General features: G+C 72.5%; 406 protein-coding genes and 4 pseudogenes. 190 read left to right on the top strand and 220 right to left on the bottom strand.

Annotated elements, in window-relative coordinates; translation table 11 throughout:
- Window positions 1-251: 251 nt before the first annotated feature.
- From PKE99_RS04415 to PKE99_RS04405, 3 genes are read right to left on the bottom strand one after another with little or no spacing between them, the layout of a single operon-like run.
- Window positions 252-1,907: a class I adenylate-forming enzyme family protein gene (locus PKE99_RS04415; protein ID WP_037040092.1), complete on the bottom strand. Its 1,656-nt coding sequence runs from the start codon at window positions 1,905-1,907 to the stop codon at window positions 252-254.
- Between the two features lie 17 nt (window positions 1,908-1,924).
- A complete protein-coding gene (locus PKE99_RS04410) occupies window positions 1,925-2,431 on the bottom strand; it encodes a flavin reductase family protein (RefSeq protein ID WP_037040090.1) in 507 nt (168 codons plus the stop codon).
- A complete protein-coding gene (locus PKE99_RS04405) occupies window positions 2,428-3,840 on the bottom strand; it encodes a 4-hydroxyphenylacetate 3-hydroxylase N-terminal domain-containing protein (RefSeq protein ID WP_037040088.1) in 1,413 nt (470 codons plus the stop codon). Before PKE99_RS04405 ends, PKE99_RS04410 begins: the two co-directional genes overlap by 4 nt.
- Window positions 3,841-4,037: 197 nt before the next feature.
- Here PKE99_RS04405 and PKE99_RS04400 point away from each other — a divergent pair, with 197 nt between their 5' ends.
- A complete protein-coding gene (locus PKE99_RS04400) occupies window positions 4,038-5,198 on the top strand; it encodes an LLM class flavin-dependent oxidoreductase (RefSeq protein WP_037040087.1) in 1,161 nt (386 codons plus the stop codon).
- 44 nt (window positions 5,199-5,242) lie between these two features.
- Window positions 5,243-5,593 (top strand): nuclear transport factor 2-like protein, encoded by a 351-nt coding sequence (locus PKE99_RS04395; protein ID WP_037040085.1) that lies wholly within the window; start codon window positions 5,243-5,245, stop codon window positions 5,591-5,593.
- Here the strand turns inward: PKE99_RS04395 and PKE99_RS04390 are convergent.
- The 7 genes from PKE99_RS04390 to PKE99_RS04360 form a co-directional block, all read right to left on the bottom strand.
- Window positions 5,590-6,339, bottom strand: coding sequence for a helix-turn-helix transcriptional regulator (locus tag PKE99_RS04390; RefSeq protein ID WP_051736695.1), 750 nt, complete (start codon window positions 6,337-6,339; stop codon window positions 5,590-5,592). The two genes, PKE99_RS04395 and PKE99_RS04390, sit on opposite strands and share 4 nt — an antisense overlap.
- Window positions 6,340-6,384: 45 nt before the next feature.
- Window positions 6,385-7,197 (bottom strand): mycofactocin-coupled SDR family oxidoreductase, encoded by an 813-nt coding sequence (locus PKE99_RS04385; RefSeq protein WP_037040083.1) that lies wholly within the window; start codon window positions 7,195-7,197, stop codon window positions 6,385-6,387.
- A 69-nt stretch (window positions 7,198-7,266) separates the two neighbouring features.
- Complete coding sequence (locus PKE99_RS04380) at window positions 7,267-8,103, bottom strand: mycofactocin-coupled SDR family oxidoreductase (RefSeq protein WP_037040081.1); 837 nt, start codon at window positions 8,101-8,103, stop codon at window positions 7,267-7,269.
- Window positions 8,103-8,501: a nuclear transport factor 2-like protein gene (locus PKE99_RS04375; protein ID WP_037040073.1), complete on the bottom strand. Its 399-nt coding sequence runs from the start codon at window positions 8,499-8,501 to the stop codon at window positions 8,103-8,105. Before PKE99_RS04375 ends, PKE99_RS04380 begins: the two co-directional genes overlap by 1 nt.
- Complete coding sequence (locus tag PKE99_RS04370) at window positions 8,501-9,712, bottom strand: acyl-CoA dehydrogenase family protein (RefSeq protein ID WP_037040070.1); 1,212 nt, start codon at window positions 9,710-9,712, stop codon at window positions 8,501-8,503. Before PKE99_RS04370 ends, PKE99_RS04375 begins: the two co-directional genes overlap by 1 nt.
- Window positions 9,713-9,824: 112 nt before the next feature.
- A complete protein-coding gene (locus tag PKE99_RS04365) occupies window positions 9,825-12,446 on the bottom strand; it encodes a LuxR C-terminal-related transcriptional regulator (protein WP_051736694.1) in 2,622 nt (873 codons plus the stop codon).
- Window positions 12,447-12,629: 183 nt separating this feature from the next.
- On the bottom strand, window positions 12,630-13,220 hold the full coding sequence (locus PKE99_RS04360) for a CGNR zinc finger domain-containing protein (protein ID WP_037040069.1): 591 nt from the start codon (window positions 13,218-13,220) through the stop codon (window positions 12,630-12,632).
- Between the two features lie 107 nt (window positions 13,221-13,327).
- On the opposite strand from PKE99_RS04360, the gene PKE99_RS04355 reads away from it, so the two are divergent.
- Window positions 13,328-14,170: a pyridoxamine 5'-phosphate oxidase family protein gene (locus PKE99_RS04355; protein ID WP_037040440.1), complete on the top strand. Its 843-nt coding sequence runs from the start codon at window positions 13,328-13,330 to the stop codon at window positions 14,168-14,170.
- On the opposite strand, the gene PKE99_RS04350 is transcribed toward PKE99_RS04355, so the two are convergent.
- Genes PKE99_RS04350 through PKE99_RS04330 form a run of 5 tightly spaced genes read right to left on the bottom strand, consistent with a single transcriptional unit; the run spans window position 14,167 to window position 18,954 of the window.
- The gene (locus PKE99_RS04350; RefSeq protein WP_037040068.1) at window positions 14,167-14,766 is read right to left on the bottom strand and encodes a DUF1638 domain-containing protein; all 600 of its coding nucleotides are present in this window, start codon (window positions 14,764-14,766) and stop codon (window positions 14,167-14,169) included. The two genes, PKE99_RS04355 and PKE99_RS04350, sit on opposite strands and share 4 nt — an antisense overlap.
- 28 nt (window positions 14,767-14,794) lie before the next feature.
- On the bottom strand, window positions 14,795-16,654 hold the full coding sequence (locus PKE99_RS04345; RefSeq protein ID WP_081923706.1) for an ASKHA domain-containing protein: 1,860 nt from the start codon (window positions 16,652-16,654) through the stop codon (window positions 14,795-14,797).
- A gap of 1 nt (window position 16,655) precedes the next feature.
- On the bottom strand, window positions 16,656-17,519 hold the full coding sequence (locus PKE99_RS04340) for a methyltetrahydrofolate--corrinoid methyltransferase (RefSeq protein WP_037040067.1): 864 nt from the start codon (window positions 17,517-17,519) through the stop codon (window positions 16,656-16,658).
- Window positions 17,519-18,184: a corrinoid protein gene (locus PKE99_RS04335; RefSeq protein ID WP_037040063.1), complete on the bottom strand. Its 666-nt coding sequence runs from the start codon at window positions 18,182-18,184 to the stop codon at window positions 17,519-17,521. Before PKE99_RS04335 ends, PKE99_RS04340 begins: the two co-directional genes overlap by 1 nt.
- On the bottom strand, window positions 18,184-18,954 hold the full coding sequence (locus PKE99_RS04330; protein ID WP_037040061.1) for an IclR family transcriptional regulator: 771 nt from the start codon (window positions 18,952-18,954) through the stop codon (window positions 18,184-18,186). Before PKE99_RS04330 ends, PKE99_RS04335 begins: the two co-directional genes overlap by 1 nt.
- 96 nt (window positions 18,955-19,050) lie before the next feature.
- On the opposite strand from PKE99_RS04330, the gene PKE99_RS04325 reads away from it, so the two are divergent.
- The 6 genes from PKE99_RS04325 to PKE99_RS04300 are packed head-to-tail and all read left to right on the top strand — an operon-like array spanning window position 19,051 to window position 27,428.
- Window positions 19,051-20,502: a trimethylamine methyltransferase family protein gene (locus PKE99_RS04325; RefSeq protein ID WP_037040058.1), complete on the top strand. Its 1,452-nt coding sequence runs from the start codon at window positions 19,051-19,053 to the stop codon at window positions 20,500-20,502.
- A gap of 11 nt (window positions 20,503-20,513) precedes the next feature.
- On the top strand, window positions 20,514-23,024 hold the full coding sequence (locus tag PKE99_RS04320) for a GcvT family protein (protein WP_037040056.1): 2,511 nt from the start codon (window positions 20,514-20,516) through the stop codon (window positions 23,022-23,024).
- 3 nt (window positions 23,025-23,027) lie between these two features.
- Entirely contained in the window at window positions 23,028-23,798 is a 771-nt protein-coding gene (locus PKE99_RS04315; protein ID WP_037040054.1) for an electron transfer flavoprotein subunit beta/FixA family protein, read from the top strand.
- On the top strand, window positions 23,795-24,775 hold the full coding sequence (locus PKE99_RS04310) for an electron transfer flavoprotein subunit alpha/FixB family protein (RefSeq protein ID WP_037040052.1): 981 nt from the start codon (window positions 23,795-23,797) through the stop codon (window positions 24,773-24,775). The genes PKE99_RS04315 and PKE99_RS04310 overlap by 4 nt, the downstream gene beginning before the upstream one ends.
- Before the next feature lie 12 nt (window positions 24,776-24,787).
- Window positions 24,788-25,702: a methylenetetrahydrofolate reductase gene (locus PKE99_RS04305; RefSeq protein ID WP_037040049.1), complete on the top strand. Its 915-nt coding sequence runs from the start codon at window positions 24,788-24,790 to the stop codon at window positions 25,700-25,702.
- Between the two features lie 28 nt (window positions 25,703-25,730).
- On the top strand, window positions 25,731-27,428 hold the full coding sequence (locus PKE99_RS04300; protein ID WP_037040047.1) for a formate--tetrahydrofolate ligase: 1,698 nt from the start codon (window positions 25,731-25,733) through the stop codon (window positions 27,426-27,428).
- Window positions 27,429-27,431: 3 nt separating this feature from the next.
- Here the strand turns inward: PKE99_RS04300 and PKE99_RS04295 are convergent, their stop codons facing one another.
- Window positions 27,432-28,046: a cyclodeaminase/cyclohydrolase family protein gene (locus PKE99_RS04295; RefSeq protein ID WP_051736693.1), complete on the bottom strand. Its 615-nt coding sequence runs from the start codon at window positions 28,044-28,046 to the stop codon at window positions 27,432-27,434.
- A gap of 126 nt (window positions 28,047-28,172) precedes the next feature.
- On the opposite strand from PKE99_RS04295, the gene PKE99_RS04290 reads away from it, so the two are divergent.
- Entirely contained in the window at window positions 28,173-29,219 is a 1,047-nt protein-coding gene (locus PKE99_RS04290; protein WP_037040043.1) for an alpha/beta fold hydrolase, read from the top strand.
- 43 nt (window positions 29,220-29,262) lie between these two features.
- Here PKE99_RS04290 and PKE99_RS04285 read toward each other — a convergent pair whose 3' ends face one another.
- From PKE99_RS04285 to PKE99_RS04275, 3 genes are read right to left on the bottom strand one after another with little or no spacing between them, the layout of a single operon-like run.
- Window positions 29,263-30,996, bottom strand: a complete 1,734-nt coding sequence (locus PKE99_RS04285) for an AMP-binding protein (protein ID WP_037040032.1) — start codon at window positions 30,994-30,996, stop codon at window positions 29,263-29,265.
- 9 nt (window positions 30,997-31,005) lie between these two features.
- Window positions 31,006-34,188 (bottom strand): carboxyl transferase domain-containing protein, encoded by a 3,183-nt coding sequence (locus tag PKE99_RS04280; RefSeq protein WP_037040029.1) that lies wholly within the window; start codon window positions 34,186-34,188, stop codon window positions 31,006-31,008.
- Window positions 34,185-34,808, bottom strand: coding sequence for a TetR/AcrR family transcriptional regulator (locus PKE99_RS04275; RefSeq protein WP_037040026.1), 624 nt, complete (start codon window positions 34,806-34,808; stop codon window positions 34,185-34,187). The genes PKE99_RS04280 and PKE99_RS04275 overlap by 4 nt, the downstream gene beginning before the upstream one ends.
- A gap of 158 nt (window positions 34,809-34,966) precedes the next feature.
- Here PKE99_RS04275 and PKE99_RS04270 point away from each other — a divergent pair, with 158 nt between their 5' ends.
- From PKE99_RS04270 to PKE99_RS04260, 3 genes are all read left to right on the top strand, one after another.
- Window positions 34,967-35,341, top strand: a complete 375-nt coding sequence (locus PKE99_RS04270; protein ID WP_037040024.1) for a pyridoxamine 5'-phosphate oxidase family protein — start codon at window positions 34,967-34,969, stop codon at window positions 35,339-35,341.
- Complete coding sequence (locus tag PKE99_RS04265) at window positions 35,334-36,107, top strand: methyltransferase (protein ID WP_037040021.1); 774 nt, start codon at window positions 35,334-35,336, stop codon at window positions 36,105-36,107. Before PKE99_RS04270 ends, PKE99_RS04265 begins: the two co-directional genes overlap by 8 nt.
- Before the next feature lie 122 nt (window positions 36,108-36,229).
- Window positions 36,230-36,421, top strand: coding sequence for a hypothetical protein (locus PKE99_RS04260; protein ID WP_037040019.1), 192 nt, complete (start codon window positions 36,230-36,232; stop codon window positions 36,419-36,421).
- Between the two features lie 38 nt (window positions 36,422-36,459).
- On the opposite strand, the gene PKE99_RS04255 is transcribed toward PKE99_RS04260, so the two are convergent.
- The gene (locus PKE99_RS04255; RefSeq protein WP_063739630.1) at window positions 36,460-39,006 is read right to left on the bottom strand and encodes a Pls/PosA family non-ribosomal peptide synthetase; all 2,547 of its coding nucleotides are present in this window, start codon (window positions 39,004-39,006) and stop codon (window positions 36,460-36,462) included.
- 456 nt (window positions 39,007-39,462) lie between these two features.
- On the opposite strand from PKE99_RS04255, the gene PKE99_RS04250 reads away from it, so the two are divergent.
- Window positions 39,463-40,155, top strand: a complete 693-nt coding sequence (locus PKE99_RS04250) for an SDR family NAD(P)-dependent oxidoreductase (protein ID WP_037040017.1) — start codon at window positions 39,463-39,465, stop codon at window positions 40,153-40,155.
- Window positions 40,156-40,198: 43 nt separating this feature from the next.
- Here PKE99_RS04250 and PKE99_RS04245 read toward each other — a convergent pair whose 3' ends face one another.
- Window positions 40,199-40,948 carry an IclR family transcriptional regulator gene (locus tag PKE99_RS04245; protein ID WP_037040016.1) on the bottom strand — a complete coding sequence of 250 codons (750 nt, stop codon included), beginning with the start codon at window positions 40,946-40,948 and terminating at the stop codon, window positions 40,199-40,201.
- 112 nt (window positions 40,949-41,060) lie between these two features.
- Between PKE99_RS04245 and PKE99_RS04240 the strand changes: the two genes are divergently transcribed.
- From PKE99_RS04240 to dapA, 3 genes are all read left to right on the top strand, one after another.
- Window positions 41,061-42,143, top strand: a complete 1,083-nt coding sequence (locus tag PKE99_RS04240; protein WP_037040015.1) for a proline racemase family protein — start codon at window positions 41,061-41,063, stop codon at window positions 42,141-42,143.
- A gap of 119 nt (window positions 42,144-42,262) precedes the next feature.
- Window positions 42,263-43,660: an FAD-dependent oxidoreductase gene (locus PKE99_RS04235; RefSeq protein ID WP_037040009.1), complete on the top strand. Its 1,398-nt coding sequence runs from the start codon at window positions 42,263-42,265 to the stop codon at window positions 43,658-43,660.
- 12 nt (window positions 43,661-43,672) lie between these two features.
- Window positions 43,673-46,096, top strand: a complete 2,424-nt coding sequence (gene dapA / locus PKE99_RS04230; protein ID WP_081923704.1) for a 4-hydroxy-tetrahydrodipicolinate synthase — start codon at window positions 43,673-43,675, stop codon at window positions 46,094-46,096.
- Window positions 46,097-46,126: 30 nt separating this feature from the next.
- On the opposite strand, the gene PKE99_RS04225 is transcribed toward dapA, so the two are convergent.
- The 9 genes from PKE99_RS04225 to PKE99_RS04185 form a co-directional block, all read right to left on the bottom strand.
- Window positions 46,127-46,753 carry a GntR family transcriptional regulator gene (locus tag PKE99_RS04225; protein WP_197040427.1) on the bottom strand — a complete coding sequence of 209 codons (627 nt, stop codon included), beginning with the start codon at window positions 46,751-46,753 and terminating at the stop codon, window positions 46,127-46,129.
- Between the two features lie 150 nt (window positions 46,754-46,903).
- On the bottom strand, window positions 46,904-47,722 hold the full coding sequence (locus tag PKE99_RS04220; protein ID WP_197040426.1) for an IclR family transcriptional regulator: 819 nt from the start codon (window positions 47,720-47,722) through the stop codon (window positions 46,904-46,906).
- Between the two features lie 81 nt (window positions 47,723-47,803).
- Window positions 47,804-49,090, bottom strand: coding sequence for an aromatic ring-hydroxylating oxygenase subunit alpha (locus PKE99_RS04215; protein ID WP_051736691.1), 1,287 nt, complete (start codon window positions 49,088-49,090; stop codon window positions 47,804-47,806).
- Between the two features lie 144 nt (window positions 49,091-49,234).
- The gene (locus PKE99_RS04210; protein WP_037040006.1) at window positions 49,235-49,993 is read right to left on the bottom strand and encodes an SDR family NAD(P)-dependent oxidoreductase; all 759 of its coding nucleotides are present in this window, start codon (window positions 49,991-49,993) and stop codon (window positions 49,235-49,237) included.
- A gap of 11 nt (window positions 49,994-50,004) precedes the next feature.
- Window positions 50,005-50,775 carry an SDR family NAD(P)-dependent oxidoreductase gene (locus PKE99_RS04205; protein WP_037040004.1) on the bottom strand — a complete coding sequence of 257 codons (771 nt, stop codon included), beginning with the start codon at window positions 50,773-50,775 and terminating at the stop codon, window positions 50,005-50,007.
- Between the two features lie 16 nt (window positions 50,776-50,791).
- Window positions 50,792-52,003, bottom strand: a complete 1,212-nt coding sequence (locus tag PKE99_RS04200) for a M24 family metallopeptidase (RefSeq protein ID WP_051736690.1) — start codon at window positions 52,001-52,003, stop codon at window positions 50,792-50,794.
- Window positions 52,004-52,251: 248 nt separating this feature from the next.
- Complete coding sequence (locus PKE99_RS04195; RefSeq protein WP_051736689.1) at window positions 52,252-53,196, bottom strand: glycine betaine ABC transporter substrate-binding protein; 945 nt, start codon at window positions 53,194-53,196, stop codon at window positions 52,252-52,254.
- Between the two features lie 17 nt (window positions 53,197-53,213).
- Complete coding sequence (locus PKE99_RS04190) at window positions 53,214-54,116, bottom strand: ABC transporter permease (protein ID WP_051736688.1); 903 nt, start codon at window positions 54,114-54,116, stop codon at window positions 53,214-53,216.
- The gene (locus tag PKE99_RS04185; RefSeq protein WP_231498026.1) at window positions 54,109-55,449 is read right to left on the bottom strand and encodes a quaternary amine ABC transporter ATP-binding protein; all 1,341 of its coding nucleotides are present in this window, start codon (window positions 55,447-55,449) and stop codon (window positions 54,109-54,111) included. The genes PKE99_RS04190 and PKE99_RS04185 overlap by 8 nt, the downstream gene beginning before the upstream one ends.
- Window positions 55,450-55,925: 476 nt before the next feature.
- Here PKE99_RS04185 and PKE99_RS04180 point away from each other — a divergent pair, with 476 nt between their 5' ends.
- A complete protein-coding gene (locus PKE99_RS04180) occupies window positions 55,926-57,101 on the top strand; it encodes an FAD-binding oxidoreductase (RefSeq protein WP_081923700.1) in 1,176 nt (391 codons plus the stop codon).
- A 6-nt stretch (window positions 57,102-57,107) separates the two neighbouring features.
- Here the strand turns inward: PKE99_RS04180 and PKE99_RS04175 are convergent, their stop codons facing one another.
- Genes PKE99_RS04175 through PKE99_RS04155 form a run of 5 tightly spaced genes read right to left on the bottom strand, consistent with a single transcriptional unit; the run spans window position 57,108 to window position 63,866 of the window.
- Complete coding sequence (locus PKE99_RS04175) at window positions 57,108-58,463, bottom strand: flavin monoamine oxidase family protein (RefSeq protein WP_037040001.1); 1,356 nt, start codon at window positions 58,461-58,463, stop codon at window positions 57,108-57,110.
- Between the two features lie 12 nt (window positions 58,464-58,475).
- Window positions 58,476-59,495 carry an Ldh family oxidoreductase gene (locus PKE99_RS04170; protein WP_051736687.1) on the bottom strand — a complete coding sequence of 340 codons (1,020 nt, stop codon included), beginning with the start codon at window positions 59,493-59,495 and terminating at the stop codon, window positions 58,476-58,478.
- Between the two features lie 21 nt (window positions 59,496-59,516).
- Window positions 59,517-60,233 (bottom strand): GntR family transcriptional regulator, encoded by a 717-nt coding sequence (locus PKE99_RS04165; protein ID WP_156067079.1) that lies wholly within the window; start codon window positions 60,231-60,233, stop codon window positions 59,517-59,519.
- Window positions 60,220-61,863 (bottom strand): hydantoinase B/oxoprolinase family protein, encoded by a 1,644-nt coding sequence (locus PKE99_RS04160; protein ID WP_037039998.1) that lies wholly within the window; start codon window positions 61,861-61,863, stop codon window positions 60,220-60,222. The genes PKE99_RS04165 and PKE99_RS04160 overlap by 14 nt, the downstream gene beginning before the upstream one ends.
- Window positions 61,860-63,866 (bottom strand): hydantoinase/oxoprolinase family protein, encoded by a 2,007-nt coding sequence (locus PKE99_RS04155; protein ID WP_231498025.1) that lies wholly within the window; start codon window positions 63,864-63,866, stop codon window positions 61,860-61,862. Before PKE99_RS04155 ends, PKE99_RS04160 begins: the two co-directional genes overlap by 4 nt.
- Window positions 63,867-64,260: 394 nt before the next feature.
- Here PKE99_RS04155 and PKE99_RS04150 point away from each other — a divergent pair, with 394 nt between their 5' ends.
- On the top strand, window positions 64,261-64,776 hold the full coding sequence (locus PKE99_RS04150; protein ID WP_037039996.1) for a cupin domain-containing protein: 516 nt from the start codon (window positions 64,261-64,263) through the stop codon (window positions 64,774-64,776).
- A gap of 155 nt (window positions 64,777-64,931) precedes the next feature.
- On the opposite strand, the gene PKE99_RS04145 is transcribed toward PKE99_RS04150, so the two are convergent.
- Window positions 64,932-65,603: a GntR family transcriptional regulator gene (locus PKE99_RS04145; RefSeq protein WP_156067076.1), complete on the bottom strand. Its 672-nt coding sequence runs from the start codon at window positions 65,601-65,603 to the stop codon at window positions 64,932-64,934.
- 243 nt (window positions 65,604-65,846) lie between these two features.
- Between PKE99_RS04145 and PKE99_RS04140 the strand changes: the two genes are divergently transcribed.
- The 3 genes from PKE99_RS04140 to PKE99_RS04130 all read left to right on the top strand — a co-directional run bounded on the left by PKE99_RS04140 (window position 65,847) and on the right by PKE99_RS04130 (window position 69,174).
- Window positions 65,847-66,758 (top strand): proline dehydrogenase family protein, encoded by a 912-nt coding sequence (locus PKE99_RS04140; protein WP_037039994.1) that lies wholly within the window; start codon window positions 65,847-65,849, stop codon window positions 66,756-66,758.
- A 146-nt stretch (window positions 66,759-66,904) separates the two neighbouring features.
- Complete coding sequence (locus PKE99_RS04135) at window positions 66,905-68,257, top strand: MFS transporter (RefSeq protein ID WP_037039993.1); 1,353 nt, start codon at window positions 66,905-66,907, stop codon at window positions 68,255-68,257.
- A 125-nt stretch (window positions 68,258-68,382) separates the two neighbouring features.
- Window positions 68,383-69,174 carry an SDR family oxidoreductase gene (locus PKE99_RS04130; RefSeq protein WP_037039991.1) on the top strand — a complete coding sequence of 264 codons (792 nt, stop codon included), beginning with the start codon at window positions 68,383-68,385 and terminating at the stop codon, window positions 69,172-69,174.
- A gap of 59 nt (window positions 69,175-69,233) precedes the next feature.
- Here the strand turns inward: PKE99_RS04130 and PKE99_RS04125 are convergent, their stop codons facing one another.
- Window positions 69,234-69,995 carry a universal stress protein gene (locus PKE99_RS04125; protein ID WP_081923699.1) on the bottom strand — a complete coding sequence of 254 codons (762 nt, stop codon included), beginning with the start codon at window positions 69,993-69,995 and terminating at the stop codon, window positions 69,234-69,236.
- A 114-nt stretch (window positions 69,996-70,109) separates the two neighbouring features.
- Between PKE99_RS04125 and PKE99_RS04120 the strand changes: the two genes are divergently transcribed.
- The 6 genes from PKE99_RS04120 (at window position 70,110) to PKE99_RS04095 (ending at window position 74,701) form a co-directional block, all read left to right on the top strand.
- Entirely contained in the window at window positions 70,110-70,613 is a 504-nt protein-coding gene (locus tag PKE99_RS04120) for a GreA/GreB family elongation factor (RefSeq protein WP_037039981.1), read from the top strand.
- A 112-nt stretch (window positions 70,614-70,725) separates the two neighbouring features.
- Entirely contained in the window at window positions 70,726-71,982 is a 1,257-nt protein-coding gene (locus PKE99_RS04115) for a PucR family transcriptional regulator (protein ID WP_051736685.1), read from the top strand.
- A gap of 233 nt (window positions 71,983-72,215) precedes the next feature.
- Window positions 72,216-72,644, top strand: a complete 429-nt coding sequence (locus tag PKE99_RS04110; protein ID WP_156067073.1) for a hypothetical protein — start codon at window positions 72,216-72,218, stop codon at window positions 72,642-72,644.
- A gap of 107 nt (window positions 72,645-72,751) precedes the next feature.
- Window positions 72,752-73,330 (top strand): TetR/AcrR family transcriptional regulator, encoded by a 579-nt coding sequence (locus tag PKE99_RS04105; RefSeq protein ID WP_037039979.1) that lies wholly within the window; start codon window positions 72,752-72,754, stop codon window positions 73,328-73,330.
- Window positions 73,327-74,010: a maleylpyruvate isomerase family mycothiol-dependent enzyme gene (locus PKE99_RS04100; RefSeq protein ID WP_231498024.1), complete on the top strand. Its 684-nt coding sequence runs from the start codon at window positions 73,327-73,329 to the stop codon at window positions 74,008-74,010. The genes PKE99_RS04105 and PKE99_RS04100 overlap by 4 nt, the downstream gene beginning before the upstream one ends.
- A 37-nt stretch (window positions 74,011-74,047) precedes the next feature.
- Complete coding sequence (locus tag PKE99_RS04095) at window positions 74,048-74,701, top strand: FMN-dependent NADH-azoreductase (protein ID WP_051736684.1); 654 nt, start codon at window positions 74,048-74,050, stop codon at window positions 74,699-74,701.
- A gap of 32 nt (window positions 74,702-74,733) precedes the next feature.
- On the opposite strand, the gene PKE99_RS04090 is transcribed toward PKE99_RS04095, so the two are convergent.
- The gene (locus PKE99_RS04090; RefSeq protein ID WP_037039977.1) at window positions 74,734-75,114 is read right to left on the bottom strand and encodes a VOC family protein; all 381 of its coding nucleotides are present in this window, start codon (window positions 75,112-75,114) and stop codon (window positions 74,734-74,736) included.
- A 242-nt stretch (window positions 75,115-75,356) separates the two neighbouring features.
- On the opposite strand from PKE99_RS04090, the gene PKE99_RS04085 reads away from it, so the two are divergent.
- Together PKE99_RS04085 and PKE99_RS04080 are read left to right on the top strand one after the other, a co-directional pair.
- The gene (locus tag PKE99_RS04085; RefSeq protein WP_231498023.1) at window positions 75,357-77,657 is read left to right on the top strand and encodes a penicillin acylase family protein; all 2,301 of its coding nucleotides are present in this window, start codon (window positions 75,357-75,359) and stop codon (window positions 77,655-77,657) included.
- 21 nt (window positions 77,658-77,678) lie between these two features.
- Window positions 77,679-78,602, top strand: a complete 924-nt coding sequence (locus PKE99_RS04080) for a polysaccharide deacetylase family protein (protein WP_037039973.1) — start codon at window positions 77,679-77,681, stop codon at window positions 78,600-78,602.
- A 55-nt stretch (window positions 78,603-78,657) separates the two neighbouring features.
- Here PKE99_RS04080 and PKE99_RS04075 read toward each other — a convergent pair whose 3' ends face one another.
- Window positions 78,658-79,290: a response regulator gene (locus PKE99_RS04075; protein ID WP_037039971.1), complete on the bottom strand. Its 633-nt coding sequence runs from the start codon at window positions 79,288-79,290 to the stop codon at window positions 78,658-78,660.
- Window positions 79,287-80,903 (bottom strand): GAF domain-containing sensor histidine kinase, encoded by a 1,617-nt coding sequence (locus PKE99_RS04070; RefSeq protein WP_037039968.1) that lies wholly within the window; start codon window positions 80,901-80,903, stop codon window positions 79,287-79,289. Before PKE99_RS04070 ends, PKE99_RS04075 begins: the two co-directional genes overlap by 4 nt.
- 176 nt (window positions 80,904-81,079) lie before the next feature.
- On the opposite strand from PKE99_RS04070, the gene PKE99_RS04065 reads away from it, so the two are divergent.
- Window positions 81,080-81,829, top strand: a complete 750-nt coding sequence (locus PKE99_RS04065; RefSeq protein WP_037039966.1) for a FadR/GntR family transcriptional regulator — start codon at window positions 81,080-81,082, stop codon at window positions 81,827-81,829.
- A 195-nt stretch (window positions 81,830-82,024) separates the two neighbouring features.
- A complete protein-coding gene (locus PKE99_RS04060; RefSeq protein WP_037040411.1) occupies window positions 82,025-82,981 on the top strand; it encodes an AraC family transcriptional regulator in 957 nt (318 codons plus the stop codon).
- A gap of 39 nt (window positions 82,982-83,020) precedes the next feature.
- Here the strand turns inward: PKE99_RS04060 and PKE99_RS04055 are convergent, their stop codons facing one another.
- From PKE99_RS04055 to PKE99_RS03985, 15 genes are all read right to left on the bottom strand, one after another.
- Window positions 83,021-83,725 carry a type 1 glutamine amidotransferase domain-containing protein gene (locus tag PKE99_RS04055; protein WP_037039965.1) on the bottom strand — a complete coding sequence of 235 codons (705 nt, stop codon included), beginning with the start codon at window positions 83,723-83,725 and terminating at the stop codon, window positions 83,021-83,023.
- Between the two features lie 70 nt (window positions 83,726-83,795).
- Window positions 83,796-84,185 carry an SRPBCC family protein gene (locus PKE99_RS04050; protein WP_037039963.1) on the bottom strand — a complete coding sequence of 130 codons (390 nt, stop codon included), beginning with the start codon at window positions 84,183-84,185 and terminating at the stop codon, window positions 83,796-83,798.
- A 25-nt stretch (window positions 84,186-84,210) separates the two neighbouring features.
- Window positions 84,211-85,644 carry an NAD-dependent succinate-semialdehyde dehydrogenase gene (locus tag PKE99_RS04045; protein WP_037039961.1) on the bottom strand — a complete coding sequence of 478 codons (1,434 nt, stop codon included), beginning with the start codon at window positions 85,642-85,644 and terminating at the stop codon, window positions 84,211-84,213.
- Window positions 85,637-86,014, bottom strand: a complete 378-nt coding sequence (locus PKE99_RS04040; RefSeq protein WP_051736683.1) for a nuclear transport factor 2 family protein — start codon at window positions 86,012-86,014, stop codon at window positions 85,637-85,639. Before PKE99_RS04040 ends, PKE99_RS04045 begins: the two co-directional genes overlap by 8 nt.
- Window positions 86,015-86,031: 17 nt before the next feature.
- Window positions 86,032-86,760: an iron-sulfur cluster assembly protein gene (locus PKE99_RS04035; RefSeq protein WP_081923698.1), complete on the bottom strand. Its 729-nt coding sequence runs from the start codon at window positions 86,758-86,760 to the stop codon at window positions 86,032-86,034.
- Window positions 86,757-87,983 (bottom strand): NAD(P)/FAD-dependent oxidoreductase, encoded by a 1,227-nt coding sequence (locus PKE99_RS04030; RefSeq protein ID WP_037039958.1) that lies wholly within the window; start codon window positions 87,981-87,983, stop codon window positions 86,757-86,759. Before PKE99_RS04030 ends, PKE99_RS04035 begins: the two co-directional genes overlap by 4 nt.
- Window positions 87,983-88,309 carry a Rieske 2Fe-2S domain-containing protein gene (locus PKE99_RS04025; protein WP_037039956.1) on the bottom strand — a complete coding sequence of 109 codons (327 nt, stop codon included), beginning with the start codon at window positions 88,307-88,309 and terminating at the stop codon, window positions 87,983-87,985. Before PKE99_RS04025 ends, PKE99_RS04030 begins: the two co-directional genes overlap by 1 nt.
- A gap of 3 nt (window positions 88,310-88,312) precedes the next feature.
- Window positions 88,313-89,329 (bottom strand): ferritin family protein, encoded by a 1,017-nt coding sequence (locus PKE99_RS04020; RefSeq protein ID WP_037039953.1) that lies wholly within the window; start codon window positions 89,327-89,329, stop codon window positions 88,313-88,315.
- 70 nt (window positions 89,330-89,399) lie between these two features.
- The gene (locus tag PKE99_RS04015) at window positions 89,400-89,705 is read right to left on the bottom strand and encodes an MmoB/DmpM family protein (protein ID WP_037039952.1); all 306 of its coding nucleotides are present in this window, start codon (window positions 89,703-89,705) and stop codon (window positions 89,400-89,402) included.
- Window positions 89,702-89,974 carry a toluene-4-monooxygenase system B family protein gene (locus tag PKE99_RS04010; RefSeq protein WP_037039949.1) on the bottom strand — a complete coding sequence of 91 codons (273 nt, stop codon included), beginning with the start codon at window positions 89,972-89,974 and terminating at the stop codon, window positions 89,702-89,704. The genes PKE99_RS04015 and PKE99_RS04010 overlap by 4 nt, the downstream gene beginning before the upstream one ends.
- Window positions 89,974-91,497 carry a ferritin family protein gene (locus PKE99_RS04005; protein WP_037039947.1) on the bottom strand — a complete coding sequence of 508 codons (1,524 nt, stop codon included), beginning with the start codon at window positions 91,495-91,497 and terminating at the stop codon, window positions 89,974-89,976. Before PKE99_RS04005 ends, PKE99_RS04010 begins: the two co-directional genes overlap by 1 nt.
- A 12-nt stretch (window positions 91,498-91,509) precedes the next feature.
- The gene (locus PKE99_RS04000) at window positions 91,510-92,001 is read right to left on the bottom strand and encodes a nuclear transport factor 2 family protein (RefSeq protein ID WP_051736682.1); all 492 of its coding nucleotides are present in this window, start codon (window positions 91,999-92,001) and stop codon (window positions 91,510-91,512) included.
- 14 nt (window positions 92,002-92,015) lie between these two features.
- Entirely contained in the window at window positions 92,016-92,447 is a 432-nt protein-coding gene (locus tag PKE99_RS03995) for a nuclear transport factor 2 family protein (RefSeq protein ID WP_037039944.1), read from the bottom strand.
- A gap of 53 nt (window positions 92,448-92,500) precedes the next feature.
- Window positions 92,501-93,517, bottom strand: coding sequence for a type 1 glutamine amidotransferase domain-containing protein (locus PKE99_RS03990; RefSeq protein ID WP_037039943.1), 1,017 nt, complete (start codon window positions 93,515-93,517; stop codon window positions 92,501-92,503).
- A 325-nt stretch (window positions 93,518-93,842) separates the two neighbouring features.
- A complete protein-coding gene (locus PKE99_RS03985; protein WP_037039941.1) occupies window positions 93,843-94,028 on the bottom strand; it encodes a hypothetical protein in 186 nt (61 codons plus the stop codon).
- Between PKE99_RS03985 and PKE99_RS03980 the strand changes: the two genes are divergently transcribed.
- Window positions 93,989-94,282: an MmyB family transcriptional regulator gene (locus PKE99_RS03980; RefSeq protein ID WP_306470728.1), complete on the top strand. Its 294-nt coding sequence runs from the start codon at window positions 93,989-93,991 to the stop codon at window positions 94,280-94,282. The two genes, PKE99_RS03985 and PKE99_RS03980, sit on opposite strands and share 40 nt — an antisense overlap.
- 58 nt (window positions 94,283-94,340) lie before the next feature.
- Here PKE99_RS03980 and rph read toward each other — a convergent pair whose 3' ends face one another.
- Entirely contained in the window at window positions 94,341-96,971 is a 2,631-nt protein-coding gene (rph, locus tag PKE99_RS03975; RefSeq protein WP_081923697.1) for a rifamycin-inactivating phosphotransferase, read from the bottom strand.
- A gap of 364 nt (window positions 96,972-97,335) precedes the next feature.
- On the opposite strand from rph, the gene PKE99_RS03970 reads away from it, so the two are divergent.
- Both PKE99_RS03970 and PKE99_RS03965 read left to right on the top strand, forming a co-directional pair.
- Entirely contained in the window at window positions 97,336-97,731 is a 396-nt protein-coding gene (locus tag PKE99_RS03970; protein WP_051736681.1) for an STAS domain-containing protein, read from the top strand.
- Between the two features lie 296 nt (window positions 97,732-98,027).
- The gene (locus PKE99_RS03965) at window positions 98,028-98,456 is read left to right on the top strand and encodes a DUF6401 family natural product biosynthesis protein (protein WP_197040423.1); all 429 of its coding nucleotides are present in this window, start codon (window positions 98,028-98,030) and stop codon (window positions 98,454-98,456) included.
- A gap of 16 nt (window positions 98,457-98,472) precedes the next feature.
- Here the strand turns inward: PKE99_RS03965 and PKE99_RS03960 are convergent, their stop codons facing one another.
- Window positions 98,473-99,375 carry a universal stress protein gene (locus PKE99_RS03960; RefSeq protein ID WP_037039938.1) on the bottom strand — a complete coding sequence of 301 codons (903 nt, stop codon included), beginning with the start codon at window positions 99,373-99,375 and terminating at the stop codon, window positions 98,473-98,475.
- A gap of 217 nt (window positions 99,376-99,592) precedes the next feature.
- On the opposite strand from PKE99_RS03960, the gene PKE99_RS03955 reads away from it, so the two are divergent.
- Entirely contained in the window at window positions 99,593-99,778 is a 186-nt protein-coding gene (locus PKE99_RS03955) for a CsbD family protein (protein WP_037039934.1), read from the top strand.
- Between the two features lie 245 nt (window positions 99,779-100,023).
- Here PKE99_RS03955 and PKE99_RS03950 read toward each other — a convergent pair whose 3' ends face one another.
- From PKE99_RS03950 to PKE99_RS03930, 5 genes are read right to left on the bottom strand one after another with little or no spacing between them, the layout of a single operon-like run.
- A complete protein-coding gene (locus PKE99_RS03950) occupies window positions 100,024-101,118 on the bottom strand; it encodes a Gfo/Idh/MocA family protein (protein WP_037039933.1) in 1,095 nt (364 codons plus the stop codon).
- A gap of 19 nt (window positions 101,119-101,137) precedes the next feature.
- A complete protein-coding gene (locus tag PKE99_RS03945; protein WP_051736680.1) occupies window positions 101,138-102,139 on the bottom strand; it encodes a sugar phosphate isomerase/epimerase family protein in 1,002 nt (333 codons plus the stop codon).
- A 13-nt stretch (window positions 102,140-102,152) separates the two neighbouring features.
- On the bottom strand, window positions 102,153-102,548 hold the full coding sequence (locus PKE99_RS03940; RefSeq protein ID WP_037039931.1) for a C-glycoside deglycosidase beta subunit domain-containing protein: 396 nt from the start codon (window positions 102,546-102,548) through the stop codon (window positions 102,153-102,155).
- A 16-nt stretch (window positions 102,549-102,564) separates the two neighbouring features.
- Complete coding sequence (locus tag PKE99_RS03935; RefSeq protein WP_051736679.1) at window positions 102,565-103,983, bottom strand: MFS transporter; 1,419 nt, start codon at window positions 103,981-103,983, stop codon at window positions 102,565-102,567.
- Between the two features lie 47 nt (window positions 103,984-104,030).
- Window positions 104,031-105,587 carry a GMC oxidoreductase gene (locus PKE99_RS03930; protein WP_037039929.1) on the bottom strand — a complete coding sequence of 519 codons (1,557 nt, stop codon included), beginning with the start codon at window positions 105,585-105,587 and terminating at the stop codon, window positions 104,031-104,033.
- 108 nt (window positions 105,588-105,695) lie between these two features.
- Between PKE99_RS03930 and PKE99_RS03925 the strand changes: the two genes are divergently transcribed.
- The 3 genes from PKE99_RS03925 to PKE99_RS03915 all read left to right on the top strand — a co-directional run bounded on the left by PKE99_RS03925 (window position 105,696) and on the right by PKE99_RS03915 (window position 108,484).
- Window positions 105,696-106,967 carry an ROK family protein gene (locus PKE99_RS03925; protein ID WP_231498021.1) on the top strand — a complete coding sequence of 424 codons (1,272 nt, stop codon included), beginning with the start codon at window positions 105,696-105,698 and terminating at the stop codon, window positions 106,965-106,967.
- A 31-nt stretch (window positions 106,968-106,998) separates the two neighbouring features.
- Window positions 106,999-108,033 carry a sugar phosphate isomerase/epimerase family protein gene (locus PKE99_RS03920; protein ID WP_051736677.1) on the top strand — a complete coding sequence of 345 codons (1,035 nt, stop codon included), beginning with the start codon at window positions 106,999-107,001 and terminating at the stop codon, window positions 108,031-108,033.
- A gap of 265 nt (window positions 108,034-108,298) precedes the next feature.
- A complete protein-coding gene (locus tag PKE99_RS03915; RefSeq protein ID WP_197040422.1) occupies window positions 108,299-108,484 on the top strand; it encodes a hypothetical protein in 186 nt (61 codons plus the stop codon).
- Between the two features lie 143 nt (window positions 108,485-108,627).
- Here PKE99_RS03915 and PKE99_RS03910 read toward each other — a convergent pair whose 3' ends face one another.
- The 5 genes from PKE99_RS03910 to PKE99_RS03890 are packed head-to-tail and all read right to left on the bottom strand — an operon-like array spanning window position 108,628 to window position 115,364.
- Complete coding sequence (locus PKE99_RS03910; protein WP_051736676.1) at window positions 108,628-109,995, bottom strand: MmgE/PrpD family protein; 1,368 nt, start codon at window positions 109,993-109,995, stop codon at window positions 108,628-108,630.
- Complete coding sequence (locus tag PKE99_RS03905) at window positions 109,992-111,350, bottom strand: MmgE/PrpD family protein (protein ID WP_037039927.1); 1,359 nt, start codon at window positions 111,348-111,350, stop codon at window positions 109,992-109,994. Before PKE99_RS03905 ends, PKE99_RS03910 begins: the two co-directional genes overlap by 4 nt.
- Window positions 111,343-112,659: an MFS transporter gene (locus PKE99_RS03900; RefSeq protein ID WP_051736675.1), complete on the bottom strand. Its 1,317-nt coding sequence runs from the start codon at window positions 112,657-112,659 to the stop codon at window positions 111,343-111,345. The genes PKE99_RS03905 and PKE99_RS03900 overlap by 8 nt, the downstream gene beginning before the upstream one ends.
- 28 nt (window positions 112,660-112,687) lie before the next feature.
- The gene (locus PKE99_RS03895; RefSeq protein WP_037039924.1) at window positions 112,688-114,058 is read right to left on the bottom strand and encodes an FAD-dependent oxidoreductase; all 1,371 of its coding nucleotides are present in this window, start codon (window positions 114,056-114,058) and stop codon (window positions 112,688-112,690) included.
- A gap of 28 nt (window positions 114,059-114,086) precedes the next feature.
- Complete coding sequence (locus tag PKE99_RS03890) at window positions 114,087-115,364, bottom strand: MFS transporter (RefSeq protein ID WP_037040378.1); 1,278 nt, start codon at window positions 115,362-115,364, stop codon at window positions 114,087-114,089.
- Between the two features lie 320 nt (window positions 115,365-115,684).
- On the opposite strand from PKE99_RS03890, the gene PKE99_RS03885 reads away from it, so the two are divergent.
- Entirely contained in the window at window positions 115,685-116,365 is a 681-nt protein-coding gene (locus PKE99_RS03885) for a GntR family transcriptional regulator (RefSeq protein WP_051736674.1), read from the top strand.
- 22 nt (window positions 116,366-116,387) lie between these two features.
- On the opposite strand, the gene PKE99_RS03880 is transcribed toward PKE99_RS03885, so the two are convergent.
- From PKE99_RS03880 to PKE99_RS03815, 14 genes are all read right to left on the bottom strand, one after another.
- On the bottom strand, window positions 116,388-117,092 hold the full coding sequence (locus PKE99_RS03880; RefSeq protein ID WP_197040421.1) for an isochorismatase family protein: 705 nt from the start codon (window positions 117,090-117,092) through the stop codon (window positions 116,388-116,390).
- Window positions 117,089-118,492, bottom strand: a complete 1,404-nt coding sequence (locus tag PKE99_RS03875; protein WP_051736673.1) for a dihydroorotase — start codon at window positions 118,490-118,492, stop codon at window positions 117,089-117,091. Before PKE99_RS03875 ends, PKE99_RS03880 begins: the two co-directional genes overlap by 4 nt.
- Window positions 118,489-119,382 carry an isocitrate lyase/PEP mutase family protein gene (locus PKE99_RS03870; protein WP_037039921.1) on the bottom strand — a complete coding sequence of 298 codons (894 nt, stop codon included), beginning with the start codon at window positions 119,380-119,382 and terminating at the stop codon, window positions 118,489-118,491. Before PKE99_RS03870 ends, PKE99_RS03875 begins: the two co-directional genes overlap by 4 nt.
- Before the next feature lie 114 nt (window positions 119,383-119,496).
- A complete protein-coding gene (locus PKE99_RS03865; RefSeq protein ID WP_037039918.1) occupies window positions 119,497-120,246 on the bottom strand; it encodes an SDR family NAD(P)-dependent oxidoreductase in 750 nt (249 codons plus the stop codon).
- Complete coding sequence (locus tag PKE99_RS03860) at window positions 120,243-120,986, bottom strand: SDR family NAD(P)-dependent oxidoreductase (protein WP_051736672.1); 744 nt, start codon at window positions 120,984-120,986, stop codon at window positions 120,243-120,245. Before PKE99_RS03860 ends, PKE99_RS03865 begins: the two co-directional genes overlap by 4 nt.
- Window positions 120,983-122,080 carry an alkene reductase gene (locus PKE99_RS03855; protein ID WP_051736671.1) on the bottom strand — a complete coding sequence of 366 codons (1,098 nt, stop codon included), beginning with the start codon at window positions 122,078-122,080 and terminating at the stop codon, window positions 120,983-120,985. Before PKE99_RS03855 ends, PKE99_RS03860 begins: the two co-directional genes overlap by 4 nt.
- Window positions 122,077-122,781, bottom strand: a complete 705-nt coding sequence (locus PKE99_RS03850; protein ID WP_051736670.1) for a GntR family transcriptional regulator — start codon at window positions 122,779-122,781, stop codon at window positions 122,077-122,079. Before PKE99_RS03850 ends, PKE99_RS03855 begins: the two co-directional genes overlap by 4 nt.
- Window positions 122,774-122,905, bottom strand: coding sequence for a hypothetical protein (locus PKE99_RS03845; RefSeq protein ID WP_269322905.1), 132 nt, complete (start codon window positions 122,903-122,905; stop codon window positions 122,774-122,776). Before PKE99_RS03845 ends, PKE99_RS03850 begins: the two co-directional genes overlap by 8 nt.
- A gap of 35 nt (window positions 122,906-122,940) precedes the next feature.
- Window positions 122,941-124,053 (bottom strand): NDMA-dependent alcohol dehydrogenase, encoded by a 1,113-nt coding sequence (locus tag PKE99_RS03840; protein ID WP_037039912.1) that lies wholly within the window; start codon window positions 124,051-124,053, stop codon window positions 122,941-122,943.
- Between the two features lie 28 nt (window positions 124,054-124,081).
- Window positions 124,082-125,149 carry an ABC transporter permease gene (locus PKE99_RS03835; RefSeq protein ID WP_051736669.1) on the bottom strand — a complete coding sequence of 356 codons (1,068 nt, stop codon included), beginning with the start codon at window positions 125,147-125,149 and terminating at the stop codon, window positions 124,082-124,084.
- Window positions 125,146-126,681, bottom strand: a complete 1,536-nt coding sequence (locus PKE99_RS03830; RefSeq protein ID WP_037040359.1) for a sugar ABC transporter ATP-binding protein — start codon at window positions 126,679-126,681, stop codon at window positions 125,146-125,148. Before PKE99_RS03830 ends, PKE99_RS03835 begins: the two co-directional genes overlap by 4 nt.
- Window positions 126,681-127,820 carry a sugar ABC transporter substrate-binding protein gene (locus tag PKE99_RS03825; RefSeq protein ID WP_051736667.1) on the bottom strand — a complete coding sequence of 380 codons (1,140 nt, stop codon included), beginning with the start codon at window positions 127,818-127,820 and terminating at the stop codon, window positions 126,681-126,683. Before PKE99_RS03825 ends, PKE99_RS03830 begins: the two co-directional genes overlap by 1 nt.
- Window positions 127,821-127,881: 61 nt before the next feature.
- On the bottom strand, window positions 127,882-128,745 hold the full coding sequence (locus tag PKE99_RS03820) for an MBL fold metallo-hydrolase (protein ID WP_037039910.1): 864 nt from the start codon (window positions 128,743-128,745) through the stop codon (window positions 127,882-127,884).
- A complete protein-coding gene (locus tag PKE99_RS03815) occupies window positions 128,742-129,128 on the bottom strand; it encodes a cupin domain-containing protein (RefSeq protein WP_051736666.1) in 387 nt (128 codons plus the stop codon). Before PKE99_RS03815 ends, PKE99_RS03820 begins: the two co-directional genes overlap by 4 nt.
- A 457-nt stretch (window positions 129,129-129,585) precedes the next feature.
- On the opposite strand from PKE99_RS03815, the gene hutH reads away from it, so the two are divergent.
- The gene (hutH, locus tag PKE99_RS03810; RefSeq protein WP_425566465.1) at window positions 129,586-131,079 is read left to right on the top strand and encodes a histidine ammonia-lyase; all 1,494 of its coding nucleotides are present in this window, start codon (window positions 129,586-129,588) and stop codon (window positions 131,077-131,079) included.
- A gap of 21 nt (window positions 131,080-131,100) precedes the next feature.
- Here hutH and hutI read toward each other — a convergent pair whose 3' ends face one another.
- From hutI to hutU, 4 genes are read right to left on the bottom strand one after another with little or no spacing between them, the layout of a single operon-like run.
- The gene (gene hutI, locus PKE99_RS03805) at window positions 131,101-132,279 is read right to left on the bottom strand and encodes an imidazolonepropionase (RefSeq protein ID WP_037039901.1); all 1,179 of its coding nucleotides are present in this window, start codon (window positions 132,277-132,279) and stop codon (window positions 131,101-131,103) included.
- The gene (locus PKE99_RS03800) at window positions 132,276-133,706 is read right to left on the bottom strand and encodes a formimidoylglutamate deiminase (protein WP_081923690.1); all 1,431 of its coding nucleotides are present in this window, start codon (window positions 133,704-133,706) and stop codon (window positions 132,276-132,278) included. Before PKE99_RS03800 ends, hutI begins: the two co-directional genes overlap by 4 nt.
- Entirely contained in the window at window positions 133,703-134,929 is a 1,227-nt protein-coding gene (locus tag PKE99_RS03795) for an allantoate amidohydrolase (protein ID WP_037039900.1), read from the bottom strand. Before PKE99_RS03795 ends, PKE99_RS03800 begins: the two co-directional genes overlap by 4 nt.
- Window positions 134,926-136,593: a urocanate hydratase gene (hutU, locus tag PKE99_RS03790; protein WP_037039898.1), complete on the bottom strand. Its 1,668-nt coding sequence runs from the start codon at window positions 136,591-136,593 to the stop codon at window positions 134,926-134,928. The genes PKE99_RS03795 and hutU overlap by 4 nt, the downstream gene beginning before the upstream one ends.
- 213 nt (window positions 136,594-136,806) lie before the next feature.
- Here hutU and PKE99_RS03785 point away from each other — a divergent pair, with 213 nt between their 5' ends.
- Entirely contained in the window at window positions 136,807-138,105 is a 1,299-nt protein-coding gene (locus PKE99_RS03785; RefSeq protein WP_231498020.1) for a serine hydrolase domain-containing protein, read from the top strand.
- Window positions 138,106-138,239: 134 nt separating this feature from the next.
- Window positions 138,240-139,571 (top strand): homogentisate 1,2-dioxygenase, encoded by a 1,332-nt coding sequence (gene hmgA, locus PKE99_RS03780; protein ID WP_037039897.1) that lies wholly within the window; start codon window positions 138,240-138,242, stop codon window positions 139,569-139,571.
- 58 nt (window positions 139,572-139,629) lie between these two features.
- Here hmgA and PKE99_RS03775 read toward each other — a convergent pair whose 3' ends face one another.
- From PKE99_RS03775 to PKE99_RS03765, 3 genes are all read right to left on the bottom strand, one after another.
- A complete protein-coding gene (locus PKE99_RS03775; RefSeq protein ID WP_037039895.1) occupies window positions 139,630-140,865 on the bottom strand; it encodes an alpha/beta hydrolase family protein in 1,236 nt (411 codons plus the stop codon).
- 227 nt (window positions 140,866-141,092) lie between these two features.
- The gene (locus PKE99_RS03770) at window positions 141,093-142,490 is read right to left on the bottom strand and encodes an MFS transporter (protein WP_051736665.1); all 1,398 of its coding nucleotides are present in this window, start codon (window positions 142,488-142,490) and stop codon (window positions 141,093-141,095) included.
- Window positions 142,487-142,693: a hypothetical protein gene (locus PKE99_RS03765; protein ID WP_271214840.1), complete on the bottom strand. Its 207-nt coding sequence runs from the start codon at window positions 142,691-142,693 to the stop codon at window positions 142,487-142,489. The genes PKE99_RS03770 and PKE99_RS03765 overlap by 4 nt, the downstream gene beginning before the upstream one ends.
- Before the next feature lie 233 nt (window positions 142,694-142,926).
- Between PKE99_RS03765 and PKE99_RS03760 the strand changes: the two genes are divergently transcribed.
- A complete protein-coding gene (locus PKE99_RS03760) occupies window positions 142,927-143,247 on the top strand; it encodes a GYD domain-containing protein (RefSeq protein WP_037040347.1) in 321 nt (106 codons plus the stop codon).
- 39 nt (window positions 143,248-143,286) lie between these two features.
- Here PKE99_RS03760 and PKE99_RS03755 read toward each other — a convergent pair whose 3' ends face one another.
- The 3 genes from PKE99_RS03755 to PKE99_RS03745 form a co-directional block, all read right to left on the bottom strand.
- Window positions 143,287-143,748, bottom strand: coding sequence for a DUF6879 family protein (locus tag PKE99_RS03755; RefSeq protein ID WP_156067061.1), 462 nt, complete (start codon window positions 143,746-143,748; stop codon window positions 143,287-143,289).
- A gap of 94 nt (window positions 143,749-143,842) precedes the next feature.
- Window positions 143,843-146,104 (bottom strand): maltose alpha-D-glucosyltransferase, encoded by a 2,262-nt coding sequence (gene treS, locus PKE99_RS03750; protein ID WP_037039890.1) that lies wholly within the window; start codon window positions 146,102-146,104, stop codon window positions 143,843-143,845.
- A 166-nt stretch (window positions 146,105-146,270) separates the two neighbouring features.
- Complete coding sequence (locus PKE99_RS03745) at window positions 146,271-146,870, bottom strand: TetR/AcrR family transcriptional regulator (protein ID WP_037039888.1); 600 nt, start codon at window positions 146,868-146,870, stop codon at window positions 146,271-146,273.
- 124 nt (window positions 146,871-146,994) lie between these two features.
- Between PKE99_RS03745 and PKE99_RS03740 the strand changes: the two genes are divergently transcribed.
- Window positions 146,995-147,561, top strand: a complete 567-nt coding sequence (locus tag PKE99_RS03740) for a hypothetical protein (RefSeq protein ID WP_037039886.1) — start codon at window positions 146,995-146,997, stop codon at window positions 147,559-147,561.
- A 185-nt stretch (window positions 147,562-147,746) separates the two neighbouring features.
- Here the strand turns inward: PKE99_RS03740 and PKE99_RS03735 are convergent, their stop codons facing one another.
- Entirely contained in the window at window positions 147,747-148,763 is a 1,017-nt protein-coding gene (locus PKE99_RS03735; protein ID WP_231498019.1) for a LacI family DNA-binding transcriptional regulator, read from the bottom strand.
- Window positions 148,764-148,950: 187 nt separating this feature from the next.
- Here PKE99_RS03735 and PKE99_RS03730 point away from each other — a divergent pair, with 187 nt between their 5' ends.
- Together PKE99_RS03730 and PKE99_RS03725 are read left to right on the top strand one after the other, a co-directional pair.
- The gene (locus tag PKE99_RS03730) at window positions 148,951-150,153 is read left to right on the top strand and encodes a Gfo/Idh/MocA family protein (protein ID WP_037039884.1); all 1,203 of its coding nucleotides are present in this window, start codon (window positions 148,951-148,953) and stop codon (window positions 150,151-150,153) included.
- Window positions 150,154-150,176: 23 nt separating this feature from the next.
- A complete protein-coding gene (locus PKE99_RS03725) occupies window positions 150,177-151,175 on the top strand; it encodes a sugar phosphate isomerase/epimerase family protein (protein WP_037039878.1) in 999 nt (332 codons plus the stop codon).
- A gap of 188 nt (window positions 151,176-151,363) precedes the next feature.
- On the opposite strand, the gene PKE99_RS03720 is transcribed toward PKE99_RS03725, so the two are convergent.
- On the bottom strand, window positions 151,364-152,428 hold the full coding sequence (locus PKE99_RS03720; RefSeq protein WP_037039876.1) for an AraC family transcriptional regulator: 1,065 nt from the start codon (window positions 152,426-152,428) through the stop codon (window positions 151,364-151,366).
- Between the two features lie 252 nt (window positions 152,429-152,680).
- Between PKE99_RS03720 and PKE99_RS03715 the strand changes: the two genes are divergently transcribed.
- From PKE99_RS03715 to PKE99_RS03705, 3 genes are all read left to right on the top strand, one after another.
- Window positions 152,681-153,625: an alpha/beta hydrolase gene (locus tag PKE99_RS03715; RefSeq protein ID WP_037039875.1), complete on the top strand. Its 945-nt coding sequence runs from the start codon at window positions 152,681-152,683 to the stop codon at window positions 153,623-153,625.
- A 3-nt stretch (window positions 153,626-153,628) separates the two neighbouring features.
- Window positions 153,629-155,209, top strand: coding sequence for a flavin-containing monooxygenase (locus PKE99_RS03710; protein ID WP_037039873.1), 1,581 nt, complete (start codon window positions 153,629-153,631; stop codon window positions 155,207-155,209).
- A gap of 610 nt (window positions 155,210-155,819) precedes the next feature.
- Window positions 155,820-156,461 (top strand): hypothetical protein, encoded by a 642-nt coding sequence (locus tag PKE99_RS03705; RefSeq protein WP_037039870.1) that lies wholly within the window; start codon window positions 155,820-155,822, stop codon window positions 156,459-156,461.
- Window positions 156,462-156,579: 118 nt separating this feature from the next.
- Here the strand turns inward: PKE99_RS03705 and PKE99_RS03700 are convergent, their stop codons facing one another.
- Complete coding sequence (locus PKE99_RS03700) at window positions 156,580-156,750, bottom strand: hypothetical protein (RefSeq protein ID WP_156067058.1); 171 nt, start codon at window positions 156,748-156,750, stop codon at window positions 156,580-156,582.
- Between the two features lie 588 nt (window positions 156,751-157,338).
- Between PKE99_RS03700 and PKE99_RS03695 the strand changes: the two genes are divergently transcribed.
- Both PKE99_RS03695 and PKE99_RS03690 read left to right on the top strand, forming a co-directional pair.
- Complete coding sequence (locus tag PKE99_RS03695) at window positions 157,339-158,673, top strand: nicotinate phosphoribosyltransferase (protein ID WP_037040345.1); 1,335 nt, start codon at window positions 157,339-157,341, stop codon at window positions 158,671-158,673.
- A 78-nt stretch (window positions 158,674-158,751) separates the two neighbouring features.
- A complete protein-coding gene (locus PKE99_RS03690) occupies window positions 158,752-160,131 on the top strand; it encodes an MFS transporter (RefSeq protein ID WP_081923689.1) in 1,380 nt (459 codons plus the stop codon).
- 93 nt (window positions 160,132-160,224) lie between these two features.
- Here the strand turns inward: PKE99_RS03690 and PKE99_RS38925 are convergent, their stop codons facing one another.
- The 12 genes from PKE99_RS38925 to PKE99_RS03635 form a co-directional block, all read right to left on the bottom strand.
- Window positions 160,225-160,578 (bottom strand): SDR family oxidoreductase, encoded by a 354-nt coding sequence (locus tag PKE99_RS38925; RefSeq protein WP_197040420.1) that lies wholly within the window; start codon window positions 160,576-160,578, stop codon window positions 160,225-160,227.
- 243 nt (window positions 160,579-160,821) lie between these two features.
- Window positions 160,822-161,037, bottom strand: a complete 216-nt coding sequence (locus PKE99_RS03685; protein ID WP_037039867.1) for a GntR family transcriptional regulator — start codon at window positions 161,035-161,037, stop codon at window positions 160,822-160,824.
- The gene (locus PKE99_RS03680) at window positions 161,034-161,882 is read right to left on the bottom strand and encodes an SMP-30/gluconolactonase/LRE family protein (protein WP_081923687.1); all 849 of its coding nucleotides are present in this window, start codon (window positions 161,880-161,882) and stop codon (window positions 161,034-161,036) included. Before PKE99_RS03680 ends, PKE99_RS03685 begins: the two co-directional genes overlap by 4 nt.
- Window positions 161,879-163,492: a class I adenylate-forming enzyme family protein gene (locus tag PKE99_RS03675; RefSeq protein WP_037039866.1), complete on the bottom strand. Its 1,614-nt coding sequence runs from the start codon at window positions 163,490-163,492 to the stop codon at window positions 161,879-161,881. The genes PKE99_RS03680 and PKE99_RS03675 overlap by 4 nt, the downstream gene beginning before the upstream one ends.
- Window positions 163,489-163,881 carry a Zn-ribbon domain-containing OB-fold protein gene (locus PKE99_RS03670; protein WP_051736663.1) on the bottom strand — a complete coding sequence of 131 codons (393 nt, stop codon included), beginning with the start codon at window positions 163,879-163,881 and terminating at the stop codon, window positions 163,489-163,491. The genes PKE99_RS03675 and PKE99_RS03670 overlap by 4 nt, the downstream gene beginning before the upstream one ends.
- A complete protein-coding gene (locus PKE99_RS03665) occupies window positions 163,881-165,023 on the bottom strand; it encodes a thiolase family protein (protein ID WP_037039864.1) in 1,143 nt (380 codons plus the stop codon). The genes PKE99_RS03670 and PKE99_RS03665 overlap by 1 nt, the downstream gene beginning before the upstream one ends.
- A 74-nt stretch (window positions 165,024-165,097) precedes the next feature.
- Entirely contained in the window at window positions 165,098-165,727 is a 630-nt protein-coding gene (locus PKE99_RS03660) for a GntR family transcriptional regulator (protein WP_037039863.1), read from the bottom strand.
- A 125-nt stretch (window positions 165,728-165,852) separates the two neighbouring features.
- Entirely contained in the window at window positions 165,853-166,962 is a 1,110-nt protein-coding gene (locus tag PKE99_RS03655) for a CaiB/BaiF CoA transferase family protein (RefSeq protein ID WP_037039861.1), read from the bottom strand.
- Between the two features lie 11 nt (window positions 166,963-166,973).
- A complete protein-coding gene (locus tag PKE99_RS03650) occupies window positions 166,974-167,726 on the bottom strand; it encodes an SDR family NAD(P)-dependent oxidoreductase (protein ID WP_037039860.1) in 753 nt (250 codons plus the stop codon).
- Complete coding sequence (locus PKE99_RS03645) at window positions 167,723-168,298, bottom strand: SDR family NAD(P)-dependent oxidoreductase (RefSeq protein WP_037039859.1); 576 nt, start codon at window positions 168,296-168,298, stop codon at window positions 167,723-167,725. The genes PKE99_RS03650 and PKE99_RS03645 overlap by 4 nt, the downstream gene beginning before the upstream one ends.
- Complete coding sequence (locus PKE99_RS03640; RefSeq protein WP_037039857.1) at window positions 168,295-169,449, bottom strand: thiolase family protein; 1,155 nt, start codon at window positions 169,447-169,449, stop codon at window positions 168,295-168,297. The genes PKE99_RS03645 and PKE99_RS03640 overlap by 4 nt, the downstream gene beginning before the upstream one ends.
- On the bottom strand, window positions 169,446-169,892 hold the full coding sequence (locus PKE99_RS03635; RefSeq protein ID WP_197040419.1) for a Zn-ribbon domain-containing OB-fold protein: 447 nt from the start codon (window positions 169,890-169,892) through the stop codon (window positions 169,446-169,448). The genes PKE99_RS03640 and PKE99_RS03635 overlap by 4 nt, the downstream gene beginning before the upstream one ends.
- Before the next feature lie 232 nt (window positions 169,893-170,124).
- On the opposite strand from PKE99_RS03635, the gene PKE99_RS03630 reads away from it, so the two are divergent.
- The 6 genes from PKE99_RS03630 (at window position 170,125) to PKE99_RS03605 (ending at window position 177,294) form a co-directional block, all read left to right on the top strand.
- Window positions 170,125-171,618: an aldehyde dehydrogenase family protein gene (locus PKE99_RS03630; protein WP_037039855.1), complete on the top strand. Its 1,494-nt coding sequence runs from the start codon at window positions 170,125-170,127 to the stop codon at window positions 171,616-171,618.
- Window positions 171,619-171,653: 35 nt separating this feature from the next.
- Window positions 171,654-172,769: an NDMA-dependent alcohol dehydrogenase gene (locus PKE99_RS03625; protein WP_037039854.1), complete on the top strand. Its 1,116-nt coding sequence runs from the start codon at window positions 171,654-171,656 to the stop codon at window positions 172,767-172,769.
- Window positions 172,770-172,908: 139 nt separating this feature from the next.
- Complete coding sequence (locus PKE99_RS03620) at window positions 172,909-174,198, top strand: MFS transporter (RefSeq protein WP_051736660.1); 1,290 nt, start codon at window positions 172,909-172,911, stop codon at window positions 174,196-174,198.
- Window positions 174,199-174,249: 51 nt separating this feature from the next.
- Window positions 174,250-175,710, top strand: a complete 1,461-nt coding sequence (locus tag PKE99_RS03615) for an MFS transporter (RefSeq protein ID WP_051736659.1) — start codon at window positions 174,250-174,252, stop codon at window positions 175,708-175,710.
- Window positions 175,711-175,714: 4 nt separating this feature from the next.
- Window positions 175,715-176,524, top strand: coding sequence for an alpha/beta fold hydrolase (locus tag PKE99_RS03610; protein ID WP_037039852.1), 810 nt, complete (start codon window positions 175,715-175,717; stop codon window positions 176,522-176,524).
- Window positions 176,521-177,294 (top strand): SDR family NAD(P)-dependent oxidoreductase, encoded by a 774-nt coding sequence (locus PKE99_RS03605; RefSeq protein WP_051736658.1) that lies wholly within the window; start codon window positions 176,521-176,523, stop codon window positions 177,292-177,294. The genes PKE99_RS03610 and PKE99_RS03605 overlap by 4 nt, the downstream gene beginning before the upstream one ends.
- A gap of 133 nt (window positions 177,295-177,427) precedes the next feature.
- Here the strand turns inward: PKE99_RS03605 and PKE99_RS03600 are convergent, their stop codons facing one another.
- A complete protein-coding gene (locus PKE99_RS03600; protein WP_037039844.1) occupies window positions 177,428-179,215 on the bottom strand; it encodes a sigma-54-dependent Fis family transcriptional regulator in 1,788 nt (595 codons plus the stop codon).
- A 237-nt stretch (window positions 179,216-179,452) separates the two neighbouring features.
- On the opposite strand from PKE99_RS03600, the gene PKE99_RS03595 reads away from it, so the two are divergent.
- Together PKE99_RS03595 and PKE99_RS03590 are read left to right on the top strand one after the other, a co-directional pair.
- Complete coding sequence (locus PKE99_RS03595; protein WP_081923686.1) at window positions 179,453-180,397, top strand: alpha/beta hydrolase; 945 nt, start codon at window positions 179,453-179,455, stop codon at window positions 180,395-180,397.
- 32 nt (window positions 180,398-180,429) lie between these two features.
- Complete coding sequence (locus PKE99_RS03590; protein WP_051736657.1) at window positions 180,430-182,052, top strand: flavin-containing monooxygenase; 1,623 nt, start codon at window positions 180,430-180,432, stop codon at window positions 182,050-182,052.
- Between the two features lie 24 nt (window positions 182,053-182,076).
- Here the strand turns inward: PKE99_RS03590 and PKE99_RS03585 are convergent, their stop codons facing one another.
- On the bottom strand, window positions 182,077-182,298 hold the full coding sequence (locus PKE99_RS03585) for a type 2 periplasmic-binding domain-containing protein (RefSeq protein ID WP_197040418.1): 222 nt from the start codon (window positions 182,296-182,298) through the stop codon (window positions 182,077-182,079).
- Between PKE99_RS03585 and PKE99_RS03580 the strand changes: the two genes are divergently transcribed.
- Window positions 182,258-182,821: an acyl-CoA dehydrogenase family protein gene (locus PKE99_RS03580; protein WP_231498018.1), complete on the top strand. Its 564-nt coding sequence runs from the start codon at window positions 182,258-182,260 to the stop codon at window positions 182,819-182,821. The genes PKE99_RS03585 and PKE99_RS03580 overlap by 41 nt on opposite strands.
- Before the next feature lie 114 nt (window positions 182,822-182,935).
- Here the strand turns inward: PKE99_RS03580 and PKE99_RS03575 are convergent, their stop codons facing one another.
- Window positions 182,936-183,388: a MarR family winged helix-turn-helix transcriptional regulator gene (locus PKE99_RS03575; RefSeq protein WP_197040417.1), complete on the bottom strand. Its 453-nt coding sequence runs from the start codon at window positions 183,386-183,388 to the stop codon at window positions 182,936-182,938.
- Between the two features lie 100 nt (window positions 183,389-183,488).
- Between PKE99_RS03575 and PKE99_RS03570 the strand changes: the two genes are divergently transcribed.
- Window positions 183,489-184,589 (top strand): substrate-binding domain-containing protein, encoded by a 1,101-nt coding sequence (locus PKE99_RS03570; protein WP_051736656.1) that lies wholly within the window; start codon window positions 183,489-183,491, stop codon window positions 184,587-184,589.
- 113 nt (window positions 184,590-184,702) lie between these two features.
- Here PKE99_RS03570 and PKE99_RS03565 read toward each other — a convergent pair whose 3' ends face one another.
- Both PKE99_RS03565 and PKE99_RS03560 read right to left on the bottom strand, forming a co-directional pair.
- Window positions 184,703-185,368 (bottom strand): AmiS/UreI family transporter, encoded by a 666-nt coding sequence (locus PKE99_RS03565; RefSeq protein WP_037039842.1) that lies wholly within the window; start codon window positions 185,366-185,368, stop codon window positions 184,703-184,705.
- Between the two features lie 137 nt (window positions 185,369-185,505).
- A pseudogene (locus tag PKE99_RS03560) lies at window positions 185,506-185,766 on the bottom strand (acetamidase/formamidase family protein); the annotation flags it as partial.
- 594 nt (window positions 185,767-186,360) lie between these two features.
- Here PKE99_RS03560 and PKE99_RS03555 point away from each other — a divergent pair.
- Both PKE99_RS03555 and PKE99_RS03550 read left to right on the top strand, forming a co-directional pair.
- Window positions 186,361-186,645, top strand: a complete 285-nt coding sequence (locus PKE99_RS03555; protein WP_037039840.1) for a hypothetical protein — start codon at window positions 186,361-186,363, stop codon at window positions 186,643-186,645.
- A 207-nt stretch (window positions 186,646-186,852) separates the two neighbouring features.
- Complete coding sequence (locus PKE99_RS03550; RefSeq protein ID WP_156067049.1) at window positions 186,853-187,740, top strand: ABC transporter substrate-binding protein; 888 nt, start codon at window positions 186,853-186,855, stop codon at window positions 187,738-187,740.
- A gap of 216 nt (window positions 187,741-187,956) precedes the next feature.
- Here PKE99_RS03550 and PKE99_RS03545 read toward each other — a convergent pair whose 3' ends face one another.
- The 3 genes from PKE99_RS03545 to scpC all read right to left on the bottom strand — a co-directional run bounded on the left by PKE99_RS03545 (window position 187,957) and on the right by scpC (window position 190,866).
- On the bottom strand, window positions 187,957-188,658 hold the full coding sequence (locus PKE99_RS03545) for an alpha/beta fold hydrolase (RefSeq protein WP_037039834.1): 702 nt from the start codon (window positions 188,656-188,658) through the stop codon (window positions 187,957-187,959).
- An 82-nt stretch (window positions 188,659-188,740) separates the two neighbouring features.
- Complete coding sequence (locus PKE99_RS03540; protein ID WP_037039832.1) at window positions 188,741-189,073, bottom strand: hypothetical protein; 333 nt, start codon at window positions 189,071-189,073, stop codon at window positions 188,741-188,743.
- 278 nt (window positions 189,074-189,351) lie between these two features.
- Complete coding sequence (gene scpC, locus PKE99_RS03535; RefSeq protein ID WP_037039829.1) at window positions 189,352-190,866, bottom strand: succinyl-CoA:acetate CoA-transferase ScpC; 1,515 nt, start codon at window positions 190,864-190,866, stop codon at window positions 189,352-189,354.
- Between the two features lie 366 nt (window positions 190,867-191,232).
- Here scpC and PKE99_RS03530 point away from each other — a divergent pair, with 366 nt between their 5' ends.
- Complete coding sequence (locus PKE99_RS03530) at window positions 191,233-191,697, top strand: DUF8821 family protein (protein WP_037039827.1); 465 nt, start codon at window positions 191,233-191,235, stop codon at window positions 191,695-191,697.
- 294 nt (window positions 191,698-191,991) lie between these two features.
- On the opposite strand, the gene PKE99_RS03525 is transcribed toward PKE99_RS03530, so the two are convergent.
- The 4 genes from PKE99_RS03525 to PKE99_RS03510 form a co-directional block, all read right to left on the bottom strand.
- On the bottom strand, window positions 191,992-192,294 hold the full coding sequence (locus tag PKE99_RS03525; RefSeq protein ID WP_037039819.1) for a hypothetical protein: 303 nt from the start codon (window positions 192,292-192,294) through the stop codon (window positions 191,992-191,994).
- 159 nt (window positions 192,295-192,453) lie between these two features.
- Window positions 192,454-192,870, bottom strand: a complete 417-nt coding sequence (locus tag PKE99_RS03520) for a heavy metal-responsive transcriptional regulator (RefSeq protein WP_037039817.1) — start codon at window positions 192,868-192,870, stop codon at window positions 192,454-192,456.
- Between the two features lie 260 nt (window positions 192,871-193,130).
- A complete protein-coding gene (locus PKE99_RS03515; RefSeq protein ID WP_051736653.1) occupies window positions 193,131-194,747 on the bottom strand; it encodes an MFS transporter in 1,617 nt (538 codons plus the stop codon).
- A complete protein-coding gene (locus PKE99_RS03510) occupies window positions 194,744-197,209 on the bottom strand; it encodes a Lon protease family protein (RefSeq protein ID WP_063739627.1) in 2,466 nt (821 codons plus the stop codon). Before PKE99_RS03510 ends, PKE99_RS03515 begins: the two co-directional genes overlap by 4 nt.
- Before the next feature lie 773 nt (window positions 197,210-197,982).
- On the opposite strand from PKE99_RS03510, the gene PKE99_RS03505 reads away from it, so the two are divergent.
- Both PKE99_RS03505 and PKE99_RS03500 read left to right on the top strand, forming a co-directional pair.
- Complete coding sequence (locus PKE99_RS03505; RefSeq protein ID WP_156067046.1) at window positions 197,983-198,900, top strand: hypothetical protein; 918 nt, start codon at window positions 197,983-197,985, stop codon at window positions 198,898-198,900.
- 339 nt (window positions 198,901-199,239) lie between these two features.
- Window positions 199,240-199,794: a GAF domain-containing protein gene (locus PKE99_RS03500; protein WP_037039812.1), complete on the top strand. Its 555-nt coding sequence runs from the start codon at window positions 199,240-199,242 to the stop codon at window positions 199,792-199,794.
- A gap of 221 nt (window positions 199,795-200,015) precedes the next feature.
- Here PKE99_RS03500 and PKE99_RS03495 read toward each other — a convergent pair whose 3' ends face one another.
- The 4 genes from PKE99_RS03495 to PKE99_RS03480 form a co-directional block, all read right to left on the bottom strand.
- The gene (locus PKE99_RS03495; protein ID WP_037039809.1) at window positions 200,016-201,014 is read right to left on the bottom strand and encodes a sigma-70 family RNA polymerase sigma factor; all 999 of its coding nucleotides are present in this window, start codon (window positions 201,012-201,014) and stop codon (window positions 200,016-200,018) included.
- A 273-nt stretch (window positions 201,015-201,287) separates the two neighbouring features.
- Window positions 201,288-202,280, bottom strand: a complete 993-nt coding sequence (locus PKE99_RS03490) for a zinc-binding dehydrogenase (RefSeq protein WP_037039806.1) — start codon at window positions 202,278-202,280, stop codon at window positions 201,288-201,290.
- A gap of 448 nt (window positions 202,281-202,728) precedes the next feature.
- Window positions 202,729-202,938 carry a hypothetical protein gene (locus PKE99_RS03485; protein WP_037039803.1) on the bottom strand — a complete coding sequence of 70 codons (210 nt, stop codon included), beginning with the start codon at window positions 202,936-202,938 and terminating at the stop codon, window positions 202,729-202,731.
- A 176-nt stretch (window positions 202,939-203,114) separates the two neighbouring features.
- Window positions 203,115-203,249, bottom strand: a complete 135-nt coding sequence (locus tag PKE99_RS03480; protein ID WP_269322904.1) for a hypothetical protein — start codon at window positions 203,247-203,249, stop codon at window positions 203,115-203,117.
- A gap of 318 nt (window positions 203,250-203,567) precedes the next feature.
- Between PKE99_RS03480 and phaZ the strand changes: the two genes are divergently transcribed.
- Both phaZ and PKE99_RS03470 read left to right on the top strand, forming a co-directional pair.
- Complete coding sequence (phaZ, locus tag PKE99_RS03475; RefSeq protein ID WP_037039801.1) at window positions 203,568-204,803, top strand: polyhydroxyalkanoate depolymerase; 1,236 nt, start codon at window positions 203,568-203,570, stop codon at window positions 204,801-204,803.
- A 40-nt stretch (window positions 204,804-204,843) separates the two neighbouring features.
- On the top strand, window positions 204,844-206,598 hold the full coding sequence (locus tag PKE99_RS03470) for a PHA/PHB synthase family protein (RefSeq protein WP_081923681.1): 1,755 nt from the start codon (window positions 204,844-204,846) through the stop codon (window positions 206,596-206,598).
- 59 nt (window positions 206,599-206,657) lie between these two features.
- Here PKE99_RS03470 and PKE99_RS03465 read toward each other — a convergent pair whose 3' ends face one another.
- Entirely contained in the window at window positions 206,658-207,290 is a 633-nt protein-coding gene (locus PKE99_RS03465) for a ferredoxin reductase (protein ID WP_306470727.1), read from the bottom strand.
- 235 nt (window positions 207,291-207,525) lie between these two features.
- On the opposite strand from PKE99_RS03465, the gene PKE99_RS03460 reads away from it, so the two are divergent.
- The 10 genes from PKE99_RS03460 to PKE99_RS03415 all read left to right on the top strand — a co-directional run bounded on the left by PKE99_RS03460 (window position 207,526) and on the right by PKE99_RS03415 (window position 217,279).
- A complete protein-coding gene (locus PKE99_RS03460; protein ID WP_037039799.1) occupies window positions 207,526-208,470 on the top strand; it encodes an amidohydrolase family protein in 945 nt (314 codons plus the stop codon).
- Window positions 208,467-209,873, top strand: a complete 1,407-nt coding sequence (locus PKE99_RS03455; RefSeq protein WP_037039797.1) for an MFS transporter — start codon at window positions 208,467-208,469, stop codon at window positions 209,871-209,873. Before PKE99_RS03460 ends, PKE99_RS03455 begins: the two co-directional genes overlap by 4 nt.
- The gene (locus tag PKE99_RS03450; protein WP_037039794.1) at window positions 209,870-210,613 is read left to right on the top strand and encodes a 4-carboxy-4-hydroxy-2-oxoadipate aldolase/oxaloacetate decarboxylase; all 744 of its coding nucleotides are present in this window, start codon (window positions 209,870-209,872) and stop codon (window positions 210,611-210,613) included. The genes PKE99_RS03455 and PKE99_RS03450 overlap by 4 nt, the downstream gene beginning before the upstream one ends.
- Entirely contained in the window at window positions 210,610-211,671 is a 1,062-nt protein-coding gene (locus tag PKE99_RS03445; protein WP_037039792.1) for a 4-oxalomesaconate tautomerase, read from the top strand. Before PKE99_RS03450 ends, PKE99_RS03445 begins: the two co-directional genes overlap by 4 nt.
- An 80-nt stretch (window positions 211,672-211,751) precedes the next feature.
- Window positions 211,752-212,423 carry a GntR family transcriptional regulator gene (locus PKE99_RS03440; protein ID WP_051736652.1) on the top strand — a complete coding sequence of 224 codons (672 nt, stop codon included), beginning with the start codon at window positions 211,752-211,754 and terminating at the stop codon, window positions 212,421-212,423.
- A gap of 152 nt (window positions 212,424-212,575) precedes the next feature.
- Window positions 212,576-213,604, top strand: a complete 1,029-nt coding sequence (locus PKE99_RS03435; protein ID WP_197040415.1) for an amidohydrolase family protein — start codon at window positions 212,576-212,578, stop codon at window positions 213,602-213,604.
- 476 nt (window positions 213,605-214,080) lie between these two features.
- Window positions 214,081-215,235, top strand: coding sequence for an acyltransferase family protein (locus PKE99_RS03430; protein WP_037039789.1), 1,155 nt, complete (start codon window positions 214,081-214,083; stop codon window positions 215,233-215,235).
- Window positions 215,232-216,128: an alpha/beta fold hydrolase gene (locus PKE99_RS03425; protein ID WP_197040414.1), complete on the top strand. Its 897-nt coding sequence runs from the start codon at window positions 215,232-215,234 to the stop codon at window positions 216,126-216,128. Before PKE99_RS03430 ends, PKE99_RS03425 begins: the two co-directional genes overlap by 4 nt.
- Before the next feature lie 240 nt (window positions 216,129-216,368).
- Window positions 216,369-216,635, top strand: a complete 267-nt coding sequence (locus tag PKE99_RS03420; RefSeq protein ID WP_425566463.1) for an SHOCT domain-containing protein — start codon at window positions 216,369-216,371, stop codon at window positions 216,633-216,635.
- 5 nt (window positions 216,636-216,640) lie between these two features.
- The gene (locus PKE99_RS03415; RefSeq protein WP_037040293.1) at window positions 216,641-217,279 is read left to right on the top strand and encodes a hypothetical protein; all 639 of its coding nucleotides are present in this window, start codon (window positions 216,641-216,643) and stop codon (window positions 217,277-217,279) included.
- Here PKE99_RS03415 and PKE99_RS03410 read toward each other — a convergent pair.
- On the bottom strand, window positions 217,272-219,488 hold the full coding sequence (locus tag PKE99_RS03410) for a heavy metal translocating P-type ATPase (RefSeq protein WP_306470726.1): 2,217 nt from the start codon (window positions 219,486-219,488) through the stop codon (window positions 217,272-217,274). The two genes, PKE99_RS03415 and PKE99_RS03410, sit on opposite strands and share 8 nt — an antisense overlap.
- Before the next feature lie 315 nt (window positions 219,489-219,803).
- Window positions 219,804-220,700 carry a universal stress protein gene (locus tag PKE99_RS03405; RefSeq protein WP_037039787.1) on the bottom strand — a complete coding sequence of 299 codons (897 nt, stop codon included), beginning with the start codon at window positions 220,698-220,700 and terminating at the stop codon, window positions 219,804-219,806.
- A 307-nt stretch (window positions 220,701-221,007) separates the two neighbouring features.
- Here PKE99_RS03405 and PKE99_RS03400 point away from each other — a divergent pair, with 307 nt between their 5' ends.
- The gene (locus PKE99_RS03400; RefSeq protein WP_269322907.1) at window positions 221,008-221,136 is read left to right on the top strand and encodes a hypothetical protein; all 129 of its coding nucleotides are present in this window, start codon (window positions 221,008-221,010) and stop codon (window positions 221,134-221,136) included.
- A gap of 125 nt (window positions 221,137-221,261) precedes the next feature.
- Here PKE99_RS03400 and PKE99_RS03395 read toward each other — a convergent pair whose 3' ends face one another.
- Complete coding sequence (locus PKE99_RS03395; RefSeq protein ID WP_051736650.1) at window positions 221,262-221,720, bottom strand: pyridoxamine 5'-phosphate oxidase family protein; 459 nt, start codon at window positions 221,718-221,720, stop codon at window positions 221,262-221,264.
- Window positions 221,721-222,015: 295 nt separating this feature from the next.
- On the opposite strand from PKE99_RS03395, the pseudogene PKE99_RS03390 reads away from it, so the two are divergent.
- Window positions 222,016-222,271 (top strand): annotated as a pseudogene (locus PKE99_RS03390) (response regulator transcription factor); the annotation flags it as partial.
- A gap of 16 nt (window positions 222,272-222,287) precedes the next feature.
- Here the strand turns inward: PKE99_RS03390 and PKE99_RS03385 are convergent.
- The gene (locus tag PKE99_RS03385) at window positions 222,288-224,042 is read right to left on the bottom strand and encodes a GAF domain-containing sensor histidine kinase (RefSeq protein WP_231498017.1); all 1,755 of its coding nucleotides are present in this window, start codon (window positions 224,040-224,042) and stop codon (window positions 222,288-222,290) included.
- 158 nt (window positions 224,043-224,200) lie between these two features.
- Between PKE99_RS03385 and PKE99_RS03380 the strand changes: the two genes are divergently transcribed.
- The 5 genes from PKE99_RS03380 to PKE99_RS03360 all read left to right on the top strand — a co-directional run bounded on the left by PKE99_RS03380 (window position 224,201) and on the right by PKE99_RS03360 (window position 228,916).
- The gene (locus PKE99_RS03380) at window positions 224,201-225,205 is read left to right on the top strand and encodes an Acg family FMN-binding oxidoreductase (protein ID WP_037040289.1); all 1,005 of its coding nucleotides are present in this window, start codon (window positions 224,201-224,203) and stop codon (window positions 225,203-225,205) included.
- Window positions 225,202-226,062, top strand: coding sequence for a universal stress protein (locus PKE99_RS03375; RefSeq protein ID WP_037039785.1), 861 nt, complete (start codon window positions 225,202-225,204; stop codon window positions 226,060-226,062). Before PKE99_RS03380 ends, PKE99_RS03375 begins: the two co-directional genes overlap by 4 nt.
- Window positions 226,059-227,513, top strand: coding sequence for a bifunctional aminoglycoside phosphotransferase/ATP-binding protein (locus PKE99_RS03370; protein ID WP_037039783.1), 1,455 nt, complete (start codon window positions 226,059-226,061; stop codon window positions 227,511-227,513). Before PKE99_RS03375 ends, PKE99_RS03370 begins: the two co-directional genes overlap by 4 nt.
- 139 nt (window positions 227,514-227,652) lie before the next feature.
- Window positions 227,653-228,651, top strand: a complete 999-nt coding sequence (locus PKE99_RS03365) for an Acg family FMN-binding oxidoreductase (protein ID WP_037039782.1) — start codon at window positions 227,653-227,655, stop codon at window positions 228,649-228,651.
- Window positions 228,652-228,739: 88 nt separating this feature from the next.
- A complete protein-coding gene (locus tag PKE99_RS03360) occupies window positions 228,740-228,916 on the top strand; it encodes a hypothetical protein (RefSeq protein WP_197040413.1) in 177 nt (58 codons plus the stop codon).
- Window positions 228,917-228,959: 43 nt separating this feature from the next.
- Here the strand turns inward: PKE99_RS03360 and PKE99_RS03355 are convergent, their stop codons facing one another.
- The 3 genes from PKE99_RS03355 to PKE99_RS03345 are packed head-to-tail and all read right to left on the bottom strand — an operon-like array spanning window position 228,960 to window position 231,703.
- Window positions 228,960-229,874, bottom strand: coding sequence for a universal stress protein (locus tag PKE99_RS03355; RefSeq protein WP_051736649.1), 915 nt, complete (start codon window positions 229,872-229,874; stop codon window positions 228,960-228,962).
- The gene (locus tag PKE99_RS03350; protein WP_037039780.1) at window positions 229,871-230,791 is read right to left on the bottom strand and encodes a universal stress protein; all 921 of its coding nucleotides are present in this window, start codon (window positions 230,789-230,791) and stop codon (window positions 229,871-229,873) included. Before PKE99_RS03350 ends, PKE99_RS03355 begins: the two co-directional genes overlap by 4 nt.
- A gap of 21 nt (window positions 230,792-230,812) precedes the next feature.
- A complete protein-coding gene (locus tag PKE99_RS03345; protein ID WP_037039777.1) occupies window positions 230,813-231,703 on the bottom strand; it encodes a universal stress protein in 891 nt (296 codons plus the stop codon).
- A 292-nt stretch (window positions 231,704-231,995) separates the two neighbouring features.
- Between PKE99_RS03345 and PKE99_RS03340 the strand changes: the two genes are divergently transcribed.
- The gene (locus tag PKE99_RS03340; RefSeq protein ID WP_037039775.1) at window positions 231,996-232,973 is read left to right on the top strand and encodes an Acg family FMN-binding oxidoreductase; all 978 of its coding nucleotides are present in this window, start codon (window positions 231,996-231,998) and stop codon (window positions 232,971-232,973) included.
- A complete protein-coding gene (locus PKE99_RS03335) occupies window positions 232,970-234,733 on the top strand; it encodes a SulP family inorganic anion transporter (RefSeq protein WP_231498016.1) in 1,764 nt (587 codons plus the stop codon). Before PKE99_RS03340 ends, PKE99_RS03335 begins: the two co-directional genes overlap by 4 nt.
- 20 nt (window positions 234,734-234,753) lie before the next feature.
- Here the strand turns inward: PKE99_RS03335 and PKE99_RS03330 are convergent, their stop codons facing one another.
- Window positions 234,754-235,644 (bottom strand): universal stress protein, encoded by an 891-nt coding sequence (locus PKE99_RS03330; protein ID WP_197040412.1) that lies wholly within the window; start codon window positions 235,642-235,644, stop codon window positions 234,754-234,756.
- Window positions 235,645-235,991: 347 nt separating this feature from the next.
- Here PKE99_RS03330 and PKE99_RS03325 point away from each other — a divergent pair, with 347 nt between their 5' ends.
- On the top strand, window positions 235,992-236,459 hold the full coding sequence (locus PKE99_RS03325; RefSeq protein WP_051736648.1) for an Hsp20/alpha crystallin family protein: 468 nt from the start codon (window positions 235,992-235,994) through the stop codon (window positions 236,457-236,459).
- A gap of 241 nt (window positions 236,460-236,700) precedes the next feature.
- On the opposite strand, the gene PKE99_RS03320 is transcribed toward PKE99_RS03325, so the two are convergent.
- Genes PKE99_RS03320 through PKE99_RS03305 form a run of 4 tightly spaced genes read right to left on the bottom strand, consistent with a single transcriptional unit; the run spans window position 236,701 to window position 239,216 of the window.
- A complete protein-coding gene (locus tag PKE99_RS03320) occupies window positions 236,701-237,405 on the bottom strand; it encodes a CBS domain-containing protein (protein WP_037039770.1) in 705 nt (234 codons plus the stop codon).
- Entirely contained in the window at window positions 237,405-238,385 is a 981-nt protein-coding gene (locus PKE99_RS03315; RefSeq protein WP_197040411.1) for a CBS domain-containing protein, read from the bottom strand. Before PKE99_RS03315 ends, PKE99_RS03320 begins: the two co-directional genes overlap by 1 nt.
- Complete coding sequence (locus tag PKE99_RS03310) at window positions 238,382-238,960, bottom strand: Rv1733c family protein (protein WP_051736646.1); 579 nt, start codon at window positions 238,958-238,960, stop codon at window positions 238,382-238,384. The genes PKE99_RS03315 and PKE99_RS03310 overlap by 4 nt, the downstream gene beginning before the upstream one ends.
- On the bottom strand, window positions 238,947-239,216 hold the full coding sequence (locus PKE99_RS03305) for a hypothetical protein (RefSeq protein WP_156067043.1): 270 nt from the start codon (window positions 239,214-239,216) through the stop codon (window positions 238,947-238,949). The genes PKE99_RS03310 and PKE99_RS03305 overlap by 14 nt, the downstream gene beginning before the upstream one ends.
- Before the next feature lie 318 nt (window positions 239,217-239,534).
- On the opposite strand from PKE99_RS03305, the gene PKE99_RS03300 reads away from it, so the two are divergent.
- Window positions 239,535-240,209: a CBS domain-containing protein gene (locus tag PKE99_RS03300; RefSeq protein WP_037039765.1), complete on the top strand. Its 675-nt coding sequence runs from the start codon at window positions 239,535-239,537 to the stop codon at window positions 240,207-240,209.
- A gap of 16 nt (window positions 240,210-240,225) precedes the next feature.
- Here the strand turns inward: PKE99_RS03300 and PKE99_RS03295 are convergent, their stop codons facing one another.
- Window positions 240,226-242,766 carry a glycoside hydrolase family 65 protein gene (locus tag PKE99_RS03295; protein WP_051736645.1) on the bottom strand — a complete coding sequence of 847 codons (2,541 nt, stop codon included), beginning with the start codon at window positions 242,764-242,766 and terminating at the stop codon, window positions 240,226-240,228.
- A gap of 360 nt (window positions 242,767-243,126) precedes the next feature.
- Here PKE99_RS03295 and PKE99_RS03290 point away from each other — a divergent pair, with 360 nt between their 5' ends.
- Window positions 243,127-243,393, top strand: a complete 267-nt coding sequence (locus tag PKE99_RS03290; RefSeq protein ID WP_051736644.1) for an acyl carrier protein — start codon at window positions 243,127-243,129, stop codon at window positions 243,391-243,393.
- 34 nt (window positions 243,394-243,427) lie between these two features.
- On the opposite strand, the gene PKE99_RS03285 is transcribed toward PKE99_RS03290, so the two are convergent.
- Window positions 243,428-243,625, bottom strand: coding sequence for a hypothetical protein (locus PKE99_RS03285; RefSeq protein ID WP_037039762.1), 198 nt, complete (start codon window positions 243,623-243,625; stop codon window positions 243,428-243,430).
- A 33-nt stretch (window positions 243,626-243,658) separates the two neighbouring features.
- Entirely contained in the window at window positions 243,659-244,633 is a 975-nt protein-coding gene (locus tag PKE99_RS03280) for a universal stress protein (protein WP_051736643.1), read from the bottom strand.
- A 217-nt stretch (window positions 244,634-244,850) separates the two neighbouring features.
- Here PKE99_RS03280 and PKE99_RS03275 point away from each other — a divergent pair, with 217 nt between their 5' ends.
- From PKE99_RS03275 to PKE99_RS03220, 12 genes are all read left to right on the top strand, one after another.
- Window positions 244,851-245,117, top strand: a complete 267-nt coding sequence (locus tag PKE99_RS03275) for a metal-sensitive transcriptional regulator (RefSeq protein ID WP_037039760.1) — start codon at window positions 244,851-244,853, stop codon at window positions 245,115-245,117.
- A gap of 73 nt (window positions 245,118-245,190) precedes the next feature.
- The gene (locus tag PKE99_RS03270; RefSeq protein ID WP_051736642.1) at window positions 245,191-246,606 is read left to right on the top strand and encodes an MBL fold metallo-hydrolase; all 1,416 of its coding nucleotides are present in this window, start codon (window positions 245,191-245,193) and stop codon (window positions 246,604-246,606) included.
- A 41-nt stretch (window positions 246,607-246,647) separates the two neighbouring features.
- Window positions 246,648-247,274 (top strand): rhodanese-like domain-containing protein, encoded by a 627-nt coding sequence (locus PKE99_RS03265; protein ID WP_051736641.1) that lies wholly within the window; start codon window positions 246,648-246,650, stop codon window positions 247,272-247,274.
- Window positions 247,275-247,362: 88 nt separating this feature from the next.
- Window positions 247,363-248,820, top strand: a complete 1,458-nt coding sequence (locus PKE99_RS03260) for a multicopper oxidase family protein (RefSeq protein WP_037039757.1) — start codon at window positions 247,363-247,365, stop codon at window positions 248,818-248,820.
- Between the two features lie 586 nt (window positions 248,821-249,406).
- The gene (locus tag PKE99_RS03255; RefSeq protein ID WP_037039752.1) at window positions 249,407-249,823 is read left to right on the top strand and encodes a carboxymuconolactone decarboxylase family protein; all 417 of its coding nucleotides are present in this window, start codon (window positions 249,407-249,409) and stop codon (window positions 249,821-249,823) included.
- Window positions 249,824-249,928: 105 nt separating this feature from the next.
- Complete coding sequence (locus PKE99_RS03250; protein WP_037039749.1) at window positions 249,929-250,270, top strand: rhodanese-like domain-containing protein; 342 nt, start codon at window positions 249,929-249,931, stop codon at window positions 250,268-250,270.
- On the top strand, window positions 250,270-251,145 hold the full coding sequence (locus PKE99_RS03245) for a sulfite exporter TauE/SafE family protein (protein WP_037039747.1): 876 nt from the start codon (window positions 250,270-250,272) through the stop codon (window positions 251,143-251,145). The genes PKE99_RS03250 and PKE99_RS03245 overlap by 1 nt, the downstream gene beginning before the upstream one ends.
- Window positions 251,146-251,332: 187 nt before the next feature.
- Window positions 251,333-252,751, top strand: coding sequence for a rhodanese-like domain-containing protein (locus PKE99_RS03240; RefSeq protein ID WP_051736640.1), 1,419 nt, complete (start codon window positions 251,333-251,335; stop codon window positions 252,749-252,751).
- 515 nt (window positions 252,752-253,266) lie between these two features.
- Window positions 253,267-255,057, top strand: coding sequence for an acetate--CoA ligase (gene acsA, locus PKE99_RS03235; RefSeq protein WP_037039742.1), 1,791 nt, complete (start codon window positions 253,267-253,269; stop codon window positions 255,055-255,057).
- Window positions 255,054-256,031, top strand: a complete 978-nt coding sequence (gene pdhA / locus PKE99_RS03230; protein ID WP_081923673.1) for a pyruvate dehydrogenase (acetyl-transferring) E1 component subunit alpha — start codon at window positions 255,054-255,056, stop codon at window positions 256,029-256,031. The genes acsA and pdhA overlap by 4 nt, the downstream gene beginning before the upstream one ends.
- Entirely contained in the window at window positions 256,028-257,020 is a 993-nt protein-coding gene (locus PKE99_RS03225) for an alpha-ketoacid dehydrogenase subunit beta (protein WP_037039739.1), read from the top strand. The genes pdhA and PKE99_RS03225 overlap by 4 nt, the downstream gene beginning before the upstream one ends.
- A gap of 1 nt (window position 257,021) precedes the next feature.
- Window positions 257,022-258,575 carry a dihydrolipoamide acetyltransferase family protein gene (locus PKE99_RS03220; RefSeq protein ID WP_063739626.1) on the top strand — a complete coding sequence of 518 codons (1,554 nt, stop codon included), beginning with the start codon at window positions 257,022-257,024 and terminating at the stop codon, window positions 258,573-258,575.
- A gap of 5 nt (window positions 258,576-258,580) precedes the next feature.
- Here the strand turns inward: PKE99_RS03220 and PKE99_RS03215 are convergent, their stop codons facing one another.
- The 10 genes from PKE99_RS03215 to PKE99_RS03170 all read right to left on the bottom strand — a co-directional run bounded on the left by PKE99_RS03215 (window position 258,581) and on the right by PKE99_RS03170 (window position 266,990).
- Window positions 258,581-258,847: a DUF1876 domain-containing protein gene (locus PKE99_RS03215; RefSeq protein WP_037039737.1), complete on the bottom strand. Its 267-nt coding sequence runs from the start codon at window positions 258,845-258,847 to the stop codon at window positions 258,581-258,583.
- A gap of 108 nt (window positions 258,848-258,955) precedes the next feature.
- Complete coding sequence (locus PKE99_RS03210; RefSeq protein ID WP_051736639.1) at window positions 258,956-259,627, bottom strand: chemotaxis protein CheB; 672 nt, start codon at window positions 259,625-259,627, stop codon at window positions 258,956-258,958.
- 55 nt (window positions 259,628-259,682) lie between these two features.
- Window positions 259,683-260,240 (bottom strand): hypothetical protein, encoded by a 558-nt coding sequence (locus tag PKE99_RS03205; protein ID WP_051736638.1) that lies wholly within the window; start codon window positions 260,238-260,240, stop codon window positions 259,683-259,685.
- Window positions 260,237-260,476: a hypothetical protein gene (locus tag PKE99_RS03200; protein ID WP_037039735.1), complete on the bottom strand. Its 240-nt coding sequence runs from the start codon at window positions 260,474-260,476 to the stop codon at window positions 260,237-260,239. The genes PKE99_RS03205 and PKE99_RS03200 overlap by 4 nt, the downstream gene beginning before the upstream one ends.
- A gap of 17 nt (window positions 260,477-260,493) precedes the next feature.
- Window positions 260,494-262,050 carry a DUF4389 domain-containing protein gene (locus PKE99_RS03195; RefSeq protein WP_037039733.1) on the bottom strand — a complete coding sequence of 519 codons (1,557 nt, stop codon included), beginning with the start codon at window positions 262,048-262,050 and terminating at the stop codon, window positions 260,494-260,496.
- Window positions 262,051-262,175: 125 nt separating this feature from the next.
- Window positions 262,176-262,856: a CBS domain-containing protein gene (locus PKE99_RS03190; protein WP_051736637.1), complete on the bottom strand. Its 681-nt coding sequence runs from the start codon at window positions 262,854-262,856 to the stop codon at window positions 262,176-262,178.
- A complete protein-coding gene (locus PKE99_RS03185; protein ID WP_051736636.1) occupies window positions 262,853-263,359 on the bottom strand; it encodes a universal stress protein in 507 nt (168 codons plus the stop codon). Before PKE99_RS03185 ends, PKE99_RS03190 begins: the two co-directional genes overlap by 4 nt.
- Window positions 263,360-263,476: 117 nt before the next feature.
- A complete protein-coding gene (locus tag PKE99_RS03180) occupies window positions 263,477-263,695 on the bottom strand; it encodes a DUF1918 domain-containing protein (RefSeq protein WP_037039731.1) in 219 nt (72 codons plus the stop codon).
- A gap of 20 nt (window positions 263,696-263,715) precedes the next feature.
- Window positions 263,716-266,061, bottom strand: coding sequence for a phosphoenolpyruvate synthase (gene ppsA / locus PKE99_RS03175; RefSeq protein ID WP_037039728.1), 2,346 nt, complete (start codon window positions 266,059-266,061; stop codon window positions 263,716-263,718).
- Window positions 266,058-266,990 (bottom strand): universal stress protein, encoded by a 933-nt coding sequence (locus PKE99_RS03170; protein ID WP_051736635.1) that lies wholly within the window; start codon window positions 266,988-266,990, stop codon window positions 266,058-266,060. Before PKE99_RS03170 ends, ppsA begins: the two co-directional genes overlap by 4 nt.
- A gap of 183 nt (window positions 266,991-267,173) precedes the next feature.
- On the opposite strand from PKE99_RS03170, the gene PKE99_RS03165 reads away from it, so the two are divergent.
- On the top strand, window positions 267,174-268,190 hold the full coding sequence (locus PKE99_RS03165) for an SPFH domain-containing protein (protein ID WP_081923672.1): 1,017 nt from the start codon (window positions 267,174-267,176) through the stop codon (window positions 268,188-268,190).
- Window positions 268,187-269,074: a universal stress protein gene (locus tag PKE99_RS03160; RefSeq protein ID WP_197040409.1), complete on the top strand. Its 888-nt coding sequence runs from the start codon at window positions 268,187-268,189 to the stop codon at window positions 269,072-269,074. The genes PKE99_RS03165 and PKE99_RS03160 overlap by 4 nt, the downstream gene beginning before the upstream one ends.
- 72 nt (window positions 269,075-269,146) lie before the next feature.
- Here PKE99_RS03160 and PKE99_RS03155 read toward each other — a convergent pair whose 3' ends face one another.
- A complete protein-coding gene (locus tag PKE99_RS03155; protein WP_037039724.1) occupies window positions 269,147-269,887 on the bottom strand; it encodes a SpoIIAA family protein in 741 nt (246 codons plus the stop codon).
- Between the two features lie 255 nt (window positions 269,888-270,142).
- Here PKE99_RS03155 and PKE99_RS03150 point away from each other — a divergent pair, with 255 nt between their 5' ends.
- Window positions 270,143-272,848: a cation-translocating P-type ATPase gene (locus tag PKE99_RS03150; RefSeq protein ID WP_051736634.1), complete on the top strand. Its 2,706-nt coding sequence runs from the start codon at window positions 270,143-270,145 to the stop codon at window positions 272,846-272,848.
- Between the two features lie 29 nt (window positions 272,849-272,877).
- Here the strand turns inward: PKE99_RS03150 and PKE99_RS03145 are convergent, their stop codons facing one another.
- Window positions 272,878-273,414, bottom strand: a complete 537-nt coding sequence (locus PKE99_RS03145) for a hypothetical protein (protein WP_037040245.1) — start codon at window positions 273,412-273,414, stop codon at window positions 272,878-272,880.
- A gap of 244 nt (window positions 273,415-273,658) precedes the next feature.
- Between PKE99_RS03145 and PKE99_RS03140 the strand changes: the two genes are divergently transcribed.
- Window positions 273,659-274,303 carry a nitroreductase family deazaflavin-dependent oxidoreductase gene (locus PKE99_RS03140; protein ID WP_051736632.1) on the top strand — a complete coding sequence of 215 codons (645 nt, stop codon included), beginning with the start codon at window positions 273,659-273,661 and terminating at the stop codon, window positions 274,301-274,303.
- Here PKE99_RS03140 and PKE99_RS03135 read toward each other — a convergent pair.
- A complete protein-coding gene (locus tag PKE99_RS03135) occupies window positions 274,224-275,033 on the bottom strand; it encodes a hypothetical protein (RefSeq protein ID WP_197040408.1) in 810 nt (269 codons plus the stop codon). The two genes, PKE99_RS03140 and PKE99_RS03135, sit on opposite strands and share 80 nt — an antisense overlap.
- Before the next feature lie 315 nt (window positions 275,034-275,348).
- Between PKE99_RS03135 and PKE99_RS03130 the strand changes: the two genes are divergently transcribed.
- The 3 genes from PKE99_RS03130 to PKE99_RS03120 are packed head-to-tail and all read left to right on the top strand — an operon-like array spanning window position 275,349 to window position 278,098.
- Window positions 275,349-275,927, top strand: a complete 579-nt coding sequence (locus PKE99_RS03130) for a hypothetical protein (RefSeq protein ID WP_037039721.1) — start codon at window positions 275,349-275,351, stop codon at window positions 275,925-275,927.
- Window positions 275,924-277,480, top strand: a complete 1,557-nt coding sequence (locus PKE99_RS03125; RefSeq protein WP_037040237.1) for an FAD-dependent monooxygenase — start codon at window positions 275,924-275,926, stop codon at window positions 277,478-277,480. The genes PKE99_RS03130 and PKE99_RS03125 overlap by 4 nt, the downstream gene beginning before the upstream one ends.
- Window positions 277,481-277,492: 12 nt before the next feature.
- Window positions 277,493-278,098: a hypothetical protein gene (locus PKE99_RS03120; RefSeq protein WP_037039720.1), complete on the top strand. Its 606-nt coding sequence runs from the start codon at window positions 277,493-277,495 to the stop codon at window positions 278,096-278,098.
- Window positions 278,099-278,108: 10 nt separating this feature from the next.
- Here the strand turns inward: PKE99_RS03120 and PKE99_RS03115 are convergent, their stop codons facing one another.
- Window positions 278,109-278,573: a universal stress protein gene (locus PKE99_RS03115; RefSeq protein WP_051736631.1), complete on the bottom strand. Its 465-nt coding sequence runs from the start codon at window positions 278,571-278,573 to the stop codon at window positions 278,109-278,111.
- Window positions 278,570-279,010 (bottom strand): CBS domain-containing protein, encoded by a 441-nt coding sequence (locus tag PKE99_RS03110; protein WP_051736630.1) that lies wholly within the window; start codon window positions 279,008-279,010, stop codon window positions 278,570-278,572. Before PKE99_RS03110 ends, PKE99_RS03115 begins: the two co-directional genes overlap by 4 nt.
- Before the next feature lie 570 nt (window positions 279,011-279,580).
- Between PKE99_RS03110 and PKE99_RS03105 the strand changes: the two genes are divergently transcribed.
- Window positions 279,581-280,594 carry an acetylxylan esterase gene (locus PKE99_RS03105; protein ID WP_037039718.1) on the top strand — a complete coding sequence of 338 codons (1,014 nt, stop codon included), beginning with the start codon at window positions 279,581-279,583 and terminating at the stop codon, window positions 280,592-280,594.
- On the opposite strand, the gene PKE99_RS03100 is transcribed toward PKE99_RS03105, so the two are convergent.
- Entirely contained in the window at window positions 280,555-282,060 is a 1,506-nt protein-coding gene (locus PKE99_RS03100) for a hypothetical protein (RefSeq protein ID WP_037039716.1), read from the bottom strand. The two genes, PKE99_RS03105 and PKE99_RS03100, sit on opposite strands and share 40 nt — an antisense overlap.
- Window positions 282,053-282,535 carry a cyclic nucleotide-binding domain-containing protein gene (locus tag PKE99_RS03095; protein ID WP_037039714.1) on the bottom strand — a complete coding sequence of 161 codons (483 nt, stop codon included), beginning with the start codon at window positions 282,533-282,535 and terminating at the stop codon, window positions 282,053-282,055. Before PKE99_RS03095 ends, PKE99_RS03100 begins: the two co-directional genes overlap by 8 nt.
- Before the next feature lie 142 nt (window positions 282,536-282,677).
- On the opposite strand from PKE99_RS03095, the gene PKE99_RS03090 reads away from it, so the two are divergent.
- Entirely contained in the window at window positions 282,678-283,097 is a 420-nt protein-coding gene (locus tag PKE99_RS03090; protein ID WP_271214839.1) for a pyridoxamine 5'-phosphate oxidase family protein, read from the top strand.
- A 147-nt stretch (window positions 283,098-283,244) separates the two neighbouring features.
- On the opposite strand, the gene PKE99_RS03085 is transcribed toward PKE99_RS03090, so the two are convergent.
- Window positions 283,245-284,474, bottom strand: a complete 1,230-nt coding sequence (locus tag PKE99_RS03085; protein ID WP_051736629.1) for an MFS transporter — start codon at window positions 284,472-284,474, stop codon at window positions 283,245-283,247.
- Between the two features lie 197 nt (window positions 284,475-284,671).
- Here PKE99_RS03085 and PKE99_RS03080 point away from each other — a divergent pair, with 197 nt between their 5' ends.
- Genes PKE99_RS03080 through narI form a run of 4 tightly spaced genes read left to right on the top strand, consistent with a single transcriptional unit; the run spans window position 284,672 to window position 291,490 of the window.
- A complete protein-coding gene (locus PKE99_RS03080; RefSeq protein ID WP_037039711.1) occupies window positions 284,672-288,376 on the top strand; it encodes a nitrate reductase subunit alpha in 3,705 nt (1,234 codons plus the stop codon).
- Between the two features lie 2 nt (window positions 288,377-288,378).
- Window positions 288,379-290,121, top strand: coding sequence for a nitrate reductase subunit beta (narH, locus tag PKE99_RS03075; RefSeq protein WP_037039709.1), 1,743 nt, complete (start codon window positions 288,379-288,381; stop codon window positions 290,119-290,121).
- Window positions 290,118-290,762, top strand: coding sequence for a nitrate reductase molybdenum cofactor assembly chaperone (gene narJ / locus PKE99_RS03070; protein ID WP_037039707.1), 645 nt, complete (start codon window positions 290,118-290,120; stop codon window positions 290,760-290,762). Before narH ends, narJ begins: the two co-directional genes overlap by 4 nt.
- Window positions 290,759-291,490, top strand: a complete 732-nt coding sequence (gene narI / locus PKE99_RS03065; protein ID WP_037039705.1) for a respiratory nitrate reductase subunit gamma — start codon at window positions 290,759-290,761, stop codon at window positions 291,488-291,490. The genes narJ and narI overlap by 4 nt, the downstream gene beginning before the upstream one ends.
- Before the next feature lie 234 nt (window positions 291,491-291,724).
- Here narI and PKE99_RS03060 read toward each other — a convergent pair whose 3' ends face one another.
- The 6 genes from PKE99_RS03060 to PKE99_RS03030 form a co-directional block, all read right to left on the bottom strand.
- Window positions 291,725-292,825: an NAD(P)-dependent alcohol dehydrogenase gene (locus PKE99_RS03060; protein WP_037039702.1), complete on the bottom strand. Its 1,101-nt coding sequence runs from the start codon at window positions 292,823-292,825 to the stop codon at window positions 291,725-291,727.
- A gap of 25 nt (window positions 292,826-292,850) precedes the next feature.
- A complete protein-coding gene (locus PKE99_RS03055; protein WP_037039700.1) occupies window positions 292,851-293,168 on the bottom strand; it encodes a 2Fe-2S iron-sulfur cluster-binding protein in 318 nt (105 codons plus the stop codon).
- A 72-nt stretch (window positions 293,169-293,240) separates the two neighbouring features.
- Window positions 293,241-294,566, bottom strand: a complete 1,326-nt coding sequence (locus PKE99_RS03050; RefSeq protein WP_037039698.1) for a cytochrome P450 — start codon at window positions 294,564-294,566, stop codon at window positions 293,241-293,243.
- Window positions 294,567-294,686: 120 nt separating this feature from the next.
- On the bottom strand, window positions 294,687-295,949 hold the full coding sequence (locus tag PKE99_RS03045; protein WP_051736628.1) for an NAD(P)/FAD-dependent oxidoreductase: 1,263 nt from the start codon (window positions 295,947-295,949) through the stop codon (window positions 294,687-294,689).
- A gap of 103 nt (window positions 295,950-296,052) precedes the next feature.
- A complete protein-coding gene (locus tag PKE99_RS38810) occupies window positions 296,053-297,234 on the bottom strand; it encodes a helix-turn-helix transcriptional regulator (RefSeq protein ID WP_051736627.1) in 1,182 nt (393 codons plus the stop codon).
- A 185-nt stretch (window positions 297,235-297,419) separates the two neighbouring features.
- On the bottom strand, window positions 297,420-298,730 hold the full coding sequence (locus PKE99_RS03030) for an MFS transporter (protein ID WP_051736626.1): 1,311 nt from the start codon (window positions 298,728-298,730) through the stop codon (window positions 297,420-297,422).
- 349 nt (window positions 298,731-299,079) lie between these two features.
- On the opposite strand from PKE99_RS03030, the gene PKE99_RS03025 reads away from it, so the two are divergent.
- Genes PKE99_RS03025 through PKE99_RS03015 form a run of 3 tightly spaced genes read left to right on the top strand, consistent with a single transcriptional unit; the run spans window position 299,080 to window position 301,938 of the window.
- On the top strand, window positions 299,080-299,880 hold the full coding sequence (locus tag PKE99_RS03025) for an enoyl-CoA hydratase-related protein (protein ID WP_037039694.1): 801 nt from the start codon (window positions 299,080-299,082) through the stop codon (window positions 299,878-299,880).
- A gap of 1 nt (window position 299,881) precedes the next feature.
- Window positions 299,882-301,039, top strand: coding sequence for an acyl-CoA dehydrogenase family protein (locus PKE99_RS03020; protein ID WP_037039692.1), 1,158 nt, complete (start codon window positions 299,882-299,884; stop codon window positions 301,037-301,039).
- A complete protein-coding gene (locus PKE99_RS03015; protein WP_037039691.1) occupies window positions 301,036-301,938 on the top strand; it encodes an SDR family oxidoreductase in 903 nt (300 codons plus the stop codon). Before PKE99_RS03020 ends, PKE99_RS03015 begins: the two co-directional genes overlap by 4 nt.
- A gap of 60 nt (window positions 301,939-301,998) precedes the next feature.
- Here the strand turns inward: PKE99_RS03015 and PKE99_RS03010 are convergent, their stop codons facing one another.
- From PKE99_RS03010 to PKE99_RS02945, 14 genes are all read right to left on the bottom strand, one after another.
- Entirely contained in the window at window positions 301,999-303,024 is a 1,026-nt protein-coding gene (locus tag PKE99_RS03010) for a phosphotransferase family protein (RefSeq protein ID WP_037039689.1), read from the bottom strand.
- Window positions 303,021-303,977: a DUF7064 domain-containing protein gene (locus PKE99_RS03005; protein WP_037039687.1), complete on the bottom strand. Its 957-nt coding sequence runs from the start codon at window positions 303,975-303,977 to the stop codon at window positions 303,021-303,023. The genes PKE99_RS03010 and PKE99_RS03005 overlap by 4 nt, the downstream gene beginning before the upstream one ends.
- 2 nt (window positions 303,978-303,979) lie before the next feature.
- Window positions 303,980-304,810, bottom strand: a complete 831-nt coding sequence (locus tag PKE99_RS03000) for an enoyl-CoA hydratase/isomerase family protein (RefSeq protein WP_051736625.1) — start codon at window positions 304,808-304,810, stop codon at window positions 303,980-303,982.
- 2 nt (window positions 304,811-304,812) lie between these two features.
- The gene (locus PKE99_RS02995) at window positions 304,813-305,616 is read right to left on the bottom strand and encodes an enoyl-CoA hydratase/isomerase family protein (RefSeq protein WP_037039686.1); all 804 of its coding nucleotides are present in this window, start codon (window positions 305,614-305,616) and stop codon (window positions 304,813-304,815) included.
- A gap of 16 nt (window positions 305,617-305,632) precedes the next feature.
- Window positions 305,633-306,676: an LLM class flavin-dependent oxidoreductase gene (locus PKE99_RS02990; RefSeq protein ID WP_051736624.1), complete on the bottom strand. Its 1,044-nt coding sequence runs from the start codon at window positions 306,674-306,676 to the stop codon at window positions 305,633-305,635.
- Window positions 306,677-306,700: 24 nt separating this feature from the next.
- The gene (locus PKE99_RS02985; RefSeq protein WP_051736623.1) at window positions 306,701-307,483 is read right to left on the bottom strand and encodes an enoyl-CoA hydratase-related protein; all 783 of its coding nucleotides are present in this window, start codon (window positions 307,481-307,483) and stop codon (window positions 306,701-306,703) included.
- A 16-nt stretch (window positions 307,484-307,499) separates the two neighbouring features.
- On the bottom strand, window positions 307,500-308,354 hold the full coding sequence (menB, locus tag PKE99_RS02980; protein WP_037039684.1) for a 1,4-dihydroxy-2-naphthoyl-CoA synthase: 855 nt from the start codon (window positions 308,352-308,354) through the stop codon (window positions 307,500-307,502).
- A gap of 31 nt (window positions 308,355-308,385) precedes the next feature.
- Complete coding sequence (locus PKE99_RS02975) at window positions 308,386-309,144, bottom strand: SDR family NAD(P)-dependent oxidoreductase (RefSeq protein WP_037039683.1); 759 nt, start codon at window positions 309,142-309,144, stop codon at window positions 308,386-308,388.
- A 22-nt stretch (window positions 309,145-309,166) separates the two neighbouring features.
- Complete coding sequence (locus PKE99_RS02970) at window positions 309,167-310,084, bottom strand: hydroxymethylglutaryl-CoA lyase (protein WP_037039681.1); 918 nt, start codon at window positions 310,082-310,084, stop codon at window positions 309,167-309,169.
- Window positions 310,081-311,295, bottom strand: coding sequence for an acetyl-CoA hydrolase/transferase family protein (locus tag PKE99_RS02965; protein WP_037039679.1), 1,215 nt, complete (start codon window positions 311,293-311,295; stop codon window positions 310,081-310,083). Before PKE99_RS02965 ends, PKE99_RS02970 begins: the two co-directional genes overlap by 4 nt.
- 2 nt (window positions 311,296-311,297) lie before the next feature.
- Window positions 311,298-312,470: a thiolase family protein gene (locus PKE99_RS02960; protein WP_231498015.1), complete on the bottom strand. Its 1,173-nt coding sequence runs from the start codon at window positions 312,468-312,470 to the stop codon at window positions 311,298-311,300.
- Between the two features lies 1 nt (window position 312,471).
- Window positions 312,472-313,236, bottom strand: a complete 765-nt coding sequence (locus PKE99_RS02955) for an SDR family NAD(P)-dependent oxidoreductase (RefSeq protein WP_037039672.1) — start codon at window positions 313,234-313,236, stop codon at window positions 312,472-312,474.
- Entirely contained in the window at window positions 313,236-314,402 is a 1,167-nt protein-coding gene (locus tag PKE99_RS02950; protein ID WP_037039669.1) for an acyl-CoA dehydrogenase family protein, read from the bottom strand. The genes PKE99_RS02955 and PKE99_RS02950 overlap by 1 nt, the downstream gene beginning before the upstream one ends.
- Before the next feature lie 111 nt (window positions 314,403-314,513).
- On the bottom strand, window positions 314,514-315,593 hold the full coding sequence (locus PKE99_RS02945) for an acyl-CoA dehydrogenase family protein (RefSeq protein WP_037039667.1): 1,080 nt from the start codon (window positions 315,591-315,593) through the stop codon (window positions 314,514-314,516).
- 99 nt (window positions 315,594-315,692) lie between these two features.
- Here PKE99_RS02945 and PKE99_RS02940 point away from each other — a divergent pair, with 99 nt between their 5' ends.
- Window positions 315,693-316,451, top strand: coding sequence for a FadR/GntR family transcriptional regulator (locus PKE99_RS02940; RefSeq protein ID WP_197040407.1), 759 nt, complete (start codon window positions 315,693-315,695; stop codon window positions 316,449-316,451).
- Between the two features lie 31 nt (window positions 316,452-316,482).
- Here the strand turns inward: PKE99_RS02940 and PKE99_RS02935 are convergent, their stop codons facing one another.
- Window positions 316,483-318,459 (bottom strand): AMP-binding protein, encoded by a 1,977-nt coding sequence (locus PKE99_RS02935; protein ID WP_051736622.1) that lies wholly within the window; start codon window positions 318,457-318,459, stop codon window positions 316,483-316,485.
- Window positions 318,456-319,643 (bottom strand): acyl-CoA dehydrogenase family protein, encoded by a 1,188-nt coding sequence (locus PKE99_RS02930; protein ID WP_037039664.1) that lies wholly within the window; start codon window positions 319,641-319,643, stop codon window positions 318,456-318,458. Before PKE99_RS02930 ends, PKE99_RS02935 begins: the two co-directional genes overlap by 4 nt.
- A 159-nt stretch (window positions 319,644-319,802) precedes the next feature.
- Here PKE99_RS02930 and PKE99_RS02925 point away from each other — a divergent pair, with 159 nt between their 5' ends.
- The gene (locus PKE99_RS02925; protein ID WP_037039663.1) at window positions 319,803-321,491 is read left to right on the top strand and encodes an AMP-binding protein; all 1,689 of its coding nucleotides are present in this window, start codon (window positions 319,803-319,805) and stop codon (window positions 321,489-321,491) included.
- A gap of 132 nt (window positions 321,492-321,623) precedes the next feature.
- The gene (locus PKE99_RS02920) at window positions 321,624-322,196 is read left to right on the top strand and encodes a TetR/AcrR family transcriptional regulator (RefSeq protein WP_063739621.1); all 573 of its coding nucleotides are present in this window, start codon (window positions 321,624-321,626) and stop codon (window positions 322,194-322,196) included.
- Between the two features lie 397 nt (window positions 322,197-322,593).
- Here PKE99_RS02920 and PKE99_RS02915 read toward each other — a convergent pair whose 3' ends face one another.
- Complete coding sequence (locus PKE99_RS02915; protein ID WP_156067034.1) at window positions 322,594-322,758, bottom strand: hypothetical protein; 165 nt, start codon at window positions 322,756-322,758, stop codon at window positions 322,594-322,596.
- Between the two features lie 122 nt (window positions 322,759-322,880).
- Between PKE99_RS02915 and PKE99_RS02910 the strand changes: the two genes are divergently transcribed.
- Window positions 322,881-324,539, top strand: a complete 1,659-nt coding sequence (locus PKE99_RS02910) for an AMP-binding protein (protein ID WP_051736703.1) — start codon at window positions 322,881-322,883, stop codon at window positions 324,537-324,539.
- Window positions 324,540-324,565: 26 nt separating this feature from the next.
- On the opposite strand, the gene PKE99_RS02905 is transcribed toward PKE99_RS02910, so the two are convergent.
- Genes PKE99_RS02905 through PKE99_RS02895 form a run of 3 tightly spaced genes read right to left on the bottom strand, consistent with a single transcriptional unit; the run spans window position 324,566 to window position 328,075 of the window.
- Window positions 324,566-325,501, bottom strand: a complete 936-nt coding sequence (locus PKE99_RS02905) for an acyl-CoA dehydratase activase (protein ID WP_051736702.1) — start codon at window positions 325,499-325,501, stop codon at window positions 324,566-324,568.
- The gene (locus tag PKE99_RS02900; RefSeq protein ID WP_156067031.1) at window positions 325,498-326,898 is read right to left on the bottom strand and encodes a 2-hydroxyacyl-CoA dehydratase subunit D; all 1,401 of its coding nucleotides are present in this window, start codon (window positions 326,896-326,898) and stop codon (window positions 325,498-325,500) included. Before PKE99_RS02900 ends, PKE99_RS02905 begins: the two co-directional genes overlap by 4 nt.
- Window positions 326,899-326,911: 13 nt before the next feature.
- Complete coding sequence (locus PKE99_RS02895; protein ID WP_037039662.1) at window positions 326,912-328,075, bottom strand: 2-hydroxyacyl-CoA dehydratase subunit D; 1,164 nt, start codon at window positions 328,073-328,075, stop codon at window positions 326,912-326,914.
- 120 nt (window positions 328,076-328,195) lie between these two features.
- On the opposite strand from PKE99_RS02895, the gene PKE99_RS02890 reads away from it, so the two are divergent.
- The 5 genes from PKE99_RS02890 to PKE99_RS02870 all read left to right on the top strand — a co-directional run bounded on the left by PKE99_RS02890 (window position 328,196) and on the right by PKE99_RS02870 (window position 334,832).
- Window positions 328,196-329,038: a PaaX family transcriptional regulator C-terminal domain-containing protein gene (locus PKE99_RS02890; protein WP_037039661.1), complete on the top strand. Its 843-nt coding sequence runs from the start codon at window positions 328,196-328,198 to the stop codon at window positions 329,036-329,038.
- 106 nt (window positions 329,039-329,144) lie between these two features.
- A complete protein-coding gene (locus tag PKE99_RS02885; RefSeq protein ID WP_051736621.1) occupies window positions 329,145-330,470 on the top strand; it encodes an MFS transporter in 1,326 nt (441 codons plus the stop codon).
- A gap of 39 nt (window positions 330,471-330,509) precedes the next feature.
- Entirely contained in the window at window positions 330,510-331,292 is a 783-nt protein-coding gene (locus PKE99_RS02880; protein WP_037039660.1) for an SDR family NAD(P)-dependent oxidoreductase, read from the top strand.
- Window positions 331,285-333,186: an AMP-binding protein gene (locus tag PKE99_RS02875; protein WP_156067028.1), complete on the top strand. Its 1,902-nt coding sequence runs from the start codon at window positions 331,285-331,287 to the stop codon at window positions 333,184-333,186. The genes PKE99_RS02880 and PKE99_RS02875 overlap by 8 nt, the downstream gene beginning before the upstream one ends.
- Window positions 333,186-334,832, top strand: a complete 1,647-nt coding sequence (locus PKE99_RS02870) for a class I adenylate-forming enzyme family protein (RefSeq protein ID WP_037039658.1) — start codon at window positions 333,186-333,188, stop codon at window positions 334,830-334,832. The genes PKE99_RS02875 and PKE99_RS02870 overlap by 1 nt, the downstream gene beginning before the upstream one ends.
- Before the next feature lie 94 nt (window positions 334,833-334,926).
- On the opposite strand, the gene PKE99_RS02865 is transcribed toward PKE99_RS02870, so the two are convergent.
- The 12 genes from PKE99_RS02865 to PKE99_RS02810 form a co-directional block, all read right to left on the bottom strand.
- Window positions 334,927-335,871, bottom strand: coding sequence for a PDR/VanB family oxidoreductase (locus tag PKE99_RS02865; RefSeq protein ID WP_231498014.1), 945 nt, complete (start codon window positions 335,869-335,871; stop codon window positions 334,927-334,929).
- Window positions 335,868-336,896 (bottom strand): phosphotriesterase family protein, encoded by a 1,029-nt coding sequence (locus tag PKE99_RS02860; protein WP_051736620.1) that lies wholly within the window; start codon window positions 336,894-336,896, stop codon window positions 335,868-335,870. The genes PKE99_RS02865 and PKE99_RS02860 overlap by 4 nt, the downstream gene beginning before the upstream one ends.
- Window positions 336,893-337,702, bottom strand: coding sequence for an HpcH/HpaI aldolase family protein (locus PKE99_RS02855; protein WP_051736619.1), 810 nt, complete (start codon window positions 337,700-337,702; stop codon window positions 336,893-336,895). Before PKE99_RS02855 ends, PKE99_RS02860 begins: the two co-directional genes overlap by 4 nt.
- Window positions 337,699-338,802: an amidohydrolase family protein gene (locus PKE99_RS02850; protein ID WP_051736618.1), complete on the bottom strand. Its 1,104-nt coding sequence runs from the start codon at window positions 338,800-338,802 to the stop codon at window positions 337,699-337,701. Before PKE99_RS02850 ends, PKE99_RS02855 begins: the two co-directional genes overlap by 4 nt.
- Window positions 338,799-339,293 carry a Rieske (2Fe-2S) protein gene (locus PKE99_RS02845; protein ID WP_037039657.1) on the bottom strand — a complete coding sequence of 165 codons (495 nt, stop codon included), beginning with the start codon at window positions 339,291-339,293 and terminating at the stop codon, window positions 338,799-338,801. The genes PKE99_RS02850 and PKE99_RS02845 overlap by 4 nt, the downstream gene beginning before the upstream one ends.
- Complete coding sequence (locus PKE99_RS02840) at window positions 339,290-340,474, bottom strand: alpha-hydroxy acid oxidase (RefSeq protein WP_051736617.1); 1,185 nt, start codon at window positions 340,472-340,474, stop codon at window positions 339,290-339,292. The genes PKE99_RS02845 and PKE99_RS02840 overlap by 4 nt, the downstream gene beginning before the upstream one ends.
- Window positions 340,471-341,619, bottom strand: coding sequence for an amidohydrolase family protein (locus PKE99_RS02835; RefSeq protein WP_051736616.1), 1,149 nt, complete (start codon window positions 341,617-341,619; stop codon window positions 340,471-340,473). Before PKE99_RS02835 ends, PKE99_RS02840 begins: the two co-directional genes overlap by 4 nt.
- A 12-nt stretch (window positions 341,620-341,631) precedes the next feature.
- Window positions 341,632-342,963 carry an MFS transporter gene (locus tag PKE99_RS02830; protein WP_156067022.1) on the bottom strand — a complete coding sequence of 444 codons (1,332 nt, stop codon included), beginning with the start codon at window positions 342,961-342,963 and terminating at the stop codon, window positions 341,632-341,634.
- Between the two features lie 368 nt (window positions 342,964-343,331).
- Window positions 343,332-344,045, bottom strand: a complete 714-nt coding sequence (locus PKE99_RS02825; protein ID WP_051736615.1) for a GntR family transcriptional regulator — start codon at window positions 344,043-344,045, stop codon at window positions 343,332-343,334.
- Between the two features lie 137 nt (window positions 344,046-344,182).
- Window positions 344,183-344,557, bottom strand: coding sequence for an aldehyde dehydrogenase family protein (locus PKE99_RS02820; RefSeq protein ID WP_425566460.1), 375 nt, complete (start codon window positions 344,555-344,557; stop codon window positions 344,183-344,185).
- A 310-nt stretch (window positions 344,558-344,867) separates the two neighbouring features.
- Window positions 344,868-346,046, bottom strand: a complete 1,179-nt coding sequence (locus PKE99_RS02815; RefSeq protein ID WP_037039650.1) for a cytochrome P450 — start codon at window positions 346,044-346,046, stop codon at window positions 344,868-344,870.
- Between the two features lie 35 nt (window positions 346,047-346,081).
- Complete coding sequence (locus PKE99_RS02810) at window positions 346,082-346,270, bottom strand: ferredoxin (RefSeq protein ID WP_037039648.1); 189 nt, start codon at window positions 346,268-346,270, stop codon at window positions 346,082-346,084.
- A gap of 184 nt (window positions 346,271-346,454) precedes the next feature.
- Here PKE99_RS02810 and PKE99_RS02805 point away from each other — a divergent pair, with 184 nt between their 5' ends.
- From PKE99_RS02805 to PKE99_RS02795, 3 genes are read left to right on the top strand one after another with little or no spacing between them, the layout of a single operon-like run.
- On the top strand, window positions 346,455-347,654 hold the full coding sequence (locus PKE99_RS02805) for a cytochrome P450 (RefSeq protein WP_037039646.1): 1,200 nt from the start codon (window positions 346,455-346,457) through the stop codon (window positions 347,652-347,654).
- Between the two features lie 5 nt (window positions 347,655-347,659).
- Entirely contained in the window at window positions 347,660-347,977 is a 318-nt protein-coding gene (locus tag PKE99_RS02800; protein WP_037039644.1) for a 2Fe-2S iron-sulfur cluster-binding protein, read from the top strand.
- On the top strand, window positions 347,974-349,206 hold the full coding sequence (locus tag PKE99_RS02795) for an NAD(P)/FAD-dependent oxidoreductase (protein ID WP_037039641.1): 1,233 nt from the start codon (window positions 347,974-347,976) through the stop codon (window positions 349,204-349,206). Before PKE99_RS02800 ends, PKE99_RS02795 begins: the two co-directional genes overlap by 4 nt.
- 19 nt (window positions 349,207-349,225) lie before the next feature.
- On the opposite strand, the gene PKE99_RS02790 is transcribed toward PKE99_RS02795, so the two are convergent.
- Window positions 349,226-349,930, bottom strand: coding sequence for a FadR/GntR family transcriptional regulator (locus tag PKE99_RS02790; protein ID WP_051736614.1), 705 nt, complete (start codon window positions 349,928-349,930; stop codon window positions 349,226-349,228).
- A 121-nt stretch (window positions 349,931-350,051) separates the two neighbouring features.
- Between PKE99_RS02790 and PKE99_RS02785 the strand changes: the two genes are divergently transcribed.
- From PKE99_RS02785 to PKE99_RS02710, 16 genes and pseudogenes are all read left to right on the top strand, one after another.
- The gene (locus tag PKE99_RS02785; protein WP_051736613.1) at window positions 350,052-351,596 is read left to right on the top strand and encodes an FAD-dependent monooxygenase; all 1,545 of its coding nucleotides are present in this window, start codon (window positions 350,052-350,054) and stop codon (window positions 351,594-351,596) included.
- Window positions 351,593-352,381 carry an alpha/beta hydrolase gene (locus PKE99_RS02780; RefSeq protein WP_063739619.1) on the top strand — a complete coding sequence of 263 codons (789 nt, stop codon included), beginning with the start codon at window positions 351,593-351,595 and terminating at the stop codon, window positions 352,379-352,381. Before PKE99_RS02785 ends, PKE99_RS02780 begins: the two co-directional genes overlap by 4 nt.
- The gene (locus PKE99_RS02775) at window positions 352,378-352,818 is read left to right on the top strand and encodes a nuclear transport factor 2 family protein (protein WP_037039638.1); all 441 of its coding nucleotides are present in this window, start codon (window positions 352,378-352,380) and stop codon (window positions 352,816-352,818) included. The genes PKE99_RS02780 and PKE99_RS02775 overlap by 4 nt, the downstream gene beginning before the upstream one ends.
- Window positions 352,819-352,820: 2 nt before the next feature.
- Window positions 352,821-353,681 carry a fumarylacetoacetate hydrolase family protein gene (locus PKE99_RS02770; protein WP_037039636.1) on the top strand — a complete coding sequence of 287 codons (861 nt, stop codon included), beginning with the start codon at window positions 352,821-352,823 and terminating at the stop codon, window positions 353,679-353,681.
- Window positions 353,682-353,692: 11 nt separating this feature from the next.
- Window positions 353,693-354,028, top strand: coding sequence for a cupin domain-containing protein (locus PKE99_RS02765; RefSeq protein WP_037040176.1), 336 nt, complete (start codon window positions 353,693-353,695; stop codon window positions 354,026-354,028).
- Complete coding sequence (locus tag PKE99_RS02760; RefSeq protein WP_051736611.1) at window positions 354,025-355,176, top strand: DUF3500 domain-containing protein; 1,152 nt, start codon at window positions 354,025-354,027, stop codon at window positions 355,174-355,176. Before PKE99_RS02765 ends, PKE99_RS02760 begins: the two co-directional genes overlap by 4 nt.
- Window positions 355,169-356,389 carry a CaiB/BaiF CoA transferase family protein gene (locus tag PKE99_RS02755; protein WP_037039634.1) on the top strand — a complete coding sequence of 407 codons (1,221 nt, stop codon included), beginning with the start codon at window positions 355,169-355,171 and terminating at the stop codon, window positions 356,387-356,389. The genes PKE99_RS02760 and PKE99_RS02755 overlap by 8 nt, the downstream gene beginning before the upstream one ends.
- 914 nt (window positions 356,390-357,303) lie before the next feature.
- Window positions 357,304-358,245, top strand: a pseudogene (locus tag PKE99_RS02750) (integrase core domain-containing protein); the annotation flags it as partial.
- 763 nt (window positions 358,246-359,008) lie between these two features.
- Window positions 359,009-359,359 (top strand): NADH-quinone oxidoreductase subunit A, encoded by a 351-nt coding sequence (locus PKE99_RS02745; RefSeq protein WP_037040172.1) that lies wholly within the window; start codon window positions 359,009-359,011, stop codon window positions 359,357-359,359.
- A complete protein-coding gene (locus tag PKE99_RS02740; RefSeq protein WP_051736610.1) occupies window positions 359,350-360,684 on the top strand; it encodes a hypothetical protein in 1,335 nt (444 codons plus the stop codon). The genes PKE99_RS02745 and PKE99_RS02740 overlap by 10 nt, the downstream gene beginning before the upstream one ends.
- 10 nt (window positions 360,685-360,694) lie before the next feature.
- The gene (locus PKE99_RS02735; RefSeq protein WP_231498013.1) at window positions 360,695-361,633 is read left to right on the top strand and encodes an NADH-quinone oxidoreductase subunit H; all 939 of its coding nucleotides are present in this window, start codon (window positions 360,695-360,697) and stop codon (window positions 361,631-361,633) included.
- Window positions 361,634-362,191, top strand: a complete 558-nt coding sequence (locus tag PKE99_RS02730) for an NADH-quinone oxidoreductase subunit J (protein ID WP_037039629.1) — start codon at window positions 361,634-361,636, stop codon at window positions 362,189-362,191.
- Entirely contained in the window at window positions 362,188-362,493 is a 306-nt protein-coding gene (locus PKE99_RS02725) for an NADH-quinone oxidoreductase subunit NuoK (protein ID WP_037039627.1), read from the top strand. Before PKE99_RS02730 ends, PKE99_RS02725 begins: the two co-directional genes overlap by 4 nt.
- Window positions 362,494-362,500: 7 nt before the next feature.
- The gene (locus PKE99_RS02720; RefSeq protein WP_037039626.1) at window positions 362,501-364,345 is read left to right on the top strand and encodes an NADH-quinone oxidoreductase subunit 5 family protein; all 1,845 of its coding nucleotides are present in this window, start codon (window positions 362,501-362,503) and stop codon (window positions 364,343-364,345) included.
- Window positions 364,346-364,376: 31 nt separating this feature from the next.
- Complete coding sequence (locus PKE99_RS02715) at window positions 364,377-365,894, top strand: complex I subunit 4 family protein (protein ID WP_037039624.1); 1,518 nt, start codon at window positions 364,377-364,379, stop codon at window positions 365,892-365,894.
- Complete coding sequence (locus PKE99_RS02710) at window positions 365,894-367,333, top strand: NADH-quinone oxidoreductase subunit N (protein WP_037039623.1); 1,440 nt, start codon at window positions 365,894-365,896, stop codon at window positions 367,331-367,333. The genes PKE99_RS02715 and PKE99_RS02710 overlap by 1 nt, the downstream gene beginning before the upstream one ends.
- A gap of 1,331 nt (window positions 367,334-368,664) precedes the next feature.
- Here PKE99_RS02710 and PKE99_RS02705 read toward each other — a convergent pair.
- The gene (locus PKE99_RS02705) at window positions 368,665-369,105 is read right to left on the bottom strand and encodes an SPW repeat domain-containing protein (protein WP_037039610.1); all 441 of its coding nucleotides are present in this window, start codon (window positions 369,103-369,105) and stop codon (window positions 368,665-368,667) included.
- 275 nt (window positions 369,106-369,380) lie between these two features.
- Here PKE99_RS02705 and PKE99_RS02700 point away from each other — a divergent pair, with 275 nt between their 5' ends.
- Window positions 369,381-369,866 carry a MarR family winged helix-turn-helix transcriptional regulator gene (locus PKE99_RS02700; protein ID WP_051736609.1) on the top strand — a complete coding sequence of 162 codons (486 nt, stop codon included), beginning with the start codon at window positions 369,381-369,383 and terminating at the stop codon, window positions 369,864-369,866.
- On the top strand, window positions 369,863-371,644 hold the full coding sequence (locus tag PKE99_RS02695) for a chloride channel protein (RefSeq protein WP_231498012.1): 1,782 nt from the start codon (window positions 369,863-369,865) through the stop codon (window positions 371,642-371,644). The genes PKE99_RS02700 and PKE99_RS02695 overlap by 4 nt, the downstream gene beginning before the upstream one ends.
- 75 nt (window positions 371,645-371,719) lie before the next feature.
- Here the strand turns inward: PKE99_RS02695 and PKE99_RS02690 are convergent, their stop codons facing one another.
- Complete coding sequence (locus PKE99_RS02690; RefSeq protein ID WP_269322903.1) at window positions 371,720-371,845, bottom strand: hypothetical protein; 126 nt, start codon at window positions 371,843-371,845, stop codon at window positions 371,720-371,722.
- A gap of 584 nt (window positions 371,846-372,429) precedes the next feature.
- Between PKE99_RS02690 and PKE99_RS02685 the strand changes: the two genes are divergently transcribed.
- Window positions 372,430-372,861 carry a nitroreductase family deazaflavin-dependent oxidoreductase gene (locus tag PKE99_RS02685; protein WP_231498011.1) on the top strand — a complete coding sequence of 144 codons (432 nt, stop codon included), beginning with the start codon at window positions 372,430-372,432 and terminating at the stop codon, window positions 372,859-372,861.
- 56 nt (window positions 372,862-372,917) lie between these two features.
- Here PKE99_RS02685 and qcrA read toward each other — a convergent pair whose 3' ends face one another.
- From qcrA to qcrB, 3 genes are read right to left on the bottom strand one after another with little or no spacing between them, the layout of a single operon-like run.
- Entirely contained in the window at window positions 372,918-374,039 is a 1,122-nt protein-coding gene (gene qcrA / locus PKE99_RS02680; RefSeq protein ID WP_037039609.1) for a cytochrome bc1 complex Rieske iron-sulfur subunit, read from the bottom strand.
- Window positions 374,036-374,827, bottom strand: coding sequence for a cytochrome bc1 complex diheme cytochrome c subunit (qcrC, locus tag PKE99_RS02675; RefSeq protein WP_051736607.1), 792 nt, complete (start codon window positions 374,825-374,827; stop codon window positions 374,036-374,038). Before qcrC ends, qcrA begins: the two co-directional genes overlap by 4 nt.
- Window positions 374,824-376,329: a cytochrome bc1 complex cytochrome b subunit gene (gene qcrB, locus PKE99_RS02670; protein WP_156067013.1), complete on the bottom strand. Its 1,506-nt coding sequence runs from the start codon at window positions 376,327-376,329 to the stop codon at window positions 374,824-374,826. Before qcrB ends, qcrC begins: the two co-directional genes overlap by 4 nt.
- Window positions 376,330-376,727: 398 nt before the next feature.
- On the opposite strand from qcrB, the gene PKE99_RS02665 reads away from it, so the two are divergent.
- From PKE99_RS02665 to PKE99_RS02625, 9 genes are all read left to right on the top strand, one after another.
- A complete protein-coding gene (locus tag PKE99_RS02665; RefSeq protein ID WP_037039606.1) occupies window positions 376,728-377,414 on the top strand; it encodes a cytochrome c oxidase subunit II in 687 nt (228 codons plus the stop codon).
- Window positions 377,411-379,066, top strand: coding sequence for a cytochrome c oxidase subunit I (locus PKE99_RS02660; RefSeq protein WP_051736605.1), 1,656 nt, complete (start codon window positions 377,411-377,413; stop codon window positions 379,064-379,066). The genes PKE99_RS02665 and PKE99_RS02660 overlap by 4 nt, the downstream gene beginning before the upstream one ends.
- Window positions 379,063-379,755, top strand: a complete 693-nt coding sequence (locus PKE99_RS02655; RefSeq protein ID WP_051736604.1) for a hypothetical protein — start codon at window positions 379,063-379,065, stop codon at window positions 379,753-379,755. The genes PKE99_RS02660 and PKE99_RS02655 overlap by 4 nt, the downstream gene beginning before the upstream one ends.
- Entirely contained in the window at window positions 379,752-380,231 is a 480-nt protein-coding gene (locus PKE99_RS02650) for a cytochrome c oxidase assembly protein (RefSeq protein WP_051736603.1), read from the top strand. Before PKE99_RS02655 ends, PKE99_RS02650 begins: the two co-directional genes overlap by 4 nt.
- Before the next feature lie 2 nt (window positions 380,232-380,233).
- Window positions 380,234-380,551, top strand: coding sequence for a hypothetical protein (locus PKE99_RS02645; protein ID WP_051736602.1), 318 nt, complete (start codon window positions 380,234-380,236; stop codon window positions 380,549-380,551).
- Window positions 380,552-380,554: 3 nt separating this feature from the next.
- Window positions 380,555-383,893, top strand: coding sequence for a formate dehydrogenase (fdh, locus tag PKE99_RS02640; protein ID WP_197040404.1), 3,339 nt, complete (start codon window positions 380,555-380,557; stop codon window positions 383,891-383,893).
- On the top strand, window positions 383,890-384,906 hold the full coding sequence (locus tag PKE99_RS02635; RefSeq protein WP_051736600.1) for a 4Fe-4S dicluster domain-containing protein: 1,017 nt from the start codon (window positions 383,890-383,892) through the stop codon (window positions 384,904-384,906). The genes fdh and PKE99_RS02635 overlap by 4 nt, the downstream gene beginning before the upstream one ends.
- Window positions 384,903-386,000 carry an NrfD/PsrC family molybdoenzyme membrane anchor subunit gene (gene nrfD / locus PKE99_RS02630; RefSeq protein ID WP_063739618.1) on the top strand — a complete coding sequence of 366 codons (1,098 nt, stop codon included), beginning with the start codon at window positions 384,903-384,905 and terminating at the stop codon, window positions 385,998-386,000. The genes PKE99_RS02635 and nrfD overlap by 4 nt, the downstream gene beginning before the upstream one ends.
- Before the next feature lie 210 nt (window positions 386,001-386,210).
- Entirely contained in the window at window positions 386,211-386,432 is a 222-nt protein-coding gene (locus tag PKE99_RS02625) for an acetate uptake transporter family protein (protein ID WP_051736599.1), read from the top strand.
- A gap of 47 nt (window positions 386,433-386,479) precedes the next feature.
- Here PKE99_RS02625 and PKE99_RS02620 read toward each other — a convergent pair whose 3' ends face one another.
- A complete protein-coding gene (locus PKE99_RS02620; protein ID WP_051736598.1) occupies window positions 386,480-386,869 on the bottom strand; it encodes a phage holin family protein in 390 nt (129 codons plus the stop codon).
- Between the two features lie 61 nt (window positions 386,870-386,930).
- On the bottom strand, window positions 386,931-388,220 hold the full coding sequence (locus PKE99_RS02615; protein ID WP_271214838.1) for a phytoene desaturase family protein: 1,290 nt from the start codon (window positions 388,218-388,220) through the stop codon (window positions 386,931-386,933).
- Between the two features lie 9 nt (window positions 388,221-388,229).
- Here PKE99_RS02615 and PKE99_RS02610 point away from each other — a divergent pair, with 9 nt between their 5' ends.
- The 5 genes from PKE99_RS02610 to PKE99_RS02590 all read left to right on the top strand — a co-directional run bounded on the left by PKE99_RS02610 (window position 388,230) and on the right by PKE99_RS02590 (window position 392,151).
- The gene (locus PKE99_RS02610) at window positions 388,230-388,661 is read left to right on the top strand and encodes an aminotransferase class III-fold pyridoxal phosphate-dependent enzyme (RefSeq protein ID WP_271214837.1); all 432 of its coding nucleotides are present in this window, start codon (window positions 388,230-388,232) and stop codon (window positions 388,659-388,661) included.
- A gap of 85 nt (window positions 388,662-388,746) precedes the next feature.
- The gene (locus tag PKE99_RS02605; RefSeq protein ID WP_081923709.1) at window positions 388,747-389,523 is read left to right on the top strand and encodes a response regulator; all 777 of its coding nucleotides are present in this window, start codon (window positions 388,747-388,749) and stop codon (window positions 389,521-389,523) included.
- On the top strand, window positions 389,510-390,895 hold the full coding sequence (locus PKE99_RS02600; RefSeq protein ID WP_051736595.1) for a sensor histidine kinase: 1,386 nt from the start codon (window positions 389,510-389,512) through the stop codon (window positions 390,893-390,895). Before PKE99_RS02605 ends, PKE99_RS02600 begins: the two co-directional genes overlap by 14 nt.
- Complete coding sequence (locus PKE99_RS02595; RefSeq protein WP_037039598.1) at window positions 390,892-391,164, top strand: hypothetical protein; 273 nt, start codon at window positions 390,892-390,894, stop codon at window positions 391,162-391,164. The genes PKE99_RS02600 and PKE99_RS02595 overlap by 4 nt, the downstream gene beginning before the upstream one ends.
- A 138-nt stretch (window positions 391,165-391,302) precedes the next feature.
- Window positions 391,303-392,151 (top strand): helix-turn-helix domain-containing protein, encoded by an 849-nt coding sequence (locus PKE99_RS02590; protein ID WP_156067004.1) that lies wholly within the window; start codon window positions 391,303-391,305, stop codon window positions 392,149-392,151.
- Between the two features lie 37 nt (window positions 392,152-392,188).
- On the opposite strand, the gene PKE99_RS02585 is transcribed toward PKE99_RS02590, so the two are convergent.
- The 4 genes from PKE99_RS02585 to PKE99_RS02570 form a co-directional block, all read right to left on the bottom strand.
- The gene (locus PKE99_RS02585; RefSeq protein WP_037039595.1) at window positions 392,189-392,536 is read right to left on the bottom strand and encodes a hypothetical protein; all 348 of its coding nucleotides are present in this window, start codon (window positions 392,534-392,536) and stop codon (window positions 392,189-392,191) included.
- A gap of 93 nt (window positions 392,537-392,629) precedes the next feature.
- The gene (locus PKE99_RS02580) at window positions 392,630-393,622 is read right to left on the bottom strand and encodes a DMT family transporter (protein ID WP_051736594.1); all 993 of its coding nucleotides are present in this window, start codon (window positions 393,620-393,622) and stop codon (window positions 392,630-392,632) included.
- On the bottom strand, window positions 393,619-394,683 hold the full coding sequence (locus tag PKE99_RS02575; RefSeq protein ID WP_051736593.1) for an AI-2E family transporter: 1,065 nt from the start codon (window positions 394,681-394,683) through the stop codon (window positions 393,619-393,621). The genes PKE99_RS02580 and PKE99_RS02575 overlap by 4 nt, the downstream gene beginning before the upstream one ends.
- A 123-nt stretch (window positions 394,684-394,806) precedes the next feature.
- A complete protein-coding gene (locus tag PKE99_RS02570) occupies window positions 394,807-395,922 on the bottom strand; it encodes an enolase C-terminal domain-like protein (protein ID WP_037039592.1) in 1,116 nt (371 codons plus the stop codon).
- A gap of 151 nt (window positions 395,923-396,073) precedes the next feature.
- On the opposite strand from PKE99_RS02570, the gene PKE99_RS02565 reads away from it, so the two are divergent.
- Genes PKE99_RS02565 through PKE99_RS02555 form a run of 3 tightly spaced genes read left to right on the top strand, consistent with a single transcriptional unit; the run spans window position 396,074 to window position 402,029 of the window.
- Window positions 396,074-397,888 (top strand): thiamine pyrophosphate-requiring protein, encoded by a 1,815-nt coding sequence (locus tag PKE99_RS02565; protein ID WP_037039591.1) that lies wholly within the window; start codon window positions 396,074-396,076, stop codon window positions 397,886-397,888.
- The gene (locus PKE99_RS02560; protein WP_037039589.1) at window positions 397,885-401,028 is read left to right on the top strand and encodes an FAD-binding and (Fe-S)-binding domain-containing protein; all 3,144 of its coding nucleotides are present in this window, start codon (window positions 397,885-397,887) and stop codon (window positions 401,026-401,028) included. Before PKE99_RS02565 ends, PKE99_RS02560 begins: the two co-directional genes overlap by 4 nt.
- On the top strand, window positions 401,025-402,029 hold the full coding sequence (locus PKE99_RS02555) for an SDR family oxidoreductase (RefSeq protein ID WP_037039587.1): 1,005 nt from the start codon (window positions 401,025-401,027) through the stop codon (window positions 402,027-402,029). The genes PKE99_RS02560 and PKE99_RS02555 overlap by 4 nt, the downstream gene beginning before the upstream one ends.
- Before the next feature lie 553 nt (window positions 402,030-402,582).
- On the opposite strand, the gene PKE99_RS02550 is transcribed toward PKE99_RS02555, so the two are convergent.
- Both PKE99_RS02550 and PKE99_RS38920 read right to left on the bottom strand, forming a co-directional pair.
- A complete protein-coding gene (locus PKE99_RS02550; protein ID WP_197040403.1) occupies window positions 402,583-402,972 on the bottom strand; it encodes a universal stress protein in 390 nt (129 codons plus the stop codon).
- Window positions 402,911-403,357: a universal stress protein gene (locus PKE99_RS38920; protein ID WP_037039585.1), complete on the bottom strand. Its 447-nt coding sequence runs from the start codon at window positions 403,355-403,357 to the stop codon at window positions 402,911-402,913. Before PKE99_RS38920 ends, PKE99_RS02550 begins: the two co-directional genes overlap by 62 nt.
- Before the next feature lie 331 nt (window positions 403,358-403,688).
- Between PKE99_RS38920 and PKE99_RS02545 the strand changes: the two genes are divergently transcribed.
- Window positions 403,689-404,186: a DUF6328 family protein gene (locus tag PKE99_RS02545; protein ID WP_037039583.1), complete on the top strand. Its 498-nt coding sequence runs from the start codon at window positions 403,689-403,691 to the stop codon at window positions 404,184-404,186.
- Window positions 404,187-404,191: 5 nt separating this feature from the next.
- Here the strand turns inward: PKE99_RS02545 and PKE99_RS02540 are convergent, their stop codons facing one another.
- From PKE99_RS02540 to PKE99_RS02530, 3 genes are all read right to left on the bottom strand, one after another.
- Window positions 404,192-404,470, bottom strand: coding sequence for a copper chaperone PCu(A)C domain-containing protein (locus tag PKE99_RS02540; protein ID WP_156066998.1), 279 nt, complete (start codon window positions 404,468-404,470; stop codon window positions 404,192-404,194).
- Window positions 404,471-404,577: 107 nt separating this feature from the next.
- On the bottom strand, window positions 404,578-406,326 hold the full coding sequence (locus PKE99_RS02535) for a glycoside hydrolase family 15 protein (RefSeq protein WP_037039580.1): 1,749 nt from the start codon (window positions 406,324-406,326) through the stop codon (window positions 404,578-404,580).
- Between the two features lie 21 nt (window positions 406,327-406,347).
- Complete coding sequence (locus PKE99_RS02530; RefSeq protein WP_037040123.1) at window positions 406,348-406,803, bottom strand: universal stress protein; 456 nt, start codon at window positions 406,801-406,803, stop codon at window positions 406,348-406,350.
- Between the two features lie 258 nt (window positions 406,804-407,061).
- On the opposite strand from PKE99_RS02530, the gene PKE99_RS02525 reads away from it, so the two are divergent.
- The 10 genes from PKE99_RS02525 to PKE99_RS02480 all read left to right on the top strand — a co-directional run bounded on the left by PKE99_RS02525 (window position 407,062) and on the right by PKE99_RS02480 (window position 415,818).
- Window positions 407,062-408,294 (top strand): cation:proton antiporter, encoded by a 1,233-nt coding sequence (locus PKE99_RS02525; protein ID WP_037039577.1) that lies wholly within the window; start codon window positions 407,062-407,064, stop codon window positions 408,292-408,294.
- Window positions 408,295-408,398: 104 nt separating this feature from the next.
- Window positions 408,399-408,992, top strand: coding sequence for a hypothetical protein (locus tag PKE99_RS02520; RefSeq protein WP_051736590.1), 594 nt, complete (start codon window positions 408,399-408,401; stop codon window positions 408,990-408,992).
- A gap of 159 nt (window positions 408,993-409,151) precedes the next feature.
- Window positions 409,152-409,385, top strand: a complete 234-nt coding sequence (locus PKE99_RS02515; RefSeq protein WP_037039575.1) for a hypothetical protein — start codon at window positions 409,152-409,154, stop codon at window positions 409,383-409,385.
- A 239-nt stretch (window positions 409,386-409,624) separates the two neighbouring features.
- Window positions 409,625-409,960 (top strand): DUF3040 domain-containing protein, encoded by a 336-nt coding sequence (locus PKE99_RS02510; protein ID WP_037039573.1) that lies wholly within the window; start codon window positions 409,625-409,627, stop codon window positions 409,958-409,960.
- 756 nt (window positions 409,961-410,716) lie between these two features.
- Window positions 410,717-411,895, top strand: a complete 1,179-nt coding sequence (locus tag PKE99_RS02505) for an FAD-binding domain (RefSeq protein ID WP_037039571.1) — start codon at window positions 410,717-410,719, stop codon at window positions 411,893-411,895.
- 7 nt (window positions 411,896-411,902) lie between these two features.
- Window positions 411,903-412,523, top strand: a complete 621-nt coding sequence (locus tag PKE99_RS02500; RefSeq protein ID WP_037039569.1) for a TetR/AcrR family transcriptional regulator — start codon at window positions 411,903-411,905, stop codon at window positions 412,521-412,523.
- A 142-nt stretch (window positions 412,524-412,665) separates the two neighbouring features.
- Window positions 412,666-413,742: an NAD-dependent epimerase/dehydratase family protein gene (locus tag PKE99_RS02495; protein ID WP_037040119.1), complete on the top strand. Its 1,077-nt coding sequence runs from the start codon at window positions 412,666-412,668 to the stop codon at window positions 413,740-413,742.
- 47 nt (window positions 413,743-413,789) lie between these two features.
- Entirely contained in the window at window positions 413,790-414,437 is a 648-nt protein-coding gene (locus PKE99_RS02490) for a glycosyltransferase family 2 protein (protein ID WP_037039567.1), read from the top strand.
- Window positions 414,434-415,174 (top strand): TIGR04282 family arsenosugar biosynthesis glycosyltransferase, encoded by a 741-nt coding sequence (locus tag PKE99_RS02485; RefSeq protein WP_081923657.1) that lies wholly within the window; start codon window positions 414,434-414,436, stop codon window positions 415,172-415,174. Before PKE99_RS02490 ends, PKE99_RS02485 begins: the two co-directional genes overlap by 4 nt.
- On the top strand, window positions 415,171-415,818 hold the full coding sequence (locus PKE99_RS02480) for a methyltransferase domain-containing protein (RefSeq protein WP_037039566.1): 648 nt from the start codon (window positions 415,171-415,173) through the stop codon (window positions 415,816-415,818). The genes PKE99_RS02485 and PKE99_RS02480 overlap by 4 nt, the downstream gene beginning before the upstream one ends.
- A gap of 8 nt (window positions 415,819-415,826) precedes the next feature.
- Here the strand turns inward: PKE99_RS02480 and PKE99_RS02475 are convergent, their stop codons facing one another.
- Window positions 415,827-416,885, bottom strand: coding sequence for a sensor histidine kinase (locus PKE99_RS02475; protein WP_156066995.1), 1,059 nt, complete (start codon window positions 416,883-416,885; stop codon window positions 415,827-415,829).
- A gap of 2 nt (window positions 416,886-416,887) precedes the next feature.
- The gene (locus PKE99_RS02470) at window positions 416,888-417,586 is read right to left on the bottom strand and encodes a response regulator transcription factor (protein WP_197040402.1); all 699 of its coding nucleotides are present in this window, start codon (window positions 417,584-417,586) and stop codon (window positions 416,888-416,890) included.
- 122 nt (window positions 417,587-417,708) lie between these two features.
- Between PKE99_RS02470 and PKE99_RS02465 the strand changes: the two genes are divergently transcribed.
- Window positions 417,709-418,917, top strand: a complete 1,209-nt coding sequence (locus PKE99_RS02465; protein ID WP_037039564.1) for a molybdopterin-dependent oxidoreductase — start codon at window positions 417,709-417,711, stop codon at window positions 418,915-418,917.
- Window positions 418,914-419,348 (top strand): hypothetical protein, encoded by a 435-nt coding sequence (locus PKE99_RS02460; RefSeq protein ID WP_037039563.1) that lies wholly within the window; start codon window positions 418,914-418,916, stop codon window positions 419,346-419,348. The genes PKE99_RS02465 and PKE99_RS02460 overlap by 4 nt, the downstream gene beginning before the upstream one ends.
- Here PKE99_RS02460 and PKE99_RS02455 read toward each other — a convergent pair.
- Complete coding sequence (locus PKE99_RS02455) at window positions 419,320-420,666, bottom strand: hypothetical protein (protein ID WP_051736589.1); 1,347 nt, start codon at window positions 420,664-420,666, stop codon at window positions 419,320-419,322. The two genes, PKE99_RS02460 and PKE99_RS02455, sit on opposite strands and share 29 nt — an antisense overlap.
- 192 nt (window positions 420,667-420,858) lie before the next feature.
- Between PKE99_RS02455 and PKE99_RS02450 the strand changes: the two genes are divergently transcribed.
- On the top strand, window positions 420,859-421,461 hold the full coding sequence (locus PKE99_RS02450) for an RNA polymerase sigma factor (RefSeq protein WP_037039561.1): 603 nt from the start codon (window positions 420,859-420,861) through the stop codon (window positions 421,459-421,461).
- On the opposite strand, the gene PKE99_RS02445 is transcribed toward PKE99_RS02450, so the two are convergent.
- From PKE99_RS02445 to PKE99_RS02435, 3 genes are read right to left on the bottom strand one after another with little or no spacing between them, the layout of a single operon-like run.
- The gene (locus tag PKE99_RS02445; RefSeq protein ID WP_037039560.1) at window positions 421,458-423,695 is read right to left on the bottom strand and encodes a winged helix-turn-helix domain-containing protein; all 2,238 of its coding nucleotides are present in this window, start codon (window positions 423,693-423,695) and stop codon (window positions 421,458-421,460) included. The two genes, PKE99_RS02450 and PKE99_RS02445, sit on opposite strands and share 4 nt — an antisense overlap.
- A gap of 53 nt (window positions 423,696-423,748) precedes the next feature.
- The gene (locus PKE99_RS02440) at window positions 423,749-425,587 is read right to left on the bottom strand and encodes a glycoside hydrolase family 15 protein (protein ID WP_037039559.1); all 1,839 of its coding nucleotides are present in this window, start codon (window positions 425,585-425,587) and stop codon (window positions 423,749-423,751) included.
- A gap of 55 nt (window positions 425,588-425,642) precedes the next feature.
- Complete coding sequence (locus PKE99_RS02435; protein ID WP_156066992.1) at window positions 425,643-425,849, bottom strand: hypothetical protein; 207 nt, start codon at window positions 425,847-425,849, stop codon at window positions 425,643-425,645.
- 68 nt (window positions 425,850-425,917) lie between these two features.
- Here PKE99_RS02435 and PKE99_RS02430 point away from each other — a divergent pair, with 68 nt between their 5' ends.
- The 7 genes from PKE99_RS02430 to PKE99_RS02400 all read left to right on the top strand — a co-directional run bounded on the left by PKE99_RS02430 (window position 425,918) and on the right by PKE99_RS02400 (window position 434,148).
- On the top strand, window positions 425,918-427,279 hold the full coding sequence (locus tag PKE99_RS02430; protein ID WP_037039551.1) for a dihydrolipoyl dehydrogenase family protein: 1,362 nt from the start codon (window positions 425,918-425,920) through the stop codon (window positions 427,277-427,279).
- Window positions 427,280-427,283: 4 nt separating this feature from the next.
- Window positions 427,284-428,498, top strand: coding sequence for a cation:proton antiporter (locus PKE99_RS02425; protein WP_063739617.1), 1,215 nt, complete (start codon window positions 427,284-427,286; stop codon window positions 428,496-428,498).
- Between the two features lie 56 nt (window positions 428,499-428,554).
- Entirely contained in the window at window positions 428,555-429,376 is an 822-nt protein-coding gene (locus PKE99_RS02420) for a glucose 1-dehydrogenase (protein WP_037039548.1), read from the top strand.
- Window positions 429,373-430,281: a cyclase family protein gene (locus tag PKE99_RS02415; protein ID WP_037039545.1), complete on the top strand. Its 909-nt coding sequence runs from the start codon at window positions 429,373-429,375 to the stop codon at window positions 430,279-430,281. Before PKE99_RS02420 ends, PKE99_RS02415 begins: the two co-directional genes overlap by 4 nt.
- Window positions 430,282-430,289: 8 nt before the next feature.
- Window positions 430,290-431,864 carry a GMC oxidoreductase gene (locus PKE99_RS02410; RefSeq protein ID WP_037039544.1) on the top strand — a complete coding sequence of 525 codons (1,575 nt, stop codon included), beginning with the start codon at window positions 430,290-430,292 and terminating at the stop codon, window positions 431,862-431,864.
- A 31-nt stretch (window positions 431,865-431,895) separates the two neighbouring features.
- Window positions 431,896-432,639: an SDR family NAD(P)-dependent oxidoreductase gene (locus PKE99_RS02405; protein ID WP_037039542.1), complete on the top strand. Its 744-nt coding sequence runs from the start codon at window positions 431,896-431,898 to the stop codon at window positions 432,637-432,639.
- A 108-nt stretch (window positions 432,640-432,747) separates the two neighbouring features.
- Window positions 432,748-434,148: an APC family permease gene (locus PKE99_RS02400; protein WP_197040401.1), complete on the top strand. Its 1,401-nt coding sequence runs from the start codon at window positions 432,748-432,750 to the stop codon at window positions 434,146-434,148.
- A gap of 65 nt (window positions 434,149-434,213) precedes the next feature.
- On the opposite strand, the gene PKE99_RS02395 is transcribed toward PKE99_RS02400, so the two are convergent.
- The 3 genes from PKE99_RS02395 to PKE99_RS02385 all read right to left on the bottom strand — a co-directional run bounded on the left by PKE99_RS02395 (window position 434,214) and on the right by PKE99_RS02385 (window position 437,378).
- Window positions 434,214-435,086: a GNAT family N-acetyltransferase gene (locus tag PKE99_RS02395; protein WP_037039538.1), complete on the bottom strand. Its 873-nt coding sequence runs from the start codon at window positions 435,084-435,086 to the stop codon at window positions 434,214-434,216.
- A gap of 15 nt (window positions 435,087-435,101) precedes the next feature.
- Entirely contained in the window at window positions 435,102-436,361 is a 1,260-nt protein-coding gene (locus PKE99_RS02390; protein WP_051736588.1) for a DMT family transporter, read from the bottom strand.
- 93 nt (window positions 436,362-436,454) lie between these two features.
- Window positions 436,455-437,378 carry a GNAT family N-acetyltransferase gene (locus tag PKE99_RS02385; protein ID WP_051736587.1) on the bottom strand — a complete coding sequence of 308 codons (924 nt, stop codon included), beginning with the start codon at window positions 437,376-437,378 and terminating at the stop codon, window positions 436,455-436,457.
- A gap of 121 nt (window positions 437,379-437,499) precedes the next feature.
- Between PKE99_RS02385 and PKE99_RS02380 the strand changes: the two genes are divergently transcribed.
- The gene (locus tag PKE99_RS02380) at window positions 437,500-438,123 is read left to right on the top strand and encodes a TetR/AcrR family transcriptional regulator (RefSeq protein ID WP_051736586.1); all 624 of its coding nucleotides are present in this window, start codon (window positions 437,500-437,502) and stop codon (window positions 438,121-438,123) included.
- Window positions 438,124-438,715: 592 nt separating this feature from the next.
- Window positions 438,716-439,030 (top strand): annotated as a pseudogene (locus tag PKE99_RS02375) (transposase); the annotation flags it as partial.
- Window positions 439,031-439,129: the final 99 nt, after the last annotated feature.

The raw sequence follows: 439,129 nt of genomic DNA, 5'->3' as shown, positions 1-439,129 counted from the left end.
GCGTCATCACAGAGCGCCGGGCGGAGAACTTCCGGCTCGTCTCCTACGACACCCCCAAGGGCTGCATCGCCGCCTACTACCCCGAAACCAACCCCCTCGTCCCCCTCGACTCCCAGGCCCTCGAGTCGGGCACCCCCACCTCGAAATGGGTCGTCGTCCGCCTCGAACGGGCGTAGGCCCGCGGGGCGGCCCGGGTTCGGCTGCGATCGCCGCCGGGCCGTCCCGGGCCGGGCGGCCCGCCGACCCGTCGGTCAGGGGTGCTCCCGGAGCTCCCGCCGCAGGACCTTCCCGCTGACCGTCTTGGGGATCTCGTTCAGGATCTCCACCTGCCGCGGGTACTTGTAGGCCGCCATGCGCTCCTTCGTGAAGGCGACGATCTCCTCGGGGGTCGCCTGCACACCGGCGCGCAGCGAGACGAAGGCCTTGACCGTCTCGCCCCGGTACTCGTCGGGCACGCCGACGACCGCGGCCTCGCGGACGGCGGGGTGCTCGTAGAGGACGTCCTCGACCTCGCGCGGCCAGATCTTGTAGCCGCCGGCGTTGATCTGGTCCTTCTTGCGGTCGACGATGTAGAACCAGCCCTGCGGGTCCATGTAGCCGACGTCGCCCGTGCGCAGCACCCCGTCGGGCAGCGCCTTCGCGGTCTCCTCCGGCTTGTTCCAGTACCCGGCCACGACCTGCGGGCCGGCGGTGACCAGCTCGCCGATCTCGCCGACGGGCAGCTCCGCGCCGTTCTCGTCGACGATCCGCACCACCGTGTCGTAGACGGGAACACCGACCGACAGCGCGCCCGACGCCGGGTCGACCGGGGCCTCGGCGCCGTGCGGCACCGCGTGTGACGGCGAGGTTGTCTCGGTGAGCCCGTAGATGTTGTGGATGTAGTGGCCGAAGGTGTCCCGGAAGGCCTGGACCGTGCTGGGCGGGATCGGCGCCCCGCCCGAGTAGATCTTGGTCAGGGTGGCGAGCTGCGCCTTCTCGGCGTCGGGCGCGTTCATCAGCGCGATGAACACGGTGATCGACCCGACGGTGAACGTCGCCCGCTCCGCCTCGGCCGTCCGCAGGGTGAGCGCGGGGTCGAGCCGGTGCATCAGCACGAGCGGCGCCCCGGTGAGCAGCGCGACCGCGATGTGCCCGACGAGCCCGGTGACGTGGAACAGCGGGGCGATGCCGAGCACGACGTCGTCCTGCCCCAGGCCCACCCAGTCGCGGTAGGTCTGGGCGTTGAAGACCACGTTGCGGTGGGTGGTCATCGCGCCCTTCGGCGGCCCGGTGGTGCCGGAGGTGTAGGTCAGGAAGGCGACGTCGTCGGCGGTGAGGTCGACGGCCGGGCACGCCGTGCCCCGGTGCCGCTCCAGGAACTCGAGGAGGTCCGTGGTGCCGGGGCAGGCGATCCGCTCGACGCCGGCGAACACGGCCGGCTCGTCCTGCGTCTGCAGGTCGAGCTCGGAGGTGGTGAGCACGGTCCGGACCGCGGTGCCGGGCAGGACCGCCGCGGCGACGTCGCGGTGCAGGGACTGCAGGCAGACCAGCACCGACGCGCCGGAGTCGGCCAGCAGCTCGGCCAGCTCGCGCTCCTTGTTCATCGGGTTGATGGAGACGGCGATCCCGCCGGCCTTCCACGCGCCGACCTGGGCGATCACGAACTGGGGGACGTTCTGCAGGTAGAGCGCGACGCGCTCGCCCGGCGCGAAGCCCTCGGCGGTGATGCCCGCGGCGAACGCGTCGCTGAGCGCGTCGAGCTCGGCGTAGCTGATCCGGCCGTCGAAGTAGCGGATCGCGTCGGCGTCGGGGTGCCGGGCGACCGTGGCGCGGAACATCTCGACGGCGGTCCCGAACTCCACCGTCGTGGTCGCGGGCTGACCGTCGTCGTAGACGGCGAGCCAGGGCTTGTCGTCGTAGGCGGACATCGTTGTCTCCTCTGCGGTCATCGGGTGTCCCCGGTGGTCGGGTGGCTGCGGACGAGCGCGTACCGCCCGCGGTGGTAGAGCAGCGGTTCCAGCGACGGCGAGCTCCCGAGCTCCCGCACGGCCCCGACGACGATCGTGTGGTCACCGCCGTCGTACTCGGCGGCCAGGTCGCAGTCGATCCACGCGGCGGCCCCGGCCAGGCGCGGCGCCCCGGTCGGCGACGGCGTCCACGCGACGCCGGCGAACTTGTCCGTGCCCCGCCGGGACATGGCGTCGCTGACCCCGTGCTGGTCGTCGGCGAGGACGTTCACGCAGAACCCGGCCGCCGTTCGGATCCGGGGCCAGGTGGTCGAGGTGCGCGCCGGCGCGAACATGACCATCGGCGGGTCCAGGGACAGCGAGCTGAAGGACTGGCACGTCATCCCGATCGGCGCCCCGTCGGGGTCGGTCGCGGTGATCACGGTGATGCCGGAGCAGAAGGCGCCGAGGACCTCGCGGAACCGGTCGGGCGCGACCGTGGTCACCGGTCCTCCCCGAGTCCGGCCAGCCGGCGGACGTAGCCGATCGCGTCCGTCGGGTCGTAGGAGCGCGCGATCTGCATCTTCTCGGCCTCCAGCGAGCCCTCGGCGTGGGTGGCGAGGACGGACTGGTAGCCGCCGTAGTCGCGGGCGGTGAGGTCGCCGACGAAGTTGAGGATCCGCAGGCGCTGCTCGGCGGGAACCGCGGCGGCATAGTACTTCTCCAGCACCGCCCGGATGCCCGGGTTCGCCCAGTCCTCGGCGCCGGGCCCGGTGGCGAGCAGCCCGCCGGCGAGGTCGACGAGCGTCGCCGTGGCCTCGTGGAAACCGTGCGCGAAGGTGTACTTGGCCATGTTCACCGCGAGCGGGTCCGGCAGCCAGACCCCCTGGGCGCCCTCGCGGGCCCGCAGCGCGGCCAGCTCGGCGAGCCCCCGGACCGTCTCCGACCAGGCGACGAGTTTGGCGATCTTGTCGCGGACGTGTCCGGCGCGGGTGATGCCGTTGGCCTCGGCGACGAGGTGCGCGGCGCCGACGATGATGTCCAGTAACGGGAGCTTGTAGTTGATCGCCGTGAACCGGTGGTAGTCGACGAACGCGATCGCCAGCGGGCCCGCGAGCTCCGGCCGCCGCTCCAGGAACACCCGCTCGCGCGGGATCCGGACGTCGTCGAAGACGGTCAGCGACTCCAGCAGCTTGTGCTTCGACGACAGCGGGAAGCTGAAGCCGTCCCGCTCACCGGCCGCGTAGGGCGAGACGTAGAGATCGAGACCGGGGGTGTCGACCGGGATCGCGAAGGAGACCGCGTAGTCGATGTCCGCGGGCCCCATCGCGCGGGTGGGGAGCACGACGATCTCGTCCGCGTTGGCGGAGAACGAGGTGTGCGTCTTCGCCCCGCGGACGGTGATCGAGTCCGCGTCGGAGTCGACGATCCGCAGGTACAGGTCGGGATCGGCCTGCTGGGACGGGCCGAGGGTGCGGTTGCCCTTCACGTCCGTCTGCGCCACGGCGAGCGCGAGGTCCTCGTCGAGGCACCGCTGGTAGAAGGCCTGCGCGCGCTCCAGGCCCGCGCCCTCGGTGGCACGCAGGAGGGCGAACAGGGCGTCGGAGCCGACCTCCTTCAGCACGATGGTGCCGGCGCCGCGCCGCGACACCTCCTCGATGAGGGCACCGCGGTCCCGCAGGTCCTCCGGGGTGCGCGGGAGGTGGTAGAAGGCCGAGTAGGTCCCCGCCTCGGCGCTCTTGCGCACCGCGAGATCGGGCAGGTCCTCCGCGATCGAGTAGCAGAGCGCGGAGTGGTCGACGGCCGGCCGCAGCTCCGGGTGCGCGACCACGTCGTCGACCCGTTCGCCCCGGTAGTGGACGCGCCTGCCGTCGCGCAGGCCGTCGCGGTACTGCTGCGCGGTGCGCAGAGCCATCAGTGGGTCCCTTCAGCGGTTGCAGGAGATTCGTCCCCGAGCCGACCACGCCGGTCGGGGCGTCGGGAGTGCACGAAGGGGGACGGGGCGGCATGCACTTTCGTGCACTGTGCCGCGACGGTCCCCGCTCCGAAGGTGGTCCGCGGCACACGCAGACCGCGGCGCGACGGCGCGCCGCCGGAAGGAGAGGTCACCGCATGGCCAGGCTGAAGTTCGGCATCTTCCTCGCCCCCGTCCACGCCCCGGGGGTGAAGCCCGCCGTGGCGTTCGAGCAGGATCTGCAGCTGATCGAGCACCTCGACGCCCTCGACTACGACGAGGCGTGGTTCGGCGAGCACCACAGCGCGGGCTCGGAGATCTACGCCTCGCCGGAGATCCTCATCGCCGCCGCGGCGCAGCGGACCCGGCGGATCAAGCTGGGCACCGGCGTCACGTCGATCAGCTACCACAACCCGCTGTGGGTGGCGGACCGCATGGTCATGCTCGACCACCTCACCCGTGGCCGGACGCTGTTCGGCGTCGGGCCGGGGTCGCTGCCCACCGACTCCGCGATGATCGGGCTGAACCCGACCGAGACCCGCGAGCTGCTCGAGGAGAACCTCGACATCATCCTGCGGCTCTTCCGCGGCGAGACGGTCAACGCGAAGACCCGCACCCACGAGCTCGTCGACGCCCGGCTGCAGATGGCGCCGTACTCGGACCCGCTGTTCGACATCGCCGTCGCGGCCGTGGCCTCCCCCACCGGCGCCCGGCTGGCGGGCACCCACGGGCTCGGGCTGCTCAGCATCGGCGCCACGCTCAGCGCCGACGGCTTCGACGCCCTCGCCCACCACTGGAACGTCATGGAGGAGCGCGCCGCGGCGGCGGGGACCACCGTGGACCGCTCGGGGTGGCGGCTCGTCGGGCCGTTCCACCTGGCCGAGACCGAGGAGCAGGCCCGGCGCGAGGTCGCGTACGGGATCGAGCACTGGTTCCGCTACTTCCAGAAGGTCGCGGCGTTCCCGCAGATGGCGGTCTCCGGGGACAACCTGAACGAGATGATCGACTTCATCAACAACGCCGGGATCGGCGTCATCGGCACCGCGGACCAGGCCCGCGCGCAGGTGCAGCGCCTCGTGGACCAGGCCGGCGGCTTCGGCACCATGCTGCTGATGGGCCACGACTGGGCCGACCCGACGGCCACGAAGCGGTCCTTCGAGATCTTCGCCCGGGACGTCGCACCGCACTTCCAGGGCCAGTACGCCCCGACCGTCGAGGCCGCCCGGCTGGCGTCCGAGGGTCGCGAGCGGCACTCTCGGGCCCAGCTCGACGCCGTCGCGCACATGACCGAGAAGTACGAGAAGGAGCGTGCCCAGTGAGCGAGCCTGCGAGCGAACCGTCGGCGCAGAGCGATGCTGCTCGCGTGGTCGAAGCCCTGATGACGCTGGAGGCCGGGGAGGTGTTCGCGCCCGGCGCCGTGACATGGCACTCCTTCGACGAGGTGGAGGCACCGACGGTCCCGGACACCCTGGAGAGCGTCCGGGCGATCCGGAAGGTGGTGCCGGACTTCCGGATGGACGACGTGCGGACCTCCCCCGCCGTCGACGGGCTCGCCTGGGCGCGGTACACCGTCACCGGGACCCTGCCGGACGGCACTGTCTTCCGGGCGCCCGCCGCCCTGGCCGTGCACGTCGACGGCGCCGGGAAGGTCACCCGGATCGAGGAGTACGTGGACACGGCCCAGCTGAGCGGCCTGTTCGGCGCCCTGGGCTAGGCCCGGCCCCGCTGCAGGACCAGCGCGAGCTCGGTCCTGCTGCGGGTCCCGGTCTCCGCGAGCAGCCTGCTGACGTACTTCTTCACGGTGTCCTCGGTGACGCCCATCGTCCGGGCGACCACCGCGTTCGTCAGCCCGCTCGCGACCAGCTCCGCCGCCTCCGCGAGCCGGGGCGACAGGCGCGGCACGCCCGCCTGCCCGGCCGCGGACGCGGGGAGGTGCCGGGCGATCGCGCCGAGCTGCCGGCCGAGCAGCCGCAGCACGGCGAGATCGACCGGCCCCACCGTCCCGCGGGGCCCGAAGATCCCGAACAGCGCCTGCTTCCCGCCCGGCGCCACGTGGATCGCGGTGAGGCTCTCGATCCCGTGGCCGCCCAGCCAGTCGCGGTACGCCCGGTCCGCGGGCGCGGCCGGGTCGCCGGCGTCGACCGAGACCGCGGACACCCGGTGCAGCCGGGCGGCCGCGGCCGGCCTCGCGAACACGTCGTGCCGGTCCCAGCGCTGCCGGTACTCCCGGATCAGCCGCCGCTGCGTCCCTTCGAGCAGCGGCGACGGGTCCAGGAACAACCCGCCGTAGCTCGGCCCGGCGAAGAACGTGGTGTTCCGGTAGCCGAGCACGGACCCGAGCGCCTCGAGCGTGCGCCCGGCGAACTCCGCGACGTCGTGCGAGCGGTCGACCCGCTCGAGCACGGCGAAGACCTTGCCGAGCCGCTTGGCGTCCAGACTCGCCGAAGCCACCGCCTGCATCTCCGGGCACCTCCCACGCTGCCAGGGGTCCCGCAGCGTAACCGATCAGTACTCGGTGACCCCCGCGTCCGGCGACAGCTCGTGCGCGGTCATGAAGCGGGACTCGTCCGAGGCCAGGAACAGCACCGTGTTCGCGATGTCCCGCGGCTCGGCCTGCTCCAGCGGCAGGATGTTGGTGAACATCCCGCCGAGGTTCGGGTGCGCCTCGAGGGCCTCGCCGATGATGCCGAGCACGCCGCCGCCGCCCATCGGGGTCTGCACGGCGCACGGGTGCACGCTGTTGACCCGGATGCCGTGCTCGCCCAGCTCCACGGCGAACGCCTTCGCCATGCCCCGGACCGCGAACTTGCTGGTCGTGTAGGGCACGAGGAAGGGCTGCACGGTGATCCCGGCGGCCGAGCTGGTGATGATCACCGAGCCGCCGCCCGCGGCGACCAGGTGGGGCGCCGCGACCATCACGGTGTTCCACGTACCCGTGACGTTGACGCTCTGGTGGTACTCGAACAGCTCCGGGGTGACCCGGTCCCACATCGCCGGCACGCAGATCCCGGCGTTGGCCACCACGACGTCCAGGCGCCCGAGCTCGGCCACCGCACCGTCCACGGCGGACCTCAGCCCGCTCAGGTCACGGATGTCCACCTGTGCGGAGACGATCCGCCGGTCCAGCTTCTCGACGAGCGCCACGGTCTCGGCGAGGTCCTCCGGGGTGGAGGACGGGTACGGGACGTTCAGGTCGGCGCAGACGTCCACCGCCACGATGTCCGCGCCCTCCTCGGCCAGCCGCACCGCGTGCGCCCGGCCCTGGCCGCGGGCCGCGCCGGTGACCAGGGCGACCTTTCCTTCTACGCGTCCTGCCATGTTCGTTCCTTCCTGAACGACACAGGTCACCGGGCCGGGGCCGTGCGCTCACGGCCCCGGCCCGGGATGTCACATCTTCTGCAGCGCGCCGGCGTCCACCGGCACGGTCGTCCCGGTGACGAACCGGGACTGGTCGGAGGCGAGCCAGGCCACCGCGTTGCTGATGTCGCGCGGCTCCACCCACGGCGTCGGGAGGATGTTCATCCCGCTCAGCAGCGCCTCGCGGAAGTCCTCGCGCGTGGGGTGCTCCAGGTCCGGCCGGAACAGCCGGTACATGCCCTCGTGGTCGATCATGTCCGTGAGCACCGAGGTCGGCTGCACGGCGTTGACCCGGATGCTGTGCTGTCCCAGCTCGTTCGCCATCGTGCGGGCGAGCCCGATGACGCCGTGCTTGGCCGCGACGTAGTGCGCGAAGTTGGGGAAGCCCTGCGTGCCGCCGGTGGAGCTGATCAGCACGATCGACCCGCCGCTGCCCTGCTCGATCAGCAGCGGCACGGTGGCCTTGACGGTCTTCCACACGCCCGTCAGGTTGATGTCGATCATGGTGTCCCACTGCTCTTCGGTCAGCTCGTGCACCGGAGCGGTGGTGAAGATGCCCGCGTTGGCCACCACGACGTCGAGCCTGCCGAGCTCCGCGACGCCGTCGGCCACCGCCGACTGCAGCGCCGCGAGGTCGCGGACGTCCGCCTGCCTGGTGACGACGCGGCGGTCGAGCTTCTCGATCTCCGCGGCGGTCTCGTCGAGCTCGGCGGTGGTGGCACCGCGGTACTGCACGGTCTCCACCGGGGCGCACACGTCGATCGCGATGACGTCCGCGCCCTCCTCCGCGAGCCGGATCGCGTGGGACCGGCCCTGCCCGCGGGCCGCACCGGTGACCAGGGCGACCTTGCCGTCCAGCTGTCCCATCAGGCGAGGCCCAGCCGCTTCCAGTACTCGCCGAAGCTCGGCGGGCACATGTCGGCGCCGCGGGCGACCTTGCCGTCGACGAACTGGTGGGTCATGACCAGGGTGAAGTCCAGGACGTCGTCACCCTTGCGCCGGTAGGCACGGATCCAGGCGATCACGAGACCCTCGGGGGTCTCCTCCGTGCGGATCACCTCGTTCTTCGCCTCGTCGAGCTCGGCGAGGATGCCGAAGGCCTCCAGAAACCGGCCCTTGGTGAAGACGGTCTGGGTGCCGTCGGCCTGGAACCCGGCCCAGGTCATGTCGTCGGCGTAGAGGTCCACCAGCAGGCTCGCGTCGCCCTTGTCGGCGGCGGCGAAGGCCTCGGTGAGCTTGGCAGAGTTGTCCCCGGGGTTGGACATCAGGCGTTCTCCTTCTTCAGGTAGCCGGCGATGATCGGGGCCGAGGCCTCGACCAGGGTCATCGGCTCGACGAGCATGTGCTGCGCGCCCACGGAGATGTCGCGCAGGCAGCGACCCAGCACGCTGGGGTTGCGGATCGAGGCGGAGCCGCCCCAGTTGTAGGCCCAGGTCACGACGTCCTGGGCGACCTTCTGCACCCAGGTCGCGGCCTGGCGCAGGCGAGCGCGGTGCTCGTCGGTGATGGTGCCCGCGGCCGCGGCGGCCTCGGCGTCGGCGTGGGCCTGGTAGACGTACAGGCGGGCGGCCTGCAGCAGCGCCTCGTGCTCCACGAACCCGCGGCGGAACATCTCCGAGTCGCCGACGACCGTCGGGTAGCCGGGGCGTTTCTTGTCGGCGGTGATCTGGGCGATCTCCTCCAGGGCGCGCTGCGCGATGCCGAGCGCCACCGGGGCGTGCCCGCCGACGCCGATGCCGAGCATGCCCAGCTTGTAGACGGCCTCGGGGCGGACCGGCTCGGTGGAGAAGGTGTCCATCGTGTGCGCCTCGGGCACGAACAGCTTCTCGACCTTGTAGTTGTCGCTGCCCGTGGCGGCCATGCCCATCACGTTCCAGCCGCCGAGGAACTCGACCTTCTCGCGCGGCACGAAGGCGATCCGGCAGACCGGGACCGGGTTGTCCTCTGGGCCGTTCATCTCCGGGTTGCCGTCCTCACCGAGGACGACGAAGCCGGCGCCGATCCAGGACGCGTGGTGCGAGCCGCTGCCGAAGCCGTAGGTGCCGGTGACCTCGTAGCCGCCGTCGACCCGCACACCGGTGCCGGTCGGCAGGATCATGCCCGCGGTGATGGCCTTGTCCGCCCCCGCGTACATCTCCTCGGCACCCTCGGGCGAGAAGAAGCCGACCGCGACGCCGGTCGAGAAGGCGTTGGCCATGAAGGCCCAGCCGACGGAACCGTCGGCGCGGGAAAGCTCCTCGACAACCTTCAGCGAGGTCACGATGTCCTGCCCGGCCCCGCCGTACTCGCGCGGCACGAGCAGCCAGAACAGGCCGTTCTCGGCGATCGCGTCGACGACGGGCTTCGTGATGGTGGCGCCGGCCTCCATCGTGTCCGCCTCGGCGTCGATGACCGGCTTGATGCTGCGGGCGAGGGCGACGTAGTCGACGTCGGGCCCCGTCTCCGCGTTGCCGGGCCTCTCGAGGGTCTGTGTCATGGGTGTCGGCCTCCGTTGGTCGCACGTCGCTGAGGACGTGGATCACGATGCCGACGTGCGGCCGCGGGCGTACCCGGGGAACCACGTGGTCCGCCACGTGGTCACCCTCCGGTCACCCCGTGGGGGCGGTGGTGCGGGCCGCGGCGAGGGCGACCGCGACCTGGTTGCGGTTCTGCAGCCCCAGCTTCTGCAGGATGTGCTCGACGTGGCCCTCCACCGTGCGGTGCGACAGCACCAGGGCGGCGGCGATCTGCCGGTTGGTGAGACCGGCGGCGAGGTGGCGGGCCACCTCGCGCTCCCGGGGTGACAGGACGGCGACCAGCTCGATCTCGCCCTCCGGCACGTCCGGGGCGGACCGGTCGAGGGCGAGGTCGAGCAGTTCGGTCATGCCCATCGCCGCGCCCCGCCGCGTGCCGGCCGCGTAGGCCGCGTTGCCGAGCTCGGAGCGGGCGCGCAGCGCGAACCGGTCCCGCCGGGCCATCCACTGCGCCGAGCCGTAGAGCTGCTGGCCGAAGGCACGCCAGAGCACCGACGCGGCCCCGACGAGGGCGGCCGAGCGGGCCGCCGACCCCGCGCCGGCCTCCGCCCAGCCGAGCAGCTCGACGGCGAGCGGGGTGCCCACCGAGTCCTCGAAGTCCCGCTTGAGGCACAGGCTGGCGCGGGCCAGCTCGATCGCCTCCGGGTAGCGCTCCTCGGTCACCGCGACCAGCCCCTGGCCGAACACGGCGTAGGACAGCATCCACCGCTCGCCGACCTGCTCGCAGCGGCGGCGCACGTCGTCGAAGTACCGCCGGGCCTCGCTGGTCCGGCCGTCGAAGCAGAGCAGCATCCCGAGGTGCACCTGCACGGCGCAGGACAGGTCGCCGCGCACGTCGGGACGGCTCTCGTAGAGCGCGAGCGACTCCGTCAGCAGCGTCTCGGCCCGCCGGTGGTCCCCGTCGAAGAAGGCGCCCAGCCCCTGCGCGTCGAGGGCGAAGGCGGTGGCCGGGACGTCCCCGGCCCGGCGCGCGAGCTCGAGCGCCTCGGCGACGACCGGCTCGGCCGCCGACCGGTAGCCCTGCATCGTCCGCACCAGGCCGAGCGTGCCGAGTGCGGCGGCCCGCCGGGCCGGGCCCAGGTCCTCCCGCTCCAGCACCCGGCCGAGCCACATGGCGTGCTCGCGGGCGGAGAGCCCGCAGGCCCAGAGGAACCACGGGGCGGACACGAGCTCGGCCGCCGACGGGCCGTGCGCGTCGGCCGGGAGGGCGAGCGCGGTCTCGAGCGCCTTGCGGACGTTGGCCAGGTTGGCGCGCAGGCGCTCGGAGATCTCGAACTGCTCGTCGCTGAACCAGGACCGGACGGACTCGGTGACCAGTCCGGCGCACCACTCGAGGTGCCGTCGGTGCAGCCGCTCGCTCTCCTCCGGCGACAGCATGGCCTGGCCGAACTCGCGGATCGTCTCGAGGATCCGGAAGCGGACGCGCCCTCGGGACTCCTCGCGCTGCAGGATCGACTTGCCCACGAGGTCGTACAGGCAGTCCAGGACGGACCCCGCCGGCAGCGCCTCGTCGGCGCAGACGGCCTCCGCCGCCCGCGTGTCGAAGCCCCCCGCGAAGATCGAGACCCGGGCCCACAGGAGCTGCTGCTCGCGGGTGCACAGCTCGTGGCTCCAGGACATCGCGGCCTGCAGGCTCTGGTGCCGTTCCGCCCCGCCCCGTCCCCGGGTGGAGAGCAGGTCCACGCTGTCCGACAGGCGCTCGGCGAGCTCGTGGACGGACAGGACCCGCAGCCGCGCGCAGGCCAGCTCGATCGCCAGCGGCAGGCCGTCGAGCCGCTCGCACACCCGCCGCACCGCGTCCCGGTTGGTGTCGTCGACGGTGAAGCCCGGCAGGACGTCCCGGGCCCTGCTCTCGAACAGGGCGATCGCCGGCGTCCGGTCGCCCGCCGTCGACAGGGGGTTCAGGACGCTGATCCGCTCCCCCGGCAGGTTGAGGACCTCACGGCTGGTGGCGAGGAAGTGGACGCGGGAGGTGGCGTGGAGGACGTCGTCGACGAACCGCGCCGCCGCCTCCAGTACGTGCTCGCAGTTGTCCAGCACGATCAGCATGTGCCGGGTGCGCACGTGCTCCACGAGCGCGTCGACGGCCGAGCGGTCCGGCTGGTCGCGGTGCGCGATCCCGAGCCCGTCGAACACCGCCTGCGGCAACAGCGCCGGGTTGCGCAGGGACGCGAGCTCGACGACGCGGACGCCGTCGGCGAAGGCGCGGCGCAGCTCCACCGCGGTCTGGGCGGCGAGCCTGGTCTTCCCGACCCCGCCGACCCCGATCACGGTGACCAGCCGGTGGCCGCCCAGCAGCTCCCGCAGCTCGCGGAGCTCGGCGCGCCGCCCGATGAACTCCGTGGCGAACTCCGGCACCGCGCTGCCCGTCCGCGGGAGCGGGCCGGCCGTGCCGCCCACCGTCTGTCGCTCCCGGTCGACGCGCTTGGCGAGCGTCGTGCGCGAGCGCTCCCACCCGATCCGCTGCCCGATCTGCGTGATCGTCAGGCCGGGCTCGTCGGCGAGCAGGGAGCGGATCTGTTCGGCGTAGGCGTCGGTCACCGACCCGCGGCCGGGACGGTGGTCCGGCGGCGGGGCGTCGAACGACAGCGCCCGCCGGATCGTGTTGCGGGACATCCCGAGGTGGGCGGCCATGCCCTTGATCGACATGCCGGCCGCGTAGAGGCGATGGATCTCGCTCCACTCGTCGGCGTTCAAGGGCTCCTCCGGCACTCCACGATGAGGCTGCCTCACGATCACGACGGGCCCGGACAGGTGTCAAGCCAGGTCGGGGGAAGCACGTGCCGAACCACCCCGAGGGGGGTCAACATGTGTCACGACCCACCGTACCGACCACCCCCACCCGGGGGCGCGACGGGAGCCCGTCGCGCCTCCGCGGTTCTAGTCGGATGTCGGGCGCCGGCGCCGGTAGTGGCGGGCGACGCGGGCGCGGTTGCCGCAGCCCGCGGAGCACCACTCCCGGCGGGGGTGGTGGCGGACGAAGTAGAGGACGCAGCCGGGGGCGAGGCAGGCCCGAAGCTCCGCCGCCTCCTCTCCGGCGAAGAAGCGGACGGCCTGCTCGGCGAGCCCGGCGATGAGCACCCGGTCCCCGGCGGCGTCGCTGCGGACCTCGCGGCGGGGTTCCTCGCCCGGCTCCCAGCGCAGCGAGGACCACGTCGGGGCGGCGGCGCACGCCTCGTCGAGCACGCGGAGCGCGTCGGCGCGGGTGGGGACGGCGGACCCGGCGGACGGGCGCGGATCGCCGGTCCGTTCGGCGGCGAGCCGGCGCAGGGCGTCCCGGACCAGCCGCAACCGGTCCGGATCGGGAACCGGCGGGTCCGGGAGGACCCTGCGCAGCCAGGCGACCGCCTCGTCGGGCGTCGCGAGGGCGTCGTGGACCCCGGCGCGGTCGGCCCACACGGTGTTCATCAGCTCGACGGGCGTGGGCTCACCGAGCAGCGGCGCGGAGGTGCCCGGCGCGTCGAGGTCCATGTCCGGACCCTACCTAATGGGCAAGAACCCCGTCATCCATTGCATTCGGGGCGAGAACCTGGCAACCTGCCTAATGGTCCGAAGCAGATAAGCCGTTAGGAGTGGTCGTGGACGACGAGAAGGGGTTCCACCCGGGCGAGCTCGCCGTGCAGCGCCGTGCCGGCGTCGTCCACGACGCCGCGCGCCTCGTCGGGATGCTCGACGCCGCCGACCTCCGCGGCGGCGCCGCCCGGTTCCTCGCCGAGCGCACGTTCCTCGCGATCACCGCCCGCGACCGGACCGACCGGCTGTGGATCACGCCCCTGGCGGGGCCACCCGGATTCGTCGACGTCCGCGGGCCCGCCGACCTGCTCGTCCACGCCGTGCCCCCACCCGGCGATCCCCTCGAGGGGCTCGCTGCCGGGCAGCAGATCGGCATGCTCGCCCTGGATCCCGCCCGGCGGCGCAGGCTCCGGATCAACGGCCGGCTGACCAGCGCGGACGACCGGGAACTCGCCGTCCAGGTGGACCAGGCCTACGGCAACTGCCCCCGGTTCATCCACCCGCGCGACCTCGAACCCGCACCCGCCGCCGGTCCCGCGACGGTCCGCCGCGGTGCGGCCCTCGCCCCGGCCGACGTCGACCTGATCCGCCGCGCCGACACGTTCCTGCTCGGCACCAGCCACCCCACCCGCGGTGCGGACGCCTCCCACCGCGGCGGCCGGGTCGCCGTCGAGGACGAGCGGACGCTGTGGTGGCCGGACCTCCCGGGCAACAACATGTTCAACAGCCTGGGCAACATCGCCGTCGATCCCGCCGCCGCGCTGGTCTTCGTCGACTTCGCCACGGGCGCCACCGTGCACCTGTCCGGCGTGGCGGAGGTCGACTGGCAGGACGAGGGCCGCGGGGTGCGGTTCACGGTCGAGGCCGTGGTGGTCGGGCCCTCCCTGCCCCTGCGCGAGGCGAGCTAGGGGCGGCCGGTCCGACCGGGTGCGGTGTGCGCCACCAGTTGCCCGACCGCCCGCTCAAGGAGCACGTCGCCGACGACGACCTCCTCCACCGGCAGACCGAGGACGTCGGCCGCCCGCGCCGCTGCCGCGCGGAGGCCGGGGGTCGGGTGCTGGGCGAGCCAGACGACGCGCCGGTAGTGGCCGAAGTAGTCGTCGCGCAGCTCCGGGTACCGGTCCAGACCGAGCTCGACGACGACCGAGCGCGTGAAGGACGCCACCAGGTAGTCCGTCAGCACATAGGTGCCGGGTTCGTCCTCGAGCACCGTCCGCATCCGCTCGGCGCCGGCGAAGACCGAGTAGCAGTCCGGGCCGGCCAGCCGGGGCACCGCCCAGCGGGCGCACACGTCGTCGAGCGCCCCGTAGGTTCCGCAGTCCGCGTAGCCGACGGCGACGCGCGCGTACCGCGGGCGGAGGCGCGCCAGCTCGCGCTCGACGGCGGCGGCGATCCGCTCGGGCCGGTTGTGCAGCAGCGGGGGCAGCGGGACGACGTCGACGGGCCAGCCGCGACGCCCGGCGACGTCGGCGACGTGGCGGGCGAGCGCCCCGCACGCGACCACCGCGACCCGGTCCGGATGGTCGAGGCGGTCAGACCGGGAAGGCGAGTCGCTCGACGAACCGGTCGTTGAAGTCCTCGCGGTCGGAGAGCTCGACGTAGTGCACCTCCTCCAGCAGTGCCTGGGCCGCCGCCCGCTCGCGCACCGACAGCAGCGCCATCTTGGCCCCCTCCCCCGCCACGTTGCCCGCACTCACGATGCGCAGCAGCGCGACGTCCGGCACCAGTCCGATCCGCACCGCGGCGGCGGGGCCGAGGTAGCTGCCGAAGGACCCGGCGAGCAGCACCTGGGCGACGTCGGCGCTGGTCAGACCCTGCTCCTCCAGCAACAGCTGCCAGCCCGTGGAGATCGCCGCCTTGGCGAACTGCAGCTCGCGGATGTCGCGCTGGGACAGGTAGAGCGAGTCGGCCGGATCGTCACCCCGGAAGTGCAGGACGAACACCCGCTCCTGACCGACCTGCTGCAGCCGGGCCGCCAATCCGGGCGGCACGCCCGGCGCGTCCGGCGCCACCAGGCGCCCGGAGGCGTCGACGAGTCCGGCCGCCACCATCGCCGCCACGGCGTCGACCAGACCCGACCCGGCCAGCCCGGTCGGTTCGACGTCCCCGATGACCTGCAGCACCACGTCGTCGTCGCTGATCTTCACGCCCTCGATCGCCCCGGGCGCGGCCCGCATCCCGCAGCGGATGGCCGCGCCCTCGAACGCGGGCCCGGCTGGGGCGGCCGTGGCGAGCAGCCGGTCGCCGTCCGCGAGCAGGATCTCGCAGTTCGTGCCGATGTCGATGAAGAGCCGCACGCGCCGGTCGCGGTCCATCCCGGAGGCGAGCGCCCCGGCGACGATGTCGCCGCCGACATAGGCCCCGAGCGCCGGGAACACGTACGCCCGGGCCCGCGGGTGCGCCCGCACCCCGAGGTCGGCGGCCGTGAGGTCGTCGAACGACCGGGACGCCATGACGAACGGGGCGACGCCCAGCGGCTCGGGGTCCAGCCCCAGCGCGAGGTGCGTCATCGTGGCGTTGCCCGCCACCGCGATCTCGTAGACCTCGCCGCGGCCGACGCCGCCGTCGGCGCAGACCTCGCCCGCGAGCCGGTCGAGGCCGTCGTGGGCGAGCGCCGTGAGCCGCTCCAGCGCCGTCGGGTCGGTCATCGTCGCGCTGATCCGGGTGATCACGTCGGCGCCGTGGGACTGCTGTGGGTTGAGCCGCGAGGCGACGGCGACCGGGGTGCCGGTGGCGAGGTCGAGCAGCGTCGCGACGAGCGTCGTCGTGCCGAGGTCGAAGGCGATGCCGAAGAGCCGCCCGCTCGTGTCCCCCGGCTCGACGTCGACGAGCACGTCGTCCACCACGACCGCGGTGACCGTGTGGTCCCCGGCCCGCAGCGCCCGGGCCAGGTTCCGGATCGCCGGCAGGTCCACCCGGAGCTCGAGGTCGGGCAGCGCGTCGCGCAGGCGCTCGAGATCGGTGCGCTGGTCGGCGAGGGTCGCCTCGGGCAGCGTCAGGCAGCGCTTCTGCAGGGCGGGACGCAGGATCACCTGGCGCCCGACGCCGACCGTGGCCGCCTTCGGCCGGGTGACCAGCGGCGGCACCTCCACCCGCAGGTCCTGTTCGGCCCGCGCGCGGCAGGCCAGCCGCCAGCCCGCACGCAGCTCCTCCGGCCCGAACGCGCGCGGGTCGAGCCGGGACACCGTCACGTCGCCCTCGACGACCCGCATCCGGCACTTGCGGCACGTGCCGTGGCCCCCGCACGTGGAGTCGACGGCGATGCCGTTCCAGCTCGCGGCGTCGAACAGCGTCGCCCCGGCGGGGACCCGCACCTCGCGAGGCCGGGCTCCGTCGGGGTCGAACCGGATGCGGACCCGGTCCGACGGGGGCAGCTCCGGTAGCGCGGTCACGTCAGGCCGTCTTCCCCGCGGCCGCCGCCCGGGCGCGCGCGATCCAGGCCGCGCCCCACTCGTCGTTGCCGAGCAGCAGGTCCGCGGCCTTGACCGCCTCGACGATCTGTGGCGACCGCACGTCCATGATCGCGCTGGTCAGCCCGCAGGACATGGCCATCGGCAGGAACGTCGCGCCGAGCGCCGGGCGCCCCGGCATCCCGAAGGAGACGTTGGAGGCGCCGAGCGTCATGTTCAGGCCGAGCTCGCCGGAGATCAGCTCGATCGTCCGCAACGTCGTGCGGACCAACGTCGTGTCCGCCCCCACCGGCATGGCCAGCGGGTCGACCACGATGTCCTCGACCGGGATGCCGTACTCCCCGACGGCGATGTCGAGGATCTTGCGCGTGATCTCCAGCCGGCGCTCCGGCTCGTCCGGGATCTCGTCCTCCTCGTTGGGCAGCGCGATCACCGCCGCCCCGTGCCGGGCGACGATCGGCAGGATCGCGTCCAGCCGCTCCCGTTCGCCGGTCACCGAGTTCACCAGCGCCTTGCCGTCGTAGGCCGCGAGCCCGGCCTCGAGAGCCTCGACCACCGACGAGTCGATGACCAGCGGAAGGTCGGTGAGCTCCTGCACCATCGTGACGGCCTTGGCGAGCAGCTCGGCCTCGTCGGCGAGCGGGACGCCCATGTTGACGTCCAGCATCGTCGCCCCGCCGGCGACCTGCTGCTCGACGTCGATCTCGATGCGCGACAGATCGCCCCGGCGCAGCTGTTCGGCGAAGATCTTGCGGCCGGTCGGGTTGATCCGCTCACCGATCAGGCAGAACGGTTGATCAGGACCGATGACGACCTCGCGGGTCGCGGAGCGGAGAACGGTGTGCATCAGACCCCCACGGCGGCACGACGGGCGGCGAGCAGTTCCTTGGCCTTGCGGACGGCGGTGGCGGCGTCGGCGGCGTAGCCGTCGGCCCCGACCGCGTCGGCGTACTCCTGGGTGACCGGGGCGCCCCCGACCATCACGATCACCTTGTCGCGCAGGCCGGCCTTCTGCAGCGCGTTGATGTTGGCCTTGAACATCGGCATGGTCGTGGTGAGGAACGCGGAGAACCCGACGATGTCGGGATCGTGCTCCTGGATCCCGGCGATCACCTTCTCCGGCGACACCTGCACGCCGAGGTCGATCACGTGGAAGCCCGCGCCCTCCAGCATGATGTTCACGAGGTTCTTGCCGATGTCGTGGACGTCGCCCTTGACGGTGCTCATCAGGAACGTCCCGACGGTCTGCGCACCGGTCTCGGCGAGCAGCGGACGCAGGATGTCCAGCGCGCCGCTCATCGCCTTGCCCGCGACCAGCATCTCGGGCACGAAGAAGTCGCCGCGCTCGAACCGGGCGCCGACCTCCTCGAGCGAGGGGATCAGCGCGTCGAACAGCATCGTCTCCGGAGTGAGGCCCCCCTCCAGCCCCTCGTGCGTCAGCTCCAGCACGCGCGGCTTGTTGCCGACGAGGGTCTCGTCGTAGAGCCCGCGCAGGATCGCGTCGTGATCCATCAGGCGAAGCCTTCCTTCCGTCCTGGTTGGTGCCCCAGCAGCGCGGAGAGCCCGCGCAGCTCGGCGACGAGGACGTCGCCGAGCCTGGTGATGCCGTAGTCGTTGATCCGGCTCGTGGGCCCGGAGACCGAGACGGCGGCGACGACCGAGCCGTCGACGGTCCGCACCGGAGCCGCGACGGCGGTGAGTCCGATCTCCAGCTCGTCCAGCGAGGCGGCCCAGCCCCGGCGGCGCACCTCGACGAGGGCGTGCTCGAGCTGCGCGCGGTCGACCGGCGAGTGCGCGGTGCGCCGCTCCAGCTGCCCGGTCGGCCGCGGGAGCGCGCCGTAGGCGTAGAGGACCTTGCCCGAGGCGGTGCAGTGCGCGGGCACGTCGACGCCGACCCAGTTCGTGGCCCCGACCAGGTAGCAGCTGTCGACCTGGTCAATCGAGACGAGCTGGCCGCCGCGGGGCACGGCGAGGTTCACCGTCTCCCGGGAGAGCTCGGACAGGTGCTCCATGGTGGGGCGGGCGAGCTCGGAGAGGTCGTGCAGCGCGCTCGGCCGGGCGGCGTGCAGCGAGAACAGCGCGCCCGGGCGGAACGCCCCGGTGCGGTCGCGGTACACCAGCCGGCTGCGCTCGAGCGCCTGCAGCAACCGGGAGGTCGTGGACTTCGCCAGGCCCAGCTCGTCCACCAGCGAACTGAAGGTCCGCGGTGCGCCGGACTCGACGATGAGGCCGAGAAGGGCACTCGCGCGTTCGACCGCCTGACTGCCTGTCTGCGCCGCCATGAGTGCCGTCCAAAGTTTCACATTATGGAACCCGAGTTCCCACGATGGCGGTTACTGTGACGCCGGTCTCTCAGCACGTCAAGAGCGGAGAAGCACATGTTCCGCAACACCATGCCTCGCTACGAGATCCTCTCGGCCGATGCGATGGACACCCTCGACGCGGGCTGGCGCCGACTGGTGTCCGAGATCGGGGTGGAGTTCGGGTCGGCTCGGGCGCTGGAGCTGTTCCGCCAGGCCGGCCAGAAGGTCGAGGAGTCGGACGGACACGGGGTCGTCCGGTTCGATCCCGACTTCGTGCTCGAGCAGGTCGCCAAGGCGCCACGGTCGTTCGACGTCCAGGCCCGCAACCCGGCCAACACCGTGCACATCGGCGACGACGCCATGGTGTTCGGGGCCGTCTACGGTGCGCCGTTCGTGCGCGAGGGCGACGTGCGCCGGGACGCGAAGATGGAGGACTTCCGCAACCTCACCCGCCTCGCCCAGAGCTTCCCCGCCCTCGACTCGGCGGGGGGCGTGATCTGCGAGCCGGAGGACACACCGCTGGACTCGCGGCACCTCGACATGACCTACGCGCTGCAGACGCTCACGGACAAGATCTACATGGGCAACGTGGTGTCCGGGGTCAACGCCGCCGACACGATCGCCATGACCGAGATCCTCTTCGGCGGCCGGGCGTCGATCGAGGCCACCCCCGCCACGATCTCGATCATCAACTGCAACTCGCCGCTGCGCTGGGACGAGCGCATGCTGGAGGCGCAGCTCGCCTACAGCGAGGCCAACCAGGCCGTCGTGCTCACCCCGTTCCTGCTGATGGGGGCGATGTCGCCGGTGTCGATCCCGGCGACGCTGGTCCAGCAGATCGCCGAGGCGCTCACCGGCGTCGCGCTGTCCCAGCTGGTCCGGCCCGGCTGCCCGGTGATCTTCGGGTCGTTCCTCTCCAACATCGACATGCAGTCCGGCTCGCCCTGCTTCGGCACGCCGGAGTCCGCGATCGGCCTGCTGTGCACCGGGCAGATCGCCCGCCGCTTCGGGCTCCCGGTGCGCTCGGGCGGCGGTCTCACCGCGAGCCAGACCCCCGACGCCCAGGCCGGGTACGAGTCGTTGATGACCATGCTCCCGACGTTCCTCGCGGGCATCAACTGGGTGATGCACGCGGCCGGCTGGCTGGAGGCCGGGCTGGTCACGAGCTACGAGAAGTTCGTGCTGGACGTGCAGGTGCTGGAGATGCTGCAGCACGAGTTCACGCCCCTGGAGATCGACGAGGCGTCACTGGCGTTCGACGCGCACGACGAGGTCCGCCACGGCGGCCACTTCCTCGGCGCGGCCCACACGATGGAACGGTTCCGCACCTGCTTCTACCGGCCGTTCGTCAACAGCTCGGAGAACTACGAGCGGTGGATGCGCAACGGCGCCAAGGACGCCGCCGCCCGGGCCCGCGACGTCGCGCACAAGAAGCTCGACGAGTACGAGCCCCCGCCGCTGGACGACGCGATCCGCGAGGAGCTCACCGAGTACGTGACCCGGCGCCGCCGCGAGCTGGGCGACTAGGAGGACCACCGATGGCGAACCTGCCCCGCACCGCCCGCGTCGTCGTGATCGGCGCCGGCATCGTCGGCAACTGCCTCGTGCACCACCTCGCCCGCCTCGGCTGGCGGGACATCGTGCAGATCGACAAGGGCCCGCTGCCCAACCCGGGCGGTTCCACCGGGCACGCCTCGAACTTCATCTTCCCGGTCGACCATTCGCGGGAGATCGCCGACCTCACGCTCGACTCGATGCGGCAGTACAAGGAGCTGGGCGTCTTCACCGAGTCCGGCGGGTACGAGGTCGCCCGCACCGAGGAGCGGATGGAGGAGCTGCGCAGGCGGATGTCGTCGGCGCGGGCGTGGGGCGTCCCGGCCGAGCTGGTGACCCCGGACCACGTCGTCGAGCGCGTCCCGTACCTGGACAAGGACCAGATCCTCGGGGCGTTCTGGACGCCGTCCGTGGGCGTGGTCGACTCGCTGCGCGCGGGCACGTTGATGCGGGAGTCGGCGCTCGCCCTCGGCGCGCTCACCGTCGTGTCGACCGTCGAGGTGATCGGCATGGACGTCGAGCGCGGGCGGATCCGGCGGGTGCGCACCACCGGGGGCGACATCGAGGCCGACTACGTGGTGATCGCCTGCGGCGTGTGGAGCCCGAAGCTCGCCAGGATGGCGGGCGCGGCGATCCCGCTCACGCCGGCCGTCCACCAGATGATCTCGGTGGGGCCGATCCCGCAGCTCGCCGAGCGGCCCGGCGAGATCTCCTTCCCGATCATCCGGGACATGGACACCTTCTGCTACGAGCGCCAGCACGGCGCCGACATGGAGGTGGGCTCCTACGCCCACCGGCCCATCCTGTGGGACCCGGAGGAGATCCCGTCGATCGACCAGGCCCGGCTCTCCCCCACGGAGACGCCGTTCACGGCCGACGACTTCGACCCGCAGCTGGAGCAGGCGCTCGAGCTCATGCCCGACGCGCTCGCCGCCGAGGGCGCCGAGATCCGCTACGCCATCAACGGCCTCCTCTCGCTCACCCCCGACGGCGCCCCGATCCTGGGCGAGACGCCCGAGGTGAAGGGTCTCTGGTCGGCGGCGGCGGTGTGGATCAAGGAAGGTCCCGGCGTCGGCCGGGCGGTCGCGGAATGGATGACGCAGGGGTACCCCGAGATCGACCTGCACCACTCCGACATCGCGCGGTTCTACCCGCACCAGCGCACCCGCGCCCACGTGCGCTCGCGGACGTCGGAGGCGTTCAACAAGACCTACGGCATCGTGCACCCGGGCGAGCAGTGGGCCGGGGAGCGCGGCAAGCGGCTCGCGCCCATGCACGCCGCCGAGCGCGCCGCGGGCGCCGAGTTCTTCGAGACCGTCGGCTGGGAACGGCCGATGTGGTACGCGTCGAACGAGACCCTGCTCGGCGAGTACGGCGACGCGGTCATGCCGCGCGAGCACGAGTGGGACTCCCGCTGGTGGTCACCGATCATCAACGCCGAGCACCTCGCGATGCGCGAGCGGGCCGGCATCGTCGACCTGTCCGCCTTCGCGATCTTCGACGTCGTCGGACCGGCCGCGGAGCAGGCGATCCAGGGCATCGTCGTCGCGCAGGCCGCCGTGGCCGAGGGCCGCGTGATCTACACGCCGGTGCTCGACGCCCGGGGCGGCTTCCGGTCCGACCTCACCGTGATGCGGCTGGCCCACGACCGGTACCGGGTGGTCACCGGCGGCCTCCACGGCATGGCCGACCTGAAGTGGTTCGCCGACCACCTGCCCGACGGCGCCGCGGTCGTGGACCGGACCTCGTCGTTCACCACCATCGGGATCTGGGGTCCGCGGGCCCGCGACATCCTCGGCCGCCTCACCGACGACGACATCTCGCACACCGGTTTCCCGTTCCTCACCTGCCGCGACATCGCCGTCGGCAGCGTCGGCGTGCTCGCGTCGCGGATCTCCTACGTCGGCGAGCTGGGCTGGGAGCTCTACGTCCCGATGGAGCAGGGCGCCCGGGTCTGGGAGCTGCTGCACGAGGCCGGGCGACCGGACGGGGCCGTCCCGGTCGGGATCGGCGTCTACGGCACCACCGGCCGGCTGGAGAAGGGCTACCGCGCGTTCGGGTTCGAGCTCGACGGCGAGCGCACCATCGTCGAGGCGGGGATGGCGCGGCCGAAGGTGAAGGACGCCGACTTCGTCGGCCGGGAGGCCTACCTCGCCCAGCGCGCGGCCGAGCCCCGGGCGGTGCTGTGCACGCTCACCGTCGACGACCACCGGTCGGCCACCGGCCGCAACCGCTACATGCTCGGCGGCGAACCGATCCTCACCCGGGACGGCGGCGTGCTGACGGACGGGCACGGTCATCACCCCTACGTCACCTCGGCGGGCTCGGCGCCGTCCCTGGGCACGCACGTGCTGATGGCCTACCTGCCGCCGGACCAGGCGGTGGTCGGCAACCGGCTCGCCGTGTCCTACATGGAGGAGCTGTACCCGGTGACCGTCGGGTCGGCCGACGCCACGCCGCTGTTCGACCCGGCCAACGAGCGGATCAGGGGCTGAGCCGTGGCCGACGTACTGGTCTGCATCAAGCGGGTGCCCGACGTCGCGGGCGAGGTGCTGCTGACGTCCGACGCGCAGGCGGTCGACGCCCGCTTCGTCGGGTTCACCGTGAGCGCGCACGAGAACTGCGCCGTCGAGCTGGCCGTGCGCATCGCCACGGCCACCGGCGGTGCCGCGACCGTGCTCACCCTGGGGCCCGAGGCGGCGGTCGAGCAGCTCCGCGCCGCCCTGGCGGTCGGCTGCGCCGCGGCCGTGCACATCGACGCCGACCCGGTCGGGTACGGGCCGGTGGACGTCGTCCGGGAGATCGCCGCCGTCGTGGAGACGCACGCCGCGGAGGGCCGCACGTACGACCTGATCCTCCTCGGCAACGACGCCGCCGACACCGGTGACTTCCAGGTCGGCGTCCGGCTCGCCTACGCGCTGGGCTGGCCGGTCGTCAACGGGGTACGCACGGTCGAGGTCGACGGCGGAGTGGCGACGGCGCGCGGCGACGGGCCGGACGGCGTCGAGACCTACGCCGTGCCGATGCCCGCGGTCGTCACCGTGCTCGAGGGCGGCGTGGAGCCGCGCTACCCGTCGGTCGTCGGGCGGATGAAGGCGAAGAAGATCCCGGTCGAGACCGTGGCACCGCGCCACGAGCCGCTCGGCCCGGGCCGCGTGCGGCTCACGCTGCCGCCCGCCCAGCCGAGCACCGTCGAGGTGATCGGCGCCGGACCGGACGCCGCGCCGGCCGTGGTCGACCTGCTGCAGCGCCTGGGGGTGGCCCGATGATCCTCACGCTCGTGGAGACCGACGCGGCGGGGGCGACCGAGGTGTCGCTGGAGGCCGTCACGTTCGGGCGCACCCTCGCCAGGCGGACCGGGGGCCCGGTGCACGCCCTGGTGGTCGGCGCGCGCCCGGACGGTGTGGCCGACCAGCTCGCGGGTCACGGCGTCGGCGAGGTGCACCACGCCACCGGGGAGGCCTTCTCGGCCTACGGCGGCGCCGTCTGGGCCGCCGCCGTGCAGGCCGCGATGGCGGCCACCGGCGCCGAGGCCGTCGTCGCCCCGGGGAGCCCGCGCGGCCTCGAGGTCATGGCCCACCTGGCCGCGCGGCTCGACGTGCCGATGGCGGCGAACGTCGTCGGGCTGGGCACGGAGGACGACGGGGAGGCGCTGCGGGTCACCCGCCAGGTGATGGGCGGCGCGGCGCTCGAGGAGATGCTCCTGCCCCTCCGCCCCGCGGTGCTCACCGTCGCCGGCCACGCCGTCCAGGCCGAGCAGGTCCCGGCCGTGTCCGTGACGCTGCGCGAGTTCTCCCCGGAGGTCACGGAGGCGGACCTGGTGACGCGGGTCGTGTCGACCGAGCCCGCCGCGCCGGACCTGTCGGGCGCGCTCACCTCGGCGAAGGTCGTGGTGGGCGCCGGGCGCGGGGCCGGCGGCGCGGAGGGCTTCGCGGGTGTCGCCGAGCTGGCGGAGCTGCTCGGCGGCGCGCTCGGCGTCTCCCGCGTGGTCACCAGCATGGGCTGGCGCCCGCACCACGAGCAGATCGGCCAGACCGGCAGCCGGATCTCCCCCGACCTCTACATCGCCTGCGGCATCAGCGGGGCGATCCAGCACTGGGCCGGGTGCGCGAGCTCCAAGACGATCCTGGCGGTCAACACGGACGAGGCCGCGCCGATGGTCACCAAGGCGACCTACGCGGTGATCGGCGACATGCACGAGGTCGTGCCCGCGATCAACGCCGAGATCCGGCGCCGCCGGGGCTGAGGGGACCACGCGATGACCACACCCACGTACGCCGAGCTGAGCGACGCCGTGCGCCGGTTGATGTTCCCGTTCAGCGTGGAGATCACCCCTCGCGAGGCGGCGACGCTCCCGCCGCTGCGCGACCATCTGGCGGGCGGGACGTCCGTCTACCTGACGTTCCTCCCGGACCAGCCGTGGGCCGACACGGTGGCGGTCGCCCGCACCGTCCGGGAGGCCGGCCTGCGCCCGGTGCCGCACCTGGCGGCCAGGGCCGTGTCCGACCGCCCCGCGCTGCAGCGCATGCTGGGCGACCTCACCGCGGCCGGGGTCGAGGACGTCCTGCTCCTCGCCGGGTCCCTGACGACGCCCGTCGGGGAGTTCTCCGAGTCGGCGCAGATCCTCGACGCCGGCCTCCTCGAGGAGGCCGGCATCCACCGCGTCGGGATCGTGGGCCACCCGGAGGGGCACCCCGACGTCGACGACGACGAGCTGTTCCGGGCCCTCGTCGCGAAGTGCGGCATCGCCCGGGCGCGCGGGTTCGACCTGCACCTCGTCACCCAGTTCTGCTTCGACCCCGGACCGATCGTCGCCTGGGAGCGTCGGATCCGGGCCGCGGGTGTCGACGTGCCCGTCCACGTCGGACTACCCGGCCTCACCTCCCCCGCACGCCTGCTCCGGTACGGCCTGCGCTGCGGGGTGGGGCCGTCCCTCAAGGTGCTCCGGCAGCAGGCCGGCAGCGTGCTCAAGCTGGCGACCTCGCCGGTCCACCACCCCGACGCGACCCTCCTCGGCCTGGCGGCCGCGGTGGCCGCCGATCCGCGCAGCCTGTTGCGCGCGGTGCACTTCTTCCCGTTCGGGGCGCTCGTCCCCACCGCCGCCTGGGCCGCGGACATCCGCGACGGCCGGTTCGAGGTGGACGACCGCGACTCCCTGCGGGTGACCGCCTGACGCCCCTGCCACGACCGAGGAGACTGTCGTGTTCCTTCCGCCGGATCTGACGATCGCGCAGGCCGCGTCCCTGAAACCGCTCGACGACGTGGCCGCCGCCATGGGGATCGGGCCGCACCTGCTGGAGGGCTACGGCGAGCACGTCGCCAAGATCAAGCTCGCGGCGATCGAGGAGCTCGCGGACCGGCCCCGGGCCAAGTACGTGGTGGTGTCCGCCGTGACGCCGACCCCGCTGGGCGAGGGCAAGACGACCACCACCGTCGGCCTCGGGCAGGCGCTGTGCCAGACCGGGCGGCAGGCCACGGTGGCGATCCGGCAGCCGTCCATGGGCCCGACCTTCGGGATCAAGGGCGGCGCGGCCGGTGGCGGCTACAGCCAGGTGGTTCCGATGGACGTGCTCAACCTCCACCTGACCGGCGACTTCCACGCCGTCACCGCGGCGCACAACCTGCTCTCGGCCGTGGTGGACAACCACCTCTACCAGGGCAACGCCACCGGCCTCGACCCGCACGCCATCACCTGGCGCCGGGTGCTCGACGTCAACGACCGGGCGCTGCGCAACGTGATCGTCGGCCTCGGCAGCAGGACGGACGGGATCCCGCGCCAGACCGGGTTCGACATCACCGCGGCCAGCGAGGTCATGGCGATCTTCGCGCTCGCCCGGTCGCTGCAGGAGATGCGCGAGCGGTTCGGCCGCGTCGTCGTCGGCTACACCCCGCAGGGCACGCCGGTGACCGCGGAGGACATCGGCGGCGCCGGCGCGATGACGGCCATCATGCGGGACGCGTTGAAGCCCAACCTCATGCAGACGCTGGAGAACACGCCGGTCCTCGTGCACGCCGGCCCGTTCGGCAACATCGCCCACGGGAACTCGTCGGTGGTGGCCGACCTCATCGGCATCCACGGCGGCGACTTCCTGGTCACCGAGGCCGGCTTCGGGGCCGACATGGGCGCGGAACGGTTCTTCAACATCAAGTGCCGGGCCTCCGGCCTGACCCCCGACGCCGCGGTCGTCGTGGCGACCGTGCGGGCGCTCAAGGCGCACTCGGGCCGGCACCGGATCGTCGCCGGCCGGCCGCTGCCGGAGGCGCTCCTCGCCGAGAACCCGGACGAGGTCCACATCGGCGGCGCCAACCTGCGCAAGCAGATCGAGAACATCCGGATGCACGGGGTGTCGCCGGTCGTCGCCGTCAACGCCTTCCCCGGCGACCACGCCTCCGAGCACGCGGCGATCGCCGAGATCGCGCAGGAGATGGGCGCGCGGGTGGCCGTCTGCACGCACTTCACCGACGGGGGGCGCGGGGCCCGGGACCTGGCCGAGGCGGTCGCCGAGGCCGCCGACGAGCCGTCCCGCTTCCGCTTCCTCTACCCGGACTCGGCCGGCCTCGAGGAGAAGATCGAGACGATCGCGACGCAGGTCTACGGCGCCGACGGGGTGGACTACGACCGCGCCGCGTCCCGCCAGCTCGCGACGTACGAGGCGAACGGCTACGGCCACCTGCCCGTCTGCATCGCCAAGACCCACCTGTCGCTGTCGTCCGACCCGTCGCTCACGGGGGCGCCCACGGGGTGGCGCCTGCCCGTCCGGGAGGTCCGGGCGTCCGTCGGTGCCGGGTTCATCTACCCGATCTGCGGCGACATGCGCACCATGCCCGGCCTCGGCGCCAGCCCGGCCGCCCACCGGGTGGACATCGACCGGGACGGCAACATCGTCAACCTCTCCTGACCCTCATCCGAGGGCACGGCGGATGTCGTCGCGGACGCGTGCGGCCCGGCGCAGGAGGTCGTCGACGGGGCCGACGACGGCGGCGAGGTCCTCGGCCTCCGCCGTACCGCGGCGCGGCGCGATGTCGGCCTCGACGTTCGTGCGGCTGATGCTCAACGCCGCGGCGGTCGCGTCGGCCGCCGCGGCCACGTCCGCGAGGAGGGCACCGCTGCCGATCTCGGCCATCCGCTCGCACAGCCCGACGAGCTCCGCCCCGACCCGGACCAGCTCGGCCGGCGGGCCCGCGGCGGCGAGGAGGCCGTCGGCGATCGCCGCGCTGCGCCGCGCCCGCTCGGCCTCGGTGCCTCGCGGGAGCGCGTAGGCCGCGGCGACCTCGTCGACGGCGCCGATGTCCGCCTCGGCCAGGCCCAGCGCCGCGTCGTGCAGCTCCTCCGCCCGCCCGAGCACGCTCCGGGCGACCTCGCCCACCGGGTGGTCCCTGCCGACGCGGAACCGGGCCACCAGCGCCAGCAGCGCCGCGGCCTGGGCCGCGTTGAGCGCGGCGACGGCGGAGCCGGCGGGCGACGGGTTCCTGGCCGCGAGACGTGCGAGATACGCGTCGATGCTCCAGCTCCGCACCTCGCTCACGCTAGCGGCGACCCGGCGCCGCCGGTATTGGGATGGATGGCGGTCCCCCTCGGCCCCCGACAGCAGGAGGCTGTGACCCACGTCACCATGGAAACGTCCGAAGGGAGTGCCGGAGCGATGGGGAACTACTACTCGGAGGAGATCCACGGTCGGCACGAGTACCTCGACCTCGGCGACTTCGAGCTGGCCGGTGGGATCACGCTGCCGAACGCGCGGCTCGCGTACAAGACCCGGGGAACGCTGAACGACGCGAAGGACAACGCCGTCCTGTTCCCGCACATGTGGTCCGGGACGTCGGCGTCGATGGAGATCTTCGTCGGGGAGGGCCGGCCGCTCGACCCCTCGAAGTACTTCATCATCTTCCCGGGCCAGTTCGCGAACGGGTTCTCGTCCTCACCGAGCAACACGCCGCCCCCGTTCAACGGCGGGGCCTTCCCGAACGTCACGATCAGCGACGACGTGCGGGCGCAGCACAGGCTCGTGACCGAGGTCTTCGGGATCGAGCGCCTCGAGCTCGTGCTGGGCTGGTCGATGGGCGCCGAGCAGACCTACGAGTGGGCCGTCCGGTACCCGGACATGGTCAAGCGGGCCCTTCCGTTCGCCGGTACGGCCAGGACCACCGCCCACGACTACATCTTCGTGCGCTCGCACGAGGACGCGCTGAAGTCCGACCCGGCCTGGGACGGCGGGTTCTACAAGGACCAGAGCGACGTCCACGTGGGTCTCCGCCGCCACGCGCAGACCTGGTCGGTGATGGGGCTGTGCCCGGAGTTCTACAACTCCGAGGCCTACCGCGCCTACGGCTTCTCCTCGCTCGAGGACTTCCTGCACCGGTTCTGGGAGAACTACTTCGCGCCCATGGACCCCAACAACCTCATCTGGATGGGCTGGAAGTGGCGCCACGGCGACGTCAGCCTGCACACGAACGGGGACCTGGCCGCCGCGCTCGGGCGGATCACGGCGAAGACGTACGTCGTGCCGTTCTCCCGGGACATGTTCTTCCCGCCGGAGGACTGCGAGGCCGAGCAGCGCCTGATCCCGAACAGCGAGTTCCGGGTCGTGGACTCGCTGTGGGCACACTTCGCGATGTTCTGTCTCGCCGACCGTGACCGCGAGCAGATCGACGCCTGCATCGGTGACCTGCTGAAGGAGCACGTGGACTGACCGTGAGCAGCGCGTGGCCCGCCGGTGGCGCTCGGAGCCGACGTCACCAGCGCTCCACCTCGGCCTCCGCTCCCGTCAGCTCCGCGAGGATGCGCTGCCGGAGCCGGTACTTCTCGACCTTGTTCGTGGGCGTGCGCGGGATGTCGTCGACGATGCGGACGTACCTGGGGCGCATGTACTTCGGCATGGTGTCCTCGGCGAACTGCACCACCTCGTCGACCGTGAGCGACTCCTTGGTGGGCACGACGTAGGCCACGATGTCGTCCTCGTCCCCCTCGGCGCCCGGGATCGGGAACGCAGCGCTCATCCGGATCACCGGATGCTGGTTGAGCATGTCCTCCACCTGGAACGACGACAGGTTCTCGCCGCGGACCCGGATCCGGTCCCCGAGCCGGTCGACGAAGTAGAACAGCCCGTCCTCGCCGACGACCGCGGCGTCGCCGGTGTGGAACCAGAGGTTGCGGGTCGCGGTGACCGTCGCCTCCGGCTTGTTCAGATAGGACTCCAGCAGCAGCCCCGGCACCTTCGGTCGGACGGCGAGGTGGCCGGGCTCCTCCGGCTCGCACTCCTCGTCGCGCTCGTTCCGGACCGTGACGTCGAAGAACGGGCTCGGCCTCCCCATCAGGCCCTTCCGTCCCGCCTCCGAGGCCTGCAGCACCGGCACGCCCTTCGCCGCAGCGATCTCCGCCAGCGCCGAGTGCGAGTGCCCGCGAGAGAGATCGGCCGGCGTCCCTTCACCGGGTGCGGTCTCCTCGATCAGCACGCCCAACGGCGCACCCGCCTCGGTCTGTCCGAACCCGGCCCCCACGTGGTCGATCCCGAACCGGCGGCAGAACTCGTTGTGCTGCAACGGCAACGGCTGCATGTACGCCTTGTTCAGCGTGTTCCGCCGGTCGTCGGCGGAGGCGGGCGCCTTGGACAGCCAGGGGATCATGACGTCGAGCAGGATCGCCGCGGTCGCCCCCCGGGAGTGGATCCGCTCCCAGAACCGGGTGGGGCTGAACCGGTTCCACACGGCGACCTCGCTGCCCTGCCAGAGCGCGCGGCCGAAGTTCGCCAGCGCCCCGCCCACGTGGTACATCGGCAGGTCGTTGTAGACCACGTCCTCCTCGCACAGCGGCATCCGCAGCCCCCACGTGTACTGCGCCATCCAGCGGAAGGGCTGCAGCACGCCCTTCGACGGGCCGGTGGTCCCGGACGTGTAGAAGACGTTGGCCGGGTCGTCGAAGGCGATCGTGATCTCCGGCGCGTCCGCGGCGGCCACGAGATCGCCCCAGGCCACGGGCCGGAACGCCGGATGCAGGTCGGGCGCGGCCGCGTGGTCGTGGGCGCCCTCCGGTGGGGTGTAGAGGGCGACGGCGGGTGGCTGCTCCAGCACGTCCGCGACCGCGTTCAGCGCGGGCAGCAGCGCCGGATCGGTCACGATCAGCACGGGCCGGGTGTCGTCGAGCTGGTACGACAGCAGGCGCCCGGTGTAGGAGAAGTTCACCGGCGCGTAGACCGCCCCGGCCTTCCAGCAGCCGACCATCACCAGCGCGGTGATCATCGGGTTGAGGCTGAACACCGACACCCGGTCGCCGCGCGCCACGCCGGAGCCGACGAGGTTGCCGGCGATCGCGTCCGTGCGGCGGTCGAACTCGGCGTAGGTGAACGAGACGTCGTCCTCGCCGTAGTAGAGGAAGGTGCGGTCGCCGGTGGTCCGGGCCCAGTGCCGCAGGCGGTCGGTGATCAGCTCGTCCTCCGCCCGCAGCCGGGCGGTGAGCTCGTGCTCGGACATGCGGGTCTCCTAGGGGCGCGTGCCGAAGGCGGGGCGGCCGAGCTGCTCGGGCAGCAGGCGGTAGGCGTCCCGCACCCACTCGCACAGCACCGCCCGGCTCTCGCGGGGGTCGATCAGGTCCTGCACGCCGAACCGCTCCACGGTCCGGAAGGGCGAGGCCAGCGCCTCCAGCTCGCGCTCGATCCGGGCGATCTCGGCCGCCCGGTCCGGGGCGTTCTCGAGCTGCGCGCGGAAGGCCGCCTCGACCCCGCCCTTCGCGGGCAGCGAGCCCCAGGTGGCCGACGGCCAGGCCCACGTCCGGTTCGGCCGGTGCCGGTTGACGATCCCGGCCCCGCCGACCCCGAACACCCGCCGCACGATGATCTCGGCCTGTGGCACCCGCGCCTGGTAGACCGCGGCGATCGCCCGGACGCCGAAGCGGATGGTGGCCTTGCGCTCCGCGCCCGAGCCGATCGCGGCGCCGCCCTGGTCGGTGAGGCTGACCAGCGGCAGGTGGAAGGTCTCGCAGAGGTCGACGAGCCGGGTGATCGCCTGCGCCCCCTCGGCGGAGATGGTCACGCCGCGGGTCGGGTCGGTCGCGATCACGCCGACGGGGTGGCCGTCGAGCCGGGCCAGCGCCGTGACCGTCGCGCCGCCGTACTCGGCGTAGCGGAACACCGAGCCCTGGTCGAAGACGGCCTCGAGCAGGGCGTCCACGTCGTAGGGCTCGCGGGGGTTGCGGGGCATGGCCCGCAGCAGGCCCTCGTCCGCCCGGTCCGCCGGGTCCTCGCTGGGAACCACCGGGGGCACCTCGAACACGCTCTGCGGCAGGTAGGACAGGAAGCCGCGGATCACGCCGAAGGCCTCCTCCTCGCTGCGGACGAACCGCTCGATCAGCCCGTTGTTGCGGTGCACCTCGGCGCCGCCCAGCTGCTCCTTGGTCAAGTCCTCGCCGGAGCTGCCCTTCACCACCGGCGGCCCGGCGGTGAACACCTGCCCGATGCCCTCGACCATCAACGCCAGGTGCGACATGGCCAGTCGCGCGGCGCCGAGCCCGACCGTCGGGCCGAGGCAGGCGGACACGACCGGGACCAGCGACAGGTTCTCGACGACGGCGTCCCACCCCGGGTTGACCGGCAGGTAGTGGTAGCCGTTGCGCTGCGCGGTGACGACGCTGCCGCCGCCGCTCGCCCCGTCGAGCAGCCGCACGATCGGCAGCCGCATCGCGCCGGCGTACTCCTCCGTGAAGACCTGCTTCTGCCAGATCGCGGCGTCCCCGGAGCTGCCGCGGATGGTGAAGTCGTCCGCCCCGACGACCGCGCGGCGGCCGTCGATCCGCGCCGTGCCGGACACGAAGTTGACCGGCAGCAGCGAGGTCAGCTCGTTGTCGGCGGAGTAGGTGGCGAAGCCGGTGAGCGGGGCGATCTCGGAGAAGCTGCCCTTGTCCACCAGGGCGTCGATCCGCTCGCGGACGGTCAGCCGGCCCGTCTCATGCTGGCGGGCGACCTTCTCCGGGCCGCCCATCTCGCGGCCGAGCGCACGGCGGCGGTGGACCTCCTCGGCCTCGTCCTCCCAACCCTCCTCGACCGCCGGGATGTCGGTGGTGACCACGTCGTCGTCCGACGTCGAGGGCTCCAGCACGAGCAACGGTGCCCCCTCCTCGACGACGGCCCCGACCTCGGCCACCAGCCGCCCGACGGTCCCCGCGGTCTCGGCGCGGACCGTGAACTCCATCTTCATCGCCTCGAGCACCAGCAGCCGCTCGCCACGGCGGACCCGATCACCGGGCTCCACCGCGAACTCGACGACGACGCCGTCCATCGGCGCCGTCACCCCGTCGGCGGGGATCGCCTCGGCCCTCGGGGCCGCGGTGGTCGTGGGGAACCGGCCGGGCAGCTCGGTGTCGCGCAGCTCGGCGAGGTGCGCGGCCACGAAACCGGTGTCCGACGGGCCGGCGGTGAAGTCCGGATGGGTCAGCACCGCCCGCAGGAACGGGACCGTGGTCGCGAGGCCCTCGATCCGGAACTCGGCCAGGGCGGCGTCCGTGCGTCGGGCCGCGTCCGCGAACGTGGCGCCGCGGGTGATCACCTTGGCCAGCAACGAGTCGAACCGCGGGCTCGTCCGCAGGCCGGCGTAGCCGTAGGTGTCCACGCGGACGTGCGGGCCGGCGGGCGGGTCGAACGCGGTGAGCAGGCCCGCGCGGGGACGCGGCGTGCCGTCCTCGTCGAGCTCCTCGGTGTTGACCCGGGCCTGGATCGCGAAGCCCCGCGGCTCGCCGGAGACGGCTGGGCGCGCCCCCTGCGCGAGCCGGATCTGGGTCTCGACGAGGTCGACGCCGGTGACCTCCTCGGTCACCGTGTGCTCGACCTGGAGCCGCGGGTTGAGCTCGAGGAACCACACGTCGTCGCCGTCGACGAGGAACTCGACGGTCCCCAGGCTCTGGTAGCCGACGTGCTCGCCGATCCGGAGAGCCGCGTCGTGGAGCCGCTGGCGGACCGCCGGGTCGAGGAACGGCGCGGGCGCGATCTCGATCAGCTTCTGGTGCCGGCGCTGGATCGAGCAGTCCCGCTCCCCCAGGTGCCGGACCTGCGTGCCGTCCCCGACGATCTGCACCTCGATGTGCCGCGCCGCCCCGACCAGCTTCTCGACGTACAGCTCCCCGGACCCGAACGCCTGCTCGGCCTCGGAGCGGCAGCGGGCGTAGGCGTCCGCCAGCTCGTCCGGGCTGGTCACCTCGCGCATCCCGCGGCCGCCGCCACCGGCGAGCGCCTTGAGCATCACCGCGCCGTGCTCGGCGAGGAAGGCCGCGGCCTCGTCGAGCGAGGTGGGGCCGAGGGTGCCGGGCAGGACCGGGACTCCGGCCTCCCGGGCCGTGGCGCGGGCACGGACCTTGTCCCCGAACAGGTCCAGCAGCTCGGGGCGCGGGCCGACGAACGTCAGGCCGTGGTCGGCGCAGAGCCGAGCGAAGGCGGCGTTCTCGCTTAGGAAGCCGTAGCCGGGATGGACCAGCACGGCGCCGGCGTCCCGAGCCACCCCGACGATCGCCTCCTGGTCCAGGTAGCCCGGGATCTCGTGGGCCTCGTCGGCGAGGGTGACGTGCGGGGCGGCGGCGTCCTCGGGCGCGTACACGGCGACCGTCCGCAGGCCCAGCTCGCGGGCGGCCCGGACGAGGCGGACGGCGATCTCGCCCCGGTTGGCGACGAGCAGGGTCACGAGACCTCCACGGTGAGGGAACGCAGCAGCTGTACGACGAGCCGGTCGATGATCTGGTCCCGCGTCAGCGGGCCGTCCGGGCGGTACCAGACCGCCGGTCCGAAACAGGCCCTGATCAGGGTGAACGCGGCCAGCTTGACGTCGTCGACCACGAGGCCGCCCTCGGCCACGCCCTCGCGCAGCAGCGTCTCGAGCAGGCGCTCGTAGCGACGCTCGATGCTCCGGACCTCGTCGAGGTGTTGCTTGTCGAGGCCGTGCAGCACCGGCAGGAGGATCACGTGCTTGGCGAGGGGGTCGAAGGCGGCGGCGGCGAGATCCCGCAGGGCCGCCTCGATGCGCTCGCGGGCGGACCCGGGTCGGCGCACGATCTCGCCCAGCCGCTCGACCGCGGCCCCCGAGGTGGCCCGCCGGGTCTCGACCACGAGCTCCTGCTTGCTGCGGAACTGGTAGTAGAGGACGCCCTTGCTGACGCCCATCTGCGCGGCGATGTCCTCCATCGTCGCGGCCTCGTAGCCCTTGCGGGCGAACACCTCCGCCGCGGCCGCAAGGATCCGGCGACGCTGCTCCTCGCGGTGTCCGGGATCGCGGACGGCACTGCCCCGCAAGCCGATCTCGGCCATCGACCCTCCCGCCGCGTCGTCGCGCCCCCGACGTTCGACCCGCCGGTTTATACCGGAGCGTATGACGACGGCCGTGGTCGGTCAACGCCGCAGAGCCCGGCCCCTCTCCTCCACCCGGCGGCCTGACCACGCCCGGAACCGGCTCTAACCTCGACCGCGTGAGCATCGCCGTTCCCACCGACGACCTGGCCGCGACCGTCGCCCGCTTCGGCTTCGCCTACCTGCTGACCATCGGGGACGACGGCAGACCCCACGTCGCCGCCGTCACGCCGGCGGTGACCGACGGCCGCGTCGCCGTCGGCGATCTCGGCCGCCGCACGCGTGCCAACGCGACCGCGCGTCCCGCCGTCACGCTGGTGTGGCCGCCGAGCTCCGCGGAGGAGCACTCGCTGATCGTCGACGGGAGCGCGGTCCTGTCCGGCGACGCACTCGTCGTCACGCCGACGCGGGCGGTCCTGCACCGGCCTGCGCCGGCCCCGACCCCCGGTCCCGGGTGCGGCGCCGACTGCGCCGAGATCCCGACGGGTGCCTGACGACACCTGGGCGGCCCTGGCGGACGCGTTCGTCGACGACGCCTACGCCACGGTCAAGGGCCGGGTGCGGACCTACGTCCTGCACCAGCAGCTGCTCGCGCACCTCCCGACCGCGCCGGCGGCCGTGCTGGACGTAGGGGGTGGCGCCGCACACCAGTCCCTGCCGTTGGCCCGCCTCGGCCACGAGGTCACCGTGCTGGACCCGTCGCCGGCGATGCTGGCCCGGGCGCGGCAACGCATCGGCGCGGAGCCCGAGTCCGTGCAGGGGCGGGTCCGCCTGCTCGAGGGCCCGGGCGAACAGGCCGACGTCCTCACCGGTGGCCGCCTCTTCGACGCCGTCCTCTGCCACGGCGTGCTCATGTACCTGCCCGATCCGGCGCCGATGGTCGCGGCGCTGTGCCGCTGTGTCGCCCCGGGCGGTGTCCTGTCCCTGATGGCGCTGAACGGCCGGACCCTGGCGGTCCGACCGGCACTGGAACGGCGCTGGTCCGAGGCCCTGGCCGCCTTCGACGCCGGCTCCGAGATCGGCGTGCTCGGCACCGAGACCCGCGCCGACACGGTCGAGGGCCTGTCGGGACTGCTGCGGGACGGCGGGCTCGAGGCCGAGGCCTGGTACGGCGTGTGGCTCTTCGCCGACTGGCTGGACCTCCCCCTCGACACCACGGACGTGGAGGCTGTCGCCGAGGTCGAGCTCCGCGCCGCGTCACGCGACCCGTACCGGCAGCTCAGCCGCGTGTTCCACCTGGTAGCGCGCAGAGCGGCGTGACGTCGCGACGGTCCGAGTCCGGGCGGGTGTCCGACCACTCGGCGAAGGACGCCCGCCGCGCTGCTGTGTCGTCCGTCACCGGGAGGCTGCGTTCACCGGTGCGCATGCGCAATCGTTGTTCGATGGCAGACGTGAAGCAGGGAACGGACTGGGTGGAGCAGCTCGTGGAGCTGCACGTGCTGGCCGAGAACGGGGACGCCGACGCCGCGCGACGGGCGGCGGAGTGGGTCGCGGAGGACCCGACGGCGCGCGCCCTGTGGACCTCGGTGGAGAACGACTGCGAGCGGCTCAGGCAGCCGAGCGGCCAGGATTGAGCCGCCCGCTCGGCCGGGCACGACGGAGGACCCGAGCATCAGGGTCCGGAGGATCCCCCGACCTGCTCCACCTGGGGTGTGGTCCAGCGGTCACGTGCGGGTCGAGTACGGGTGGGCGCGGCGTGCGGGGCGGCCTCCCGGGCGGGGTTGCCCTCCCACCGGGCTCCCGACGGGATCTCCTCGCCCTTCATGACGAAGGTCCCGGCGTCGAGCTCGGCCCCGTCACCGACCGTCACGCCGTAGTGCACGAAGGCACCGGCACCGAGCGTGGCCCGGGCGCCGACGGTGCTGCGGTCGGACTTGAACGCGCCGTCCTCCTGCGAGTGGCACTGCACGACCGTGCCGAAGTTCAGCGTGGCCTCGTCGCCGATCGTCACGAGGGTGCGCTCCGGGAGGAAGCAGCCGTCGTCGAACACCCGCCGACCGAGCCGGACCCCGAGCGCGCGCGACAGCAGGTTCTTGAACGGCGTACCGGCGAACGCCTGGTCGAAGTCGGGGATCACGAGCTTCCAGAACCGCTCGTGCCACCAGAAGTACGGGTCGTAGATCGAGCAGGACCGCGGCCGCAGCGACCGGAACCGGAGGACGGCCCGCTCGACCAGACAGAAGAACACGACCGTGAACAGCAGCGACCCGACCAGGTCGGCGGCCACCGCCTCCACGCCGACGGCCCGGTAGATGTCGGAGGCCGCCATGGCCAGCAGCACCATGCCCAGCAGGTGCACCCAGCGCACGACGAGGAACAATGCCATGCTGCGCAGGTTGTAGCGGTTCTTGCGGGACAGGCGCTGCCGCAGCTCGGCCCGGCTCCGCACCGCGAACCGGTGGTCGCGCTCGACGGTCCGCGGGATCGGGAAGCACGGAGCCCCCAGCAGCCCGGTGTCGTGGCGCACCTCCCCGTCCATCGGGACCAGGACCTTGGTGGCCAGCAGGACGTTCTCGCCGGTACGGCCCTGGGCCGGGTACATGATCCGGTTGCCGAGGAAGCTGCGCGCCCCGATGGTCACCCGCGAGATCCGGAACGAGGTCGCCGAGAAGTCCGCGTTGATGACCGAGAGCCCGTCGGCCACCATCGTGCCGCGCCCGACCGTGACGTGGAACGGCGTCTCGTGCCGCACCTCGGTCCCGAAGTTCGACCCGGTCTGCTCGGCGGCGTCGACGTCGTACCCGATCCAGCGCAGGTACCCCACGATGTACGAACTGTCCCCGAACAGGCGGTTGAAGAACCTGACGTTGGTCAGCCGGCCGATCGTGCGGTGCAGGCCGTAGTGGAAGCCGTAGAGCCGGTAGGTCCGGTCGGCCCGCAGCGGCAGGTTCAGCAGCCGCGGCACCACCGCCACGCCCGCCAGGCCGAGCAGCAGGACGCCGACGAACAGCACCGTCGTCACCACCAGCGCGTCGCGGTAGTACGCCCAGGTCGTGAAGGCCATCCCCCCGGAGTCGAGGACACCGCCGAGCGGGGTCTCGTCGAGCAGGACCCCCGCGAACCCGACCGCGACCGGGAGGTAGACCGCGACCGCGAGAACCAGTTGGACCGCGGCGTGGACGGCGCGGCGCACGCTGCCGCACCGCATCGATCCACCGGTGTGCAGGTCGGCGCCGCCGGGCACCGCGGGCACGCCGTGCCACGACTCCCCCGCGGGCACCGACTGTCCGGCGACGAGTGCGGAGGCGTGCCCGATCCGGGATCCGTCGCCCATCGCGGTGCGGATGTCCAGCACGGCTCCCTCCCCGAGCACGACGTCGCGCCCGAGCGTCACCGGCCCGGTCTCGACGACTCCGCCGCGAGCGCGGTAACCGTTCAGCTGCGCGTCCTTGCGGACGACCGTGCCGGCGCCGATGGTGATCAGGTCGGTGCACACCGGGAGCGTCCGGGAGTAGATCGTCACGCCCTTGCCCACCCGTGCCCCGAGCGCCCGCAGGTAGAGCACCATCAGCGGCGAGGCCGAGCTGGTGTGCGAGCGGCCGCCGGTGAGCAGCAGCAGCGGGCTCGCCCGGACCAGCGTCTTGACCAGCCAGAACCGGAAGTAGTCGAGGCTCCAGATGCGGATCTCGCGCGGGCGCCACCGGCCCACGAGCGCCCACTTGGCTGCGACCGGCAGCAGGCACATCGCCACGAACATCGCCGCGCCCGCCTCGAGCGCACGGAGGTAGAGGCTCGCCGGGCCGACGCCGCCGGCGACGACGTACTCGTAGGAGAGCGTGGTCGCGATGGCGAAGCCGTAGCAGTAGGCCACGAACGCCAGGAACTGCAGGAGGCCGCAGAAGAGGTAGCCGGCCGTGCCGGCCCGCGTGCGCGCCGGTTCGGCCGGGTCCGGGCCCCGGGCCGGGTCGGGGACGGGCGCGACGGCGAGGGCGGCGGTCAGGCTCGCGATCGTCGGGTGGTCGTAGACGTCGCGCATCGACGGCGACGGCAGGTCCTCCCGCTTGCGCGCCCGCGCGCAGAAGCGGGCCAGCACCATCGAGTCGGCGCCGAGTACGTCGAAGAAGTTGTCGCCGGGCTCGACCCGCTCCACCCCGACCACGTCGGCCAGGAGCGCGGCGAGCGCGGCCTCGGTGCCGATGGTGTCGGTTGATGGGGTCACGAGGTCGACGGGTGTTCCTGTCACGAGGACTCACTCTCGAGCGTTCGGGTCCGGTACCGGAGCCGTACGGACGCACACGTCCGCAGGGGTACCGGTGAGGGCGTCCGGCCGCGGTGCCGTCGGCGTGGGAGACGGCCGGCGCGCCGGGAGCGCGGGCACGGATCGGGCCCGGTGCTCCCGGTGTGGTGTGGTCTGGCGCTTTCTTCCCCCTTCACGATCGGCGGCACACGCTCGCCGATCACCCCCCGCGGCCGCGTCCGCGCGGCCGACGTGGTGACAGATCCCGCGGCGAGCCAGTCACGTTGCATCACACAACGAGCTTCACGCGATCGTCGTAGACAAAGGCGGAGCAACCGGGACCTATCGCCGCCGGTCCACGGCCGTGCCGGGCCGTCCTGCCCCCGGCCTCTGGGACACTCCTCGCGCAGATCATCCGGGACACAGGAGGAGTGCACGATGGGAAGTTCGACGGACCGCCTCGTCGTCGTGACCGGTGCCGCGGGCGCGCTGGGCCGAGCGGTCGTCGCCGAGTTCCTCGGCGCCGGGCGCCAGGTCGTGGCGCTGGACCGCCCCGGCGACCCGCTCGACGAGATCGGCCGTCTCGACGGGGTCCACCCGGTCGCGGCCGGCCTGTCCGAGCCCGACGACGTGACCGCCGCCTGGACGACGATCGACTCGATCGGCACCCCGGACGTGCTCGTGGCACTCGCCGGCGGCTTCCGCCCCAGCTCGCTCGCCGAGCTCACCCAGGACGTCTGGGACGCGATGTGGCAGTCCAACGTCGCATCGCTGCTGTGGTGCGCCCGCGAGGCGGCCGCCCGGTTCGGCGCTGCGGGTGGAGGCGCCATCGTCACGGTGGGCTCGAAGACCGCCGTGAGCGGCGCCGCTCCCCTCGCCCATGCCACGAGCAAGGCGGCGGTGGTGCGGATGACCGAGCTCCTCGCCGAGGAGCTCCGTCCCCAGCGGATCCGGGTCAACGCCGTGCTGCCGTCGGTCATCGACACCCCGGCCAACCGCACATGGATGTCGCCGGACCTGGCCGCTCGAGCCGTGAGCCCGGAGGCGATCGCCCGGGTCATCGCCTTCCTCGCCGGCCCGGACGCCGCGCCCATCAGCGGGGCCCGGATCCCGGTCTACGGGGACGCCTAGGAGGACCGGCCCCGACTGCCGTGCGAGCCGGCGGACCTCCTCGTCATCCGCGCCTGGGGTAACCGTGGCGCTGCGAGATCTCCGCGGCTGCCGCGAGAACGTGGTCGACGATGCCCGGGAGCGTGTCCTCGTTCATCCGGAACGTGGGGCCCGACGCGGTCACGGCGGCGATGACCCGACCGTCCAGGGTCCGGATGGGGGCCCCGACGGCCGCCAGCCCGATCTCGCTCTCCTCCATCGTGGTGGCGTAGCCGCGCTCGCGGATCAGGGCGAGCTCCCGGCCCAACGTCGCCGGGTCGACGATCGTGCGCGGTGTGTAGGCCTCCAGGCCCTCCGCGAGGAGGGCGTCGAGCTCCCCGCGGTCCATCTGCGCCATGAACACCTTGCCGGCGGCCGTGGCGTGCATCGGGGCCCGTCGCCCGACCCAGTTGTTGGTCGTGATCGTCGGCGACCCGAGTACCTGGTCGATGCTGATCACCGCACGTCCGTCGTGGACGGTCACGTTCACCGTCTCGTGCACGGTCTCGGCGAGCTGACGGCAGATGGGGCGGCTGAGCAGGGAGAGGTCGTCCGCCTTCGTCGCCCCGGCGGCCAGCTGCACCACCCCGTAGCCGAGCCGGTACCGTCCGCGCTCCGTGTGCTGCTCGACCAGCCCGCGCGCCTCCAGCGTGGCGAGCAGCCGGAACACGGTGGACTTGTGCACGCCGAGCTCGGTGGCGATCTCCGTGACCCCGGCAGCACCGTGGATCGCGAGCACCTGGAGTATCGAGACCGCGCGATGGACGGACTGCACCGACGAATCCCGTATGCCGCCACCGTCCTGCACCCACGCGACTCTATTCGTCATTGACGCCACGCCCACCCGCCCCTAGCGTCCCCTCGACCTGACGGAGGAGGAGTGCGGCATGAGTGCACCGCCTTCTCCCGGGCCGAGGACGATCACGTCGATCGACGTGCACTGCGAGGGCGAGGTCGGGCGGGTCCTGCCCGGCGTCCATCTCCTCGTGCGCGGCAGGACCTGGTCCGAGCGCATGCGCTGGTGCGAGACGGAGCTGGACTGGCTACGCCGGCTGCTGCTGCGCGAGCCCCGCGGGCATCCCTCGATGTGCGGGGTGCTCGTCCTGCCGCCACTGGATCCCACCGCCGACGTCGGCATCGTCATCCTGGAGCAGGGTGGCTTCCGGCCCATGTCGGGCGCCAACACGATGTGCACGGTCACCGCCCTCCTGGAGACCGGCAGCCTGCCGTCGGCCGAGCCGGAGACGGTCGTCCGGATCGACACGGCGGTCGGCCCAGTGGAGGCGACCGCCGGGGTCGAGGGCGGTCGGGTGCGGTGGGTGCGCGTGCGCAACGTGCCGTCGTTCGCCATCGCCCTGGACCGGAAGATCTCGGTGCCCGAGTACGGGACGGTCGCCGTGGACGTCGCCTTCGGCGGCCAGGTCTACGTCATGGCGCGCGCCGCCGACCTGGGCGTGGCCCTCGGCCCCGAGCACGCCCCGGCGATCACCCGCGCCGGCACGGCACTCCTCGCGGCGGCCCGGGAGCAGGTGCCCGTCGCACACCCCGACCGGCCGGGCATCACCACGATCGACCTGGCCATGCTCCACGGGCCACCCGACTCCCCCGACATCTCGGGCCGCAACAGCGTGGTCATGCCGTCCGGTCGGATCGTCCTCGACGACCCGGCGTCGTGGGCGGGGATCCTGGACCGTTCGCCGGGCGGTACCGGCACCTCGGCACGGATGGCCGTCCTGCATGCCCGCGGCGAGCTCGGACTCGGGGTTCCCTTCGTCCACCAGGGCGTACTCGGCACCACGTTCCGCGGAGTGCTGCACGAACGCACCACCGTCGGCCGCCAGGAGGCCGTCGTGCCCTCGATCCAGGGCCGGGCGTGGATCACCGGCCACGTCCAGCACGTCCTGCAGCCCGACGACCCGTTCCCGACGGGCCTCACCGTCGGCGACATCTGGAGCCCGGTCCAGGACTGATCGACACCACCGTCTCGGCGATTCCGCAGGCCGGGCCGTTGACGCCCTCTTCGGCCGCTATTACATTGCTCAGGTATATCAGCGAGATTTCACACCGCTGAGGAGGGGATGGCCGCCCTATGAAGGACGTCGTCATCGTCGGGGGTGGCCTCGCGGGCCTGAGCGCCGGATGGAGGCTGCGGCACTGGGACACCGTGCTGCTGGAGTCCGGCAGCCGGGTCGGCGGCCGCATCCGCTCCGAGCGGCGGGGCCGGTTCTGGCTGAACTGGGGCGGGCACGTGTTCGCCGGCGCCGGGTCGTCCACCGACGCGCTGCTGTCCGAGGTGGGCGTCAGCGCCGCGCAGGTGCCCGGCTCGCTGGCTGGCGTGGCGATGAACGGCAGACTGCTGATCAAGGGCCCGGTGCAGGCCTACCCGTTCCGGATCCCGATGGCGATGTCCTCCCGCGTCGCGCTCGTCAGGGCCGGCGTCAAGGTCAGCGGCCAGGTCCTGCGGTACGCACGCATCGTGCGCCGGCGCCCCGGGGAGGACCCGGCCGTCAGGCAGCAGCGGATCTACGACTTCGAGAACGACCGCAGCTTCCGTGACTTCGTCGGCGACCTGCCCGAGGACGCGGCGGCGTTGTTCTACCCGACCGTGACCCGCTCCGCGGCGGACCCGCACGAGATCGCCGCCGGTGCCGGGATCGGCTACTTCAGCCTCGTCTGGAACATCGGCCAAGGCCTCGACCGGAACATCGTGGGTGGCCCGTCCACCCTCACCCAGGGCATCGGCGCCGCCCTGGGCGACCGCGTGCAGCTCGACGCCCGGGTCGACGAGATCGTCCACAGGAAGCGGTCCGTCGTCGTCCGGTACCGCCAGAACGGCAGGGACAACGAGGTCGAGGGCCGCTGCGTCGTCCTCGCCACGCCCGCCACCGTGAGCCACCAGGTCGCGGTCGATCTTCCGCAGGACATCCGCGACGCGCTGGGCAAGGTGGTCTACGGGCCCTACGTGAGCGCCGCGTTCCTCACCGACGAGTCCACCCCGCAGCCGTGGGACGCCGCGTACGGCATCGCCACACCCAAGCGGTCCTTCAACATCGTGCTCAACCAGGCCAGCCTCGTCCGGGGCGGCGAGACGACCCGGCAACCGGGCAGCAGCATCATGACCTTCTCCCCGGCCGGCCTGGCCCGCGACCTGCTGCCCAGGACCGACGACGAGATCCTGCGCCTCTACACCGACGACCTCGACCAGGTCCTCGGCAGCGGCTTCGGCGACTCGGTCGTCGAGGCGCAGGTCCAGCGCTGGGAGACCGGTGCGCCCTACTGCTTCCCGGGGCGCGGTGCGCTCCAACCGACCCTGACCCGGCGGGGCAGCCGCGTCATCCTGGCCGGTGACTACCTCGGGACGCTCTACACCGAGACCGCGATCTCGACCGGCTTCTCGGCAGCGCAGGAGGCCGCGAGCCTGCTCGCCACCGAGCGCCAGCAGCGCACCGTCCGCGGCCTCCCACTGGCCGCCGACCGACGACCCTGAAGGAGAGAAGAGATGACAGTGCAGCTGGGCGGCGTTCTGACCGCGCTCGCCACCCCCTTCGCCGCCGACGGCGGACTCGACGTGGCGCGACTGCGAGCCGTGGTGGACCGGTCGATCGAGGGAGGGGTGCACGGCGTCGTGGCGTGCGGCTCCACCGGCGAGTTCACCGCGTTGAGCAGCGACGAGCGCCGCCTGGTCGTCGAGACGGTCGTGGACCAGGCGGCCGGACGGGTGCCGGTGATCGCGCAGACCGGCGCCACGAGCACCGCGGAGGCCATCGCGCTCTCGCGGCACGCACAGTCGGTGGGCGCCGACGTGGTCATGACGGTGGCCCCCTACTACGAGCCGCTCTCGGTCGACGAGACGCTCTCCTACCTGCGGGCCGTCGCCGGGTCGGTCACCATCCCGGTGATGCTCTACAACCTGCCGGTGGCGACCGGGGTCGACCTGGACCCGGACACGATCGGCGCGCTCGCCCGCGAGGTCGAGAACATCCGGTACATCAAGAACACGACGGTCGACATGGACCAGTCGGCCCGGCTGATCCACAACCACTGCGACGTCATCTCGACCTTCGTCGGCTGGGACAGCCTGCTCCTCGCGGCGCTGGCCGAGGGCGCCGCAGGCGTCATGGCGGGAACGGCGAACGTCGTGCCGCGCGAGCTCGTGGCCGTCTACGACGCGGTGAGTGCGGGTGACCTCGAGGGGGCCCGGAAGACCTGGTCCCAGATCTACCCACTCATCGAGGCGATCATGGCGCAACCGTTCATCGCGGCGGTCAAGGCCGGCCTGGCGGCGGTCGGCTTTCCCGTCGGTGCGCCGCGTCCTCCGGTCGCCGAGCTCGACCCCGCCGCGGCCGCCCGGATCGCGCAGCTGGCGAAGACGGCGACGATGGAGACGACCGTGGGGTCGACGCTGGGGACGACGCTGGGGATCACCGCCGAGGTCATCAGGCCGGCGGTGCGCCGGGTACGGACCGGGGGGATCCTCCGGGAGGGCGACCTGCCCCCGGGCGGGCACTTCATCGACGGCGCCTTCCGACCCGGGAGGTCCGGGACGTCCATCGACGTGATCGACCCGAGTACCGGTTCGACGATCACCCAGGTCGCGGAGGGCACGGTCGAGGACACCGACGTCGCGGTGGCGGCCGCGAACGGCGCGAAGGACTCGTGGGGCAGGCTCACGCCCAAGGAGCGTTCCGAGCTGCTGCACCGTGTCGCCGACCGGGTCGCCGAGCACGCCGACCTCCTCGCCCGGCTGGAGTCGGCCAACACCGGCAAGCCGGCGGCCGTCGCGCAGGACGACGTCGCCCAGACCATCGACACCTTCCGCTTCATGGCCGGGGCGCTGCGCGCACCCACCTCCGCGGCGGCGGGCCGCTACGCGGAGGACCACCTGTCGGTCATCCTCCGCGAGCCGCTGGGCGTGATCGGCGTCGTGACCCCGTGGAACTACCCACTGCTGATGGCCGCCTGGAAGATGGCGCCCATCCTGGCGGCGGGCAACACCCTGGTCATCAAGCCGTCGGAGCAGACCCCGCTCACCACGCTGAAGTTCGCCGAGCTCGTCGCCGACATCCTGCCGGCCGGCGTGGTCAACGTCGTGACCGGCTACGGCCCGGTGGTCGGCACCCGGCTCGCCGAGCACCCCGACATCGCGATGATCGCGCTCACCGGTTCGGTCCGCAGCGGCAAGGCCGTGGCCCGCGCAGCGGCCGAGTCGCTCAAGCGCGTCCATCTGGAGCTGGGCGGCAAGGCCCCTGTGGTGATCTTCGAGGACGCCGACCTGGCGGCCGCCGCGACGGCGCTGCGTGCCGCCGGCTACTGGAACTCCGGCCAGGAGTGCGGGGCGGCCTGCCGCGTGCTGGTCCACGAGTCGGTGGCGGACGAGTTCTCCCGGCTGCTCGTCGACGAGGTCTCCTCGATGGTCGTCGGTGAGCCCGGCGCAGGCGACGACGTCGAGATCGGCCCGCTGACGTCGAAGGCCCACTTCGACCGGGTGACCGGCTACCTGCAGCGTGCCGAGGCGGAGGGCGTCCGCGCGGCCGTCGGCGGCGGCCCGCTGGAGGGTGCCGGCTACTTCGTCGCCCCGACCGTGCTGGTCGACGTGCCCGACGGCGCGGAGTGCGCCCGCGAGGAGATCTTCGGCCCGGTCGTCACCGTCGAGACCTTCACCGACGAGGACGAGGTGATCGGGCGCGCCAACTCCGTCCCCTACGGCCTGTCGGCCTCGGTCTGGACCAGGGACGCCCAGCGCAGCCACGACGTCGCAGGGAAGCTGGAGGCCGGCACGGTGTGGGTCAACGCGCACCTCGTGCTCGCGAACGAGGTTCCGTGGGGCGGCTTCAAGGGGTCCGGTTACGGGCGCGACCTGTCGATCTACGCGCTCGACGACTACTCCCGCACCAAGCACGTGATGCACAACGTGGAGCGCTGACGGTTCGAGGAAAGGGGGCGCGACGACCCCTCACGTGCGGGTGGCGAGGACCGTCGAACGCACCTCCTCGGAGAAACCCCGGAGGTGCTGTTCGGCGGCCATCCGCGCGGCGAGCGCGTCGCCCCGCACGATGGCCTCGACGACCGCACGTTGGCTGCGGACGGCCTGGGCGACCGCGAGATTCTCCTGCAGACAGAAGTTCCAGATGCGCAGGGCCAGATTGGCGTACTGGTTCAGGGTGGCCTCGAGGAACTCGTTGCGGGCGGCGGCGTAGATCGCCCGGTGCACCCGGGCGTCGAGCTCGGTGTGCTCGGCCCGGTCGTGGCTGCCGTGCTCCAGGTCGTCGAGCAACGCCCGCAGCGCCCCGTGGTCCTCCTCGGTCGCCCGCTCGGCCGCGAGCGCCGCCGCGAGGCCCTCGAGCTCCACGCGGATCTCGGTCAGCCGGGCCTCGTCGGCGAGGTTGATCCGGGAGACGAAGGTCCCCTGGCGGGGGTAGGTGACGGCGAGCCTCTCCAGCGTCAGCCGCTTGAGCGCGTCGCGGATCGGGGTGAGCCCTAGCCCCAGGGAGGCACTGAGCGCCTTCTCATCGAGCGGGGCCCCCGGCTGCAGGCGCACGGCGACGATGTCGTCGCGGATCCGGCGGTATGCCTGATCCATCAACCGCTCCCGCCCGCGAGCCCCGGGACCCGCATCGATGGAGCTGCTCATCGTTCCTCCCGGGGACTCTGCCGGACGACGACAGCGTAACCGCCGGTCCCGCTGACATATCTGTGCAACGACGGAGGGAACCCCTCAGCCGGGAACCCCTCAGCCGCCGGACCGGTCGACGACCTCGAGCACCGACTCCGACCCGCGCCCCCGCCGGAGCGCCGCCTCGATCCGACCGGCGGCGCGCAGCAGGTGATCGATCGCGTGTCGTCCGCGCTGCCGGGACAGCCGCTGCGTGGGACCGCCCAGGCTGAGCACGCCGAGGAGCTCGTCGGCCGGTCCCCGGATCCCGGTGGAGACGCCGGACAGACCCTCCTCCTCCTCGTCCCGGGAGATCGCGTAGTGCTGCTCACGGACGCGCACCAGCTCCGCACGGAGCGCCTCCGCGGTCGTGATCGTCGAGGGGGTGAACTGCGCGAGCGGCTCGGCGAGGAAGCGCTCGAGGCGCTCGTCGTCGTAGCTGGCCAGGAGCACCTTGCCGCTCGCGCTGGCGTGCAGCGGGAAGCGCTGCCCCACCCAGGACTGCGGGCGCAGCTGAGCCGGTGCGTCGACCTGGGACACGAGGTCGAGGCCGCCGTCGGGCGCGACGACGCTCAGCGTCGCCGTCTCCCGGACGTCGGCGACGAGGTCGCCGACGATCGGGCGGGATGCCTCGCGGAGGAGCAGCTGCTCGTCGGTGTTGCGGGCCAGGCGCAGCAGCTCCGGTCCGAGCAGCACGCGGTCGTCGCCGGGGATCCTCAGGAGGAAGCCCTCCTGCTCGAGGGTCTGGATCATCCGCAGCGCCGTCGCCCGCGGCAGCCCGGCGCTCCTGGCCAGCGAGGAGACGTTGGCGTCCCGATCGGCGGCGGTGGCGCGCAGGAGCGTGATCGCCTTCCTCACCGACTGGTTGAGCTTGGCCGATCCTTCCGCAGACGCCATGGGGGCACGGTACCGAGGACCCGGCTCCGCGAGCCCGGCCTCCCCGGCCCCGGTCCGGCCCATCCGGCTGCCCCGGCCCGATCAGTACGCCCGGCCGGACAGGTGGGCGCGGACCCGGGAGACGTACCAGGTGACGAAGGCGTCGACGTCGCCCTCGACCTCCGAGTAGGGGCCGGGCTGGTAGCTGGGGTCCTCCACACCTCGCTGGGCGCGCGCGACGAAGGCGCTGTCCTGGGCGTTGGTGGCGTTCCACACGTGGGTGAGGGTCGGGAGGTCGTAGTCGACGCCCTCCTCGGCGTCCTCGTGGACCAGCCAGGTGGTGCGCAGGAAGGTCCGGTCCGGCCCGAGGGGCAGCACGGTGAACACCACCGCGTTGTCGGAGAGCATGTGGAACCACGAGTTCGGCTGCATGTGCAGGTGGAAGTCGCCGAAGCGGTCGTCGGCGATGGCTCCGAGCCGCTTGCGGCACACGGCCTCGCCGCCCACGTGGTACGACTTCCCGGCGCCGTCGAGCGGGGCGTGGGAGATCATGAACCCGGTGGGCCGGTCGTCGAGCTCGCGCAGCGTCTCCCTCGGGAAGCCCTGACGGAGGCACGAGGCCTCGAGGGCCTCGGTGGCCCTCTCGAAGCGCTCCCAGACCCGGCGCAACCGCAGCGGGACGTCCTCGGCGGTGTAGCCGTGCAGTGGGAAGTAGGCCCCGAGCAGCTCGGGGTGGCCGTCACAGTGGTAGCACTCCCGGTTGTTCTCCATGACGAGCTTCCAGTTGCCTTCCTCGACGAGGTCCACCTGGTGGGCGACCTTCGTCCGCCCCAGCTCGTACGGAGCCAGGTACGGCTCGATCCGCGCCGCCACCTCGTCGAAGTCGGCCGGCGGCTCGTCGGCGAGACAGACGAACACGAACCCGCCGACATCGCGCACGTGCACCGGCTTGAGCCCGAAACGGCTGCGGTTCAGCGTCGCGGGCTGGTTCTCGGCGTGCAGCAGCCGGCCGTCGACGTTGTAGGTCCAGTGGTGGTAGGGGCACACCAGGTTTCCGACACTGCCGCACCGGTCGTCCAGGATCCGCGAGCCACGGTGCCGGCAGACGTTGTGGAACGCCCGCACCTGCTCGTCGTCGTCCCGGACGACGATCACGGAGTACGGGCCGACATCGACCGTGACGAAGTCGCCGGGCTCAGGCACCTCCGCCGCGGTGGCCACGAACAGCCAGTGCTTCGTGAAGACGGCCTCCATGTCCAGATCGAAGACCTCCCGGCTCGTGTAGAAGGGCGCCTCGAGGCTGTACCCGGCAGTGCGGCGGCCGACCAGGCCCGTCAGGTCGTCGCGCAGGTCTCCACGGCGGGACGCCCGCTCGAGCTCGATGGTCATGAATGCGTCTCCCAGAGATGAGCCGGAGAGGTGTGACGGGGACCGTGGGAGGCCGACCGGCGGGTCGCGGTGCGATGCCCTGTGCCCACTGTTCAGTGGCGGATGCCCACTAGGTGACGTGGTACCACGCTGCCGACCGGAGGGTCAAGACGGCAGCGGCAGCTTCGCGGTCCGGCCACCGTCGAGCACCACGATCTCGCCGGTCAGGAAGCCGGAACGGTCGCTCGCCAGGTACACGGCGAGATCACCGACGTCGGTGGGCCGCCCGACGCGGCCCAGGGGATGCAGACGGTTCAGGGCGGCGCGGGCCGCAGCCGGGTCGGCGTGCGACTCCAGGTACGTCTCGCTCAGGTCGGACGAGATCCAGCCGGGGGCGATGGCGTTGCACCGGATGCCGTCGGCACCGAGATCGACGGCCATGGCGCGCGTCATCCCGTGGATGCCCGCCTTGGACGCGCAGTAGGCGGCATGGCCGGGATTCGCGCCGAGCCCCTCGATGGAGCCGATGTTGATGACGCTCCCTCCACCACGCCGTCGCATGTGTGGCAGGGCGGCCTGGACCAGCAACAGCGGCGCGCGCAGGTTGACCGCCATCATGAGATCCCAGTCCTCCGGCCGGATCTCCGGGATCGTGCGCTCGAACATGATCCCGGCGTTGTTGACGAGGACGTCGACACCGCCGAACCGTTCGACCGTGCGCTCGACCGCCGTGGCGGTCGACGAGGAGTCGCTCAGGTCGGCCTGGATCTGGGCAACCCTCGGGTGCCCCTTCAGCGCGTCGTCCAGCGGCCGGCGTTGGACGACCGCCACCTGCGCCCCTTCCTCGAGGAAGCGATCGACGATGCCGCGGCCGATCCCGCGCCCGCCGCCGGTCACCAGGGCGATCTTCGCTTCCAGCTGCACCGGTCCTCCCCTCAGCTGCCCACGGGCTTGGCGCCCGTGACCTCGACGGTCTCGCCGGCGATGTAGCGCGCCTCGGCGGAGGCCAGGAACGCCATGACGTCCGCGATCTCCTCGGGCTCCGCGATGTGCCCCAGCGGCACGGTCCTGTTCAGCTCGTCCACGGCCTTCTGCGGATCCAGCCCTCGGCGCTCGAACCCGGAGCGCAGCATCGGCGTGTTGATCTCGTGCGGACAGACGGCGTTGACGCGGATCCCGTCCGGAGCATGATCGCGTCCCAGGCTCCTGGTGAAGGAGGCCACCGCCCCCTTGCTCGTGCAGTAGGCGATGTGTCCCGGCCCGGGGTACACACCCCACACGGAGGACGTGTTGACGATCGCCCCTCCTCCGCGCCGCTTCATGGCGGGAATGGCCGCTCGGCACAGGTAGAACATGGCGGTGAGGTTCACGTCCAGGGCGGCGTGCCACATGTCGTCGGACGTCTCGAGAATGGTCCCGCGAGGGATGATCCCGGCGTTGTTGAACAAGATGTCGACGCCGCCGAAGCGTTCCACGGTCTCCGCGACCACCCGCTCGCAGTACGCCTTGTCCCGCAGATCACCGACGACGGAGCCGATCGCACCACCGCCCGTGGTCCCGACCTCCTCCTCGACCGAGCGGCACCCCTCCGCCGACACGTCCGCCACCATCACGGCGGCACCTTCCCGGGTCAACGTGCGCACCAGGGCCCTCCCGACGCCTCCCGCGCCTCCCGTGACGATCGCGACCTTCTCCGAGAACCTCACGCTGCTCCTCCCGCGGTCACGCCGCCGACAGCCGTTCGTCGTGGGGCGCGTGGCTGAGGACCTCCACACCCGCGGACGTCACGAGCACCTGCTCCTCGAGCTTGAGCCCCTCGTCCTCGCCCTCGACCCCGACGTAGGCCTCCACGCTGAAGACCATCCCGTCCTCGACCTCGCCGGCGTGATGGTCCTGGAAGGCGATGATCGGGTACTCGTCACTGAGGCCGCTGCCGTGCGCGATGAAGGGGTAGCGCTCCGCGTGGTAGGCGGCGGGTAGGCGGCGGCTGAGCCGTTCACCGACCTCGTCGAACGCGGCCCCGGGCTTCAGTTCGGCGATGATGTCGGCCAGGAAGTCCTGGGCGTCGGCGTAGAGCCGGCGCTGCCGCGCCGAGGGCTTCGCGGAGCCGACGAGGTAGGTGCGGGAGAGATCGGCCAGATAACCGGCCGGACCGATGAGGTCCGTGTCGAACGCCACCAGGTCGCCGCGCTGCATGCGGCGGTCACTGGCCTCGCGGAACCACGGGTTCGTCCGCGGCCCGGACGCGAGCAGGCGACACTCGGCGAACTCCGCGCCCAGCGCGAACGCCCGGCCGAGGAGCCGGCCCCACGCCTCGTTCTCGGTCGTCCCCGGACGCAGCGCCTGGTACATGTCGGTGACGGCGGCATCGGCGACGGCCACCGACCGGCGGATCAACTCGATCTCGTCGGCCCCCTTGACGGCCCGCGCCCGTTCGACGGCCAGCTGCGCCGGTACGAGGTGCACCCCGGCCTCCTGCAGCGCGAGGAACCCGTACGCGTCGAGCCGGTCGACCCCGATGCGCTCGTCCACGATCCCCCGATCGCGGAGCACGCGGGTCATGTCCGCCGCGAACGCGGCGGACCGGTGGCCGGCCTGCTCCCCGACGCCGAAGACCGACCAGCCCGTCGCCGCCCGGACCTCGATGCCGGGGTACGGGGAGCGGAGCTCGGGAGGTGCCGAGGCGTACTCCCACAGCACCGGCTCACCCTCCACCGGCACCAGCAGGTAGCGGTCGATCGAGTGCATCGTCCACACCGGCATGATCGAGGTCCCGGAGGCGTAGCGGACGTTCACGGGGTCGGTCAGCAGGGCGGCGGCGATGCCGTGCCGGCGCAGCGACGCGCGCAGTCGGACGAGCGCGTACCCCACAGCCCCTTCGGCGAGCAGGGCATCCACCTCCGGGCGGCTGGTGCGCGCCTCGGGCGGGGCCACCGCGGGCAGCCTCGTCGGCCTCGGCCTGCCCGATCCACGCGACCATCTGGTCGTCGTCCTGCCCACGCTTCCCTCCCGCCGCTCGACCGTGCCGGCGGATCGTACGACTTCTCATCAACAGATGAACAGAGGCGCCCACAGAGTAGTCATCTCGTGGTCATCTCCGACGCTGACGCCGCAGACGACAGGGCCCGGCCGATCGGCGCGCGCCGATCAGCCGGGCCCTCCGGCTCACCTCGACCGGGAGGTCAGCTGCTCGTACCCGTGAACCAGGCGTCGACCACCTGCTGGTTCTCGGAGATCCACTGCTTGGTGGCCGCCTCCTCCTGACCCTTGCCGGCCTCCTGGATCTTCAGCATCAGGCTGGAGAGCTGCTCAGGAGTGATCTTGAAGTTCTTCAGCCACCCGGCGACCTCGGGATTGGCCTCGCTCCACCCCTTCGTGGCGATGATCTTCATCTGGTCGGGCGGGCCCCAGGCCCCCTGCGGGTCCTCCAGCACCTTGAGCGGGTAACGGCTGAACGCCCAGTGCGGCTTCCACAGCGTCACGACGACGGGCTGGTTCTGCTTGATGGCGGCGTCGAGCGTGGCGAGCATGGCGGGCGAGCTGCCTTCGACCAAGGTCATGCTCTCGAGACCGTAGGCCGGGATGACCTTCTCGCGCATGGCCTTCATCTCCCCGGCCCCGGCCTCGATGCCGACGATGCGGTTGCCGAGGACACCGGCGTGGGTCTTCACGTCGGCAATGGTGTTGATGTCGTTGACGTAGTTCGGCACGACCAGGGTGTTCACGCCGTCCTGCCAGGCCGTCACCTCTTCGAGCTGGTCGGAGAAGCGGTCCCAGTACACCCCGTGGGTGCTGGGCAGCCACGCGTCGAGATAGAGGTCGATCTGGCCGTTGGCCACGCCGGTGAAGGTGCTCGCGATGTCGAGCTCCTGCATGTTCACGGTGTAGCCGCGCTGTTCGAGGAGCACCTTCCAGAGATTGCTGGCAGCGACGTCCTCGTCCCACCCGGCGACGACCGAGATGCTGACGTTCTTCTCGCCCCCACTGCCGCCCGAACCGGAACCGCCACCACTCGAGCCGCCGCTGAACGTGGTCGTCTGGCCGCTACACGCAGCGATGGACGTGACGAGCAGGGCGATGAGTCCGGCGAGCAGCGACGTGCGGCGTCGGCGAGGCGAGCGGGGCATCTTCGATGACTCCTTCGTCATGACGACGCCAGAGCGGGCTGGTCGGTCTCGGTGGTCGTGGCCGGCGCGGGGGCCTGTGTGCGGGCCTTGGGGCGGCGCCGGCGGGGTCTGGCGAGGGCGCTGGTGAGGCGGTCGAGGTAGATGGCGAGGAACACCACGGCGATGCCGCCTTCGAAGCCGGCGCCGACGTCGAGGGTGCTGATGCCGCGGACGACGACGGCCCCGAGGCCGCCGGCACCGACCAGCCCGGCGATGACCACCATGGACAGCGCGAGCATGAGGGTCTGGTTGACCCCGGCCATGATCGACGGCATGGCGAGGGGCAGCTGCACCTCGCGCAGCATCTGGCGCGGTTTGGCACCGAAGGCGATCGCGGCTTCGACGACCTCCTTGTCGACGTTGCGGATACCCAGCTCGGTCAACCGGACCGCCGGCGGGATCGCGAACACCAGTGTCGAGATGACACCCGGCACGACCCCGATGCCGAAGAAGAACACCGCCGGGATCAGGTAGACGAACACCGGCAGCGTCTGCATGAAGTCCAGGATCGGACGGACGACACTGCTGACCTTGCGGCTGCGCGCGGCCCAGATCCCGACCGGGATACCGATGGCCACCGCGAACACGGTCGCCACCACCACCACCGCCAGGGTCTGCATGGCCTCGATCCACAGCCCCATCGCCTCGATGAGCAGGAACGCGATGAGGGTGAACAGGCCGAATCCCCACTTGCGCTCGAGGAGCGCGAGCACGACGAAGATCGCGATGACGACGTACGGGCTCGGCGCGGTCAGCACGATCAGCACGGCGTCGAGCAGCGCCAGCATCACGGTGGAGATGAAGTGGAACAGCGCGCCGAGGTTCGCGGTCAGCCAGTCGACCAACGCACCGACCGGCGCCCCGACGTTGATGCTAGGCATTGCCGTCGTCCTTCCTCGGGTGCGGGGTGGCGAGCGCGTTGAGCAGGGTCGCGCGCGGGACGACGCCGACCAGCCTTCCGTCGGTGTCGGTGACGGCCAGCGGCACGCTGTTACGGCCCACGAGCGTGCAGATGTCGCTCAGCGGCGCGTCCGCCCCGACCGTCTTGAACTCGTTGGTCACCAGCTGCCCCACGGTCGCGCGCTGGCGCCCCACCCCGGCGGCGAGGAGGTCCGCGCGGGTGATGCCGGCGATGTGCCCCTCGTCGTCCAGCACATAGGCGCCGACACCCTCGACGTTGCTCAGCCGGCGCAGCACGTCCTGCGGGTCGTCCCGCTCGGTGGCGGTGACCAGCGGCTCCTGCATGATCGTGCCCGCGGTGAGGACCCTCGAGCGGTCCACGTCGGAGATGAACTCGGTGACGTAGTCGTCGGCCGGGGAGTTGAGGATCTCCTGTGCGGTGCCGAGCTGCACCACCTTGCCGTCGCGCATGATCATGATTCGGTCGCCCATGCGCATGGCCTCGTTGAGGTCGTGGGTGACGAAGACGACCGTCCGGTTCAGGTCGCGCTGCAGCTCCATCAGCAGGTCCTGCATGTCGCGGCGGATCAGCGGGTCCAGCGCGCTGAACGGTTCGTCCATCAGCAGGATGTCCGCCTCCGAGGCGAGCGCGCGGGCCAGCCCGACCCGCTGCCGCATCCCGCCCGACAACTCCCCCGGTAGCGAGTCGCCCCAATCGCCCAGACCGACGGTCTGCAGGGCCCAGTCGGCGCGCTCGTCCCGCTTCGCCGCGGATTCGTTACGCACGTGCAGCGCATAAGAGGCGTTCTCCCGCACGGTGCGGTGGGGGAACAACGCGAAGTGTTGAAACACCATATTGATCTTGCGGTTGCGGAGCTCCCGCAATTCGCCGTCGGGCATCGTGGCCACGTTCCGGCCGTCGATCAGCAGCTCGCCGGAGCTGGGCTCGATCAACCGGTTGAGCATGCGCAACACGGTCGACTTCCCCGATCCGGACAAGCCCATGATCATGAAGAACTCACCCGGCGCGACCGAGAACGTCACGTCGTCCGCGGCGGCCTTCGGCTTCGTGTCGGCTCCGGAGTCCTTGGCGCGCCGCCACCCCCGGTGGCGTGACTCGGACCCGCCACGAGGGCCGTAGATCTTGGTCAGCGCAGTTGCCTTGATGGCGGCCTCGACAGCCGAAGCCCCGGCCGCCACGTCGGGCTGCACACTCCGCACTTGGGTGGTCATCGCCACTCCGTTCGCTGGTGTTTCGCTATGCGGGACAGTAGTGCGATCCAGATCACAACGGTCATCCTGCGACTGTTGCATGTCAAGACCGACCACTTCTCTGTTGCGGAAGCGTCGTCATTGCGGTTGACGTACAGCGTTACGACGACGCGCCACACTCAGCGGTACTCATGACCGACGGCGCGCCGACCGCTGTGGCCGACCGCCATGGGCGCATATCTCCGAGCGAAAGCCCTGGACTCGTCGGCCGGGTATCACCCGTTACCCGTGCCCACCAGGTCTGCGAGACCAGCGCATGCTGATTGGTATATCAGTTTCATGGGAGGGTAGGACGCGATCGGGCGAGAGTCAAGGGACGCGACCGGACTTCTCCGGACACGCGATCCGACCTGCCGGCATGTCCGACCGCGCGACCTTGCAGTCGGCAGGGCCGAGACCTTACGCTGCGACCACCAGATGAGCATAGGTGTCCGATTAGTGGTTACCAGCGGGCCGGCCGCCGCGAGTCATCGTCGGAACCGGCGAACGCAGGTCAGAACGTCGAAGGGCGCACAGCGATGACGATGGTGGACAGCCCGGCCGGACTCGACGCCGGCCGCACGTCCGAGGTCCGGTCCGCGGAGCAGCTGCTCCCGGACCATCCCTCCGGCTTCGCCGTGTGGGGCGAGACCGACAACTCGACGTTGGTCTGCCGGCAGGTCCAGGAGGTCACCCACGACGTCAGGACCTTTCTCTTCGAGCCGTCCCGACCCGCGCTGTTCCACTTCGAGCCCGGCCAGTTCGTGACCTTGCACCTGCAGATCGACGGCCGCTCCGTCAGCCGTTGCTACACGATCTCCACGCCGCCGACGCGTCCTCATCTGCTGGGGATCACGGTCAAGCGTCAGCCCGGAGGCCTCGTGTCGAACTGGCTGCACGACACGATGAGGCCCGGGCAGCGGATCTCCGCCGAGGGCCCCTTCGGCGTCTTCACGATCGCCCGCCGTCCGGCCGGGAAGTACCTGTTCCTCTCCGGGGGCAGCGGCATCACGCCCGTCATGTCGATGACCCGGACCCTCTACGACCTGGGTTCGGATGCCGACGTCGTGTTCGTGCACAGTGCCCGGACCCCGTCCGACATCATCTTCCGCCGCGAGCTCGAGACGATCGCGAGCACGGCGCCCACCGTGCGCGTCGTCCCCGTCTGCGAGCGGGACACACCCGGAGAACCGTGGGGTGGGCTGCGCGGGTTCCTCGGTGTCGAGATGCTGCACCTGCTGGTGCCCGACCTGGCGGAGCGCGTCGTGTTCTGCTGCGGACCCGCGCCCTACATGGCCGCCGTCCGGCAGATGCTCAGCGAGACCGGTTTCGACATGCAGAACTACTGCGAGGAGTCGTTCTCCTTCGAGGACCTCACCATGAAGGAGTTCTCCGCTCACGCGACGACGGACCTCGCCGCGGACGAACCGGGAGCGGGCTCCGCGGAGACCAGGACCTACTCGATCGAGTTCGTCCGCAGCGGCCGCGTCATCGTGTGCGCAGAGGACGAGAACGTGCTCGACGCCGCGTACGCCGCCGGCCTGACGCCGATGTCGTCGTGCGGGCAGGGAATGTGCGGCACGTGCAAGACGACGATGCTCTCCGGCGTGGTGGACATGCAGCACAACGGCGGTATCCGCCCGCGCGAGATCGCCCGGAACAAGGTCCTGATCTGCTGCTCGAAGCCGCTGAGCGACCTGACGATCGACGCCTGATCCCTCTCAGCCGGTGACCGTCGCCGGGGCGGTCCGTCGCGCCCGGATCTCTGCCGCAACCCGCCCGGCCTCCGTCAACGCGCCGTGCGTCCCGGCCGTCTCCGACGTCCAGTCCCCGGCGAAGTGCAGTCCACCGACCTCCCTGCGCAGCTCCGGGACCGCGGCCGCACGCTGCGGGCTCAGCAGCGCGAAGCAGTGCTCCCAGGTCTGCAGGTGCGCCGCGCGGATGCGTCCGCGCAGCCCCGGAGCCACGGTGAGGAAGTCCTCCAGCCAGGCCTCCCGCAGGGCCGGGTCCTCGACCACGTCGGGCCGATGACCTGCGCTGTTGCCGTAGCACATGTAGTGGACGATCTCCTCGCCGTCGCGACCGTCGCGGAAGTCCTGCGGGCCGGGGGCCGGGTTGATGATGCAGTCGAAGGCCGCGCCGACAGTCGTGACGAACGACCAGTCGCGGTGCTCCTCGACCCCCGTGACGTCGGCGGCCACGATCATGACCGTGCTGCCCGGGGTCTCCGCGACCGCCAGGGCGTTCCGCTTCCACTCCGGGAGGCCGGCGACGAGGGTGTCCACCAGCGGGGCGGGCACGGCCAGCACGACCTGCGGGGCCCGGAGGTCCACGGGTCCGTCGGGCCCGGTCGCCGTGACGCGGTAGGTCGCCGACTCCTCGTCGGGGACGACCCGTTCGACGGCGGTGGACAGGTGCACGCTGCCCTCGGGGAGGCGGGCGGCCATGCCGAGGGAGAGGGCCTGCTGACCCTCGAGCGCGAGGAGCCGGTTCTCCCGTTCCAGGGCCGGGTAGCTGGCGAAGTAGCGCAACGCGTACTGCGCGCTGAGGGTGTCGGTGCGTCCGACGGAGCCACCCTGCACCGCGGTCTCGAGGATGCGGCGGGCCCGTTCGGGCAGCGTCGCGAACCGCTGGGCGACGGTCTCGCCGGCCAGGCTCGTGCTGGACCGCGACAGCTGCCCTCCGGCCGTGTACTCCCGGTACTCCGCGACCGCGTCCTGCAGCGTCCCGAGCAGCGCCGCACGCTCGTCGTCGGCGAGGCCGAGGCCGTCGACCAGGTCCTGCAGGTCGGGCGAGACCGAGGTGCGGCCGCCCTCCGAGATCCCGTAGGTGGTCGGGAGGAAGGGCACCGTCGAGAGCCCGAGCTCCGCGGCCACCTCCTCGCTGCGGGTGCCGCGGTAGAGGAACAGTGCCCCGGTGTTGGCCTTCCCGCCGGGAAGATCGACGCTGAGTGTCCGGCCCCCCACGGTGGGGGCGGCTTCGAGGACCACCACGTCCCGGCCCGAGTCCCGCAGCTCGTAGGCGGTCCCGACGCCGGCGGGTCCGCCGCCGACGACGATCACGTCGTGGTTCGACATCTCTGCTCCCCGTCAGTCCTCGTCGGTCGCGATCCGCTGGGTCGACGCGACGGCCCGGTCCGCCGCGCCGGCGTCCTCCAGGCGCTGCAGGACGGCCGCCTCGAGCTCCACCCGATCTGCCGGACCCGTCCTCTCGAGTGCGGGCAACCGGACGTCGTGTTCGGCGCGCAGGGTGTCGAGTTGCCCGGCGAGCCGTTCCGTGGAGCCGGGGAAGGTCGCAGGATCGATACCGAGCACGAACACGCCGATGCCCGGCGAGCTGCTCCCCTCGTGGAAGGGGGCCGCGTCCAGCGAGAACGATGCGCCCGAGAGGGTGGCGAGCACCTCCACCAGCAGGGCCACGTTCCCGCCCCGGTAACCACCGAACGGCAGGAGGGTGCCGTCGAGGGCCGCGTCGGCGTCCCGGGTCGGCTCGCCGCCACGGTCGAGCGCCCACCCCGCCGGGATGGGCTCGCCCGCCTCGGCCGCCCGCCGGACGTTGACGAACGCCGTGGCCGAGGAGGCCTGGTCGATGACGACCGGCGCCCTGCCCGGACGCGGGAGTCCGTACGCGAGCGGGTTGGTGCCGAGGACGGACCTGCGGGCGCCACCGATCGACATCAGCGCGGGGCTGTTCGCCGCGGCCAGCGCGACGAGGTCCTGTGCGGCGAGATGGCGCGCGTAGTAGCCGAGCTCCCCGCAGGTGAAGGAGTTGCGGATCCACAACGCGGCGAGTCCGGACTCTCGGGTGGCCTCGAGCAGGCCGTCGAAGGCGTCCGCGAAGGCGGTCTGGGCCAGGCCGGACCGGGCATCGGCATCCAGGACGGCCGGCGCGACGCGTCGCACGACGGGTTGTGCGTCCTTGCTGATCCGACCCTGTGCGTAGCCGTCGAGATAGTCGAAGAGGTGCCCGACCCCGACGGCCCGGTTGCCGATGACCTCGGCCTCGGCGGTCGCCTCGGCCAGCACGCGGGCGTCGCGAGCGCCGGCGCCTGCGGCCAGCAGGGCGCTGCGACACAGCTCGATGAGCTCGTCGCGATGGATCACGGCCATCGGAAGGCATCCTCTCGCGTCCTACGCCGGCGGCAGGTCCTGGTCGAAGCCGAGGGACTCGACGGGGGTCGCCTCGAAGAACTCGACGACCCGGTCGCGGAACAGGTGGACGTGGCGCGCGGCGACGCGCTCGGCCTCGTCGACGTCCCGGGTCCGCAGCGCTTCGATCATCGCGGTGTGGTCGGTGCACACCCGCTCGAGGTGGTCGTCGAGGTCGAGGACGCCGCCACGGTCCCCGCCGAAGCAGAGGTAGGACAGGCGTTGGCCCAGGTTCTGCACGTTGTTCGCCAGCACGCGCAGGTGTTCGTTGCGGGCACAGCGCGCCTCCGCGCGATGGAGCTCGGCGTTCGTGGCTGCGATCCCGGCAGGGTCGCCCGCCCGGACGGCGTCCTCGACGGCGTCGGTGAGCTCGGCGAGATGGTCGATCTCGGTGTCCGTCGCCCGGGTCGCGGCGAGCCGGGCCACGGCTCTGGCCACGACGATGTGCGCCTCGAAGAGCTGGCTGATGTCGAACAGGTCGAGCGGCCGGACGGTGAACCCTCCGCGCTCGCCGGGAGTGACGAGTCCTTCGGCGCCGAGCCGGAACAGCGCCTCCCGGACCGGGGTGCGGCTGAGCGCCAGGTCCTTGGCCAGCGCGACGTCGTCGAGCCGCTGCCCCGGCTCGACCTGCAGCGTGATGATCCTTCGTCTGATCTCCTGGAAGGCCTGCTCCATCACCGAGCGATCACGCTTGGGCACCGACCGATCCTTCCACGCCCGCGGCCGTCGATCGGTCTTTGCCGAAGCCGCCGCCCCCGGCGGTCCGGACCGAGAGGGTGGCTCCGGCCTCGAGCCGGACGGAGCTCATCGCGGGCAGCTCGGTGGTGCCGGAGTCCCGGTGCGTGACGGCGATGCGGGCGCCGGTCGCGTCCCGGCCCCCGTGCAGGCCCCAGGGTCGGCTGTCGACGCGGGCGGTCGCCACGACCGCGGTCGCCGCGCCGTCGGTGAGGGTGATCTCCCGGATCAGCCCGTCTCCCCCGCGCCACCGGCCGGCGCCGCCGGTGCCGCGCGCGATCGCGTAGCGGTCGACCCGCAGCGGGTACTCCCGCTCGATCACCTCACAGGGGGTGTTGCGGGTGTTGGTCATGTGCGTGTGCACCGCGCTGTCGCCGTCGGCGTGCGGGCCGGCTCCCTGTCCGCCCCCGTAGGTCTCGACGTAGGAGTAGTAGCGCCCGGTGCGCGGGTCGCGGCCGCCGATGGTCACGATGCTCATGCTGCCGCTGGACGCGGCGGGAACCCGGTCCGGGACGATCTGGGCGAAGGCACCGAGGAGGGCGTCGACGATGCGCTGCGCGGTCTGGGTGTTCCCGTTCGCCACCGGGGCCGGGAACTCCGCGGCGCAGACCGACCCGGGCCGGGTCAGGACCCGGACGGGGCGCATCAGGCCGGCGTTGGACGGCAGCGTCGGGTCGGTCAGGGCCTTGACGACGTACCCCGCGCACGCCTCGGTGACCGCGTAGGAGCAGTTGACCGCGCCGGGCACCTGGTCGGCGCTGGCCGTCAGGTCGATCTCCACGACGTCCCCCCGCTTGCGGACGGTGGCGGTGATCGGGATCGAGCGGGGCTCGACGCCGTCGTGCTCGAGGTGGTCGGTGAAGCTCGCGATCCCGTCCGGCAGGGCGGCGACGGCGGCGCGGGTGCGCCGCTCGGCGTAGCGCACGAGGGCCGAGCAGGATCGCCGGAAGAGCCCGGGGCCCCACTCCGCGACCATCTCGCCGATGCGGCGTTCACCGAGCCGGTTCGCCGCGAGCTGGGCCATCAGGTCGCCGCGGGTCTTGTCCGCCGTGCGGACGTTCGCCATCAGGAGCGCGATCAGGTCGGTGCGGAGCTCGCCGCGCTGAACGAGCTTGACCGGCGGGATGCGCACGCCCTCCTGGAAGATCTCCGTCGCGTGCGTGGCCATCGAGCCCGGGACGATCCCGCCGACGTCGACGTGGTGAGCCATGTTCGCCACGACGGCGACCAGCCGGCCGTCGGCGAAGACCGGGGTCACCAGGCAGGTGTCGGGAAGGTGCGAACCGCCCAGGTAGGGGTTGTTGCTGATGAGGACGTCCCCGGGCTCGAGCGAGCCGGTCCCGACCTCGGCCAGCACGTTGCGCACCATGGTCGGCATCAGTCCCAGGTGCAGCGGGATGTGCTCGGCCTGCGCGATCAGCTCGCCCGTCGGGGAGTACACCCCCGCCGAGCAGTCGCGGCGGTCCTTGATGTTCGGCGAGTAGGAGGTGCGGATCAGCGCCGTCCCGATCTCCTCCGCCGTGGACTCGAAGCGGTTGCGGGCGATCTCCAGCTCCACGGGCCCGAGATCGTCGGAACAGTGGTCGGCGGTCACGGGCGCTCCTCGTGGATGTGGAGGAATCCGACGGTGTCGTGGTGGCACACCTGGCCCGGGGCGACGACGACGGTCGAGTCGAGCTGCTCGAGCACCAGCGGACCGGCCAGCTCGACGCCGGCGGGAAGGTCGTCGCGGCGGTAGACCGGGCACGCGTGCCGCTGCGCGCCGAAGAGCACCGAGCGGATGTCGACCGGCTCCGGCGGAGCGCCCTCGGCCACCGTCGCGGGCACGTCGCCCGCGCCGGGTGCCTCGACGACCGCGCTCGCCCGCACGGCGACGATCTCCAGCACGGCGTCGGGATCGTCGAAGCCGTAGCGCTCCAGGTGCGCGTTGTCGAAGGCCTTGCGCAGCGCGGCGAAGTCCGCCTGCCAGGGCACGGTCAGGGCGTAGCTCTGCCCCAGATAGCGGGCGTCGACGAGCCGGTCGACGGTGACCAGTGCCGGATCGACTCGCTCGCGCTGTTCCAGGAAGCGGATCGCGTCCGCCGTGAGCTCCTCGAGGGTGCGAGCCACCGTGTCGAGCTCGGCTGCGCTGGTCGCGGACGCGGCGGCCGCGAAGTCGTGCCGCACCGGGGCGTCGAGCATGCCCACCGCCGAGGCGATCCCGGGATGCGGCGGCACGACCGCGCCCTTCATCCCCAGCTCGCGGATGAGGTCGGTGGCGTGCAGCGGGCCGGCACCACCGAAGGCCATCAGCACGCAGTCACGCGGGTCGATGCCGCGCTCGATGCTGACCTTGCGCACCCCGCGGGCCATGGTCGCGGTGATGACGCGCAGCACGCCGGCGGCGGCCTCCTCCTCGTCGAGCCCGAGCTCGCCGGCGAAGGCCGCCAGCCGTTCGCGTGCGGCGTCCAGGTCGAGCGCGAGCCGGCCGCCGAGCAGGCTGCTGCCCAGCCGGCCGAGCAGGGCGTGGGCGTCGGTCACCGTGATCTGCTCGCCGCCGCGGCCGTAGCAGACCGGGCCGGGACGCGCGCCCGCGCTCTGCGGGCCCACCCGCAGGCTGCCGCCCGCGTCCCGCCACGCGATCGAGCCGCCACCCGCACCGATTGTGTGCACGTCCACGGCCGGCATCCGCAGCGGGTAGCCCTCGAGCTCACCGGAGGTCATCTCGCCGGGCACGCCGTCACGGATCAGCGCGATGTCGGTGCTCGTGCCCCCGATGTCGAAGCTCACCACGCGGGGCAGACCCAGCTGCGATGCCCACCGCGCTGCGCCGACCACCCCGCCGACCAGGCCGGACAGCACGGTCCGGACGCTGTGCTCGCGGGCACTGCCGGCGCCGAGCAGACCCCCGTTGGACTGCATGACCCACACCCGCGCCGGCATCGCCCGCTCGGCGAGCCGAGTCTCGAGTCGCTCGAGGTAGTCGGCGATCGCCGGCTGGACGTAACCGGAGACGACGGCGGTGGAGGTGCGCTCGTACTCGCGCATCTCCGGGGTGACCGCCGTGGCGGCGAGCACCGACGGGGCCGCCCCGGCCCGACGCAGGTGCTCCACGACGCGCTGCTCGTGCGCCGGATCGACGTAGGCGTTGAGCAACGAGACGACGACGACCTGCGGAGCGGCGGCCCGGATCCGCTCGGCGAGCCGGTCCAGCTCCGCTTCGGCGGGTGCGACGAGCACCGCGCCGTCGGCCGCCAACCGCTCGGTGACCTCCCAGGTCAGTTCGTGCGGGACCAGCGGGGCGGCGCGCCGCACCGACAGGTCGTAGAGGGCTGGGCGGCTCTGGTGCCCGATGTGGAGCATGTCCGCGAACCCGGCGGTCGTAACCAGCCCGACCCGGGCACCGGTGCGCGTGAGCAGGGTGTTCGTCGCGACCGTGGTGCCGTGGACGAACCGCTCGACCGAGCCGAAGTCCGCCCCGGCCCGTTCGAGGGCCTCCTTGACCCCGCGCACCACCGCGTCGTCCGGCGCCTGCGGGCTCGAGGACACCTTCCACACCTCGACCGAGCCGTCCGGTCGCCGGACCGCGACGTCGGTGAAGGTGCCGCCGGTGTCCACGGCGACCCGCACCTGTCCGGCACGACGTGCGTGCCCGTCAGGACTCGTCGGTGACATGGGACTCCTCGGTCACCTGCAGATGTTCGAATACCACTCGTCGACGACGGTAGGCCACGAACCGGGCCCGGACAAGACCAGGCCGGCTCAGCGCGCGAGAAGTGCCCGCACGCTGTCGGAGAAGCCGCGCAGAGGGGCCCGGGCGGCGGCGCGGGCGGCGTCCCACCGGGACCACGATGGGCCAGCAGTCGTTCGGCGCCGGCGGGATCGGGCACCAACGACAGGACGGGATCGGTCCTGGCCCTGCAGCGCTGGGTCAGCGGTCGTTTCCTCGAGGAGAACCTGTCGCCCGACATGGACCGGACGTACCCGCACATGGGCTGAGGAGGTCGCGACCATGGACAGCAAGGACACCCACGTCGAGCGATCAGGCGACGGCGCCTTCGGTCACGTGCTGCACGACGGCACGATCCCCGTCGGCGTCCAGTGGTTCTTCCGCGAGCGCACACAGCTCCCGGTGGCGATCAACCGGTGGTCCTTCCCGCCGGGCGCCACCGAGGGAGTGCACGCCCACCCTCCGATGCCGGGCGAGGACGGCGCGGCGGCCGGCGAGCTCGAGGAGGTCTACGTCCTCGTCCGCGGCCGGGCGACCCTGCTGGTCGGCGAGACGGCCACCGACCTCTCCCCCGGCGACGCCTTCATCGCCCCGCCCGGCCTGCCCCACGGCGTCCGCAACGACGGGCCGGACCCGGCGGAGTTCCTGGTCATCTGGGGACCGCCCGCCGGAGGCTTCGACTGGAGCCGCTTCCGCCTCGGGCGCTCCGCGGCGGCGGCGTCCGGGAGCCGCCGGGCCGATCACCCGAGCACGACCGACGCGCCCGCGGAGTCGGCCGCCCCGAGGGAGAAGGCATGACGACCGCGGGAGCCGCCACCGGCTCTCCGTCCCGACCATCCCGGCCCGGGACTTCCGGCTCTGCCGCTTCTCGGAGGGCGACCTGCTGCGCAGCCCGCACCCCTACGTCGGGGCCGGCGAGATGCGCTGAACGAGCGTCTGCCTCGCGCGTCCGATCAGCCCACGCCCCCGAGCTGATGCTCGATGCGCGCCGTGGCGCTGAGCAGCGACGCCTCGGTGACGGCCGCGGCGGCCACGGCGTCGTGGTCGCGCGCCGCCTCGACCAGACGCGGTTGGAACGACCACAACGTCCCGTCGTCCTCCTCGACCGCCCGGCGCGCGCCGACGATCTTGTACACCCGGCAGCGCTCCCACAGACCCCGGATCGTGTCGAGGAGGACGGCGTTGCCGCCCGCGGCGTAGAGCGTGGCCAGGAGGGCCTCGTCGGCATCGAGCGCGGTCACCACGTCGCCGGCCGCCACTGCCTCCGACATCGCCGCGCAGTGCGCCGCCATGACCGCGGCGTCCTCGTCGGTCATGTTCGGGGCGCCCAGTCGGGCAGCATCGACCTCGAGGACCCGGCGCACGTAGTACACGTCGCGCAGCTCGACCAGCGTCAGCCCGCGGACCACCGCGCCACGATGCGGGACGCTCTCGGCGAGCCCCGCCTCCTCCAGGCGGCGGATCGCCTCCCGCACCGGCATCACGCTGGTACCGAGTTCCGCTGCGAGGTCGCGGATCCGCAGCCGGTGCCCGGCCGGCATCCCGCCGTTCATGATCTGCTCGCGGATCGCCGTGAAGACCCTGTCCGGCAGCAAGGACAGGCTCTCCAGCTTCGACATCGCCATGGCACCACCCTCAACGCCGGCTCCCCGAGAGCCCGGCCTGCGGACCGGCAGCGATCCGCGGCTCGGGACTCCCCGGCCGCCGCATGAGCGCGTCGACCGGCCCATTGTGTGATCTGTGATTACATCCTACTCTGGGAGCCCGGAGAAGGACAGCGACGCCGCGTCCGAGGCCCGGCGCCGGCCCCTCCTCCCTGTCCTCGATGCGTTCATGCCATCCGACGCACGCGATGCAGGAGGAAGAACATGATCAGGAAGCTGCTGCTCCTGGCCGCCGGGAACGTGCGGCTCGAGAAGTTGGTGAGCCGCAGTCGCCTGACCAGTGGGCTCGTCTCCCGGTACGTCGCCGGCACCACCCTCGACGACGTCATCGCCGTGTCGCGGTCGCTCCACGCCAAGGGCATCGACGTGAGCCTCGACCTGCTCGGCGAGACCGTCGGCGACCTGCGGGAGTCCGCTGCGGCGACGGCGGCTTATGTCGAGACGATCCACGCGATCGCCGACCGCGCCCCCGGTGGGACGGTGTCGGTGAAGCTCTCGCAGCTGGGGGTCGGCCTGGACCAGAGCGTGTGCGCGGGCCACCTCAAGCAGCTCCTCGAGGTCGCCGAGGAGTGCGGGGTCACCGTCGAGGTGGACATGGAGCACAGCTCGGTCGGCCCCCAGACCCTGGAGATCTACCGGACGTTCCTGCCGTCCTTCCCGCGGACCCGCGTGGCGCAGCAGGCCGCGATGCGGCGCTGCCCGGAGGACCTGGGCTCGTTCACCGACGTCAAGCCGCGCATCCGCCTGGTCAAGGGGGCCTTCCTCGAGCCGATCGAGAAGGCGCTGCAGGAGCGGGAGGAGATCACCGCCCAGTACCGGTACCTGGCGAGCTGGGCGCTCGCGAACCTGCCCGACCCGGCCTTCGGCACGCACGACGACGTGTGCATCGACCACGTCAGGGCCGAGGCCGACCGGCTCGGCGTCGATCGCCGCGACTTCGAGTTCCAGATGCTCTACGGCGTGCGCCGGGACCTGCAGGAGCGACTGGCCGCCGAGGGCTACCGGGTGCGGGTCTACGTCCCCTTCGGCGGCCAGTGGTACCCGTACCTCATGCGGCGGATGGCCGAGCGTCCCGCCAACCTCCTGCTCTTCCTGCGTTCACTGCTCGGAGGCTGAGACCACCGCAGGTCCTGACGACACGGACCGTCCCCTGATCGCCCGACCCCTGAGTCATCAACGGGCCCGGCCGGCCAGCCGATCCCGGCGGCGCCCTCGCAGGTCGACGCTGGAGGTCACCCACCAGACCGACCGGAGAGGGAACCGTGTCCGCAGCCGTCCGCACCCCGCCGTCCCCCGGCCCGACGCCCTCCGCGGGCCCGCGGCCCGACCGCACGGCGGTCCGCCGGATCAACCTGGCCAGCATGGCGGGCACCACGATCGAGTTCTACGACTACTTCATCTACGGCACGGCCGCCGCCCTCGTCTTCCACAAGGTCTTCTTCCCCGCCGTGGGCGGCGTCGTCGGCACGATCGCGGCGTTCGGGACCTTCGCCCTGGTGTACGTGTTCCGGCCGGTCGGATCGATCCTCTTCGGCCACGTCGGGGACCGGCTCGGCCGCAAGCGGACCCTGATCGTCACGCTGATGACGATGGGCCTGTGCACCGTCGCCGTCGGGCTGATGCCCGGCGCCGCGACCCTCGGCGTCGCCGCCCCGATCCTGCTGATCGTCCTCCGCGCCGTCCAGGGTCTGGCCGTGGGCGGCGAATGGGCCGGGGCCGCCCTGTTCGCGACCGAGAACGCCCCCGACGGGCAGCGCGGCCGCTTCGCCCTCTACCCACAGGTCGGCGCGACCGTCGCGTTCGCGCTCGCCACCGCCACCTTCCTCGCCGTCGACCTCGGCATCGGAGAGACGAGCGACGCCTTCGTCTCCTGGGGCTGGCGCGTGCCGTTCCTGCTCAGTGCGCTGCTGATCGGGGTCGGGCTCTACGTGCGCCTGCACACCGACGAGACGCCCGTGTTCACCGACGCCGCCCGCACGACCACCCGCCGCGGCGTGCCCTTCCTCGAGGTGTGGCGGCGCCAGCCCCGGACGATGCTGCTCGCGACCGGCCTGGCCACCGGCGTGTTCGCCGCCATGTCCGTCGCCACGTCCTACCTGACGAGCTACGCGACCGGCAGCCTGGGCATGAGCAAGGCCGGCATCCTCGTGATCGACATCATCGCCGCGCTCGTCTCGGTGGCGACCACCGCCTACGCCGCCATTCTGTCCGACCGCCTCGGACGCCGCCGACTCGTCACGGCGGGCTGCATCGGCCTGGCCGTGTGGTCCCTCGTGCTCTTCCCGCTCCTCGACACCCGTTCGCCCTTCGCGATCGGCGCCGGGATCGTCGTCCTGCTCGCCTTGCTCGGCCCCGCCTACGGCCCGCTGGGCGCCTACCTGCCGGAGATGTTCTCCACCCGGTACCGCTACACCGGCTCCGGAGTGAGCTACAACCTCGGTGGGGTCGCCGGTGGCGCCGTCATCCTCGTGGTCGCCGCCCCGCTGACCGCCTCGGCCTGGGGCCCGATCACCCTCGGCCTGTGCATCGCGGGACTGCTGGCGATCGCCGTCGGCTGCCTGCGCCGCCTCCCCGAGACACACGAGCGCGCACTGACCGCCGCGTGCGACGCGTGAGGCCCTCCGGCCGAGGCCCTCTGCCGCAGGGCATCGGCTCGGTGTCCGAGATCACCCCCGCAGGCGAACTGAACGCGCGTTCAGCACTCCATGATGTCAGGGGACTCGACGGAGAGGACAGGACGATGAGCGCGTTCGACGACGACCTGATGGCGGATCGCACGGTCTTCGTGGCGGGCGGCACGAGCGGCATCAACCTCGGTATCGCCCGCAGGTTCGCGCAACTCGGGGCGCGGGTGGCCGTGGCCGGGCGGAACCCCGAGAAGGCGAAGACAGCGGCCGACTCGATCGGCCCCGGCGCGCTGGGCCTGTCGGCGGACGTGCGCGACTACGAGGCCATCCGCGGCGCGATGGAGCAGGTCGCGGCAGAGCTCGGCCCGCTCGACGTCGTGGTGTCCGGCGCGGCCGGCAACTTCCTGGCCCCGGCCGCGAAGATGTCGGCCAACGCCTTCCGCACGGTCGTGGACATCGACCTCAACGGCACGTTCAACGTCTTCCGCGGCTGCTACGACCTGCTCCGCACCCCGGGCGCCTCGCTCATCGCGATCACGGCGGGCCAGGCGGTCAACGCCATGCCCATGCAGGCGCACGCCTGCGCCGCCAAGGCCGGGATCAACCAGCTCGTCCGGGTACTGGCCATGGAGTGGGGCCCCGACGTGCGCGTCAACGGCATCTCCCCCGGCCCCATCGCGGGCACCGAGGGCATGGCCCGGCTCGCGCCCGACGACAGCACCCGCGCGGCCCACTACGCGCGGATCCCGATGAAGCGCTGGGGCGAGATCGAGGAGGTCGCCGAGGCCGCGGTCTTCCTCTCCAGCCCGTCCGCCTCGTACGTGAGCGGGACGATCCTCGACGTCGACGGCGGATCCCAGCTCGGCGACGCGACCCGCAACGACACGAGCAAGGGCCTGGCCTGAGGCCGGCATCGGCGAGGGCCGACCATGGGTCGGGTGTTCTCGTGGACGACGGCGCCGTCTCACGCCTCGACCTGCGGCTGCTCACACGGCACGACCACCACTGAGCAGTGCGCCCGCGCGGCGCACCGGAGAGCGAGGGGCCGCTCGGCGCCCCGGGTGGGAGCCCGTCGGGAGTGACCGAGGACGAGCAGGTCCCCGGGACGGTCGGCCAGGCGGAGCAGCGTCTCGTCCGGATCGCCCGTCGTGACCACGATGCGGACGTCGACGTCGTCGACCGGGGCCGATGCCTGCGCCAGCGCGTGGTAGGCGTTCTGCATCGCCGGCGGCCCCCAGCGGCTGCTCGTCCCGTCACCGTGACGGACGTCGACCGCGTAGAGGACCGCGCCGGTCCCGCGGGCCAGCGACACCGCGGTGTCCACGACGCGTCGACGAGCTCCTCGTCCGCCCACGCCCACGATGACGCGTGGCCGCACAGCCGACTCCACAGCAGTTGTCGGTTCACTCGACACGGCCGCACCGGGCTCGGCGTACGGCGAGGCCCGGTGCTGGTCAGAAGCTGGTGGGCCTGCCGACTGTGTGGCGCCACACGGAGGAGGTCGGCAGGCCCGCCATCCACCATGCCCGCGAATCTCCGGTGCGGGCAGGGCGAGGTCCCGCAACCTCGCACCGGCACTCGTTTCCGGGACTCGGCAAGATTTGCCGAAGACTTCGGAGGTTGTGGTACACGTTGCCGTACCGGCCACCGGCCCCGGGGAGATTCGGGTGCCGACAGTCGGAAACGGTCGACGCCTCCATCTAGCGATCACAGGCTCGACCGTCATCGAGCACGGTCCGACGCGCTTCGGGCCGTGCTCGTTCGCATTCCCCACAACCGGGTCGCCCGCTCGAATCGCGGTCGATCCGGTTCTCTTCCTTTCCCGTGAGGAGTCAAGGACGTGACCGAGGCCCAGGTCTGGTTGGCACCGAGCGCCTACGAGCACCTCAAGGCAGAACTGATCGGGCTGCTGCGGCAGCGCACCGAGGGACTCGGTGGGTCCGCTGCCGAGCAGTTCGTCGGGGACAGTGCCGACCACAACACCGACCAGCAGCTGTTGACCGACCGTCGGGAGCGCGAGAACCGGATCCGGAAGTTGCAGGAACTGCTGCAGAACCCCCTGGTCGGGCAGGATCCTCCGGACGACGGCGTGGCCGAACCCGGCATGGTGCTGACCGTGCGCTACGAGGACGACCAGGAGACCGAGACGTTCCTCCTCGCCCACCACGAGGAGGGCGCGTACCCGGACGACCTGATGACCTGCTCGCCGGATTCACCACTGGGCCAGGCCCTGCCCGGGACGCAGCAGGGCGAGAAAGTGGAGTACGCGCTCCCGAACGGCCAGGCCATGCAGGTCACGCTGATGCGTGCGGTTCCCTACCGCGCGGCGCCCGGGACCGAGTAGCGACGAGGATGCTGCCGGCAGGTTGACCCCCTGGCTAAGGTTGCCGGTCTCCGGCAACGGGGAGCCGGCACGGCGGACCTCGCCGAAGGTGCCGCGGAGGAGAACGACACCGATGACCCACCCGACCACGGGATCCAGTGGCCCGCCCGACCGGCGAGCACGGAACGGGGAGCAGAGCGCCTGGTTGCACCGGGTCGCGCAGGAAGCCGGCCAGGGCGCGGGCGGGGTACCGGTCGAGCTGCTCGGGGGGTTCCTGTCGATGCTGGTCGAGGCCGCCACGACCGGGCGCCGGCCGGACAGGGCCGAGCTCGACGCGGTCGGGCTCAACGGCCGTCGGGCCGCCGAGCTCGGGGTGTCCGCCGGGAACGCCGTGCAGCTGTACCTGTCGGCGGCCTGGCGGCTGTGGCGGGAGTTGCCCGGGGTCGTGACGTTCCCCGACGCCGCGACCACGGCGACCGCCGCCGAGGCGGTCATGCGCGCGGTCGACCGCGCCGTGGCCGGCCTCGCCGAGGGCTACACCGCGGCGCGCCGGGACATGATGCGCAGCGAGGAGACGCTGCGGCGCGAACTGATCGAGGACCTGCTGCGCGGGGACGCGGACATCGGCGCGCTGGTCGAGCGGGCCGAGCCGTTCGGGCTGGACATGGCCCAGCCCCACCAGGTGGCGCTGGCCGCGCCCACCGGCCGGCTCGTCGACGCGGAGGCCGCGTTGAGCAGCCTGGAGCGGGCGGTCGTGCAGGGGATCGGGGACCGCGACGTGCTCGTCGCCACCAAGGACGGCAGCATCGTCGTCGTCGCGCCCGCCACACCGACCGGACAAACCGCCGCAGGGCCACCCGGGGCCCTCCGCGACGGGCTGGGCGAGCTGATGCACAGCGACCTGACCCGCGTCCCGCGCGGCGGCCCGTGGCGCATCGCGGTGGGCCGGCCGTACCCGGGCTCCTACGGCATCGCCCGCTCCTACGAGGAGGCCCGCGAAGCGCTGGGCATGGCCGCGCGCCTGCAGCTGGAGATGCCCGTCGTGCGGGCCGAGGACCTGCTGATCTACCGGGTCCTGCTGCGCGACCAGCCCGCCATCACCGACCTGGTGCAGGCCGTCGCCAGCCCGCTCGCCAAGGCACGCGGCGGCGCCGGTCCGCTGCTGGAGACCCTCGACGCCTACTTCGCCACCGGATGCGTGGTGACCGAGACCGCGCGGCGGCTGCACCTGTCCGTGCGGGCGGTGACCTACCGGCTGGAGCGCATCGCCGAGCTCACCGGCTACGACCCGACCGACCCTGCACAACGGTTCACCGTGCACGCCGCCGTCCTGGGCGCCCGCCTGCTCGGCTGGCCCCGACGTGACCTTCCCGCCCCCGACCCCACCTGATCCCTCCTCAGCGGACCTTGCCGAGGTTCGGCAAACCCGCGGGGGCGCAGTTGGTGGCCCGCAGCCCGTGGCCCGAGGCGGGTTCCGCGGCATCGTGGATGTCGTCCGGGACGTACCCGGACAGCGTGCGGGGTCGCCTCTCCCCCTGCCGACCCTTTCATGCCCCCACCCCGAGCGAGGGGCCGAGTTCCTGTGCGGTTCCGGGGTCGATCGAGTGAAGGGACGACGAGACGATGACGGCTGGTCGGGAGCGGGTGATCGGCGGCGTGACCGGGACGCCGACCCGCAGCCACGGCGACGGCGGGGACGACGGGGACGACGGAGCCGACGCCCTCGACGTCCAACTGGTCGCCCAGATCGTCCGACGGGCCGGGCTCGACTGCCGGATCGACGGAACCTCGCCCTTCCTCCTGCGCGCCCGGACGGCCGCGCGCGACCACACGCCGTGGACCGTGATCGCGGGAACCTGCCACAGCCACCCGACGCCACGGGCCTTCGTCGGACCGGCCGGCAGCACCCGCACCCGCGTGCTCCGCGAGGCCGACGAACGTCACCTCGCGGCGCTCGTCGTCCTGCAAGCCCTCCGTCGCGACCCGCACGAGCTGCTCACTCACGACGAAGCCTCGGCATCCGGGCTCGCCGACAACCTGATCTGGGCCTGACGTCGTAGCTCCACACCACCGGCCCACAACGGTGCTGTCCCCAAGGACCCGGCGGCTCTCCTCCACTACGCTTGTAGTGATCTGACCGACGGTCGTAGTATTCCCCTATGAGCAGCCGTCGGGAGCAGCTCCTCGACGCCGCGATCTCCGTGCTCGGCCGGTCCGGGATGCACGGGCTGACCCACCGCGCGGTGGATGCCGCCGCCGGCCTGCCCGCCGGGTCCACCTCGAACCACTTCCGCACCCGGGACACCCTGCTCAACGCGGTGGTGGAGCGGTTCGCCGCCCGGGAACGGGCGAACTGGGAGGACCTCGCCACGAGGATGTACCCGGTCACCCCGCAGGAGCTCGCCCGCTCCCTGGCCGTGTTCGCGCAGGAGGCGACCGGCCGACAGCGCGTGCTGACCCTGGCCCGGTACGCGATCCTGGTCGAGGCCGGCATCCACCCGTCGCTCCAGGCTCAACTCCTGGCGACCGGTGCCCGCGTCAACACCTGGTTCATGAACTGGCTGCGTATCGCCGGCTCCACCGACCCCGAGCGCGACGCCCCGATCATCATGAACCACTGGACGGGGATCGTCCTGCACGAACTGGCCGTTCCCGATCCGGCGTTCGACCCCTACCCGCAGATCGAAGCGCTCGTCACCGGTGTGGTCCGCCCACGCCCCACGGAGGTGCCGACATGACCGACCAGCCGCGCCGCCCCGCCGTCATGGACCCCGACCAGGTCTGGCAGGTCATCGACGCGCAGCGGCGCTGCCTGGCCGACCTGCTCGAGGGTCTCTCCGACGAGCAGTGGCGGCAGCCCTCGCTGTGCACGGGCTGGACCGTGCGCGACGTCGCCGCGCACCTGACCCAGCAACAGCTCGGCCTCCGCGACCTGCTCGCAACGCTGGCCCGGTGGCGCGGCAGCCTGGACCGCACGATCCAGGAGGCGGCCCGTCGCCGCGCCGCGGCCGTGCCGACCGGGCAGATCGTCGCCGAGATCCGCGCGACGGTCGGCTCCCGGCGCCACACCCTCGGAGTCACCCGGCTCGAGACACTCATCGACATCCTCGTCCACTCCCAGGACATCGCCATCCCGCTCGGCTGCAGGCACGACATGCCGCCGACGGCCGCGGCCGTCGCCGCGACCCGGGTGCTGTCCATGCGATGGCCACCGCCCGCCCCCGCGACGCGGGCGGTGACCGGGTTCCGCCTGACCGCCACCGACACGCCGTGGTCCGCCGGCCAGGGCCCGCAGGTCCACGGCCCCATGGCCGCGCTCCTCCTCGTGTGCACCGGGCGCCACGCCGCCCTGCCCCAGCTGGCCGGCCCCGGAGCCGCCGACCTCACCGCCCGCCTCACCGCGCCCGCACGAACCTGAGCGCCGGCCCTGGACCCGGCAGGTAGCGTGCGGGTTCGTGCCGACGCTGCTGCACCTCGACTCCTCCGCCGACCTCCAGCATTCCCGCACGCGGGCGTTGACCGCCCGGTTCGCCGAGGTCTGGCGCAACGCCGGCCCGGACCACCTCGTCCTCCGCCGTGACCTGCACCGCGACGCGCTCCCCCACTTCCCGGACCCGGCACTGCACTGGCCTCCCCGGCTGCGCCCCGCAGGCGCCGCACCGCCGCTGGAGGCCGAGACCCTGCAGCGCGAACTGATCGAGGAGCTGACCGACGCGGACGTCCTGCTGGTCGGCGCCCCGCTCTACAACTACTCGGTCCCCTCCACGCTCAAGGCCTGGCTGGACTACATCCACATCCCCGGGGTCACGGTCCCGTTCGACGGGCCGACCCAGCCCCTCGCAGGCCGCCCGGCGGTCGTCGTGAGCAGCCAGGGCGCGGTGTACGACCCCGGCACGGCGCAGGAGGGCTGGGACCACGCCGTCCCGGTACTGGAGATCGTGCTGGGTGCGTCGCTCGGCATGGCCGTCACCGTCGTGACGGTCCCACTCGGCCTCGCCGAAACCGTCCCTGCCCTCGCGGACCAGCGCGGCCGAGCCGCCGCCGAGTTCGCCGCGGCGCAGGAGACCCTCGCCGCCCTCGCGACGAAGCTGGCGGCCACGCGGAGCTGAGGCCCCGGTCCACGTCGTCGGCCGGGGTGGGGCTACGCCTGACCGCTGCCGTACGGCCGGGTGATCACCTCGAGGTTGTGGCCCTCCGGGGAGTCGAAGTAGGCCCCGCGGCCGCCGTCGTTCGTGTTGTGGCCCGGCGTGCCGTGCCAGGGGTCGGCGTAGATCGGCACGCCCCGCTCCCGCAGCCGCCCGACGACGGCGTCGAACGCGGACTCGGAGACGAGGAACGCGTAGTGCTGCGGATGCACCTCCTCGCTGTCCATGAAGTCGAGGCTCGCCCCGTCGGGTAGCGCCACGACGCTGAACGGCCCGAAGCGGGTCGGCGCCGGCAGCCCGAGCACCTCGGCGAGGAAACGCGCACCGGCCTCCTGGTCGCGGGTGGCGACGATGGTGTGGTTGAACGCGACAGCCATGTGGCCAACCGTGCACCCTCGACCAGGGTTCAGGTCAAGAGCCCACCGCGCACTCGAGCGAGCACCGGGACCTCGGGCCCCGGCCACTGCCTGAAGGGGCAGTGCGTGGCCGGCCGGATCGCCACGGAACTCTGCCGACACGACCACCCTTCCCCTTGCTTGACTCGGTCGAGCACACGGCGACGAGGCTGGAGGGCACAGTGGCAGCGCAGCGAAACGGACCGGGACGAACGTCGTACACCGTGCCCGGGCTGGCGGGGCCGGCGGAGATCGTGGTCGACCGCTGGGGCGTGCCGCACATCTACGCCACCGACACCTATGACGCCTTCCGCGCGCAGGGGTTCAACGCGGCCCGGGACCGGCTGTGGCAGATCGACTTCTGGCGTCGGCGCGGCCTGGGCAGGTTGTCGGAGGTGTTCGGCGCCGAGCACGTCGAGCGGGACCGCGCGGCGCGGCTGTTCCTCTACCGCGGGGACATGCGCCGCGAGTGGCTCTCGTACGGCTCGGACACCAAGAGGGCGACGGTCGCCTTCGTCGAAGGGATCAACGCCTTCGTGGAGCTGACCCGGCGCGATCCCTCGCTGCTCCCGGTCGAGTTCCGGGAGCTCGGCTACGAGCCCGCCCGGTGGGAGCCCGAGGACGTCGCCCGGATCCGCAGCCACGGCCTCTTCTACAACGTGCGTGACGAGGTCGCCCGCGCGCGCACCTTGCGCGACCTTCCTCGTGAGGTCGAGGAACTGCGGCGGCGCCGCGAACCGCATCGGGATCTCACGGTCCCCGAAGGGCTGGACCTCGACCTCATCCCGGACGACGTGCTGGCCGTCTACGACCTCGCCACCTCGGCGCCGGTGTTCGGGCCCCGCGACCCGCTGGACGCGCAGGGCGACGTGCTGCCGGAGGGCAGCAACAACTGGGTGCTGGCCGGGTCGCGGACCCGCTCGGGCCGCCCGCTGCTGGCCAACGACCCGCACCGCGCCGCAGCGGCTCTCCCCGGTCTGCGCTACATCGCGCACCTCTCCGCACCGGGCTTCGACGTGATCGGAGGGGGCGAGCCGGCGCTGCCCGGGATCTCCATCGGGCACAACGGCCGCATCGCGTTCGGGCTGACGATCTTCGCGATCGACCAGGAGGACCTCTACGTCTACGAGACCCACCCGGACGACCCACTCTCCTACCGGTACCAGGGCCGCTGGGAGCCCATGCAGCGCGTCTCGGAGGTGATCGAGGTCCGGGGCGGGGAGCGGGTCGAGGTCGAGCTGCTGTTCACCCGGCACGGCCCGGTCGTGCACCAGGACCCCTCCCGGCACACCGCGTTCGTCGTCCGGGCCGCGTGGCTGGAGCCGGGCATGGCGCCCTACCTGGGGAGCATGGACTACATGCGAGCGCAGAACCACGACGAGTTCCTCGCCGCCATGAACCGCTGGGGCGCCCCGCCGGAGAACCAGGTCTTCGCCGACACCGAGGGCACCATCGCCTGGAAGACCGGGGGGCTCACCCCGATCCGCCCGAACTGGGACGGCACCCTTCCCGTGCCGGGCGACGGCCGCTACGAGTGGGCGGGCTTCTACGACGCCGACCAGCTCCCCGGCGCCGTGAACCCGGAGCAGGGGTTCCTCGCCACGGCCAACGAGTGCAACCTGCCCGAGGACTTCCCAGCCGACCGGCACGTCACCTACGACTGGTACGCACCCTTCCGGCGGCACCGCCTCGACGAGGTGCTCGCGCAGACGACGGACGCCACGCCCGAGTCCATGGTCGCGCTCCAGGGCGACTACCTGAGCACCCCCGCTCGGCGCATCCTCGCCCGGGTCCGCGAGCTGGACGTCCCCGGCGACACCGACGGGCTCGCCCTGCTCCTCGACTGGGACGGGACCCTCACCGCCGACTCGGCCGCCGCCGCGGTGTTCGAGGTCTGGTACCGCCGACACCTGCGGCCCGCCCTGCTGGCCCGGGCACTCGAGGAGCACGTGGCGAACCCCGCGGAGACGGCCGCCCGCATCTCCCCCGCGGAGGACCTGCTCGCCGACGCCCGGATCGACCTGGAGCTCGTCGAGAACCCCGGTACGCGGCTCGGCCCCAACCCCGACAAGTTCCTCGCCGAGACGGTCGCGTGGACGCTGCCCGCCGCCGTGGCCGAGCTCGCCGAGCTGCTCGGCCCGGATCGCGCGACCTGGCGCTGGGGCCGGCTGCACGTCGCCCAGGCCCGGCACCCGCTCGCGGCGCTGCTCACCGACGTACCCGGGGAGCAGCTCGTCGCGGGGCCGGAGCCGCGTGGCGGCAGCGGCGACACCGTCGGCAACACCGCCTACGGACCGAACTTCGTGCAGAGCGCAGGGGCGACCTTCCGGCTCGTCGTCGACGTCGGCGAATGGGACTCGTCCCTGGCGATGAACGCCCCCGGACAGTCCGGGCGGCTCGACGACCCGCACGCCACGGACCTGTTCGGGCCGTGGAGCCGTGACGAGGCGTTCCCCCTGCTCTACAGCCGCGAGCGGATCGACGCCGCCGCCGAACACGTCATCGAGCTCCGTCCGTCATCCTGACCGATCCCGAAGGAGAGATCCATGGGCCACCTGCAACTGCCCCCCGGCAAGAAGATCGCCGTCAACCTCGGAACCGACTTCGACGCCCAGGCGCTGTGGCTGGGCGGGTTCAACCGTCCGACCCAGTCCTTCATGTCCCGCGGTCAGTTCGGTGCGGAGGTCGGGGTCCCGCGCCTGCTGGAGCTGTACTCCCGCTACGACATCACGACGACCTGGTTCACCCCCGGCCACTCCGTCGACACCTTCCCCGAGCAGTGCCGCAAGGTCGTCGAGGCCGGCCACGAGATCGGCCACCACGGCTACTACCACGAGATCCCGCCCGGGATCGAGCGCGACACCGAGCGGCGCCTGGTCGACCTGGCCTTCGAGAGCTACAAGAACGTGCTCGGGGTGCGCCCGACGGGCTACCGCTCGCCGTACTGGGACTACAGCGAGAACACCCTGGACATCATCGAGGAGTCGGGGTTCCTCTACGACACCAGCCTCATGGCCCGCGACCTCGTCCCGTACCACCCGCAGCGGTGGCAGATCAACTGGGAGAAGGCCAACGTCGCGGGCACCGCCAGCTCGGTGATCGAGATCCCGGTCAACTGGTACCTCGACGACTTCCCGCCGCTGGCCTACACCGGCGTCTCCACCGGCATGCAGGACACGGAGACGATCTTCCAGCGGTGGCGGGACATCTTCGACTACGCCTACGAGCGCGTCGACAACCCGGTGTTCGCCTCCTGCGTGCACCCGCAGATCATCGGCCAGGCCCACAACATCCTCTGGTACGAGCGCCTCATCGAGCACATCGTGAGCCGCGACGGCGTCTGGTTCGCCACCTGCGAGGAGATCGCGAAGGCGTGGGTCGACGACGAGGAGGACAAGCGCCTCATGGCCCTGCCCGACGTCCGGGGCGTCGAGCCGGCGCCCGCGGACTCCAGCTGGGCCCGGGGCTGAGCCCTCGGGGTCAGGAGCCGACCCGGTGGCGGGGCGCTGCGACCGCAGTGCCCCGCTACCGTCCGTCGTCGATCAGGTGCAGGTCCATCGCCAGGCGGACCAGCTCCGTCCGCCGGCTCAGCCCGTGACGGCGCAGCATGGCGGTGACGTGGAACTTCACGGTGTGCGGGCTGATGTTCACCTGCTCGCCGATCCGATGGTTGTCCATTCCCCGCGCGATGAGCCGGACGATCTCCAGCTCCCGGTCGTTGAAGGCGGGCGGCTTCGGGCCCCCCGCCGTGCGGCGGAGCAGACCGCTCGCCAGCCGTGGGTCGAAGTAGCTGCCGGTCGAGGCCAGCTCGCGGATGATGTCGGGCAGGCGGGACGTCGTGGTCTCCTTGAGGACGTACCCGGCGGCCCCCGCCCGGATCGCCTGCTCGAGCAGCTCGGTGTTGCCGTACCCGCTGAACATCGCGATCTTCAGGTCGCCGAAGGCGGCGGACAGCGCCGCGCAGGTGTCGATGCTGTTGCCGCCGGCCAGGCGCATGTCCAGCAGCAGGACGTCGGGCCGCGCCTCGGCGATCAGCCGCTCCGCCTCGCCCGCGGTGGTCACCGACCCCGCGAACTCCAGATCCTCCTCGCGCTCCGCCATCGCGCGCAGGCCGTCGTGCACGATCTCGTGGTCGTCGACGACGCAGAACCGGATCACCGGCTGCCGCTCGTCGGTACGGTCACCCGGACGACGTGCCCGCCTTCGGGTCGCGCGAACCGTTCCAGCCGTCCCAGGACCCGCCCGGCAGCCCGCTGCATCGCCACGAGGCCCAGATGGGCCCGGGTGTGCTCCTCGGGCTCGGGTCGTGAGGTCCGGTTGCCGCCGTCGTCGGCGACCGAGAGGATCCACTCGTCCGTCGTCACCTGCAGGCTGACCTCGGCGGAGCTGCCTCCGGCGTGGACGTCGACGTTGACCAGGGCCTCCTGGCCGATCCGGACCAGGGCGTCGGCCACCGGGTCGGGCATCGGTCCGTCCGGTCCGTGCACCACGAACCGGTGGCGGGCCTCCGGACGCAGTGACGCTTCGGCGATCTCCTCGAGCACGGCGCCGGCGGTGCGACCGGACGTGCCCTCGACGAGGAGGTCGAGCTGTCCGCGGAGCGCCTCCATGCACCGCTCCGCAGCTGCCGCGATCGAGTCGAGGCCCGCCCGCACGTCCGGCGCGCCGTGCTCGGCGGCGCGGGCGCGCTCGGCGGCGAAGCCGATCTCGAGCAGGCCGCGCACCGCGGTGTCGTGCAGGTCGTAGGCCAGTCGCTCCTGCTCCTGACGACGCAGCACGTCGCGGCGGTAGGCCTCGGTCGCCTGGCGCTTGAGGCCGAGCGTGGCGTACTCGGCGAACTCGCCGATCACCTCCTCGTCGGTCTCGCTGAACGGACGCAGCGCGCGATCCCCCACATACAGCACCGCCTGGATCTGGTCGTCGACGACGATCGGCGTCGCCATGGCGGACACGATCCCCTCCTGGGCGGTCTCGGCCACCGGAGCCGCGAAGAGCCGCGAGTCACGTCCGTAGTTCAAGGACCGCACCGGACGACGCAGCGAGCGGGCCAGTCCGCCGAGGCCCTGTCCTTCACGGATGCGCAGGTGCCGGAAGTCCGGGGTACGGATGCCGAGCATCTGGTCGAAGGTGAACGTGTCCACGTCGTCCGTGGGCAGGGAGAGGTAGGCGACCTCGGAGTCGAACAGCCACTGGGCGGAGACCAGCAGCGTCGTCAGCGCCTCGCCGACGTCCGCGCAGTCTACCGTCGCCGCCGCGACGTCCTTCATCACCCGCTGGAGGCTCCGGTTGATCTCGCCGGCACCGCTCCGGCGGCCGGAGGACATGCTCCGCCGCACGTCACTGCGCAGCCTGCGGACGAGGTCCGCCGCCGGCTCGGGCAGGTCCGGCCGCACCTCGGTGTCCCCGATGACGACCATCCCGTCGCCGTAGGGGTCGCTCCAGGGCACCACGATCGCCGAACGGAGCAGTACACGGTAGGGACGCAGCATCGAGGTGAACGAGATGTCGGTCAGCACCGTCGCCTGATGGACCGTCGGCAGGCCCGTCAGGAACGTCTCGTTGGCCAGCGGCGGCTCGGGCAGGTCCGGGGCGTCGGCCGCCAGGACGAGCAGGGGCGCGGGAGTGGCTTTCGGCCGGTAGGCGACGAGGCCCACCGAGGCCTTGACGAGCGAACGGATCTCGGCGAGGACCGGCTGCAATGCGTCGTGGATCGTGTGCGAGCGAGCGGCGTCCAGGAGATATTCGCTGCGGACACCCACCGGCTCGCGCACGGCGCCTCCCTCCGACGTCCTCCCGCCACCCAGTAGTAAAGCGTCACCCCGGCGGATCGGGAACCGACCCGTGCGCAGTCCGCCGCCGGGGGCAGCGTGCCGCTACCCGTACGGGCAGTGGCCCGGCAACGGCGTCGTTCAGTGGGCTGTGACGGCAGGACGAGTACGCTGCGCCCATGACGCGAGTTGTCAACTCGACGACTCTGTCCCAGGCGATCGCCGACCACCTGCGGAAACTGATCCATCGCGGCGAGCTGAGCCCCGGCGAGCGGCTCCTCGCGGAGCGCGAGCTCGCCGAACAGCTCGGAGTCGCCCGGATCAGCCTCCGGGAGGCGATTAGGCAGTTGCGTGAGGACGGGTACGTCGAGGTGCGGCGTGGCGCCTACGGCGGCACCTACATCACCGAACTGCACCGCCCGGCCGAGGCGTGGCGCGCACGGATGCGCGCCCAGGTCGGCGAGATCGACGACATCCTCGACCTGCGGATCGCACTGGAGACCGAGACCGCGATGCTGGCCGCGCAGCGACGCACGGACAGCGACCTCGAGACGATGCAGGCGTCCCTCACCGCGCTGACCGCGCTCATCGCGCTCCCCGCAGCGGCCGGCCGGACACCGTTCCGCCAGGCCGACTCGCACTTCCACATGGGACTGGCCAGGGCGGCGCGCAGTGACCGGCTCGCGGACGCGATCAAGACCTCGCGCGGCGAGCTGTTCAGCCCGCACGACCTGCTGCCGTTCGACGAGCCGATCACGGAGACCCTGCGCGACCACCAGATCATCTACGACGCGGTGCACGACCGGGAGCCGGACAAGGCCGCGACGGCCATGCGGGAGCACCTGAACCACACCCGGGAGCAACTGCGGTTCGTCGTCTTCGGTGGGCCGGACGAGCCGGGCGCCGAGGGGTCCGGTTCTTCGGCGTGAGCCTTGACATGCCCGAGCCCCGGTCCCTTATTCTTCACCCGAGGTTCTTGGTCCGGACCTAGGACCAATCGGTTCCCCACCGCTTCGTACTGCCGCACCACCGCGTCATCGACGCACCCAGCTCGACATCCGTCCGACGACGTGGTCCGGCGTCTGCGCTGCCCGCCACTCGTCGGCCCCACCGACGGAGGCGTCGTGACCAACCCCCTGAACCCGCTCGAGTTCCGGATCTCCCCGGGGGACCTGGTCGCGGAGATCAAGTCACACGCCCACGTGGTCGGCCTCAACGAGGGGCTGTGGCCCGGGCTCACGTTCTACCGGTTCGAGTCCCCCGCCGCACCGGAGTGGGAGGAGGTCCGCGAGCTGCACCTGTGCGTGATCGCGCAGGGCCGCAAGCGCGTGACCGCCGGCGGCGTCGAGTGCTACTACGACCCGCTCACCTACCTGGCGATCAGCGAGAACGTCCCCTTCTGCACGGAGATCATCGAGGCCAGCCCGGCGAAGCCGTTCCTGTCGTTCGGCCTGCAGCTCGATCCGGACCTGGTGCGCCAGGTGTCCTCGGACATCCTCCTGGAGCGGGAGACCACGGCGTTCGCCAGCCCGCGCGCCGCACAGCCGCTGCCGGAGGGGCACCACTCGTTCGTCTCCGGGCTGGACCGCGACATGATGGACGCGATCCTGCGTTTCCTGCGCTCCCTGTCCAGCCCCGCCGACCGCCGCGTGCTCGCGCCCGTGTTCCAGAAGGAGATCGTCTACCGGGCCCTGCAGGCCGAGCAGTACACCCGCCTCGTGGAGCGGGCCGCGAGCGAGAGCGCGAGCAACCCCGTCAGCGCGATCATCGCCTACGTCAGCGAGCACCTCGCCGAGCCCATGAGCGTCAGCGACCTCGCCGAGCGGGCGTGCATGAGCCCGTCCGCCTTCTCGCACCTGTTCCGGGACGTGGCCGGGAAGTCGCCCTACCAGTTCATCAAGGAGATGCGCCTGACCCGGGCCCGCGAGCTGGTGATCGAGAACGAGAACAGCATCACCGCGATCTCCAAGGCCGTCGGCTACCGCAGCACCTCGCACTTCATCAACGAGTTCCGCGACCGCTACGGGATGACGCCCCGGGCCTGTGGTGACGCCCTGGCGGGCCGCGAGCGACCGGCATGAGAAAAGGGGGCGTCCTCGGACGCCCCCTTCGCTCGATCCCTACGCGGCGGTGTCCGCGACCAGGCGCTTCGCCAGCGCCTCGGACGACGCCGGGTTCTGCCCGGTGTAGAGGTTCCCGTCGACGACGACGTACTCCGCCCAGTCCCCCGGCGCGGCGCTGTACACGCCGCCCTCGCACCGGAGCCGGTCCTCCAGCAGCCACTTCGCCAGCGGCGCGGTCCCGACGGCGTGCTCCTCGGCGTTGCTGAACCCGGTCAGCTCCCGACCGGCGAAGAGCCAGCCGCCCTGGTCGTCCCGGGCCGGCAGCAGCGCCGCCGGGCCGTGGCACACCGCCGCGACCGGCTTGCCGGCGTCCGTGAAGCGGCGCAGGAGCTCGCCGAAGGACTGCGAGACGGCGAGGTCCTCCATCGGGCCCCAGCCACCGGGGACGAACACGAAGTCGTGGGCGGCCACGTCGACGTCCTCGAGGACCTCGGGCGCGTTCAGCGCCTCGATGGACGCCAGGTGCTCCCGGATCCGTTGTCCCGCAGCGGCGTCGCCGCCGTGCATCTCCGGCGCGAAGCCCGCCTCCGTGGCGGTGGGCGCGACCCCACCGGGGGTGGCGATCGTGATGTCGAGGCCGGCGTCGGCGAAGACGCGGTGCGGCGTGCTCAGCTCCTCGGGCCAGTAGCCCGCCGGGCTCTGCGAGCCGTCCGCCAGGGTCCAGTGGTCCACGCCGGTGACGGCGATGAGGACGCGGGTCATGTCAGTGCCTTTCGTGCAGGTCAGCGCAGGTCAGCGCAGTTCAGCGCAGTTCAGCGCAGTTCAGCGCAGTTCAGCGCACGTGCTGCGGGAGCGTGCGCACGGCTTCGGAGATCGCGGCCTCGAAGGGCACCGCGAGGGTCTCCGGCTCGATCTCGGTGCTGTAGACGACGATCGACCGGTCGGGTCCGAGCTCGATGACGTCAATGGTGCCGAGGTGGTGCTCGACGGCCAGGTCGCCGCCGATCGCGCGGTACTGGAAGCGGCGCAGCTCGGGATCGCTGGTGACCACGACCTCCTCGAGCGTCGCGCCACCGCGGAGCACCACGGTGCGGCGCGTGCCGTCCCCCGTGGAGCCGTCCATGGCGGGGAACCAGTCGGCGACGTTGGCGGAGTCGCTGACGACCTTCCAGACCGCGTCGGGCGCGGCGTCGATCACGACGTGGGAGCGGAGCGAGGGCATGTTCTTTCCTCTCGTAAGTGTGGGTTCACCAGTCGACGGCGAGGTAGCTGACCTCGAGGTACTCGTGGACGCCCTCGAAGCCGCCCTCGCGGCCCAGACCGGACTGCTTGAGGCCTCCGAAGGGGGCGGCAGGGTCGGAGATCGCCCCGCGGTTGACCCCGACCATCCCCGACTGGAGCCGCTCGGCAACCGAGAGGGCCCGGCCGAGGTCAGCGGAGTAGACGTAGGCGGCGAGGCCGTACTCGGTGCTGTTGGCCAGCGCGACCGCGTCGTCGTCGTCCGCGACCTCGACGATCGGGGCGACCGGCCCGAAGGTCTCCTCGACCGAGAGCACGCTCCCCCGGTCGACCCGGCTGAGCACGGTCGCCGGGTAGTAGAACCCCGGCCGCTCCAACGCCGACCCTCCGGTGTGGACCCTCGCGCCCCCGCTCACGGCGGCGTCGACCCGGGCGATCAGGTCCGCCTGGCGTCGCGCGTTGACCATCGGGCCGAGCTGGGTCGCCTCGTCGGTGCCGGGACCGACCGTGAGGGCGGCCATCCGGGCGCTGAGCAGGGCGGCGAACTCGTCCGCGACCGCGGGGTGCACGAGGAACCGGTTCGCCGCGGTGCAGGCCTGTCCGCCGTTGCGCATCTTGGCGAACATCGCGCCCTCGACGGCCGCGTCCAGGTCCGCGTCCTCCAGCACGAGGAACGGGGCGTTGCCGCCGAGCTCGAGCGAGGTGTTGACGATGCGGTCCGCGGTCTGGTGGAGCAGGGCACGGCCGATCGGGGTGGACCCGGTGAAGGACAGCTTCCGGACCCGGGAGTCGGCCAGCGCCCGTTCGACGAGCTCGCCCGGGCGGTCCGTGGTCAGCACGTGCACGACACCCTCGGGCACGCCGGCGCGGGCGAGGAGATCGGCGAGGTGGATCGCGGTGAGCGGGGTGTCCTCGGCGGGCTTGAGCAGCGCGGTGCACCCGGCGGCGAGGGCCGGGGCGAGCTTGCGGGTGGCCATCGCTGCGGGGAAGTTCCAGGGGGTGAGCAGCAGCGCCACCCCGACGGGCCGGTGGACGGTGAGGATCCGGTTCGCGCCGCTCGGGGCGATGCGGAGCTCGCCGCCGATCCGCACGGCCTCCTCGGCGAACCAGCGGAAGAACTCCGCGGCGTACCGGACCTCGGCGCGGGCGTCGGCGCGCGTCTTGCCCATCTCCAGGCTCATGAGCAGGGCCAGGGGCTCCAGCTCGGCGAGCATCAGCTCGTGGGCGGCGTGCAGGATCTCCGCGCGGCGCCGCGGTGCCGTGGCCGCCCACGCGGGGAGCGCGCGGGCGGCCTCCTCGACCGCTCGGTCGACGGCGGCACCGGTGACCCGCGGGACCTCCGCGATCGGCTCGCCGGTGGAGGGGTCGAGCACCGTGAAGGTGCCGTCGGCCTCGGGCGTGTAGCCCTTGAGCAGGAGGTCGACATCGACCACGTCAGGCATCGACGATCTTCCAGTAGGAGTCCTTGCGGACGATCTTCTCGTCGCGGAACTCCCAGTGGTCGCAGCCGCGCGCGCGGACCGGCGTGCCGTCCGTGGCGGTGCCGTGGACCAGCCACTCGGACACGGCGAGGTCACCGCTGGTCCAGTGCTGGTCGGCGTCGTACTGCACGTCCGGGATGGCGGCGAACCGGGCCGCCAGGCCCTCGCGCACCGCCGCTTTGCCGACGAGCCGCTGACCGTGGGGCTCCGGGCCCTTCGACGTGTCGAACGTGCAGTCGTCGGTGAAGAACTCCATGATCGCGTCCAGGTCGTGCGTGTTGAACGCCTTCATGATCGATTCGAGCGTCTCGATGGAGACCGACATGGTCATGCCCTTTCGGAATGCAGTCAGAAGTTGGAGAAGCCGATGGCGCGCAGCTGCTCGCGGCCGTCGTCGGTGATGTCGGCGGGGCGCCAGGTCGGCAGCCACTCCCACTCGACGGTGAACTCGATGCCCTCCTCGGAGAGGAAGGTCTTCATCTGGCTCTCCATGACGCCGGTCAGCGGGCAGGCCGCCGAGGTCAGCGTCATGACGATCGTCGCGTGGCCCGCCTCGTCCAGCCGGATGCGGCGGACGAAGCCCAGGTCCACGACGTTGACCCCCAGGTCCGGGTCGACGACGTCGTAGAGCACCTCGCGCACGGCGAGCTCGGCCTCGGTCTCGGCGCGGTACTCCTGGACCGGCGGCGCCTCCGGCGCCTCGATCGACGGCGCGGGCGCCGTCAACCCTCTGGGCCGCAGGACGATCGTGACGTCGCTGGTCTTGCTGCTGATCCAGTCCGCGACGCCGTGGGCCTTGCGGCGCACCCGCACAATGTCCTCGGCGGACACCGCCCGCGCGGCGGCGAGCACCAGCGCCTCGGGGTCCAGACCGCACTCCTGGGCGCGGACCAGCGCGGCGTCCAGCATCCGCGCGAGCGGCTCGCAGACGGTGCCGGCTCCGAACCGGAGCCGAGCCCGCGCCTCGACCGCCGGTGTGCCGAGCACCCGGTCGAGGGCCTTCGTCGCCTCCGCCTCGGTCAGCCGCACCTGCGGCTCCCGGACGGTGATGTCGGTGAGTTCGGCCAGTGCGGTCATGCCCGTACCTCCGATCGACGTGGCCTCTGCGGGAGAAGGCCTTTCAGGGCGAAGTCCTCGTCGGCGAGCTGTGCTGCGGTGACCTCGTGCGGCACCGCCAGCACCTTGCGGGTCTGCAGCAGGTCGCGCGGGCGGTTCAGCGCGACCATGCCGGTGATCCGCCCGTCCGCGAGCGAGAACACGGTGAACGAGCGCTCCTCGAGCGAGCCCCGCAGGACCGTCTGGCCCCCGAGCCGCCCGAGGGACTGGACGTTGTGCTCGTACTGGTGGGACCAGAAGTAGTGCTCGCCGGTCCACGGCTCGCTCTCGCCGAGAAGCGTGCGGGCCAGGGCGGCACCGTGGCGCACCGCGGTGTCGTGGTGCTCGACCCGGACGTGCCGTCCGTGGTGCAGCCGGGACGCGACGTCCCCGACGGCGTAGACGTCCGGCGCGCTGGTGCGGCCGTGCTCGTCGGCGAGGATCCCGCCGTCGACGTCCAGGCCCGCCTCGACGGCCAGCTCGGTGTTGGGCACGGAGCCCACGCCGACCAGCACGTCGTCGCACTCGACGACCTCGCCGTCGCGGGTCCGCAGCTCCACACCGGACGGGGTCTCGCTCATGCCGGTGACCAGCTCGCCGGTGCGGATCACCACGCCCTGTTCGCCGTGGACGTCGAGCATCGCGTGGCCGACCTCCGGCCCGACGACGCGGGCGAGGGGCAACGCCTCCGGCTCGAAGACCGTGACGCGCACGCCTTTCGCCGCGGCGACCGCGGCCACCTCGCAGCCGATGAAGCCGGCGCCCAGGATCGCCAGGTGACGCCCGGGTACGAGCCGCTCCGCGAGCCGCTCCGAGTCCGCGATCGTGCGGACGACGTGCACCCGGTCCCCCTCGAACCCGGGCAGGGTCCGGGCCCGGACGCCGGTGCCGAGCACCAGCGCGTCATAGGTGAGGGTGCTGCCGTCCGACAGCGACAACCGCCGCAGACCCGGATCGAGGGCCTGGGCCCGGGTGCCGAGCACGAGCTCGATGTCGTTGTCCGCGGCCCAGCCGTCCGGGTTGGCCTGGAAGTCCCCCCTGCCGAAGGTACCGGCGAGGTACTCCTTCGACAGGGGGGGACGCTCGTAGGGCAGGTGGGGCTCGCCGGAGACGAGCACGATCTCGCCGGCGAACCCCGCCGCCCGCAGGCCGGTGGCGGTGGCCGCGGTGGCGACCCCACCACCCACCAGCACGTACCGGGACATCAGACCCGCACCTGCACGGTGCCGTCCTCGTCCACCTTGCACTCGTAGCCGACCAGCGCGCAGTTCGCCGGGTTGACGCCCCTGCCGGACGTCACGTCGAACTCCCAGAGGTGCTGGGCGCAGGTCAGCGTGGTGCCGTCGAGGTCACCGTCCTGCAGGGGCCAGTCCTGGTGCGGGCAGCGGTTCCGGTAGGCCATCACCTGGTTGCCACCGAGGTTGATCAGCAGGACGGAGGTGCCCTCGACGTCGACCGACTCGAGCTCCCCCTCCCACAGGTCGTCGACGTCCATCACGGCGTGCCACTGGCCGGTCGCGGTGTCAGCCATCGCTCACACCGCCTCGGCCGCGGTCTGGAAGAGACCGGCGTGGAACTTCTCGCGGGCAGCCTGCGCACCGGCGACGACGTCGGCCGTGGGCGCCCCCAGCAGCGGCGCGAGCGCCTCCACCGCGGCGTCCGCACGCGCGGACCAGCGGTCGATCCACTTGCGCAGCGGCGCCTCGTTCTCCGGCCGGGAGGTGAGGCAATGCGTGGCGAGCGCCCCGCTCCACCGGTTCCGGCGGTTGCTGTCCTCGGCGAGCACGTCGCACAGCAGCCAGGTCAGCTCGTCCCCGTTCGCCTTGCTGGCCTCGCCGAGCTGGCGGATCAGCAGGTCGTCCAGGGTCGGGCCGAGGACCAGGTTCAGCGCGGTGAACGCCTCGCCGAAGTCGTAGGCGACGAGCGCCCGCTCGATCGCCTCGCGGGCGGGCTGCCAGGCCGGGTGCTGCTCCCAGAGGCCCCGCTCCTGCGTGCCGATCCCGGAGTCCGGGTGCGCGAGCTGGAGCTCGCGGGTCCGGTACGCGGTCATGGTGACCCGGCGCAGGAAGTCGGCGTTGGCGTAGCCGGCCGCGCTCGTGATGTACGAGCTCGGGCCCATGTAGCCGATGTAGGCCTCGACCAGCTGCATGCCGTGCACCAGGTAGCGCGACGGCGTGAAGAGCGCGCCGAGCCGGGTGACCTGCTCCGGCGTGAGCGCGTCCGCCGCACCCGCCTCGCCGTAGCTGTCGAGCATGCCGTCGAGCTTGGTCTGCTCGTCCGCCTGCAGGTGCACGTAGGAGCGGTAGGAGATCTGGTCCGGGTCGCGGAAGCCGTCCCAGTCGTCCACCTGCAGCGGCGAGTGCTCGCGGTAGGTGAGGAACCAGAGGTTCATCGGCGACGACGGGTTCTGCTCGAACGCGCTGAGCCTGCCCGCGCGCGTGTTCCAGTTCTGCGCGTGCGTGACGATCTCGTACTCGCTCGGCATCTTCCGGACGTCGCCGAAGGCGCTGAACGTCCGGAGCTTGCGCGGCTTGCGGGCAGGTGCGCTCATCGCTGGGCCTCGCTGCGCTCGGCCCGCGCTTCGCGCAGGCGCTGTGTCAATGATTCGCTCGCACGCTCGCTCATCGTGTCGCTCCTTCCTTGGCGGTGAGTCCGGCGCGCTCCCAGGTGATCGAGTCGCTCCGCGTGATCGCGCGGCCCGCGAACGACGCGAGCAGGTTCTCCAGCGAACGGATCTTGTAGTCCGCACCCAGGTAGGACTGCAGGGTCGCCTCCGTCAGCACGACCCGGTCCTCGCCCTGGATCCGCACATAGGAGCCGCGGTCGATGACCTCGATATCCGTGTCCGGGTTGTCGTCCTCGATGGCCGCCACGATCTGCTCGACCTCTTCGCCCATCCGCAGGACGGGCCCGACGGGGTTCTTCACGAGCTCGCTCCGGTCGTGTCGTACTCGACCGCGACGTGGTCGAGGGGTTGGATGCCGGCGTCGCCGACGGTCAGGTCACCCGGCAGGGCCCGTCCGTTGTGGACGACGACCTTGGGGTACGGGAGGGCGCGCACGCGCCTCCCCTCGGAGTGGTGGGCCACCGCGGCGGCGACCTCGTCCATCGTGTTGGCGGTGGTCACCGGGACGAGGATCTCGACGAAGTCCGTCGAGAAGATCGCGTTCAGCGGCACCAGCTGCGGCTCGCTCATCAGCTCGCCCCTCCGACCTGCACGAGCCCGGTGGCCTCGCGCCCGACGTAGTCCTTCGTCCAGGCCGTGTAGTCCGGGTCGTCGCCCATGACCTCGGGCGTCATGCCCATGTAGCCGAGGATGCCCTCGACGGTCATCGGCTGGATCGCGCCGGCCAGGAACCGGTCGACCAGCGTCTGGTGGTTGACGTTGTCCCGGTCCTTCCACCAGATCTGGCGGCAGCCGTTGCTGCAGAAGTGGTAGGTGCGGCCGCTGTAGCTCAGCGACTTGTTGCGGATCCGCCAGCTGCCGTCCCGCGACTGGGTCGGGTTGCAGCAGGGCAGGTGGCAGGTGCTGCACAGGTACGGCAGCGTCTCCGGCAGGGTCGCCTCGACGTTGTTGTTGTTGATGTTGTCGATGATGACGTCCCACTTGTCGCCGTAGACCGTCTCCCAGTTGGGGTACTTCTCACGGAGCCAGTCGCGCTCGTCCTTGGAGACGCCGGCCTTCGGCTTCCACCACAGCGTCGGCCGCCACCACCACATGCCCATGTGCAGGCTGTGGTGCCAGGTGTCCAGGCCGCGCATGAACTCGTCCCAGAACCACGGCTTCTTCAGGCCGTAGTCCTCGATCGTCCGCACGAACTGGTCGACGATCCACTCCTCCATGAACTCCCGGTAGGACTGCTTCCGGTGCTCGACGGGGGTGTAGTAGTCCATGGACGGGCCGGTCAGCGCGGCGAAGGCGCGGGCGGAGCCCCAGAAGCCCTTGTCGATGACCCACTGCGCGCGCACCGGGTCGTGCTCGACGAGGATCTCCAGGGTCGCGACGCCCTGCTGGCTGTGCCGTGCCTCGTCCGTCTGGATCGAGGAGATCATGTTGGCGAAGTTGATGTCGCCCGACTCCAGCGCGTCCGCGGACAGCGCCACGAACTGCAGGTTGGTGAAGCCGGTCTCGAAGGCCAGCGGCACCTGCAGGGCGCAGTCGACCACGTTGGACGTGGTCATGATGCCGTCGAACAGGGTGCGCAGCGAGATCGGCACCCAGTCGTTGGTGGTGTAGGCCTTCTGCGTCCAGTCGTACTGCGGGTCCTTGACCACGAACTCGTGGCCGAAGTACGTGGTGAGGGCGTTGTGCCGCAGCTCGTCCAGCTGGCCGAAGGTGGCCATGTTGCGCCACGCGCCGTTGAGGCCGAAGCGGGCCATCTTCAGCTCGGCGAGGACGGCGGTGTACTCGACCTGGGCGACACCACCGAAGTGCATCTTGGTCGAGGACTTCCAGCCCTCGTCGAGGTGGTCGAAGGTCGTCGAGCGGGACAGGGCGGCCTTGACCGCGTAGGTCGAGGTCTCCTTCTCACGCTGGGTGTACACGTACTCCTGGTAGGAGACCTTGTAGTCCTCCTCCCACTTCAGCCACGCCTCACGCGGCACCTTGCCGGTGCCGGAGAACCACTCGGGGAAGGCGGCCTCCTCGTCGACGTACGACAGCGTCCAGTCGACGTCGCGGACGAAGTCCTGCCACTCCTCGCGCTTGAGCAGAGTCATTCCCGGGTCTCCTTAGTCGACTTCGAGGTGGCCGAGGGCGCGGCACACGTAGGCGTTGTCCCAGTAGGCCCGGATGCTGTCGATCAGGCCCTCGGGGTTGACGTGGAGGATGAACAGGTGGGGCGCGACGATGGACCTGCCCTGCGGCGCGATGAAGGCCCACGCCGACTGCTGGGTGCCGGTGATGTCGCACGCCACGACGACGTCGCCGTTGTTGTTGCCGTCGATCGAGTGGATGTCGTTGCCCAGGTTCGGGAACGCGTTGATCAGACCGCTCCAGATCACCTTGCCGATCGTGCGGACCTTGCCGTCGCCGCGCATCACGCGCTGCTTCGCCCACACCTCGAACGGGATGTAGGAGAAGTCGGCGTTGTCGGTGCACATGTCGGCCATGGTCTCGACGTCGCGGCGCCGATAGGCGTCGAAGAAGTCCGAGACGATCCGGACCGAGTCCTCCGCGGTCGCGGTCGTCGTGGGGGCCGGGGTGGGAGCCACTTGCGTCATGGTTCGAGTCCCTTCTAGACGATCGCGACCTGGTCGGTCCGCTTGACGGCGAGCCGGCGCAGGAGCTGGTTCTGGCACCAGTAGACCTCGGTGCCGGTGATCTCCTCACCGGTCACGGTGAACCGCCACGCGGAGTCGATGTCGAGGTGCTTCTCCTGGTTGATCGCGCCCAGGAAGTCCGTGGCCTGGGTGCCCTCGATCTTCAGCTCGACCACCACGACCTGACCGAGCTCGATCACGCTGCGGACCGTGAGGTGCAGGTCCGGAAACGCGGAGGCGATGGCCTCGAGCACGGCGCTGAGCTCGGCCTTGCCCTGCTGGACGACGTCCAGCGGGAAGACGGTCACCTGCGCGGAGTCGGCCACCGTGGAGAGCGCGGCGTCGACGTCCCGGTGGCGGAAGCCCGTGAGGAAGGCCTCCACGGTCTGGCGCGGGCTGACGGTCATCTTCGACTCCTCGGATCGACTGGTCGCTCTGCCGAACAAGCGGGACAGGGGGTTCACAGGCTCAAGGCCTTGAGCACGGCGTCAGCGGTCGCCTCGGTCGAGTTGGGGTTCTGACCGGTGATCAGGTTCCGGTCGACGACCACGTGGGAGGCCCAGGCGAACGGCGCGTCGTCGAACACGGCGCCGGCGTTCTTCAGCGCGGCGTCGAGGTACCACGGCATCCCGAGCATCCCGATCGCGTTCTGGTCCTCCTCCTCGTCGGTGTAGGAGGTGACCCGGAAGCCTTCGAACAGCCACTGGCCGTCGTGCCGCTCGGGGGCGGACAACAGCACCGCGGGTCCGTGGCACAGGCTGGCGACCGGCTTGTTCTGCGCGTGCAGCGCGGCGATCAGCCGGCCGGCGTCCGCGTTGTCCGCCAGGTCGACCATCGGGCCGTGGCCGCCGGGGGCGAAGAACGCGTCGAACTCGGCGAGCTGCTCCTCGCTCAGGTCCGAGAGCGCGACCGGGGACCGGAACCCGGGGATCTCCCCCAGCTCGGCCTTGCGCTCGTCCGACTTCGCCCGGGCCGCGGACTCGAGCTCCTCGACCGCGCCGCGCAGGGCCGCCTCGGGGAGCCCGCCGTCGAGCCCCTCGGCGAGCATGACGTCGACCAGCTTCTCGTTCTTCCGCCAGGCGATCTTCGCCGCGTTGCTGAGGATCCCGTGCGCCTCCTCCGGCGTGCGCCCGGCGTCGACCATCCGCTGGGCGATGCGACGGGAGGCCACCAGCTCCTGCTCGGTGGTGTGGGCCAGGGTGATCCGGATGTCGTCCGGGTCCTGGTGGAAGGTCCGGTAGACCGAGGCGAAGTAGTCCCTGTCCTCGTCGGGGTAGTGGAAGAACGCCTCCAGGCTGTAGGGGTCGATGACCGGCGCCTTGCCGTCCGGCGTCATGACGACCACGTCGGCTCCGGCGGCGACGAAGCGCTGGTAGGCCTTGAGCGCCTCCTCGGCCCAGAACCCGGTCGGATGGTTGCTGCTGTCGCGGAGATCGATCTCCCGTGCACTGGACACGAGAAAGGCGATGCGAGGCATTTGTCACTCCCCGTGACTAACTGGTTGAGTAGGAAGAACGTAGCGGGGGGTCACGCCCGGGGGCATCGCAGAATCCTGCTGCGATGTTGCGCATTCCTGCATCGAGGCGCGGCGGGGCTGTCACCAGCGATGTTACGGCGGAGTTGCCGCGTCCGCAGCCCCACCCGCGCCACTGCATCCGAGCGGCCGATCCACGGCCCCCTGCTCCCACGCTGCTCGGCACGGTCGCTTGCACTCGCCCGCTGTCACTCGGAGTAGCCATTTCCGGGAGTCGTGTCTGGTCATCCCCGACGGGTCGAGGGCCACGAAGTGCTACACCCGCCGACTACCGACGAGGGGCGGGGAGGCCGGACCGGACGGCGATCTTCGACTGGCCGTAGGCGCCCCGCCCGTCGTAGCCGCGTTCCCGGTTCAGGTCCTGCCAGTTGATCGCGCCTCGCGCCGCGGCCACGCTGACCTGCGACGTCACGCGTGCCCTGCCCGCGCGGAGCAGCGCCAGCAGGTGTGCCACGAGGGCGCAGTGCCCCAGATGGTCTGTGCCGAACTGCGGCTCGAACCCGTCGGCCGTGGGAGTTCCGGCGCTTCTGGGACGACCACGAGGTCGGCATCCGTCCGCAGGAGGTCAAGCGCTACGTCCACCCCGAGCTCGGCCGACCGGAACTCAACGGTCAGAGGCTGATCGACCCCGGTCAGTCGGACTCGTTGCTGGTCTACACCGCCGTCCCGGCACCGAGAGCTACGAGAAGCTGCAGCTGCTCTCCGTGATGGGCACACAGTCGCTCCACCGGCGTCGGTGTGGCACCCACGACGCAGGTGCCCCGTGTCAGCTCAGGAGCTCGACGTACCCGCTCGTCCCGTTGACCCGGATCCGCTGGCCGTCCCGGATCAGGCGGGTGGCCCCTTCCACCCCCACCACGGCGGGCAGGCCGTACTCACGGGCGACCACCGCACCGTGGGTCATCCGGCCGCCGACCTCGGTCACGAGCGCCTTGATCGTGACGAACACGGGTGACCAGCTGGGATCGGTGTAGGCGGTGACCAGGATGTCGTCGGTGTCGAGGTCGGCCTGCGCCAGGTCCGGGACGACGCGGGCGCGTCCCTCGACGGTTCCGGCGGACACCGCGAGCCCGGCCAGGGCACCGGCCGGGACGTCGTCGCGCCGGTAGGACCCGGAAAGGGCCTCGCCGTCCGACGTGAGCACCCGCGGTGGCGTGAGCGCCTGGTACCCGCGGTACTCCTCCTTGCGCCGCGCGATGAGCTGTCGGTCCACGCGCCCGGTGCGGACGACGTCGCACAACTCGTCGAACCGCAGGTGGTAGATGTCCTCGCGGTCACCCACGACGCCGTCGCGCACGAGACGGTCGGCCTCCCGCAACAGGGCCTGCCTGTAGCGGAAGTAGCGGCTGACCATGCCGAACTTGGGGTACTCGCGATACCCGATGAAGGTCCGCAGGCGTTCGATCATGGTCTTCGTCTCGGCCGCCCGGCGGTCCCCGTCGGGCAGCGCCCGCAGCCGGGCGAGCAGGTCCTGTTCCTTCTCCCACGCCTCCTGCCGCCCCTGCTCGAAGCGCCGGCGGCTCGCCTCGGGTCCGGCGTGCTCGACGTGCCCGAGCAACACGGGAACGAGGACGGTGGGCTGCTCGCTCCACCGGGGCCTGGTGATGTCGATCTCGCCGGCGCAGCGCATGCCGTAGGTGTCGAGATAGCCGCGGATCGCGTCCCGCGCCTCGCGCCCGCCCGCGACCCGGGGCAGCTCGGCCAGGAAGTCGTCGTCCGGGAAGCTGCCGTCGCTGACGCCGCGCAGGAACTCCACCACCGCCGGGTGGGCACGGACGACGTCGGCGACGTCGAGGAGCGCCAGCCCCATCTCCGAGGTCACGCTGTTCGGGGCGGACCGGCTGAGCGTGTCGGCCGCGCCCTCCTCCCCAAGCCACTCGCGCAGGTGCTCGTCGAGCCACCAGGCCGCGTTCATCGCCGTCATGAACACCCGGTGGCCGAACGGATCGAACAGCAGCCGCCGCAGCTCCTGGAGGTCCTCGCGGACGAAGTCGAGCAGCTCCGATCCGTGACGGGTGCGGATCTCGCGGTCGAGGAGAGCCAGCGACGCCTGGGTCTGCGCGACCAGCTTCTCGACGACGACCGGGTCGGGGTCGACCGGGTCCGTCGGCGGGACGGCGCGCGGTCCGTCGTCCGTCGAGGGCTCCCCGACGAGGTCGCCGTGATCCAGGACCGTCCGCAGCGCGTCCGCCATCAGCGGGTCGGACCGGCCCATGGCCTCCAGCAGGTTCTGCCGGCCGGCCGCCGAGGCGAGCATCGGGGTGGCGTCGACGAACAGCCGTCCGCCGGCCTCGGCCATCGGCCGCGGTGTCGTCATCTGCCAGAACGAGAGCCCGAGCGGCGTCAGCGGGTCGGTCATCATCTGCTGGTGCCCGACGGAGAGATAGACGTGGGCGCCCTCGTCGTCGGCCGGCGGGACGGGGAACAGCGTGGTGATCGGGCGGCTCTGCACGATCCGGACGTCCTCCCCGGCCAGGCACCACTCGATGTCCTGCGGGCACCCGAAGTACTTCTCGATGCGGCGCCCGAGGTCCGCGAGGCGCAGCACCTGCGCGTCGGTCAGCGCCGGCTGCTGCCGGGCCTCCGGTGGGACCTTCTGCGACCGGGTCCCGCCGCCGGCCGTGGCCCGGACCGCCCACTCCTTCGTGGCGATCGCCCGGTCGACGACGGTGCCGTCGTGCACCGTGAAGCGGTCGGCGTTCACCAGGCCGGAGACCAGGGCCTCGCCGAGCCCGAGGACGGCCTCCACGCTGGTGACCCGCCGGTTCGACGTCACGGGGTCGGCCGTGAACAGCACGCCCGACGCGTCCGGGACGACCATCTCCTGCACGACGACGGCCATCCGGACCTGCCGGTGCTCGACGCCGCCGCGCAACCGGTAGGCCACCGCACGCTCGGTGAACAGCGAGGCCCAGCACCGCCGGACGCCGTCGAGGACGGCCGCGGCTCCCACGACGTTCAGGTACGTGTCCTGCTGGCCGGCGAAGGAGGCCGTCGGGAGGTCCTCGGCGGTCGCGCTGGACCGCACCGCATAGGCGGTCGCGTCGCGGAGCGGGCCGGTGATGGCCGCGACGAGGTCGTCCGGGACCGGGAGGGCCGCGACGACCTCGCGGATCTCGGCGCTCAGGCCCGCGATCGCCTCCCGGTCATCCGGGTCCAGCCGCGAGAGCCGATCAAGCCGGTCCTCGAACGACGGCACCCTCGCCGTCACCCGCCGGAACGCCTCCGTCGTCACGCAGAAGCCGGGCGGCACGTCCACGCCCTCGATCCGCGAGAGCTCCCCCAGGTGTGCGCCCTTCCCACCCACCAGCCCGATCCGGCCGCGGTCGATCTGCTCGAACCCCAGCACGGGACGACCGAGCGCGACCGACGTCGCCGCGGCACTGCCGCTACCCACCACGGATTCCCCCACTTCGTCGGCTGCAGCCACCGTCCACGCAGTACGGAGCCCGGTGACGGCCGCAGAGTGTGCGGCACCCACCGGGTCTTGTGGCAAGCCCCCCGGAGCGCTATACGTTGAAGTGGGGCAGAGATCGGTTCCCGGGGTCTTCGCCGCGCGGAGAGCCGACGGCTCGGGCGGAGCCCCTGAGGAGACGTGCGGCTGCGCGCCGGATTGCGTGACACCGCCCAGGGTGGGACCGTTCCGGTGCGGGTTGCATGGGCCTGAAGTGCGATGGCGGTGACCTGTCGGGGCGACGACCTCGCCCACGACGCCCAGGTCCGGCCCCGCCGGTCTTGGCCCTCCGAGTAGTTGGTGCTCGATGACCGATTCGGACGATGTGTGCGGTCAGGCTCGAGGACGTGCGCGACCCCCGGATCGCCGCCTGCGTCTTCGCAGGGCCGACACGGGCCGGCTGGCCGTCGTCGAGGCCAGCGGGGACATCGACCTGACGAGTGTCGAGGAGTTCGACTCGTGCCTGTGCGACGCGGCTGCAACGCTCCACCCCGGTGCCCGGTTGATCGTGGATCTCTCCGCCGTGGGCTTTCTGGCGGCCTGCGGGGTGCGCAGCCTGCTGCAGGCTGAACGTCTGGCGACTCGACGCCGTGGACAGATGCGGCTGGTCGCGGCGACCGAGCAGGTCCTGATGCCGCTGACGGTCCTGGGTCTGCTGGAGAGGCTGCACGTGTGCGGCTCGCGGAGCGAAGCCGCCGCATAGGCGCAACCACGGCAGCATCCGGCCCCCCGGTCCTCGTCACCGCCACCTACATCGCGCTGCTCGGCGCGCTGGCCCTCGCGGCCGCGCTGGCCTCCGGCCTCGGCGGGCGGGACGTACGAGAGCGACCAGCCCGGATACCGGACCCGCTGATGACGGTCTCGACCGCACCTCGTCCCTCCGACGGCACCGCCCGGACCTCTGCGTCCGGGGGCCGCGCCGAGCCCCACCTGAGTCGCTCACCACAGCCGACGGGAGGGGATGTGCGGCGGCGGACCCCACGGCTAACCTGCGGGATCGTGAGTGATGCCGCGCGCCCCCTCGCATCCCGGCCCGTGCCCCGCACGCTGCGCTCGGCCCGGCGCTGGCTGCGTGCGCTGCACGACGAGCTCGGCACCGCGGGGCTCGCCGCCGCTGCGGCGCTCCCCGGACTCGCCGCCGCGATCGACCAACACGCGGCCGCGGTGCACGACGCCACCACCATCGGACTCGAGGCGTCCGCCGCCGTCGCCGGCCTCCTGCTTCTGGCCGGTTACGCGCACGGCGTCCTCACCGAAGCGCGCGCGCACGGATGGCACCCGCCCGCTGCCGGGCCGAGGGGGTGGTCACGGGCGGACTGGACGAGCGTCCGCCTCGCCGCGATCTGCGCGCTGAGCACCCACCCCGAGCACGTCCGGACCGCTGACCTGCCGCCCTGGCCACGCACGATCACCCCGCCGTCCGCCTGACCTGAGTCGCTCGAGATCACCTCGTCGGCTGCGCCGCGCCGGCCTCGGGGCGCACGATGGCGACCGGGGCCGCCGCGTGGGGCAGCACCGCCTGGCTCACCGAACCCAGCAGCGCGCCGCGCACCGTGCCGCGCCCGCGCGAACCGACGACGACCAGCCCGGCGCCGCGCGACCGCGCGACCAGGGCGGCCGCCGGCGGGTCCCGCAGCAGGACCCGCTCGACCGGCACCTCGGGGTGTTCGGCGGTCCGGGCCGCCAGGCACTCGTCGAGCAGTCGGCGCTCGTCGGTCTCGACCGCGTGCCAGTCGATCAAGCCGGCCAGGTAGGGATCGTGGACCGGGTCGCCCCAGGCGCGCACGGCGACCAGCGGGGCCCGCGTGCGCGCAGCCTCGTCGAAGGCGAAGCCGAGCGCGGCCTCGCCGTGCGGGCTGTCGTCCACCCCGACCACGATCGGGGCGGCCGTGTCGCGCGGGGCCCCGTCGCCGCGGACGACGACCACCGGCCCCGCCGCCTGCGCGGCCACCGCGATGGCCACCGACCCGAGCAGCAGGCCGACGAAGCCACCACGGCCTCGGGAACCGACGACGACAAGCTGGGCGGTGGCCGACTCCTCGCGCAGCACCGCCGGGGCCCCGCCGGCGCGGACCTCGGTCGTGATGTCGAGCTCCGGGGCGGTCTGCCGCGCCACCTCGACGGCGGCCTGCAGGTCCTTCTCGGCAGCCTGGGTGAGGACCTGCCGCTCGTACTCGGCGGCGAGCGCCAGTGTGCGCGGATGGTAGGTCCTCCACACCACGGCCGCGACGAGCCGCAGGGGGGCGCCTCGCCCTTCGGCCTCGACGGCTGCCCACCGGACGGCGGCAAGGGCCGTGTCCGATCCGTCGACTCCGACGACGACCGCGGTGCGGGCGGTGACGCTCATGGTCCCTCCTCGTCTTCCGGCCCTCCACGGTCCGTCGGGCCGCCTGCACCTCACCCCATCCGAGGGCCGCCGGAGACGAGGTCGTCGGTCGTCGACCTTCGGGACCTTCGTCCCGGTTCCTGGGCCCTCGCAGCGCGATGTTCCGGAGGACGACCACCGGGGTACCTCCTCGCTGCCGACCTCGACGACGGCCGGTCCGGCAATCGAAGGAGCAGCCATGGCGATGGACGACAAGATCGACAACAAGTCCGAGGAGTTGAAGGGCAAGGCCAAGGAGGGTGTTGGCCGCGCCACCGACGACGAGGAACTGCAGGCCGAGGGCCAGGGCGACCAGGCCTCCGGCAAGGTCAAGCAGGCAGGCGAGAAGGTGAAGGACGCCGCCAAGGACGTCTTCAGGAAGTAGCCCGGCCTGCTGCTGTACGGCGCCCGGCTGCCTCTTCGGCACGCCGGGCGCCTCGCTTCGCCGGCAGCCAACTCGTCAGCGGGGCCGAGCCACGGTGACGAGAGCGCCCTGCTCGAAGCGCTCCGCGCCGGACTGATCTACGGCGCTGCGCTCGACATCCTCGAGGCCGAGCGTCTCGATGCCCGATCCGCTCCGCACACCGTCCTCAGGAGGGGCCTCGGACCATCAGCCGTGTGCCGCCGGACTCACGCGTCGGAGACAGTCACCCAGGCCCTGGTGCGGGTCGACTCGACCACCGCCTCGGTGATCCGCGCGGCACGCAGGCCGTCGGCGAAGGTGGGCAGTCCGTCCGCCTGCTCGCCGCGCAGGGCGGCGTAGGTGTCGGCGACGAAGTCGGCGAAGCACTCGTAGTAGCCCTGGGGATGGCCGGCGGGCAGGGTGGCCGAGCGTCCGGTCGGCGCGCCGGGGCGCGCGGGGTCGCGGTGCAGGATGCGGTTGCCGTCCCGGCCGCCGATCCAGAGGGTCTCCGGGTTCTCCTGGTCGAAGGCGTAGCTGGCGTCGGGGCCGTCGAAGGAGAAGGTCAGGGCGTTCTTGCGGCCGGCGGTCGCCTGGCTGATCACGGCCGAGCCGACGGCGCCGGCGTCGGTCTCGAAGAGCAGGACGGCGGCGTCCTCGGTCGCCACCGGCACCGGGGCGCCGGTGGCGTCGGGGCGCCGGTCGGTCATCCGGGCGAAGCGGGCCTGGACCCGGACGATGCGCTGGCCGGTGACGAACTCGGCCAGGTCGCACCAGTGGACGCCGATGTCGCCGAACGCCCGCGTGGTGCCGCCGATGCCGGGGTCGACCCGCCAGTTGCCCGCCTCCGGATCGGCCAGCCAATCCTGCAGGTAGGAGCCGTGCAGCAGCCACGGCGGCCGGTGGCCGGGCTCCTGGATCCGGGCCCGAGCCTCGCGCACCGCAGCGTAGTAGCGGTAGACGAACGGCACCGTCGCGACCAGCCCGGCGTCCGTGACGAGTCGGACGAGCTCGGCGGCGGTGGCGGCGTCGACCGCCAGCGGCTTCTCGCACACCACCGCGACTCCCTCCGCGGCCGCCGCGCGCACGGCCGCGGCGTGGGCGACGTTGGGCGTGCAGACGTGCAGCACGTCGACCCCGGTGGCGAGGGCCTCCTCGACGGTGCCGGCCGCCCGTTCCGCACCGAGCGTGGCCGCGGCCCGGCGGCCCTTCTCGGGCGTCGATCCGACGACCGCGACGAGCTCCGCCCCGACCGTGCGCACCGAGCGGGCGTGGACCTGCCCCATGAACCCGGTGCCGACGATCGCGGCGCGGACCCTCTCCATCGGACTCACCCCTGCCCGGTCAGACCGCGGCGCGGGGGCGGGCGGCGATCTCGTCGAGGATGCGGCGCTCCAGCGCGTGGTGGCGCGAGATCATGTCGGCCGCGTCGGGCTCGGCGACCCAGTGCCAGGCCTCCCATTCGCTGGACACGTAGCCGGTGTAGCCGATCTCGACGAGCAGCTCGAGATGCGCGCGGTAGTCGATCGTCGGCTCGTCGCCGCGGGGGTCGATGTCGTAGAACTTGCCGTGCACGTGGCGGATCCACGGCCCGATCTCGCGCCAGTCCTGCGGGTCCTGGTGTCCGAACAGGCCGACGCCCTGGATGAAGAGGACCGAATCCATCGAGGCGCCGGACGCGGCGACCTCGCCGATGAGGTGGTCGGCGTGCTCGCCCGCGGCGTAGGTACGACGGCCCAGGTCGAGGATGTCCTCGGGCACGCCCCGCTCGCGGTACTCCTCGACGAGGGAGTCGGCGAGCCTGCGGGTCGACGCGCCGAAGTCCGGGATGAACCCGAGCCGTTCGGACTGGGCCCGCTCGTAGAACGCGAGCAGGTTCTGCACCCAGGGCGAGCGGACGGTCTCCGGTGCGTGCAGCTCCATGGCGAGCGTGACGCCGACGCGCTCGGCGTGCGGGAGCAGCTTCTCCATCACCGCCACCGTGGCCAGGTTCTGCACGCGCACCAGCGGGAAGCCGAGCGTCACCGCGGCGTCGACCTGGGCGCGCAGGTGGTCGACGGTCTCGTCCCCGGTCAGGACGCGGTCGCGCCGGACGGCCCGGTCGACGTTGATCGCCAGGCAGCTGGGCTCCAGGCCGTGCCGGTCGACGAGGTCCCGGAACTCGGCGGCGAAGGCGGGATCGACGTGCGGGAAACCGCGCACGCTCTGGAAGCCGACCATCTCCAGGCCGGGCCCGAGACCGCGCTCGGCGACGAGGCGGACCAGGTCGGCCAGGGAGTACCGCAGGCCGTGGAACTCCGGGGTGAAGCTGTAGAGGGTGGTCCCGAGGCGGGGCAGGGCGGGCATGGAGGTGCCCCTTTCAGGCTGCTTGGGTGGTGGTGAGCTGGTCGGTGACGGTGTAGACGTCGTCGATCGTCGGGCCGATGATGATGTACGGGACCCGCGAACCGAGCCGGACGGTGAGTTCGTGTGGCCCGTGGGCCAGCGGCCCGCCGAGGTCGACGTGGACGGTGGCGGGATCGAGGACGTACCACCAGACGTCGATCAGCGGGCCGAGCTCCCCGAGCGCACGGCGCACCCCGTCGACCTCCACGCCGATCCGCTCGGCGGGCACCGGCGTGCCGTCGAGGGTCACGTCGAGGACCCTGAGCGAGGCCAGCGGCAGGCTGCGGTACCAGTTCAGCCGGATCTGGAAGCGGGCACCCCGGTCGGTGGGCCGGAGCGAGTCGTCGACGACGAGCCGGTGGGCGAACATGGAGTTCCTCTCGGGGTCAGGCCTGGCTGGCGCGACGCGCGGCCAGCTCGGCGGAGATCGCGGGCAGCTGCTTCTCGAGGCGGTAGCAGGCCAGTGCCGCGGCCTGCAGGAGCGCGAGCACGATCGGCAGACCGACGTAGAGCCAGAGCACGCCGGTGGCGATGCCGGGGGTGTGCTGGTCGGGGGCGTAGCCGATCGCGGCGAGACCCCAGGCGAGCAGGGCCGACCCGAGGGCGGTGCCGACCTTGGTGCCGAGGCTGTAGCCGGAGTAGAGCAGGCCTTCGTTGCGCTGCCCGCTGCGGTGCTCCTGGTACTCGACGGTGTCCGAGATCAGGGCGGGGGCGGCGACGAAGCCGAAGCCGCCGACGATGTTGGCCACGAAGAACACCGCGACGAATGCGGGCAGGTTGTCGCGCAGCGGGATCAGGGCGAGGGTCAGCACCACGGAGGCGAGCAGGCCCAGGACGATGCCGCGCCGATGGCCGAGCTTGCGCAGCACCCACGGCGTGACGACGGAGCCGGCGAGCGCGGAGACGGAGAACGCGGTCAGCACGAGGGTGATCGCGGCGGGGTTGCCGAGCACGGCGAGGGCGAAGTAGATCGTGCCGCCGGTGATGACGCCGAGGCGGGCGAACATGGCCAGGGTGGAGCCGAACACGGCCAGCCAGGGGCCGTTGCGCAGCATCGTACCCAAGGCGATCTTGAACGACCCGCGTTCGCGGTTGACGTGGACGAACGGGACGCGTTCCTTGGCGGTGCCGGCGACGATCCAGAACAGCAGCAGCCCGAGCGCGGCGAAGATCGTGACGGTGAGCAGGAATCCTCTGCGCTGGTCACCGCCGCCGACGGCGGCGACGAGCGGCGTGGTGGCGGCGGAGACCACGACCAGACCGAGGGAGGCACCGGCGAACCGGAACCCGCTCAGCGTCATCCGGCTCTGCGAGTCCCGGGTCATCATCGGCATGAGCGCGCCGTAGGGGATGTTCACCAGCGAGTAGGCGAGCCCGACGAGGATGAACGTGACCCCGGCCCACACGAGGTCGGCCGCGCCGCCGGTGTGCGGCGTGACGAAGGTCAGCACGGTGAGGACCGCGAGGACCGGGGCGCCGAACAACAGGTACGGCCGGGCGCGGCCGAAGCGGGTGTTCGTGCGGTCGAGCAGGACCCCGACGGCGGGGTCGACGATCGCGTCGAGGATCCGGCCCACGAGCAGCAGGGTGCCCGCGGCGGCGGCACCGATCAGCGCCACGTCGGTGTAGAAGAACAGCAAGAAGCTGGTGATCGTGGTCCAGGTCAGGTTGGACGCCAGGTCGCCGGCGCCGTAGCCGAGGCGTTCGCGCAGGCTCGGGCGGTCGGCCCGGACGGTTCCGACGCCGGCGGAGCCACGGCCGGGATCCGAGGATCGGGGGTCGGGCTCGTGCACGGTCTCGCTCATCGTTGAGAGTCCTCGCAAGTGGGGCCGTCGCCGGCCGGGGTCAAGGGTCAGGCAGTGCTGAGGGCGTGCTCGTGCGTGGTGACGGGCGCGCCGCCCAGGCGCCCGGCGATGTCCCGGGCGCCCGCGACGGCGAGCGCGACGGAGGTGAGGGTCGGGTTGCAGGCGGTCGGGGTCGGGATCACGCCGTTGCCCGCGACGTAGAGGCCGTCCACGCCCCAGACCCGGCAGGTCGGGTCGCAGACGGAGGTGCCGTCGTCGACCTCGCCCATCCGGACCGAGCCCTGGTAGTGCAGGGAGCTGCCGGGCGGCAGGACGGTCGGGCGGTCGTCGAGCGGCTCGCCCAACGCCCGGCCCGCCCGCCGGACGGCGTCGGCCGCGGCGGCGATCGAGGCCTCGTCCTGCCCGGTGAGGGTGTAGTGGATGCGCATGGCCGGCATGCCGTAGCCGTCATGCTCGTCGTCGGCGAACTCGACCCGGTCCTCGGCCCGCAGCTCCTTGGCGCAGAACCAGCCGAGCCCGACGATCGAGCCGGGGGCGGGCTCGTCGCCGTCCGTGAGGGGCACGGGTGAGGCGTCGAGCTGCATGACCTGGCCGTGGAAGGGCTCGGCCGAGGTGTAGGGCACCCAGCTCACCCCGCTCGCCGCGACGAGCGCCCCCGCACGGCCGGTCTCCGTGCCCGCGGACGGGAGGTCCCGCAGGCGCACGGCGTACACCACCTGCGGCTGGTCGTTGAGGTAGCGGCCGAGCGCGGCCGGGCGGATCCCGGAGGCCCAGAGCAGCTGTGGCGTCCGCAGGGCGTCGGCCGCGACCACGACGTACCCGGCGCGCACGACGTGCTCGGCCCCGGACTCCAGGTCGCGCACCCGCACCCCGCACGCCCGCCCGTCCTCGACGAGGATGTCGGTGACCAGGGCGCGCTCGGTCAGGGTCGCGTTCGGGTTGGTCCGGAACGGCTCACCGAACACGACGTCGGACCCGGACCACACCAGGCCGCCGTCGGCGCGGCGGGTGACCGCCAGCGGCATCGGCTGGACCCGCCGGTCCGCCGCGCGGTGCTCGTCGAGGGCGGCGCCCAGGCGGGCCCGGACGACGTCGGCCAGCGGCGCGTCGGCCAACGCGTCGGCGGACACCGTGAGCAGGCGCTCGGCCTCGTCGAGCAGCGCGTCGAGATCCGGGAGGAAGGCGATCCGCTCGCCGTCGCCGGGCCGGGGGCAGGCCCCGGTCCAGTGCGCGCCCATGCCGCCGACGTTGCTCGACATGGCCGCGGCCGGGAGCCCGTCCTCCCCGTCCTGACGCCATCCCGACTCGAGCAGGAAGGTGCCGGGCCGCGCCCGGCGGACACCATCCTCCAGCTCGGCCGCCCCGGTGAGGCTCGGCCGGTCCACGCTCGGCCCCTCGGAGAGCCGCTGGGCCCGCTCTCGCTCGGCGGGGTCGGTGATATTGCGGACGTGCCCGCCCACGGGCTCGCCGAGGACAGGGCCGACCTCGAACACCGCGACGCGCGCGGTGGGCGCGACCTCGCTCAGGACACGCGCGTAGGTGGCGCCGACCGGACCGCTCCCGACAACGACCACATCAGCTTCGTTCGGGAAGAACCGATCCATCGCAACGCTCCATTACGTCCTACGAACTGGGAAGACGCGCCTCGATCAGGCGACGGCGCAGACGATATGTGCGTATGGAACAGACGTCAATGGGGTAGGATCCGGGCCGTGCAACTGGTGCCGTCCGCGCAGGACGTCCTCGTCCTGGCCCAGCTCGTCGACCTCGTCCGGACCGGGCGGGCCACCACCCGTCCCGACCTCGAGGCGGCCACCGGGCTCGGGCGCAAGGTCGTCACCCAGCGGATCAAGGACGGGCTCGACCTCGGGGTGCTGGCCGAGGGCGACCTGGCCCCGTCCCAAGGCGGGCGCGCCCCCCGCACCGTGCGCTTCCGCGCCGAGGCCGGGTTGATCCTGGCCGCCTGCCTCGGCGCCTCGGAGTGCGATGCCGCGCTGACCACGCTCGACGGCCAGGTGCTGGGCAGCCTGCACCTGGAGGTCGACATCGCCGACGGGCCCGCCTCGGTGCTCGAGCGCGTCGACACCCTGTTCACCGAGCTCCTCGACCGGCACGGGCGCGGGCGCGACCTGTGGGGGGTCGGGGTCGGCGTCCCCGGGCCCGTCGACTTCACCACCGGCCGGATCGTCGCTCCGCCGATCATGCCCGGCTGGGACGACTTCGACGTGCGGGCCTGGTTCCGCAACCGCTACGACGCCCCGATCTGGGTGGACAACGACGTCAACCTGATGGCCCTCGCCGAGTGGCACCGCGGCACCCCGCGGGAGGGCCGAGACCTGCTCTACGTCAAGGTCGGGACCGGCATCGGCAGCGGGCTCGTCTCCGGCGGGCGGCTGCACCGCGGCGACACCGGCGCCGCCGGTGACATCGGGCACGTGCGCGTGACCGACGACGAGTCGGTCGTGTGCCGCTGCGGACGGACCGGGTGCCTGGAGGCCGCCGCGGGCGGCTGGGCGCTCGCCCGCGACCTCACCCGCAGCGCCCGCGCGGGTGCGAGCCCCTTCCTGGCCGAACGGCTCGCCGAGCGGGGTCGCCTCGCTCCCGAGCACATCGGCCAGGCCGTCGCCTCCGGCGACCCGGTCGCGCGGGCGGCGATCGTCGGCGCTGCGCGCACCGTCGGCGGAGCCGTGGCCAACATCGTCAACTTCGCCAACCCCGGCGCCGTCGTCCTCGGCGGCGGTGTGCTGCGCACCGGCGACGAGTTCTTCCGGATCTTCGCCGACACGGTGCGGACCCGCGCCGTCGAGCTGGCCACCCGCCGCCTCGCCGTGCGGACCTCGTCCCTGGACTTCACCGAGGGCGTCACCGGCGCCGCACTGCTCGCCGTCGAACGCCTCTTCCGGCGAGACGCCCTCCCTCTCTGGATCGCCCACGGCAGCCCGGCCGGCTCGGCGATCCGCCTGCAGAACGCCTCCGTCGCCTGAGCGACGGCCCCCACTTCGTCGAGGAGACCCCATGACCCCGGCCGACGCCGTCCCTGCTTCCGTCCGTGCCCCGGTCACCCTGTTCACCGGCCAGTGGGCAGACCTGCCCTTCACCGAGGTCGCCCGGCTCGCCGCCGAGTGGGGCTACGACGGGCTGGAGATCGCGGCCTCCGGCGACCACCTCGACCTGGAGCGCGCCGAGGCCGATCCCGCGTACCTGCGCTCCCGGCTCGAGATCCTCGACGAGTACGGCCTGCGCTGCTGGGCGATCTCCCACCATCTCACCGGCCAGGCCGTCTGCGACGACCCCATCGACTTCCGCCATCGGGCCATCCTCCGCCCCGCCACCTGGGGCGACGGCGACCCCGAGGGCGTGCGACGGCGCGCCGCCGAGGACATGAAGCGCGCAGCGCGCGTGGCGCGGAAGCTCGGGGCGGACACCGTCGTCGGCTTCACCGGCTCGAAGATCTGGAAGTACGTCGCGCTGTTCCCGCCGGTACCGCAGGAGGTCATCGACGAGGGCTACGAGGACTTCGCCCGGCGCTGGAACCCCATCCTCGACGTGTTCGACGCCGAGGGCGTCCGCTTCGCCCACGAGGTGCATCCCTCGGAGATCGCCTACGACCACTGGACCTGCGTCCGCACCCTCGAGGCCATCGACCGCCGCCCCGCCTTCGGGTTCAACTGGGACCCCTCGCACATGCTCTGGCAGGGCATCGACACCGTCGGGTTCATCACCGACTTCGCCGACCGCATCCACCACGTCGACTGCAAGGACACCCGGATCCGCCCCGCCTCCGGCCGCGCCGGCGTCCTCGGCTCGCACCTGCCGTGGGGCGATCCCCGCCGCGGCTGGGACTTCGTCTCCACCGGTCACGGCGACGTTCCCTGGGAGGACGCGTTCCGTGCCCTCGCCGCCATCGGCTACTCCGGGCCGATCTCCGTCGAGTGGGAGGACGCGGGAATGGACCGGCTGCACGGAGCCGCCGAAGCCGTTCGCTTCATCCGCTCCCTGCTCTGGCCCCTGCCCGGGGCCTCGTTCGACGCGGCGTTCGCCCACCGGTGACCGCCTGCTCGCCGGCGAGCGGCGAACGCCGTGATCGACCGGTTCCGTCGTAGTGGGTCTTCCTCGGCCGCACGCCGTCGACCAGGCTGAACGCCGTGCATCGCCGATGCCCTGGGCGTGGGGCCAGTCGGCGAGCGCGTGTCCACCAGCCGCGGGAGCCACGATGACCACCGACGAGCCCGACGACCGCCACCGCTGTCGATGACCGTCCTCATGCGCCTCGGTCAACTACACCGGCCGGACCTCCATGGAGGTGGGGATCCGGGTGACCACGGAGAACCTGACCGACCAGACCGTGCGCCACACCAACAGCTGCTACTTCACGATGGTCGCGATGGACGCCGACAAGAACCCGGTCGCCGTACGCCCGCTGACGCCGGACACGCCGGACGAGAAGCGGCGGTGGGCCGAGGCCGAGCTCCGCCGGGCGGAGCGCCGTTCCACGCCGTGACCGGGATCAGAGGTCGATGAGGACCTTCATCCGCGGGCCCAGGCGCAGCTCGTCGTCGTCGGTGAGCAGTCCCGCACATCCCCGAGCACGGACCCTCGCGGGGAAGGGCCGTGCACCGCAGGGCGCGCTGAGGCCGCCCGCTTTCATCCCGCTTCGCTGACCAGCGAGCGCAGGGAGCCGAGATCGGGAAGGCCCGCATCCTTCACCTCCGCGGCGAAGCCCACGGACCAGGACGCCGGCAGCCCGGCGGCCTCGCAGTTGCCGAGGAACTTCTCGATCACCCGGTCCGCCGCCCACGGCCGACCGACGCCGCCGTCGACGTCGTCGATCGTGACGGTCCGGACGCTGCCGTCGGTCCACTCGACCTCGATCTCCGCCGGGAAGAGGGCCGGGTAGCCGGAGTCGGGCCAGATCTCCCAGTCCACCCGCGCGGCGACGGCGAGCACCTCGGCGTCCGGGGGTCCGACGAAATCGGACAGCAGCACCCGCCCACGGACCGCCTGCAGCGCGACGACGTACGGCAGGCTCCACCGGGCCTCGTCGGCCTGTCCCGGGGTCTGCTTGGCGGCCCACGGAAGGGCGATCACCGTCTCCTGGCCCTGCGGGACACGACAGAGGATCCGGTGGATCCGCCGGCACCCGCCGTCCGGCAGGCCGAGCGCCGCCACCGCCTCGACGAACGGGTGCAGGAAGTGGCAGCAGGGCACCCCCTTGAAGGCCGCGTCCGTCAGATACCACCGGGAGCCCAGATCACCGGAAAGATGGCGCAGCCGGTCCGCCGCCGACGGATCATCGGCGTACAGGCCGAAGAAGCCCCGGTCGCCCTCGAAGACGTCCCGGGCTCCCGTGATCCCGCCCTGTACGAGCTGCATCGCGGAGATCGCCGCCTGGGCGGCGATGCCGGCCTGGGCCGCCTTGCTCGACGCCCCGCGGCTGAGGAACGTGAAGTTCCCGGCGGAGAAGCTCGCGGCGACGGCGACGGCGTCGAGCAGACCCTCGCGGTCGAGGCCGGCGAGGAGGCCGACCGCAACGGCCCCGGCGACCGGCCCGGCGACCGAGGTGCCCTGGAAGCCGGCGCGCTGGAAACCGCTCGGGGCGGCGAGCCCGAGCCGGACGAGCACCTCCCATCCGGCAACGAAGGCGCGCACCACCTCCGGCGCCGCGGCCTTCCCGGCCTCGGCGGCGGCGAGCACCGCCGGGGCGAGGACGCTGCTGCCGTGCATCACCGCGCCGGTGTGGGTGTCGTCGTACTCGAGCGAGTGCACGAGGGTGCCGTTCACGAGCGCCGCGTCGGCCGGTGTCGTGCCGGTGGCCGCACCCAGCACTGTGCACGGCCCGTCCGGACGCGCGACGCCGAGGAGGCCCGACGCGGGCCCGAGCCGGGAGGCGGCCAGCCCGACCCCGAGGGCGTCGAGCAGGTGCAGCCGCGCGGCCTCCTCGACCCGTTCCGGCAGGTTCTCGGGCAGGTCGAGCACGCCGTCCACCAGGATCTCGGCGGTCGTGCGGGTCACCGGTCCCCCTCGGCGAGCAGGTCGTCCAGCAGCGGGCGCAGGGGTGCGTCGAGGGCGAGGCGGGTCGACGGATCGGTCAGGACCTGCACCCGACCCGCGAAGCCGGGGCGGAGGTCGCCGGTGAGTGTCCGGTACTTGGCGAGCAGCTCCTCGCGCGTGAGGGGACGGTCCGGCCCGCCCGACGCCGACAGGACCGTCTCCGTCCGGACGCGGCCGTCGGCGAAGCTCACGCGGACAGTGGCGGGCCGGTCGTGCGGCGGCGCGGGCGGATCGGACCACTCCTCGACGGCCACGAGCGACCGGAGCCGCGCCACGTCCGGGTCCCGCAGCGAGTCGCGGGAGAACACCGTGGCGGCGGTGTCCCGTGCAGCCAGCACGGTGGCGACGGCGTGGGGCAGGGAGAAGCGTCCGGCCAGCGTGGTCTCCGGTGCGGCGTTCCGCAGGGCGGCGGCCAGGGGATGCGCCCGGACGTCGATCCGCTCGACCTGCGCGCCCTCCGTCTCCGTCGCGATCAGCGCGGCGGCCTCGATGCTCGAGTGCAGGTACTGGCAGCAGGCGTACGGCTTCTGGTAGCCGTCCTGCACCGCGTACCGCTCCCCCAGGTCCTTGGTGAGCGCAGCCGGATCCGCGACGGCTCCGCCCACCCGGCCGAACACCTCGTCGAGCACTCCCGGGCTCGCGGTGAGCCCGGCCGCAGCCATGTCCATGGCGACGAAGCCGAGCTGCGCGCCGGCGCCGGCCCAGGCGTTGCGCACGGTCGCGCCCTCGGTGGCGTGCCCGAACGGTCCGGTCAGCGACATCGAGGCCGCGCCGAGCACGGCCCGGGAGAACTCCTCCACCGGCAGCCGGCGCGCGGCGGCCAACGCCGCCGCCGCGCCGATCGGCGACAGGGTCGCGTGCGGGTGGAGCACCAGCGGTAGCGGCGGCCGGTAGGCCCGCGCGATCCGCGTGACCACCTCGTACCCGACGACGACCGCGGTCAGGAGGTCGCCGAGGCTGCCGCCGGCCGCCTCCGTCTCGGCCAGCGCGGCCGGGAGGGTGTAGAGCGAGCCGTGACACGTCGCGGGGCGATACCCGCCGTCGAGCTCGGTCCAGTTGGCGGCCACGGCGTTCGCCAGCGCCGCCTTCCGACGATCGGCCCGCACACCGGGACGCCCCACCACGGACGCCTCCGGCGAGCCACCCGCCTGGGCGGAGACCGCCCGGACCTCGGGCTCGGCGTGGGCGCCGATCATCGCCGCGACGTCGTCGGCGACGATCGTGAGTGCCGTGCGCAGGACGGGCTCGGGCAGCCCCGCGGCGCCCGCGGCGGAGCGATCGGCGGCCCAGCCGAGCAGGTCGTCGAGCTCAGGCACTGCGCACCTCCACCTTCGCCGCCCGCTCCTGTGCCGCGTGCCGGCGGTGCGCACCCCAGGCGCAGCAGGCGGCGAGCAGCGACAGCGCCACGACGTACCAGGCCATCGCGGTGTTGCTGCCGGTCACGCTGTACAGCCAGGTGGCCAGGAACGGTGCCGTGCCTCCGACGATCGTCGTCGGGAGCGCGTAGCTCAGCGACGCCCCGGTGTAGCGCGTCCGGGCCGGGAACAGCTCGCTGTACACGGCCGGTTGGGGTGCGTAGGCGGCGGACTGGACGACGGCCAGCCCGAGCACCATCCCGAGCAGGATGATCCAGGACTCGCCGGTCTCGATCATGGCGAAGTACGGGAACACGAACAGCGCCGCGGCGACCGCCGCGATCGCGACCTGCCTGCGCAGGCCCACCTTGTCCGACAGCCAGCCGAAGACCGGGATCGACACGAGGTAGCAGACCGACACGATCGTCAGGTGGTTGATCGTCTCGCCCTTCGGCACACCGAGGGTGCCCGTGACGTAGGCCAGGGTGTAGGTGGCCACCGTGTAGTAGATCGCGTTGTTCGCGGCACCCAGCCCGGCGCCGAGCAGGACCGAGCGCCAGTCCTCGCGGAACACCTGGGCGATCGGGAGGGTCTCGACCTTGCCGGCGTGCGCCGTCTCGGCGAAGTCGGAGGACTCCGCCAGTCCGCGCCGGATCGCCAGCCCCACGACCACGATCACCACGCTGGCCAGGAAGGGTATCCGCCAGCCCCACTGCTCGAAGGCGTCGCCGCTGACCGCGGACGCGCCGGCGATCACCAGGCTGGCCAGCAGCAGCCCGGCGGGTGAGCCGATCTGCGTCGACGACCCGAACAGGCCCTTCCGCCGGGCGGGCGCGTTCTCGACGGACAGGAGTGCGGCGCCGCCCCACTCGCCGCCCAGGGCCACGCCCTGCGCGATCCGGCACAGCACGAGCAGCACCGGCGCCCAGACCCCGATCGAGGCGTAGGAGGGGATGCAGCCGATCAGCACCGTCGCCGCACCCATGATCAGCAAGGTGGTGATCAGCACGTTGCGCCGGCCGAGCCGGTCACCGAAGTGACCGAACAGGATGCTCCCGAGCGGGCGGGCGACGAACCCGACGGCGAAGGTCGCGAAGGCGGCGAGGGTACCGACCACACCCTCCTGGGTCGGGAAGAAGATCTTCCCGAACACCAGGGCGGCGGTCGTGCCGTAGATGAAGAAGTCGTACCACTCGAGGGTCGTCCCCACGAAGCTGCCGAGGGCGGCCCTGCGGGACTGTGGAGTGGCGGTGTGGGGGTGGCCGGACACAGGTCCTCCTCGTCGGATCGGGGTCGGGTCAGCGCGGGACGGCCGCGTGTCGGCCGGCGAGCATGCCGAGGCCGAGGGCCGCGAGCAGGCCGTTGCCCGACGAGTAGCCGGCGCCGCCCGCGCGCCCGCTCACGCCGGCGGCGACCCCGCCCACGGCGTACACACCGGCGATCGGGCCCGCCTGGCCGAGCACCCGCGCGTCGGCGTCGACCTGCACCCCGCCCTGGGTGTGGAACAGGGCGGGGATCGCCTTCACCGCCGCGTAGGGCGCGCGCAGCGGCCCGCGTCCCCAGGCGGACCGCCCGGCCGGGTCCGGGCGCTCCCCCGCCGCCGCGCCCCGGGCGGCGTCCAGGGTGCGGCCGAGCTCCGCCTCGTCGGCGCCGATCGCTGCCGCCAGCGCGGGGACGTCGGCCGCTTCCTTGACCCCGCCGGCGGCCAGCAGGTCGGCGAACTCCTCCTCGTGCGCGGCCACCGAGTCCCGGATGGAGGTGTCGAACACGACGTGCACGGGGCCCTCGGCACGTGCGACGTCGGCGGCGAAACCGGAGTAGCCGATCGACTCGTCGCCGATCCGGCGCCCCCGGGCGTCGACGACGATCCCGCCGTGTTCGACCGTGGTCCACGAGGTGATCGAGCCGTGCGGGCTCGCGACGGCGGCGTACCCCTGGAAGGCCTCCGCGTTGCCGAGCGTGGCCCCGAGGTCGAGCAGCCACCGGATCGCCTCGCCGGTGCTGCCGTGCGCACCGAGGTACTCCAGCCCCACGGCCTGCGGGGCGAACCGGGCGATCATGTCCGGGCTGGCCCCGAACCCGTTGGCGGCGAGCACGACCGCGCGGCAGCGCAGGGTGTAGGTGCCCGACCGACCGCCGGACACGACGACCCCGCGGACCATCCCGTCCTCCACCACGAGCCGCTCGACCGGCGAGTGCGTGAGGACCTCGACGTCCGCGGCCTTGCAGGCCCGCAGCAGGTCGGCGACGAGCGCCTGCCCCTTGCGGGACGGCGGGGCGTGCAGCCGCGGGACCGAGTGCCCGACGTGCTTGTAGTCCGTGATGAGCCGCAGGTCGATCGCATGCGTGCCGACCAGCCACTCGACCAGTCCCGCGCTCGCCGCGGCGAGCGTCCGGACGAGGTCCTCGGCGTCGTGCGGGCCGGACTGGCGGAGCAGGTCGGTGGCCAGCCGCTCGGCTGAGTCGTCGATGCCCGCCTCGCCCTGCCAGCGCGTCCCGGCGCCGGGCACGGACCCGGTGGACAGGGCGGTGTTCCCGCCCGCGCGCTCCTCCTTCTCCAGCACGACGGCGGTCGCGCCGCCGTCGGTCGCGGCGAGCGCGGCGGTGAGCCCGCCGCCGCCGCCTCCGACCACGACGACGTCGACATCCACTTCGGACTGCTCGGGCACGGGGGTCCTTCCTCGTTCCGGGTGCGGGTCAGCCGGTCCGCAGCGCGGTGCCGCGGGTCTCGGTGAGGGTCAGCGCGGTCCCCACGGTGACGACGGCGGCCGCCACCAGGAACCACGCGGGGGCCAGCGGGCTGCCGGTCAGGCCGAGCAGCCACAGACAGATCAGCGGCGCGGTGCCGCCCACCGCCATGCTGGCGAGGTTGAAGCCCAACGCGATGCCGGTGTAGCGGACCCGCGACGGGAACATCTCGGCGAACGTCGCGAAGACGACGCCCATCAGCGCGGACTCGGGCAGGCCGAGCACCACCTGCGCCAGGATGGCCGGCGCCAGGGCGCCGGCGTTCATGACGGCGAAGCACGGCACCGCGAGCACGCCGAACGCGATCGCCGCGACCAGGAGCACCGGTCGCCGGCCCCACCGGTCGGAGAGCTTGCCGAAGAACGGCATGGCCGCACACGACACGACCAGCGTGATCGTGGTCGACCAGAAGGCGGCGGCCGGGCTGAACCCGCCGGTCCGCTGCAGGTGCGTCGACGCGTACACGTAGGTGACGTAGTAGCCGGCGAACAGCAGCGTCGACAGGCCCAGGGTGCGCAGCAGGCCGGGCAGGTGCGCCCGGACGAGCTCGACGGCGGGCGCGGACGCCTCCCCCTCCCCCGCCTCGAGCTCCTCGTCGGAGACCGAGTCCTCGAGGCGGTACCGGATCCACAGACCCACCAGTCCCAGCGGCAGGCTGAGCAGGAACGGGATGCGCCAACCCCAAGCCGCGAGCTGCTCGGACGTGAGCACCGAGGTCAGGATCGTGACGGCGACGGACGCGAGCAACGCGCCCGACAGCGCCCCCAGCTGAACGGTGGAGCAGAGGAACCCGCGCCGGGCGGGCGGCGACTTCTCCGCGACGTACGCCGCGGCGCCGCCGACCTCGCCACCCGAGGCGATGCCCTGCACGCACCGCGCCGCCACCAGCAGGAACGCGGCCCCGACGCCGATCGCCGCGTACGTGGGAAGCACGCCGATCGCCACCGTGGCCGCGCACATCGACAGGATCGTCGCGGCGAGGATGCGCGAGCGGCCGAAGCGGTCGCCCAGGTGACCGAAGATGAGTCCGCCGAGGGGACGGAGGACGAAGGCCGCGGCGAAGGTCGCGAACGTGGCGAGCAGCGCCGTGGTGGGGTCGGTGCCGTTCGCGAAGAAGACGACCGAGAGCACCGTGGCGAGGTAGCCGTAGATGCCGAAGTCGTAGTACTCGACCACGGACCCGACCAGTCCGGCCGCCACGACCCTCCGGTCGATCGACTGCGGCACGGCAGCCGCGTCCACCTCCGCCCCGGAGTTCACCCCGGGACGCGCTCCGGAACCCGCTCGGCCCGCGAGGGACCGCTTGTCCGTTTCCACCGCCAGCACCTCCTTGTCCTGCCGGCCGCGGCTCTCCGCGGCTGGGTCATAGGCTGCGGCACGAGCTGACAACTGTCAACAGTTTGCGAGATGCGGTCTCCCTCGACCGCGGTCCGCAGCAGCTCAGTTACTATTCGATGTGTCGACAGTTCGAACCGATCGGCGATCGCGGCCCGAGGGGACGTCCACACGGACTGCCCGCCTCGCAGCGACCGCGGCGAGGAGACCCGGTGACCGAGCAGAACCGACCCGCCAAGCTGGGCCCCGTCGCGACCTTCGCGGGGCGCAGCCTGGAGGTCCTCCGCGACATGATCCTCGACGGCACCCTCTCCCCCGGTGAGCGACTCAACGAGGTGCACCTGTCGCAGGCGCTGGGGATCAGCCGCGGACCACTGCGCGAGGCCATCCAGCGCCTGGCCAGCGAGGGCCTGGTCGAGGCCGTGACCCATCGCGGCGTGTACGTGCGCTCCTTCTCCGCGCGTGAGCTCTCGGACTTCTACGAGCTGCGGATCGCCCTGGAGACGCACGCCGTGCGGCTCGCCGCCCGCTACGCCCCGCAGGAGCGGATCGACGAGCTCGGCCGGATGCTCGACGACACGGAGTCCAGCATGGGCTCGGACGCCACCGGCTCCTACCCCGCCGATCCCGACTTCCATGCCCGGCTGGCGCGGTTGGCGGCCAATCCTCCGCTGATCCAGGCCCTCACCGATGTCGGACGCAAGATCCAGCTGGCCCGGGCGCGCTCGGCCCACCAGCCCCGGCGCGCCCGTACCGCTCTCGACGAGCACAGGACGATCGTCGCGGCCCTGGACGACCGGGACGGCGACCACGCCGCCTCCCTCCTCGAGGCCCACCTCTCGAGCTCGTTGAACAGCGCCCTCGCCGTGCTGCGCGCGGCCGAGCCCGACTGAGCGCCCGGCCGCGCGGCACGGGTCAGGCCCGTGCGGGCAGCTCCGCCAGCGCGCCCAGCAGGGCGCCGGTGGTGGTCACGTCCGCGTACTTCTGGGCCATGTCGAAGAGGTTGACCTCGTGTACGACCGCGCTGCGGTCGTACACGGCGTCCGCCGGCACGCTGACCCGGAAGTTGTAGGAGAAGGCATCGGCCACGCTGGCCCGGACGCATCCCGAGGTGGTGCACCCGGTGACGACGAGCGAGTCGGCGCCGGTCTCCACCAGGTAGCTGGCGAGCGGCGTCCCGAAGAACGCGCTGGGGTGCCGCTTGGGCACCAGCACGTCGCCCTCGACAGGGGCCACCTCGGCCACGAACTCGTATCCCTTGGCCGGGATGTCCATGATCCCGGGGACCTTGGCCCCCAGCCGGCCCGCGTCGTAGGACTGCTTGGGCGCGACGTGCGGGTACAGGATCGGCCAGCCCTTCTCCCGGAAGGTCGCGACCAGCTCCGCGATCCGCTCCACCGCGGCCCAGCCGACCTCGCCGCAGCTGGTCGGGAACTCCTTGACCGCCTCCTCGAACGGCGCCGGGGTGGTGCCGACGGTGCGGTACTGCACGTCGATGATCAGCAGGGCGGGCCGGGCGCCCAGGCCGACGGGCTTGCCGAAGCCGGCCAGGTCGTAGTGACGCAGGGTGGTCTCGTCGATGACCCCCGCGCCGCCGACCGTCCACACGGGATCCGTCACACGAGCTCCTTCTGCGAGGCGAGCGCCGCGGCGCCGCCGTTGGTCCGGGACAGGTAGGTGCCGGTGGGTGTGTCGGCGAGCTCGCCGTCGCGCACCGCGAACCGCCCGCGGACGAGCGTGTGCACCACCTTCAGGGGGATCTCCCGGCCCTCCCACGGCGAGTACTCCGCCACGGAGTGCTGGGTCTCGGCGCGCACCGTGGTGGTCGCGTCGAGGTCGACGACGGCGAGGTCCGCGTCGGAGCCGACCCGGATCGTCCCCTTGCGCGGGAACAGCCCGAACAGCTGTGCCGCCCGCGTGCTCGTCGCGTCGACCAGGCGCTCGAGGTCGATGCCCCGGCGCAGGCCCTCACCGACCGTCGTCGGCAGGACGAGGCCGGTGCCGGGGAAGCCCGCCGACGCCGTCCAGATGTCCTTCTCCTTGGCGGTGCGGTGCCGGGAGTTGTGGTCGGAGCCGACGGTGTCGACGGCGCCCGTCCGGACGCCCTCCCACAGCGCCTCGACGTCCTCGGCGTGCCGGATGGGCGGGTTGACCTTGCCGTAGGTCCCGCAGTCGGCGTCCGTGGTGAGGGTGAGGTACTGGGTGCAGGTCTCGGTGAACAGGTTCGGGTACGCCGTCTGCTGCATCCCCATCGCGTCGAGCGCGGCCTTGCTGCTGGTGTGCACCGCGTAGACAGACGCGCCGGTCTGGCTCGCGAAGTAGGCGACGCGCTGCACCGCCTCGGCCTCCACGACCGGGGGGCGGCTGCGGTACCAGGCCTCGAGCGGCGGGATCGTCTCGTCCCGGGGCTGCTCACGCAGCTTCCACACCAGCTCGATGTTCTCCGGGTGCGGGCAGACGAGCGCACCCGCGTCCGCGGCGGTGCCCAACAGGTCGTACATGTACGCGTCGTCGTTGCCCGGCAGGCCGAGGTACTTGCCCTCGTCGCCGCGGAAGTTCATGAAGAACTTGAAGCTGGGTACGCCCAGCTCGCGTACGTAGTCCGGGATCGAGGCGACCTGCTCGTCCGTGCCGAGCACGAAGTGGAACCCGTAGTCGGTGTGCGAGTTGCCCGTCATCGCGGCGTCCGACTCGGCGAAGACCTTCTCGTAGGGGTCCGCGCTCATCAGGTAGATCAGCATCGTGGTGATGCCGCCCGCGACGGCCGAGGCCGTCTCGCGCTCGCCGTCCTCGGGATCGCGCGGCACCCGGATGTCCTTGCCCAGGTGCACGTGGGGGTCGATGCCGCCCGGCAGGACGACCTTGCCCGCGAGATCGAGCTCCTGGGCGGCCGCCACCTCGGCGTCCCGGGCCACCAGCCCGCTGATCACCCCGCCGGTCACGAGGACGTCGAGCTCCTGCAGGCCGGCGCCGTGCTGGAAGACGCGGCCCCCGCGCAGCCTCAGGTCGTGCGTGCTCACCGGACCCGCCTCCGTTCCGCGGTCGCTGCGTACCGCTCCTCGAGCCGGTCGAACTCGGGCTTGCGCACGAGCGCCTGCCGGTCCTCCCAGCTGATCATCAGGTGCCCCGCCTCCCGGGTGTCACCGTGCTTGCCGAGGTGCGCGAGGACCTCGCGCATCCCGACCACCGCACCGCGCATCGTGGCATTCGCGTACAGCGCCACCGCGAAGCCGAGCTCGCCGAGGGTCCTGCGGGGCAGCAGCGGGGTCCGGCCGCCCTCGACCATGTTGGCGATGTGCAGGCCCGGGACCTGCGTCGTGATGTACCGCATCTCGTCGGCGCTCTCCGGCGCTTCCACGAAGATCACGTCGGCGCCGGCGTCCCGGTAGGCGGCGGCCCGCTCGCAGGCGACCTCGAGGCCCTCGGACGCCCGGGCGTCGGTGCGCGCGACGATCAGCAGGTCGTCGTCGCGCCGGGCGTCGACGGCGGCCTGCACCTTGCCGACCATCTCCCCGAGCGACACGACCTCCTTGCCGGTGAAGTGCCCGCACTTCTTCGGGCTGATCTGGTCCTCGAGCTGGATCGCCGCGGCGCCGGCCCGCTCCAGCCTGCGCACCGCGCGCTGCACGTTGAGCGCGTTGCCGAAGCCGGTGTCGGCGTCGACCACGACCGGCAGGGCCACGACGTCGCAGATGGCCTCGACGTGTCCGCAGAGTTCGTCGAGGGTCAGGATGCCGTGGTCCGGCATCCCGAGGTAGGTGTTGGTCACGCCCGCGCCGGTCACGTAGACCGCGTCGAAGCCCGCGTCCTCCACCACCCGGGCCGTCAGGGCGTTCGCCGCACCCGGCAGCACCAACGGCCGGTCCGGCGCCCCGAGCAGGGCGCGCAGGGTTCGCGCCGGGGTGGTCATGGAACCTCCTGGAGGTCGATCGATCGTGCTCGTCCGGGGGCTTCAGTGCCCCCTGTCATCACTTTCTAACCTCAGCCTGCCAACTGTCAACAGTTTACGGCGGCAGGTGAGCGCTCAGCCCGGCACCCGGGCCAGCAGCCCGCCGTCGACCAGCACGGACGTGCCGGTGACGAAGGCCGCGTCGGGCGAGACCAGGTACGCGACGGCCCCCGCCACGTCGGCCGGGCTCCCCATCCGGCCCAGCGGTGCGGCCGCGGCCGCTCCCGCCGCGGCGGCGGCCGGGTCCTCCTGGGCGTCGAAGTACCCCTCGAGGTTGGGGGTCAGGATGAACCCCGGGCACACCGCGTTCACCCGGATGCCCACCGGGGCTCCGTCGAGCGCCATCGCCTTCGTCAGTGCGAGGACCGCACCCTTCGACGCGACGTACGCCGCGTCCTGCGGGAACGCCGCGAACGACGCCGTGGACGCCACGAGCACGATCGCGCCCCCTGCGGGGACCATCGCCGGCCAGAGGTGCCGGTTGAGACTGTGAATGCTGGTGAGGTTCACGTCGAGCTGGCGGTGCCACTGCTCGGCGGTGAGCTGGTCCAGCGCGCCGACCACCGTCTGGCCCGCCGCGTGCACCACCACGTCGGGTGGGCCGGTGCGCTCCAGCAGGCCGGGCAGCTCGGCGTCGACGGCGGCGGCGTCGGCCACGTCGAACGCCGCCGTCACGGCGCCGGGCCCGCAGTCCGCGGCCGCCTCCGCGAGCCGCTTCTCGTCCCGGCCGAGCAGCACGACCCGGGCGCCGTCGGCGGCCAGCCGCACGGCGACACCGCGACCGATGCCCGAGCTCGCTCCGGTCACGTAAGCGACCCCGCTCATGCGGGCCCCATCGGCAGGGCAGGCTCCCCGGCGGTCCAGCCACCGTCGACGGGCATGACCACCCCGGTCACCGCGGACGACGCGGACGAGGCCAGGAAGGCGATCACCCGGCCGATCTCCTCCGGCTCGAACATCCGCCCGAGGGGAACCCGCCGGGACACGGCGGCGTCGAGCTCGGGGGTCATCTGCTGCTTGGCCATCGGGGTGAGCGTGAAGCCGGGGCACACCGCGTTCACCCGGATCCCCACCTCCGCCCAGTCGATCGCCATCGACCGGGTCAACGCCGCGACCGCCCCCTTGGACGCCGAGTACGCGGACTGGTGCGGCAGGCAGACCAGCGCCGCCTGCGAGGCCACGTTGACGACGGCGCCCCGCGCCTCGGCGAGCGCGGGGTACAGCGCCTGGGCGGCGTGCACGATCCCGCCGACGTTGACCTCGTAGGTCCGCCGGAAGTCCGCGGGATCCGTCTTCTCGACCGGCAGGTTGTCGGTGATGATCCCGGCGCAGTTGACCAGCGCGTCGACCCGGCCGTGCTCGACGACGACCGCCTCGGCGGCGGCCTTCGTCGCCGCCGCGTCCGTCAGGTCGAGCGGGCCTGCCTCCTTCGTCCCGGAGAGGTCCCAGCCGACGACGGTCGCCCCCTGGTCGCGGAACACCTCCGCGGTGGAGGCACCGATGCCGGACGCGGCCCCGGTGATCACCACGACGCGCCCGTCGAACGGCGCCTCGATCATGCTCATGCGTCACTCCCCTGCTCTGGATCGGCGACAGCCGAGTGGGCGGGGTAGTCCACGTAGCCCGCGTCCCCCGGCGTGAAGAAGGTCGACTCGTCCCAGGCCGCACGCGGGAGGTTCTCGCGCCAGCGCCGGACGAGATCCGGGTTCGAGATGAACAGCCGCCCCACGCTCACCAGGTCGGCCTCCTCCCCGACCAGCGGCGCGACGTCGGCGAGCTCGCTGCCGCCGAGGTAGCCGGTGTTGAGGAGGTAGGTCGTGGGCCAGCGCCTGCGCAACTCGGTGTGGAGCGGGGAGGACCGCCTGCGCAGCGTGTGCAGGTAGGCGGGGCGCAGCGGCGCGAGGGCGTCGGCGAGCGCCATGTACGTGTCCTCGTTGCCCTTGTCGGCCATGTCGTTGAACTGGCCCCCGGGCGAGATCCGCACGCCCACGCGGTCGGCGCCGATCCGCTCGGCCACGGCCGCGGTCACCTCGACGACGAACCGCGCCCGCCCCTCCGGCGAGCCGCCCCAACGGTCGGTGCGCAGGTTGGTGCCCGGGGAGAGGAACTGGTGCAGCAGGTAGCCGTTCGCCGCGTGCAGCTCCACCCCGTCGAGGCCGGCCCGGGCGGCGCGGGCGGCGGCCGCCGCGAAGTCCTCGATCACCTGCCTGATCCCGGCCTCGTCGAGCGGCACGGGCTCGGGCGCGGGCACCATCACGCCGTCGGCGCGGGCCACGTCGAGCCGGGCGCGCACGGCACTCGGGGCCACCACCCGGGCGTCGGCCGGGATCAGGCTCTCGTGCGAGATCCGGCCGGTGTGCATGAGCTGGCAGAAGATCCGCCCGCCCGTGGCGTGCACCGCGTCGGCCACCCGGGCCCAGGCCTTCTCCTGGTCGTCGGTGTGCAGGCCGGGCGTCCCCGGATAGCCCTGCGCCGCGGCGCTCGGTTGGGTGCCCTCGGTGATGATCAGCCCGGCCCCCGCCCGCTGGGCGTAGTAGGTGGCCGCCGAGTCGGGCAGCACCCCCGCCACGTCCGCGCGGTTACGGGTCATCGGTGCCATCACCACTCGGTTCGCCAGCTCGATCCGCCCGAGCTTCCAGGGTTCGAAGATCGTGCTCATCCGGCCCTCCCGTCCGCGTACGTGGGTTGCAGCAGCGTCAGCGTGTTGCGCAGGGCCGCCCCGAGGTGGTCCCGCATGGCCTCGCGGGCGCCGCGGGCGTCGCGCGTGACCAGGGCCTCGACGAGCCGGTCGTGCTCGCCGACCGCCTCGACCGCGCGCGACCCGGTCGCCCCCGAGCGGGAGCGGGCCAGCCGCAGCTCGGCGTTGACCTGGGCGACGGCGCGGGCCAGCCGCTGGTTGCCGGCGAGCCGGACCACCAGGTCGTGCAGGTCGTGGGTGTCGAACACCCCCGACCGCCCGCTGCGTGCGACCTCCTCGCCCGCGGTCCGCGCGAGCCTGCGCAGCTCGGCGATCCCCGCCGCGTCGATCCGGCCGGCGGCCAGCTCGGCCGCCTCCGCCTCCAGGGCGATCCGGACCTCGAACAGTTCCCGGACCTCCTCCAGGTCGAGGGTCCGGACGAACGCCCCGCGGTGCGGCTCGACCGTCACCAGCCCGTGGTGCTCGAGCCGGCGCAGCGCCTCCCGGACCGGGCCGCGGCTGACCCCGTACGACCGGGCGATGTCCGCCTCGGACAGCCGGGCGCCCGGCGGGTGCTCGCCCTGGACGACCGCGTCGCGCAGCAGCGTCTCCACCCGGTCGGCCAGCGTGAGGTTGGTGCGGTCGATCGGCAGCGGCGCGACCGACGCCGTGCCGTCAGCCATGGAGGTCGACGCAGACGGTCTCGACGTCACGGGTCCGGATGCCGGCCGCGAGCCCGCGGCGGGTGTCGGTGTGCTGCACCGACCGGGCCGCGGGTCCGGTCGGGGTGTCGGTCACTCCAGTCATGCGTGGTTCCTGTTCGCGGAAGGGCGCGGAAGGGCTCAGTGCTGGTGGACGAGGACGCCGCGGATGTTGCGGCCCGCGTGCATGTCCTCGACCGCCTGGTTGATCTCCTCGAGGGAGTAGCGGCGGGTCACCAGCTCGTCGAGGCGCAGGACGCCGCTGCGGTAGAGCTCCAGCAGACCCGGGATGTCGGCGGTGGGGTTGCAGTCGCCGTACATCACGCCCTTGATGGACTTGGCGAAGTTGGTGAGGTCCTGCGGGCTCACCGCCAGGTGACGGTCCGACGAGCCGACGGACACCAGCACGCACCGCCCGGCCTTGCCGACGGCCGCGAACACGTCGCCGATGATGTCGCCGTCCACCCGCCCGACGGTCACGATCCCGACGTTCACGCCCTGCCCGTTCGTGAGCTGGTCGATCAGCGGCCGGGCCTCGGCGATCGAGCCGAACGCGGCGGTGGCGCCGAAGTCCTCGGCCCGCTCCTGCTTGTACGGCACCGGATCCACGACGATCACGTGCGCGGCACCGGCGATCCGGGCGCCCTGCACGGCGTTCGCGCCGACGCCGCCGAGCCCGGCGACCAGCACGACGTCCCCGGGGCGGACCGGACCGCCGTTGACCGCGGCGCCGAAGCCCGTGGCCACGCCGCAGGAGACCAGGCAGGCCAGCTCGAACGGGATGTCGTCCGGTACCTTCACGGCCTGGTTCTCGTGGCAGACCAGGTAGTTCGCGAAGGTGCCCAGCCGCGTGACGCCGCCGACGTCCGTGCCGTCCGTCGCATGGAAGCGAGCCGTGCCGTCCATCGCGCGGCCGTGCTCCATGCCCGCGCCGTTGTCGCAGATGTACTGCTGGCCCCGCGCGCAGTAGCGGCACTTGCCGCAGGCCGGGATGAACAGGGTGGCGACGTGGTCGCCCACCTCGACCTTGGTGACCCCCGGCCCAACGGCCTCGACGATCCCCGCGCCCTCGTGCCCGCCGACCATCGGCAGCGTGACGGCCAGGTCGCCGGTGACGAAGTGGTCGTCGGAGTGGCACAGCCCGCTGGTCATGACCTTGATCCGGACCTCGTGGTCGCGCGGCTCGTCGAGCTCGAGGTCCTGGACCTCCCACTTCGCGCCGATCTCGTGGATGACGGCTCCGCGTGCCTTCACTGTGGTGCTCCTTGGAGAAGAGTGGTGATCACGCTGCGGCGGCCTCGGCGCGCCGCTTGCGCTCGCCGCGGTTGCGCACGAGCGTGGACAGGACGACCGCGATGACCAGCGCGCCGCCGTAGAAGAGCTGCTGTACGTACTGCTGGGCACCGAGGAGCTGCAGCCCGGTGATGCCGGTGACCAGGAAGTACACCGCGATCAACGTGCCCCAGGGGTTGAACCGACCGATGCGCAGGACGGTCGAGCCGAGGAAGCAGGCCGCGAAGGCCGGGAGCAGGAACGACGCACCGGACACGGGGTCGGCGCTGGCCGTGGTGCCCGCGTACACGACGCCGGCGAGGCCCGCGAAGCCGGCCGAGATGACGAGCGAGCGCCAGCGCAGCCGCGAGACGTTCACGCCGTTGAGCCGGGCCACGTCGTGGCTCTGTCCCACGAACAGCAGCCGCTGCCCGAACGCGGTGTGGTCGAAGACGTACCAGGCGATCACGACCAGCGCCAGCGCGTAGAAGAAGCCGATCGGGATGCCGAGGAACGGCTGGAAGAGCACCGCGTCCGACAGCGTCCGGTCGACGCCGCTGATCGTCGCCGAGTTCGAGAGCAGGTAGACCAGTCCCTGCACGACGGTGCCCATACCGAGGGTCACGATGAACGGGTTGATGTCGAAGGCCGTGACGATGAGCCCGTTGATCACGCCGACGAGCAGGCTCGCGGCGATCGCGACCAGGACGGACCACCCGATGCCCCAGCCCTGCTGCACGTTGAGCACCGCGACGACGACGGTCGCCAGGTTCAGCGTGGCCGCCACCGAGAGGTCGTAGTCGCCGGCCCGCAGCGGGTAGAGCAGGCCGATCGCCAGGATCAGCAGCACGACCTGCGAGGACAGCATGTTGGAGACGTTGGCCGCGGTCGGGAAGGTCTGCGGCACGACGAGGCTGAAGGCCACGATCAGCACGGCCCACACGCCGAGGAGGGCGAACCGCTCCGGCTCTGCGGGTGCCTTGCGCTTCCTGCGGGCGGAGGGGGCGGGAGCGGCCGACGCCCGGACCGCCTCCTTCTCCTTCTCCTGCTGTGCCTTCTTCTCCTCCGTGGCACTCATGATGCCTCCTCCGCGTAGACCGCGGACGCCAGGACGTCCTTGGTGATGTTCGATCCGGTGATCTCGGCGCTGATCCGGCCGCCGTCGAGCACGAGCACCCGATCGGCCATCTCCACCAGCTGCTCGTAGTCCGATGTCGCGCAGAGCACCGCCATGCCCTGCGCCACGGCCTCCCTGATGAGCACGAAGATCTCGCGACGGGCGCCGACGTCCACGCCCTGGGTGGGCTCGGCGAGCAGCATCACCTGCGGGTCGGTGTCCATCCACTTGCCCAGCAGTGCCTTCTGCTGGTTGCCGCCGGACAGGTGCCCGAACATCGCCTGCGGATTGGCCGGGACCACGCCGAGCCGGTCGCAGGTGTCCTGCACCTGCCGGGCGAGGCCCTTCCAGTCGACCCGCCACCCGCGCGCCCGACCGGCGAGGAAGGGCAACGAGACGTTCTCCAGGACCGACAGGCCCAGCGCGCCCCCCTGCCCCTTGCGGTCGGCCGGGATGAGCACCACCCCGGCCTCCATCGACCGCGCCGGTGTGGGCCTCGTGATCGCCCGGCCGGCGTGCTCGATCCGCCCGGCCGCGGCGTGCCGCGCCCCGAACAGCAGGTCGGGGAGCTCCTCGAAGCCGGAGCCGGCCAGCCCGGTGACCCCGACCACCTCGCCCGCGAACAGGTCCAGGTCGAGGTCGCGGACGCGGTTCCCCCGGAGTCCGCGCGCCGACAGCAGCGCGGGCCGGTCGGTGCGGACCGCCGCGTCGCCCTTGGGGACGTGCTCGTCACGGGCGCCGAGGATGAGCTGCACCAGGTCGTCGCGGGTGGCGCCGGCGGTGGAGCGCGTGCCGGCGGTGCGCCCGTTGCGGAACACGGTGACCCGGTCGGTGACCTCGAGGATCTCGTCGAGGTCGTGCGAGACGAGCAGCACCGCGTCGCCCCGGTCCCGCAGCCGGCGGAGCAGGGCGAACAGCAGGCCCACCTCGTGGCGTGGCAGGAACACCGTCGGCTCGTCGAGGATGAGGATCTGCCCGCCGCCGCTGCCCGAGCGCAGCTCCTGGGAGCCGACGGCCCGGACCACCGCGACCATCGCCCGCTGCACCGGGGTGAGCGTGTCGATGGCGGCGCCCGGGTCGACGTCGATCTCGAAGCGTTCCAGGAGTTCGGTGACGCGGCGGCGCTCGGCCTTCCAGTTCACCCGGCTCCAGCCCGGGGCGTCGCCCCCGGAGTCCAGGGCCATGTGCTCCAGGACGGTTCCCGCGCCGGCCAGCCCGAGGTCCTGGTGCACGAAGCCCAGGCCGTGGTCGCGCAGACCGCGGGCCCCGAACGGGCTGCGCACCGTCGTCCCGGCGACGGTCACGGTGCCGCCGTCGGCATCGTGGAAGCCGGCCAGGATCTTGATCAGGGTGGACTTGCCGGAACCGTTGGCCCCGAGCAGCCCGTGGACCTCGCCGGGCCGGACGTCCAGGTCGACCCCGCGCAGCGCGGGGACGCCGTTGAACGCCTTGGTCAGGCCGGTGACACCCAACAGCGGCGCGGGAGTGGTCATCAGGCCAGGCCCCACATCTTGAGGAACGCGGGGCCGTACTCGTCGCCGAAGCCCTTGCCGCTCTGCGGCGGCGTGCCCGTCTCGGCCACGTTGGAGGCGTCGATGACACGCAGCGGGCCGGACTCCGCGGCCACCGGCTCGGCCCCGAGCATCGCCCGGAACGCGACGTCGATGTTCACGTACGCGACCCAGTCCGGGTTCTCGGCGGCGTCCATCGCGACCTGGCCGTCCTGCACCATCTTCAGGATCGACGGAGTGCCGTTGAAGGTGTAGATCGGCACGCTGCGGCCGCCCGCGGCCTGCTTGATGCCGGGCGCGGCGTAGAGCGCCATCGAGTCGTAGATCGGCAGGACGGCGTTGATGTTCGGGTTCTTCAGCAGCGCCGACTGCACCTGGCTCTGGATCTGCTGCGACCACTGCGGCACCGCGACGTTGATCACCTCGGCGCCCGACCCGGCCGGCGCCTCGTCGGCCAGGGCCTTCTGCATCGTGTCGACCATGCCCTTGGCCGGGCCCGTCTCCGACGACTGGATGATCAGGGCGTGCACGGGCGCGCCCTTCTGCCCGGCGACCGCGGCGAGCGCCATCAGGTGGGCGGCGTCGTTGAACGGCGCGAAGGCCTCGTACTTCAGCCCCGGGGTGACCGGGCTGCCCTTGTCCGAGATGTGCAGCGGCACCACCGGGATGCCGGCCTTCGTCGCGGCGTCGATCTGCGGCCCCAGGGTCGAGGGCAGCGGTCCGTTCAGCAGGATCGCCGCGGCGCCCGCGTTGATTGCCTGGGCGATCCCCTGCTGGTAGGAGGTCTGGGTCCCGTCCGAGGGGAAGGTCACGAGGGTGACGCCGGCCTTCTCGGCCACACCCCGCATCGCCTGCTCACCGGCCTGGTAGAACTCGGCCTTGCTGTCGATCGGGATGCTGTAGATCGTCTTGCCCCGCAGGGAGCTGACGTCGATCGCGGGACCCAGGTCCTCCGTGCCCGGGACCGCCTTGGCGGCGTCGACGGTCTGCTGCGCGGCCTGCGCCTTCTGGGTGCCCTCGGGCGTGACCGCGGTGCTGGTGCTGCCTCCGCCCCCGCAACCGGCCAGCAGGCCGAGTGAGGTCGCAGCGACGAGCGCGACGGCGAGCTTCGTGATGCGCATGGGTGGGTTCTCCAATGAGGACGCGGCGCGGGGTGCGCCGGAGGTCGAGTCGGTGGCGGCCCTAACGCGCCGCGAGGTCGGGCCTCTCGCGGAGGTCCTCGTAGATGCGCTCGATGGAACGCCGCTGGAACATCTCGATGAGGTCGTCGGGGTAGCCGACGTAGTCCTCGGTGTCGACGTGGATGTTGTCGGGGAACCGGATCTCCGCACTGGCCTGCTCGCGGTCCACACCCCGGCCGATCGCATCGGCGACCTGCCCCACCACCTCACGTCCCCAGTCGCGGTAGCGCTCGAGCACGCCGCGGTCGGCCACCTCACCGTGCCCGGGGACCAGCACGTCGAAGTCGTACGACGCGACCTCCTCGATCGCGTCGAACCAGTCCCACAGCCGGGAGTCCTGGAAGGACGGCAGGCCGGCCTCGCAGACGATGTCGCCGGTGAAGACGACCCCGTCCTCGGGCACGTAGGCGATGAGGCTGTTCGCGGTGTGCCCCGGCTGGAAGCTCAGCTCCAGGTGGACGTCCGCGAGGTGCAGGTCCAGGGCGTCCGAGAACACCACCGTGGGCACCCGGACCCGGTAGGTGTCCAGCAGTGCGACGGCCTCCGGGTCGATCCGGGCGAAGAGGCCCGCGAGGTAGTCGTGGCTCGGCGCCTCGTGCAGCAGCCGTTCCCGCGTACCCCGGTGCGAGACGACCTCGCCGCCCTGCCAGAAGTTGCCGATCGTGTGGTCCGGGTGATGGTCGGTGTTGACCACGAACCGCGTGGTGCCGAAGCCGTCGACCGTCTTCCGCCAGGCCATCGCATCGGTCGGACGGTGCGGGGTGTCGACCAGCGCCAGGCCCTCGGTACCCACGACGATCGAGTTGTTGCTCCCGAGGTGCGCGGTCTCGACGTGCACGTGCGCACTGATCTGACGGAGGCTCACCGCGTGTCACCCCCGGAAGGCTCGGGCATCGAGGATCCTCCGAGGAAGCCGACCAGGTTCTCGATCCGGGTGGGTGCGAAGACCTCGATGAAGGTCGCCTCACCCTCGATGCTGTGCCCCGAGTGCTCGACGCCCCTCGGGATCACGACGACGTCGCCCTCGGCCAGCACGGTCTTCTCACCACCCACCGTGAAGGCGATCCGCCCGCTGGTCACCACCATCGCCTGCTCGGCGTCCGGGTGCGTGTGCGCGGGCAGCTCCGTCGGGTGCACCCAGCGGATGCGGTTGAGGCCCATCTCCTTGCCGGTCACCGCCGTCCGGAAGTTCCCCGGGAGCACCTCCCGCTCCGGCAGATCCGACCAACTCGACCAGTAGCTGCTCATCGGCGTCACGAATCTCCTTCGACTCGCCCTCCCGGTCGGCAGTCCGAACCGGCGCATGGCGAGGGTCACAGTAAAGCCCACTCTGACAACTGTCAACAGTCTTCAGCGCGGCCCGACCTCACACCCACTCAAACCGACGGCCTGGGCATTTCGCGTTTCTACACACCACCGGGCGGCCCGCGTGTACCCCCTCGCCCGGTAATTCATGCGCCCGGCCGGACAGCTCATGAGGTCTGTACACCCGGGCCCGCGCGCCCGGCGCCCGGCGCCCGGCGCGACGCTGCCGGAAGTCGGATCTGGCGGGCGGGTCGGCTGGTCCGCACACTGCGGAGGTGGCGCGTCCGCGAGGGAGCACGCCGGAGGCGGGCGAGAGGAGTGGTGCGCCGTGGCTTCGCTGGATGCAGGCGCGGACGTCCGCCCAGTCGTCGTCGGGGGCAGGCCGCTGACGGTGCCCGAGGTGGTTGCGGTGGCTCGGCACGACGCCCGGGTCGAGATCGACGCCACCGCCGCGGCGCCGATGTCCGTCGCGCGGGCGGCCGTCGATGAGCTCGCCGCGTCCGACCGCGCGATCTACGGGGTGTCCACGGGCTTCGGTGCGCTGGCCACGACCAGGATCGGCAGTGCCTCGCGGGACGCGCTGCAGCACGCACTGGTCCGGTCCCATGCAGCGGGCACCGGCCCGGAGGTCGAGCGCGAGGTCGTCCGTGCCCTGATGCTCCTGCGGCTGCAGACCTTCACGACCGGCCACACGGGTGTGCGGTCCGAGGTGGCCGATCGGTACAGGGCGATGCTGAACCTCGGACTGACGCCGGTGGTCCACGAGTACGGCTCCCTCGGCTGCTCCGGCGACCTCGCTCCGCTCGCGCACTGCGCCCTTGCCGCCCTCGGAGAAGGCCAGGTCCGCACGAGCGACGGCGACGTCGTGCCGGGTGGGGAGGCGCTGGCCGCGCACGGCCTCGAGCCGCTCCGGCTGGCGGCCAAGGAGGGGCTGGCCCTCGTCAACGGGACGGACGGCATGCTCGGGATGCTCGCCCTGGCCGTCCACGACCTCGGCGCGCTCTTCACCGCTGCCGACGTCGCGGCGGCGATGAGCGTGGAAGCCCTGCTGGGCACGGACCGTGTCTTCGCGCCGGAGTTGCAGGGCGTGCGGCCCCATCCCGGGCAGGTGGCCTCGGCGCAGAACCTGCACCGTCTGCTCGCCGGCTCCGCGATCGTGGAGAGCCATCGTGGCGAGGACTGCAGCGTGGTGCAGGACGCCTACTCGTTGCGCTGTGCGCCCCAGGTCGCCGGAGCGGCGCGAGCCACCCTCCAGCACGCCGCGGACGTTGCCGCGATCGAGCTGGGGAGCGCTATCGACAACCCCGTGGTGCTCCCGGACGGGCGCGTGGAGAGCAACGGGAACTTCCATGGAGCCCCCGTCGGCTACGTCCTGGACTTCCTCGCCATCGCCGCGGCCGACATGGCGTCGATCAGCGAGCGACGCACCGACCGCCTGCTCGACCCGAGCCGTTCGCACGGGCTGCCGGCCTTCCTGGCGGGGTCGCCCGGCATCGACTCCGGCATGATGATCGCCCAGTACGCCCAGGCGGCGATGGTCAGCGAGCTCAAGCGCCTGGCGAACCCCGCGAGCGTCGACTCCATCCCCTCCTCCGCGATGCAGGAGGACCACGTGTCGATGGGCTGGTCGGCCGGACGGAAGCTGCGCAGGGCCATCGATGCCCTGCAGCGTGTGATCGGCATCGAGATCCTCGCCGCCGCACGCGGGCTGGAACTCCGCGCCCCGCTCGAGCCCGGGGCCGCATCGACGGCGGTCGTGATGCTGCTGCGCCAGAGCATCGCCGGGGTCGGCCCCGACCGGTGGCTCTCCCCCGAACTCGAGCAGGTCACCGAGCTGGTCCGTCGTGGTGACGTCGTGCGAGCGGCCGAGTCCGCAGTCGGCCCCCTCCGGTAGCCGCCGACGCGGTCCGCCCCGTCACGTGGGCACCACGGCTCCTGCGAGTACGACGCTGCCGATCAGCGGGACTCCGGGGCGGTAGGCGAGATGGATGTAGGACGGCGCCCTGAGCGTGAGGAAGTCGGCTCGTCGTCCCGGTGCGAGGACGCCGACGTCGCTGCGACGTAGTGCCGCCGCGCCGCCACAGGTGGCCGACCACAGGGCCTCGGCAGGGCTGAGTCCCATGTCGCGAACCGCCAGCGCGATGCAGAAGGCCATGCTGGAGGTGTAGGAGCTGCCGGGGTTGCAGTCGGTGGCCAGCGCGACCGTGACTCCGGCGTCGATCATCCGTCTGCCGTCGGGCCACGGTGAGCGCGTCGAGAACTCGACGCCGGGCAACAAGGTGGCGACGGTGACGTCACGGGCCGCGGCCAGGGCTTCGAGGTCGTCGTCGGAGACGAAGGTGCAGTGGTCGACGGAGGCCGCCTCCAGCTGGACCGCCAGTGCGATGCCTCGGCCGAGTTGCAGCTGGCCGGCGTGGAGGCGCGGTTGCAGTCCGCGTTCTGCCGCGGCCTCGAGGATCGCGCGGGCCTCGTCGGCGTCGAAGGCTCCCCGGTCGCAGAACACGTCGGCCCACTTGGCCAGCGGGGCGCACGCGTCGAGCATGGGCCCGCGGACGAGATCCACGTAGTCGTCCCGGCGCCCCTGGTACTCCGGCGGCACGACATGGGCGCCGAGGAAGGTCAGCTCGGAGGTGGCCCGAGCCGCGATCCTCAGCGACCGGGCCTCGTCGTCGACCGTCAGGCCGTACCCGCTCTTGCACTCGACGGTCGTGGTGCCTTGGGCCAGCATCTCCTGCCGAAGCGCGGTGACGGTGGCGCGCAGGGCCTGGTCGTTCGCTCGACGGGTCGCCCGCACAGTGGTCTGGATGCCGCCGGCCTCGTACCTGGCTCCCGTCATGCGCGCGGCGAACTCCTCCGCCCGGTCGCCGGCGAAGACCAGATGGGCGTGGGAGTCGACGAATCCGGGGACCACCGCGCACCCGCCGACGTCGACGAGTTGATCCGCTGCCGGGGCCGCCCTCCCGGGGCCGACCCACGCGACCCGGTCGGCGTCGACCAGCACGGCCGCGTCGCGGACCAGGCCCAACCGCGACCCGTCGCCCTGCGTCGGGTCGTTCGTGGTCAGCTCTCCGATGTTCGTGAACAGCACCGTCACCGCACGGCCCCCTCCTGCGTGCTGTACCCCTCGAACAACAGGGCCGCTGCGTCGGCCAGCCGGCGGGACACATCCGTCACCGTCAGGTGTCGCCGGTCCCGGACCACCGTCCGCCCGTCGACGACGACGTCGGTCACGTCGGCGGCGGTAGCCGCGAAGACCGCGGTCTCGGCTCGCGGGCCGCCGCCCGCGGTCCGGACGGATTCCATGTCGACCGCGACCAGGTCGGCGCGGTGTCCGGGACCGATGAGGCCGGCGTCGGGCCGGCCCAGGGCGTGCTGGCCGTCCGACGTCGCCGACTTCAACAGCAGGTCGGCCGGGAAGATCCCGCGCTCGCGGCTCCGCAGTCGTTCGTCGAGCTCGACCGCGCGCGCCTCCTCGAACAGGTCGATGACGGCGTGGCTGTCGGAGCCCAGGGAGAAGAGGCCGGCCGAGCGGGCGAGGAGGGCGGACGCGGGCCCGATGCCGTCGCCGAGGTCGCGTTCGGTCGTCGGGCAGAAGCAGACCCCGGTGGCGGTGGAGTCGAGCATCGCCAGGTCGGACTCGGTCAGGTGCGTCGCGTGCACGGCGGTGGTGCGCGGACCGAGGACGCCGGCGTCGTGGAGCAGGGCTGTCGGGGTTCGTCCGTGGACGGCCAGGCACTGCTCCACCTCAGCCGTCTGCTCCGAGGAGTGCACGTGCAAGGGGGCGCGGTGGGCGTCGGCCCACTCGACGACCGGGGGCATGTGCTGGAGCGGGACGCCGCGCACCGAATGCAGGGCCGCGCCGACGATCACGGTGTCCGAGCCGCTGAACTCGCGACGAAGGAGGTCGACGCGCTCCGCCCAACGCTCGCCGGAGCCGTCCCCGAAGCGACGTTGCAGGTCGCCGAGCGGTGATCCGTCCACGCCCGAGCTCAGGTAGCAGGTGTCGAGGAGGGTCAGACGCACGCCTGCCGCCGCTGCGGCGTCGACCAGTGCCCGGCCCATGGCGTTGGGGTCGTCGTAGGGCACCCCGCGGGCGTCGTGGTGCAGGTAGTGGAACTCGCCGACCGAGGTCACCCCGGCCAGTGCCATCTCCGTGAAGACCGCCGTGGCGAGCTCCCGGTAGGTGTCGGGGTCGAGCCTGTTCGCCGCCTGGTACATGAGGTCGCGCCAGGTCCAGAAAGAGCCTCGGTCGCGCTGCGTGCGTGCACGCAGTGCCCGCTGGAAGGCATGCGAGTGCACGTTCGCCAGACCGGGGAGGACCAGCCCGCGCAGGGCGGGGACGGCAGCGGGGCGCTCGACGCCGGGCACGACACGGGAGAAGCGTCCTTCGGCGACCGTGACGAGGACGCCGTGTTCCACGGGCCCGCCCAGCCATGCGTGCTCGCACCACCACTGCCCCTCCGGGTCGTCTGCCTGCGACGCACGGGCTGGCCGGCGCAAGGCGTCCGACGGCGATGTCATGCCGCTGCCCACTCCTTCATCAGCGCGGCGAGTGCCGTCACCCCGAGGTGGCAGTCGGACGGTTCGGCATGCTCGTCGGGCGCGTGGGACACGCCCGTCGGGTTGCGCACGAACACCATCGCGCTGGGCACGACCGTGGACAGGACGCCGGCGTCATGGCCGGCGGCGGTCGCCAGGACCGGGACGTCGCCGAAGGCCGTCAGCGCCCGGACGATGCGGTCGCGCACCGCGTGCGGGAACTCCACGATCGGGGACTCGGACTCGGCCCTGACCTGGAGCCGCACACCTTCGGCGTCGGCGTGCTCCGCGGCGTCGGTGAAGATCTCCCGGGTGAGGAGATCCAGCTCGGTCTGCGATCCCGCGCGCGCGTCCAGCCAGCTCTCCACCGACGAGGCGATGGCGTTGGCCCCGTTCGGCTGCACGCTCAGCTTGCCGAAGGTCGCCACGCACCCGTGCTGGACGGCGCGCGACCGCGCCGACGCCACGGAGGCTGCGTAGGCCAGCATCGGGTCGCGCCGATCCACCATCCGTGTCGCGCCCGCGTGGTTGGCCTGCCCGGTGAAGGACAGCCGCCACCGTCCGTGGGGCCAGATCGACGAGGCCACCGCCAAGGGACGGTCCAGCAGGTCCAGCGCCCGTCCCTGCTCCACGTGCAGCTCGACGAAGACCCCGACCCGGTCACGCAGGCGCCGATCCCGGCCGACCGACCCCGGGTCGCGGCCCGTGGCCTCGAGCACCTCGGCCAGCGTGCGGCCGTCGGGGTCACGCAGGCCCAAGGCGCGCTCCGGCGCGAGCGCACCGGTCGACAGCTGCGAGCCGACGCACGCGACACCGAAGCGGGCCCCCTCCTCGTCGGAGAAGGCGACGACGCCGATCGGGGTCCTCGGCTCGACGCCGGCCTCCTGCAGCTGCGTGACGGCAGCGAACGCCGACACCACGCCCAGCGGCCCGTCGAAGGCACCTCCGTCGGGCACGGAGTCCAGGTGCGAGCCGGTGACGAAGGCGTCCCGTGGGTCGCCGGCCCAGCCCGGCGGGAACCACCAGGCCCACAGGTTCCCGTTGCGGTCCTGCTCGGTGCTCATCCCGCGCCGGTCGGCGCAGTCGACGAACCACTGTCGCAGGACCAGGTCCGGCTCGGTCCAGGCGAAGCGTCGGTAGCCGCCGAGCCGCCCGACCCGTCCGATCCCGGCGATCTCCGACCAGAGCGTCTCGAACTCCGTCATCCGTCGTCCCGCATCGGGATGCGCACCCCTCGCTCCGCGGCGACCTCGGCGGCGTGGGCGTATCCGGCGTCGACGTGGCGGATGACTCCCGTCCCGGGATCGTTGGTCAGCACGCGGGCGAGCTTCTGCGCGGCCAGCTCGGTCCCGTCGGCGACGGTCACCTGCCCGGCGTGGATGGACCGGCCCATGCCGACACCGCCGCCGTGGTGGATGGACACCCAGGTGGCACCGGACGAGGTGTTGACCAGGGCGTTCAGCAGCGGCCAGTCCGCCACGGCGTCCGATCCGTCGATCATGGCCTCGGTCTCGCGGTACGGCGAGGCGACGGACCCGGAGTCGAGATGGTCGCGCCCGATGGCGACCGGCGCACTCAGCTCCCCGGCGGCCACCATCTCGTTGAAGCGGAGCCCGGCACGGTGGCGCTCCCCGTAGCCGAGCCAGCAGATGCGGGCGGGAAGCCCCTGGAAGGCGACCTTCTCGCCGGCCATCGTGATCCACCGCCGCAGGTGCTCGTTGTCCGGGAACAGCTCGAGGATCGCCCGGTCGGTCGCCTCGATGTCCGTCGGGTCGCCGGACAGTGCGGCCCACCGGAACGGGCCCAGCCCCTCCTCGAACAGCGGCCGGATGTAGGCCGGCACGAAACCGGGGTAGTCGAAGGCCCGCGGGTAGCCGCCCTTGCGGGCCTCGTCGCGGATCGAGTTCCCGTAGTCGAAGACCTCGGCCCCACGGTCCAGGAAGCCGACCATCGCCTCGACATGGGCGGCCATGGACAGCCGGGCCTGCTCGGTGAACCACGCGGGGTCCTTCTCCGCGGTCGTCCTCATGTCCTCGAAGGCGACGCCACGGGGCAGGTACGAGAGGGGGTCGTGGGCCGACGTCTGGTCGGTGACCACGTCGATCGGCGCGTCCCGGGCGAGGAGCTGCGGGAACACCTCGGCCGCGTTGCCGACCAGGCCGATGGACAGCGGCCGGCGGGCGTCGCGGGCGGTGACCGCGCGACGCAGCGCGTCCTCGACGTCCCTTGCGCGGACGTCGAGGTACCGGTGCTCGATACGGCGGTCGATGCGTGTCCGGTCGCAGTCGACGCAGATGACCACGCCGTCGTTCATGGTGACCGCGAGCGGCTGGGCGCCACCCATGCCTCCCACGCCGGCGGTCAGCGTGATGGTGCCGGCGAGCGAGCCGCCGAAGCGCTTGCGGGCGACCGCACCGAAGGTCTCGAAGGTGCCCTGGAGGATGCCCTGGGTGCCGATGTAGATCCAGGAGCCGGCCGTCATCTGGCCGTACATCATCAGGCCGGCCGCCTCCAGCTTGCGGAAGTGCTCCCAGTTCGCCCAGTCCCCCACCAGGTTCGAGTTCGCGAGCAACACGCGCGGGGCCCACTCGTGCGTGCGGAGGATCCCCACCGGCTTGCCGGACTGGACGAGGAGGGTCTCGTCGTCCTCCAGCTCCCGCAGCGAGGCGACGATGGCGTCGAACGCGGCCCAGTTGCGGGCCGCTCGACCGGTCCCGCCGTAGACCACGAGCTCGTCGGGGTGCTCGGCCACCTCGGGGTCGAGGTTGTTCATCAGCATCCGCAGCGCCGCTTCCTGCTGCCAGCCCTTGCACGACAGCTGCGGGCCGCGGGCCGCGCGCACGGTACGCGCAGCGGATGTGTCAGTCATCGGAACCGCCCCGGTTCGAGTGGCGTGTGGTGCTGTTAGTGGACCTCACATCCCCTCGCGCGCTCTACCTCGACGGGGTGCTCACCGTCCCGGATCCGGGACTGCGCCGGCCCCGCCGAGGCGCAGGACAGGCCACCGGAGTGCGGGTAAGGTTCTCCACCCGATCGACGACCCGGGAATGACCGCCGAACGGGGCCGTCGAGGCCTGCTGCCATGCACGACGCTCTCGAGCTGGAGGCGGCGATGGACGGCGTGACCAGAGGGGTGCCGCTGCGCACGCTCCTCGTGCTGTCGTGTGTCCTCGGCCTGTGCCTTGCGTGCACGTCCGGCACCGCGCCGTCGTCCTCGACGTCGAGCGGCGGCCCGTCGTCGGCGTCGACGGACCCGGCCAAGGCCGATGCGGTGATGAAGGTCGTCAAGGACGCCATGGCCGACGCCCATCTGCGAGCCGTGATCGTCAGCGTCACCCTCGACGGCAAGGAGATCACCACCCAGGCCGTCGGCGAGTCGATGCCCGGCGTGCCCGCGACGACGGACATGCACTTCCGCAACGGCGCCGTGGCCATCTCGTACGTCTCCACCGCGCTGCTGCAGCTCGTCGACGAGAAGAAGGTGAGCCTCGACGACAAGGTCTCGACGTGGCTGCCCGACATCCCCTACACGGACAAGGTGACCCTCGGCCAACTGGCCCAGATGACCTCGGGCTACGTGGACTACGTGACCACCCCCGAGCTGGACGACGCGCAGTACGCGAACCCGTTCCGGACCGTCACCCCCGAGGAGCTCATCGCGATCAGCACCGCACACCCGCTCCTCTACGAGCCCGGGACGAACTGGAACTACTCGCACACCAACTACGTCATCCTCGGACTCGCCCTCGAGAAGATCACGGGGCAGGACGTCGCCTCGCTCCTGCAGCAGAAGGTGCTGGGCCCCCTCGGGCTGCACGACACGACCGACCCGGGAACACCGGCGATCCCGGAGCCCGCGCTGCACGCCTACACGTCCGAGCGCCGTCAGGCGCTCAAGATTCCCGCCGGCACGCCCTTCTACGAGGAGTCGACCTACTGGAACCCGTCGTGGACGATCACCCACGGAGCCATCCAGACCACCGACATCCACGACCTGAACGCCACGGCCGTGGCCATCGGCTCGGGCACGCTCCTGTCGCCGGAGTCCTACCAGAAGATGCTGACCAAGGACCTGATCGGCAGGACGACGACCCTGCCCGGATGCACGACCTGCCACCCGCAGTCGCCCGCCTACACCTACGGGCTCGGGATCGTCTCCTCCGGCAACTGGGTGTTGCAGAACCCGCTGTTCTCCGGTGAGGCCGGCGCCTACGCCTACCTGCCCTCGCAGAAGGTCGCCATCGCCGTCGCCGTCACCTTCGACCAGGCCGCCTTCGACCCGACCACGGGCGGCTACAAGAACTCCGCCGACGTCCTGTGGCGGAAGATCGCCGCGACGCTCGTCCCCGGCGACGCCCCACCGATGCCGCCCGGAAGCTGATCCGGGCATTCCTGGCGACGAGCGGTGCTCCGGCCCCACGGCGGGGATGCGCCTCGTGATCGTCGTCGACGCCGGCACGCACCTCTGACACCCTCGAACCGACTCGCACATTCGACCGACGAAGGAGAAGGTCGATGACCAGCACCCTGCCCTCGCCCGCCGCCGCGCAGGCCACCGGAGCGGAGCTGACCTACGCGTCCGGGTTCGGCAACGAGCACGCCACCGAAGCGGTGCCCGGGGCGCTCCCGGTGGGCCGCAACTCCCCCCAGCGCGCCCCGCTCGGGCTCTACGCCGAGCAGCACAGCGCCACCGCGTTCACCGAGCCCCGCGCGGTCAACCGGCGTAGCTGGGTGTACCGGATCCGGCCCTCGGCCGCGCATCCGCCGTTCCGCCGCATCGACACCGGCCTGCTGCGTTCGGCCCCGGACACCACCGGGATCACCGACCCCAACCGGCTGCGCTGGGACCCGCTGCCCCTGCCCGGCCAGCCCACCGACTTCGTCGACGGCCTCTACACCGTCGGGGTCAACGGCGACGTCCGCCAGCGCGCCGGCATCGGCATCCACCTCTACGCCGCGGACCGGTCGATGACCGACCGCTACTTCGTCAACGCCGACGGCGAGCTCCTGATCGTCCCCCAGCAGGGTGCCCTGCTGCTGCACACCGAGTACGGCCGCCTGCACGTCGCGCCCGGGGAGATCGCCGTCATCGGCCGCGGTGTCCGGTTCCGCGTCGAGCTGCCCGACGGCCCCGCCCGCGGCTACGTCTGCGAGAACTACGGCCAGCCCTTCGTCCTGCCCGAACTCGGCCCCATCGGCGCCAACGGCCTGGCCAACCCGCGCGACTTCCTCTACCCCGTCGCCGCCTACGAGGACCGCGAGGAGACCGTCCGGGTCGTGCAGAAGTACGCCGGCGCGCTGTGGGCCGCCGACTACGACCACTCCCCGCTCGACGTCGTGGCCTGGCACGGCACCCATTCCGCCTACAAGTACGACACCGCCCGGTTCAACGTCCTGGGCACGGTCTCCTACGACCACCCGGACCCGTCGATCTACACGGTGCTCACCTCACCCACCGACACGCCCGGTCAGGCGAACGCGGACTTCGTCGTCTTCGCCCCGCGGTGGCTCGTCGGCGAGGACACCTTCCGCCCGCCCTGGTACCACCGCAACATCATGAGCGAGTTCATGGGCCTGGTCCACGGCGTGTACGACGCCAAGGCCGAAGGGTTCCTGCCCGGCGGCGCCAGCCTGCACAACATGTGGAGCGCCCACGGCCCCGACGCCGAGACCTACCGCAAGGCCAGCGCCGCCGAGCTCGCACCCCAGAAGATCGCCGACACCCTCGCCTTCATGTTCGAGACCCGCTGGCCCATCACGGTCCCCGACTTCGCGCACGCCGCGGTCCACCGCCAGTCCGACTACGACGGCGTCTGGGCCGGGATCGAACGAGGCTTCGAGCGCTGACCTCGTGCGTCGGCCCCGCCTCGCTCGGTCACCAGGACCGAGCGAGGGGTCGAGCCCGTCATCCCCGTGCGAACAGCTCCTCCAGCCAGTCGAACACCACGGCCGCCGAGTAGGCGAGATTGCCCAGCTGGCAGTGGGTGTCGGCGCCGTCGTCCGCGGTGAAGGTGTGGGCGGTCACGGGGCCGGCGACCTCGGCGCAGAACCGCTCGAACTGGGCCCGTGGCTCGCCGCCCTCTCCGGAGCCGACCAGTGCGAGCGCCGGGCAGGTCACGGCGGCGGGATCGACGCGGAAGCCGCGCAGGTAGGCGAAGGTGTCGAGGAAGCTCGCCCGGCCGAACCGCGTCATGAGCGAGCGTGCGAGCTCCTTGGCCGCAGCGGGCATCTCGGTGTCCGGCAGGGTGTCGATGTCGTCGAGCCGGAGGTCGTCCCCGGGAGCGAGGACGACCTCCGGGTCCCCTCCGACGTACGGGGCCACGAACGCCACCTGGTAGGCGTGCAGGTCCACGATCGGGGAGTTCGCCACCAGCGCCCGGATCCGGTCGTCGTGGGCGGCGGCGCGGGTGACCCAGTACCCGCCCAGGCTGATGCCCAGCAGCGCCAGCCGTTCGGGGTCGACCTCGGGCCGGGCGAGCACGTGGTCCAGCCACGGCGTGACCCACCGTTCGGTGTCGGGGACGAAGTGGGTGTGCGGCTCGGTGCGGGTGACGTCCATCTGCCCGGGTCCGCAGATCACCAGCACCCGCCAGCCCCGTTCCAGGCCCGCCCGACCGACCTGCAGGTAGGTCTCCTCCAGCGTGCCGTCGAACCCGCTCGTGGCGACCAGGATCGGCCCGGGCCCGGCCTCGTCCGGTGGCGTGCACAGGTATCCGGGCAGCCGCTGGTCCTCCCAGTGCAGCCACAGCTCCTCGACCCGCCCCGGCAGGTACGGGGCCGCAGCGAGGAACGCGGCCCGGCTGGCCAGCCCGAGCTCGGCCTGCCGGGCGGTGCCCGCGGGGGCGAAGTACTCCGCAGCGCGGAAGCTGTTGCAGGCGTGCAGGAACCGGTCCCGGGCGCTGATCGGGTGCCCTGCCGCGGCGCGCGCCCCGGCGTCCGCGCGCTGGCGCTCGGCGAGCGCAGCGAACCCGTCGGTCCAGCCCGCCACGCCGTCCCCGAGCGTCGCCGCGACGGCGAGGGGCTCGCCGATCGACGCGCCCCCGTACGCCGCCGACCCGAGCTGGCGCAGCAGCTGGAAGTCCAGCTCGGGATCGGTGAACCCGCGCACCCGCGTGGAGCTGCGCTCGGTCGTGTGCGTCATCGGTTCCTCCCTCGTCCCGCGGCGCGCGAGGCAGCGCCTGACCCGTCGTTCTTCCCCACGAGGTCGGCAGCGCACCGCTGCCGACGACCTCAGCGTGCGCCGGAGGGTGCCGGGCCGCGCAGAGCACAACGTCCTCGGTTCCGGTGCCCTCGACACACACGGATGTGGACCTCGGAAGGTCCACATCTCGGTGGTCTGACGCAACGGGCTACGGATGGGAGCCCGAGCTAGCGGGTCGCCGGAACCGGCGGGCCCGGCAGGACCGACTGCGCGGGCGCGGAATCTGCACCCTGGAGGTTCTCCAGCTGCTGCATCCCGGTCCGCGGGCCGAACAGGGCGACGGTGAGGGCGACGATCGCCCAGGAGCCGGCGATGTAGAGGAAGACCGGGCTGTAGCCGAACGTCCCGAAGACGGCGGCGACGATCATCGGACCGAGGATGTTGGCCAGCCGGCCGACGCCGTAGACCAGGCCGTTGCCGGAGCTGCGCAGCTCGGTGGGGTACAGCTCCGGGGTGTAGGCGTACAGCAGCGCGGCGAACGTCTGGGTGAGCGCGTTGACCAGGAAGCCGAAGACGACGATCGCCACCGGGTTGAAGGTCAGGCCGTAGGCCAGGCCGCAGGCGGCGATGCCGGTGGCGATCAGCGCGATGGGCGTCTTGCGGCCGAAGCGGTCCGAGAGCGGCCAGGCCAGCAGCGCCCCGGGCACGGCGCCGAGGGTGGTCAGGGCCGAGAAGGTCAGGCTGTGCACCAGGTCGAAGCCGTGCGCGGCGAGCAGGGTGGGCACCCAGGCGACGAAGCCGTAGAACCCGAGGGTCTGGAAGACCCAGACGACGGCGAGCATCAGCGTGCGACGGCCGAGGGGCCCGCGGAACAGGGCACGGTAGCCGGGGCGCGACGTGGACGGGGCCACGTCCGGCGTCGGGGGCAGCGGAGGTAGTGAGCCGGGATCGGCAGCGGTGGCCTTCTCGATCCGGTCGACCGCGGCGGCGGCCCGCTCGTGCATGCCGTGCTGGTGCAGCCAGCGGGGGCTCTCCGGCAGCCGGGCGATGAGAGGCAGGGCGAGCACCCCCAGGGCGCCGAAGACGAAGACCCAGCGCCAGGTCTCGGTGCCGAGCGGGACGATCCCGCGTGCGGCGAAGGACATGATCGGGATACCGACCAGCCCGATGGCCATCACGGCCGACTGCATCCGGCCGCGCAGCCGCGCCGGCATGACCTCGCAGAGGTACGCAGTCGCGGCGATGGTCATCGCCGACAGCCCGATGCCGGTGAGGAGCCGCGCCGCGGCCAGGGTCGGCACGGTCGACACCACCGCGTTGAGCAGCGAGCTGACCGAGAAGAAGGTCACCGACAGGAGCAGGGCGCGCCGGCGGCCGACGGCGTCGGCGAAGCGGCCGCCGCCGACCGCGCCGAGGAACATGCCGAGGAAGGCGGCGGAGGTGACGAAGGCGATCTCGGCCACCGTCAGGTGCAGGTGCTGCTGCAGCGCCGGCGCGGCGTAGGCGAAGGTGTTGAGGTCGCCGAACTCGAAGACGAAGGCGACGGCGAGAGCGAGCAGCACCCGGCGGTGGAACCGGCCGATCGGCAGGCGGTCCAGGCGGGCGGACAGCCGGAGCGCGCTCATCGCGACACTCGTCGGTCAGCGGCGGTGAGCGGGCGAGTGCCGTCGATGGCGTGGACGAGGTCCTCCGGCGGCCCGGTGAGCCGCTCGGCCGGCGGGCGGACGCTCGAGGAGGTCGCGACGCCCTGCAGGGCGTCGTCGACGTCGCGGAGCCGACGACGATGAGCCCGGGTGGTCGGGACGGCGGATGTGGCTGCGCTGCTCACGTGGTTCCCCTTCACGAGTGGCCTGGTGTGGTCGGTGATGGGGGAACTCTGCCGCCGATCCCGGCCTCCCACCGTCGGCCCGCGGCCCGATACGCAAGGGGATCCGGCTGTCGGGCGATCGGAGGACGGGGCGCCCGCACGGGAGATCTCGCCCGGCACGGGTTCTCGCGCGGGCGGCTCAGGTGGTGGAGGATGGCTCGTCACGGCCCACCCCCGAGGAAGGCGTGGCGACGATGCCGAGGTACCTGTGGCAGGTGAGCTATTCGCCCGACGGGGCGCGCGGTGTGCTCGACCAGGGCGGCAGCGCGCGGCGGGCAGCGATCGTCGAGGCGGTGGAGAGCGTCGGCGGACGGGTCGAGGCCTGCTATTTCGCGTTCGGGCCCCACGACGTGGTCGTCATCGGCGAGGTACCGGACGACGTCGCTGCGGCAGCCCTGAGCCTCCGGACGGCCGCCTCCGGTGCCGCGATCTCGCGGACGACCGTCCTGCTGACACCCGAGCAGCTGGACGAGGCCACGCAGCGGGATGTCCGATACCGGCCGCCGTCGACCTGAGCGACCGCATCGCGACGAGAGGTGCCGGAGCTTCCCGAACTAGCTCGTCGAGCTCGATCGGAGGAAGTGCCTGTCGGCCTGGCCGGCTGCCACCCAGAGCACGTCACGAATCAGGCGATAGCGGTTCACCGCGTCCTCGGGCTCGACGAAACCGACAACGAGACGGTCATGGTCGTCGTAGGCCAGCCGGAGCGCTTGCGCATCGTCGAGGAGCAGGAAGTCCTCGTGCAGACCGCCGAGTTCGGCGCAGGCGCGTGTCTTGGACACGCTGCGCGTCCTCACTCGCGTGCTTGTCGCGAGCGGTGTCGTCGGTCGCTCGCCGCCGATCCGAAGATGGTCGAGGGGAACGCCCCGCGAGGCCGCGGCGCGCAGTACGACCTCGTCGCTTCGCGTCGTACACAGGAAGAGGCGCGAGGAGCAGTGCTCGGCCAGCCAGCCCTCCAGCGCCGAGACGCCGACGAGCTGGGCGCTCTCGACGAAGCCGCTCGACGAGCAGCCCATCACTCCTCGCCCGACGTCCTCATCCCGCCGCCATTCGATACGCCTGGACGCTGCCTCGCGAGGACCTCCGATGGTGCCCCGGTAGCCGTCGCACTCAGTGCGCCTCCTCGGGCTCCGGAGGCCGCACGAGCAGTGACATGCCCTGGTGCGGGGCGAGTTCGACGCCGAAGCTCTGCAGGTCGTCCACGGTCCCCAGGGGCTCCTCGTTGAACATGTTGCAGACCTGGCCGCCAGAGGGCAGGGCTTCCGAGCGCACGGTGCCCCAGATCGGCTCGTTGGCGAAGTTGAGTACGGTCAGCTGCAGGTGCCCGGGATCGTCGAGCTCGTGGACGAGGACCAGCATGCCCTTGTGGGAGACGTCGGGGACGTCGACCTGGCGGCTGGTCGCGATGCCGTAGTGGCGGCGGACGGCGAGGATCGCCTGGAGTTGGCGGACGAAGCTGGTCTCGTCCTCGAGCTGCGCGGGCAGGGACCCGTAGAGGCTGCGCCCGCGGGGCATACCGGCCTCGGACTTGCGGGTCCGCGGGGCCACGCCCATCAGGTCGTGGGCGGCACGGTGGATCCAGCGGGTGTCGCCTCCCTCGATGAGCTCGGCGACGTCCTCGTGCGGGAGGGTGAGCATGCCGCACAAGTCCCAGCCCGACAGCGCGAACACCCCGGGCTGCAGGGCGTTGAACATGGCCAGCAGCAGGTGCGCCCGCCGGATGCGGTCGCGGTCCTCGCCGTCGTCGATCGCATCCAGGGTGGGGAAGCCGAGCACCGCGGCGATGACCGACGCGGTCGTGCAGGCGATCCCGTTCGTGGTGAAGATCAGGTTGTAGGGGCGCTGCGGGCCGGTGAGGTGCGCGACGAGGTCCGCGCGGATCGTCTCGGCCAGCTCGCCCCCGGTGATCTGTTCGCCCTTGTAGGTGTAGACGTCGTCCTTGTGGCCGGACGCCCAGTGGACGAGCTCGTAGGTGAGTTCGTCGTGGTTCTGCAGGGCGTGCACGAGCGAGGCCGGGTCGACACCGCAGTCGAGCGAGCTGCGCAGGGTCAGCCGGAGGAACTCCGTGTCGCCGGTGGCGAAGGCGTGGTGGTAGGCGGGCCGGTTGATGAAGTCGTAGGACAGGTCCGCGCCCGCCTCGGAGGTGATCCTGATGTCGTCGATGGTCAGGTTCAGCTCCTGGAAGGTGAACCCGCCGACCTTGCGGACCATGCTGCCGATGAGCTGGTTGGCCGCCTCGGACAGCGGATGGCCCTCCGACCACGCCGGCATGCCCTCGGTGCTCTTCTCCACCCCCAGGAAGCCGTTGGCGTCCAGGCGCAGCCCGCCGGAGCCGAGGTCGGTCAGCGAGTGCAGGGCGTCGCCCATCACCATCCGCATCCCGGCGAAGGTCGGGTCGAGCCAGTTGATCGAGGGCTGGCCGTCCTTGAAGTAGTGCAGGTACACCCACCGGCGCTCCACACCGTCCGCCCCGACGACCGGCCGCGTGGCGCTCCAGTTCGTCTCCTTGACACCCTCGGCGAAGAAGATCACCCGCTGCAGCCGGCCGATGATGTAGCCGGCCTTCTCCAGCCAGTCCTCCGTCGAGGTGTCGATGTTGACCGAGTCCCGCCCCTGCGGGACGTCGGGCAGGTGCCCCCAGTCCTCGGGCTCGACCTCGACCATGTGATAGATGCCGGGATAGTCGCCGTACTTCATCTCCGCGAGCCGGAAGTCCGCGCCCTTGCCGGTGTGCCCGGGCACCACGTCGTCGATGATCGTGCCGCCGTACCAGGTCGCCATCCCGCACATCGCCCGGAACTCCGACTCCGTGCCGAAGGCCGGGTCGAGCTGGGTGCTGATCCGGTCGAAGTGGCCGTCCACGCTGGGCGTGTACTGCCAGCCGGAGATACCACCGGCGCGCTTGACCGGCCCGGTGTGGACCCCCTCGATCCCGATCGCGGCGAACGCCTTCCACAGCTCCTCGTCCCCCAGCGCGCCGAGGAAGGACTCCCCGGACCGCGTGATCAACGAAATCGGGTACGCGGTGAACCACACCGACGCCGTCTCGACGGCGTGACGCGGCCCCGGAGCGGCGAACGGGTTCTGCCACATCGTGCCCTGGCCGGAGAACTGCCGGGCGATCTCGTTGGCGTCGGCGAGCATCGACTGGCTGAGCAGCCAGTCGACATACGCCGGGTTCTCCCCCGTCGCCGGCCCGTCCTGCGCCACCGACCGGCGCGCGAACGGCGACTTCACCCGCGCGCGATGGCGCAGGCTGCGCGGCCGCGCGGGGTGCAGATACTCCGCGTAGGTGATCTCGGACGGCTCGTGCGCCTGCTCGTGATCGGTCTGCTCGTGCGATCCGTCGCGGTCCCGGAACTCCTCCGCCATGCGCTGCTCCCCGACACTCGTCAGCCGCGGCTGGTCGCGTACCTGGATCTATCGTCGCGCGTCGCCGCACGCCTCGCTGGGCGAGACGGGCGGCTCGGCCGGCTTCGCTGACTCACCGAGCGTCAGCGCCGGGGCCCGCCACCGGGTGGTCGGGCTCGCGCCGCGCTCAGCCTCGCGGCGCACCCGGGACGGAACGGGACCACAGAAGTCCTTCGACGCCGTCGAGGAAGGTCTTGCACACGGCTGCCGGCTCGGACAGGCAGCCGGCTGCCATCGCGCCGTCCCGCAGCATGACGAAGTGTCGTGCGGCAGGCTCGGCGAGCCGATCCCCGATCCGGGCGAACAGATCCGACAGTGCACTCAGGAACCACTCACGGTGAGCGACCACCCGTCGATGCACGGGGTGCGCCGGGTCGGGGTACTCCGCCGCAGCATTGAGGAAGGCGCAGCCGCGGAAGCCCGGCATCCGGATGTCCGCGGCGATGTCCGCGGCGATCGCACGCACGGCCTCCTCCGCCGACCGGCGAGCCGCCTGGGTCTCCCCGAGACGGTCCCGGAGGTGGCGATCGGCTCCCTCGAGGTAGGCGACCACCAGGTCCTCCTTGCCCGGGAAGTGGCGGTAGAACGTCGCCCGGGTCGTGTTGGCCTCCGCCAGGATCCGATCGACCGGCACCGTGTGCAGCCCGTCGGCATAGAAGATCCGGCTCGCGGTGTCGAGCAGCCGTGAACGCGCCTCGGACGGCCGAGCACTGACGCTGCGCTCCATGAACGAAACCTACCAGATAGAACGTTCAGTCTTGACACGCTCACCTCCTTCTGTGACCGTCGACCACGTCGCGAGACAGAACGTTCTCCCTCATTCGCCGCCTGCTCGTCCTCGAGGAGCTTCCATGAGTACCGCTGTCACCTCCGCCGCTCCCGGGTTCGCCCCGGCTCTGCGGCGGCTCTATTTCGGCCGGTTCGGGTTCGCAATCGTCTGGGCGGCCCTGCTGGCCCTGACGGGGCCTGAGTTCGGGCCTGCCGTCGCCGTCCTGGTCGTGCTCTACCCGCTGTTCGACGTGGCCTCCGCCGTCGTCGACGCACGGGTGTCGAGGTCGACGGGGTCGACGTCGTCGTCCCGGGGGCTGTACCTCAACATCGCCATCAGCCTCCTCGCCGCACTCGGACTGGCCATCGCCGCCGCCTCGGGCATCCCCGCGGTCCTGCGGGTCTGGGGCGCGTGGGCCGTCGTCGCCGGTCTGATCCAGCTCGTCGTCGGGATCAACCGGCGTGCGCTGGGTGGGCAGTGGCCGATGATGCTCAGCGGCGGTATCTCCGTGATCGCCGGCAGCGGGTTCCTCCTCATGGCGGGCGCAGCGAACCCGTCGCTGGTCAACGTGGCCGGCTACGCCACCCTCGGCGGAATCTTCTTCCTCGTCTCGGCGCTGCGCCTCGGTCGCGGCACGAAGGAGCACTGAGGAGGAAGGAGGGACACGAGCACTGCGACCTTCGACGTCGTCGTGATCGATGCCGGATCGGTCGGCGAGAACGTCGCCGACCAGGTGGTTCGTGGCGGGTTGACCACGGCCTCATCGAGCGGGAACCCGTCGGCGGCGAGTGCTCCTACTGGGCCTGCCTGTCGACGAACCCGCGCCGGAAGAAGCTAGTGGGACGGCACGGGCGCAGCTCCCGAGCTCCCGCGCGTGACGAGCCGCGGTGGGGTGACGTACTCCCCCGCCGGTGCCTCCCGCCCCTCGGCCCGGGTGATCGCGCAGCGGACGGCGGCGGCGGCGAGGGCGGCCGGATCCTGACTGACCGAGGTGAGCTCGACGTTGCGCAGCGAGGCGAGCCGGGTGTCGTCGTAGCCGACGACCGAGAGCTCGCCAGGGACGTCGATGCCGCGCATCCGCAGGGTCAGCAGGAGGCCGAAGGCGGTCATGTCGTTGTGCGCCAGCACTGCGGTCGGGCGGTGGGGAGCGGCCAGCAGCTCGGTGGCCGCGGCGACGCCGGACTCCTCGTCGGCGTGCCCCTCGACGACCCGGGCGCACGCGGCCAGACCGTGCGCCGCCATCGCCTCGAGGTAGCCCTCCCGCCGGGTGTCGCTCATGATCGCCCGGCCGCCGTCGACGTAGTGGATGTCGTGGTGGCCCGCCGCAACGAGGTGCTCGACGGCGAGCGCGACGCCTCGGCGGTCGTCGGCGCGCACGGAGTCGACGGACTCGGCACGCAGCTCCGACCCCACCAGCACCGTCGGGACCCTCCGACTGACCGCGGCGAGGTCGTGGCTGCCCATCTCGGGACTGACCAGCACCAGCGCGGCACAGCGGTCCTGCACCAGACTCTCGATCGCCTCGAGCTCACCGCGCCCGCGCGTCGTCGCGGAGAGTACGAGGTCGTAGCCGCTGTCGGCGACGGCTCGGTACAGGTGTTCGACGACCTCGGCGTGGAAGGCCTGCGACACCGTGTACGTGACGCCGAGCAGCCGGGACTGCTGCTCGCGCAGAGTCCGTGCGCGCTGGTCGGGTCGGTAGCCGAGCCGCCGGGCGGTGTCGAGGATCCGGCGGCGGGTGTCTTCCGAGACGCCGGGCTCGCCGCGCAGGGCCACGGAGGCCGAGGACACGGAGGTGCCTGCGACTCGCGCGACGTCCACGATCGTGACCCGCCCGGTCTTCGACGCCACGTGCACCTCCGCTCACCCGGTATGCACCAGGCTCCAACTTTGTCTTGACATGGTGACGACGGAGACCCTACCGTCCGTGTCGCTCAACTGGAACGTTCCGGTGGAAATAACGGCCGCTTCGCCGTACCGGGACCAGAACGTTCCAGACGGCCCCGTCTGGCACGCCGCACGCGTCGAAAGGCACAAGATGTCCACGCAGCCCCAGACCGACCGACCCCTGTCCGTCGCCGTCATCGGCGCCGGAATGGCCGGCCGCAGCCACGCCGCCGCGTACCGCAACGCCGGCACCGTCTTCGGCCCCGGTCTGCCGGAGATCCGGCTGGCCGCGATCGCCGACGCCAACGTCGAGCTCGGCGAGGACGCCGCCCGCCGCTACGGCTACGAGCAGGCCTACTCCTCGTGGGAGCAGGTCGCCGAGGACCCGACCATCGACGCGGTCAGCATCGTCGTGGGCAACGACCTGCACCGGCCGATCGCCGAGGCCCTGGTCGCGGCGGGCAAGCACGTCCTGTGCGAGAAGCCCCTCGCCGGCTCGCTCGACGACGCCCGCGCCATGGTCGCGCTGGAGCGCTCGACCGACCTGGTCACCGCGGTCGGGTACACCTTCCGGCGCAACCCCTCCATCGCCGCGATCCGCGACCACGTCCGGGCCGGCGAGCTGGGCGCTCTCTCGGTCTTCCAGGGCCGCTACTGGTGCGACTACGCCACCGACCCCCGCGGCCCGCTGAGCTGGCGGTTCACGGGCCCGAAGGGGTCGGGCGCGCTGGGTGACATCGGCTCGCACGTGATCGACACGGCCGAGTACGTCGCCGGCCCGATCGTGTCGGTCGCCGGCGCCGCGCTCTCCACGCAGATCGGCAAGCGCCCGCTACCGCTGGGCGCGGTCGTCGGGCACAACGCCGCCCCGGTCTCCGACGAGCTCGGCGAGGTCGAGAACGAGGACTCCGCGACCTTCACCGCCCGCTTCGCCTCCGGCCTGGTCGGCAGCTTCTCGGTGTCCCGCACCGCGTTCGGCCTGCCCAACGGTCTGGGCTTCGACGTCCTCGGCGTGGGCGGGCGCGCCGCGTTCGACCAGAACCGCCCCGCCGAGTACCTGTTCGACGACGCCCAGCCCGAGGCCCGCACCCAGGGCGCCCGGCAGATCATCGCCGGCCCGCAGCTGCCCTACTTCAAGGGCGGCATGCCGATGGAGGCCCCCGGCGTCGGCGGCGGCAACAGCGAGAACTTCACCTACCAGGCGCGCGCGTTCCTCGACCAGGTCGCGGGCGTGTTCGACCCGATCCCGGCGTGCGCGACCTTCGCCGACGCCCTGCGCACGATGGAGATCATGCAGGCCGTCGTGCAATCCGCCGAGAACGGCGGCGCCGCCGTCGACGTCCCCTCCGTCTGACCCCTCACCGAAGGATCCCGATCATGGCCCTCAAGCTCGGCGCCTACACCGCCTGCCTGCACGACCACACCCTCACCGAGGCCCTCGACGTCCTGAAGGCCAACGGGCTGACCTCCGTCGAGGTCAACACCGGCGGGTTCATCCCGGCCCCGCACTGCAACGTCGACCTGCTCCTGACCTCCGCGAAGGCCCGCGAGGAGTACCTCGCCGTGTTCGCCGAGCGCGGCCTGGAGCTGACCGGGCTGAACTGCAACGGCAACCCACTCAACCCGCTGCCCGGCGTCGGCCCCAAGCACGCCGACGACCTCCGCCGCACCATCCGCCTCGCCGGCCTGCTCGGCGTGAAGCACGTGGTCACCATGTCCGGCACCCCCGGCTCGGACCCCGACGCCAAGTACCCCTCCTGGGTGGTCAACCCGTGGGACGGCGTCTACATGGACGTCCTGGACTACCAGTGGGGCGTCGCCCGCGAGTTCTGGAGCGAGATCGACGCACTCGCCCGGGAGAACGACGTCCGGGTCGCCATCGAGATGCACCCGCACAACCTGGTCTTCTCCCCCGTCACGCTGAAGAAGCTGGTCGACGACATCGGCGCCACCCACGTCGGCGCCGAGATGGACCCCTCGCACCTGATGTGGCAGGGCATGGACGTCGTGGCCTGCATCAAGTGGCTCGGTCCGTTGGTCTTCCACGCCGCCGCCAAGGACGCCGCCATCCAGCCCGGCGTGGACATCCGCGGCGTGCTCGACACCAGCTTCACCCGCGTGCCGGCCGACGCGGAGAACAAGGTCCCCACCGGCTACGGCTTCTGGTGCAACGCCTGGCCGGAGAACCCCGCCTGGAAGTTCGTCGCCGTCGGCGAGGGCCACGACGTGGCCTACTGGACCGAGTTCCTGCGCGCGCTCGCCGAGGTCCACCCGGACATGGCGGTCAACATCGAGCACGAGGACGCCGCCTACTCCCAGACCGAGGGCCTCGCCCTGGCGGCCAAGAACCTGCACGCCGCCGCCGGCGCACTCTGACCGCCACCGGGTCCGCCCGACCGGGCCCGACCGACCGCTGAGTCGGGACGGGCGGTCCGGCACCGGCCGTCCGTCGCACCCGAGACCCACACCTGCCTGAGCCCGCCGGGTACGCGCCCAGGCACACGCGCCGTTCCACGCCTTCCCCGGCAACAACCTTGGACCAGAGACCACCGGGGGTGTCGCCCTCAGGCGCTCGTCCGTCCCTGCCAGCGGCGGCGCGCACGCAGGTAGCTCGACCAGTCCCGGTAGCCCAGCCGCCGGGCGATCTCGCCACGGGAGACGGCCGGGGTCCGCAGGAGCTCCTCGGCGACGGTCCAGCGCACCTCGTCGAGGATCGCCCGGAAGCTCGTGCCCTCCTGTGCGAGGCGTCGCCGCAGTGTCCGCGGGGGGTAGTGCAGGCACTCGGCGATCTCCTCGAGCCCGACGTCGAGGGACTCCCGCCCCCACAGCTGCGCGCGGACCTGGGCGGCGATGCCGGTCCGGTGCAGGCGCTCGGTGCGGATGCGCTCGCACTGCTGGATCATCATCGCGGCGGTGTGCGGGCTGGCCATCGGCAGCGGTTCGTCGAGGAAGCCGGGGTCGTACACGAGCTCCGTGCGGGCGTGCCCGCCGCTGACGGGTACGCCGAAGTGCTCGGCGAACACCGCTGGCAGCGGCGAACGCCCGACGTCGTCCGCCAGCCGGACCTCGCGCAGCGGGAACCGCCGCGGCCACGGCAGCAGCTCGCGCTGGAGCTGGACCGCGGCCGCGAGGTCCCGCTCCACCACGAAGCGCCGGATGTCGCGGGGCACGTCCTCTGCCGCCAGGTCCTGCACCACGGAGGGCGCGTCCGTCTCGTAGACGCTCATCGTGGAGAAGGCGAAGGTCAGCGGCGCGTACCGCAACCCGTGCCGCATGGTCTCCCGGACCGACGAGCAGGACGCGAGCAGGAAGCCGTAGTAGCCGTAGGCGGTGAGGTGGTAGAGCCTGCCGATCTCCACCCCCAGGCCCGGGCGGTCGCCGAAGGTGCGCAGCAGGGCACGGATCACCGCGATCTCCTGCCGGGCCTCGATCAGCTGCTCCGGGTCCGTGAGGAGCGCGGGCGGGATGTGCGAGCCCCGCAGCAGCGTCTCGGCCGGCACACCCGCCACCGCGGCCCACTCGCAGAGGATCGAGACCCCGACCATCGTGCGCGGGTGGTCCCAGGAGTCCGTCATCGCGGCGACGACGCGGGGCGACGGCATGGTGTCCGACCGGCGAACCGCCGTCATCGATGACCGCCTCCGTTGATGCCTGGCCCCCTCGCCGCGCACCCCGAGTCTGTCACGAGCCCCGCCGCCGGCAAACGACTGCATTACTCCGCGTGGACGAGCGCTGGCCGGAACGGCCGTGATGTGGCCCCGTCTGCGCTGTCCGCGCACCTCGGGCGGACCTACCGTGTGGCACCGGAACCGTGATCGGCGTCATGGACGACCGGGTCACAGGACGACGCATCGTGTCCGAACTCGACGAGGAGAAGGTGCATGCCGCTCGAACCGGCGTCGCAGGCGCTGCTGGCCCAACTCGCGGAGGCAGGTGGACCCGCGATCCACGAGTCGACCCCGGCCGTCGCCCGGCTGAACGGTCCGGTGATGGCCGGGCTGAGCGGGCCCGGGCCCGAGGTCGCCGCGGTCCGCAACCTCAAGCTCGACGGCGAGGGCGGCCGGTTCCGCGTCCGGGTGCTGACCCCGTTCGGTGAGCCGCAGGGGATCGTCGTCTACTTCCACGGCGGCGGGTGGGTGCTCGGGGACATCGACCTGCAGTACGACCACATCGGACGCCGGCTGGCCGAGCTGACGCGGTCCGTGGTCGTCCTGGTCAACTACCGCAAGGCCCCCGAGCACCCCTTCCCCACCGCGATCGAGGACAGCTGGACCGGCCTCACCTGGGTCGTCGACCACGCCACCGAGCTGGCGCCCGCGGGCGTGCCGCTCGTCGTCGCCGGGGACAGCGCGGGCGCGAACATCGCCGCGGTCATGACGCTGCGGGCGCGTGACCGGGGCGGTCCCGCGATCGGCTACCAGGCCCTGGTCTACCCGGTGACCGACTGCGACTTCACCACCCCCTCCTACCAGGCCCCCGAGAACCAGCTCCTGCTCAACCGGGACACCATGGCCTGGTTCTGGGACCACTACCTGCCGGACCCGGCCGCCCGGACGAACCCCGAGGCGTCCCCGCTGCGCGCGCCGAGCCACGCGGGGCTGCCGCCCGCGCTCGTCGTGGTCGCCGAGTTCGACCCGCTGCACGACGAGGGCGTCGCCTACGCCGAGGCCCTGCGGGGCGCGGGCGTCCCCGTCGTGCTCGAGGAGGCCGAGGGCGAGATGCACGCCTTCTTCCAGATGATCAACGTGCTGCCGGGTGCCGAGACGGGGCTCAAGCTCGTCGCGGGCCAGATCGCGGCGTTCCTCGAGACCGGCCGGGAGGGCTGAGCGGTGACACACCACGACGTGATCGTGATCGGGGCCGGCTTCTCCGGCATGTACCAGCTGAAGCGCCTGCGGGAGGCGGGTTTCGACGTCCGCGTGATCGAGGCGGGCGACGACGTCGGCGGCACCTGGTACTGGAACCGCTACCCCGGCGCCCGTTGCGACATCGAGTCGGTCGAGTACTCCTACTCCTTCGACCCCGAGCTCGAGCAGGAGTGGGACTGGAGCGAGCGCTACGCCGCCCAGCCCGAGCTCCTCGACTACGCCCGGCACGTCGCCGACCGCTACGACCTGCGCCGCGAGATCGAGTTCAACCGGCGGGTGCGGTCGGCGGTGTGGGACGAGGACGCGACCCGCTGGACCGTCACCACGGACGACGGGCAGAGCCGGACCGCCACCTACGTGATCGCGGCGACCGGCTGCCTGTCGGTGCCCTCGCGCCCCCGCTTCGAGGGGCTCGAGGACTTCGCCGGGGAGGTCTACTGGACCTCCAGCTGGCCGCACGAGCCCGTCGACCTGGCCGGGAAGCGCGTCGCCGTGGTCGGTACCGGCTCGTCCGGACTGCAGACGATCACCGCCATCGCTCCCGAGGTCGGCAGCCTCGTCGTCTTCCAACGGACCCCGTCGTACGCGGTGCCCGCCCACAACGGGCCGAACGAGCGGCTCGCCGAGGTCCGGCCGATCTACCCCGAGTTCCGCGCACTCAGCCGGATGGAGCGGATCGGGTTCCAGTGCGGCGACGGCACCGACCTGCTCAGCGAGACCGATCCTGCCGAGGTCGAGCGACGGCTGGCCCTGCGCTGGGACGTGGGCGGGCTCTGCTTCACCTCCGAGTTCGCCGACGTCCTGGTCGACGCCGAGGCGAACGAGGCCGTGGCCGAGTACGTCCGCCGCCGCATCCGCGAGACGGTGAAGGATCCGGAGGTCGCCGAGAAGCTCAGCCCGCGCACCTACCCCATCGCGAGCAAGCGCATGTGCGTCGACACCGGCTACTTCGAGGTCTACAACCGGGACAACGTGTCCCTCGTGGACTTGGGCGACGAGCCGATCCGCCGCGTCACGGCGCACGGGATCGTCGCCGGGGACACCGAGCACGAGGTCGACGTGATCGTCTTCGCGACCGGCTTCGACGCGATGACCGGCGCGCTCAACGCCATGGAGATCCGCAACGGGGACCTGACGCTGCGCGAGAAGTGGGCGGACGGCCCGCGCACCTACATGGGCCTGATGTCGGTCGGCTTCCCCAACCTGTTCACGATCACCGGGCCGCAGAGCCCGTCGGTGCTGTCGAACATGATGACGTCGATCGAGTACCACGTGGACTGGATCACCGCCGCGCTCGAGCAGATGCGGGCGGGCGGGCTCACCCGGATCGAGCCCGAGCAGGACGCCGAGGACAACTGGGTGGCCGCCACCAACGACATCGCCGACACCACGCTGATGCCGCAGGCCGCGTCCTGGTACATGGGCGCCAACATCCCCGGCAAGCGGCGCGTGTTCATGCCGTTCCTCGGCGGGGTCGGCACGTACAAGCAGATCGGCGACGGCGTGGCCGTGGCGCACTACCACGGCTTCGAGCGGGTGTGACCCGGCCCTGAGCCCGACGGTCGGGCGTGGCGCCGCGAGGTGGAACAGTTGCGGCGTCATGCCCCGTGCGGGTTCATGGTGGGTGCCGGAGCCGGTTCGATGGTGGTGCGGCCGGGCTCCCGGGCCTCACGTGCGTCGCGCCCCGCCGCGCCGCCGCCGGTCAATGCTCCGGCTCACCGAGCGACCGGCCGTCGCTTGCCTTCAGCGACTCGTACTCGGTCTGGCTGATCGTGCCCTGGTCGAGCAGGCGCTTCGGCTCGGCGATCAGCGCGGTGGGGCCGCCGGCCTCGCCGTTCGCGGTGGCGATCCGGCGCGGGAGCTACGCGTTTCGGTGGTTCAGGTAGCCGGTCAACCGATGCGGCCGGTGAGCACATTCGGATTGACCCGTGCAGCTGGGAGCGCCGCGCGAGCTGGTGGCAGGTATCCGGGCCCTCGGCCGCAGGCGGATCCAGAGATGGCCGGGCGGCTGTGACGCGGTGGACCGCGACATCGGAGTGGCGTTGGGCCGGAAGCGGTCGGCCGATGATCCCGGCGGAGGGAGACGAAGGGCTCTACGTCGCTGTGGGCCTGCGGAGGAGGGTCGAGGGCTGTGACGACGGAGGGCCCGCCCATGACCAGGACCGCACCCTCGACGCCGGCCGCGATGCTCATCGACCGGTACCTGCCTCGGTATGACACGACGATCGTCGAGCACACAGTGGCCGAATCGGACCTCGCGGCGACCTGGCAGGCGCTGTGCGCGCTGGACCTCGCACGGGTGCACTCGCCGGTGATGGATGCCGCGATGGCCGTCCGGGGGCTGCCCGACCGGCTCGCCCGGCTCGCCGGCCGCCCGGCCTCCCCCGCGCCTCCGGCCCAGCTGCCGCTGCGTGGTGGACCGTCGCTGCCGGGGTGGCTGTCCCTCGGCGAGGTCGCCGAGCACGAGATCGCGCTGGGTGCGGTCGGCCGGTTCTGGCAGCCGGTGATCGAGTGGTACGACGTCACCGGGATGACACCAGAGGGGTTCGCGGCCTTCGCCGAACCGGACTGGGGCAAGATCGCCGCGAACTTCTCGCTCCGCCCCTACGGCACGTCCCGCACGCTGGTCTCCTACGAGGCCCGCACCCTGGTCACCGAGCAGGACAGTGCGCGCCGCTTCGCCCGGTACTGGACGCTCGTGCGCCCCTTCGTCGGCCACATCATGCGCGCCACGCTCGCCACCGTGACTGCGGACGCCGTGCGCCGTGGGCGGGTCGCCTCGCCCGGATCCTGATCGACAAGGCGTACGTGGTGAACCGGGCGTACCCGCGGCCGCTGCCGCTCCCGGTTGGACGACCTCGCTCCCGTCGGCTACGAACGAGTCCGCCGCGTGGACTTCGCCTCCGAAGCCTTCAGCGGTGGAAGCCGACCGGGTACTGAAAGTCCCTGGGCAGGCGGCCCTGGGTCAGCCGAGCCAGTTCCACCGCCGGGTCCTGCATGGACGTCGTCGGGGTGAACGCGGCGGGCGTCCACTCGTCGAGACGGCGGGCGGTGCTGCGGATCATGGTCCAGAACGCGGTCATCTCTTCTTCCCCTTCGGTTCGCGTGGCTGGGATGCCTCTTGACAAAGGAGAACTCTGCCGCCGACCTCGGCGGGTCGCCGTCGGCCGGACGTCCGACACCCAGGGGGAGCCGACTGTCGAGCGATCGAAGGACGCGTCCCGCTGAAGCCCTACCCGGATCCAGCACGACAAACATCTACTGCGGCCGCAACTCAAGATCCACATCTGAACGAGCGGGGGTACGGGGCCGATCGGTGGACCCAGCAATCGGCCCGGCCGTCGACCGGTCGACGGAGGTCGCGCAGGAACGGCCACCGTGAGACTGGTCCACGACAGCTGAGGCGCGCACCCAGGAGATCGTCGTGCGCCGGGGTTGGGCGCGACTGAAGGAGTGCGCTGTCGGGTTCTTCGAGGCGATGCCTCTGCGGATCCCAGAGGCCGCAGCCGCGACGCACCGGCCGGACGGCCTGCCCGGTCCCGGTCTCGGCGAAGGAACTGCGCGCGCTGCCCTGCCGCAGGAACTGATCACGACACCGACCCGCACACGACCTTGGAAGGAAGCCCGTGACCGGAACCATCGACCGCCGTGCCCTCGACGCGGGGCACACGTTGGTCACCCCCCTCACGACCACTGGGGCGTCGACGGCCCTGCACACCGACGCCTACGAGATCACCATGCTGCGCGCAGCCCTCGCCGACGGCACCGCCGCGCACCGGGCCACCTTCGAGGTCTTCGCCCGTCGCCTGCCCGCCGGGCGTCGCTACGGCGTCGTCGCCGGGCTGGGCCGGCTGACCGAGGCGTTGCAGGAGTTCCGGTTCACCGCCGGCCAGATCGCAATGCTGCGCGCCATCGGCGTCGCCGACGACGCGACCGCCGCCTACCTGGCCGAGTTCGCCTTCACCGGCAACATCGACGCCTACCGCGAGGGCGAGCTGTACTTCCCGTACTCGCCGGTGCTCACCGTCTCCGGCACGTTCGGCGAGTGCGTGCTGCTGGAAACGCTCGTCCTCTCCATCCTCAACGCCGACTCGGCCATCGCCACCGCTGCCGCCCGGATGGTCACTGCGGCCGCCGGCCGGCCGCTGATCGAAATGGGATCCCGGCGCACCCACGAGGAAGCCGCGGTCGCCGCTGCGCGCGCCGCGTACCTGGTCGGGTTCACCGCCACCTCGAACCTGCAGGCCGGGCTGCGCCACGGCGTGCCCGTCACCGGTACCAGCGGGCACGCCTTCGTTCTCGCCCACGCCGACGAGCGGGCCGGGTTCGCCGGCCAGGTCGCCGCGCTCGGCACCGGCACCACCCTGCTGGTCGACACCTACGACACCGGCGCCGGGATCCGCACCGCGATCGACGTGGCCGGCACCGACCTCGGCGCGATCCGCATCGACTCCGGCGATCCGGCCATCGAAGCCGCTCGGGCCCGCACGCTGCTGGACTCCCTCGACGCTCGCGGTACGAGGATCACGGTCACCGGCGACCTCGACGAGCATCGCATCGCCGCGCTCGCCGATGCCCCCGTGGACGCCTTCGGTGTCGGTACCCGGCTGGTCACGGGCGCCGGCGCGCCCACCGCCGAGATGATCTACAAGCTCGTCGCGATCGCCGACGCCCCCGGCGCCGACGCTCCGCTGCGCCCGGTTGCCAAGCGCAGCGTCGGCAAGGCGTCGATCGGTGGGATCAAGCGCGCCTCTCGCGAGCTCGACGACGCCGGGCACGCCGCCCGCGAGCGCGTCGTCGCCACCCCGGACCTGATCGGCCGGACGAGGCCCGGCCGGCTGCTGCAGGTATCCGTCGTCCGCCACGGCACCGTCCTGCACAGCCCGACGCCGGAGGAGGTCCGCGCCCATCACCGCCGTGCCAAGACCGAACTCCTCCCGCGTGACCTGGATCTGTCCCCCGGCACTCCCCGGCTCACCGGCGCACCAGCCGGCCGCACCCCATGAACCGCCACCGGACACAGCACCCCGTGACCGTCACGACAACTCACCCCCAGTTCTGATCTGCTGAATCAAGGAGACTCAATGGAGCACACAACCACTCGCTCGACGCCACTGCGGCGCGTGGCCTTTGCCAGCTGCGCCGGCACCACGATCGAGTTCTACGACTTCTTCATCTACGGCACCGCCGCAGCCCTGATCTTCCCGAAGGTGTTCTTCCCTGCCCTCGGCACCGCCGCGGGCATCGTGGCCTCGTTCGCGACCTTTGCCGTCGCGTTCATCGCCCGACCGCTCGGGGCGATCCTGTTCGGCCACTACGGTGACCGGCTCGGCCGCAAGAAGACGCTCATCGCCACGCTGATGCTGATGGGTGTCTCCACCATGGTGATCGGCCTGTTGCCCGGGGCCGCCACCCTCGGCATCGCGGCCCCGATCATCCTCGTCGTCCTGCGGTTCCTGCAGGGCCTCGCGGTCGGCGGTGAGTGGGCGGGTGCGACCCTGCTCGCCGCCGAGTACGCCCCGCCGACCAAGCGCGGCCTCTACGCGATCTTCCCGCAGCTGGGCCCAGCGCTGGCGTTCGCGCTGTCCAGCGGCACCTTCCTCGCCATCGACGCCGTGCTCGGCGACACCGGGCCCGCCTTCCTCGACTGGGGCTGGCGGATCCCGTTCCTGCTGTCCGTCGTTCTGGTCGGCATCGGGCTGTGGGTGCGGGTGACCATCGACGAGACCCCCGCCTTCCGCGATGCCCAGAAGCGGCGGGCGACCGCCTCCGCCGGGGCGCCGATCCTCGAGGTCTTCCGCATGCAGCCGCGTGAGGTCCTGCTCGGCGGTGGTGTGCTGACCATACTGTTCGCGCTGTTCTACATGGGCACCGCGTTCCTCACCACCTACGGTACGAGCGAGACCGGTGCGGGCCTGGACCGGCGTACAGTGCTCGTCCTCAACATCGCCGCCGCCGTCGTGTTCGGCGCGACCACCGCGATCTCCGGGATCGTGTCCGACAGGTTCGGGCGCCGCAACGTCATCCTCGCCTGCTGTGCCCTGTCCATCCCGTGGGCGCTCGCCCTGTTCCCGATCATGGGCACCGGCTCCGGGACCGGATTCGCGATCGGCCTCATCGGCACGCTCGCGATCTTCGGTATCGCCTACGGGCCCGTCGGCGCGTACTTGCCCGAGATGTTCCAGACCCGCTACCGGTACACCGGCGCCGGCATGGGCTACAACCTCGGCGGCGTCCTCGGTGGTGCCGTCTCCCCGCTGGTCGCCGCTCAGCTGTCCAGCAGCTTTGGCAGCTACGCCGTCGGCCTGATGATCGCCGGGTTCGGGCTGCTCAGCTTGATCTGTGTCGTCGCGCTCGGCGAGACGAAGAACCGGCGCATGCAGGACGAGCCCGTCCTCACGGAATCCGACCGCAAGACCGGCGCAGACGACGCCGATGCCGCCGAGGGGCTGTCCCGGACCTGACCTGCCCGGCCCGGCCCTACCCCTTGCAGGATGGTCGGGCCGGGCTGTCTGCCGCGTCCGACGGCGGTTGAGAAGGGCGCCCGGACAGCGCGTTCACCGGTCAACTCGACCCTCTCGACGTGGGTGGTCCGCCTGTCGGACAGGAACAGGTCGGTGCCGACGTTGGTCGGGGGACAGCGCGTTGACCCGGATCCCGAGGGGCCCGAGCTCGGCGGCCATCGGGTTGAGCATTCCGACGACACCGCGCTTGACGGCGACGTAGTTGCTGATGCTGGGGAAGCCCTTAGTGGCGCCCGCGGAGGCGACGAGTACCAGCGAGCCGCCGCGGCCACCTGCGATGTCGTCGTTCCAGCCTTCGAGGCTGAGCTCCCAAAGGGGCCGTGTCGACGATGATCCCGGCGACGACGCCGTCGAGGCGGCCGAACTCGGCGAGCCCGCGCTGGACAACAGCCTCGACCTGGGCGTAGTCGCGGACGTCCGCGGCCATGGCGACCGTGCGCCGGCCGGTGGGGCATGCTCGCCGACCAGCAGGCAGGTGTCCCCGGCCGGGCGATGATCCGCCTAACCGCTCGCATTACGTCTTCGGCGCCGACCGCAGCATCGCGCGCTCGGTCACTAAGGGAAGCCGTTTCGCACGGGACAGTCGGCCGGGTCGCCGATCTCGAACCTACCTCGCGCGCATTCCCTCGGTCAGCACACGTAGCTGCCGGACTGGGCGCGGGTCCGGATCGTCCCCGAGTGGACCAGCTCGCGCAGGGCACGGCGGACGACCGCCCGTCCGACCCCGAGCCGGACGGCCAGATCACGTTCCGCCGGTAGTCGCGATCCGGTGGGGCGCGCAGCGACGAGACCGCGCAGCTCGGTGAGCAGGTCGGGGAGGTCGCCGGTCGACGAGCCCGCTGTCACGCCGCTCCCGCCCGAAGGGCGAGGCCGCGGGCCCGGCCCGGCAGCTCGACGAGCAGCACCCGCCCGCCCTTGGCGCCTGTGACCACGAGGACGTCGAGCCCCGGGCCGGCGAAACAGAGGTTGGTCGGGAAGGTGGGCTCGGGGAATCGGATCTCGCCCGCCGGCCGGCCGTCGGGCTCGAAGACGAAGATCGCCTCTGCGTCGGGGGCGGCGGCGTAGAGCCGGCCGTGGGCGTCGAGGGCAAGCCCGTCCGGGCCACCCGCGGCAAGCGCACGGGGAGTCCCGATGGGGACGAGCCGGTCGCCGGTCCACCGATGTTGCGTGATGACGCCGTCGTCGGTGTGCGCGAGGTACAGGATGTCCCCCTCCGGTCCGAATGCGAGCCCGTTGGGGAAGGCGAGGCCGTCGAGGAGGACCGAGGTCGTCCCGGTGACCGGGTCGTGGGCGCAGAGCCGACCGTCGCCGGTGCTGCCGGGCAGGCCGGGGTCGGTGAACCAGATGCGCCCGTCGGGCCCGGCGGCGAGGTCGTTCGGCGCCAGCGCTCCCGGCACGGGGACGTCGGTGACCTGGTCGGTGTTGAGGCGCTGCAGTCCTGCGGGGGTGGGCCGGGCGGATCGACTGGGGCGCAGGGCGGCGCCGTTCTGCGCGATCCAGATCGCGCCGCCGTGGCCTTCGGCGAGTCCGTTGGGTCCACCGCCGACCTCGATCGAGGCGAGGACACCGCCGTCGAGGTCGATCTCGACGACGAGCCCGCGGGACATGGCGACCACGAGCAGCCGGCCGTCGGTCGTCCACAGCGGCCCTTCGGTGAAGCCGATCCCGGTGGCGAGGGTGCGCATGTTCATGCCACACCCCCGGCGAGGACGTCACGCAGAGCCCGTTTGCTGACCTTGCCCGTGTCGGTGAGAGGCAGCTGGTCCTGGGTGAACACCTCGATCCGGCTCGGGACCTTGTAACCGGCCGCTCGGGCCCCGACGTCAGCGACGAGCGCGGCCGCAAGGTCCGGTGCGGGATCGTGTCCGAGGCGGGCCACCACGGCGGCGACCATGATCTCGTCGCCGTCGGCCGAGGGCAGGCCGACGACGTAGGCCTGGTCCACGTCGGGGTGACTGCAGAGGAGTTCCTCGACCTCGAGGGGTGCGATGTTGATGCCCTTGACCTTGAGCATCTCCTTGCTGCGCCCGACGACGTGCAGTCGCCGGGCGTCGTCGAGGAAGCCGAGGTCGCCGGTGCGGAACCAGCCGCCGGGCCGGAACACGCCCTCGTTGAGCTCGGCCCCGCCGAGGTAGGCCTCGATCACGCAGCCGCGCAGCTCGATCTCGCCGGTCTCCCCCGTGGTGAGACCGTTGCCGTCGGGGCCGGTGATACGGATCTCCTGGGTGGGCACAACAGTCCCGGAGGTGTGCAGTCGCACCTCGAGCGGATCGTGGGCGTCGGAGACCGTGGAGTGCCCGTAGCCCTCGGTGAGCCCGTACATGCTGCAGATCTCGGTCACCCCGAGTTCCTCGACCACCAGGCGCTTGTCCTCGGCGGTGAAGCCGGTGGTGCCGGTCCGCAGCGAGGAGATGTCGTGGCGGCCGAAGGACGGAGCAGCGAGCAGGTTGCGCGTGGTGGGCGCCAGTCCGTAGTAGACGGTGCAGCGCTCGCGGGCGAGGAACTCCAGCGAGCGGTCGCCGTCGACGCGCTCCTCCAGGCACAGCGTGACGCCGTGGGCGAGGGCGACGGGCAGGGCGTTGGAGCAGCCGTAGCCGAAGAAGAAGGGGGCCGCGATCCAGAGCCGGTCGCCTGCGACGAGGTGCTGGCGGCGCCCGATCTCGTAGCCGTTACGCAGGAGTTTGCCGTGCTCCAGCGGCACGGGTTTGGGGCGGGCGGTGCTGCCGCTGGTGAAGAGCAGCAGGGCCAGGTCGGTCGGGGCGGGCGGGTCGAGAGGCCGGGGCTCGGCCTGCCCGGGCAGCTCGACCTCGACCGGCCAGACCAGCGCGCCCCGGTAGCCGTCGGTCGGCGAGGGGTCGGTGTCGGCGAAGGGCCGCCCGAAGCCGGCCGCGGTGAGCTCGCCGAGGGTGTCGCGGCCGAAGATCGTGGTGTCGGTGATGACCAGGCGCACCTCGGCGCTGCCCAGGACGTGGTCGAGCTCGGCGGCGCGGTACCAGGTGTTGATCGGGACGACCGTGAGTCCGGCGCGGTGCGCGGCGAGGGCGGCGGTGATCCAGCGGACGCCGTTGGGCAGCAGGATCCCGATCCGGTCACCACGGCGCAGGCCGGCGTCGGCGAGGAACGCGGCGAGGCGGCGGGTGCGGTCGGCGAGCTCGGCGTAGGTGACCCGCCCCTCCGGCCCGACGACGGCCTCGGCACCGGGACGACGCGCGGCGAGATCGTCCAGGACCTCGGGAACGGTGAGGGCGGCCGGCCCGGTGTCGGACGCCGCGCGCAGGGGAATGCCGGTCGGGGCGCTCATGGCGCTTCTCCTTCTGGGTCAGGGCGGAACACGACACGCGGCGGCTCGCGGTTCGCGTCGATCTCCGCGGTCACGGCCTGCCCGATCCGGATGTCCCGGAGGTCGTCGGCGAGCAGGCCGGCGAGGGTGGTGACGAGTCGAGGTCCCTCCGCGAGCTCGACCACCGCGACCGGGTAGGGCGCGGGGTGCTCGGCCAGGTAGGTCTTGTGGAAGACCACCGCGCTCCAGACGGTGCCGCGGCCTGACGCGGTGAACCATTCGACGGTGTCGCGGGCGCCGCAGCGCGGGCAGACCCGGGGCGGCGGGAAGGCGGCCGTCCCGCAGGCCCCGCAGCGGGCCACCCGCAGCAGGCCGGCGCGCAGCCCGTCGACGTGAGGTCGGACGTCCATCAGGCTTCCCGCCCGAACAGCACCGAGGACACGATCGGGGCGGCGCAGGCGTACTGGACCGTGCGAGCCCCGGGCACCTGACGCGCCCCGCACTCGCCGCGGAGCTGACGCACCGCCTCCACGACGAGGCCCCAACCCTGCAGGTAGCCCTCGGAGAGCTGACCGCCGGACGTGTTGCAGGGAAGCCGACCGCCCAGGGCGATCCGCCCCTCGGCAACCCACTCCCCCGACTCGCCGACCTTGCACCAGCCGAGGCCCTCGAGAGTGAACAGCACGTTCGGACTGAAGTTGTCGTAGACCATGAGCGCGTCGACGTCCCCGCGGCTCCGCCCGCCCGACCGCAGCACCGCCTCCCCGACCTCGGTCAGGGCGTCGGCCCAGAAGTCGTCCGGCGGCAGGTCGGACCCGGTCAGCCGGGCGCGTTGGGCGGCGCCGAGCACGTGTACCGGGGCGCGGCGCTGGTCGCGGGCCCGCTCGAGCGTGGTGAGCACGAGCGCGACGCCACCGTCGTTGATCTGGCAGTAGTCGAACACGTGCAGAGGAGCGACGACGTAGCGGGAGGCGAGGTAGTCCTCCAGCGTCAGCGGGTCGCGGCGCAGGGCCTGCGGATTGAGGGCGGCGTGCGCGCGGAAGGTGGTGGCGACGGCGCCGAGCTGTTCCTCGGTGGTGCCGTACAGGTGGCGATGACGCTGCAGCATCAGCGCCGAGAACGCCCCCGGCGAGGTCATCCCGTGCGGCGCGGTCAGCGCGGGGGTGGTGCCGTACCCCTCGCCGGCGGCGGTCGAGCCCGAGTTGCCGGCGCCGTAGGTGGCGCCACGGGTGCGGCCGTCGTTGCCGTAGACCAGGACCACCGTATGGCACAGGCCTTCGCGCAGCGCGGCGGCCGCCAGCTGGAGCGCCGGGCCGGTCATGCGCCCTTCCGGCGGCAGAGCGACGGTCCAGCGCGGGTCGAGCCCGTGCTCGGCCGCGAGGCCTTCGTAGCTGTCCACGCGGTGGGTCAGCAGCCCGTCGACATCGAGGCCGGCCAGACCGGCGTCGTCCAGGGCGACACGCAACGCCTCACCGGCCAGGTCGTCGGCGGTGCGTCCGAGGGCGCCGAAGTCGGTGGTGCCGACGCCGACCACCGCAACGGGAGTGGTCATGTCCCGAACCTCCCTTGTTCGGATCTTTGATACAGCGAGCGCCTCAGGAGCGGCGTGGTCCGGCGGGTTGGCCGTCAGTCGGCGAGGATGCCGTCGCGCTTGAGCGCCGCGACGACCTGGTCGCCCTCCTGCTGGACGTGCTCGCGGTTGGCCAGATCGGCCTCGGCCTCGTTGCCGGCGCGCAGCGCGGCGATGATGCGCGCGTGCCCACGGTTGGCCTGCGGGCTCGCGGCGGCCGGCAGGCTGTAGACCTCGCGCGGCAGGTTGTGCGACAGGTGTCGCAGCACCGACAGGGTCCGGCGGCTCGCGCCCGTTCTGTTGATCAGGGAGTGGAACTCCCAGTTCAGGTCGTGCAGCAGGTCCGGATCCTCACTGGCGCACATCTGCGCATGCAGCTCTTCCAACCTGGTCAGCACCGGCTCCGTCATCCGCCGGACCGCCCCGGCCGCGGCGAGCCCTTGGGCCATGCCGTAGAGGCGGTAGTGGTCGGTGATGTCCTCGGCGCGGATGGGTACGACGAACGTGCCGCGATGCGGCTCGGAGGCGACCAGACCGTCGGCCTCGAGGGTGATCAGCGCTTCGCGCACCGGTAGGCGGCTCACGCCGAGCTCCTCGGCGATGGCGTCCTGCGGGACGCGCTGCTCGGCCTTCAGACGTCCATCGAAGATCATCGAGCGGATGTGCTCGGCCACCTCGACGCTCATCGCCCGGCGCTGCAGGCGGGGGCGAGCGGCAGCGCGTGCTCGTCCAGCCACGCCGGCTCCCCCCGATCGCCCGTTCAGCCCTGGATAAACTATCACCCGACCCAGCGGGATGGACTGCGCCGCGGTCACCGCGCACCTGCTGTGAGTGACACGCCCCAGCGACCGAGGGCCTTCTCCACCGTTCCGGCCTCCCTGGCCCGTAGTGGGGTGCGATCGAGACGCGGTGCCGCGGCCGGCTGCGGCCCGTCCGGCCGCTGCACGAGGGTCCGACGAGCACGGAGATGGGCGTCGACCGGGGCCTCGGCCAGGGACAGGACCGGGGTGACGCACGCATCGAGGTCGGCGAAGACCTCGGTCCACTCCGCGCGGGTGCGGGTGGCGAACGCGTCGGCGACGACCTCCTTCATCTGCGGCCACGCCTCGCGGTCCCACTGGGCGGGCAGGGTGTCGGGGTCGAGCCCCAGGCCCTGCAGCAGCCGGGCCCAGAACTGCGGCTCGATGCTGCCGACAGCCATGTACTCGCCGTCGGCGGTGGCGTAGACGTCGTAGAACGGCGCACCCGTGTCGATGTCGTTGGTTCCCGGCTCGTGCGACCAGCGGCCCTGCGCGGCACGGCTCCAGACCCCGGTCATCAGCAGACTCACGCCGTCGACCATGGCCGCGTCGACGACCTGCCCGCGCCCGCTGCGGTGCCGCTCGAGCAGGGCGGTGACGATGCCGAAGGCCAGCATCATCCCGCCGCCGCCGTAGTCGCCGACCAGGTTCAGCGGCGGGACCGGGCCCTCGCCGCGGCGCGCGATCGAGCGCAGCGCCCCGGTCAGCGCCAGGTAGTTGATGTCGTGACCGGCCTGGCGGGCACGCGGCCCGTCCTGCCCCCAGCCGGTCATCCGGCCGTAGACCAGGCCGGGGTTGTCCGCCCGGCAGTCGTCGGGGCCGAGCCCGAGGCGTTCCATGACCCCGGGCCGGAATCCCTCGACGAGCACGTCGGCGCAGCTGACCAGCGCACGGGCGGTGTCGAGGTCGGCGGGGTCCTTGAGGTCGAGTCCGATCCAGGGGCGGCCGCGGGTGAGCGCGCCGCCGTCGACGGGGCCGGTGGGGCGGTCGATGCGCAGGACGTCCGCGCCGCCGTCGGCGAGCAGCATCGCGGCGAACGGGCCGGGCCCGAGCCCGGCGAACTCGACGACCTTGATCCCGGTCAGGGGCCCCTCGGTGGGCTGCGGTGCGGCGTCGGGCACGGTGGGTCTCCTCATGCGGCGTAGGGGTCGCCGATGCTGCGCCCGCCGCACACGACGAGGACCTGCCCGGTGACGTAGGGGGCCTCGGCGAGGTAGGCGACGGCGCCGGCGACGTCGTCGGGACGGCCGCCCCGACCGACCGGGATGGCCGCCAGGGTGCGGCCGCGGATGTCCGGGGGCAGCCCGTCGGTCATCGGGGTCTCGACGAACCCGGGGGCCACGGCGTTGACGGTGATCCCGGCGGGGCCGAGCTCGAGGGCGAGCGACCGCGTCGCGCCGACGAGCCCGCCCTTCGCCGTGGAGTAGGCCGTGGACCCGAACGTGCCGAGCCACGCGCGCGAGGCCAGGTTCACGACCGCTCCCCCGCCCCGCGCGGCCATCCCGGGCGCGACGAGGCGGGTCAGGGCCAGCGGACCGAGCAGGTTGATTTCCAACAGTCGCCGGAACAGGGCGGGCTCGAGCCGCCCGATCCGCGCGTCACGCAGCACGCCGGCGCAGTTGACCAGCACGTCCACCCCGCCGAGGTCGGCGCCGAACCCGATCGCCGCAGTCCGGGACGCGGGATCGGTCACGTCCAGGACCAGCGGGTGCGCTCGGCCCGGGTGCTCGATGTCGATCGCGGCGGCCGCAGCGGCCGTCGCCTCCCCGTCGAGGTCGGCGACCACGACCGTGGCGCCACGGGCCGCGAGCGCGCCGCAGATGCTGCGCCCGATGCCGCCTGCGCCCCCGGTGACCAGGGCGATCCTGCCGGTGAGGGCGGTCATGGGCGCAGCCTTCCCAAGTCGGAGCCGGCGGTCAGGTAGATCTCCTGCCCGGTGATCCGCTCGCCGCCCGGCCCGAGCAGGGCCGCCAGCTGGGCGGTCAGCGACGCAGTGGGGTCGGTGCCGCCGCTCGACTCCTCGGCCGCGACGGCCAGGACGTTGACGGTGACCGCGTCTCGGGCGAGCTCGATGGACAGCGTGCGGGCCATGGAGAGCACGCCGTTGGTCACCGCGGAGGGCGCGGTCCCGCCACCGACCGCCATGAGCGGCTCGGCGGGCAGCACGAACACGAGGCGGCCGCCGGACCCGCGGTGGGCGCCGGACCCGCGTTGGGCGCCGGACCCGAGGTGGGTGAGCTCGCCCCGGACCGCGGCGAGCACCGCCTCGAGCGAGCCCGCGACCTCGTCGGCGAGCCGGGCGTCCGTCAGGTCGGCCAGCGGGGCACGCCGGGGCACGGGCGCGACGACGCACGCGGACGGGGCCACGGCGTCCACGGTCTCCAGCGCCCGCTCGACCAGCGGACCGAGCTCACCGCCTCCCACCACGTGCACCGGCCGGAGGGTGGAGGTCGTCATCGCGCCATCACCACCGTGGTGACCGAGCCGCCGTCGGTGCCGTTGACGGTGCCGCCCTTGCAGTAGGCCAGGGCGGTGCGGGCACCGTCGACCTGCCTGCCACCCGCGGTGCCCCGCAGCTGCCAGGTCAGCTCGCAGACCTGCGCGGCCCCGGTGGCGCCGACGGGGTGGCCGCGCGAGAGCAGGCCCCCGGAGGGATTGACCGGCAGCCGTCCACCGAGGGCGGTGTGCCCGTCGGCCGCCCACGCCGCGCCCCGTCCATGCGGAACCAGGCCGAGGCCCTCCATGCGGACGACCTCGGCGATGGTGAAGCAGTCGTGCATCTCGACGAGGTCGATCTCGTCCGGGCCGACCCCGGACAGCTTCCACGCCTCCTCGCCGGCCCGCCGTGAGACGTCCTCGGCATTGAGATCACCGAGTCCGGTCTGCACGGCCCCGCTGACCAGCCCCACCCCCAGCACGCGGGGAACCGGGCCGGAGAGCCCCAGCCGGCGCAGGCCCGCGGGGCTGCACAGCACGACCGCCGCGGCGCCGTCCGAGATCGGGCTGCAGTCCAGCAGCCCGAGCGGCTCGGCGATCTGCCGCGCCCCGAGGACCTGCTCCAGGGAGATCGGCTTCCGGTACTGCGCGAACGGGTTGTGCACCGAGTGCGCGTGGTTCTTCACGGCCACTGCGGCGATCTGCTCCCGGGTGGCCCCGTGGTCGGCCATGTAGCGGCGGGCACTCATCGCGTGTCCCGCGGCCATGACATAGCCGACGGCGGCGTCGAGGTCACCGGGGTCCGGGCGGACCCCGCCGGAGATCCGGTCGGTCATCTTCTCCACGCCGATCACCAGGACGACGTCGTGCAGCCCGGCGGCCAGGGCGACCCAGGCCTCGCGGACCGCGGTGGCGCCGCTGGCGCAGTAGTTCTCGTGGTTGGACACCGGCCTGCCGTCCAGCCCGACCTGCGCCGCGACCCGTTGCCCGGCCACCGGGCCGCCGAACACATGGCCGACGTAGAGCCCGTCGACCTGTCCGAGGTCGGCTCCGGCGTCGGCCAGGGCGGCGCGGGCCGCCCCGGCCGCCATGCGCTCGAGCGTGACGTCGGCCGGGTACTTGCCGAACCGGACCATCCCGGCGCCAGCGACATGGGCGGGAGCGAGGCTCATGCGTTCTCCTCCCCATCGATCACGCGGAAGCGGAAGCCCAGCAGCTCGGCGCCGTCCTCGCCGGTGGCGAACGGGGTGAGCTCGAGCTCCACCGGCAGGCCGAGCTCGACCGCCTCCGGCTCCGCACCCACCACGGTGGACATCAACCGCACCTGGTCGGCGGGCAGGTCCACCCAGGCCAGGACATAGGGCACCGCGACCCCGGGCGGGGCCTGCCGGACGACGGTGAACGAGTGGATCCGCCCGCGGCGGTCGAGCTCGGTCTTCTCCAGCCCCTCCACCGCGCGGCAGGCCGGACAGAACTCGCGGGGCGGGAAGGTCGCCGTGGCACACGCACCACAGCGGGATCCGAGCAGACGCGGCGGCTCGAGCGACACCAGGCCCTCGCGGAAGGGCCGGGTCCGTACAGGAGCCGAAGCATCCGAGGTGTTCGTGGGGGGCATCGACGCCTCCAGGGGACTGTTCGGCGGGAGCAGTGAGCTCCCATCTCTGCAATCGACGTTAGATCCTTGATACAACCTGCGCAAGGTGCCATGGTGGTCCACGGCACCCGCTACCCGGACCCTGGCCTGCGGCCGGGGGGTGAACCTGCAGCTCAGCGGAGTATCGACAAGTCGACGGTTGTACTCGCTGACACAGTGTGCAATTGTATCAAATATCGAGAAGGAGTCGCTGATGACCCTGAGCACTGACACACGCGCCCTCTCCCCCGCCGTGGCCACGAGGCTGGCTCTACCGCCCCACGTGTTCATCGACGGGCAGGCCCTGCCCGCCCTGAGCGGACAGACCCTCCCCGTGCTCGACCCTGCGGACGGCCACCGCATCGGCACCGCCGCCTGCGGCGACGCGGCGGACGTCGACCGTGCGGTCCGGGCCGCGCGCCGGGCGTTCGACCCGGCGTCGGAATGGCGGACCCTGACGCCGATCGAGCGCGGCAAGGTCCTGCACCGCATCGGCGACGCCATCCTCGATCACGCCGACGAGTTCGCCGAGCTCGAGGTGCTCGACGCGGGCAAGGTCCGCGCCGCCGCCCGCGGCATCGACGTCGACTTCGCCGCCCGCAGCTTCCACTACTTCGCCGGCTGGCCCACCAAGATCGTCGGCTCGACGGTGCCGACCTCCCACCCGGGTGTCCACATCGCCACCGAGAAGGACCCCGTCGGCGTGGTCGGCGCGATCACCGCCTGGAACTTCCCGCTGCTGCTGTGCGGCTGGAAGCTCGCGCCCGCCCTGGCCGCCGGCTGCACCATCGTGCTGAAGCCCTCGGAGGAGACCCCGCACTCCGCGCTCTGGCTGGCCGAGCTGGCCGTTGAGGCCGGTCTGCCCGCGGGAGTCCTCAACGTCGTGCCCGGCCGCGGACAGGAGGCGGGCCAGGCCCTGGTCGACCACCCCGGCGTCGACAAGATCACTTTCACCGGTTCGACCGCCGTGGGGAAGGAGATCGCCCGCCGGGCGGCGGACCAGGTCAAGCGGGTGACGCTGGAGCTCGGCGGGAAGAGCGCGAACATCATCTTCGCCGACGCGGACCTCGACGCGGCCGTGGCGGGCTCAGCCGGTGGCCTCTTCTGGCACTCCGGCCAGACCTGCAGCGCCCCCTCGCGGCTGTACGTCCACCGCTCCGTGCACGACCAGGTCGTGGAGCGGCTGCACGGGATCGCCGACGGTCTGCGGCCGGGACACGGCCTGGACGAAGGCACCGAGCTCGGCCCGCTGGTCAACGCCTCGCAGAAGGCGAAGGTCGGGCAGCACGTGAGCCTCGCGGTCGAGCAGGGCGCCAGCGTCCACGTCGGGCCGGACGTGTCCGCGGACGGGTTCTTCCACCCGGCCACGATCATCTCCGACGCCCGGGACGACATGGCCTGCGCCACGGAGGAGATCTTCGGCCCGGTGCTGACCGTGCTGCCCTTCGACGACACCGACGAGGTGCTGCGCCGCGCCGACGACAGCGAGTACGGCCTCGCCGCGGGCATCTGGACGCGCGACGTGAGCCTCGCGCACCGCGCCACCAGGGCGCTGCGTGCCGGGACGGTCTACGTCAACGGCTGGGGACTCACCGACCCGGCGGCCCCGTTCGGCGGCTACCGACAGTCCGGCTACGGCCGCGACCTCGGACCCGACAGCCTCGAGGGCTACCTCGAGACCAAGTCCGTCTGGACCTTCCACGGCTGACCACCACCGATCACCCCTACCGGAGGAGACCCATCGTGAAGACACGCGCCGCCGTCCTGACCGGCTACCACACCCCCTTCGACGTCCGCGAGATCGAGCTCGACGAGCCGCGGGCGGGCGAGGTCCTGCTCAAGATGACCGCGGCCGGCCTCTGCCACTCCGACCTGCACATGGTCGACGGCGACAACGTCGTCCGCTTCCCGATCGTCGGCGGCCACGAGGCGGCAGGCGTCGTCGAGCAGGTCGGCCCAGGCGTGACCAAGATGCAGCCCGGCGATCACGTGGTGTGCAGCTTCATCCCCTCCTGCGGGATCTGCCGCTACTGCTCCACCGGCCGCCAGAACCTGTGCAACCAGGGTGCCACCATCCTCGAGGGCTCCATGCCCGACGGCACCTTCCGTATGCACGACGCCGAGCTCGGCGACATCGGCGCCTTCTGCATGCTCGGTGCCTTCTCCGAGTACGCCACCGTCTCGGAGCTCTCCTGTGTGAAGGTCGACGACTGGCTCCCGCTGGACAAGGCCGTCCTGGTCGGTTGCGGGGTCCCCACCGGCTGGGGCAGCGCGGTCAACGCCGGCGGGGTGAAGCCCGGCGACACCGTCGTGATCTACGGCCTCGGCGGGGTCGGCATGAACGCCGTCCAGGGCGCCGCACACGCCGGCGCGAAGTACGTGATCTGCGTCGACCCGGTCGCGTTCAAGCGCGAAGCCGCTCAGGAGTTCGGCGCCACCCATGTCTTCGCCACCGCCGGGGAGGCCGCGGAGGCGGTCGAGGAGCTCACCTGGGGCGAGGGCGCGGACCAGGCCATCTGCGTCGTCGGTGTGATGACCGAGGAGGTCATCACGGACGCGTTCACCGTCATCGGCAAGGGCAGCACCGTCGTCGTCACCGGCGTCGCGAACCCCGCCAACCTCACTGTGCACGTCTCGGGCTCGGACATGGTCTTCAACCAGAAGACGATCAAGGGCACGCTCTTCGGCTCGTCGAACCCCCAGTACGACATCGTCCGGATGCTGCGCCTCTACGACGCCGGGCAGCTCAAGCTCGACGAGCTGATCACCCGCCGCTACACCCTCGACGAGATCAACGACGGCTACCAGGACCTCCGCGACGGAAAGATCATCCGCGGCATCATCGACTACTCGAAGTGAGGACGGGCCCGCGCACCTGCTCTGGTCCCAGGCCCGCGCATGCACCACTGGATGAGCAACGTCGTCGTCGGCCCGCCTCCACTCCTTCCACCGGGCCGTGCCCCCCACACCATCGGGGAGCCTCGCCATGAGTTCCGCCATGCCTCGCAGGGTCGTGACCGCGACGCTGATCGGGAACTTCACCGAATGGTTCGACTTCGCCGTCTACGGCGCGGTCGCCGTCACCCTCGGCCGGGTCTTCTTCCCCGCCACCGACTCGGTCGTCTCGCTGCTCGCCTCGCTGGCGGTGTTCGGCGTCGCCTACGTGTTCCGCCCGCTCGGCGGCGCACTGCTCGGCTCGGTCGGCGACCGGTACGGCCGCAGGGTCGCGCTGTCCGCCGCCGTCCTCGGCATCAGCGTGGCCACGACCCTCATCGCCGTCCTCCCGTCCTACGCCACGATCGGGTTCTGGGCGCCCCTGCTGCTCGTCCTGCTCCGCTGCGTGCAGGGCCTGTCCGCGGGCGGCGAGTGGACGGGCGCCTCGGCCTTCCTCGCGGAGTACGCCCCGCCCGACCGGCGCGGCGCGCGTGCCGCGCTGATCTCCGCCTCCGGCGGTCTGGCCATCGTGGCCGGCACGGTGCTCGTGCTGCTCCTGGAGTCGACGGTCGATCCGGCGCAGATGCAGTCCTGGGGCTGGCGACTGCCCTTCCTGCTGGCCGCACCGCTCGGGCTCACCGGGCTCTACCTGCGGCTGCGGCTCGAGGAGACCCCGGTCTACCAGCAGTTGCAGGCCGAGGACGGCGTCTCCAGCAGCCCGTTGCGCGACACCCTGCGCAGCGAACGGCGGACCCTGCTCATCGCCTTCGCCTGCGCGGCGGTCACCGGCGTCGGCTTCTACTACCTCGCGACCTACTTCGCCAACGCGATGTCGGTCGGCGGCTCCCGGCGGACCGCTCTGCTCGTCAGCTCGGCGGCACTGCTGGTCTACGTCGTGCTCTGCCCGCTCGCGGGGCGGTTGTCGGACCGCATCGGCCGCAGGCCGGTCTACGTCGGCGCCGCGCTCGCGCACGCCGTGCTCGCAGTGCCGGTCCTGCTGCTCGTCGGATCGGGTTCACCCTGGGCCGCGTTCCTCGGCATGTGCCTGTTCGCCGTTCCGCAGGCCGGGCTGAACGTGATGTCGTCGATCGTGCTGGTCGAGCTGTTCCCGGCCCGCACCCGATCCAGCGGTGCCGCGGTCGCGTTCAGCCTCGGCGCCGGCCCCATCGCCGGCACCGCCCCCCTGGTCGCCGCGGCGCTCGCCGCAGGTACCGGCAGCCCGCTCGCGCCCGCCCTCTACCTGGCTTCGATCGCTCTCGTGATCGGTCTCGCCCTGGCGAAGGTGCTGCCGGAGACGGCGGGCCGATCGCTCGCCGACGACACCCACCCCGCCCGGGTCTCCGGCACCACCTGAGACACCCGAGCCCGCCCACGCCGGTCCGTCCCGCACGTCCACCCTCGACCGATGGAGGTCGACATGGTCGCCGCCACTCCCCCGCCCACCTCCCGGCCCGATCCGCAGATCCTCGCCCGGCTCGAACGCCTCCCGATGGCGCGCCCGCAGTACGGAATCCTGCTCGCCGGCGGACTCGGGCACCTCTTCCAGGCGCTCGACATCGTGATCATCGGCTTCATGCTCCCCTACCTCAAGGCGGAGTTCGGCCTGTCCAACGGCGAGATCGGCCTGATCGGCGGGGCCGCGCCGGTCGGCATGATCGTCGGCGCGGTCGCAGCCGGTCTCTTCGGAGACCGGTTGGGACGCAAGAGCGTGATGCTCCACGCCCTGCTGCTGTTCTGCGCCGCGTCCGTCTCCATCGCCTTCGCCGACGGGCTGACCTTCGTCATCATCGCCCGGATCGTCGCCGGGCTCGGCGCCGGCGCCGAGGCCGCCATCGTCTCGCCCTACATCTCCGAGTTCGCCACCGGACGCAACCGCGGCCGCTTCGTCAGCGGCGTCACCTTCTTCTTCTCCCTGGGCAACGTCGTCGCGGCGCTGCTCGGCTCGTTCGTGGTGCCTCTGGACAACGGTTGGCGGATCGCCTCGGTCCTCTGCGGCCTGCCGGTCCTGGTACTGCTGTGGTGGCGGCGCTCGCTGCCGGAGTCGCCCCGCTGGCTGCTCAGCCGAGGCCGGGCCGCCGAGGCCGACGCCGTCGTCACGCGGCTGGAGGCCCGGGTCGTCGCCGCGACCGGCCGACCGCTCCCGCCGGTGCCCGCCACGGCGGTCGTCCCGCCGACCCCGCATGTGTCCAGCTCGCCGTCGGCGGTGTGGCGCAACGGTCTGGCCCGGGTCACCACCGCCACCTGGATCTCGTCGTTCGTGTTCCTGTTCGCCTTCTTCGGTTTCTTCACCTGGATGCCGTCGCTGTTCCTGGAGATCGGCGTCGCACCCGGGCTCGCCTCGCTCTACAGCTTCCTGCTCTTCGTCGCTCAGCCGATCGGATACCTGATCGCCCTCGCCGTCAGCGACCGGTTCGAGCGGCGCACACTCCTCGTGACGTTCTTCTCGTTCGCCACCGTCTCCTCCGTCGTGCTCGCCGTGATCCCCCGCGACAGCGTGGTGCTGCTGTTCATCGGCCTGGCGCTGTCGATCTGCATCACCTGTATCTCGGGAATCTTCTTCCCCTACTCCTCCGAGGTGTACCCGACGGCGGTTCGCGCCACCGGAGCCGGGCTCGTCTCCACCGCAGGCAACGTCGGCGCGTTGGCCGCGCCCGTCGCGATCGGCTTCGCGTTCGGCACGGTCGGCTTCGGCGGGGTGTTCGTCGCGATGGGGGTCCTGCTGGCCGTCGGCGCCCTGGTGATCCGGACCCTCGGCCCGCGCGTCACCGGCAAGACGCTGGAGCAGGTCTTCGCCGACGAGGCCGCGACTGCCTCCCCCGACGTCGCCGGGACGCCGGCGCCCGCCGCCGTGACCGAGAAGGGATGACGACATGAGCACGCCCGATCCGCTACCCGACTCCGATGTCGCCGACGAGGGATCCGGACCCGCGGTGCTGTTCAGCCACGGCACACTGCTCGACCGCACGATGTTCGCGCCCCAGACCACGGCGCTCAGGGACCGGTACCGCACCATCGCCTACACCAGCCGAGCCGGCACCAGCAGATTCGGGACCGAGCGCTCGCTCGACGACCTCGTCGACGACTGCCTGGCCGTGGCCGACGCGGCCGGGGTCGAGCGGTTCGTGCTGCTCGGCATGTCCGTCGGCGGGTTCATGGCGGTCGAGCTCGCGCTCCGCCACCCCGAGCGGCTGGCCGGCCTCGTCCTCATGGCCACCCAGGCGGCCGCCTACACCGCCGAGGAGCGAGCCACCTTCGGCGCCCTCCTCGACCCCCTCGACACGGACGGGACGATCCCGGAGTCCGTCGTCGAGGCGTTCCGCCCGGTGATCTTCGGCAAGCGGGCGCTCGCCGAGCAGCCCGACCTGGCGCAGCGGTGGACCGCCAAGTGGCGCCGCCGCCCCGCTCGAGCCCTGTACGGCGAGTACCGCTCGTGGATCGACAAACCGGATCGGCTGCCCGACCTGGCCGGCATCACCATCCCGACCCTGGTCCTCCACGGCGAGGGCGACAACGGGATCGCCATCGACCACGCCCACGCGATCCACGAGCGACTACCGAACTCGACCTTCGCCCCCGTCGCCGACGCCGGCCACCTCGTCACCGAGGAACAACCGGAGGCGGTCACCGACGCACTCGCGAGCTGGCTCGACGACTTGACACCCTGGGAAGGACGATCATGACCACCGAGACCACCGCCCTCGGAGCCGCCCGAGCGACCGACCTCACGGGCGAGATCGCCGTCGTCACCGGAGGAAGCCGCGGCATCGGCGCCGCCGTCGTCGCCGCGCTCGCCGGCGCCGGCGCTTCCGTCGTGATCGCCGGCGGCTCCGAAAAGCACGGTCGCGCCCTGGCCGACGAGCTCGGCGAGCCACACCGCTACCTGCCTCACGACGTGAGCTCCGAGCAGTCGTGGGCCGAGCTCCTGGACCGGATCCGGAAGGAGCTCGGCGAGATCACCCTGCTCGTCAACAACGCCGGCATCCTCGATCCCGGCCACGACATCAGCGAGACCAGCGTCGAGAACTTCGACAGGCACTACCGCGTCAACCAGCTCGGAGTGTTCCTCGGAATGCGGGCGGTCGCCGGAGGGATGAAGCGGGCGGGCACCGGCTCCATCGTGAACGTGTCGTCGATCGGCGGGCACCGCGGCTACGCCGACCAGATCGGCTATTCCACCACCAAGTGGGCAGTGCGGGGCATGACCAAGTGCGCTGCCGTCGAGCTGGGCCCGCACGGTGTCCGGGTCAACTCCGTGGCCCCGGGCTTCATCAGCACGACGATGATCGACGTCATGCCCGGCGAGCAGATCGACGCCGTCACCGCAGCCACCCCGCTCGGCCGGCGCGGCACTGCCGAGGAGATCGCCCGGGCAGTGCTGTTCCTCGCCTCCGGGGACTGTCCCTTCATGACCGGTGCCGAACTCGTCGTCGACGGCGGGCTCGCGCTGTAGCGGCCTCGTGCTCCACGAGGTTGTCGGGAGCCGTTGCTCGGCCGGATCCCGTGGTCAGGCTGTTCCGTGCCGACGGACCCGGTGACCTGACGAGCCGGCGCCCGGCCGCCCGACCGGACCGGGTGCTGGGGCGTCAACCCAGTCCGAACTCGCGCATCTTGCGGTAGAGGGTGTTCCGGCCGATGCCCAGCGCCTGCGCGGCCCGGCTGCGGTTGCCGTCCGCCGCCCGCAGCGCCTCGGCGACCGCGTCCCGCTCGGCGGACTCCATCAGCCCGTGCGCGCGGCGGACCGTGCGGAGCTCCTCGGGCAGGTCGTCGACCTCCACGGTGCCCCCGCCCGCCCGCCGGGCCAGCTGGACCACCGTGGTGCGGAGCTCGGCGAGGTTCCCCGGCCAGTGCCAGCCCGCCAGGCGCTCCCACACCGCCGGCGCGAGCCGGGTGCCCGACTCCGTCTCGGGCAGCTCGGCCAGCATCTCGCGCACCAACGCCGGGAGGTGCTCCCGACTCTGCGCCAGCGGGGGAAGGCACACGGTGGTCGCGACGCGGCGCACCATCCCGAGCACGGCGTCATCGGCACCGTCGAGCTCGGCGGTGAGCGCGATCGGGGCGCCGGTCTCGATCAGCGCCTGGAGCTGAGCAGTGGTGGGCGTGGGTGCGGTGTGCACCCTGCGGACCACCACGCCGCGACCCTCCGAGGCCGCCGAGCGGGCGGTGTCGAACCAGGTGGGCTGCAGAGCCGGTTCGACGACCAGGGGCTCCCCGGTCCCACGCCCCCGCAGCGCCCGCAGCGCCGTGGACAGCTTGCCGGTCCCACCCGCGCCCGTCACCGCGATGGTCTCGCCGTGCAGCGCCGCGATCTCGATCTGGCGCTCGACGGCCGGGTCGAAGTGCACCGGCTCCCGCGCCGGCCCCTCGGCGCTGCGTACGGCGTCGGCTCGCGAGCGGGCGCCGCCGGAGAGCGCGGCCGACGGCGATCGCATGGCGGTGGGGAGCGGGCGCACGCTGAACGCCCGCCGCGCCCCGTCGCCGATCGGCTCGACCAGGGCGTCGCGCAGGCCGTCGGCGAGGGGCACGGGCATCCGCTCCGGGCGGGGCGGCGCGTGCTCGTTCAGGTACGGCCACAGCAGGGCGTGCAGCTCCGGCCCGGTGTGGGCGAGGCCCAGCCGGTTGGCCAGCACCGTGTTCTCGTCGACGACCAGGGCGGGGCCCGAGGTCCGGTCGAGGGACAGGTAGGCGTGGACGAGCCCGCGATGGCGGTCACCCGCCTCGTCGACCATGCGGGCCTCGATCTGGCGGCCGATGTCCCCGGCCATCACCGTCATGAGCGGGTGCACGTCCCGCAGGGTGCAGGCCAGGGAGAAGCTGCCGACCAGGACACCCGTGTACGGCTCGATGATCGGGGTGCCCGCGCAGGTCAGCTGCTCGAGCAGGGCGTTGTAGTGCTCGGGCCCGCGGACCAGCACGGGCTGGCGCTCCACGAGCACGGTGCCGATGCCGTTGGTGCCGATCGAGTGCTCGGAGAAGTCGAAGCCCTCCGCGGCACTCGCCCTGTCCATGACGTCCCGTTGCCGGCGGTGGGGGGCACAGCGCAGGACGATGCGGCCCGCGGCGTCGGAGAGCACCATCGCGACCGGGACGTCGGCGAAGCTGTCCTGCAGCCGTTCGAGCACCGGACCGGCGGCGCGGCGCAGGATCGGGTGGACGTCGTCCGGGGCGCGGTAGGCGAGGTCGGTGGCGGCGGCGGGGACGTTCTCCCCGATGCAGCGCCGCCAGCTCTTCTCGATGTACCGGGGCACCCCGACGGCCCCGGGTGCGGCACTGAGCAGCCCGCCGTCGAGCAGGGACTCGCGGGTCGCGCGGATGCGTTCACGCTCGGCCGACGTCAGGGTGGCCGGCGGGTTACGCACCTGGTCTCGACGCATCGTTGCCTCGTGATCCCTCGACGACGGCGCCCGGCACATCGGCGCCACCACTGCCCTTCACTGTGCCTGACGGCGGCCGGGACGACCACCGACCCCGCACGCTAGGCCTGCCGCGCCGCCCGCGGGGTGTTCCGTTCTGGAACACCGCCACCCGTTCCAGAACGGAACACGCCGAGCCGCCCGCCGCCGGTGAAGGTGAGGGCCACGTCACAACCGGTTCGAGGAGGAACACACACGATGACGACGACGCCCTCGGCGCCCGCGGCGGACCTGACCACCGACTCCGTGCAGAGCGACCCACGGTCCGATGGGCTGCGCGCGCTCTACGCGGACTGGGCCGAGATCCTCGCGACCACCCCGGGTCTGACGACGCGGTTGTTCCGCAGCATCTTCGACGAGTGGCACCAGGCCACCCGCGAGCCCGAGGACGTCACCTACCGCGAGGACACCGTCGGTGGCGTCCCCGGGATCTGGGCGCTGCCGCTCGGCGCGGACACGACCACGGTGCTGCTCTACACCCACGGCGGGGGTTTCGCCGTCGGGTCGGCGGCCAGCCACCGCAAGCTCGCCGCGCACGTCGCGAAGGCCCTCGGCGTCACCGCCTTCGTCCTCGACTACCGCCGCGCCCCCGAACACCCCCACCCGGCGCAGGTCGAGGACGGGGTCGCGGCGTTCACCGCGTTGCGCGAGCGCGGCATCACCGACATCACGACGATCGGCGACTCGGCGGGCGGCAACCTCGCCGTGGCGATCCCGCTCGCCCTGCGCGAGCAGGGCCTGCCGCTGCCCACCCGGGTGATCGCGTTCTCCCCCTGGCTGGACATGGAGAACTCCGGCGAGACCCTGGTGACCAACGACGCCACCGACGCGCTGATCACCGTCCCGCTGCTGGAGGGCATGATCGCCGGGGTCCTCGCCGGGGGTCGGATCGACCCGCGCACCCCCCTGGCGAACCCGCTCCACGCCGACCTCACCGGCTTGCCGCCGCTCTACATCAACGCGGGCGCGGCCGAATCCCTGCTCGACGACGCCACCCGGCTCGCCGAGCAGGCCCGCGCGGCGGGCGTCGACGTGACCCTCTCGGTCGTCGGCGACATGCAGCACGTCTTCCCCTTCATGGCCGGCAACGCACCCGAGGCCGACGCGGAGATCGCCGCCATCGCCGCCTGGTTCCGGGCCTGACCCGCCCGCCTCTCGAGACCACTGGAGTTCCGATGAGCACCACCACCCCCACCCCGGATGTCGCCCCGGACGTCGACGCCGTCGTGATCGGCGCCGGGTTCGGCGGCATCTACATGCTGCACAAGCTGCGCAACGAACTGGGCCTGACCGTCAAGGCGTTCGAGAAGGGCGGCGGGGTCGGCGGCACCTGGTACTTCAACCGCTACCCCGGCGCCAAGTCCGACACCGAGGGCTTCGTCTACCGCTACTCCTTCGACCGGGACCTGCTGCAGGAGTGGGACTGGTCGACCCGCTACCTCGACCAGCCGGACGTGCTCGCCTACCTCGAGCACGTCGTCGAGCGGTTCGACCTCGGTCGCGACATCACGCTGAACACCGAGGTCACCGCCGCGACGTTCGACGAGGACACCGCACTCTGGACGGTGCGCACCGCCGACGGCGCGCAGCTGACCTGCCGTTATCTCGTCAACGCCCTCGGTCTGCTGGCGCGCAGCAACATGCCCGACATCCCCGGCCGGGACTCCTTCGCCGGGCGGCTGGTGCACACCAACGCCTGGCCCGAGGACCTCGACATCACCGGCAAGCGGGTCGGGGTGATCGGCACCGGCTCCACCGGCACCCAGTTCATCGTCGCCGCCGCTCGGATGGCCGAGCACCTCACCGTCTTCCAGCGCTCCCCGCAGTACTGCGTCCCCTCCGGGAACGGCCCCGTCGACCAGGCCGAGGTCGCGCGCACGAAGGAGAACTTCGACGAGATCTGGCACCAGGTCCGCAACTCCGTGGTGGCCTTCGGGTTCGAGGAGAGCACCGTGGAGACCATGAGCGTGTCGGAGGAGGAGCGGCGCCGGGTGTTCCAGGAGAACTGGGACAAGGGCAACGGCTTCCGGTTCATGTTCGGCACGTTCTGCGACATCGCCACGAACCCCGAGGCCAACGCCGCCGCCGCGGCGTTCATCCGGTCGAAGATCGCCGAGATCGTCGAGGACCCGGAGACCGCCCGCAAGCTCACCCCGACCGACCTCTACGCCAAGCGGCCGCTGTGCAACGAGGGCTACTACGAGACCTACAACCGGGACGACGTCGAGCTGGTCTCGATCAGGGAGAACCCCATCCAGGACATCACCCCGGCCGGCGTGCGCACCGCCGACGGGGTCGAGCACGAGCTGGACGTGCTGGTGTTCGCCACCGGCTTCGACGCCGTCGACGGCAACTACCGGGCCATGGACCTGCGCGGACGCGGCGGTCGCCACATCGACGAGCACTGGGAGGCGGGCCCGACCAGCTACCTGGGTGTGTCGAAGGCGGGCTTCCCGAACATGTTCATGATCCTCGGCCCGAACGGCCCCTTCACCAACCTGCCGCCGAGCATCGAGGCCCAGGTCGAGTGGATCGCCGCGCTCATCGCCGACGCCGAGCGCGACGGCGTGCGGACCGTCGAGCCGACGCAGGAGGCCGAGGACGGCTGGACCGCCACCTGCGAGGAGATCGCGAACATGACCCTGTTCCCGCAGGCCGACTCGTGGATCTTCGGGGCCAACATCCCCGGCAAGCGCAACGCCGTCATGTTCTACATGGCCGGTATCGGCGCCTACCGCGGGCAGCTGGCCGAGGTCGCCGACGCCGGCTACAAGGGCTTCGAGCGCCAGGAGGCCTGAGCACCCGGGGACCGGCGGGCCCGTTCACGGGTCCCGCCGGTCCGCCGTCGGCAGGACCTCCGCCGCCGTCGCCAGCACGCGGTGCAGGGCGGGGGCCTCGTCGTCCTCGCGCCAGATCAGGTACACCGTGACCGGCGGCAGCGGGTCTGCGACCTCGGCGATGTGCACGCCGTCGAGCGGCAGGGTCACCACGGCGCTGGCCGACGTGAAGTGCAGGCCCGCCCCGGCCGCGACCTCCGACGTCACCTTCACCGACGTCCGGGTCCCCGCCGACGCCCTGGTCGGCGGGGACGAGGCCACCGGCTACCAGGCCGCCATGACCTCCCTGGCCCGAGGTCGCGTGCACATCGCCGCGCTCGCCGTCGGCACCGCGCAGCGGGCCGTGGACGAGTCCGTCACTCACGCCACCCAGAACACCCAGGGCGGCACCCGGATCGGGGAGTTCCAGCTGGTCCAGGCCATGCTCGCCGACATCCAGACCGGTGTGCTCGCCGGCCGGGCCATGGTCCGCGACGCGGCCCGGGCCTACGTGTCCGGCGAGGACCGCCGGATCGCCCCCTCGGCCACCAAGCTGTTCTGCACCGAGATGGCAGGCAAGGCCGCAGACCTGGCCGTGCAGGTGCACGGCGGCTCCGGCTACATGCGCGAGATCCCTGTCGAACGCATCTACCGCGACGTCCGGCTGCTGCGGCTCTACGAGGGCACCAGCGAGATCCAGCGCCTCATCGTCGGCGGTGGGCTCGTCCGCGCAGCGCTGAAGAACTCGTGAGCGTCTCGCTCCTGCGCGGGTGAGGAGGTCGGTCGCCGGCCTCCCAGGTGGGCAGGGCGAGCACCGCGCTCTCGACCATGGGTGCGGGCGCTGCTTCGCGAGCGCCCCGGCCGTTCATGTAGCGAGCCGGGCGAGGAGCCGGACGAGCTGCGCGGCGTCGTCAGGCTCCAGCTCCGCCACCGCATCGTCCTCCGCCCTGCTGATCTGCGGGGCGATGCGCGCGTGCAGGTCGGCGCCGTGATCGGTGGTGAAGACGAGAACCCGGCGGCGGTCCCGTTCGTCGACCCGACGGTGGACCACAGCGTTGTCCACGAGCCGATCGACGATCTTCGTCAGGGTCGGGGCGGGCACCATGGCATGCTCGGCGATCTCCGACATGGAGTGCCCCTGCCCGTCGGCGAGCAGGTCCAGGACGCGCCACTGCTCCAGGGCGAGCCCGCAGCCGGCCAGGGTGGCCTCGACCTGCCGCGCCACCCGGTGCGTGACCCGGGCGAGCAGCGTGTGCAGCGACTGGGTCGGCCGGGCCGTCGACGACGCCCCTCGGGGCACGAGGGACGTTGAGGCCACGGGAAGTCCTCTCCGACGGGTGACGAAATCGCTGTCATCGTAAACACTACCGATTCGAAGTGTCGGGTGAGGCTGTGCCGCACGTCGCGGAGGGGGTCCCATGCGAGGCACGACCGCCCTGGTGGATCGGCGTCAGGAGTCGCTGGACGTTGCCTTCGTCATCCCGCTCAGCGGCCCTGCGGGCATCTTCGGGCCGTCCTGCGAGGCCTGCGGCGAGCTCGCGGTCGACGAGATCAACTCCGCGAACGGAGTGCTCGCCCGCGAGCTGCGGCTGCACGTCGTCGACGGCGGGCAGGCGCCGGCGCAGGTGGCGCGCGAGGTGGCGGACCTGGTCCGTGCCGGAACCGTCCAGGCCGTCGCCGGTTGGCACATCTCCGCGGTGCGGCAGTGCATCGACCGCGTGGTCGCCGGCCGCGTGCCGTACGTCTACTCCACCCTGTACGAGGGCGGGGAGCGCACGGAGGGCGTCTTCCTCACCGGAGAGACCCCGGACCGGCAGGTGCTCCCGGCGCTGGAGTGGATGGCGCGGGAGCTGGGCGTGCGGACCTGGTGCATCGCCGGTGACGACTACGTCTGGCCGCGGGCGTCGGCGCGGGTGGCGCGACGGTTCGCGCGGTCCTCGCCGCTCGTGCAGGTCCTCGACGAGGTGTTCGTGCCGCTCGGTACGGAGGACTTCTCCTCGGCCGTGCGGCGAGTGGGCCGCAGCGGGGCGCACGGTGTGCTGATGTTCCTCGTCGGGTCGGACGCGGTCCGGTTCAACCGCACCTTCGTCGCCGCCGACCTCGACCGGCGGTGCGTGCGCCTGAGTCCGCTGATGGAGGAGAACATGCTGCTGGCCAGCGGCGCGGAGAACACCCACGGCCTCTACGCCACGTCGGGGTTCTTCGAGACGCTGGTGACCGCGGCGGGCCTGGACTTCTCCCGCCGCTATGTCCAACGGTTCGGGTACACCGCGCCGACGCTGAACTCGATGGGCGAGTCCTGCTACGAGGCGCTGACCTTCATGGCGAGGCTCGCCGAGCGGGCCGGCAGCATCGAGCTGGATCGGTTGTGCGCGGCGGCGGACGAGCTGGCCTACGAGAGCCCTCGGGGGGTGGTGCGCATGACGGGGAACCACCTGCTGCAGAGCGTCTACCTCGCACGGGCGGACGGGCTCGAGTTCGACGTCATCGCCCAACTCGCAGCGCCGCCCCGGAGCTGAGCCAGGAACCCCGCCGCCGCCGCCCGGCAGCGGGCCTGCTCGGCGCCGGGCCTACTCGGTGCCGGGGACTGCTCGCTGCCGGGCCTGCTCGGTGCCGACCGGTCGACGTCCGGCTAGAACGAGAACACCCCGATCAGCACGGCGAAGCCCAGGGCCCATGCCGTGCCGACGCCCTCGAAGATGGTGAGCCATCCGGTGGGACGGGCGATCGGCAGCTCGAGCGCGAGGAGCGCCCAGAACAACGCCCACAGGATGGCCCACAGGAACCAGTTGATCCCCAGCCAGATCAGGGCGGTGTTCCCGTTCGCGTTCTGCAGCGTGTAGACCCCGGCCGGGACCGCGGTGATCGCGACGAACAGGCAGTACCAGCCGAAGGCGCGGCCGCCCGCATCGAGGTACTGGTTGAACGCCACCCAGAGGTAGGTGAAGGCGAACAGCAGGATCAATCCCCCGCCGCGCACGGCGGCGAGGTTGTTGCCGACCGCACCCTGGACCAGGAAGATCAGCGCGATCACCACGCCCACGAAGCCGGTGAAGATGTTGATCACCGCGACTTCCCGGTTCTGCAGGAACAGCGGCGAGCGCTCTGCTCGCGCCGGTGCCGGCTCGGCTCCCCGGCCGCCGACCGAGCTCGGGACGTCCGCCGACTCGCCGGCCGCGGCGGCCGCGTGGGCCGGTACCCGCTCGACGTCCTCCGCCGCCCGCGCCTGGCCTATCAGCCAGATCCCGTTCACGGCGAGGACGGCTCCGACGTACAACAACACCACGGCGAGCAGCATCGGTTCGCCTCTCACTCTCGATGGTCAATGCAGTACCCACGGCGGCGTCGGCTCCGGCCGGTGCCGGGCCGGGCGGCCGCGCTTCTCACTGACGCGCAGCTCGTGCGCGCTCGCCCCCTCCGACCCGATTGGGGGCACAGATCGCCGGGCTCGGCGCCCTGGATCTCGACCGGCCCGCTGAGCATGTGGGCAACGTCGAGGTTGACGTCCCGTACGTCGTTCGAGGAGTCGTTGTTGCCGAGTTGCGCATCGGTCCATTCCCGGCATTCGACCCGAAACTCCGCACCCGGCCGGACCGACGCGGCCGCCGGGATGTCCGGGTGCCAGCGGTTGTGCCCAGGTACCGCCTGATCTCGCATCGACTTCGACTGATCCACGCTGAACACGACCTCGGGCACCGCCATCCCTCCCGTCTCCGCGAGCAGAATTCCTTCCTAGTGAAACTATTCTCACCGGAAGAAGCTGTCAACGACGTGTCCGGCGACGACCAGGTTCGCCGGCTCGATGGCCGAGGCAGCTCCAGGCCCCCGGGGGCAGGTGACGAGGTTGCCGGTCGGTTCCGGGGGCAGGTCTCCCGGGTTCCGCCCGCGATCACCACCCGCTCCACGGCGTCCAGTAGATGGATTTGCGGGCTTCCGAACGCGTCGTCCGAAGCAGAATGATCGTGTTCCGGTGACGAGCGGAATCAGCATCGGCACAGGTCGTCAGGTGTATCAAATCTGCGCCGCAGCCTCTGACGGCTCCTGCGAAGTGGCGTCTCGCGAGGGAGAGGAACAGGAACAATCATGTTCCACATTCTCGTCGCCGCCCCTGGCTACACCACTCGCGCAGATCCAACCGACACCACGGCCGATTAAGCCATGCGAAAAAACCGAAAATTGCGGAACACAAATCGGTAGCCGCCGAGGGTATTGGGGTACTCCGGTCGGAGCCTTGCCGAGCGTCTGGCGGGAGAGGATCGTGCGTGCCCCGGGTTCGAAGAGGAGAGGCGGATGCATGTAGTAGTGCGGCGCTACGTGGGTGCTTCGAAGCTCATCGACGTGACGTTGGAGCGCCAGTCGGACGTCCGGGAGGTCATCAGCTCGGTTCCCGGGTTCAGGGCTTACTACGGCGTGAGGGCCGGAGACGGGGGCATGCTGACTGTCACCGTGTGCGACGACGAGGCCGGGACCAGCGAGTCCAGCCGTCGCGCGGCCGAGTGGGTTCGGAATAACGTCCCCGGCATGACGATTGATCCGCCGGAGATCATCGCAGGCGAGACCTACCTCAACTTCTGATCCAGGGTATGCCGCTCGACAAGGAACCCAGCGGCTGCTCACGTGTGTGGGGACTCGCGAAACGCGCACGGGCCCGGAGCTGCGGCGACACCGACTCGGGTCCGAACACGAGATCGTGGTGGGCGGATCTGTCGCACGCTGTCGGTGCTCGGCTCATGTTCGTAGAATCGTGCGCGTCCACGGCCGCGTCGGCCCGGGATCCACCGGGTGGGAGTGATCGCGATGGTGTTCCGGATCCAGCCGCACGTGCGGCTGCACGAGTGGGTCGCCGAGGAGCGGGGCTTCTTCGCCGAGGAAGGTCTGGACTACGAGTTCGACGCCGGGTTCGCGGGCGGCTCGGCGAGCGGGGTCAGCGCGGCCGGCGAGGCGCCACTGCAGGTGCGCAGCGGCGCCTTCGAGGACATGCAGGCGGGCCGACCCTCGGACGTGTCCTGCGCCTGCCACTGGGCCGTGAACGCAGCCGCCACGGCCGAGCACGGGAAGATGTACGGCAAGGCGTACTCGGTGTGCCCGGCGGGGATCTACGTCGCCGCGAACTCCGCGCTGCAGCAGCCCGCCGACCTTGCCGGCGTCGAGGTCGGCGTCGGATACCACTCGGGCAGCCACTATTCCGCACTACAGGCCCTCGAGGCGTTCATGCCGCGCGCGCAGGTGACGCTCGGCTTCTTCGGCAGACCGTTCGACCGCGCCCGACTGCTGCTGCAGGGCCGGGTGCCCGCGGTGAACGTCTGGGGCGCCCCCGCCTACGTGCTGGAGCAGCGCGGATTCCGCAAGCTCGTGGACACCACCTTCGTCATGGGCTTCCTGCTCTCCGCGCAGGTGAACCCCGACGACGTCGAGCGCTACTTCCGCGCGCTGCTACGGGCCCAGCAGGAGATCGACCTGGAGCCGCACCGCTACACCCCGCACTGGGCCCGGGAGATGCCGGCGGACCTGCTCGAGCTGGTGGACGTGCGCCGCTTCGGGCCCGGGGAACGGATCGTGCCGCAGCCCTACACACGCGAGATGTTCGACCGCACCCAGGGCTGGATGCGCCAATGGGAACTGCTCGACATCACAGCACCGGCCCGCTACGAGGAAACCGTGCTCAGCTGACGCCGGGCCGACCACGCGGGGGTAACCCGCCCGCACGCCTGTCTCCGCACGGCCAACGAGCGCGAGAACCTCGCGGTGAGCCTTCGAGTCAGCCTCTGCCCGGCGCAGCGGCGCGATCGTCGCCCTCGTCGTCCTCCACCCACCAACGCGACTGCCCGGACGAAACGGAGCGGGCGCCCCTGGGACGACGTCGAGCCGCACCACGGTACGGACCTGCTACTGCGCGGCCCCCACTGCCTCGGCCGCCGTCACGATGAGCTGCAGGACGTCGTCCGGGTGGGAGACCATCGCCACGTGGTTCGTTGCGACCTCGACGGTCGTGGCCCCCATCCGGGCGGCGAAGGTGCGCTGCGCGTCGGGCGGGATCGTGCGGTCGCCCTCGGCGACGAGGAACCAGGACGGCAGCGACCTCCACGCCGGGACGCCCATCACCTCGTCGACGGCCGACCAGGCCAGCGGCTGCTGCACGGCGTACATGACCCGCGCCTTGACCGGGTCGACGTCGTCGGCGAACTGGTTCAGGAAGTCGTCCTCGGGCATCCAGGCGAAACCCTGCTCGTCGACGTCCAGGTGCGCCAGGGCCGGGCCGGGCGGACCCTGCGCCAGCAGCTTGCCGATGGACTCGCCCTCGTCCAGGCCGAAGGCCGCGATGTAGACCAGGCCGACGACGTTGGGCGTGTCGGTACCCAGCGCGGTCACGATCTGCCCGCCGTACGAGTGGCCGGCGAGGAGGGTCGGGCCGTGCTGGCGCGCCAGGACCTGGCGCAGCCGGGCGACGTCGGCCGCCAGCGCCCCCTCGGCGAACTGCGGCGCGGTCACGGTGTAGCCGTCGGCCTGCAGGCGCTCGACGACCGCGCTCCAGCTGGAGCCGTCGGCCCACGCGCCGTGCACGAGGACGATGTTCGGTCGGCCACTCATCGGAGGATCCTTCCCGGAGGACGGCCGCGGGGGCCGTCGGCGTCGGTGCAGGGCCGCCCGCGGAGGGCGAGCGCGGCCTTGGTCAGGTGGTCCGGGGGTACGTGCGGGCAGGATCGGCTCCTGCGGCGTCGTGGCGACGGCTCGTCGCCTCCCTGAGCTCGGGCAGGTACCTCAGCACGTGTGCGGAGATGTCGGTGGCGGCCGACACCACGCCGTGGCTGGGCGTGTCCTTCTCGCGCATCTCGCGCGCGATGGCCTCCAGGAGCCGGGCGATCCCCGACATCACGTACTCGCCGGGGAACCGGTCCCCGAAGATCTGCTCCGCCCGGGCGACGCGCAGGGCCGTAGCCGCTTCCGTGAGCAGCGCCGGATCTCCACGGAGTGCCCAGCGACCGGTGGAGTCGGAGGTGTCCATAAGAGGCTCCCTCCCTGTCGAGTCGGCCCCGGATTCGCCCTCGGCGCTGCCCCCCGCCCGCTGCGGGGACCGCGTCCGGCATTCGACCCGGTGCGCCGCGGCGGCACTTCACCCGCTGCGGGCGATGAGCCGGAGCCGCGGCCGGCCGGACCGTGGCCGGCTCGTGGCGGGTCGGCCGCTCGCCCGAGCCGTGCCCGACAGCACCGGGATTTGCGCCCGGGCGGGTGGGACGTGGTCGGCAGGTGGAGTCCGGCCGGCACGTCCGGCCCTGGTGAGGATCAGGCCCGCATGCTTCCGGTCGCCAGGTATCGCTCGTGCCAGCCGAGCGCCTCGCCGATGAGGTGCGGCGTGTGCTTGCCCGGGGACTCGGCGAGAGCGCGTTGGTGGTAGTCCTCGAGCAGGGGCCGGTAGTCCGGGTGGGCGCAGCGGTCGATGATCTGGCGCGCCCGCCGTCGTGGAGCGAGACCGCGCAGGTCGGCGAGGCCCTGCTCGGTCACGAGGACATGCACGTCGTGCTCGGTGTGGTCGACGTGGGACACCATCGGCACGATGCTGGAGATCGCGCCGGCCTTCGCGGTCGACGGGGTCAGGAAGAACGAGATGTAGGCGTTGCGGGCGAAGTCGCCCGAGCCGCCGATACCGTTCTGGATCTGGCTGCCCATCAGGTGGGTGCTGTTGATGTTGCCGTAGAGGTCGGCCTCGATGATGCCGTTCATGGCGAGGACACCGAGCCGGCGCACGACCTCGGGATGGTTACTGATCTCCTGCGGCCGCAGCACGATCCGGTCCCGGTACGCAGCCGCATTCGCGTTGATCTCCTCGGCGGCGACCGGGCTCAGCGAGAACGCCGTGGCCGACGCGACGGACAGCGTTCCCGAGCGAAGCAGCCCGAGCATGCCGTCCTGGATCACCTCGGTGTAGGCGGTGAGATTCTCGAAGGGACCCGCGCCCAGCCCGTTCAACACGGCGTTGGCCACGTTGCCGACCCCGGACTGCAGTGGCAGCAGGTTCGCGGGGAGCCGCCCACGGGCCACCTCGTGCTCGAGGAACTCCAGCAGGTGCCCCGCGATCCGGCGCGAGGCGTCGTCGGGCTCGGTGAACGGGGAGTTGCGGTCCGGCCGGTCGGTCTCGACGACCGCCGCGATCTTCTCGGGTGGGCATACCAGGTAGGGGGTGCCGATACGGTCGCCCGGACGGGCGAGCGGGATGGGAACGCGGTGGGGCGGCAGGGCGGTGCCGTAGTAGATGTCGTGCAGTCCCTCCAGCTCGGTGCTCTGCCAGGAGTTGACCTCGACGATCACGCGCTCGGCCTGGTCGATCCAGGTCTTGTTGTTCCCCACGGAGGAGGACGGCACGAGCCGCCCGTCCTCGGTGATACCGCTGACCTCGACGAGCGCCACGTCGAGGTGGCCGAGGAAGCCCTCCCACACGAGCTGCGCGACGTGGGACAGGTGCACGTCGATGTACTCCATCAGACCGGCGTTGATCTTCCGGCGACTCACGGGGTCGGACTGGTAGGGCAGTCGTAGCTCGATGCCGTCGGCCTCGGCGAGGGCACCGTCCAGTTCCGGAGCGGTGGACGCGCCGGTCCACACGCTCACGCGGAACGGGGTGCCGGCGGCCGTGGCTTCGGAGATCCTTCGAGCCAGGGCCAGCGGAACAGCCTTCGGGTAGCCGGCCCCGGTGAAGCCGCTCATCCCCACGTTCGCTCCCGCGGGGATCAACGCAGCCGCCGCGTCGGCCGGAACCACCTTGCGGCGCAGCTCGGCGCTCGCGACGCGCATCTTGCCCATCGGCTCTCCCGCCCTCGTCGGATCCGTCGTCCAACCCCCGACCGCAGCCAGGGCTACCCGCCGACGGGAGGGGAAGAACCGCATCCCGCCTCCCAAGCGGCAGGAGGCCATCGAGGCCGAGGCCACCGAGGCCGCCCGAGCCCGGCACGAGGAGCAGCCCGGGTGACTTCCTCGGCGGGGGTTTCAGGCGCGGCTGCGGGCCCGCTGACACGACAGCGGCGTCCCACAGACGGCATCGCCGAGATCCGACGCCACGATGGTTCGCGGTCCGCCGTAGATACGGATCTTTGAGGACAGGCACTTCACGGGCAGGATGCCGAGCGACGGGCTCGACAATCATCCGGCCGACCGAGGGGACTTCGTGTCATGACCTACGCCGTGGACTTCCGGACCGTGTCGACCACCGGAGTGGAGTCGTCGCCGGTGGCGTCGGCGCTCGCGGGCTTGCGGGCGAACGAGGCCCGCTACTTCAAGAACAAGTACGACCACGACTTCACGGTGGAGCCCGCGGCCGACGCCCAGGAGACCATCGAGTGGGTGCACCGGATCCTGCGGGAGGAACGCGACATCGTCATCTCGTCCCCGCCGCTCGAGGCAACGGCGTTCCAGGTCGAGAACATCCGGATGGCCTACGTCTTCTACGAGAGCGGCCTGTCGATCAACGTCATGTACACCCTCGACGACACCGGCAAGCGGGCGGTCGGCTTCAAGCTGTCCGACGGGATGGAGATCCCCGAGGAGCTCGCCTCCCGCTTCAAGTTCGCCCGCCAGAAGTCGAAGCTGGCGGGGACCATCCGCGGTTCGTACTTCACCATCAAGAAGGAGTACTGAGCCCGGCTACCCGACGAGTGTCGCCGATCACCCGGACTACGACCACGTGCCTCCCGCGTCCAGAAGACACCGGCCACCGACTCCGCCGCGGCCGGCTGGGCCACCGGGCAGAAGACCTACAACGGCGCGATCTCGGCCGATCTCGACGAGGACCCGGCCGAGGCCGGCAGGGGGACCAAGGGGAGGTCCTCGTGAAGCGCTCGGCATCTGACCGTCGCCGAGTCGTGGTGACGTCGCGTCGCCCGCCCCGGTGGGCGGCCGTCGCGATCGCTGCGCGGCTGCGCCCGGGGCCGCCTACGGGGCCGCTGTCGCCGTGACCTCGAGAACCCGGATGTCGATCAACGCGATGCCCTGGGCCGAGCGACCCTCCTCATTGCCTTCGACGTCGACGCGGAACGACTCGGCCGCCTCGCGGGAACTGAAGGTCACGACGGCGATGCTCTGCCCAGCGTCCCGGTCGAGCAGCCAGCTGCCCGACACGAAGCCGGCGTGTCGCCGGACACCGGGAATGATGAACTCCCGGAGCGCCCGGCCGTTCTGCTCCTCGCGGGAGAGGTCCAACGCGAACGTCGCGACGGTGGCATGGGTGGCGGTCATCGCGACATGGTCCCGTGAGCTCGGATCGCGCCCACCTGCAGCCGTCGGCCTTCGCGCGCTTGGTCACCAAGAACAGCCCCGGAATCCGCGGCGGAGCCTGCCGTGAACGACAGGTCGGTTCCCGGAGCAGGAGCAGATGCCTCGCCGACGTCGCGATGTCTACTCTGCGTGGGCCTCGGACGGATCCTCGATGAGGTAGCAGACCTGCCCGCCCCTGCAGCGACCCGGATCCGGTCGCGCTCCCTGCGGGACGCGGGCGCGCAGGTCATCGCGCAGGGCGACAAGGTCTCCGATCTTCGCCTCCACGGTCTCGATGTGGTTCTCGATCAGTTCGGTCACGTGCTCACACGGCGGCCCTTGCTGGTCGCGAACCCGGAGCACCTCGGCGATCTGGGCCAGGGACAGGCCGAGCGACTGTGCCGATCGCGTGAAGCGCAAGCGGGTCACTGCCTCTTCGTCGTACTCCCGGAGGCCGCCGGGCGTGCGCTCCGGGGCCGGGAGCAGTCCTGCCTGCTCGTAGAAGCGGATCGTCCGTACGCGCACTCCGGTCCGTGCGGCGAGCTGCCCGATACGCACCGAGCGACCATAGCGCCGGCAGCGCTTGACCCTCCACCCCACTGGAGGTTCTAGATTCGCTGGGGCGGCGGTCAGCAGGCGCGCCGCGCGAGCGGGTAGCGCCATGCCTCCGCCGTCCGAGTGCCTCACCCGAGCGGGACCCCCCTCACCGCTCGGGTGGGGCCGGGCCTCGGGACTTCTCACAGCCCGGAATCGGCAGGAGCGCAACATGGACGAGCCCCGGCGTGCGCTGGATCGTCAAGAGCCGAAGATTCAGGGGGCTACACAGTCTTGGAGGCCTTCGCCTCACTCACGATGTCCTCTGCCGACAACTCGCCCGACACGTACTTCGGCAATCTCGCGGCCGGGAAGATCGCCAACAACGAGATGCCCGCCACGATCAAGAACGAGGCCTGCAACGCACGGAGCCGGGCGTCCTCGTTGATCGCCACCGCTCTCTCCACCTGCTCCGGTGTCGCCGAGGTCGCACCGAGCGCACTGCCCAACTCGTGATTGGTCACGAAGTCGAGCTGGTCGAAGAGGACCTTCGTCTCGAGTTCCGGCGGCAGCTCGGAACGGGCGAAGGCCGATGTCAGGAGCAGGCCCAGCAGTCCGACGGCGATGACGCCGGCGAAGGCCGCGCCGATGGCGTTCGAGACGTTGTTCGCCACGCCCCGCAACGCGCCGACGTCGCCGGCCAGTCGCTTCGGGGACGCGGAGACGAGCACGTTGAACAGCAGGGTGAGCAGCGTGCCCTCACCGATGCCGACGAGGAGCAGCCCCAGGATGACGGCGACGGTGCCCCAGTTGTTGCCCACGGTGAAAGCGACCACCACCAGGCCGACGGCAACCAGGACGAAGGAGGCGACCCCGAGCCTGCGGGGCGAGAGGCGACCGTACAGCCGCACGGAGACGACGCCTGCGAGCGCCACTGCGCCCGCGTACGGGAGGATGGCCACCGCCGAGAATATGGGCGTGCGGTCCTGGACGATCTGGACGTAGAGCGGGATGAGAAATCCGACCGCGAGGCCGAGGCTGCCCGCGACGAGGAAGGCGATGACGGCGCTCTTCTCCTCCTTGCTGTCCAGGACCTCCGTCGCGAGCAACGGCTGCTTTCCCGCCGCCACGCGTTTCTTCGACCATGCGAAGAAGGCTTGACCCAGCACGATCCCCGAGAGGATGAACATCGGCGCCGGCGACACACGCAGGACGGAGAACGGCGCCGCCTCTTCCGCCACCAGCGGGCCCCACCTCTGGAGGTTGTTGAAGCCGAACAAGATGAGCGCGATCGCGGCACCCGACAGTGCGACCCCGACGACGTCGACAGTGATGGCCCGTTGACGCGGGACGGGCGTGAGGCGATAGCTCAGGACGAGGACGACGACCGCCAGCAGGACGATCAGCCCGTACGAGTAGCGCCAGCTCAACGCCGTGGCGAGGAACCCGGCGACGACGAAGGTCAACGCGCTGGCGACCGCCGGAATGCCTGCCAGCACGCCCAGCGCCGTCTCCTGCTGCCGCCCGTGGTAGTTCGCGGCGATCAGCACCACCAACGTCGGCACGACGGCGCTGGCCGCGAGCCCCGCGAGCGCCTGGGCGGTGTTCATGGTGCGCGCGTCGGTGCTGGTCGCCATCAGAGCCATGGCCCCGCCGTGCGCGATGACGCCGATCTGGAACACCCGACGCTCGCCGAAGAGCTTGCCGATCTTCGCTCCCAGCATGACGAACGCGGCGACGAACAGCGAGTAGAGGAGGAGCGCCGTCGCCGTGGCGGTAGCCGGCGCGTCCAAGTCCTCGGAGATCGGCCCGAGCGACACAGGCAACGCGCTGATGTTGATCGCCAACTGAAGTTGGGCGAGAACGATGACGATCAACGGCAACCACGGCGCGGGCTTCACCCGGGAGCTCGGTCGACAGTGCTCGGCGCGCCGGCGAGAGCGGCGTCGGACCGGACCTTGCCGAACTCGCGTATCTGCTCTGCGTACTCCCACAGCCGATCCTGGACCAGCCGGTGCACGGTCCCCTCCGGGAAGGTCCCGTCAGCCGCCCGTTCGCCGGCCGATCGCCCCGTCAACAACTCGATCCCCTCGTCGACATGGCTGACCGCCCAGACGTGGAACCGTCCGGCGCGGACCGCCTCGATCACGTCCTCCCGCAGCATCAGATGCTTGACGTTCGACGTCGGCACGAGCACCCCTTGCCCGCCCGTCAGTCCCCGCTCGCGGCAGACATCGAAGAAGCCCTCGATCTTGCGCGTCACGCCCCCGACCGCCTGCACCTCGCCGTGCTGGTTCACCGCGCCGGTCACGGCGAGCCCCTGGTGCAGCGGCAGATCGGAGAGGGCCGACAGCAAGGCGTAGAGCTCGGTCGTCGACGCCGAGTCGCCGTCGATGCCGCCGTACGACTGCTCGAAGGTGATCGTCGCCCCCAACGAGAGCGGCCAATGCTGGGCGTACTGCGCCTGCAGGTACCCGGTGAGGATCAAGAATCCCTTCGAGTGGATCGGGCCCGACTTCTCGATCTCCCGCTCGATGCTCTGCACCGTCCCCAGCCCGACCGAGACCCGTGCGGTCACCCGGGTCGGCCGCCCGAAGCTGTGGTCCCCGACGCCGAGCACCGCCAGCCCGTTGACCTGCCCCACCTGCGCGCCCTCGGTATCGATCATGACGGTTCCGTCGAGGATCACCTCTCGATTCCGCTCCTCGACCAGGTTGCGCCGCTGCTCCTGCTTGGCGATCGCGGCGTCGACATCCTCTGCCAGCACGACGTCGTGCCCCGCCTCGCCCGCCCAGTGGCTCGACTCGACCGCGAGCCTGGCGACGTCGAGGAAGCGTGCGGTCAGCTTCCGCTGGTGATCGCGCAGCCGCGCTCCGTGCTCCACGATCCGGGCGACGGCCGAGCGGTCGAAGTGGCGCAGTCCGCGGTCCTGGACGAGCCGGCTCAAGAAGGCGGAGTAGCTCGCGAGGTTCGCCTCGCTCCAGTCCATGTCCGGCGCGAACTCCGCCTTCACCCCGAACAACTCCGGGAAGTCCACGTCGGCTTGATGCAGGACGTCGTACAGCGCGGCCGGCCCGATCAGGATCACCTTCAGGTCGAGCGGGATCGGCTCCGGCCGCGGCCACGCTGTCGGCGCCGCCTGCTCGCCCGGGTTCTCGATCCGCACCTCGCCGGACATCAGGGCGCGCTCCAGCCCCGTCCAGGCAACGGGGCTGCGCATGACGTCGAGCGCATGCAGAACGAGGAAGCCGCCGTTGGCGCGATGCAGTGCGCCCGGCTTGATCTGCCGGAAGTCGGTCACCATCGTTCCCAGCATGGCCCGGTAGTCCTGCCGGCCGGCCAGGTTGAAGTAGGTGGGGTTCCGCTCGACGACGACCGGGGCGCCGATGAGGTCGCCGTTGTCGATCAGCACGTTGACCTCGTACCGCGCCAGGCGCTCCTGCCGCTGAAGTCCGAGCGCCGCGACCGGGCCGTCCGCGTGCTCCGCCTGCCGGGTCTCGGTCACCGGCAGGAAGTCGTGCAGGTGTTCCGGCAGGTTCTCCTCGATCTGCTCGATGAAGGTGAGGACATCGGGCTGCTCGCCGTACTCCTCGCGCAGCTCCGCGATCAGCGGGCCGACGGCGTACAGCGCCACCCCGCGATCGAGCGCGCTCACGCGCTCCTGGGCCTCCTTCTCGATCTGCTGCATCTGGCGCACGAACGCGCCGACCTCGCTCTGGACCTGCGCGCCCCGCTGCTCGACCTGCGCCTTCTCCTCAGGTGACAACTGCTCGAACACCTGTTGCGACATCGGCTCGCCGCTCCGCAACGGGATCTTGCCGATACCCGTCGGCGTCAACTCCAGCGCAAAATCGTGTTCCTGCGCGAAGGCGCGCAGGTCGGCGATCGACTTGGCGCGACGCGTACCCACCTCGCCCAGGGACTGCTCTCGCCGCCGCGCGTACTCCTCGCTCTCGAAGGCGCGAGGAATCTCCCGCTGCGCCGCCTCGAGGAAAGACGCCAACGCCGTCGCCAGTCCCCGGGCGTGGCCGGCAGGCATCGAGAAGGTTCGCGGCCGGTCCGGCTCGGCGAAGTTGTGGACGTAGACCCGGTCGGGCGGCGTCGGCCGCGTCGCGGCGGCGGAGCGCACGGCCGCCAGGACGGTGCTCTCCCGCCCCGTACCCGGCGGACCGGCGACATAGAGGTGAAAGCCGCGCACGCCGACCTCGAGCGCGAAGGCGATCGCCTCGCCCGCACGCGGCTGCCCGATCGTCGTCTCGACCGGCGCCACCTCGACCGTCGTCCGGAACGGCAGCATCGCCGGGTCGACCCGCCGCCTCAGGTCCTCCGGCTTCACCGCCAACCGCTCGCGCAGTTCGCGCATCGCGCTCCTCCCTCGACTCTTTGCGGACGACCACTCATGCCTTCGGTCCGTACGGCAGGTGCCGCGATGCCTCCTCCCTCGGGCACGTCGTCGCCTCGAACCGCGACGATCGGGCAGCCGAGAGCCGGACGACCATCACCCTGCCGCGCCTGCAGCAAGCCAGGAAGCGCCCGACCACACCAGCACGTCGAATCCGGCCAGGGACCGTAGGCGATCAGGGCCGGCTCTGAGCCGGATACGGTCAGAAACGTGGCCATCGTCCTCTCGCTACGCGGCGGCTGTCCACACACCCTGAGCAGGGGATCTTCACCTGAACCCGCTCCCGGTATTCGCCCCGACGATCAGCGGCCTCCGTCCCTCGCGCGCCACGCCGGCGGCCGAGGGCCAGGGCGACCAGGCCCCGGCAGAATCAGGCAGGCGAGAAGGTCGAGGACGCCGCCAAGGGCGTCTTCGAGAAGTAACCCCGCCTCGCCTCCTCCGACACGGCGCCCGGGTGCCCTCGGTATGCCGGGCGCCTCACCGTGGCGGCAGCCCTCCTGCTTCACCGGGTCCGCGCCTCGCCGCATACGGCGGCCGGTGAGCCGGCTGGGCACGACCGATCGTGTTCTCGTCGTGCTCCGGTGCCCAGGGCCGGAGTACATGGCGGTCGAGGCCGGCGAGCCGGACGGGATCGGTCAGCTCACAGGCCTGTCCGATCCCGAGCACGCTCCATCCCACCTGGTCGTGGAGGCGTCGAGGGTGACGGCTCCCTCGGGTGGTCGACGCTCGCCGTCATGTGGGCCTTTTCGGTCCAGCGAAAGGGCACGCGGCCGACCTGCCGCCGGCGATACGACATCGGGTTCTGGCGGCACGAACGCTTCTGGAAACTCCTGGTCCCGCAGATCGAGCGGCAGCTGGCCGGCACCCCGTGGAAGAACCTCGTCTCGCGGATGCTCGGCGTACGCACCGGCCGCCGGGGCTTCGACGACGACGTGGTCGAGCCCGACTCGTTCGTCATGAAAGGTGAACAGGTGCCGGCCGGATCGCGCTGGGGCGGCAATCCCGCCGAGGAGCTGCCCGATGCCGGACATGACCGCCCCAGGAGCATCACCGCCCCTCCATGCCCGGCATCGCGGCACCGGTTCCTCAGTGTTGACGGGTCTCGTCGAGGCCGCATCGGTATGAACAATCGGCGACGGGGGCGCGCGGCACCCGGATGCGCAAATCTGTGGAACTTCGAGTGCGGTCGCACGGCCCCATTCGATGGCATTCAACCTTCAAGACGGCTCAAGGTTAAATCTCGGCCAAATCGCGTTGTGCCCGCTTCCGCGCTGCAGCAGCCAAGGCGCATCGTCTGGATGATGGCCACCGGGTACGAACGGCTTGTGCTCACACGGTCCCGGGCCGACGCCTGGGTCGTCACCCTGCGAGGAGAACCTAGCCGGGAATCCACCCAGGCCCTTCGCGACGAGATCGACGAGCTGCTGGACCGCAGGTCACGACAGCCGGTGGTCGTCAACCTGGCCGCAGGTTGGCATGCACACGGCGACGAACCCGTCGAAGCCTCGTATCAAGAGCTCGTCCGGGAGGCCGTCGCCGTCGGCAGCGAGCTGTGCGTGATCTGCGCCCCCGAGGAACCGTCCCTCACCATGGCTCTGCTCTGCTGCAGGAATACCAGCCTGAGATGTACCTCAGTCCTCCTGACGCATTAGACGGCAGGCCGATCGGCGAGCAAGAGCAAGCAGCAGCCAGGACAGGCGCGTAGGGCTACGAGACGGTGGTCTGGGAGCGCCGCGGTCGGCTGGCACACAGAGGAATGGGCGTCTCGAACGCCGGCGGCGGCTTCCCCTCGGCCGCAGCTGCCGCGGAGTCTGCGAAGGCGGCGCCTGTCCGGGCTGAGACCAACGAGACAGCCCTGACCCAGGCGCGACTTGTATCGTCTGTGACTCGGACGTCGGGTTCGCGCGCGGACCGGAATCGGGCAACCGGAGTGCTGTGCGACGGCCTGGAAGCGCGCGGCGACACGGCTCGGGCGCGGAATGCGGGGACGCGTGGGTGAACTGGCCGCCACCAGGGCCTGGCTGCGCACCCGGGTCGACAACCAGGTCGACCGTACGCTGCGCACCCTGCTGAGCTCGACGACGGAAACACTGGCCGTAGCGTCCGCCACGGCCGCCTCCGTGCGGATGCTGTCCGAGGACGACGCGCTGCTCCTTCCCGTGGCAGCCCATCACCCCGATCCTCACCTGCGCTCGAAGATCGCCTCGGTCATGGACCGCACGGCACCTCGGCCGCGCAGCGGAATCTGGCGCCCCGTCGTCGACTGTCGCCGAGCCGTCCGCCTCCGCATCGACCGAGATCGACTTCCTCCGGAGGCCTCACCGGAGCAGCGGGAGTTCCTGCTGCATTATCCGCTCACCGCGATGCTCGGTGTGCCTCTGGAGCACGAGGGACGGCTGGTCGGTGGGGCTTCACTGGTCCGGTTCTCGGTCGACATGGCGTTCACCGACGACGACGAGGCACTGCTGTACGACTTCGCTGCTCGAGTCGCACCACTTCTGGGGATATTGAGACAGGTGTCGGCGCGAACGACATCCGGCCCCTGACAGGCCTGCCCGCTCCAGGCGAACTGCAGGAGACCCCGTCGAGGCCGAGCATTCTCACGGCAGACGACGGCGGCTGGCGGGCAGCATTCGCAGCGCGAACCCGAAACCGCAGGCGGCGACTCCCGATCTCGACGCGGCGACGATGGCAGGGGCGGGCACAGGCTGTCGCTCGTCTCCCGCGCACGATCACCGAGACGGCGACGACGGGGCACTGCCGTCGGTCAGGACGAGCCCGGGAGCACATCCGGGAAGCCGAACATCGCGACCAGCGCCGGATCGTGGAACTCGATCACGCGCGAGACGCCGGCGGCGGTCGCGGTCAGCACCACGATGCCGTGGGCCCGGAGCGCGCCGTCGTGCCGGTTGAACACGACGGCGGCGGGCTGGGCGTTCGCCGTCGTGGCGATCATGCGCCAGTCACCCGGCGCGCCCAGCACGTAGGTGCCGAGCATGTGGATGCAGTTCATCCGGCCCGCGTACCACTCGCGGAACGGGGTGGCCTCCAGCGTGGCGTCGGCGCGCAGTACCTGTTGCAGCAGGTCGGCGTCGGAGCGTTCGAAGGCGGCGATGTAGCCGTCGAGCAGCGCACGTGCCCGCGGGTCGGTCGGTTCGAGCGATTCCCCGGGCTCCGGGTCCAGTTCGTTCAGCCGAGCGCGGGCGCGCTGCAGTCCGCTCTTGACCGCTGCCGTGGTGGTGCCGAGGATCTGCGCGGTCTCGGCCGCGGAGAACGCCAGCACCTCGCGCAGGATGAGGATCGCGCGCTGGCGGGCCGGCAGGTGCTGCAAGCTGGCGATGAGGGCCAGCCGGAGCGACTCGCGCGCGACCACCGTCGCGGCCGGGTCATCGGTGGCCGGGGTGACCCGGTGGTCCGGCAACGGTTCCAGCCACGAGACCTCGCCCGGCGGAACGTGAGTCGGCGGGCGGTCGGGTCCGTCGTAGGAAGCCGTCAGGCCCGTCGGCAGCACCCGGATCCGGCGCGGCTCCAAGGCGGTCAGGCAGACGTTGGTGGCGATCGTGTAGAGCCAGGACCGGATCGACGCGCGGCCCTCGAAGCCGGCGTAGGAACGCCAGGCCCGGAGATACGTCTCCTGCACGAGGTCCTCGGCCTGGTGTGCGGAGCCGACCATGCGGTAACAGTGCGCCGACAGCTCCCGGCGGAACCGCTCGGTCTCGGAGACGAACCGTTCCTGGTCCGCCGCCTCCCGCACGTGCGCCTTCATGTCGCGAGCGTAAGCCGCGGCCCGGTGGTCAGGCCCGCGATGGATTCGCGGTCCTCCCCCGGCGGGCGGTGGTCCCGAGGCGTCCGCTCGCGATCCGCCGCCCGGACCGTCGGCCACAGTAGGTACTGCCGCCGTGGAGTGTGTGCTCGTCATGCGCTGCTGCCCCTCGTCCGGATCGGCCCCGCTCGTCGGGGCCGTCGTCCATGACGACCGGGACGCCGTTGCAAAGGAATCGAATGCCAGCTCAGCGCGCGTTCACGCGGTGGACGGGCCTCAGGGCAGCAGGGCCAGTTTGCCGATGGTCGCCCGTGATTCCAGCTCGGCGAGGGCCCTCGGGCCCTCGACCAGGTCGTAGGCGGTGGGCTGAGCGGGGGCGAGGACACCGGTGGCGACGAGGGCCGACAGCTCACCCACGATCTCACCGAAGATCCCCGGCGCGGCCTGCATCAGCACGCCGACGTTGAGGCCGATGACATGAACCTGGTGTCTGTACACCAGGTCCCAGTTGGTGATCGAGGCTTGGCCGCCTGCCACGCCGTAGACGACGACCCGGCCTGTGACGGGCTTCGCCGCGGCGAGGCTGGCCCCGAACGTGGCACCGCCCGCCGACTCCAGCACCAGGTCGGCACCGGCACCGCCGGTCAGCCGCAGCACCTCGGCGGCCAGTTCGCCGTCGAGGGAGTCCAGTACGTGGTCGGCGCCCAGCGCGAGCACTGTCTCGTGCTTGCTCGGCGAAGCGGTGGCGACGACCGTCGCGCCGTAGTGCCTGGCCATGGTCACCGCGGCCTGGCCGGTCGCGCCCGCCGCGGCGTGGACCAGCACGGTCTCCCCGGCGGCAAGGCGACCAACGGGCTTGAGCGCGGCGAGTGCGGTCGGCCAGTTCACGACCAGGCCCAGCGCCTGTTCGGCCGTCCAACCGGCCGGCACCGGCGTCGCCGCGGTCGCGGGCAGGATCATGTACTCCGCGAAGGCCCCGTATCCCACGCCGGCCACGTGGGTCCCCGGTCGTGGGACGGTCACCTCCTCGCCCACCGCCACGACCTCGCCGGCGCCCTCGAAGCCTGCGAGATACGGGGGCCGCGGGCCGCCCAGGAACGTGCCGTAGGCCCTCGAGATGTCGGCGAAGTTGACGCCGGCAGCGGCGACCCGGATCAGCACCTCGCCCCGGCCGGGGCGCGGCACCGGCGCGTCCGTGATCAGACTGGTGTCCTGCGGACCCTTCGACGAGGTCTGCTGCAGCGCGCGCATGGTGGCGGGAATGCTCATGGCGATCGGCTCCCCTCTCCTCGGTTCACCTCGTCCCGCCGGCCTCCCGGCGGAACGCACTGTCGACCATGCAGACCTCCGTCACCGCAGGAAGGAATCGCCGGCTGCCGTGGTCGGTGTCAGCCGGTCGCGTCGGCGCTCCTTGTACAGCTCGCGGACCAGCGGCAAGAGGGAGAGGACGACGATCACGCGACGGCCGGGAGGAAATGGCGACGGCCCACTCCAGCAGCAGATCCGCAGGGCGGGGTTGCGGGCGAGGACGGGTCCGTGAAGGTAGGTGCCGACGACCCGGTCCCCGACCACCCCTCCATTCCCTGACCGCTGCCGTTGCCCACCCCGGACTCCACCCCGTCGGGCGCCACGACTACGTGCCGGTCGTGGTGAGCCGTCGTCATCTCACTGCCCGTCGGGGTACGCCCCGGCGGGCTCCGGCCCGGGTGAGGTCCGCCTACTCGTCGGTGAAGGTGCCCAAGGTGCGGAAGTTGAGGTAGTCGCCGAGAGTCAGCCCGACTTCGCCGAAGTTCAGAACATCGCCCTGCGCCATCGAGAACGGCTCGGAGGCGGCCAGCTGGAAGGTGCCGTCCCCGGCAGGGACGGTCTCGAAGAAGAGCGTGCGGACCCCGGTCGGGGTCAGCAGGTGCGCAGTGCGCTCAGACATCCCGGGAACGTACCCACCACACCCGACGTCACTCCGCCGATTGCGTCGCGGGTCACTGAGGTCTCGGTCTCGGCCGCACGCAGCCTGGCCACCGAGGCCTCGGTGGCCGGGGACGGCCCGGTTCCCGGCCTCGGCCGGCCGCTCGCCGACAAGGACCTGCGATCGTCGACGACCCATCAGGGCGGCGTCGGCCCGTGCGCCTCCAGGCCGTCGCCGAGTGCGTTCGCCGCGACCGACAGCAGCGTCAGCAGCCCGACTGCGAGGGCCCGGGCGAAGGCCGGGCGGGCTCGGCGGCCCAGCCGCCGAGCCACACCGACGACCCCACAGCGCGCCGGCGTCGACCACGACCGGGAGCAGCCACGCCAACCAGGCAGCGAAGCCAACACCAGCGGGTACCGACCGCCCTCAACCTGAGCGACCGCGCGGCAAAGGGGTCGCCTCCGTGGCCGTGGTCGGGGTGGTCCCGATGGAGTGCGTCCTGACCTCGGGCGTGTGTGCATCCCGGCGACGTGCGCGAGCTGGAACGGCACCGGGGATGATCGATTTGTCGCCACAGCGGTGGTCGATGGCGCGACGCTCAGTTACCGTTCTCTGTGACGCAGGTCGCATAACGAACGGAGCTCGGGCAGATGCTCTACCCCGTATACGAATGGCATCGGCGGTTGACCGAGCCGGCGCGGATGTCGTCCGAGCTCCTCCGTCGCGGCCTGTCGGGCCTGCCCGCGCCGGTCGCGGAGCTTGCCGGGACCCGCAGCCTCAAGGCCGTCAGCGAGATTCTCGCGCGCAGCCGTCCCACCCACGTCCGTCCCGACTGGGCCATCGAGTCGATCACGGTCGCAGGCGAGGCCGTTGAGGTCGATGTCCGGCCCGTGCTGACCACACCGTTCGCCACCTTGCTGCATTTCGCCACGCCCGGGATGACCGGGAGGACGCCGACGCTGCTGGTGGGGCCGATCTCCGGGCATTTCGCCACGTTGCTGCGGCCCACGGTCCGCACGCTGCTGGCCGATCACGACGTCTACGTGCTGGACTGGCACAACGCCCGGGACATCCCGGTCGACGAGGGCCGCTTCGGGCTCGACGAGTACATCGACCACGTACTGGCGGCGATGCGCCACCTCGGCCCGGGCCACCACGCACTGGCCGTGTGCCAGCCGGCCCCGCTGGTGCTCGCGGCCGTCGCCGTGCTCGCACGGGCGGAGGATCCCGCCCAGCCGCGCAGCCTCACGCTCATGGCGGGCCCCATCGACACCCGGGTGAACCCCAACAAGATCAACGAGATCGCCGAGCGGCGTCCGCTGTCGTTCTACGAGCGGTTCCTCGTCTCGCGGGTGCCCCGCCGGTACGCCGGTGCCGGGCGGCGCGTGTACCCGGGGCTGGCGCAGCTGACGGCGTTCATGTCGATGAACACGCGGCGGCACCTGAGCTCGCACGTCCAGCTCTACCGCGCGCTGGTCGCGGGTGACGGCGCGACCGCAGCGCGGATCCGCGGCTTCTACGACGAGTACGGCGCGGTCATGGACGTGCCGGCCGAGTTCTACCTCGAGACCCTGCAGCACGTCTTCATGGAGCACGCCCTCCCCCGCGGCGAGTTCGTCTGGCGCGGGCAGCAGGTCGATCTCTCCCTCATCAGAAGGACCGCCCTGCTCACCGTCGAAGGAGCCGACGACGACCTGTGCTCGCCCGGGCAGACCGAGGCGGCCCATGGGTTGTGCACCGGGCTCCCCACGAGGGATCACCACCACCACCTGCAGCCGGGCGTCGGGCACTACGGGGTGTTCGCGGGCTCCCGTTGGAACGAGGAGATCTACCCGGTGATCCGGGACTTCGTCGCGGCCCGCTCGGCCGCCCGCACAGCGTCCTAGCTCGAAAGTCGCCCCAGTACGCGAGGATGGGAGCCGCTCGATGACCAAGGCAGTGCCCGGCCGCGCCCACGAGGAGCGGACCACCCCGCCGGCGCGGCCCGGACCGGTGACCGAGCCCGTTCCCGCTGACGAGGCCGATGCGCTCGGCGTGGTCGAGGGAGGCGAGGCGGTCGGCATCCCGTCGGTCGCCGGGATCCTGAAGGGAATCACCTCGGCGTTCGCGCAGCCGGGGCCCGTCACCCGGGGTGCCGGACGGCTCGTCCGGGACCTGGTGTCGATCGCGCGCGGGACCGACGAGCACACGCCCCACCCGAAGGACAAGCGCTTCGTCGATCCGGCCTGGTCGTTGAACCCGATCTTCCGGCGGCTGGGTCAGGGCTACCTCGCCCTGGGGGCCGAGCTGGGCCGCCTGGTCGACGAGTACGAGAAGGGCTCCGCGGACTGGCACGACGTCGAGCGGGCCCGGTTCGCCGTGTCCGCGCTGACCAGCGCGCTGTCGCCGACCAACCAGCTGCCGATGAACCCCGCGGCGCTGAAGCGGGCCTTCGACACCGCGGGGGCCAGCCTCGTGCGCGGGGCCCGCCAGTTCGCGCACGACGTCCGGCACAACGGCGGGCTGCCCTCGCAGGTCGATCGCAGTGCCTTCACGGTGGGCGAGGACCTGGCCCTCACCCCGGGCGACGTCATCCACCGGGACGAGGTGGCCGAGCTCATCGAGTACCGGCCGAGCACCCCGACCGTCCGGGAACGGCCCTTGCTGGTCGTCCCGCCGCCCATCGGCCGGTACTACTTCCTGGACCTACGGCCGGGACGCAGCTTCGTGGAGTACGCGACGAGCCGCGGGCTTCGCGTGTTCATGCTCAGCTGGCGCAACCCGACCGCCGAACAGGCGGACTGGAACATCGACACCTACGCCCGGCGGATCCTCAGCGCCTGCGAGGTCATCAAGGACGTGGCAGGCGTCGAGGACGTCAACACCCTCGGCTTCTGCGCCGGAGGCATCCTCCAGTCGGTCGTCCTGGGCCACCTCGCCGCGCAGGGCGAGCACACCATCCACTCCGCGTCCTACGGCGTCACCTTGCTGGACTTCGGCGTCCGGGCGCCGCTCGGCGCCTTCTCCGCCCCGCGGGCGTTGGAGATGGCCCGGGCGGACTCGCAGCGCCGCGGGGTGATCACCGCCCGGTCGTTGGGCACGGTGTTCAGCTGGATGCGCCCCGACGACCTCATCTTCAACTACGTCGTCAACAACTGGCTGATGGGCGAACGTCCCCCGGTCTTCGACATCCTGGCCTGGAACGCCGACGGGACGAACCTCCCCGCAGCACTGCACTCGGAGTTCCTCGACATCTTCCGGTCCAACACCCTCGCCGAGGGACACCTCGAGGTGCTGGGAACGCCGATCGATCTCGGCAAGATCACCGTGCCGGTGTTCGTCACCGGAGCCCTCAACGACCACCTCACCCCCTGGACCGGGTGTTACCGGACGACCGAGCTGGTGAGCGGTCCGAGCACCTACGTGCTGAGCAACGCGGGCCACATCGCCAGCCTGGTCAACCCGCCCGGCAACCCGAAGGCCAGCTACTTCATCGGCGGGGACCCCTCGCACGGCCCCGAGCACTGGCGCGCCACCGCGGAGAGGCGCCAGGGGACGTGGTGGGAGGCCTGGGCCGACTGGCTCCTGGAAAGGTCGGGCGACGAACGGCCGGCCCCCGCCACGGGCGGCAACGCCAACCACCCACCGCTGGAGCCGGCGCCGGGCTCCTACGTGCTGGACCGCACCCCACCGCTGGCCTGACGCCGGTCGAGGTCGGCCCGCTGAAGGAAGACGGCCACCGACTCGGTCAGCTCAGCCGGTCACTCGAGGAAGAACAGCCAGGGTGGCTGTTGGCTCGTCCCGGAGCGGAGCTGCCCGGTGGACGGGGGCTGCCGTGATGTCACGGGTTGAGCGAACCCGTCAGAGATCGAGCAGCAGTAGATCGCGGTGTCCGCGGCGGGGGTGCCCAGGATGGTGGCGAGGTCGAGGATCCCGTGGGTGTACTGCGGCCAGAACGTGACCCGCTCGCCGTAGGCTGCGAGCTCCCCACGGAACGCCATCGTGGACTCGTGGCGTCCGCCGTAGAACAGCCGCCACGGCTTCCCGGCGGCCTCGCAGGCCGCGATCATCGGCAGGATCGGGGTGATCCCGATGCCGCCTGCGACGAACAGGTAGTCCGCCGCCTCGACCAGGGCGAAGTTGTTCCGCGGCCCGCGGCACACGACCTGGTCGCCGACGGCCAGCCGCTCGTGGACGTGAGCCGAGCCGCCACGGCTCTCGGGCTCACGCAGGACGCCCAGCCGCCAACTGGACAGGTCGGTCGGGTCCCCGCACAGCGAGTACTGCCGCTCCAGGTCCGGGCCGAGCACGAGGTCGTGCATCAGCGTGGTGCCGATCTGCGTGCTGTCGATCGGGCCGCGCAAGGCGGCCCACACAGGTGCATCGGCCAGCACCTGGCGAAGATGGAGCTGCGGATCATGCTCGAGGACGGGGAGCAGCGGCGCGGCTCGGCAGGTCGAACGCGACTTTGTGCAGCGGCAGGCCCGGTTCCGACCCGGCAATCTCGCCCTCGAGCGTCCGCAAAATTGTTAACAATCTTGCTACACATCTTGTGTAGAGAGGTGGCGCCCACGTACGGTCCCTCTGCACCGGACGTCCACGACGTCTCGTTCGCAGAGGAGGCCAGAGTTGCCCACCGACACGACGCCGCCGGATTCGGCCCTCCCCGGGGTCACCCCTGGCTGGCTCGCGCCCCATCCGGCACCGTCGACGCCGGCGCTGGATCTGCCGGTCGGCGCGGTCGACGCGCACTGTCACGTCTTCGGGCCCGCCGCGACCTTCCCGTTCGCCCCGGAACGCAAGTACACGCCGTGCGACGCCGGCAAGGAGGACCTGCAGGCGCTGCACGACCGGCTCGGGATCAGCCGTCGCGTGGTCGTCCAGGCGACGTGCCACGGCGCGGACAACCGCGCAATGGTCGATGCCGTCCGCTCGGCGGCGGGCCGTACACGTGGGGTCGCCACCGTCCGACCCGACGTCGCCGACGCCGAGCTGACCGCGCTGCACGAAGCCGGCGTGCGCGGGGTCCGGTTCAATTTCGTCCGACGGCTGGTCGACGCCTCCCCCACCGATGCCCTCGCGCGTATCGCCGCCAGGATCGCTCCGCTCGGCTGGCACGTCGTCGTCTACTTCGAGGCCGCCGACCTCGCCGACCTGGCGGACTTCTTCGGGACGCTGCCGGTGCCGCTGGTGATCGACCACATGGGTCGACCGGACGTCACCCGCGACCCGGACGGTCCGGAGTTCGCACGCTTCCTGCGCTTCGCCGACCAGCACCGGTCCTGGGTCAAGATCAGCTGCCCGGAGCGGTTGTCCGTCACCGGCCCGGCGGCCGTCGACGGTCAGCGCCGCGCCTACACCGACGTCGTCCCCTTCGCCCGCAAGGTCCTCGCGGAGTTCGGGGACCGGACGCTGTGGGGCACCGACTGGCCGCACCCGAACCTGACCGACCACATGCCCGACGACGGGCTGCTCGTGGACCACCTCGCCCACGTCACCGACACCGCCGAGCAGCGCCGACAGCTGCTCGTGGACAACCCCATGGCCTTGTACTGGCCGGAGGAGACGGCATGACCGCCCACCCCGACGGCGACGGCGCCGTCGTGCACACCAACGCCACGAACCGGCTGGACCGGTTGCCGATCAGCCGCTTCCACAAGATCACGATCGTGGCGGTGGCGTTCGCGTACTTCTTCGAGTTCGCCGACATCAACACCTTCGCCACCACGGCACCGAAACTGGTCAAGCTGTGGGGGGTGACGGTCAACCAGGTCGCCTACGTGACCTCGCTGTCCTTCGTCGGCATGTTCATCGGCTCGATCGTCGCCGGCAGGCTGGCGGACCGCCTCGGGCGCAAGACCACGTTGATCGCCACCACGATCTGGTTCTCGGTGTTCTCGCTGGCCTCCGCCCTGGCCTGGGACATCGTGTCGATGGGCGCGTTCCGGGTGCTCACCTCCGCGGGGCTGGCCGCGATGACCGTCGTCGCGGTCATCTACGTCAACGAGATCTACCCGGCCGCTACCCGCGGCCGGTACCAGGCCTACGCGATCGTGATCGGGATCTGCGGCACACCGGTCACCAACCTGATCGCCAGCGCCGTGGTGCCGCTCGCGGACTGGACGTGGCGCCTGGTCTACCTCTGGGGGGCGCTCGGGATCGCCTTCCTGGTCTTCTCCCGCAAGATCGTCGAGTCCCCGCGCTGGTACGAGAGCCGCGGCCGGTATGCCGAGGCCGAGGCCGCCCTGAGCAGGGTCGAGCGTGAGGTCGAGGTCCAGCACGGTCCGCTACCCGAGCCGGCGCACGCCGCACCGGACACCACCGCGCCCGCGCAGAAGGCCCCGCTGCGGATTCTGTTGCAGCGCCGCTACCTGGTGCCCACCGCGGTACTGACGGTGCTGTGGGTGACCCAGACGATCGGCTTCTTCGGCTACTCGAGCTGGGCCCCCACCCTGCTGAGCTCGGAGGGGTTCAGTGTCGAGAAGTCCATCTTCTACGTCGCCCTGACCACGGTCGGCGCTCCGCTGGGCTCGCTCCTCGCGGCGCTGGTCACCGACCGCTTCGAGCGAAAGTGGCTGCTCGTCGTCTTCGGGCTCGCGATCGCCGTCGCCGGTCTGCTGTACGGCCTGACCTTCGACCCGGTGCTCATCGTGGTCTTCGGGTTCCTGGTCAACATGATGGAGCGGGGCTACACGGCGCTGGCCTACGCGTACTCCCCCGAGCTGTTCGACATCCGCGGACGTTCGCTGGGCACGGGGCTGGCCTACGGGATCGGCCGGCTTTCCAACGCCATCGGCCCCCTCGTGATCGCCGCCCTCTACACCGGCAGCGGCTACCAGAGCGTCTTCATCTTCATCGCCGCGACCTGGACCTTCGGCGCGATCGTGCTCGCCCTCTTCGGCCAGCGCACCCGCCCGTCGTCGGCACCCCGCCGTGCGGCCGCGACGTCCACCGGCCCACAGGAAGGAACCACGTGAGCACCTCGACCACCACGCCGGCCACGACCCCTCGTACCGGGGTGATCGTGACCGACCCGCCGCGGGCCGACCTCGCGGACGTCGCCACGCTCACCGACTACGGCGTCGCCACCGTGCACGAGGCACTCGGACGCACCGGCTACCTCGGTCCCGACGTGCGCGCCCGGCAGGACGGGGTCAAGACCGGCGGCACCGCGGTGACCGTGCTGTGCCGCCCCGGTGACAACCTCATGATCCACGCTGCCGTCGAGCAGTGTCGCCCGGGCGACCTGCTGGTCGTCACCACCAGCTCGCCGTGCGTCGACGGCCTCTTCGGTGAGCTCTTCGCGACCGCCTTGATGCGGCGTGGCGTCCGGGGCCTGGTCACCACCACCGGCGTGCGCGACCTTGCGGACCTGCGTGCCATGGGTTTCCCGGTCTGGTCGGCGGCGGTCAGCGCCCAGGGCTCGGTCAAGGCGAGCGCAGGCGCGGTCAACGTCCCCGTCGTCATCGGCGGGGAGGTCGTCCACCCGGGCGACGCCGTCCTCGCCGACGACGACGGGGCGGTGGTCGTCGCACGGGACCGGGTGGCCGAGGCCGTCACCGCAGGCCGTGCGCGGCTGGCGAAGGAGGACGCCGCGCGTCGGGCGTTCCGCGAGGGAGAACTGAGCCTCGACCGGTACGGGCTGCGAGACGTGCTGACCGGCCTCGGCGTCCGCTACCTCCCCGCCTCGCCGTCCGGGCAGGAGGCCATCGGATGACCACCGGTGTACCGGCGTCCCTGATGCGCGGGGGTACCTCGAAGGGCCTGTTCCTGCTCGCCTCCGACCTGCCCGCCGATCCGGCCGATCGCGACGACCTGCTGCTGCGGCTGATGGGCAGTCCGGACCCGGCCCAGATCGACGGACTCGGCGGGGCGACCCCGGTGACCAGCAAGGTCGCCGTGGTCGGGCCCTCCGCGGACCCCGACCACGACCTCGATTACCTGTTCCTGCAGGTGGGCGTCGACGCCGCGACGGTGTCGGAGCGTCAGACCTGCGGCAACCTGCTCGCCGCGGTCGGGCAGTTCGCCGTCGGCCGCGGGCTGGTGCCCGCCGGTCCCGAGCGGACGGAGGTGCGCATCCGGATGCTCAACACGGGCGCGTCGGCCGTCTCCCGGTTCGCCACGCCCGGCGGGCGGGTCGACTTCGACGGCGACACCGCGATCGCCGGTGTACCGGGCACCGCCGCGCCGGTGCTGCTCGACTTCCTCGCCACCGAGGGCTCGACGACCGGCTCCCTGCTCCCCACCGGGAGTGTCGTCGACCGGATCGACGGCATCGACGTGACGTGTATCGACAACGGCATGCCGGTCGTCGTCGTCCGCGCAGCCGATCTCGGACTGAGTGGCTACGAGACCCCGGCCGAGCTCGCCGAGGCTCCGGGCCTCTCGACGCGGATCGACGACCTGCGGAGGCGAGCCGCCGCGCTGATGGGCCTGGGCGACGTGTCGACCGCACCCGTTCCCAAGACCACCGTCGTGGCACCACCCAAGTACGGCGGCGCGATCAGCACCCGCACCTTCATCCCGGTCCGCCCGCACCCGGCGATCGGCGTGCTCGGCGCCGTCAGCGTGGTGACGTCGGCGTTGCTCGAGGGCAGCGTCGGGCACGACCTGCTCGCCCGCGGCACGGGGGGACCGCTCGCCGTCGAGCACCCGACGGGTTCCTTCGAGGTCGACGTCGCCCTGCGCGACGGCGAGCCGCCCCGCGTGGCCCGGTCCACGGTGGTGCGCACCGCCCGAGCGCTCTTCGACGGTGTCGCCCACCCGCGGTCATGAGCGTCGTAGGTTCCGTCCGCGCGCAGGACGGCTACCCTGACACAGCATTGGTCCCGATCGTGGCGCGGAGGATGGCGACAATGAGTTCGGCGGAGCGCCTGGAAGGCACCGGCCCGGCGGCCAGGGTCGTCGACGCGCTCCGCGACGCGATCGCCGCCGGAGACTTCGCGCCGAACCAGCGGCTCGTCGAGGCCGACCTGTCCGAGCAGTTCGGGGCCAGCCGCGCGGCGGTGCGCGCGGCCCTGCTCGAACTGACCAGCGAAGGCCTGGTCGAACGCGTGCAGAACCGCGGCGCCCGGGTCCGCGCCGTCTCACTGGACGAGGCCGTGGAGATCACCGAGGTCAGGATGGTCCTCGAAGGGCTGCTCGCCGCCAAGGCCGCAACTCGTCTGACCGACGAAGGACAGGAGCAACTGCGGGGAATCGGGACGGCCATGGAGCATGCGGTCGCCACGGGCGACCTGCTCGGCTACTCGGCGCTCAACCGCGACCTGCACGCGTTCATCCGGGACACCGCCGGGCAGCGCACGGCGGGCTCGATCCTGGAGCGCCTCCGCGGGCAGAACGTGCGCCACCAGTTCAGGTTGGCCATGCAGCCGGGACGTCCGTCGGTGTCGCTGCCTCAGCATCTGGCCATCATCGACGCGTTGTGCGCGCGCGACGCCGACGCGGCCGAACAGGCGATGCGCGCGCACCTGCAGAGCGTCGTCGAGGCACTCCCGACCGTGGAAACGAGCAGGCGAACCCGCTGAACCCCTGACCCACGCCGGCCCGACCACGGCCACGTGAGGGGGTCGAAGTCCGGCCCGCTCCGGGTTCGATGCTGCCAGCACGGTGTCTTCCATTGTCAACAAACCAAGTGGGATCAACGGGCGCCGTCCTGCTGCTCTCCACGGAGGTACCAGTGATCATCGACTGTCACGGCCACTACACCACCGCGCCCCCGGCACACACGTCGTGGAGGCAGGACCAGCTCCAGGCAGCACTCGGCGGGGACGCTGCACCCTCGTACCCGGCTATCGGCGACGACGAGATCCGCGAGAGCATCGAGGTCAACCAGCTACGCCTGATGCGGGAGCGCGGTGCCGACCTCACGATCTTCTCGCCGCGGGCGTCGGCGATGGCGCACCACGAGGGCGATCTCGCAGCCGGCACGGCGTGGGCCCGTGCGTGCAACGACCTGATCGCGCGGGTGGCCGGGCTGTTCCCGGGCCGCTTCGCCGGGGTCGGTCAGCTCCCGCAGACCGCGGGTGAGCCGGTGGAGGCCGCGGTGGCCGAGCTCCGCCGGTGCGTCACCGAACTCGGGTTCGTCGGGGTGAACCTCAATCCGGACCCCAGTGGTGGCCGCTGGGACTCGCCGCCGCTGACCGACGCCTACTGGTTCCCGCTCTACGAGGCGATGTGCGAGCTCGACGTGCCGGCCATGGTGCACGTGTCCGCGAGCTGCACGCCCGTGTTCCACGCGACGGGTGCGCACTACCTCAACGCGGACACGACGGCGTTCATGCAGTTGCTGCAGGGCGACCTGTTCGCCCGCTTCCCCACGCTGCGCCTGGTGATCCCGCACGGCGGCGGCGCCGTGCCCTACCACTGGGGGCGCTACCGCGGCCTGGCCGACATGCTCGGCCGCCCGCCTTTGGAGGAGCACCTCATGCGGAACGTCTTCTTCGACACGTGCGTCTACCACCAGCCGGGCATCGACCTGCTGCTCGGTGTGGTCGGCACGGACAACGTGCTCTTCGGCTCGGAGATGGTGGGGGCGGTGCGCGGGATCGACTCCCGGACCGGGCACCACTTCGACGACACCAAGCGCTACGTCGACGCCGCCTCGCTCACCGAGGAGCAGCGGGAGGCCGTCTACTCCGGCAACGCACTGCGGGTCTACCCGCGACTCGCGGCCGCACTCGCGGTGCTCCCTGCACGGACGCCGTAGCCGACTGCTTCCGGCCGGGAAGAACCCGACGTAGGCGAGCGACCACGCGCCGACCTGCTGTGAGTCCGTGCCGAGCAGGCAGGCCGGTCGACGGCAGAGGAGTCGGGGCCACTGTCGCCGCCATTCTGCGCGAGGCCCCCCCGTCGTCCTCGACATGAAGGAACGCCTCTCCCTGACGATGCCCGGAATGACCGAGACCGCCCTGCCCGAAGCCCCCGACCAGACCTTCCACTACCGGTACCGCAGGCTGTACCTCCTCGTCGAAGGAGGCGGAAGGTCCACCTCCTCGGCCCGGAGGAAGGCGCGACAGCCGGAACACTCGCTGTGCCCTACGGCAACGACATCCGCATGACCTTCGGACAGGCACGTCGACCTTGTGCCCTGCCAGGCCGGGTCCTCGGCCCGCATCACCCGCCGGTGCTGCGGGCGAGAGTCCTGACGTGACGACGAATGGCAACTCGGCCCCACGGACTCGGTTGGCCCACCTGGACGACCTCAAGGTCGTCCTGGTGGCCTGGGTCGTCGGCGGACACGCCCTGCTGGGCTACTCGGCAGTGGGGGGATGGGCCTACGACGAGGTGCACGAGGTGACGTTCACGCCGGGCGTCGAGCTCGCGCTGGTCGCCGTCCTCGGGCCCTCGGGGCTGTTCGTGATCGGCCTCTTCTTCTTCGTCGCCGGCCTGCTCACCGAGGGCGCGGTCCACCGGCACGGGCCGGGCCGGTACGTGCAGGACCGGCTGGTGCGCCTCGGCCTGCCGTGGCTGCTGTCGGCCTTGCTGGTCTGGCCCGCGTCGGTGTGGGTGGCCTCAGTGGCCGCGGGCAGGCAGGTGTCGCCGTGGTGGGTGTTCACCCACCGGGACCCGTTCCTCGACGCCGGGTCGCTCTGGTTCGCCCTGGTCCTGCTCGTCTTCTCGATCGCGTTCGCCGGCTGGACGGCCCTGCGCGGGGTGCCTCCCGCGCCGTCCGGTCCGCTCACCGGGTGGCACGTCGCCGGAGCGGCGGCCGCGATCGCCGTCGCCACCGTCGTGGTGCGACTGGCGTTCCCGGCCCGCAGCGGGCAGATCGCCGACCTGCACCTGTGGCAGTGGCCGCAGTGTCTCGGGATGTTCCTGCTGGGCGTCGTCGCGGCCCGACGAGGATGGGCCGGGCACATCCCCGACCCGATCCGGCGGGCGTGCGGCGGGGTGGCCCTCGGGGTGCTGCTGGCGCTGCCCGTCGTCGTTGTGGCCAGCGGTCTGCACGACGTCGCCCGCGACGACGGGCCCTATCTGGGCGGCTGGACCTGGCAGGCCGCCGCGACCGCGACGGTCGAGGCGCTCCTGGTGACGTGCGGGTCGATCGCGCTGGTGGGACTCGCGGAGCGGCGCCTGCACGGGGCGGGGCCCCGGGCGCGGCGGTGGTCGCGTGCCGCTTTCCCGGCCTTCGTCGTCCAGGGACCGGTGCTGATGGTCGCGGCCACGGCGCTGCGGCCGCTGCCGGCGCCGGCCGAGGTCAAGGCGCCGGCGGTGGCGGTGGTCGCGATCGTGGTGTGCTTCTGGCTGGGCGGCCTGTGGAGTGAGGCGGCCCGCCGACGGCGGGTGGAGCGACGGGTGTCCGCGGCGGACGACGGCCGGGCGAGGGACCCGCGGTGACCCGACGCCCCGTCGACGCCGCCCAGGCCTCCCCGGGGCTGCACCACGTCGACTTCGGCGGTCCGCCCGGCGCCACGACCGTGGTGTGCGTGCACGGGCTCGGCGGGTCGCACCTGAACTGGGACCGGCTGGCGCCGCTGCTGCGCGCCCGGCACCGGGTGCTGGCCGTCGACCTGCCCGGCTTCGGGCTCAGCCCGCCGCCCCGGGGTCCGGCGACGGTCCGGCGCAACGTCGACGTGCTGGCCGGGTTCCTCGCGTCCTGCGGGGCGCCCGTGACGCTCGTCGGCAACTCGATGGGGGGCCTCGTCGCGGTCCTGGTGGCGGCCGGGCACCCGGACCTGGTGCGAGCGTTGGCACTGCTCGACCCGGCGCTGCCCGCACCGGGGCAGCTGCTGCGGTCACCGACGAGCCTCGCACGGGTCCTGGCCTACGCCGTCCCGGGCAGCGGCGAGTACCTGCGGCGCGCCCGGCGCAGGCGGATCGGCGCCCGCGCGACGGTCGAGGAGACGCTGCGGCTGTGCGGGATCGACCCAGACACGGTGCCGCCCGACCTGCTGGCCCGGTCCGCCGCCCTGGTCGAGCACCAGGACGACGTGGTCGGCTTCGACCGCGCCTTCCTGTCGGCGTCGCGGTCGTTGGCCTGGGCCATGGCCCGGGCCCACACCTACGAGTCCGCGATGGCGGCCCTGCGGATCCCGGTGCTGCTCGTGCACGGCGACCGCGACGGGCTCGTCCCCGTCGCCGCCGCCCGCGCGGTCGCCCGGCGTCGTCCCGACTGGCGCTACGTCGAGCTGAGCGGCGTAGGGCACGTCCCGCAACTGCAGGTCCCCGACGAAGTGGCGGGACTGCTCCTGCCCTGGCTCGACGAGATCGACGCAGTGCCTCCCCGTTAGGCGCATTTTCTGTACTGACAGCATCTCTCCCTTCCCGACGCTCCTCAGGAGGTCGTCGACGAGGACCGCAGCATCCTCCTCGAGGAGCCCGAGCGGGTCGCCGGCTACTTCGGCGGGATGAGCCTCGTCGGGGTCGAGCCGGCCCGCGAGGCCAGGCCCTGTGGCCGGGGGCGGCGGGTCGGATTCCCCTGCGACGCCGCGGAGTCACGGGGCACGCTGGCACTCCGGGCTGGGAGAGCGGTGGTCACCATGATGTGGGGTTACGGAGGTGGCTGGGGCTGGGGTGCGTGGCTCGCCATGGGCTTCGGCATGGTCGTCTTCTGGGGGGTGATCATCGCTGGTGCCCTCGTGCTGGTGCGTTACCTCGCCGGCGGACGACACGGGGGGAGCTCCGGCAGGGTGGACGTGAGCGGGGCCGAGCAGGTCCTCGCCGAGCGGTTCGCGCGCGGTGAGATCGACGAGGACGAGTACCGGCGACGGAGTGCGTTGCTGCGTGGGGGCAGGTGAGCACGGTGCATCGGGCAGGACTCGGGCTGGTCGTCGTCGCCGGAGTCGCCGCGATCGTTCTGGGGGCGGTCTCCACCGTTGCGCTCGCCGCGCTGAGCGGTGCGTTCCTTCGGCCCGGCCCCTACCCGATCGGGCCGGTCAGCCCCTCGGCGAGTTGTGCTGCGCCCGCATTGCCCGGCGCGGTGGTCGACGTGCGGGTCACCGAGATGGGCACCATGATGGGCAGCCCTGACGGGAACGGGCCCGGGCCGGGCCGCTGGTACCGCGGAGGCAGCGGCGAGGGCCAGTCGTGGCCGCCCGGCGCCGGCTGGATGGACATGACGGTGATCCCGACTGCGGTGCGGGCCGGCGAGGTCTCGCTGAGGGTCACGAACTCGGGCTGGCGCCCGCACGAGCTGGTCGTCCTGCCGCTCGCCGTGGGTCGGGCCCCGGGTGGGCGTCCGATCGGCGCCGACGGGCGGGTCGACGAGACGGGCAGCATCGGCGAGGCCTCGGCGGGCTGCGCCGCCGGGATCGGCGACGGCATCCTTCCCGGAGCGGCGGGATGGACCACGTTGACTCTCGGACCGGGTCGCTATGAGCTGATCTGCAACTACGCGGGCCACTACCACGCCGGGATGTACGCCGAGCTCGACGTCACCTAGCACCGTCGCCATGGTTCTGCTGCGCACGCGCTCCGGTGGGGTGGGCGTCGGTGTCATCGGCGAGCACGAAGTAGTTCTCCTCCTCCTGCAGGAAATGCAACCGGAGGAGCGCGTGCAGACCGTAGAGGGAGGCGAGCAGGTCGGCGCGCTGGTCGGCACTCACCTCGCCACTCGTCTCGGCCAGGGCAAGATGGGTGCCGATCCGGATGGCCAACCGGTCGATCTCGGCGTGCGTCCTGCTCATGGTCGCCGTGGCCTCCGCGCTGCCCAGCGGCATGGCCAGCGCCGGGTACAGCCGGGATTCCTCGCCGTGCTCGTGCGGCAACAGCCGATCCGTCAAGAAGGTGTGGACCCGCCGCAGGGCCTCCAACGCCGAATCGTCCCTGCTGGTCGTCAGGTGATCGGCGGCATCGCGCAGCTGTGCGAGCGCGTCGCGCAGCTCGTCGTGTTCGGCGGCGAAGCGGAGCAGCATCCGCTCGGTGTCCGCGGGAAGCTCGGCCTGCTTCCCGGGGCTGCGCAGAGCACGCAGGGCGTTGAGGATCACCACCACGTCGATGCCCTCCTGCAGCAGCGCACCCGTCGCCGGAGCGAGCAGACCGAGTGCGGCGATCGCCATCGCCAGCAGTGACAGGCTCATCCCGGCCACGGCGCTCTGCACGGCGATGCGCCGGGACCGGCGGGCGATCTCCATCGCGTCGGCCAACCGGTCCAGCCGGTCGGTGGTCAGCACGATGTCGGCCGCCTCGGAGGAGGCACTGGCACCGCGCGCGCCCATCGCGACCCCGACGGTGGCGGCGGCCAGCGCAGGGGCGTCGTTCACGCCGTCGCCCACCATCACCGTCACTGCACGCTGCTCCTCGGTGCGCACCGCGCCGACCTTGTCCGCCGGTGACTGTTCGGCCTTCACGTCGTCCAGCCCGAGGACCGAGCCGATCTCGTGGGCCGGTTCGAGACGATCACCGGTGAGCATGATCAGGCGGGTCAGACCCGCGGCGCGTAGCCGGCGCAGGGTGCGGGGCGCGTGGCGGCGCAGGGGGTCACGCAGCAGGATCGCGCCGACCGCCGCGTCGTCCATGCTCACCCAGGCGATCGCAGCGCCGTCCAGCGAGGCACGGTTCACCGCGGTCCGCGCCCAGGCCGTGCCGGACGGGGTGCGGGCGGGCCTGCCGACCTCCACGCGGTGTCCGTCCACGCCCGCGCTCACCCCGCGCCCGGGCCGCTCGACGACGTCGGTGGGTAGGGCGAGGGGCAGGCCCCGCCTGCGCGCCTCGGCCACGATCGCCTCCGCCAGCACGTGCGGGGACAGCTGATCGGCCGAGCCTGCCAGGCGCAGCACCTCGCCCGCGTCGAGGTCGGGGGCAGTGAGGATCTCGACGACTGCAGGGCGACCGGCGGTCAGGGTCCCGGTCTTGTCCATCATCAGCGTGGTCGCCCGTCCCAGGTTCTCCAGCGCACCGCCGCTGCGGATGACCACGCCGAGGCGTGAGGCGCGGGAGAGGCCGGAGACGATTGCCACCGGCGCTGCCAGCAGCAGCGGGCACGGGGTGGCCACCACCAGCACAGCCACCGCACGGACGGGTGAGCCGCTCGCCAGCCACGCTGCACCGGCGACCAGCAGCGCCACCGGCAGGAACCAGGCCGCGTACCGGTCGGCCAGCCGCACCACCGGCGCATTCTCCGCCCCGGCCTGCCGAGCCAGGCGGACTATCCCGGCGTAGGTGCTCTGCTCGGCCGTCGCGCCCGCACGAACCTCGAAGGCGGTGCCCGCGTTGACGATCCCACTGCGCACGGAATCCCCGACCGCCCGTTCCACCTGCAGCGGCTCACCGGTCAGAACGGACTCGTCCAGGACCGCGACTGCGCCCTCGATCCGGCCGTCCACCGGGACGACCTCGCCGGGGCCGACGACCAGCAGATCACCGACCGCGACCTCGTCCGCCGGAATCACCTCCACGCGGTCCCCGGCGCGGCGGCGGGCCGAGCGCGGAGCATGTTCGAGCAACGCCGTCAGGTCGCGGGCCGCGCGCCGCTGCGCGGCGGCGTCCAGTGCGCGGCCGGTGGCCACCATGACCGCGATCAGTGCCCCGGCCAGGTACTCGCCGACCAGCAGTGTCCCGACCAGGGACAACACCGCGATCAGGTCGACACCGGCCCGTCCCCGCCGGAGCGCGGCGGCCATCCACGCCGTGGCCGGGACCACCGCGCTCACCGTTCCGGCGATCCAGCACCAGCCCGCCACGGACTGAGCGCCTGCCAGCCACGCAATCACCCCCGCGACCAACGCGGTCGCCGTACCCGCCAGCAGGGTCGACTCGAACGACGAACGGAGGCGGTGACGCCACACCGGGCGGGGCGGGCAGGACGTGGCCTTCGGCTGCGGTGCATTCACCGGGGCCTCCTGACTCTTCTCGTGTCGACCTCGTCCCGCTGCCGACAGCGGCCAGCCGTGTGCGGAGTCGACCGGAGACGTGCCCGGGCTCGAGGGCGCTACTGCCGATTCGGCGACCGACGCCACCGGCGGGGGCTACTCCGCGCGATCGGCCTCGGGCCGCACGACGGCGACCGGGGCGTCAGCGTGGTGCAGGACCGCCTGGCCGACCGATCCGAGCAGCAGGCCGCGGACGGTGCCGCGTCCGCGCGACCCCACGACCACCAACGCGGCGTCGCGGGAGCGGTGTACCAGGGCGGCCGCCGCGCTGTCTCGCGCCACGACCCGTTCGACGGGCACGTCGGGGTACTTCGCCGTCCAGGTCACCAGGCGCTCGTCGAAGGTCTGGCGCTCATCGGCCTCGATCACGTCCCGGTCGACGTACCCGGCGAGGTAAGGATCGATGATCGGGTCGCCCCAGGCGTGCACGGCAACCAGCGGGACCCGCCGGCGCGTGGCCTCGTCGAAGGCGAATGCGAGGGCTGCTTCGCCCTGCGGGCCGCGGTCGACCCCGACGACGATCGGGGCAGCGGTGTCGCGCAGCGCCCCGTTGCCGCGGACCACGATGACGGGCGCCTCCGCGTGGGCGGCCACGGCGATCGCCACCAATCCGAGCAGGAGGCCGGTGAAGCCACCGCGGCCGCGGGTGCCGAGGACGATCATCCGTGCCCTGGTCGCCTCGTCGCGCAGCACCGTGGTGGGTTCCCCGCCGCGGACCTCCGTCGTGACATCGAGCTCAGGCGCGACCTGCTGGGCGGTCGCGGCGGCCGCCTCCAGGTATTGCCCGGCGGCCTGGACGAGTATCTGCCGCTGGTACTCGACGCCCAGCGCCGGCACACCGATCGGCTGGTAGACCGTCCAGGTCACGGCCGCGACGAGCCGCAGGGGCGCTCCCCGCCGCGCGGCCTCGGCCGCCGCCCACCGAACCGCGCCGAGCGCCGACTCCGAGCCGTCGACACCGACGACCACGGCGGTGCGCGGGGTGACGCCCATGATTCCTCCTCCGTCGTCCCTGCCCTCCACCGTCCATCGCTCCTGCCAGGTTCCGCCGCAGACGAGCGGCACCGGGCTCGGGGTCCTTGGTCGTCGATCACCGGGACCTGTGTCCCGGGCACGGACCTGCCGAGGCATCGAGCGTCGCCGGTGCGTGGTCGGACCGCGCCGCGAGAAGGACCTTGGTCCCGGCAGTAGGCCGTGAGGGTCCCGTGGAAGACCATCGCCGGGCCCTCGTGATCGCCCGGCCTGCGACGGGATGGTCATCAAGGCCGGAGGCACCGGCAGTCCGCGCTCGGAGGGCCGCATGACACTCGATCTCGCGCGGTGGCGGTTCGCGACCACGAACGTGGACCAGTTCCTGTTCGTGCCGCTCACCAGCGGGCTGTCCCTCCTGGTCGGCATCGCCTCTGCGCCCACGCCCGCGGCGGTGTGACAGTGTCCACGACCAGGCGAGACGACGACCGGACGCACACGACGGCGCCGGGATTGCGGAGACGCTGGTTCGCCTGGGTCACCCTCGGTGAGTTCGTGGGATTCCCGGAGCAGCCCCGAGGGTGGTCAGAGGTACGCCCCCGGCTCGAAGGCCGGGGGTAGCTGACCCGGCACGATCCGGCGGCCGCTGATCTGCTGCGGAATCAGGCGCATCCAGTGCCCGTGCTCCCCCGGCGCCCACGGCTCGACGCCGCTGGCGTGGGTGCGTTCGACGAGCTCGGCCCGATGCTGCGCGGTCACCTCCTCGGCGAGCCCGCGCACGAGCACGCTCCAGCCCGCTCGCGTGCGCCTGTCGATCTGGTCGACCTCGAAGGTGACGTTGGCGTGGTCGGCCGCGCTGAGCTTGGTCCCGGCGTCCGTGCGGATGACGACGATGCCGCCGTCGAGCGCGTAGTTCACCGGGAAGATCAACGGGTAGTGCTCGGCGTTGACACCCAGCCGCCCGATCTCCTCGGTGGCGAGAAGGCGGTAGCACTCGTCGGCGTCCAGGACCTGCAGCTTCCGGTCGCGTTCGGCTTCGGACATCGTTCCTCGTCCTCTCATGGTGACGCTGTCGGGGCGATGCGGGCGTCGGCCATCGTCTCCTGGTCCGCGCCCCGAATCATCTCGACGCCCCGGGTGCCGCGGGGCGTTCTCGAGGTCCTCGCGAGCGGGGACGACGAGGGTGCGGACGGCGGCGCCGGGCGCCGTGATCTCGCCGTCGGTGGTGTCGTTGCGGGTGAGCTCGACGAGCACGCCGAGGAACGCCAGCCGCTCGGGGGCCCGGCCCGGACCGCGGCCTCGTGCTCGCCGACCCGGCATCGCCGCGATGGTCGCGGCGACCGCCCTGGTCCTCGACCGGCTGCGCCGCGGGCGTGAGGAGGACGACCCGCGCTACGCGGCCTTGTCGCCGCAGGAACGTCGCCATCCTGGATCTGATCGCCGACGGCCTGACCAACCGGCAGATCGGCGCCGAGCTCTACCTCGCGGAGAAGACGGTCAAGAACCATGTCTCCTCGTTGCTGCACAAGTTCGGCTTCTCGCGCCGGACGGAGGCCGCTGTGTACGCCAGGAAGCGGCGGCGGGCCTCGCGCTGACCGCGCTCACGCGCGCTCACCCGTTGCCCACCGCGCTGGGTCCGGCGACGTCGGGAAGCGGAACGCGCCAGGTCAACCTGGTGCCGCCGCCCGGGCGGCGGCGGACCTCGAGCGATCCGGCCAGCTCCTCGGCGCGCTCGGCGAGATTGCGCAGCCCGCTCCGGGCGACGTCGTCGGGAAACCCGGTGCCGTCGTCGACGATCTGCAGCACGAGATGGTCGGCCGCCTCCACGGTGACCGTGACCGTGCGGCCGCCGGAATGCCGCACGGCGTTGCTCGTGCCCTCCCGCACCGCCGCCAGCACGTGCGGCACCAGGTCGGTCGGTACCAGGGTGTCGACGGGACCCGACGTGCGCACCGACGACGCCATGCCCGAGTCCGCCACCGCGTCCTCGACCGTGTCGAGCAGCCGGCGCCGGAGACTGGCGTCGTCCTGGTCGGCAGTGTGCAGGTCGAAGATCGAGGTCCGGATCTCGCGGACGGTCTCGTCGAGCTCGTCGACGGCCTGCTGGATCCGCTCCTGCACCTCCGTCTGCGCTGCGCGACGGACCGTGCTCTGCAGCTTCAACCCGGTGGCATAGAGCCGCTGGATGACGTGGTCGTGCAGGTCCCGGGCGATCCGGTCACGATCGGCGAACACGTCGAGCTGCCGCTGCGCCCGCGACTTCTCCGCGAGGTCCAGGGCCAGTGCCGCCTGCTCGGCGAACGAGGTCAACAGCGGGACAGCCGACGGCAGGTAGGGCTCGGCGTCCGCCTCCCGCATGCTTATCAGCACTCCGATCACCCGCTCCCCCGGGCGCAGGGGCGCAGCCACGGACGGACCGAATCTGCCGACCACGCCGGCGCCGAGGCCGTCGAAGAAGGCGGCCGGGGACCCGGCCAGGGCCGGGTTGCGGCTCTCGGCCACCTCCTCGAGGTCGGCGCCCGGGCGGAAGGCCCCGGTGGGCAGGCCGAGAGCCGCGCCTGCGGTGCTCGCGAGCCGGAAACAGCCGTCCTCATCCGGACCGAGCAGCACGAGCGCCGCGGCTGACCCGGTCAGTTCGAGCGTGCGGGTCGCCACCAACCGGAGGACCTCGGTGTCCGACGTGCCGGCCAGCACCTCCGCCCGCACCTCGCCGAGCGCCTCGAGCCACAGCTGCCTGACCCGGCCCTGTTCGAACAGGTCGGCGTTCTGCACCGCGATGCCGGCCGCGGCGGCGAGGGCCTGCAGGACCACCTCGTCGTCGGCGGTGAACTCACCGCCGCCGATCTTCTCGGTCAGGTAGAGGTTGCCGTAGATCGAGTCCCGCACGCGCACCGGGACGCCGAGGAAGCTGTGCATCGGCGGATGATCGGCGGGGAAGCCGACGGACGCCGGATGCGCGGACAGGTCGGCCAGCCGCAGGGGCTCGGGATCGAGGATCAGTTGACCGAGCAGGCCCTTCCCGGTGGGCGACGGTCCGAGCGTGTCGCGCACTCCTGGCGCCAAGCCGACGTCGATGAACCGCGCGATCGAGCCGTCCGGGGCCAGCACTCCGAGCGCTCCGTAGCGGGCGTCGACGAGGTCCACGGCGGACTGCACGATGCGGCGCAGGGTCGTCTCCAGTTCCAGCCCCGCCGCAACCGCGAGCACGGCATCGAGCAGGCCCTGCATCCGATCCCGGGCGACGACGATCTGGCCCAGCCGCTCCTGCACCTCGCCGAGCAACTCGTCGAGGCGCAGCCCGGCGAGCACACCCGAGACGGGGCCCGCCCGCACGTCCTGCTCGGAGATCACCGTCGCGTGGTCCACGAGCGGAACGGTGTCACGCCGACCGCCGCGCGGCACCGTTGCGCTGGTCCCGCCTGCCGAGGCCGAACACCCCGACCTGCAGGGACCTTCGTCGCTGGCCGCGCCGACCGACCTGCCGGAGGCTCGTCCCGGCACAGGAGGGACGGCGGGCCGTGGTGATGATCGAAACGCGGGGCGGACTAGGCCTGACCGGGCCCGAGCTGCAGGACGTCCTGCACGCGGCGGCCCTTGCGCCCTCGTTGCACAACTCTCAGCCGTGGCGCTTCCGCATCACCGCCGATGGCATCGAGCTGCACGCCGACCCGGAGCGCCGCCTGCGCGTCGCCGATCCGTCCGGGCGGGAGATGCGCCTCGCCTGCGGCGCCGCCCTGTTCAACCTGCGGCTCGCCCTGACCGGGCACGGGGTCCGACCGCTCGTCACGGTGTTGCCGAACCCCCTGGAACCCGAACTGATCGCCGTCGTGCGACGCGGCGGTGGCCGCCCGCCGACCCCGGCGGAGCGCCGACTGCTGGCGGCAGTGCCCCATCGCCGCACGAACCGCCGCCCCTTCGCCACGGCCGCGGTCGCCAACATGGCTCGGCACGCTCTGCGCCGCGCCGCGCTCGACGAGGGCGCCTGGCTCGACCTCGTGACCGACCCCGGCCATCGGGCCGCGCTCAGCCTCCTCGCGCGGCGCGCCCACGAACGTCAGATCGCCGATCCCGCCTTCGTCGCCGAGCTCGACCGGTGGACCGCGCGCGAGCAGGGACACCCGGACGGCGTGCCGCTGTCGGCGGCCGGTCCCGTGCCCTGGCCCAACGCGGCCTGGGTCATGCGCGACTTCAGCGGCGGCACCGGTTCGGACCACGAGTACGAGGCGGATCCGCTGATCGCGGTCCTGAGCGTGCACGGCGACGGGCCACGTGAGGAGATCCGTGCGGGCCAGGCCATGGAACGCGTCCTGCTGACCGCCACCGCCGACGGGCTCGCGTCGTCCTTCCTCTCGCAGCTCGTGGAGGTGCCCGACGTCCGCGAGCAGATGCGCCGACTGATCAGCGGCGCCCGCCCGCCGCAGGTCGTCCTGCGCATCGGGCACGGCTGGCCGGTGCCCGGCACCCCCCGCCGGCAGGTGCCCGAGCTGCTGTTCGACGCCGAGAACCCGATTCGGGAGGACCCGTCATGACCGCCCCCACGACAGCACCGCATCCCGGCGGCCGGCCGACGGCCGAACGGAACGGGGTGACCGTCGCCGTCGACGGCACGGATGCCGGCCTGCGGGCCGCCCGGTGGGCGGCCGACGAGGCCGCCGCCCGAGGCGGCTCCCTCACCCTCGTGCACGCCGCGCCGTACGCCGCCGGCTCCGCCGGCTCACTGCGCGCTCATGCCTCGAGGATTCTTGCCCGGGCGTACACGGTCGCGCACCGCCATGCTCCGGACGTGCCTGCGCACACCGTCCTTCTCGACCAGGACCCGCTTGCCGCCCTGGTGGAGACCTCCCGGCAGACGGCTCGACTGGGCGGACTGCTCGTCCTCGGGCTCGCCGGCACCGGCCATGCCGGGGACGCGCTGGTCGGCTCGCTCGCCCTGGAGCTCGTGTCCCGGGCCCACGGACCGGTGGTCGTCGTTCCCCGCACCGGCGATCCCGGGGGCCCCGTGGTCGCGGCGGTCGGTGATCCCGTGGCGGACCTGGGTGTGCTCACCCAGGCGCACCACGCCGCGGCCCGCCGAGGGGTTCTCCTCGAGGTCGTCCACGCGGCGCACAACGCCTCCGAGGGCGCCGACGCGCGGGACGCGCTCGAACGGGTGCTGCGGACCCTCGCCCTGGCCGAGCCCGGAGTGGTCTCCTCCGTCGAGGTGGTCCGGGAACGGCCGTACGAGGCCGTGGTGGCGCACTCGGGCTCGGCGGGCCTGCTCGTCGTCGGGCCCGGTCGGAAGCACCGGCACCTGCTCGGCTCGATCACACGGACGGCGATCCGGTTGGCGGGCTGCCCGGTGCTCGTCGCCGTTCCCGGGGCCGAGTCGTTCGACGAGGCACGGTGACGTCGTCCCCCTGGCCCGCGTCCGCCGTCCGGGAGACCCACGTCGGCGTGGTCGTCCTGGTCGGCGAGCGCGCCTACAAGGTGAAGAAGCCGGTGCGCACCGCCTTCTGCGACTTCTCCACCCCGGGCCTGCGGCGGGCGGCGATCGTTCGCGAGCTCGAGTTGAACCGTCGCCTCGCACCCGACGTGTACCTGGGCGCTGCGGCGCTGACCGGCCCGGGCTGCGACGAGCCGGTCCTGGTCATGCGACGCATGCCCGACGACCGCCGGCTCTCGACGTCGCTCGCTCGGGGCGACGACCTGTCGGACGATCTCCGGCAGGTCGCCCGGCTGCTCGCCGCCTTCCACGCGGGCGCCCACCGGTCGGCGACCGTCGCCGTGGAAGGCGGCCGCGACGCCCTGCGGGAGCGGTGGCGGCGCAACCTCGACGAGATGGAGCCGTACCGGGATGCGCCGCTGGCGGGCGCGGAGCTCGACGCCGTCCGGCGGCTCGCGTTCCGCTTCCTCGACGGGCGCGGCCCGCTGTTCGCCCGCCGCACGGACCGGGTGGTCGACGGTCACGGGGATCTCATCGCCGACGACGTCTTCTGCCTCGACGACGGGCCCCGCGTCCTCGACTGCCTCGACTTCGACGACCGCCTCCGGTACGTCGACGGGCTCGACGACGCCGCGTTCCTCGCGATGGACCTCGAACGCCTGGGAGCCGACGGCGCGGCGGCACGGTTCCTCGCCGATTACGCCGAGTTCGCCGGCGACCCGGCCCCCGCAGCCCTCGCCCATCATTACGTCGCCTACCGGGCCGGCGTCCGGGCCAAGGTCGCCTGCCTGCGCTGGGCGCAGAACGGCGACGCCCGCGCGGCCGAGGACGCCCGCACCCACCTCGCCCTGGCCACCGCACACCTGCGGCGCGGCGCACCCCGGCTCGCCCTCGTCGGCGGTCTGCCGGGTACCGGCAAGTCCACCCTGGCCGGCGCGCTGGCCGACCGGGCCGGTGCGGTGCTGCTGTCCAGCGACCGGCTGCGCAAGGAACGCGCGGGGCTCGACCCCACGACGTCCGCGGCGGCCGAGTTCGGGACCGGGCTCTACGACCCCGCCCACACCACCGACGTCTACGCCGAGCTGCTGCACCGGGCGGCCGAGCTGCTGGCCCTCGGCGAGTCCGTCGTCCTCGACGCCTCGTGGACCGCCGCCGGCCTGCGGGAACGGGCCGCCGAGGCCGCCCGCGCGGCCGACGCCGAGACGGTCGCGCTGTGCTGTGCTGCGCCCGCAGCCGTGGCGGCCGAGCGGATCCGCTCCCGCCGGAGATCGGTCTCCGACGTGACCGTCGCCGTCGCGGAACGGATGGCGATCGTGGCGGACCCCTGGCCCGACGCGGTGGTCGTCCGCACCGACCGCCCCCTGGCGCGCAGTGTGGCGCAGGCCGCCCGGGTGTGGGAGGAGGCCGCGGGGTGAGCGAGGGTCTTCCGCACCGCAGGACCCGCCGGAGCGGGGACCCAAGTCCCCCACGGCGACGACCAGCGACACCTGGGGCCGGCGCTCCCGCTCTGGCTGGATGGGACCGGACGCACCCGACACCGTCGAAGGACCGATCATGACGACGACCCGAGTCGACCTCGGCACCGTGCGGGCGGCACTCGCACTGGCAGCCCGGGCTCCCTCCGTCCACAACTCCCAGCCCTGGCGGTGGCGGGTCGACGACGGCCGCGTGGACCTCTACGCCGACCTGACCCGGTGGCTCCCGCTCACCGACACCGACGGCCGTGACCTCGTCCTGAGCTGCGGCGCCGCGCTGCACCACCTCCAGGTCGCGCTCCGCGGACTGGAGGTACCGGCCACCGTGGTCCGGATGCCGGACCCCGAGCGGCCCGACCTGCTCGCGACCGTCCACCTCGGTGTGACGGACACCGGCCGGAGGGCCGGCGAGGAGTCCGAGATCAACGCGGTCGCGGCCATCACGAAGCGCCGCACCGACCGCCGCCGCTACACGGACTGGCCGGTCCCGGAGGAGCACCTCGCCGACCTGGTCGCACGCGCCGCCGAACGCGGGGCGCTGCTGCGCGTGGTGCCGGAGGGCCGCGCCCTGAACACCCTGGCGCTGGCCGTGCAGACCGCCGCCACCGAGCACGCGGCGGTCCCCGGCTACGACACCGAGCTGGCGCTGTGGTCGGGCCTGCAGAGCTCGGACGACGGTGTGCCCGTGAGCGCCGTGCCGGTCCCGGGGGACTCCGGAGGCGGCGTACCGCCGCGGCATTTCGCCGCCGGGGCGATGTCCGAGAGCAGCGCGCCCGTCGACGGCGCCACCCTGCTCGTGCTCGGCACGTCGTCCGACGACCGGCTCTCCCAGCTGCGCGCCGGCGAGGCCATGAGCGCGGTGCTGCTGAGGGCCACCACCTTCGGGCTGGCCACCTGCCCGTTGTCCGAGCCCCTCGAACTCGCCGGCACCCGCGCTCTCGTCCGCGACCAGGTCCTCGACGGCACGCTGTGCCCGCAGATCGTCCTGCGCGTCGGTTGGGCGCCGGTCGGCGAGGCCGTTCCGGAGTCGCCCCGGCGGTCGCTGGCCGACCAGGTGGAGGGTCTCGAGCACTCATGATCGAACACACGACCGCGAGCGCCCCCGCACCATCTGAGGCCCTCGACGAGGACCTGGCGAAATCAACTCGAGACCGACCGGAGCGACCATGACCAGAAGCCCCTCGACCTCGATCGTCGTCGACGACAGCGGGGTCCGCATCGGTACCGTCGACGCGGACGGACAGGTGCGCGACTTCGCCCGCGTGCACATCGGCTCGGTCCGCCCCGACGGCGTGGCCGTCGACTTCTCCGGGATCCGTCTCGGCCACGTCGCGGGGGGCTGAGCGCCGGGAGGGGCGGATCAGCCGGGCGACGACACCGCCGGTGTCATCGGGTCTCCTCCCGGCGGTCCGAGCGGGTCGCGGCGGTGTCCGGTCGCACGACGGCGACGGGACTGTGCGCGTGGTGGAGCAGGGCCCTGCTCGTCGAGCCGAGCAGGACGCGGCCGACACCGCCGCGGCCGAACGAGCCGACGACCACGAGGCGCGCGTTCACCGAACGTGCGGTCAGCGCTCCCGACGCCGAGCCGTGCACCAGCTCCCGCGACACGCGGACACCGGGGTACTTCGCGCCCCACCCCGCGAGCCGCTCGACGAGCACCTCGCGCTCCTCCTGCTCGATCATGCCGAGCTCGGACAGCGTGATCCCTCCCGGGTCCTCCAGGTATTCGAGCCAGGAGTGCACTGCAACCAACGGTGCTGACCAGACGTCGGCCTCTGCGTAGGCGAACGCGAGAGCGGCCTCACCCGCCGGGGAGCCGTCCACGCCCACGACGACCGGGCGCACCCGGTCGTGGTCGGCTAACGCAGCGTCGGACTCGACCGGGCCGCGGACCACCACGAGGGGGCACGTCGCCGACCGGGCGAGCGCATCGCCGACCGAGCCGACGAGCAGGCCGGCGAAGCCACCCACTCCGCGGGTGCCGACCACCAGCATCCGCGACGTGGCGGACTCGGCCGTGAGGACCTCGGCCGGGTCGCCCTCGACGACGGCATGCTCCACCGTGATCTCCGGCGCGACGCCTCGGGCCACCCGGGCGGCGAACCAGAGGTGCCGCTCGGCGTGGTGCCGCATGCGCTCCACCGCCTCGAGCGGTGACGCGTGCGGCAGCCGGTAGGCACGGACGAGCCTGAGCGTGCAGTGGTGCCGTGCGGCGGACGCCGCGGCCCATCGGGCGGCCTCCGCGGCGAGGTCGGATCCGTCAATCCCGGCGACCACGACCCCGTTGCCCGGACGGCTCATCGGCCCTTCTCCGTCCGGTCCGGGCGAGCGATCAGCACCGGGCAGTGCGAGTGGTGCAGCAGCGCATGGCTCACCGAGCCGAGCAGCAGGCCGGTGGCGTTCCCGCGCCCTCGCGACCCGACGACCACCAGCTGCGCCTGCAACGTCTCCGCCAGCAGCGCCCGGGCCGGCCGGTCCCGCTCCACCAGCCGGCGGACCTCCACGTCGGGGTGCTTCTCCGACCAGCCGGCCAGTCGCTGGGCGAGCAGGGCGCGTTCCTCGGCCTCCAGGGACTCCCAGTCGATCACCGGGGCGAGGGTCGGCTCGAGCATGTCGTCGAGCCAGGTGTGCACCGCCACCAGCGGCGCCCGACGGAGCGCGGCCTCCTCGAAGGCCAGCGCCACCGCGGCTTCGCTGGTCGGCGACCCGTCGATCCCGACGACGACCGGTCGAGATTCGGGCTCGCCCGCCCGGGGCTCGGTCCGCTCGTCCCGATCACCTCGGACCACCAGCACCGGCGACCCGCCCCGGGACGCCAGGGCCCCTGCGACCGAACCGAGGAGCAGGCCTGTGAAGCCGCCCAGCCCCCGGCTGCCGACCACGGTCAGCTGCGCGTGGTCCGACTCGTCGAGCAGCACGGGAACGGGGAAGCCCTGCGCCAGCTCGGACTCGACGGCCACACCTGGAGCCACCTTCCGGGCCAGCTCGGCGGCGGCGTCCAGGACAGCGCGGGCCTCCTCCGCCATGGTGTGGCGGTAGGCGGTGCCGAGCCCCGGATTGCCGATGTGGCCGGCCGGGATCGGGGCGAAGGCGAGGACGACGCGCAGCGGCACGCGACGCAGGTCCGCCTCGTCGGCGGCCCAGCGCACCGCGTCGCGCGCCGACTCCGACTCGTCCACGCCGACGACGACAGGGCCGCCGGGGTGCCTCTGGTTCATCCTCGCGTCCCCTCTCCGGCCTCAGCGGTGGTCGGCCGCGTCGGGGCGGACCACGGCAACCGGGCAGGCGGCGTGGTGCAACACGGCCTGGCTCACCGAGCCCATCGCCAGACCACTGAACGAGCCGAGCCCCCGGGACCCGACGACGACCAGGCCCGCACCCTCCGAATGGGTCACGAGCTCCCGTGCGGCGCCGTCGAAGGCGACCGCAAGACGCACCTCGACCGCCGGGTACTTGCCGCGCCACGGGGCGACCCGCTCCTCGAGCAGCTGTTCCTCCTCGGCCAGGACCGCCTTGGGGTCCAGGGTCGGGACGAGGAACGGATCGAGCACCGCCCCGCTCCAGGTGTGCACCGCGACCAGCGGGGCGCCCCGCAACGCCGCCTCCTCGAAGGCCAGGAGGAGCGCCGGCTCGTCCGCCGCACCGTGGCCGTCGACCCCCACCACGACCGGGCCGCCCGGGGCGCGCGTTCCGCGCACCACGACCACCGGGCAGGCCGCACCGGCCGCCACGGAGATGGCCACCGACCCGAGGAGCAGACCGGTGAATCCGCCGCGGCCCCGGCTCCCGAGCACGACGAGCGCCGCGCGCTCCGACTCCGAGTGCAGCACCATCCGCGCCTCACCGGCTCGCACCTCCTGCTGCACGTCGACACCGGCAGCGACGTCCTGGGCCGCGGCCACGGCGGCGGTCAGGTGCTCCTCGGCCGCACGCTCCCACACCCGGCGCTGGTATTCCTGGCCGAGCTGCGGGACACCGATCGGGCGGAACATCGTGTGTGCGACGGCGGCCACGAGGCGGAGCCCGCAGCCCCGGCGCGCCGCCTCGGCGGCAGCCCATCGCGTGGCGTCGAGCGCGGAGTCCGAACCGTCCACGCCGACGACCACTGCTCGACCGACGTCACTGCTCATGGTCCCTCCTCAGGACGTCTCTCCGGACGACCCGGAGTTCCGGACCCACGGTCCCCCGCCGGATCGTTGGTCCACATCCGGCTCTCCGGCCCGGCGGGGAGTGCCGAAGGGCCCGGCGCGACGGGACGTGGATCCCGGCGCCCCGGGCAGGCTTTCCGAAGGACGTCGGCGCGGGACCTGCAGTGGGGAGTTCGAGGGCGGAAGGCCTGCCGGCGCCGGGTCCGCGGGCTCTCACGACGGAGCGTGGACGAGCACAGGCTGGACGCACAGCGACGGGGGCGAAGGAGCCGAGATGTCCACCCAGGTCGACACCGCCGTCCTCGAGCGAGCCCTCCGGCTCGCCCTGCGGGCGCCGTCGGTGCACAACACCCAACCCTGGCGCTGGCGCCTGCGGCGGACGGAGGTGGAGCTGCACACCGACCCGGCGCGGCACCTTCCGGGGACCGATCCCGACCGCCGCGACCTCGTCATCAGCTGCGGCGCCGCGCTGCACCACCTGCGCGTGGCGCTGGCAGGGCTGGGGGTCGCCGTCGAGGTCGACGTCCTGCCCGATCCGGAGAACTCCGGGCACCTGGCCACGGTGCGGGTGGTCGACGGGCCGCCGGACCGCTCCGCGGCCGCGCTGTTCGGCCAGATCGCCCGCCGGCACACCGACCGCCGCCGCTACTCCGCCGAGCCCGTGCCCGCGGCCCGGCTGACCGGCCTCGTCGACCGGGCCCGGGGCTTCGGGGTCTTCGCACACCCGGTCACCGATCCCAGGGTCCTGCAGCGGATGAACGAGGTCCTGCGGTTCGCCGCTCGCGAGCAGCGGCACGAGCCCGGCTACCTCGCCGAGCTGCTGATCTGGACGCACCGCTACGCCGACGCGCACGACGGCGTCCCCCGCCCCGCGGTGCCGGTGCGGACGGGACAGTGGGACGTGCCCCATCTGCAGCGTTTCCCCGCCGGGACCTTGGCCCCCGGCCGGGACACCGGACCCGACGGCGGAACACTCATGGTCCTCGGCACACCGGAGGACGACACCGCGGCCCGGCTCGCGGCGGGCGAGGCGACCAGCGCGGTGCTGCTGCACGCCACCCGTGTCGGGCTGGCCACCGCCCCGCTCAGCCAGGCCGTCGAGCAGCCGGTCGCACGCAGGCGGCTGCGCGTGGCGTTGGGCGTTCCCGACCAGCCGCAGATCGTGATCCGGCTGGGGGTTCCCCTGCCGGGCGCCCCGCCGCTCGTGCCCACGCCACGCCGGCCTCTGGCTTCGGTCCTGCTACGCCCGTGACACGGGCGGTCCGGGCCGCCCTGCGTCCGCCTCCGGGGCTCGCACCCGGCATCGATGCCCTGCGTCGACGCCGCTGGCCCGCCCTCCGCGGTGATCTCCTCGGCGGGCTGACCGTGTCCGCGTACCTGGTACCGCAGGTGTTGGCCTACGCCGTGGTGGCGGGCCTCCCTCCCGTGGCCGGGCTCTGGGCCGCGGCCGCCGCGCTCGTCGTGTACCCCCTGCTCGGGTCGTCGCGCCTGTTGTCGATCGGTCCCGAGTCCACCACCGCACTGCTCACCGCAGTTGCGATCGCGCCCCTGGCCGCGGGGGACCCGGGCCGCTACGCCGCCCTGGCCGCCGGCCTGGCACTCGTCGTCGGTGTCGTCTGCGTGCTCGCCCGCCTCGCCCGGCTCGCGTTCCTCGCCGACCTCCTGTCACGGCCGGTCCTCGTCGGCTACCTGGCCGGCATCGCCGCCATCATGATCATCAGTCAGCTGGAGCCCCTCACCGGAGTCTCCCTCGAGGGCGACGGGGCCTTCGAGGAGGTCGTCTCCTTCGCGACCGGACTCGATCAGGTGCACCTGCCGACGCTGGCCGTCGGGCTCACGGTGCTCGCGCTCCTCGGGCTGGGAGCGCTCGTGGCACCCCGAGCCCCGGTGCCCCTGATAACCGTGCTGCTCGCCGCCGGCGCGGTCGCGGTGTTCCGGCTCGACGAGCGGGGGGTGGCCACGATCGGTGCGGTACCGGCGGGTCTTCCCGTACCCGAACTGCCGGCGATCACCCCCACCGAGTACGGGTCGCTCCTGCTGCCCGCGCTCGGGGTCGCCGTGGTCGGCTACACCGACGTCGTCCTGACCGGGCGTGCGTTCGCCGATCGCGGCGGGGACCGCACGGCCACCCCGCTCGACGCCGACCGGGAGCTGCTCGCACTCGGTGGGGCGAACCTGGCGTCGGGCCTGGTGGGCGCCTTCCCGGTGAGCAGCAGCGGCAGCCGGACCGCCCTGGGCGCCGCCACCGGCGCACGCAGCCAGCTGCACTCGGTGGTGGCCCTGCTCGCCGTGGGCGCCGTGCTGCTGGCGGGCGGCCGGGTGCTCGAGGTCCTGCCTCGCGCCGCGCTCGGGGCGCTCGTCGTCTACGCCGCCCTGCGCCTGGTCGACGTCCACGAGTTCCGCCGGATCGCCCACTTCCGGCGCAGCGAGCTGCTGCTCGCCCTGGCCACCGTGGCCGCGGTCCTCGCCCTGGGTGTGCTGTACGGGGTGCTCGTGGCCATCGGGCTGTCCCTACTCGACCTGGTCCGCCGGATCGCCCGGCCGCACTCGGCCGTCCTCGGCTTCGCCCCCGGCATCCCCGGAATGCACGACGTCGGCGACCTACCCGGCACCGAGCAGGTCCCCGGACTGGTCGTGCACCGCTATGACGCGCCACTCTTCTTCGCCAATGCCGACGACTTCCGCAGCAGCGTGCTCGCCGCGACCGAGGACACGGCCTCCGCCCGCTGGGTGCTGCTGGACCTCGAGGCGGTCACGGAGCTCGACGTGACCGCGGCCGACATGCTCTGCGGGCTCGCGCGCGAACTCACCGGCCGTGGTGTCGTCGTCGCGGTCGCCCGGGCGAAACGCGAGCTGGTCGAGGACCTCGCGGCCGGCGGGGTGCTGGAGACGATTCCCCGGGAGCGGCTCTACCCGACCCTGCCGACGGCGGTGGCCGCCTACCGGGCCGCGACGAGCGGTGCGGCCCGGCCCCCGGGGTCCGTACCGGACGGTGGTCCACCGGCGGCGTGACCGAGTCGCGCGGCAGGGGCTCAGGAGGTTCCCGCGGGCACCGCGACCGGCGCGAGCACGACCGGGCAGGGAGCGAAACCGACCAGCCCGCGGCTGGTCGACCCGAGCAGCACGCCGTCGTCGGCCCGGGGGGCCCGGGATGCGGAGCGGGGAGCCGCGACGATCATCCGAGCCGACTCGGCGAGGTCCATCAGCGTGCGCAGCGCCGTGCCCTCCACCGAGCGCACATCGACGTCGAGGCCCGGGACGCGCGCGAGGACCCGCCGCCGAGCGCCGGCTGCCACGGCCTCGCCCTGCGCGGCCAGCTCCGACCAGTCCTCCGGGCGGCGATGCGCACCGCCGCCGGCTCCGGCGACGACGTCGGACCACACGTGCACCACCAGCAGGGGTGCGGCGAGGTCGCGGGCGAGATCGGCGGCGAGGTCCAGGGCGTCGTCCCCGCTCGCGGTCCCGTCGACCCCGACCACGACCGGCCCGGCCGTCGGCGGGGTCCGGTCGGACGCGGGACCACGCACGACGGCGAGCGGGCACGGCGAGGCGCCCGCCAGCCGCAGGGCGGCACTGCCGGCCAGCATCCCCGACGAACTCCCCGTGCCGTAGCTGCCCACCACGAGCAGAGCGGCGCCGCCGGCCCGCGTCAGCAGAGCGTCCGCGACGGCCTCCGGCCCACCCGGTCCCGGGACCACATCGGCGTCCGCGCTCAGGGTCGCCGCCAGGGCGGTCAACCAGCCGGGCACGGAGGCGTCCGGCCCGACGAGCACCAGGCGGAGCGGCGCACCGCGGGCGTCCGCGACCTCGGCTGCCCAGGTGGCGGCGTCCTGCGCCGAGGGCGTCGCGTCGACGCCCACCACGACCGGGCGCTCGCCCGCGCCCTTCTCGGAGTCCGCCACGATCTTCCCCCTCGTCCCCACGCCGTGTCCCTCAGGTTCGCACCGCCTATCCGGTCGGGGACAGGGCACGGCGGCACACTGCGGCACCGGATGCGCGCCTGCGGACCAGGGGCGTCCGGCCCTACCGGCCCCCGACCAGCCGGTGGACGCCCGCCCGCTCCGGCCCGGCGGACCCGGCCGGGACCTCCCGCAGCCGGGACCTCCGCCCGCGCTCGACGGGACCCCTGGCCCGGCCTTCCCGGTCGGGGCCGTCCGGCGTCCCGGCCCGGGACGGACGGCCCTGCGCACGTGCGCAACGCCGGCGGAGTGTGGACGGTGTCCCGCCAGAGAGGACGGACTCCACGGGACCGACGAGGAGAGGATCTCCCATGAGCATGATGTCGCGCCGCGACAAGGGCACCGACGTCGCACCGTTCAGCCGCATGGACCGCCTGTTCGACGAGTGGTTCCGATCGCTGCCGGTGCGCCGCCCGTTCGGGCTGGACTGGACCGGCGAGGAGCTGATCCGCGTCGACGAGTACCGCGACGGCGACACGCAGGTGATCAAGGCCGACCTCCCCGGCATCGACCCGACGAAGGACGTCGAGATCACCGCCGCCGAGGGCATGCTGCGAATCAAGGCCGAGCGCCGCATCGAGCAGGACCGCGAGGACAAGGGCTACACCCGTCACGAGATCCGCTACGGCTCCATGACACGTACCCTCCCGCTGCCGGAGGGCGTGAGCGAGGGCGACATCACCGCGAGCTACAAGGACGGGATCCTCGAGGTCCGCGTCCCGATGCCACCCAAGCCCGAGGCGAAGAAGCCGACGACCATCCCGGTCAGCAGCTCCTGATCGCAGCGGACACAGGGTGCCGCGCCCATCGAGTGCGGCACCCTGTGGTCTGCGGTGTTCCGCTTCGGGCAGGAACCGCCATGCGCGTCCGTGTGGGCGTCGACGGCGCGGCAGGTTCGGCCGGCAGCTGCTGCGCACGATCGTCGACCGGCGCGTCGCCGACCTGCTCGGGCTCGTGGCGCGCCTTCTCCCGGGCGCCGACACCGGGTCCGGCCACGGTCCCCACGCAGCCGCCGGAATGCTAGAGGGTCTTCGGATCGACGGTGCGCTCGTCCACGTCGTGCCCGAGACGGTCGACCACGTCGACCACGCCCTCGAGCCGGTGGGTCAGGGCGACGGCCACGACGGCGTCGGCGTGCGTCGGCACCCGCCCCTCGAGCGTCACCACGCCGCCGGAGACCGTCACGTCCACCCGGCCGGGGTCGATCAGCAGGATGCGGCCGAGGACCTCGTCGCGGACCTCGCGGGCCAGGTCGTCGTCCGGGCGTTCGAACACCCGCAGCAGGTCGGCGCGTCCCAGCACGCCGCAGAGCCGCACGGGCCGGCCCCCGAGGTCCCCCGGGGGTCCGTCGACCACGGGGAGCCAGCCCAACCGGTGCTCCGCCATGAGGCGCGCCGCCTCCCTCACACCGGTCTCCGGTGCGACGGTGACGACATCCGACGTCATCAGGTCGCGGGCGTGGGCGTGCGTCGCGATCTCCTCCCGGTGCCGCCACCGGCGCCGTCGATGGACCACGGGTCGCTCCACGTCGTCGTGCTCGGCCAGGCGGAGCACGTCCGCCTCGGAGACGACACCGAGCAGGTACTCCCCCTCGACCACGGGCAGGGCGCGGACTCCGCGGCGACGGAGCGCGGCGACGATCTCGGCGACCGGGGCGTCGGGGCCGACCGCCTCGACGTCTCTCGTCATGACCTCCGCGACCAAGGTCCTCCGCAGCACGGTCATCACCTCACCTCGGCAGGCTCCTCGTCGGACACGGGCACGGCGGTCCCGCCGGACCGGCCGGCTGACGGCACCACGGTGACGGTGCTGGGCGCGTGCAGCACGCAGTGCAGCCCCACCGACCCGAGCAACAGGCTCGCCCCGGCTCCGCGGCCGCGCGAGCCCACCACGAGCAGGTCCGCGCCCACCGACGCGGCGCTCAACACGTGCCCCGGTTCCCCCGGCACGGCCCGCACCACGATCCCGGGGACCCGGCCGTCCTGCTCGGCCCGCAGCTCGTCGGCGGCCGCAGCCGCCCTGATGCGCAACTCGCGTTCGATCTCCGTCGCCATCCCGCGGGGTGTGGGGACCTGCGGCACGCCGTACACGACCGGCCAGGGCGCCGGCACCGTGAAGGCGGACACCACCTCGACCCCTGCTCCCCGCCGGGCCGCCTCACGCAGTGCGAAGCGGAGTGCGGCAGCCGCACCGGGCGACCCGTCGTCACCCACGACGATCCGCCCGCGTGGTGACCCGACATGCCGGGCCGGACGCTCCGGCAGGTCACGCCGGCGGCGGACCTCCTCGGCGCTGTGCTCCTCACGTGCGATGACCCGCAGGGCGTCCCGGCGAGTGACGATGCCGACCAGATCACCGTCGTCGACAATGGGCACGGACCGCACGTGCGCGCTCAGCATGAGCGACACGACGTCGGCGAGGTCGTCCTCCGGGCGCATCATCGCCGGCGTCCCGGACATGACCTCGTCGACGACCTCAGGAGTGCGTCGCTCGGGCCATCCCTCCGGCCGGAACCGATCGCGGACCAGGTCGGCCTCGGTCACGATGCCGAGCAGCCGCCCGTTCTCGTCGACCACCGGCGCCGCGGTGAAACCGTGCGCGGCCAGCAACGCAGCCGCCGGAGCGACGGGGGTGCCCGTCCGCACGGTGATGACGGGACTGCTCATCACGTCGTCGGCCCGAAGCCCCGCGGCGCCCGTGCTCACCGGGTGCTCCGCCACCGCGGCTCGACCTCGGCCCACTCCCGCTCCCATTCGGCGGCATGCAACCGGCCGACCCCGAGGAACGCCAGGTGTCCGAGCGCGGCCACCACGAACTCGCCGACCAGCAGGACGGTGCCCGCCGTCGCGAACGTGACGAAGAAGGCCTCGGTGGTGGTCAGCGGGGCCCGCACGACACGGCCGTCGGTGGTGACCCAGGCGGCCACCGGGTCTCCGGCCTGCTTGGGTCCGTGCACTTCGACGCGGCCGACGCGCTCGACCCCGTCGGGGCCCGTCCAACGCACGTCGGCCGGGATGCGACCACCGCCCTCGGGCAGGACGGGGACGTCCTCGGCCAGGACCGCGGTGATGCGGGTGCGGTCACGGGCCTCCGCGGTCACCCGCTCGGACAGGCCGTCGTGCACCCGCAGCCCGATCACGACCGCAGCGCCCAGCACCACCAGGACCGCGACACACACAGTCCAGGCGGCCAGGTCGGCGACGCGGTCGGACCGGCGGCGGGGAAGCCGGCGAGCGCGGGGCTCCGGCCGGGACGGGCTGGTGTCTTCATCGGCGCGCATTCCGGGCCGTCCCTCCGCGCGCGACCGCCCGGCCGGCGATCTGCGACATGTCGTCCGTGTTCCGGCCGGTCGAGGTCACCCGAAGGTTCGGCCGCTCGAGCAGCGCCGCGTCGACGTCGGCGTCGAACTCGGCCTCGTCCCCGTACAGGGCCGCGAGGACGTGCTCCTCGTCCCCGGCGCCGGCGGTTCCGCCGATTCCGTCGTCGCCCGCCTCCGGCCCGGCCAGGTCGGCCCGGCCGTCCAGCACTGCGTTCATACCGAAAGGTTCCGGCGACGCCGACGCATCGGGCAGGGCACAAGGTCCGCCGGCCACGCGCCGGACGCCACCGATCGTTCGGGACGGCCGCACCGCCATCGCGCCGACGGTCCGGCCGAAGGTCCCGGTGCTCCGCCGGTCCGACATGGCGGGGTCCGCACGCCCAGCCTGCCGGCCCGCCGAAGGATGCGCCCGGTCCGGTTGCAGACCTGGACCGGCCCCCGCAGCCGCTCGACCCTCCCACCGGCGACGAGGGGCCCTGCCCGCTCAGGACCCGCGCACCTGCCCCCGCGCCAGTGCCGGGGCGATCCTCGGGTCATGAAGAACCTGACCGTCGGCGACGTCATGACGAGGGACGTGGTCCTCGCCCGGCCCGCGATGCCGCTCAAGGAGGCCGCGCGCGTCCTGCACGACCGGCGCGTCAGCGGGATGCCCGTGCTCGATGAGGACGACCGCCTCGTCGGAGTGGTCTCAGAGCGTGACCTGCTCCTGACACAGGTCGCGCAGCTCCCCCGGGACGCGCACTGGTGGGAGTTCCCGGCCCGCCGCGACGATCTCCGGCACCGCACCGGCGACACCGTCGGCCACGTGATGACCACCAAGGTGGTGACCACCGTCGCCGACGTCCCCCTCGCCCGTGCCGCGCGGCTGATGACCCGGCACGGCGTCAAGCGGCTGCCTGTGCTCGACACCGACGGCCGGCATCTGGTGGGCGTCGTCAGCCGCACCGACCTGCTGCGCGCGTTCCTGCGCTCGGACGACGACATCCGCGCCGACATCCTCGGCGAGGTCCTGGTCCACCTGCTCTGGCAGGACCCGACGGCGGTGGAGGTCGAGGTGGTCGACGGCGTGGTCACCCTGTCGGGCGAGCTCGGCGAGCGCAGCACCGCCGAGGCGGCCGAGCGCCTCGTCCGCCGTCTCGACGGCGTCGTGGACGTGGCATCCCACCTGACCTGGCGCATCGACGACGGCGGTCTCGCCCGGCGCCGCTGACGGCCGGTGCCGAAGATCACGGACTGCGACGCGGTCGTCCGATCGCCCCGTCCCGTCCGATCGGCTGAGGTCGACCGTCCTCGACGGGCGCGATCACAGGTTCGGGGATCGCCGGTCGGCCGGCCGCACCTGATGCAGCGACGAAGCGGAGCGCTTCGCCCGTGCGCAGGAGCCGGACGTCGTCCCCGCACCCCACACGAACGGGCGTGCCGGGTCCCGGCGCGGCGGCGACCCGGACCTCCCGGCCGCTGACCCGGACGTCGAGGGTGACTCCCCGGTACTCCACCGAGAACTCCAGGACCCCGAACCGCTCGGGCCAGTGGGGGTTGAACCAGAGCGCGCCCGCCCGGGTCTCCAGGCCCGCGAAGCATCGCTGCAGCAGGTCGACCGACCCGGCCATCGCACCCAGGTGCACGCCCTCGGCCGTGGTGCCGCCCTGGACATCGGCCAGGTCACTGCTGAGGGCCCGCTCGAAGTGGTCGAGCGCGTCCTCGCGGTGTGCACGGGCGAGCACCCAGGCGTGCACGAGGGCGCTCAGGGTGGAGCCGTGCACGGTGCGCGCGAGGTGGTGGTCGATGGTGCGTGGGATCGCCTCCGGCGGAAGTGCGTAGCCCATCCCGCCGAGCAGTTCACGCAGCTCGTCGGCCGACAGCAGGTAGAAGAGCATGAGGGCGTCGGCCTGCTTGGTGGCCTGGTAGTCGTCGACGGAGCGGCCCTCGGCCTCCAGGATCCGGTCGAGCCGCTGCAGGTCCCCGTAGCGCCGCCGGTAGTTCGCCCAGTCGAGCTCGGCGAGCCGGCTCGCCCCGTGGAACTGCTCGAGGACGCCGTCGTCCCGGAAGGGCACGTACATCCGCCGACACAGGTCCTCCCAGTGCAGCAGCTCCGCCGGGGTCAGCCCGAGGCGACCGATGAGCTCGGCGCGCCGGGTGCTGGGCAGCGCGGCGAGGGTGTCGCGGGCCCGGTGCCACAGCCAGACCGCCATGACGTTGGTGTAGGCGTTGTCGTCGATGCCGGGCTCAGCGGCACCGGGGTACCGGGTCGAGTACTCGTCCGGCCCCATCACCCCGCGGATCCGGTAACGATCCATCGCCGGGTCGTGCCGGGCGAGGTCGGCGAAGAAGCGGGCGACCTCCAGCACCACCTCGGCGCCGTGGCCGGTGAGGAAGTCCAGGTCGCCCGTGGCCTGGTAGTACTGCCACACGTCGTAGGCGACCGCGAGGCCGACGTGCCGCTGCAGGTGGCTGGTGTCGGGCAGCCACCGACCCGAGCGGGGGTTGAGGTGGACCCGCTGGCTCTCCTCGCGGCCGTCGCTCCCCGACTGCCAGGGGAACATCGCGCCCCGGTGCCCGACCAGCCGGGCGGCACGGCGGGCGGCGTCGAGACGGCGGACCCGGTAGTGCAGGAGCGCCCTCGCCAGCTGCGGCATCCGCAGGGTCAGCAGTGGCAGCACGAACAGCTCGTCCCAGAACACGTGCCCGCGGTAGGCCTCGCCGTGCAGGCCCCGCGCCGGGATCCCGGCGTCGAGATCGAGGTCGTGCGGCGACACGGTCTGGAGCACGTGGAACAGCCCGAGCCGGAGCGTGCGGAGGGTCTCGGTCGTCGCGGGACCGCGGCCGTCGGACAGGTCGACGCGGAACCGCCGCCAGAGCTGGTCCCAGGCCAGCTCGTGGCCGGTCAGGAGGGCCTGGAAGCACGGCGCCTCCCCGAGCTGCTCCACGGCGGTCAGCGCGGGGTGGGACACCGCGACGTCCCGGGAGGTGACGAGGGCGACGATCTTCTCCACGGTCACCGCGCGGCCCTCGGTGACCTCCAGCTCCAGATCGTGGGAGATCCGGCTGCGCTCGCGCACCGTGCGGCGGCCGGGCCTGACGCCCTCGCCGCCCTCGACCCGGGTCCGGGCCGCCTCGGCGACCAGCAGCTCGGACTGGGTGGTCCGGGCGACGAGCAGCAGGGTCTCCGGGTCGATCTCGTCCGTGGTCGTTGTCCGGAGGTGCCGCCCGGCCATGTCCCGGTACCGGGCCACGCCGGAGTTGGTGACCCTGCCGTCGAGGCCCGACCGCACGCGCAGGCGCCCCGACCAGTTCTCGGGCGTGACGACGGTCTGCAGCCCGGCGAGGTGCCGGCAGCCCATGTGGACGAACCGGCGCTGGCGCATCGCGGTGCGCCGGCCCGCGGCGTCGGCGAAGCGCAGGACCCGGCTGAGCAGCCCGCGCCGCATGTCGAGCGTGACCCGGTGTTCCAGCAGGTGTGTGGGGTCGAGCGGGTCGATCCACACTCCCTCGACCGCCACGCGCAGCATCAGCCAGTTGGGGAGGTTGACCATGCTCTCGGTCTCGACGACCGCGTTGCCGACCTCGTCGCGGAGCCGGTTGAAGAAGCCGGCGGCGTAGGTGCCCGGATAGTGCGCGCCGCCTGCCTCCCTCTCCGGCACAGCACCCCGCACCGCCTGGTAGCCGTTGCCGAGAGTGCACAGCGCCTCGCGCCGGCCCTCGTCGGCGGGGTCGAACCCGTCGAGGACCAGCGTCCAGTCGTCCTGGGCCCGCGCGGGGTCGGTCACGGCCGGCCCTGCCCGCCCAGCGCCTCCAGTGGCACCGGCCAGTGCACGCGCTCCCTGTCGGTCGAGGGCGTGCACGCGCGCATGGCTCCTCCTTCGCCGTCCTCCTGACGCTAGAAAGGCTGGAGGGCGGCGATCAGGGGCGAACGTCCCCGCTCACGAGGGAGAGCCGCACCGAAGGGCCGGGACCCCTGTGTCCGGGAGCGGCTCGGCCGGTCACGGCCGCAGCCGACGCACGGTTCGACTCGACCAGGCCCTCCGGCCCTGCCGCACGAGCCGGCGCACGGTGCACCGTGGCCGACCGCGCACCTGGCTGCCCGATCCAGGCGCCCGATCCGCCGAGACTGACATCGAGGTGCCGACATGACCGACCCGACCGCGCTCACCACCCTGACCGAGGACCGTGCGCGCGCGCTGGTCGTCGACGTCCTGCGCGGGATCGCGCCGGGCCCCGAGCTCGACGGACTCCGCCCCGAGGACGACCTGCGGGAGACCCTCGGGCTCGACTCCTTGGACTTCCGCAACCTGGTCGTCGGCGTCTCCGAGCGGGCCGGGCGGAGGATCGAGGAGGACGACTACGAAGGCCTGGCCGATCTGGCCGGCTGGATCCGGCTGCTCGCCGGCCCCTGAGCCGCCCTCCGGTCCGGCTACCTCTCCTCCGTCGTCAATCGACGGCGATCGCCAGGCTGTCGCGGAGCCGGATCAGGATCTCCCGCCGCTCACGGAGATGACTCCGGTACCGCGGGTTGTCCGTGTCCGCGATCTCCATCGACATCCGCCCGAGGTGAGCGGTGACGACCTCGTAGACCGTCTCCGCCTCCTCGGCCGTCAACCTGAGCTCCACCATCTTGCTGTGCTCCATGAGTCCTTGCTTCCTCGTGCCCCCGCCCCGCACTCATCCGGCGGTGCCGGCCGCGCCCGGAGCGGCGCCGGCGGGGTCGGCGGAACCCGCCCTGGCGCCCCCGCCCGGACCGCGCCAGCGCGGCCCGACCACTGCGACGGGGCAGTGCGCGAGCAGCACGACGCGGCGTGCGACCTCGCCGAGCGCCAACCCGACGTGCTCGTGCCGTCCACTGCCACCCACCACGAGCAGGTGGGCTCCCTGCGACGCCTCGGCGAGCATGGCCTCGGGCCGGTCCCGGGCGATGGCGTGCCGGACCTCCACCTCGGGGAACGCGCCGACCCACGGTGCCACCCGTTCGTCGAGCGCGGCCCGGACGTCCGGGGCGAAGGCGGCGAAGTCCACGCTCGGCGTCAGGCTCGGATCGAGCGGAGTGTCGCTCCAGGCGTGCACGATCTCCAGCGGGACCTCGCGTTCGCGGGCCTCGTGCAGCGCGACACGCAACGCGGCGTCGCCGCCCGGCGACCCGTCGACCCCGACGACGACGGGGCCGTCCGGCCGGGAGTGACCGATGTGCTCCACGAACACCAGCGGGCAGCTGCTGCGGGCGGCGAGCGCCAGGCCGAGCAACGTCCCGGACCACCCGCCGACCGGACCGCCGATGACCACCAGGTCCGCCTCGTCCGAGGCCCGGCCGAGTACATCCGCCGGGGCGCCCTCGATCACCTGCCGGATGATCCGGGCTTCGGGCACCAGGAACCCGGCGTGCTCGGCCGCTCGATCGACGTGCCGACGGGCTGCGTGACGGCGCAGCGACCGGCTGCGCTCGGCGGCATCGGCCGCCTCGGGATGGTCGGTGGCGTCGGCCTGCCACTCGACGACCTCGATCAGACGCAGCACGGCGCCCCGCCGGTCCGCCTCCCGGGCTGCCCAGGTGGCGGCGTCGATCGCCGACCGCGAGCCGTCGATGCCCACGACCACCGCCGGCGCCGGCGACAGTGCAGGCTCCCGAACCGCGCGCTCCACCACGAGTGGCTCCCTTCCTCGTCCTGAGCATCCAGCGCACGCGGTCGCGGCGCCGCTGCGCATCGACCCGCCGTCGTGGGACCTTGGACCTCGGCACGGCGCCCGTTCCCGATTCGGGGGGACAGGTCGACCGGCTGTCGCCATGCCGGGAGCGTGCTGATCTGGTAGTCTCCAGATATACCCCCCGGGGTACTCCGGACGGTGCTCGAGGAGACGTGCCATGGACGTGAACGCGGCGAAGCTGACCGACGTGGTGGCCCGGCTCAAGCGCGTGCAGGGGCAGCTGGGCGGGATCATCCGCATGATCGAGGAGGGCCGCGACTGCAAGGACGTGGTCACCCAGCTCGCCGCGGCGTCACGCGCGTTGGACAAGGCCGGCTTCAAGATCATCTCAACCGGCCTGCGCCAGTGCATCGCCGAGGACGCGGACGGCTCGCAGCGGGTGAACGAGGACGAGCTGGAGCGCCTCTTCCTCTCCCTGGCCTGACCCCGGCCCGCCGGAGACCGGCGCCGACCCATCGATCCTAGATACCCTACGGGGTAGGGAAGGAATGGCGAATATGACCGACGAGAACCGGACGACCGACCCGGCCGCGTTCCGGGTCGAGACGATCGAGACCACCAGCCTCGGCGACCGCAGCTACCTGATCCACGACGGCGAGACCGCGGTCGTGGTGGACCCGCAACGCGACATCGACCGGATCACCGGGCTGCTCGACGCGGGCGGGCTGCGGCTGACGCTCGCGGTGGAGACCCACGTGCACAACGACTACGTCTCCGGCGGCCTCGAGCTGGCCCGTACCACCGGGGCCACGTACGTGCTCGCGAGCGGGGACGAGCTGGAGTTCGAGTTCCGGCCCGTCGCCGACGGCGAGGTGCTGGAGGCGGGCCGGATGCGGCTGCGGGTGCTGCACACCCCCGGGCACACCCACCACCACGTCAGCTACGTCCTGCAGGACGCCGACCGACGGGTCCACGGCGTGTTCACCGGCGGCTCGATGCTCTACGGCGCCACCGGGCGCACCGACCTCGTGCGCCCGGAGGACACCGAGGCGCTCACCCACGCCCAGTACCACTCGGTACGCCGGCTGGCCGCCGAGCTACCCGCCGACACCCCGGTCTACCCGACCCACGGGTTCGGCAGCTTCTGCTCGGCCACCCCGACCAGCGGCGACGCCTCCACGGTCGGCGCGCAGGCCGAGGTCAACCCAGCGCTGACCCTGGCCGAGCGAGACTACGTCGACACCCTGATCGCCGGGCTCGCCGCGTACCCGGCCTACTACGCCCACATGAGCCCGCTCAACCGCGCGGGCGCCGCCCCGGTCGACCTGTCGCTGCCCGAGCCGGTCGACCCGGCCGAGCTGAGGCGGCGGATCGAGGCCGGGGAGTGGGTGGTCGACCTGCGCGAGCGCACCGCGTTCGCCGCCGGGCACCTGGCCGGCTCGCTCGGGTTCGAGCTGTCCACCAACTTCCTGACCTACCTGGGCTGGCTCTACCCGTGGGGTGCCCCGCTGACGCTGATCGGGGAGTCGGTCGAGCAGGTCACCCAGGCCCGCCGCGAGCTCGTCCGGATCGGCATCGACCGGCTCGCCGGCATGGCCTACGGCGAGATCGACGAGCTCGCCGACGGACAGCCGTTGCGTTCCTACCCGGTCAGCGACTTCGCCGGGCTCGCCGCCGCCCTGGCCGACCGGCCGGGAGCGTTCACCGTGCTCGACGCCCGCCGCGACGACGAGCGCGCCGGCGGCGGGGTCCGCGGCTCGCTCCACATCCCGATCCACGAGCTCACCGAACGCGTCGACGAGGTCCCCGACGGCGAGGTGTGGGTCTACTGCGGCTCCGGCTACCGCGCCTCGATCGCCGCGTCGATCCTCGACCGCCCCGGCCGCGACCTCGTCCTGGTCGACGACGACTACGCCCACGCCGCCGACGCCGGGCTGCACGCCGCGCAGCCCGAGCCCGCCCGGGCCCGGTAGATCCCGGCGCCCTTCCCGACCACACGACGACCGGAGGACCAGTGACCACCGACGCCCCCTCCGGCGGTACCGCCGGCCCCGCACCCGGCCACACCGTCGACCCCCGGACCCTGCAGACCTGGATGGAGGCCTCCGAGCGCCTCACGATCATCGACGTCCGCAGTCCGGCCGAGTTCGGAACCGTGCACGTCCACGGCTCCTACAACGTGCCGCTGCCCCTGCTCGGCGAGCACGCCGCCCAGGTCGCCGAACGTGTCGGCCACCGCACCGTGCTGGTCTGCCAGTCCGGGGTCCGGGCCACCGACGCCCAGCGCCGCCTGGCCGCGGTCGGGATGGGCGACCTGCACGTCCTCGACGGCGGCCTTCCGGCCTTCGAGCGGGCCGGCGGCGAGGTCGTGCGCGGCCGGGCCCGGTGGGCGCTCGAACGGCAGGTCCGCCTGGTCGCCGGGACCCTCGTCACCGCCGGGGTCCTGGGCAGCCTGTGGAAGCGCCCCGTGGTCGCGCTCGCCGGGGCGATCGGCGCGGGGCTGACCGTCTCGGCGCTCACCGACACCTGCGCCATGGCCCGGCTGCTGTCCGCGCTCCCCTACAACCGCAGCGGCGAGTCCGTCGACCCGGCCCGCGTCCTCGAGACGCTCGCCCGGGACGGCCGACGAGGTGAGCGGTAGCGGACCACAGCCGCGGTGCAGGGGCCCTTCTCCCCTGCTCCGAGGATCGGTCCCGCGGACACCGTGGCGAGTGGAGGGAGCACGAGCGTTGACGCGTATCAGCCGCCGCCGGGCACTCGCGCTCGGCGGCGCCGGGATCGCGGCCGTGATCGCAGGCGCCGCCGGCTGGGTGGCCACGGACGGACCGACCGCGCGGGCGGGCGGCCAGGTCCCGGGCGGCTCCACGGACGAGGAGCTCGCCCGGCCCGCCGAGCTGGTCGGCCGGGACGGCCGGTTGGACGTCGAGCTGGTCGCGGCCGCGGGAGTGCGGATCGCGGGCCGTGAGACCCGCGCCCTCGGGTTCAACGGCTCCTCGCCGGGGCCGACGCTGCGGGTACGGCCGGGCGACGAGCTGGCGGTGCGGATGACCAACCACCTGGACCAGCCCACCAACCTGCACACCCACGGCCTGCGGGTCTCCCCACAGGGCGACGGCGACAACCCCTTCGTGCGGATCGAACCGGGCGCGTCGTTCGACTACCGCTTCCGCGTTCCCGCCCACCACCCGCCCGGCACGCAGTGGTACCACCCGCACCACCACGGCATGGTCGCCGACCAGCTCTTCGGTGGCCTCGCCGGCGCCCTGCTCGTCGACGGCGGTCCGGCGCTCCCCGTGGCCGACGACCGGGTCCTGCTCGTCACCGACATCACGCTCGATCCGGACGGCTCGGTCGCCGCCGTAGGCGCCATGGACCGGATGCAGGGACGCGAGGGCGACCTGGTGCTGGTCAACGGGCAGCACCGGCCGGTGGTGCCGGCCACGGCCGGCCACGCCCAGCGCTGGCGGATCGTCAACGCCTGCACCTCGCGGGTGTTCATGCTGCGGGTGGAGGGCCACCCGCTCGCGCGGATCGCGCAGGACGGCACCTTCCTCCCGGCGCCGGTCACGGACGGGCAGGCGGTACTCGCGCCGGGCAACCGGATGGACGTCGTCGTCTCACCCGTGGTGGCCGGGCGCTTCCGCTTGATCCTCGACCCCGTCGACCGCGGGAACGGCATGATGGCCGGCTCGCGGTCCGGCGAGCCGGTCACCCTCGCCACCCTCGTCGTCGACGGGCCGGCGGCGTCCGCGCCCGCCTTGCCGGCGACACTGCCCGCCGAGCCCGCGGTCGCGCCCGCCACCGCGCGGCGGTCCACGACGTTCCAGATGGGCATGGGCGGCCCCATGGGGGGCGGCGGGCAGGCGCGCATGACGATCGACGGGCGCCCGTTCGACCCGGACCGCGACGACCAGGTCGTGGCGGCCGGCACCGTCGAGGAGTGGACGGTCCTCAACTCCGGTCCGCTCGCCCATCCGTTCCACCTGCACATCTGGCCGTTCACGGTGGTCGCCGCCAGCGACGGCAGGCCGACGACCGGCGTCCCCCAGGACGTGGTGCTCGTGCCGGCGGGCGGCTGGGTCAGGGTGCGGATCGCGTTCACCACCCACACCGGCCGCAGCGTGTACCACTGCCACATCCTCGATCACGAGGACGCCGGGATGATGGCCACGGTCGTGGTCCGGTGAGACCCCGATCGGGCGGGGCCGCGTCGGGCCGGGCGGTCAGAAGGGGACGGACGACGAGTGCGCCGCCCGGACCGCGGCGCCGATGCGCCACACCAGCGACACCCACCGGGCCGGCACGCCACGGGGCGGCTCCGGCTCGGCCGTGTACAGGTCGGGGGCCGGACGGCCTCGCTCAGTGCCCGGGACGGGCACGCGAGGGGTGGCGGCGGAGCGGGCGTCGGCAGGCACGGCGGGTCCTCGGGGTCTGGTCGGTACGGACGACGGGCGCCGGCCCGGCTCGACCGGCGGCGCTACGACTGCGGGCGACAGCGCCGGTCGTCGACCGAGAGCTGGTCCGCCGCCAGGAGGCACACGCAGAACGCGTGCGGCGTCGACCTGCCCCGAGAGCTCACCGGACCAGCTCACCATCCGCCCCGCCCCGACGACAAGGGGATGTGACGATCCTGCACTCCGGTCGGGGCCGTCCGGCGCCCGGATCGGGTCGAAGGACGCCCGGTCGCCGTTCCTCCGACCGGGGACGGGGACGGGGAAGCCCGCGAGACTCGACGGTCGGGAGCAGGTCCCGCCGAGGACGGGGAGGTCGGGGATGGGACACCACGAGCACGGCGCGGCGGTCCGGGACGACGTGCGCGAGCTGGGTCGGCAGCTGCGCCGGGCGATCCCCGCGGTCTACCGCGGCTACGCCGGGCTGCACGAGGCCGCGCTGGCCGAGGGCGCCCTGGACCGGCGCACGAAGGAGCTCGTCGCACTCGCGATCGCGGTGACCAGGGAGTGCGACGGCTGCATCGCGGCGCACGCCCAGGGCGCGGCAGCCCATGGCGCGAGCGAGGCCCAGGTGGCCGAGGCGCTCGGCGTCGCGATCCTGATGAACGGCGGGCCGGCCACGGTGTACGCCCCGCGCGCCTTCGACGCCTTCCGCGAGTTCGCCGCCGCGTCGACATCGACGGACCGGCAGGACGGTCCGGACTCCGGCCTCGCCGCGCGCGGCTCCACCCAGCCGTAGCCCCGTCCCGCCGCGCGTACGACGTCGCTTGCCGCACCCCGTCAAATGACCGTACATTACGGGCAGCTTCTCCCATTAAGTGAGAGCAGGACTGAGGACCGCATCATGAGCGCAGCAGACCCGGTCGGCGAGGTCGACCCCACCGAGGCGCAGGCACTCGCCGCGCAGGGGGCCCTCCTGCTCGACGTCCGCGAGCCCGCCGAGTGGGCGGCCGGCCACATCCCCGGCGCGGTCCACCTGCCGCTGCTCGCGGTCGACCCGTCGGCCGTCCCCGCGGACCGGATCGTCGTGGCGGTGTGCCGCTCCGGCCGCCGCTCCGGGGAGGCCGCGCGGCTGCTCGCCGCCGCGGGGCGGGACGTGCGCAACCTCGCCGGAGGCATGCAGGCGTGGGCGGCGCAGGGCGGGGTCGTCGTCCGGGACGACGGCACGCCGGGCGGCGTGGCCTGATGATCGTCCTGGCGGCGCTGCTCGGGCTCGTCATGGGCGCCGTCATCGGCGGCCTCGGCGGCGGCGGTGGGGTCCTCACGGTGCCCGCTCTGGTCTACCTGCTGGGGCAGCCTGCCCAGGCCGCGACCACGGCCAGCGTGGTCATCGTCGGCGTCACGGCCACCGTCGGCGTGATCGCGCGCGCCCGGTCCGGGGGTGTCGACTGGCGGACGGGCGTGATGTTCGGCGTCGTCGGGATCCCGGCGGCCTGGCTGGGCACCGCCCTCAACCGGCGCGTCGACCAACCCACCCTCATGCTCGCCTTCGCCGGCCTGACCCTGGTCGCCGCGATGGCGATGCTGCTCGACGCTCGCGGCAGGCGACGGGCCGCCGAGCACGCCGCGACGGACCCGACCGGCGACGAAGCGGACGGTCCCGGCGGCACCGCGACCGCACCCGCCTCCGATCCGGGGACGGCCGGGACGGCCCTGGCGACGGAGAGGCGGTCGCGGGCAGGTCCGCTCCTCGCCACCGCGGCCAAGGTCGCCGTGGGAGGCGCCTCGGTCGGCTTCCTCACCGGCTTCCTCGGCGTCGGCGGCGGGTTCCTCGTGGTGCCGGTGCTGGTGATCATGCTCCGGATGCCGATGACCCTCGCGATCGGCACGTCGCTGCTGATCATCGCGCTGAACTCGGTTTCGTCGATGGTCTCGCGCCTCGGCGCCCTGCACCTCGACTGGCGGGTCGTCGTGCCGTTCACCCTGGCCGCCGTGGTCGGCACCCTGCTCGGCAAGCGGATCTCCGACCGGCTCTCCGGGCGCACCCTCGGGATCGCGTTCGCGTGGCTGCTCGTCGCGGTCGGGTTGTTCGTCGGCGTCCGGAACCTGCTGGCCCTCTGATCACCCGCAACCCCCGGTGCAGGCGACGGTCGGCAACACCCCGGGCGCGGCGACGAGCGAAGAGGTCAACGGACTCGCCGGACGTCGGGCCCTTCGCCCACCGAGGACGGGCCGATCGCCGGGAAGAGGTGCCATACCCGCGGGGGTTCCCCTGGTGTCAGTACACCCACGAGCGAGGAGGGCGGCCATGATCTTCACCCAGTACTACCTGGACTGCCTGTCCCAGGCGTCGTACCTGGTCGGGGACGAGACGACGGGGCAGGCGGTCGTCGTCGACCCCCGCCGTGACGTGGGCGAGTACCTCGCCGACGCGCAGGCGCACGGGCTGCGGATCGTCGGGGTGATCGACACGCACTTCCACGCGGACTTCCTGGCCGGTCATCTCGAGCTGGCGCAGGCCACGGGGGCGTGGATCGGGTTCGGTTCCCGGGCTCAGGCCGAGTTCCCCGTGCGACACCTCGCCGACGGCGAACGCGTCGCGCTGGGCGACGTGGTCCTCGAGATCTGGGAGACACCCGGGCACACCCCCGAGTCGATCAGCGTTCTCGTGTACGAACACGCCGGCGACGAGGTGCCCTACGGCGTGCTCACCGGGGACGCGCTGTTCATCGGCGACGTCGGGCGGCCCGATCTGCTCGCCTCGATCGGACACACCGCCGACGACCTCGGCCGGATGCTGTACGCCTCGGTTCTCCGGCTGATGACCCTGCCCGACCGGGTCCGGGTCTTCCCGGCCCACGGCGCCGGCTCGGCCTGCGGGAAGAACCTCTCCACCGAGCGCTCGTCGACCATCGGCGAGCAGCGGACCGGGAACTACGCGTGCCGGCCGATGGACGAGGAGGACTTCGTCGCCCTGGTGACTGCCGGTCAGCCGGCGGCGCCGGACTACTTCGTCTACGACGCGGTGCTCAACCGCCGCGCCCACGAGGTGTTCGACCCCGCCCGGCACGCTCAGCCGCTCGACCTGGCCGAGGTGCTCCGGCTGCAGGAGGCCGGGGCGGTGGTGGTCGACGCCCGAGACCCGCAGGAGTTCGCCGCCGGGTACCTGGCCGGCTCACTGAACGTCCCGGCCGACGGTCGGTTCGCCGAGAGCGCGGGCACGGTCGTGCGCCCGGACGAGCAGGTCGTCGTGGTCGCCCCGCAGGACCGCGAGGAGGAGATCGTGGTGCGGCTCGCTCGCATAGGGTTCGACCGCGTCGCCGGCTACCTGCGCCAGCCCGAGGATGCGTTCGTCGACGCGCCGGGGCGCATCGCGCGCGCCAGCCGGGTGACCGCTCCACAGCTCACCGAGGCGCTGCACGGGCCGGTGCGTCCGGTCGTGGTCGACGTCCGCAACTCCGGTGAGCTCGCTCGGGGTGCGATCCCGGGCGCCTGGCACATCCCGCTCGCGCAGCTGCCGAAGCGCCTCGCCGAGATCCCGTCGGACCGGCCCGTGGTCGCCTACTGCGCCGGCGGCTACCGCTCCAGCGTGGCCGCCTCGCTGTTGCGCCGCGCCGGGTTCGCCGACGTGTCCGACCTGCTCGGCGGGTACGGAGCCTGGGCCGCCCTCGGGACGTCCTACCGCTCGGCCCGTAGTGCGGCGGCCACCGCGAGCGCCGACCGGTAGGGCTCCGCGGCGGCGTCGGTGCCCGGTCGCTCCGCCTGGTCCGCGAGGGCGGTGAGGAGGTCGGCCAACGCTTCGGCGATACGCGGATCCCTCACGTGGCCGACCCGCGTCGGCCCGGCCGCCGTGGGCCCCACGACGACGCGGGACGAGGGGGGCGCCAGGTCCTTCGCGCTCAGCGGATGCCCGTGCCCTTCCTCCCCGACGACCTCGGGGTCGGGGCCGGCCCATCGCCACGGGCCACGGGCCGCGGCCCTGCACGACGCCCGCAGCTCCGTCGCGGCCGCCCGGAGCACCGCTCCCGCTGCCGCTCCCCCGGCAGTGGGCTTCCGCTGTCGACCCTGCTCGCCAGCGGGTGTGCTGCGCGTCATGGCCGGGACGCTAGAGCGGTGGCGAGCCCGCGGACTCGGGTCGTAAGCCCTCGACCTCGTCACGTCCCGAAGGTCGGGGACGGAGGTCCCCCGGCGCGAGGCCCCGGGCCCCTGCCGTGTCGGCGCCGCCTCCGCCACCCTCGTGCCATGTCCTACGGCACGATCGGCAAGCCGGACCACGTCCGGCGCGCGGCGATCATGGGTGACTACGGACGCGCCCGGCGCGAGTTCAGCTGGACGCACGCCCGGCTGGAGCTGTCGGGGCTGCCGGGTGGGACCGGGCTCAACATCGCCCACGAGGCCGTCGATCGGCACGCCGCCCACCCCGCCCGCCGGGGCCGGACGGCCGTGCGGTTCCTGGACCGCGACGGCACGGTCCACGAGCTGACCTACGGTGAGCTCGCCCGGCGCAGCAACCGCTTCGCGAACGCCCTGGGCACCCTCGGGGTCCGGCCCGGCGAGCGGGTCTTCACCCTGCTGGGCGCCAGGCCCGAGCTCTACGTCGTGGCATTCGGGACGCTGAAGGCGCGGGCTGTGCTGGCCCCGCTGTTCTCCGCCTTCGGCCCGGAGCCGGTGCGCTGCCGGCTGGAGCTGGGCGAGGCCGCGGTCCTGGTCACCACACCCGCCCTGTACCGGCGGACCGTCGCCCCGATTCGGGACGCCCTGCCTCGACTGCGCCACGTGCTGGTCGTCGGGCCCCCGGGCGAGGACGGCTGCTCGCTCGACGCCCTGCTCGACGCAGCCGGCCCCGAGTACCGCATTGGTCCCACGGACCCGCAGGACCCGGCGTTGCTGCACTTCACCAGCGGTACGACCGGCACCCCCAAGGGCGCCGTGCACGTGCACGAGGCCGTGGTCGCCCACCACGCCACTGCCCGTGCGGCCCTGGACCTGCGGCCCGACGACGTCTACTGGTGCACCGCCGACCCCGGCTGGGTCACCGGCACCTCCTACGGGATCGTCGCCCCGCTGGTCGTGGGGGCGACTCTGGTTGCCGACGCCCGCGAGTTCGACGTGCGCCGCTGGTACCGCGTCCTCGACGAGCAGCGCGTGACGGTCTGGTACACCGCGCCGACCGCCTTGCGCATGTTCATGGCGGCCGGCCCGGAGGAGGCGCGGCGGCACGACCTGTCGGCGCTGCGGCTGATCGCCAGTGTCGGCGAGCCGCTCAACGGCGAGGTCGTGGTGTGGGCGGACGCGGTGCTCGGCCGACCGGTCCACGACACCTGGTGGCAGACCGAGACGGGCGCCATCATGATCGCGAACTTCGCGGGCTCGGACATCCGCCCCGGTTCCATGGGTCGGCCCGTGCCGGGGATCGGCGCCGGGCTGCTGGAACAGGGCCCGGACGGGCGGGCCGTGGTGGCCCCCGACGGCCGGGTCAAGGTGCTGCACGGCGAGGCGGAGGGCGAGCTCGCCTTGCGCGCCGGATGGCCGTCGATGTTCCGCGGCTACCTGGACGCCCCTGAGCGCTATGCCGAGTGTTTCGCCGACGGCTGGTACCTCACCGGCGACATCGCCCGCCGCGACCGCGACGGCTGGTACTGGTTCGTCGGCCGCGCCGACGACGTCATCAAGTCCGCCGGCCACCTGATCGGCCCCTTCGAGGTCGAGAGCACGCTCATGCGGCACCCGGCGGTCGCGGAGGCGGGCGTGATCGGCGTCCCGGACCCGGCTGCCGGAGAGATCGTCAAGGCGTTCGTGACGCTGCGGGCGGGCGCGGAGCCGAGCGTGGAGCTGCGCCGCGAGCTGCTGGCCTTCGTGCGCCGGGAGCTCGGCGCGGTGGCCCCGAAGTCGGTCGAGTTCGCCCCGGCACTGCCGCACACCCGCAGCGGCAAGGTGATGCGCCGGCTGCTCCGGGCCCGCGAGCTCGGGCTGCCCGAGGGCGATCTCTCCACACTGGAGAACGCCGCGGCCCTGACGGCGGGCTCACCATGAGCGGCACCGGCGCGCGCGATCTGTTCACGACGATGCTGCGGATCCGGCGCTTCGAGGAGCGGTGCGTCGAGCTCTACAGCGCGGGTGCGATCCGCGGCTTCCTGCATCTGTGCGTCGGCGAGGAAGCGGTCGCGGCCGGTGTGCTGGCGGCGTTGAGCGCCGAGGACGCCGTCGTCTCCACCTACCGCGAGCACGGGCATGCGCTGGCGCGAGGCGTGCCGATGGAGTCGCTGCTCGCCGAGATGTTCGGCCGGGTGACCGGCTGCAGCCGCGGACGGGGCGGCTCGATGCACCTGTTCGACGCGAGCCGGCGCTTCTACGGCGGCAACGCGATCGTCGCCGGTGGCATCCCCGTGGCCGTCGGTCTGGCCCTCGCGGACCGGCTGCGTGCGCGGCCCCGCGTCACCGCCTGCCTGTTCGGCGACGGCGCGGTGGCCGAGGGCGAGTTCCACGAGTCGCTCAACCTCGCCGCGCTGTGGCACCTGCCGGTGGTGTTCTGCTGTGAGAACAACCGGTACGCGATGGGCACCGCGCTCGCCCGCAGCCACGCCGAGACCGATCTCGCGCTGCGCGCGGGGTCCTACGGGGTCCGGTCGTGGGCGGTCGACGGGATGGACGCCGTCGCGGTGCGGGAGGCCACCGCGCTCGCGGTCGACACCGCCCGCGCGGGTGGCGGGCCCTGCTTCTTGGAGCTGCGCACCTACCGCTTCCGGGCGCACTCGATGTACGACGCGGACCGTTACCGCGACCGCGCCGAGGTCGAGGCCTGGCGCCTGCGAGACCCCGTCGAGCTGCTGGCCGCCGACCTCACCGCCGACGGACTGCTGGACGACGCGGGCCGCAAGGAGCTCGAGGAGGCCGTCGGACGCGAGATCGACGAGGCCGAGCGCGCGGCCGAGGCGGCCCCCGTCGAACCCGTCGAGGACCTCACCCGCTTCGTGACCACCACGATGGACCCGGAGGTCGCCCGGTGACCGTGACGGCCGAACCCCGCACCCTCACCTTCCGCGAGGCCTTCCGCGAGGGCCTGCGCGAGGCGCTGGCCGGCGACGACCGGGTCTTCCTCATGGGCGAGGACGTCGGCCGCTACGGCGGTTGCTTCGCCGTGAGCCAGGGCCTGCTCGAGGAGTTCGGCGAGGAGCGGGTGCGGGACACGCCGCTGTCCGAGTCGGCGTTCGTCGGTGCCGGCATCGGCGCCGCCCTCGGGGGCGCCCTGCCGATCGTCGAGATCATGACGGTCAACTTCGCCATGCTCGCGCTCGACCAGATCGTCAACAACGCCGCGACCTTGCGACACATGTCCGGCGGGCAGCTGAGCGTGCCGCTCGTCGTGCGCATCCCCACCGGCCCCGGACGGCAGCTCGCCGCCCAGCACTCGCACACCCTGGAGGGGTGGTTCGCGCACGTCCCCGGCCTGCGAGTGGTCGCTCCCGCGACCCTGGAGGACGCCCGCGGCATGCTCGCCACCGCGCTCGCCGACCCGGACCCGGTGCTCGTCTTCGAACAGATCGGTTCGTACGGCGTCCGCGGTGAGCTCGCCGCGGACCCCGGCCCGGTCGACCTCGACCGGGCGGCGGTCCGCCGGGCCGGCTCCGACGTCACGGTCGTGGCCTACGGCGGCACGCTCGCCCCGGCCCTCGACGCGGCCGCCGAGCTGGCGACCGGCGACCTTTCCGCCGAGGTCGTGGACCTGCGCACGCTCCGCCCGCTCGACACGGCGACGGTGCTCGAGTCGGTCGCCCGCACCCACCGGCTCCTGGTGGTGGACAACGCGTGGCGCACCGGCGGACCCGGGGCCGAGATCGTCGCGCGGGTGGCGGAGGAGGCGCTCGACGAGCTCGACGCCCCGGTCGAGCGGATCGGCGCAGTCGAGGTGCCGGTCCCCTACGCCCGTCAGCTGGAGGAGGCGGCGCTGCCCTCGGTGGGGCGCATCGTCGAGGCGGCCCGGCGGGCGGTCGCCTGACATGGCCGCGTTCACGATGCCGGCGCTCGGTGCCGACATGACCGAGGGCACCGTCCTGGAATGGCTCGTCTCACCTGGCGACGAGGTCCACCGCGGCGACGTGATCGCCGTGGTCGACACCGACAAGGCGGTCATCGACGTCGAGTGCTTCGACTCCGGGGTGGTGCAGCAGCTGCTCGTCGACGTGGGACGGAAGGTCCCGGTGGGCACCCCGCTGGCCGTGATCGGGTCCGTGGGGGTTGCGCGGGCGCCTCGTCCGGGCCCCCCGCCGCCGCCACAACCCCGACCGCCCGGGCCGCCCGGTCCCGAGCCGCCCCCGGTACCACCGATCCCACCACCCGAGCCCGGCCCGACACCGCCCGTGCCATCACCACCGACACCCCCACCCTCACCGCCGGGACCGCCGTCCCCACCGCCGGAACCGGTGCCCCCGCCCGAACCCGGGCCGCCACCCGAGCCCGGGCCACCCGTGCCGCCGCCCGAACCCGGGCCACCGCCGGAACCCGGGCCGACACCGGAACCCGGACCGGCGCCCGGGCCACGGGTCGGGTCACCCCTGGTCCGGCTCCACGCGGCCGAGGCGGGGATCGACCTGCGCGCCGTGCCCGGCACGGGGCCGGGAGGAAGGATCACACGAGCCGACCTGGAGCGCGCCCTGCACCCGGTCGAGCGGACACCGCACCGGCCGCGGGTGAGTCCGTACGCGCGCCGGCTGGCCGTCGAGCGCGGGCTGGACCTCGCGTCGGTCCGCGGCTCGGGCCCCCGTGGGCTCGTCCGGGCCCGAGACCTGCCGGAACCTGCCGGGAGCGCGCCGGCCCCGCGCCCCGTTGCGGACCCGCGTCGTGTGACGGCCGCGCTGATGGCTCGCTCGAAGCGAGAGATCCCGCACTACTACCTGAGCACCCAGGTGGACCTGGCAGCGGCGCTGGCGCGCCTACGTGCCCACAACCGGAGCATCCCCGTACAGGACCGCGTACTGCCGGCTGCGCTGCTCCTACGCGCGGTCGCCCTGGGTCTGCGCGCGATCCCGGAGCTCAACGGACAGTGGGTCGACGACGCCTTCCGCCCCTCCGACCGCGTCCACCTCGGCGTCGCCGTCTCACTGCGAGGTGGTGGATTGGCGGTGCCCGTGCTGCGCGACGCCGACACCCTCGGCCTCGACGCGCTCATGCACACCCTCGCCGGGGCGGGGACCCGTGCCCGCAGCGGGCACCTGCGCTCGTCGGAGGTCGGCGGCGCCACCGCGACCGTGACGAACCTCGGTGACCTCGGCGTCGACAGCGTCATCGGCGTCATCCACCCGCCCCAGGTCGCACTGATCGGCCTCGGCACCGTGCGGACCCGCCCCTGGGTCGTCGACGACGCCGTGGTCCCCCGCCCGGTCGTGGACCTCACGCTCGCCGCGGACCACCGGGCCAGCGACGGCGCCACCGGCGGACGGCTCCTGCGCGAGATCGCCCGGCTCCTGGGACGGCCCGAGAGCCTCGTTCCCGACGTCAGCGCCGATGTCGTGGACCCTCAGGGGGCCAACCGCCTCGGCACCCCGCCCGCGTGACAGTGTCAACCACCGGGCCGCACCGGCGCATTGGCCCGCTCCAGGTCGCCCGCGGCGATGTCGAGCAGCCGGTGGGTGAGTTCCGACAGTGCCCGGGCAGCCGCGAGCTCGTCACCGATCTCGGGCACGTCCCGGTCGGCCGGGTTCAACCGGGCCAGACCGACGCCCACCACGCGGTCGCTGTCGCGGGTGTGCAGGTGCGCCACCGCACGCGTTCTGCCCTCGTACTCGTCGATGTCGATCGACACGGTCCACCGTTTCGCCTCGTGCACGGTGTCCTCCTGGTTCGCTCGGATCCGTTGTGGATACTGCTCGGACGCGGCTGGGGTAGGAGTGCCGTCCTGCCCACGGGCCCGACCTGTCGGCCTCGTCGGCGGCCCTCAGATGCCGGCCCGGCCGACGGGGCCCGGCGCGGCGGTGGTGGGCGTCTCCGCCCGCCCGAGCTCCGCCCGCCCGAGCAAGGCGACGAGTGCGGCGGCGATGTCGTCGACGGGGAGGACCCGGTCGACGGCGTCGTCCCGCGCGATCGCCGCGGCGGGCATGGCGAAGTGGGCTGACGAGGCCTCGTCGGCCGCGAGGACGGTCCCGCCGAAATCGTGCACGGCCACCGCTCCCGTGGCGCCGTCCGACCCACCACCGGAGAGGATCACGGCGATGGTCCGCGGCCCGGCGGTGACGGCCAACGAGGACAGCAGCAGGTCCGCGGAGGGCCGGTAGGGCGGGGGCCCGTCGGTGGAGATGAGGGCGAGCGTCCCGGCGGTTGTCGCCAGCGCGTGCCGCCCGGGCGGGACCACGTACACACGGCCCTCGCGGAGCAGCTCGCCGTGCCGCACCTCGTGAACCGGCATGCAGCACCGTTTCGCGAGGATCGGAGCGAGCAGACCGCCCTGGCCCGGACGTTGGTGCTGCACCACCACGAAGGCGGCGGGCAGATCCGCGGGCAGCGGCCTCAGGACCCGGGCCAGGGCATCGAGCCCACCCGCCGAGCAGGCCAGCACGACGATCCGGGGCGGCCGCCCCGTCAGCGGGAAGGTTCCCGATCCGGCGGTCACGGTCAACGTCGGTCACCTCGCCTGGGACCCGCGCAGGTCGTCGGTCCCGGGTTCCTCATGACGCCCTCCGCTCGGAAGGCGTTCCGCCGGGAAGGGGCAGGCCCCCGTCGACGAACCGGCCGCGGTCCAGCCCCTCCACCACCACATGACTGATCGAGCCCCGCACGGACACGAGGGCCAGCACCCGCGTGAGCCGCGCCGCGTACCACTCGGCACGCTCGGCCCCGTCCCACTCGTAGACGCCGCGGTAGACCCCGGTCCACGGATCGGCGAGCCAGAGCTTGGTCACGAAGCCCGGGAAGCCTGCGAACAGTGGGGTGCTGAGCCCACAGGTCGCGCGGAACACGGCGTGCGCCCACCGCGACCGGCCGACCCACCGCAGCCGGAACCGGACCACGAGCACGACCGGGTCGGACGGCGGCCGGCCCCTGAGGGCCGTCTCCCGGAACACCGTCGACCGCGAACCGTCGTCGCTCCGCAGCCGGCGCCCGATCAGGCCCGCCGGTCGCGCGAAGGCACCGCTGACGAACAGCCGGGTGGTTCCCAGCGCCGACCGGACGACGGCCACGCAGATGTCCCCGGCAGCCGGCCGCGTCCCGGGTCGCGTGGTCACCGGTCGCTCCGCTCCAGGGGGGCGAGCGCGGCCCGCAGCCGCTCGTGCTCGTCGAGGTCGATCTCCCCCGCCGCCAGCCGTTCGTCGAGGATCCGACGCGCCCGGCCCGGGTCGCGGGCGTCGTCGCCGATTGCGGGCAACCCTCGCCGGGCCACGGCCACGGTGCCCGCGGCGGCACCCGCCGCTGCGGCCAGCAGCACGAGGAGCAGCCCGACCAACCAGACGGCTCCGGTCATCCCCCACGCTCCCCACATCATCGAACTGCCTCCTGTTCCCGGCGCGTCCGCGCGCCGGCGACGATGACGACGATCCCGATCACCAACAGCCCGAGGCCGGTCCAGAGGGCCACCGCAGAGGTGGCGCCGAGCACCGGCACCTGGGCACCGACCTGGACATCAGCCGCGACGGGGGCGGTGCCGTCGGCGTTCATCACCACTGCGGTCCAGCTGCCCGCCCCGGGCGTCCACAGGGCCGTCTGCGTGCCCGGGCCGGAGGCCGAGGCCGCCCAGAAGGTCTGGGCCGCCGGCGGGGTCGCGGGCGCGACTCCGACCAGCTCGTCGACCCGGGTGGCGATCCGCGGCGTCCCTGCCGTCAGCTCGCCACGCCACACGCCCTGCGCGACACCGTCGAGGTAGCGGGCGACGTCCGCGGTCGGGCCGATCCCGACGAACACGTCGCCGCCGCGGGAGGAGGTGGCCCGCAGGCTGACCTCCCCCACCACGCGCGCGACGGCGTCGGTGTCCGTGCCGGTGTCGATCAGCACGGGCTCGGTGCGCAGGGCTGCTCCGCCGGTGGAGGCGGTGCCGACACCGGAGGCGACGAAGCCGGCTGCGTCCCGACCGACCCGGTCGGTGACCAGGCCGGTGAACCCGGTGAAGGTCAGGCCGAGGGCGATCGCCGTCACGATGGCGCCCACGACGAGCAGCACGGACCGGCCGGCCGAGGGCGGCGGGACGGAGGTGCTTCGTGTCGGCGCCACCGGCGGGGACGGAGGTGCCTCGGCGCCGACGGGGCGGTCCAGGACCGCGGCACCGCCGGAGCGGAAGACGGTCGGCGAGGCGCCCGGCGTGACGGTGGGCGGTTCCGGCGCGGGCGGAACGGCGGCGGCCTCCCCGGGCCCGGCCGGCGGCACGGGCGGCGGGAGCGGCAGCGGTTCCGCGCCGCCCTGGTCGAGCCGGAACGGCGGGTACGCGTCGGTCATCAGCGCCGCGTAGGCGACCACGCGCAGCACCCACCGGTCGAACCCGAGCGCGAGGTCGAACAACCCGCGGGGGTAGCGGCCGGTGAACAGCAGCGCCACGACGGCGAACAGGACCAGCACGGTCACCAGGCCACCGTCGAAGCCGATGGCCCCGGTGGTGCCGATGCGCCACACGACGGTGCCGCCGGCCCCGATCAGGAAGACCAGCACGAGGTAGTGCGGGAGCGCCAGTAGCCACCATTTCACCAGCACGAGCCCGCGGGACAGCCGCTCCGGGTGGTCGATCTCGAGGCGGGCCGGGTAGTCCGGGCGGTCGGCGAGTGTGAACGGCGGGTAGCGGTCCGTGCCGTTCGCGGCGTAGCCGTAGTAGGCGACCCGCCACCCCCACCGCAGCACGCCGAGGTTGAACCCGAAGATGGCGCGGGGATAGCCGCCCGAGACGAGGATCGCGACGAACGCGACCACGGTCAGGACCCAGAACGCGAGTCCCAGGACGGCCAGCACGATCAGGTGCGGGACGAGCAGGAGCCACTTGACCAGCCAGAGCCAGCGCGACGGCTCGCCCTCGAGCTGCCCGGTGACCCGGACCGGGTACGCGGTGTTCGCCATGGTCGCCAGCCTCCGCCGCGTGCGGTCGTAGCGGCAGGGACGGCGGGCCCCGTCTCCGCCGCCGGAGGACCCGCTCCGCGCGGGCCCTCGGCCGGGGCGGAGCCCGCCCGTCCGGCAGGGTCCGCTCAGTACAGCGGGCCCGCGATCGGTTCGATCCACTCCTCGGAGACCAGCTGGTCGTGCACTGCGACGACCCCCTCCAGCCGCCCCACCAGCGCCCCGATCCGCGAGGCCTGCCCGCGGCGGGACACGGTGCCGCACAGCGTGACGACGCCGCGATCGACGTCGACGGACACCGCGTCGGCGGCATCACCGAGGATCGGTCGGACCACGCCCTCGATGACCTCCGCCCGCAGCTCCGCGTCGTCGCGCAGGAACACGCTCAGGATGTCGGTGCGGCCGAGCACACCGACGACGTGTTCGGCGGCCCCTCGGAACTCGGTCACCGCCAGCCAGCTCACTCCGCCCTGCCGCATCCGGCGTGCAGCCTCCGCGACGGACGCCTCCGGACGCACGGTCACCACCGCGGTACTCATGAGCGTCCGCGCCGTTGTCGGACGCCGTGGTTCCCGCCACCGACGGACGGGATCTCGTCCCGGCGGATCACCGAACTCCGCGATCCTGAGCAGGTCGGCCTCCGAGACCACCCCGAGCAGGCGGGTGCCCTCCACGACCGGCACGGCTCGGACGGCGTTCCGGGCCAGTACCCGGGCGACCTCGTCGAACTCGGTCTCCGGCGAGACGGACACCACCCGGGTGGACATGACGTCACGGGCCCGGGTCCGCCGCAACGGCGGGGCGGTCACCGCACCCTCCCCGCCGTCCGGGCCGGCTTCCCCGCCACCGGCGCTGTCCGGGGCGGCCGGACCACGGTGACCCGGCAGGGTGCGTGCAACACGCACTGCAGACCGACGGAGCCGAGCAGCGTGCTGGTGAGGCCGCCCCGGCCGCGGTGCCCCACGACGAGGTCGTCGGCGTCCTCCGCCTGGGCCACGAGCACCGCCGCCGGCGACCCCGCCAGCGCCAGGACGTCGACCGGGACGTCGGCCACCCGTGCGTCGGCCGGGACCAGGGCGGTTCGGACCTCGGCGACCGCCTCGCGGAGGCCGCTCTCGATCCTCTCCGCGATCTCGGCCGAGGTCGGGGGCGTGTTCAGCCGGTCGAACTCCGGCCAGTAGTCGGGCGCCTCGAAGGCCATCACGGCCCGCACCCGGGCTCCTCGTCGTGCGGCGTCGCCCACGGCGTACTCGAGGGCGGTGCGGGCACCGGCCGAGCCGTCCATCCCCACGACGATCGTCGGTGCTTCCATGCCTGCTCCCCTCGAGGGCCGGGCCGTCGCCGGCAGCCATGAGGGAGCATCCCGCGGAGGGCATCCCCCAAGTCACGGTCGCCGGTCCTCGGCGAGGGGGCCGGTGGACCTCCGCGATCACTGTCCGGGGGCCTCCTGGACGGGGTGCGTCGGGTGCCGCTCCAGGTGCGCGTCGGGTGGCGGGAAGACCAGGTTCTCGTGATCGTCCTCGAGCCAGCGCACCCGGTAGGGCGGCCCCCCGTCGGGATGCGCCAGCCCCACGATCTGACCGCGTCGGCCGTGCGACTCGTGCGGACCTGGCGGCACCACGAGCCAGTCTCCGATCCGTGCGTGCATCACGGCTCCTTCCCCGATGGTCACGATCCTGTCCGCGTCCGTCGGGCCGACTCGAGCAGCACGCGTCGCTCCGCCGCGGCGATCGCGGCGCGGGTGGTGTCGACAGCGTCCGGGTTGACCGAGATCGACGTGATCCCGGCGCGCACCAGGAACTCGGCGAAGGCGGGCCTCCGGCTCGGCGCCTGCCCGCACAACGATGTCGGCACGCCCAGCATCGTGGCCTGCTCGACGATCGACGAGATCGCCGCGAGCACCGCGGGGTCCGACTCGTCGAAGAGCTCGGCGAGCGCCTCGGAGTCGCGGTCCACCCCGAGCACGAGCTGGGTGAGGTCGTTGCTGCCGATGGAGACCCCGTCGATCCCCAGCCCGACGTACTCCGGCAGCCAGTGCACCACCGACGGCACCTCGGCGGTCAGCCACCGCTGCAGCCCGCGCCGGCGGCCCAGCGGACTGCCGTCGACGAGGTCGAGCACCGCCGCCAGCTCCCAGCGGGTCCGCACGAAGGGGATCATCAGGTGCACGTTCGGCCACCGCTCGCGGACCTCCGCGAGCATGCGCAGCTCCAAGGCGAACAGATCCGGCTCGCGCAGGTATCGGTAGGCGCCCCGGTAGCCGATCATCGGGTTCCGCTCGACCGGCTCGTACTCCTCACCACCCTGCAGCCCACGGAACTCGTTGCTGCGCAGATCGGTGGTGCGGTAGAGAACCGGGCGCGGCGCGAAGGCGGCGCCGATGCGGCCGACGGCGCCCACCATGGCGTCGACGAAGCCGGTCTCGTCGCCCGCGGCGAGCACCGCCCGCGGGTGCCGGCCGTTCAACGCGGAGGTGAGGGCGAGCTCGGCGCGCAGCAGCCCGACACCGTCGACGTCGAGTGCGGCGACGCGTTCCGCGGCCTCCGGCATCGCCAGATTGACGTGCAGCTGGGTGCCGGTCGTGATCCGCGCCGGAGCCCGGTCCGGCTCCACGACCCGGACGTCGGCGGCGGCTGCCGGCACGGCCCGTGCCTGGCCGCCCTGGGTCACCGTCCCGGAGTCGCCGTCGACGGTGACCAGCTCGCCGTCCGGCAGGTCCGCCGTGGCGGTGCGCGCACCCACGACGCACGGGATGCCCAGTTCCCGGGCCACGATCGACGCGTGGCACGTCACCCCACCCTGGTCGGTCACCACGGCGCCGGCGCGTCGTAGTGTCGGAAGCCAGTCCGGGTCGGTCCTCGGCGCGACCAGGACGTCCCCCTTGCGCAGGCGGTCCCCGTCGCGTGGCTCGTGCAGCACGCGGACGGGCCCGTCCCTGCGCCCCGGGGCGGCGCCGAGACCCGTGGCCAGCACGGTGCCGCGGGGCGGGCCCGCCGTCTCCGGTTCCTCGGCCGGCTCCTCGGGCCCCAGCTTGGTGGTGATCGGTCGGGTCTGCAGCAGCCAGAGCTGTTGCCCCGCCATCGCCCACTCCACGTCCTGCGGACGGCCGAAGTGCTCCTGCACCCGCACGGCGAGCCGCGCGACGGCCTGCGCCTGGGTGTCGGCGAGCACCCGGGCCCCGGCCCGTTCGTCGGTGAGCCGCACGCTCACGCCACGGCTGTCCGCCCCGCGCACGATCTCGTGGGTCTGGTGCCCGATCCGCACCGACTTCATGCCAAGGTCCGGGACGGCCAGGACGTAGGTGTCGGGTTCGACGGCTCCGCTCACCACGACCTCGCCCAGCCCGAGCGCGGCCTCGACCACGACCCGGTCACGGCGTCCGGTCGTCGGGTCGGCGGTGAAGGCGACGCCGGAGCGCTGCGCGTTCACCATCACCTGCACGACGACGGCGACCGCCGGCGGCGTGTTGTCGCCGAACTCGGCGCGGTAGGCCAGCGCTCTCGGGGACAACGCCGACGCCCAGCAGTCCGCGATCCGGTCGACGAGCTCGCTCGCGCCGCGGACGTCGGTGAACGTGGAGTGCACGCCGGCGAACGACATCGCCGAGCTGTCCTCGCCGAGTGCCGAGGACCGGACCGCGACGCTGACCGGCCCCAGGTCCTGGATCCCCAGGCCGGCGTACGCCGTGTGCACCTGCCGGACCAGGTCGGGCGGGAGGCCGGACTTGCGCACCAGGTCCTGCATCTGCTCGCAGAGCCCGGCGAGGGTCGCCTGGCGCTGCCGCTCGAAGGCCGCGCGGATCGCCCCGGTGTACAGCGTCCCCAGCTCCTCCTGGACGCCCGCGGCGGCCATCGAGTCGCGGTACGCGTCGGCGGTGAGGACGAAGCCCTTCGGCACGGGGAAGCCGGCCACGGTCAGCTCACCCAGGTTGGCGGCCTTGCCGCCGACCTCCCCGACATCGCCCGCGGTGACCTCGGACAGGAGCCGGACCCAGCGCGCTTCCAGCTGTGTCATCGCGCGACCTCCTCCGCGACGTCGGCGGGCGCCGACTCCGCGCTCGCAGCCGGTGCGTGAACCACCGCGTGAACCACTGCGACCGGGCACGGCGCGTGCTGCAGCAGGGCCTGCCCGACCGACCCGAGCACCCGGCCACGTAGGCCGCCGCGCCCCCGCGATCCGAGCACGACCAGGGAAGCGGTGCCGGCGTGCTCGATCAACGTCTTCGCGGCGTTCGCCCGCACCAGCACGCGGCGAACGTCGACCTCCGGGAATCTCTCCTCCCACGGCGCGAGGGCCCGGTCGAGCACGTCGCGCTCGTCCGCGGCGATCGCGTCCCAGTCCAGGAAGGGTTCCAGGAAGGGGTCGAGCGCGGCCTCCGCCCAGGCCCGGACAGCGACGAGCGGGCCACCGCCCCGCGCAGCCTCGACGAACGCGAACCCGAGCGCGGAGTCGCCGAGCGGGGTGCCGTCCACCCCCACCACGACGCCCCGGGCCCGATCGGTGGATCCTCGGACCACGACCACCGGGGAGGTGGCCTTCGCGGCGAGGGCGAGCCCGACGGAGCCGAGTAGCAGGCCCGTGAACCCACCGCGCCCTCGATGACCCACGACCACCAGCGCGGCGGTCGTCGACTCCTCGACGAGGACCTCGGCCGGCGCCCCTTCGATCACCTCGCGATCGATCTCGAGCTCGGGCGCCACGGCAGCGGCCGCGGCAGCCGCCGCGTCCAGCGGCCCACCGGCGGCCCGCATACGGGTCAGGTGCTGCTTGTCCGCCTCCCGGGGTGGAAGCACCAGATCGGCCCGCGGCGGCTGGACAGCGGCGACCAGGCGTAGCCGCACGCCGCGGCCCTCCGCCTCCGCCGCCGCCCATCGCACCGCCTCCAGGGCGTGGTCCGAACCGTCGATCCCGACGACGACCGCGCCGCCGACCATGCCCGCCATGCGTCCTCCCGGTGTGTGGGCGATCGCCCCACGGTCTGCCCGCGCGGCCCCGCCGCGCAGCGGCGCTCCGGCCCGTCCCGGCGAGGCCGAAGGGCCCGGCCCGGTCGGCGCGGGCACAAGGCCTGCGCGTGCGAGGTCCGTCGGCACCTGCTGCGGCGGCCCCGCCGCGTCACGCTCCGCTGCATGACCACTCTGACCTGGATCGTCGCAGCGGCGGTGCTCGTCCTGCTGCTCGCCGTCCTCAGCATTCGGCTCGTGCAGCAGTACGAGCGCGGTGTCGTCTTCCGCTTCGGCCGGGCCCTCGAGAGGGTCCGCCAACCCGGGCTGCGCTTCCTCGTCCCGATCGCCGACCGCATGGTGAAGGTGAGCACGCGGGTCGTGGTGCTGGCCGTCCCGGCCCAGGGCGCGATCACCCGGGACAACGTGACCGTCCAGGTCGACGCGGCGGTCTACTTCCGGGTCGTCGACCCGGTGAAGGCGATCGTCAACATCGAGGACTACCGCAACGCGGTCTCCCGGGTCGCCCAGACCTCGCTGCGGACCGTGATCGGGCGGGCCGACCTCGACACCCTGCTGTCGGACCGGCAACGCATCAGCGCCGAGCTCAAGACCCTCATCGACGCACCGACCGAGCAGCCGTGGGGCGTGCGGATCGAGCTGGTCGAGCTGCGCGACATCGCGTTGCCCGAGCAGATGACGCGGTCGATGTCCCGGCAGGCCGAGGCCGAACGCGAGCGGCGTGCTCGGGTGATCGCTGCGGACGGCGAACGTCAGGCGTCCGAACAGCTCAGCGTCGCGGCGGCCAGGATGTCGGGCACACCCGGTGCGCTCCAGCTACGCCTGCTGCAGACCGTGGCCGACGTCGCCGTCGAGAAGAACAGCACCCTCGTCATGCCCTTCCCCGTCGAGATCCTGCGCTTCTTCGACGAACGCACGCACGAGATGCGCGAGGCCGTCCGTGCCACGGCACCCCACGAGCAGGACCAGCCCCGTCCGGTCCCTCCGATGCCGCCCATCCCTCCGATGCGCGATCCCGCCGACCTGTGGCGGCGCTACCCGGACTACCCGGACGTCTCGTTCCCCGCCGACCGGCCGTCCCACGTACCGACCCCGGCAGAGCGCGACGCCGGACTCGTGACCACCGCCGAAAGGACCGACGACGCCGATACGCGCACGGAGACCCCTCGGTGGATCCGGTGAGCACCCCGCCGCCCGCCCGCCCCGTCGTCGTCGGGACGGACGGGTCGGGCGGGGCGACGCGAGCGGTGGCGTGGGCTGCCGACGAGGCGGGGCTGCGAGGGCTGCCCCTGCACGTCGTCTGCGTGGTTGCCCGCTCGTCATCCGGCCCGCTCCCGGAGACCGACGCCCTCCTCCGGCGGGCCGCCGCGATCGCGCGGATCAACGGGGGTGACCGGCCCGTCGAGACGCGGATCGCGGTCGGGACACCGGCGCATGTCCTCGCCCGGCTCGGCGCGGACGCCGACCTGCTCGTGGTGGGGAACCGCGGTGGCGGGCGGGCCCTGCCCACCATCGGGACCACGGCCGCCCGGCTGGCGCGCGCGGCCCCCTGTGCCCTCGCGGTGGTCCGGGCTGCACCGGGACGCCCGGTACCGGACCGCGCGCGGCCGATCCTGGTTGCGGTCGACGGGCGCCCCGGCAGCGCGGTTCTCGTCCGCCGCGCGGCCGAACTCGCGGCGGGACGCGACGCCGACCTGCACGTGGCACACGTCTGGGAAGAGAGCACCGGCGACATCCTCCGCAGGCTCGGACGCCGGGAACGGGTGCCCCATCGGGAGGAGGCCGAGCAGGCCCTGCAGGAAATCGCCTCGGCCGTCACGGCGGATCACCCCGAGCTGCGGGTTCGGTGGACCGTCGAGCGTGGCAGCCCGGCCTGGTCGGTGCTGCAGCTCTCGGAGCTGGCCCAGCTCGTGGTGGTGGGCCGGCATCGCGGGCGGGGCGTCGGGACCCTGGCCACCATGCTGCTCCACGCATCGAGCAGCCCGGTCCTGCTGGCCCCCCTTCCGCTCACCACGCCGTCCGCCGCCCGGACCACCGCCGACATCCCGGGCACGGTGACGTCCTGAGGGCCGGTCGATGCGGGCCCGGCACGGGCAGGAACCGGACCCGGCGACCGGTCCGGACCCGGTTCCCCCGGATCACGAGCCGGCGGCCCAGGCCTGCGCCGCCCGGAGGTCCGCGTACCCGAACGCGCGGATCTGCGGGTGCAGGACATGATCGGCGACCGACGCCACCGCGTCGGCGACCGGGACATCCGTGGCGAGTGCGAGGCGCCCGAGCTTGCCCTGGTGGCGCACCACGAACTGGATGTGCCGCACGAGGCTGCCCAGGCTCGTCCACCCCGGCACCCGGCGGACGTGCAGCACCAGACCGGGCAGCTCGCCGTGCTCGCGCATCCACGGGTCGATCGTGGCGGCGAGGCGCTCGAAGTCCTCGATCCGCAGCGCCTCGCTCACCTCGGCAGTGACGACTCCGGCCGTCTCGTCGAAAGTGACCTCGATCCTGGCCTCCGCCGGTAGCGCAGCCAGCCAGTCGGCCGCCGCGCGCCGTTCAGCCATGGGGAAGACCCGCATCGGGAACGGGACCACGAAGGCCGCCCACTGCGTCGGCGTCCTGATCCATCCGAGGTCGCTGACGACCGCGACCCCGTCGAAGGAGCCGACCGTCCGCAGCCCGAGGCGGACGTCGTCGACGACCGCAGGCGGCGTGAGCCCGCTGAAGTCGTCCTCGATCTCGATCAGGCACCGCATCCGGCCGCCCTCCCGCACCGCTTCGGCGACCATCGGGGTGATCACGTCCTCGTAGTCCTGCGGGGTGAGCCGGCCCCCGACCCTCAGGCCGAGGATGCCGTCGGGCAGGTCGGTCAGCTTCTCGATCATGTGGTCCTCCAGGCGTCCCGGCGCTCCCGTACGAGGGGAGCCGCACACCAGCGTGGGAGATCGACCGGCCTCCCGCGCGAGTCCGAAGACCTCCGTGGTGCCGCCGATGTCCTCCCGCCGGCGGTCCCTGCGACCCGGCAGGGGCGTACCGCACTGCCGACGGCCTTCGGTAACGGGCCGAAGGCCCCTGAGAGCAAGGGCTCCACACGGGGTTGCCTGGGAACGATCCCGTTGATCGCCCGCACAGGGAGCACGATGACCGCCAGCGCGCGTCAGGTCGCCGCGACCGGCACCACGACCGAGGACGCCGACCCCCGCGAGCCGGTCGAGGTGCTGCTGCGTGACCTGCACTCCTCCCGCTCGGGGCTGGGCTCGGCAGAGGCCGCCCGCCGGCTCGACCGCTACGGCCCGAACGTGCTCGAGCAACATGCGGGCCGGGAGTGGCCACGGGCGCTGCTGCGGCAGTTCACCCATCCCCTCGCCCTGCTGCTGATCGCCGCCGCGGTGCTCGCCTTCGTCTCCGGCACCCGCGAGCTCGGGTGGGCGATCCTGGCCGTGGTCGCACTGAACGCGGTGTTCGCGTTCGTCCAGGAGACCCAGGCGAGCAAGGCGGTCGAGGCGCTGGGGCGCTACCTGCCGCCGCGGTCGCGGGTGCGCCGTGATGGCGCCGTCGTCGAGATCCCCGCCGCCGAACTGGTGCCCGGCGACGTCGTGCTGATCGCCGAGGGCGACCGCGTGCCCGCCGACGCCCGCCTGCTGACCGGAGCGCTGGAGGTGGACGCGTCGGCGTTGACCGGGGAGTCGGTGCCGGTGGAGCGCGACGCGGCCGAGCCCGACGCCGCCGATCGCAAGCTCGACTCCCCGGTGCTCGTGTTCAGCGGCACGGCGTGCGTGGCCGGGGCCGCCGAGGCCGTCGTCCACGCCACGGGCCGGCACACGGAGATCGGCCGCATCGCCTCCCTCACCGGCCGACGGGGGCACGACGAGAGCCCGCTGGAGCGGCAGGTCCGCCGCGTGGCCTACCTGATCGCTGCGGTAGCCGTCGGCGTCGGGATCGCGTTCCTCCCCCTCGGCGTGCTCGCCGGGCTGTCGTGGACCGAGGCGGCGATCTTCGCCGTCGGCCTGCTCGTGGCCAACGTCCCCGAAGGGCTGCTGCCCACCATCACCCTGGCCCTCGCCGGCGGCGTCCGGGCCATGGCCCGTCGCGGCGCGCTGGTCAAGCGGCTGTCGGCGGTGGAGACACTCGGCTCCACCACGGTCGTCTGCACCGACAAGACCGGCACCCTGACCGTCGGACGGATGTCGGTGCAGGACGTGCGCGATCGCGGCGGACGGCCCCTCGCCGGCCCGGAACCCGAGCTGGCGGTCGCGGTGGCCCGCTGCGCCACTGCGGACGCCGCGGCCGGAACGGGGGACCCGACCGAGCTCGCACTGTTGGCGATGGCCGCCGAGGCCGGCGTCGACGTCCGTGTCGACACTCGCGACCGCGACCGGCGCGCCCTGTTCGCCTTCGACGCCCGCCGCCGCACCATGGCCACCCTCGACGACCTCCCGGACGGCCGGTGGGTCCACGTGAAGGGCGCACCGGAGGTGCTCGTCCCCCGCTGCAGGCTCGCCCCGGACCGAGCCACCGCGATCGAGGCCGCGGTCGACGAGATGGCCGGCCGCGGTCTGCGCGTCCTCGCCGTCGCCCGTCGCCCGTGGACCGGGGAGACCGCGCCGGCCCGCGACGTCGCCGAGGGGCCGGGACTCGACCTGCTCGGCCTGGTCGGGCTGCTCGACCCGCCCCGCCCCGAGGTGGCCGCCGCGGTGGCCGCATGCCACTCCGCCGGGATACGGGTGCACGTCGTGACCGGCGACAACGGCCGCACGGCCGCCGAGATCGCCCGTCGGGTCGGACTGCGAGCCGACCGGATCGTCGAGGGCGACGAGCTCGACGTCATGACCGACCCGGACCTGCACCGGCTGCTGGCCGGTCGCGGGGAGATCGTGTTCTCCCGCGCAGCGCCCGAGGCCAAGCTGCGCATCGCCGACGCGTTGCGCGCCGACGGCCAGACCGTGGCGATGACCGGAGACGGCGTCAACGACGCCCCCGCCCTCCACCACGCCGACATCGGCGTGGCGATGGGACGCGAGGGCACCGAGGTCGCCCGCGAGGCCGCCACCATGATCCTCACCGACGACAACTTCGCCACCGTGGTCGCCGGGGTCGAGGAGGGCCGGCGGGTCTTCGACAACGTGCGCAAGTTCGTGCTCTACATCTTCGCCCACGCCATCCCCGAGATCGTGCCGTTCCTGCTGTTCGCCCTGTCCGGCGGACTCGTCCCACTCCCGTTGACCGTGCTGCAGATCCTCGCCGTCGACCTCGGCACCGAGACGCTGCCCGCGCTCGCGCTGGGTCGGGAGAAGGCCGAGCCCGGGCTCATGGAACGTCCACCCCGGCCCCGCGGCCGAGGGGTGATCGACAGGCGAATGTTGCTGCGTGCGTGGGGGATCATGGGCGTGGTCTCGGCCGCCCTCGGCCTGGCCCTGTTCCTGCTTGTCCTCACCGGTGCCGGCTGGGCTCCCGGCGCCGACACCGGGCCCGGCTCAGCCCTGCACCATGCCTACCTACAGGCCACCACGGCCAGCTTCGCCGCGATCGTCGCCTGTCAGATCGGTACCGCGTTCGCCGCCCGGACCGATCACACCTCACTGTGGCGCATCGGCGTGAGCAGTAACCGCCTGCTGCTCGCCGGGATCGCGTTCGAGATCGCCTTCGCCGCTGCCGTGATCTACCTCCCCGCCCTGCAGACCGTCTTCGGCACCGCTGCCCTCCCGGGCTGGGCGTTGCTGCTCCTGCTGCCCATGCCCGTCATCGTGTGGGGTGTGGACGAGGCCTACCGCTGGACGGGCCGCCACCGGGTGGCACGCACGCGGGCTGACGACCCTCGACCAGTCGCCCATGGAGTTCTGCGGTGAGCGCCGGTGAGCGGCGACGGCAGGCCGACTCACCGGCTGTCGGCGCGGGCGGCAGCCAGCTCTCCCAGCGTCCGGCCCCAGGCGCGTGCACGGTCCTCCTCGCCGTCGATCAACGGCCCCTTGGTGTCGGCGACGAAGAAGTGCTGGGCAGGCGCGAGGATCACCGCTCCGAGCTTCCCGAGGAGCTTCTCCTCCGTCCGCGCGGCATGATCCATCTTCACCAGGATCCGGTGTCCGCTGGTGCGCGTATCGAACGCGGCGGCAGCGAGCCGGCCGGGAGGGACCCGGACCGCCTCCAGCCACTCGTGCAGGCCCGTGGCGAGGTCGGGGATGACGGCACCGTGCTGCGACACCGCGCCCTCCCGGGTGGAGGGCCGCGGCATACCGAAGGCGTGATTGGGGCCGCCGACGACGAGGAGCCGGACGTCGGGGCCGAGCTCGGGCGGGGCCTCGGCGGCGGCGACCGCGGTCGCTTCCAGGAACGCCGACAGCCCGTCGCCGACTGCGTGCGCGATCGCGCGGGCGTCGCCGAACACCGACTCGTAGACCACCAGGGCACGTTCCATGCTCATCACCTCGCTCACCGGCCTTGCTGACGCCTTCCACGCTAGGAACCGCCCGGGCCATCCCCAACAGGCGAATGACCTTCATCCCGGAGACGAAGGACGCGTCGGAGCCGATCGGTCCGAACGGCAGCTGCGTCCTGCCCGGGATCGCCAGGACCATAGCCACTGGCGATCGGTCGATCGCCGTCGTTCGCTGCCTCCAGCACCGTGCACTGCGCCGAGACCTTCTGCGGAGGTGCGGACCGTGAGCGAGTCGAGAACTTCCCGGTCTCCTGGCCACGACCGGCATCTGCTCGGACTGCGCCGGCAGCCCGGCCGCCTGGCGGTCGCGATCTTCCGGCTGCCGCTGAAGGCCTACCGGCACAACGCCGGGCCGGCACTGGGCCGCACCTTCTTGGCGTTCACCCATGTCGGGCGCCGGACGAGACTCCCGCACCAGGCGGTCGCGATGGTGTTGCGCTACGTCGAGGCCAGCGGCGAGGCGGTGATCTGTGCCGGCTGGGGTCCGCAGACGGAGTGGTACCGCAACCTGCGAGCGGAGCCCGCCACCCAGGTTCAGTTGGGCGGGCGCACGTTCACCCCGCAACAGCGGTTCCTCACCGAGGAGGAGGCGTTCGACGTCGCTATGCAGTTCCGCCGTGCGCACCCGCGCCGGATGCGCCTGATCAGCACCGTTCTCGGCTGGGGGAACCTGCGCGACGACGGCCCGTTGCGGGAGTTCGTCCGCACCCACCCGTTCGTCGCCTTCCGGCCGACCGAGCCACCCGCACCACAGGCTCCGCCTGGTCGAGAGCGGTCAGCGCACGTCCTCAGCGCGGGTTCGTCCGACCCGGCGGATCCTCGCTCGCGCCCGGCTCCTTCCCGCCTCCGCCGGCTGCGGTCCCGATGACCGCGGCATCGACGCCCATTGCTTCCATCAGCTGCTGAGTCCGGTGCCGGCACACTCGCCACCGACGCTCGTTGTCGTGCACCAGACCAGCCGATTCACAGCACAGGTCGGCCGCCCGCGAAATGATCTCGGCGATGGCGTACAGCCGGGCCGCCCCCGTCCGGGAACCGCCGAGGTCGGCACGCAGAGCGGCGGGGTCGAGGTCCACGCCCTCGAGCATGTCGGCGGCGCGGGCCAGCAAGATCCCGATCAACGACTGCATGTGCGCGGCCAGCCAGTCGTTGCTGATGATCCGGTGTCGCTCGCCCATCACCTCGGCCAGCCCGTCGAACGCCAGCATCGACGCAGCCGTCTCCCAGGAGGCCCGCATGGCATTCGCCAGCCACTCGCCGCCCTCGGTGAAGGCGTCGGCCTGCGAACGGAGTTCGCGGATCATCGCGGTGATCTCGGCCGGGCGCCCCTCGCCCTCCATGAACAGCACACCGTCGAGCGCAGTCGCCGCCTCGCTGTTGAGGTCGTTGGCGCCCGCGAACGGGTTCGGGCCCCGACGGACGGACGGCTCGGCGATGGCCCACCGGTCGGCCAGCGCCGACAGGGCGCGGGCGTGTCGGTGCAGCCGCAGCGCGGTCTCCAACGGAGATGTGCTGTAGAAGCGCTCGTGCTGTTGATGGAACCGGGCAAGATTCAGCGCCGCTTCCAGCAGCGTGCTCGGCCCCGCCGAGCGGCTCACCGGAGCGCCCCGGTCGACTGCCGGCGGACGGTCGGGGCGGTGATAGCGCCCGCGTCCGGGATCAGGAACGAGAGACCGTTCATGCTGCCCACCGTCGTCCGTGCCTCGGACGCCGAGCAGGGCCCAACGTCCCGAACCCGGGGCGGGCGTGAGTCGTACACGCCGATGTCCCGGACGCGGCTACCGGGGGCGGCCGCAGCACGGGCGAAGCGACCTGCGCATCCCTGCCATTCGTCCCTGCCGTCGTCCCGGTCCGGCCGGACAGGCTGCCCGGGTAGTGGCGACACCCGGCGGAAGGACGAGGAGACCGACATCGTGACGGCAAGCGAGCACGAGCCCCTCCCGGTGGCCTGCGCCGTTCGCGCACTGGCCCGGTGCGCCGCGATCACCGCGGTGTTGCTCGGCCGCCGCCGGGTCCACCTACCCCGGGGCCACGTGGGCATGCGCCTGCGGTTCGCCGACGGCACCTCGGCCCGCGTGTACCGCGAGACGGTGGTGGACCGCCCGGGACCGGAGGATCCGAGCGTGCTCGTGGTCGAGTTCCGGCTCCGGGCTGTGCGCGGCCGCCTCGCACACGCCGCCTTCCGGATCGAGAGCATCCTCAACACGCCGCTGTTCGTGGGGTTCCCCGGGTACGTGTCGAAGCTGTGGCTGGCCCACGACGAGCAGGGCGTCTACCGCGGTCTCTACGAATGGGACGACCCGGCGCTCGCCGAGGCCTACGCACGCGCCCTGTGGTGGGTGCTCGCGCTGGTGTGCGTGCGCGGCTCGATCCATTACCAGGTGCTGCCGGGGCTGCGGCGCGACGAGCTGCTGCAGGACCCTTCGGTGGCTGGCCGGGTGGCGACCGGCGACACAGAGGCGCAGTGGTGGCGCCCGGTCGCGGTCGCGTGACTCCACGACCGCACGTTCTCGTGGTCGGCGCCGGACCGACCGGCCTGGCGCTGGCTCTCCAGGCGCAGGCACACGGTGCCCATGTCCGGGTGGTGGAGCGCCGGCCGTCGGTCTTCCGGCCGTCCCGGGCACTCATCGTGCACCCGCGCACCCTGGAGGTGCTCCGACCGCTCGGGGTCGTGGACGATCTCCTTGCACGAGCGGACACCGCTCCCGCCGCGCAGCTACACCTGGGTCGGCGGGTCGTGCCCGTGCGGCTCGGCCGGATCGACCTGCCGGACACCGCCTATCCGCACCTGACGCTGCTACGGCAGGCCGACGTCGAGGCGGTGCTCGATCGGGCACTCGGCGAGCGCGGGGTGCAGGTGCAGCGCGGCACCGAACTCATCGGCATCTCCGACGGCGGCGGAGTCGGGGCGCACGTCATGCTGCACGGGCCCGACGGCTCCGAACGCGGGTGGTACCGGTGGGTCGCCGGCTGCGACGGCGCCGACAGCACGGTCCGCCGAGTCGCCGGCATCGGCTGGTACGGCGCCGGCTACCACCCGGAGATCGTGCTGGCCGACCTCGAACTCGACGGCGACCTCGCTCCGGGCGTCGCCCACGTGGTCGCCGGGCGCCGCGGGCTGCTGTTCGTGTTCGCCCTGGGCGAGTGCGCGACGTGGCGGCTGCTGGCCACCCGACCCTGTACCGACCCGGCACTCGCGTTCGGGCAGCCCGGACCACCGGTCGACCGGAGCGAGTTGCAGCACCTGCTCGACGAAGCCGGACTGCCGGCACGCATCCGTGGGGTCGGCTGGTCCAGCCGGGTGCGAGTTCAGCATCGGCTGGCCGCCACATACCGACGCGGCCCCCTGTTCCTCGCCGGCGACGCCGCGCACACCCACTCCCCCGCCGCCGCACAAGGCATGAACACCGGTATCCAGGACGCGGCCAACCTCGGGTGGAAGCTCGCCCTCGCCGCCGCGAGCACCACACCCGAGGAGCTGCTCGACTCCTACGACCGGGAGCGACGGCCGGTGGCCCGCCACGTGCTCGCCCTCACGCACCTGGTGTTCTGGGCCGAGGCCTCGGCGAACCCCCTGGCGTCGTTCGTCCGCGGCACGCTCGCCCCGCTCGCCGCGCCGGCCGTGCCGGTCGCCCTGCGCCGGCGATGGCCCCTCACCGAGATCGTCCGGCTGCTCGCACGTTTCGGCGAGAACTACCGTCGCAGCCCGATCTCCGTCGAGGCGGCGGCTGCTCACACCGGCGGACCGCGTTCCGGGGACCGGCTGCCCGACGCCACTGTCACGGCCGGCGGCCGCGACGTGCGGCTGCACGAGCTGATCGCCCGGCCCGGCTTGCACGTCCTGCTGTCCGGCGATCTGCCGGTCCCGGACGCGCCGGTGGCGGCCCCGCCCGTGCACGTGCACCGACTGACCCGCGCGCCGTGGACCGGCGCCCTCGTCGTCCGCCCCGACGGCCACATCGGATACCGCGGTGCGCCCGACATCGCTCTCCGCCGCTGGCTGGGTCGGGTCGGAGCACCCGTGGCCAGTACGAGCGAGGAATAGCGAGGAGCACCTGTGACGACCACCGACAGCGGGACGGGCGGATCGGTTCCCGCGCCGCCCCGAGAGCTCGCGATCGACCGGCTCGTTCCGGTCCACGACGTCCGCATGGTCCAGAACGTCGTGGTCGACGCGCCCACCGACGTGACCTTCCGCGCGATCGACCGACTCGATCTCGGCCGGGATCGGCTCGTCGCCGCCGTCAGTGCCGCCCGCCTACTGCCCGACCGTATCCGACGTCGTCGGCGGGGTGAGCAGCCGACGGCGTCCGGCGACTACGACCGATTCACCGCGATGTGGACACCCCTTGCCGAGGAGCAGGGCGTGGAGAAGGTGCTCGGCCTGGTCGGCGCGTTCTGGGAGCGGGACGCCGGTCTGATCCGGGTCACCGCCGAGGATTTCGCCTCCTTCGACCGGCCGGGGTTCGGCAAGGTCGTGATGAGCTACATCGTCCTTCCCTACGGGCACGGTTCGATCCTCGCGCTCGAGACGCGCGTCACGCTCACCGACGCCGCGGCCCGCCGCCGGTTCCGCCGCTACTGGACGCTGATCGGACCGGGTGCCCACCTCATCACAGCGCGGATGTTGCAGCTCATCAAGGCCGACGCCGAGGGGCGGTGACCCCACGAGCTCAGGTGGGCTCGTGCACCACGAGTACGGGGCAGCGGGCGTGCGTCGTCACGTGCTGGGCGGTCGAGCCCAGCAGCAGGCCGACGAAGCCCCCGTGCCCACGACTGCCGACGACCACCAGCTCGGCGTCCTTCGCCGCCTCGAGCAGCAGTGCGGAGGCGTTGCCCTCGGCGACCTCGGTGGTCACGGCCTGCACCTGCTCGGGCGGCAGCGCGGCCCGGACGGCGTCCTCCAGCGTCTGGCGGGCGCGCTCCGGCCAGTCGCTCCAGGCCTGGGACACGGCCATCGGCGCATAGTGCACCGGAATCGACCAGGTGATGACCGCGCGTACCGGCGCGCCGGTCAGTTCGGACTGCCGCACCGCCCAACGCAGGGCCTCGAGCGACGACGGCGATCCGTCGACGCCCACGACGATCTCACCACGCCCCCGTCCGGCTCCGCCCGCCTCGCGATCTGCCTCGGTCATGGCCGGCCGTCCCGACGCATCCCGCCCAGGGTCTGCTCGGACGACGGTCGGCGTTCGGTGACGAGGCGCAGGACGTCCTGCCTCGTCACCATCCCGACCACGTCCTCCCCGTCCACCACCGGCATCGCAGGCAACCCCTTCTTCAGCATCTCGTCGGCCACATCGGCAAGGTCGTCGCTCGGACGAGCGGACGCGGGTCGGTGCGTCATCACCGCGGCGACCACGCACTCCGGGTCGATCTCGATCGTCCAACTGCCGGGCGGGAGCCGCCCGCGCGTCAGGTCGGCCTCCCCCACGACGCCGACGAGGCGCCCCTCGTCGTCGACCACCGGCGCCGCACACTGACCGTGGGACGCAAGGATGGACGCCGCTGCCTGCAGGGGCGTGTCGGGCCGCAGCGTCGTGACCGACGCGTCTACGGCATCGCGAACCTTCATCACGTCCTCCTGGTTCCGAGGCGTCCACCGCGAACTACCACCGTCCACGGTGGCCTCCGGACGGGATCGGCGGCAGGTGCCTAAGGACCCGGGTCCCCGGACCACCGACCTGGCACGCCGGACGGTCGGGCCGGAGCACCGGGGGCCTACGGCACTGCTGAGCAGATCGCCCGGTGTTGCCCCGCTGCGCTCTCGCGACGTCCGCGTGATCGTCTCGAACCGCGCCCGCGGCGTGCACGCCGAGCCGGAACGCCATGACATCTCCCCCGACGCCTGGTACGACACCGCTGGCGAGGCACTTGCCGCCTACGAGTAGGAGACCAGCCGTGGCTGAACGCGCTGGATGCGGGTTGGTGCGTCGGGTGGGCGCCTGCGCCCGCGGGCACTTCCTGACCGCGCCCGGTGGGCCATCCCGCCTGTCGCATGGAGCCCGAAGGACGTCTTGTGCGCGAAGCAGAACCACGGCGACGGACGTGCAGCGCCTCCGGTCCGAGCGATGCGGTCACCTCGAGCGGTCGACGACCACCATGTGCGCCGTCGCCAGGATCTCGACGCAGGGCCGGTCGTGACATGGGCGCACACGCGGGCGCGCTCGCGCAGGCCGACGCTCCGTGCCGTCCCCCCGACCTCGACGCGTTCTGGGCCGCAACGCTTGCGCAGCTGCGCGAGGTGCCCGCCGACCTCCGCCGGAGTCCGCGGCCCGCGCCGAGCGCCGGCACGGTCGCCCACGACCTGCAATTCCGGTCCTGGGGCGGGCAGGCGATCTCCGGGTACGCGATCAGCTGGGAGGGCCCGGCACCCCGGCCCCTGGTCGTCCACGCCCATGGGTACCGGTCGCGGGCCGTCCCCCGGCTCGAGTGGGTCCGCGCGGGCTGCCACGTCGTGGGCTTCGACGTCCGTGGGTTCGGTCGATCCCGCGCGGCAGTCCCGACCCCGGCACCGGCGGGCTGGCTGCTGACGGGCGCGCGCCGGCCCGAGACGTCCGTGCTGCGTGGTGCGGTGTGCGACTACGTACGGGCGACCGAGATCGCCGCGGCCCTCGGGGTTCCGACGCTGCGCGCGGTCAGCCACGGGGTCAGCCTCGCGGGCGGGCTGGCGTTGCTGGCCGAGGCGGTGGCGCCGCGTGCCGACCTGCTCGTGCTGGGGGTGCCCACCTTCGGGTGGACGGAGGGCCGCCGGCTGCTCGTCGAGGCCGGGTCGGGCGCCGAGGTCGCCTCGTTCCTCGAGCAGCACCCGCAGTACCCCGAGGACGACCTGCAAGCAGTTCTGGCCTACTTCGACACCGCCCTGCTGGCACCCCGTGTCGGCTGCCCGACCCTGGTCGGCCTCGGCCTGGTCGACCGCGTGGTGCCGCGCGCCACCGTGGAGGCGGTCCTCGCACGGTTCCGGGCGCCGTGCGAGGTCATGACCTTCCCGGTGAGCCACGACGCCGGCCCCGCCATGCGCTCATGGGACCGGTTCGACGAGCGCTGGCTCGGGCTGGCTGTCGGCGGGGTGCCGAACGGGTTCGGACGGAACGGGGCCGGGCAGGACCGTTCCCGTCGTCAGCGCAGCGCCGCCGCCTCGCGCACCCAGCCCCGATAGCGCGGGGTCAGGTCGTCGTCGACGAACCGCGCGACCTGCTCGGGGTCGGTAGGGTCGGTGACGACGTCGGACATCCGGAACGGCTCGGCGACCACGGCGCCGAGCACGGCCCGGCTGAGCCGCTGGTCGAAGTTCGCGACCGCCACCGGGACGACCAAGGGTTCCGGGTCGAGCCGGCCGGCCAGCCGGAAGGCTCCGAGGCGCAGGCGGGCCGGTGACCCCGCGGTGGGGCCCGGGCGGCCCTCGGGGCAGACGACGAGGTCGTCGCCGGCCCGCAACGTCGCGGACGCCTCGGCCACGAAGCGCTCGTACCGCTCGGCCCGCTGCTCCGGAGTCGGCGGACCCACCTCCGAGGACGGGACCATGACGTAGCCCAGGCGAGCGTAGTAGCGCGCGTGCCCCGCCTCGTGCCAGTGCGAGTCCCGCACCACCCGGACCGGCGCCCGCCCATAGGTCCGGTAGAGGATCATCGACGACACGAAATGCGTGTCGAGGATCAGGCTGAACCCGTTCGGCAGGCGGTTGCCGGGGTGGCTGTCCAGGTGGTTGCACAGCACGACGTTGCCCGGACTCGGCGGCAGCCGGTCGAGGCCCGCGATGCGGTACTCCGTGTGGGCGAACAGGTCGACGAGCGCCCGGCAGGACCGGGCCCGGACCTCTTCGGGCCGGAGGTCCGCCGGCGCCGAAGCGACCGCCTCGTAGACCCGCTGCAAGCCCATGTACACCCGCAGCTCCCGGCGGACGCCCGCGAGCACGTCGAGCGCCTCACGCGCGATCTCGGCCTCGACCGCCTCGGGTCCGTCGCGGATCACCTCGAGCGCCCGGAAGGCGTCGACCACGGTCGGGCGGGAGCGCAGGTAGCCGGGGATGCGGTGCAGCGGCGACGTGACTCGCAACTCCTCGGCATGGTGCGCGACGAGCGCGGCGACCGCGTCCGTCTCCTCGTCGTAGCGGCCGGTCACCAGGCGGGTGTGCTGGCGCCGCAGCTGCCCGCCCGCCAGCCAGAGCAACAGCTCGTACAGCCGCGCCGCGAACGTCTCGTCGGAGCGGCAGGCTGCGTCGATCACCTCCCGGTCGACGCGCAGTAGCCGGGTCCGGGAGGCCGCGTGCGCGTCCCAACGGTGCCGGTCGGGCCGGACCATGCCGTCCCAGCCGACGGGGTAGCCGGGCGTCGTGACCGACCGCCGCACGATCCCGTCGACACCGCCGTCGACCAGGCCGTCCGTCTCCTTGTCGCCGGCGGGACCGGCGCCGGTACCGCCGCCGGACACCGGGCCGAGGACGATCTCGCCCTCGACGAGGAACCACAGGGCCGTCCCCCACTCGCCCTCGCCGTGTAGGCGTGCGCCGGGAGGCAGGGTCACCCACGTCGCGTGCTCGGCGAAGAGATCCCGGTCGCCGTCGTGCAGCTGCTCGAGCAGGGCGAGCCCGGCGAACCAGCGGCGCACCGCAACGAGGTCACGCATTCCTGGGGGCCTCCACAGGCTCCGACGCGGGCAGGGCCCACCGCGCCTGCAGGTCCCGCGTGCGGTCCGCCAGCGCGCCCGCGACCAGCCCGCACACGGCCGCCGTCCAGCGCGGCGGGCCGTCACGCACCACCGCGATCGGCAGCCTCAGGATCCGAGAGTCTGCGTCCGCGCGGAGCGTGGCCGTCGCCCGTCCCGGCGCGACCAGACCTGACCAGCCGAACGCTCGCCCGGACTCCTCGGTGGTCTCGACCACCAGGTCGCCGGTGCCCGCGAAGTCGATCAGGGTCGCGATCCGCCCCCGGACGAGCACGATCAGGTCGTCGACGGCGGACCGCTGCCGCAGCAGGACCGTGCCCCCTGGGACGTCCTGCACCGTGGAGCGCCGGTCGAGCTCGCGGGCCAACGCGGCGGGCAGCGCGGACCCGCCCGGAAGCAGGTCGCCGAGCGGCGGCGACGACGGCCCGGCACCCATGCCCCGATGCTGCTCTCCGCACTGCAGCGCGGGCAGGGACCTTCGGCCCTGCGCACATCGCCCGCTCGTCGGGAACCTTTCGCCGGGCGGGCGCTGCCCGCCGGCAGTCAGGCAATCCGGTGGGCCACGAGGCATTCGGAGGATGATGTCCGAGACCGAGATCGCGTTGGCGGCGCTCAGCCCGGACGAGTGTCGGGCCCTGCTCGTCACCCATCGTCCCCGGCTGGGGCGGCTGGCCTTCGTCGCCGGCGACTGGCCGCTCGTGCTGCCGGTGAACTTCGCCGTCGACGGCGATGTCGTGTACTTCCGGTCCGCCGCGGGGAGCAAGGTCGCGGCCGCGGCTCGCTGCGAGCGGGTCACCTTCCAGGTCGACCACGTCGACGAAGTGTGGGAGGAGGGGTGGAGCCTGCTGGCGTTCGGGCGACTGCGCGTGGTCGAGGACCCGGCCGAACTCGGCCGGGCCCGCCAGCTCCCGCTGCGCCCGTGGGCGAGCGGCGACCGGCCCTACTTCCTGCGGCTGGACGTCGTCTCGTTGACGGGCCGGCGCATCGCCTACCCCTGACCGCCATCGCCTCGCCGCCACTCGATCCCAGGATCGGCCCCGCCTTGATTCAGCTGTGTCGAGTTGCTCGCGGCCAGCCTCAGTGGCCCGAATGCGATTCGGAGGCCGAGCGGTCCGAGCCGTCATGGCCCGTGAATTGCCCGACCCTCAGCGCACGGTGGCTGCGCGACGGCGGACGACCGTGGCGCTGACAGCCGCTGCGCTGGCGGCGGTCGCTGCCAGCAGGAGGAACCCGATGAGGTAGCTGCCGGTGAGCCCGTAGACGAGTCCCATCACCAGCGGCGGAAAGAAGCCGCCGAGCCCGCCGGCAGCGCCGACCACGCCGGTGACGGCACCGACGCGCTCGGCGGGGACCATCCGAGCGACGAGAGCGAACACTGCACCGGTGCCGGCGCCCAGTGCCGCCGCCATGCCCAGGAAGGCCAGGGTGCCCACGGGCACGAGGGCGAGCTGGAAGGCCGCCAGGACGGCGAGCAGCGCGGTGGCGCCGAAGGCGGCGAGCAGTACCGAGATGGGATCGAACCGATCCGACAGCCAGCCGCCCACCGGGCGCATCGCGACAGCGAGGACGACGAAGCCGGCGGTGCGCATTGCTGCGTCGGCCTTGTCGAGGTGGTAGGCGCTGACGAGGTAGGTGGGCTCGTAGACGCTGAACGCGACGAACCCGCCGAAGGCGACGGCGTAGAGGAAGGACAGCTGCAGCGTCGCGGGCAGGCGCAGGGTGGCGCGCAGTCGGCTCCACATCGTGCCCGCGGCGACGGGCCGGTCCGGCCGGTCGCGCAGCAGCAGCCAGGCGGCGACGGCGTAGCCGGCGAGCACCACGGCCACCAGGTCGAACGGGAAGCTCGGGCCCACCGTCTTGGCGAGTTGCACCGTGGTGAACGACGAGATCGCCGTTCCGCCCATGCCGATGCCGAAGATCCCGAGGGCGAGGCCGCGACGGGCGGGCGGGTACCAGGAGTTCACGAAGGGGACACCGATGGCGAAGGTGGTGCCCCCGAGGCCGAGGAAGAACCCGCCGACGAGGTAGCCGGTGAGCGACGTGGCGAAGTGACCGAGGTACAGCACGGGCAGCACGGTCAGCAGCGCCATGACGGGGAACATCCGCCGGGCGCCGAGCCGGTCGGTCAGTGCCCCGACCGGGATGCGCCCGAGGGACCCGACGACGACGGGGACCGCGACCAGCAGCGACTGCTGGAACGAGCTGAGGTGCAGTTGTTCACGCAGGGTCGCGCCGAGCGGGGAGAGCAGGGCCCAGGCCCAGAACGTCACGGCGAAGCCGACGGTGGCGACGGCCAGCATCAGTGCGGGTCGTGACGAGGTCCGCGGCGCGGCGGCGCCGTGCTCGGCCTGCCCGCGCGCAGCCGATCTGCTCACTGTGCACTCCTCGTGTCTGCCCGGTTCGATCACCCCGGGCTCCCCCGACCGCCTGACCTTCGCCGGTCGAGGGTGCGCGTGCGCCGTCCGTCGCAAGCAGAGGCGATGGTCCCCGCAGGAGGGACCATCGACCGAAGTTCGCACGGGCCGGAAGCTGCGAAGGTCGCCGTCATGGGTTCGGCTGCACGGAGGTACCGGTGAGCCACGACGTCGGCGACGGGCCCCGGGCGGACGTCGGCACGGACGGTCCGGCGGCGGACGCGCTCCTGCGGACGGGGCGGTTCTTCACCCGCCGCACGACGTCGGACGACCTGCGTGCGGTGTTCAGGCAGGGCGGCCGCGAGGGCGACGTGTTCTATCGGGACCGGTGGAGCCACGACAAGGTCGTCCGGTCGACCCACGGGGTGAACTGCACCGGCTCGTGCTCGTGGAAGGTCTACGTCAAGGACGGGATCATCACGTGGGAGACCCAGCAGACCGACTACCCGTCGGTCGGGCCGGACTCGCCGGAGTACGAGCCGCGCGGCTGCCCCCGCGGCGCGGCGTTCTCCTGGTACACGTACTCCCCCACCCGGGTGCGCTACCCCTATGCCCGGGGTGTGCTCGTCGAGATGTACCGGGAGGCCAAGACCCGCCTCGGTGATCCCGTGCAGGCGTGGGCGGAGGTGACCGGGGATCCCGACAAGCGCCGCCGGTACCAGTCCGCGCGGGGCAAGGGCGGGCACGTGCGGATCTCCTGGGAGGAGGCGACGGAGATCGTCGCCGCCGCCCACGTTCACACGATCAAGACCCACGGCCCGGACCGGATCGCCGGGTTCTCCCCCATCCCGGCGATGTCCATGGTGTCCCACGCCGCGGGCTCGCGGTTCATCGAGCTCATCGGCGGCGCGATGACCTCGTTCTACGACTGGTACGCCGACCTGCCGGTCGCGTCCCCGCAGGTGTTCGGCGACCAGACCGACGTCCCGGAGTCCGGGGACTGGTGGAACGCCACCTACCTGCTGATGTGGGGCTCGAACGTGCCGGTCACGCGCACCCCGGACGCGCACTGGATGGCCGAGGCCCGCTACAAGGGCCAGAAGGTCGTGGTGATCTCCCCGGACTACGCCGACAACACCAAGTTCGCCGACACCTGGCTGCCCGCACAGCCCGGCACCGACGGCGCGCTCGCGATGGCCATGGGCCACGTCATGCTCAGGGAGTTCTTCGTCGACCGGCGGGTGCCGTTCTTCGTCGACTACGTCCGGCGCTACACCGACCTGCCGTTCCTGGTCACCCTCGAGGAGCGGGACGGAGCACATGTTCCGGGCAAGTTCCTCACCGCCGCCGACCTCGGCGACGCGGGCGAGGGCGCGGCGTGGAAGACCGTGCTGATCGACGGCCGGACCGGGGAACCGGTGGTGCCCAACGGGTCACTGGGCTTCCGCTACACCGAGTCCGGCGCCGGCCGCTGGAACCTCGACCTGAACGACGTCGCCCCGCAGCTCACGCTGCTCGACGGCGAGGCCGCCGAGGTCCTGCTGCCCCGCTTCGACAACCTCGACGGCACCGGCGGGATCCTGCGCCGCGGCGTACCCACCCGTCGCATCGCCGGGCGTCTCGTCACCACCGTCTTCGACCTGATGCTGGCCCAGTACGGGGTCCGCCGCGACGGGTTGCCCGGTGCCTGGCCGTCGGGCTACGACGACGCCGACGAGCCCTACACCCCGGCCTGGCAGGCGGCGATCACGTCCGTGCCGGCCGACCAGGTCGTCCGCATCGCCCGCGAGATGGCCGCCAACGCCGAGGAGTCCCACGGCCGCACCATGATCATCATGGGGGCGGGGATCTGCCAGTGGTTCCACGGCGACGCCACCTACCGCGCGGTGCTCGCGCTGCTGATGCTCACCGGGTCGATGGGCCGCAACGGCGGTGGCTGGGCGCACTACGTGGGCCAGGAGAAGTGCCGCCCCGTCACCGGCTGGGCCACGATGGCGATGGCCACCGACTGGCAGCGCCCACCACGGCAGATGATCGGCACCGCGTACTGGTACACCCACACCGACCAGTGGCGTTACGACGGCTACCGGGCGGACGCGCTGGCCTCCCCGCTGGCCGAGGGGAGGCTCGCCGGCCTGCACACGATGGACACCGTCGCCCTGTCCGCCCGGCTGGGTTGGATGCCGTCCTATCCCCAGTTCGACCGCAACCCGCTCGACGTCGCGGACGACGCCGGGGACGGGAACGTCGCCGACCACGTGGCGGCGCGGCTGCGGGACGGATCGCTCCGCTTCGCGATCGAGGACCCGGACGCTCCCGAGAACTGGCCGCGCTGCCTGACGTTGTGGCGGGCGAACCTGCTCGGGTCCTCGGCCAAGGGCGACGAGTACTTCCTCAAGCACCTGCTCGGCACGCACCACAACCTGAACGCCGAGCAGACGGGCCCGGACCGGCGCCCGCGCGACGTGGTCTGGCGCGACGAGGAGCCGCCGGAGGGCAAGCTCGACCTGCTGCTCTCCCTGGACTTCCGGATGACCAGCTCCACCCTGCTCTCCGACGTCGTGCTGCCGGCCGCCACCTGGTACGAGAAGCACGACCTGAACACCACGGACATGCACCCCTTCGTGCACGCGTTCACCCCCGCGATCGATCCGCCCTTCCAGTCCCGCACCGACTTCGACGCCTTCCACGCCATCGCCCGGCGCTTCTCCGAGCTCGCCCGCCACCACCTCGGCGTGCGCCGCGACGTCGTGGCGGTACCGCTGCAGCACGACACCCCCGGCGAGACGGCACAGCCGGGTGGGCGGGTCCTGGACTGGCGGGCCGGTGAGTGCGAGGCGGTCCCGGGACGCACGATGCCGAACTTCGTGGTCGTCGAGCGGGACTACCCCGCGGTCGCGGAGAAGATGGCCGCCCTCGGGCCCCTGGTCGACCGGCTCGGGGTGACGACGAAGGCCGTCACCTACCGACCGGACGAGGAGGTCGACCACCTCGCCGCGACGAACGGGGTGATGCTCGGCGGGATCGCCGACGGCCGCCCGGCGATCGACACCGACGCGAAGATGGCCGAGGCGATCCTCGCCCTGTCCGCCACCACGAACGGCCGGCTCGCCGTGCAGGGGTTCCGGGAGCTGGAGCGGCGCACCGGCACCAGGCTGGCGGACCTCGCCGAGGGCAGCGAGGAGAAGCGGATCACCTTCGCCGACACCCAGGCCCGTCCCGTCCCGGTCATCACGAGCCCGGAGTGGTCGGGCAGCGAGACCGGCGGGCGGCGGTACGCGCCGTTCACGGTCAACGTCGAGCGGTCCAAGCCCTGGCACACCCTGACCGGGCGGATGCACTTCCTGCTCGACCACGACTGGATGCACGAGATGGGCGAGACGCTGCCTGTCTACCGGGTGCCGCTGGACATGTCGCGGCTGTTCGGCGAGAACCGGCCCGGCGAGGTCGCCGCCGACGGGGCCTCGGTGACCGTCCGCTACCTCACCCCGCACTCCAAGTGGTCCATCCACTCGGAGTACCAGGACAACCTGTTCATGCTCTCGCTCTCCCGCGGCGGCCCCGTGGTCTGGATGAGCGAGCACGACGCCGCGGCGATCGGCGTGCGGGACAACGACTGGGTCGAGGCCGTGAACCGCAACGGTGTCATGGTGCTGCGCGCGGTCGTCAGCCACCGCATGCCCGCCGGCACCGTGTTCGTCTACCACGCCCAGGAACGTGTGGTGAACGTGCCGAGGACCGAGGCCACCGGCCGCCGCGGCGGCATCCACAACTCGCTGACCCGCATCCTGGTCAAGCCGACCCACCTGATCGGCGGCTACGCCCAGCTCTCGTTCGCCTTCAACTACCTCGGCCCGACCGGCAACCAGCGCGACGAGGTCACCGTGATCCGGCGCCGTGCCGGCCAGAAGGTGGAGTACTGACGATGCGTGTGATGGCCCAGATGGGCATGGTCATGAACCTCGACAAGTGCATCGGCTGCCACACCTGCTCGGTCACCTGCAAGCAGGCCTGGACCAACCGCAGCGGCGTCGAGTACGTGTGGTTCAACAACGTCGAGACCCGGCCCGGGCTGGGCTACCCCCGCCGCTACCAGGACCAGGAGCGGTGGCGCGGCGGCTGGGTCCGGAACCGCCGCGGGCGGCTGCAGCTCAAGGCCGGCGGCCGGTTCCGCAAGCTGCTCACCATCTTCGCCAACCCGGTGCTGCCCCACATCCGCGACTACTACGAGCCGTGGACCTACGACTACGAGACCCTCACCGACGCGCCGCTCGGGGACGACTTCCCGGTCGCGCAGCCGAAGTCGCTGCTGTCGGGCGAGCCCCTCGCGGTGGAGTGGAGCGCGAACTGGGACGACGACCTCGGCGGCGCGCCCGAGCACGGCCCGCACGACCCGGTCGTCGAGCGGATCCGCGCGGAGTCCGAGGAGAAGGTCAAGTTCGACTACGAGCGCGCCTTCATGTTCTACCTGCCGCGGATCTGCGAGCACTGCCTCAACCCGTCCTGTGTGGCCTCCTGCCCGTCCGGGGCGATGTACAAGCGCGCCGAGGACGGCATCGTGCTCGTCGACCAGGACCGGTGCCGCGGCTGGCGGATGTGCGTCACCGGCTGCCCGTACAAGAAGGTCTACTTCAACCACCGCACCGGCAAGGCCGAGAAGTGCACCTTCTGCTACCCCCGGGTCGAGGTCGGGCTGCCGACGGTGTGCTCGGAGACCTGCGTGGGCCGGCTGCGCTACCTCGGGCTGTTCCTCTACGACGCCGACCGGGTCACCGCCGCGGCCTCCGTCGCCGACGAGCGGAACCTCTACGCCGCCCAGCTCGACCTGCTGCTCGACCCGGACGACCCCGAGGTGATCGCCGCCGCCCGCCGCGACGGGATCGCCGAGGACTGGCTCGACCACGCCCGCCGCTCGCCGGTGTACCGGCTGGCCAAGGAGTACCGGGTGGCGCTGCCGCTGCACCCGGAATTCCGCACCATGCCCATGGTCTGGTACATCCCGCCGCTCTCCCCGGTCGTCGACCGGCTCGTCGAGACCGGGCACGACGGCGAGTCCGCCCCCAACCTGTTCGGCGCGATCGACGCCCTGCGCATCCCCGTCGAGTATCTCGCCGAGCTGTTCACCGCCGGCGACCCGGGCCCGGTCACCGACGTGCTCCGGAAGCTCGCCGCCATGCGCTCCTTCATGCGCGACGTCACCCTCGGCCGCGAGCTCGACGAGTCCGTCCCCGCCGCCGTCGGGATGGACGCCGAGCAGATCATGGAGATGTACCGGCTGCTCGCGCTGGCCAAGTACGACGAGCGCTATGTCATCCCGACCGCCTACGAGGGCGAGGCCCACCAGCTCGAGGAGATCGGCTGCAGTCTCGACGTCGAGGGCGGGCCGGGGATGGGCGGCGTCGGACCGTTCGGCGAGGCCTCGGGCCGTCCCGTCCCGGTGTCGGTCGAGACCTTCCACGCGCTGCGCGTGCGCCAGACCAGCGAGGGCGTCGCCGATCCCGGCGTGCCCGGCGCGCGCGTCAACCTGCTCAACTGGGACGGCAAGGGCCGCCCGCCGGGCCTGTTCCCTCCGCCGCGGGAGGCGCCCGCCGAGCCCGGGGACCTCACCGACCGGGGTTCGCCACCGGAACGCACCGCCGGGACTCCGACGCTGGAGGACCGCCGGTGAGCGCCGGGGCGCTCCGCGCGACGGAGTCCGCGGTCGTCCTGCAGGCGGCGTCGGTGTGCCTGCAGTACCCGGACGAGGCCGTGCTCGCGACGCTGCCGCTCGTGCGTCGGGCGGTCGAGGGGCTCCCGGCCGGAGTGCCGCGCGAGCGGCTGACCTCGTTCCTCGGCTCCGTCGACCGGACCTCGCCCATCGCGCTGGCCGAGCACTACGTGGCGACCTTCGACCGACGCCGTCGGTGCTGCCTGTATCTGACGTGGTGGAGCGACGGGGAGACCCGCCGCCGCGGCGGTGCACTCGCCGGGCTCAAGGCCCGGTACCGCGCGGCCGGACTGGACCTGCACGGCGACGAGCTGCCGGACTACCTGCCCCTCGTGCTCGAGTACGCGGCCATCGTCGACCCGGCCGACGGTCTCGCCCTGCTCCAGGACAACCGGGCCGGGCTCGAGCTGCTCCGGCTGGCCCTCCTCGACGCCGCGACCCCGTACGCGGCGCCCCTCCAGGCGGTGTGTGCGCTGCTTCCGGGTCCCTCGCCGGCCGACGTCGCGGCCGCCAAGGGACTCGCCCGCAGCGGACCTCCCCGCGAACAGGTCGGGCTCGAGCTCACGCCGTTCGCGCCGAACCCCACCGGAGGTGGCCGATGAGCACCTGGGACCTGCTGCTCTGGGGCGTGCTGCCCTACGTCATGGTCGCCGTCCTCGTCGGCGGCACGATCTGGCGCTACCGCTACGACAAGTTCGGCTGGACCACCCGGTCCTCGGAGCTCTACGAGTCGCGGCTGCTGCGCATCGGCAGCCCGCTGTTCCACTTCGGACTGCTCGTCGTGATCATCGGGCACGTCATCGGCCTGCTGATCCCGCAGAGCTGGACCGGCGCCGTCGGTCTCTCCCCCACCGCCTACCACGTCCAGGCCCTGGTCCTGGGCGGCATCGCGGGCTTCTGCACCCTGGTCGGCGTCGGGATCCTGGTCTACCGGCGGCGGACGACCGGCCCGGTCTTCTCGGCCACGACCCGCAACGACAAGCTGATGTACGTGGTGCTGGTCGCCGCCCTCGTCGCCGGCCTGGCCACCACCCTGCTCGGCGCCACGGGGGGCGAGCACAACTACCGCGAGACGGTCTCGCCGTGGTTCCGCTCGCTGTTCGTCCTCCAACCCGACATCGCGAGCATGGCGGGCGCCGGGCTGGCCTTCCACGTCCACACCCTGATCGGGATGGTGCTGTTCGCGATCTGGCCCTTCACCCGCCTGGTGCACGCCTTCACCGCGCCGCTCGGCTACCTCTTCCGGCCCTACATCGTCTACCGCTCCCGGGCCGCGGGCGGTGCTACCCGGGCGCCACGACGGGGCTGGGAGACAGCGGACAACCGCTGACGAAGTCCGGACCACCAGCGCCCTCCGTCGCGCAGGCGAACGAACGGAACCCCCTCGATTCTCGGCGGCCTGGGACGCTGCGATCTCCTCCCCTGAACCCGCGCCGCCCCCGAGCCGGAGCGATGCGCGTTCAGGTCGTACGCACCGGGTGGCGGGGCCCGGGCGGTCCTGATGATCGCCGGGTCCGGGCTCGCCGTGACCCTCCGCCGACATGCCTCCAGGTGGCGGCAAGGATCAGGGAACCAGGACGATCTTCACGGCCTCGCCCCGGTGCTGGGCGGCGACGGCCTCGTTGATCTCCGACAGCGGCATCGTGGTGACCAGCTTGTCGAAGGGGAAGCGGCCCGCGCGATAGAGCTCGATCAGCTCGGGCAGGAACACGTCCGGGTCGCTGTCGCCCTCGACGATGCCCTTCACCGTGATCCCGATGACCTGGGCGTGAATCAGGCCCACCGACAGCGCCGCCTCGGGGTCGGAGGGCACGCCGATGATGCCGAGGCTGCCGCGCTGCGCCAGCGCGGCCACCGCCTGCTGGACCACCGCCGCGACGCCGGTGGTGTCGATCGCGTAGTCCACGCCCTCGGCGAGAACCGCCCGGACCTGCTCGTCGACCGGACCGTCGGCCGGGTCCAGCGCGTGGGTCGCGCCGAGGGACAGGGCCAGGTCGCGGCGGGCCGGCAACGGCTCGACGACGATGATCGTGCTCAGCTCGCGGGCCGCGGCCGCGAGCACCGCGGAGAGGCCGACCGAGCCACCACCGAGCACCAGCAGCGAGGAGCCGGCCGGGCAGTCGAAGCTGCGCAGCACCGCGCCGGCGCCGGTCTGTACGCCGCACCCCAACGGGCCCATGATCTCCAGGGGCAGGTCGGCGTCGACCTTGACCACGTTGCGCTCGTGGGCCAGGGCGTGGGTTGCGAAGGAGGACTGGCCGAAGAAGTCCGAGCCCAGCGCCTCCGCGCCGCGGGTCAGCGCACTCGGGCCGTCCGGACGGGCGCCGCCGAAGTTGAGCGGCATGAAGTTCTGGCAGTACGACGGCTCGTCGCGCCGGCACTGGGTGCAGTCACCGCAGCTGGCGAAGCTCAGCAGCACCGGGTCGCCCTCGGCGACCTTGGTGACGCCGGCCCCGACGGCGCGGACGATCCCGCTGCCCTCGTGTCCGAACACGCCGGGGAGCGGGAAGGGCAGGTGGCCGTCCTTCGCGGCGAGATCGGTGTGGCACAGGCCCACGCCCTTGATCTCGACCAGCACCTCGCCCTCGGCGGGACCGTCGAGCGCAACCTGCTCGACGGAGAAGTCGCCGCCGACGGTGGTCGCGACAGCAGCAGTGATGTCCATGGGATTCCTCTGGGGGTGGAGGGGATCAGGCTTCCGGCGCGACGGTCACCCGGACGCCGTCGCAGGAGCCGGTCACGATGAGCTGGCAGGACAGCCGGGAGGTCGGCTGTGCGCCTTCGGCGTACTCGAGCAGCTCACGCTCCTCGTCAGTGGCCTCGTCGAAGAGGTCGGCGAACTCGCCCTCGAGATAGACGTGGCAGGTGGCGCACGAGCAGCTGCCGCCGCACTCGGCGACGATGCCGGGCAGGTTGTTGCGGACCGACCCGTCCATCACGCTCTGTCCGGCAGGGACGTCGACGACGTGGACCGAGCCGTCCGGGACGACGTAGGTGATCTCGGGCATGGCTGCCCCTTCCGTGATCAGGGGAGGACCCGCACGCCGGTGGGGGAAGACCGGCGGGCGGGTGAGGCGGAATCAGCCGAGCTCGAGCTCGACCGGCAGGTTCTTGAGGCCGCCGACGAAGTTGGTCTGCACGACCTTGCGCTCACCAGTGACCCGGACGCCCTTGATCCGCGGGAGGAGCTCCTCGAGCATGATCCGCAGCTCCATCTTGGCCAGGTGCTGGCCGATACACATGTGCGGTCCGTAGCCGAAGGCGATGTGCCGGTTATGCTTGCGGTCCAGCCGGAACTCCTCGGGCGCCTCGAACACGTCGGCGTCACGGTTCGCCGACTGGTACAGCAGCATGAACCGGTCGCCCTTGCGGATCCGCTGCCCGCGCAGCTCGTGGTCCTCCAGCGCCTGGCGGGTGAACTGCTTCACCGGGGACGCCCAGCGCAGGCCCTCGTTGACCAGGTCCGGGATCAGCGCCGGATCGGCCTGGACCCGGGCGAGCTGGTCCGGGAACAGCGCCAGCGCCTCGATCAGGCTCGCCATGGTGCTCGAGGTGGTGTCGTGCCCGGCCGTGGCGATCGCGATGAACCAGCCGTAGGCGAACTCCTTGGCGTGGAACTCGCCGGACTCGTCCTTGGCGTTGGCGATGATGGTCGCCAGGTCGTCCCGCGGATCCGCCCGCCGGTCCTCGACCAGCGCGTCGAAGTAGGCGTAGAAGTCCCGGATCGCGGCAGCCCACTGCTGCGCGGCGGCCTCCGGGGTGAGCGGCTCGACGTCCTCGCGCGCCGCGTCCGGGTCCGCGGTGCCGAAGAACTCCTGGGTCAGCCCCATCATCCGGGGCTCGTCCTCCTCGGGGACCCCGAACAGCGTCATGATCACGTGCAGCGGGTAGTAGAGCGCGAACTCCTGGACGAAGTCGATGGCGTTCACGCCGCTGTGCAGGTACTTGTCGATCGCCTCGCGGGCGAGGGTCCGGATCTGGTCCTCCCACTTCTTCAGGTTCGCGACGCGGAACCAGTCGTTGGCGATGTCCTTGATCGCCGTGTGCTCCGGCGGGTCCAGGTAGGTCAGCGTCTCCAGGATCCGGAGGCTGCCGCCGGTGAGGCTCTTGGTGAACGCATCGCCCGCCTGGTTCTGCAGGATGGGGTTGTGCGAGCCCTTGTCCTCACCGCCGCCGCTGGTGAAGATGTGCGGCTTCCGCTCGATCTCCATGATGTCGGCGTGCTTGCTGACCAGGTAGACCGGGTCGTAGCCCTCGACCTCGCCGATGGCCAGCGGGGCGTTCTCGCGGAGCCACTTGTAGGCCTCGAACAGGGCGACCTCGTCCCGGTGCCCCTCGGGGAGCACGATCCGGCGGGCGATGTGCTCCGGAACGACGGTCAGGGTGTCCTTCTCCGTGGTGGTCATCCACTACCTCCGTGAGGGGGCCTGCCGAACAGGCCGGCGCGTCATTGCTGCTGGGTGAATGATCGGACCGAAGCCTGTGACCCACCTCTCCCCACGGGGAGAGGTTTCTCCCCCTCCGGCTCAGCCGGCGTGGACGATGTCGCGCAGGGGGACGTCGGGGTCCGCGAGCCTCCGTGGCTCGACGACTGCGCCCGAGGTGATGAGCTTCTTCCCGGCCATGAAGTCGGCCGGGGAGTTGGACGTCTCGACCGCGCGGACCAGGCCGTGCTCGTGGTGGAACAGCGCGAACCGCCCGCTCGTCGGATCCCCGCGGAGCACGACCGCACGTCCCGAGCGCACCACCCCGACGATCTTCAGCTTGCGGTCCAGTTGGTCCGACCAGAACCACGGGATCTCGGCCTCGGGCGGCGCGGTGCCGAGGATCGCCGCGGCGGCCTGTTTCGCCTGCTCCGTCGCGCTCGGGATGCTCTCCAGCCGCATCCGTCCGACGCCGTCGACCGGGCGGACCGTGACGTCCCCGATCGCGAGCACCGCCGGATCGCTCGTCCGCGCGCCCTCGTCCACCACGACACCGCCCGCGCACTCCAGGCCGGCCGCCTCCGCGAGCTCGGTGCGCGGGACCGCCCCGATGCCGACCAACACCCCCTCGGCGGAGAGCGTCTCCCCCGACTCCAGCCGGACTCCGCGCACCGCACCACCGGATCCGACGAGCTCCGCGACCAGGGCCCCCACGCGGATGTCCACGCCATGAGCCCCGTGTGCCTCCGCCATGATCGCAGACAGCTCGGCGCTCGCAACACGGTTGAGGACCCGTTCCTCGCGCTCGAGGACCGTCACCGGGACGCCCGCCGCAGCCGCCACGGCGGCCACCTCCAGCCCGACGTACCCCGCGCCGATGATCACCAGCCGACGCCCCTCGGTCACCCAGCTCCGCAGCACCCGCGCGTCCGCCAGGTTTCGCAGACCCACCACCCCGGCCAGGCCGGCGCCGGGCACGGCGAGCGGCCGGGGTCGGGCGCCGGTGGCCAGCACCGCGACGTCGTACTCGAGGGAGTCGCCCCCGGCCGACGTCACCGTCCGGGCGGCCGGGTCCAGGCCGACGATCGGCGAACCGAGGCGCAGCGTGACGCCCTGCTCGGCGTAGAACTCGCGGGGGCGGATGACCTGCTCCAGCTCCGCGCAGGCGAACTTCTTCGACAGCGGCGGGCGGTGGTACGGGTGGTCGTGTTCCTCCCCGACCAGCACGATCTCCCCGCGATGACCGCCCTGCCGCAGCAGCCCGACGAGCGCCGCGCCCGCGTGGCCGCCACCCACCACGACCACCCGCGCGTCCGGACCGGCCACCGGCCGTGTCCTCACCGCGTGCGGGATCTCCGTCGTCATCGTCACCTCCGCGCGTCCCGGCCCCGATGGCGGAACGTGCGTCGATGGTGACCGCGGCGGCGACGGGCGACATCGCACCGGCGGGAGAGTTTTCTCCCCCTCGTCAGCCCGAGGAGTGGCGGGTGAGGGTGTGGAACCTCGCCGCGGCATCCGCGCGGTTCGCGGCACCGAGCTTGCGGAGCACGCTCTTCACGTGCGTCTTGACCGTCCCGGTCGACACCACGAGCCGGTCGGCGATGTCCTGGTTCGAGGCCCCGCCCGCGAGATGCCGCAGCACCTCCAGCTCACGCCGGGTGAGCTCGCCGAGCGGCCCGTCGGACAGGTAGGGATGCGGCATCTGCTCCGCCGGCTCCGACGGGGCGAGCTCCTGCGTGCCGCCCCACCCGGCGGTGCCGTAGAACAGCTCGTCGATGCCACTGATCTGCCGCTCGAACTGGCGCCTCAGGGCGCTGAAGCGGTCCTGGTAGCGGGCACGCTCGAAGGCCAGGCCCACACCGTCGGCGAACAGCCCGAGCAGATCCCGGTCAGCCGAGTCCACGACGTCGGCCTGGCCGTACCGGTCGACGTGCAACAGGCCGACCACCGTGCCGTGGGCGACCACCGGTGCCCCCGCGTAGTCCCGGGTGTCGGCCAGGCTGATGAGTTCGCGGTGGATGCGGGGATTGTTCTGCGCGTCCCGGACGAGCACGGGCCGCCGGCACCGGACCATCTCGGTCTCGGGCACCTCCCGGCCGATCCGACCGGGCATCGCCGAACCGACCTCGACCAACGCCGCGGCGAGCGACTCGTCGTGGTGCACGAACGCCGACCTCGGCGCCCAGCTCGTCCCGCGCAGGTCCGAGAGCAACGAGCGGCTGAAGCCGAGCTGCCCGAGCTCGAGCGGGACCTGCCGGAGCAGGTCCGGCACGCCGGCCACTGCACGCAGCCGGCCGAGGGAGCGGTGCAGTTCGACCGTGACCACCGCCCGCCGGTGCACCTGGGCCTCGCTGATCGACAGACGCAGGGACTGGACCCGGACGAGCAGCGTGAGGACCGCGGTGTCCGGTCCCCCTTCATCCGCCCGCTCGGCCTCGGCCAACCGACGCCGCAGGTAGCGCTCGCCCAGCCGCAGTTGGTCGACGGCCGCGTCGAGCGTGTCGACGTGATGCACCGGCACCGTGCTCTCCCGGTCCCGACGGGCGAGATCCGCGATCGCGGCCATCGTCTCGTCCGCGCACGTGAGGAGGGTGTCCGCGTCCTGGTCGCCAAACGGACGACCGCGGTCCTCGCCGACGTCGTCGCTCATACAGCCTCCTGACGGTCGCGTCCGCGCCAGTGCGTCCGCCGACCCGACGATCACTCGAGGATGGCCCGCCGGCACGAGGTTGGTCCGACCGGTGCAACGATCGTACCGTTGGAGGCTGCCGGGCGGAACGCCTCCGGCTGAGCCCACCGACGGGACTCGGCCGACGCTGCAGGTGAACTCGAACGCTACGGCCGGGAGTCGGAGACCACCGCGGAGTCCGACTCGTCGACCGCGCCCTCCTCCGCGCCGACCTCGCGATGGTCGAGCGTGAACCGGTAGGGCCCCATCAGCAGCAGGCCGACGATGGCGGCGGCCACGAGGACGACGATCGGGACCGCGCCCGCCCCGTACGAGCCGGTGGCCCCGTAGATCTGGCCCAGGAGGAAGATCCCGAAGGCGGATCCCATCGCGTACAGGAAGTAGACGGCGCCGAGGACACGCCCGTACGAGTGCCTGGGAAAGTAGCGACTGACCATGTACGCCGCGACGTCGCCCTCGGAACCGAGACCGAAGCCGATCAGGACCGCACCGATGAACAGCAGCGCGACCTGGGCGGAGAGGATCATCATGAGCACGCCGACGGCGCAGAGCGCGAAGATGACCGCCCCGATCGCCGGGGCGTAGAAGCGGTCCAGGAGGTATCCCACGAGCAGCCGGGCCGCGAGCGAGGACAGGCTGAGCACCGACAACACGGACACGGCGGTGCCCTGGCCGATCCCCTTGTCGGTGGTCATGGGCACGACCTGGGACATCAGCCCGAAGGTGGCCGAGGAGACCAGGAAGATCGCTCCGCACAGCAGCCAGAACTGCCGGTACCGCCGCGCCACCGTCCACAGCGACTCGCCGGCCACTGCACCCCGCTCACGGGCCGCGCGCCGCTCTTCCTCGTGCTCCGGGGGCATCCGCGTGACGAAGGCGTAGACCGCGGCCGGGATGATCGTGCACAGCGCGCCGACGACGAGGAACGTCATCCGCCACCCGGCGAGCCCGAGCACCCAGTTCGCCAGGTAGGGCATGAGCACCCCGCAGGCACCCAGGCCCGCCATGAGCGAGCCCAGCGCGAGCCCCCGACGGTCCCGGAACCAGGCACTCACGACGGTGGCGTGGGCGATCGGGTTGACGGCACCCGCGCCGGCCCCGATCAGGGCGCACAACAAGTAGAAGGTGACCTGGTCACCCGGGGCGACGGACATCAGCATGAGGCCGCCGCCGAACGCCAGCGCCATCGGCACGGACGGCAGTCGCGGACCGAAGCGGTCGACCAGGATCCCCAGGACGACGATGCTGACGCCCGTCAGCACCGTCTCGAGGGACAGGCCGTTGCTGATGACGCTGCGGTCCCAGCCGAGCTCCCGGGCCATCGGTCCACCCAGGACGTTGAACAGGACGTTCACGGCAGTGGTGCCGAACAGGAGGGTGAGGAACCCGGTGACGACGTACCACCAGCGGTTCGTTCCGGTCTGCGTCGGCCGTGAGGCGACGTTGCCTGTACTCATGACGTTGTCCTGTCTGCGAGCGCCACGCTCGGAGGCGGCGCGGGTGCCAGGGTGGTCCGAACCGGGACATCGCATCATATGGTCTGGCCAAATTCTATGGTCATGCCAAAGTCGGGTCGGTCGGCGAGCGCCGCCTCCAGGGCGTGAGCGTCCGTCTCATGCGTCGCGACCCTCGTCGTCACTTCGGCTCGATGGTATAAAGGTCGGGCCAAAACTTGAGCAGGCCTGGAACTGCCGTTCAGCTCCTTGCACAACCCTGACATGGCATCGTCGTGAGTGTTGATAACGATCGTTCACACGGGCTAGCGTCGGCCCAGGCCCGCTCTCATCGCCGAAGAAAGAGGCACGCATGAAGCCCGAGGAGTTCACCGACGTCGTCTACGAGGTCGACCACGGCCTGGCGTGGATCACCATCAACCGCCCCGACCGCTACAACGCGTTCCGCGCCCGCACGGTCGACGAGCTCGTCCTCGCCTTCAAGCTTGCGTGGGCTGACGACGAGGTGGGCGTCATCGCTCTGACCGGCGCGGGCGAGAAGGCGTTCTGCTCCGGCGGCGACCAGAAGCAGCGGATGGAGACCGGCGACTACGGCCCCTCCGAGTCCGGCCTGTTCGAGGTCGAGGCCCTGCACCGGGTGATGCGCGACGTGCCCAAGCCGGTCGTCGCCGCGGTGAACGGCATCGCCATCGGCGGTGGGCACGTGCTGCACGTGCTGGCCGACCTGACCATCGCCGCGGACACCGCGACGTTCGGGCAGAACGGGCCGCGTGTCGGCTCCTTCGACGCCGGTCTCGGGTCCGGCTACCTCGCCCGTGTGGTCGGCGAGAAGCGCGCCCGGGAGATCTGGTTCATGCTCCGCAGGCTCTCCGCCGAGGAGGCGCAGGACTGGGGCCTGGTCAACAAGGTCGTTCCGGCGGCGGAGCTGCGCAACGCCGTCCGCGAGTGGGCCGACACCATGCTCGCCTACTCCCCCACCGCCCTCAAGGTGCTCAAGCAGTCCTTCAACACCGACACGGAGCACCTGATCAGCATCGGCAACATGGCCTACACGACGTTGAAGCTCTTCGGCGAGACCGACGAGGCCCGCGAGGGCATCACCGCGTTCAACGAGAAGCGCCAGCCCGTCTTCGGCAAGTACCGCACGCACTGACATGCGGTTCACCCCGGAACAGCAGCGGTTCGCCCAGGCGGTCCGCGAGTTCTGTGCGCGCGAGTGCGGCACGCCGGCCCAGCGGGACGCCCTGACCGAGGGCGGTGCGGAGACCAACAGCCCCGACTTCCTCCGGAAGATCGCCGGCCTGGGCTGGCTGGGCATCTCGCTGCCGGAGGAGGACGGCGGGATCGGCGGCTCGTTCGTCGACGAGTGCCTGTTCCTCGAGGAGAGCACCCGCGGCCTCGCCCCCATCTCCGGCTACTCGACCGGCCTGACGGCGGCTCAGACGTACCTGAGGTACGGCACCGCGGAACAGCGCCGGGCGATCGTCGAGAACCTCTGTGCCGGCGGTGTCGAGGCCATCTCGCTGTCCGAGCCGGGGGCCGGGACGGACCTGGCCTCGGCCCGGCTGCAGGCCCGGGCCGACGGTGCGGACTACGTGCTGAACGGCCAGAAGACCTGGACCTCCGTGGCGCACCTGGCCGACCACCTGCTCGTCCTGGCGCGCACCGACGCGAGCGGCCCGAAGCACAAGGGCCTCACGCTGTTCATGGTGGAGGGAACAGCCCCGGGCCTGGAGATCCGCGGGATCGACACGATGGAGGGGCACGTCGTCAACGACGTCTTCTTCACCGACGTCCGGGTGCCGGCCTCCGCCGTCGTCGGCACCGAGGGCGCGGCCTGGGAGCACCTCAACCGCGGCCTCGGTGTCGAGCGGGTGATCATCGCCGCGATGTCGGTCGGGGCCGCTCAGCGCGCCCTCGACGACGTCGTGGCCTATACCGCGGAACGCGAGCAGTTCGGCCGGACCATCGGCTCGTTCCAGGCCGTCCGGCACCGGCTCGCGGACCTCGCCACGGAGATCGAGCACTGCCGGGCCTTCCTCTACGACCTCGCCGACCGGATCGACGCCGGCGAGGAGGCCGACCTCGGCACCCGCTCGTCCATGGCCAAGCTGAAGAGCACCGAGGTCGCCAAGCGGGCCACCCTGGAGGCCATGCAGCTCATGGGCGGGTACGGCTACGCCCGCGAGTACGGCATGGAGGGCCAGGTCCGTCGCGCCCTCGCCCCACCGATCTACGGCGGGACCAACGAGATCCAGCGCGAGATCATCAGCCGCGGTCTGCGGTCGCCGGCCGCGAAGGAGCGCTCATGACCAGCCCGAAGAAGAGCCCGTTCGCCCCGGACCTGCTGGTGGGCAAGCGGATCCTCATCACCGGCGGCGGCACCGGCCTCGGCCGTGGCGTCGCCCGGCACCTCGTCGACCACGGCGCGTCCGTCCACCTCTGGGGGCGCCGTCCGGCAGTGCTCGAGGAGGCCGCGGCCGAGGCCTCGCAGTCCCGACCCGGATCCGTCCACGTGCAGACCGTGGACGTCCGGGACGGTGACGGGGTGGACGCGGCGATGGAGGCGCTCTGGCAGGAGCACGGCCCGGTGACGAGCGTGGTCAACAACGCGGCCGCCAACTTCATCGCCCCTACCGAGTCGCTCAGCCCGCGGGCGTTCGACGCGGTCAGCTCCACGGTGATGAAGGGGTCGTTCCACACCACCCACGCCGCCGGCAGGCGCTGGATCGCGGCCGGGCTGCCGGGCAGCGTGCTGTCCACGCTCACCACCTGGGTGTGGACGGGGTCGGCGTTCGTCACGCCGTCCGCGATGGCGAAGGCCGCCGTGCACTCGATGACGATGTCGCTGGCCGTGGAGTGGGCGCGCTACGGGATCCGGCTCAACGCCGTGGCGCCCGGCCCGATCCCCACGGACTACGCCTGGGAGATGCTCAACCCCACGGACAGGAGCTCCGTCGGGGCGACCCAGGCGGACCAGATCCCCATGGGCCGCACCGGGACCGTGGAGGAGCTGGCGAACCTGACGATCTTCCTGCTGTCCGACGCCTGCGACTACCTGACCGGGCAGACCATCGCGATGGACGGCGGGCAGATGCTCGCCGGTCCGGGCACGTTCGCCGGCCTGACCTCGATGACCGCCGAGGACTGGGCGGCGGCGAAGGAGAAGAGCAAGGCCGCCAGCGCAGCCTCGAAGGCCCAGCGCGGCTGAGCCACCCCGCACGCGAAACGCCCGCCCCGATCCGATCGGGGCGGGCGTTCGCGTTGTGGCTCAGATCCCGGCGGTCCGGTGGGCCGCGGCGAGGAACGACTGCACCAGCCCGGGGTCGGCGTAGTAGGGGTCGCCGTGGCCTGCGGTCGCGCGGCGGTGGCTGTACTCGTACAGGACCGCCAGCTTCCACAGGGCCAGCGCCGTGTACCAGCGCAGCCCGCTCAGGTCCCGCCCGGTCGCCCCGGCGTACCGCTCGGCCAGCTCGTCCCTCGTCGCGTATCCGGGCTCCAGGACGGCCGCGCCCAGCTCGGCGGTCGGAGTGAGAGGTTTCCCCGCGACCGGCCAGGAGGCGAGGAAGTAGCCGACGTCGAACAGCGGGTCGCCGATCGTCGCCAGCTCCCAGTCCAGCACCGCCGCCACCGTGCCCGTCGGGCCGAGGATGACGTTGCCGAGCCGGTAGTCGTTGTGCACCAGGGTCGCGCCCGACTCGGCCGGGACGTGGGCCTCGAGCCAGGCGTCGATGTCGGCGAACGCCGCGGGTGGGTTCCCGTCGGCGTCCGCGACCAGCCGGCGCATGCGGCGCAGGTGCCGCCCGTTGAAGCCCTCCGGCCTGCCCATCTCGGCCAGTCCGGCGGCCTGCCAGTCGACGGCGTGCAGGCGGGCCAGGATGTCGACCATCGACTCGCCGATCGCCCGTCGGTGCTCGGCCAGCTCGGGCGGAGTGCGGGTGGTGACGACCGCGCCCGGGACGTGGCTCATCACATACAGCGGGCTGTCGATCACCTCGCCGGTCTCCGCGGTCGCCAGCACCTCCGGCACGGGAACGCCCGTCCCGGCGAGGCCCGCCAGCAGTCGGGCCTCCCGCAGGACGTCGTGCGCGCCCGGCGGCAGCGGCGGGGGCGGGGGCCGCCGGACGACGACGTCCCGGCTACCGCGGACCAGGTAGGTCAGGTTGGAGTGCCCGTCGCCGATGCGGCGGGTGGCGAGCGGCCCGTCCGCGACGCCGTGCTTGGCCAGGAACGCCTCCAGCGCGGCGAGGTCGGCCTCCGACCAGTCCCAGCCGGCCTCCGCGTCCGCAGAGCTCACCGGTTCCTGCTCGCGACGAGGTGGTTCAGGTACTCGCGGGGCCAGTGCGTCTCCCACTGCCCGGCGGCCGGCTCGCCGTCGATCGTGGCGTCGCAGGCCGACTCCCAGATCTCGGTGGCCATCTTGTCGTTCGTGGGCAGCTTGACCAGGCCGTAGCGGTCGAAGGTCACCTCGGTGCGGCCGCCCGCCGTGTCGACGAGTGTGGCCTCGAGGCGCTTCTGGGACATGTCGTCGTGGTAGGTGGCGTGGTGCTCGATGTGCGACACGGGGATCGTCACGCCGTTGCGCAGCACCGACCCCGCGAAGCCCCACTCGCCGCCGGCGATCCAGATCCAGCCGTTCACGGCCTGCCCGGAGTCGGTGTAGGCCACGAACCACTTCCAGTGGTGCGGCACGCCCCAGTCCCGGTTGCCCCAGGAGTGGTCGCGGTGCCCCATCCGCCGGTCCCACTCGATGCGGCGACCCGCGACCTCGAGGAACCCGGACACCCGGCCGGTCTGCTCGAGCCGGTTGGCGGCGAACCACTCCGGCAGGCCGTCCGGGTTGGACCGGTAGCTGAACGCGTCCTGGACGGCCTCGAAGCGGTACTCGAGGCGGACCTTCTCGCTCTCGTAGGTCACCTCGGCGGTGCGGCGCAGCTCCGGCTGGCGCACGTGCAGGCCGTCGATCCGGAAGTCGTCGAAGTCGACGTCGTCGGCGACCTCGCCGCCGCCGAGGTCCAGGGCGAGGGGCTGGGAGTCCGGGCCCCAGATCGAGACGTTGTAGCCGGTCTTCCCGTGCGCGGTCAGGTACAGGTAGACCTGCAGCCCGAGCCGCTCGTCGGGCATGATCATCTCCCAGAACAGGGAGTCCCGCATGCGGCCGCCGGGCTCGGCGGGCCAGTGCCGCAGGTCGTCGTTCGGGCCGAAGCCCGGGTCGGGGATGTGCACGTCGGCGGGGTCGGTCACGGTCATGGCTATCTCCCGGTGAAGGTCGCGGGCCTGCGCTCGAGGAAGGCGGACAGCGCCTCCGGCATGTCGTCGGCCCGGGTGAGCAGTGCCTGGCCGCGGTTCTCCAGCTCCAGCGCGGCGGCGTAGGAGGTGACCTCCTGGTTGCGCAGCAGCGCCCGTTTGGACAGCTTGACGCCCCCGGGCGAGTTGGCGGCGATCGCCCCGGCGAGGGCATCCGCCTCGGCGAACAGGTCCTCGCTCGGGACGACGCGGTTGACCAGCCCGATCCGCTCCGCCTCCGGTGCCTCCACGATGCGACCGGTGAAGCCGAGCTCGGCGGCCCGGCCGTACCCGAGCAGCCGAGTGAGCAGGTAGGAGGTGCCGAGCTCGCCGCAGGAGAGCCCGACCCGGACGAACGCGCAGGAGAGCTTGGCCGTCGGCGCCGCCAGCCGGATGTCGGCGGTGAGCGCCAGGGCCAGGCCGCCGCCCACCGCCGGGCCATGGATCGCGGCGATCACCGGGAACGGCAGGTCCCGGAGGGCTGCCAGCCCGCCGGCAGCCGCCTCCTGGAAGAACAGGAACTCCCGGACCCCCATCTCGCGGATGGCGCCGATCTCGGCGAGGTCGAAGCCCGAGCAGAAGGTCTTCTCCCCCGCCCCGCGCAGGATCAGGGCACGAGCGCCGCTGTCCCGCAGCGCGAGCGCCGCCTCGTGGTGCTCGTGGAACATCCGCGCCGTCTGGGAGTTGGCGCGTTCGGGCCGGTTCACGGTCAGCACGGCCACGCCGTCGCCGCGCAGCTCGACGAGCAGCGTCTCCAGCTCGATCAGTGTGGTCGGTCGGTTCTCGAGGGTCGTCATTGTCAGCGTCCCGTGAAGATCGGCGCGCGCTTCTCGCGGAAGGCGTCGAGGGCCTCGGTCATGTCGTCGCTGCGGGTGAGCAGCGCCTGGCCGCGGTTCTCCAGCTCCATCGCCGCCGCGTACGACGACGCCTCCATGTTGGCCTGCAGGGCCCGCTTCGACAGCTGGACCCCGCCCGGGGAGTTGCCGCAGATCTGCTCGGCCATCTCCAGGGCCGCGGGCAGGAGCTCCTCCTCGGGCACGACCCCATTGACCAGTCCGGTGTGCTCGGCCTTTGCGGCGTCCATCATGCCTGCGGTGTAGGCGAACTCGGCCGCCGCGGCCGGCCCGATCAGCCGCGGGAGCAGCCAGGACGTGCCGAGGTCGCCCGCCGAGAGCCCGATCTTCACGAACGCCGCGTTGAACTTGGCCCGGGGCGAGGCGAGCCGGATGTCCGCGGCGAGCGCCAGGGCCAGCCCACCGCCTGCGGCCGCGCCGTTGACCGCGGCGATCACCGGGACCCGGATGCCGCGGATCGCCGACAGCGCCCGCGCGGCGGACTCCTGCAGGTCCAGCATGCCCAGTGCGCCGAGCTCGGTGAGCTTCTCGGCGTCGGCGAGGTCGTAGCCCGAGCAGAACGCCTTGCCCGCGCCGGTGAGGATCAGGACCCGCAGACCCGGCTCGCGGTCCAGCGTCCGGGCCGTCGACTCCAGCTCGGCGAACATGGTGGCCGTCATGGCGTTGTACCGGTCCGGCCGGTCCAGGGTCAGCACGACCACGCCCTCGCGGGGGCGCTCCAGCCGGAGAGTGGTCGGGGTGTCGGGCATCGGGTCGTCCTCTCGGTCAGGCGTGGGCCGGCGTGGGGGTGAGCGCGACGAGGATCTCCTCGGTCGCCTCCTCGGCCTGCTCGGGCTCGAGGCCCCAGGGTGGGGCGACCAGGTTCAGGTGGTCGAAGGCCTCGGCGTGCGCCGCGACCCGGCCCGGCAGCTGGGCCGGGGTGCAGGCGATGCCGATGGCATCGATGGCGGCGTCCGGGACGGCGGCCGCAGCGCCGACGGGGTCGCCCGCCTTCGCCGCGCTGCGGATCCGCTGCTGTGCCGCCTCCCAGCCGTGCAGGGCGAAGAGCCGGTCGTACACCCGCGACGGGGCGTACTGGGCGATCGCGTAGGCGATCTTGCGTCGGGCGGCCTCCTCGTCCGCGTCCAGTGCGACCATGCGGATGCCCTTGACCACGAATCCGTCGAGCGCGCGCTCCACGTCCGCGGCACCGCGCTCCAGCTCCGGCCGCACGACCTGCGCGAGGTACTCCGCTGTGGTCATCGGGTGGCCGACGAGCCCGTCGGCGACCCGGCCCGCGGCCCGCACCATCCGCGGCCCGACGCCGGCGGTCCAGATGGGCAGGTGCGCGCGCAGCGGGGCGGGCGTGCCGCCGGTCGGAGCCAGGTGCACCCGGTAGAACCGGCCCTCGTGGTGCACCGGCCCCTCGTGCAGGCACCAGAGCTTGCGGAGGACGGTCACCAGCTCCTCCATGCGGGCCGCCGGGGCCTCGCCGCTGGTCGAGAGCCAGTTCTCCATCATCCCGGGCGTCCCGTTGCCGAGGCCGAGGATGATCCGGCCGCCGGACAGCTCGTCGAGGTCACGAGCCTCGGCGGCCCAGACCAGCGGCGAGCGCCCGACGCCGTAGGCGATGTTCGAGCCGATCGCGACCCGGTCCGTCGCGGCGGCCAGGGACGCCATCGGGATGGTCGCCGAGCGGCTGTAGAGCTCGCCCGTCCACACCGCACCGAACCCGGCCGCCTCCGCGCGGCGCGCGAGGTCCGCGGCCGCGCGGAAGCGCCGGGGGCCGCGGCCGCCGGTGAAGATCGTGAGCCCGTACTCCTCGCGCATCGTCGCGCTCCTCTGCCGTGAGTCCTAGCCGAACTTCGGGGCGCGCTTCTCCAGGAACGCCGCGATCCCCTCGCGGGCCTCGCCGTGCTCGAACAGCTCCTGGATCTGCGCCACCTCGTAGCGCTTCCCCTCCTCGAAGGAGAAGTCGAAGGCCGCGTCGACGGTCCGCAGGACCGCCGCGAGGGCCGGTCGGGACAGGCCGCTCAGCTGCCCCGCCAGCTCGAGCGCCGCATCCCGGGCCCCGCCCGCCTCGACGAGCCGGTCGACGAGCCCGATCGCCTTCGCCTCGTCCGCGGGGACCTGGCGGGCGGTGGCCATGATGTCGATGGCCCGGCCCCGCCCGACAAGCCGCGGCAGCCGCTGCGTGCCCGCAGCACCGGGGATCAGGCCGAGCTTGACCTCCGGCAGGCCGTACTTCGCGTCGGCGCCGGAGACCCGCATCGTGCACGCCATCGCGAGCTCGAGGCCACCGCCGAGCGCGACCCCTTCGACGGCGGCGATGCTGACGGCGTCCGCCGACGCCAGCCGCTCCACGGCGCCCCGCAGGAGGTCGCCGTACGCCGTGAACGACTGCGCGTCCACGGCGCCCATGTGCTTGATGTCCGCGCCCGCGGCGAAGAAGCCGGGGATCGCCGAGGTCAGCACGACCACCCGGGTGTCCCGGCGCTCGACCTCGTCGAGCAGGGCGTTGAGGCCGTCGATGATCGGCGGGCCGAGCGCGTTGGCCGGCCGCCGGTCGATCGTCGCGACGAGGACGCCAGCAGCGCCGCCCGCGCCGGCGTCCTCCCAGGTCACCACAGGACTCACAGGGTCATCCTCTCGCTCAGGCGCGGCGGGGGAACCGGTCGAAGTCCGGCACCCGCTTCGCCTTGTAGGCCTCGCGGCCCTCCTGCGCCTCCTCGGTGGCGTAGAAGAGCAGGTTGGTGTCGTGCGCCAGCTGCTGCAGGCCGGACAGCCCGTCCTCCGCGGCATGGAAGCTCGCCTTGCACAGCCGCAGCGCCATCGGCGAGAGCTTCAACATCCGGCGGCACCAGGCCACGGTCTCGGTCTCCAGCTCGGCGAGCGGCACGACGGTGTTGACCAGGCCCATCTCCTTGGCCTCGGCGGCGTCGTACTGCTCGCAGAGCAGCCAGAACTCCTTGGCCCGCTTCTGCCCGACCTGTTGCGCCAACAGGCCGGCGCCGAAGCCGCCGTCGAAGGAGCCGACCTTGGGCCCGACCTGGCCGAAGCGCGCGTTGTCCGCGGCGATCGTCAGGTCGCAGACCAGGTGCAGCACGTGGCCCCCGCCGATGGCGTAGCCGGCGACCATCGCGACGACCGGCTTGGGCAGCCGCCGGATCTGCACCTGCAGGTCCGTGACGTGGAAGCGGCCGACGGCATCCTCGCGGCCCGGCTCCGTCAGGTAGCCGGTGTCGCCACGGACGCGCTGGTCACCGCCGGAGCAGAACGCCTCGGGCCCGTCTCCCGTCAGCACGATCACGCCGATCGACGCATCCTCACGGGCGCGGGTCAACGCGTCGGAGATCTCGATGAGTGTCTGCGGGCGGAAGGCGTTGCGCACCTCCGGCCGGCAGAGAGTGATCTTGGCGATGCCGTCGCCGGAGTGGTCGAGTCGGATGTCGTCGTACTTGCCGACGCCCGTCCACTCGACCGGCTCCCGCGGCCCCGAGACCCTCATGATGGTCGACTCCGCAAGCTCCGTCTCGGCATCAGGCCATCGTCAGGCCGCCGCTGACCGACAGCGTCTGGCCCGTGATGTAGCCGGCGGCGTCGGAGGCGAAGAAGGCGACGGCGGCGGCCACGTCCTCGGGCTGCGCCAGTCGCTTCATCGGCACGGCCCTGGTCATGCCGCCCAGCACCTTGTCCGCATCCTGCCCTGAGCTGTCCGCGAACTTCCGCAGCGCCGGGGTGTCCGTCGGGCCGGGGCACACGGTGTTCGCCGTGACGCCCTTGGTGGCGACCTCGCGGGCCAGGGTCTTGGTGAAGGCGATGATTCCGCCCTTGGCGCCGGAGTAGACGGCCTCGAGCGAGGAGCCGACGCGGCCGGCGTCGGAGCCGATGTTGACGACGCGACCGAAGCCGCGCTCGATCATGCCCGGCACGACCGCCTGCACGACGCGCAGCTGACCCTTGAAGTTGATCTCCAGGACGCGGTCCCAGAAGTCCTCGCCGGTCTTCAGGAACGGCATGAAGTCGTCCCAGCCGGCGTTGTTCACGGCGACCTCGACCGGCCCGAGCTCCTCGGTCACGGTCTTGACCGCCGCCTGGACCGATGCGGTGTCCGTGACGTCGGCCTGCACGGCGACCGCGGTGCCGCCGGCGTCGGTGATGGACTTCGCGGTGGCCTGCGCGGCCTCGAGGTTCAGGTCGACCACGGCCACCTTGAAGCCGTGCCCACCCAGGGTGGTGGCGATGCCCTGGCCGATGCCCTGGGCGCCGCCGGTGACGAACGCGGTGCGGTTGCTCATCAGGAGTTCCTCTTCTCGGAAGTCAGGCGCTCTGCAGGTGCCAGTCGATGGGCCCGGCGACGAGCGAATGGCTGGTCAGGGTGCGGCCGAGCACGCGCTGGGCCTCGCGAGCGGCGTCGATGACGGCGGGCAGGTCCAGCCCCGTCTCCACGCCCATCTCGTGGAACATGCTCACCAGGTCCTCGGTGGCGATGTTGCCGGTCGAGCCCTTCGGCACCGGACACCCACCCAGTTCACCGAAGCTGGACTCGAAACTCGTACAGCCCGCCTCCAACGCCGCGTAGGCGTTGGCCAGACCCTGCCCACGGGTGTTGTGGAAGTGCGCGGTGATCTCCACGCCGGGGAGCCGCTCCAGGGCCGCGGCGAAGAAGTCCCTGGCGTACATCGGGTTGCACATTCCGGTGGTGTCGCCGAAGCCGATCTCGGTCGCGCCGGCCTCGGCGAACCGCTCGGCCAGGTCCAGCACGCGACCCAGCTCGACCTTGCCCTCGTAGGGGCACCCGAAGGACGTGGCAACGACTGCCGCGCATTTCAGGCCCTCGGCCCGGACGCGCTTCGCCATGACGGCGTTGTCCGCCATGGTCTCGGCGACGCTGCGGTTGACGTTCTTCTTGTTGTGCGTCTCCGAAGCGCTCACGAAGATCGCCGCCTCGTGGAAGCGGTCCCGCACCTTCAGGGCGTTGTCCAAACCCTTGCTGTTGGGGATCAGCACCATCAGCTGCACGTCGTCCGGTATGTCGATGCGGTTCAGCACCTCCACGCCGTCGGACAGCTGCGGGATCACGTCCGGTCGCACGAAGCTCGCGACCTCGATGCGCCGGAAGCCTGCCCGGGCCAGCGCCTCGATCAGCCGGATCTTGTCGTCCGTCGGGATGCGCTCAGGCTCGTTCTGGAACCCGTCGCGCGGCCCGACCTCCCGGATCTGCACGCTCCTGCTCATGTGCCCTCCCGCAGCGATCGCTCGAGGTCTTCTCGGTGTTCGGGGGCCGCGACAGCGACCAGACGCGCGCCACGGTCGGCGGGCGGGCAGCCCCGCAGCCACGCGGTGCCGTGCTCGGTGACCACGACGTCCACGTCCGCCCGCGCCGTACTCACCGGCCCGCTCAGCACGGGCACGACGGTGGAGGCGCCGCCCGCGGTGGAGCGCAGGGCGATGACCGACCGGGCGCCGGTGCGCACCGCCGCACCGGAGAAGTCCGCCTGGCCGCCGATCCCGCCCAGGTAGCGGCCGCCCGCGACCTCGCTGCCCACCTGCCCGCTCAGGTCCACCTCGATGGCGGAGTTGATCGCGACGAGCCGACGCAGCCGCGCCAGGACCCCGGGATCGTGGGTGTAGCTCGCGGGCCGGAAGACCACCGGCAGCTCGCCCAGCCGGGCGTAGAGCTCGGCGCTGCCGATGGCGGTACCGGTGACCAGCAGGCCCTCGTCGATCTCCTTCCGGCGGCCGGTCAGCACGCCCTTCTCCACCAGCCGCAGCACGCCGTCGGTCAACATCCCGGAGTGGAAGCCGAGGTCCCGATGCCCGGCGAGCCCGTCCATGATCGCCGTCGGCAGCGCGCCGACGCCCATCTGCACGGTGTCCCCGTCCTCGACGAGCTCGGCGACGCGGGCGGCGATCGCCCCGTCGACGGCGTCCGGCGCCCGGTCCGGGGCCTCCGGGACCGGCCGGTCGGTCTCGACGGTGGCGGCGAACCGCTCCAGCGGGATCCCGGGCGTGCCGACGGTGGCCGGCATCCGGTGGTTGATCTCGCCGATCAGCACCCTGCTGTGCCGCACGGCGTCGGCCGCGTAGTCGACACCGATCCCGAGCGAGCAGACGCCGTCCGGCCCGGGCGGGGCGACCTGCACCAGGCCGACGTCACCCGGGAGGATGCGCTCCGCGAACAGCCGGGGCAGCACCGAGTAGTGCGCGGGCACGACCTGCAGGCCGCGCGCCTTGCGCAGCTCCCCCATCGCCCCGTACGAGGTCAGGGTGAGCTCGGCGGGGACCTCGCGGAGCCGGCGGTTGAAGCTCAGCCCGCAGAAGGCCCGCACCGGCCCGATGTCGGCGACCTGGTCCAGCAGGGCGTCGACCAGCGGGGTGGCCTCGGCACCGGCCTGGCTCCACCAGACGCCGTCCCGCGGCCGGATGTGCGGCCTGAGATCGAGCATGCTCATACCCGCTGCACCAGGGTCCCGGTGCCGAGCCCGCCGCCGCAGCACATGGTGACGAGGCCGAGCTCGACGTCCCGGCGCTCCATCTCGGCGACGATCGTGGCCAGCAGTCGCCCGCCGGTCGCCCCGACGGGGTGGCCCAGGGCGATGGCTCCGCCGTTGACGTTGACCCGGTCCATGTCCGGCTTGAGCTCGCGCTGCCAGGCCAGGACGACGGAGGAGAACGCCTCGTTGACCTCGAACAGGTCGACGTCGGAGATGCTGAGCCCGTTGCGCTCCAGCAGCTTGTGGGTGGCCGGGATCGGACCGGTCAGCATGATCACCGGGTCGACGCCGACGGTCGTCTGGTCGAGGATCCTCGCCCGCGGGGTGAGGCCGTGCTCGTCGACGGCGCTCTGCGAGGCCAGCAGCACGCCGGCCGCGCCGTCGCAGATCGGCGACGACGTGCCCGCGGTGATGCGGCCGTTCTCCTTGCGGAAGACCGCCTTCAGCCCGGCCAGGGTCTCCGCGGTCGTGCCCGGGCGGACCGTCTGGTCGCCGCGGCGCACCTCGCCGTCGAGCTCCCAGTCGATCATCTCCGCGTCGAACCTGCCCGCCTCGATGGCGACGGCGGCGAGCGCGTGCGAGCGCGCGGCGAACTCGTCCATCTCCTCACGCGAGAGGTCCCAGCGCTCGGCGATCAGCTCGGCGCTCTCGCCCTGCGGCACGAAGTCGTACTGCTCCCACATCCGCGCGGTCCACGGCTCGCCGTACAGCTCGGAGATCTTCGCCGGCGAGTTCATCGGGACGTGCCCCATGTGCTCGACGCCCGCCGCGATCACGACGTCGTGCACGCCCGAGGCCACCAGGGAGGCCGCCATCTCGCTCGCGGTCTGCGCGGAGCCGCAGCGCCGGTCGAGGACGACGGCCGGGACCTCGGGCGGGTAGCCCTCCTGCAGCCACACGTTGCGCCCGATGTTGCGGGACTGCTCGCCGAACGGGGCGGTGCAGCCCACGACGAGGTCCTCGACGACGCCGGGGGCGATCCCGGCCCGGCCCAGCAGGTCGCGGTAGACCGCGCCGAGCAGGTCGTTGGGATGAGTGTCGCGGAACCAGCCCTTCTCCGGGTGCGACTTCCCGAAGGGCGTGCGCGCGCCCTCGACGAGGAAGACGTCCCGACCCTGCAGCGGCACGTCAGATCACCGTCCCGCCGTCGACCGGCAGCACCTGGCCGGTGATGTAGCCCGCCGCCGGCGAGGCCAGGAACACGAACGACGCCGCGATCTCGTCCGGGTAGGCCCAACGCTGCAGCGGGATCCGCTCCAGGGTCTTGGCGGCGAGCTTCTCGTTGCTGCGGATGTTCTCGGTCATCGCCGTGGCCGCCAGCGGCGCCAGCGCGTTGACCGTGACCTGCCGGCGCGCCAGCTCCTTGGCCAGCGACTTGGTCAGCCCGATGATCCCGGCCTTCGCGGCGCCGTAGTTCGCCTGGCCGATCGTGCCGACCAGCCCGGCCGCGGAGGTGACGTTGAGGATCCGGCCCGAGCCGTCGTCCGGCAGGAACGGCAGGGCGGCCTGCGAGCAGGTGAACGAGCCCATCAGGTGGATCTCGACGATCCGCCGGAACGCGTCCTCGCTCAGCTTGGGGAACATCGCCGGCGCGATGGCACCCGCGTTGTTGACCAGGATGTGCAGCGCCCCGCCCCCGAGGTCGGCGGCCTTGGCGGCGGCCGCATCCGCCGCGGCCCGGTCGCGGACGTCGAGCACCTGGCTGTCCGCCCGGCCCCCGGCCTCGACGATCTGCTTGGCCACGACGCGGGCGGCATCCTCGTCCACGTCCGTCACGAGAACCGCGGCGCCCGCACGGGCGAACGCGGTGGCGACGGCGGCGCCGATCCCTCCGCCGGCGCCTGTGACCAGGGCCGCGCGGCCGTCCAGGGAAAACGCCTCGAGCGCGGGCATCAGTAGCTCCTCGGCAGGCCCAGCACGTGCGAGCCCAGGTAGTTGAGCACCATCTCCTGGCTGAGCGGCGCGATCTTGAGCAGGCGGGCCTCGCGGAAGTACCGGGCAACGTTGTACTCCTCCGAGTAGCCCATCCCGCCGTGGGTCTGCAGCGCCCGGTCCGCGGCCTGGAAGCCGGCGTCGGCGCACAGGTACTTGGCGGTGTTGGCCTCCCGGCCGCACGGTTTGCCCTGGTCGTAGAGCCAGGTCGCCTTGCGCAGCACCAGCTCCGCGGCGTCGAGGCGGGCCAGCGAGTCCGCCAGCGGGAACTGCAGGCCCTGGTTCATGCCGATCGGCCGGCCGAACACCTCGCGCTGGTTGCCGTAGGTCACCGCGCGGTCCAGCGCGACCCGGCCCAGGCCGAGCGCCTCGGCCGCGACCAGCATCCGCTCGGGGTTGAGCCCGTCGAGGATGTAGGTGAAGCCCTTGCCCTCCTCGCCGACGCGGTCCTCGACGGGGATCATCAGGTCGTCGATGAACAGCTCGTTCGAGGTGACGGCGTTGCGGCCCATCTTCGGGATGGGCCGGATGTCGATCCTCGACCGGTCGAGGTCGGTGAGGAACAGCGTCATGCCGTCCGTCTTCTTCGCGACCTCGTCGACCTTCTGCGTGCGGGTCAGCAGCAGGACCTTCTCCGACTCGACGGCCTTCGAGATCCACACCTTGCGGCCGTTGACCCGGTAGTGGTCGCCCTCGCGCCTGGCGAAGGTCGTGATCCGCGTGGTGTCCAGGCCCGCGCCGGGCTCCGTCACCCCGAAGCACACGTGCAGCGAGCCGTCGACGATCCGCGGCAGGGTGCGCTTCTTCAGCTCGTCGGAGCCGTGCTTGATCACGGGGTGCATGCCGAAGATCGACAGGTGGATCGCCGAGGCGGCGTTCATGCCGCCGCCGGACTTGGCGACCTCCTCGATCAGGATCGACGCCTCGGTGATGCCGAACCCGTGGCCGCCGTACTCCTCCGGGGTGGTGATGCCGAGCCAGCCGCCCGTGGCCAGCGCGTCGTAGAACTCGGTCGGGAACTGCTTGTCCCGGTCGTGCTCCAACCAGTACTGGTCGTCGAACTTGCCGGCCAGGTCCCGGACCGCGTCCCGGATCGTCGACTGGTCATCGGTGAGCTCGAAGTCCACCACGCACCTCCTCCGACCACGTCGTCACTGCGCGGTCGATCGTAACAAAGGACTGACCAAAACTGGCGACACTCGTCGCCGTGGGAAAGGTCATACCGAACAGGGGTGGAGCTACGCCGGCGCGCCCGGGACCAGCGCCAGCCGGTCCGCCAGCCGGTCGTTCCATGCCGCGGGTGAACCGAACAGCTCGGCGTCGAGCTTGGCCCGCTTGTAGAAGATCTGCAGGTCGTGCTCCCAGGTGTAGCCGATCGCCCCGTGCAGCGTCAGGGCCGCGTCCGCAGCCGCGGACGCCGCACCGCACACCTGTGCCTTCGCGGCCGCGGCGTGGAGTGGCGCGTCGGGATGGCCGGCTTCGACGGAGGCGGCGGCGAGGTACACGATCGACCGGGCGGACTCGACCTTCACCAACATCTCCGCGGCCGCGTGCTTGACCGCCTGGAAAGAGCCGATCGGGACGGCGAACTGCTTGCGCTGCAGCGTGTACTCGACCGTCGAGTCGAGCATCTGCTCCATGACCCCGAGCGCGTCGGCCGCGACCAGCACCGCGGCCCGCAACGCCGCGGCCTCCAGGACCTCGGGCCCCTCGAGCGGGATCGCGGTGCCGTGGGCGCCGTCGAGCTCGACGTCGGCCACCGAGCGGCTGCGGTCGGTGAGAGCCCGCAGGCGGATCCGCACCCCCGGCTGGTCGACCTCCACGAGCTGCAGGGAGGGCCGCTCTCCGCCGACCGGGACGACCAGCCGGCGCGCGCGGTCCGCGGCGAGCACCGTGCCGACGGTTCCGCCGAGCCGCGATCCGTCACCGGTCACCCCGGTCTCCGCGGTCGGGACGACACCCGCCGACGAGGCCAGCACCGTGGTCACGCCGTCGGCCAGGAGCGCCTTGGCCGCCTCGGGCATCCCCGCCAGCGCGGGAAGCGCGAGCATCGAGCCGAGCCATGCGGCAGACGGCGCCGCTCGCCTGCCGAGCTCCTCCGCGGCCAGGGCGAGCTCGACCAGCCCACCACCCTCGCCGCCGAGGTCCTCGGGGGACCCGACCCCGAACCAGCCCTCGCACACGAAACGCTCCTCGAACGAGGCGTGGTCGCCGGCGTCGAGCCAGCCGCGCAGCGTCTCCGGCGGGCAGGTCCCACCCAGCCAGTCCGCGAGCACCGACCGGAAGTCGGCCTGCTCGGCAGAGAGTTCCCAACGCATGAGTTGCTCCTACTCGGCTCGCGGGCGGGTGACAACGACGTCATGGCCCGCGACGATGGTAAATTGGGTCAGACCTTTAGACCAGGAAAGGAGGCCCCCATGGCTGCAGGCGACGCCCGGTCGGCGATCCGGCTCTCCCCGATGGAGGTCCCCAAGGCCTCCGACGTCCTCGCCAACGAGCTGCGCGAACGCATCCTCTCGGGCGAGTACCCGGAGGGCACCCCGCTCCCCCCGGAGCGCGAGCTCGTCACCCAGACCCGGATGAGTCGCACCACGGTGCGCGAGGCGTTGCGCATCCTCGAGGTGCAGGGCCTCATCCGCATCAAGGCCGGCCGCGCCGGCGGAGCGTTCGTGCAGCGCCCGGGCGAGGAGTCCGTCGCCAGTTCGCTCGAGCTCCTGATCCGGGGCCGGCAGATCCGCCTCGCCTCGGTGCACGAGACCCGTGAGGCGATCGAGCCCTCGTGCGCCCGGCTCGCGGCGCAGCACCGGACCGCCGGGGACCTGCGGCGCCTCGAGGCCGTCAACGAGGAGATCGCGGCGAGCGCGGACCTCGAGGGGTTCCTGCGCGCCAACGTGGACTGGCACATCGCCGTGGCCACCGCCAGCCACAACGAGATCCTGACCGGCATCATGATGGCGCTGTCGCGGGCGATCTACACCACGACCCACAACGAGGGCTTCGTCAACGACGAGGTCCGCGACATCACGGTCCGCGCCCACCGGTCGGTCACCCGGGCGATCAAGGAGCGCGACGCCGACGCGGCGGTCCGCCGGATGACCCGGCACGTGCACTCCTACGCCGCCGCCGCGCTCGAGGTCGACGAGCGCACGACCGTCTCGGTGCCCGAGGAGGACTGACACCGGGGCGGACGGCGCCCGCCCGCGGAGCTCAGCCATCGCGGGCGCCCGCCTGCTCGGCCACCGCCGCCCGGACCACGTCCAGCGCCTCGGGGTTCTCCGCGCCGGACAGGTCACCGGGATCCTGCCCCAGCGCGGCGGCCCGCACGGCCCGGCGCATGATCTTCGCCGAGCGGGTCTTCGGCAGCTGGTCCACGCGGCGGATCAGGCTCGGCGCGAAGGGCTTGCCCAGCTCCTCCCCCACCCGGCGGCGCAACGTCTCGGCGAGCTCCTCCTCGCCCGAGGTCGCGCCGGCCCGCGGCACCCAGAAGGCCCAGACGGCCTCGCCCTTCTTCGCGTCGGGCACCCCGACCACCGCGGCCTCCGCGACGTCCGGGTGGGCGATCAGCACCGCCTCGACCTCGGCGGGCGCCAACCGCTTGCCGGCCACGTTCATCACGTCGTCGGATCGCCCGCGCAGGAACCACTGCCCGTCGGCGTCGACGACGGCGTGGTCGCCGTGCCGCCACAGCCCCGGGAAGGTGGACCAGTAGGCCTCGAGGTAGCGCTCGCGGTCCCGCCAGATCCCGCGGGTCATCGCCGGCCAGGGCTGGCGGCACACCAGCTCGCCCACCTCGCCGCGCACGGGCTCGCCCGCGGCGTCGACGACGTCGACGTCCATCCCGAGCGACGGCCCGCCCAGCGAGCAGCTGCGGATCGGCTCGACCGGGTAGGGGGCGAGGAACGACCCGCCCACCTCGGTGCCGCCGGAGAAGTTGATGATCGGTACACGACCGCCGAAGACAGTGCGCGCGAGCCACTCGTACGACTCGGCGTCCCACGGCTCGCCCGTGGAGCCGAGCGTGCGCACCGAGGACAGGTCGACCGCCGCGACCGAGTCGGTGTCGAGCGTGCGGACGGTCCGGATCAGGGTGGGTGACACCCCGAGCATCGTCACCCGGTGCCGCTCCGCGAGCCGCCACAACCGACCGAGGTCCGGCACGTCGGGCGAGCCCTCGTAGAGCACCAGGGTGCCGCCGTTGGCGTGCGTGCCGACGATCGACAGCGGGCCCATGATCCAGCCCATGTCGGTGATCCAGCAGAACACCCCGCCGGGTCCGAGATCGAACGAGTAGGCGACCTCGCTCGCCGTCTTCACCAGGAAGCCGGCGTGCGTGTGCACCGCGCCCTTCGGGCGGCCCGTCGTTCCTGAGGTGTAGGCGAGCAGCAGCGTGTCCGACGACGCCATCGGCTCGGCCGGGCCCGGGTCGGGATCGTGGGCGAGCAGGTCCGACCAGGCGGTCTCGCCCTCGCCGGGCGCGCCGACCACCACGATGTGCCGGACCGACGGGCTCTGCGCCACGGCCTCGCGGACCGGCGGCAGCATCGACACCGTCCGTCCCCGCCGAACGCTCGACTCCGCGACGACGACCGCCCGCACCTCCCCGTCCAGCAGGCGGGAGGCGATCGCGCCCGCGGCGAACCCGGAGAAGAGCGGAACCAGGACCGCGCCGAGCCGGGCCGCGGCGTAGAACGCGACGACCGCCTCGGCGACCATGGGGAGGTAGAGCGCCACCGCGTCGCCCCGACCGACACCGAGCCCCCGCAGGCCGGCCGCGACCCGCCGCGACCGCTCGTCGAGCTCGGCGAAGGTCAACCGGTCGACCGTGCCGTCCTCGGCCTCGTGCACCACCGCCGTGCGATCGCGGGCCGCCGGGTCCGCCGCCCAGCGCGCCAGGCCGGCGTCGGCCACGTTCAGCTCGCCGCCGACGAACCAGTCCGGGTCGGTCACGCCGCGGGAGAGGTCGAGGACCTGTGTGTACGGGCGCGAGAACGGCAGGCCCAGGTCGGCGACGACCGCGTCCCAGTACCAGCCGACGTCGGCGACCGAGCGAGCCCGCAACGCGTCGATGTCCTCGACGCCGTGCCGGCGCGCGAACCGGGCGACCCGGGTGTTCTCGAGGTACTCCGCGCCAGGGGTCCAGACGTAGGTGTCGGATGCGGCCAACGAGGCCGCAGGAGTGGTCATGCTCCGCTCCTCGGCATGCCGAGCATCCGCTCGGCCACGATGTTGCGCTGGATGAAGGTCGAGCCGCCGGCGATCGCGGTGCCCCGGGCCTGGTAGGCCAGCCGCTGCCACCTGCTCTCGGCCTCGGACTGCTCCTGCGGGGCCAGCTGCCCGCCGAGCGGGGAGAGCGACTGCCGGAAGTCGGCGAGGTCCTCCACCAGCGGGCAGAAGTAGAGCTTGCCGATCGAGGTCACCGGCCCCGGCGGGCCACCGTCCGCGGCGATGGTCAGCACGCGCTGGCCGATGGCGTGGTGGACGAGCGCGCGGCCGTAGAGATCGGCCACCTTCCGGCGCACCGTCGGGTCCGCTCCGAGGGGCGCGCCATCCGGTCCGGTCATCTCGCGGATCTGCGCGACGATGTCGTCGACGGCGCGCTTCGTGTTGACCCGGCCCGTCGCGATGCCGACCCGCTCGAAGCCGAGCGTGGCCATCGCGACCTTCCAGCCGCCGTTGACCTCGCCCAGCACGAGCTCGTCCGGCACGAAGACGTCGTCGAGGAAGACCTCGTTGAACTCCGCCTCGCCGAGCATGTGGGCGAGCGGGCGGATCGTCACGCCCTCGCTGGCAAGGGGCAGCAGGAAGTAGGTGATTCCCTTGTGCCGCGGCAGTTCCGTACCGCCGGTGCGGGCCAGCAGGATGGCGTTCGTGGCCAGGTGGGCGCGGCTGGTCCAGATCTTCTGCCCGGAGATCCGCCAGCCGCCGTCGACCTTGACGGCCTTCGTCCTCAACGACGCCAGGTCCGAGCCGGACTCCGGCTCCGAGAACAGCTGGCACCACAGCTCGTCGCCGGTGAGGATCGAGCGCAGGAACCGCTCCTTCTGCGTGTCCGTGCCGAAGGCGATGATCGTGGGGCCGGCGAAGTCCTCGCCCACCGTGTTGAGCCGCTCGGGCGCACCGGCCCGGTCCGCCTCGTCGGTGAAGACCGCGCGGATCTTGGCGTCGGCGCCCTGGCCCCCGTACTCCCGCGGCCAGGACATGCCCGCGTACCCGCCCTCGAACAGCAGGCGCTGCCACTGCCGCCAGAACGGCAGCTTGTCGGCCAGCTCGACCGGTTCGGGCCACGGCAGCGTCGGGAGAGTGTCGGCGAGCCAGGCCCGCACGCGCGCCCGGAACTCCGCCTCCGTGGGGGAGTCAGCGAGATCCATGGAAGCTCCTTCGTCGATCGCCGCCGATATTATGCTATCGGTCAGACCAAAGTCTAGCCTCAGGTCTCAGCCACGCACCGTTGCCGTTTCGGCCAGACCATTGTAACTTCCGACCGAAAGACGGGCCCAGGCCCGACCCTCATCCCAGGACGGAGATCGATGGAGATTCCCACCGTGAGCGACCGCTACCCGGCGGTCGAGGTGCAGGAGTACTACGACTCCGGCTGCTGGAGCACGGAGAACTTCGCCGAGGTGCTCACCCGGCAGGCGGACGTCATGCCCGACAAGACGTTCGTCACCGACGGCACGACCGGCTTCACCTATGCGGAGCTGCGCGACCTGTCGGCGCGCCTTGCCGTGGGCCTGCGCGACCGCGGGGTGCGCGCGGGCGACCGGGTCGCCGTGCAGCTGCCGAACTGGGCCGAGTTCGCCATGGTCACCGCCGCCGTCGCGCGGCTCGGCGCGATCACCGTCCCGATCATGCCGATCTACCGTCGCGACGAGGCCGGCCATGTGCTCGACGACGCCGAGGTCTCCACGGTGGTGACGGCGTCGACGTTCAAGGGCTTCGACTACCTCGGCATGTACCGCGACCTCGCCGCCTCCCGGCCCGGGGTGCATACGGTCGTCGTCGTGCGGGACGACGCCGCGGAAGGCGGCCCCGTCACGCCGCTCACTGCGCTGCTGCCCGATATCGACCCCGCCGAGGCCGCAGCGTCCCTGGGCAGGCCCGTCGGCCCGGACGATCCCTACGTCATCGTCTACACCTCGGGCACGACGGCGCGCCCGAAGGGCTGCGTGCACACGTTCAACACCTACGCCGGAGGCGCCCGCTGCCTGAACCAGGCGTTCGCGGTCACCTCGGCGGACGTGGGGTTCAGCCCCTCCCCCATCACCCACACCACCGGCCTGGTCACCGGGATCCTGATGCCACTGCTGGCCGGGGGCTCCACCCACGTGATGGCCGAGTGGGAGCCGCGCCGCGGCCTCGAGGAGATCGCGCGGTACCGCTGCTCGATCACCGTCACCGCCACGACGTTCCTGCAGATGGCGCTGGACGTCCTCGACCCCGCCGTGCACGACGCCTCGAGCCTGCGGGTCTGGGTCTCCGCCGGTGCACCCATCCCGCGCTCGGTGGTCGAGCGGGCCCGGACGCTGCTGCCGTCGACCAGGATCCTCAGCCTGTACGGGCGCAGCGAGAACCTCACGACGACGACCTGCACGGTCGCCGACGACCCGGAGAAGGCGTTGATCTCGGACGGCTCGGCGCTGCCGTACGCCGAGGTCCGGGTGGTCGACGAGGCCGGGGTACCCGTGCCCGCCGGGCAGGAGGGCGACATCGCCTACCGCGGACCCAGCCACATGCTGGGTTACCTCGGGCGACCCGACGAGACGGCCGAGCTCTACACCGCCGACGGCCTCTCGCGGTCCGGGGACCTCGGCCGGATGGACGCGGACGGCTACGTCCGGGTCACCGGCCGCACGAAGGACATCGTGATCCGCGGCGGCATGAACATCAGCGTCCGGGAGATCGAGGACCTGCTGGCCGAGCACCCCGGCATCCGCGCGTCCGCCGTGGTCGGGATGCCGGACGTGCGGCTCGGCGAGCGGGTCTGCTGCTACGCGGTCCCCGTCGATCCGGGCTCGCCGCCGACCCTGGACTCGCTCAAGGGCTACCTGCTGGAGCGCGGCGTCGCGATCCAGAAGACCCCGGAGCGACTGGAACTGGTCACCGAGTTGCCGACGACCGCCACCGGCAAGATCCAGAAGCACCTGCTCCGGCAGGACATCGCCCGCAAGCTCGAGCAGCCGGTCGAGAGGGTGGAGGCGAGTGCGGCGGGTCGGTGACCGACGCAGGACCCCGGGGGATCGGCGTCCGATGCCGGTGAGGAACGCTCGTTCCGTCTCGGGCGAGCCGCCGACCAGTGACTACGCGGCTCCTCGGAACTGCGGTTCATGACTTCTGCTAGCGTCGCCCGCGTGGACCGGGAGCGCCGCATCCTCGACGCCGCCGCCGAGCTCTTCCGGGAGCGGGGCTTCCACGGCGCCGGGATGGACGAGCTCGGCACGCGGGCCGGGCTCAGCGGTCCGGCTCTCTACCGGGTCTTCGGCGGGAAGAGCGAGATCCTCGCCGCGCTGTTCAACGAGGCGATGGACGAGCTCGTCGGCGCGACCGCCCCGCTGCTCGCCGATCCCGAGGCGGACCTCCGTCGGCTGGTGCACCACCACGTCCGGTTCACGATCGACCACCGCGCGCTCGTCAGCGTGTACCAGCGGGAGGACCGGTCCCTGGTCGACCCGTGGCGCAAGGAGTTCGACCGGCGTCGGCGGCGCTACGTCGAACGCTGGGAGCGGGCCGTCGCGCGCGCCGCGCCCGCCGCCGCCCCCACGGCGGTGGCTGCCGCCACCCAGGGCTGCCTCGGCGCCGTTTTCTCGCTGGCCTACTGGCCGGGCAGAACCCTGCGCGCACCGGGCTCGGACGAGCTGGCGGAGCGCTTCGTCCTCCTCGGGTTCGGGGCGCTCGGGATCGCGCTGATCGATCAGGGTCCGTAGGCCCGCCGCAGCTCGCCGACCAGGATCTTGCCGGCATCGCTTCGAGGGATGCGGTCCACGAGGTCGACGGCGCGGGGGCACGTGTAGTAGCGGGCAGGGCGCGGCACCGTGTGCCGCCCACGCGGTGGGTGCTCAGGTCGTACCGATCCCTGACCTGGGCGGGCAGCCGGAGCAGGCGCACGAACATCGTCGGCACCCAGGGGTTGTGCGTGACGCCGTGCCGCTCGGGCGCCAGTGCCCCCTCGGCGTCGAACCGCCGGGTCGTGACGACAGTGCCGCCCATCTGGTGCACCGCGTGGAGGAAGCCCATCGGCGCGGTGTGAGAGGCCGGGCCGGCACTGAACAGGACCGGTGGCGGCTCCCCGGGGCCCATGCCCAGGTCGCGCATCATCGCTGCCTACCGCAGCGGGACCTCGGTCGCCGGCACTCCCGGCGACTCCTCGCAGAAGGACTTCGGCCTGCCGGTGGTGCCGGAGCTGAACAGCGTCCAGCCGCCCATCGTGTCCGGCAGGTCGGTGTCCGCAGGGATCGCCGCCACCGCCTCGTCGTAACCGTCGCCCACGACGAGCCACGCAGCTCGTCCCCCGTACAACTTCGGTCTGACCATTGATAACCGCGACAGCTCCCGGCTACTCTCATGCCCCCGGTCACACGAGGACGTATCGCGACGAAGCGGAGATGCCGATGGCCAGCCCGGAGATCGCAGCCGAGAGCCTCACCCTGACCGTGCACGACCGGTACGACGGCAGGTCCATCAGCCTCTTCCGCGAGCGCGGGTGGTGGCAGGGCGGCTCGGCCGCGGCGTTGCTGGACCGGTGGGCCGAGGCCACGCCGACCCGCCGCTTCGTCTCCGACGGCACGACCGAGCTCGACTACGCGACCCTGCGCGAGCGCGCCCACGGGCTCGGCGCCTCCCTGCTACGCCGCGGCGTGCGCCCCGGCGACCGGGTGGCGATGCAGCTGCCGAACTGGGCCGAGTTCGTGATCGGGTACCTCGCGATCGCCCGGATCGGCGCGGTCCTGGTGCCGATCATGACGGTGTACCGCCAGGTTGAGGTGGCGCACGTGCTGCGCAACTCCGGCGCGGTCGCGGCGATCACCACCGGCGAGTTCCGCGGGTTCGATCACGCGGGGATGTTCCGCGCCCTGCAGAAGGAGATCCCGGCCCTCAGCACGCTCGTGATCGCCCGCGGCGCGACGCAGGAGGGCGAGTTGGCGTTCGACGAGGCCTGCGACACCACTACCGAGCAGGCCGAGCTCGGCCCTCACCCCGACCCCGACCTGCCCCACCTGATCGTCTACACCTCGGGGACCGAGTCCACCGCCAAGGGCTGCGTACACACCTGGAACACCGCGGACTTCTCCGCCCGCGGCCTCGCCCACGACGTCTTCCGGACCCGACCCGAGGACGTCGTCTTCATGCCGTCGCCCGTGGCCCACGCGACCGGGCTCGTGGTCGGGATCCTCGTGCCGCTGACCGTCGGCGCCGAGACGCACCTGCTCGACGTGTGGGAGCCGCACGAGGGGCTCCGCCGGATCGAGCGGTACCGGTGCACGGCCACCGCCACGGCGACCCCCTTCGTGCGGATGGCCCTCGACGCCGCCCGCACCGCCGAGCACGACCTCTCGTCCATGCGGTTCTGGCTCTGCGCGGGCGCGCCGATCCCGGAGGCGCTGGCGATCGAGTTCGACGAGGTGTTCACCGGCGGCGTCCTGATGCCCCTGTACGGCGCCACCGAGATCCTCGCCGCGACCTGCTGCCACGACGGGGACCCGCTCGACCGCCGGGCCGGGTCGGACGGCACGCCCGCTCTCGACGGCGTCCGGATCACCCTCGTCGGACCGGACGGCGATCCCGTGCCGACCGGCGAGGAGGGGGAGATCTGCTACTGGGGCCCGGGTGCCGTCCTCGGCTACTGGCGCGAACCCGAGCGCACCGCCGCCACCATCGACGCGCAGGGCAGGCATCACACGGGCGACCTCGGGCGGCTCGACGACCAGGGCTATCTGCGGGTGACCGGCCGGCTGAAGGACATCATCATCCGTGGCGGGACGAACATCAGTGTGGCCGAGGTCGAGGGCTACGTCTCCGCGCACCCGGCCGTGGCCCAGGTCGCCGTCGTGGCCTACCCGGACGAGCGGCTCGGCGAGAAGGCGTGCGCCGTCGTCGTTCCCCGGCCGGGTGAACGGCCGACGTTGGAGGACCTGACCTCGTTCCTGCGAGGGCGGGGCATTGCGACACAGAAGCTGCCCGAGAAGCTGCTGCTGGTCGACGAGCTCCCGATGACCGCCACGGGCAAGGTGCAGAAGTTCGTGCTCCGCGACCTGGCCCGCGGGGACTGATGCGATCGGCCGGTGCGGTGGTCGGATCAGCGCCACGCCGGGATGACGGTCCCCAGGTCGACCGTGCCGGGCCCGAGGGTCCCGTCGCACCCGGAGCAGTCGTGCCCGTCATGGGCGTGGCCCCGGGGCCGGGGGAACATCTCGTCCGCGCCGCGGACGTCCGTAGCCACCGGGCGCCCCCGGTCGCCGTCCCGGGCCAGTAATGCCGCTCCGAAGGCGCCGGTGATCTGCGGATGTGCGGGCACCGTCACCTCGGCGTCGAGAGCTCGGCTCAGGAAGTGCACGGCCGCAGGGTTCCGCGCCACGCCGCCGGTCAGGACGACCGGGGTGTACCTGCCGACCTGCGCCACCAGCGCGAGGGTTCGGGCCGCGATGGCCCGGTGGACCGAGGACGCGATGTCCGCGACGTCCTGGTCCTCGGCCAACATCGACACGATCTCGGTCTCGGCGAACGTGGCGCACATACTGCTGACCTCGAGCTCGTCCGAGCCGCGCAGGGCCAGGTCCCCGAGCCCCTCGATCGGCACGTCCACGGCGCGGGCGAGCACCTCGTAGAACCGGCCCGTGCCGCTGGCGCACCGGTCGTTCATGGCGAAGTCCCGCACCAGGCCGTCGTCCCCGACGGTGATCGCCTTCGAGTCCTGCCCGCCGACGTCGATCACCAGCCGCACGCCGGGGACCATCTCGGCGGTCCCCCGCGCATGGCAGGTGATCTCGGTGTACGTGCGGCCCGCGCCCGGCACCAGCCGGCGCCCGTAGCCCGTCGACACCGTGCCCTGAAGGTCGGACTCGGTGAGCCCTGCCTCCCCCAACGCCTGGTCGATCGCGCGCTGCATGCCCGCGCGCGAGACGGCCCCCATCGTGACGACGGAGGAGGACAGGATCTTCCCCGCGCCGTCCACGACGACGGCCTTCGCCGTCGTCGAACCCAGGTCGACGCCGAGATAGCGCCCGCCGGTCATGTCGGCCACGCCACCTCGGCACCGTGACCCGCCCGTCGGTGGTCGCCGCGCTCGCGCGCGACGTCGATCGCCTCGAGCATCGCGACCAGCCTGCTGTCCAGGATCTCCTCCTTGTAGAAGGAGGCGTCCGCGACGTCGCCCTCGAAGAAGATCGACGGGATGCCGAGATTGTCCCGCGCGGACTTCGCCAGCAGCCGCTGCGGCCCGGTGAACGCCCGGCAGGTGCGGGTGGAGTGGAAGACGATGCCGTCGATGCCGTAGGACTCGCAGTCCCGCAGGGTCAGGTGTTCCAGGGTCTTCGAACCGTGGTTGGTCGGGCAGAGCAGGTAGTGCTGGGCCATGCCGAGGAGCGGGTCGGAGGTGTCGATCAGGTGCGGCTCCTGCCAGAACGCGTTCTGGATGTAGCGCCCGGCCAGCACTGCGGCGCCGTGCTCGGCGAACTTGCGCGACAGGAACCCGAGCTTGTTCCAGTTCATGATCCCGTCGAAGTACAGCCGGTACTTCTCCCCGCGCACGCCGGAGACACCGGCATCGATGCGCTGCTGGATCTCGTCCTTCACGTTCTGGAAGTAGTCGACGAGCGCCTGGTTGCCGGGGAGGAAGTTGATCGGCGCGATACAGGAGATCCAGTCCCAGAACGTGGCCGGGGCCGGCGTCGCCTTGCAGAGGTCGAGACCCTCGCGGCGCAGCTCGCCCGCGCGCTTGATGTAGGTCATCGACTCGCTGAGCGCGTCGTAGTCGAACGGGCGCCCGGTCTGGACCTCGAGGAAGTCGATCAGCTCGACGAGCTGGTCGCGGACGTACCGCGACGCCTCGTCCCACTCCGAACCGACGAGGTAGCCGGCGTCGGGCCGGTTGCCCCAGAGGAAGGGGTGCGAGACGTTGAAGATCGGCACGTTCTTGCCGAACACGCGGTAGGAGACCTCGTCCCATTGCTGGCCGGTGCTGCAGCCCGCGTAGTTGTTGACGAAGAGGTCCGGCGCGGGCAGCTTCGACGCCAGGTCCGCGCGGTCGTGCAGGCCGACGACCCCGCTGTCCGGCTCCTCGCTGCCCTTCAGGGTCAGTACCGCGCAACCGAGGTGGGTGCGGGAGTAGGAGCAGAGCTCGGCGTTGTAGCCGTACTCCGCGCCCGCGAGCTGCGCGGGGCCCTCCAGGCGCTGCGCGGCCAACCGGGCCGCGAAGGCCTCGCCGTGACACCAGGCCAGGCCCGCGGCCTGGAACATCGGGTTGAGCGCGCCGCCGTTGTACCAGATGATCTTGCGGCCGGACTCCCGGGCGACGAAGAGGTCCTCCCAGTAGTCGGCGATCATGCGCCCGCCCTCGCGGGTGATCGCGAGCCGCTCGGTGCGGGGTTCTGTCGACGGAGCCGACAGGGCGGTCGGAGCGGTGGTCGTCATGTGGGTTCTCCGATCAGGCGTAGGCGGGCCGGTGCCGGAGGGCCCGCTCGACGAGGGCCTCCAACCGGGTGCGCAGCGCTTCCAGGGGGATGCCCTCGTGCTCGGTCTCGACCAGCAGCTGCGGGATGCCCGCGGCGTCGAGGGCCTTGCGGAGCTCGGGGTAGAAGAGCATGTGGGGCTCGCAGAACTTGGGCATGAGGTGCACGACGACCTCGGCGCCGCTGCGCCGCGTCGCGTCGATCAGCCACGCGTCCCAGTCCACGTCGTGCTGCACCCGGGTGGGGCACGGCAGGTCGACGTTGCGCTCGGCGTACCAGCGGCCGATTGCGCTCATCGGGTCCTCGCCCGGGGTGAACGGGACCAGGGACTGCACGTAGCGCCGCCCCGACCACAGGTCGTCGTCGACCACGACGGCGCCGGTCTCCTCGATCACCTCGAGCAGCTCGCGGCGCGGCGCATGGCAGAGATGCCCCGACAGGTGGACGCGGACGCGGTCGTCCCGTTCGCCACGCGGCGCGGCGGCCAGTGCCTCGACGAGCAGGTCGCGATGCTCGATGGGATCCATGACCTGGGCGGACACGACCATGTCCTGCAGCTCGACCGGCGACCACGTCGTGTCGCCCGCGGCGCGCTCGTCGAACACCCGGCGCAGCAACTCGCGGTCGGCGTTGTACGCCTCGATCGCTCGGGTCAGGGCCTCGTCCCCGATGGGTGCACCGGAGAGCTTCTCGAACTCGCCGCGGAACTGACCCATCATCTCGGCGATCTTCTTCTCGGCCCACGAGTCGCTCAGCGAGCTGATCAACATGCCGAAGAACACGGACCGGTCACCGACGGCGCGCGCGACGTCGGAGGCCCCGAGCAGCTGGATGCAGTGGTCCGCGAGCAGGAGAGCGTCGAAGTGGTCCAACCGGCCGGTCGCCGCCTGGTCGGCCAGGTTGCGCGTGTAGCCGCAGTAGAACTCCGGCAGGTAGGCCCGGCCCTCCGCGACGGGCCGCTGATCGTCCTGGATGTACACCGGGAGCACCCCGGCCGCCAGGGCGATCTCGCGCGGGAAGTTCATGGGCATGACGCCGACGACCCGGCGTCCGGGGTGGTGGGCCCGCCAGCCCGCGACGTAGGCCCGCGGATCGCGGGCCGCCTCGCGCAGGCGCTGCAGGGCAACCGATTCGGGCATCGGAGCTCCTTGAGCTTTGACGATTATCAACACTCAGTCCCCGATACTGTAAAACATCGTCCGGGGAAAGCGCGAGCACCCGAGGTCCCGCGGCGCACCACCCTCGGCCACGATGAGCCGGTGACGTCGCCACTCCCCGCGCCGAGCGCGCGGTCACTCCTGCTGACCGTGGCCGGCGAGATGCTCTACGACCAGCCGGAGGGAGCCTGGACGACGGCACTGCTCCGGGTGTTCGCGAGCCTCGGGGTCGAGGACCACGCCTGTCGGCAGCTGCTCGCCCGGTCGACGCACGCGGGATGGCTCACCAGGGTCAGGGACGGGCGCGCGGTCCGCTGGACACTCGATGTCCGCGGCCGAGAACTGGTCGAGGAGGGCATGCGGCGCTCCGACGCCTACCTCTCCGACGACCGCACCTGGGACCGGCACTGGCTGGTGCTCTACGTCAACGTCCCGCAGAACCGACGGACCACCCGCAAGCGGCTCTACGGGGGGCTCGACTGGCTCGGCTTCGGCAACCCGGTCCCGGGCATCTGGGTCACGCCGCACTCCGAACGAGCTCCCGCCCTGACCCGCCTGATCGAGAGCCTCGAACTGGAGGAGACGTCATTCGCGGTCTCGGGCAGGACGGTCGAGCTCGGCCTGACCGAGTCCGAGCTGGTGGCCCGGGCATGGGATTTCACCGAGCTCGAGGTGGCCTACCAGCGTTTCCTGCAGATGGACGACGAGAGGCCCGACCCGCGGTCGCCTGACGACGTGATGACGGCATATCTGGAGCTGCTCAACCTGCAGCAGCGCTTCATGCGCCGCGACCCACAACTTCCCGTGGCGCTGCAGCCCGCGTGGGTGGGTCGCGAGGCGGCGGCCCGGTTCCGCGCGCGACGCGGGCAGTGGGCGAGAGCGGCTCACCGCCGCTTCCGGGAGCTCGTCGCCGAGTCGGCGCCTCGGACACCCGACCGAGTTTAGACAGATCCTCACACTGAGGGTTGCGATCTGTACAAGCTCCCAGTTACGGTCAGACCAAAGTTCGCGGTGACCCACATCTCATCCCGGCTGACCTCTGGAGCCCTCCGTGACCACTGAAGACACCCCGGTCGTCGTCGCCCGGGGCGCCGGCCCCGCCACCCCACGGCGCGCAGCCGCTGCCGCCTTCCTCGGCTCCGTCGTCGAGTACTACGACCTCGTCGCCTACGGGACCGCCGCCGCACTGGTGTTCAACACGCTGTTCTTCCGCGACGTCTCGCCCTCGGTCGCCCTCGTCCTCTCGTTCGCCACCTTCGCCAGCGGCTACGTCGTCCGGCCTCTCGGCGGGCTGCTCTTCGGCTGGATCGGCGACCGACACGGCCGGCGCACCGCCGTCATGCTGACCATCGTGGTGATGGGCGCGGCCACCGTGCTGATCGGTCTGCTCCCGACGTACGCGGCGATCGGGTGGGTCGCACCGGTCCTGCTCGTCGTGCTGCGCGTGCTGCAGGGCCTGGCCGTCGGCGGCGAACTCGGCGGCGCGGTCCTGATCGCCGTCGAGCACGCCCCGGAGCGGCGACGCGGCTTCTACGGCAGCTTCTCCACCGCGGGCGCCCAGGCCGGGACAGTCCTGGCCACGGTCGTCTTCGCGATCCTGACCGCCACGCTGTCCGAGGAGGCGTTCGCCGCCTGGGGCTGGCGTGTCCCGTTCCTCGCGAGCGCCGTCATCGTCCTGGTCGGCGTACTGATCCGCTACGGCCTGGACGAGACCCCCGACTTCGAGCGCGCCCGCACTCAGGAGCGCACCCGCACACCCATCCGAACGGCGGTCACGGCCCACCCCGGCGCCATCCTCGGGATCGTCGCCGTGATGGCCGGGATGATGTCGATCTGGTACCTGCTGACCGTCTACAGCTTGAGCTACGCGACCACCGAGGTCGGGATCGCCAGGCCGACGATCCTGTGGGTCGTCACGGCGGCGACGTTCCTCGTCGTCGTGATGAACCCGGTGTGGGGCGCCCTCTCCGACCGGATCGGCCGGACCACCCTCCTGTCCGCCGGTCTGGTGGTCGAGGGCGTCCTGCTGGTCGTCTACTTCGTCGCTCTGCGCAGTGGCAGCGTCGCGTTCATCTTCGTGTCGCTGCTCGCCGTGGCCGGGATCGGCCACGCCTGCGTCAACGGCATCTTCCCCGCCTTCGTCGCCGAGGCCCTGCCGCCCGAGGTGCGCTACACCGCTGGCTCCCTCGGCATGCAGCTCGCCGCCCTGATCGCCGGGTTCGCGCCGCTGGTCGCTGTCGCGCTGGAGGGCTCGACCTTCGGCGTCTGGACCACCTGCGGCCTGGCCCTTCTGCTCTGCCTCGCCGGCGCCACGGCCGCGCACCTCCTCGTCCGGGCGCACACTCCCGAGACCGCGGTCGCGCCCGCCGCGGCCTGAGCGACTCCCCTCCCCACCACGTCGTCGGAAAGGACACCCATGACCCTGGACACCCGCCTCGACTTCACCGACCGGTCGGTCGTGATCGCCGGTGGCACCTCGGGGGTCGGCCTCGCCACCGCGGCGGCCTTCGTCGGAGCAGGCTGCAGGCGGCTGGTTCTCATCGGCCGCAACCAGGAGCGTGGCAAGGCCGCCGTCGACGCGGTCCGGACCCCGGACGCCCAGGTGGAGTTCCTCTCCGCGGACCTCAACGAGCCCGAGGCGGCCCAGGAGGCCGCCGACGAGGCAGCACGGCTGTTGGACGGCATCGACGTGCTGGTGAACTCGACCGTCGCGCCGTACCAGCCCACGCTGCTGCACGACATCCCGCTGGCCCAGCTGCGCGCGGTGCTGGTGGAGCAGGCCGTGGGCTCGCTCCTGATGACCCGCGCCGTGCTCCCGGTGATGCGAGCGGCGGGCCAGGGGTCGATCATCAGCATTGCCAGCGACGCCGCGAAGGTCCCGACCCCCGGCGAGACCGGTATCGGCGCAGCGATGGCCGCGATCGTGACGTTCTGCCGGACCCTGGCGCTCGAGGCCAAGAACGACGGGATCCGGGTCAACGTTCTCACCCCATCGTTGATCGCCGACACCGCCTCGTACGACCGGGCGATGAGCCAGGAGTTCAGCAAGAAGATCTTCGACCGGATCGTCAAGCGGGCAGGGCTCGGGCTCACCGAGCCGGACGACCTCGCCGGAACCATCCTGTTCCTCGCCTCGCCCCTCGCCCAGCGCATCACCGGGCAGGTCATCAGCGTCAACGGGGGGATCTCGGTTGCCTGAGCGCACGCTGGTCCGCCGCCGGGTGCGGGGGCCGGCGGACGTGGCCGACATCGAACGGCACGATCCTGCCGACCTCCGCCCCGCGGACACCGTCCTCGGCTGTCTGCGCGCGGTCGCGGCCGAGCAGCCCGGGAAGCAGGCCGTCGTCCTGGTCGAGCCGCCAGATCTGCTCACCCCGGCCCGCTCGCTCGACTACGCCGGGCTGGTCGCCGGGGTCGAGGGCACCGCGGACCTGTTCCGCGAGGTCGGAGGCGCGGACAGCGTCGTCGGGCTCCTGCTGCCGATGCTCCCCGAAGGCCTGGTCGCGCTCTGGGGCGCGCAGACTGCGGGTATCGCCGTGCCGATCAACCCTTTCCTCGAGCTCCCCGCGATCACCGGAATCCTCGACCGGACGCACGCGACCGCGGTGGTCACCACCCGGAAGGTGCTCGAGGAGAAGGGCGGGGCCCAGGCGCTGCACCAGGCCGTGCCGTCCCTGCGGCGCGTGTTCACCGTCGAGGACCTCATCGCCGCCCGGGACCGCAGCCTGACCTTCACGCCAGACCCCGACCCCGACCGCGACTCCCTGGTGATGCCCACGGGCGGCACCACGGGCACACCCAAGCTCGTGCGGATGTCCCAGGGCGGCCAGCTCACCGTCGCCTGGAACGTCGGCGCACTGATGGGCAACGAGCCGGACACGGTCACGCTCCACGGAATGCCCAACTTCCACTGTGGCGGCACGATCTCGCTCGGCCTGCGCACCCTGCTGTTCGGCGGCACCCTGCTCACCCTGACCAGCGAGGGCTTCCGGTCGCGACAGGCCGTTACGGCGTTCTGGGACGTCGCCCGCCGATACCGGGTGACGAGCCTCCTGGCGACCCCCACCACCGCCACCGCGCTGCTCCACGGTCAGGGCGACGCCGACGGGTGCTGCATCCGTGACTTCCACGTCGGCGGCGCGCCGCTGTCCACGGACGTGCTCGAGCGGTTCCACGCCCGCTTCGGGATCTGGTTGCGCGAGAACTGGGGCATGACCGAGCTCCACGGCACCACCACCGGGCATTTCGACGACGGCCGCCGGCCGCGGGTGGGCTCGGCCGGCCGGGCGCTGCCCTTCGTCCGGGTCAAGGCGGTCGAGCTCGACGCCGACGGCGGGTGGGTGCGCGACTGCGACCCGGGCGAGCGAGGGGTGCTGCTGACCGGCACCCCGACCACGATGGCCGGGTACCTCGATCCTTCGCTCGACGCCGACTACTTCCCCACCGGCCTGCCCGACGACCTGCCGGCGGGATGGCGCTGGGGCAACACGGGCGACCTCGGGACGGTCGACGGGGACGGCTTCGTGTGGATCTTCGGACGGGCGAAGGACCTCATCATCCGCGGCGGGCACAACATCGATCCCGGCGAGATCGAGGACGCCCTGGTCCGCCACCCGGCCGTGCACCTCGCGGCCGCGATCGGCAGGCCGGACCCGGTCAAGGGCGAGCTGCCGATGGCCTACGTGCAGCTCCGCGAGGACGAGGCGGCGGAGCCCGCCGACCTCCTCGGGCACTGCCGCACGCACATCGGGGAGCGCGCCGCCGTCCCGGTCGAGGTCGTCGTGCTGGAGAGAATGCCCACCACCCCGGTCGGCAAGATCTCCAAACCCGCTCTGCGGAGGGAAGCGCTGCTCCGCGAGGTGCGTCGCGTCGTGCGGAAGCACGTCCCGGACGGCACCGTCCTGCTCGACGAGACCGGCCCACGACAGCGGGTCGTGATCACCGTGGCCGACTCCGCCGCAGCCGAGGCGCTCCGCGTTCCCCTGTCCGGCTACCCGTTCGAGGTGTCGCTCGTCGTCGCACGGTCGGAACGACCCACCCGTCCGACACCGGTCGCTCACCGACCCGCCCCCCTGATCACTGGGAGCCCATGATGTCCCTGTTGACCGCTCGTTCCTCCTGGACCGCAACGGGAAGGCCCGAAGAGCTCTGGGAGATGTCCCTCGGCGACCTGCTCCGCAAGTGCGCGGCCGACCATCCCGACCGGTGCGCCCTCGTCGACGCCGTCCCCGACCCGGCGCACCGGCGGTCCTGGACCTACGCGGAGCTCCTCGCGACCGCCGAGCGCGTCGCGCAGGCCCTGCTCTCCCGGTTCCGCCCCGGCGAACGGCTCGCGGTGTGGGCCCCGAACTGCGCCGAATGGGTGCTGCTGCAACAGGGGGCGAGCCTGGCCGGACTGGTCCTCGTCACCGTCAACCCGGCCAACCGTCGGATGGAGCTGGAGTACGTCCTGCAGAAGTCCCGTGCCGCCGGCATCGTGCACGCTTCCGAGTACCGCGGGGTCGACATGGCGGCCACGGTGCGCGAGGCCCGCGCCGCGGCGCCCGACCTGCGCGAGGCGATCGACTTCGCGGACTGGGACGAGTTCCTGGCGTCCGCGACCGGATCGCACCAGCTCCCCGACGTCCTCCCGAGTGACCCCGCGCAGATCCAGTACACCTCGGGCACCACCGGGTTCCCCAAGGGCGCCCTGCTGCACCACCGCGGCGTTCTCAACGCCTCCCGTCTCGTCGCCCACGGCGCCGGGGCCACGGACGGTGCCGTGTGGGTGAACGCGATGCCGATGTTCCACATCGGCGGCGGCGCACTGACCGAGATCGGCACCTTCTCCTTCGGCGGAACCTACGTGCTGATGCCCGCGTTCGACGCCGGGCTGTTGCTCGAGCTGATCGAGGCCTACCGGGGCACGATCACCCTCCTCGTACCCACCATGCTCTCGGCCGTCCTCGCCCACCCGGAACTGCCGACGCGCGACGTCTCCAGCCTGCAGACGGTGATGTCCGGCGCGTCGTTCGTCCCGGCCGAACTCGTGGTCCGGACGAAGGAGACGCTGGGCTGCCGGTTCACCATCGTCTTCGGCCAGACCGAGCTCCACGGGGTGATCACCCAGACCGCCCTGGAGGACTCTCCCGAGGACCAGTCCCACACGATCGGCCGCCCGCTGCCGCTGGTGGACGTGCGGATCGTCGCCCCTGGGACGGACGAGGTCGTCCCGATCGGGACGCGTGGAGAGATCTGCGCCCGTGGCTACCAGACGATGCTGGGGTACTTCGAGCAGCCGGACGACACGGCGCTGGTGTTCTCCGAGGACGGCTGGCTGCACACCGGCGACCTCGGCACCATGGACGAGCGCGGATATCTGACGATCACCGGCCGCCTCAAGGACATGATCATCCGCGGTGGCGAGAACATCTACCCGCGCGAGGTCGAGGACGCGCTCGCCACGCATTCCGGCGTAGCCGAGGCGGCCGTGGTGGGGGTGCCCGACGCCGAGTGGGGCGAGCAGGTGGGCGCCGTCGTCGTCCCGACCGACCCGGCCGCTCCCCCGGACCCCGCCGAGCTGCGGGCGTACTGCCGGGAGCGGCTCGCCGGGTTCAAGGCGCCCAGCCGCTGGTTCTTCGTCGACGCCCTACCGACGACCCCGACCGGCAAGGTCCAGAAGTTCGTGCTGCGGGACCGCATCGACAGCGGCGACCTTGGGCCCGTCCTGTACGCCAAGGGTCGCCGCCGCAGCCCGTGAGCTACCTGGGCCGCGGCCACTCCAGCTGCGCCCAGAGCTCCGGACATGCCGAAGGCGTCCGGGTTTCGGGGCGTCCGGCAGGCTGAGCCGCTCGTCAGAGGTCGAGCACGAGTCGGGGCGAGCGCGAGCGGGAACAGCACGGCATGACCACCTCGCCCGACTCCTGCTCCTCGGCGCTGAGATAGGAGTCGCGGTGTTCCGGTTCACCCTCCAGGACGTAGGTCTCGCAGGTTCCACAGGTTCCCTCGCGGCAGGAGGTCGGGAGGTCCACGCCCGCGGCCTCGATGGCCTCCGCCATGGTCTGGTCGGCCCCGACGGTCAGGGTGATTCCCGACGCGTCGAGCTCGACCTCGAACGGGACGTTCGCCCCGTCGAGGGCCCCTTCCTTGGGCCGGAACCGCTCGAGGTGCAGCGAGCCTGCAGGCCATACCGCGCACTGCTGCTCAACAGCGTCGAGCAGGACACCGGGCCCGCAGCAGTAGACCGCGGTGCCCTCGGTGGGAGTGCCCAGGATGGCCGGCAGGTCGAGGAGGCCGTGGGTGTCCTGCGGCCAGAACACGACCCGGTCGCCGTAGGCCGCGAGCTCGGCCCGGAACGCCATGCTGGACTCCTGGCGACCGCCGTAGAACAGTCGCCATGGCTTCCCGGCGGCCTCGCAGGCCGCGATCATGGGCAGGATCGGAGTGATCCCGATACCGCCCGCGACGAACAGGTACTCGTCGGCCTCGACCAGGGCGAAGTTGTTCCGCGGGCCCCGGCACACCACCTGGTCGCCGACGGCGAGGGTGTCGTGCACGTACGCCGAGCCACCGCGGCTCTCGGGCTCGCGCAGGACGCCGAGCCGCCAACTGGACAGGTCGGTCGGGTCCCCGCACAGCGAGTACTGCCGCTCCAGGTCCGGGCCGAGGACGAGGTCGACGTGCGCGCCGGGCTCCCAGGCCGGCATCTTCTCCCCCACCGCGGGCTCCAGGCGCAGCGAGACGATCCCGTCCGCCTCGGCCTCGATCGCCGCGACGACCGCGGTCAGGTCCTCGGTCACGGCCCGAGCACCTTCGCGGCGACGGCCTTGGTCGCCTCGGCGTCACCGGTGAGCACCTGCACCGGGTTGACGACCATCATCTGGGTGATCTGGTCCTCGGTGACCCCGCGCTTGCGCAGCTCGGGCAGCACGTAGTCGGAGATGCGGTGGTGGTGCCAGTTCGGGGTGTGCTTCGCACGCCAGGACGGCGGGGTGTTGATGGAGAAGAACCCGGCGTCGTGGGAGATCGTGATCTTCTCCGCGTAGCCCTGCTCGAGGAGCTTCGCGAGCGTGTCGACGCGGGACTCGTCGTCGAGCACGAACTCCATGCCGAAGCGGTCCATGCCGATGAAGGAGCCGTTGTCCATCAGCTCCCGGAGGTAGTCCAGGTCCGTGGAGTCCCCGCTGTGCCCGATGACCGTGCGCTCGAGGTCGACGCCGTTGGCCTTGAACCACTTCTGCTGGTCGCGGCCGTTGGCGAAGTGGACGTTGGTGTGGGTGGAGATGGGCACGCCGGTCTCGGCCTGGGCGCGGGCGGCGGCGCGGTAGACCCGGTCGAGGTCCGGGGTGATGCCGTGCTCGTCGGTGACGATCTTGATGATCCCGGCCTTCACGCCGTCGGTGCGGGGGATGCCCTTGACGATGTCGTCGACGAACATCGTCTCCAGCACGTCGGGGCCGCCGAGGGTCTTGCCGACGAGCCCGTCCGGGCCGTGGGTGTGGAAGTAGGTCGGCAGGTCCTTGGCCGTGTAGTAGCCGGTGGCCACGACGATGTTGAGCGGCACGTCCTGGGCGAGCCGCTGCACGGTCGGGATGTCGCGGCCCAGGCCGAGCACGGTGAGGTCGACGAAGGTGTCGATGCCCTTGTCCTCGTGCAGCGAGGTCAGGCTCTTCCGGGCCCGCTCGAAGATCGCGGCTTCGTCGTACTCCGGGTGCACGATGTTCTGCTCGAGCTCGGGGTTGCGGGCCATGATGTGCTCGTGCATCAGCGTGGTGCCGATCTGCATGCTGTCGATCGGGCCGCGCAGGGTGTTGACGGTGCTCATGCGGTGGCATCTCCTTCGATGTCGCTGGTGGGGTGCGTCAGGGCGTCGCGGCGGGCACGGGCGGCGGCGAGGCCTGCCTTCAGGAAGCCGACGTCCGAGCCCGCGGTGACCATCCGGAAGCCGCGGTCGGCCTCGATGGTCGGGTCGCCGGTGATCCCGGCGGCGATGCCGGCCGTGGCGCAGGCGGCGACGATCTCGGCGACGGCGGCGCGGTGCGATTCGTCGCGGGGGCCGGTGACCGGGTCGAGGCCGAGGCTGACGGCGAGGTCGCCCGGTCCGACGTAGACGCCGTGCACGCCGGGCACCGCGGTGATCTCCTTCGCCCGGGCGACGCCCTCCGCGGTCTCGATCATGACCAGGCACAGCACCTGGCCGTTGACCGTTGTCGGGTCCGGGCCCAGCCCGTAGGCCGAGCGGGTCGGGCCCCAGCTGCGCACCCCCACCGGTGGGTAGTGCACGGCGGCCGCGGCCTGCCGGGCCGCCTCGGCCGACTCGACGTTCGGCACGATGACGCCCTCGGCGCCGGCGTCGAGGGCCCGGCCGATCAGGACGGGATCGTTCGCGGCGACCCGGACCAGTGCGGTCGTGCCGGTGCGAGCGGTCGCCCGCAGCATCTCCACGGGGCTGGCGAGCCCGCCCACGCTGTGCTGCTGGTCCAGGTAGAGGTAGTCGAACCCGGCCATCGCCAGGGTCTCCGCGACGTGCGGGTCCCCCGTGTGGCAGGCCAGCCCGACGGCCGTCCCGGCTGACTCGAGGATCCCCCGCAGCCGGTTGGGGTGGGCCTCGGTGGTGACGGCGTAGCTCATGCGCCGACCCTGTCCAGCCGGTACCAGTCGCGCGCGGACGCGTGCATCACCTTGTCCCGCATCGACTCCGGCATCAGGTTCAGGATGCGCCCGAGGTCGTCGGTGTGCAGGTGGGGGTAGTCCGTGGCGAACAGGAGCAGGTCCTCGGACCCGAGCCACTCCAGGATCCGCTTCGCGTGCGCGTCGGGGCCAAGGTCGGCGGGGGCGATGGAGAACCGGAAGTGGTCGCGGATGATCTCGGTGGGCAGCCGGTCGACCCACGGGATCTCCCGGTGCAGGCCCTTCCACTTCTTGTTGATGCTCCAGCTCCAGGTGGGCACCCAGGCGAAGCCGCTCTCCAGCATGGTGACCCGCATGCCGGGGAACTTCTGGAAGATCCCCTCGTAGATCATGCTGGTCATCTGCGCGCCGTAGACCTGGATCTCGGCCGCGTACTCCTCGGCGTACCAGGAGGCGTAGCCGGTCGGGCTCGGCGCGTCCTCGGAGGTGCCGCCCCAGGCCAGGCCCATGACCAGGTCGTGGCGGGTCATGGCCTCGTAGATCGGCCAGAACACACGCTGGCCGTAGAGCCGCTCCGAGCGCACCGGCATGGTGACCTGCACGATCCGCGGGTGCGAGCCGACGCGCTCGATCTCGGCGGCGGCCGCGGCGGGGTCGCGGGCGGGGACGACCATCGAGCCGACGAGTCGGGGGTCGCGGTCGAGCCACTCGGCGATCAGCCAGTCGTTGACCGCTCTGGCGAGGGCCGGGGCCCAGTCCGGATGGCGCAGCGAGTCGACGCCGTAGGCGGTGTTGACCAGGGCGAACTCGGTCCGCCACGGGTCGAGGACGTGCTGCTGCAGGTCCCCCAGCCTCGACGCGGGCGGACGCCCCTCGGGCCGCCACTCGTCCCGTGCCGTGGTCGGGGCGTTCGGCGGGTACGCCAGCGCCTGCCCGTTCGGGCCCTTCCAGCCGCGCTCCCGCGCGCCCTGCACCCACACCGGGTCGGTGTAGGGAAACAGGGCCTCGAGCGACGGCGGGGTGGCGTGCACGTCGACGTCGATCACGGGGCCGGTCCACAGCGTGTCCCGGTCGGTGTCCTGGAGCAGGGCCGTGGTCACTTCGCACCTCCTCGTGCGGGCCGCAGGGACAGCACGATGTAGTCGGACTCGACCGTCACGTCGACGGTCTCGGCGGTGTACGGGCCGGGGATGCGGCCCAGCTCGCCGCGGTCGAGCGCGGCCTTCACGTCGTCGGCGCCCTCGAGCGCGACGGCGAACGGGCGCGCCCGCAGCTTCGGGTTCCAGGAGGACCGGCCGTCCTCCACGTCGAACTCCCAGTTGTGGTACGGGCACGTGATGTACGTCCGACCCTCGTCGAGGCGGACCTCGCCGGGCACGGCGGACTCGATCTCGTTGACGACCCCGCCCTCGCAGAGCGGCGCGCCGAGGTGCGGGCAGCGGTTGGCCATGGCGTAGAACCGGCCGCCGATGTTGAACACGCCGATCTCGCGGCCGTTCGCCTCGACGATCCGGCGCTCCCCCGGCGGGATCTCGTCGACCCGGCCGACCACGAAGCGGGTCGTGCGCGAGCCCTTCTCTGTCGTCGTCACCGGGCCTCCAGCCAGGTCGGGTCCAGGTCGGCGACGCTGCGGCAGCCCATCAGCCGCATCGTGCGGACCATCTCGGTACGCAGGTTCTCCAGCACGCGCTCCACCCCGGCGGTGCCCGCCGCGGCCAGACCCCACGCCGGCAGCCTGCCGACGAGCACGGCGCGCGCCCCCAGCGAGAGCGCTTTGAGCACGTCGCTGCCGCGGCGGATCCCGCTGTCCATCAGCACCTCGGCCTGGTCGCCCACCGCGTCGACGACGCGCGGCAGGGCGGTCAGGGTCGCCGGGGAACCGTCGAGCTGGCGACCGCCGTGGTTGGACACGATGACCCCGTCGGCTCCCGCGGCCACGGCACGCTGGGCGTCCTCCGGGGTGATGATCCCCTTCACCACCAGCGGCCCGTGCCAGTTCGCACGCAGCCACTCGACGTCGGACCAGGTCGGCGAGTGCGAGCCCGCGCCGCCCTTCGTCATCTCGGTGAGCACCATCGGCTTGCCGTCGACGGTGACCTCGGCGGTGTTGGGGATCTCGAAGGGCAGCCCGTCGAGCAGGTACCGGGTCAGCCACGCCGGCTTCGGCAGCAGCTGCGGCGCCAGCTTCACCGCGTTGCGGGCGTTGACCCGCATCGAGTAGCTGAAGCCGTTCTTGTAGTCCCGCGAGCGGAAGCCCGCCACCGCCGTGTCCACGGTGGCCACCAGCGCCGAGTAGCCCGCGGCCTGGGCCCGGCCGACCAGGTTCTCCATGGTGGCCTGGCTGGAGAAGCGGTAGAGCTGGAACCACTGCGGCCCGTCGACCGCGGCGATGTCCTCCAGCGTGTAGCCGGCCGCGGAGCTGGCCACGTGGATCGTGCCCGCGCCCGCCGCACCTCGCGCCAGGCCGAGGTCGCCGTCCGGGTGCACCAGCCGCATGCCGCCGCAGGGTGCGGTGAGCACCGGCAGATCGACGGGGATGCCGAGCACCTTCGTCGACAGGTCCGGGTCGTCCACCCAGGTCGCCGTCCGCGGCGCGAACGCCGCCTCCTCGAAGGCGCGGGCGTTGCGCCGCAACGTCACCTCGCCCTCGGAGCCGCCGTCCACGTACTCCCGGATCCCCCGCGGCAGAGCCCGGGCCGCGGCGCGCTGGGCGTCCGCGGCGTCGAGCAGCCGGGCGGCCCGGCGGCGGCGGGCGGTCTCGACGACGCTCACGCCGGGATTCCGTGGCCGGGGCGCAGCGGGATGTTGTAGAGCGCGCTCGCGTTGGTCCCCAGGATCCGGCGGCGCCGGTCCGTCGGCATGGTCTTCGGCACCGACTCGTAGGGCGAGTCGAAGTCCCAGTGCGGGTAGTCCGAGGAGAACATGAGCCGGTCGGCGAACCCGGACTCCTCGAACATCGCGTAGACGTCCGGCGTCCAGGCCCGCTCCTCCGGCTCCTCGATCGGCTGGGTGGAGAACCAGAAGTGCTCCCGCAGGTACTCCGAGGGCTTCCGGGTCAGGTGCGGCAGCTCGTCGCGCAACTTGTCGAAGGTGGCGTCGAGCCGCCAGGAGAAGGGCGCGGCCCAGTCCCAGCCCAGCTCCAGCAGCGCGATCTTGAGCCGCGGGAACCGCTCGAAGACGCCCTCGAAGACCAAGCTGGACACCATCGAGATCGGCAGCACCGCGAAGGCCGCGTGCATCTCGGCGTAGAAGTTCTGTCGCCCCGCACCGGTGGGCTGCCGACCCATGCCCGGCACATGGAACCCCAGCGGGATGTCGTAGTGCTCGCAGGCCTCGAAGATCGGCCAGTAGCGCTGCTTGCCCAACGGGTCCTGACCGGCCGGGGACATCAGCACCTGCACGTAGGAGTCGCCGTTCGGCCCCTCCTTGCAGCGCGCGATCTCGTCCGCGGCACCAGCGAGGTCGCGGGGCAGCGTGATGCTGGCCTTGAACCGGTCGTCCACGCCGCACCAGGTGTGGGCCAGCGCGTCGTTGTAGGCGCGGTAGATCGCGTAGGCGCACTCGTAGGGCATGTTCGCCCCGCCGTTGGTGATGATGTAGGTCTGCGGGCAGGTCAGCACCACCGCGGACATGTCGTACTTGTCCACCACCTGCTCCACGGCCAGGTGCGGGTCCACCCCCACGCGCCCGTCGGCGTCGAGCGCGTCCAGGCGGTGGGTGAACTCGCGCTGCGAGGGCGCCACGCCGCCGCCGAAGCTGCCCAGGCCGTAGCGGGCGATGTAGTCGCGCCACCGCTGCGGCAGGTGCTCGGCGACCTGCGGGTCGGTCGGCAGCGGCATCGGGTGGAAGTCGGTGTCGATGATGCCGAGCTTCTCCTCGACCGGGGTCCCGGCCGGGCGGACGTCGGTGAGGGTCATGGGAGGTTCTCCTTACAGGGCGCTGCGGCTGGTCTCGGCGGCGAAGAACACCGCGACGACCGTGAGCAGGCAGGTCGCGCCGATGAACAGCGAGATCCCGGCCGTCCCGCCGGTCGCGGCCAGGATCGACGCGCAGATCAGCGGGGCGAAGCCGCCGCCGACGGTGCCGGCGATCTGGTAGCCGAGCGAGGCGCCGGTGTAGCGCTGGGTCGTGGGGAACAGCTCGCCGAGCCAGGCGCCGAGCGGGCTGTAGACGATCGCGTGGGTGAACGCCGCGAGCGAGATGCCCAGGTACATGGCCCCGACGCTGCCGGTGTCCATCAGCCAGAACATGATCGGGATGCTCAGCGCCTGCAGCACCGCACCGACCCCGACGACGACGCGCCGCCCCCACAGGTCGGACAGGTAGGCGAAGACCGGCTGGAACACCAGGCCGATGGCCGCGGAGACGAGCACCGCGTTGAGGATGTCCGCCCGCGGAAAGCCGTCCTGGATGCCGTAGCTGACGATCCAGGTGCCGTACACGGCGCTGGCCGCGAATGCACCGAGCACCAGCGCGATCGACAGCAGCAGGTTCTTCGGGTGGCGCAGCACCTCGACCAGAGGCACCTTCGGCGCCTCTGCCTGCTGCGCCTCCTCGCGGGCCTGCTTGAAGATCGGGCTCTCCTGGACGCCGAGCCGGATCCACAGGCCGATCACCACGAGCACGGCCGAGATCAGGAAGGGGATTCGCCAGCCCCAGTCGAGGAAGGCGTCACCCGTCAGCGCCGAGGCCAATGCGAACACACCGTTGGCCAGCAGGATGCCGCCGTAGAGACCCATCTGCGCGACAGAGCTGGACAGCCCTCGACGCCTGGGCGCGTGCTCCATGGTCATGAGCACGGCGCCGCCCCATTCGCCACCTGCGGAGACGCCCTGGATCAGGCGCATCAGCACGAGCAGTAGCGGCGCCGCGATGCCGATGGACGCGTACGTGGGCAGCAGACCCACGACCGTCGTCGAGACGCCCATCAGCACGATGGACAGCACGAGCATGCCCTTGCGGCCGACCCTGTCCCCGAAGTGGCCCCAGATGATGCCCCCGATGGGCCGGGCGAAGAAGCCCGCTGCGAGGGTGGCGAACGAGGCCAGGGTGCCCGCCGTGGAGCTGAACTCGGGGAAGAACAGCCGGTTGAACACCGCCGCGGACGCGATGCCGAAGAGATAGAAGTCGTACCACTCGATGACGGACCCGAAGAAGCTCGACACGAGCACCCGGTTCCGCATGCGGCGGCTGGATTGCTGGGCGGGATCGACTGCCGAAGTGCCGTCGGCACTGGGGGCAGCGATCTGCGAGTCGGTCACCGTCGACCTCCGTGGTGGGAGCACGACCAGGCGACTACCCGATCGTATATTCTCGTTCAGAAGAATATACGTTTCTGCGGCGCACTGTCCAGAGCCTGCGACCTGGGTGCCTGCGCGACGGAGGGTGTGGCGATCACACGTCCTGATGCGCGGCTGAGTCGACGAGCTCGAGGTGGCGAAGCTCGACGTCCGCCGACGCCCCTGGGCACGCGGCCCTCGCCGAGACGTGTGCTGACTGATGCAGGCGCGGCCTCGTGACGGGCGGCGGCGAGCGGCGCCCCGCCGACCCGAGGAGATGCACGCCCTCGGCACCAGATCAGACCCTCGGCGGGCGCTCGGGCGCTTGCTTCCGGTCGGCTCCCGGCGGGTCAGCCGGCGAGGCGGCCCGGACCCCGAGGGGTATGCGGCGCGTCCGGCTCGCCCCAGAAGTCCAGAGAGTCCAGCCACTGCATGAGCAGGTCGCCCGTGCCCATGAAGTGGTCCTTGGCCAGCACGCGTGCCTGGTCGACGTCCCCTGCGGCGATGGCGTCGATCAACGGGGTGTGCTGGGTGCGGTTCACGTCGGACCAACCCGGCACGACGTGGAAGTTCTCCGGGAACTGCAAGGGGACGAGCCTGCTCGCCGCCCCGGCGAACCACTCCAACTTGGGCGCGTCCGCGATCATCGACACGTAATGGTGCAGCGCCGAGTTCAGCGAGGTGGCCAGGTGTCCGTCGGACGGGTCTGCGTCGCGGATCTGGGCGTCCAGCTTCCGCAGCTCGTCCACGTCCCGAGCCGTGGCACGGGTGGCGGCACGTGCCGCGAGCTCGCCTTCGGCGGTGCCCCACATCAGGTAGGTGTCCTCGACGTCCTTACGGCGGACCGCCGACACCCGGAAGCCCCGGTTCGGCTCGTGGGTCACCCAGCCGTCCTGGGTCAGCAGCAGGAGTGCCTCTCGAACGGGCGTCACGCTCACCCCGAGCTGCTCCGCGAGCTGGCCCAGTCGCAGGGGCTCGCCCGGCTGCACGGTGCGGGCCATGATCTGGTCCCGGATCGCGCTCGCGACGTTGCCGCGCAGCTGCTCCTTCCCCGTCCGTCCCACGAGCCGATCCTACCGATCCCCTCGATCGCCGACAGTGATGATGTGATGACGCAAGGTCGACCCTTGTCGAGACCGTCGCCGCCAAGGTCTCGTACCAAGCTCGCCCATCAGCGAGGACCATGCCCAACCTCAGCAGGTCACGAACTCGGATCGAGGTGGACGTCTTCGACATTCTGGTAACTGTGCAGGCCCTCCGGCCCCAGCTCCCGGCCGATTCCGTTGACCCCGAGCTCGCCGAAGGGCGCGGTCGGGTCGTTGGCACAGGCGTTGATCCCGATCGTGCCGGTGGCGACGCGGCAGGCCACGGCCTCGCCCCGCTCCCCGTCCCGGGTCCACACCGAGCCGCCAAGCCCGTGGTCGCCGCCGTTCGCGGTCGCGACGGCCTGGTCCTCTTCGCTGTCGGGAATCACCGACAGCACCGGGCCGAAGGTTTTTTCCCGGTGATCGTGTACTTGTTGTCCACGTCGGCGGAGACGGTGGGTTCCACGAGCCAGCCGTGGTCCAGACCGCATCGTCGACCAGCTTGCCGGACGCCGAATCCCTGCCGCCTCGCTTGACGGCTTCGTGCAGCTGTACCCACCGAGCGTCCGCAGTCGGTCTTGGCTGCCGAGCCGGGCTGGTCGGTGGACTCGGCACCCACCACGAGCCGACCACCGTCCCAGTGGTCGCCTTATTTCGTATCTTCGCCGACGCTGCCGCGTTCGCCGCGCCACCCCGCCAGACCCCGCGATGCGCCCGGTCAACGGCGGGCTCTTGGCCGGTCCCCCGGTGGTCGCCTGGTGGCCGCCAACCAGCCGGCGGGCCAGAGGTCCGGTGCCCCAGTCAACGGAGCTCGAGTCCGTCGACCGGGAGCCGTTCCAGGCCGCGGACGACGTTGTTCAGGTGGCGCACGGGCTCGCCGACCCGGAACCGGCGGACCCGCGTGGCCAGTGCCGTGAGCACCGCGTGCGCCTCGAGGCGGGCGAGGGCTTGGCCGGCGCAGGCGTGGGTGCCGTAGCCGAAGGCGAGGTGGTCGACGGGGTTTCTGGTCACGTCGAACCGGTCCGGCTCGGGGTAGCGGCGCTCGTCGCGGTTGCCCGACCCGTAGAGCAACAGGACCTGGGAGCCGGAACGAACGGGGGCGCCGTCGATCTCGATGTCCCCGGTGACCGTGCGCCCGAAGCCCTGGACGGGGGCGTCGTAGCGGAGCACCTCGTTGAGTGCGCTCGGCACGAGGCCGGGGTCCGCGGTGACGAGGTCCCACTGGTCCGGGTGGGTGCCGAGCAGGTGGACCGCGTTCGCGATGGCGTTGATGGTGGTGTCGAGCCCGGCGGAGGTGTAGGCGGCCAGCAGCGGGATGCACGACTCGCGCCCGATGCGGCCCTCGTCGGCGGCACGGAAGATGTCCCGCCCCATGCTGCCCTCCTTCAGGTCCGTGGCTTGCAGCGTGCCCAGCCAGCCGAACATCTCCCCGATCGCGTCCAGCCCCCCGAGGGTGCGCTCGTTCAGCGGGCCGAAGACGGTGAAGGTCGCGTCAGCCCAGCCGAGCATCTTCGGACGCGCGTCGTCCGGGATGCCGATGAGGTCGAACACCACCGAGAAGGGGAAGGCCACAGCAAGGTCGGTGACTGCGTCGAACGAGCCCCTCTCGACCAGCTCGTCGACGAGCCGTTCGGCCCGGCCGGCGATCTCGGCCTGCAGCGGCCGAACGGCCCGCGGACCGAGCCGTGCAGAGAGCACCGCCCGCAGGGTGTCGTGAAACGGTGGATCGCTGGCCAGCACCGACCCGACGAGCATCCGGTTCACCGGCTCGTTGAGGGCGATCCCGCGGGAGGAGAAGCCCGCCCAGTCAGCGAGCGCCCGCCGGACGTCGGCGTAGCGCGGGATCGCCCAGACGTCGAGGGCGCTCAGACGGACGGCGCCGCCCCGGTCGCGCAGGTCGCGGTAGACGGGATAGGGGTCGACGAGGACCTCGTCGCTGAACAGGTCGACCTCCGAGTGGGAGGTGCGGGTGAGCGTCATCGCTGTGCCTCCGATCGAGGGATGGACGGCGGCTGTCAGTCCATCGTCAGAGCGGCGACCGGGCACACGCGGACCGCGGCCTCGGCGACACCGGACAACTCCGGTTCGACCTCCTCGGCGTCGAGGACGAGCTCCCCGTCGTCGTCGAGGTGCAGCAGCGACGACGCCTCGTCGACGCAAAGGCCGTAGCCCTCACAGCGGTCCCGGTGCACGGACAATCTCATGGCAGCTCCTTCAGCCACTCAAATAACACGAACCTTTCGGGTTGTATCACGGCATGGTGTCGAGGGCGGCAAGCGGTGTCAAGGAGGACTCGAGCCGCTTGACACCCCCGACGGGCGCCAGCAGAATCCACCGAAGTACGCAAAGTATTCGGGTATTTTAGGCACTGACTGTCGAGGAGGACGAGTGGCCGTCACGGCATCGGGGATCCGTTGGATCGACGACATCGACATCGCCGCGCTCGAAGCCGATCCGTATCCGCTCTACGCCCGGATGCGGGCCGAGGCGCCGTGCGTGTTCGTCCCGGCGTTGAACGCCTACCTGCTGACGACCTACGACGAGGTGCGCGCCTTCCTCGCCGACACCGATCTCGGCCGCGCACCGAGCGTCCAGCCGGTGCTCGAACGGACCTTCGGCCCGGAGAACATCCTCATCGCCGACGGCGAGGTCCACCGTGACCGCCGCGCGTCCGTCGATCCCCCGCTGCGGCGAGGCGCGGTGTCGGGCTACATCGAGGACCTGGTCCGTCCGATCGCCGCGCAGGAGGCGGCGCAGCTGCCCGTCGCGGGCACCTGCGACGTCGTCGCGGAGTACCTGGAGCCGGTCAGCACGAGGGGCCTCGCTGCCATGCTCGGCATCGGCGACGTGCCGTCGGAGACGCTGCGCCGCTGGTTCCACACCATCATCGGTGCAGCGGGCAACTACACCTTCCAGGAGGATCCCTTCCGTAAGAGCGACGAGGTCGTCGCGGAGATCAAGGACACCCTCGAGCCGATCCTCAGCCGGCTCGAGACCAATCCCGACGGCTCGGGCCTGTCGCACCTGCTGCACGCCGGCATGCCACCCGGCCGGACACGGTCGCGTGAGGACATCTACTCCGCGTTCCTGATCGAGCTCACCGGCGGGATGCAGGAACCGGGACATGCTGCGGCCACCACCCTGCTGGGCCTCCTCCAGGAAGGCACCTACGGCGAGATCGTCGCCGACCCCGATCTGATTCCCACGGCCCTCGCCGAGGGCCTCCGCTGGATCGCGCCGATCGGTGGCGTCTTCCGCGAGACGACCCGTGCGGTCACGATCCACGGCCAGGAGCTACCGCCGGGGTCCGTCGTGTGGTGCATGGTCGCCTCGGCGAACCACGATGAGCGCCGGTTCAGCGACGGGGGTCGCTACCAGCTCCGACGCTCCGGCCCCACCCATCTGTCCTTCGGCGGAGGCCGGCACTTCTGCGCCGGGAACGTGTTCGGCCGTGAGCTCGCCCGGATCGCGCTGGAAGAGCTCGTCGCGGCGGCGCCCGCCCTGCACCTGGCGGAGGCGGGCTGGGCGATGAAGGGGTGGCTCTTCCGCTCGCCCCAGCAGCTCCACGTGACCAGTGGGGAGGCCTGAGCGCGATGCCCACCCTGACCTTCGTGCTGCCCGACGGGACGCGTCGCACCCTCGAGGGGAAGGCCGGCCTCTCCGTCATGGAGGTGGCAATGGCCGAGGACCTGCCGGGCATCATCGCCGAGTGCGGCGGGAACGCCATGTGCGCAACCTGCCACGTATACGCCGGCGCGACCGACCGGCTACCGCCGGTGTCGGAAGTCGAGGACGAGATGCTCGATTCCACGGCCGCACCGCGGACACCGGCGAGCCGGCTGTCCTGCCAGGTGCAGATCGCCGACAACTGGGACGGGATGACCTTCGACGTCCCGGAGACGCAGCTGTGACCGTCGTCGTGATCGGCGCGGGGCACGGCGGCGTGCAGGTCGCCGCGTCGTTGCGGGCGGAGGGGCACCGCGGTCCCGTGGTCCTGCTGGACGGGCAGGACCACCTCCCCTACCACCGCCCGCAGCTGTCGAAGGAGTTCCTCGGACCCGGTGCCGGGGATCCGCAACTGCTGCGCAGCGCGTCGTTCTTCGCCGACCAGGACATCGACCTGCGCCTGGGCACCGCCGTTGCCGCGCTGCACCCGGCCCGACGCCGGGTCGAGCTGCGCGACGGCGGGGCGGTCGACTACACGCACCTCGTCCTGGCGCTCGGATCGTCGCTGCGGCGGCTGCAGGTGCCGGGCGTCGAGCTGGACGGGATCGCGCAGCTGGGGTCGCTCACCGACGCCGCCGCGTTGCGGGCGCGACTGGATGCGGCCCGGGACGTCGTCGTGGTCGGCGGCGGGTTCCTGGGCCTCGAGATCGCCGCGGCCTGCGCCGACGTCGGGCGCGCAGTCACCGTGGTCGAGCCGCAGGCCCGGCTCCTGGCCCGGGCCGTGGCGCCCCCGGTCTCCGACGCGGTCCGGCGGGCCCACGAGGCCGCGGGCACCGTCCTGCACGTGGGCACCGGCGTGCAGCGGTTCCTCGGACGCGCCGGACAGGTCAGACGCGTCGTGCTCTCGGACGGCTCGGAGTTCCCGGCGGACCTCGTGGTGATCGCGGTGGGGGTCGTGGCGAACAGCGGCATCGCCGAGGCCGCCGGTCTCGCCGTCGACGACGGCGTGCTGGTCGATCCGTGGCTGCGGACCTCCGTCCCCGACATCTTCGCTGTGGGGGACTGCGTGGCGCGCCCGGACCGCGAGCTCGGCGCCCCACGGCGCATCGAGTGCGTGCAGAACGCGATCGACCAGGCCCGCCACGTCGCGTCGTCGATCGCACACGGCCTCGGCGAGCCGTACGGCAAGGTTCCCTGGTTCTGGACCCACCAGTTCGCGCTGCGGGTGCAGACCGTCGGGCTCGGCTTCCCCGACGACGACTGCGTGCTCGTGGGCGATCCGGACGGCGACGGTTTCTCCGTCTGCCGCTTCCGCCGGGGACGGCTCGTCGCCGTCGAGTCGGTGAACCGCCCGCGCGACCACATGGCCGCGCGCCGGCTGCTGTCCGGCGGGGTGCTGCCCGTCCCGGCCGAGGTCGGGTCCGCCGGGTTCGACCTGAAGGACCACGAGCTCGCGACCCGCGGGACCGCCTGACCAGGCGCGCCGCGCTCCCTCAGTCCGGCGGTGCGACGGGCGCGGCGTTCGGCGAGGTCAACGCCCGGTGCGCGACGACGGCCCGCGAGGTGCGCGCCGGGTCGCCCGCGGCGATCGCCGCGACGAGCTCGGCGTGCACGTCCACCCGCCTGCCCAGGTAGGCCGCGTCCTCGTCGGCGGTGTCGGCGTCGGGCCTGCTGGGCAGGCCCTCGACCTGAGCCATGGTGCTCAGGTAGACGCTGCGGGCGATCTCGTTCGGGGTGATCTCGGCGATGCGCCGGTGGAGGGCCCAGTTGGCCTGCAGGAAGTCGGCCCGGCTGGCGGCATGGGTCCGCATCGTCGCCACGATCGCCTCGAGGTCGCGGACGTCCCGCCGAGTGCGGTGCAGAGCCGCGTCGACGTCGATCAGCTCCTCGAGGGCGTCCCGGACCGCGAGTGCGTCCGTGACCCGCGCGGGGTCCTGGGACACCGACAGCAGTGTGTGCCGCAGGCGGACCACCGCCGCAGGCTGCGCGACGAAGAGCCCACCGCTGCGGCCGAGCTTGACGTCGACGGCGCCGCGCTCGGCGAGCAGCCGGGCCGCCTCGCTGATGGTCGCGCGGCCGAGACCGGTCTGCTCGCGCAGCTCGTCCATCGTGGCGATACGGCTGCCCGGGGCCAGCTCACGCTCGACGATCCACCGCTCGATCTCGGTGGCCAGCGACTGGGCGCGCGTCTGCGGCACGGAAAACACCCGACCACTTTACGACGCGGACTTGACATCCGGCGCGAGGCGCCGAAGGATCCCTTAAACACCCGAAGGATTCGTGAGTTTCAGCGCGAGGGCGCGTGAAATGGAGCAACGAATGAGTGACACCGTCGACGTCGTCATCGTCGGGTTCGGCCCGGCCGGGGAGATGCTGGCCTCGCTACTGGGGCAGCGCGGGCATCGCATCGTCGTGTGCGAGAGGTTCCCGGAGCCCTACGGGCTCCCCCGGATGAGCACCCTCGACGGCGAGGTCGCGCGGCTGCTGCAGCACGCGGCGGACCCCGCGGAGGCGCTCGCCGAGTCGCTGCCGATGCGCACCGTCGAGATCTGGGGTTCCGACGGCGAGCAGAAGGGCCGGTTCGACTGGGACTACAAGCGGGGCGGTCACTGGTCGCACCTGACCCTGCACCAGCCGAACATCGAGGCGGCGATGGAGCGGCGCATCGCGACGCTGCCCAACGTCGAGGTCCGGTGGGGTATGAGCGTCGTGGGCCTGCGCGCCGAGGGCGAGGGGTACGCCGTCACCACGTCCACCGGCGACACGGTGACCGCCCGGTACGTGGTGGGCATGGACGGCGCCAGCGGCTTCGTGCGCGACGCCGTGGGGATCGACGTCGAGGTGATCCACCGCCATCATGACCGCTGGATCCTCACGGACTACGACGTGCTCCAGCCCCTGCCCCACGACCTGGAGAACAGGTGCTACTTCGATCTCGACTTCGACCAGCCGTACTTCTGGGGGCCCAACGGGGCCGGCCGGGTCCGGTCGGACGTGCGGATGCTCCCGGGTGAGGACGAGGAGGTCGAGGCCGCCGAGGAGCGCGGCCTGGAGTTTCTGGAGCGGCGAGTGGGCATCCCGCGCGAATGTGTCCGCCAGACCCGTCGAAAGCTCTACACCTTCCGCAGCCAGATCGTCGGCGCGATGCGGAAGGGCAACGTGTTCATCGGCGGCGACTCCGCCCACGCGATGACCCCCTATATGGCGCAGGGCGCCTGCACTGCGATGCGCGACGCAGCCAACCTGGCGTGGAAGCTGGATCTCGTGCTGCGCGGCCTCGCCCGGGACGCGCTGCTCGACACCTACGAGGCGGAGCGGCTCTCGCACGCCCGCTTCTTCGTGGAGGGGTCGCTGGCCGCCTACAAGATGGTCAATCCCGCCACCCCCGAGGAGGCCGCGGCTCGGGACGGCTACCTGGCCGCCACCGGCGGGGACGTCACGCCCCCGATCCCGCCGCTGCGCAACGGCGTCCAGCACCGCGCGGCGGACGGCGAGTACGGGGACCAGGCCGGCGAGGTCGCGATCCAGGGCGTGGTCCGCATCGGTGAGCGGGAGGGGCTGCTGGACGATCTCGTCGGCTACGGGTTCCAGCTGATCTCCACGCTGCCGCTCGAGGACGTCCTGGGTGCCGCGCGCCTGGCCCGCCTCGCCCAGCTCGGCGTGCAGGTGCTCCACCTCGGCGACGGCGGGGTCGTGGACGTCGAGGGCATTCTCCGGGACTACCTCGCCGAGCACGGCGCCACCACCCTGCTCTCCCGGCCCGACGTGTACCTGTTCGGCCTGGCCGCGGGCGCGGACGACTCGCTGGCCCTGGTCGACGATCTGCTCGCCCAGATCCCCGCCCCGGCCCCGGTGCCCGCGTGAGTGACCCCGTGGAAGCGGTGCGTACCCACGAGTTCGCGCCCGGTCTGCGGCTGGACGTGTACCCGGCACCGGCGCGCAGCTGCGGCACCGTCGTCCACCTGCACGGCGGCGGGTTCGTGGCGGGTGATCGCACGATGCACCGGGAACGGATGCGGGCACTGGCCGGGCACGGCATCACCGTCGTGGCGCCGGACTACCGGCTCGCCCCCGCGGCACGGTTCCCCGACCAGATCGACGACGTGCGCGCGGCGCTCGCGTGGGTTCGCGGGCATCTCGACGAGCTCGGGGCGGGCACCGACGCGGTGGGGCTCTGCGGCGCCTCGGCGGGCGCGGTGCTCGCCGCCCTTGTCGGCCTGTCCGGCCCGGCTGACGTGCAGGCCGTGGTGTCCTGGTTCGGGTTCAGCGACATCGCGGCCTGCTACTCCCGCAGCCCGCTGGAGCAGGCCCTGCTCCCGCCGACAAGCCCGGCGCACGCGCTGCTCGGCGTCGACGACCTGGCCGCCGTGCCGGACCTGGTCCGCGAGGCGAGCCCGGTCAGCCACGTGCACGCCGCGGCACCGCCGTTCCTCATCGCGCACGGGGACCGCGACCGGATCGTCGACATCGGCGAGAGCAGGCGGCTCCACGAGGAGCTGACGCGGGCAGGCGCCCGAAGCACCCTGATGGTCCTCGGCGGCGCGGGCCACGAGGACCCGGCCTTCGACGAGCTGTCGACGATCGCCATCACGGCGGCGTTCCTGCGCAGCCACCTTCAGACCGCGACGAAGCAAGGAGACGGGTCATGAACGACACCAGCCTGAGCGAGGCCCGCGTCGAGGACCGGGCGTTGATCGCCGCGGTGATGCACCGCTACTGCACCATGGCGAAGGAGCAGGCGGACTTCGCCGGGATGGCCGTGCTCTACACCGACGACGCCACGATCCGCTTCCCCGACGGCCTCGAGGTCGGCCCGCACGAGATGGCGAAGGTCGTCAAGGGCTCCGAACCGACCATGATCCAGCACCACGCCACCACGATGGACATCGAGTTCGTCGGCGCGGACGAGGCCGACGTCCGGACCATGTACATCGCGATCACCGACGAGGCCGCACCCGACCACTGGGGCCGCTGGGAGGACCACTTCGTGCGCCGACCCGACGGACGCTGGCTGATCAGCGACCGGTCGATCGTCGTCACCGGTGCGGCCCCCGGCGGCTGGCTCGCCCGCCAGTACGGGAGCTGAGCATGCGGATCATCGGATACGAGTGGGAGGGCGCGGTCCACGTGGCCGCGCGGGACGGCGAGGCGCTCATCCCGCTGGGCCCGGTCGCGGAGTTCTGGCAGGACCCCGACGCGGCGCTCGAGGCGGGTCTGCGGGCGGGCACCCGGATCCCCGGGGCGAGCGTGCGGCTCGCGCCCCCGGTCAAGCCGTCGGCCCGCATCCTCTGCGTCGGGCTGAACTACCGCGAGCACGCGGCGGAGGGGCCGTTCGACGTCCCCGAGCACCCGACGATCTTCGGGCGCTGGACGCCGTCGCTCGCCGTCGGCGACACCCCGGTCCGGGTCCCCGTCGACGAGGAGGGGCTGGACTGGGAGGCCGAGCTGCTGGTCGCGGTCGGGCGTCCGCTGAGCTGCGCCGAGCCGCACGAGGCCGAGACGGCCGTCTTCGGCTATGCCGCGTTCAACGACATCACCGCCCGACGCGCCCAGAAGCTCACCACCCAGTGGACACTCGGCAAGAACGCCGACCGCAGTGGCCCCATGTCCGAGCTCGTCACCCGGGACGAGGTCGGCGAGCTCGGCCGCCGCAAGGTGATCAGCCGGGTGAACGGCCAGGTCATGCAGGAGTCCACCACCGACCAGATGATCTTCGGAGTCCCGGACGTACTCGCCTTCATCAGCCGGACCTTCACCCTCACCCCGGGAGACCTGATCGCCACCGGCACCCCGGCAGGCGTCGGGTACGCCCGCAACCCCCCGCGGCTCCTGCAGCCCGGCGACGTCGTCGAGGTCGAGGTCGAGGGAATCGGCGCCGTGAGCACGCCGGTCGAGGATCACCGCGCCGGCGTTCACAGCGCCGGAATCCACGGCGCCACCGGAACGTGAGGGGCGAGGACATGCGAGTCGTCAACCTGTCCGCCGCCGAGGCGTTCGAGTCCCCGGGACACAGCGGGGTCGCACCGCGGTGGGTGCAGGGCGGTCCGAGGACGCCCGTCGACCGGTTCACGGTCGTCCTCTCCCACTACGAGCCCGGCGGCCAGGCCGAGCCGGCCGCCCAACCTGCGGAAACGGTCTACGTGATCCTCTCCGGCCGGCTGACCTTCGAAAGTGAGGGCGACCGCGTTCCGGCGGGGCCCCGCGACACCGTGCACTTCGCGAAAGGAGAGGTCCGCAGCGTGACGAACGAGGGCGACGGCCCGGCAGACATGCTCGTGATCAGGGCGACGTCATGACCGCAGACGACCAGCTGCACCACGCCCACCCCCCGCGCAACCGGCCGATCGACGGTGACTTCGACCCGACCGCGGTCACCTTCGCCGCAATGGCGCTCTTCGACCATCTCGACGCCGCCCAGCGCGCCCGGATCGTGGTGCCGTTGAGCGACGAGAACCGGTTGCACTGGAACTTCCTGCCCGAGTCCGGGCGCGCCGGGCTCCCGCTGCGCGACATGACCGACACCCAGCGCTACCTGACCCACCGGTTGGTCGCCCAGAGCACCTCGCTCACCGGTTACGCCAAGGCCATCCAGGTGATGAGCCTGGAGAACGTGCTGCGCGAGCTCAACGTCGGGGCCTTCGGCCACGTCGCGGCGCACTTCCGCGACCCGAACGGCTACTACCTCACGTTCTTCGACCAGCCCCAGCCGGACGCCAGCTGGGGGTGGCGGCTCGTCGGCCACCACCTCTCGCTGAACGTCACGGTCGTCGGCCAGGACCGGATGGCCGTGACACCGTTCCTGCTCGGGGCCGAGCCGGCCCGCATCGGCCCCTTCCGAATTCTCGGCGAGGAGGAGGACCGGGCGTTCGCGCTGCTCGACGCACTGGACCCGGCCCAGCGCGCGACCGCCACGATCCATCCGGTACCGCCGCCGGACTTCGCCACCCGCTGCGTCCCGGTCATCGGCGCCGAGGAATGGCCCGACGTCCACGGTGTCGGCCGCCGCGACGCGATGATCACCGACGCGGACCGCGCCGCCCTGCGGTACGTCCGCGGCGCCCCCCGAGGACTGCCCCGGGCGGGGATGTCCCCCGCCCAAGCCGCGGCGTTCGACGAGCTGCTCGGCTCCTTCCTGAGCAACGTGCGACCTGCGCAGCTGGGCCGCGAGATGGACCGGATCCGGTCGGCGGGGCTCGACGCGCTGCATTTCGTCTGGGCGGGCGGGCACACGATCGACACCCCGCACTACTTCCGCATCGAGGGCCCGGTCACCCTCGTCGAGTTCGACAACACCGAGGACGACGCCAACCACGTCCACACGGTGTGGCGGGACCCGACCAACGACTTCGGCATCGATGTCCTGGCCGAGCACCGGGCGGCCCAGCACCGCAGCCCCTCGGGATCCGAGGAATCCAAGCCTCACGAGGGCGGCCGCGATGGGTGAGCCGGGTCCCGGCCCTTTGGCCGGGATGCTCGTCCTCGACCTGTCCCGCGCGCTTGCCGGGCCGCACGCCGCTATGGTCATGGGCGATCTCGGCGCCCGCGTGATCAAGGTCGAGGTGCCCGGCCGTGGGGACGACAGCAGGGGGTGGGGTCCACCGTTCGTCGGGGGTGAGGACTCTGCGGAGCGGGTCGCCACCTACTTCCTCGCGGCGAACCGCAACAAGGAATCCATCGCGCTCGACCTCAAGGACGCCGGCGACCACGCGGTCCTCGAGGCGCTCGCGTCCGAGGCGGACGTCCTGGTGGAGAACTTCCGGCCCGGCGTCCTCGACCGGCTCGGCCTGGCACCGGAGACCCTGCTCGCGCGCAACCCCCGGCTGGTCGTGCTCTCCATCACCGGCTTCGGCCACGACGGACCAGACGCCCACCGGCCGGGCTACGACCAGATTGCCCAGGGCGAGACCGGGCTGATGTCACTGACGGGCTCCGGCCCGCACGATCCCCAACGGGTCGGGGTCCCACTCTGCGACCTCACCGCGGGCCTCAACGGGGCGACGGGTGTCCTGGCCGCCCTGCTCGAACGAACCCGGACCGGCCGCGGCCAGATCGTCCGGACCTCCCTGCTCGCCGCCGGCGTCGGGTTGCACGCCTTTCAGGGCACCCGCTGGACGGTGGGCGCCGAACTCGGTCGGGCGAGCGGCAACCACCACCCGACGATCGCGCCGTACGGACTGTTCGCCTGCAAGGACGGCGCCGTCCAGATCGCGGTGGGCAGCGAGGCACTCTGGCGACGGCTCTCGGACGGGTTCGGCTTCCCTGGCGACGACCCGCGCTTCGATCGCAACGCCAACCGGGTCGCCCACCGGGCCGAGCTCATCGACGTGATCGAGGCGGCGTTCGCCGACCGGACGAAGGCCGAGCTCCTCGACGAGCTCGACCGGCTCGGGGTCCCCGCGGGCGCCGTCCGCACCCTGGACGAGGTCTACGCGTGGGACCAGGTCGCCAGCCAACGTCTCGTGGTGACAACCGACCACCCCGTCGCCGGGCGGATTACGCTCCCGGGCCCGGCCGTGCGGTTCTTCGACGCCGACGGCCGCGAGCGCACCCGGATCCGACACACGCCGCCACCCGCGCTCGACCAGCATCGCCTGCTCGTCCTTGCCGAGAGCGGCGGCAGGGCGCAGGAGGACGATCCGACGGGCCAACCGCCCTGAACACGGCCTCACCGCGTCGCCCCGGTGCAGCTCCCTCCCTCTTTGTCAGCACGACAGCGTTGGCTTCTCGACCTGGAGATGTCCCGCCTACGGAGGTTGGTGACGCGGCGGCTGCGGACACGCCAGGACGGATGATCTGATGTAGGGAGGACCTCCAGGCGAGGTACGAGCTCTCGAGAAACCGCACCACTCCTCGCGCCCGCACCACTCGCCGCGGCGCACCCCACTGCAGCTGCAGGCCCGGATCGAGCGGCTGCGCCGCGGCAGCAAGCTCGACCCCGGACCGCATCGCCTACGAATTGCGCCGCGAGGACGGCACTCGCATCTCCGCGGCCAGGGTGCACAACGTGCTGGTCCGGCTTGGCGTCTCCCGGTTGCGCGACCCTCGACCCGCCGACCGGCGAGCAGCTGCGGACCTCCGATCCGGCGACCGATGTCCAGTCGCCCTGGGTCCCGTGGAGGCTCCTGGCTTCGGAAACAAGGATGGAGCCATGCCGAGAGAGCAGTCGCCGGGCAAGCCGAGCACGAGCCGGTACTCCGAGGAGGAGAAGGCTACTGCGGTGCAGATGGTCCGCTCCCTGCGCGCGGAGCTGGGCAGTGTCCTGATACATCCGCACCGCCCGGTCCATCGTCTCCGGGTCGTACTTCCTCGGAGCAGCCAGTTCGCCAGTTTCCTTGCCGGATCAGCGCCTCCGCCAGATGCAGGCCGGTTCACTGTGGTTGGCCTGGTCGGTCGATGCGGGGCACCAGAAGCCAAAAGGTTACCGACTTCGCTGCGGGATAAATCGCAGAATCCGGAGAATTCGTCAGTCGGGCTTGCTATGTCTCAGGACATAGGTGACGATTCCGTGTCAGGACATCGGTGACACTGGGGGCGCTCTTGGTGGTGACACTTCCGCCGCGAGGCTGCGGCGGTGGCCGCCCAGGAACCCATCGATCCCCGTGTCCGCCTCGCGATCTCGCAGTGGCCTGACGACGCACCGCGCGGAGCGGTCTCGACGTTCTGCACCGAGCACGGCATCTCACGCAAGTCGTTCTACGAGCTGCGCAAGCGCGCTCGCGCGGAAGGCCCCGCGGCGGTGCTCGAGCCCAAGTCCAGACGGCCGCGGTCGAGCCCGTCGAAGCTGACCGAGCAGGTCAAGGCCCAGGCCGTCGCGGTGCGAGCCGCACTCGAGGCGTCCGGGCTCGACCACGGCCCGATCAGCGTTCACGACAAGATGCGCGCGATGGGCCTGAGCCCAGTGCCCTCGACAGCATCGCTGGCACGGATCTTCCGCGAGACCGGTGTCGCCCGGCGCGAGCCGCGCAAGAAGCCCCGCTCGGCGTGGCGGCGGTTCGTCTACCCGGCACCGAACGCCTGCTGGCAACTCGACGCCACCGAGTACGTGCTCACCGGCGGCCGAAAATGCGTGATCTTCCAGCTCATCGACGACCACTCCCGCTACGCGGTCGCCTCCCACGCTGCGGCCGGCGAGACCGCCCGCGACGCGATCGCGGTCTTCGACAAGGCTGTGGCCGCCCACGGCGTCCCCCAACGGCTGCTGTCGGACAACGGGACCGCGCTCAACCCGTCGCGACGGGGCATGGTCGGGCGGCTCGTCGGGCATGTCGCCGCGTTGGGTGTCGAGGCGATCACCGGCAAGCCGAACAAGCCGACCACCCAGGGCAAGAACGAACGCTTCCATCAGACCCTGTTCCGCTACTTGGACAAGCAACCGCTCGTCGCGACACTCGCCGAGCTCCAGGCTCAGATCGACGCGTTCGACCACATCTACAACACCGAACGCCCTCACCAAGGGCTGCCCGGGCGGATCACGCCGCTGGCCGCGTGGGAGGCGACTCCGAAAGCCGACCCACCCCGCCCGAAACCCGACCGGCCCGTCTACCGGCCGCCGGTCCCAGTCCGGCGGCCCCGGCCGACCCCGCCCCCAGGCCTACCTCCTGGCACACGCCTGCGAACGGTGAGCGCCAGCGGCGACATCGGCGTCGACATGGTGATCTACAAGATCGGTGGCGCCCACGCGTTCACACAGGTCCTCGTCGTCAGCGACGGCGACCAGCCCGGCGCAAAGATCATCGTCACCGACCTCGAAGGCGAGATCCTCGCCGAGCACACCAGGCCCGAGCCCGGCGTCCGCTACGTCGGCAACGGCCGACCCCCAGGAAGACGACCGAAGAACCCGGGAACGTCACCGAAGTCCTGACACACCAACCGTCACCGATGTCCTGATGCAGAACTGTCACGCCGGTAGACGGGCCGGTCGCGGCCTGAGCCCCTACCCGACCCGGGTCAGCCAGAGTCTGGGCAGTCCCATCCCTCGCCAGCCCCTCCGGCAGCCCTCTTGAAACGTGGATTCGGGTCATGAGTGGTGTCACGGCTGATAGCCGTCTCCCCGCACCTGAGCGACTCGATGGAGGGGGCCGGCCGTCCGCGACACCTGTGTCCTGCGACCTGCGCCGGCCCTGACGGTTGGCTCCCGCTGAATCGGGAAGAGGACTGAGGACTGAGCGAGTACCTCACCCGTCCGACATGCATGGCCGCGTTGGACAAGCGGCCCCGGGATCCTCGACGCGGGCCTCCGGGGTAGGGGTTTCGGCGGCGAGGTGTCGGAGGTGAGGATGAGCCAGTTCTGGCCAGTGTTGATCACGCTCGGGGTGGCGCTCGTGCTCGTCGCCGCGCTCTATGTGCTCTCGGCGATCACCGCGACGGCCCGGACCTCATCGGAGCTCGTGCCGTTCGCGGGCGGTGTACCGCCGACCCACCACGCCTTCTCCCGGTTCCATGTGCGTTGGTACCCGGTGACCATGGTGTTCCTGGCCTTCGACATGGAGATGATCTTCATGTACCCCTGGACACTGGTCGTGTCCCGGGTCGGGCCCTCCGCGGTGATCGAGATGTTCCTCTTCCTCGGCATCCTGCTGGCCGGAGTCGTCTACGCGTGGCGCGAGGGTGCTCTGCGATGGACCTGAGGACACGGCTGCGGCGCTACGCCGCTCGACGACCGCACGTTCTGGTCGTCGCCACCCGCAACGGGGCGGCCGTCCGCCTGGCCGTCGAGGCAGAGCTCGCAACACGCGGCTGGCCGGCCGCGACCGCTCCGGCCGACGCGGACGTACTGCTCGTCGCCGGCACCGCGGGACCCGAACTCGCCACCACTGTCGAGGACCTCTGGGCGACCGTCCCCCTTCCTCGCGCCTACGTCACCGTCGATGCGCCCGACGCCGTCGAGAGGGAGCTGAGCCGAGTCCCGGCCGACCTTGCCCGTGGCCGGTCGGCCGCCGGCCCGGTCCCGAACGCGGCCACCGCGCCGCCGGAACAGATCGAGGACGGGCAAGGCGACGAGCCTCAGGACCCCGGAGAGGATCCCGACGACGACAAGCAGGGCGAGCACGGCGGACACGACGAGATGGACATGCCCGGGGGCCTGCCGATGGCCGATCTCGGCGACGATCGGGACGGCTTGACGCTCGATCAACTCCACGTGGCGTTGGGGCCGGTCCTGCCGGATTGGCCGGCCGGGCTAGTGCTCGAGGTGGTCCTGCAGGGCGACGTCGTGCAGCAGGCCCACGCCAGGCTCGTCGACGATCCGCTCAGCAAGCCCTTCTGGACGCCACGCGAGCCGGGCGCCACGGACGGCGCCCCTGTGGACCCGAGGCGCCTAGCCGCGGCGCGGGAGCTCGACGCCCTGGCTCGCTTCCTGGCTGTGGCGGGCTGGCCCGCGCCCGCGGCACGGGCCCGCGGGCTGCGCGACGGGCTGCTCGCCGGGGATCCGCTCATACCGATTTGCGGCGCGGTCGAGGCGCTGCTGCGGCAGGTCCGCCGGTCGCGGACCCTGCGCCGGCTGCTGCGCGGCCTACCGCACGTGCCGGCCTTGTTCGCCCGGCGCCTCGACGCTCTCGAGCACGCCTCCGCAGCACTGAACGAGCCCACCGCGGGCGCCATCCGCTCTTCACTGACCGCATCGGCTGGGCGGCCGAGTCGCTCACCGCAGCGCACGCAGCCCAGAGCGGGCCTCCACGAGGTGGAACGCCTGTTGGCCGGCAGCGATCTCGCCGCCGCACGCCTGCTCGTCGCGGCAGCCGACCCCGTCACCGACGGCGGCACCTCCAGCACTGCCGGCGGCACCTCCGGCCTCGCCGCCGACACGCACGCCGTGAGCACTGGCCGAGACGTGGCGCTCCGCGCGGGACACAGCACAACGGGCTCGGACGGCGCGCGGGAAGGCGAGCGGCACGGAACGACCCTCGGCAAGCAGGTCGGCCCGATTGGACGCGGGGGGCATGATCATGGATGAGCCGGTTCCGGTGCCGGCCCCGACTGTGGCGCTGGCCTGGTGGTGGGCGCTGCTGCTGCCGCTGGTGTTGATCCTGGTGGCGTGTTCGGCGGTGGTCGTCGACGCGGCAGTGGGCGCGCGGGCGGCCGGCCGGCCCGGTGGGTTCACCGCGCCGGCGCGGGAGGTGGCGCGGCTGCTGGTCGGGCAGCGCCGCCGGACGTTGGCAGCGGACCGGCTGCTGTGGCGCGCCGGGCCAGTGGTGTTGCCGGTGGCGGCGGTGCTGGCCGCGGTGGTGATCCCGCTGGGCTCCCTGCCCGTGGCCGATCTCGGGATCGGGATCGTGTGGTTCAACGCCATGGAGGTCCTGGCGTGGGCCGCGGTGTGGCTGGCCGGGTGGGGACCGAACAGCGTGTTGTCGCTGGCCGGCGGGTACCGCTTCGTCGCGCAGGGGCTGGCCTCCGAGCTGCCCCACATGTTCGCCCTCACCACTGCCGCCCTGGGCGCGCAGAGCCTGCGGGTCACCGAGGTCGTGGCCGCGCAGCAGGACCTGTGGTTCGTGGTGATCATGCCGGTGGCGTTCGTGGTCTTCCTGATCTCGGCGGCCGCGATGGCGTTCTGGGGCCCGTTCGACGCCCCGATCGCCGGTGACCTCGCCGGCGGGGCGGCCGCGGAGCTGTCCGGGGTGGATCGGCTGCTCTTCCTCGGGGGCCGCTGGCTGCTGCTGACCGCAGCGGCGGCGATGTCGGTCCCGCTGTTCCTCGGCGGCGGCGCCGGCCCGCTGCTGCCCGCGTGGGCGTGGGTGGTGCTCAAGACCGGCGGGGTGCTGGCCGTCCTGGTGTGGGCGCGGCGGCGGTTCCCGACGATCCGGATGGACCGCTGGACCGAGATCTCATGGCTGGTGCTCGTGCCCCTCACGTTGGCCCAGGCGTTGGTGGTGGCCGTCGTCGTACTCGCGCAGGGAGGCCTCTAGATGGTCGTGGTGTCCTGGGTGCTCGCCCTCGCCGCGGTGGTGTCCGGGTTCGGCGTGTTCCGGCTGAACTCCATGGCACGGGTGACCTTCTCCCTGCTGGTCTCCTTCCTGGCCGTGGCCGGGCTGGTGCTGCTGCTCGGGCTGGACTACCTCAGCGCGGTGATCGTGCTGATGATGGTGATCGAGATGGTCGTGATGGCCGTCTTCATGATCATGTACATGATGAACCCGGCCGGTCTGATGCCCATGGCGATGTACCACAACAAGGCCGGGGCGATGACGATCTCCGTGGGCACGTTCGTGCTCCTCGCCGCCGGGATCCTGCTCGTCGACTGGCCAGAGCGCCGGGGCGCGCCGGCGCCCGATCCCACCTTCGCCCTCGGCCGTTCCCTGATGGGCGAGCAGATGCTGACCATGATGACGCTGGGGATCACGTTGTTCGCCACCATTGTGGCCACGGTCGTGCTCTCGACCGGGCGGGGCCGCTACGACCGCCTCGGCGACGACCTCGACTCGGCCACCGCCGACGATCCGCTCGGAGGAGGTGTCGGCCGGTGACGCTCGAGCTGTTCCTGCTGTCCGCGGCCGGCCTGTTCGCCATCGGGCTGTACGGGGCGCTGTCCCAGCAGTCGATCGTCATGCTGATGATGGGGCTGGAGCTGATGCTCAACGGCGTCATCCTGGCCGCCGCCGCGTTCTGGTACTTCCTCGCTCCGGCCGGCACGGAGGGCCAGGTCCTGATCGTCGTCGTGGTCACCGCGATGGCGATCGAGATGGCCGCCGGCTTCGCCGTGGCCACCGCGATCTACCGGGCCCGCCAGGTCGACATGACCGACGGCGCCGCGGACCTGAAGGGCTGAGCCGCTCGTGCTGCTGTGGTGGCTGATCGCCGTCCCGCTGCTGGCCGGGGCGCTGCTCGCGCTGGGCGGGCACCGCGCCGATCGGCCGGCCCCCATCCTCGGCACCGGTGTCTCCGTGGCCGTGCTGGCGCTCGCCGTGGCCGCCGCGGTGACCCGTCCGAGCACCGGGGCGCCGCTGTTCACCGGGATCCCGGCCGGGTTCGCCGTCGACGGGCTCTCCGCGGTGCTGGTCGTGACGGTGGCCGCGGTGCTGGTCGCGGTGCTCCTGGTCGCCGCGGGCGAGACGGACCTGCGGACCGCCCGGTTCACCGGCCTGATGCTCGTCTTCGCCGCGGCGATGCTCGCGACGGTGACCGCCACGGACCTCGCGCCGCTGCTGATGGCGTGGGAGGTCATGGGCGCGGCGAGCTGGGCGCTGATCGGCTACCACCACCGCGACCCGGCCGCGGTGCGCGGCGCGCACACCGCGTTCCTCACCACCCGCACCGCCGACCTCGGGCTCTACCTCGCCGCCGGTGCGGCGCTGGCCGGCGGCGTCGGGTCGCTGGCGTTCGACGCGCTACCGACGGCGTCCGGCGGCTGGCGGGATCTCCTGGTTGCCGGCGTGGTGGTTGCGGCGCTGGGCAAGTCCGCGCAGCTGCCGTTCAGCTTCTGGCTGTCCGGGGCGATGCGCGGCCCGAGCCCGGTGTCGGCGCTGCTGCACTCGGCGACCATGGTCGCCGCGGGCGCCTACCTGCTGGTGCGGCTGCACCCGCTGCTCGGCTCGGTCGGCTGGGCCGGTCCGCTGGTGGCGTGGACCGGGGCGGCGACGGCGCTCGGGCTGGGTCTGGCCGCGGTCGTCCAGCGCGACCTCAAGCAGCTGCTGGCCGCCTCCACCTGCGCTCAGATCGGCTACATGGTCCTCGGTGCCGGCGTCGGCGGCGGACCGGCCGCCGTGCTGCAGCTGGTCGCGCACGCGGCCACGAAGAGCCTGCTGTTCCTGGCCGCCGGGGCGTGGCTGACCGCGCTGGGCACCAAGCAGCTGGGCGGGCTCGCCGGCGCGGCCCGCCGGTTCCCGCTCGTGGGCGGGGTGTTCACGGTCGGGGCCCTGTCGCTGGCCGGGCTCCCACCGCTGTCGCTGTGGGTCGCCAAGGACGCCGTCCTGGCGGCGACGCTCGCCGCCCCGGTCCCGGGGGGCATCGCCCTGTACGTGGTCGGGCTGGCCGGTGCCGCCGTGGCCGCGGTCTACAGCGCGAAGGCGCTGTGGTTCGTCTGGCGGCCCGCCTCCCGGGCTGTCGAGCCGGGCGCCGAGCCGGAGCAGGATCCGACCGGGCGCGTGCCGGCCGTCGCCGGGCCACCCCTGGTGGTGCTCGCGGTCGGGGCCGCCACGCTCGGCGTCCTCCCGCTCCTCGGTCACGGCGTCCTCGCCCCCGAGCCCGCGCCGCACTGGTGGGAGCTGGTCGTCTCCGCGGTCGTCGCGGTGGCCGCGACCGGGTGGGGCTGGCGCAGCGCCGCCCGGCTGCCCGAGCCGGGGCCGGCAGCCCGCTGGTGGGACCTGGAACGGGCCGCCCGGCTACTGCTGGTCCGCCCCGTGCGTGGGCTGGCCGAGCGGCTGGCGGCGTTCGACGACCGCGTCCTCGACCGCGGCGTCGACTCCACCGCTCGCGGGACCCTCGCGCTGGCGCGGCTGCTCGACCGGCGCGCCGAGCCCGCGGTCGACGGCGCCGTGCGGGGTGTGGCCGACGGCGCGCGGGCGCTGGGCCGCTGGGCCCGGCGCCCGCAGACCGGGCAGCTGCACCACTACTACGCGCAGGCCTCGGTCGGCTTTGCGGTGCTCGCCGTGCTGGCCGTCGTCGTCGTTGTCGTGTCCTGAGTGGGTCGTGTCCTGAGAGGAGGGACCAGCGGTGCTGTCGCTGATCGTGTTCCTGCCCGCCGCCGCGGCGGTGGTGCTGGCGGCGCTGCCCGCCCGACTGCCGGCCCGGGTGTTCGTCGGGACATGGATCGCCGCCGCGCTGGCCGACCTCGCCCTGATCGTTGCCGCCTGGCTGCGATTCCCCGGTGCGGCGGCGCGTGGCGGGTACGCCTTCGAGGAGCGCCTGCCGTGGATCCCGAGCGTCGGGATCTCCTACCACCTCGGGGTGGACGGGCTGTCGCTGCCGCTGCTGGCCATGACCGCCGTGCTGTTCCTCGCCTGCGCAGTGTTCGCGCTGCGCGAGACCCGACGGGTCAAGCTGTACGTCCTGCTGTTCCTGGCCCTGCAGACGGTGTGCCTCGGGCTCTTCGCCGCGCTGGACCTGATCCTGTTCTTCCTGTTCTTCGACCTGTCGATCGTGTTCATGTACTTCGTGATCGCCGGGTGGGGGCACGCCGAGCGGGCCCGGGCCGTCGCGCTGAAGTTCTTCCTCTACACCTTCCTCGGTTCCCTGGCCCTGCTGCTCGGATTCATCCTGCTGTTCCTCGCCGCGCAGCCGCACACCTTCGACATCGTCGAGCTCGCCGCGGCGAACCCGCTAGCCGCCGGCGGCCCGTACGCCGGGCTCACCCTGCTCGCGATCGGGATCGGGCTGGCCGTGAAGACCCCGACCGTGCCGTTCCACACCTGGCTGCCACCCGCACACACCGAAGCCCCCGCCACCGGGTCGGCGATCCTGGCCGGGGTGCTGCTGAAGATGGGCACCTACGGCTTCGTCCGCATCGCGATGCCGCTGCTGCCCGCCAGTTGGCGGCAGTACGCCCTGGTCGCGCTGCTGGTCGGGGTCGTGTCGGTGGTCTACGGGGCGCTCGTCGCGCTCGCCCAGAACAACCTCAAGCGCATGGTCGCCTACACCTCGGTCAATCACATGGGCTACATACTGGTGGCGATCGGGGCGGCCGGGCTCGTCGTCGCGGGCGACGCCCAGGCCCGGTCCCTGGCCACCACGGGTGCCGTGGTGCAGATGGTGTCCCACGGGCTGATCACCGGCGCGTTGTTCCTGCTCGCCGGCGTCCTTTACGACCGGGGCCACACGTACGACTTCGGCGCCTGGTCCGGGCTGGCCGCCCGCACGCCGCGGTTCGCCGCGCTGTTCGCCGTGGCCGCGTTCGCCTCGCTGGGGCTGCCCGGCTTCTCGGGGTTCATTGCGGAGTTCCAGATCTTCACTGGCTCCCTTCCCGCGGCGCCGGTCCCGGTCGCGATCGCGGTGACCGGGATCCTGGTCACCGCCGCGTTGTTCCTGCTGGCGCTGCAGCGGCTGTTCCTCGGGCCGCTGCGCACGCCGGACGCTCCCGGCACCCCCCGGGCCGTGGTCGACCTGCGGGCGAGCGAGCTCGTCGCGATCGCGCCTCTGCTCGCGCTGGCCACCCTGATCGGGCTCGCCCCCCGGTTCCTGCTCGACCTCGTCGAGCCCGCCGCGACCACCGTGAACACCCTGGTCGCGCGGTGATGAACGAGAACCCCGCCGCGCTGGTCCCGGAGCTCGCGCTGCTCGGTGCCGCGGTGCTCGGGCTGCTCGCCGGTGCGTGGCTCCCGCGGCGGCGCCAGTGGCCGGTCGCGGTCCTCGCGGCGGCCGCCTGCGCGATTGGCCTCGTCGCCACCGGCCTGGCGTTCCCGCGGCCCCCGGAGACGGTGTTCGGCTCCTACGCCGTCGACACCACCACCAACGTGACCCGGCTGATCGTCCTGGTGGCGGTGCTCCTCGCCGTTGGCGCCTCGGTCGACACCGCCCGCGCCCGGCCCCGGGAGACCGAGTACTGGGTCCTGCTGCTGCTCGGCGCGCTCGGCGCCGTCCTACTCTCCGGCGCCACCGACCTGCTCCTGCTGTTCGCGGCCTTCCTGCTCGCCAGCATCCCGCTCTACGCCCTGGTCGGTTGGACCGCGACCGCGCCCGGGACCGAGGCGTCGATGAAGTACTACCTCTCGGGCGCCTTCGCCGGCGTCACCATGATCACCGGGGTGGCGCTGCTGTACGCCGCCGGCGGCGGCACCGCCTACGGCACCCTGCGCGACGGGCTCGCGGCCGCGGGCGGGCGGTCGGTGCCCGCCCTGGCCGCCGTCGGGCTGATCGCCGTGCTGGCCGGGCTGGCGTTCAAGGCCGGGGCGGTGCCCGCGCACTTCTGGGTGCCGGACGTCAGCGACGGCACCCCCGGCCCGGTCGCCGGGATCGTCACCACCATCCCCAAGATCGGTGCGCTGGTCGCCGCGGACCGGCTGCTCTCGGCCGCGATCCCCGACGCGGTCGTGGACTGGCCGCTGATCGTGGCGATCCTCGCCGCGTTGTCGATGACGCTCGGGAACCTCGCCGCCTTCTTCCAGAACTCCGTCCAGCGCCTGCTCGGCTACTCGGCGGTATCCCAGGTCGGCTACGTGCTGATGGCCGTCGCCGTCGGCGCCCGCACCGGTCAGGCGGCCCCGGCCCTGCTGCTCTACCTCGCCGCCTACGCGGTCACCAACCTCGGCGCCTTCGCCGTCGCCGCCGCGATCGTCGCGCCCGGCGGCGGCCCGGCCCGCGCGATCGACGACCATCGCGGGCTGGCCGGCCGCCGCCCCGTGCTCGCCACCGCACTCGTCGTCTGCCTGCTCGGGTTGGTCGGCACGCCGCCGACCGGGGTGTTCCTCGGCAAGCTCGCCGTGTTCACCGCGGCCGTCGACGGTGGGATGGCGTGGCTGACCGTCCTGGCGGTGGTCAACACCGTCGCCAGCCTCTTCTACTACCTGCGCTGGATCGCCCCGGTGTTCGCCGACGTTCGCGATCAGCAGACCACCGAGCAGCCCCGCCGGGCACGACCCTGGGCGAACGCGACCGCGCTCGCGGCTGCCGCCGGTTCCCTGGTGATCGGCGTGGGTGGCGGCCTCCTGGCCGGACTGTTCAGCGGCGCGCCCTGACCACCGGCAGCGCCAGTTCCGGCCGGGGCCAGTGCGGGCAGTACAAGCCGTATCGGTCGCCTGCCCACCGCCCCGACGGCGAGCTTCGGACTCCTCGCAGTGGTCATGCAGAAGGTCGTGAGTCCTGGTACGCGAGCGGCGCCAGGGAGAAGGTCATGGACATGATCGTCCGAAACTTGTGCGCGGGGCGGTCAGGCCGCTCCGGGGTGACGGCCAGGGGGAGATACCCCGGAGCGGCCGCGCGGCCCCGACCATGGGCCGCCGAGCGGGACCGGCCAGGCTACGGGCGTCCCTGCTCGCGTCCCATCGTGCCGGAGACATCGGGCGGGTCACCTTACGTTCCCCTTGCGACGTCGGTCCGGTTCTGCCGGTGCGCGCCAGTCCCGGGCTACCGTCCTGGGCGAGGCGGGGCGCGGCCGGTAGGTGCGTGGCCTGCGAGACGTGTCCGCTCGAGGCCGTCCACCGCCGCCGGGGGGCGTCCCGGCCACGCACCGCCTCACCAGCGGAGCCGACCTGGTCGTCGTGCGACCCCTCGAACCGTCGGGCGGGCCGGCCGACGCACCCAGAGATCCGGGTGCGCCAGGTCGCGGGACGGCGACTGGAAGCGGTCAGGCTCTCCCCTGGCCACGCTCGGCGCGGGTGACGGCATCACGTTTTCCACGGGCCTGTCCTCGCGGCCCGCTTCGTCAGGAGAACGTCAGGACGCAGCTGCCGTGGCCGGCCTTGGCCGGGTGTGCGGGTGCCGTCCCCGGGTTTGCGGGTGTCGTTCCCGTCCTCGTCGCTCGTCAGTCCGAGCATGGCCGCCCACGCCTCGGCCTCCGTCGACGCCCACCCGCCCAGCCGCGGTTCGTCCGCGGAGAGACGGAGCACCCACCGCCATCTCCGAGAGCGGCTGCTGAAGCCGACCCGCATCTCCATCGGCCATCGTCCTCACTGATTCCGGGCGACAACGTGACGGGGCAGGGCCACTTTGCGGTCGACTTACGGCAGGTTCAGCGGGCCCTCCCCTGCGCCGAGCAGCACGGCTGGGAGAGGAAGGAACCGGTCGTCTCTGGGTTTAGCTCCGCTCGGCGCAGCGCGGGCGGCTCTCATTGGCCTCCTGATCTCGTGGCGGATCAGCTGGACGTTGGCGGCCATGCCGTACGAAGCCGACGATCATGCCGATCTGTATCCCGACCAGCAGGTCGAGCTGTCGGAGTGCAGGGCTCGCGGGCCTACGGCGACATCCTGAAGACCTGGACGTGCCGGGCGGGCGTCAGCACCGCAAGTACTCGCGGAGCGCGGCGTACGACGGGTCAGAGTCGACCTTCGTCGCGGTCGCCGGGCGCTACTCACCGGTGCAGGAGGCGGGTGCGGTGGACCCGCAACGGCGCCGGTGCAGCGAAGGAGCAGGCGACCGCGCCGCTGACGGCCAGCAGCACGACGAGGAGGCCGAGGAAGAAGTTGTTCGTCCAGGCCACGGCGGACACCGTCTGCAGGTGCAGCACGAACGCCGAAACGATCACCCATACGCCGAGGGCACCGTTGAGCAGTCCGAGCGGCGCGGTGCGGACGGGTCGGGCGACCCGGACCGCGCCGAGGACGACGAGGGCCAGGCCCACTCCGACTTGGCTCCACACCCTCACCGGCCCGCCGAAGGTGATCAGTAGCGGGCTCAATGCCAGCCACGCGCCGACGACCAGCACCAGCGCGCTGCGCAGGCGGATGTCGTGCCTCAGTTCGCTCCTGACGGACCGCCCGGCCCGACCGCCCGCACCCGTCGACGCGGCCATGGTCTCCTCCTGTCCTCGCGTTCGTATCCTCCGAGGCTCCCCCTCCCGCGAGCCCACGTACACGCGAGGAACCTGACGTTCAGCTGACGATCGGCTCACGATCTTCCCGCCGCAGTCCGCCCTGTCCGCGTGGTGCCACAGACCTGACCAGGTACGCAGCACGGCGGGAGCTCGGCCCGCTCACACACCCCTGCGAAGCTTGCGATCACCTTGCGGTGGGACTGCACGCTGCGGACTCCCACCCCAGAAATATTGCTCCGTGCAATCATGTCTCAATGCAACGGTTCTGTAGGGCTGTCGGGGCCACGGCGGCCGAGGACCTGGTGGACGCGGTGATGACGGCGAGCCGGGCCCTCCTGGCCGTCGTCGCCCGCTCGCTGGCATCGGTGGACGAGGACGTGACGCTGCCCCAGTACCGGGCGCTCATCGTCCTGGGCCAGCGCGGGGCGCAGCGCCCCGCGGACCTGGCGAGCACCCTGGCGGTCACCCCGTCCACGGCCACCCGCATGTGCGACCGCCTGGTCACCAAGGAACTGGTCGACCGCGACCGCGTCGCCGAGGACCGGCGGGAGGTCCGGGTGACCCTCAGCGACCGCGGCCGGACGCTGGTGGACGAGGTGACGCGACGGCGTCGCGCCGAGATCGCCGGCCTGCTCGGGACCCTGCCGCAAGCCGACCGGGACGCCGTGGTCGACGCGTTGCACACCTTCGCCCGCGCGGCCGGCGAGGTGCCCGAGCCGGAGTGGGCGGTGCTCCCGTGACCGCCCTACTGAGCGCCGTCCTCGCCGCACCCGCCGCCGGGGCCCGCCGGCTGCACTCCTGGCTCGTGGGCAGCCAGTCCGGCCTGGTCGGGCTCGCGCTGATCATCGGGGGCGGCGCCGGGCTGGGCGCGGTCGTGTTCCGCTTCCTCATCATCGGCATCACGGACCTCGTGACCGGGCGGGACGACTTCAGCACCGCGGGCCGCGTCGCGAGCCTGCACCTGCCCGCCCTCGGCCCCTGGTTCCTGCTCCTCGCCCCGGTCGCCGGCGGCCTGGTCTACGGCCCCCTGGTCCACCGCTTCGCCCCCGAGGCCCGGGGGCACGGCGTCCCCGAGGTGATGGTCGCGGTGGCCCGCAACGGCGGGCGCATCCCGGCCCGGGTCGCCGCCGTGAAGTCGCTGGCCTCCGCGCTGTGCATCGGCACGGGCGGATCCGTCGGGCGCGAGGGCCCGATCGTGCAGATCGGCTCCGCGCTCGGCTCCTCCATCGGCCAGTGGCTCCGGGTGCCCGACCACCGCCTGCGCCTCATGGTCGCCTGCGGTGCCGCGGGCGGGATCTCCGCGACCTTCAACGCCCCGATCGCCGGGGTGTTCTTCGCCCTCGAGATCATCCTGCGCGCGTTCACCGCCGAGGCCTTCGGCATCGTGGTGATCTCCTCGGTCACCGCGAACGCCGTCTCCCGCGCGATCGTCGGCAACGACCACATCCTGACGTTGCCCGCCTACTCCCTCGGCTCGACCGCGGAGTTCCCCTTCTACGCCGTGCTCGGCCTGGCCGCCGGGGTCGTCGGCTGGGGCTTCGCCCGCGTGCTCTACCTGGTCGAGGACGCCTGCGACCACGTTTGGCGAGGACCCGAATGGCTTCGTCCGGCCGTCGGCGGGCTGCTCCTGGGTGGGGTCCTGTTGGCCCTCCCGCAGATGTACGGCGTGGGTTACCCGGTGCTCGAGGCCGGCATCTCCGGGCACTACGCCCTCGGTCTCCTGCTGCTCCTGCTGGTCGGCAAGATGGTCGCGACCAGCCTGACGATCGGCATCGGCGGTTCCGGCGGGGTGTTCGCGCCCTCGCTGTTCGTCGGCGGCATGCTCGGCACCGCCTTCGGCATCGCCGCCCAGGCCGTCTTCCCGGGCCTGGACCTCTCCCCCGGCGCGTTCGGCCTCGTCGGCATGGCCGCCGTGTTCGCCGCCGCCAGCCACGCCCCGATCGCCGCGGCACTGATCGTCTTCGAGCTCACCGGCCAGTACGCGATCATCCTGCCGCTGCTGGCCGCCGTCGCTCTCGCCACGGGGCTGAGCCACCTGATCTCCCGCGACACCATCTACACCCTCAAGCTGCTGCGCCGGGGTGTCGACATCGACGCCGACAGCCGGGCCGACGGCGCACTACGCACCCTCACCGTGGGCCAGGCCATGCAACCACCACCCGACGACGTGCCGGCCGACACCGCCGTCGACGACCTGATGCCCCTGCTCGGCGGCGCCCGCTACGGCGCCCTCCCGGTGACCGCGCCCGACGGCCGCTTCCGCGGCGCCGTCGTCACCGCCGACCTCGACCCCGGCGACCGGGACGGGACCACTGCCGGTCACCGCGCCACCCTGCTGCCCGCCCTCCACTCCGGCGACTCGCTGCACCACGCCCTGCGCGCCCTGAGCCACCACGAGACCACCGGCCTGCCCGTGCTCGCCGACGACCGCCTGGTCGGCTGGCTCGACCACCGCGACGTCCTCACCGCCTACGGCCGCGGGAGCACCGAGGACCGAGCGGATCAGCGCGTCCGGTGAGCCGGCCTGCGGGCCGGGGAAGGCGTCGTTCCGGTGCCGGCGTCGTCGCACGACGGGTGGGCGTCCCGGTAGGGCTCACGCCGGTTCACCGTGCACCTTCGTGTCGTCGGGGAACGTCAGCCCGATCATCGCCGACCACGCCGCCGCCTCGGAGGTGGCCCATCCGCTCAGCGGCGGATCGTCCTCCGACAGCCTGAACACCCACCACCACCGTCGGTGGCGCCTGCTGAAGCCGACCCGCATCTCCATCGGCCCTCGTCCTCATCCGGATCCAATCGCTCCAGGCAACACGGCGACCACGGTCGGCTTCCTTGCGGTCGTCTTACGCCGGGTCCAGCGGACCATCGGCTGCGCCGAGCTGCACGGCGTTCCCGAAGTCCGCTCCCGGCCGCGCGGTCGCTCCGCTCGGCGCCGCGACAGGGCGGGCCGCCGAGGACGAATGTTCCCTCGACGTTGCCCCGGCTCGGACCGGCGTCGACGCGCCCCTCGCTGCGGACCGGACCGGGGCCGGCCGGATCCGGGCTGTGCCTCGCCCGTCAGCTCTGTCACGACCTTGTCGCCTCCGCCCGGCCGGGCGGAGGCGCGCGGGTCGGTGTGTTCCTCGGCTCGGTCTGCGTCGGCTACGCGCGCCTCCGCGAGGTCGAGGCGCGATCGCAAGTCAACCGTCAGGTCGGGTGGGCGGCCGCGCTCGTACGGTGCGGTCGTCCTGCACCGCTGACCGAAGGTGGCCCGCCCTGAACGCCCGTCCCTCCCGCGTCCCCGGCTGGGTCCGCCTGCTCCTGGGGTTGCCGCGGCATCTCTACGCGCACGGGCTCGGGAGCATGCTCGGGGCGCGGTTCCTGCAGCTGACGCACACCGGGCGCCGCAGCGGCCGCCACTACGACACCGTCCTGGAGGTCGTCCACCGGGACCCGGAGGCCGGCGAGTACGTGGTGGTGTCCGGCTTCGGACGCGAGGCGGACTGGTACCGCAACGTGCACGCGGCGGGCCCCGTGGCCGTGACCGTCGGGCGCAGGTGCTTCCCCGCTCAGGCGCGTGACCTCGAGCTCGACGAGGCGGTCATGGTGATCGGCGCCTACGAACGCCGCAACCGGCTCCTCGCGCCGGTGGTCCACCGCGTGCTGTCCGCACTTGTCGGATGGACCTACCGCGGGACCCCGGCCCAGCGGTGGCGGCTCGCACGGGAGCTGCCGCTCGTCGGTCTGCGGCCCCGGTGACGGCCTGAGCCGGCCGTCCCGCCCGGTGCCGCGTCGCCCTCGTCGCTCGTGCGAGGTCAGTGCGAGCCACGCCCGATCTCCCAGAAGCTCGGCCCGACGGGGTCGGGGAAGTCGCCGCGGGCGACGAGGAACCCGTCGGCGTCGACGGTGATCGGCAGCTGCGGGAGCGGCCTGGCCGCGGGGCCGAAGATCGGCCGGGCTCCCTCGGTGATCTTGAACTGGGACTGGTGGCAGGGGCAGAGGAACACCTGGAGCCGGGTGTCGTAGAGGGAGGCCGGGCAGCCGAGGTGGGTGCAGACCTTGGAGAACGCGTAGTAGTCGCCGTAGTGCAGGTCCTCCCGGCGCGGCAGGTGGTCGACCCGGGTGCCGGGGGGAAGCCGGATGAGCATGACCGGGTTGTCGGGCGCCATCTCGGCGGCGTGCAGCGCCTCGACGTCCCCCCGCTCGCTCTCCCGGAACGGCACGACCGTGACCATCCCGTCGGGGTCGACGTCCTCGGGCCGGATCTTGACGATCTCGGTCGGGTCACCAGTGGTCTCCCGGAGGAACACCGTCTCGCCGCCGACCGGCTTCCAGCCGGTCGTCCACAACGGGGCGTCGCCGCCCTCCTTCCAGGGGTTGCGCACCAACCCGCCGATCGCGACCAGCCCGCCCAGGATCCCGACGACGCCGAGCCCGGTCAGCCCGAGCCGCCGGATCAGCGCGCGCCGGCCGAACCCGGTGTGCGCGCCGGCCTCGGCGAAGGTGGCCGCCGCGGTGAACCGGTCGCGCTCGGCCGAGGGCCCCTTCTCGAGGTGCTGCACCGCGACCTCGTCCGGGTAGAAGCTCCTGACGTACACGATCATCGCCGCGCCCAGCGCGCCGACCGCGCCGAAGAAGGTGATCCCGAGCAGCGGGGTGTAGAGCAGGTGGGCGGTGTGTCCCGGCGCCCCCGGCGGCACGTAGCCGGTGGGCCAGAACAGGTAGGCCCCGACGAAGGCCCCTGCGGCCAGCAGGGACAGCACCAGCAGCAGGGTGACGCGGCGGCGGTTGCGTCGTTCCCTGCGCGGGTCCGACGAGCCGGGGGGCGGCTCGTCGGTGACGATCCGGATCCCGTCGAGGGTGTGGCCGAGGTCGACCAGCTCGCTGCGGCTCAACCGTTCCAGCTCGGGTCCGGTGGGCTCCCGCGGCGTGCTCACGACCGGGCCCCGATCCAGGCCGCGACCCCGACCAGCGCGACGAGCCCGACCACGAAGGCGACCAGGCCCTCGGCGGCGGGGCCGAGCTCGCCGAGGGTGAACCCGCCGGGCGCGTTGTTCTGTCCGCGCACGGCGAGGACGTAGGCGATGATGTCCTTCTTCTCCTCGGGAGTGAGCTGCCGGTCGCTGAACACGGGCATGGCCATAGGGCCGCTGAGCATCGCGGTGTACATCTGTTCGGGGGTCGCGGCCTCGAGCCGGGGCGGGTAGCGGCCGTCGGCCAGGATGCCGCCGCGGCCGGTGAAGTGGTGGCACGAGGCGCAGTTGAGCCGGTAGAGCTCGCCGCCGTGGGCCACGTCGGAGCCGATCAGCTCCGGCCCGGTCTCGGCCGGCGTCGTCGGCCCCCCGCCGTTGGCCTGGATGTAGGCGCCGAGCGCCGCGAGGTTGGCCCGCCCCTGCTCGGTGTCGGGGTCGAACTGGGGCTGGGGGTCCTTGCGGTAGCCGCGGTCCTCGGAGCGGGCCAGCGGCATCCGCCCGGTGGACACCTGGAAGTAGACGGCGGCGTCGCCGACGCCGACCAGGCCCGGGCCGCGCCCGGGGGCGCCCTGCAGGTTCGCGCCGTGACAGCTGATGCAGGCCCGCTCGTACAGCGCCCGGCCCTGGTCGATCTGCGTCTGGCCGGTCTGCGCGGTCGCCTGCTGCGGGGCGGGCACGAGCAGGGCGTACCCGCCGCCGACGGCGACCAGGGCGGCCAACACGAGCAGGGCGTGCCGGAGCCGGCGGGTCATCGCTGCTCTTCCGTGACCGACCCGGCGACCGGCTCGGGCGAGGCGGCGGGCCGGTGGTCGACCCTCGCGCCGCCGTAGTCGAGCGGGATGGGCCGCCCGGCGTGGTCCGCCCCGCCGGGCGGGCGGCGGACCTCGAGGTACACGCCGTCGGGCCGCTCCTGCAGCACCCCGGTCCGGACCCCGCGCTCCAGGACGTCCCGGTCGGCGCGCTGCAGGCCCAGGCAGATCCGCCGGACCACCACGTAGGCGAGCGGCGGCAGCACCAGCAGCCCGATCCGGCCCGCCCACACGAGCAGCTCGAAGGGGATGTCGAAGGTCGCCGCGATCACGTCGGTGGCGCCGGAGGCGAAGAGGATGCCCCAGAAGGTGAGGCCCATCGCGCCGATCCCGGTGCGCGTGGGGTTGTCCCGCGGGCGCTGCAGGACCTGGTGCGCGCCCCGGTCACCGGTGCCGAGGCGCTCCAGCAGGGGGTACGCGGCGAGCAGGGCGAACATCAGCAGCGGCAGCACCAGGCCGACCCAGAACGGCGCGGGCACGGTGTAGGCGCCCAGGTGGATCTCCCACCGCGGCCACAGCCGCAGCCCGCCGATGAGGAAGCCGGCGTAGAAGTCGGGCTGGATGTAGGTCGAGACCTGGGAGGGCACGTACGGGCCCCACAGGAAGACGGGATTGATCTGGAAGATGCCGGCCATCAGGCCCAGCACCGCCAGCAGGCACACGCCATTTGCCACGGTCCTGCTGACGAAGCCGGGCACCGCACGCTCCCCCACCACCGTGTCCTCGCGGGCACCGGGACCCGGGAACTGGGTGTGCTTCTGGTACCAGACGAGCCCGATGTGCATCCCGATCAGCGCCACGAGCAGGGCCGGGACCAGAAAGACGTGGGCGATGAAGAAGCGGGAGATCCAGATGTCGCCGAAGAACTCGCCGCCGAACACCGCCCAGTGCAGCCAGGTGCCCACCAGTGGTACGGAGAGCAGTATTCCGGAGAAGATCCGCACACCCAGCCCGGACAGCAGGTCGTCGAGCATCGAGTAGCCGAGGTACCCCTCGAAGATCCCGAGCGCGAGCAGCGCGACCCCGCCCAGCCACGTCAGCTCCCGGGGCCGCCGGAACGCCCCGGTGAAGAAGTTCCGGGACATGTGCAGGATCATCCCGGCGACGAACAGCAGCGCGGCCCAGTGGTGTAGCTGCCGGAGGAACAGCCCGGCGCGGACCTCGAACGACAGCGTCAGCACCGAGTGGTAGGCCCGGGACATGGAGAGTCCCTGCATCGGCTCGTACGGTCCTCTGTAGACCACCTCGGTGGTGTCCGGCACGAAGAACAGCGCCAGGTACACACCGGACACGACCAGCACCGCGAACGAGTAGAGGGCGAACTCGCCCCAGAAGAACGAGTGGTGCTTCGGGAACACGTGGGACGCCTGCCGCCGGGCGCCCCCGGCTGCCTTGAAGCGGCGGTCCAGGGCGTTCGCGGTCGCCCGCGTCACGGTGCGCGCCACCAGCCCCACCCGTCACCCCCTCCCTCACGGTCCGGACCCGCCGGCAGCCCGTTCCCGCCGTACTCGTATCGAAACCCACGGCCCGGCGGAGGAAGCGTGGGACGGCGTCGGAGGAGTGCGCGACCGGGAGCACCGATCGCAAGGTGCCCGCAAGGTCTTCGGTCACCGACACCGGACCGAGAGGTCATCGCGGTCAAATCCGGCACGTCTCCTTGCGGAGACCTTGCGATGGCCGCACCGGCCCGGCGACCGCCGCCCGGTCGCGGTAGACCTTCCTCCGTCGCGGGCGGGACCGCGCTCCAGCCGCGAGCACCAGGTTTCGAACCGTCCGGTGTGGGCACAACGACGGCGGTTCGTGGGTGCGGGGCCGACGGACAGGACGACGGGAGAAGCGCTCGGTGGACTACCGCAGGGTGTTCGACCACGTCTTCGGCCTGCAGCTGTGGATCGCGGGCGGGGTGTTCGTGGTGGTCGCCGGCCTGCTGCTCGGCGCGCTGGTGTTCAACCGGGCCCGTAGGCGCGACAAGCTGCCGTTCGCCGCCGCCGAGCACAACGCCATCGAAATCGCCTTCGCCGTGTTCCTGGGCGGGGCGGCCGCGTTCCTGGTGTGGCTGAGCCTGTCGAACAACCACCGCCTCGACTACGGCGACACCCTCGCGGTGGCCCAGCAGAGCGGGCTGCCCGCCGGACAGCAGCCCGTCCGGGTCGACGTGACCGCCTTCCAGTGGTGCTGGAGCGCGGCCTACCCGGGCTCCACCACGACCGTCAGCGGCTCCTGCGCCACACCGGCCGACCGCCCGGTGATCGTCGTGCCGCAGGGTCGGCCGGTCGAGTTCGCGATCACCTCGCGCGACGTGGCGCACGCCTTCTGGATCCCGGACCTGGCGTTGAAGCGCGACGCCTACCCCGACCACGTCAACACCGTGCTGATGACCTTCCCGGAGACCGGTCAGTGGCTGGGCCGGTGCTCGGAGTACTGCGGCACCTACCACAAGGACATGGACTTCTTCGTCCGCGCGGTGCCGCCGGAGCAGTACCAGGCCTTCCTGCAGACCGGGTCGCTGCCCGCCCGAGCGGCCGCGTGACCGCCACCGAGCCCCGGGCCGCGGTCGAGGAGCCGCAGCCGACGCCGCGCCGGGTCCGCACGACCGTCCTGGCCTGGGTCACGAGCACCGACCACAAGCGGATCGGGCTGCTGACCCTGGGCACCGCGGTGGTGCTGATGATCGCCATCGGCGCGCTCGCGCTGACCATGCGCGCCCAGCTCGCCCAGCCGCAGCTGGACGTGCTGTCGCCGGACCGCTACAACCAGTTCTTCACCATCCACGGCTCGGGAATGATCTACCTGGTCATGACCCCGTTCGCCATCGGGCTGGGGCTCTACCTGGTGCCCCTGCAGATCGGCGCACCCAACGTCGCCGCTCCCCGGACCACGATGCTGGGCTACTGGCTCTACCTCGGCGGCGCGGTCACGATGCTCTCCGGGTTCGCCACGTCCAGCGGCGCGGCCGACCACGGCTGGTACGCCTACCCGCCCCTGGCCGGGACCCGGTTCACCCCCGGGCCCGGCGTGGACCTGTGGATCGCCGGCGTCGCGCTCGCCGGTCTGGGCATGCTGCTGATGGCGGCGACCGTGCTGTGGACCGCCCTGGTGAAGCGCACCCGCGGGATGACGCTGCTGCGCATGCCGGTCTTCAGCTGGTCGGTGGTCGCGACCAACCTGATGTGCATCGGGGCGTTCCCCTCGCTGCTGGTCGCCATGGGGATCCTCGCCGCGGGCCGGATCGAGCCGGACCTGTTCACGCAGAACGCCTGGAACATCGGGTACCAGCACGTCTTCTGGTTCTTCGGACACCCCGTCGTGTACGTGATGTTCTTCCCGTTCGTCGGGGCCGTGGCCGAGGTGCTCGCGGTGTTCGGGGCCCGTCGCTACTTCGGCTACCGGATCACCGTGGTGTCGCTGCTGGCCTTCGCGGCGCTCTCGATGAGCGTGTGGGGCCACCACATGTTCAGCACGGGGCAGGCCGAGAACGACTACTACTCGCTGACCTCCATCCTGCTGCTGGTCCCCGCGGGACTGGAGTACTTCGGCTTCCTCGCCACCCTGCTCGGCGGGCGGCTGAGCTTCCCCACCCCGATGCTGTTCGCGGTGGCCTTCGTACCCCAGTTCCTGATCGGCGGCCTCACCGGGATCATGATCGCCACGCCGGCGGTGGACTACCAGGTCACGGACTCCTACTTCATCGTCGGGCACTGGCACTACACGCTCGCCGCCGGCAGCCTGTTCGGCTTCTTCGCCGGCTTCTACTACTGGTTCCCCAAGGCCACCGGGCTGCAGCTGCGGGAGCGGATGGGCAAGGCGCACTTCTGGTTCTGGCTGGTCGGTACGAACGCCACCTTCCTGCCGATGTTCTGGCTGGGGCTGCACGGCATGCCCCGCCGCATGGCGAGCTACCTGCCGCAGGACGGCTTCGGCACCGCCAACCTGATCGCCACCCTCGGCTCCGGGTTCCTCGCCGTCGGCACCGTGATCTTCCTCGTGGACCTCGTCGTCTCCGTGCGCCGGCCCCGCCGGGCGCCCGACGACCCGTGGGGCGGCTTCACGCTGGAATGGGCCACCTCCTCCCCGCCGCCCCCGCAGAACTTCGATCCGGCCCATCCGGTCCCGCCGATCCGCAGCTACGCGCCCCTGCTGGACCTGCGACCGGACCTCGGCGGCGGGCGGGGACGACGGTGACCCCGCCCGTGACCCCGCCCTCGACACCGGGCGCGACCTCCGCACCGGCACCGCCGGACCCGCTGCGGCGGGCGGCGCTGCCGCCCTCGCGGATCGGCGAGCTGCGGACCGGCCATCTCCTCGTGGGCGCCTGGACCGCGGGCAACGGCGTCCTCGCCGGGATCATGCTCGGGTTCCGGCCCCAGACGATCTCCCTGCTGCTCTGGCTGTTCGACCTGCTCCTGGTCTCCGGATTCGGGCTCGCGGTGCTGCTCGCCCTGCGCGCCCGACGCGGGGTCGGGACCACCGTCCGGATGCCCGTGCGCAGCACCGCCGCAGTCCTGACCGCGGCCGGACTCACCCTCGCCGGCCTCGCGCTGGCCTACGGCTGGCTCTGGCTGCTCGTCGCCCTGTACCCGCTGGCCGCCGCGGCGGTCCTCATGCGCGGCGAGCGCGTCCCTGCCGGGACCCGACCCGAGCCCGCCGTGCTCGACGGCATGCCGCCCGCCCCGAACCCGCGCCCGCAGGAGTACGACGGCACCACCACCGGAGAGGCGGTGCCGGTGCCCGCCGGCCACCCCGCCCGCGATCCCGAGCCGGCCCCGCCTTCGGACCCGCCGCGCCGGCGCGGCCGCCTGCTCGTGCTCGCGGCCACCGTGCCCGCGGCCGTGCGGGCCGCCGCCCACGCCGTCCGCCGGAGGCCGCGATGAGCCACGTCGCCCACATGGCCGCCGCGGGTCTTCTGGTCTCCGTGCTCGCCCCGCTGTTGCTCCTGTTGCTGCGGGCGCTGCGCGTGGAGCCGCCGGCGCTTCCGGCACCCGTCGTGGCGCCCGCGTTCGTGCTGCTCCACGCCGCCGCGAGCCTGGTCCCCGCGCTCGCCGGGATCGCCCCGGTGCTGCTGCTGGCCGGCGGCGTGCTGTTCTGGACCCCCGTCCTCGGCCGCCCCCGCCTCTCCCCGGCCGGCCGCATCGTCTACCTCTTCGCGACGATGCCCGCCCTCGACCTCCCCGGCGTCTGGTTGGTCGCGCGCGGCGACGGTCCCGGAGGCATCGCGATGGTGCTGGGCATGCTGCCGATCGGGCTGGCCGCGCTGGGCCTGGCCTGGCGCTGGATGACCGACGAGGAGCGCCGGGCCTCGACGGACGAGAGCGCGGACGGGACCACCCACGAGACGGCGAGGAGCTGACCATGCCGACCCGCGACCAGGTCGCCGCCCTCCTGGCCCAGGGACTGGCCCCGGAGGAGATCGGCCGCAGGCTCGGCATTCCCGCCGGCCAGGTGCACCTGATCGGCACCGGGGTACCGGCCGACGGGAGTGACGCCTTCACGAGCCGGGAGCGCGACGAGCGCGGGGTCCTCGGGGCCGTGCAGCACCTGCTCGGTGTCCCCGTGCGCAACCCCACCAGCCGGGAGGCGGTCCACGACTGGATCCGGCGGCGTGTGGCGCAGGACCCCGCGATGCGGGCGGCCCAGCACCGCAACGACGAGCAGCAGGAGGGCGAGTAGCCGATGGGCGTCAAGAGCTGGATGGAGTCCTGGCCCGTCTACCGGCAGTGGGCCGACGGCGACCCGCTCGGCCGCGGGTCGGCCGCGAAGAGCAGGACGAGCGGCACGCTGCAGCCCCGGATCGCCGACGCCGACCACGTCACCAAGTCGGTCTGCCCGTTCTGCGCCGTCGGCTGCGGACAGAACGTGTACGTCAAGGACGAGCGGGTCGTCCAGATCGAGGGCGACCCCGACTCCCCCATCAGCCGCGGCCGGCTCTGCCCGCGGGGCTCGTCGAGCCTGCAGCTGACCACGGGGGACGCCCGCGAGTACGCCGTCCGCTACCGGCGCCCAGGCGGCACCGAGTGGGAGGACCTCGACCTGGACACGGCGATGGACATGATCGCCGGCCGGGTCGTCGCCAGCCGTCGCGAGGGCTGGCAGTGGGAGCACGAGGGCATGCGGGTCCGGCGCACCATGGGCTTCGCCAGCCTCGGCGGCGCGACGCTGGACAACGAGGAGAACTACCTCATCAAGAAGCTGTTCACGGCGTTGGGCGCGATCCAGATCGAGAACCAGGCCCGTATTTGACACTCCTCCACGGTTCCCGGTCTGGGGACCTCGTTCGGTCGTGGCGGCGCCACCACCTTCCAGCAGGACCTGCAGAACTCCGACTGCATCGTCATCGAGGGCTCGAACATGGCCGAGTGCCATCCGGTCGGGTTCCAGTGGGTGATGGAGGCGAAGGCGCGCGGGGCCACGGTGATCCACGTCGACCCGCGGTTCACACGGACCAGTGCGCTCGCGGACCTGCACGTCCCGCTGCGCGCCGGCACGGACATCGCGTTCCTCGGCGGGATCATCAACCACGTCCTGGAGAACGAGAGGTACTTCCACGACTACGTCGTGGCCTACACCAACGCCTCGACGCTCGTCGGGGAGGACTTCGTCGACACCGAGGACCTCGACGGCGTCTTCTCCGGGCTCGACCCGGAGGAGCGGCACTACGACTTCTCGACCTGGCAGTACGAGGGCGGGGAGGTCCAGGCCGCCTCCGGCGCCCGATACCAGGTCGCGGGCGAGCGGGTCGAGGGGAAGGACGGGTCCGACGGGCCCCGGTCCGGCGTGCGGGAGGCCGCCCGCGGCGAGGCCCACGGCTCGGGCGGCGCGGGGATCACCGGCGACTTCGAGACCGACGAGACCCTGCAGCACCCGCGCACCGTGTTCCAGATCCTCAAGCGGCACTTCTCGCGATACACCCCGGAGATGGTCGCCGAGACCTGCGGCGTGCCGATGGAGACGTTCCTGCGGGTGTGCGAGCTGCTCGAGGAGAACTCCACCCCGGAGCGCACGAGCGCCTTCGTGTACTCGGTGGGCTGGACGCACCACACCGTCGGCGTGCAGTACGTGCGCACGGCGTCGATCCTGCAGGCGCTGCTGGGCAACATCGGCCGGCCGGGCGGCGGGATCCTCGCGCTGCGCGGCCACGCCAGCATCCAGGGCAGCACGGACATCCCGACGCTGTTCAACATCCTGCCCGGCTACATCCCGATGCTGCACGCGGAGTCGTCCACGGATCTGCAGACCTACGTCGCCGCGGAGAAGGCGGAGAAGGGCTACTGGGCCGAGCTGGGCTCGTACCTGGTCAGCCTGCTCAAGGCATGGTGGGGACCGGCGGCCACGGCGGAGAACGAGTACTGCTTCGACTACCTGCCGCGGCTGACCGGCAGCCACAGCTCCTTCGAGACCGTCATGGCCCAGCTCGAGGGCGAGTGCAAGGGCTACTTCCTGCTCGGCGAGAACCCCGCCGTGGGCTCGGCGAACGCGAAGATGCAGCGGCTGGGCATGGCCAACCTCGACTGGCTCGTCGTCCGCGACTTCTCCCTGATCGAGTCCGCCACCTGGTGGAAGGACGGCCCGGAGATCGAGACCGGGGAGATGCGCACCGAGGACATCGGCACGGAGGTGTTCTTCCTGCCCGCCGCCGCCCACACCGAGAAGGACGGCAGCTTCACCAACACCCAGCGTCTCCTGCAGTGGCACCACCAGGCCGTCGAACCTGCCGGCGACGCCCGCAGCGACCTGTGGTTCCTGTTCCACCTGGGCCGGAAGATCAGGGAGAGGCTCGCCGGCAGCACGGACGAGCGGGACCGCCCGATTCTCGACCTGACCTGGGACTACCCCACCAAGCCGATGCCCTCCCACCCCGGCGACGACGAGCCGGAGGCCGAGGCCGTGCTCGCCGAGATCAACGGCTGGGACGGGCACGGCACCCCGCTGTCCTCCTACCAGCAACTGCGGGCGGACGGGTCGACCGCGTGCGGGTGCTGGATCTACTGCGGCACCTACGCCGACGGCGTCAACCAGGCCGCCCGGCGCAAGCCCGGCACCGAGCAGGACTGGGTCGCGAAGGAGTGGGGCTGGGCCTGGCCCGCCAACCGGCGGATCCTCTACAACCGCGCCTCCGCCGCGCCCGACGGCACGCCCTGGAGCGAGCGGAAGGCCTACCTGTGGTGGGACGCCGACGAGAAGAAGTGGGTCGGGCACGACGTCCCGGACTTCTCGCCGACCAAGGCGCCCGACCACGTCCCACCCGAGGACGCCACGGGCGTCGCGGCCCTGTCCGGGACCGACGCGTTCATCATGCAGGCCGACGGGAAGGCCTGGCTGTACGTCCCCGCAGGGCTGACCGACGGCCCCCTGCCGGCGCACTACGAGTCGCAGGAGTCGCCGGTCGACAACCCGCTGTACCGCCAGCAGCGCAACCCGGTCCGGCAGATCGAGCCCGTGGTGCACCCCGCGGACAGGTTCCAGCCCAGCGGGGACGAACCGGGCGCGCAGGTCTTCCCGTACGCCCTCACGACCTACCGCATCGCCGAGCACCACACGGCGGGCGGGATGAGCCGCTGGTCGCCCTACCTGTCCGAGCTCGCCCCGACCATGTTCTGCGAGGTCGCGCCCGAGCTGGCCCGCGAGCGCGGGCTCGAGCACGGCGGCTGGGCCCACGTCGTGACGGCCCGGAACGTGATCGAGGCCCGGGTCATGGTCACCGACCGGATGCCGTCGCTGCGGGTGGCCGGCCGGGTGCTGCACCAGGTCGGGCTGCCCTACCACTGGGGGCCCAACGGGCTGGTCACCGGCGACGCGGCGAACGAGCTGACCAGCCTGGTGATGGACCCGAACGTGCACATCATGGAGACCAAGGCCCTGGCCTGCGACATCCGGCCGGGCCGGCGGCCGCGGGGACCGGACCGGCTCGCCCTGGTCGCCGACTACCACCGGCGGGCCGGCATCACCGAGCGGACCGGACTCGACCCCGCGGTCGGCGGGGCGGCCGGGAAGGACGGGAAGGACGGGACATGACCGCCGAGCCGCAGCTGCGCCACGCCCTGTCCGGGGACGCCGACCCGGCCGCCCTCGGCGGCCACGGCGACGGCACGGGCGGGCACCCGCCCCGGATGGGCTTCTTCACCGACACCTCGGTGTGCATCGGGTGCAAGGCCTGCGAGGTGGCGTGCAAGGAGTGGAACGCCATCCCCGCCGACTTCCCGGACGGCGGGTTCCCCGGCACCTCGATGGACAACAGCCAGGGCCTGGGGGCCGACACCTGGCGGCACGTCGCCTTCGTCGAGCAGCGCCGCCCGCTCGGCGGGCAGGATCCCGGCCTCCCGCGCGCGGACCCGACCCAGCACGACCTCGGGCACCTGGACGTCCTGTCCCTCGCGGGGCAGGGCAGCTCCAGCGCTCCCGCGCACATACCCGCCTCGCCCGCCGAACCGGGCGCGGCGGGGGACTTCCGGTGGCTGATGTCGTCGGACGTGTGCAAGCACTGCACCCACGCCGCCTGCCTGGACGTCTGCCCCACCGGGTCGCTGTTCCGCACCGAGTTCGGCACGGTGGTGGTGCAGGAGGACATCTGCAACGGCTGCGGCTACTGCATCCCGGCGTGCCCCTACGGCGTCATCGACCAGCGCAAGGACGACGGGCGGGCCTGGAAGTGCACGCTCTGCTACGACCGGCTCGGGGTGGGGGCCGAACCCGCCTGCGCGAAGGCCTGCCCCACCGACTCCATCCAGTTCGGCCCGCTCGAGGAGCTGCGCGAGCGGGCCGACGCCCGGCTCGCCCGGCTGCACGACACCGGGATCACCGAGGCCCGGCTCTACGGGCGGGATCCGGACGACGGCGTGGGTGGCGACGGGGCGTTCTTCCTGCTCCTCGACGAGCCGGAGGTGTACGGCCTGCCGCCGGACCCCGTGGTCACGACCCGTGACCTGCCCCGGATGTGGAAGCACGTGGGGATGGCCGCGCTGTCCCTGGTGGGCGGCGTGGCGGCGGCATTCGCCTCGACGATCGTGACCGGTGGGAGGCGGCGATGAGCGAGTCCGAGGTCACTCGGGACGGCGTGCGGGGCGGTCGGCCGGACCGCGAGGCGACGACCGGCGCGGTCCGCGCCGACGGCCGGCAGGGCGGCCGCCGCCGACGCGGCCGGGCGCGGGCGGAGCGCGCGATGGTGCCCGACGCCGACTTCCGCTCCTACTACGGGATGCCGATCCTCAACCCGCCGGTCTGGACGGCACCCGACATCCCCGGCTACCTGTTCCTCGGCGGGCTCGCCGGGGCGTCGTCGGTGCTCGGGGCCGGCGCCCGGGCCTCCGGACGGCCCGGCCTGGCCCGCTCGAGCACGGTCGCGGCCCTGGGTGGCGGGCTGCTGTCGCTCGTGGCGCTGGTCCACGACCTCGGCAAGCCCGCGCGCTTCCTGAACATGCTGCGCGTGGTCAAGGTGACCTCCCCGATGAGCGTCGGCTCGTGGCTGCTCGCCGGCTACGTCCCGTTGGCGGGTGTCGCGGCCGCCTCGGCCGTGACCGGCCGGCTGCCGCGCGTGGGTGCCGCCGCCACGACCGGTGCCGCCGCCCTCGGCCCCGCGGTGGCCTCCTACACCGCCGCCCTGATCAGTGACACCGCCGTCCCGGCCTGGCACGACGGGCACCGGGAGATGCCCTACGTCTTCGTCGGCTCCGGCGCGACCGCCGCGGGCGGGCTGGGTCTGGTCGCCGCACCGCTGCGCGAGCAGGCTCCCGCCCGGGCCCTCGCCGTCCTCGGGGTGGGCGCGGAGCTGGCCTCGGTGGAGCTGATGGAGCGCCGGATGGGCATGACGGCCGAGCCGTACTCGTCGGGCACCGGCGGCAGGTACCTCCGGGCGTCGAAGGTCCTCGCGCTGGCCGGGGCGGCCGGGGCGGTCCTCGGCCGGCGCAACCGGATCGCCTCAGCGCTCTCCGGAGCGGCGCTGGTGGCCGCGTCGGCGGCCACCCGGTGGGGGATCTTCCACGCCGGGCTGCAGTCCGCCGAGGACCCGAAGTACACCGTCGTGCCCCAGCGGCAGCGCCTGGAGGAGGGCCGCCCGGCCACGGGGACCCCGACGACGACCCCGACGACGACGCGGACCCCGGCCGCACCCGCCGGCGAGCACTGACCCCGTGGCGTCCGACGACCGACGAGCCCCGGACGGTTCCGGCCCGCCGGTCCGGGTCCTCCTGCGCCCGCTGGGCAACCCGCTCCCGCTGGGGATGGCCGGGCTCGCCGCCGCGACCGTCGTCCTGTCCGGCCGGCAGCTGCACTGGCTGCCCACCGCCCTGTCCGCGCAGGTCGGGCCCACCTCCGTCCGCTACGCCGTCACGGGGGGGTGTACGAGTACGCCGGGGGCGCCGGCTGGGAGACCGTCGCCGGCTGGATCGGGATCGTCCTCGACGCCCTGGCCCTGTACACGGGGCTCGCCTCCGACCTCGAGGACGCTCGGCGCTGCTCTGTGCTGCCGCTGCTGCGGAGGGGCCGTGCGCGACTCGCCGCCGAGCGCGGGGGCCCGGGCGAGGTCGCCATCGAGCCGGGCGTGCGGGAACAGCTCTGAGACAGCCTTCCCGGAACGGCTCCGGTGGCGCTCCCGCCGGGCCGCGGTCAGCCCTGCGCGGTGGCGACCTCGCTTCGCACCCGGTCGACGGTCTCGCCGAGCTGCTCCCGGACACGACGCAGCTCGCCCAGACCCGCCACAGCGAGGGCCCCGGCCGCCCCGCCGTACACCCCGGTCACCACGGCGGCCGACGCGGCGCGCGGCAGGACGGTGTCGAGCAGGCGCATCAGCAGGGCGGCCGAGGAGCCGGTGGCCAGGAGGCCGAGGGCCCCCGCCCCACCCAGCAGCAGGCTCGCGGTGCGTGCCCGGCCGAGCTCCCCGAGCAGGTCCTCGCGCATGGCCCGCACCTCGCTGCGGACGAGGGCCCGCACGTCCTCGGTCAAGGCGCGCACCGGTTCCTCGGACCGCGTCCGGCCCGTCGCTCCTGCGTCCGTCATCTCGACTCCTCTCCGCTCGCCTGCTCGCCCTCGACGGCCGACCTACCCGCTCCGCCGCTCCTCATTCCCTGCCCGAGCGCTGCAGCAGCTCGAGCACCGCCGACGTCGCCGCCCGGTGCAGGAGGCCCGCGCGCCCGTGGGCGCGCAGGGCCGCGCGCGCGGCGAACCAGCCGCAGGCGCCGTGCACGCCACCCCCCGGGTGCGCCGACGAGCTGCCCAGATAGAGACCCCCGACGGGCGTCTCCGGTCGGCCGAGCCCGGGCACCGGCCGGAAGACCAGCTGCTGGAAGAGCTGTGCGGTGCCCCGGTTGATCGTCCCGTGGACCAGGTTCGGGTCGGCGTCCTGCAGGTCCGACGGTCGCTGCACCGTCCGGTGCCGCACGCGCGCGCCGAACCCGGGCGCGAACCGCTCCAGCACGCCCTCGGCCCGGCGGGCCAGCTCGTCGGCCGACGGCGGGTCGTCGACACCCCGGGGCAGGTGCGTGTACGCCCAGGCGCTCTCGGTGCCGGCGGGCGAGCGGCTCGGGTCCGCCGTGGTCATCTGCCCGACGAGCAGGAAGGGCGACTCCGGCAGCCGCCGCGACTCGATGACGGCGCTCCACCGAACCAGGCCGTCCTCTCCCCGACCGACGTGGACGGTCCCGGCCCCGCCGACCTCGGGCGTCCGCCACGGGATCGGCCCGTCCAGCGCCCAGTCGAGCTTCACCACCGGGGTGTCCCAGGCGAACCGGTCGAGGTCGCGGTGCACCCAGGAGGGCACGGCGTCCGGCGGCAGGAGGTCCCGGTACAGGGTGGGTGCCGAGACGTCGGCGATCACGGCACGCCGGACGCGGACGGTGGTGCCGGCCGCGGTGTGGACGGACCGGACCCGTCCGCCGGACACCGCCACGTGCTCCACCCGCTCCCCGGTGTGCAGCCGGGCACCCGCCGCCTCCGCCCGCCGGGCGAGCGCGTCCGCGAGACCGCCGGACCCGTCGACGGGTACCGGGAAGCCGAAGTGCTGGCCGAGCATCGCCAGCAGCCAGCCGTAGGCCCCGCTGACCGGGGAGGTCACGGGGATGTCGGCGTGCACCGCGTTGCCGGCGAGCAGCAGCCGCACGCCTTCCCCGCCGAAGAGCTCCTCCCCCATGCGCTTGGCCGGCAGCAGCAGGAACCGCGCCAGGCGCAGCGCCTCGGCCGTGCCGATGCGGCGCAACAGCTGCAGCGGACCGCGCACCGGCGGGAAGGTCGTGAACAGCGTCCGCAGGAACGGCTCCTGCAGGACCTCCCACCGGCGGCACAGGTCGAGCCAGGCCTCGCCGTCGCCGGGGTGCTGCGCGTCGAGCCGGGTGGCCCGTGTCGGCGCGGTCACGGGCTGCCGATGGCGCTCGTCCTGATCAAGCCCGAGCACGTCTGGGGCCCGGGTGAGCACAACGGCACCTTCCGCGGGCACAACCCCGCGTTCGTCACCGGGACCGAGGCCATCCACCAGTTCTGGAGCGACGACACGCTCGAGCGTGACGTGGTCCGCAAGGGCGGGAAGGTCCGCGAGGCGCTGCTGCGCATCGCCCTGCCCGTCGGGCCGGGCGAGATCGTGGTCCGCGGGCGCGGACTCGCCTGCGGGCTGAGCTTCCGGGTGCCGGAGACGGCGGCGAAGGTCGCCCGGGCGGCGTTCGACCGGGGGTTGATCGTGGAGACGGCCGGCCCGGAGGGCGAGGTGGTCAAGGTGATACCCCCGCTCACCGTCACCGACGACGAGCTCGACCACGGGGTGGCCGTGCTCGCCGAGGCGATCGACGCCGTGCGGACCTGACGATCGCCTGACGATTCCCCTGTACACGGCGGACGCGATGGCGCCCGGTCGCCGGATCGCGTCTGATCGGAGCACCATGTCCTCGATGACGTCGACACCACACCCCGGACCCGCCGCCTCCCCGGCGCGGGCGGATCGTCCTGCGCGCGTCGACGTGCGCGAGCGCGTCCTGCTCGTGGACGACGACGGCCGCATCCGGCAGGCCCTCTCGCTCGCCCTCGACGACGAGGGCTTCACCGTCGCGACGGCACCGTCGGGCGAGGAGGCCCTGGCGACCCTGGGCCGGGACACCGTCGACCTCGTCCTGCTCGACCTCATGCTGCCGGGAACGGACGGCCTCACCGTGTGCCGGCGGCTCCGGGCCCAGGGCGACCTGCCGATCATCATCATCACGGCCCGGTCGGATTCCGCGGACGTGATCGCGGGCCTCGAGGCCGGCGCCGACGACTACGTCACCAAACCGATCGTGGCCGGTGAGCTCGCCGCACGGATCAGGGCGCTGCTGCGACGACGGCGCCCCGGAGCGCAGGCGGCCCGCCTGCAGGTCGGCGACATCGAGGTCCGCCCGGACGAGGGGGTGGTGCGCAGCAACCGCGGGCCCGAGCCCGCCGAGGTCCACCTGACCCGCACCGAGTTCCGCCTGCTCGTGGAGCTGGCCGCGGCCGAGGGCAGGGTCGTGACGCGCGAGGACCTGCTCCGCCGGGTGTGGGGGTACGACTATCTCGGCGACACCCGACTCCTCGACGTCCACGTCCGCCGGCTGCGCTGCAAGATCGAACGCGACCCGGACCACCCCACGCTCGTCCTGACGGTGCGCGGCGCCGGGTACCGGGCCGCCGGCCGGTCCGATGCCGGCGACTAGACCGCGCACGCGCGGGATCCTGCGGCCGCGGCTGCCCCTGCGGTGGCGCGTCGCCATCGCCTTCGCCGCGGTCTCGCTCGCGATCACCGGCCTGCTCGCCGCGGCGACCTGGCACCTGGCGTCGAGCTATCTGCTGGCCAAGCGGGAACAGGGGGCGACCAGCCAGGCCGCCGTCGACGCCCGCCTCGTGCAGGACGCGTTGCGCGACCCCGCCCGAGACGGATCCGACGACCTTCTCCAGGGACTCGCCGGCGGCGGCGAGATCACGGTGGCCGTGCGCCGGAACGACACCTGGACCACCAGCGGCCGGCAGCTCGACGTCGACGCCCTCCCCCCGGACCTCCTCGCCCTCGCCGGTTCCGGGACTGCGGCGCGGCAGCGCATCGTGGCCGGCGGGATACCCGTGCTCGCCGTGGCGGTGCCCCTGCAGGGTGCGGTCTACGTGGAGCTCGTCCCGCTCAGCGAGCTGGACGCGACCCTCCGCTTCCTCAGCGGGGTGCTCGTGGCCGGCGTGGGTGTCAGCGGCCTGCTCGGCCTGGCCCTGGGCGGGTGGGCAGGAAAACGCGCGCTGCGCCCGTTGACGGACCTGCGCGACGCCGCCGCGCGGGTGGCGGCCGGCGACCTCGACGCCCGCCTCCCGGAACAGGACGACGCCGACCTCGCACCGCTGGCCGCCACCTTCAACCGGACGGCGGAGGACCTTCGGCGCCGCGTTCGCCGGGACGCGCGCTTCGCGAGCGACGTGAGCCACGAGCTGCGCTCCCCGCTGACCACCCTGGTCAACGCCGTCGCCGTCCTGCGCCGCCGGCGCGACGAACTGCCGCCGACCGCGCGGCAGGCCGTCGACCTGCTCGACGCGGACGTGCACCGCTTCGGGAAGATGGTGACCGACCTCCTGGAGATCTCCCGCGAGGAGCAGATCGACGAGCGCGATCTGGAGGTGTGCGACGTGGTCGACATCGTCACTCACGCGGTCGGGGCACGCCGCGGGATCGCGGTGGAGGTCGAGGGGACGCCCCCGAAGGTCCTGGTCGACCGTCGCCGCCTCGACAGGGTCGTCGGCAACCTGCTGGACAACGCGGACCACCACGCCGGCGGCGCCGTCCGGATCGGGGTGTCGACCTGCGCCGACGGAGTCCGGATCGAGGTCGACGACGCCGGGCCCGGCATCCCGCCGGAGCTGCGGGAGGAGGTGTTCGAGCGGTTCTCCCGGGGCGCGAACGCCGGACGCCGGGACGGTGGCGGGGGCGCCGGCCTCGGGCTCGCCCTGGTCGCCCGGCATGTCCGGGCCCACCAGGGCCGGATCCGCATCGAGGACAGCCCGGCGGGGGGCGCCCGTGTCGTCGTCGTCATCCCGGGAGGCTCCGGATGAGCGGGAGGGTCCGGACGAGCCGGCGGAACCACCGACGGCCCGGCCGCCCCCTCGCCGGGCAGGCGGCGGCCGGCGTGCTGCTGGCCGTGCTGCTCGCCGGGTGCGGCGTCACCACCGAGGACCGTCCGGAGCCGATCGACCCGTCGATGGTGCCGCCGATGGCCACCCCGACCGTGACCGTCGTGCCGGACCTCGGGGCACCCCGCCCGGCCGTCACCGAACCGGGCCCGTCGACCGCGGCACCGGGCGAACGGCCGGCGCCGCGCTGACCCGCACCTGCAAGCCGACCGCAAGGTCAGCAGGCGGTGTGCCCTCCCCGGGATCGGGTACGCGCGGCGCAGCACAAGTTCACCAGGAAGGACGCACGTGTGACCGCCGGGGCGCCGACACCTCCTCCGCAGCCCCTCGTGTCCGAGATCGTCATCCGCCTGCCGAGTGTGCTCACGGAGGTCGCGGAGCAGCTCGCCGCGGACCATCCGGGCTACGCGAGGTTCGTCGACTCCGAGTTCGCCAACGTGCTCGCGGGAGCCTTCCTCGAGCGGCTCTTCTGCGTGGCGGCGCAGGGTCATCACGCCCGACCCGGCTTCGTCACCGAGGCCGAACGTGCCCTCTTCGTCACCATCGGGCGGGCCCACCACCAGCAGCACCAGGACGTCGACGCCCTCCTCGCGGCCTATCGGATCGGAGCGAGCGTCGTGTGGCGTCACGTCGCCGACGTCGCCCTCCTGCACCGGTTGCCCTCGGCGCAGTTCGCCGGTCTGGCCTCCGCGGTGTTCGCCGCCGTGGAGGAGCTGTCCGCGGCCGGCCGGGAAGGCTATCTCGACGCCCGGAGCGAACAGCAGCCCAGCATCCGCCGCCACCGCCATGAGCTTCTCGGCCTGCTCCTGGCCGAGGCGCCCGGCGCGTGGGCGTTGCGGGCGGTCGCCGCGCGTGCCGACTGGCCCGTGCCCGAGCGGGACGAGCAGCTGCTGGACGCGCTGCGCGCCCGGCTGCTGGGCCCGGTACTGGATCTCCCGGACCCGAGTGCCGGCCGGTTGCTCGAGACCCTGGGCAGCTGGCTCCTGCACATGGGCAACGGCCGGGCCGTCGCCGACGACCTCCACGTCCATCCGCAGACGGTGCGGTACCGGCTGGGACGCCTGCGGGAGCTGCTGGACCTGGACATCCCGAGCCGACGGGCCGCGATGCTGCTCGCGCTCGGATGGCCCGCCACCGAGGAGCCCGCCGCCCCTGGAGACGGTGGGGACCGTTCCTGAGCCGATACGGCCGGGGACGGCGAAGGCTCCGCCCGTCTCAGGGCGGGAACGTGAGAGGACCCGGCCGGCGCGGCAGACCGCCCCCTCCGCCACCGCCGCCACCTCCGCCGTCACCACGGCCCCGGCCGTCCCCGGTCCCCTCGCCCGGCGACCGTCGCTCGGTCCACCACTGCTTCAGACCGACGCCCAGGGCCAGCAGGCCGACGACGACGGCCGCCGCGGTGCCGAGTACGGTCTCGGCGGCCAGGAGGACGATCGCCGCCGCGGTCCACCACGGCACGATCCCGAACTCCGTCGTCCCCCGGCGCCCCGGCGCCGTTCGGTCGGGATCGACGTCGAACCGGGGGTCACGCGGTGCGGGCCGGTGCGGCTCACGTGCAGTCATGACTCACCTCGCCTTCGCTGCGGACGGCCTTACCCGGCCCGGTCCGGAGGGAAGCCGCCATGCCCGGGGATCGGGGACATCGTCAGCAGGTCGTCAGGTCGGCCGCCGGGGCCAGGTCGGCTGGCCCTCGCGGGCGCCGCCGGGGCCCCGGCTCGCGCCGTCCTCGTCTCCTGCCGCGCCGCCGGCGTGCGGGACGTCGCCGGACGTGTCGTCGCCGGCCTCGTCGTCATCCTCCGCGCCCCGCTCGTCGCTCAGCAGCGGGGAGTGGGCGAGCAGGAGGGTGCCGCCGACGAGCAGGACGCCTCCCGTCCCGGCCACCACAGGCCAGAGGCCACCGCGCACCTGTTCCTTGAACACGACGACCCCCCACGCCGTCGCCACCAGCGGGTTCGCCAACGTCATGCCCGGCTGGGAGGCGACGAGGTTGCCCGCCCGCAAGGTGTTCTGCAGCAGGAAGAACCCTGTCGGGCCGACGACCACGACCGCCCAGGTCTGCCAGGCGGTCAGCACGCCGTGCAGCCCGAAGCGAGACTGCGCACCGACCGCGGCGACCAGAACCGCGACGTACCCGAACACGATGCCGGTGGTGATGCCGAACGCTGCCGCCCGTCGAGGCCCCTGCGCCCGCAGGCCGAGCAGGAGCGCGGTGGTGGCGGCGCCCGCGGTCACGCCGGAGCCGAGCACCCACTCCCATCCCGACACCGCCACCGGGTCGCCGCCCTTCGGGGCCAGGGCGAAGACGACCGCAGCGAGACCGACCGCAAGCGCGATGATCGACCACCACTCCCGCCCTCCCGGACGCAGGTGGAACACCAGGGCGGCCAGCAGGATGGTGAACGGCAGCTCGGCGATGAGCAGCGGCTGGACGACTGCGACCCGACCCAGTGTCAGGGCCACGGCCTGGGCCGCGAAGCCGATCACGACCGCGGTGATCCCACCGATCCACGCCGGCCGCCGCGCCAGGTCCAGCAGCATGCGGAAGGAGAACTCCTGCTCGTCGGGCTGGTCGCGGGCCGCCCGCCGTTGCAGGACGGACGCCGTGGCGTTGAGCGCGGCGGCGACGAGGGCAAGACCGACGGCGATCACGAACGTCCTCCTGTCCGAATGGTGCGCTGGCCGTCCGGCGGCCCGACGGGGTCGGCGGCGTCGTCCGCACCGGTCCCCCCGGTCGGATCCCCGTCCGCGGGTCCGTCGCTCAGGGCCGGACGCCCCAGCAGGACGGGCACGGTGTGCCGCAGGACCGCGGCGAGCGGGACCGCCACCACCGCCCCCACGATCCCGCCGAGGATCGACCCCACGGCCAGGGCCAGGCCGATGAGCAGCGGGTGCAGCCGCACGTAGCGGCCCACGATGAGCGGCTGGAGCACGTGGCCCTCGAGCTGGTCCTCCGCGATCAGGACCACGAGCAGGATCAGACCCGCCACCCAGCCCTTCGTGGCCAGCGTGACGAGCACGGCGACCCCACCCGCGACCAGCGCGCCGGCGATCGGGACGAAGCTGCCGAGGAACACCAGCACGGCCAGCGGCAACGCCAGGGGCACGCCGAGCAGGAACAGCACCAGGCCGATCACGATCCCGTGGATCGTGGCGATGACCGCGGTGCCGTGCATATAGGCGGTGACCACTCCCCACGCGGCCCGGCCGGCGCGGTCCATCCGCTGCCGCGCCACCCCCCGGAAGGGCACCAGCACGCCGCGCCACACGCGCTCGCCGTCGTAGAGGAGGAAGAAGGTGACGAACAGTGTCAGGAGCATCATCGTGCCCGTGTCGACCAGCACGCCGGCGCCGGTCTGCGCCAGGCTGAGCGCTTGGTCGCGGTGGGCCTGCAGCCAGTCGACGACCCCGGTCTCCAGCCGGTCGAGCCGCAGGTCGCCCACGCCGAGCCGGGCCAGCAGCGGGCGCATCCGCTGCACCGTGTCGACGAGGTCGTCGACCAACGCCGACAGCTGAGCCGTCACCTGTAGTTGCACGAGGAACCCGACGCCCGCGAGCACCGCGACCGTGAGGAGCAGCGAGACGAGGGCCGCCAATGGCCCGGGGACGTGCCACCGCACCAGGCGGCGGGCAAGTGGTCGCAGCAGCGATGCCAGCAGCACCGCGGCGACGACCGGTACCACGACCAGCCAGATCAACGCGAGGATCCGCACGAGTGCGTAGACCGCGACCCCGACGGCGAGCAGCCGCCACGCCCACCCGCGAGCACCAGCAGCCGCGGGATCTCGGCCTGCGGCCGCACCGCCCGGCGGTTGCGTGTCTCGACGGTCATGTCCTCACGCAACGCGGTACGGCTCGAGGTCCCCGTCCCGCACGGTGAGCCCGAGCCCGGGGCGGGAGCGGTCGGGGCGCAGCGCCCCGCCGGCCTCGGGTTCGAGCACGCCGTCGAAGGCGATCCGCTCGATCCGTGCGTGGTCGTGGAAGTACTCCAGGTGCCGCAGGTGCCACACGGCGGTGCCGGCATGCGCCGAGACCTGGGGCGCGCAGTGCAGCGAGAGGTCGATGCTGCGGGCGTCGCAGAGGGCGGCGACCCGCACCAGGGCGCTCAGCCCGCCGCAGCGGGTGACGTCGGCCTGCAGGCAGTCGACGGCCCCCGCCTCGAGCATGTGGTGGAAGTACGGCAGGTCGTAGCCGTACTCCCCCGCCGCGACGTCCATGCCTCCGGGGCCGCGGTCGCGCAGCAGGTGCAGCCCTTCGAGGTCGTCGGAACTGACCGGCTCCTCGAGCCAGCGCACGTCGTGCTCGGCGAGCCGGTACGCCCACCCGAGGGCCTGCTTGCGGGTCCAGGCCCCGTTGGCGTCGACGAACAGCTCGACGTCGTCGCCGATCGCCCGGCGGGCGGCCCGCACCCGGTCAAGGTCCCCCGGCGGGTGGCGGCCGACCTTCATCTTCACCCGCGGGATCCCCGCCTCGACCCACCCGCACAGCTGCTCGGCGAGACGACGGTCGTCGTAGGAGGTGAACCCTCCACTGCCGTAGATCGGGGTGGCGTCGTGGACCGCCCCGAGCACCGTGGTGAGCGGGAGGTCCAGGAGCCGGGCGTGCAGGTCCCACAGAGCGACGTCGACCGCGGAGATCGCCTCGGCGACCAGGCCGGGCCGGCCGAGGTTGCGCACCTCGGGGAGCATCGCCGCCCACGAGGCGGCGGGAGCGGTGGCGTCCCGCCCGCAGACCACACCGGCGAGCTTCCCGGCGACCACCTGGACGACCGAGGGGCCGGCGTAGGTGTAGCCGATCCCGGTCCGGCCGGCCGCGTGCACCCGCACGACCACGAGCGTGGTCGAGTCCCACGCGAGGGTCCCGTCGGACTCGGGTGCGTCGGTGGGGATGGTGTAGGCGGCGGCATCGATCGCCTCCACGGCGACGCCCGCCTGCTCGTCGACGCTCTCCATGGGCCGCGACTACCACCGGCTCCCGGCTTTCCCCCGGTTTCGGATGCTCCCGAGCGCTTCGTCAGGCAATCGTATGGTGGGCTCTGCGAATCGGGCTTGGCGCACGGGTAGGCGGGGGTGTCAGCACATACCGTCGAGGTGAAGGACCGACATGCCGAAGACCGCCGACTTCGTCCTGGAACGGCTCACCGAATGGGGCATCCACCGCATCTACGGCTATCCGGGCGACGGGATCAACGGGTTCCTGGGCGCCCTGGACCGCGCGAACGGGGACCCTGAGCTGATCCAGCCCCGGCACGAGGAGATGGGCGCCTTCATGGCGGGCGGGCACGCCAAGTTCACCGGCGAGCTCGGCTGCTGCCTGGCCACCTCGGGCGGCGGCGCGATCCACCTGCTCAACGGCCTGTACGACGCGAAGCTCGACCACCAGCCGGTGGTGGCGATCGTGGGGCAGCAGAAGCGCTTCTCGCTCGGTGCCGCCTACCAGCAGGAGATCGACCCGACGCTGCTGTTCAGTGACGTCTCCGAGTTCGTGCAGACCTGCATGCACCCCGCCCAGGCCCGGCACCTCGTCGACCGCGCCTGCAAGGTCGCGCTGTCCAACCGCACCGTCGCCACCATCATCTTCCCGGTCGACGTCCAGGAGGAGGAGGCGCAGCCGTCGCCGCCGCGGGTCCACGGCGCCGTCTACAGCAGCGTCGGCTGGACCAAGCCGCGGGTGACACCGCCGCAGGCCGAGCTGGCGAGGGCCGCGGAGATCCTCAACGAGGGCTCCAAGGTGGCCATGCTGGTCGGGCAGGGCGCGGCGGAGGCCCAGGACGAGGTCGTGGCCGCCGCCGAACTGCTCGGGGCGGGCGTGGCCAAGACCCTGCTCGGCCGGGAGGTGCTGCCCGACGACCTGCCCTACGTCACGGGCCCGATCGGGCTGCTCGGCTCGACCGCCAGCTACGAGCTGATGATGAACGCCGACACGCTGTTCATGGTCGGCACCAGCTTCCCCTACGCCGAGTGGCTACCGGAGGAGGGCCAGTGCCGGTGCGTCGAGATCGACATCGACGGCCGGATGATCGGGGTCCGCTACCCCACCCAGGCCAACCTGATCGGTGACTCCAAGGACACGCTGCAGGCCCTGCTCCCGATGCTGCAGCGCAAGGAGGACCGGTCCTGGCGGGAGAAGATCGAGCACGAGGTCGACCGGTGGTGGCGGGTGCTCGACGACCGGGCCCACGAGTCCGCGGACCCGGTGAACCCGCAGCTGGTGGCCTACGAGCTCTCCCCGCGACTGCCGGAGAACGCGATCCTCACCACCGACTCCGGGTCGGCCACCAACTGGTGGGCCCAGTACCTACGCCTCGGGAAGGGGATGAAGGCGTCGCTGGCCGGCACCCTGGCCACGATGGGTGCGGGTACGCCGTACGCCATCGCGGCGAAGTTCGCCTACCCGGACCGGCCTGTGATCGCCCTGGTCGGCGACGGGGCGTTCCAGATGAACGGGATGAACGAGCTCATCACGGTCAAGCGGTACCTGGAGAAGCTGACGGCGCAGAATCCGACGTTGATCTTCTGCGTGTTCAACAACCAGGACCTCAACCAGGTGACCTGGGAACAGCGGGCCGAGTCCGCCGACCCCAAGTTCATGGGCTCGCAGTGGATCCCGGACGTCCCCTACGCCGAGTTCGCGAAGCTCCTCGGGTTCGAGGGCATCAAGGTCGACGACCCGGTCGCGATGGGCCCCGCCTGGGACCGGGCGCTGGCCGCCGACCGGCCGGTCGTGCTGGAGGTCGTCGTCGATCCCGAGATCCCGCCGGTACCGCCGCACATCAAGTCCGAGCTCGGCAAGAAGTCGGCGAAGGCCATGCTCAAGGGCGACCCCGAGGAGGCCGGCGTCATGACTAAGGGCGCCAAGCAGAAGATGCACGAGTTCACCGAATCGGTGCGGGACGCCCTGCCGGGGAAGCACGAATGACCGTCACCATCCCCGCCCGCCCCGACGCCCGCTTCGCGGCCGGCATGGTCGGAACGGCGACGATCAACGCGAAGGGGCTCGAGAAGCACCTGCGGCGGCACGTCAGCGGCGAGGTGCGCTTCGACCATGGCTCGCTGGCCCTGTACGCCAACGACTCGTCGAACTTCCGGCAGGTTCCGATCGGGGTGGTCGTGCCGAGGACCCTCGACGACGTCGTGGAGACGGTGAGGGCCTGCCACCGCTACCGGGCCCCGGTGGTCTGCCGCGGCGGCGGCACCAGCCTGTCCGGCGAGACGGTGAACACCGCCGTCGTGATCGACTTCTCGAAGTACCTCACCCGGGTCGAGGAGGTCGACGCCGGGCGTCGCCTCGTCACGGCACAGACCGGGGTGATCAACGAGCAGCTCAACAAGGTCACCGGCGAGCACGGGCTGGTGTTCGGGCCCGACCCGTCCTCGCACTCCCGGTGCACCATCGGCGGCAACATCGGCAACAACTCCTGCGGTATCCACTCGGTCCAGGCCCGGCACTACGGGCCCGGACCGCGGACGTCGGACAACACCCATGCTCTCGAGGTCGTCACCTACGGCGGCGAGCGCTTCTGGGTCGGCGTGGACGAGGAGGACCGGCTCGACGAGATCATCGCCGCGGGCGGCCGCAAGGGCGAGATCTACGCGAAGCTGCGCGATCTGCGGGACCGCTACGCCGAGGACATCCGCGCCGGGTACCAGCCCGTGGACGTGCTGCCCCGCCGGGTGTCGGGCTACAACCTCGACGAGCTGTTGCCCGAGCGGGGATTCAACGTCGCCCGTGCGCTGGTGGGCACCGAGAGCACCTGCGCCATCGCCTTGCGGGCGGTCCTGATGCTCACGCCGGCGCTGTTCCAGCGCACCACGGTGCTGATCCAGTACCCCGAACTGGTCGAGGCCGCGAGCCACGTCCCCGAGATCATGGCGTGGAAGCCGATCGGGCTCGAGGCGATCGACGAGCGGCTGATCGAGGACCAGCAGCTCAAGCACATCAACGTCGCCGGCCTGCACGAGCTGCCCCGCCGCGAGGAGGGCGGCGCCTGGCTGATGGTCCAGTTCGGCGCCGACACCACGGAGGAGTCGGTGGGCCGGTGCCGGGAGTTCGTGGGGTGGCTGCGTGACGACAAGGGCTACGCCGAGGACCGCATCCGGGTCGCGAAGAGCACGCAGGAGGGCGGGAACAGCGAGGACCTGTGGGCCATCCGGGAGAGCGGACTCGGCTCCACGGCGTTCCCGGCCGACGGGGACCACTGGCCCGGCTGGGAGGACTCCGCCGTGCCCCCGGACCGGGTGGCCGACTACGTCCGGGACCTGAAGGACCTGTACGCGGAGCACGGCCTCGTCGGGGCCATGTACGGCCACCTCGGCGAGGGCTGCATCCACTCCCGGATCAGCTTCGACCTGCGCACCGCGGAGGGGATTCGCCACTACCGCGCCTTCATGGAGGCGGCCGGCGATCTCGTCGCCCGCTACGGCGGCACGCTGTCCGGGGAGCACGGCGACGGGCAGCAGCGCGCCGAGCTGCTGGAGAAGCAGTACGGGCCGCGGCTGATGACGGCGATGCGGGAGTTCAAGGCGATCTGGGACCCGGACGCGAAGATGAACCCGGGCAAGGTCGTCGACGCGTACCGGTTGGACGAGAACCTCAAGCTCGGGACCGACTACAACCCCTGGCGGCCCGACGTGCGGTTCGCCTACGCCCAGGACGGCGGCGACTTCGCCCACGCGGCGCTGCGCTGCGTCGGTGTCGGCAAGTGCCGAGATCCGGAGCCGACCCAGACGATGTGCCCCAGCTATCAGGTGACCCGCGAGGAGGAGCACACCACCCGCGGGCGGTCCCGGTTGCTCTTCGAGATGCTGCGCGGCGAGGTGATCACCGACGGGTGGCAGTCGAAGGAGGTCGCCGAGGGCCTGGAGCTGTGCCTGGCGTGCAAGGGCTGCACGAGCGACTGCCCGGTCGACGTCGACATGCCCACCTACAAGGCGGAGTTCCGGTACCACCACTACAAGTCGTGGCGGCGGTGGCGCTCGCGCCACGCCTACGCCTTCGGGTTCATCGACCAGGCCGCCCGGCTCGCGTGCCGGATGCCCGAGCTGGTCAACGCGGTCACGCAGACCCCCGGGCTCGCCCGGCTGGCGAAGCTCGCGGCCGGGATCGACCCGCGCCGCCCGTTGCCCACCTTCGCACCGCAGACCCTGCAGCAGTGGTTCGCCGCCCGCGGCGGCACCCGCAACCCGAACGGGCCTCGGGTGGTGCTGTTCCCGGACACCTTCACCAACCACCTGCACACCGACGTCGGGGTGGCCTGCGTCGAGGCCGTCGAGGCCGCGGGCTGGCGCGTCGTCATGCCGGAGGTGCACGTCTGCTGCGGACGCCCGCTCTACGACTACGGATTCCTCGACGCGGCGGACCGGTACCTGCGGCGCGTGCTCGACGTGCTCCGCGACGACATCCGGGCCGGCACGCCCGTCGTCGGGATGGAGCCCAGCTGCCTTGCGGTGTTCAAGGACGAGCTGGTGAAGATGCTGCCGCACGACGACGACGCACGGCGGCTGGCCGGCAACGCGTTCCACTTCGGCGAGTTCTTCGACCGCCACGACATCGACCCTCCCCGGCTGCCCGGAAGGGCGCTGCTCTGGGTGCACTGCCACCACCGGGCCACCGGGGGGATCGACCCGGAGCAACGCGTCCTGGGGCGCATGGGCCTGGAGGTCGAGCCGCTGACCGGCGGCTGCTGCGGCCTGGCCGGGTCGTGGGGGTTCGAGAAGGGCAAGTACGACATCTCGATGGCCTGCGGCGAGCAGGCCCTCCTGCCCGCCGTCCGGGCCGCCGACCCGGACACGGTGGTGGTCGCGAACGGGTTCTCCTGCACGACTCAGATCGCCGACGCCGGCGCCGGGCGTCGGGCCCTGCACCTCGGCGAGGTCATGGCCCTGGCCCTGCGGAACGGGTCCTCCGGTCCCCGGCCCCCCGGGCAGGCGGCCATCGGTCGACCGGCACCACCTGCCGTGCGGAGGGCCGTCCGGGTCGGCGTACCCGTGGCACTGGCGGGCGCCACGCTCGGCGGGCTGGCGGGCGCCGCACGACTGATCTGGAAGGGAGCGACATGAGCAGCGGAGTCGTCGTCATCACCGGCGGGACCGCCGGGGTCGGGCGGGCCGCGGTCCGCGAGTTCGCCGAGAACGGCTACGACGTCGCGGTCCTCGCGCGCGGCGCCGCCGGCCTCAAGGGCGCCGCGGAGGAGATCCTCGGCGCGGGCCGCAGCACGGCGTTGACCATTCCCACGGACGTCGCGGACGCCGTCGCCGTTGACCGGGCCGCCCAGCAGGTCGAGGACGAGCTCGGCCCGATCGACGTGTGGGTCAACGTCGCGTTCGCCGGGTCCCTCGCCTACTTCTGGGACACCACTGACGAGGAATACCGGCGGATGACCGAGGTGACCTACCTCGGCCAGGTCAACGGCACCCGCGCCGCGCTGGCCCGGATGCGTCCGCGCGACCACGGGGTGGTGGTCAACGTCGGCTCGGCCATGGCCTACCGCTCCATCCCGCTGCAGTCCGCCTACTGCGGGGCCAAACACGCCGTGAAGGGCTTCACCGAGGCCGTCGCCACCGAGCTCGCCCACGAGCGGAGCGGCGTCAAGATCTGCATGGTGCAGCTGCCCGGGCTCAACACGCCCCAGTTCAACTGGAACCTCACCAAGGTGCCCGGCCATCCCCGCCCGGTGGCGCCGGTCTTCCAACCCGAGCTCGCCGCGCGCGCCGTCCGGTTCGTCGCCGAGCACCCCCGCCGCAGCATCTGGGTCGGGATCTCCACCGCCTACACCATCCTCGGCGAGCGCGTGGCGCCCACGCTCGTGCGCTCCTACCTGGCCCGCACCGGGGTCACGGGCCAGCAGACGGGGGCGGACCTGCCCCGGTACGGCCCGAACCTCTTCGCCCCCGGCGACGAGGACGACGACCGCGGGGCCCACGGCTCCTTCGACGACCAGGCCCACTTCCGTGACCCGGTGCTGTGGGCCTCGATGCACCGCGGTGCCCTGCTCGCCGGGGCGCTGTCCGGGCTCGCCGGATTCGTCGGCGTCGGCGCGTGGCGGCGCCGCGGTCGGTGAGGCACGAGAACGAGACACAGTCGAAGGAGGACGACCAGTGAGTACACAGACGAACAGCACCACCACCGGTGGCCACACGACCACCAGCAGCTCCACCACCGCCGTCGTCGTGTCCGGTGTCCTGGGCCTCGTCGCGTTCCTGCTCGGCGGGGCCGCGGCCGGGCCTCGGCGTTGTGGCCGCGGGTCAACGACGGAATGGTCAACGGCGTCGTCAGCTGGGCGCTGACGACCGCCCTGCTCCTGGGCATCGCCCTCGCCGGCGGCGGGGCACTCGTCGGCTACTTCGGCAACGTCTTCGGCGGCTTCGGCACGATCGGCGGGCCCGCGGCCGTGAGCCTGGCCCGGCAGACCGCCGGATGGGCCGTCCTCGGACTCGGCCTGTCGATGGTCGCCAGCGCGCTCGGCGGCACCCTCGGTGCCAGCTCTGGCCCGGCCGGGGCGAGCATGCCGCCGACCACCGGTGAGCCGCAGCGTCGGGTGCGCTCGACGCACGGGTCGCGTCGCGGCCGTCCCCATGGTCGGGGACGGCCGCCGCGCGCGTGGTCGGCCCTGGTCAGCCGGGGACGAGGACGATCGGCCCGACCGCGTGACGCAGGCAGGAGGCCGCGACGGAGCCGAGCAGCGCGTCGGCCACGGCCGGGCGCTGCGCGTCACCCAGCACGAGCGTCCGGCGGCCGACCGAGCGCGCCAGCAGGACGTCCGACGGTGTGCCACGCAGGGTCACCACGTCGACGGTCACCGGCACCTCGTCGAGCGGGTTGCCGAGCACGTCGTCGAGCTCGGTGGCGACCAGCCGGCGGGTCGCGTCGACGACACCCGGGTCGGCCCGCCCGCCGTCGGGATGCATCGGCCGGTACTGCACGGCCACCACCTCCACCCGGTCACCGGTCGCCACGGCTTCGTCGACGGCCCAGCGCAGCGCGGCGCGACACGTGACCGACACCCACCACGAGGACCTGCTCGTCAGGGGCCGATGCGTCCGGCGGGACCCAGACCGTCGGGCAGTCGACCCGCCTCGCGCACCGGCGACCCACCGATCCCACTCCCCACGGTCTCTCCTCGCCGGAGTTGCCCAGCACGAGCAGCGCGGCATCGCGGGCCTGACGCGTCAGCGCGGACACGATGCCTCCCGCGAGCACCTGGCTACTGACCTGGACCGAGCGGCCTGCAGTCTCCTCGGAGACCATGCCCTGCAACTCGGACGCGGCGAGCGCGGCCACGTCCTGAGGCGGGAGCACGACAGCGCCTGCGTCCCCGACCGTCGGGGGTGAAGACTCGGCGACGGTGACCGCGAGGACCCCGCCCTCGTCGTGCGGTCCTGCGCCCATCGGTCCTCCCCGCGCTCGTCGACCGTGCCCTTCCAGCGGTACCACCGGGCCTGCGGCGTCCACGGCGGTCGTGCCTGACGAGTTCCTGACGAAGCGGACGGAACCGACCGCTGTCGCCGGACGAGGAGATAGAACTGATGTCGGGTGGCCGACGGGACGACGCACCGCGAAGGGCGGCGGTTCCACCGGTCCCCGGTCCCGATCCGGGTGGCCGCCTGGGGAGCACGGCCCGGCCCGGACGCACGTCGATGTGCGAGATCTCTCCCGGGACCGGGGCACGGCTGTGTTCCGTCGGCCACCCATGCGGCAGCGGAGGCAGGTGAGATGCGGGATGGCCGAGGAGAGCCGGCTGCTCGACGACGACAGGTGGAACCGCGCGGCGCGCGGCGAGACCCCGGCCGAGCGGCTCGACCGCAACTGGCGTGACCTGCTCCAGGAGCTGCGCGTGGTGCAGCTCGGTGTACAGCTGCTCACCGCACTGCTTCTCACCGTGCCCTTCAAGCGTGCCTTCCTCGACCTCGCACCCCGGCAGGTGCTCGTGTACGCCGTGACGGCAGCCCTGGCCGCCGGGCTGCTGATCGCCCCGGTGGTCGTCCACCGCTCCGTCTTCCGCCACGGCGGGCGCCAGCAGATGGTCGCGGCGGGCCAGTGGTTGGTCGTCGCCGGGCTCACCACCTTCGGGCTCGCGATCGTCGGAGTCGTGGCACTGATCGCCGACGTGGTCCTCGGTCCGGTGGTCGCGGTCCTCGCGGCCGGGCTCGCCCTCGTTCTCTTCGGGTCCCTCTGGGGTGTCGTTCCCGCTGTCGTACGGCGGAGCGTGCGCAACTGACGCCCCTACGGCGCCCGCGGCGGGAGCGCGTCCGGGTTCTCGACCGGCAGCTGCAGCTCGACCGAGCCGGCGCGTTCGAAGGTGAGGGTGACGGGATAGGTCAGTCCGGCGCGCAGGGGTTCCTGCAGGCCGGTGAGCGCGAGATCGGCGCTGGTGGTCTGCGGCAGCACGGTCGCGGGTGCGACGTCCCGGTAGCCGGACACGAGCGCGGCCCCACCCTCGATCGTCCCGGCTCCCGCGGTGCGGGCGACCGCGAGCACGGTCAACGCCACCAGAGCTGTCATCACTGTCCCGAGTCGACCGAGATACCAACGCATGGTCGACGAATTCCCGGCACCGGCCGGTGCCCGACACGGGGCGCGCCATCCTCAGGGAACCGACAGACGGGACGTCACACGGCGAGACGGACGGACGCCTCCAGCATCGCCGCGTGCACGAACGCCTGCGGGAGATTCCCGCGCAGCTGGCGCTGCACCACGTCGTACTCCTCCGAGAACAGCCCCGGCGGCCCGCACGCGGCACGGTTGCGCTCGAACCAGCGGGCGGCGCCGACCCGGTCGCCCTGCTGGTGGGCCGCCATGGCCATGAGGAACCCGCAGAGCAGGAAGGCGCCCTCGGCCTGGTCCAGCGGGCGCCGGTCGTGACGGAACCGGTAGACGTACCCGTCGCGGCCCAACTCGGTCCGCACCGCCTCGGCCGTGGCGACCGACCGTGGGTCGTCCGCGGGCACGGCACCCCGGAGTGCCGGGAGCAGGAGCGCCGCGTCCACCCGCGGGTCAGTGGGCGTGCGCTGCCAGCGTCCCGACGGGTGCAGGGAGTCCTGCGCCGTCTCCGCCACGATCCGGTCGGCCAGGGCGTTCCACGCGGCCGCGTCGGAGGCGGGCGCGGCGGCCGACGCCGCCTGCCGCAGGCCGGCCGCGCACACCAGCCGCGAGTGCGTCCAGTGTTGGGGGTCGATCTCCCACAGGCCGGCGCCCGGGTCCCGCCAGCGCTTCTCGATCGCCGCGAAGGCCACGGTCACGGCCCGGAACCGTTCGGTGTCGAGCCGGTCGTGCCGCGCAGCCGCGGCGAACAACAGCAGTGCCTCACCGAAGGCATCGAGCTGGAACTGGCTCCGCACGTGGTTACCGATGACGTCCGAACCGCCCGGATAGCCGGGCAGGTCCAGCGTGCGCTGCGCCGGCACCGGTGCACCGGCCGCCGTGTAGGCGGGCATCAGGTCCGGTCCGTCGGCCAGGACCCGGCCCGCGACGAACGCGACCGCGTCGTCGAGCAACGGATGCGGCCCCGCGGCGGCCACGGCCTGCCCGGCGAAGCACTGGTCCCGGATCCAGACGTAGCGGTAGTCGTAGTCGCGGCCCCGGTCCGCTCGCTCCGGCAAGCTCGTGGTGCCGGCGGCGACCATCCCGCCGCCGGCGGTGGTGAGGCCCCGCATCACCGCGTAGGCGTGCCGGGCGTCGCGCTCGGCGATGGTCGGCCCCAGGTCGGGGAGCGCCTCCCTCCAGGCGGTCTCGGTGGCGGCCCAGGTGCGGTCGGGGTCCGGTGGCGGGCCCTCGAGCTCGGTGTCGGTGACCTCCAGGACCAGGTCGTGGTGCTCACCCGGAGCCAGCCGCAGCGCGGTGCGCAATCCGCCCGGGTCCTCGCCGGGCGAGGCGTCCGGAGCCCCGCTCCAGCGGATGCGCAGCGGACCGGTCCGCCCGGTCCACACCCCGTCCTCGGAACGCCGGACCCGGGAGAAGGAGGCCCGGCCGAAGTCGGCGGCGGGCCGGAGCAGCACCTCGACGCCCGCCTCGCCGCGCACCGCGACCACCCGCCGCAGGATCACGGCGGTGTGCGAGTCGCCGGGAAAGGCGAGCGCCTCCCGGCACTCCACGATGCTGTCGTCGTCCGCGATCCAGCGGGATCGCCAGATCAGCGAGCCGTTCTCGTAGTAGCCACCCCACACGCACCGCTGCCGCGGGGTCACCGCGTAGCAGCCGCGTCCCCCGAGCAGCGAGGACAGCACGGCGGGCGAGTCCCATCGCGGTGCGCAGAGCCACGCGATGTCCCCGCGTGGCCCGATCAGCGCGCCCCGCTCGCCGTCGGCGATCAGGGCGTACTCGCGCAGCACATGTGGTCCGACGGTCGCGGTTCCTTCCACCTCTCCCCTCCCTGGTGCCGATCAGTCCGGCCCGGACGCAGCGGGCACCAGCACCACCGGACAGTCGGCACGATGGAGGCAGTGCAGGACCCCCAAGCCGCGCAGGGCCCCGGCCAGGGCGCCGTGATGCCCGTTGCCGAGCACCAGGACCGCCGCACCATCGGACCGGTCGAGCAGCACCTCCGCCGGGTCACCAGGCATGACGTGTTTCTCCAGCCGGTGCGAATGGTCCGGGCCGAGCGTGTCGTTCACCGTCTCGTCGAGCAGACGGGCGGCCACCTCGTGGAGGTCCTGGGGCGGTACGAGGTCCGTCGCCGGCGACATGATCCGCCCCGGGCCGACGGGCTGCACCGCCGGTTCCCACGCGGTCACCGCCCGCAGGGTCCCGCCGGTCAGCTCCGCGTAGCAGGCTGCCCACCTCAGCGCCGATTGCGACTCGGCCGAGCTGTCGACCCCCACGACCACTGTCGTCGTCATCTCCACGTCCTCCTCCCTCGCCCGGGCGGTACCGGCATTCCAGCTACCCCAAGGGTGTAGCCGGCTCGCCCGGAGACCATCGGTGGACGGGCGAACCGTAAGGAGACCGGCAGCCAACCTTGCGAGCACCTTCCGCGAGCCCGGGATGACGTTCGCGATCGGCCTCGACGGGTACCACGCCCGGGCACGTGCCCTTCAACCCCGGGGGACGGTGGTCGACCGGCCACGAACGAGCAGCGACGAGGAGGACGGCCGCCCGTGATCCCCGTACTCGCCTTCGGCGTGGTGCTCCTGATCAGCGTCCTGTTGTCGGGTCTCGCGGCCCGGACCGTGCTGTCCACCGCGCTGCTGTTCCTCGTCGGCGGGGTCCTCATCGGACCGGCGGCCCTCGGCCTGATCGACCTCGATCCGCAGGGCGGCGCCATCCGCACGCTCGCCGACCTGGCCCTGTTCACCGTGCTGCTCACCGACGGCCAGCGCGCCAACCTGCCGGCCCTCCGAGAAGGCTGGCGCCTGTCGGGACGGGCGCTCGGTGTGGGCATGCCGCTCACCATGGTGCTGGTCGCGGTCCCGGCCCACTATCTCGCCGGTCTCGACTGGATCACCGCGCTGCTCGTGGGGGCGATCCTCTCCCCCACCGACCCCGTCTTCGCGTCCGCGTTGGTGGGCAAGGAGGCGGTGCCGCTCCGGCTGCGCCGGCTGCTGAACATCGAGTCCGGCGTCAACGACGGTCTCGCGCTCCCCTTCGTGCTGATCTTCCTGGCACTCGCCGAGCACGAGCAGGCCCACTTCGGCCTGATCCTCGCCGAGCTCGCCGGCGGTCTCGCGCTCGGTGTCCTCCTCCCCGTCGTGGTGTCGCTGGTCCTTCGCCTTCCCTTCCTCGGCGCGGAGGCGCGGCTGCAGCCGCTCGGCCCACTGGCCGTCGCCGTGATCCTCTACGCGCTCTGCGACCTGACGCACGCCAACAGCTACCTCGCGGCGTTCGCGGCGGGCTCCACCCTCGCCACCCTCTCCCCGCAGGCGGCGGAGCGCTACGAGCGCTTCGGCGACCTGCTGTCCGAGATCGCCAAGTTCGCGGCGCTGCTCGTCTTCGGCACCCTGATCACGACCGACCGCCTGGCGGCCCCCGGCCTCGGCGGCTGGGTCACGGCCGTGCTCGCGATCGTGCTCATCCGGCCCGCGACCGTCCTGCTCTCGCTGCTGCGCAGCGAGATGCCGTTGCGGGAACGGGCCACCGCCGCCTGGTTCGGGCCGAAGGGCTTCGCCTCGGTCGTGTACGGGCTGATCGTCCTGCAATCCGGCATCCCCGGGGGCGAAACCGTCTTCGCGTTGGTCGTCGTCACCATCGCGCTCTCGATCGTCCTGCACTCCTCGACCGACGTCCCCGTCGCCCGGGCGTTCGACATGGAGGACGTCGCCCCGACGTTCAACCTCCCCGACCCGGGGCCGGACCGGCAGTCCCCCGCGCGCTCCCGGGACGACCCGGACTGACCTGTTCGGGAATCGCACCCGCCGGGGCGGGGCCCGCCTGCCATCGGAAGGCGATCGTCAGTCGCGGCCGAGCCGGGTACGGGCCGACAGGGGTAGACGGCAGCGTGTCCGCACAGCACATCCGTCACGAATCCGACCGGTCCGGCGACGACAGCGGCGCCACGACGCGCGTCTCGGACCAGCCCGACCGGACACGCGGCGAGCGCCGACGGGGCGCCGTCGGGTGGGTCCTCTGGGGCCTCCTGTCCGGCTTCCTGGCCGGCGTCGCCTTCATCGCCCTGCAGGCCTGGTACGTGATGGTCGGCGGAGGGGGCGTCCTCACTTCCTTCCGCACCGTCGCCACCCTCGTGGAGGGGCCCCCTCCGGGTTCGGCCACCGTCTGGGTCGGGATGCTCGTCCACTTGGTGGTCGCCGCGGGGCTGGGGCTCGTGTTCGCAGCCCTGCTGGCTCCGCTGCGTCGTCGCTCGGCCGGTTGGCTGGCCTGGGCCGGACTCCTCTACGGAGCCGCGGTGTACGTCGTCGACCTCCAGATCCTCAGGGTGGTCCCGTGGTTCTCGGCGTTCCTCGGGACCAACCAGGCCTTCGAGGCAGCCGCGCACCTCGTCTTCGGAGCGGTGCTCGGCGCGCTGACGCTGCTGGCGAAGCCGCGGTCAGGCCGACCGCGCCTTCCCGACTCGCCTTCCGCCCCGATGTCCTGACCGGACCCGAGCCCGGCGCGACTCCGTCGCGGACCGCAAGACGACCGACAGCTTCCGTTGCGGCACAACGCCCGTCGGAGTCGATAGCGTCGAGGGTGACGTCGGTGCCGTGTCCGCGCGGGTGCACCGATGGTCGGTCCGGACGGAGGAAGAGGTGCGATGACCACCGAGAACCGAGGCTCGACCGCCCTGCGTGAGCAGATCCGCGGCCCGCTGGCCGAGGAGTTCGCCGACCTCGTGCCGGCCGGCCTCGTCCAGGCGGAGGTACGGCGGGCCGAGGGCGACCTCCGCGGCGAGGTTCCGGGAGGCGCCCTGCCCGAACTCGTGCACCGCCTCGCCCGGGAACGGCTCCGGCAGCGCGTTCGGGCGGGGGCGCGCCTCGCCCGATCCTGACGGCCGGTCGGAGCCGGGCGGATGTCGCAAGGGGACCGCAAGGTGCGATTCGTCCGGACTCGGGCACGCTCTGCGGTGGGTGGAGCCGAACAGCAGCGTTGCCGTTCCCTCCCCCAGCGGCCGCCGTCGCCGCGCATGGTGCCCCCGGGACCCGTCGCCCAGGTGAACGCCGGGGTCCCGGGGTCGCCCCACACGGAGCCGGCGATCCCGACCCGAGTCCCGAGTGCCCGGAGGCCACGATGCCGAGCGCCTTCCCGCCCCCACCGTCACCGCCGCCGGGGCGCGACCCGGGGCCGCCCCTGACCGACCACGAGAAGCACCTCCTCGCAGACCTGGGCTGTGATCTGCAGGCCAATGACCCCGGCCTGGCCGACGAGCTGTCCGGCGGTCCCCGCGAGTGGCCCGCCTGGCTGACCTTCGACCGCGTCGTCCAGGTCCTGGCGGTCCTCGCGGTGATCGTCGTGCTGCTGCCCGCCGACTGGGCCGCGCTTCTGCTGATCCTCGCCCTCATGATCGGCCTCCCGCTGATCCTGCTGCTGGTGGCCGAACGGCGCGCACGAGGCCCGGACGGGTAGCCCTCCCGGCAGGGTGTCCCGGTCAGCCGTCCTGCTGGTGTCCTCGGCCTCCGGGTCGCCGCGGCGCCGCTGCAGCAGTTCGGCGAGCACCATCTCCGCGGTCTCGGCCAGCAGGTAGACGAGCCCGGCGCGGCCCCGCCCACCGGCCACGCCGCCCAGCCTCGCAGCACGACGGCGGCCCCGGCCGCAGCGAGGATCGACAATGCGACCGACACGAGGTTCTGCGCCGTGCCGAGCATGGCCACCTCGGACAGCACCGCGCCCACCCGGATCCGGAAGCCTGCGGTCACCAGCGCCTGCACCCACCCGAGCGCGGTCGCCGCCGACCCGGCGAAGGACAGCACCACGAGCACGCCCAGGACAGCACGACGAGCACGCCCGGTGACCCGACGAGCGTCTGGACGACGCCGAAGGACCCGGTGATCGCGATGGAGATGCCGAACGCCGACGACTTGTGCGCGGGCGAAAGCCTGGCCCGCGGGTGGCTGAGCGCGGAGTGGGCCGAAGCCGGCCGGCCCGCGGAGCGTCGCGAGCGCCTCTGTCGACCGGCGAGCCGGACAGGCCTGCCTCGGGCATCGAGGTGGACCGCGCAGTGGACGACGCGGACAGCACCGGCTCCTGACGCCCCCCGAGGGCCGCAGCCGGCAAATGAGGATCTGCGGTGGTGAGCACGCTCGTTCCGAAACTCCTCTGGCAGTCCGCTACGAGTCGACTGGCAGTCGAACCGGCGGTCCAGGAGGCGATGGGAGGTCGGACATGCGGGTGTTGATCAGTGGTGCCGGGATCGCCGGGCCCACGCTGGCCTACTGGCTGCGACACCTGGGGCACGAGCCCACGCTCGTCGAGCGGGCACCGGAGCCACGTCGCGGCGGCTACCTCGTCGACTTCTGGGGTACCGGCTTCGACGTCGCCGAGCGGATGGGCATCGTCCCGGAGCTCCACCGCCTGGGCTACCGTCTGACCGAGGTCCGCTCCGTCGACCGGCACGGTCGACGGGTCGCCTCGTTCGCGGCCGAGGCGGTCGTGGGCCTCGGCGACCGCTACGTCACCATCGCCCGCTCCGACCTGGCGTCGGCCACCTTCTCTGCATTGGACGGATGCGTCGAGACGATGTTCGGCGACACGGTCGCCGCGATCGATGACGATGGCGGAGCCGTGCACGTGAGGTTCGAGAGCGGGACGCGACGAGACTTCGACCTGGTGGTGGGCGCGGACGGCCTGCACTCCCGAGTGCGCGAGCTGGCGTTCGGCGCGCAGGAGCGGTTCGAGCGCTACCTCGGCATCGTCGTCGCCGTGTTCGACGTCGCCGGATACCGCCCTCGCGACGAGCTCACCGCTGTCATGCACGCCGACGTCGGGTTCCAGCTGCTACGGGTGTCGCTGCGCGACGACATCACGATGTTCTGCATCTCCCTGCGCGAGGAGGGCGGCGCATCGCTGGACTCCCCGCGCGAGCAGCAGGCGCTGCTGCACCGCCGGCTCGCCGGCGCGGGGTGGGAGACACCTGCGGTCCTCGATGCGATGAGGTCCGCACGCACGTTCTACTTCGACCGGGTGAGCCAGATCCGCATGCCGTCCTGGACGCGGGGCCGGGTCGCCCTGGTGGGCGACGCGGCGGCATGCCCGTCGTTCCTGGCCGGCCAGGGCTCCGCGCTGGCAATGATCGAGGCCTACGTCCTGGCCGCCGAACTGGCCCAGGCGGACGGCGACCACATCCGGGCCTTCGCCCGCTACCACGAGCGCCTCGGCCCGATGCTGCGATCCAAGCAGGACGCAGCGAGGGGCCTCTGCTCGGCATTCGCGCCGCGGACGCGGGCGGCGTTGGTGGTGCGCAACACTGCGATGAGGCTGATGGGGCTCCCGTACGTGCCGAACCTCGTCATGGGCCGCAGCCTGCGCGACGGCGTCGAGCTGCCCGCCCTGCCGGCTGCCTGAGGCGCCCGTGGTCCGCCCCCGCTTCGCCAGGCTTCCTCCGGCGCAACAGCAGGCGATCCTGGGCGCCGCGCTCGACGAGTTCGCCGCCCACGGCTTCCACGACGCCTCGCTCAACCGCATCATCTCCGCCGCCGGCATCTCCAAGGGCTCGATGTACTACTACTTCGACGGAAAGGAGGACCTGTTCGCACACGTCGCGCACGTCGAGTTCGAGCGTCTGCTCGCCGACATCGGGCCCCTTCGCCTGGCGGGCGAGCTCGGGCCGGACGCCTTCTGGTCAGCCGTGGAGCGCTACTACCGGGACTCCGTCGCGCAGCTGACAGCCTGCCCGCGGCTGGCGTCGCTGGTACGGGCCTGGCTGAGGGCATCGGACCAGCCCGCCCTGCAGCGGGCGCAGCAGGAGCTGGAGGGGGAGGTCATGCCCTGGATCGAACGCGTCCTCGTCGCCGGCCAGTCCTCCGGCGCTGTACGCACCGACCTCCCGACCAGCCTGCTGATCGCTGTCGCACTCGGTATGGGCAGGGCAATGGACATGTGGCTGATGGCGCAGCCGCCCGCAGACGCCGCGGCACCGCCGATCGGCGCCCTGGTCGGGATGCTCCGCCGCGCCCTGGAGCCGCAGGCGTGAGGCCGTCCGCGGGTGGTTCCGACGCCCGCCGAGCCGGCACCAGGGCGGGAGCCGGCGCCTCACGAGGGCCCAGAGCTGCGCTTCTTACGGAGCGATGACGAGACGCACCCGCGGCGCGGGCGGCACTCTACGGTCGGAGATCGTGCGCGTTCTCGTCACCGGCGGTGCCGGGTTCATCGGGTCGCACGTCGCCGATCTGCTGGCCGCGGAGGGACATCAGGTCGTCGTGGTCGACGCCCTGCTGCCTCAGGCGCACGCCGCGCAGGCGCCGCCGTGGATCCGGGCGCACCGGTTCGTCCACGGGGACGTCCGGGACGCGGCGGTGCTGCGCCCCCTGCTGTCCGGGATGGACGCTGTGTGCCACCAGTCTGCGATGGTGGGGCACGGTGTCGACCCGTCCGACGCGCCGGACTACGCCGCGCACAACGACCTCGGTACAGCCGTGCTGCTGGCCGAGATGCATCGCGCCGGGATCGGCCGGCTGGTGCTGGCGGGGTCGATGGTGGTCTATGGCGAGGGGCGCTATGACTGCGCCGTGCACGGCACCGTCCGGCCCGGTCCGCGCGCCGTCGCCGATCTCGACGCGGGTCGTTTCGAGCCGCGGTGCCCGGCCTGCGGACGCGAGCTCGTGCCGGGCCTGGTATCGGAGAGCGCCCCGCCGGACCCGCGCAGCACGTACGCCGCGACGAAGCTGGCGCAGGAGCACCTGGCGGCGGCGTGGGCACGGCAGACCGGTGGTGCGGTCTGGTCGCTCCGGTACCACAACGTCTACGGGCCGCGGATGCCGTTCGGCACCCCGTACGCGGGCGTGGCGTCCCTGTTCCGCTCCGCACTGGAGCGCGGGGAGGCACCGCGGGTGCTCGAGGACGGGCGGCAGCGACGCGACTTCGTGCACGTCGCCGACGTCGCGGCGGCGAACCTGGCCGCGCTGACCGCGCCGGTCGACGGGTTCGCCGCCGCCAATGTCTGTTCCGGTGAGCCGCGCACGGTCGGGGAGCTCGCCATGGCGCTGGCGATGGCAATGGGCGGCCCGGAGCCGCAGGTCGTCGGGGGCGGGCGGCCGGGGGACGTACGACACGTCGTCGCTGATCCGGCATTCGCCCACGACCGGCTCGGCTTCCGGGCCCGGGTCGCGTTCACCGACGGGGTGACAGCCTTCGCGACGGACCCGCTGCGCGCGCCGGCGTCTCTCTCACGCCCGGCCGTCATCGATCGGTAAGCACCGGAACCCGGTCCGATACACGCTGCAGGACCGAAGATCAGAACGTGCACCGAGTCGAGATCGTCCTGCCCTGCCTCGACGAGGCCGAGGCGCTGCCCGGGGTCCTGACCGCACTGCCTTCGGAGTGGCCCGTCCTCGTCGTCGACAACGGCTCCTCCGACGGCACCGCGCAGGTGGCGCGGGCGCACGGCGCCCGCGTCGTCGTGGAGGATCGCCGCGGCTACGGCGCCGCCGTCCACACCGGGCTGGAGCACGCCGGCGCCGAGCTCGTCGCGGTCCTCGACGGCGACGGGTCGCTCGATGCCGACGTCCTGCCCCCGATGGCTGCGGTCGTCGCCGCGGGCCGGGTGGACCTCGCCGTCGGCCGCCGGATACCGGAGCCGGGCAGCTGGCCCTGGCACGCCCGCGTGGGCAACGCGCTGATCGCGGCCGAGCTGCGCCGGCGCGGGGTGCCGGTGCACGACGTCGCGCCGATCCGGGTGGCCCGGCGCGCGGCGCTGCTCGGGCTCGGGATCGTCGACCGGGCGTTCGGGTACCCGCTCGAGCTCCTGCTGCGTGCGGGCGCGGCCGGCTGGCGGATCGAGGAGGTACCGGTGCGGTACGCCCGCCGCGCGGGCGGACGTTCGAAGGTCTCCGGCTCGGTCGCCGGCACGGCGCGGGCGGTGCGGGACATGGCAGGGCTGCTCCGATGAGGGCGACCACGGCGGCGGGGGCGGCAGCGGCCGCGACGACAGCGGGGACGGCGGCGACCCTGCTCGTGCTGGCCAAGGCGCCGGAGCCCGGTCGCGTGAAGACGCGCCTGTGCCCGCCCGCCTCGGCCGAGGAGGCGGCCGATGTCGCCGCGGCCGCGCTGCTCGACACGCTCGACGCGACCGCGGCCGTGCCCGGCGGACGCACCCTCGTCGCCCTCACGGGCCGGCTGGCCGGCGCGGCCCGGCGGGTCGAGCTCCGCCGGGCGCTCGCCCGAGCCGGCCGGATTCGGCAGCGCGGTGACGGTCTGGGCGAACGTATCGTGGCCGCGCACGCCGACGCCGCCGCACGGCGTCCTGGGGTCCCGACCCTGCAGGTCGGAATGGACACACCCCAGCTCGACGTCCTGCTGCTGGTGGAATGCGTGGATCGGCTGCGGGGTGCCGACGCCGTTCTCGGTCCAGCGCGCGACGGCGGCTGGTGGGCGCTCGGGCTGCGCGACCCCCGCGCGGCCGGACCGGTCGCCGACGTCCCGATGTCCCGCGCCGACACGGGCGAACGCACGCTGCATGCCCTCCGCGCCGCGGGCCTGCGGGTGGCCCTGCTGCCCGAGCTGACCGACGTCGACACCGCGGAGGACGCCCGCTCCGTTGCCGCCGACGTTCCCGGCTCACGCTTCGCCCGGGCCGTCGAGCGCGTGGAGGCTCTCCACGCGGCGTCGTTCGGCGACGCCCGGTGACGTACGCGCTCCGCCCCGCCGCGTTCGACGCCCTGCTCACGGGCCGCACGCGCAGCTTCGTCCGGGACGACGGCCGGCCGCTGCTCCTGGACGCTGCCCGCTGGCGGGCTGTCGCCGACGCCGACGACGCCTGGCTCCTCGACCGGTGCACCGGACCGACCCTCGACCTGGGCTGCGGGCCTGGCCGGCTGGTCGCGGCGCTCGCCGCTCGCGGCGTCCCCGCGCTCGGCGTGGACAGCTCGTTCGTCGCCCGGGCACTGTGCCGCCGCCGGGGCGCGGCGATGGTGTGCCGGGACGTCTTCGGGCCCCTGCCCGACGAGGGGTCCTGGGCGCACGTGCTCCTCGCCGACGGCAACATCGGCATCGGTGGCGACCCCGTCCGGCTGCTCGCCCGCGTCGCAGCCCTGCTCGTGCCGGGCGGGACCGCGCTGGTCGAGGCCGGTCCCGAGCCGCGCGAGTTCTGGTCCGGCACGGCTCAGGTATCCGGTTCCGCGCGACGCCGTGTGGGTGCCGCCGTGCCGTGGGCGTGCGTCGGCGCCGAGGCGTTGTGCGCCCTGGCCGGGACCGCCGGCCTCATCCCGACCGCCTGCTCGGCAACGGCGGGTGGTCGGACGTTCGTGGAGCTCAGCCCGGTCGTCGGTTGAGGGCCCGGTCAGGCCTGGGCTACCGCGTGCGGCGGGACCGGCTCGAGTCGCAGCCCCGGCAGTGACAGCTCGAACAGGCAGCCGGGACCGTGGTTGCGCACCTCGAGGCTTCCGCCGTGCGCCTCGGCGAAGGCCCGCGCGATCGCCAGCCCCAGACCGGCTCCCGGCCCCTCCCGAGGGGTCCGGGCGGCGCTGCCGCGGAACCCGACGTCGAACACCCGGTCCAGGTCCTCCGCGGGAATGCCGCCGCAGCCGTCCAGGACTCCCAGCCGGACGCGGCCCTCGCGCATCCCGCCGGAGAGCACGACCCGGCCGCCCGCGGGAGTGTGCCGGATGGCGTTGGTCAACAGGTTCCGGATGGCGCGGGTCAGCTCGGCGTCGCTGCCGTGCACCACCGGCCAGCCCTCCGGGTCCTCCGCGACGATCCGCACCCCGGCCGCCTCGGCCGCGGGCGCCTCGGCGGCGACGGCGTCGGAGACCAGCTCTCCGAGCGCCACCGGGACGAGCCGTAGTGTCAGGCCCGCCGAGGTGGCGCGGGACAGCTGGAAGAGGTCCTCGACCATGCCGGCCATCCGGTTCGACTCGCGGCGGATCCGTCCGAGGTAGTCCTCGACCTCGGCCGGCTCGCGCACCACCCCGTCGGCCAGGGCATCGGTCATGGCACGGATCCCGGCGAGCGGCGAGCGCAGGTCGTGGCTCATCCACGCGACCAGCTCGCGGCGCGCCCGCTCGCCCCGTCGCACCGTCTCCAGCTCCGCGGCGCTCGCCTCCCGCTGCCAGAGCGCCTCCCGCGCGAAGCGGCTGCCGAGCCACCACGCCACGGGCACCGTGACCAGCCCGACCACCACGCACACCGCGATCGTCCCGACCAGCTGCGGGGTGTACATCAGCCCGCTCACCCCGACCACACCGCCGAGCGCCGCCGCCAGCGGGACCAGCGCCAGCGTCGTCATCGCCGCCGTGATCGACCGCCGCCGCATCCGATGCAGCAGCAACCCGCCGACGACCGTGACGGGCAAGGCGAACAGCAGCGCCAGCGGTACCGCCCGGGCGAGCTCGGTGAGCACGGTCAGCTCTCGCGGTCGTAGCGGTAGCCGGTGCCCCAGATCGTCGCGATCCGCCGGGGCGCCGTCGGATCGGTCTCCACCTTCTCCCGCAGCCGGCGTACGTGGACGGTGACGGTGGAGCGGTCGCCGAACTCCCACCCCCACACCCGGGCGAGCAGCTCCTCGCGGGTGAAGGCCTGCCCGGGGTGGGCCAGCAGGAATGCCAGCAGGTCGAACTCCCGGGCCGTGAGGGCCAGCTGGTGACCGTCGAGCACTGCGCTGCGGGCCGCCGGATCCACCCGGAGTCCCCCGTCGACCAGCACGGGGCCGGCCCCGGCAGAGGCCGTGCCGGTCCGACGCAGGATGGAGCCCACCCGCAGCACCAGCTCCCGCGGGCTGAAGGGCTTGGTGACGTAGTCGTCGGCGCCCAGCTCCAGACCGAGCAGTCGGTCGTCCTCCTCGCCGAGCGCGGTGAGCATGACGATCGGCGGGAGGTCGCCGTCGGCGCGCAGGGCCCGGCAGACCTCCAGACCCCCGAGCCCGGGCAGCATCAGATCCAGCACCACGACATCGGGCGGTGTGGTCCGGGCCGCCCGCAGCGCGCCCGGGCCGTCCGCCGCGAGTGCCACGCGATGCCCCGCGGCGCCGAGGTAACGGCCGACGACGTCACGGACGGTCTCGTCGTCGTCCACCACGAGGACACGGGCGCACACACGGCTCACGGTAGTCCCCGAACGCGCTCTCCCGGACCGGTTCGTCACCGGTCGGTAAGGGTCTGACGAGCTGCTTACCGATTCCCCGCAGCACCCGCGCGGCGGGCCTACCCGGCCTAGCGTCGCCGGCCATGCGGATCCGTTGGCGGAGCCCGATCCGGGGCCCGTGGCTGACGTCGGTGCTGGGGCTCGTGCTGCTGTGCGCACTCCCTCTGGTGATCGTGACCGGGCTGCTCGACTGGGTCGCCTACGGTCCCGGACAGACGATCCCGGCCGACGTCGGGGCCCTGCACCTCCCGCTCCTCGGCTGGCCGACGCGGCCGTCCTGGCTCTTCCGGCTCACCCAGGGACTGCACGTCGGCCTGGGAATCGTGCTGGTCCCGGTGGTACTGGCGAAGCTGTGGTCGGTGATCCCGAAGCTGTTCACCGCCCTCCCCCGCAACCCGCTCAGGGCCGCCGAGCGCGCCACGCTGGTGCTCCTGGTCGGCGGGATCCTGTTCGAGATCGTCACCGGGCTGCTGAACATCCAGTACGACTACGTGTTCGGGTTCAGCTTCTACGCCGCCCACTACACCGGGGCCTGGGTGTTCGTCGCCGGCTTCGTCCTGCACGTCGCCCTCAAGCTCCCGGCCATGACGCGCGGGCTCCGCTCCCGCTCCTTCCGGACCGAGCTGCGTACTCCGCTCGCGCAGACCCGGTCCGAGCCACCCGGTGACCTCGTCGCCCCCGAACCGGAGCCGCCGACGCTCAGCCGACGCGGCGCTCTCGCCCTCGTCGCCGGCGGATCGCTGCTGCTCGCCGGCATGACCATCGGCCAGACCGTCGACGGGCCGCTCCGCGCCACCGCCCTGCTCCTGCCCCGCGGGCGGACCCTGCCGGGGGACTTCCCCGTGAACCGCACCTTCGCCGCGTCCGGCATCGCCCCGGCCGCCGTGAGCGCGGGCTGGCGGCTCGAGCTCGGCTCGCTGCGGCTCACCCGGGCGCAGCTCATCGCGCTGCCGCAGCACACCGCTGCCCTGCCGATCGCCTGCGTCGAGGGCTGGTCGACCCAGCAGACCTGGAGCGGCGTGCGGCTGCGCGACCTCGCCGCGCTGGCCGGGGTGCCCGCACCGACGAGCGCGCTCGTGTCGTCCGTGGAGGTAGGCCCGTTCGCCCGGGCGACCCTGACCGGGGCGCAGGTGCGCGACCCCGACGCCCTCCTCGCGTTGCGCGTGAACGGCGCCGACCTCAGCCCGGACCACGGCTTCCCGGCCCGGGTGATCGTTCCGGCGCTGCCGGGCGTGCACTGCACGAAGTGGGTCCGCTCGATCGACTTCACCACGAGCGGGCCGCGGCCATGACCGGGCTGCGCGCCGCGGGAGTGCTGGCCTGCCTGGCGCTGGGTGCGTACGCGGCGACGATCGTGGTGCGGGACCCGTCGCTGCACCCGTCGATCCCCTGGATGCTCGCCTGGTTCGCCGGGGCGCTGCTTCTCCACGATCTCGTCCTGTTCCCCCTGTACGCCGCGGTCGACCGGATGCTCGTGCACCTGCCGGCGGCCCCGGTGCCGCTGGTGAACCACGTCCGGGTCCCGCTGCTCGGCGCCGGGCTCACGCTGCTCGTCTTCCTGCCCGGGATTATCCGGCAGGGCGGGCCCGTCCACCTCGGCGCGACCGGCCTCGACCAGGCCCCCTACCTGATCCGCTGGCTGTGGCTCGTGCTCGCGATGGCCGGAGCGTCCGCCCTGGTCTGGGTCGTGCGGGTCACCAGACGGTCAGCAGCAGGTGGTTGACGGCCAACGCCAGGACAGCCTGGGCCACCAGCCACCGCCGAGGATGCGAAAGCGCCCCGCATCCCACCACCGCCCAGACTGCGAAGGGCAGCCAGATCCGCTCCACCTCGGCCTTCGACATGCCCGAAAGGTCGGCCAGCACGATCGCCCCGAGCGCCGCGAGGACGAGGAACGCCGCCGGCCGCGGCAGCGCGGAGATCCGGTGCAGCGCCGCCACCACGGCCGGGCCGAGCGCGAACGCGACCGCCGCGAGGTCCGCCCACACGAAGTAGGAGTAGGGACGGCTCGCAGCGATGCTCGCCGCGTAGATCACTCGCACGTGCTCATAGCCCTTGACCCACCAGAACCCGGCAGCGGTGAAGGCTGCGACCACGACCACCACGCCTGCGAGTGCGCCGGCGAGCACACGCCACCGGCGCGTCGCCGCGAGGACCGCGACGGGGAACAGGCCCCCCAGCACCAGCCCGTAGGACAGGTACAGCGCGTACCCGAGCAGGAGCCCCGCCGCCAGCGCGAGGAGATCGCCCCGGACACCGCGCAGCGAGGCCGCCACCGCGACCAGCGCAACCCCCCAGGTGAGCCAGGCCGCGAACAGGCCGTCGGCCGAGACCCCCACCCACACTGCGCCCGGGAACAGCACCGAGAAGGGCAGTACGCGCCGTGCCAGGTCCTCCTGCCCCACGCCGCGCAGCGTGACCGCGACCGCGGCGCAGGCGGACGAGCCGGCCAGGATCACCACGATCCCGGCCGGTCCGCCGCCGTCGAGGCCGAGCCGGTCCAGCCACACGAACAGCAGGAACGCCCCGGGCGGGTGCCCGCCGACGTGCGTCGTCCAGAACCAGGTCTGCGCCGGGTCGACCTGTGTCGTGAGGATGTGGTCGGCGAACTCCCGCAGCATCGCCCCTACCGACGTCACTCGCGGCACGTCGTGCAGGTACTCCTGACTGCTCGAGAGCCGCGCGACCACGCCCCGCTGCCAGCCGTCGACCAACGCGAGGCTCAGGGTCCACGCCGACGCGGCCGCCCACGCGGTCCACAGCAGCGGACGCCACACCGCTCGGCCGGCGAGGCCCGGACCCCAGGCTGCCACGGCGACGGCCACGACCACAGCGGCCGGGGTCCCGGGTCCGACGTGCGGGAGCCACTCCGCCAACAGCGGCGGCCAGCCCAGGAAGATGTCGACCCCCGCCGCGAGCAGCCACCGCCCGACCACGGCTGCGACCAGCACCAACACCACCGCCGCGGACACCGCGACGACATCGCCGCGGCGCGCCTCGGTCCTGGTCACAGGGCCCACGCTAGGGATCAGCCCGTGCATGTGCCGTCGATGTCCCCAGTACGTAATCCGCCGCGTCCTTCGGCACGAGGTGGAGCCGCACGGTGGTCGGCAATGTGCGGACGAACGAGTCGTCACCTCCCCGCTTCACCCGGGTGAGAGCGTCGCCCGACGCTGACTCCGATCGCCTCGGCCTGCAGGCTCGGTGGCCAGGAGCTGCGCCGGAGGTCATCGATGTCGGTCACCGTCTCGCTGGATTTCCCGCTCACCGCTGAGGTGCCGGATGCGTGCCTCGTCGAGGGGCTGGCTGCCCGCGACGAGGACGCCTACCTCGTCCTCGTCCGCCGCTACACGCCGCTCATGCTGCGAGTGGCTGCCGCGTACGTGCGAGACCGCGCGGCTGCCGAGGACGTGGTCCAGGACACCTGGATCGCCGTGCTGCGCCATGTCGGCCGGTTCGAGGGCCGCTCCAGTTTCAAGACGTGGCTGATGCGGATCCTGGTCAACATCGCCCGTACGAGAGGGGGGCGGGAACGCCGGACCGTGCCGTGGTCGAGCGTGGCTGCGGACGCCGAGTGGTGGGACGAGTTCGTCACCGACGGCGCCGACGGCGAGCCGGAGTGCCGCCTACTCGCGGCGGAGGTGGCGGGGGCGATCGGACGCGCGCTGCGGTCGCTCCCCGAGCGCCAGCAGATCGTCGTGACCCTGCGAGACGTCGAAGGGTGGGAGGCCGGTGAGGTGTGCGAGGCGCTCGGCATCTCGCCGGGGAACCAGCGGGTTCTGCTGCACCGCGGGCGCGTCCGGTTGCGAGGTCTGTTGGCCGGACGCCTCAGTTAGAGCAGCCCGATTTCGCGCGCTCGGGCGACGGCATCGCCGCGGGACGACACTCCGAGCTTGCGGAAGAGCAGGCGGGTGTGGGTCTTCACGGTGTTGAGCGACAAGTGCAGCACGGCGCCGATTTCTCGCTGGGAGAGCGTGCCGGCCAGGAGGGGGAGAAGTTGACGCTCGCGCTCGGACAGACCTGACTCCTCGTCCTCGACGCGGCCGGCGTTCCGGCCGGGCCGGGCGCGTCGCGCCTGGGCGAGCGTGCTCGGGAGCCGGGCGGGATCAGGGCAGCCCCGTAGCAGCGCGGCGGCGTCGTCAAGCAGCGCCGTCGCTTCGCTGTCCGGACCGGCCAGCCTGGCCTGCACGGCGAGGGCGAGCGCGATCTCCAGCCGTCCGGCTCCGCGGCGGGCCAGTTGGACGGCACGAGCCGCCGACGTGGCAGCGGCCTGGGGCTGACCCGTGGCTCCGAGGAGCGTCGCGCGCGCGAGATGCGGAAGGCAGGCGACGAAGTGCTCGCCGACGGCCGGGTCGACGACCCGTGCCTCACCGACCGGCAGGATCCGTGCGGCCTCCGCCAGCTGACCGGCCTCGACGGCGGCCAGCGCGAGGTAGCCGAGCGCATACGTCTCGGCGAGCGGGTTCGTGGTGTGCCGGGCGAGGCGCACCGCCTCGCCGAGCGGCCGTCGCGCCGCCGTGAAGCGCCCCTGCCAATAGGCCGTCAACCCGAGCAGCAGGTGGGCAACGGTGCTGGCGAAGCTCGGTCCGCCGGAGTCCAGTTCCTGCACACGGCGGGCCGTGCTCGCCGCTGCACCCACGTCACCGATCTTGAAACGGTGGACGGCACGAAGGACGGCCAGGTCACGTCGGGTGTCCAGCCGAGGCGCTCCGTCCTCGGCGATCGCAGCGGCCGCCTCCCCGGCCGCCAGCCAGGGATCGACCTCGTCGAGTTGGCCTCGGTCGAGGAGGAGCCAGGCACGAGCTGCGCACAGCCGCGGGTCGAGGCGGACCGCGGCTGGGGGAAGGACGTCGAGCCAGGCCTCGACCGTGGCGAGCCGGCCGGCGTTGAACTCGACGTTCCAGTTCTCCGCGACCAGATCGGCTGCCCGGCCCGGTTCTTGGGCGAACGCGAGGTGCTCGATCGCCTCGCTGACCGAGCCGGCTCCGGCGAACCAGACAGCCGCCTTGCGGTGCAGCTCGGGGAGCGCGGCCGGTTCGACCAGGCTGAGCTCGTGCTCGAGCAGTTCACGGAACAGGCGGTGATAGCGGTACCACGGACCGGTTCCGCCGAGCCGGGCGACGAAGATGCCGGCGCGCTCGGCCTGGTCGAGCATCGCGGCTGCATCGGCCCGGCCCGTGAGCTCCTCGCACAGCGGTGGGCACAGGCGACGCAGGACGGAGGTGCGGAGCACGAAGTCGCGGAGCGCGTCCGGTAGCCGGGTCAGCACTTCGCTGCACAGGTAGTCCAGGATGTAGCGATCCGACCCGATGAGCTCGTCGATGAACGCTCCGGCAGCGTCTCGGGGCAGGCTGGCCAAGGAGATCGCAGCCAGCGAGAGGCCGGCCGGCCAGCCTTCGGTCCGTCGGGCCAGCCGGTGCACGTCCGACGAGCCGAGCGTCAGGCCGTGGACGTCCTTCAGCAGCGTGGCGACCTCCGCGTCGGTGAACGCCAGATCGTCGGCCCGCAGCTCGGAGAGGTCTCCGGCGGCTCGGAGGCGGGCCAGGGGCAGTGGCGGGTCGCCGCGGGTGGATACGAGTACGTGTGCAGTCCGCGGCAGGCGCTCGATCAGCAGGGCCACGGTCTCGTGGACCATGCGATCGGTGATCGTGTGGTAGTCGTCGAGGACGAGCACGACCGCGGTGTCCGCCCCCAGAAGTTCGTTGAGCAGCGACGGGAGCGCCGCGTCCCGCAGGGCGCGGGGGCCGGCGCGCAGCGCAGCCATGGCCTGCTCGCTCACCTCGGGGACACGGTCCCGGAGCGCGGTGATCACGTAACTCCAGAACAGGACCGGGTCGTTGTCCCCTGGGTCCAGTGCGAGCCAGGCCACCCGGACGCTCTCGGCGCAGGTGTCCATCCAGTCGACGAGCAGCGAGGTCTTGCCCCAGCCCGCTGGAGCGTCGACCACGGTCAGGCGGTGCTCGGTCGGCCGCAGCCGCGACACCAGGCGGGGGCGGCGGACGAGGCCGCGCCCCGCCGGGGGGTGCAGCTTGGTGGCCAGCAGGACCGGCCCCTCGGTGAGCACCGTCACCGGGCCAGCCTGCCGTAGGTCGGTGCACGCGGCCAGGATGCGGTTGGCCCCCCTCAGCCGGTCTGTTCGGCCCGGGCGATGGCCCAGGCGGCATTGATCAGCCCGATGTGGCTGAAGGCCTGGGGGAAGTTGCCGAGCAGATCCCCGGACTCGGGGTCGACCTCCTCGGCGAGCAGCCCGACGTCGTTGACGTAGCGGCCGGCCCGGTCGAACACCTGCCGGGCCCGCTCGTTCTGGCCGGACGCGGCGAGGGCCTGGGCGAGCCAGAAGGTGCACAGGAGGAAGGTGCCCTCCTCGCCCGCCAACCCGTCCGAGTTCGCGCCGGCTTCCGTTCGGTACCGGTAGACCAGCCCGCGGGCGTCGGTGAGCCGCTCGGCGACCGCGTCGATCGTGGCCAGCACCCGCGGGTCGTCCGCCGGGAGGAAACCGACCAGCCCGATCATCAGGTTCGACGCGTCGAGGTCGGGCGAGCCGAACGACTGGGTGAACGACTTGGCGGTGTCGCTCCAGCCCTGCGTGAGGATCGCCTCGCGGATCTCCTCGGCGGCCGCGCGCCAGCCGTCGACCCGGTCCTCGGCGCGCAGCGTGGCGGCCATCGCGATCGCGCGGTCCAGCGCGACCCAGCACATGAGCTTGGAGTAGAGGAAGTGCCGTGGTTGCCCGCGCACCTCCCAGATCCCCTGGTCGGTCTCCTGCCAGCGCCGGGCCGCGGCGTCGGCGCAGCCGATGAGGAACTCCCGCCACGCCGTCGCGCCCGGGTGCTCGGGATTGAGCTGGGCGACCAGCCGGTGCGCGGCGCCGAGCAGCTCCCCGTAGACGTCGATCTGGCGCTGGCTCCACGCGCCGTTGCCCACGCGGACCGGCCGGCTCTCCCCCCAGCCCGCCAGATGGCCGAGCTCCCGCTCGGTCAGGTCGTGTTCGCCGCCGATGCCGAACATGATCTGGAGGTCGTCACCGCCGAGGACCTGTGCCGCCGAGCTGGCGGCGAGGTAGTCGAAGAACTGGTGGGCCTCGTCCGGGCACGCAGCGACCCAGAGGGCTTCGAGCGTGAGGCTGGCGTCGCGTACCCAGGCGTACCGGTAGTCCCAGTTGCGCTCGCCGCCGGCCTGCTCGGGCAGAGAGGTGGTCGGCGCTGCGACCACCGCACCTGTCGGATGGTAGGACAAGGCCTGCAGGACCCGGCCGCTGTGGTGCACGAGATCGCGCCAAGGCCCCTGATACCCCTGGTGGACGCGGGACCAGGTGCGCCAGGCCTCGATCGTGGTCCGGAGCGCCTCGTCCAGTTCGGCCTCGGGCACAGGCGCCGGGAAGGGCTCGGACGTCGTGCGGTGCTGGAGCCCCAGCGTCACCCGCTCCCCTGCCCGCAACACCACTGTGCCGGTTGCGCCCGCGCCGGCGACCTGCAGGGGCACCGGGGCGGAGAGCACCAGCACGTCCGCGCCCCCGCGAACCTGCACGCCCCCCTCGACCAGCGAGACCAGCGGCGTCACCAGGCCGTACTCGGGGCGGGGCACGAGTTCGATCCGGACCTCGACGGTGCCGGCGGTGCACTCCACCGAGCGGACCAGCAGTCGCGGCGCGGCCGCGCAGAGGGCGTGGGGATCGTCGGCGGCACCGGTGGCGAGCGCGTCGAGCACGACGACGGTGCCGGCCGCGCCGCTCCAGGTCGTCTCCACCACCATCGTGTCGTCCAGGTAGCGGCGGCTGACCTCGGCGTCCGGATCGCCGGCGCAGACGACGAAGTGCCCGGCCCGTGGGTCCAGCATCCGCCCGAGCACCGACGGTGAGTCGAACCGGGGGGCACAGAGCCAGTCGACCGAGCCGGTCCGGCTGACCAGCGCAGCGGTGTGCCGGTCGGACAACAGTGCGTAGTCCGCGATCGGGGTGGTCATCGGTGTCCTCCTCGGGTCCGGTTTCACCCCTCAGACACCGCCGACCGCCCGAGCGTTACTCGGGTCGGTCCTGGAACACCCGCAGCAGCCGCAGCTCCAGATCAGGGTCGACACCGGGCTCGGCCCGCAGAAGTTCGACGGTACGGCGGCAGGTCGGGCAGCACCGCAGATGGTCGACGACCTCGGGCTCTGAAGCGCGGCCGAGCAGCGCCGCGACCTGCTCGGCCGTTCGCGGGCACTCACCACCGTTGAAGGTTGTCATCGCGACGCTACAGACTCCCGCACGACTTCAGACGTAACAGTCGCCGGAAGCATGCGCTCTGCACCGCCATGACGCACAGCGACACGGACGTGATCGTGATCGGGCTCGGCCCTGGCGGCGGTGAGGTTGCTTCCGGCCTGCTCGCCGGCGGACTTGACGTCGTCGGGGTGGAGCGCGAGCTGGTGGGTGGGGAGTGCCCGTACTGGGGCTGCATCCCGAGCAAGATGCTGGTCCGCGCAGCCGACGCGCTGGCCGAGGCCCGGCGGGTCCCGATGCTCGCGGGAGCCGCGCACGTGCGGGCCGACCTCGCGCCGGTCGCCTGCCGGATCCGTGAGCAGGCCACGGACGACTGGGACGATGCCGTCGCGGTGGCCCGGTTCGAGAAGGCCGGCGGGATATTCCTGCGCGGCTCGGCGAGGGTCGAGGGCCGGGCGCGCGTGCGGGTCGACGACGAGATCGTGCAGGCGCGGGTCGGTGTGGTCGTGGCGACCGGAGCCCGCCCGGTCCGCCCGCCGATCCCTGGCCTGGACACAGCCGGCTACTGGACCAACCGGGAGGCAGTCGCGGCCCGGGGCGCTCCGAGCTCCCTGCTGGTACTCGGGGGTGGAGCGATCGGGCTGGAGCTCGCCCAGGCGTTCGCACGGTTCGGCACCTCCGTCACCGTCGTCGAGGGTGCCGATCGGGTGCTTCCCGCGGAGGAGCCGGACGCTTCGGCGGTCGTGGCCGAAGCCCTGGGAGCCGACGGAGTGCAGGTGTGCACCGGCCGGCGCGCGGTGTCGGTCGCCACCACCGACGGACAGACCGAGACGACGCTGGACGACGGGACGGTCCTCAGAACCGAGAAGCTGCTCGTCGCCGTCGGCCGCCGACCGGACGCGCGCGGGCTCGGGCTGGAGCACTACGGACTCCAAGGCCCGGCGGTGCCCGTCGACTCGCGCATGCGCGCTGCACCGGGGCTGTGGGCGGTGGGTGATGTCACCGGCGGCGGCGCCTTCACCCATCTCGCCGTGCACCAGGCGCGCATCGCCGTCGGGGACATTCTCGGGCGTGAACCCGTCGAGGCAGCAGACGCGCCCCTGCCCCGGGTGACCTTCGTCGACCCGGAAGTCGGGTCCGTGGGGCTCACCGAGGCCACCGCGCGCGCGGCGGGTCTGCGGGTGCTCGTGGGCTGTGCACCCGTCGCCGCGTCGGCCCGCGGCTTCGTCCACGGACCGGGCAATGCCGGGCTGGTCAAACTCGTGGTGGACGCCGGACGCGGCCTGCTGGTCGGCGCGACCGCAGTCGGCCCGGCAGGAGGCGAGGTGATCGGCATGCTCGCACTGGCCGTGCACGCCCGGATCCCGATCCGCACGCTCCGCTCGATGATCCTCGCGTACCCCACCTTCCACCGCGGCGTGCTCGACGCGTTCGCCGCCCTCGAGCAGGAGTGAGGTCATGCAGTTCGTCAACCTCCTGATCGTCGTCACGGTCGCCTTCGCCGCGCCGCTGGTCGTGCGGCTGTTCCCGGCGCTGCGGCTCCCCTCCCCGGTACTGGAGATCCTGATCGGTGTCGTGCTCGGCCCCTCGGTGCTGGGCTGGGTGCAGATCGACCAGCCGGTCGAGGTCCTGGCCCTGATCGGCCTGGCGTTCCTGCTGTTCCTCGCCGGACTGGAGATCGACGTCCACCGCCTGCGGGGCCGGTCGCTGCGGCTGGCTCTGATCGGATTCGCAGTCTCGTTCGTGCTCGCCGCCGGTGTGGGCTTCGCCCTGGCGGGCTCCGGACTCACCCGAGCCCCGCTGCTCGTGGCCATCGTGCTCTGCGCAACGTCCCTCGGGCTGGTCGTCCCGGTGCTCAAGGACGCCGGCCAGATCATGAACCAGGCCGGTCAGCTGGTCATCGCGGCGGCGTCGATCGCCGACTTCGGCGCGGTGATCCTCCTGTCGCTGTTCTTCTCCGGCTCATCCACGCCGGCAGGGCTCAAAGTGCTGCTGCTCGGCGGCCTGGCGGTGGTGGCAGCGGTAGCGGTGCTCGCTCTGATGCGGGTCGAACGATCCACCCGGCGTCTGGTCGCCATGCTGGCCGACACCACCGCGCAGATCCGTGTCCGGTTCGCCGTGCTGATGCTCGTCGCGTTCGTGGCCCTGGCCGCCGGGCTGGGCTTCGAAGCGATCCTCGGGGCCTTCCTCGCCGGCGCGGTGCTGCGGCTCGTCGACCCCGCGGCAGCGGTCACACACCCCCAGACGGCGGTGAAGCTCGACGCGATCGGTTACGGGTTCCTGGTACCGGTGTTCTTCGTCGCCAGCGGCATCCAGTTCGACGCAGCTGCGCTCTTCGGGTCCACGGCGGCTGTTGTCCAGGTACCTCTGTTCGTGGTGGCGCTGCTCCTCGTCCGCGGGCTACCGGCCCTGCTCTACCGGCGCAGCATGGGCACGCGACAGACACTGGCGGCTGCGTTCCTGCAGGCCACCTCCCTGCCGTTCATCGTCGCCGCGGTGGCGATCGGGCAGCGGCTCGGGGTGCTCTCTCCGGCGACCGGCGCCGCCCTGGTCGCCGCCGGGCTCGTGTCGGTGCTCGTCTTCCCCGCCGCCGCCCTGGCGGTACTACGCGGCGCACGAACGACCACCACCTCGACGAAGGAGCCGGACCCCTCGGAGGCGGGGCGGGCGTAACGGTCGGGGCCACCGCAGAGTCGGTTCGGTGAGTCCCACACACGGAGGAGGACACGATGAAGGGCTTGACGGGCAAGAGGGCGCTGGTCACGGGTGGCAGCTCGGGAATCGGTCAGGCGATCGCCGTGCGACTCGGTGAGGAAGGTGTCGACGTCGCCATCAACTACGTCGGGCCGCCGGAGGGCGCCGAGGCGACCAAGGAGACCATCGGGCACGGCGTGCAGCAGTGCATGAAGCAGCTCTCGGCGAGCGGGACGCACCCGATCCTGGTCGCGGCGGACGTCTCCGACGCCTCCCAGGTGGAGCAGATGTTCACCCAGGTCCGCGACAACTACGGCGGGATCGACATCCTGGTCAACAACGCCGGAATCCAGATCGCCGCCGACACGGACGTGCTCGACGTCGCCGACTTCGACCGGGTCCTCGCGGTGAACCTGCGTGGGGCGTTCCTGTGCGCGCAGCAGGCCGTCCGCGGCTGGTTGGCCGCCTCCGCGCCCGGCTGTGTCGTCAACGTCTCCAGCGTGCACCAGGTGATCCCGAAGCCACGGTTCGTGGGCTACTCGGTGTCGAAGGGCGGGATGCAGAACCTCACCCACACCCTCGCTCTCGAGTACGCCGCGCGCGGGATCCGGGTCAACGGGATCGGGCCCGGGGCGACGGTCACACCCATCAACCAGTCGTGGATCGACGACCCGGTCCGGCGGGCGGCCGTCGAAGCGCACATCCCGATGCGTCGGGCCGGCACCGCGGACGAGATGGCGGCGGCCACCGCGTTCCTCTGCTCGTCGGAGGCCGGCTACATCACCGGCCAGACCCTCTTCGTCGACGGCGGCCTGACCCTGTACCCGTCGTTCGAGACCACCTGGTCCTCGGAATGAGCGCCGCCGACACCCGCCCCCGGACGAGCGTCGCCTCGTCGGCCGACCAGTGGTGGCCGTCGCGCTACGGCGCCGGAGACCAGGCCGGAGCCCTGAACGAGATCGGCCCCCGCGCGGTGGTCGAGGCGGCGCGGCTGGTGAGGACGGGCCGCGTCTACGACCTCGCGCACGTCCTCCACGCCGACATGCCCGCGTTCACCGGACGCGCCTTCACCCAGGTGCTCCAGCCCGATCAACCGCCCGTGGGCCGCAACCAGGTGCACTGGGTGATCGAGGAGATCACGGCGACCCAACAGATGGGGACCCACCTCGACGGGCTGAACCACCTGCACGACGGCGACCGCACCTACAACGGGCACCGGCTGGCCGACATCCGCACCCCGTACGGCACCGACAAACTCGGCATCGACACTCTCCCGCAGATCGTCACCCGGGGTTTGTGCCTCGACGTCGCAGCGATCCGTGGGGTCTCCCGGCTCGCGCCCGGCCAGGTGGTCACCGTTGCCGACGCCGAAGCCGCTCTCGCCGCAGCCCACCTGGCAGTCCGTGCCGGCGATGCGGTGCTGTTCCACACCGGGCACGGCGTCCTGTGGGACGCCGACCCGGACGCCTACGCGCACGGCGAACCCGGGCCGGGACACGCGCTCGCGAAGTGGATCTCCGGCCACCGCATCGCGCTCACCGGATGCGACACCTGGAGCTTCGGCCCGTATCCCCCCGAAGACCCCGACGAACCTTTCAAGGTGCCGCAGATCCTCAACACCCGCCACGGCGTGGTCGTCGCCGAGAACCTGCGGCTCGACGAGCTGGCCCGCGACCGGGTGCACGAGTTCCTGCTCGTCGTCGCGCACGCGAAGCCGCGCGGTGCCACCGGCGCGTGGGTCGCCCCACTCGCCATCACCTAGGAGTAGCAATGGAGCACTACGACGTCATCGTGATCGGCTCCGGGGCCGGAGGCGGCACCGTCACCCACGCCCTCGCCCCCACCGGCCTGCGGATCCTGCTCGTCGAACGCGGCGACTACCTGCCTCGTGAGATCGAGAACTGGGACCCGCGCGCGATCTGGCTCGACGGGCGGTACAACAACGCCGGCCAGTGGACCGATTCCGACACCGGCAGACGCTTCACGCCGAAACAGCACTACTACGTCGGCGGGAACACGAAGTTCTACGGCGCCATCCTCTTCCGCATGCGCGAGCGCGACTTCGGTGCCGTCGCGCACGTCGACGGCGTCAGCCCGGCCTGGCCGCTCGACTACCGGGACTTCGAGCCCTTCTACACCCGCGCCGAGCACCTCTACCAGGTGCACGGCGCCCGCGGGGTGGATCCGGACGACCCGCCCTCCGCCGCGCCCTACCCGCACCCGCCCATCAGCGACGAGCCGAGGATCGCCCAACTGCACGCGGATCTGCACCGGGCGGGATTGCACCCGTTCCCCCTGCCCAACGGGATCCTGATCGACGAGACCCGCCCCCAGACGTCGGCCTGTGTGCGCTGCACGACCTGCGACGGCTACCCCTGCCTGACCAACGGCAAGGCCGACGCCCAGGTCGTCTGCGTGGACCCGGCACTGGCCTTCGGCAACGTCACCCTGCTGACCGGCGCCCGCGTCGACCGCCTGGAAACCAGTCCGTCCGGTCGGAGCGTCGAACGCGTGATCCTCACCCGCGGCGGGCGGCGTGAGGAGTACTCCGCCGACGTCGTGGTCCTCGCCGCAGGCGCCATCAACTCCGCCGCGCTGCTCCTGCGATCCGCCTCGCCCCGACACCCGCAGGGGCTGGGCAACTCCAGCGGTGTCGTCGGGCGCAACCTGATGATGCACAACAACTCGTCGCTCATCGCCTTCTCCAAGATCCCCAATCCCACGCGGTTCCAGAAGACGATCGGGGTGAACGACTTCTACTTCGGCGACCCTCTCGCCGACGACGACTGGCCCTATCCGCTCGGGGCCATGCAGATGCTGGGCAAGTCCGACGCGGTCCTGATCGGCTTCGACGCCCCGGAAGCCGACGATCCCGCCGAGCTCGCCCGCCACGCGCTCGACTTCTGGCTCACCACCGAGGACCTGCCTCGCGCCGAGAACCAGGTCAGCATCGATCACGACGGGGGCATCTCACTGCGCTACCGCCCTACGAACCTCGCCGCTCACACTCGGCTGCGCCGACGCTTCGTGGAACTGCTCGACGCCATGCAGTGCCGCGATCAGGTGCTGGAGAACTACAGCTATCGCGGCGGGCGCCTCGGAATCTCCGGCGTGGCACACCAGAACGGCACCGCCCGCTTCGGCACCGACCCGCGCACCTCCGCGCTCGACGTGGACTGCCGGATGCACGACCTGGACAACCTGTACCTGGCCGACTCCAGCTTCTTCGTCTCCAGTTCGGCGGTGAACCCGACCCTGACGATCATCGCGAACGCACTGCGGGTCGCCGATCACCTCGCCGAGAGGCTCGGCGCTCCGGCCCGGGCCGCGGTGGCGCCGGTGTAACACCGCGCCGCTGCCACCGAACGTTGCCGGCATGAACGAACTGTTCGACACCGGGGTCCTCGTCACCGGCGCAGCGTCCGGCATCGGCCGCGCCAGCGCGCTCACGTTCGCCGCGGGCGGTGCCCGGGTCGCGGCCTGCGACATCGACGCGACCGGGCTGGCCGCCCTCGTCGACGACGACGAGCGGATCGTCACGATCGTCGCCGACGTCCGCGACCCGCTGCAGGTCGAGGCGATGGTGGCGAGAGCGGTCGACGAGCTGGGCCGGCTCGACGTCGCACACAACAACGCCGGCATAGCCGGGCCGGTCCGCCCGCTCTGGGAGTACACCGAGGAGGACATGGCCGCGGTGCTCGCCGTGGACCTGCTCGGTGTCTGGCGGTGTCTGAAGTTCGAGGCCCGACAGATGATCGCCCAGGGCCGCGGCGGGGCCGTGGTCAACACCTCCTCGGTGCTCGCCGAGGTGGGAATGGCCCGGAACAGCGCCTACACCGCGGCGAAGCACGGCGTGCACGGGCTCACCCGCTGCGCCGCGCTCGAGCTGGCCCCTCACCAGATCCGCGTCAACGCCGTCGCGCCCGGGGTGACCCGGACCGCCATGATCGGACTGGCCGGACCGGACGCCACTCCGGTCAGTGACCGTCTGCTCGCAGACGTTCCCCTGGGCCGGCTCGCCGAGCCGGAGGAGATCGCCGATGCCGTGCTCTGGCTCGCCCGAGCGCGTTACCCGACAGGCGCCGTGCTCACCCTCGACGGGGGCTACACGGCGCGGTGAGACGGAACCATCATGGCGCTCCGGGTCGGGACTGCACCCTGCACGACGAGACGACCCGCACGAGCCGGTCCTCCCGGAGGCCGGCCGGCGGGACCGGGAGGACCGACGATGGCCGCATCGTCCACCGCCGATCAAGGCTCCCTACGGCGCGTGCTCGGGTTCTGGGGTACCGCGGCGGTGTCGGTCGGGGTCATGGCGCCGACCTTGGCGATGTCGGTCGTCGGCCCGGAACCGACCCGGCTCGTCGGCCGTGCGGCCCCGCTCGCCTTCGTCGCCGCCGCGGCTCTCGTCCTCGCGGTGAGTGCGGGGTTCCTCAACCTGTCCGGGGAGTTCGCCCACGCGGGGTCCGTGTACGCCTTCGTGGGGCACAGCGTCGGCCCCCGGTCCGGTGCCTTCACCGGCTGGGTCCTGCTGGGCACCTACCTGGTGTTCCCCTGGGTCTCCGTCGCGGGGATCACCACCTTCGCCCAAGGGCTGCTGCGTACCCTCGGCGTCGACCCACCCGACTGGTACCTCCTCGCGCTCGCCGGCTGGCTCGTCGTCGGCCTGCTCGCCGCCGGCGGTATCCGACCGACCAGCCGGGCGCTCCTCGCCTTCGAGGCCGCCGCGATCCTGCTGATCCTCGCGCTGATGGCGGTGATCGTGCACGCGATCACCACCGGCTCGGCTCCGGCCGCCCAGCGCGTCGACATCGCCGTGTTCACTCTTCCCGACGGTGTGCCGGTCTCCGCCCTCGTCCTGGCAGCAACCGCCGCGTTCCTTGCCTTCGCCGGTTTCGAGTCGGCCGGCTCGCTCGGTGAGGAGGCCCGCGCCCCACGTCGGGTTGTCCCCCGGGCGATGCTGGCCACCATCACCGCGGGCGCGATCTTCTATGTCGCCTGCGTCGCCGTGCAGAGCTGGGGTTTCGGTACCGACCCGGCCGGGGTCGCCCGGTTCGCGAGTTCGTCGGCGCCACTCGGCGAGCTCGCCGCCACGTACGCAGGCCCAGGGCTTGCCGCAGGGCTCTATGCCGTCGCGGTGGTCAGCGCCGTCGGAGCCGGGCTCGGCTGTGTGCTCGTCGCCGTGCGCACTCTGTTCGCCTTCGGCCGCGACGGGCTGCTCCCCCACATCCTTGCCCGGGTGTCACCACGCTCTGGGGCACCCAGCGCTGCGCTCGGCCTGGAGATGGGTGTCGGCCTGATCCTCATCTCCGGGTTCCGACTGGCCGGTACGACACCGATCGGGATGTTCTTCGCCCTCGCCACGATCGGCGTGCTCAACCTGCTCGTCATGTACACGATCACCAACCTGGCGGCGGCGGGGCACCACTGGCGCAATCACGGTCCGGTCCGTCGGATGCTGCTGCCGCTCGTCGGCGCACTGATCGCCGTCGCCGTGCTCGTCCAGACCATCTGGCCGCCGGTGACTGCGCTTCCCGTCGTGGTGGTCGGTTGGCTCGTGCTCGGGGGGCTCTTCGTCTTCATCGACCGCGTCCGGCTTCGGGATGCGTTACCCGAACCGGAGGGGTGAGCCTCCTGCACACGTGTACGGGAGCGGGAGGGCCCGCGGCCGAGATGGCCTGCCCGGCCATCAGGTCACGTACTCCCTGCTGCTCGGGCTCGCAGGTTCTTGACCAGGATCGCACGGGTGTACAGCAGGTCGAAACCGCGTCGCTGGGCGTTCTGCTGAGACTTCGATCCGGGCTGCGTGACGATGACGGCGAGGTCGCATCCCGCGGCGGCTGCGTCGGCAAGGCGGGCTGTGAGCAGTGCCGTCTGGACGCCGTGCCGGCGGTGTGCGGGCGTCGTCGCGGCGCCGGCGAACTGCGCGATGCCGTCGGTGAGGCGAAGGCTCGCTCCGCCCGCGAGCAGGCCGCCACGGAAGGCGGCGTAGCGCAGCACGCCGGCGCCGAGGGCGTCACGTTCTGCCAGCTCGTACGTCTCACGCGGGAACTCCTCGTGCCAAGGCAGGCCCTGGACGTCGGGCCGGGCCACGCTGTCGGCGACCACGCTCAACCACGCCTCGAACTCGTCGTCGCCGCTGCGGCGAACCTCGATGCCAGGCGGTGCCGGCAGTCCAGGCCGTCCGTCGAGAGCTCGGCCGAGGACGTTCTCGAAGGACTCGAGGCGGTAGCCACGGGTGGTCAGCACCGCAGCGATGTCGGGGTCGGCCAGGTGGGCGAGCTCGACCTGGGTGGGCTCGCCACGGTCGGTGAACGCCCGCTCGATCTCGTCGAGCTCGTCGGCGCGCGGTACACCGGCGAAGCCCAGACCGGTGACCTTGTTGTAGGGCGAGCCGTCGTCGGCGAAGCTCGCGACGCCCCCGGCGATCGGCAACAGGAATCCCCGCTCGTCGTCTCGCCGTTCATGGGCGGCCTCGGCCGCCGCGGAGATCAGGTCGACTTCGGCCCGCTCGACCCGCGCAGCGAGCGCAGTGTCGCAGAAGAGTGGTGCGCGGTCGGGGTGCATAGCCTCGGTCCTTCCTCAGGCGGCCTGGTCGTCGCAGCCGCAGGACTCGGTGGTCGACGGTGGGGTCGCGGAGCCGGTGGGCCGGGTCTGCGCTTCGTCGGCGGTGGTTGGCGGGAGCGTGCGGCGCTGGAGCAGCAAGGTCAGCCCGGCGACGACGAGGCCGCCGCCGAGTGCCTGGCCGGCTCCGAGCGACTCGCCGAGAAGGGCAACGGCCGTCACCGTTCCGGCGACCGGCTGCAGGTTCTCCAGCAGCGCGGCACGGGTGGCGGTGACGGTGCGGATTCCGGTGTTGAAGGCCAGGAGCGCGCCCACACCGCAGCACAGGACCACGACGGCGGCCCCGATGATGCGTGGGTCGGCGGTGGCGAGCCGGGTTCCGCCGGTGGCCCACGTTCCGAGGACGAGCGGGCTCACCGCGAGGGCGGCGCCGAGGAACTGCCAGGTGGTGAGCGAGAGGCCCTCACCCTTCTCGTCCTTGGCGCGCCGGGACCACACGGTGAACGTCGCACCGCAGGCCACCGAGGCGAGGACCAGAAGATTTCCGACGACGGAGCCACCCATGAGGTCGCTCGGCGCGGTACCGAACGAGACCACGGCGGTGCCGGCGAGCCCGAGGACCAGCGCACCGGCGGACCTGGGGTCCACCCGCTCGCGCAGGACGACCGCAGCCAGCAGCACGGTCAGCAGCATCTCGGTCCCCAGCAGCAGCGACCCGCTCGTGGCGCTCGTCCGGGCCAGGCCGAGGTCGCCGAGCAGGAAACTCAGACCCGGGGTGAGGGCTCCCTGCACCAGGCCGCGGCCTGCCCCGGCCCGCCGAAGCCGACCGGTGGTGGCCGCGACGGTGAGCAGGACGATCGCGGAGCCGCCCAACTCCACGGCCAACAGATCGGCCGGGCGCAGGCCGCGCAGAGCCAACACGGACACCGATGTGCCGACCCCGAACCCGATCGCGGAGGCGAGGACGGCGACCTCGCCACCGAGCGGTATCGGCGACCGCGCGAGCGCCCCGGGGTTCATGGCGGCTCTCCCGGGTGCGACGGCGACGGCAGCGGGTGGGACGGCCAGTTGATCTCTTTCCGCGGCGCGGCGCTGACGCTGCGGAACTGACGCGGAGGCGCCGCTGCCGGATGCGGCGCCGACAGGAGACACGCCGAACGCCGCCATCGTCGTGACCTGCCAGTGCGCCGGCACCGCGAACTCGGCCTCGACGCCGACCCGGTCGAAGGCTCGGAACTGGCGCACGGACAGCCCGAGCGCGTGGGCCTGGAACGTCATGTGGGCGACGGCCTGGCTCGGCGGTGGCCACGTGAGACGGGTCGAACACCGCCGGGCTCCAGCGCGCGGCCAACAGGGGATGCAGCGGCAGTTTCATCGCGGTGATGTCCAGCTGTCCGCGACCAGCACGACCCGGAACCCGTCCGGGTCGGCGACGGTCACCCCGACCTCGTCCCAGTACGGATTGGCGCTGCGCACCGGGTCGGCCGCGAGACGAGCGAGCACGCGGTGGACGGCCGCGCGCTCACCCAGATACAGCACCAGCAGGCCCTCCGGGTGCGCGGTCGGCGGCCGCAGGTGCTCGGTGGCCGTGAACTCCAGATGCGCGCCGGTGCCGGGCAGCTCGAGCATGACGCCGTCATAGCCGGCGTGGCCGCAGAACCGGTCGATCTCGGGCAGCCCGAGACCGTCGCGGTAGAACGCCAGCACCTCGGCCAGCCGGCCGGTCTGGCGGGCCACCCGGACCTGCACGCCGCACCGGTCGGCCCGGGGCAGGTCGCAGCGCATGAACACCCGGGCGTCGACCCGCAGCCCGTGGCGCGCCTCGGCGTCCCGGATGGCGGCCATCCCCGGGGTCCACTCGTCCGGGCGCAGGTCACGGAACCCGTGGCGGCGGTAGAACGGCCCGTTCCACGGCACGTCACGGAACGTCGACAGGGTGACCGCGACGTATCCGCGCTCCTGCGCCCACTCGGCGACCCGAGCGAGCAGCCGGGACCCCAGGCCACGCCGCCCGTGCTCGGGCAGCACGTCCATCTCCTCGACGTAGGCGACATGGTCGCGCACCGACACGATCACCATGCCCACCGGGCGGTCCACGACGTCGGCGGCTACCCACACCTGTCCGGCGTCGACGAGCCGCCTCAGTTCGACAAGCGGGAACGAGACGTCGAGTACGTCGTCGATCAGACCGAGACCGTCGAACATGGTGCCCGCCCCGTCCTCGATCTCACGCAGCCGACCGAGCTCCGCCGGTCGGGCCGGCCGGAGCCGGTACTGGGCGTCGGGTTCGGCCATGGCGGTCCTCCTCGTCCAGCAGCCGGTTCCTCTGTACCGGCTGGAGGGTTAGTCCTACAGACCTGTCTGTATTACACTCGAATTCGTGCGAACCCCGCGCCCGTCGCCTGCCCGCGAGCGGTTGCTCGCCGTCGCCGACCAGCTCTTCTACGAGCGCGGGATCCACGCCGTCGGGGTCGACACGATCGTCGCGCGGGCCGACACCGCGAAGACCACGCTGTACGGCCACTTCGGGTCCAAGGACGCCCTCGTTGACGCTTACCTGCAGCGGCGATCCCAGCTCTGGCAGGAGCACGTCGAGGCCGAGATCGCGGCGAGCGACAGCGGGCCGGCCGCCCGCATCCTGCGGGTGTTCGAGGTGCTGGGACGCTCGCTCGCCGAACCCGGCTTCCGCGGATGCCCGTTCATCAACGCCTGCGCCGAATTCGCCGACGATCACGCAGCCGCCGCCACCGCACGCGCGCACCGTCGCTGGCTGCACGGTGTGTTCGCCCGTCTCGCCGACCAAGCCGGGGCAGCCGACCCGGAGCTCCTCGCCACCCAGCTCGGCATGCTCTACGACGGATCCATGGTCGCCGCGCACGTCGACAGCGACCGCGCCGCCGCAACCACCGCCAGGGCAGCAGCCGCAGCACTGTTGATCGCGTCCGGCATCGAGGTCGACACCACCGCCGCGGTGGGGCTCCGAAGCGGTTCACCTCGGTGTTCACCGCTGGTAGCCCCCTGGGAGCGACCGGGCGGATGAACGCGGTCCCGCCGGAGCGGGAGGTCATCACCCGTGCGGCGTCAACGAGGAGGAGTCGGATCCCGGCCTGCTCGTCGGGGCTCAGGTAGCCGGTCGATCCCTGAAGACCGCGAGCAGAGCCAAGTCGCCTCCGGCGAGCGCGTCTCGACCGGGCATGTGGCCCGGGACACGCACCGTGGCGCGCGTCTGAGCCCTGTAGGCGCCACAGCCGGGGCACGCGAGGTGCGCCTCGATCACTGCGGCGTCCGTCACCGCCGGGGTCGAGCGTGGCTCACCGCTCGGATGTTGTTCCTGGCCACCTACTTCACCGCCTGACTGGTCTTCGCGTGGCTGCCTCGATACCTCGCACGCGATAGCCCGCTGGGAAGCCTGTCAACACTGCCGCGTGTCCCTTGAGGCTTGCCTCAGCAGTCCCCTGCATTCGTGAATTCCTGGTCACGGCAGGTACAGGTGGTCGACGCGCACTACTCCCCTCGGTCGCGTCCGGGGACGTGGTGTACGGCGTCGTTGCTGGTGTGCGGCGTGGCGTCGGGATGTGAGACGGCCATCGCGTGATCCTTCGAGTGCTCTGGTTCTCGAGGGAGGAGACGCGATGGCCGCGTCAGACAGTGTGACGGATGCAGTGAACGATGTGGCGGGCTGGCTCGATGAGCGGCTCGCCGAAGCCAGCCCGGATCTGCTCCGGTCGATGATCAAGCAGTTCGCCGAGGCGTTGATGGCCGCCGAGGCCGACGCCGCCTGCGGGGCCGGCTACCGCCAGCGCAGCGAGGGGCGGGTGAACTCGCGCAACGGTTACCGGATGCGGGACTGGGACACCCGCGCGGGCACGGTCGAGCTGGCCATCCCCAAGCTGCGGGCGGGCTCGTATTTCCCGGAGTGGCTGCTCGAACGCCGCCGGCGGGCGGAGAATGAACCGCCCCGGGTCTGGTGGAGGCTCTGAACCCACGGAAGGGTCGGAGCTATGGCAGCGCCGAGGAAGTACCCGGACCAGATGCGGGAGCAGTCG

It is taken from the genome of Pseudonocardia halophobica (genome assembly GCF_027922425.1).
Lineage (GTDB): Bacteria > Actinomycetota > Actinomycetes > Mycobacteriales > Pseudonocardiaceae > Pseudonocardia > Pseudonocardia halophobica.
This window is presented reverse-complemented; position numbering and strand designations above follow the sequence as displayed.

What these genes read in the sequence shown, in the direction of transcription:
- PKE99_RS04400 (WP_037040087.1), top strand. Translation starts at nt 4,038, where the DNA reads ATGGCCAGGCTGAAGTTCGGCATCTTCCTCGCCCCCGTCCACGCCCCG.
- PKE99_RS03150 (WP_051736634.1), top strand. Translation starts at nt 270,143, where the DNA reads ATGACCGCCAGCGCGCGTCAGGTCGCCGCGACCGGCACCACGACCGAG.
- hmgA (WP_037039897.1), top strand. Translation starts at nt 138,240, where the DNA reads ATGACCAGCACCCTGCCCTCGCCCGCCGCCGCGCAGGCCACCGGAGCG.
- PKE99_RS03345 (WP_037039777.1), bottom strand. Translation starts at nt 231,703, where the DNA reads ATGAGCAGTGACGTCGGTCGAGCAGTGGTCGTCGGCGTGGACGGTTCG.
- PKE99_RS04005 (WP_037039947.1), bottom strand. Translation starts at nt 91,497, where the DNA reads ATGACTCTGCTCAAGCGCGAGGAGTGGCAGGACTTCGTCCGCGACGTC.
- PKE99_RS03635 (WP_197040419.1), bottom strand. Translation starts at nt 169,892, where the DNA reads ATGCCCCCCACGAACACCTCGGATGCTTCGGCTCCTGTACGGACCCGG.
- PKE99_RS04330 (WP_037040061.1), bottom strand. Translation starts at nt 18,954, where the DNA reads ATGGCGGCGCAGACAGGCAGTCAGGCGGTCGAACGCGCGAGTGCCCTT.
- scpC (WP_037039829.1), bottom strand. Translation starts at nt 190,866, where the DNA reads ATGGGCAAGATGCGCGTCGCGAGCGCCGAGCTGCGCCGCAAGGTGGTT.
- PKE99_RS03195 (WP_037039733.1), bottom strand. Translation starts at nt 262,050, where the DNA reads ATGGCGAACACCGCGTACCCGGTCCGGGTCACCGGGCAGCTCGAGGGC.
- PKE99_RS04305 (WP_037040049.1), top strand. Translation starts at nt 24,788, where the DNA reads ATGACCACACCCACGTACGCCGAGCTGAGCGACGCCGTGCGCCGGTTG.
- PKE99_RS02410 (WP_037039544.1), top strand. Translation starts at nt 430,290, where the DNA reads ATGGAGCACTACGACGTCATCGTGATCGGCTCCGGGGCCGGAGGCGGC.
- PKE99_RS03855 (WP_051736671.1), bottom strand. Translation starts at nt 122,080, where the DNA reads ATGAGCACGATCTTCGAACCCTGGAAGCTCGGGCGGATCGAGCTGGCG.
- PKE99_RS03795 (WP_037039900.1), bottom strand. Translation starts at nt 134,929, where the DNA reads ATGACGGAGTTCGAGACGCTCTGGTCGGAGATCGCCGGGATCGGACGG.
- PKE99_RS03105 (WP_037039718.1), top strand. Translation starts at nt 279,581, where the DNA reads ATGGGCGCACACGCGGGCGCGCTCGCGCAGGCCGACGCTCCGTGCCGT.
- PKE99_RS03730 (WP_037039884.1), top strand. Translation starts at nt 148,951, where the DNA reads ATGTCCACGCAGCCCCAGACCGACCGACCCCTGTCCGTCGCCGTCATC.
- PKE99_RS02440 (WP_037039559.1), bottom strand. Translation starts at nt 425,587, where the DNA reads ATGACCACCCCGATCGCGGACTACGCACTGTTGTCCGACCGGCACACC.
- PKE99_RS03830 (WP_037040359.1), bottom strand. Translation starts at nt 126,681, where the DNA reads ATGACCACTCCCGCGCCGCTGTTGGGTGTCACCGGCCTGACCAAGGCG.
- PKE99_RS04370 (WP_037040070.1), bottom strand. Translation starts at nt 9,712, where the DNA reads ATGACACAGACCCTCGAGAGGCCCGGCAACGCGGAGACGGGGCCCGAC.
- PKE99_RS02935 (WP_051736622.1), bottom strand. Translation starts at nt 318,459, where the DNA reads ATGACCACTCCTGCGGCCTCGTTGGCCGCATCCGACACCTACGTCTGG.
- PKE99_RS03255 (WP_037039752.1), top strand. Translation starts at nt 249,407, where the DNA reads ATGGGACACCACGAGCACGGCGCGGCGGTCCGGGACGACGTGCGCGAG.
- PKE99_RS03110 (WP_051736630.1), bottom strand. Translation starts at nt 279,010, where the DNA reads ATGAAGGTTCGCGATGCCGTAGACGCGTCGGTCACGACGCTGCGGCCC.
- PKE99_RS03155 (WP_037039724.1), bottom strand. Translation starts at nt 269,887, where the DNA reads ATGATCGAGAAGCTGACCGACCTGCCCGACGGCATCCTCGGCCTGAGG.
- PKE99_RS02415 (WP_037039545.1), top strand. Translation starts at nt 429,373, where the DNA reads ATGAGCGCCGCCGACACCCGCCCCCGGACGAGCGTCGCCTCGTCGGCC.
- PKE99_RS04275 (WP_037040026.1), bottom strand. Translation starts at nt 34,808, where the DNA reads ATGGCCGAGATCGGCTTGCGGGGCAGTGCCGTCCGCGATCCCGGACAC.
- PKE99_RS04220 (WP_197040426.1), bottom strand. Translation starts at nt 47,722, where the DNA reads ATGGCGTCTGCGGAAGGATCGGCCAAGCTCAACCAGTCGGTGAGGAAG.
- PKE99_RS03400 (WP_269322907.1), top strand. Translation starts at nt 221,008, where the DNA reads ATGACACTCGATCTCGCGCGGTGGCGGTTCGCGACCACGAACGTGGAC.
- PKE99_RS03960 (WP_037039938.1), bottom strand. Translation starts at nt 99,375, where the DNA reads ATGAGCGTCACCGCCCGCACCGCGGTCGTCGTCGGAGTCGACGGATCG.
- PKE99_RS03440 (WP_051736652.1), top strand. Translation starts at nt 211,752, where the DNA reads ATGAGTTCGGCGGAGCGCCTGGAAGGCACCGGCCCGGCGGCCAGGGTC.
- PKE99_RS04170 (WP_051736687.1), bottom strand. Translation starts at nt 59,495, where the DNA reads ATGGCCGTGATCCATCGCGACGAGCTCATCGAGCTGTGTCGCAGCGCC.
- PKE99_RS03170 (WP_051736635.1), bottom strand. Translation starts at nt 266,990, where the DNA reads ATGGCGGGCATGGTCGGCGGCGCGGTCGTCGTCGGGATCGACGGTTCG.
- PKE99_RS03325 (WP_051736648.1), top strand. Translation starts at nt 235,992, where the DNA reads ATGAGCATGATGTCGCGCCGCGACAAGGGCACCGACGTCGCACCGTTC.
- PKE99_RS04240 (WP_037040015.1), top strand. Translation starts at nt 41,061, where the DNA reads ATGAGTGCACCGCCTTCTCCCGGGCCGAGGACGATCACGTCGATCGAC.
- PKE99_RS03955 (WP_037039934.1), top strand. Translation starts at nt 99,593, where the DNA reads ATGGCGATGGACGACAAGATCGACAACAAGTCCGAGGAGTTGAAGGGC.
- PKE99_RS04225 (WP_197040427.1), bottom strand. Translation starts at nt 46,753, where the DNA reads ATGGATCAGGCATACCGCCGGATCCGCGACGACATCGTCGCCGTGCGC.
- PKE99_RS03745 (WP_037039888.1), bottom strand. Translation starts at nt 146,870, where the DNA reads ATGGAGCGCAGCGTCAGTGCTCGGCCGTCCGAGGCGCGTTCACGGCTG.
- PKE99_RS04405 (WP_037040088.1), bottom strand. Translation starts at nt 3,840, where the DNA reads ATGGCTCTGCGCACCGCGCAGCAGTACCGCGACGGCCTGCGCGACGGC.
- PKE99_RS04260 (WP_037040019.1), top strand. Translation starts at nt 36,230, where the DNA reads ATGGCAGACGTGAAGCAGGGAACGGACTGGGTGGAGCAGCTCGTGGAG.
- PKE99_RS03815 (WP_051736666.1), bottom strand. Translation starts at nt 129,128, where the DNA reads ATGAGCAGCTACTGGTCGAGTTGGTCGGATCTGCCGGAGCGGGAGGTG.
- PKE99_RS03490 (WP_037039806.1), bottom strand. Translation starts at nt 202,280, where the DNA reads ATGAGCATTCCCGCCACCATGCGCGCGCTGCAGCAGACCTCGTCGAAG.
- PKE99_RS03055 (WP_037039700.1), bottom strand. Translation starts at nt 293,168, where the DNA reads ATGCCCGAGATCACCTACGTCGTCCCGGACGGCTCGGTCCACGTCGTC.
- PKE99_RS02485 (WP_081923657.1), top strand. Translation starts at nt 414,434, where the DNA reads ATGAGGGCGACCACGGCGGCGGGGGCGGCAGCGGCCGCGACGACAGCG.
- PKE99_RS03015 (WP_037039691.1), top strand. Translation starts at nt 301,036, where the DNA reads ATGACCAGCCCGAAGAAGAGCCCGTTCGCCCCGGACCTGCTGGTGGGC.
- menB (WP_037039684.1), bottom strand. Translation starts at nt 308,354, where the DNA reads ATGAGGGTCTCGGGGCCGCGGGAGCCGGTCGAGTGGACGGGCGTCGGC.
- PKE99_RS02995 (WP_037039686.1), bottom strand. Translation starts at nt 305,616, where the DNA reads ATGCCCGACACCCCGACCACTCTCCGGCTGGAGCGCCCCCGCGAGGGC.
- PKE99_RS02530 (WP_037040123.1), bottom strand. Translation starts at nt 406,803, where the DNA reads ATGACGACGACAGTGGTCGTGGGGGTCGACAGCTCGGCCGAGTCGCAA.
- PKE99_RS03940 (WP_037039931.1), bottom strand. Translation starts at nt 102,548, where the DNA reads ATGTTCGCCCACCGGCTCGTCGTCGACGACTCGCTCCGGCCCACCGAC.
- PKE99_RS04290 (WP_037040043.1), top strand. Translation starts at nt 28,173, where the DNA reads ATGGGGAACTACTACTCGGAGGAGATCCACGGTCGGCACGAGTACCTC.
- PKE99_RS02965 (WP_037039679.1), bottom strand. Translation starts at nt 311,295, where the DNA reads ATGCTCGATCTCAGGCCGCACATCCGGCCGCGGGACGGCGTCTGGTGG.
- PKE99_RS03785 (WP_231498020.1), top strand. Translation starts at nt 136,807, where the DNA reads ATGCACGACGCTCTCGAGCTGGAGGCGGCGATGGACGGCGTGACCAGA.
- PKE99_RS04380 (WP_037040081.1), bottom strand. Translation starts at nt 8,103, where the DNA reads ATGGGACAGCTGGACGGCAAGGTCGCCCTGGTCACCGGTGCGGCCCGC.
- PKE99_RS03595 (WP_081923686.1), top strand. Translation starts at nt 179,453, where the DNA reads ATGACGACGACGCCCTCGGCGCCCGCGGCGGACCTGACCACCGACTCC.
- PKE99_RS04130 (WP_037039991.1), top strand. Translation starts at nt 68,383, where the DNA reads ATGAGCGCGTTCGACGACGACCTGATGGCGGATCGCACGGTCTTCGTG.
- PKE99_RS03045 (WP_051736628.1), bottom strand. Translation starts at nt 295,949, where the DNA reads ATGACGACGGAGATCCCGCACGCGGTGAGGACACGGCCGGTGGCCGGT.
- PKE99_RS04125 (WP_081923699.1), bottom strand. Translation starts at nt 69,995, where the DNA reads ATGACGGTCGAGCCTGTGATCGCTAGATGGAGGCGTCGACCGTTTCCG.
- PKE99_RS03020 (WP_037039692.1), top strand. Translation starts at nt 299,882, where the DNA reads ATGCGGTTCACCCCGGAACAGCAGCGGTTCGCCCAGGCGGTCCGCGAG.
- PKE99_RS02405 (WP_037039542.1), top strand. Translation starts at nt 431,896, where the DNA reads ATGAACGAACTGTTCGACACCGGGGTCCTCGTCACCGGCGCAGCGTCC.
- PKE99_RS03645 (WP_037039859.1), bottom strand. Translation starts at nt 168,298, where the DNA reads ATGACGACCTCCACCCTCCGGCCGGTGCACGTGGTGGGAGGCGGTGAG.
- PKE99_RS02465 (WP_037039564.1), top strand. Translation starts at nt 417,709, where the DNA reads ATGCGGATCCGTTGGCGGAGCCCGATCCGGGGCCCGTGGCTGACGTCG.
- PKE99_RS04055 (WP_037039965.1), bottom strand. Translation starts at nt 83,725, where the DNA reads ATGACCCGCGTCCTCATCGCCGTCACCGGCGTGGACCACTGGACCCTG.
- PKE99_RS03350 (WP_037039780.1), bottom strand. Translation starts at nt 230,791, where the DNA reads ATGAACCAGAGGCACCCCGGCGGCCCTGTCGTCGTCGGCGTGGACGAG.
- PKE99_RS03095 (WP_037039714.1), bottom strand. Translation starts at nt 282,535, where the DNA reads ATGGGTGCCGGGCCGTCGTCGCCGCCGCTCGGCGACCTGCTTCCGGGC.
- PKE99_RS02760 (WP_051736611.1), top strand. Translation starts at nt 354,025, where the DNA reads ATGACCGCAGACGACCAGCTGCACCACGCCCACCCCCCGCGCAACCGG.
- PKE99_RS02810 (WP_037039648.1), bottom strand. Translation starts at nt 346,270, where the DNA reads ATGAGATTGTCCGTGCACCGGGACCGCTGTGAGGGCTACGGCCTTTGC.
- PKE99_RS03395 (WP_051736650.1), bottom strand. Translation starts at nt 221,720, where the DNA reads ATGTCCGAAGCCGAACGCGACCGGAAGCTGCAGGTCCTGGACGCCGAC.
- PKE99_RS04025 (WP_037039956.1), bottom strand. Translation starts at nt 88,309, where the DNA reads ATGGCTGACACCGCGACCGGCCAGTGGCACGCCGTGATGGACGTCGAC.
- PKE99_RS04360 (WP_037040069.1), bottom strand. Translation starts at nt 13,220, where the DNA reads ATGGACCTCGACGCGCCGGGCACCTCCGCGCCGCTGCTCGGTGAGCCC.
- pdhA (WP_081923673.1), top strand. Translation starts at nt 255,054, where the DNA reads ATGAGCGGCACCGGCGCGCGCGATCTGTTCACGACGATGCTGCGGATC.
- PKE99_RS03775 (WP_037039895.1), bottom strand. Translation starts at nt 140,865, where the DNA reads ATGACGCACACGACCGAGCGCAGCTCCACGCGGGTGCGCGGGTTCACC.
- PKE99_RS03320 (WP_037039770.1), bottom strand. Translation starts at nt 237,405, where the DNA reads ATGACCGTGCTGCGGAGGACCTTGGTCGCGGAGGTCATGACGAGAGAC.
- PKE99_RS03090 (WP_271214839.1), top strand. Translation starts at nt 282,678, where the DNA reads ATGATGTCCGAGACCGAGATCGCGTTGGCGGCGCTCAGCCCGGACGAG.
- PKE99_RS03740 (WP_037039886.1), top strand. Translation starts at nt 146,995, where the DNA reads ATGAGTACCGCTGTCACCTCCGCCGCTCCCGGGTTCGCCCCGGCTCTG.
- PKE99_RS03340 (WP_037039775.1), top strand. Translation starts at nt 231,996, where the DNA reads ATGTCCACCCAGGTCGACACCGCCGTCCTCGAGCGAGCCCTCCGGCTC.
- PKE99_RS02925 (WP_037039663.1), top strand. Translation starts at nt 319,803, where the DNA reads ATGGAGATTCCCACCGTGAGCGACCGCTACCCGGCGGTCGAGGTGCAG.
- PKE99_RS02645 (WP_051736602.1), top strand. Translation starts at nt 380,234, where the DNA reads ATGCCGACCCGCGACCAGGTCGCCGCCCTCCTGGCCCAGGGACTGGCC.
- PKE99_RS03525 (WP_037039819.1), bottom strand. Translation starts at nt 192,294, where the DNA reads ATGACCGCCACCCATGCCACCGTCGCGACGTTCGCGTTGGACCTCTCC.
- PKE99_RS03360 (WP_197040413.1), top strand. Translation starts at nt 228,740, where the DNA reads ATGACCAGAAGCCCCTCGACCTCGATCGTCGTCGACGACAGCGGGGTC.
- PKE99_RS02945 (WP_037039667.1), bottom strand. Translation starts at nt 315,593, where the DNA reads ATGCGTTGGGAACTCTCTGCCGAGCAGGCCGACTTCCGGTCGGTGCTC.
- PKE99_RS03615 (WP_051736659.1), top strand. Translation starts at nt 174,250, where the DNA reads ATGGAGGTCGACATGGTCGCCGCCACTCCCCCGCCCACCTCCCGGCCC.
- PKE99_RS04035 (WP_081923698.1), bottom strand. Translation starts at nt 86,760, where the DNA reads ATGACCGCACTGGCCGAACTCACCGACATCACCGTCCGGGAGCCGCAG.
- PKE99_RS03630 (WP_037039855.1), top strand. Translation starts at nt 170,125, where the DNA reads ATGACCCTGAGCACTGACACACGCGCCCTCTCCCCCGCCGTGGCCACG.
- PKE99_RS03270 (WP_051736642.1), top strand. Translation starts at nt 245,191, where the DNA reads ATGACCGACGAGAACCGGACGACCGACCCGGCCGCGTTCCGGGTCGAG.
- PKE99_RS02700 (WP_051736609.1), top strand. Translation starts at nt 369,381, where the DNA reads ATGCAACGGTTCTGTAGGGCTGTCGGGGCCACGGCGGCCGAGGACCTG.
- PKE99_RS38920 (WP_037039585.1), bottom strand. Translation starts at nt 403,357, where the DNA reads ATGGGCGCAGGACCGCACGACGAGGGCGGGGTCCTCGCGGTCACCGTC.
- PKE99_RS03290 (WP_051736644.1), top strand. Translation starts at nt 243,127, where the DNA reads ATGACCGACCCGACCGCGCTCACCACCCTGACCGAGGACCGTGCGCGC.
- PKE99_RS03690 (WP_081923689.1), top strand. Translation starts at nt 158,752, where the DNA reads ATGGAGCACACAACCACTCGCTCGACGCCACTGCGGCGCGTGGCCTTT.
- PKE99_RS02740 (WP_051736610.1), top strand. Translation starts at nt 359,350, where the DNA reads ATGGACCTGAGGACACGGCTGCGGCGCTACGCCGCTCGACGACCGCAC.
- PKE99_RS03770 (WP_051736665.1), bottom strand. Translation starts at nt 142,490, where the DNA reads ATGAGCGCGCTCCGGCTGTCCGCCCGCCTGGACCGCCTGCCGATCGGC.
- PKE99_RS03650 (WP_037039860.1), bottom strand. Translation starts at nt 167,726, where the DNA reads ATGACCGCCCTCACCGGCAGGATCGCCCTGGTCACCGGGGGCGCAGGC.
- PKE99_RS02990 (WP_051736624.1), bottom strand. Translation starts at nt 306,676, where the DNA reads ATGCGCGAGGAGTACGGGCTCACGATCTTCACCGGCGGCCGCGGCCCC.
- PKE99_RS04250 (WP_037040017.1), top strand. Translation starts at nt 39,463, where the DNA reads ATGGGAAGTTCGACGGACCGCCTCGTCGTCGTGACCGGTGCCGCGGGC.
- PKE99_RS03990 (WP_037039943.1), bottom strand. Translation starts at nt 93,517, where the DNA reads ATGCCTCGCATCGCCTTTCTCGTGTCCAGTGCACGGGAGATCGATCTC.
- PKE99_RS04100 (WP_231498024.1), top strand. Translation starts at nt 73,327, where the DNA reads ATGACCGACCAGCCGCGCCGCCCCGCCGTCATGGACCCCGACCAGGTC.
- PKE99_RS02775 (WP_037039638.1), top strand. Translation starts at nt 352,378, where the DNA reads ATGAACGACACCAGCCTGAGCGAGGCCCGCGTCGAGGACCGGGCGTTG.
- PKE99_RS04215 (WP_051736691.1), bottom strand. Translation starts at nt 49,090, where the DNA reads ATGACCATCGAGCTCGAGCGGGCGTCCCGCCGTGGAGACCTGCGCGAC.
- PKE99_RS02800 (WP_037039644.1), top strand. Translation starts at nt 347,660, where the DNA reads ATGCCCACCCTGACCTTCGTGCTGCCCGACGGGACGCGTCGCACCCTC.
- PKE99_RS03355 (WP_051736649.1), bottom strand. Translation starts at nt 229,874, where the DNA reads ATGAGCCGTCCGGGCAACGGGGTCGTGGTCGCCGGGATTGACGGATCC.
- PKE99_RS03835 (WP_051736669.1), bottom strand. Translation starts at nt 125,149, where the DNA reads ATGAGTGCCACGGAGGAGAAGAAGGCACAGCAGGAGAAGGAGAAGGAG.
- PKE99_RS02605 (WP_081923709.1), top strand. Translation starts at nt 388,747, where the DNA reads ATGACGTCGACACCACACCCCGGACCCGCCGCCTCCCCGGCGCGGGCG.
- PKE99_RS02450 (WP_037039561.1), top strand. Translation starts at nt 420,859, where the DNA reads ATGTCGGTCACCGTCTCGCTGGATTTCCCGCTCACCGCTGAGGTGCCG.
- PKE99_RS03545 (WP_037039834.1), bottom strand. Translation starts at nt 188,658, where the DNA reads ATGAGTGGCCGACCGAACATCGTCCTCGTGCACGGCGCGTGGGCCGAC.
- PKE99_RS02710 (WP_037039623.1), top strand. Translation starts at nt 365,894, where the DNA reads ATGAACGAGAACCCCGCCGCGCTGGTCCCGGAGCTCGCGCTGCTCGGT.
- PKE99_RS04335 (WP_037040063.1), bottom strand. Translation starts at nt 18,184, where the DNA reads ATGGATCACGACGCGATCCTGCGCGGGCTCTACGACGAGACCCTCGTC.
- PKE99_RS03800 (WP_081923690.1), bottom strand. Translation starts at nt 133,706, where the DNA reads ATGACATCGCCGTCGGACGCCTTGCGCCGGCCAGCCCGTGCGTCGCAG.
- PKE99_RS04000 (WP_051736682.1), bottom strand. Translation starts at nt 92,001, where the DNA reads ATGACGCAAGTGGCTCCCACCCCGGCCCCCACGACGACCGCGACCGCG.
- PKE99_RS03680 (WP_081923687.1), bottom strand. Translation starts at nt 161,882, where the DNA reads ATGAACATGCGCACCCTCGCCACCGGGATCGGCTTCACCGAAGGGCCG.
- PKE99_RS04020 (WP_037039953.1), bottom strand. Translation starts at nt 89,329, where the DNA reads ATGAGCGCACCTGCCCGCAAGCCGCGCAAGCTCCGGACGTTCAGCGCC.
- PKE99_RS03025 (WP_037039694.1), top strand. Translation starts at nt 299,080, where the DNA reads ATGAAGCCCGAGGAGTTCACCGACGTCGTCTACGAGGTCGACCACGGC.
- PKE99_RS03285 (WP_037039762.1), bottom strand. Translation starts at nt 243,625, where the DNA reads ATGGAGCACAGCAAGATGGTGGAGCTCAGGTTGACGGCCGAGGAGGCG.
- ppsA (WP_037039728.1), bottom strand. Translation starts at nt 266,061, where the DNA reads ATGACACAGCTGGAAGCGCGCTGGGTCCGGCTCCTGTCCGAGGTCACC.
- PKE99_RS04385 (WP_037040083.1), bottom strand. Translation starts at nt 7,197, where the DNA reads ATGGCAGGACGCGTAGAAGGAAAGGTCGCCCTGGTCACCGGCGCGGCC.
- PKE99_RS03540 (WP_037039832.1), bottom strand. Translation starts at nt 189,073, where the DNA reads ATGGACACCTCCGACTCCACCGGTCGCTGGGCACTCCGTGGAGATCCG.
- PKE99_RS02745 (WP_037040172.1), top strand. Translation starts at nt 359,009, where the DNA reads ATGAGCCAGTTCTGGCCAGTGTTGATCACGCTCGGGGTGGCGCTCGTG.
- PKE99_RS02970 (WP_037039681.1), bottom strand. Translation starts at nt 310,084, where the DNA reads ATGAGCAGGAGCGTGCAGATCCGGGAGGTCGGGCCGCGCGACGGGTTC.
- PKE99_RS03760 (WP_037040347.1), top strand. Translation starts at nt 142,927, where the DNA reads ATGCCGAGGTACCTGTGGCAGGTGAGCTATTCGCCCGACGGGGCGCGC.
- PKE99_RS02425 (WP_063739617.1), top strand. Translation starts at nt 427,284, where the DNA reads ATGCAGTTCGTCAACCTCCTGATCGTCGTCACGGTCGCCTTCGCCGCG.
- PKE99_RS03665 (WP_037039864.1), bottom strand. Translation starts at nt 165,023, where the DNA reads ATGACCACTCCCGTTGCGGTGGTCGGCGTCGGCACCACCGACTTCGGC.
- PKE99_RS02650 (WP_051736603.1), top strand. Translation starts at nt 379,752, where the DNA reads ATGAGCCACGTCGCCCACATGGCCGCCGCGGGTCTTCTGGTCTCCGTG.
- PKE99_RS03505 (WP_156067046.1), top strand. Translation starts at nt 197,983, where the DNA reads ATGTGGGCCTTTTCGGTCCAGCGAAAGGGCACGCGGCCGACCTGCCGC.
- PKE99_RS03860 (WP_051736672.1), bottom strand. Translation starts at nt 120,986, where the DNA reads ATGAGCATGATCGAGGCGCCGTTCGACGGGCGCGTCGTGGTGATCACC.
- PKE99_RS04110 (WP_156067073.1), top strand. Translation starts at nt 72,216, where the DNA reads ATGACGGCTGGTCGGGAGCGGGTGATCGGCGGCGTGACCGGGACGCCG.
- PKE99_RS03305 (WP_156067043.1), bottom strand. Translation starts at nt 239,216, where the DNA reads ATGAACGCAGTGCTGGACGGCCGGGCCGACCTGGCCGGGCCGGAGGCG.
- PKE99_RS02600 (WP_051736595.1), top strand. Translation starts at nt 389,510, where the DNA reads ATGCCGGCGACTAGACCGCGCACGCGCGGGATCCTGCGGCCGCGGCTG.
- PKE99_RS03485 (WP_037039803.1), bottom strand. Translation starts at nt 202,938, where the DNA reads ATGTCTGAGCGCACTGCGCACCTGCTGACCCCGACCGGGGTCCGCACG.
- PKE99_RS03660 (WP_037039863.1), bottom strand. Translation starts at nt 165,727, where the DNA reads ATGAGCGTCGAGGTGGCCGAGCACATCCGCTCGATGATCTTCGATGGA.
- PKE99_RS02570 (WP_037039592.1), bottom strand. Translation starts at nt 395,922, where the DNA reads ATGGAGAGCGTCGACGAGCAGGCGGGCGTCGCCGTGGAGGCGATCGAT.
- PKE99_RS03000 (WP_051736625.1), bottom strand. Translation starts at nt 304,810, where the DNA reads ATGACGACCCTCGAGAACCGACCGACCACACTGATCGAGCTGGAGACG.
- PKE99_RS02505 (WP_037039571.1), top strand. Translation starts at nt 410,717, where the DNA reads ATGCGGGTGTTGATCAGTGGTGCCGGGATCGCCGGGCCCACGCTGGCC.
- PKE99_RS02705 (WP_037039610.1), bottom strand. Translation starts at nt 369,105, where the DNA reads ATGGCCGCGTCGACGGGTGCGGGCGGTCGGGCCGGGCGGTCCGTCAGG.
- phaZ (WP_037039801.1), top strand. Translation starts at nt 203,568, where the DNA reads ATGCTCTACCCCGTATACGAATGGCATCGGCGGTTGACCGAGCCGGCG.
- PKE99_RS03445 (WP_037039792.1), top strand. Translation starts at nt 210,610, where the DNA reads ATGACCACCGGTGTACCGGCGTCCCTGATGCGCGGGGGTACCTCGAAG.
- PKE99_RS04080 (WP_037039973.1), top strand. Translation starts at nt 77,679, where the DNA reads ATGGGCCACCTGCAACTGCCCCCCGGCAAGAAGATCGCCGTCAACCTC.
- PKE99_RS04310 (WP_037040052.1), top strand. Translation starts at nt 23,795, where the DNA reads ATGATCCTCACGCTCGTGGAGACCGACGCGGCGGGGGCGACCGAGGTG.
- PKE99_RS02835 (WP_051736616.1), bottom strand. Translation starts at nt 341,619, where the DNA reads ATGACCCTCACCGACGTCCGCCCGGCCGGGACCCCGGTCGAGGAGAAG.
- PKE99_RS03950 (WP_037039933.1), bottom strand. Translation starts at nt 101,118, where the DNA reads ATGGAGAGGGTCCGCGCCGCGATCGTCGGCACCGGGTTCATGGGGCAG.
- PKE99_RS02385 (WP_051736587.1), bottom strand. Translation starts at nt 437,378, where the DNA reads ATGGCCGAACCCGACGCCCAGTACCGGCTCCGGCCGGCCCGACCGGCG.
- PKE99_RS04040 (WP_051736683.1), bottom strand. Translation starts at nt 86,014, where the DNA reads ATGACCATGTCGGTCTCCATCGAGACGCTCGAATCGATCATGAAGGCG.
- treS (WP_037039890.1), bottom strand. Translation starts at nt 146,104, where the DNA reads ATGGCGGAGGAGTTCCGGGACCGCGACGGATCGCACGAGCAGACCGAT.
- PKE99_RS03245 (WP_037039747.1), top strand. Translation starts at nt 250,270, where the DNA reads ATGATCGTCCTGGCGGCGCTGCTCGGGCTCGTCATGGGCGCCGTCATC.
- PKE99_RS03100 (WP_037039716.1), bottom strand. Translation starts at nt 282,060, where the DNA reads ATGCGTGACCTCGTTGCGGTGCGCCGCTGGTTCGCCGGGCTCGCCCTG.
- PKE99_RS02730 (WP_037039629.1), top strand. Translation starts at nt 361,634, where the DNA reads ATGGTCGTGGTGTCCTGGGTGCTCGCCCTCGCCGCGGTGGTGTCCGGG.
- PKE99_RS04115 (WP_051736685.1), top strand. Translation starts at nt 70,726, where the DNA reads ATGACCCACCCGACCACGGGATCCAGTGGCCCGCCCGACCGGCGAGCA.
- PKE99_RS02765 (WP_037040176.1), top strand. Translation starts at nt 353,693, where the DNA reads ATGCGAGTCGTCAACCTGTCCGCCGCCGAGGCGTTCGAGTCCCCGGGA.
- PKE99_RS03310 (WP_051736646.1), bottom strand. Translation starts at nt 238,960, where the DNA reads ATGCGCGCCGATGAAGACACCAGCCCGTCCCGGCCGGAGCCCCGCGCT.
- PKE99_RS03590 (WP_051736657.1), top strand. Translation starts at nt 180,430, where the DNA reads ATGAGCACCACCACCCCCACCCCGGATGTCGCCCCGGACGTCGACGCC.
- PKE99_RS02460 (WP_037039563.1), top strand. Translation starts at nt 418,914, where the DNA reads ATGACCGGGCTGCGCGCCGCGGGAGTGCTGGCCTGCCTGGCGCTGGGT.
- PKE99_RS04375 (WP_037040073.1), bottom strand. Translation starts at nt 8,501, where the DNA reads ATGTCCAACCCCGGGGACAACTCTGCCAAGCTCACCGAGGCCTTCGCC.
- PKE99_RS02895 (WP_037039662.1), bottom strand. Translation starts at nt 328,075, where the DNA reads ATGCCCGAATCGGTTGCCCTGCAGCGCCTGCGCGAGGCGGCCCGCGAT.
- PKE99_RS03275 (WP_037039760.1), top strand. Translation starts at nt 244,851, where the DNA reads ATGGACGTGAACGCGGCGAAGCTGACCGACGTGGTGGCCCGGCTCAAG.
- PKE99_RS03620 (WP_051736660.1), top strand. Translation starts at nt 172,909, where the DNA reads ATGCCTCGCAGGGTCGTGACCGCGACGCTGATCGGGAACTTCACCGAA.
- PKE99_RS03715 (WP_037039875.1), top strand. Translation starts at nt 152,681, where the DNA reads ATGCCGCTCGAACCGGCGTCGCAGGCGCTGCTGGCCCAACTCGCGGAG.
- PKE99_RS03930 (WP_037039929.1), bottom strand. Translation starts at nt 105,587, where the DNA reads ATGGATCGGTTCTTCCCGAACGAAGCTGATGTGGTCGTTGTCGGGAGC.
- PKE99_RS03565 (WP_037039842.1), bottom strand. Translation starts at nt 185,368, where the DNA reads ATGCTGCTCGCCGTGGTGTTGTTGTACGTCGGAGCCGTCCTCGCCGTG.
- PKE99_RS03945 (WP_051736680.1), bottom strand. Translation starts at nt 102,139, where the DNA reads ATGCCCGCCCTGCCCCGCCTCGGGACCACCCTCTACAGCTTCACCCCG.
- PKE99_RS02565 (WP_037039591.1), top strand. Translation starts at nt 396,074, where the DNA reads ATGCCGAAGACCGCCGACTTCGTCCTGGAACGGCTCACCGAATGGGGC.
- PKE99_RS02455 (WP_051736589.1), bottom strand. Translation starts at nt 420,666, where the DNA reads ATGCACGGGCTGATCCCTAGCGTGGGCCCTGTGACCAGGACCGAGGCG.
- PKE99_RS02540 (WP_156066998.1), bottom strand. Translation starts at nt 404,470, where the DNA reads ATGACAGCTCTGGTGGCGTTGACCGTGCTCGCGGTCGCCCGCACCGCG.
- PKE99_RS03935 (WP_051736679.1), bottom strand. Translation starts at nt 103,983, where the DNA reads ATGAGCGAGACCGTGCACGAGCCCGACCCCCGATCCTCGGATCCCGGC.
- PKE99_RS03380 (WP_037040289.1), top strand. Translation starts at nt 224,201, where the DNA reads ATGATCGAAACGCGGGGCGGACTAGGCCTGACCGGGCCCGAGCTGCAG.
- PKE99_RS02785 (WP_051736613.1), top strand. Translation starts at nt 350,052, where the DNA reads ATGAGTGACACCGTCGACGTCGTCATCGTCGGGTTCGGCCCGGCCGGG.
- PKE99_RS03375 (WP_037039785.1), top strand. Translation starts at nt 225,202, where the DNA reads ATGACCGCCCCCACGACAGCACCGCATCCCGGCGGCCGGCCGACGGCC.
- PKE99_RS03220 (WP_063739626.1), top strand. Translation starts at nt 257,022, where the DNA reads ATGGCCGCGTTCACGATGCCGGCGCTCGGTGCCGACATGACCGAGGGC.
- PKE99_RS04415 (WP_037040092.1), bottom strand. Translation starts at nt 1,907, where the DNA reads ATGTCCGCCTACGACGACAAGCCCTGGCTCGCCGTCTACGACGACGGT.
- PKE99_RS02820 (WP_425566460.1), bottom strand. Translation starts at nt 344,557, where the DNA reads ATGCGGTCTGGACCACGGCTGGCTCGTGGAACCCACCGTCTCCGCCGA.
- PKE99_RS03005 (WP_037039687.1), bottom strand. Translation starts at nt 303,977, where the DNA reads ATGACCGTGACCGACCCCGCCGACGTGCACATCCCCGACCCGGGCTTC.
- PKE99_RS03640 (WP_037039857.1), bottom strand. Translation starts at nt 169,449, where the DNA reads ATGAGCCTCGCTCCCGCCCATGTCGCTGGCGCCGGGATGGTCCGGTTC.
- PKE99_RS03185 (WP_051736636.1), bottom strand. Translation starts at nt 263,359, where the DNA reads ATGGAAGCACCGACGATCGTCGTGGGGATGGACGGCTCGGCCGGTGCC.
- PKE99_RS04285 (WP_037040032.1), bottom strand. Translation starts at nt 30,996, where the DNA reads ATGTCCGAGCACGAGCTCACCGCCCGGCTGCGGGCGGAGGACGAGCTG.
- PKE99_RS02395 (WP_037039538.1), bottom strand. Translation starts at nt 435,086, where the DNA reads ATGCACCCCGACCGCGCACCACTCTTCTGCGACACTGCGCTCGCTGCG.
- PKE99_RS03240 (WP_051736640.1), top strand. Translation starts at nt 251,333, where the DNA reads ATGATCTTCACCCAGTACTACCTGGACTGCCTGTCCCAGGCGTCGTAC.
- PKE99_RS02755 (WP_037039634.1), top strand. Translation starts at nt 355,169, where the DNA reads ATGGGTGAGCCGGGTCCCGGCCCTTTGGCCGGGATGCTCGTCCTCGAC.
- PKE99_RS02595 (WP_037039598.1), top strand. Translation starts at nt 390,892, where the DNA reads ATGAGCGGGAGGGTCCGGACGAGCCGGCGGAACCACCGACGGCCCGGC.
- PKE99_RS04195 (WP_051736689.1), bottom strand. Translation starts at nt 53,196, where the DNA reads ATGCCCCGCTCGCCTCGCCGACGCCGCACGTCGCTGCTCGCCGGACTC.
- PKE99_RS02860 (WP_051736620.1), bottom strand. Translation starts at nt 336,896, where the DNA reads ATGAGCACCGTCAACACCCTGCGCGGCCCGATCGACAGCATGCAGATC.
- PKE99_RS02770 (WP_037039636.1), top strand. Translation starts at nt 352,821, where the DNA reads ATGCGGATCATCGGATACGAGTGGGAGGGCGCGGTCCACGTGGCCGCG.
- PKE99_RS04105 (WP_037039979.1), top strand. Translation starts at nt 72,752, where the DNA reads ATGAGCAGCCGTCGGGAGCAGCTCCTCGACGCCGCGATCTCCGTGCTC.
- PKE99_RS03700 (WP_156067058.1), bottom strand. Translation starts at nt 156,750, where the DNA reads ATGACCGCGTTCTGGACCATGATCCGCAGCACCGCCCGCCGTCTCGAC.
- PKE99_RS03870 (WP_037039921.1), bottom strand. Translation starts at nt 119,382, where the DNA reads ATGACCACCCCGGCGCGAACCCTGCGCGCCCTGCTCGGGGCGCCGGAC.
- PKE99_RS04325 (WP_037040058.1), top strand. Translation starts at nt 19,051, where the DNA reads ATGTTCCGCAACACCATGCCTCGCTACGAGATCCTCTCGGCCGATGCG.
- PKE99_RS04065 (WP_037039966.1), top strand. Translation starts at nt 81,080, where the DNA reads ATGACGCGAGTTGTCAACTCGACGACTCTGTCCCAGGCGATCGCCGAC.
- PKE99_RS03670 (WP_051736663.1), bottom strand. Translation starts at nt 163,881, where the DNA reads ATGGACGTCCGACCTCACGTCGACGGGCTGCGCGCCGGCCTGCTGCGG.
- qcrC (WP_051736607.1), bottom strand. Translation starts at nt 374,827, where the DNA reads ATGACCCGCCGGCTCCGGCACGCCCTGCTCGTGTTGGCCGCCCTGGTC.
- PKE99_RS03165 (WP_081923672.1), top strand. Translation starts at nt 267,174, where the DNA reads ATGACCACTCTGACCTGGATCGTCGCAGCGGCGGTGCTCGTCCTGCTG.
- PKE99_RS03865 (WP_037039918.1), bottom strand. Translation starts at nt 120,246, where the DNA reads ATGAGCGGGGTCGCTTACGTGACCGGAGCGAGCTCGGGCATCGGTCGC.
- PKE99_RS02555 (WP_037039587.1), top strand. Translation starts at nt 401,025, where the DNA reads ATGAGCAGCGGAGTCGTCGTCATCACCGGCGGGACCGCCGGGGTCGGG.
- PKE99_RS03060 (WP_037039702.1), bottom strand. Translation starts at nt 292,825, where the DNA reads ATGGACATCACTGCTGCTGTCGCGACCACCGTCGGCGGCGACTTCTCC.
- PKE99_RS04150 (WP_037039996.1), top strand. Translation starts at nt 64,261, where the DNA reads ATGGACAGCAAGGACACCCACGTCGAGCGATCAGGCGACGGCGCCTTC.
- PKE99_RS02900 (WP_156067031.1), bottom strand. Translation starts at nt 326,898, where the DNA reads ATGACGACCACCGCTCCGACCGCCCTGTCGGCTCCGTCGACAGAACCC.
- PKE99_RS03455 (WP_037039797.1), top strand. Translation starts at nt 208,467, where the DNA reads ATGACCGCCCACCCCGACGGCGACGGCGCCGTCGTGCACACCAACGCC.
- PKE99_RS03300 (WP_037039765.1), top strand. Translation starts at nt 239,535, where the DNA reads ATGAAGAACCTGACCGTCGGCGACGTCATGACGAGGGACGTGGTCCTC.
- PKE99_RS03970 (WP_051736681.1), top strand. Translation starts at nt 97,336, where the DNA reads ATGACCGATTCGGACGATGTGTGCGGTCAGGCTCGAGGACGTGCGCGA.
- PKE99_RS02975 (WP_037039683.1), bottom strand. Translation starts at nt 309,144, where the DNA reads ATGAGCAACCGCACCGCGTTCGTCACCGGCGGCGCCCAGGGCATCGGC.
- PKE99_RS02515 (WP_037039575.1), top strand. Translation starts at nt 409,152, where the DNA reads ATGACCACCGAGAACCGAGGCTCGACCGCCCTGCGTGAGCAGATCCGC.
- PKE99_RS03705 (WP_037039870.1), top strand. Translation starts at nt 155,820, where the DNA reads ATGACCAGGACCGCACCCTCGACGCCGGCCGCGATGCTCATCGACCGG.
- acsA (WP_037039742.1), top strand. Translation starts at nt 253,267, where the DNA reads ATGTCCTACGGCACGATCGGCAAGCCGGACCACGTCCGGCGCGCGGCG.
- PKE99_RS04180 (WP_081923700.1), top strand. Translation starts at nt 55,926, where the DNA reads ATGACGATGGTGGACAGCCCGGCCGGACTCGACGCCGGCCGCACGTCC.
- PKE99_RS03600 (WP_037039844.1), bottom strand. Translation starts at nt 179,215, where the DNA reads ATGCGTCGAGACCAGGTGCGTAACCCGCCGGCCACCCTGACGTCGGCC.
- PKE99_RS02905 (WP_051736702.1), bottom strand. Translation starts at nt 325,501, where the DNA reads ATGACCGGCGGGCGCTATCTCGGCGTCGACCTGGGTTCGACGACGGCG.
- PKE99_RS02620 (WP_051736598.1), bottom strand. Translation starts at nt 386,869, where the DNA reads ATGACGGACGCAGGAGCGACGGGCCGGACGCGGTCCGAGGAACCGGTG.
- PKE99_RS03610 (WP_037039852.1), top strand. Translation starts at nt 175,715, where the DNA reads ATGAGCACGCCCGATCCGCTACCCGACTCCGATGTCGCCGACGAGGGA.
- PKE99_RS04010 (WP_037039949.1), bottom strand. Translation starts at nt 89,974, where the DNA reads ATGAGCGAGCCGCAGCTGGTGCCGCTGAACGCGATCTTCTCGACGGAC.
- PKE99_RS04390 (WP_051736695.1), bottom strand. Translation starts at nt 6,339, where the DNA reads ATGCAGGCGGTGGCTTCGGCGAGTCTGGACGCCAAGCGGCTCGGCAAG.
- PKE99_RS02940 (WP_197040407.1), top strand. Translation starts at nt 315,693, where the DNA reads ATGGCTGCAGGCGACGCCCGGTCGGCGATCCGGCTCTCCCCGATGGAG.
- PKE99_RS02635 (WP_051736600.1), top strand. Translation starts at nt 383,890, where the DNA reads ATGACCGCCGAGCCGCAGCTGCGCCACGCCCTGTCCGGGGACGCCGAC.
- PKE99_RS02390 (WP_051736588.1), bottom strand. Translation starts at nt 436,361, where the DNA reads ATGACGTTCCAGGCCCACGCGCTCGGGCTGTCCGTGCGCCAGTTCCGA.
- PKE99_RS03495 (WP_037039809.1), bottom strand. Translation starts at nt 201,014, where the DNA reads ATGAAGGCGCACGTGCGGGAGGCGGCGGACCAGGAACGGTTCGTCTCC.
- PKE99_RS03470 (WP_081923681.1), top strand. Translation starts at nt 204,844, where the DNA reads ATGACCAAGGCAGTGCCCGGCCGCGCCCACGAGGAGCGGACCACCCCG.
- PKE99_RS03530 (WP_037039827.1), top strand. Translation starts at nt 191,233, where the DNA reads ATGACCTACGCCGTGGACTTCCGGACCGTGTCGACCACCGGAGTGGAG.
- PKE99_RS03555 (WP_037039840.1), top strand. Translation starts at nt 186,361, where the DNA reads ATGCATGTAGTAGTGCGGCGCTACGTGGGTGCTTCGAAGCTCATCGAC.
- PKE99_RS02430 (WP_037039551.1), top strand. Translation starts at nt 425,918, where the DNA reads ATGACGCACAGCGACACGGACGTGATCGTGATCGGGCTCGGCCCTGGC.
- PKE99_RS02880 (WP_037039660.1), top strand. Translation starts at nt 330,510, where the DNA reads ATGACCCTGGACACCCGCCTCGACTTCACCGACCGGTCGGTCGTGATC.
- PKE99_RS03365 (WP_037039782.1), top strand. Translation starts at nt 227,653, where the DNA reads ATGACGACGACCCGAGTCGACCTCGGCACCGTGCGGGCGGCACTCGCA.
- PKE99_RS04185 (WP_231498026.1), bottom strand. Translation starts at nt 55,449, where the DNA reads ATGCAACAGTCGCAGGATGACCGTTGTGATCTGGATCGCACTACTGTC.
- PKE99_RS04030 (WP_037039958.1), bottom strand. Translation starts at nt 87,983, where the DNA reads ATGTCCCGGTACGTGCTGGTGGGTGGTGGGGTCGCCACCGCGGCCACC.
- PKE99_RS03115 (WP_051736631.1), bottom strand. Translation starts at nt 278,573, where the DNA reads ATGACCGAGGCAGATCGCGAGGCGGGCGGAGCCGGACGGGGGCGTGGT.
- PKE99_RS04340 (WP_037040067.1), bottom strand. Translation starts at nt 17,519, where the DNA reads ATGCACACCGTTCTCCGCTCCGCGACCCGCGAGGTCGTCATCGGTCCT.
- PKE99_RS03850 (WP_051736670.1), bottom strand. Translation starts at nt 122,781, where the DNA reads ATGGCTGACGGCACGGCGTCGGTCGCGCCGCTGCCGATCGACCGCACC.
- PKE99_RS02585 (WP_037039595.1), bottom strand. Translation starts at nt 392,536, where the DNA reads ATGACTGCACGTGAGCCGCACCGGCCCGCACCGCGTGACCCCCGGTTC.
- PKE99_RS03825 (WP_051736667.1), bottom strand. Translation starts at nt 127,820, where the DNA reads ATGCGCATCACGAAGCTCGCCGTCGCGCTCGTCGCTGCGACCTCACTC.
- nrfD (WP_063739618.1), top strand. Translation starts at nt 384,903, where the DNA reads ATGAGCGAGTCCGAGGTCACTCGGGACGGCGTGCGGGGCGGTCGGCCG.
- PKE99_RS02870 (WP_037039658.1), top strand. Translation starts at nt 333,186, where the DNA reads ATGTCCCTGTTGACCGCTCGTTCCTCCTGGACCGCAACGGGAAGGCCC.
- PKE99_RS02910 (WP_051736703.1), top strand. Translation starts at nt 322,881, where the DNA reads ATGGCCAGCCCGGAGATCGCAGCCGAGAGCCTCACCCTGACCGTGCAC.
- PKE99_RS03675 (WP_037039866.1), bottom strand. Translation starts at nt 163,492, where the DNA reads ATGAGCGCCCCGACCGGCATTCCCCTGCGCGCGGCGTCCGACACCGGG.
- PKE99_RS02930 (WP_037039664.1), bottom strand. Translation starts at nt 319,643, where the DNA reads ATGGATCTCGCTGACTCCCCCACGGAGGCGGAGTTCCGGGCGCGCGTG.
- PKE99_RS03995 (WP_037039944.1), bottom strand. Translation starts at nt 92,447, where the DNA reads ATGACCGTCAGCCCGCGCCAGACCGTGGAGGCCTTCCTCACGGGCTTC.
- PKE99_RS02545 (WP_037039583.1), top strand. Translation starts at nt 403,689, where the DNA reads ATGGCCGAGGAGAGCCGGCTGCTCGACGACGACAGGTGGAACCGCGCG.
- PKE99_RS04090 (WP_037039977.1), bottom strand. Translation starts at nt 75,114, where the DNA reads ATGGCTGTCGCGTTCAACCACACCATCGTCGCCACCCGCGACCAGGAG.
- PKE99_RS02560 (WP_037039589.1), top strand. Translation starts at nt 397,885, where the DNA reads ATGACCGTCACCATCCCCGCCCGCCCCGACGCCCGCTTCGCGGCCGGC.
- PKE99_RS04320 (WP_037040056.1), top strand. Translation starts at nt 20,514, where the DNA reads ATGGCGAACCTGCCCCGCACCGCCCGCGTCGTCGTGATCGGCGCCGGC.
- PKE99_RS04235 (WP_037040009.1), top strand. Translation starts at nt 42,263, where the DNA reads ATGAAGGACGTCGTCATCGTCGGGGGTGGCCTCGCGGGCCTGAGCGCC.
- PKE99_RS03200 (WP_037039735.1), bottom strand. Translation starts at nt 260,476, where the DNA reads ATGACCGGAGCCGTCTGGTTGGTCGGGCTGCTCCTCGTGCTGCTGGCC.
- PKE99_RS04050 (WP_037039963.1), bottom strand. Translation starts at nt 84,185, where the DNA reads ATGCCCTCGCTCCGCTCCCACGTCGTGATCGACGCCGCGCCCGACGCG.
- PKE99_RS04145 (WP_156067076.1), bottom strand. Translation starts at nt 65,603, where the DNA reads ATGGCGATGTCGAAGCTGGAGAGCCTGTCCTTGCTGCCGGACAGGGTC.
- PKE99_RS02955 (WP_037039672.1), bottom strand. Translation starts at nt 313,236, where the DNA reads ATGCCCGCGCTCGAGGCGTTTTCCCTGGACGGCCGCGCGGCCCTGGTC.
- PKE99_RS03725 (WP_037039878.1), top strand. Translation starts at nt 150,177, where the DNA reads ATGGCCCTCAAGCTCGGCGCCTACACCGCCTGCCTGCACGACCACACC.
- narI (WP_037039705.1), top strand. Translation starts at nt 290,759, where the DNA reads ATGAGCACCTGGGACCTGCTGCTCTGGGGCGTGCTGCCCTACGTCATG.
- PKE99_RS03145 (WP_037040245.1), bottom strand. Translation starts at nt 273,414, where the DNA reads ATGGAACGTGCCCTGGTGGTCTACGAGTCGGTGTTCGGCGACGCCCGC.
- PKE99_RS03605 (WP_051736658.1), top strand. Translation starts at nt 176,521, where the DNA reads ATGACCACCGAGACCACCGCCCTCGGAGCCGCCCGAGCGACCGACCTC.
- PKE99_RS03845 (WP_269322905.1), bottom strand. Translation starts at nt 122,905, where the DNA reads ATGACTGGAGTGACCGACACCCCGACCGGACCCGCGGCCCGGTCGGTG.
- PKE99_RS38810 (WP_051736627.1), bottom strand. Translation starts at nt 297,234, where the DNA reads ATGAGCGACGACGTCGGCGAGGACCGCGGTCGTCCGTTTGGCGACCAG.
- PKE99_RS02435 (WP_156066992.1), bottom strand. Translation starts at nt 425,849, where the DNA reads ATGACAACCTTCAACGGTGGTGAGTGCCCGCGAACGGCCGAGCAGGTC.
- PKE99_RS02510 (WP_037039573.1), top strand. Translation starts at nt 409,625, where the DNA reads ATGCCGAGCGCCTTCCCGCCCCCACCGTCACCGCCGCCGGGGCGCGAC.
- PKE99_RS02400 (WP_197040401.1), top strand. Translation starts at nt 432,748, where the DNA reads ATGGCCGCATCGTCCACCGCCGATCAAGGCTCCCTACGGCGCGTGCTC.
- PKE99_RS02815 (WP_037039650.1), bottom strand. Translation starts at nt 346,046, where the DNA reads ATGACGCTCACCCGCACCTCCCACTCGGAGGTCGACCTGTTCAGCGAC.
- PKE99_RS02855 (WP_051736619.1), bottom strand. Translation starts at nt 337,702, where the DNA reads ATGAGCTACGCCGTCACCACCGAGGCCCACCCCAACCGGCTGCGGGGG.
- PKE99_RS04175 (WP_037040001.1), bottom strand. Translation starts at nt 58,463, where the DNA reads ATGTCGAACCACGACGTGATCGTCGTCGGCGGCGGACCCGCCGGCGTC.
- PKE99_RS04140 (WP_037039994.1), top strand. Translation starts at nt 65,847, where the DNA reads ATGATCAGGAAGCTGCTGCTCCTGGCCGCCGGGAACGTGCGGCTCGAG.
- PKE99_RS03755 (WP_156067061.1), bottom strand. Translation starts at nt 143,748, where the DNA reads ATGGGCTGCTCGTCGAGCGGCTTCGTCGAGAGCGCCCAGCTCGTCGGC.
- PKE99_RS03405 (WP_037039787.1), bottom strand. Translation starts at nt 220,700, where the DNA reads ATGGGCGTCACCCCGCGCACCGCCGTGGTCGTCGGTGTCGACGGCTCG.
- narH (WP_037039709.1), top strand. Translation starts at nt 288,379, where the DNA reads ATGCGTGTGATGGCCCAGATGGGCATGGTCATGAACCTCGACAAGTGC.
- PKE99_RS02420 (WP_037039548.1), top strand. Translation starts at nt 428,555, where the DNA reads ATGAAGGGCTTGACGGGCAAGAGGGCGCTGGTCACGGGTGGCAGCTCG.
- PKE99_RS04045 (WP_037039961.1), bottom strand. Translation starts at nt 85,644, where the DNA reads ATGCCTGACGTGGTCGATGTCGACCTCCTGCTCAAGGGCTACACGCCC.
- PKE99_RS03570 (WP_051736656.1), top strand. Translation starts at nt 183,489, where the DNA reads ATGCGAGGCACGACCGCCCTGGTGGATCGGCGTCAGGAGTCGCTGGAC.
- dapA (WP_081923704.1), top strand. Translation starts at nt 43,673, where the DNA reads ATGACAGTGCAGCTGGGCGGCGTTCTGACCGCGCTCGCCACCCCCTTC.
- PKE99_RS03180 (WP_037039731.1), bottom strand. Translation starts at nt 263,695, where the DNA reads ATGCACGCACGGATCGGAGACTGGCTCGTGGTGCCGCCAGGTCCGCAC.
- PKE99_RS03920 (WP_051736677.1), top strand. Translation starts at nt 106,999, where the DNA reads ATGACCCCGGCCGACGCCGTCCCTGCTTCCGTCCGTGCCCCGGTCACC.
- PKE99_RS03510 (WP_063739627.1), bottom strand. Translation starts at nt 197,209, where the DNA reads ATGCGCGAACTGCGCGAGCGGTTGGCGGTGAAGCCGGAGGACCTGAGG.
- PKE99_RS02610 (WP_271214837.1), top strand. Translation starts at nt 388,230, where the DNA reads ATGGCGCTCGTCCTGATCAAGCCCGAGCACGTCTGGGGCCCGGGTGAG.
- PKE99_RS03030 (WP_051736626.1), bottom strand. Translation starts at nt 298,730, where the DNA reads ATGAGTACAGGCAACGTCGCCTCACGGCCGACGCAGACCGGAACGAAC.
- PKE99_RS04190 (WP_051736688.1), bottom strand. Translation starts at nt 54,116, where the DNA reads ATGCCTAGCATCAACGTCGGGGCGCCGGTCGGTGCGTTGGTCGACTGG.
- PKE99_RS03720 (WP_037039876.1), bottom strand. Translation starts at nt 152,428, where the DNA reads ATGACGGCGGTTCGCCGGTCGGACACCATGCCGTCGCCCCGCGTCGTC.
- PKE99_RS03050 (WP_037039698.1), bottom strand. Translation starts at nt 294,566, where the DNA reads ATGACCACCACGGAGAAGGACACCCTGACCGTCGTTCCGGAGCACATC.
- hutU (WP_037039898.1), bottom strand. Translation starts at nt 136,593, where the DNA reads ATGACTGACACATCCGCTGCGCGTACCGTGCGCGCGGCCCGCGGCCCG.
- PKE99_RS03250 (WP_037039749.1), top strand. Translation starts at nt 249,929, where the DNA reads ATGAGCGCAGCAGACCCGGTCGGCGAGGTCGACCCCACCGAGGCGCAG.